Source organism: Niastella caeni (assembly GCF_004834005.1).
GTDB lineage: Bacteria > Bacteroidota > Bacteroidia > Chitinophagales > Chitinophagaceae > Niastella > Niastella caeni.
In genome coordinates this window covers 576,716-933,959 of record NZ_STFF01000003.1, presented here as the reverse complement: position 1 = coordinate 933,959, position 357,244 = coordinate 576,716, and the positions used below count along the sequence as shown (strand labels likewise).

246 protein-coding genes, 1 tRNA gene, 2 pseudogenes and 1 riboswitch (1 of these 250 only partly in view) are annotated in these 357,244 nt (G+C 44.1%); of the genes and pseudogenes, 161 read left to right on the top strand and 88 right to left on the bottom strand.

Annotated elements, in window-relative coordinates; all coding sequences use genetic code 11:
- The 14 genes from FAM09_RS14845 to FAM09_RS14785 all read left to right on the top strand — a co-directional run.
- Nucleotides 1–314 (top strand): group II intron maturase-specific domain-containing protein (locus tag FAM09_RS14845; protein ID WP_317130690.1); only part of this gene is annotated, 314 nt, incomplete at its 5' end.
- Between the two features lie 283 nt (nucleotides 315–597).
- Entirely contained in the window at nucleotides 598–1,512 is a 915-nt protein-coding gene (locus FAM09_RS14840) for a tyrosine-type recombinase/integrase (RefSeq protein ID WP_136577891.1), read from the top strand.
- Between the two features lie 184 nt (nucleotides 1,513–1,696).
- Entirely contained in the window at nucleotides 1,697–2,773 is a 1,077-nt protein-coding gene (locus FAM09_RS14835) for a nuclease-related domain-containing protein (protein WP_136577890.1), read from the top strand.
- 258 nt (nucleotides 2,774–3,031) lie between these two features.
- On the top strand, nucleotides 3,032–3,730 hold the full coding sequence (locus tag FAM09_RS14830; protein WP_136577889.1) for a HEAT repeat domain-containing protein: 699 nt from the start codon (nucleotides 3,032–3,034) through the stop codon (nucleotides 3,728–3,730).
- 1 nt (nucleotide 3,731) lies between these two features.
- On the top strand, nucleotides 3,732–3,920 hold the full coding sequence (locus FAM09_RS31570; protein ID WP_136577919.1) for a group II intron maturase-specific domain-containing protein: 189 nt from the start codon (nucleotides 3,732–3,734) through the stop codon (nucleotides 3,918–3,920).
- Nucleotides 3,921–4,203: 283 nt separating this feature from the next.
- Nucleotides 4,204–5,118 (top strand): tyrosine-type recombinase/integrase, encoded by a 915-nt coding sequence (locus tag FAM09_RS14820; RefSeq protein ID WP_136577891.1) that lies wholly within the window; start codon nucleotides 4,204–4,206, stop codon nucleotides 5,116–5,118.
- A 184-nt stretch (nucleotides 5,119–5,302) separates the two neighbouring features.
- Nucleotides 5,303–6,379: a nuclease-related domain-containing protein gene (locus tag FAM09_RS14815; RefSeq protein ID WP_136577890.1), complete on the top strand. Its 1,077-nt coding sequence runs from the start codon at nucleotides 5,303–5,305 to the stop codon at nucleotides 6,377–6,379.
- 258 nt (nucleotides 6,380–6,637) lie between these two features.
- On the top strand, nucleotides 6,638–7,336 hold the full coding sequence (locus FAM09_RS14810) for a HEAT repeat domain-containing protein (RefSeq protein WP_136577889.1): 699 nt from the start codon (nucleotides 6,638–6,640) through the stop codon (nucleotides 7,334–7,336).
- 132 nt (nucleotides 7,337–7,468) lie between these two features.
- Nucleotides 7,469–7,849, top strand: a complete 381-nt coding sequence (locus FAM09_RS14805; RefSeq protein WP_136577888.1) for a hypothetical protein — start codon at nucleotides 7,469–7,471, stop codon at nucleotides 7,847–7,849.
- Nucleotides 7,849–7,959: a CPCC family cysteine-rich protein gene (locus FAM09_RS31565; RefSeq protein ID WP_208025565.1), complete on the top strand. Its 111-nt coding sequence runs from the start codon at nucleotides 7,849–7,851 to the stop codon at nucleotides 7,957–7,959. The genes FAM09_RS14805 and FAM09_RS31565 overlap by 1 nt, the downstream gene beginning before the upstream one ends.
- The gene (locus FAM09_RS31560; protein ID WP_394347812.1) at nucleotides 7,931–8,122 is read left to right on the top strand and encodes a CPCC family cysteine-rich protein; all 192 of its coding nucleotides are present in this window, start codon (nucleotides 7,931–7,933) and stop codon (nucleotides 8,120–8,122) included. The genes FAM09_RS31565 and FAM09_RS31560 overlap by 29 nt, the downstream gene beginning before the upstream one ends.
- A 211-nt stretch (nucleotides 8,123–8,333) precedes the next feature.
- Nucleotides 8,334–9,263, top strand: a complete 930-nt coding sequence (locus tag FAM09_RS14795; RefSeq protein ID WP_136577887.1) for a hypothetical protein — start codon at nucleotides 8,334–8,336, stop codon at nucleotides 9,261–9,263.
- Between the two features lie 214 nt (nucleotides 9,264–9,477).
- Nucleotides 9,478–10,131 carry a DUF4279 domain-containing protein gene (locus FAM09_RS14790; protein ID WP_136577886.1) on the top strand — a complete coding sequence of 218 codons (654 nt, stop codon included), beginning with the start codon at nucleotides 9,478–9,480 and terminating at the stop codon, nucleotides 10,129–10,131.
- 149 nt (nucleotides 10,132–10,280) lie between these two features.
- Entirely contained in the window at nucleotides 10,281–10,883 is a 603-nt protein-coding gene (locus FAM09_RS14785) for a hypothetical protein (protein WP_136577885.1), read from the top strand.
- 282 nt (nucleotides 10,884–11,165) lie between these two features.
- Here FAM09_RS14785 and FAM09_RS14780 read toward each other — a convergent pair whose 3' ends face one another.
- A complete protein-coding gene (locus FAM09_RS14780; RefSeq protein WP_136577884.1) occupies nucleotides 11,166–12,353 on the bottom strand; it encodes an IS91 family transposase in 1,188 nt (395 codons plus the stop codon).
- A 3-nt stretch (nucleotides 12,354–12,356) separates the two neighbouring features.
- Nucleotides 12,357–13,220: pseudogene (locus FAM09_RS31240) on the bottom strand (tyrosine-type recombinase/integrase).
- A 571-nt stretch (nucleotides 13,221–13,791) separates the two neighbouring features.
- Here FAM09_RS31240 and FAM09_RS14770 point away from each other — a divergent pair.
- Nucleotides 13,792–14,721: an NAD(P)-dependent alcohol dehydrogenase gene (locus FAM09_RS14770; RefSeq protein WP_208025562.1), complete on the top strand. Its 930-nt coding sequence runs from the start codon at nucleotides 13,792–13,794 to the stop codon at nucleotides 14,719–14,721.
- A gap of 57 nt (nucleotides 14,722–14,778) precedes the next feature.
- Here the strand turns inward: FAM09_RS14770 and FAM09_RS14765 are convergent, their stop codons facing one another.
- Entirely contained in the window at nucleotides 14,779–15,390 is a 612-nt protein-coding gene (locus tag FAM09_RS14765; protein WP_136577883.1) for a hypothetical protein, read from the bottom strand.
- 198 nt (nucleotides 15,391–15,588) lie between these two features.
- On the opposite strand from FAM09_RS14765, the gene FAM09_RS14760 reads away from it, so the two are divergent.
- From FAM09_RS14760 to FAM09_RS14730, 7 genes are all read left to right on the top strand, one after another.
- Nucleotides 15,589–16,080, top strand: coding sequence for a hypothetical protein (locus FAM09_RS14760; RefSeq protein ID WP_136577882.1), 492 nt, complete (start codon nucleotides 15,589–15,591; stop codon nucleotides 16,078–16,080).
- A 272-nt stretch (nucleotides 16,081–16,352) separates the two neighbouring features.
- Entirely contained in the window at nucleotides 16,353–19,178 is a 2,826-nt protein-coding gene (locus FAM09_RS14755; protein WP_136577881.1) for a glycoside hydrolase family 95 protein, read from the top strand.
- Nucleotides 19,179–19,392: 214 nt separating this feature from the next.
- Nucleotides 19,393–23,010 (top strand): malectin domain-containing carbohydrate-binding protein, encoded by a 3,618-nt coding sequence (locus tag FAM09_RS14750; protein ID WP_166437151.1) that lies wholly within the window; start codon nucleotides 19,393–19,395, stop codon nucleotides 23,008–23,010.
- 287 nt (nucleotides 23,011–23,297) lie between these two features.
- Nucleotides 23,298–23,834: a hypothetical protein gene (locus FAM09_RS14745; protein ID WP_136577880.1), complete on the top strand. Its 537-nt coding sequence runs from the start codon at nucleotides 23,298–23,300 to the stop codon at nucleotides 23,832–23,834.
- A gap of 116 nt (nucleotides 23,835–23,950) precedes the next feature.
- Nucleotides 23,951–24,457, top strand: coding sequence for a hypothetical protein (locus FAM09_RS14740; protein ID WP_136577879.1), 507 nt, complete (start codon nucleotides 23,951–23,953; stop codon nucleotides 24,455–24,457).
- Between the two features lie 584 nt (nucleotides 24,458–25,041).
- Nucleotides 25,042–25,284: a hypothetical protein gene (locus FAM09_RS14735; protein ID WP_136577878.1), complete on the top strand. Its 243-nt coding sequence runs from the start codon at nucleotides 25,042–25,044 to the stop codon at nucleotides 25,282–25,284.
- A gap of 74 nt (nucleotides 25,285–25,358) precedes the next feature.
- On the top strand, nucleotides 25,359–25,973 hold the full coding sequence (locus FAM09_RS14730) for a hypothetical protein (protein ID WP_136577877.1): 615 nt from the start codon (nucleotides 25,359–25,361) through the stop codon (nucleotides 25,971–25,973).
- Nucleotides 25,974–26,386: 413 nt separating this feature from the next.
- Here the strand turns inward: FAM09_RS14730 and FAM09_RS14725 are convergent, their stop codons facing one another.
- Nucleotides 26,387–27,811 carry a pectate lyase gene (locus tag FAM09_RS14725; RefSeq protein ID WP_136577876.1) on the bottom strand — a complete coding sequence of 475 codons (1,425 nt, stop codon included), beginning with the start codon at nucleotides 27,809–27,811 and terminating at the stop codon, nucleotides 26,387–26,389.
- 237 nt (nucleotides 27,812–28,048) lie between these two features.
- Between FAM09_RS14725 and FAM09_RS14720 the strand changes: the two genes are divergently transcribed.
- From FAM09_RS14720 to FAM09_RS14625, 21 genes are all read left to right on the top strand, one after another.
- Nucleotides 28,049–29,152 (top strand): glycoside hydrolase family protein, encoded by a 1,104-nt coding sequence (locus FAM09_RS14720; protein ID WP_136577875.1) that lies wholly within the window; start codon nucleotides 28,049–28,051, stop codon nucleotides 29,150–29,152.
- A gap of 112 nt (nucleotides 29,153–29,264) precedes the next feature.
- Entirely contained in the window at nucleotides 29,265–30,113 is an 849-nt protein-coding gene (locus FAM09_RS14715; protein ID WP_136577874.1) for a hypothetical protein, read from the top strand.
- A gap of 72 nt (nucleotides 30,114–30,185) precedes the next feature.
- Nucleotides 30,186–32,603, top strand: coding sequence for a beta-galactosidase GalB (gene galB / locus FAM09_RS14710; RefSeq protein WP_136577873.1), 2,418 nt, complete (start codon nucleotides 30,186–30,188; stop codon nucleotides 32,601–32,603).
- A 514-nt stretch (nucleotides 32,604–33,117) separates the two neighbouring features.
- The gene (locus FAM09_RS14705) at nucleotides 33,118–33,816 is read left to right on the top strand and encodes a DUF3826 domain-containing protein (RefSeq protein ID WP_136577872.1); all 699 of its coding nucleotides are present in this window, start codon (nucleotides 33,118–33,120) and stop codon (nucleotides 33,814–33,816) included.
- A gap of 171 nt (nucleotides 33,817–33,987) precedes the next feature.
- Entirely contained in the window at nucleotides 33,988–37,128 is a 3,141-nt protein-coding gene (locus tag FAM09_RS14700; protein ID WP_136577871.1) for a SusC/RagA family TonB-linked outer membrane protein, read from the top strand.
- A 26-nt stretch (nucleotides 37,129–37,154) separates the two neighbouring features.
- Nucleotides 37,155–38,984 carry a RagB/SusD family nutrient uptake outer membrane protein gene (locus FAM09_RS14695; RefSeq protein ID WP_136577870.1) on the top strand — a complete coding sequence of 610 codons (1,830 nt, stop codon included), beginning with the start codon at nucleotides 37,155–37,157 and terminating at the stop codon, nucleotides 38,982–38,984.
- Nucleotides 38,985–39,016: 32 nt separating this feature from the next.
- Nucleotides 39,017–39,943 carry a hypothetical protein gene (locus FAM09_RS14690; protein ID WP_136577869.1) on the top strand — a complete coding sequence of 309 codons (927 nt, stop codon included), beginning with the start codon at nucleotides 39,017–39,019 and terminating at the stop codon, nucleotides 39,941–39,943.
- A 186-nt stretch (nucleotides 39,944–40,129) separates the two neighbouring features.
- On the top strand, nucleotides 40,130–41,782 hold the full coding sequence (locus tag FAM09_RS14685) for a pectate lyase family protein (RefSeq protein WP_208025561.1): 1,653 nt from the start codon (nucleotides 40,130–40,132) through the stop codon (nucleotides 41,780–41,782).
- Between the two features lie 134 nt (nucleotides 41,783–41,916).
- Entirely contained in the window at nucleotides 41,917–45,039 is a 3,123-nt protein-coding gene (locus FAM09_RS14680; RefSeq protein ID WP_136577868.1) for a DUF6298 domain-containing protein, read from the top strand.
- A gap of 78 nt (nucleotides 45,040–45,117) precedes the next feature.
- Entirely contained in the window at nucleotides 45,118–46,542 is a 1,425-nt protein-coding gene (locus tag FAM09_RS14675) for a glycoside hydrolase family 140 protein (RefSeq protein ID WP_136577867.1), read from the top strand.
- A 173-nt stretch (nucleotides 46,543–46,715) separates the two neighbouring features.
- Nucleotides 46,716–47,558 (top strand): glycoside hydrolase family 43 protein, encoded by an 843-nt coding sequence (locus FAM09_RS14670; RefSeq protein WP_243751680.1) that lies wholly within the window; start codon nucleotides 46,716–46,718, stop codon nucleotides 47,556–47,558.
- 113 nt (nucleotides 47,559–47,671) lie between these two features.
- Nucleotides 47,672–49,528, top strand: coding sequence for an exo-alpha-sialidase (locus FAM09_RS30905; RefSeq protein WP_243751679.1), 1,857 nt, complete (start codon nucleotides 47,672–47,674; stop codon nucleotides 49,526–49,528).
- A 10-nt stretch (nucleotides 49,529–49,538) separates the two neighbouring features.
- A complete protein-coding gene (locus FAM09_RS30900; RefSeq protein ID WP_166437150.1) occupies nucleotides 49,539–51,086 on the top strand; it encodes an MGH1-like glycoside hydrolase domain-containing protein in 1,548 nt (515 codons plus the stop codon).
- 84 nt (nucleotides 51,087–51,170) lie between these two features.
- Nucleotides 51,171–53,969: a glycoside hydrolase family 2 protein gene (locus FAM09_RS14660; protein WP_243751678.1), complete on the top strand. Its 2,799-nt coding sequence runs from the start codon at nucleotides 51,171–51,173 to the stop codon at nucleotides 53,967–53,969.
- Between the two features lie 133 nt (nucleotides 53,970–54,102).
- Nucleotides 54,103–57,900, top strand: coding sequence for a family 78 glycoside hydrolase catalytic domain (locus FAM09_RS14655; RefSeq protein ID WP_136577864.1), 3,798 nt, complete (start codon nucleotides 54,103–54,105; stop codon nucleotides 57,898–57,900).
- Between the two features lie 150 nt (nucleotides 57,901–58,050).
- Nucleotides 58,051–59,199: an iron-containing alcohol dehydrogenase gene (locus FAM09_RS14650; RefSeq protein ID WP_136577863.1), complete on the top strand. Its 1,149-nt coding sequence runs from the start codon at nucleotides 58,051–58,053 to the stop codon at nucleotides 59,197–59,199.
- Between the two features lie 151 nt (nucleotides 59,200–59,350).
- On the top strand, nucleotides 59,351–61,546 hold the full coding sequence (locus FAM09_RS14645) for a sugar phosphate isomerase/epimerase family protein (RefSeq protein WP_136577862.1): 2,196 nt from the start codon (nucleotides 59,351–59,353) through the stop codon (nucleotides 61,544–61,546).
- Nucleotides 61,547–61,665: 119 nt separating this feature from the next.
- Entirely contained in the window at nucleotides 61,666–63,549 is a 1,884-nt protein-coding gene (locus tag FAM09_RS14640; RefSeq protein WP_136577861.1) for a right-handed parallel beta-helix repeat-containing protein, read from the top strand.
- A 132-nt stretch (nucleotides 63,550–63,681) separates the two neighbouring features.
- On the top strand, nucleotides 63,682–65,895 hold the full coding sequence (locus FAM09_RS14635; protein WP_136577860.1) for an alpha-L-rhamnosidase-related protein: 2,214 nt from the start codon (nucleotides 63,682–63,684) through the stop codon (nucleotides 65,893–65,895).
- A gap of 244 nt (nucleotides 65,896–66,139) precedes the next feature.
- On the top strand, nucleotides 66,140–69,526 hold the full coding sequence (locus FAM09_RS14630) for a glycosyl hydrolase (protein ID WP_243751677.1): 3,387 nt from the start codon (nucleotides 66,140–66,142) through the stop codon (nucleotides 69,524–69,526).
- A 26-nt stretch (nucleotides 69,527–69,552) separates the two neighbouring features.
- Nucleotides 69,553–71,571 (top strand): aceric acid hydrolase, encoded by a 2,019-nt coding sequence (locus FAM09_RS14625; protein ID WP_136577858.1) that lies wholly within the window; start codon nucleotides 69,553–69,555, stop codon nucleotides 71,569–71,571.
- Between the two features lie 165 nt (nucleotides 71,572–71,736).
- On the opposite strand, the gene FAM09_RS14620 is transcribed toward FAM09_RS14625, so the two are convergent.
- Nucleotides 71,737–72,429 carry a hypothetical protein gene (locus tag FAM09_RS14620; RefSeq protein WP_136577857.1) on the bottom strand — a complete coding sequence of 231 codons (693 nt, stop codon included), beginning with the start codon at nucleotides 72,427–72,429 and terminating at the stop codon, nucleotides 71,737–71,739.
- Nucleotides 72,429–74,777: a DUF5703 domain-containing protein gene (locus tag FAM09_RS14615; RefSeq protein WP_136577856.1), complete on the bottom strand. Its 2,349-nt coding sequence runs from the start codon at nucleotides 74,775–74,777 to the stop codon at nucleotides 72,429–72,431. The genes FAM09_RS14620 and FAM09_RS14615 overlap by 1 nt, the downstream gene beginning before the upstream one ends.
- A 112-nt stretch (nucleotides 74,778–74,889) precedes the next feature.
- Here FAM09_RS14615 and FAM09_RS14610 point away from each other — a divergent pair, with 112 nt between their 5' ends.
- On the top strand, nucleotides 74,890–75,798 hold the full coding sequence (locus FAM09_RS14610) for an AraC family transcriptional regulator (protein ID WP_136577855.1): 909 nt from the start codon (nucleotides 74,890–74,892) through the stop codon (nucleotides 75,796–75,798).
- Between the two features lie 106 nt (nucleotides 75,799–75,904).
- On the opposite strand, the gene FAM09_RS14605 is transcribed toward FAM09_RS14610, so the two are convergent.
- The 3 genes from FAM09_RS14605 to FAM09_RS14595 form a co-directional block, all read right to left on the bottom strand.
- Complete coding sequence (locus FAM09_RS14605) at nucleotides 75,905–78,202, bottom strand: TonB-dependent receptor (RefSeq protein WP_243751676.1); 2,298 nt, start codon at nucleotides 78,200–78,202, stop codon at nucleotides 75,905–75,907.
- Nucleotides 78,203–78,486: 284 nt separating this feature from the next.
- Entirely contained in the window at nucleotides 78,487–78,858 is a 372-nt protein-coding gene (locus tag FAM09_RS14600; RefSeq protein ID WP_136577853.1) for a hypothetical protein, read from the bottom strand.
- A gap of 363 nt (nucleotides 78,859–79,221) precedes the next feature.
- Nucleotides 79,222–80,052 carry a LamG domain-containing protein gene (locus FAM09_RS14595; protein ID WP_208025560.1) on the bottom strand — a complete coding sequence of 277 codons (831 nt, stop codon included), beginning with the start codon at nucleotides 80,050–80,052 and terminating at the stop codon, nucleotides 79,222–79,224.
- 577 nt (nucleotides 80,053–80,629) lie between these two features.
- A riboswitch (TPP riboswitch) is annotated at nucleotides 80,630–80,723 on the top strand.
- Between the two features lie 68 nt (nucleotides 80,724–80,791).
- On the opposite strand from FAM09_RS14595, the gene thiS reads away from it, so the two are divergent.
- From thiS to FAM09_RS14555, 8 genes are all read left to right on the top strand, one after another.
- Entirely contained in the window at nucleotides 80,792–80,995 is a 204-nt protein-coding gene (gene thiS / locus FAM09_RS14590; RefSeq protein WP_136577852.1) for a sulfur carrier protein ThiS, read from the top strand.
- A gap of 104 nt (nucleotides 80,996–81,099) precedes the next feature.
- Nucleotides 81,100–82,986 (top strand): phosphomethylpyrimidine synthase ThiC, encoded by a 1,887-nt coding sequence (gene thiC / locus FAM09_RS14585; protein WP_136577851.1) that lies wholly within the window; start codon nucleotides 81,100–81,102, stop codon nucleotides 82,984–82,986.
- A 111-nt stretch (nucleotides 82,987–83,097) separates the two neighbouring features.
- Nucleotides 83,098–83,730 carry a thiamine phosphate synthase gene (locus FAM09_RS14580; protein WP_136577850.1) on the top strand — a complete coding sequence of 211 codons (633 nt, stop codon included), beginning with the start codon at nucleotides 83,098–83,100 and terminating at the stop codon, nucleotides 83,728–83,730.
- A 25-nt stretch (nucleotides 83,731–83,755) separates the two neighbouring features.
- On the top strand, nucleotides 83,756–84,511 hold the full coding sequence (locus tag FAM09_RS14575) for a hydroxymethylpyrimidine/phosphomethylpyrimidine kinase (RefSeq protein ID WP_136577849.1): 756 nt from the start codon (nucleotides 83,756–83,758) through the stop codon (nucleotides 84,509–84,511).
- Nucleotides 84,505–85,128, top strand: coding sequence for a thiamine phosphate synthase (locus tag FAM09_RS14570; protein ID WP_136577848.1), 624 nt, complete (start codon nucleotides 84,505–84,507; stop codon nucleotides 85,126–85,128). Before FAM09_RS14575 ends, FAM09_RS14570 begins: the two co-directional genes overlap by 7 nt.
- Nucleotides 85,129–85,253: 125 nt before the next feature.
- Nucleotides 85,254–86,042: a thiazole synthase gene (locus FAM09_RS14565; protein ID WP_136577847.1), complete on the top strand. Its 789-nt coding sequence runs from the start codon at nucleotides 85,254–85,256 to the stop codon at nucleotides 86,040–86,042.
- A 67-nt stretch (nucleotides 86,043–86,109) separates the two neighbouring features.
- Complete coding sequence (gene thiH, locus FAM09_RS14560; RefSeq protein ID WP_136577846.1) at nucleotides 86,110–87,237, top strand: 2-iminoacetate synthase ThiH; 1,128 nt, start codon at nucleotides 86,110–86,112, stop codon at nucleotides 87,235–87,237.
- 163 nt (nucleotides 87,238–87,400) lie between these two features.
- Nucleotides 87,401–87,754, top strand: coding sequence for an HPF/RaiA family ribosome-associated protein (locus FAM09_RS14555; protein ID WP_136577845.1), 354 nt, complete (start codon nucleotides 87,401–87,403; stop codon nucleotides 87,752–87,754).
- A gap of 161 nt (nucleotides 87,755–87,915) precedes the next feature.
- Here FAM09_RS14555 and FAM09_RS14550 read toward each other — a convergent pair whose 3' ends face one another.
- Nucleotides 87,916–88,557, bottom strand: coding sequence for a phosphoribosyltransferase (locus FAM09_RS14550; RefSeq protein ID WP_166437149.1), 642 nt, complete (start codon nucleotides 88,555–88,557; stop codon nucleotides 87,916–87,918).
- A gap of 214 nt (nucleotides 88,558–88,771) precedes the next feature.
- Here FAM09_RS14550 and FAM09_RS14545 point away from each other — a divergent pair, with 214 nt between their 5' ends.
- The 3 genes from FAM09_RS14545 (at nucleotide 88,772) to FAM09_RS14535 (ending at nucleotide 91,271) form a co-directional block, all read left to right on the top strand.
- Nucleotides 88,772–88,993 carry a hypothetical protein gene (locus tag FAM09_RS14545; protein ID WP_136577843.1) on the top strand — a complete coding sequence of 74 codons (222 nt, stop codon included), beginning with the start codon at nucleotides 88,772–88,774 and terminating at the stop codon, nucleotides 88,991–88,993.
- A 354-nt stretch (nucleotides 88,994–89,347) separates the two neighbouring features.
- Entirely contained in the window at nucleotides 89,348–90,091 is a 744-nt protein-coding gene (locus tag FAM09_RS14540) for a hypothetical protein (RefSeq protein WP_136577842.1), read from the top strand.
- Between the two features lie 100 nt (nucleotides 90,092–90,191).
- A complete protein-coding gene (locus FAM09_RS14535) occupies nucleotides 90,192–91,271 on the top strand; it encodes a sialidase family protein (protein ID WP_136577841.1) in 1,080 nt (359 codons plus the stop codon).
- On the opposite strand, the gene FAM09_RS14530 is transcribed toward FAM09_RS14535, so the two are convergent.
- Nucleotides 91,272–93,851 carry a calcium-translocating P-type ATPase, PMCA-type gene (locus tag FAM09_RS14530; RefSeq protein WP_136577840.1) on the bottom strand — a complete coding sequence of 860 codons (2,580 nt, stop codon included), beginning with the start codon at nucleotides 93,849–93,851 and terminating at the stop codon, nucleotides 91,272–91,274.
- A gap of 157 nt (nucleotides 93,852–94,008) precedes the next feature.
- Here FAM09_RS14530 and FAM09_RS14525 point away from each other — a divergent pair, with 157 nt between their 5' ends.
- Complete coding sequence (locus FAM09_RS14525) at nucleotides 94,009–96,045, top strand: glutaminase family protein (protein ID WP_136577839.1); 2,037 nt, start codon at nucleotides 94,009–94,011, stop codon at nucleotides 96,043–96,045.
- A gap of 195 nt (nucleotides 96,046–96,240) precedes the next feature.
- A complete protein-coding gene (locus FAM09_RS14520) occupies nucleotides 96,241–97,074 on the top strand; it encodes a metallophosphoesterase family protein (protein ID WP_136577838.1) in 834 nt (277 codons plus the stop codon).
- Nucleotides 97,075–97,097: 23 nt separating this feature from the next.
- Here FAM09_RS14520 and FAM09_RS14515 read toward each other — a convergent pair whose 3' ends face one another.
- Complete coding sequence (locus FAM09_RS14515; RefSeq protein WP_136577837.1) at nucleotides 97,098–97,835, bottom strand: hypothetical protein; 738 nt, start codon at nucleotides 97,833–97,835, stop codon at nucleotides 97,098–97,100.
- A 561-nt stretch (nucleotides 97,836–98,396) separates the two neighbouring features.
- Here FAM09_RS14515 and FAM09_RS14510 point away from each other — a divergent pair.
- Together FAM09_RS14510 and FAM09_RS14505 are read left to right on the top strand one after the other, a co-directional pair.
- Nucleotides 98,397–99,242 (top strand): CvfB family protein, encoded by an 846-nt coding sequence (locus FAM09_RS14510; RefSeq protein WP_136577836.1) that lies wholly within the window; start codon nucleotides 98,397–98,399, stop codon nucleotides 99,240–99,242.
- A 28-nt stretch (nucleotides 99,243–99,270) separates the two neighbouring features.
- The gene (locus FAM09_RS14505) at nucleotides 99,271–99,762 is read left to right on the top strand and encodes a GNAT family N-acetyltransferase (RefSeq protein WP_136577835.1); all 492 of its coding nucleotides are present in this window, start codon (nucleotides 99,271–99,273) and stop codon (nucleotides 99,760–99,762) included.
- Nucleotides 99,763–99,767: 5 nt separating this feature from the next.
- Here the strand turns inward: FAM09_RS14505 and FAM09_RS14500 are convergent, their stop codons facing one another.
- Complete coding sequence (locus FAM09_RS14500; protein WP_136577834.1) at nucleotides 99,768–100,739, bottom strand: M23 family metallopeptidase; 972 nt, start codon at nucleotides 100,737–100,739, stop codon at nucleotides 99,768–99,770.
- A 59-nt stretch (nucleotides 100,740–100,798) separates the two neighbouring features.
- On the opposite strand from FAM09_RS14500, the gene FAM09_RS14495 reads away from it, so the two are divergent.
- The gene (locus FAM09_RS14495) at nucleotides 100,799–101,392 is read left to right on the top strand and encodes a protoglobin domain-containing protein (protein ID WP_136577833.1); all 594 of its coding nucleotides are present in this window, start codon (nucleotides 100,799–100,801) and stop codon (nucleotides 101,390–101,392) included.
- Here FAM09_RS14495 and FAM09_RS14490 read toward each other — a convergent pair.
- From FAM09_RS14490 to FAM09_RS14470, 5 genes are all read right to left on the bottom strand, one after another.
- Entirely contained in the window at nucleotides 101,371–102,894 is a 1,524-nt protein-coding gene (locus FAM09_RS14490) for a hypothetical protein (RefSeq protein ID WP_136577832.1), read from the bottom strand. The genes FAM09_RS14495 and FAM09_RS14490 overlap by 22 nt on opposite strands.
- Nucleotides 102,895–103,018: 124 nt before the next feature.
- Nucleotides 103,019–105,133, bottom strand: a complete 2,115-nt coding sequence (locus FAM09_RS14485; protein ID WP_136577831.1) for a xanthine dehydrogenase family protein molybdopterin-binding subunit — start codon at nucleotides 105,131–105,133, stop codon at nucleotides 103,019–103,021.
- Between the two features lie 114 nt (nucleotides 105,134–105,247).
- A complete protein-coding gene (locus tag FAM09_RS14480) occupies nucleotides 105,248–105,718 on the bottom strand; it encodes a (2Fe-2S)-binding protein (RefSeq protein WP_136577830.1) in 471 nt (156 codons plus the stop codon).
- 267 nt (nucleotides 105,719–105,985) lie between these two features.
- On the bottom strand, nucleotides 105,986–106,423 hold the full coding sequence (locus tag FAM09_RS14475) for an SRPBCC family protein (protein WP_136577829.1): 438 nt from the start codon (nucleotides 106,421–106,423) through the stop codon (nucleotides 105,986–105,988).
- Nucleotides 106,424–106,627: 204 nt separating this feature from the next.
- Nucleotides 106,628–106,960, bottom strand: coding sequence for a YegP family protein (locus tag FAM09_RS14470; protein ID WP_136577828.1), 333 nt, complete (start codon nucleotides 106,958–106,960; stop codon nucleotides 106,628–106,630).
- A 237-nt stretch (nucleotides 106,961–107,197) separates the two neighbouring features.
- On the opposite strand from FAM09_RS14470, the gene FAM09_RS14465 reads away from it, so the two are divergent.
- Entirely contained in the window at nucleotides 107,198–109,678 is a 2,481-nt protein-coding gene (locus FAM09_RS14465; RefSeq protein ID WP_136577827.1) for a YfhO family protein, read from the top strand.
- 20 nt (nucleotides 109,679–109,698) lie between these two features.
- Here FAM09_RS14465 and FAM09_RS14460 read toward each other — a convergent pair whose 3' ends face one another.
- On the bottom strand, nucleotides 109,699–110,586 hold the full coding sequence (locus FAM09_RS14460) for an AraC family transcriptional regulator (RefSeq protein WP_136577826.1): 888 nt from the start codon (nucleotides 110,584–110,586) through the stop codon (nucleotides 109,699–109,701).
- A gap of 159 nt (nucleotides 110,587–110,745) precedes the next feature.
- Between FAM09_RS14460 and FAM09_RS14455 the strand changes: the two genes are divergently transcribed.
- From FAM09_RS14455 to FAM09_RS14445, 3 genes are read left to right on the top strand one after another with little or no spacing between them, the layout of a single operon-like run.
- Complete coding sequence (locus tag FAM09_RS14455) at nucleotides 110,746–112,734, top strand: glycoside hydrolase family 2 protein (protein WP_166437148.1); 1,989 nt, start codon at nucleotides 110,746–110,748, stop codon at nucleotides 112,732–112,734.
- Entirely contained in the window at nucleotides 112,724–114,097 is a 1,374-nt protein-coding gene (locus FAM09_RS14450) for a sugar porter family MFS transporter (protein ID WP_317130689.1), read from the top strand. Before FAM09_RS14455 ends, FAM09_RS14450 begins: the two co-directional genes overlap by 11 nt.
- Nucleotides 114,098–114,125: 28 nt before the next feature.
- The gene (locus FAM09_RS14445) at nucleotides 114,126–117,458 is read left to right on the top strand and encodes a DUF5107 domain-containing protein (protein ID WP_136577823.1); all 3,333 of its coding nucleotides are present in this window, start codon (nucleotides 114,126–114,128) and stop codon (nucleotides 117,456–117,458) included.
- Nucleotides 117,459–117,662: 204 nt separating this feature from the next.
- Here FAM09_RS14445 and FAM09_RS14440 read toward each other — a convergent pair whose 3' ends face one another.
- Together FAM09_RS14440 and FAM09_RS14435 are read right to left on the bottom strand one after the other, a co-directional pair.
- A complete protein-coding gene (locus tag FAM09_RS14440) occupies nucleotides 117,663–120,527 on the bottom strand; it encodes a DEAD/DEAH box helicase (RefSeq protein ID WP_136577822.1) in 2,865 nt (954 codons plus the stop codon).
- Nucleotides 120,528–120,725: 198 nt separating this feature from the next.
- Entirely contained in the window at nucleotides 120,726–121,748 is a 1,023-nt protein-coding gene (locus tag FAM09_RS14435) for a LacI family DNA-binding transcriptional regulator (RefSeq protein ID WP_136577821.1), read from the bottom strand.
- 556 nt (nucleotides 121,749–122,304) lie between these two features.
- On the opposite strand from FAM09_RS14435, the gene FAM09_RS14430 reads away from it, so the two are divergent.
- The 12 genes from FAM09_RS14430 (at nucleotide 122,305) to FAM09_RS14375 (ending at nucleotide 147,477) form a co-directional block, all read left to right on the top strand.
- Complete coding sequence (locus tag FAM09_RS14430) at nucleotides 122,305–123,345, top strand: LacI family DNA-binding transcriptional regulator (RefSeq protein WP_136577820.1); 1,041 nt, start codon at nucleotides 122,305–122,307, stop codon at nucleotides 123,343–123,345.
- Between the two features lie 123 nt (nucleotides 123,346–123,468).
- Nucleotides 123,469–126,771 (top strand): SusC/RagA family TonB-linked outer membrane protein, encoded by a 3,303-nt coding sequence (locus FAM09_RS14425; protein WP_136577819.1) that lies wholly within the window; start codon nucleotides 123,469–123,471, stop codon nucleotides 126,769–126,771.
- Between the two features lie 19 nt (nucleotides 126,772–126,790).
- On the top strand, nucleotides 126,791–128,554 hold the full coding sequence (locus FAM09_RS14420) for a RagB/SusD family nutrient uptake outer membrane protein (protein ID WP_136577818.1): 1,764 nt from the start codon (nucleotides 126,791–126,793) through the stop codon (nucleotides 128,552–128,554).
- Nucleotides 128,555–128,572: 18 nt separating this feature from the next.
- Entirely contained in the window at nucleotides 128,573–131,401 is a 2,829-nt protein-coding gene (locus FAM09_RS14415) for a heparinase II/III domain-containing protein (protein ID WP_166437147.1), read from the top strand.
- 88 nt (nucleotides 131,402–131,489) lie between these two features.
- Nucleotides 131,490–135,650 carry a DUF4979 domain-containing protein gene (locus FAM09_RS14410; protein ID WP_166437146.1) on the top strand — a complete coding sequence of 1,387 codons (4,161 nt, stop codon included), beginning with the start codon at nucleotides 131,490–131,492 and terminating at the stop codon, nucleotides 135,648–135,650.
- A 56-nt stretch (nucleotides 135,651–135,706) separates the two neighbouring features.
- Complete coding sequence (locus FAM09_RS14405; protein ID WP_136577815.1) at nucleotides 135,707–136,921, top strand: glycoside hydrolase family 88 protein; 1,215 nt, start codon at nucleotides 135,707–135,709, stop codon at nucleotides 136,919–136,921.
- Nucleotides 136,908–138,827: a glycoside hydrolase family 97 protein gene (locus FAM09_RS14400; RefSeq protein ID WP_136577814.1), complete on the top strand. Its 1,920-nt coding sequence runs from the start codon at nucleotides 136,908–136,910 to the stop codon at nucleotides 138,825–138,827. Before FAM09_RS14405 ends, FAM09_RS14400 begins: the two co-directional genes overlap by 14 nt.
- Nucleotides 138,828–138,962: 135 nt before the next feature.
- Nucleotides 138,963–139,856, top strand: a complete 894-nt coding sequence (locus tag FAM09_RS14395; protein ID WP_136577813.1) for an ROK family protein — start codon at nucleotides 138,963–138,965, stop codon at nucleotides 139,854–139,856.
- A gap of 147 nt (nucleotides 139,857–140,003) precedes the next feature.
- A complete protein-coding gene (locus tag FAM09_RS14390; protein ID WP_136577812.1) occupies nucleotides 140,004–141,410 on the top strand; it encodes a sugar porter family MFS transporter in 1,407 nt (468 codons plus the stop codon).
- Nucleotides 141,411–141,921: 511 nt separating this feature from the next.
- Nucleotides 141,922–143,658, top strand: a complete 1,737-nt coding sequence (locus tag FAM09_RS14385) for a hypothetical protein (RefSeq protein ID WP_208025559.1) — start codon at nucleotides 141,922–141,924, stop codon at nucleotides 143,656–143,658.
- A gap of 111 nt (nucleotides 143,659–143,769) precedes the next feature.
- A complete protein-coding gene (locus FAM09_RS14380; protein ID WP_136577811.1) occupies nucleotides 143,770–145,056 on the top strand; it encodes a DUF4861 family protein in 1,287 nt (428 codons plus the stop codon).
- A gap of 267 nt (nucleotides 145,057–145,323) precedes the next feature.
- Nucleotides 145,324–147,477 carry a T9SS type A sorting domain-containing protein gene (locus FAM09_RS14375; RefSeq protein WP_136577810.1) on the top strand — a complete coding sequence of 718 codons (2,154 nt, stop codon included), beginning with the start codon at nucleotides 145,324–145,326 and terminating at the stop codon, nucleotides 147,475–147,477.
- 483 nt (nucleotides 147,478–147,960) lie between these two features.
- Here FAM09_RS14375 and FAM09_RS14370 read toward each other — a convergent pair whose 3' ends face one another.
- A complete protein-coding gene (locus FAM09_RS14370) occupies nucleotides 147,961–148,626 on the bottom strand; it encodes a matrixin family metalloprotease (protein WP_136577809.1) in 666 nt (221 codons plus the stop codon).
- 371 nt (nucleotides 148,627–148,997) lie between these two features.
- Here FAM09_RS14370 and FAM09_RS14365 point away from each other — a divergent pair, with 371 nt between their 5' ends.
- The 6 genes from FAM09_RS14365 (at nucleotide 148,998) to FAM09_RS14340 (ending at nucleotide 158,779) form a co-directional block, all read left to right on the top strand.
- Nucleotides 148,998–149,561, top strand: a complete 564-nt coding sequence (locus FAM09_RS14365; protein WP_166437145.1) for an RNA polymerase sigma factor — start codon at nucleotides 148,998–149,000, stop codon at nucleotides 149,559–149,561.
- 74 nt (nucleotides 149,562–149,635) lie between these two features.
- Nucleotides 149,636–150,583, top strand: a complete 948-nt coding sequence (locus FAM09_RS14360; RefSeq protein WP_136577807.1) for a FecR family protein — start codon at nucleotides 149,636–149,638, stop codon at nucleotides 150,581–150,583.
- Nucleotides 150,584–150,640: 57 nt separating this feature from the next.
- Nucleotides 150,641–154,012 carry a TonB-dependent receptor gene (locus FAM09_RS14355; RefSeq protein ID WP_243751675.1) on the top strand — a complete coding sequence of 1,124 codons (3,372 nt, stop codon included), beginning with the start codon at nucleotides 150,641–150,643 and terminating at the stop codon, nucleotides 154,010–154,012.
- Nucleotides 154,013–154,031: 19 nt separating this feature from the next.
- Nucleotides 154,032–155,549 carry a RagB/SusD family nutrient uptake outer membrane protein gene (locus FAM09_RS14350; RefSeq protein WP_136577805.1) on the top strand — a complete coding sequence of 506 codons (1,518 nt, stop codon included), beginning with the start codon at nucleotides 154,032–154,034 and terminating at the stop codon, nucleotides 155,547–155,549.
- Between the two features lie 179 nt (nucleotides 155,550–155,728).
- Entirely contained in the window at nucleotides 155,729–157,555 is a 1,827-nt protein-coding gene (locus tag FAM09_RS14345; protein ID WP_136577804.1) for an alkaline phosphatase, read from the top strand.
- 93 nt (nucleotides 157,556–157,648) lie between these two features.
- A complete protein-coding gene (locus FAM09_RS14340) occupies nucleotides 157,649–158,779 on the top strand; it encodes an acyltransferase family protein (RefSeq protein WP_136577803.1) in 1,131 nt (376 codons plus the stop codon).
- A gap of 94 nt (nucleotides 158,780–158,873) precedes the next feature.
- Here the strand turns inward: FAM09_RS14340 and FAM09_RS14335 are convergent, their stop codons facing one another.
- Together FAM09_RS14335 and FAM09_RS14330 are read right to left on the bottom strand one after the other, a co-directional pair.
- On the bottom strand, nucleotides 158,874–160,466 hold the full coding sequence (locus tag FAM09_RS14335; protein WP_136577802.1) for an FAD-binding protein: 1,593 nt from the start codon (nucleotides 160,464–160,466) through the stop codon (nucleotides 158,874–158,876).
- 50 nt (nucleotides 160,467–160,516) lie between these two features.
- Nucleotides 160,517–160,870 (bottom strand): hypothetical protein, encoded by a 354-nt coding sequence (locus FAM09_RS14330; protein WP_166437144.1) that lies wholly within the window; start codon nucleotides 160,868–160,870, stop codon nucleotides 160,517–160,519.
- A gap of 325 nt (nucleotides 160,871–161,195) precedes the next feature.
- Between FAM09_RS14330 and FAM09_RS14325 the strand changes: the two genes are divergently transcribed.
- From FAM09_RS14325 to FAM09_RS14275, 11 genes are all read left to right on the top strand, one after another.
- On the top strand, nucleotides 161,196–162,590 hold the full coding sequence (locus FAM09_RS14325) for a hypothetical protein (protein ID WP_136577800.1): 1,395 nt from the start codon (nucleotides 161,196–161,198) through the stop codon (nucleotides 162,588–162,590).
- A gap of 473 nt (nucleotides 162,591–163,063) precedes the next feature.
- The gene (locus tag FAM09_RS14320) at nucleotides 163,064–163,885 is read left to right on the top strand and encodes an HAD-IIA family hydrolase (protein WP_136577799.1); all 822 of its coding nucleotides are present in this window, start codon (nucleotides 163,064–163,066) and stop codon (nucleotides 163,883–163,885) included.
- Nucleotides 163,886–164,171: 286 nt separating this feature from the next.
- Complete coding sequence (locus FAM09_RS14315) at nucleotides 164,172–165,113, top strand: hypothetical protein (protein ID WP_136577798.1); 942 nt, start codon at nucleotides 164,172–164,174, stop codon at nucleotides 165,111–165,113.
- A gap of 361 nt (nucleotides 165,114–165,474) precedes the next feature.
- The gene (locus FAM09_RS14310) at nucleotides 165,475–166,662 is read left to right on the top strand and encodes a T9SS type A sorting domain-containing protein (protein ID WP_136577797.1); all 1,188 of its coding nucleotides are present in this window, start codon (nucleotides 165,475–165,477) and stop codon (nucleotides 166,660–166,662) included.
- A 671-nt stretch (nucleotides 166,663–167,333) separates the two neighbouring features.
- Nucleotides 167,334–169,391, top strand: coding sequence for a chondroitinase-B domain-containing protein (locus FAM09_RS14305; protein WP_136577796.1), 2,058 nt, complete (start codon nucleotides 167,334–167,336; stop codon nucleotides 169,389–169,391).
- A 34-nt stretch (nucleotides 169,392–169,425) separates the two neighbouring features.
- Nucleotides 169,426–170,436 (top strand): T9SS type A sorting domain-containing protein, encoded by a 1,011-nt coding sequence (locus tag FAM09_RS14300; RefSeq protein WP_136577795.1) that lies wholly within the window; start codon nucleotides 169,426–169,428, stop codon nucleotides 170,434–170,436.
- Nucleotides 170,437–170,486: 50 nt separating this feature from the next.
- The gene (locus FAM09_RS14295) at nucleotides 170,487–172,196 is read left to right on the top strand and encodes a cellulase family glycosylhydrolase (RefSeq protein ID WP_136577794.1); all 1,710 of its coding nucleotides are present in this window, start codon (nucleotides 170,487–170,489) and stop codon (nucleotides 172,194–172,196) included.
- 198 nt (nucleotides 172,197–172,394) lie between these two features.
- The gene (locus FAM09_RS14290) at nucleotides 172,395–173,165 is read left to right on the top strand and encodes a cupin domain-containing protein (RefSeq protein ID WP_166437143.1); all 771 of its coding nucleotides are present in this window, start codon (nucleotides 172,395–172,397) and stop codon (nucleotides 173,163–173,165) included.
- A 459-nt stretch (nucleotides 173,166–173,624) separates the two neighbouring features.
- On the top strand, nucleotides 173,625–174,980 hold the full coding sequence (locus FAM09_RS14285) for a Gfo/Idh/MocA family protein (protein ID WP_136577792.1): 1,356 nt from the start codon (nucleotides 173,625–173,627) through the stop codon (nucleotides 174,978–174,980).
- A gap of 91 nt (nucleotides 174,981–175,071) precedes the next feature.
- Complete coding sequence (locus FAM09_RS14280) at nucleotides 175,072–176,127, top strand: DUF6807 domain-containing protein (protein WP_136577791.1); 1,056 nt, start codon at nucleotides 175,072–175,074, stop codon at nucleotides 176,125–176,127.
- 407 nt (nucleotides 176,128–176,534) lie between these two features.
- The gene (locus tag FAM09_RS14275; RefSeq protein WP_136577790.1) at nucleotides 176,535–179,105 is read left to right on the top strand and encodes a sensor histidine kinase; all 2,571 of its coding nucleotides are present in this window, start codon (nucleotides 176,535–176,537) and stop codon (nucleotides 179,103–179,105) included.
- 76 nt (nucleotides 179,106–179,181) lie between these two features.
- On the opposite strand, the gene FAM09_RS14270 is transcribed toward FAM09_RS14275, so the two are convergent.
- From FAM09_RS14270 to FAM09_RS14260, 3 genes are all read right to left on the bottom strand, one after another.
- Nucleotides 179,182–180,780, bottom strand: a complete 1,599-nt coding sequence (locus FAM09_RS14270; protein ID WP_136577789.1) for a Na+/H+ antiporter — start codon at nucleotides 180,778–180,780, stop codon at nucleotides 179,182–179,184.
- A gap of 115 nt (nucleotides 180,781–180,895) precedes the next feature.
- Nucleotides 180,896–181,483 (bottom strand): TetR/AcrR family transcriptional regulator, encoded by a 588-nt coding sequence (locus FAM09_RS14265; protein WP_166437142.1) that lies wholly within the window; start codon nucleotides 181,481–181,483, stop codon nucleotides 180,896–180,898.
- Between the two features lie 272 nt (nucleotides 181,484–181,755).
- Nucleotides 181,756–182,505 carry an SDR family oxidoreductase gene (locus tag FAM09_RS14260; RefSeq protein ID WP_136577787.1) on the bottom strand — a complete coding sequence of 250 codons (750 nt, stop codon included), beginning with the start codon at nucleotides 182,503–182,505 and terminating at the stop codon, nucleotides 181,756–181,758.
- A 218-nt stretch (nucleotides 182,506–182,723) separates the two neighbouring features.
- Here FAM09_RS14260 and FAM09_RS14255 point away from each other — a divergent pair, with 218 nt between their 5' ends.
- Together FAM09_RS14255 and FAM09_RS14250 are read left to right on the top strand one after the other, a co-directional pair.
- A complete protein-coding gene (locus FAM09_RS14255; protein ID WP_136577786.1) occupies nucleotides 182,724–184,571 on the top strand; it encodes an ABC transporter ATP-binding protein in 1,848 nt (615 codons plus the stop codon).
- 10 nt (nucleotides 184,572–184,581) lie between these two features.
- Nucleotides 184,582–185,028 carry a VOC family protein gene (locus FAM09_RS14250; protein WP_136577785.1) on the top strand — a complete coding sequence of 149 codons (447 nt, stop codon included), beginning with the start codon at nucleotides 184,582–184,584 and terminating at the stop codon, nucleotides 185,026–185,028.
- A gap of 118 nt (nucleotides 185,029–185,146) precedes the next feature.
- Here the strand turns inward: FAM09_RS14250 and FAM09_RS14245 are convergent, their stop codons facing one another.
- Nucleotides 185,147–187,051, bottom strand: coding sequence for an AAA domain-containing protein (locus FAM09_RS14245; RefSeq protein ID WP_136577784.1), 1,905 nt, complete (start codon nucleotides 187,049–187,051; stop codon nucleotides 185,147–185,149).
- A 233-nt stretch (nucleotides 187,052–187,284) separates the two neighbouring features.
- Here FAM09_RS14245 and FAM09_RS14240 point away from each other — a divergent pair, with 233 nt between their 5' ends.
- Entirely contained in the window at nucleotides 187,285–187,683 is a 399-nt protein-coding gene (locus FAM09_RS14240) for a hypothetical protein (protein WP_136577783.1), read from the top strand.
- A 114-nt stretch (nucleotides 187,684–187,797) separates the two neighbouring features.
- Here the strand turns inward: FAM09_RS14240 and FAM09_RS14235 are convergent, their stop codons facing one another.
- The 4 genes from FAM09_RS14235 to FAM09_RS14220 all read right to left on the bottom strand — a co-directional run bounded on the left by FAM09_RS14235 (nucleotide 187,798) and on the right by FAM09_RS14220 (nucleotide 192,836).
- Nucleotides 187,798–188,562: a DeoR/GlpR family DNA-binding transcription regulator gene (locus FAM09_RS14235; RefSeq protein ID WP_136577782.1), complete on the bottom strand. Its 765-nt coding sequence runs from the start codon at nucleotides 188,560–188,562 to the stop codon at nucleotides 187,798–187,800.
- A 527-nt stretch (nucleotides 188,563–189,089) separates the two neighbouring features.
- Nucleotides 189,090–189,512 carry a response regulator gene (locus FAM09_RS14230; RefSeq protein ID WP_136577781.1) on the bottom strand — a complete coding sequence of 141 codons (423 nt, stop codon included), beginning with the start codon at nucleotides 189,510–189,512 and terminating at the stop codon, nucleotides 189,090–189,092.
- A 437-nt stretch (nucleotides 189,513–189,949) separates the two neighbouring features.
- The gene (locus tag FAM09_RS14225) at nucleotides 189,950–192,199 is read right to left on the bottom strand and encodes an FG-GAP-like repeat-containing protein (RefSeq protein WP_136577780.1); all 2,250 of its coding nucleotides are present in this window, start codon (nucleotides 192,197–192,199) and stop codon (nucleotides 189,950–189,952) included.
- A gap of 115 nt (nucleotides 192,200–192,314) precedes the next feature.
- A complete protein-coding gene (locus tag FAM09_RS14220; RefSeq protein WP_136577779.1) occupies nucleotides 192,315–192,836 on the bottom strand; it encodes a hypothetical protein in 522 nt (173 codons plus the stop codon).
- A 556-nt stretch (nucleotides 192,837–193,392) separates the two neighbouring features.
- On the opposite strand from FAM09_RS14220, the gene FAM09_RS14215 reads away from it, so the two are divergent.
- The 22 genes from FAM09_RS14215 to FAM09_RS14110 all read left to right on the top strand — a co-directional run bounded on the left by FAM09_RS14215 (nucleotide 193,393) and on the right by FAM09_RS14110 (nucleotide 232,945).
- On the top strand, nucleotides 193,393–196,263 hold the full coding sequence (locus FAM09_RS14215; RefSeq protein ID WP_243751674.1) for an FAD-binding and (Fe-S)-binding domain-containing protein: 2,871 nt from the start codon (nucleotides 193,393–193,395) through the stop codon (nucleotides 196,261–196,263).
- A gap of 492 nt (nucleotides 196,264–196,755) precedes the next feature.
- The gene (locus FAM09_RS14210; protein ID WP_136577778.1) at nucleotides 196,756–197,814 is read left to right on the top strand and encodes a response regulator; all 1,059 of its coding nucleotides are present in this window, start codon (nucleotides 196,756–196,758) and stop codon (nucleotides 197,812–197,814) included.
- 435 nt (nucleotides 197,815–198,249) lie between these two features.
- The gene (locus tag FAM09_RS14205; protein ID WP_136577777.1) at nucleotides 198,250–198,846 is read left to right on the top strand and encodes an RNA polymerase sigma factor; all 597 of its coding nucleotides are present in this window, start codon (nucleotides 198,250–198,252) and stop codon (nucleotides 198,844–198,846) included.
- 120 nt (nucleotides 198,847–198,966) lie between these two features.
- Nucleotides 198,967–200,247 carry a FecR family protein gene (locus tag FAM09_RS14200; RefSeq protein ID WP_136577776.1) on the top strand — a complete coding sequence of 427 codons (1,281 nt, stop codon included), beginning with the start codon at nucleotides 198,967–198,969 and terminating at the stop codon, nucleotides 200,245–200,247.
- A gap of 101 nt (nucleotides 200,248–200,348) precedes the next feature.
- Nucleotides 200,349–203,798, top strand: coding sequence for a TonB-dependent receptor (locus tag FAM09_RS14195; RefSeq protein ID WP_136577775.1), 3,450 nt, complete (start codon nucleotides 200,349–200,351; stop codon nucleotides 203,796–203,798).
- Nucleotides 203,799–203,819: 21 nt separating this feature from the next.
- Nucleotides 203,820–205,652, top strand: coding sequence for a RagB/SusD family nutrient uptake outer membrane protein (locus tag FAM09_RS14190; RefSeq protein WP_136577774.1), 1,833 nt, complete (start codon nucleotides 203,820–203,822; stop codon nucleotides 205,650–205,652).
- Nucleotides 205,653–205,703: 51 nt separating this feature from the next.
- Nucleotides 205,704–207,017, top strand: a complete 1,314-nt coding sequence (locus FAM09_RS14185; RefSeq protein WP_136577773.1) for an IPT/TIG domain-containing protein — start codon at nucleotides 205,704–205,706, stop codon at nucleotides 207,015–207,017.
- Nucleotides 207,018–207,100: 83 nt separating this feature from the next.
- Nucleotides 207,101–208,654 (top strand): right-handed parallel beta-helix repeat-containing protein, encoded by a 1,554-nt coding sequence (locus FAM09_RS14180; RefSeq protein WP_136577772.1) that lies wholly within the window; start codon nucleotides 207,101–207,103, stop codon nucleotides 208,652–208,654.
- 142 nt (nucleotides 208,655–208,796) lie between these two features.
- Nucleotides 208,797–210,335 (top strand): right-handed parallel beta-helix repeat-containing protein, encoded by a 1,539-nt coding sequence (locus FAM09_RS14175; RefSeq protein ID WP_136577771.1) that lies wholly within the window; start codon nucleotides 208,797–208,799, stop codon nucleotides 210,333–210,335.
- Nucleotides 210,336–210,497: 162 nt separating this feature from the next.
- Complete coding sequence (locus FAM09_RS14170) at nucleotides 210,498–211,946, top strand: Gfo/Idh/MocA family protein (protein WP_136577770.1); 1,449 nt, start codon at nucleotides 210,498–210,500, stop codon at nucleotides 211,944–211,946.
- A 114-nt stretch (nucleotides 211,947–212,060) separates the two neighbouring features.
- A complete protein-coding gene (locus FAM09_RS14165) occupies nucleotides 212,061–213,797 on the top strand; it encodes a DUF4091 domain-containing protein (RefSeq protein WP_166437141.1) in 1,737 nt (578 codons plus the stop codon).
- 92 nt (nucleotides 213,798–213,889) lie between these two features.
- On the top strand, nucleotides 213,890–215,668 hold the full coding sequence (locus FAM09_RS14160) for an SGNH/GDSL hydrolase family protein (RefSeq protein ID WP_136577768.1): 1,779 nt from the start codon (nucleotides 213,890–213,892) through the stop codon (nucleotides 215,666–215,668).
- A 99-nt stretch (nucleotides 215,669–215,767) separates the two neighbouring features.
- A complete protein-coding gene (locus FAM09_RS14155) occupies nucleotides 215,768–217,918 on the top strand; it encodes an alpha-N-acetylglucosaminidase (RefSeq protein ID WP_208025558.1) in 2,151 nt (716 codons plus the stop codon).
- 246 nt (nucleotides 217,919–218,164) lie between these two features.
- Complete coding sequence (locus FAM09_RS14150; protein ID WP_136577767.1) at nucleotides 218,165–218,773, top strand: RNA polymerase sigma factor; 609 nt, start codon at nucleotides 218,165–218,167, stop codon at nucleotides 218,771–218,773.
- A gap of 92 nt (nucleotides 218,774–218,865) precedes the next feature.
- A complete protein-coding gene (locus FAM09_RS14145) occupies nucleotides 218,866–219,732 on the top strand; it encodes a FecR family protein (RefSeq protein WP_136577766.1) in 867 nt (288 codons plus the stop codon).
- 21 nt (nucleotides 219,733–219,753) lie between these two features.
- Nucleotides 219,754–223,224, top strand: coding sequence for a SusC/RagA family TonB-linked outer membrane protein (locus FAM09_RS14140; protein WP_243751673.1), 3,471 nt, complete (start codon nucleotides 219,754–219,756; stop codon nucleotides 223,222–223,224).
- Nucleotides 223,225–223,244: 20 nt separating this feature from the next.
- Nucleotides 223,245–225,185, top strand: coding sequence for a RagB/SusD family nutrient uptake outer membrane protein (locus tag FAM09_RS14135; RefSeq protein ID WP_136577765.1), 1,941 nt, complete (start codon nucleotides 223,245–223,247; stop codon nucleotides 225,183–225,185).
- 122 nt (nucleotides 225,186–225,307) lie between these two features.
- Complete coding sequence (locus FAM09_RS14130; protein ID WP_166437140.1) at nucleotides 225,308–226,504, top strand: DUF5000 domain-containing lipoprotein; 1,197 nt, start codon at nucleotides 225,308–225,310, stop codon at nucleotides 226,502–226,504.
- A 158-nt stretch (nucleotides 226,505–226,662) separates the two neighbouring features.
- A complete protein-coding gene (locus FAM09_RS14125) occupies nucleotides 226,663–227,862 on the top strand; it encodes a DUF4998 domain-containing protein (protein ID WP_136577763.1) in 1,200 nt (399 codons plus the stop codon).
- Between the two features lie 13 nt (nucleotides 227,863–227,875).
- Nucleotides 227,876–230,026, top strand: a complete 2,151-nt coding sequence (locus FAM09_RS14120; protein ID WP_136577762.1) for an alpha-N-acetylglucosaminidase — start codon at nucleotides 227,876–227,878, stop codon at nucleotides 230,024–230,026.
- Nucleotides 230,027–230,126: 100 nt separating this feature from the next.
- A complete protein-coding gene (locus FAM09_RS14115; protein ID WP_136577761.1) occupies nucleotides 230,127–231,485 on the top strand; it encodes an alpha-L-fucosidase in 1,359 nt (452 codons plus the stop codon).
- 68 nt (nucleotides 231,486–231,553) lie between these two features.
- The gene (locus FAM09_RS14110) at nucleotides 231,554–232,945 is read left to right on the top strand and encodes an alpha-L-fucosidase (RefSeq protein WP_136577760.1); all 1,392 of its coding nucleotides are present in this window, start codon (nucleotides 231,554–231,556) and stop codon (nucleotides 232,943–232,945) included.
- Between the two features lie 92 nt (nucleotides 232,946–233,037).
- On the opposite strand, the gene FAM09_RS14105 is transcribed toward FAM09_RS14110, so the two are convergent.
- Entirely contained in the window at nucleotides 233,038–233,934 is an 897-nt protein-coding gene (locus FAM09_RS14105; protein ID WP_136577759.1) for a diacylglycerol/lipid kinase family protein, read from the bottom strand.
- A gap of 75 nt (nucleotides 233,935–234,009) precedes the next feature.
- Between FAM09_RS14105 and surE the strand changes: the two genes are divergently transcribed.
- On the top strand, nucleotides 234,010–234,753 hold the full coding sequence (gene surE, locus FAM09_RS14100) for a 5'/3'-nucleotidase SurE (protein WP_136577758.1): 744 nt from the start codon (nucleotides 234,010–234,012) through the stop codon (nucleotides 234,751–234,753).
- Nucleotides 234,754–234,824: 71 nt separating this feature from the next.
- Here surE and FAM09_RS14095 read toward each other — a convergent pair whose 3' ends face one another.
- The 9 genes from FAM09_RS14095 to FAM09_RS14055 form a co-directional block, all read right to left on the bottom strand.
- Nucleotides 234,825–235,580, bottom strand: a complete 756-nt coding sequence (locus FAM09_RS14095; RefSeq protein WP_136577757.1) for a LytR/AlgR family response regulator transcription factor — start codon at nucleotides 235,578–235,580, stop codon at nucleotides 234,825–234,827.
- A 2-nt stretch (nucleotides 235,581–235,582) separates the two neighbouring features.
- Nucleotides 235,583–237,391, bottom strand: a complete 1,809-nt coding sequence (locus FAM09_RS14090) for a sensor histidine kinase (RefSeq protein WP_136577756.1) — start codon at nucleotides 237,389–237,391, stop codon at nucleotides 235,583–235,585.
- A gap of 280 nt (nucleotides 237,392–237,671) precedes the next feature.
- The gene (locus FAM09_RS14085; RefSeq protein WP_136577755.1) at nucleotides 237,672–238,325 is read right to left on the bottom strand and encodes an HD domain-containing protein; all 654 of its coding nucleotides are present in this window, start codon (nucleotides 238,323–238,325) and stop codon (nucleotides 237,672–237,674) included.
- A 107-nt stretch (nucleotides 238,326–238,432) separates the two neighbouring features.
- Complete coding sequence (locus FAM09_RS14080; RefSeq protein WP_136577754.1) at nucleotides 238,433–239,008, bottom strand: RNA polymerase sigma factor; 576 nt, start codon at nucleotides 239,006–239,008, stop codon at nucleotides 238,433–238,435.
- 641 nt (nucleotides 239,009–239,649) lie between these two features.
- Nucleotides 239,650–241,254, bottom strand: a complete 1,605-nt coding sequence (locus FAM09_RS14075; protein ID WP_136577753.1) for a RagB/SusD family nutrient uptake outer membrane protein — start codon at nucleotides 241,252–241,254, stop codon at nucleotides 239,650–239,652.
- Nucleotides 241,255–241,434: 180 nt separating this feature from the next.
- Nucleotides 241,435–244,860 (bottom strand): SusC/RagA family TonB-linked outer membrane protein, encoded by a 3,426-nt coding sequence (locus tag FAM09_RS14070; protein WP_136577752.1) that lies wholly within the window; start codon nucleotides 244,858–244,860, stop codon nucleotides 241,435–241,437.
- 518 nt (nucleotides 244,861–245,378) lie between these two features.
- Nucleotides 245,379–246,569 (bottom strand): FecR family protein, encoded by a 1,191-nt coding sequence (locus FAM09_RS14065; protein WP_136577751.1) that lies wholly within the window; start codon nucleotides 246,567–246,569, stop codon nucleotides 245,379–245,381.
- A gap of 232 nt (nucleotides 246,570–246,801) precedes the next feature.
- Complete coding sequence (locus tag FAM09_RS14060) at nucleotides 246,802–247,884, bottom strand: WD40/YVTN/BNR-like repeat-containing protein (RefSeq protein WP_136577750.1); 1,083 nt, start codon at nucleotides 247,882–247,884, stop codon at nucleotides 246,802–246,804.
- Nucleotides 247,885–248,631: 747 nt separating this feature from the next.
- Complete coding sequence (locus FAM09_RS14055) at nucleotides 248,632–248,904, bottom strand: MoaD/ThiS family protein (RefSeq protein ID WP_136577749.1); 273 nt, start codon at nucleotides 248,902–248,904, stop codon at nucleotides 248,632–248,634.
- A gap of 304 nt (nucleotides 248,905–249,208) precedes the next feature.
- Here FAM09_RS14055 and FAM09_RS14050 point away from each other — a divergent pair, with 304 nt between their 5' ends.
- From FAM09_RS14050 to FAM09_RS13990, 13 genes are all read left to right on the top strand, one after another.
- Complete coding sequence (locus tag FAM09_RS14050; protein ID WP_136577748.1) at nucleotides 249,209–249,898, top strand: RNA polymerase sigma factor; 690 nt, start codon at nucleotides 249,209–249,211, stop codon at nucleotides 249,896–249,898.
- Nucleotides 249,899–250,057: 159 nt separating this feature from the next.
- The gene (locus tag FAM09_RS14045) at nucleotides 250,058–252,772 is read left to right on the top strand and encodes a TonB-dependent receptor (RefSeq protein WP_136577747.1); all 2,715 of its coding nucleotides are present in this window, start codon (nucleotides 250,058–250,060) and stop codon (nucleotides 252,770–252,772) included.
- Between the two features lie 14 nt (nucleotides 252,773–252,786).
- Complete coding sequence (locus tag FAM09_RS14040; RefSeq protein ID WP_166437139.1) at nucleotides 252,787–253,338, top strand: GNAT family N-acetyltransferase; 552 nt, start codon at nucleotides 252,787–252,789, stop codon at nucleotides 253,336–253,338.
- Nucleotides 253,339–253,450: 112 nt separating this feature from the next.
- On the top strand, nucleotides 253,451–254,536 hold the full coding sequence (locus tag FAM09_RS14035) for a FecR family protein (RefSeq protein WP_136577746.1): 1,086 nt from the start codon (nucleotides 253,451–253,453) through the stop codon (nucleotides 254,534–254,536).
- A 122-nt stretch (nucleotides 254,537–254,658) separates the two neighbouring features.
- Complete coding sequence (locus FAM09_RS14030; protein WP_243751672.1) at nucleotides 254,659–257,706, top strand: TonB-dependent receptor; 3,048 nt, start codon at nucleotides 254,659–254,661, stop codon at nucleotides 257,704–257,706.
- Nucleotides 257,707–257,846: 140 nt separating this feature from the next.
- Nucleotides 257,847–260,474, top strand: coding sequence for an MGH1-like glycoside hydrolase domain-containing protein (locus FAM09_RS14025; RefSeq protein ID WP_136577745.1), 2,628 nt, complete (start codon nucleotides 257,847–257,849; stop codon nucleotides 260,472–260,474).
- A gap of 551 nt (nucleotides 260,475–261,025) precedes the next feature.
- A complete protein-coding gene (gene cas13b / locus FAM09_RS14020; RefSeq protein WP_136577744.1) occupies nucleotides 261,026–264,805 on the top strand; it encodes a type VI-B CRISPR-associated RNA-guided ribonuclease Cas13b in 3,780 nt (1,259 codons plus the stop codon).
- A gap of 671 nt (nucleotides 264,806–265,476) precedes the next feature.
- Nucleotides 265,477–266,115: an RNA polymerase sigma factor gene (locus FAM09_RS14015; RefSeq protein ID WP_166437138.1), complete on the top strand. Its 639-nt coding sequence runs from the start codon at nucleotides 265,477–265,479 to the stop codon at nucleotides 266,113–266,115.
- 126 nt (nucleotides 266,116–266,241) lie between these two features.
- Nucleotides 266,242–267,471, top strand: a complete 1,230-nt coding sequence (locus tag FAM09_RS14010; protein WP_136577742.1) for a FecR domain-containing protein — start codon at nucleotides 266,242–266,244, stop codon at nucleotides 267,469–267,471.
- Nucleotides 267,472–267,724: 253 nt separating this feature from the next.
- Nucleotides 267,725–271,156 carry a SusC/RagA family TonB-linked outer membrane protein gene (locus FAM09_RS14005; RefSeq protein ID WP_136577741.1) on the top strand — a complete coding sequence of 1,144 codons (3,432 nt, stop codon included), beginning with the start codon at nucleotides 267,725–267,727 and terminating at the stop codon, nucleotides 271,154–271,156.
- A 41-nt stretch (nucleotides 271,157–271,197) separates the two neighbouring features.
- Entirely contained in the window at nucleotides 271,198–272,682 is a 1,485-nt protein-coding gene (locus tag FAM09_RS14000) for a RagB/SusD family nutrient uptake outer membrane protein (protein WP_166437137.1), read from the top strand.
- Nucleotides 272,683–273,003: 321 nt separating this feature from the next.
- Nucleotides 273,004–274,539 (top strand): DUF255 domain-containing protein, encoded by a 1,536-nt coding sequence (locus FAM09_RS13995; protein ID WP_136577739.1) that lies wholly within the window; start codon nucleotides 273,004–273,006, stop codon nucleotides 274,537–274,539.
- A 56-nt stretch (nucleotides 274,540–274,595) separates the two neighbouring features.
- Nucleotides 274,596–277,271, top strand: coding sequence for a S9 family peptidase (locus FAM09_RS13990; protein WP_136577738.1), 2,676 nt, complete (start codon nucleotides 274,596–274,598; stop codon nucleotides 277,269–277,271).
- Between the two features lie 776 nt (nucleotides 277,272–278,047).
- Here the strand turns inward: FAM09_RS13990 and FAM09_RS13985 are convergent.
- The 10 genes from FAM09_RS13985 to FAM09_RS13940 all read right to left on the bottom strand — a co-directional run bounded on the left by FAM09_RS13985 (nucleotide 278,048) and on the right by FAM09_RS13940 (nucleotide 286,634).
- Nucleotides 278,048–278,350 carry a hypothetical protein gene (locus FAM09_RS13985; protein WP_136577737.1) on the bottom strand — a complete coding sequence of 101 codons (303 nt, stop codon included), beginning with the start codon at nucleotides 278,348–278,350 and terminating at the stop codon, nucleotides 278,048–278,050.
- Nucleotides 278,351–278,551: 201 nt separating this feature from the next.
- Nucleotides 278,552–279,046: a thioredoxin domain-containing protein gene (locus FAM09_RS13980; protein WP_136577736.1), complete on the bottom strand. Its 495-nt coding sequence runs from the start codon at nucleotides 279,044–279,046 to the stop codon at nucleotides 278,552–278,554.
- Nucleotides 279,047–279,123: 77 nt separating this feature from the next.
- Nucleotides 279,124–280,626, bottom strand: coding sequence for a hypothetical protein (locus FAM09_RS13975; protein ID WP_136577735.1), 1,503 nt, complete (start codon nucleotides 280,624–280,626; stop codon nucleotides 279,124–279,126).
- Nucleotides 280,627–280,687: 61 nt separating this feature from the next.
- Nucleotides 280,688–282,241 (bottom strand): hypothetical protein, encoded by a 1,554-nt coding sequence (locus tag FAM09_RS13970; protein ID WP_136577734.1) that lies wholly within the window; start codon nucleotides 282,239–282,241, stop codon nucleotides 280,688–280,690.
- A gap of 63 nt (nucleotides 282,242–282,304) precedes the next feature.
- A complete protein-coding gene (locus tag FAM09_RS13965) occupies nucleotides 282,305–283,171 on the bottom strand; it encodes a glycosyltransferase family 2 protein (protein ID WP_243751671.1) in 867 nt (288 codons plus the stop codon).
- 11 nt (nucleotides 283,172–283,182) lie between these two features.
- Nucleotides 283,183–283,698: a MauE/DoxX family redox-associated membrane protein gene (locus FAM09_RS13960; RefSeq protein ID WP_166437136.1), complete on the bottom strand. Its 516-nt coding sequence runs from the start codon at nucleotides 283,696–283,698 to the stop codon at nucleotides 283,183–283,185.
- A gap of 328 nt (nucleotides 283,699–284,026) precedes the next feature.
- Nucleotides 284,027–284,380, bottom strand: a complete 354-nt coding sequence (locus tag FAM09_RS13955) for a helix-turn-helix domain-containing protein (protein WP_136577732.1) — start codon at nucleotides 284,378–284,380, stop codon at nucleotides 284,027–284,029.
- A gap of 212 nt (nucleotides 284,381–284,592) precedes the next feature.
- A complete protein-coding gene (locus FAM09_RS13950) occupies nucleotides 284,593–284,934 on the bottom strand; it encodes a DNA-directed RNA polymerase subunit alpha C-terminal domain-containing protein (RefSeq protein WP_136577731.1) in 342 nt (113 codons plus the stop codon).
- 63 nt (nucleotides 284,935–284,997) lie between these two features.
- Nucleotides 284,998–285,432, bottom strand: a complete 435-nt coding sequence (locus FAM09_RS13945) for a helix-turn-helix domain-containing protein (protein WP_136577730.1) — start codon at nucleotides 285,430–285,432, stop codon at nucleotides 284,998–285,000.
- A 215-nt stretch (nucleotides 285,433–285,647) separates the two neighbouring features.
- A complete protein-coding gene (locus FAM09_RS13940; RefSeq protein ID WP_136577729.1) occupies nucleotides 285,648–286,634 on the bottom strand; it encodes a helix-turn-helix domain-containing protein in 987 nt (328 codons plus the stop codon).
- Between the two features lie 432 nt (nucleotides 286,635–287,066).
- Here FAM09_RS13940 and FAM09_RS13935 point away from each other — a divergent pair, with 432 nt between their 5' ends.
- Nucleotides 287,067–287,699 carry a hypothetical protein gene (locus tag FAM09_RS13935; protein ID WP_136577728.1) on the top strand — a complete coding sequence of 211 codons (633 nt, stop codon included), beginning with the start codon at nucleotides 287,067–287,069 and terminating at the stop codon, nucleotides 287,697–287,699.
- 14 nt (nucleotides 287,700–287,713) lie between these two features.
- Here the strand turns inward: FAM09_RS13935 and FAM09_RS13930 are convergent, their stop codons facing one another.
- The 5 genes from FAM09_RS13930 to FAM09_RS13910 form a co-directional block, all read right to left on the bottom strand.
- The gene (locus tag FAM09_RS13930) at nucleotides 287,714–289,504 is read right to left on the bottom strand and encodes a GH25 family lysozyme (RefSeq protein WP_136577727.1); all 1,791 of its coding nucleotides are present in this window, start codon (nucleotides 289,502–289,504) and stop codon (nucleotides 287,714–287,716) included.
- Between the two features lie 31 nt (nucleotides 289,505–289,535).
- Complete coding sequence (locus FAM09_RS13925) at nucleotides 289,536–290,993, bottom strand: hypothetical protein (RefSeq protein ID WP_136577726.1); 1,458 nt, start codon at nucleotides 290,991–290,993, stop codon at nucleotides 289,536–289,538.
- 19 nt (nucleotides 290,994–291,012) lie between these two features.
- Nucleotides 291,013–292,536, bottom strand: coding sequence for a hypothetical protein (locus FAM09_RS13920; RefSeq protein WP_136577725.1), 1,524 nt, complete (start codon nucleotides 292,534–292,536; stop codon nucleotides 291,013–291,015).
- 106 nt (nucleotides 292,537–292,642) lie between these two features.
- Nucleotides 292,643–293,155, bottom strand: coding sequence for a hypothetical protein (locus FAM09_RS13915; RefSeq protein ID WP_136577724.1), 513 nt, complete (start codon nucleotides 293,153–293,155; stop codon nucleotides 292,643–292,645).
- 86 nt (nucleotides 293,156–293,241) lie between these two features.
- Entirely contained in the window at nucleotides 293,242–293,529 is a 288-nt protein-coding gene (locus tag FAM09_RS13910; RefSeq protein WP_136577723.1) for a hypothetical protein, read from the bottom strand.
- A 334-nt stretch (nucleotides 293,530–293,863) separates the two neighbouring features.
- Here FAM09_RS13910 and FAM09_RS13905 point away from each other — a divergent pair, with 334 nt between their 5' ends.
- The 4 genes from FAM09_RS13905 (at nucleotide 293,864) to FAM09_RS13890 (ending at nucleotide 297,346) form a co-directional block, all read left to right on the top strand.
- Complete coding sequence (locus FAM09_RS13905; RefSeq protein WP_136577722.1) at nucleotides 293,864–294,307, top strand: hypothetical protein; 444 nt, start codon at nucleotides 293,864–293,866, stop codon at nucleotides 294,305–294,307.
- A gap of 16 nt (nucleotides 294,308–294,323) precedes the next feature.
- Nucleotides 294,324–296,156, top strand: coding sequence for a tetratricopeptide repeat-containing sensor histidine kinase (locus FAM09_RS13900; protein WP_136577721.1), 1,833 nt, complete (start codon nucleotides 294,324–294,326; stop codon nucleotides 296,154–296,156).
- A 14-nt stretch (nucleotides 296,157–296,170) separates the two neighbouring features.
- Nucleotides 296,171–296,794: a response regulator gene (locus FAM09_RS13895; RefSeq protein ID WP_136577720.1), complete on the top strand. Its 624-nt coding sequence runs from the start codon at nucleotides 296,171–296,173 to the stop codon at nucleotides 296,792–296,794.
- A 345-nt stretch (nucleotides 296,795–297,139) separates the two neighbouring features.
- The gene (locus FAM09_RS13890; protein ID WP_136577719.1) at nucleotides 297,140–297,346 is read left to right on the top strand and encodes a YgaP family membrane protein; all 207 of its coding nucleotides are present in this window, start codon (nucleotides 297,140–297,142) and stop codon (nucleotides 297,344–297,346) included.
- Nucleotides 297,347–297,415: 69 nt separating this feature from the next.
- Here the strand turns inward: FAM09_RS13890 and FAM09_RS13885 are convergent, their stop codons facing one another.
- The 3 genes from FAM09_RS13885 to FAM09_RS13875 are packed head-to-tail and all read right to left on the bottom strand — an operon-like array spanning nucleotide 297,416 to nucleotide 298,597.
- Nucleotides 297,416–297,817, bottom strand: a complete 402-nt coding sequence (locus FAM09_RS13885) for a VOC family protein (protein ID WP_136577718.1) — start codon at nucleotides 297,815–297,817, stop codon at nucleotides 297,416–297,418.
- Nucleotides 297,818–297,841: 24 nt separating this feature from the next.
- Nucleotides 297,842–298,030, bottom strand: coding sequence for a helix-turn-helix domain-containing protein (locus FAM09_RS13880; RefSeq protein ID WP_243751670.1), 189 nt, complete (start codon nucleotides 298,028–298,030; stop codon nucleotides 297,842–297,844).
- Between the two features lie 30 nt (nucleotides 298,031–298,060).
- On the bottom strand, nucleotides 298,061–298,597 hold the full coding sequence (locus FAM09_RS13875; RefSeq protein ID WP_136577716.1) for a DUF2975 domain-containing protein: 537 nt from the start codon (nucleotides 298,595–298,597) through the stop codon (nucleotides 298,061–298,063).
- A 451-nt stretch (nucleotides 298,598–299,048) separates the two neighbouring features.
- Here FAM09_RS13875 and FAM09_RS13870 point away from each other — a divergent pair, with 451 nt between their 5' ends.
- Complete coding sequence (locus tag FAM09_RS13870) at nucleotides 299,049–299,414, top strand: DUF4180 domain-containing protein (protein WP_136577715.1); 366 nt, start codon at nucleotides 299,049–299,051, stop codon at nucleotides 299,412–299,414.
- Between the two features lie 483 nt (nucleotides 299,415–299,897).
- Nucleotides 299,898–301,193 (top strand): serine hydrolase domain-containing protein, encoded by a 1,296-nt coding sequence (locus FAM09_RS13865; protein ID WP_136577714.1) that lies wholly within the window; start codon nucleotides 299,898–299,900, stop codon nucleotides 301,191–301,193.
- A 314-nt stretch (nucleotides 301,194–301,507) separates the two neighbouring features.
- Here the strand turns inward: FAM09_RS13865 and FAM09_RS13860 are convergent, their stop codons facing one another.
- Both FAM09_RS13860 and FAM09_RS13855 read right to left on the bottom strand, forming a co-directional pair.
- Complete coding sequence (locus tag FAM09_RS13860) at nucleotides 301,508–302,212, bottom strand: LytR/AlgR family response regulator transcription factor (protein ID WP_136577713.1); 705 nt, start codon at nucleotides 302,210–302,212, stop codon at nucleotides 301,508–301,510.
- The gene (locus FAM09_RS13855; protein WP_136577712.1) at nucleotides 302,205–303,320 is read right to left on the bottom strand and encodes a sensor histidine kinase; all 1,116 of its coding nucleotides are present in this window, start codon (nucleotides 303,318–303,320) and stop codon (nucleotides 302,205–302,207) included. Before FAM09_RS13855 ends, FAM09_RS13860 begins: the two co-directional genes overlap by 8 nt.
- 221 nt (nucleotides 303,321–303,541) lie before the next feature.
- Here FAM09_RS13855 and FAM09_RS13850 point away from each other — a divergent pair, with 221 nt between their 5' ends.
- Both FAM09_RS13850 and FAM09_RS13845 read left to right on the top strand, forming a co-directional pair.
- A complete protein-coding gene (locus tag FAM09_RS13850; RefSeq protein WP_136577711.1) occupies nucleotides 303,542–304,855 on the top strand; it encodes a serine hydrolase domain-containing protein in 1,314 nt (437 codons plus the stop codon).
- 290 nt (nucleotides 304,856–305,145) lie between these two features.
- Nucleotides 305,146–307,539: an ABC transporter permease gene (locus FAM09_RS13845; RefSeq protein ID WP_136577710.1), complete on the top strand. Its 2,394-nt coding sequence runs from the start codon at nucleotides 305,146–305,148 to the stop codon at nucleotides 307,537–307,539.
- Between the two features lie 120 nt (nucleotides 307,540–307,659).
- Here FAM09_RS13845 and FAM09_RS13840 read toward each other — a convergent pair.
- Nucleotides 307,660–307,743 (bottom strand) — tRNA-Leu (locus FAM09_RS13840).
- A 239-nt stretch (nucleotides 307,744–307,982) separates the two neighbouring features.
- The gene (locus FAM09_RS13835; protein ID WP_136577709.1) at nucleotides 307,983–308,927 is read right to left on the bottom strand and encodes a TIGR03885 family FMN-dependent LLM class oxidoreductase; all 945 of its coding nucleotides are present in this window, start codon (nucleotides 308,925–308,927) and stop codon (nucleotides 307,983–307,985) included.
- Nucleotides 308,928–309,166: 239 nt separating this feature from the next.
- On the opposite strand from FAM09_RS13835, the gene FAM09_RS13830 reads away from it, so the two are divergent.
- Nucleotides 309,167–310,009: a universal stress protein gene (locus tag FAM09_RS13830; protein ID WP_136577708.1), complete on the top strand. Its 843-nt coding sequence runs from the start codon at nucleotides 309,167–309,169 to the stop codon at nucleotides 310,007–310,009.
- A 3-nt stretch (nucleotides 310,010–310,012) separates the two neighbouring features.
- On the opposite strand, the gene groL is transcribed toward FAM09_RS13830, so the two are convergent.
- The 3 genes from groL to FAM09_RS13815 all read right to left on the bottom strand — a co-directional run bounded on the left by groL (nucleotide 310,013) and on the right by FAM09_RS13815 (nucleotide 313,447).
- Entirely contained in the window at nucleotides 310,013–311,635 is a 1,623-nt protein-coding gene (groL, locus tag FAM09_RS13825) for a chaperonin GroEL (RefSeq protein WP_136577707.1), read from the bottom strand.
- A 162-nt stretch (nucleotides 311,636–311,797) separates the two neighbouring features.
- Complete coding sequence (locus tag FAM09_RS13820; protein ID WP_136577706.1) at nucleotides 311,798–312,181, bottom strand: hypothetical protein; 384 nt, start codon at nucleotides 312,179–312,181, stop codon at nucleotides 311,798–311,800.
- Between the two features lie 135 nt (nucleotides 312,182–312,316).
- A complete protein-coding gene (locus FAM09_RS13815) occupies nucleotides 312,317–313,447 on the bottom strand; it encodes a baeRF3 domain-containing protein (protein WP_136577705.1) in 1,131 nt (376 codons plus the stop codon).
- 296 nt (nucleotides 313,448–313,743) lie between these two features.
- On the opposite strand from FAM09_RS13815, the gene FAM09_RS13810 reads away from it, so the two are divergent.
- On the top strand, nucleotides 313,744–314,412 hold the full coding sequence (locus FAM09_RS13810; RefSeq protein WP_136577704.1) for a BON domain-containing protein: 669 nt from the start codon (nucleotides 313,744–313,746) through the stop codon (nucleotides 314,410–314,412).
- Between the two features lie 188 nt (nucleotides 314,413–314,600).
- Here FAM09_RS13810 and FAM09_RS13805 read toward each other — a convergent pair whose 3' ends face one another.
- From FAM09_RS13805 to FAM09_RS13785, 5 genes are read right to left on the bottom strand one after another with little or no spacing between them, the layout of a single operon-like run.
- Nucleotides 314,601–315,476 carry a DUF5777 family beta-barrel protein gene (locus tag FAM09_RS13805; RefSeq protein WP_136577703.1) on the bottom strand — a complete coding sequence of 292 codons (876 nt, stop codon included), beginning with the start codon at nucleotides 315,474–315,476 and terminating at the stop codon, nucleotides 314,601–314,603.
- Between the two features lie 15 nt (nucleotides 315,477–315,491).
- On the bottom strand, nucleotides 315,492–316,046 hold the full coding sequence (locus tag FAM09_RS13800; RefSeq protein ID WP_136577702.1) for a YceI family protein: 555 nt from the start codon (nucleotides 316,044–316,046) through the stop codon (nucleotides 315,492–315,494).
- Between the two features lie 28 nt (nucleotides 316,047–316,074).
- The gene (locus FAM09_RS13795; protein WP_136577701.1) at nucleotides 316,075–316,497 is read right to left on the bottom strand and encodes an OB-fold protein; all 423 of its coding nucleotides are present in this window, start codon (nucleotides 316,495–316,497) and stop codon (nucleotides 316,075–316,077) included.
- A 10-nt stretch (nucleotides 316,498–316,507) separates the two neighbouring features.
- Nucleotides 316,508–316,897 (bottom strand): hypothetical protein, encoded by a 390-nt coding sequence (locus tag FAM09_RS13790; RefSeq protein ID WP_243751669.1) that lies wholly within the window; start codon nucleotides 316,895–316,897, stop codon nucleotides 316,508–316,510.
- An 11-nt stretch (nucleotides 316,898–316,908) separates the two neighbouring features.
- The gene (locus tag FAM09_RS13785) at nucleotides 316,909–317,610 is read right to left on the bottom strand and encodes a c-type cytochrome domain-containing protein (protein ID WP_136577700.1); all 702 of its coding nucleotides are present in this window, start codon (nucleotides 317,608–317,610) and stop codon (nucleotides 316,909–316,911) included.
- Between the two features lie 280 nt (nucleotides 317,611–317,890).
- On the opposite strand from FAM09_RS13785, the gene FAM09_RS13780 reads away from it, so the two are divergent.
- The 10 genes from FAM09_RS13780 (at nucleotide 317,891) to FAM09_RS13735 (ending at nucleotide 329,094) form a co-directional block, all read left to right on the top strand.
- Nucleotides 317,891–318,457, top strand: coding sequence for an RNA polymerase sigma-70 factor (locus FAM09_RS13780; RefSeq protein WP_136577699.1), 567 nt, complete (start codon nucleotides 317,891–317,893; stop codon nucleotides 318,455–318,457).
- A gap of 48 nt (nucleotides 318,458–318,505) precedes the next feature.
- The gene (locus tag FAM09_RS13775; protein ID WP_136577698.1) at nucleotides 318,506–319,522 is read left to right on the top strand and encodes a FecR family protein; all 1,017 of its coding nucleotides are present in this window, start codon (nucleotides 318,506–318,508) and stop codon (nucleotides 319,520–319,522) included.
- A gap of 45 nt (nucleotides 319,523–319,567) precedes the next feature.
- Complete coding sequence (locus tag FAM09_RS13770) at nucleotides 319,568–322,171, top strand: TonB-dependent receptor (RefSeq protein ID WP_136577697.1); 2,604 nt, start codon at nucleotides 319,568–319,570, stop codon at nucleotides 322,169–322,171.
- A gap of 245 nt (nucleotides 322,172–322,416) precedes the next feature.
- Nucleotides 322,417–322,710 (top strand): pyrimidine/purine nucleoside phosphorylase, encoded by a 294-nt coding sequence (gene ppnP, locus FAM09_RS13765; RefSeq protein WP_136577696.1) that lies wholly within the window; start codon nucleotides 322,417–322,419, stop codon nucleotides 322,708–322,710.
- A 184-nt stretch (nucleotides 322,711–322,894) separates the two neighbouring features.
- A complete protein-coding gene (locus tag FAM09_RS13760; RefSeq protein ID WP_136577695.1) occupies nucleotides 322,895–324,019 on the top strand; it encodes an efflux RND transporter periplasmic adaptor subunit in 1,125 nt (374 codons plus the stop codon).
- Nucleotides 324,016–325,278 carry an ABC transporter permease gene (locus tag FAM09_RS13755; protein ID WP_136577694.1) on the top strand — a complete coding sequence of 421 codons (1,263 nt, stop codon included), beginning with the start codon at nucleotides 324,016–324,018 and terminating at the stop codon, nucleotides 325,276–325,278. The genes FAM09_RS13760 and FAM09_RS13755 overlap by 4 nt, the downstream gene beginning before the upstream one ends.
- Nucleotides 325,279–325,288: 10 nt before the next feature.
- Nucleotides 325,289–325,963 (top strand): ABC transporter ATP-binding protein, encoded by a 675-nt coding sequence (locus tag FAM09_RS13750; protein ID WP_136577693.1) that lies wholly within the window; start codon nucleotides 325,289–325,291, stop codon nucleotides 325,961–325,963.
- Nucleotides 325,964–326,001: 38 nt separating this feature from the next.
- Nucleotides 326,002–327,315, top strand: a complete 1,314-nt coding sequence (locus FAM09_RS13745) for a hypothetical protein (protein WP_243751668.1) — start codon at nucleotides 326,002–326,004, stop codon at nucleotides 327,313–327,315.
- A 130-nt stretch (nucleotides 327,316–327,445) separates the two neighbouring features.
- A complete protein-coding gene (locus FAM09_RS13740) occupies nucleotides 327,446–327,865 on the top strand; it encodes a hypothetical protein (RefSeq protein WP_136577692.1) in 420 nt (139 codons plus the stop codon).
- A 59-nt stretch (nucleotides 327,866–327,924) separates the two neighbouring features.
- Nucleotides 327,925–329,094: a hypothetical protein gene (locus FAM09_RS13735; RefSeq protein ID WP_136577691.1), complete on the top strand. Its 1,170-nt coding sequence runs from the start codon at nucleotides 327,925–327,927 to the stop codon at nucleotides 329,092–329,094.
- Here the strand turns inward: FAM09_RS13735 and FAM09_RS13730 are convergent.
- A complete protein-coding gene (locus FAM09_RS13730; RefSeq protein WP_136577690.1) occupies nucleotides 328,996–330,120 on the bottom strand; it encodes an AI-2E family transporter in 1,125 nt (374 codons plus the stop codon). The genes FAM09_RS13735 and FAM09_RS13730 overlap by 99 nt on opposite strands.
- A 172-nt stretch (nucleotides 330,121–330,292) precedes the next feature.
- Between FAM09_RS13730 and FAM09_RS13725 the strand changes: the two genes are divergently transcribed.
- Genes FAM09_RS13725 through ppsA form a run of 4 tightly spaced genes read left to right on the top strand, consistent with a single transcriptional unit; the run spans nucleotide 330,293 to nucleotide 335,306 of the window.
- The gene (locus tag FAM09_RS13725; RefSeq protein ID WP_136577689.1) at nucleotides 330,293–331,063 is read left to right on the top strand and encodes an MlaE family ABC transporter permease; all 771 of its coding nucleotides are present in this window, start codon (nucleotides 330,293–330,295) and stop codon (nucleotides 331,061–331,063) included.
- Nucleotides 331,064–331,072: 9 nt separating this feature from the next.
- On the top strand, nucleotides 331,073–331,846 hold the full coding sequence (locus tag FAM09_RS13720; RefSeq protein WP_136577688.1) for an ABC transporter ATP-binding protein: 774 nt from the start codon (nucleotides 331,073–331,075) through the stop codon (nucleotides 331,844–331,846).
- 7 nt (nucleotides 331,847–331,853) lie between these two features.
- Entirely contained in the window at nucleotides 331,854–332,858 is a 1,005-nt protein-coding gene (locus FAM09_RS13715; RefSeq protein WP_136577687.1) for an MlaD family protein, read from the top strand.
- 57 nt (nucleotides 332,859–332,915) lie between these two features.
- Nucleotides 332,916–335,306, top strand: coding sequence for a phosphoenolpyruvate synthase (gene ppsA / locus FAM09_RS13710; protein ID WP_136577686.1), 2,391 nt, complete (start codon nucleotides 332,916–332,918; stop codon nucleotides 335,304–335,306).
- A gap of 41 nt (nucleotides 335,307–335,347) precedes the next feature.
- Here the strand turns inward: ppsA and FAM09_RS13705 are convergent, their stop codons facing one another.
- The 3 genes from FAM09_RS13705 to FAM09_RS13695 form a co-directional block, all read right to left on the bottom strand.
- A complete protein-coding gene (locus FAM09_RS13705) occupies nucleotides 335,348–335,950 on the bottom strand; it encodes a hypothetical protein (RefSeq protein WP_136577685.1) in 603 nt (200 codons plus the stop codon).
- Between the two features lie 80 nt (nucleotides 335,951–336,030).
- Nucleotides 336,031–337,386: a hypothetical protein gene (locus tag FAM09_RS13700; RefSeq protein ID WP_136577684.1), complete on the bottom strand. Its 1,356-nt coding sequence runs from the start codon at nucleotides 337,384–337,386 to the stop codon at nucleotides 336,031–336,033.
- Between the two features lie 40 nt (nucleotides 337,387–337,426).
- Nucleotides 337,427–338,032 (bottom strand): YceI family protein, encoded by a 606-nt coding sequence (locus FAM09_RS13695; RefSeq protein ID WP_136577683.1) that lies wholly within the window; start codon nucleotides 338,030–338,032, stop codon nucleotides 337,427–337,429.
- A gap of 236 nt (nucleotides 338,033–338,268) precedes the next feature.
- Between FAM09_RS13695 and FAM09_RS13690 the strand changes: the two genes are divergently transcribed.
- Nucleotides 338,269–338,697: an HPF/RaiA family ribosome-associated protein gene (locus FAM09_RS13690; RefSeq protein ID WP_136577682.1), complete on the top strand. Its 429-nt coding sequence runs from the start codon at nucleotides 338,269–338,271 to the stop codon at nucleotides 338,695–338,697.
- 85 nt (nucleotides 338,698–338,782) lie between these two features.
- Nucleotides 338,783–341,950 (top strand): annotated as a pseudogene (locus tag FAM09_RS31235) (efflux RND transporter permease subunit).
- Nucleotides 341,951–341,979: 29 nt separating this feature from the next.
- Here the strand turns inward: FAM09_RS31235 and mgtA are convergent.
- The 12 genes from mgtA to hpf form a co-directional block, all read right to left on the bottom strand.
- On the bottom strand, nucleotides 341,980–344,502 hold the full coding sequence (gene mgtA, locus FAM09_RS13675; protein WP_136577679.1) for a magnesium-translocating P-type ATPase: 2,523 nt from the start codon (nucleotides 344,500–344,502) through the stop codon (nucleotides 341,980–341,982).
- Between the two features lie 8 nt (nucleotides 344,503–344,510).
- Nucleotides 344,511–346,253, bottom strand: a complete 1,743-nt coding sequence (gene glgP, locus FAM09_RS13670) for an alpha-glucan family phosphorylase (RefSeq protein WP_136577678.1) — start codon at nucleotides 346,251–346,253, stop codon at nucleotides 344,511–344,513.
- A gap of 24 nt (nucleotides 346,254–346,277) precedes the next feature.
- Nucleotides 346,278–346,730 (bottom strand): Hsp20/alpha crystallin family protein, encoded by a 453-nt coding sequence (locus FAM09_RS13665; protein WP_136577677.1) that lies wholly within the window; start codon nucleotides 346,728–346,730, stop codon nucleotides 346,278–346,280.
- 96 nt (nucleotides 346,731–346,826) lie between these two features.
- Nucleotides 346,827–348,881 carry a PAS domain-containing sensor histidine kinase gene (locus tag FAM09_RS31035; protein ID WP_136577676.1) on the bottom strand — a complete coding sequence of 685 codons (2,055 nt, stop codon included), beginning with the start codon at nucleotides 348,879–348,881 and terminating at the stop codon, nucleotides 346,827–346,829.
- A 269-nt stretch (nucleotides 348,882–349,150) separates the two neighbouring features.
- Nucleotides 349,151–350,305: a hypothetical protein gene (locus FAM09_RS13655; protein ID WP_136577675.1), complete on the bottom strand. Its 1,155-nt coding sequence runs from the start codon at nucleotides 350,303–350,305 to the stop codon at nucleotides 349,151–349,153.
- 3 nt (nucleotides 350,306–350,308) lie between these two features.
- Nucleotides 350,309–351,031 (bottom strand): ABC transporter ATP-binding protein, encoded by a 723-nt coding sequence (locus FAM09_RS13650; protein ID WP_136577674.1) that lies wholly within the window; start codon nucleotides 351,029–351,031, stop codon nucleotides 350,309–350,311.
- Between the two features lie 9 nt (nucleotides 351,032–351,040).
- Nucleotides 351,041–352,255: an ABC transporter permease gene (locus FAM09_RS13645; RefSeq protein ID WP_136577673.1), complete on the bottom strand. Its 1,215-nt coding sequence runs from the start codon at nucleotides 352,253–352,255 to the stop codon at nucleotides 351,041–351,043.
- 36 nt (nucleotides 352,256–352,291) lie between these two features.
- The gene (locus FAM09_RS13640; RefSeq protein WP_136577672.1) at nucleotides 352,292–353,509 is read right to left on the bottom strand and encodes an ABC transporter permease; all 1,218 of its coding nucleotides are present in this window, start codon (nucleotides 353,507–353,509) and stop codon (nucleotides 352,292–352,294) included.
- A 28-nt stretch (nucleotides 353,510–353,537) separates the two neighbouring features.
- Nucleotides 353,538–354,287 carry an outer membrane lipoprotein-sorting protein gene (locus FAM09_RS13635; RefSeq protein ID WP_243751667.1) on the bottom strand — a complete coding sequence of 250 codons (750 nt, stop codon included), beginning with the start codon at nucleotides 354,285–354,287 and terminating at the stop codon, nucleotides 353,538–353,540.
- A gap of 31 nt (nucleotides 354,288–354,318) precedes the next feature.
- Nucleotides 354,319–354,972: a hypothetical protein gene (locus tag FAM09_RS13630; RefSeq protein WP_136577671.1), complete on the bottom strand. Its 654-nt coding sequence runs from the start codon at nucleotides 354,970–354,972 to the stop codon at nucleotides 354,319–354,321.
- Between the two features lie 230 nt (nucleotides 354,973–355,202).
- On the bottom strand, nucleotides 355,203–355,991 hold the full coding sequence (locus FAM09_RS13625; protein ID WP_136577670.1) for a polysaccharide deacetylase family protein: 789 nt from the start codon (nucleotides 355,989–355,991) through the stop codon (nucleotides 355,203–355,205).
- A 55-nt stretch (nucleotides 355,992–356,046) separates the two neighbouring features.
- The gene (gene hpf / locus FAM09_RS13620) at nucleotides 356,047–356,349 is read right to left on the bottom strand and encodes a ribosome hibernation-promoting factor, HPF/YfiA family (protein ID WP_136577669.1); all 303 of its coding nucleotides are present in this window, start codon (nucleotides 356,347–356,349) and stop codon (nucleotides 356,047–356,049) included.
- Between the two features lie 131 nt (nucleotides 356,350–356,480).
- Between hpf and FAM09_RS13615 the strand changes: the two genes are divergently transcribed.
- The gene (locus FAM09_RS13615; protein WP_136577668.1) at nucleotides 356,481–356,756 is read left to right on the top strand and encodes a zinc ribbon domain-containing protein; all 276 of its coding nucleotides are present in this window, start codon (nucleotides 356,481–356,483) and stop codon (nucleotides 356,754–356,756) included.
- Between the two features lie 55 nt (nucleotides 356,757–356,811).
- Nucleotides 356,812–357,244 carry the 5' portion of a universal stress protein gene (locus tag FAM09_RS13610; RefSeq protein WP_136577667.1) on the top strand. The gene runs 410 nt beyond the window's last position, so the window shows 433 of its 843 coding nt (coding positions 1–433); it begins with the start codon at nucleotides 356,812–356,814; the stop codon falls past the right edge of the window.

Here is a 357,244-nt window from a genome sequence, read left to right as displayed (position 1 = left end):
GAGCAGCCAGAGATAAGAAAAGTGAATGTTTCACTAGTTTTCTTCCTGCAGTAAGCAAAAAGTCGATCAAAGCAATAAAGGAGAAAGTAAAGGCCTGTCATGCACTTGAAACAACGACTGTCAATTTAGTAGAAATAGCGAATGAACTGAATCCAAAAATAAGAGGATGGTTCAATAGCTATGGCAAGTTTTATCCGTCCGAGCTCAAACTCAGGCTAAGGTATATAAACCATCGGCTGATGTTATGGGCTCGTAGAAAAGCTACGAAAGAGCCACTACTATTTGAACACTGGAAGCAAGGTGTGATTCCCTAATGTTTGACAATGAAAAGCCGTATGAAGCGAGAGCTTCACGTACGGTTTTGTGAGAGGTTTGGACTGAAATGTCCTTATCTACTCGACCTGTACGCAGAACAAGCATGTCGTGTCCAAAAGCTAAAAACCAGGAATATGGATAAAGTTGTATTAAAACCACTTTTTACAGGAACAGGGAATGTATAGGCGTATATTTTGGTAATAATCAGGCATTGAAGAACTGAAACCTTATCTGGAATTAAAAAAGAAAGGAAACCCGGTAAGCCCGTACTTATCAGTAAACATGTCGGTATTTCAACCATCTATAACAACTATTCAGCAAAACCGTTTAAAAATTCAGACGACTATTTCATCTGTAAATAAACATGTTTTGCCAGCTATGGAACAAGTATTAAAGTTGAAAGCTTATAGCTCCTCCACAATCCGTACTTACCTGAATGAAATGACGCAATTACTAACTATCGTCAAAGATATGCCTGCTGATGAACTGACACCAGACATGCTTAAGCGATACCTGATTTATTGCTATGAAAAACTGGGACTAAAGGAGAATACTTTACATAGCCGAATTAACGCAATGAAGTTTTATTATGAAAAAGTTTTACGGAGAGAAAAGTTTTTCTGGGAAATACCGAGGCCCAAAAAGCAATTGATTTTACCCAAAATATTAAGTGAAGATGAATTGGCAAGGTTATTTAATGCATTAAACAACTTGAAACATAAAGCCATGTTGTTTACAGCATACAGTGCGGGATTAAGAGTAAGCGAAATAACAGCACTAAAAATAAAGCATATTGATAGTGGCCGGATGCAGATATTTGTGGAAAATGCGAAAGGGAAGAAAGACAGATATGTAAACTTAAGCCCAGTGCTGTTGGATATATTGAGGTCGTATATAAAAAACTATACTCCCCAACCCAAAGAATATCTTTTTGAATCGGAACAAACCGGAACCTTATACCCTATCCGGACAATTCAAAAAATATTTCAGACAGCAAAAGGCAAAGCGGGGATAAAAAAAGAAGTGGGTATACATTCGCTCAGACATAGTTTTGCCACACATTTACTTGAAAAAGGAACAGATATAAAATACATCAAGGATTTGTTAGGCCATTTTAACATTAAAACTACCGAGCGCTATCTGCACATTAGTAAGAAGGCACTTATTAATATTGAGAGCCCTTTGGATGATTTGTAGCGTAGCGGAAAGGTTGACTGGTAATAATATTATTTTGTATTTGTGCCGTAACAATGAAAAAGGCGAATACTACAACTTTGATTATCAATAAGGATTTTTTTAGATGAAGCCGGTTAACGGCGTATATTTAAGTGTTAGCAGCAATAAGTTCAGGACACAACCATCAAAATTTTGACAAAGAAAAATGTGCAAAGTTCATAACTCTGTTGGTTGTTTAACAACGGTAAAAACACATTTAAAGCGACACAATATAAATGGGTTCAATTCTTTAAACGAGGTAATTAGTTTTCAAAAGAACTTTCCGACTTTAAGACAGCAAATTATTTCAGACCACGAACAAATGATAGAAAAGGAAAAGGTTACTCTTGCTGCAGAAATTTCACAGTTAGAAATTGCTATTAAAACAGACAAAGCTCACTTTGAAAACAGTTTTCTTAGTGAGATTGAAGAGGTTAAGCAAAAGCTAATCAGCTTATCCCCTTCAACTGGTTTGAATTTTATTAAAAGATTTGTCAACTATACAAAGCGTCGAACTTATACTAAGAAACTTCAAGATTTAGAAGCCAACTTGAATAATAATGTGAATTACGCTATAAGGGAATTAGTTGGTCAACATCAGGTCAAAATTAATCGTAACAACTATATCACTATGTATTTTAGCAACGCCGTTAACGAAAGCTCTTTACAAATGATAAAAGAACTTGAGCATAAACAGCGTGTAATTGACGAAGTGAAAAATTCAATTTATGGAGCATTGGGTGAACATAAAGTTGTAAAAGAATTAGAAAACTTATCTGACGAAAATGTTCTAATAAATGACTTTTCCCTAAGTTTTCATCCAGCTATCTACAATCGGCAAGAAAATGACTATATAAAATCAATTCAAATTGACCATTTGCTTGTTACGCCTTCTGGACTTTTTCTTATTGAGACGAAAAACTGGAGTGAAAAATCATTAAAGAGTTTGGATTTGCGTTCTCCGGTTCAACAAGTAAAACGAACAAACTTTGCACTCTTCAAAACACTAACCGACAATATTTCAAGTGGCAGACTAAGACTTCAGCAACATCATTGGGGAGACAGAAAAATACCAATAAGAAACCTAATTGTATTGACCAATTCAAAACCAAACGATGAGTTTCAGTATGTAAAGGTTTTGACGGTAAGTGAACTTCTCAACTACATTGGATATTTTAAACCAATATTCACAAGTGCTGAGACACAAACCATTGCAAATTATTTGCTCAATTTGAGTGACTAAAGCATTTCACACAAAGGGCTGGACAACCGAGAATCTTACTGCTGCCAACAAAAGTATTTGCAAAAGCAGGGCTGGACAATAAAACATCAGCTATGGGCAGGCATCAACTGAGGTTCGGGCACGACGTTAAATGTTCACTTTAGTTCTTAACTTCAACAATATATTTTCAAATGGGCATTTGTATCGGGCGGAACAATCAATGAATTCCCTGTCTTCGCAAATACTCGAACGTTATGCGCAATTTGCACAGTCTTAATTATGACACGACCGGACACATTATATGGTTTAGACATTCCGTACGACAAACCGGTAGACGAACTTGTTCAACTTACCAAAGAACCACCACCCGTTTGCTGGAATGCTTATACTGCACTTGCTCTCAACAGTTCAGACAAAGCTATTAACGCATTAAGCGGTTTGCTGACAAATCAAGACTGGACACATCTTCGTTCTGCTATTGAGGCGATTGGTAAAAATGAAAAGGGAATTCAATTAGAAGACAAACTGCTTGCTTACTTGGACAACCCACATCAATTTGTTGTGACAGCAGCAATAAACGCTTTATCAAATTTGAAGAGTGCAAAAGCTCATAACAAGATAAAATTATTGACTAAAGCAGAAAACATAGAAGTTTGTAAGACAGCCATTACGGCACTATCAAATATTTGGTCAGTTTCTGACTTTGACTTCTTGCTTCAACTTGACAAACTTACCAGAGACGAAAGTGTAAGAAAAAGTATTGGTTTTGTTTTAGCGGAGCATGTTGATAAGAACAATTGGAATGACTTCTTTACTCATTACAACAGTGACAGCATCGCAAGACACAGAGAGTGGTCGTTGTGTTTTGCCGGCGAATTTGCAAATGACGAAAAGCTTATTGAGCCATTTCTAAACGACAAAGACGGACACATTCGTAAACGAGCACAAGCATTCATTAAGACAACAAAAAGCGCCTAACATTGGTTTAATAGCGAATGAACTGAATCCAAAAATAAGAGGATGGTTCAATAGCTATGGCAAGTTTTATCCGTCCGAGCTCAAACTCAGGCTAAGGTATATAAACCATCGGCTGATGTTATGGGCTCGTAGAAAAGCTACGAAAGAGCCACTACTATTTGAACACTGGAAGCAAGGTGTGATTCCCTAATGTTTGACAATGAAAAGCCGTATGAAGCGAGAGCTTCACGTACGGTTTTGTGAGAGGTTTGGACTGAAATGTCCTTATCTACTCGACCTGTACGCAGAACAAGCATGTCGTGTCCAAAAGCTAAAAACCAGGAATATGGATAAAGTTGTATTAAAACCACTTTTTACAGGAACAGGGAATGTATAGGCGTATATTTTGGTAATAATCAGGCATTGAAGAACTGAAACCTTATCTGGAATTAAAAAAGAAAGGAAACCCGGTAAGCCCGTACTTATCAGTAAACATGTCGGTATTTCAACCATCTATAACAACTATTCAGCAAAACCGTTTAAAAATTCAGACGACTATTTCATCTGTAAATAAACATGTTTTGCCAGCTATGGAACAAGTATTAAAGTTGAAAGCTTATAGCTCCTCCACAATCCGTACTTACCTGAATGAAATGACGCAATTACTAACTATCGTCAAAGATATGCCTGCTGATGAACTGACACCAGACATGCTTAAGCGATACCTGATTTATTGCTATGAAAAACTGGGACTAAAGGAGAATACTTTACATAGCCGAATTAACGCAATGAAGTTTTATTATGAAAAAGTTTTACGGAGAGAAAAGTTTTTCTGGGAAATACCGAGGCCCAAAAAGCAATTGATTTTACCCAAAATATTAAGTGAAGATGAATTGGCAAGGTTATTTAATGCATTAAACAACTTGAAACATAAAGCCATGTTGTTTACAGCATACAGTGCGGGATTAAGAGTAAGCGAAATAACAGCACTAAAAATAAAGCATATTGATAGTGGCCGGATGCAGATATTTGTGGAAAATGCGAAAGGGAAGAAAGACAGATATGTAAACTTAAGCCCAGTGCTGTTGGATATATTGAGGTCGTATATAAAAAACTATACTCCCCAACCCAAAGAATATCTTTTTGAATCGGAACAAACCGGAACCTTATACCCTATCCGGACAATTCAAAAAATATTTCAGACAGCAAAAGGCAAAGCGGGGATAAAAAAAGAAGTGGGTATACATTCGCTCAGACATAGTTTTGCCACACATTTACTTGAAAAAGGAACAGATATAAAATACATCAAGGATTTGTTAGGCCATTTTAACATTAAAACTACCGAGCGCTATCTGCACATTAGTAAGAAGGCACTTATTAATATTGAGAGCCCTTTGGATGATTTGTAGCGTAGCGGAAAGGTTGACTGGTAATAATATTATTTTGTATTTGTGCCGTAACAATGAAAAAGGCGAATACTACAACTTTGATTATCAATAAGGATTTTTTTAGATGAAGCCGGTTAACGGCGTATATTTAAGTGTTAGCAGCAATAAGTTCAGGACACAACCATCAAAATTTTGACAAAGAAAAATGTGCAAAGTTCATAACTCTGTTGGTTGTTTAACAACGGTAAAAACACATTTAAAGCGACACAATATAAATGGGTTCAATTCTTTAAACGAGGTAATTAGTTTTCAAAAGAACTTTCCGACTTTAAGACAGCAAATTATTTCAGACCACGAACAAATGATAGAAAAGGAAAAGGTTACTCTTGCTGCAGAAATTTCACAGTTAGAAATTGCTATTAAAACAGACAAAGCTCACTTTGAAAACAGTTTTCTTAGTGAGATTGAAGAGGTTAAGCAAAAGCTAATCAGCTTATCCCCTTCAACTGGTTTGAATTTTATTAAAAGATTTGTCAACTATACAAAGCGTCGAACTTATACTAAGAAACTTCAAGATTTAGAAGCCAACTTGAATAATAATGTGAATTACGCTATAAGGGAATTAGTTGGTCAACATCAGGTCAAAATTAATCGTAACAACTATATCACTATGTATTTTAGCAACGCCGTTAACGAAAGCTCTTTACAAATGATAAAAGAACTTGAGCATAAACAGCGTGTAATTGACGAAGTGAAAAATTCAATTTATGGAGCATTGGGTGAACATAAAGTTGTAAAAGAATTAGAAAACTTATCTGACGAAAATGTTCTAATAAATGACTTTTCCCTAAGTTTTCATCCAGCTATCTACAATCGGCAAGAAAATGACTATATAAAATCAATTCAAATTGACCATTTGCTTGTTACGCCTTCTGGACTTTTTCTTATTGAGACGAAAAACTGGAGTGAAAAATCATTAAAGAGTTTGGATTTGCGTTCTCCGGTTCAACAAGTAAAACGAACAAACTTTGCACTCTTCAAAACACTAACCGACAATATTTCAAGTGGCAGACTAAGACTTCAGCAACATCATTGGGGAGACAGAAAAATACCAATAAGAAACCTAATTGTATTGACCAATTCAAAACCAAACGATGAGTTTCAGTATGTAAAGGTTTTGACGGTAAGTGAACTTCTCAACTACATTGGATATTTTAAACCAATATTCACAAGTGCTGAGACACAAACCATTGCAAATTATTTGCTCAATTTGAGTGACTAAAGCATTTCACACAAAGGGCTGGACAACCGAGAATCTTACTGCTGCCAACAAAAGTATTTGCAAAAGCAGGGCTGGACAATAAAACATCAGCTATGGGCAGGCATCAACTGAGGTTCGGGCACGACGTTAAATGTTCACTTTAGTTCTTAACTTCAACAATATATTTTCAAATGGGCATTTGTATCGGGCGGAACAATCAATGAATTCCCTGTCTTCGCAAATACTCGAACGTTATGCGCAATTTGCACAGTCTTAATTATGACACGACCGGACACATTATATGGTTTAGACATTCCGTACGACAAACCGGTAGACGAACTTGTTCAACTTACCAAAGAACCACCACCCGTTTGCTGGAATGCTTATACTGCACTTGCTCTCAACAGTTCAGACAAAGCTATTAACGCATTAAGCGGTTTGCTGACAAATCAAGACTGGACACATCTTCGTTCTGCTATTGAGGCGATTGGTAAAAATGAAAAGGGAATTCAATTAGAAGACAAACTGCTTGCTTACTTGGACAACCCACATCAATTTGTTGTGACAGCAGCAATAAACGCTTTATCAAATTTGAAGAGTGCAAAAGCTCATAACAAGATAAAATTATTGACTAAAGCAGAAAACATAGAAGTTTGTAAGACAGCCATTACGGCACTATCAAATATTTGGTCAGTTTCTGACTTTGACTTCTTGCTTCAACTTGACAAACTTACCAGAGACGAAAGTGTAAGAAAAAGTATTGGTTTTGTTTTAGCGGAGCATGTTGATAAGAACAATTGGAATGACTTCTTTACTCATTACAACAGTGACAGCATCGCAAGACACAGAGAGTGGTCGTTGTGTTTTGCCGGCGAATTTGCAAATGACGAAAAGCTTATTGAGCCATTTCTAAACGACAAAGACGGACACATTCGTAAACGAGCACAAGCATTCATTAAGACAACAAAAAGCGCCTAACATTGGTTTTCTGCTATGCTGGCTGACACTGCTCACCTCAACATTTGTAATTCTATTTATCTTTAGTAACTTATTCGGCTGACGAGCTATGAATTTCAGCACAGCAGAAAGCCCGAGCCGTTGTGTACTATTATGACAGACCGAAAATCTATATTCAACTATAAGGCTCAGACTGCAACTGTTAGGTCATGGGACGACATTGAAGAGCATTTCACTAAATGGTTTCAGGGACAGTACCAAGACAATATTGCCCTGCTTGTTAAACACATTAAAATGTCAGGGCTATCTCAACGCCTTTTTGGATATACATCAATGGACAAATTAGTTGTTGGCATTTACAATCCTATGGAGTGGAATAGAGAAGCTCTTCACATTGAGTTTGATGTCGAAGGACAAAAGTGGTGGTTTAAATATTATCCAAAACCAAATGAGCCAGTCGAGTTTGAAAGGCAATATCCTGCCAACAAGGGAATTGAAAAGTTTGACAATTTCATCAAAATGATTAACTGGTAATGAAGTTTGGTTGCCCTTGTTGTGGTTATAAGACATTTAAGCATGAACCAAATGGTTCTTATGACATTTGCCTAGTATGTTATTGGGAAAACGACCCTATTCAAACTTGATGACCCAAACTATGAAGGCGGAGCAAATCCAATGTCTTTAAAACAAGCACAGCGAAACTTTATAGAATTTGGAGCATGTGATAGAGAAATGTTATCTAATGTAAGGCAACCATCAAAAGACGAACAAAGAGACGAAAATTGGAAACCACTCGACGGAAAATAACAGCACACAACATGAGGTTTTCTGCTATGCTGGCTGACGGATATATACTGATCGTTCCGTTCGCTTATCATCTGCAGTCCGGGCTGAACGAATAAAGCCGAGTAACAGGATATAATTTCAACTGCAGTAACTTTACTCAGCATCGGTTCGGGCTGACTAATCACGGAATATCAGCACAGCAGAAAGCCCTGCCCGTTATATGCCATTGTAAATGCCACTCCAAACAACTTTACAAGCCTTATCAGACCTGACCAAGACATTTACCTACAAAACCATTGGCGACAAATATGAAACCGCTTATGGCGACATTGTTATTGACAACTTTAAAAACTCTGAATTATTTTGGCAACGCTTTGTTACTCCAATTACAAAAAGAATTGATAGCGCTGTAATAAATCCAAATGACAAAATTAGACCCAGACAAAATATAAGTTTAGACTTGCAAGAACTGTCGTCCATTCATTATTCTGTGTTTCTGAACTTAGTATATGCGGGACAATGCTTGACTAATAAACACTTTTCCTATTTTGAAAACTTTTATGCTCATTTGGGAAGTGCTTGTGACCTGGCCGAAGAGTTTCTGACCCAACTATATTTTATTAGTCTTGAATGCGAGGAAAAACAGACTACTGTTTTAGAAAAACTTAGCAAAGGGAAGTTCCTTGATATTGCAAAAGATTGGTATGACAAATACTATGCAAGCACATATCAACACTATTTAAGTAAAGGAAAGACCGCCCCAATAAAGTTAATAAGCCGAGCAAACATACTAGACGAATATTTTTCAAAGTCAAAGGAATGGAAAGAATACTCCACTACAGCTTTACAAATAAGGACTTATAGAAACGTAGTTGTTCACAATACACAAATTGCAAGTATTTGGGAGGGTAATCAAGTTTTTGTACCAAAAAAGACAAAGATTCAAAACTATAAAAAGTGGTATCAAGTTTTTTCTGTTAAGCAAGACAGATTTCCACATGACTTTATTGACAGAGACCAGCAAATGCACAATGACTTTGTTGAACTGAAGGAAAAATTAAATGCACTTTGGGAAAAACCATTAAAGCATTTTGAGACATTGGTGTTTGTTGACAAAAACAAAAAACTGCTGAACAAGTATGACATTGAGTATACCGACTAACAACGGCATATAACAGGCAGTTTTGCGTCAGCAGGGGGCAACGAATAAATCCTCATCGGCAGTGCTACTATCAGCTACATATCCAGCTGACCGAACACGGATTAGCAACAGAATATATTTTCAACTTCAGTATCTTTAATCGGCTGCAGTTCCGGGCTGGACGTTTTTCAAATACCCTGCCGAACGCAAAGCTGTGGCCGTTAGCAGTAATAGTATGACCGACCAACAAGCCATAGAACTTATAGAAAAAGAATTCAAGGTAAAGACACTTGGGGTGACAGAACAGTATCTTGAAATTCATAGTCCAATTTATACCGACAACAAGCTCAAAGTTGACCGTATCGACCGTGACACTAAAGGCGAGTTTCTTATTGCTTACCTACCCGTGCTTGAAGAACGATTTTATTTCGCAGTTTATATTAACACAAAGACAAATGAAGGTACAGGTGTTGGAACAGAAGCATTTCATAGAGTTTACTTCAGAGCAACATCTGAAACGCTATCAGCGGACGAATTAAAAGCAATGACAAGTCTAACTCCAACAGAATTTTGGAATAAGGGCGACCTCAGAAAAAGCGGAAAATCGCATCATACTTTTAGCCATTTTGAAATTCTGCCTAATCCTGAGCCTGACGAGTTTGAAGACAAATTGAAAAAACTTCTTGACCTTTTAGAACAAGACAAAGACGGTATAAGACGACTTGTTGACAAAGCAAATGGCTATATTCAAGTTGCTATGGATATTCATAACGGAAATGGAATGATTGGTGGACACAATATCGACACTGACGACATCAAAAGAATGAATGACTTAGGACTATCAATAAACTTTGACCTTTATGTTGGCGGTAAGAGCTTTAAAGACTAAAACTATTACTGCTAACAGGCGTTTGGCAAAAAAGCGGCCTCAGTGCTTAAATGAAGCTTTGTTCTTCGTATCAAGTTCAGTGCAGGCAGACAGTTTAGTGCCTCGAAATCCGCTTCTTCACCAAGCGCCAAAACGTTGCCTGCAATTATATGGACAAACTTTCCCTTAGAAAATATCGTAGACAAGGTAGCTTGGTTGACAATACTATCAATTCTCTTAAACAACTCACAAAGGCGGACAAAACGCCTAAAGGAAATACTAGCTTAACCCATAAAGGACTAATCAAGTCGGACAAAGAGTTTCTCGAATTTTTTATTGACGACAAACCTTTGTCATCATTGATTGACACTTTTTATAAATCGAAAGGTAGTATTTTGGACAGTTGGATTGGAGTTTTAGGCTCATCAGCAAATCGAAAAACTGATATAATTAAGGTCAAACAGTTTTTAGGGAAGAGTATTTCTGACAAAGAAATTAGACAGCTGTATCCTGACAACTGGACTGATGATGAATTTGAATGGTATTTAGAAAAGACCCGAGAAGAATTATCTAATCCTGAAATTTTGATTTACTGTTGTGCAGAATGTGGAGATTATGATTGCGGAGGTATCGCTATCACTATTGACAAAACTGACAATTCAGTTATCTGGACAATCTCGAACAGCGATGGTAAGCTGAAATTTGAGTTTGACAAGTATCTCTATTTTGAACTCTTTAACAGACATATTCAAAATTGCGAGTACCCAAAATAACTGCAGGCAACAACTAACCTTCGTCGGGTGCGAAGCGCCAACGATGAAGCTTAATGTTGCACGGAACCTTCGGTAGCCGGAATAATAATTATGGGGATTGCATTGGAGATAAAGATGCCTTAGCAGGCTTCGGGAGTATAATAGGGATGCCGGATAAACAGGTTGTTTTCTAAAAAGCGTTCAGTAACAATTATTTTACATTAACCATTGCTGGTATTTAGTATTCATAAGGGATTTGGCGGTCTGTTTCCTGACTTCTATCCAAAAAAATCCCAGGCCGCGCTACACAGCCGTTTTTGACAGAGCAGGATTAATACCATCTTTTAGTAATTCTTTTAACAGATACAATGGCGGCGGCCCACGGAAGTCAAAGCCCATTACATACTGCATGATCCCTTTTTTACAGCAGGGACATGTGCGTTCAATGGGTTGGGTAACTGTAACAGGTTGGATCACCGCAGCTTCGGGTTGCCCGGGATGTTGCAACTGTTTACAGATGACCGGCAGTGCTGTTACTTTCAGCTTGCTGCTCAGTATACCATAATGCCGGATGCGTACAAAGCCTTTGGGTAAAATGTGTAAAGCAAATCGTCTGATGAACTCCGTGGCATCCAGTGTCATTTGTTTTTGTACACCATCCTGACGATAGTCTTTATAAGTAAAGCTTACGGCATCATTACCTATATCGGTGATACGATGATTACTGATAGCTATTTTATGGGTATACCGGCCGAGGTATTCTATCACTTGAAGCGGGCCGCCGAACGGTCGCTTTGCGTATACTACCCAATTGGTTTGGAATAAGCTGTTAAAGAATGCTTTTGGTTCATTGGGTAATGCTTTGCGTAATGCTGCTACAAAACGAGCTCTAAAGACTGAACTGAGTGCTTTTACCGGGAACAAAAATTTGCCATTATTACGGGTGAACTTCCACACACAGTCTTTGGTAATTCCGCCAGCTGGAATAATACAATGCAAATGTGGATGCAGTGACAAGGTTTGCCCCCAGGTGTGCAATATGGTAATCATTCCGGTGGTGGCACCCAGGTATTTTTCATCTTCGGCAAATGATTGTATGGTACTCCATACTGTACTGAATAAAAGATTATAAACCGTAGCCGGTTGATACAGGCATATCCTGTTGATGGCTTGGGGCAAAGTAAAAACTACATGGAAGTACGGAACCGGCAATAGATCGGCCTGGCGGGCTTCCATCCAGGCTTCCCGCTGCTGACCCTGACACTTAGGACAATGACGGTTACGACAACTATTGTAGCTGATATGCAGGTAGCCGCACTGATCGCACTGATCGCACTGATCGCACTGATCAATATGGCCACCCATATCGGCAGTACGGCAGCGGCGGATGGCATGCAGCGTACGCCATTGCCATCCGTTCAACTTCAGTTGTTCATTGGCCTTGTCCCAGTAACAGTTCAGTATAGTAGCGACCTCAAAGGCAGGCCGCATGGGTTATTTGCCATACAAGCGGTCAAGTGGACTAAGTGGTGGACGTTCTGATGGCTTAACCACATGCAGATAGATCATCGTGGTTTCAATACTTTCATGGCCTAATAGTTTTTGGATGGTCATGATGTCCGTACCGTCTTCCAGCAAATGAGTAGCATAGGTATGTCGAAGGGTATGTACCGAAACTTCTTTTTTAATACCGGTGTGCTTCACTGCTTCCTTAACGGCCCACTGCACACCGCGTTGGGAATACCGGCTATCGAAGTCGCCCCCTTTACGACCTTCAATAGAGGGGTCGCCTTTGCCATTGAATAGCCACTTTGTAGGTCGTTCGGCATCCAAATATTTTTTGATGCCATCGGCCAGCACACTTCCAATAGGTACATAACGGTCTTACTTACCTTTGCTTTGGCGAACGTGCACCATGCGGCGATTGAGATCAACGTCTTTGATTTGCAGCGTACGCACTTCCAGGCAACGCAGACCGCAATCATAGAGCAATCCAATGAGTATGCGATGCTTTAATAAGGTGGGTGCTTTGAGCAATTGTTTCATTTCTTCCCGACTGAGCACCACTGGTAATTTCTCCTGGCGCTCAATGGAAGGTAGTGCAACCCGTTTTTGGTCCAACCCTTCCAGGCGAAACAAGAAACGAAGACTAAACACCGTGTGTTTGAAGTAACTTTCAGATGGAGTATTGTGCTGTTGCTGTAACAGATACAGATAATCTTCGATTTGATCGTCTTCTAGTTCGGTTGGCAAACAATTCAAATGAAGGGCCATTTGAGCAAGATGACGGGCATAATTGTTTAGTGTGCTGGTACTGCGGCCCGAAGTTGACATACGCCGTTTTAATCGGCGGTACATGTCGGAAAATCCTTGTACATTAGTACATATCATTTATCTCAAAAAAAGTCCCGACAATATCTGCATAGACCTTTGTAAACGTAAGCGTGTACAAAAGGACTCGCTTGACGTTAACAATCCTAATTTTGGCAGTTGGGACCTTGACGTGACGACCCAAAAAATAAACGGGATATATCAAGACATTTCGGACGAAGACTCGCTAAAAAATATCAAAAAACTACTCTCAAGCATGACCTCGACCTATTCTAATTACGGAAAAGAAACTTACGACAGCGACATTTTAAAAGCTGACAAAAGTCAATGCGACCAACTTATGCAGACAATTGTGGAGAAGCTAAAATAATCTGTGTGCGGCTGGCGATTGCATAACAGTACCTTGCCAAAAGCGGGGCGAAAGTGGTAAAATGAACAGTAGAGCATTAATAAACATTTGTGCTTGCATGAAAGTTTGGTGCTCCGAAAGCCCCGCCTTCGGCAAGCTGCAAAACGTTTGTGGCAAGTGTAACGGACACCGTAAACGTGAGCAATAATTTCAAAACACAATATCACGAATAAAAAAATAAGATTTAGAATGACTGACAAAATGAAAGCAGTAATTTGCACAAAATACGGACCGCCTGAAGTTCTTCAAATTCAGGATGTAAATAAGCCGACAGTAAAAAAAAACGAATTACTTATCAAAATAATTGCTTCTGCTATAAATTCAGGAGATGTTAGAGTAAGAAGTCTTGATGTCAAGGGGTTTATGAAAGTGATTATGCGATTAGTTTTAGGTGTTTCAAAGCCGAGAAAGCCTATTTTAGGGACTGTTTTTTCAGGTGTTGTTGAAAGTATTGGTGACAAAGTTTCTAAATTCAGAGTTGGGGACAAGGTATTCGGTATGACAGGCTTTAAATTTGGGACTTATGCAGAATACATTGCCGTCAATCAAAACGGGAACGTAATTGAAATGCCCACCAATGCCACTTTCGAAGATGCGGCAACTATCATTTTTGGCGGACAAACAGCAATCCACTTTTTGGATAAAGCAAAGATAGCCCAACGACCAAACGCAAAAATTTTGATTATTGGGGCTACGGGTTCTGTAGGGGCAGCAGCAATCCAAATAGCAAAACATTACAACACTGACATAACCGCTGTTTGTAGTTCCGAAGGACAGAACCTTGTTCGTGAATTGGGAGTTACGAACATTGTCCAATACGACAAAGAAGACTTTACCAAACAAAAAGACAAATTTGATATAATCTTTGACGCTGTTGGTAAAACCACTAAAAAGGAATGTAGAAATCTCTTGAACGAAAACGGTGTTTACAAAAGTGTCAGTTCAGGATATGCTTCGGAAACTAAACAACAACTACAACTATTAAAAGAACTATTTGAAAAAGGAGAGTTAAATGCAGTAATTGACAAAACCTTTAATATGGACGAGATAATAGACGCACATAGATATGTTGACACAGGACGAAAAAAGGGTAATGTAGTGTTAAAAATTAACGAATGACAAGAACACATGCCTCCAACACGGGTTTTGGGGAATCCCTCTCTACTCTTCTTCAACTTACCTTCCCACCCGCAACGACAACGGTGCAAAGTCAGTATCCTTTACAGTAATTAAACCGTATAATGTTTCTCCATTTGCAATTGGTCTTTGCGTAATATCATAAGCGGTCAACTCTTCTCTGAATCTTTTGTTGGCAGTAGAGGCCACAGCCACGTTAATTATAGCCAAACCGGGACCAATTACCAATCCAATCGGATACGATTTACTGCTATTGAAATCGGAGACAGTAAGCTTCGTGGGCGACAGTAACAAATAAAACAGGTGATAAGGAGCTACTTGTCTTATTCTGAATGTAGCAACATCTGTTTCAAGCAATCGAACTTCACTATTGCCTGAATAGATCTTGAAGTTGGTGCCATACACGAGCGTTTGTCCTGTATTGTTGTAGATCTTTACCGCCACCACCCGCATGCCATATTTTGCTTCTTTTTTGGCCAGTTTTCTGTTTCTTGCTTTGGCAAGCACATTATATTGATAGGAAAAAGTACTGTCGTCGCCAATCGACTGGTAACGCAGCATGGGGGGATTGACAGGTTTATAACTTGCGGCACAAGATGTTAACAGGGCCATAATAGTAATGGCAACTACGGTATTCAGGCGCTTGATCATAATTTGTATAAATAACGCTTAAATATATATATAATTCCGTGTATGACGGGAATGAATTGGTAAACGTGCTATTTGGCCAATAAGTGTGCAGTTTTGGGGCATAAGTGTGTACATTCAGGCAAAAATTGTGATTGGCAGGTAAGGCCAGGCAGAGATAAAATCGAATCGGGATTACATATAACGCTACTTTTTTCAGCTATGAAAATATTATCAATTTTATCATCCTTTTTATTGTGTATTGTTATATCCTCCTATGCTCAATTCAATGACAAATATGACACGGTAGATTGTTTGAAGGTGCGTATTAACCAATTGCCATTGGGTGAAAAGAAAAGCACGATAATCAAAGCTTTCGGAAAGCCGGCAAAGATCACAAAGGTAGAGTCAATAGATGAGGAATGGTACGACTATCATTATAAAGGATCTATAATTCAGGTCTCGCCCGATGGATATCTGCATGGGTTTGAAATCTCTGACGCTGATTTTGTATTGACCTATAGATCTACCAAGATAAAAATAGGTGATTCTGTAAGCGTACTTAAGAAATTGTTCCCGAAATCTTATAAAGAATTCAACGTAAAAAAATCAAAATATTTGCGTACGAGATTTGGAGATACGGATGAATATCTGCTGTTTGGTATCAGGAATAATAGGATTGTACATTTCAAAAACTGGTTTGATAATACTTAAGAAATCCTTAAACCCGATATACCGGTATTGAGCGATCCTGAACAATATCCGCCATGCCGGATAAAATAACTTCAAACCATACACCACGATCCAAAACCGTCTCCCCGACACTTTTTATTTTTACTAATGAGTGCATACCCGGCAACTGGAAACCGGTAACATTATTTATTTATTGCCCACCTTTGTGCCCAAAACCCCGTCTAATTAAACTAAAAACTTTAAACTATAAACGTTAAACTATAAACTTTAAACTATAAACTATCTTGCCCGGTATGCATCTGAAAACATGGCTTTGTAATTCCCTTTTATTGTCGGCTTTTAGCCCTTTTTCAAGCGCCTTTGCCCAACGCCAGCCTCAATCCTTGTGGTATCAGCAACCTGCCGCTGCATGGACGGATGCGCTGCCGCTCGGGAATGGCCGCCTCGGCGCCATGGTCTTTGGCGGTATCAATGAAGAACATCTTCAGTTGAATGAGGAAACTTTGTGGAGTGGCCGTCCACGTAATTACGCACGTCCGGGAGCTGTGCAATACCTGCAACCCATACGGCAATTACTGGCCGATGGCAAACAGGCTGAAGCAGAAACAATGGCAGAGAAATATTTTATGGGAACGAAAGATCCCGATGACAGCTCCTATAAAATCCAAAAAGATACCTGGTTTGCAGCGGTACGGAATCAAACGGAACCGGCTGCTGCAAACTTCAATGATAATAACTGGACAACCATGCAACTGCCTACACCCGAAGGGTGGGAGCGGGCGGGATTGATGGGCATGGATGGCGCCTTGTGGTTCCGCACTTCTTTCACCGTTCCATCAAAATGGTTGGGTAAGAACCTGGTGCTTGACCTCGGTCGCATCCGCGATATGGATTTTACCTATGTAAATGGTAAACTCGTTGGGGCCGACGAAGGTATTAGTAAGAAAAGAAAATATACTGTTCCTGCTTCGGCTTTTATAGAAGGAAAAAATACCCTGGCCATCCAGGTCATTAACTTTTTTGATAAAGGCGGTTTGATCGGCCTGAAAGGTACCACCAGGCCGCTGATCGTTTATCCCGAGGGTAATGAGGCCGATTCTGTGGCGCTTAATTCCTGGAAATATTCCATTCAAAACGATAATCCGCCTACACTTCCTCGTTATGAAGCTGAGTACCTGCCTTTCGGCGACGTATATTTTCGCTTCGCCCAAGGCAATAACAGCTCCAATTACAAACGCTCACTGGATATCGACAGCGCCCTTTCAAAAATTTCTTATACGGTTGATGGTACTACCTATACCCGCGAATATTTTATCAGCGCGCCGCATCAATGCCTGGTTATGCGTTTATCCGCCAGCAAACCCGGCGCTCTGTCGCTGCAGGCGTTGCTGAATACGCCGCATAAAAAATACGTGTTGAAGAAAGTCGATGATCATACACTGGCATTGTCGTTGGAAGTGAGCAATGGCGTATTAAAAGCGGTTGGTTATTTGTATGCTGTTGCTACCGGTGGCAAACTAACGGTGAGCGATACGGCTATTAACCTGCAACAGGCTTCAGCGGCTACGTTTTACCTGGTGGCGGCTACCAGTTTTAAAAATTATAAAGATGTATCGGGCGATCCGGTGGCCGGTTGTAAGTTGGCTTTGGCGCGTGTTAAGAACATTCCATACAGCACCCTGAAAGCGGCCCATGTAAAAGAATATCGTCAACTGTACAATACGTTTTCATTTACGGTGCCAACTGGTAAAAATGCGGCATTGCCTACCGATCAGCGCATAAAGCAATTCTCCATGCAGAACGATGCTTCGTTGGTCTCCCTGTTTTTGATGTACAGCCGCTACCTGCTTATTTCTTCTTCCCGGCCAGGTACGCAACCGGCTAACTTGCAGGGCATCTGGAACGATTTGATGACGCCGCCCTGGGGCAGCAAATACACTACTAACATTAACCTGCAAATGAATTACTGGCCTGCTGAAGTGTTGAATCTCTCTACCTGTACGCAGCCTTTATTTCAATTGATGAAAGAAGCGGCGGAGGCGGGTAGTCAAACGGCGAAAGAACATTATGGCGCGCCCGGCTGGGTGTTGCATCACAATACCGATCTGTGGCGGGGTACGGCGCCGATCAATGCGGCCAATCATGGGATCTGGGTTACCGGCGCTGCCTGGTTGTGTTTGCATAGCTGGGAACATTTCCTCTTCACGCAGGATACGGCATTCCTGCGCCAACAATATCCCGTTATGAAGTCCGCCGCTGAGTTCTTCGAAAAGTTCCTGGTAAAAGATCCAAAAACAGGTTGGTTGATCAGTACGCCGTCTAATTCGCCCGAGCAGGGTGGGTTAGTGGCTGGTCCTACCATGGACCACCAGATCATTCGCGAGCTGTTTAAGAATTGTATTGCTGCTGCTGCAGTGTTAAAAACAGATGCCGCTTTTGCTGAAACCCTGAAAGATATAATTCCGCAAATAGCGCCAAATAAGATCGGTAAGCACAATCAATTGCAGGAGTGGATGGAAGATGTGGATGATGTTCGTAACCAGCACCGACACATTTCACATTTGTGGGGTGTGTATCCGGGCACTGATATTACCTGGCAGGATTCTGCGATGATGAAAGCGGCGCGGCAATCGTTGTTGTATCGCGGTGATGGTGGTACCGGCTGGAGCCTGGCCTGGAAAGTGAACGTTTGGGCGCGCTTTAAAGACGGCGATCATGCATTGACGATGATCAAGAATTTGTTCACCCCGGCAATCAGTGAGCTTGGTTATGAAAGAGGTGGTGTTTATAATAATTTGTTCGATGCGCATCCGCCGTTCCAGATCGATGGTAATTTTGGTGGTTCTTCCGGTATTGCTGAAATGCTGATCCAAAGCCATACCGGCGTTATTGAATTGTTGCCGGCCTTACCAACTGAATTGCCCGATGGAGAAGTGAAAGGCATTCGTGCCCGCGGTGGTTTTGAAGTAGACATAACCTGGAAGCAGGGGAAATTGCAACAGGTTAAAGTGCTGTCTACTACAGGTAATTCCTGTCGCCTTAAATATGGTACGCAGGAAATTCAGTTTGCTACGAAGAAGAATGGTAGTTATACTTTTAATGGGAGCCTGAAGAAGTAACCAGTTACGAACCCTGAGCGAAGTCGAAGGGGATTCATGCGATAATCCTGAGCGGAGTCGAAGGATGAGCGGAGTCGAAGGATGAGCGGAGTCGAAGGATGGGCGGAGTCGAAGGATGAGCGGAGTCGAAGGATGGGCGGAGTCGAAGGATGAGCGGAGTCGAAGGATGGGCGTAATAGAAGTAGAGTGGTGTTATGTATAAATATTGAATATTATGTTCCGAACCACAATAAAAATCTTGCTTTTTCTTTTTGCTTTTGTGTATGCAGGAGGTGTATGGGCGCAGATGTCTTCATTACGGCACGACATTTTATTAAATAATTACTGGCAATCCATTGCCAACGACAGCAACCTTCATGCATATGATGGGTTTGAGGATCCTGCTTTCAATACGGCCGGCTGGCAAGCTGTAAGCGTACCGCACAACTGGGATGCATACGAAGGGTACCGCCGCTTTCACCATGGTAACCGGCACGGTTATGCCTGGTATCGCAGGAATTTTTCTGTGTTGCGTAAAGAAAAGAACAAGCGCTATTTTTTATGGTTTGAAGGGGTGGGCTCTTTTGCTACCGTTTGGGTTAATGGCAAAAAAGCAGGTGAGCATGCCGGTGGCAGAACCACATTTACGCTGGATGTTACTGACCTTATCGTTGATAACAACCAGCCGAACCTGTTAGCCGTGCGGGCCGATCATCCGGCCAATATCAATAACCTGCCCTGGGTTTGCGGCGGTTGCTCCGATGAACGGGGTTTTAGCGAAGGCTCTCAACCTATGGGTATTTTCCGCCCGGTGCATTTGATTACGACGAATGCAGTTCGGGTAGAACCGTTTGGCGTGCATATCTGGAGCGATTCGGCGTTGTCGGAAATGTCGGCGAAGCTGCACCTGGCAACAACAATTAAAAATTACAACAATAAACCCGTTACCATTACTGTTACGCAACGCCTGTTGAACAAAGCGCGGCAATTAGTGGCGGGAATAACTTCAAAAAGTATGCTGAAGCCCGGTAGTGTGGTGGTTACAAAACAACACCTTCCCGGGATCAAATCGCCGCATTTGTGGTCGTTGAGCGATCCGTATTGTTATACGCTGGTGACGGAAGTAGTAGAGAATGGTAAAGTGATCGATGTTGAAGAAACGCCTTATGGCATTCGATGGATAAGCTGGCCCATTGGCAGAGCGGGCGCTTCCAAACAATTCTTCCTGAACGGCAAACCGGTCTTCATTAACGGGATTGCCGAGTATGAACATTTGATCGGCAACAGCCATGCCTTTAGCGATGTGGCTGTTAAAGCCCGCGTACAGCAAATTAAAGCGGCCGGCTTCAATGCTTTCCGCGATGCGCACCAGCCGCATAATCTGCGCTATCAATATTTGCTCGATAGCATGGGCATCCTTTGGTGGACGCAGCTCTCCGCTCACGTGTGGTACAACACGCCTGAGTTTAAAAAGAACTTCAAAACCTTGCTGAAAGAGTGGGTGATAGAACGTCGTAATAGTCCGTCCCTGGTATTATGGGGTTTGCAGAATGAAAGCAAGATCCCTGAAGATTTTGCCCGGGATTGCACTGAGCTCATTCGTGAACTTGATCCTACGACCTCGTACCAACGAAAAGTAACTACCTGCAACGGCGGCGAAGGAACTGATTGGGACGTGCCGCAGAACTGGACGGGTACTTATGGCGGCAATCCCGCCATATACGACAAAGATGTCATTCGCCAGCAATTGATCGGCGAATACGGCGCCTGGCGTACGCTTGATCTGCATACCGAAGGTGGTTTTGCGCAGAACGGTGCGCTCAGTGAAGACCGCATGACGCAACTGATGGAAACAAAAGTGCGGTTGGCGGAGTCCGTTAAGGACAGTACCTGCGGTCACTTTTTCTGGTTGTATACCTCACACGATAATCCCGGTCGGGTGCAGAGTGGGGAAGGGTACCGTGAGCTGGACCGCATAGGGCCGGTGAACTATAAAGGCTTATTAACGCCCTGGGAAGAACCGTTGGATGTATTTTATATGTTCCGCGCCAACTATGCGCCAAAGGAAACATCGCCCATGGTGTACATTGCTTCGCATACCTGGCCCGGCCGCTGGGCAACACCTGGTAAAAAAGACGGGATTGTCGTTTACTCCAATTGCGATGAAGTGGAGTTGTTCAATGATGTAAATGGTATGTCGTTAGGTAAACGTACCCGCAATGGCGTCGGTACCCATTTTCAGTGGGACGGCGTTAATATCAATTACAATGTATTGTATGCAGCAGGGTATGTTAATGGGAAAAGAGTGGCGGTAGATTATATTGTATTACATCATTTGCCGAAGGCTCCGCACTTTGATGCTTTTTATAAAGATGTTAATTCCCGCCTGCCAACTGGCGGGGGAACTAGAGGGAGCATTCTCCCCCCTTCAGGGGGGCCGGGGGGGTATCTATACCGCGTCAATTGCGGTGGCCCCGATTACAAAGACAGTAATGGCAATACCTGGCTGGCTGATCGCGAAAGAAAATCATCAGACACCTGGGGGGCTGTTTCCTGGACAAAACAATTTCCGGGCATGCCGGCATTCTTTGCGAGTCAGCGCCAAACTTATGATCCCATTGCGGGTACGGTCGATTGGCCATTGTTCCAGACTTTCCGGTATGGCCTGCAGCAACTGCGCTATGAGTTTCCGGTGCCGGATGGCGATTACCGGGTAGAATTATATTTTACAGAACCCTGGTGGGGAACCGGCGGTGGCATGAATTGTAAAGGCTGGCGGGTGTTTGATGTAGCCATCAATGATAAGACGGTTATAAAGAACCTCGATATATGGGCGAAAGTGGATCATGATCGCGCATTGAAAGAAGTAGTGAATGTGCATGTTACGGGTGGACAATTATCTATTTCATTTCCACGTATTGCAGCCGGACAAGCCATTATTTCAGCCATTGCTATTGCAACAACCAATCAGCAGGCAAAAGCGGCTTTGCCATCACCTGCGCTGATTGGCAATTTGGTTGTAACTGATCCTGCATTAGCCCAAAAAGTAAAAGCGCAAACCTGGTTGAACACAGGAGATAAACAATATACTGACAGCAACATTGCATTTACCGCACTGCCACCGACCTTGTATGGTGCTGAGTGGATACAGATGCCTGGTAGAAGTGCTGCAGATGAATTATCCTTTACGCTCACTGCTGCCGCCGATGTGTTTATAGCAATGGATACCACGCTGCAATTACCGGAGTGGTTAAAAGATTATGAGGATACGAAAACTACGTTGCAGAACACGGCATCAGGAAATTTCAGGTTATATCGCAAACGTTTTAATGCAAACGCAACAGTGGCAATAGGCAGTAATGGCACTGCTGGAATTTCCTCTCCCCCTTTAGGGGGCCAGGGGGGTGTGTATTCCGTTATCGTTACGCCCGTCACCACCTTGCAACCTCCTTTCGATCAGAAACCTACCACCAGTTATAAAATGGACCAGGCCGTAACAAAGGGTGAAGGAACCACCAAACAAACCATCAATAAACGGGAAGCAGTGGTATTTACCAAACCTGCCGGCGCCCAGGTTGATCTGACCATCAATACAGGCGTAGGCGATGTGTATTCGCTTACGTTCCGGTATTTTTATCAGGGCACTGCACCACGCAAAGCCAGTTGGCAATTGATTGCTGCGGATGGTACCGTGATGAAAACCGAGCCCATGGAATTTACGAATACCCGCGAAGGAAAATGGAATTATATCACCACAACCACCGGCTCCATGATCAATGCCGGAAAGTATACTGTACGTATAACCGCTACTGATGCGGAGGGGGTGGCCATTGGGGGAGTGGATGTGCAGTAGGGTTATACGCTTGTATATTGATCTTAGCTTCATACGTATTTATAAAAATGCGCATCTGTTAAAAATCAGGTGAATACTAAAAAGTATTTATATTAGCGCACACTAAAGGATACTAATAACCCTAAACTTTCACATGAGAAATAACCTATTGCCAATAGTTCTATCTGGCATGCCTATGCCTTTATACAAGTTTCCCTCGAACAGGATTCGGGAACATCTTCACCCAAAGTCCGGAATAACATACTCCAGTTAATTAAGCATACTGTTTACTTAAGCAAGAAATAATTATGACAAAAAAGGCCTTTTTTGTTGCACAACTCCTGTTGGCTGTAATGCAGGCTGGCGCCCAGGATTATAGTAATAAGATCGATGTTATACCGCCTTCGCCCAATGCGGCTTCTTTGGGAGCTTACGGCGGCTTAACCCCCAACCTGGTAACAGGCGCGGCATCGGTGAGCGTTCCTGTTTATAGTTTAAAAGTGGCAGGCCATGATATTGGCGTAGCATTAAGCTATAGCAGCAGCGGTTTTAAGGTGGATGAATATACATCGCAAGTGGGATGTGGGTGGGCGTTAATTGCCGGGGGAATGATCTCGCGTGTTATTTATGATATCCCGGATGAAAGAGGGACCAGAACTTTGCCACCCAAGAGAATCAGTAATAACAATCCTGAGTTTAATGAATTTTTAAAGGAAGCCCGGTCCGATCTTGATTATGAAAAAAATACAGATGCGCAGCCTGATCAATTCTCATTCAATTTTATGGGTTATTCAGGGAAGTTCATACTGGACCGGACACTTTCGCCGGTAAATCAAAGGAAATAATTATGTGTTGAGCCCTGAGTATAATAAAGTTTACATCTACAAAAATGTAAATGGCGATGGTCAAACTATTGCTACCGTACCACTTAATATATTTTTAAATTACAAAGCAGAGTAATATGAGTTTAAAAACATTAATTCTTGTGTCAATAGTGTTTTGTAGTTGCCATTGTCTTTCTCAGTCTGTCGGCAAAAAGGTAAATACAAGTAGTCGAAATATATTTTACGTATCTTTTTTTGTGGATGGGAAGGAAAAAAAGATTGACAATCGGTTTAGTTTTACTATTGTCCACCATGACGATACGATAAAAGCCAAAATTAAAGGTCATTCTATTTTGGTACCAGAAATAAAAGATTTGTTAGACTATTCAATTATTTTCAAGTATAGAGAGTATTCTTTGTCCTTTAACAGGATTAGTAAAAAAATGCTGTTCCCTGCTCAAAACCATACATGGGAGTTTGGAATAGATAATCGACCTTTTGATGAATCAATGGATTTGATGACATCCCAAGAATATGAAAATGATAAAACTACCCGACAACTGCAATACTTACGGATACAACCAATGGAATTCGGTGATGGATTACGATTTATAAATAAGATCATCTACAATAAAAGTAAATAATTGGGATATGTTCAAAGACCGCTGATTGTGAGTTTAGTTTAAAATTTATCCGGAAAAGCGGACCGATCTCTGATGACGAAAAGGCTTTTTACAATGCACATGTCAGTGTAGTGCAGATAGCGAAGGTTTCGAAACAGTATTATGTTTTTAAAGGCGGGTTGGATTCCATCAGAAGTAAAAATCCTATGAGCGATACGATTTGGTTCAAACCAAGAATCAAATAATCGACATCACATAAAAAATCGGAGCTGTCTGGCTCCGATTTTTTTATGTATGCCGCATCAAACTTTTGATACCACCTCTTTATTTATGAGGCTAATTGCTTTTGCAAATCGGCTTTGAATTTAAATGCATCGGGAAATTCTTTAACAAGCTTCTTTTTATCGTCAGGGAGTTTTTCTATTTTACGGAATTGCGTGTGGCATCAATGGGACTGACTGTCCTTGATGGGTTGATGGAGCGGTTAATGGTTGGAAGAATCATCATACTGCGGATCTTATTGTAGGTGGAGTTCAGGCATTTTTTGCAGTAGATGGTTCCAGATAGATCCGAAGCCAACTGATTATGAAAACCCATATGCTGCAATGGGCAATAATCCGATATTATATTCAGATTTTTTAGGTGATACCAGTATATTTTGGAATGCGGCTGGAGCACAAATACATCGGGTGGACGATGGAAGCAAGACGAACTCCTATACAATTATCCCTGAGGACAGGCAAAAAAGTTTTGACATTATTGTTGGTGCCGGCGATGCAGTTAAAGCATATTACACAGATGACAAAGGTAATTTAATAGATTATATTTGCAGCGAAATTTCAGTTTGACCGGAACAACAAATTATAACGGTAGAACATATGCCGTTTCACAGGTTCACCCTGAACGCTAAAACTTAATCTGTATGAATAAAAACTGTATTGTTTTGCTATTCCTGGCACTTTTTTCTTTTGCCTGCAACAATGAAAGCAATCAGAGCAGCAGTAGTAATAGTATTGGCAGGGATTCTTCTGCTGTTAGTAACGATATGCTAACAAAAGATAGTAATCAAATTTCTCCCGACTGTACCAATACTATTATGGCGTTTTTAAAATGGTATAAAACGAACTATGAAATAGTGAATCCCATGCAGGATGCAGTAGTAAGTTTGAAAGGGGATAGTGCAAACGCTATATATAGGGTAGACTTCGATGCTGCAGAAAAATACCTGGCCACGCTTCGTGCTTCCGGCTTTTTTTCGGAGCGGTTTTTACAGAGAACGCTTCAATATTTTAAAGGAGCAGATGTAAACCTCGTCAAGACCAAGCAAAATGATGGGCCGCCGGAAGGATTTGAATTCGATTTTTTACTCCTGACACAGGAATCAGAATCACTTTTAGCGCATTATAAATCTTCAAAAACAGCATTCATCGCCCCGAATCAGGTAAAACTTGTTTTGCCTGAAAATACTTTATTTTTTACTGTACAGGTGCAACAGGGAAATTGCATAATTGATTCTATAGGCCTTGGAACAAAGTAAGGAGATGTCTCTTCTAATTTGACATCCGGAAATATCATTTCTGGGTAATTAAGTTGTTAGATGTTATGGTCAAATATTAATGGACTATCCTGTTCTTTTTGTAACCAATACTATCCATATTTTTAGGTAGACGCGTCATTTGGGGTATAAATGTGCAATAAAAGGCTCGTCGATGCAATGCTAACGGAAGCGTATGTACTAGTATTCAAATTATAAATTATTCATACAATCTATTTTCATTATGGCCAGGTGTGCCACCCCGGTAACTGCATTCCCCTGTAACCTGTAACCTGCAACTGCTTCCCTTGTAACTTGTATCTGTATTTGTTTTCCCGGCAACTGGCACCCGGCAACTGGTACCTGTATTCCTTGCAACCTGTAACCTGTAACCTGAAACTCCCACTCGCCACTCGCTACTTCCCACTCGCCACCAAACTATTCAAATAAACCTCCAGATTCGTATATCCCGAAGCATTAACCACATTTCCATCAAATGCATCTTTGGGGTTTAATTCATTCTTCAACTCCCACTCATCTGGCATCCCATCGCCATCGGTGTCGGGTAATGCTTTACCATTTTTATACGTTGCCCAGCCACCTACAGCGGCCGGACTGTCAATAATCCCTGCTTTCCCAAACGAGCCTTGTCCCGAAGCAATTTTATGTTCCACTTCATAAATGATGCGGATATCGGTAGAATCTCTTTTAGGCAACGTGGCGCCGGCGCCGGCCAGTACGGCTTTGTATGCTTCCTTGGCAATCTGGTTATTCATGATGCGCATTACCGGAAAAACAGTATCTGATTTCGCCCTGGCACGGCTACTGTCTGGCAATGCAGTAAGATCAACGCCCTGCCAGTTATTTTGAGTGAGCTCTCTGTTGCCCGCCATGTAATTGCCTGCGATGAACCATTCGCCTACCCGGTTATCGGGATTTCTTGCGTACTGGGCATGCACGAATCTCAGGGTATCGGCAGTGGCAGGCCCCGGTTGATAATAATTGTTCACAATATTTACCTTCGATACACCACCGGGAATTTTTATGTCGCCGCCATAGCAGGCGTTTTTGTTGCCCCAATTATAAATTACATTGTTGCGGTAATCAACGATCGCCATGGTATCATGCGCCCGTGCCCCGCTGAACCGTACGGTGCGGCTGTTCAAATGAGCCAGCAGGTTATGATGGTAGGAAGCGTATTGTCCGCCCCATACGCCGCCGTATGACCGATGTCCTTTGTGGTGCCCCGCTTCATACAGCCCTTCACTCACAATACACCATTGAATGGTGATGTTCTTTACATCGTATGCCGCTACACATTCTTCATTCGCCCAACTGAACGAACAGTGATCGATAATAATATCATGACAGTTCTCTATGTCTAACCCATATACTCCGGTGCGTAACGTACTGCCGGGCCTCGACCGGATGTAGCGAATAATAATATTTCCTTTATTGTCACCTTTGCCGGCGCCATTGATAATAAAAGAATGTCCCTTCAGGCAAATGCCATCGCCCGGTGCGGTTTGTCCGGCAATGGTCACATTCGATCTTTTTAACGTCAAGGGCGATGTCAATTCAATAATGCCTGAAACCTGGAACACAACCGTCAATGGTTCATCGGGGTAAGCTGCCAATGCGTGGCGTAAACTGCCAGGGCCATCATTCTGCAAATTGGTAACAGCGGCTACTTTACCGCCGCGCCCGCCGGTTGCATATTTACCATAGCCTTCGGCCCCAGGAAAGGCGATTAACTGGGCATTAGTATTTTTAAATGCAGTAATAGTAATAAGGGCAAGAAAGATGAACTTACCTGTAGGGGACTGGAAGCAATTTTTCATGACGGCTTGTTTTGTACGCACGATTTCAGCGATAAAAGTAATAAATAACTCTTAGACGTTTTCAAAACAGCATAAGTTGCGTAAACGTATCTTTACCCTTATATCTTTGCAAAAATGGATGCTCATGCCACGGCTCTGAGCGGGCTTGCCCTGAGCGAAGTCGAAGGGTCGAAGGGTAGAAGGGCTGAAACGCGCTAACTAAATGATAAATGAATTTGACCGACTAAAAAATTGATCTTGAAAAAGAGTATAGCTATTATTTTTCTGCAAGTAGGTGTTGTGATGGCATGGGCCCAACCCGCTCAAAAAACAGTGCCCGATTCGGTGATGCTAGCCGTGTATGAGCAGGTAAAAACCCCTTATAAATATGGCTTGGTAGTGGCGCCGGCTGACAATGGTAAAAAGCTCGATTGCCCAACCGTCTTTCGCAAAGGCAATACCTGGTTTATGACGTACGTAAATTTTGATGGCCGCGGCTATGAAACCTGGCTGGCGCAAAGTAACGACCTGTTGCATTGGAAAACGCTAGGCCGGTTGATGTCATTTTCTTCCGATACCACTTTATGGGACGCCAATCAAAAAGCCGGCTATATAGCGCTGCAGGATCTGCAATGGGGTGGGAGCTATCAATGGCAGCCGTACAATAAAAAGTACTGGATGTCATACTTCGGTGGCCGGGAATGTGGTTATGAAGCCGGGTTGTTATCCCTCGGTATGGCGTACACCACAAAAGATCCATCAAAGCCGCATGAGTTTCAACGTCAGTCGCAACCCATCTTAACTTCCAAAGACGCCGATGTGCGCTGGTGGGAAAATAAAAAGCAGTTCAAAAGCTCTGTTATCTGGGATAAGCAAAAAGTTACCGGTTACCCGTTTGTCATGTTTTATAATGCCAATGGCGATACGGCTATCGATAATAAGAAAACCCGCTGGTACGAACGCATCGGCATGGCGGTATCTAACGACATGATCAACTGGAAGCGGTTCCAAACAGAACCCGTCCTGCACCATCCTGCAGGCATTACCGGCGATGCGGTTATTCAACAGATCGGAAACGTTTACGTGATGTTCTATTTTGGCGCTTTCTGGCAGGATCGCAAAGGCGCCTTCAACCGGTTTGCCTGCTCATACGATCTCGTACACTGGACAGACTGGCAGGGCGATAACCTGATAGAATCTTCAGCTCCATACGATGAGCGGTTTGCCCATAAATCATTTGTGGTGAAACATAACGGGGTAGTATATCATTTTTATTGCGCTGTCAATAATAAAGATCAAAGAGGTATTGCGGTGGCTACGTCGGCTGATTTGGGAAAAAGTACAATTGAATTTGCTGATTAGTTAAAGAGAGAGCTGTAAGGTTCGCCATCATATCTTGAATAAATAGCAGGTACAAGCGAACCCCGATAAATCGGGGCAGGCTCTGACAGGTCTTTGCAAGTAAACATTAAATATGCAAAAAGTTATAATCTTCTCTTTACTGATAATTTTAGCCTTTACTGCCTGTCGGCACAACAACAGCAACTATCTGCAACTGATCGAAAATGATTGGAAGAAAGATAACCTGAAAGGCCGGGTTAAAAAGATCGTGAATAGCTATTCAGACCAAAACGGTCTATCTACGAAATTGGTTGAATACAATGAAAAAGGATTTAAAGTGCGGGAGGTTGATAGTTTCTTTGTCTCTGGTATCAAAAAGGTAGATGTGATTACCTATCAGTATGATACCATTAATGATCTAACGCTTATAAAGCGTTATGTGAATGGGAAACAAGAGCAAATGTGGCAAAAAAAATACGATCAGGCCGGCAATCTTATAGAAACTACAGTTGGGGTGTACAGAACAATATATACCTACGATAGAAAGAACCGGGTGTTGGAAGAACTGAATTACACTGACACTGCTCTGATGGCCAGGACCCGGTACGAATATGTAAGTAACGGCGGTAAAAAGTCAATTTATTTTGATCAACCAACAGGTATTAAAAGGATTGAAACATATGATGATGATACCATGCGAACGGAGAAAATATGGGATCAGGGCGGTGATTTAAGAAAGATCAGGCTGCATAAGAAAGACACAGCCGGTCATATAATTTATGCAGAAGAAAAAGATCCTGATAATAAGTTGCTGGGTTATTCCCGTAATTATTATAACCAGTATAACGACATGGTGATGATGGTTAATTTTGACGTAAAGAAGAATGCATTTGATACGCTGGTCATGAAATATACTTATGATAAAACAGGGAACTTCATCCCTGCTGATAGTACATGGAAGCGGGAGATTACCTATTGGTGAGGAGGGGAGTTCATAAGTTATTAAGTTTTTAGTTCTAAGTTAAATTCCTGGTATTTAATTTTGGGTTTTAGAATGAAAAAGATTTGCTTTATAGTATTGGTATTGTTGAATGGAATTGGTTCAATAGCACAATCCCGCTCCATCATCGACTTCAATAACAACTGGAAGTTCTGGTTAGGCGACACCGCTCTTGCCAAAGAACCCGGTTATAATGATAACAACTGGAGAACACTTAACCTGCCGCACGATTGGAGCATTGAGGGTGGGTTCAGCGAAAAACACCCGGGCACGCCCAACCAGGCTGCCCTGCCAACCGGTATTGCCTGGTATCGCAAAACATTCACTTTGCCTGCAGCTATAAAGAATGAGAATGTATATATTGAATTTGATGGTATATACCGTAACAGTGAAGTGTGGGTCAATGGTCATTACTTAGGCAAGCGCCCCAATGGCTACATTTCTTTTCGCTATGATATAACGCCTTATTGTAACCCGGGCACTGCCCAACAGGTGATCGCCGTAAAAGTAGATAATTCGGCCCAGCCCAATTCGCGCTGGTATACTGGTTCCGGCATTTACCGCAATGTACGGCTGGTGGTTACCAATAAAATTGCCATTGATCAATGGGGTACATTTATTACCACTAAGGATATCAGTGGAAACGTGGCCGCTGTTCAATTACAATCGGTATTAAATAATACTACCGGTAAAGAAGGGAAGGGGAGTTTGTATACCGAAATTTATGACGCCTCGGGAAAACTGGTAGGCAAAACCAGTGCTACCCGGTATGGTACACCCGGATGGCCTGAAGGTAAATCGACCTATACTTATTTCACTACTATTGCCTCGCCGAAATTATGGTCAATTGAAACGCCCTATTTATATAAAGGGGTAACACGCGTAGAAGTAAATGGCAAAACGGTAGATGAATATGTTACCCATTTCGGCATCCGCTCCTTCAATTTCGATGTACAAAAAGGGTTCTCATTAAATGGGAAACCAACAAAGATCTTAGGCGTGTGTATGCACCACGACCTGGGCGCGCTGGGCGCTGCTGTGAACGTACGCGCCATGGAACGCCAATTACAAATGTTGAAAGCAATGGGGTGCAATGCCATCCGTACGGCGCATAATCCGCCTGCTCCGGAGTTCCTTGACCTCTGTGATAAAATGGGCTTTATTGTAATGGACGAAGCCTTTGATATGTGGCGCAAGAAAAAGAACAAGTTCGATTACAATGTTGATTTTGAAAAATGGCATCAGCAGGACCTGGCAGATCAGATCAAAAGGGATCGCAACCATCCTTCTGTATTTATCTGGAGTATAGGGAACGAGATCCGTGAACAGTTCGATAGCACCGGCATCGCCATTACGAAGGAACTGGTGAACATTGTTAAACAGTTCGACACAACCCGGCCGGTAACATCGGCGCTTACTGAAACCGATACCACAAAGAATTTCATTTACCAGGCTAATGCTTTGGACCTGTTGGGAATGAATTACAATCATCAATTGTATCCTGAAGTGTTGAAAAGGTATCCGGGCAAGAAGTTTATTGCCACTGAAACCATGTCGGCCCTGGCCAGCCGCGGGCATTACGACATGCCTTCCGACAGCATTCGTTTCTGGCCATTAAAAGGACAAAAATTTGTACAGAACGGGAATGCCGACTACAGCGTTTCAGCGTATGATCATGTGGCGGCGTATTGGGGTTCTACCCATGAACAAACCTGGAAAATTATTAAGCAACATGATTTTTTATCAGGGTTGTTTGTGTGGTCGGGTTTCGATTTCCTGGGCGAACCGGTACCCTATCCCTGGCCGGCACGGAGTTCTTATTATGGTATCATAGACCTTGCAGGTTTTCCTAAAGATGCGTACTACATGTATCAAAGCGAATGGACCAATAAAACAGTGCTGCATGTATTTCCGCATTGGAATTGGGATGCCGGTAAAGAAGTGGATGTATGGGCCTATTATAATAATGCAGATGAAGTAGAACTGTTCCTGAATAACCGGTCGTTAGGCGTACGTAAAAAGCAACCGCTTGATATTCATGTACAATGGCGCGTAAAATATGAACCCGGCATATTGAAAGCGGTATCCCGTAAAAACGGTAGAATCGTTCGTACAAAAACCATCAATACGGCCGGAGAACCCGCACGCCTGGAATTGGCGCCAGATAAAAAAATCCTCCATGCCGACGGAAAAGACCTTTCTTTTATTACCGTTCGAATTGTGGATAAAAACGGTAACCTGGTGCCCGATGCCGAAAATAGAATTACGGTAGAAATTGCCGGCGAAGGTACATTGGCCGGAACAGACAATGGCTATCCTGCCAGCCTGGAATCGCTTAAAGGGCCGTCCCATAAGGCTTATAAAGGGTTGTGCTTAGCGATCATTCAATCCAGGCCAAAAGCCGGAACTATTCGTGTCACCATCCATTCTCCCGGTTTACCATCCGGTTCTGTCCTGCTCCAAACTCGTTAAATCGCCAGATTATGATCAAAAGCCGGTAAGTAAAAAATAGTAAAATATTCCATCATTTTAGTGAAACCTTACATTGTTTACAGATAGGGTCGCCTGTACCTTTATTACGGTAATAGGAATATCAAACAGATAACAATGAATTCGGAAAAATTGGTTAAGCGGTTCCTGGTTTAATCCATTGTAATCTGAAGGAATTTTGAACGATTGAGCATATGAAGCGTTTTTGCTTGCCCGGTTTCCTTATTTGCAATGAATAATATGGCCTTCTTCGCCAGCAATTATCACCAGCGCAATATCCGGACAAACTAAAACTCTCCTGGCACAATTCACACTAATCTGGAACGGCTTAGTCCCCACGCTATGAATTTTACAGGTTCTTAAACCAGATCCATTGAACGAAGCAAACCGTTCACACACCACATTAAGAAAAAAAGGCTGAAGTAAACAAACATACGTAATCAAATAACAGTTCCGACAGTTGTCAGGAACCGTTAGTTCATAATACAAGATATAAATGAAACGTACAGGTAGTTTATATATAATGCTGATGGCGCTGACATTATTAATGATGTTATTATCAGTGACATTGGTGTTTGCCCAATCTTCACCTGCCGCTGCCACAACGGAAGGGTATAACGAAGTAATTGCAAAAAGAACCGCAAAGATCGTTGCAGCGTTACATAGTACTGATACTGTCTTTAATAAGAAAGTACAGGCTATTATCGCTGATCAGTACATTCAGTTGGGCCGTATTCATGATGATCGTAATGCCCAAATAAAAAATATTAAAGCGCAACATGCAGCATTAACTGCTGAAGATAAAGCGGCCATTCAAAAACTGGAAGCAGAAGCCGATGAGCAACTGGCGAAATTGCATACTGCCTACCTGGCAAAATTGTCAGCCCTTTGCACCCCGCAACAGGTAGAGGAAGTAAAAAACGGAATGACTTATAATGTCCTGAACGTGACCTATACTGCGTACCAGGACATGTTGCCCATTTTGACCGAAGAGCAAAAAAAACAAATACTGGCCTGGTTAACCGAAGCGCGCGAGCATGCGATGGATGCGGAGTCATCTGATAAAAAGCATGCCTGGTTTGGCAAATACAAAGGCCGCATCAATAATTATTTATCGGCTGCCGGTGTAGATATGAAAAAAGCAGAGGCGGAATGGCAGCAACGGATCAGGGAAAGAAAGGAAGCGGCAAAGTAAATAATTATCGAAGCGTAAGTGGTTTCAAGTAGTAATAGTTACAATGTTTTACTTGTATGTTGTACGCAATTTGGCGCCCTTAATATTGTATGTTATACGCTTTGAAATTACAACCAATCATATTAATAAGATTGCTTAAAGTTTTTTTAAGTCCTAAAAACTAAATGCTATATGAATTGTCTGCGATTACCAAAACTGTTGTTATTACTATTGGGTATAGGCAGCTCACTTCTTGCGATTGCACAGGAAAGAACCATTTCCGGTAAGGTAACCGATCAGCAAACCAAGGCTCCCTTAGAAGGTGTTTCCATTGGAGTAAAAGGTGGAACCGGGAATACGCTTACCAACGCATTAGGCGAGTTCACTTTAAAAATTCCAACTTCGGAATCTATTCTCACATTTTCCTATGTTAATTATCTCGATTACCAGGTAAAAGCAGGTTCTGGTCAGAACATTGCCGTGACGCTGTATAAGGTTGATAAATTATTGGAAGATGTAGTGGTGGTTGGTTATGGAACCCAAAAAAGGTCAAATATTAATGGTGCAGTAGCTACAATAAAGCCCAGGGAAATAGAAGATCTGCCGGTAGCCGATTTGGGCGCTGCTCTTATAAACAGGTTGCCCGGAGTAGGGGTTAGCTTTGCTTCCGGAAAGCCAGGATCCACAACAACTATTAATATCCGAAACAGCAGTGTGTTTTCTGGCGCAGCAGGTTTGGGCATTACGGCTGATCCGCTTTATGTAATTGATAACATCGTAGTAAGAAAAGAGGATTTTGATAATCTGGATGCTACCCTTATAGAAGATATTACTTTTTTGAAAGACGCTACTGCTGCTATTTATGGAGCTGCCGGCGCCAAAGGGGTGGTGCTGGTTACTACAAAAAGAGGAAAGGCAGGCAAACCCAAAATATCGTATGCAGGCTATTATGGAATTACTGATGCAACTGTAAAGCCAAAAGTGATGAGCGCTTATGAACATGCCAAAATGCTCAATGATGGCTATGAACTTACAGGCGCTTCTGACAATAACCGGTTTTCGCAAGCCGACCTCGAGTTCTTAAAAACAAGTCCGTATAAAAGCTGGTACGATGAGCTTTGGAAACCGTCTTCGCTCAACAGGCATACGCTAAATGTGAGTGGCGGTACCGATAAAATTACTTTTTTTGCGGGCGCTAACTATTATAAAGAATCGGGTAATTATGGCGATATCAGTATAAATAAGTATGGTCTTCGTTCCGGCATGAATGCAAAGATCATCGATGGGCTTACTGCTGATGTGGTCTTTGCCTCTGATTTTAGCAAAGACAATCGTAATACTTTAAAAGGCGCCAGCGATGAAACGGATGATCAAATGATCAGGGCTTTATTCCTTACGCCACAGTGGGTGCCTTTGACCATTAATGGTAATCCTGTTAGCTGGACGGGGCCTAATCCTCCGGGAAGATGGAATCCTGCGGCGCTTTTTAAATCAGGAAACTATAAATGGGAGAAATCGCAGGGGTTAAGCGTAAACGCTTCTTTGGAGTATAAACCCACTTTTTTAAAGGGATTGGCGGCCAAAATACAGTTTGGTAAATTAAACCGCAATGCGAATCATAAAGAATATTTCCCACCTTATTTAGTGTATAATTATAACCGAACAGGGCAAAATAGTCAGTTGTATTCCGAAACGTTACCAAATACACCCACCCAAACGGTCTCCAATTCTGATCAGCTGGGCGAAAGCACTACGCTCAATGGCAGCTACCAGTTGATTGGTACCCTGAGCTATGCTCATAATTTCAGGAACAGCGACTTTGATATCATGGTGGGTTTCGACCAGGGTGAAGGGAACAGTGAGAATGTGTTTTTTTATAAAAACGGTCAGTTGGTGCCTGGTGTTGATGAATTCTGGGCGTTCAGCAATAGCGGACAAACCATCCGGAACCCAACTTATACTGCATCTGCAAAACGCTCTTACCTGGGTAGAATGAATTATGTATTGCTCAACAAATACTCTGTTCAGGTGATTGCGCGGTATGATGGATCTTCTAATTTTTCGGCTGCTAACCGCTGGGGCCTGTTCCCATCCATTGGCCTTGGCTGGAAGATAAGCGAAGAGAACTTCTTCAGAGATAAATTACCGTTCATTAGTTATATGAAACTGCGCGCCAATTATGGATTGGTGGGGGAAGACAGGGTTAATGCCCGTTTATGGGAGTCGCGTTTCACGCAAACTACCGGTATGTTATTTGGTACTGCCGTTACAAACGGGTTAGACCCAAATGTTGTTCCTAATCCGGATATCACCTGGGAAAAGTCAAGAACATTGAACGTGGGCGCCGATGTGACCCTGTTGAAGAATAAGCTGAATTTGACAGTAGATGTTTATCGCAGATATTCATACGATGGATATGACAACCAGAGCAATTCCATATTTCCACCTACTGCCGGTGTATCGGCAGCAGTGGTGAATTATGGACAGTCATTAAGCTGGGGGTCTGAATTTTCGATAGGGTATCAAACAAAACTGTCGCAGGACTGGGGCTTTAGCGCCGATGTGAACTTTGGGTTTTCAAACAGCATGGTGCTTCAAACCTATTATAACCCCGCTTACCTGGGAATTTATGGCAGTAACGAACTGAGTTTGACCAAGGGCAGAGACCCTCGTCAGTATAACAGCAGCAACTTCGGTTATATTTCAAAAGGCATCTTGAGAACGCAGGAAGCGGTAGATGCGCTGCTGGCGAAAAATCCCAATTACCTTATCGGCGGCGCAAAACCCCAGGTAGGTTTTATGGATTTTGAAGATATTAACGGTGATGGTAAAATAGATGACAATGATGTTACCACCATGTTCGATAGAACAACCAGCATTGTAGGTTTTGGTATCACATTCGGAGTTACCTATAAATCATTCAAACTGCAAACCAACCTTAATTTGCAGGTAGGGGGTAAGAAATTCTATGACAGCGAAGCCAGGAAAGTGCCTACAACGCTTACAAATGCACCGTCTTTCTGGACCGACCACTGGACGCCTGATAACCCAGGCGCCAGGTATCCAAGGGCCGATGCGCCGCTGGCAAGAGAAAATTCAACCTTCTGGGCTGTGAACGGAACAGTAAGTCATATCAATAACGCAGTATTGACCTATAGTTTACCAAAAGCATTGGTCGACAGGTTAAGGCTCCCTGGAATGAAAGTTGCTTTAAGCGGAAGGAACCTGTTAAATATCATAAATCCGTTTGAGTATAAAGATCCTTACACAGGTAACTTTGCCGAATACCCTACGTTGAGGTCTGTTTCATTGGGTGTTAATGTAACATTATAACGATTGCTTATCTAAAAAGAAAAAAAATGAGTTCATTCATAAATAAATTCTCCCGTTATACAGCCGCGTCATTGTTGCTTGTAAGTGTTTTGTGCGGCTGTAAAAAAGGTTTCTTTGATCTGGAAGATCAGAATGGTATCAATGACGAAGGTATCTGGAACAACGAAGGTCCTGCCAGCCTTTTTCTGAACAAAACCTACGATCTCATCATGCCTAACTGGCCTTCAGTTGGAGGTATACATAATACATCGGATGAATTGAACAATGCCAATACCGATTTTTTATATGGTACATTACTTGAAAATTCAGTAACGGATATTGGCACAGGCAACGGTGCCGGCACTAACCGTTACTTTGATATAAGAAGATGTAATGTGGCTATTGATGGAATTAATAACAGTACATTGTCAGATGATGTGAAAATTAAACTCAAAGGCCAGTTCTTCTTTTTAAGGGCTTATGTTTATTTCCGGCTGGTAAGTTTGTATGGTGGCGTTCCGTTGATATTACACGCCCAGGACTTAAATGGGGAAGACTTAAATGTTCCCCGTTCAAAAACAAGTGAATGTATTGCAGCTATTGTTAATGACCTGGATTCTGCAGCCGCTTACCTGCCTGCTTCATGGGGAAGTTCAGATGTTGGCAGAATAACAAAAAACGCAGCGCTTGCTTACAAAGGTAAAGTACTGCTTTATTGGGCAAGTCCCCAGTTTAACCCTGCCAATCTTGCAAATCGTTGGGAAGATGCTTATACCGCCTGTAAACAGGCTTATGATACCTGTGTGGCCAGAGGACAAATTTTATTATCTAATTATGCTAATATTTTTGTTACCGAAGACCATAAAGAAATATTACTGGTACGCAAGCTCGACGCAGTATCCTTAAGTCCGGCCCGTGGTACAAACACTGAATATATTACAAGGCCTTATTCCGAATCAGGTGGCGGCGGTTCTAACCAGCCAACCTGGAACCTGGTGCAGGCTTATACAATGAACAATGGGTTGCCTATTTCACATACTTCATCCGGTTACGATGCTGTGTTGTTCTGGAGAAACAGGGACCCCCGGTTTGAAATGTCGATCGCTTACAATGGCGGCGCGTGGCCGCTTAGTGGTAAAGCGCTTCGTAAACAATGGAACTATACTGGTGTAGTAGATGAAACTGCAAATACCATTATTACCGGCTTTTATTGCAAAAGGATCACTAACCCCACGCTGCAGGCTTCACAGGCTCAGTATAACAGCAATACCGGCGGCGGAAGCGGCATGGATTGGATAGAAATGCGTTTTGCCGAAGTAGTGATGAACCTGGCTGAATGCGCTAACGAAACAGGAAGGCTGACGGAAGCAAAAGATATGGTGCGCCTCATCCGCAAGCGCGCTGGTATTGTACAGGGAACATACGATTACGGACTGAGTGTGGCAACTAATACGGCAGAAATGAGAAGCCTGATCTTAAGTGAAAGACAAGTGGAATTTGCCATGGAAGGAAAGCGTTACTGGGATCTGAGAAGGACCCGCAATTATGGGTTAATTACATCAAGGTTCGGGGTTAAATGGGCTCCCAAACCACCTTATTATGCCGGCACAACCCGCAGTGGCGCATTGGCTACCGATATTTTCCTTGACAAAGCCGATGCCAACGGTGTAAAACCCCGCGATACCGCCAACCTGAATAACAAAAGCGTTTACCAGGCCATGTTTACACCAAGTATTACAACGATTGAAGGGAGTAACGTAGTAAGCATTCCTGAGAAATATTATTTCTACGCTTTGCCCAACTTTTTCAACCAGGCAACCTATACAATGGAGCAAACAAAAGGATGGACCGGCGGCACATTCGATCCGCTGCAATAATTTTTTAAGTGATCATTTTTAAAATTTGATTTATGCAACTGACCTTTTCAAAATATATAATTGCTGCGGGTGTGCTGGTGGCTTTCGGTTATGGATGTGAAAAGAAAGTAGATCCTATAGACACCTATGGCGTTACCGTAGAATATAACAGCAGCAACCCTAAATGCATTACTGAAAATACGGAGATCAATCCCAAGGATAGTATTTACCTTGATTTTACTGTTACCTCAGAAAAAGAAATGGCCTTTGTGGAAATACAGAAGAACGGGGTTAGAATAGATACGTTTGTTGTTTCGGGTGGAAAAACATCGTTTTCTGCAATTAAAGGGTACAGGGCCGACAGTATAGCCGGTGATTATTCTTACCGGGTGTTGGCAAGAACCAAACAGACCGAATTTCTGGGCGATGGCGGCAAACTGCTGACTGTTACGGTAAAGCCCGACTTTAATTTCTGGTCATATCGCATAATGGCTGTTCCCGATACCACCGATAAAGTGAATAAATGCTATTATTCAACCACTACCGGTGAGGCTTTCAATTTTAATGAAGCCGGTGGTAAATCTGCATCTATTGATTTTGGTTATTATTTTGATACAACTTCTATTAGCGGCGTTAAAAATGGGCATACATTCTATGCGCTGAGTGCGCCACAAACGCAACTGAATTTTTATGATATAAGCAGTTGGACCAAGAACGCTACTGTTTTCAAAATGATGCCAAGCAGTGTGAATTTTGTATCGGGCCTTACTTCGGCGGGCGCCATCAATACGCTTATTAAGAATAATATGAATTCCGGTACAGGATCGAAGGTTATTAAAGTTAATACTACAAGTGGAAGCAATGTGATCGGGTTTAAGACCGTGGCTGGAAAATATGGCGCCATTCTTTTCAGGTATGCGAATCAGGCTTCTGATGCTAAAACAACAACCATTGAAGTAGATGTAAAAGTGCAAAAATAAAAGAAGACGATTTTAATTTTCAGTATGTGCAACTTCTGAATGTAGATGATGCGTCTGGATAAATGAACATAAGCTAACAGGGAGGACAAATCATCCTCCCTGTATTTTTACAATACATTGCATCACTTAGAACCTTATCAACTGGAACTGATATCACACACCATGAATTGAAAATTGTTAATGATTATGAAAATGTTTCGCAACCTTCTTTTTGCTTCCGCTGTAACATTGGCAACACCGGTATTGGCACAATACCCGAAGATCCCGCAGGATGTTCAGAAATGGTCAGACTCATTGTTGAATGCAGAACGTGTTCTGTCAGATGCAGCATGGGCCAAAGCATTACCCATTATTGAGCAGGAAGCAAAACAGGGTAAGCCCTATATTCCCTGGGCTGCCCGTCCGTACGATCTGCCTCAGGCAGATATCCTGGCATTCCCTGGTGCAGAAGGTGGCGGCGCCTATAGCTTTGGCGGTCGTGGTGGTAAAGTGTTTGTGGTAACCAGCCTGGAAGACAGAGGCCCCGGTACATTACGCGAAGCATGCGAAGCCGGTGGCGCCCGTATCGTTGTATTCAACGTTGCAGGTATTATTCGCATTAAATCGCCATTGATCATTCGTGCACCTTATATCACTATTGCTGGTCAATCTGCGCCTGGTGATGGTGTTTGTGTTGCCGGTGAATCGGTTTGGATCAATACCCACGATGTGGTTATCCGTTATATGCGGTTCCGTCGCGGCGAAACCAATGTAGGTCGTCGCGATGATGCCATCGGCGGCAATCCCATTGGTAATATCATGATCGACCACGTTTCGGCCAGTTGGGGATTGGATGAGAACATGAGCATGTATCGCCATATGTACAACGACAGCACCGGTATACCCGAACAGAAGCTGGGAACGGTAAACATCACCATCCAGAATTCAATTTTTGCCGAAGCGCTTGATACTTATAACCACTCATTTGGTAGCACATTGGGCGGCGAGAATTGCACCTTTATGCGCAACATGTGGGCGAACAATACCGGCCGTAATCCTTCTGTTGGCTGGAATGGCACCTTCAATTTTGTAAACAACGTTGTATTCAACTGGATGCACCGTTCAAGCGATGGCGGCGACTACCGCGCTATGTATAATTTCATCAACAACTATTTCAAACCTGGTCCGGTAACGCCTAAAAATACACCTGTAGGGCACCGTTTCCTGAAGCCTGAGAGTGGCCGCAGCAAATTAAAATACAAAGTATATGGCCGCGCTTATGTGCATGGCAATATCATGGAAGGCTATGATGCTATAACCAAAAATAACTGGGCTGGCGGCGTACAGGTAGAAGATGAGAGTAATGCCGGAGAATACACCGATTTCATAAAATGGAATGAGCCGTTGCCCATGCCTAAAATGACCATTGTATCGGCTACCGAAGCATTCGGTTATGTAATAAAAAATGCAGGCGCTACCCTGCCTAAACGCGATGCCGTTGATATTCGCATTGCTGAGCAGGTTAAGACCGGTAAGATCAATTATAAAGAAGGCGTACCCCTGCCCGAAAAACAATTTGAACATCGTAAATTGCCTATAGATTCTTACAAATTAGGTATCATAACCGATCCGGCCCAGGTTGGTGGTTATCCTGAATACAAAGGCGCCCCTTACAAGGATAGCGATAACGACGGTATGCCCGATGATTACGAAATTAAAAATGGGTTGAACCCGAAGAACGCAGCCGATGCTTCACTCGATAAAGACAAGGATGGCTATACGAATATCGAAGCGTTCCTCAATAGCCTCGTATCGATGAGCAATGTAAAACCAGATCTAAGTAAAACAGTTAAGAAATAGCAGCTCTTTAAGTACAGCCATGAAAGATTGATCCCAGGCGGGACTGATCCAAAAGATTAGTCCCGTTATTTTTGGATTGACCATCTAACAATGAAAATGACGCAGGTAAAAACATTATTAATCATTCGGCAACCATGTTTTTAACAATCAGACCTTTTTTTATTATCAGCCTGTTGCTGGTTGTATTGACAGGCCACGCCCAGAAAGAAAAAAAGCCGCCACCGCCCCTGGCATTTGAAAAAGGCCGGCTGGTATATGTTGCCGACTCCCTGGGCAACCGTATTCCCGACTTCTCCTTTTGTGGTTATAAAGCAGGCGAAAAAGCCATTCCCGATGCGCCGGTTCGTATAGTGGTGCCTGTAAAGCAAGGCGACGCTACCCACCGTATACAGGCGGCATTGGATTATGTAGCGGCATTACCCCCTGATAAAGACAATATGCGCGGGGCGGTATTATTACAACCCGGCGACTATGAAATAGCCGGTCAGTTGATCATTCGCGCATCCGGTGTCGTTTTACGCGGCAGCGGTTACGGTAACAATGGAACGATCCTGAAAGGCGTCGGCCCCGACCGGCAAACCCTCATCGCCATAGCTGGTAAAAACGACCGGCAGCTCTCCTCTTCAGAAATAAAGCTCACCGATAAATATATCCCAGTCAATAGTGTTACGTTCAATGTAGCATCACCCCATACATTCAAGGTGGGCGATAAAGTAATGGTCCACCGGCCATCCACCGCCAACTGGATCAATGAACTGCATACTGCGCATTTTGGCGGCGGTATAACCGCATTGGGCTGGAAACCCGGCCAGCGCGATCTCTATTGGGACAGAACAATTGTTGCGGTAAATAATAATTCAATTCAAATAGACGCGCCGATCACAACTGCCCTCGATGAACAGTTTGGCGGCGGTTTGATCGCTTCGTACAACTGGCCCGGCCGAATTCAGGATGTGGGCGTTGAGAACGTACGTTGTGTATCGGAATATGACGTGAACAATCCGAAAGATGAAGCCCATCGCTGGATGGCTATTACTATAGAAAATACCGCTGATGCCTGGGTACGTCAGGTGGTGTTTGAACATTTTGCCGGTTCGGCCGTGTTTGTAACAGAAACCAGTAAACGTATTACGGTAGAAGATTGTAAATCGCTGGCTCCGGTATCAGAGATCGGTGGACTGCGTCGCAATACATTTTTTACAGCCGGTCAGCAATCGTTGTTCCAGCGGTTGTATGCAGAATACGGCGGTCATGATTTTGCAACCGGCTTTTGCGCGGCTGGTCCCAACGCTTTTGTACAATGCGAGTCACACAAAGCTTTTAGTTTCAGTGGCGGCCTCGATAGCTGGGCTTCCGGTGTGTTGTTCGATATGGTGACGATTGACGGACAGGCGATCAGCTTTATGAACCGCGGCCAGGATGGCAATGGCGCCGGCTGGAATGTGGCCAATAGTGTTTGCTGGAATTGTTCTGCATCCCGTATTGATTGTTATCAACCACCCACTGCGCAGAACTGGTCGTTTGGTAGCTGGGCGCAATTTTCAGGCGATGGTTATTGGGGCGAATCGAACAATACCATAGAGCCGCGTAGTTTGTATTATGCACAGCTCAAAGAACGTTTGCAGGAAGATCTTACCAGCAGGATGCAATTGCTGTTGATAGGGACAGATGCTACCAGTAGTCCGACAGTAGCACAGGCTGCGGAATTAACGGCCATGTCTATAAAACCACAGCCCACCGTATCAGAATTTATTGACGGCGCCAGCAAACGGCAACCCATACCCGTTGCTGCTGCTGGTGTTAAAACCATAGATGAAATTGGATTTAAACAACCGGCCACTCCGCAACCCGGCGCTGCTATGAATGTGCAGAATGGCTGGCTGGTGCGCGGCAATGCGGTATTAACAGGAACAAGAGCCGAATCACCCTGGTGGAGCGGCAACCCCCGCCGTTATGGAGTGGTGAATGCCAAACCGGCCATCACGCGTTTTATTCCCGGTGAAACGGGCAAAGGATTGACTGATGACCTTTGTGAAATGACCGATACCATGATGGCAAAACACCAGGTAGCTTTTGAACAGAACTACGCTTTGTGGTACGAGCGCCGTCGTGATGATCATGAGCGCATCCGCCGCATCGATGGTGATGTGTGGACGCCCTTTTATGAATTGCCTTTTGCCCGCAGTGGAAAAGACACGGCCTGGGATGGGTTGAGTAAATACGACCTTACGAAATACAACCACTGGTACTGGAACCGCCTGAAACAATTTGCCGACCTGGCCGATCAGAAAGGACTGGTGCTGGTACATCAAAATTATTTCCAACACAACATCATTGAAGCCGGCGCCCATTATGCCGATTTTCCCTGGCGGCCGGTGAATAACATCAACAATACCGGTTTCCCTGAACCGCCGCCGTATGCGGGTGATAAACGCATCTTCATGGCGGAACAGTTTTACGATGTAACCCATCCGGTACGCCGCGAATTGCACCGGGCTTACATTCGCCAATGCCTTAATAATTTTGCCGATAACAATGGCGTGATCCAGTTAACCAGTTCAGAATACACCGGGCCTTTACATTTTATACAGTTCTGGATAGACGTTATAAAAGAGTGGGAGAAAGATACAGGTAAGAAAGCATTGATCGGCTTAAGCGCAACTAAAGACGTACAGGATGCTATTTTAGCCGATGCCAACCGCGCTGCTTTTATTGATCTTATTGATATCCGCTACTGGCATTATCAGCAGGATGGCACGGCATACGCGCCATTGGGCGGACAAAGCCTGGCTCCCCGTCAGCAGGCGCGCCAGTTCAAACCTAAAAAAACTTCCTTTGAGCAGGTGTATCGCGCCGTTAGAGAATACCGCGATAAATTTGCCGGCAAAGCAGTGATGTATTCCGGTGATAACTACGATAACCTGGGTTGGGCGGTGTTTATGGCTGGGGGGTCATTAGCGAATATTCCTGTTATGGCCGATGCAGGGTTTATAACCGCGGCTGCTGCAATGAAGCCGGTAGATGGTTCCATTAAAGAACAATACACTTTAACAAATGCAGGTAATGGTTATATCATTTATGGAAATAATGATATTCAGGTTAATCTCACCAACGTACCTGGCGCCTTCAGGGTAAAATGGTTTGACCCTGCCACTGGTCATGTAATAGGAAAGGAAGAGAAGATCAGAGGCGGGAAAGTGGTGTCTTTGAAGAATGTGAAGGGTGGGAGTGTGGTTGCGTGGATAAGGAAAGGCTAATGTGCAAATTTGCAAATGTGAAAATGTGCAAATGGAAACAGGGATGATCGATAATTAAATATCAGTATTGTAATAAGTATGTTTAAAGTTATTTCGCTCGTGTTAATGGCTGCGATGGCAGCGGGAGGAGTTCGGACCGCTGATAATCCGCGTCCGATGCAAGCGCTGAAGCCTTTAAAAGTTTCCGCCAATGGCCGTTATTTTATGACGGCCGATGGAAAGCCTTTTTTCTGGTTAGGCGATACCGGTTGGTTGTTGTTCTCCAGGCTTAAACGCGAGGAAGCTATTACCTACCTGGACGATCGCAAACAAAAAGGCTTTAATGTAATTCAGGTAATGGTGCTGCATACAACAAAGGTGGTAAATGCATATGGCGATACGGCTTTAAAAAATAGTAATGTAGCCACGCCCATAATAACCCCGGGCAATAATGCTGACAATGCTTCACAATACGACTATTGGGACCATATAGATTTCATTGTTAAAGCTGCAGCAGAACGTGGCATTTACATTGCCATGGTGCCCATCTGGGGCAGTGAAGTAAAAGCTGGTAAAGTAAGCCCTGTACAGGCAAAACAATATGCAACATTTTTGGCTGGTCGTTATAAAACACAACCCAATATTGTTTGGTTGAATGGCGGCGATATCAGAGGAACAGATTCCATGACCCTATGGAAGGCGCTTGGTACAACCTTGCATGAAAAAGATCCCGGTCATTTGATGACCTTTCATCCGCGCGGACGTACAACGTCTTCGATCTGGTTTCACAACGAGACGTGGTTACAGTTCAACATGTTTCAGAGCGGCCACCGCCGTTATAACCAGGATACCAGCGCCGGTGACCTGCACTATGGAGAAGACAACTGGAAGTACACAGAAATGGATTATCGCAAAACACCGGTAAAGCCCACCTTCGATGGAGAGCCTTCCTATGAAGAGATCCCGCAGGGGTTACATGACTCCCTGGAGAAAAGATGGGGTGCCGATGATGTAAGGCGGTATGCTTACTGGTCGGTATTTGCCGGCGGTTGTGGCTATACTTATGGCAACAATGCCGTTATGCAAATGCACCGTCCGAATGATACCGACGGCAACTATGGTGTAACAAATAATTGGTACGAAGCGATCAACGCGCCGGGAGCAGCACAAATGCAGCATATAAAAAATTTGATGCTGTCCAGGTCTTATTTCGACCGCGTACCAGACCAGTCGTTGATAGCCGGTGAAGCAGGAGAGCAATATGATCGCTTAATAGCCACCCGTGGAAAGAACTATGCAATGGTATATACCTATACAGGCAGAAATATTTCAGTAAAGATGGATAAGCTTGCAGGTAAAAGTAGCAAAGCCTCGTGGTACAACCCGCGGGATGGGAAATACACTGCGATCAATAGCCGTGTCACGGGTAATGGTACGTTTACCAATAAAGGCGTGCAGGAGTTCGATGCACCGGGAGAAGTGAAAGAAGGGAATGACTGGGTGCTAGTTTTGGATACCCCCTAGCTTCCTAAGAGCGGGCGTTTTGCTTACAGCTTGCGGCTTGAAGCTTGCAGCTGTATTTGTATTTGCTTGCAGCTTACGGCTTGCAGCTTATAGCTGTTCTTGATAAAATGATCATGCGAGTTTTAATATACATAACATGCATTTTTCTGGTTTCCTGCACGGCGCAGAAACCCGTGTACCTATTCACGTCATTTAACGAGCCCGCTACAGACGGGTTGCGATTTTTGTACAGCTATGATGGCTATAAGTGGACAGATGTTGGTCGCACCTTTGTTAAACCTGAGGTAGGCAGTAAAGTAATGCGCGATCCCTCTATGGCAAAAGGCGCCGATGGCGAATACCACCTGGTTTGGACGAGCGGCTGGAACAAAGACAAAGGATTTGGCTATGCGCATTCGAAAGATCTGGTGCATTGGTCAGCGCCCGAATTCATTCCCGTTATGGAAAATGACTCCAATGTGGTGAATGTGTGGGCGCCGGAGATCTTTTATGATGATGAGAGTAACCAGTTCATTATCGTTTGGGCTTCTACCATTCCGTTTAAATTCCCGAAAGGGCAGGAGGATGAAAACAATAATCACCGCTTGTATTATACAGTGACCAAAGATTTTACAACCTTCTCCCCATCCAAATTATACCTCGATCCCGGTTTCAGCGTCATTGATGCCGTGATCGTGAAAAGAGCTGCAAAGGATTATGTGTTGGTGTTGAAAGATAATACCCGCCCTAACCGAAATATTAAAGTGGCATTTGGCAAAGATCCACTCGGTCCATGGGAAAATGTATCCGCACCCTTTACCGGAAATTTTACCGAAGGTCCTTCCGTAGCAAAAGTGGGTAACGAATGGCTGATCTATTACGATGCGTATCGCAACAAGCGTTATGATGCCGTAAAGACAAGCGATTTTATTCATTTTGATTCAGTGGCTGTTTCAGTACCTGTAGGGCATAAACACGGGACGATCTTTATGACTACAAAGAAAGTGTTGAATGGAATAATAGCGAGTAGTAAGTAGTGAGTAGCGAGTAGGGAAGACACAAGTTGGGAAGCTTTGAGTGCTTCGGATAGTAATGAATGACGAAATGTAATCCTACTAGCCACTAGCTACTAGCCGAACTTAAAAATGAAATGATGAACTTTATTAATAAAATAGCATTCTTAGGATCAATTACATTCACCTGCATGCAACTGACCGCCCAGCAAGACACCGTGCGTTATGTTGGAACTACTTTAGCAAACGTAGACTATCATCATGGGCAGTTGTCGCCGGCTGTGGGTGTGCACAACATCCAGGTAATGCGGGCCAACCGCGAGCAACCTGATGCGGCCAATGGTTTTGGCTGGACGTACAACCACGCGCCCATGCTCACCTATTGGAACAACACCTTTTTCCTGGAATACCTCAGCAATCCCGTTGGGGAACATGTGCCGCCGGGTCAATCGGTGCTGATGACATCCAAAGATGGTTATCACTGGTCCACGCCAGTTGTTGTATTTCCACCTTATAAGATCGCCGATGGTACCACCAAGGAAGGCTATAATGGGGTAGCGAAGGACCTCACAGCGGTTATGCATCAGCGCATGGGCTTTTATATTTCTGCTAAGAACAGGTTGCTGATATTTGCCTATTACGGCATGGTGCTGGGGCCGAAAGATGATCCCAACGATGGCAATGGAATTGGTCGCGTGGTGCGGGAGATCTATAAAGACGGCAGCTTTGGCCCTATCCATTTCATCCGGTACAACCACGCATTCAATGCAAAAAATACAGACTATCCATTTTTTGAGCGCAGCAAGGACAAAGGATTTGTAGAGGCTTGTAAAGAAGCATTAGGCAATACCTTGTTATTACAACAATGGAGCGAAGAGGCCGATCGCAATGATCCGTTGATCGCGTTGCACAACAATAATTACAAAGCATTCAACTCTTACGAATTACCCGATGGCAGAACGGTTGGGTTGTGGAAGGTGGCGTTAACATCGATCAGTGCCGATAAAGGCAAAACCTGGTTATACAACCCGGTACGCGCGCCCCGCTTCGTGAACAGCAATGCCAAGATCTGGGGACAGCGTACATCAGATGGAAAATATGTTACCGTATACAATCCATCGGAGTTTCGCTGGCCGTTGGCGCTCTCTGTAAGCGATGATGGATTGAACTATAAAAACCTGTTGCTGGTAAACGGCGAGATCACTTCCATGCGCTATGGCGGAAATTATAAAAGTTATGGACCGCAATACGTACGTGGACTGGAAGCAAACGCCACCTCGCCCGATGGCAATTGCTGGGTAACCTATAGCATGAACAAAGAAGATATTTGGGTTACGAGCATACCCGTACCGGTGAAAGATAAAGTTGACCAGGATGTGAACGATGATTTCCCGGAATTGCCTGCCGCCAGCGCATTAAAGGAATGGAATATATACAGTCCATTATGGGCGCCGGTATCGTTAGAGAAGGTTACTGATGCCACGCAACAATTGGTCATAAAAGACAAAGATCCATTTGACTATGCTAAAGCAGAGCGCGTATTGCCGGCTGCAAAGAAAATGACAGCAACCTTTTCTGTTACGCCGCAGCAGGACGATCACGGTAACCTGTACATCGAGTTTCAGGATGGCAAAGGGAATGCAGGCATCAGGTTGGTATTTGATTCAACCGGAACACTGACCGTAAAGGCAGGCTATAGAAATAAGAGCATTACAAAGTATAAAGCAGGCGTGCCCTATAATATTACCGTGTCGTTAAATACAGAGGCTCGTTTTTATACCGTATCAGTAAATGGAAAGCAGGAGGGCGGCAACCAGATCTTCTTTGCACCCCTTGAGAATGTGCAACGCTTCGTGTTCAGAACAGGCGATGTACGACGCTTTCCTGATGCCGATACCCCCACCGACCAGATGTATGACCTGCCTAACCCCGGCGCACAGGCCAAACTGGCAGCGTATTATATCAAATCGGTGAAAACAAAAAAAGAACTGTAAGCAGAAGAAAATGATTAAAAAAGTAGTCATATTATCACTTTCTATTGTATTGTACACAAGCTGTGCTGTTGCTCAAAAAAGCAAAAAGAACGGTGGCGCTATACTGAAGGCGGAAAACTTCCGGCACTATGTAGATTATTTCAATAAAATGGAAGATGAGAACATCGCGCAGGCCATTCCCAATGCGCAGTCGTGGGACTGGATGAAAGCGAATATTCCGTTGTTCGAATGTCCACAGCAGAACTTTGAAGAAATGTGGTACTACCGTTGGTGGACATTGCGGAAGCACATCAAGCAAACGCCGGTGGGTTATGTGTTTACCGAATTCCTGGTGAACCGTTCTTATGCCGATAAATACAACCTCATCGCCAGTGCGTTGGGGCATCATATTTATGAAGCCCGCTGGTTGCATGACAATAAATACCTCAACGAATACCTGCACGTATGGTACCGGGGTAACGATGGCAAACCCATGAAAAGGTTACATACTTTCAGCAGTTGGAATAGCAATGCCCTGTATAACCGGTACCTGGTAAATGGCGATAGCAGCTATTTGCTGAATATGCTTCCGGACCTGGAAACAGATTACGCTGATTGGGAAGCAGAAAGGCGATTGCCGAACGGTCTTTTCTGGCAGGCAGATGTAAAGGATGGCATGGAAGAGTCTATCAGCGGTGGCAGAAAGGAAAAGAATGCCCGGCCTACCATTAATAGTTATATGTATGGGAATGCCATGGCATTATCCATTATCGAAAGCATGGCTGGTAACAAGGTCAAAGCAGACCTGTATGCATTAAAGGCAGACAGCATTAGGAAGTTATTTCATCAGCTGCTCTGGAATGCGAAGGATACCTTTTTTGAAACCCGGAAGCAGGCAGATACAATGGCCAATGTGCGGGAAGAAGTCGGTTTTATTCCCTGGTATTTCAATTTGCCCGATGCAGGATATGAAGCAGCCTGGAAAAAAATAACAGATGAGAAGGGGTTCTTTGCACCATTCGGTTTAACTACGGCGGAAAGAAATCATCCGCAATTCCGTACGCATGGCTGTTGCCAGTGCGAATGGGATGGCGCGGTATGGCCTTATGCCACTTCGCAAACAATGACTGCCATGGCCAATTTAATGAATAACTATCAACAGTCAGTAGTGAACGATTCGGTGTACTTCCGGTTGATGGAGTTGTATGTTGAATCGCAATACTATCGTGGCCGTCCCTATATAGGCGAGTACCTCGACGAAAAGACCGGCTATTGGTTAAAAGGCGACCAGGAACGCAGCCGCTATTATAATCACAGTACATACAACGACCTGGTGATAACAGGATTGATGGGCTTGCGTCCACGCGCTGATAATACGATAGAAGTAAATCCGCTGATACCGGAAAATAAATGGGCCTGGTTCTGCCTGGATAACGTATCGTATCATGGAAAAACAGTAACGATCATCTGGGATAAAGATGGAACGAAATATAAAAAGGGCAAAGGATTAAGTGTATGGGTGAATGGAAAGAAGGTGGCCGCCGCCGATAATTTACAACGGGTAACCGGAGCGTTTTAATTATAAGGCGTGTCACGGCTTGAAGCCATGGCACGCCTGTGCAATCGGAACAATAGAGTAATCAGAATAGAAGAATAGATGGAAATGAAACCGACTATAAAAAATAATTTGTTTAAGGCGCTGGCCTTCGCTTGCAGCATACAGCTTATAGCTTATAGCTCTTCGAAAGCTCAACAAACCGAGATCCAATACCTCTCCGGTACCGGTAGCGATAAAACCGTTAACTGGCAATTCTTCTGTACCGCGGGCCGTAACTCTGGCAAATGGACAACCATTCCGGTTCCATCGAACTGGGAATTGCAGGGCTTTGGAAAATACAATTATGGCCACGATAAAGATTCCCTACGTGGTAAAGAACAAGGCTTATACAAATACAACTTCACCGTGCCTGCTAACTGGCAGGGCAGAACGATCAACATTGTTTTTGAAGGTTCCATGACCGACACCGAAGTAAAGATCAATGGCCAGTCAGCAGGTGCAAAACACCAGGGATCGTTCTATTGTTTCACCTACAACATCACGAAGCTGTTAAAATTTGGAAAGAAGAATTTGCTGGAAGTAACGGTAAGCAAGCATTCAGCCAATGAATCGGTGAACGGTGCAGAACGCCGCGGTGATTACTGGATCTTCGGCGGTATCTTCAGGCCCGTATTTTTACAGGCGCTTCCGGTTGAACATATTGCTCACGTAGCAGTAGATGGAAAAGCAACGGGCGCTTTTACTGCCAAGGTAAAACTCTCAACAGCAACACAAGCTGATGAAGTAACAGCCCAGTTGTATACCATGGATGGCAAAAAGGCCGGTAACGCCTTTTCTGCAACAATTAAAGCCGGTGATTCGGTAGCTATGTTGCAAACAACAGTAGCTTCTCCGTTACTATGGACACCGGAATTTCCCAACCGGTACCGTGTTGAGCTTACTTTACTGGCAAAAGGAAAACCGGTTCATGTCATTCAGGAGAAATTCGGATTTCGAACAGTAGAAGTGCGCGAGCGCGATGGCATTTACCTGAATGGCGTTAAAATAAAATTCAAAGGCGTGAACCGCCATTCTTTCTGGCCTGCCACCGGCCGGGCGATGAATGAAACCCGGAGTATTGAAGATGTGCAAATGATAAAAGACATGAACATGAATGCGGTGCGGATGTCGCATTATCCGCCCGATGCGCATTTTCTGAACGCCTGTGATTCACTGGGATTAATGGTGCTGGACGAATTAGGCGGCTGGCACAAAGCATACGATACACAAGTGGGTTCTATATTGGTAAAGGAAATGATCGCGCACGATTGCAATCATCCTTCCATCGTGATCTGGGACAACGGCAATGAAGGCGGACATAATTTTGAGCTTGACCATTGGTTCGATGAACTGGACCTTCAGCAACGTCCGTTGATCCATCCCTGGCAGGTGTTCCGTCAGTTCGATACCCAGCATTATATCAACTATGATTATGGCAACGACACCCATTTGCATGGTCATAAAATAACTTTTCCTACAGAGTTCCTGCATGGTTTATATGATGGCGGTTTAGGCTCAGCGCTGGAAGATTACTGGGAACTGATGTGGCGTCATCCGTTGTCGGCGGGTGGCTTCCTGTGGGTATTTGCCGATGAAGGGGTAGCCAGGAAAGACAAAAACGACAGTATTGACAATGATGGCAACCACGCGCCGGATGGAATTGTAGGTCCCTTCCATGAAAAAGAAGGCAGCTATTATACCATTAAAGAAGTATGGGCACCGGTACATTTTGAACAAAAAGATCTTACCGCTGCCTTTAACGGGCATTTCCGTGTAGAGAACCGGTATCATTTTACCAATCTCAATCAATGCCGCTTCACCTTTAAGCTGGCATCGCTGCAAAATGGTAATAAGGAGACCACTACCGGCACGGTTACTGTTCCTGATATCGCACCAGGTACAACAGGCGCCATTACCTGCAACCTGCCGGCCAACTGGCAACAATACAGTGTGCTGTATGTAACGGCTTACGACGCGCATCAAAAAGAGATCTATACCTGGAGCTGGCCCATTAAATTACCATCTGCTATGGCGCAAACCCTGGTGAAACAGGAGGGCAAAGCGGCTGTTACAGTTGAAGAAAAAGATTCTTTGATCATTGCCACTGCCGGTGATGTTGTCATTTCTTTCCATACAACGACCGGTTTATTGCAAATGGTACAAAATGGAAAAGGCTTTATTCCATTAAGCAATGGTCCCATATTATGTGAAGGCGAAACGGGTTTTGTTAAATGGAATACCCGCAAAGAAGGCAATAACCAGGTTATTGCTGCTGAATTCCAGAAGAAAAGCCTTTGCCAAATGTTAGAGTGGACGGTATACCCATCAGGCTGGGTAAAAATGCAGGTAAAATATTATCCGAAGGAATATGAGACTTCGTTAGTAGGTATTAACTTCTCTTTTCCCGAAAGCATTGTGAAATCAATACAATGGGTTGGTAATGGTCCATACCGTGTTTGGAAGAACCGTATGAAGGGTGTTACATTGAATGCCTGGAATAAAGAGTACAACAATACTTCAACCGGCGAAGGCAAGCTGGTATACCCTGAGTTCAAAGGGTATTACTCTAATCTGTATTCGATGAAGCTGATCACATCTGGTCAACCGCTGACAGTTGTGTGCAACAATGAAGATGTTTTCTTACGATTGTTCACGCCCCGGTTCTCGGTAACGCCATTCAATACGGCGCCGGTTTTCCCGGGCGGCGATCTGTCGTTCATGCATGGCATTTCACCGATCGGTACCAAATCGCAGAAAGCAGAGAAGATGGGACCCATGGGCCAAAAGCACATGTTTTTTGACTATTGGAAAGACCCGATGTATGCGAAGGATATTACGCTGTTTTTCGATTTTTCGGGAGAGTAGGGTAGGTTGATAAGTTAACAAGTTGATAAATAGAAATTCACCATTGACGGCTACTGTATTTGCTTATAGCTTACAGCTTATGGCTTTTAGCTATTTTCACGATTGCCGACACACGAAAAGCGTATCGAACAAAATGAACATTGTTATAAAATACAGATTCTCTTTATTAGTGAGCACATTGCTGTTGTTATCAACTGCAACTACTGTTGCACAGATCACCGTGCAGCGCCTGCGTTGTGAAATGTTGAATAACCCGGCTGGTATTGATGTAACACAACCGCGCCTGAGCTGGCAGCTTTCCGGCAGGGCCCGCAACATTCAACAGACCGCTTACCAGGTGTTGGTGGCTTCTACACCGGAAAAACTGGCGCGGCACGAGGGAGATATCTGGAATTCGGGCAAAGTGACTTCCAACCAATCTATACACGTAGTATATAAAGGCAAACCACTCGCCAGCCGCACCGCCTGTTACTGGAAAGTAAAACTGTGGACGAACAAAGGCGAAACAACCTGGAGCGAAACCGCTTCCTGGAGTATGGGATTATTATCACCCATTGACTGGAAAGCAAAATGGATCGGCCTGGATAAAGCCATGCCCTGGGACAGTGTTACCCAGTTCTCCCGCTTATCTGCCCGGTATTTTCGTAAAACATTCACTGAGCCGTCTGCAGTAAAAAAAGCAACGGTATATGTATCAGGCCTGGGTTTGTATGAACTGTTCATCAATGGTCAGCGAATAGGCGACCAGGTAATGGCGCCGGGTGCTACCGATTACACTAAGTCTGTTCTGTACAACACATACGATGTAACTGCCCAATTGCAAAGGGGGAACAACGTCGTTGCCGCCGTATTGGGCAATGGCCGTTTCTTTACCATGCGGCAGAACTACAAGCCAAAGAAGATCAAAACATTTGGTTTTCCTAAACTGCTATTACAACTGGAAATAGTTTATGCCAATGGAACTAAAAAAAGTATTGTTACCGATGGTTCCTGGAAAATGACTGCCGACGGTCCTATTCGTACCAATAACGAATACGATGGCGAAGAGTATGATGCTACCAAAGAATTGACCGGCTGGAACAATACCGGTTTTAATGATAACAGTTGGCAACAACCGCAAGTGGTGCAGGCGCCGGGTGGCCGTTTGATCGCTCAAATGAATGAACCCATTAAAGTAATGCAAACCATCAGGCCGGTGAATATAGCACAGCCAAAACCGGGTGTATTCATTTTGGACATGGGACAAAATATGGTAGGCCGGTTGGAGATGCGGGTAAAAGCAAGCAAAGGCCAGCAGGTGCAATTGCGTTTTGCAGAAAGCCTGCAGCCAAACGGCGAATTGTACGTAGCCAATCTGCGCGACGCCAAAGTAACCGATAAATACACTGCCAAAGGAAGTGGTACAGAAACCTGGCAACCCACTTTTGTGTATCATGGATTCCGGTATGTTGAGATCACGGGTTATCCCGGTACGCCCACTATCAACGACTTCGAAGGAAAGGTAATTTATGATGCCATTGCAACAACCGGAACGTTTGAAACTTCCAATGAAATAGTCAACCGTATTCATAAAAACGCCTGGTGGGGCATAAGCGGTAATTACAAAGGAATGCCGCTGGATTGTCCGCAACGCAATGAACGCATGCCCTGGCTCGCTGATCATGCTGTTGGTTCATTAGGCGAAAGTTTTCTGTTTGGTAATGGGAATCTGTACGCGAAATGGCTGCAGGACATTGAAGAAGCACAAACCGCAGAAGGCTCTATTCCCGATGTTGCCCCGGCTTATTGGAATTATTACAGTGATAATATGACCTGGCCCGGCACTTATGTAACTATTGCCGACATGCTGTATAACCAGTACGGCGATAAGCGGGTGATTGAAAAGCATTATGCCTCTATGAAAAAATGGTTGGCATACATGCAGCGTAAATACATGAAGGATTTTATTGTTACCAAAGATAAATATGGCGACTGGTGTGTGCCGCCCGAATCCCCGGAATTGATCCATTCGAAAGACAGCGCCCGTAAAACAGATGGTACGCTCATTGCTACCGCGTATTATTATCGCATGCTGTGGTATATGCAACGCTTTGCCGGCTTATTGAACAAGCCGGAAGATGCCAACACATTTGCTGCGCTGGGTAACAACATACAGCAGGCATTCAACAAAAACTTTTACAATAAACAAAAGAAGTGGTACAGCAATAACACCGTTACGGCTAACCTGTTGCCGTTGTATTTTAATATTACGCCCGATAGTTTGAAAGAAGGGGTGTTTAATAATATCTCTCATAAAATATGGACTGAAAACCATGGCCACATCAGTACCGGTGTTATCGGGGTGCAATGGCTGATGCGTTGTTTAAGCGACTACAAGTTGCCCGATATGGCGTACACCCTGATTGCTGATACTACGTATCCCTCCTGGGGGTATATGGTAAAGCATGGCGCAACTACCATTTGGGAATTATGGAATGGCAACACGGCTAACCCCAGTATGAACTCGCAAAACCATGTGATGCTGCTAGGCGACCTGCTCGTGTGGATGTACGAGAATGCAGCGGGTATTAAATCCGATAGTAAAGAGACCGGTTTCAAAAAGATCATCATGCAACCCACGCCGTTAGATGGATTGCATTTTGTAAACGCTTCGTATGAATCGATGCATGGTGCCATAAAAAGCGCCTGGAAAAAAGAGATTGACCGCTTTGAATGGCATGTTACCATCCCGGCCAATACAACCGCGCTGCTGTATGTTCCGGCTGATGATGTGCAGCATATTATGGAGAACAACAAACCGGTAACAGATGCCGAAGGCATTCGCTTCGTACGCATGGAAGGGAAGAAGGCAGTGCTGGAAGTGGGCTCGGGCGAATATGCTTTTGTTTCCCTGTATAAATTGAAAAGCGGTATTGTAGCAGATGAGTTCATATTCAATAAAACGTCTTTCCCTGAAAGCCATGGCGCTACTATAGCGGAAACGCCGAAAGGACTGGTGACTGCCTGGTTTGGTGGCACCAAAGAAAGAAACCCGGATGTGATGATCTGGGTAAGCCGCCGGGTAAACAACCAGTGGACGGAACCGGTAGCTGTGGCCAATGGCATTGTGAACGATACCTTGCGCTATGCCTGCTGGAATCCTGTGTTGTATCAGGTTCCCAATGGAGATTTGATCTTGTTCTATAAAGTAGGACCCAATGTAGGTGGCTGGAAAGCCTTTATGATCCGTTCAGCCGATCATGGCGTTACCTGGAGTAAACCGCAAGCCATGCCTGAAGGCTTTTTAGGTCCGGTTAAAAACAAACCGGTGCTGTTAAGCAATGGCGATTTAATTAGTCCATCGAGTAAAGAAGTGAATGGCTGGACGGTACATTTTGAAGTATCGTCCGATATGGGCAAAACCTGGAAAATGGTGGGTCCCATCAACCCGGATAAAAAGATAAACGCTATTCAGCCGAGTGTGTTGGTCCATAAAGATGGCAGGCTGCAAATATTATGTAGAAGCAAAAGCGCTGCGGTGGTGGAATCATGGTCAACCGATAACGGTAAGACCTGGTCGCCATTAGCTGAAACCGAATTGCCGAACAATAACTCGGGTACAGATGCCGTGACCTTACAGGATGGCCGTCAGTTGATCGTATACAATCATGTGAGAACGCCCAAAGGAGCGCCCAAGGGGGCACGTACGCCATTGAATGTGGCAGTGTCACAGGATGGAAAAAAATGGAGTGCTGCCCTGGTACTGGAAGATTCACCGGTGAGCCAGTATTCATATCCGTCAGTGATTCAGTCTGCCGATGGCATGGTGCACATTGTATATACCTGGCGCCGCCAGCGTGTTAAATATGTGAAAGTAGATCCGTCGAAGTTGCAGTTGGCGCCGATTGAAAGTTTTAAATCGGGTGATCAGATGGGAGATAGTGAATTGTGAGACAGTTTATTGTTTATAGTTTATGGTTTATTGTTGCTGAATAATCGGAATAGCTGAATACAATCGTTCATTCCGAATAAAAGAACCATAAACTACAAACCACAAACCATAAACTGATAAATATGTTCGAAATGAAACATTGTAATTCATATGCAAGATCTATTGAAAATAAATTTTCCTGGTAAACTCGTATTTGGTAAAGGAACATTGGAGCAATTACCCGATGAAATTACTGCCTTATCCTGTAACCGGCTATTAATTGTGACCATTTCGCCGTTGCTTACCCAGTTGAATACATTGATCGCTATACTGGAAGCAAGGGGCGTAAAAGTATTTGTGAACATGAGCATTATGCGCGAACCTACTTTTGCAGAAGTGCAGCAGATGATGCAGGAAGTAAGCGGGTTCAATCCCGATGTAGTGGCAGGCATAGGTGGCGGCAGTGTACTGGATGTGGCTAAACTGATTGCCGCATTATTGGACAATGAACAGGGCCTGAAAGAAATAACCGGTATCGGGCTACTGAAAAAGCGTTCCAAAAAACTGATCTGTATACCGGCTACATCCGGTACAGGCAGCGAGGTGTCGCCCAATTCTATCCTGGTTGATGAAGCAGATAATCAGAAGAAAGGCATTATTAGTCCTTTCCTGGTGCCAGATATAGTGTATATAGATCCGCTATTAACGATGAGCGTGCCGCCTTCTATTACGGCTGTAACTGGTATCGATGCATTAACGCATTGCCTGGAAGCATATACCAATTTGTTTGCGCATCCATTGATCGATGTGTACGCTTTTGAAGGCATGCGATTGATCGCAGCGCACATCGTGCAGGCAGTGCAAAATGGAAAGGATTCAGCCGCGCGTACCCAGTTAGCGATGGGTAGTTTGCTGGGGGGATTTTGTTTAGGTCCGGTTAATACAGCCGGCGTGCATGCCCTGTCGTATCCCCTGGGAAGTACTTTCCATCTTACCCATGGTTTATCGAATGCTTTGTTGTTACCCTATGTAATGGAGTTTAATTATGTGGCAGCGCCCAAACGCTATGCAGATGTAGCAATAGCTCTGGGTTGCGATCGCCAGGCAGATGATATAAAAACAGCTTTGAAGGGTATTGAAAAGATCCGTTCCCTGATCAGCGATTGCGGTATCCCGGCGCGGTTACGGGATGTAGGCATTCCCAAAGAAGCCATATCGCAAATGGCGGTGGATGCCATGAAGATCACCCGGTTATTAAAGAACAATCCGCGGCCGATCACCGAAGCGGATGCCATTGAAATTTATAATGCAGCTTATTAAACAATGCAACACCGCACCCGGAACGGAAAGCGACGGGGATTACTTTGAGAGCAGTATGAGAAAGCGAGTGGCGAGTAGTGAGTAGCTGGTAGGAAACGAAAAACGGGAACTGTATTGGCTTATAGCTTACAGCTTTTCTAACAAAATTATTATGATACGAAAATTTATTTTTTGCATCTGGATGCTGGTTTCAATCGATTGCCTAAGCCAGACATCCGACGATGCCTACCGGGAGCCGTTGAAACAGGTGTTGAAGGAGATCGAGCAGCAATATGGCATCAGGATCAGGTTCAGCGACGCTATGGTGAGCGATCGTTGGGTAACCTATGCCCGCTGGCGCTTTCGGCCCGATGTGGAGAAGACGCTGGCAAACGTATTGGCATCCCAGGACCTTTCCTTCAGCAAGACCGGCGATAAAAGTTATAAGATCAGTGCGTTTCAATATCATTTGAAAACGGTGGAAGAAGGCAAAGCGCAATTGGAATACCTGTCATCTTTATATAATGATGTGGCCAGTTGGGAGAAACGCAAAAGCGAATTACGCGCCTGCATGTATTCCGCTTTGCAATTGTCGCCCATGCCTGCGGCGCCGGCATCAAAACCTGTCATTACGCCGGTGCGGAAGATGGATGGCTATACGGTAGAAAATATTGCCTTTGAAATATTGCCCGGAGTGTATACCAGCGCGTCATTGTATCGCCCGGCAAAAGTTAAAGGAAAGATCCCCGTCGTGTTATGCCCGGACGGTCATTGGGACAAACACCGTTACCGTGCCGATTGCCAGTATCGCTGTGCCACGCTGGCCCGTATGGGTTGTATGGCCATCAGCTACGACATCTTTGCCTGGGGTGAATCGCTGTTGCAATTCAAATCTGAAGATCATCGGCGTAGCCTGGCCATGACGGTACAGGCATTGGGCGCTTTTCGCATCCTGGATTATCTGCTGGCATTAAAAGAAGCGGATACCAGTCGCGTTGCCATTAGTGGCGGTTCGGGTGGGGGAAGCCATACCATGCTGGTAACGGCACTGGATGATCGCATTAAATTAAGCGTGCCGGTAGTTATGTTGTCATCGTATCATAGTGGCGGCTGCCCCTGCGAAAGCGGTATGCCGGTGCATTTATGTGGTGGCGGCACTAATAACCCGGAAATAGCGGCAATGGCGGCGCCTCGTCCACAACTGGTTATCTCAGATGGTAAGGACTGGACGGCCCATGTTCCTGAAACGGAGTTTCCATACCTGAAAAAAATGTACGGGTATTATGGTAAGCCCGACATCGTTGAAAATGTGCACCTGCCCGAAGAAGGACATGATTATGGCATTAATAAACGCATTGCTTTGTATGAATTTATCGGCAAACATTTTCGTTTAGATATGAAGACAGTGAAAGATGCAACCGGTAAGATCGATGAAAGCAAAGTAACGATAGAGCCTGAAGCGGCGCTGAAAGTATTCGGTGAGCATGGGGAGAAATTACCTGCTAATGCTATTCATAGCTATGAGGAGCTGAAAAAATTATTTGAGACCGCTGGAACGCAATCTAAGAACGAGAACAAGCAATATAAAATTGCGGTTGTAGATCTGATGATCTTAAAGCGGCAAAAGCTGGGCGCATTTCAATTAACCAAAGAGATCGGCGCCGATGGCGTAGAGGTGGATATGGGTGGTCTCGGTCAACGCGAAACTTTCGATAATAAACTGGCGATCGATTCGGTGCGGGAACAATTTTTAAATAAAGCAAAAGAGTTGAACCTGGAGATAACCTCGCTGGCCATGACAGGCTTTTATGCGCAATCGTTTCCAGAAAGGCCAACTGCGGTGAAAGCGGTGCAGGATTGTATCAATACCATGAAGCAGATGAATGTAAAAGTGGCTTTTCTGCCATTGGGCATCAGGGGCGACCTGGTTAAATATCCTGAATTGCGGCCTGCCGTAATAGAGCGGTTAAAAGAAGTGGGAAAGATGGCTGAAGCAGCAGGCGTGGTCATTGGCATTGAAACGGCATTGAGCGCTACGGAAGAAGTTAAGCTGTTAAAAGATATTGGTTCACCTGCCATCCAGATCTATTTCAATTTTTCCAATCCATTGCAGGCCGGCAGAGACTTGTATAAAGAGCTGGCTATACTGGGTAAGGATCGCATCTGTCAAATTCATTGTACCAATAAGGACAGTGTGTGGTTGCAGAATGACCCGCAGATCAATATGAACCGGGTAAAACTGACACTGGAGAAAATGGGTTGGACCGGCTGGCTGGTGATCGAGCGGTCACGCGATGCTACCGATCCTCGTAATGTAAAAAAGAATTTCAGCGCGAATACCGCGTACCTGAAGTCGATATTTCAATAAAGACCCTGAGCGAAGTCGAAGGGTCTGGTCAACGCGTTGAGCGTCCTGAGCGCAGTCGAAGGGCCGAAACGCGTCATTAATAGAACGAATATAATAACGGGCTTAGCTTTCAGATCAACATGAAAAAACTGTTTAATTGCGCGATTGCTTCTTTAGTATTGGCTTGCAGTATGAGTTTGTCGGTGCAGGCGGCAGATATCTGGGTGGCCCCGGGTGGGTCAGATGCCAATCCGGGTACAAAAGAAAAGCCAATGGCTACAGTAGCCATGGCGTTGCGAAAGGCAAGGGAAATGCGCCGGTTAAATGATCCTGCTATTGCGAATGGCATTCACATTATTGTAGAGAACGGCGTATATGCATTGAGTGAACCTTTGTTTATACGGCCTGAGGATTCCGGTACGCCGGGTAGTCCGACTATTATAGAAGCAGCACCAGGCGCTAAGCCCGTATTAAGTGGTGGAATACCAGTGAAGGGTTGGCGAAAAGCAACTGAAAAAATTCCGGGTTTACCAGCCGCTGCACAGGGGAAAGTCTGGATAGCTGATGCACCTGTAGAAGCAGGCCGCTTGCTCGATTTCCGCCAACTGTGGGTAAACGATCAAAAAGCCGTTCGCGCCCGCGACAGGAATGCAGACAGTATGAACCGCATTCTTTCCTGGGATCACCAAACGGAGCAATGTTGGATCCCCAAACCAACAACCACGGGCTGGGATAAAATGGCCGGACTGGAAATGGTTATTCACCAGTGGTGGGCGATTGCTGTTTTAAGAATAAAATCGGTTACTATAAAGGGTGATAGTGCGTTGTTGAGCTTTCATCAGCCGGAAAGCCGCATTCAATCTGAACATCCCTGGCCAGCGCCCTGGATCTCACAAAAGACCGGCAACTCTGCTTTCTTCTTAACCAACGCCATTCAGTTCCTCGATGAACCCGGTGAATGGTTGCTGGATGTACAGCAACAACGTATCGTTTATTGGCCACGCAATGGGGAAGATCTGCGCACGGCGAAGGTGGTTGCCCCTTATTTGCAAAACATTGCCCGGGTAGCAGGAACCATTGATAACCCGGTTTCGCATGTATATTTCAAAGGGATCAATTTTAGTCATACCACCTGGTTGCGTCCTTCACAGGCAGGACATGTTCCGTTACAAGCGGGTATGTATTTGCTGGATGCTTACAAATTAAAAATACCCGGTACGCGCGATAAAAAAGGATTGGAGAACCAGGCCTGGATCGGCCGCCAACCGGCTGGTGTTGAGTTGCAATTTGTAAACAATACCGGTTTTGAGCGCTGCAATTTTTCACACATGGCCGCTACGGCGCTCGATTATATAAAAGGCACCAACTATGATACCATCATTGGTTGCACCTTCCGCGATATTGCCGGTACGGCTGTACAAGCCGGTATTTTTTCCGATCCCGGCTTTGAGACCCATCTGCCTTATAACCCGGCTGATGAAAGGGAATTATGCCGCAAACTCACCATCAGCAATAGTTTTATTACCAATTGCGCCAATGAAGACTGGGGCTGTGTGGGCATCAGCGCCGGTTATGTGCGTGATATTAATATTGAGCACAACGAAGTGAGCGATGTCGCTTATAGCGGTATTTGCGTAGGGTGGGGTTGGACGAAAACCATCAATGCCATGCGTAACAACCGCGTTCATGCCAACCTGGTGCATCATTATGCAAAGCATCTGTATGATGTAGCTGGCTTATATACTTTGTCTGCACAGCCCGGTTCGGTGATCAGTGAGAATTATGTGCACACGATCGGGAAAGCGCCTTATGCGCATGATCCCAACCATTTCTTTTATATGTACCTCGATGAAGGTTCTGCATACATCACCCTGAAAGATAATTATTGTGAAGTGGAAAAGTTCATGAAGAATTCCAATGGCCCCGGTAATACCTGGGAGAACAACGGGCCGATGGTAGCGGACAGTATTAAGAACAGGGCTGGTCTGGAGGAAGCGTACAGGGAAATTAAGAATGAGAAATAAAAAATAAGGAATGTAAAAGGGAATATTGAATATTAAATGTGGAAGTGAATACAAAAGAAATCAGGAATTCCCGAATAAAAGAACCAAAAACTATTAACAATAAACGATAAACTACTTAATAAAACCTTCCGGATGAATTGCAGACATGCCATATTGCAACACTCAATTTGGATTTCGTTGTTATGGATCACTTGCACAACTCAGGCGCAACCCGCGCATCATGTTGAGGCGGCGCCCGGGGCCGCTGCTCAGGCTACCTGGATCTGGTATCCCGGTGATTTTGAGATCTGGCTGGCCAACAACATGCAGAACCGTCGCACCGAGCGGGGATCTTTCTTTCCGCCTTTCTGGAAACTGGATAATCATTATGTGCTGATGGATTTTCATAAAGATGTTGAGTTGGCGGAACCGGAGCAGATCAATGTATTTGTAGAAGGCAATTACATCCTGAAACTCGATGGAAAGGGCTTTGAAGGTACACCGCAACAGATTACCATACCTGCCGGTAAGCACCGCATTAATGTAAAAGTATTCAGTCGCGATAACGTACCTGCTATTTATGTGAAGGGTAAGACTATTGTTTCTGATTCTTCGTGGCTGGTAACGTTTGAAGACAAGGAATGGATCGACGAGACCGGTAAAACATCAGATATTTCAGCTACTGTCTGGTTAAAAGCCGGCAGTTGGAATTTCAACGACCCTGCACAACGTCCTTCCGCATTTAAATTGGCAGTACAACCACAATCGGCTGTTGCTACCACCAAAAACGGCGGATCGTTATTAGTTGACTTTGGCAGGGAAACCTTTGGTTTTATCCGCCTGCATGGTTTGCAGGGCAATGGTAAACTGTCGTTATATTATGGCGAATCAAAAGAGGAAGCATTGGCTACTGGTACTTGTGAAACGCTCGACCGGGTAGAGGTGAACCTTGGTTCAAAAAGGGATTCTGTAATGGTATTGTCAAAAGCTTTCCGTTTTGTAAATATTCAAACCGAGGGCGATGTTACTGTTGACTCCGTTTCGATGTTGTACGAATACCTGCCAGTTGCCAATCGCGGTTCTTTCCGTTGTTCAGATACAAGCCTTAATAAAATATGGGATGTGGCGGCGTATACCATGCAACTGGCTACCCGTGAGTTTTTCATCGATGGTATTAAGCGTGATCGCTGGATCTGGAGTGGCGATGCGTATCAGAGCTACCTGATGAACTATTATCTTTTCTTTGATGTGCCAACGGTTTCCCGTACATTAATGGCCCTGCGTGGTAAAGACCCGGTGACAAGTCACATCAATACCATCATGGACTATACCTTTTACTGGTTCCTGGGGATCTACGATTTCTACCAGTATACGGGCGATAAAACCTTCATTCAGCAAACCTACCCGCGTATGCAAAGCCTGATGGATTATTGTTTGCAACGTCGCAATAAAGATGGCCTGATGCAGGGATTGTCTGGTGACTGGATCTTTATTGACTGGGCAAATGGTTTAAGTAAAAAAGGAGAGGTGAGCTTTGAGCAATTGCTTTTCTGCCGGAGCCTGGAAACCATGGCGCTTTGTGCCAATATGGTGAACGATACAAAGAATGCAGAACTGTATAAACGGTTGGCTGCAGATCTGAAAACAAAATTATTTTCCATTTACTGGAACGATGCCAAACATGCGCTCGTGCACAGCCGGGTTGATGGAAAGCCAACCGATAATGTAACCCGTTACGCCAACATGTTTGCCATCTTCTTTAATTATTTTAATAATGAGCAGAAGCAAGCGGTAAAACAGCATGTATTGTTAAACGATGCTATACAAAAGATCACTACGCCCTACATGCGGTTTTATGAACTGGAGGCATTGTGTGCTATGGGCGAGCAAAAATATGTGTTGTCGGAAATGAAGAGCTACTGGGGCGGGATGCTGCAGGCCGGTGCTACTTCATTCTGGGAAGAATACAATCCTGCCAAACAAGGCGCGGAGCATTACGCTATGTATGGCCGTCCGTTTGGAAAAAGCCTTTGTCATGCCTGGGGCGCCAGTCCCATTTACCTGTTGGGAAAATATTACCTGGGCGTACTACCGCTTTCACCGGGGTATGCCACCTGGGTGGCGGAACCGGTTTTAGGTGGATTGCAATGGATGGAAGGAAAAGTGCCTACGCCTCATGGCGATATCGATGTGTATTGCAGCACTTCCAAAATAAAAATAAAAGGCAGTGAAGGCACCGGTACGCTTCGCTTCAAAAGCCAGGCGAAACCTTCGTGCAAAGGAGCGGTGATTGTAAGTAAAGGAAATAATGTATATGAAATGACGGTAGAGGCAGGGAAGGAGTATGAGGTGAAATATAAAGGCTAATGTGGTAATTTGAAAATGTGATAATTTGATAATTTGAAAATGAAATACAGTTGGTGGCAGGCTTTAAGCGGTATTTGCTTATAACTGCATTTGCTTGTTTACAGCTTATGGCTTACGGCTTACAGCTTATGGCTTACAGCTGTTTTTACCCTTGATCATTCATGAAATGAGAAAATATACTATCATATTACTGGGCTGTTTAAGTGTACTATCCCTGTTTTCACAGACGCGGAAGCTCCCGGCAATGACTTCATTTACAAAAACGGCTCCATTATCAGATACCTCACTCGATGAACTGTTCCGTCATCCGCCGGAACAGGCCAAACCCTGGGTGATCTGGTACTGGAACCGGGCGGCCGCTTCCAAAGAAGGTATTACGGCCGACCTGGAAGCTATGAAGTTGGCTGGTATTGGCGGGGCTTATATGATGTTCATTGGTGGCGCCGATAGCATACCGTTGGTGAACCCGCCTGCGCAGCAATTATCACCGCATTGGTGGCAACTGGTTGTATTTGCCATGCAGGAAGCCAAACGCCTGCATTTGCCCTTAGGTATGCATGTGAGTGATGGTTTTGCCCTGGCCGGTGGTCCATGGATAAAACCCGAAATGTCTATGCAGCGCGTGGTAAGCACAAAGACGTACGTAACCGGTAATAGAACATTCAATGGCCTGCTGCCACAGCCCGAAACCCGGGCGAATTATTATCGCGATATAGCGGTGTTCGCATTTCCTACCATGATCAAAAAAAGCATAGCCGATACGGCATTGGTGCCGGTGGTTACAAGTAGTGTGGCCGGCGTATCGCCGCAATTCCTGATCGATAAACGCAACCGCCAAAGCTTCCGGAGCGACAGCGCCTGCTGGATCCAATATGCATATGAAAAACCATTTACGGGCAGGTCAATTGTAATTAGGACCAGCGGTACCAGCAGCTACTCTGCACGACGGTTAATGATCATGGTGAGCAATGATGGCAAACAATTCAGTGAAGTAGAACGGCTGCAATCGCCCCGCCATGGCTGGCAGGATACCGATGCCGATGTGACCTATGCCATTAAAGCCACTACAGCCCGATATTTCAGGTTTGTATACAAAAGAGAAGGACTGGAACCGGGCTCGGAAGACCTGGATGCTGCGAAATGGAAGCAATCGCTGAAGATCAATGGCATCCTGTTGTCGGGCGAACCGGTGATCCATCAATACGAAGGAAAGAGCGGCGCTATATGGCGGGTAAGTGAACGTACAACAGTTTCGCAGGCGCCCGATTCTTTGTGTGTGCCGCTTAATAAGATCATCGATATTACCAGCAAGATGACACCGGATGGCCGCCTTACCTGGGAGGTGCCTGAAGGCAACTGGACGATTATGCGGGTTGGACATACTTCTACCGGCCAAACCAATGCAACAGGTGGCGGAGGGAAAGGACTGGAGTGCGATAAGTTTAATCCCGAAGCGGTGCGGCTGCAATTCGATAACTGGTTTGCAGAAGCCATCCGTAAAGCAGGGCCTGATGTAGCTCGCGAAGCACTAAAAATGTTCCATCTCGATAGTTGGGAATGTGGCAGCCAGAACTGGTCACCGGTGTTCAGAGCGGAATTTAAAAAGCGCCGGGGGTATGATTGCCTGCCGTATCTCGTTGCCATGAATGGTGTGCCTGTGCAAAGCGCCGATGTGAGTGAACGTTTTTTGTATGATGTCCGGCAAACTATAGCCGAACTGGTTAATGATAACTTTTATGGTAACCTTAAAGGATTGGCGCATGCAAAAGGCTGTGTGATCAGTGGAGAAACGGTAGCGCCTACGATGACCAGTGACGGGTTACTCCATTATCAGAACACGGATATCCCTATGGGTGAATTCTGGTTGCGCAGTCCAACCCACGATAAACCCAACGATATGTTTGATGCCATTTCAGGCGCGCATATCTATGGTAAGTCTATTATAGGGGCCGAAGCATTTACCGAATTGCGGATGGCCTGGGATGAACATCCCGGCATGTTAAAGACGCTGGGTGACCGCAATTATGCCTGGGGTGTTAACCGGCTGGTGTACCATGTGTTCATGCATAACCCCTGGATGGACCGCCAGCCGGGCATGACCCTGAATGGAGTAGGCATGTATTTCCAGCGGGACCAAACCTGGTGGAAGCCGGGGAAAGCCTGGGTAGAATATGCGCAACGTTGTCAGGCATTGTTACAACAAGGTAAACCGGTAGTGGATGTGGCCGTTTTTACAGGTGAAGAAATTCCCCGCCGTTCCATTTTGCCAGACAGGCTTGTAAGCACCCTGCCCGGCATTTTTGGCGATACATTAGTAGAGGCCGAAAAAAAGCGATTAGCCAATGCCGGTAATCCATTAAGGTCTTTGCCGGAAGGTGTAACGCATTCCGCGAATATGGCTGACCCGGAGAATTGGGTTGATCCTTTGCATGGTTATGCCTATGATTGTATTAATCCGGATGCATTGATGAAGGCTACCGTGCGTAATGGCCGTATTGAGTTACCGGGTGGGGCGGGTTATAAACTTTTGATTTTACCGCAGCCACATCCTATGTCGCCCACAGCCAAACGCATGACCCCGGCAGTTGCCAAAAAGATAGCAGAACTGGTAATGGCCGGCGCAACCATAATTGTAAATGATGCGCCAGAGCAATCGTTCAGTTTAACGCAAGCTGCTGTTGCTGACAAACTGGTAAAAACGATTGCCGGTTCTATCTGGAAAAAAGTGCCGACCGGAAAATTAATGAAATGGAAAGTGGGCAAGGGTACGGTAGTACAGGGGCCTTACCGGGAAAGTTCGTTTGAGCCTATTGGTATCCAAAGAGACCTGGAGTTTGTGGATGATTCCGGAAAACCAACCCGTGATATTGCGTGGACGCATAGAAGCGGGAATGGCTTTGATATCTATTTTATCAGTAATCAACGGCAGGAAGACCGCGGTTTGGCGTTGTCGTTACGGGTAGCAGGCCGGGTACCTGAGATCTGGGACCCTGTTACCGGTGAGCAGGCCAAAGTTGACATGTATATGTTCAAAAATGGTAGTACAGCACTGCAATTGGTGTTGCCTGCCAACGGGTCTTTATTTGTTGTGTTACGTAAACCAACAAAAGAAACTTCTTTCCTGAATCTGGCCGCACATGACATAACAGTGGATTCTATTCGAAATGCCTGGAATGTAACCTTCGATAGTACAAAAGGCGGTCCGGCACAACCAGTAGTTTTTGAGCAACTGAACGACTGGTCAACCGATAATAATAACGCTATTAAATACTATTCGGGAACGGCTGTGTATACAACAACCTTTGAAAATAAGAATGCACCGGCTGCCGGCGGCAGGGTTTGGCTCGATGCAGGCAGTGTAGCTAACCTGGCTGAAGTATTTGTGAATGGAATTTCCTGTGGTGTTATGTGGACGCCGCCATATCGCCTGGATATTACAAAAGCATTGCGTCCTGGTAAAAACGAATTGCGGATTGAAGTTACCAATACCTGGTGCAACCGGTTGAAAGGTGATCTGGCATTGCCACAGCAAGAACGCATCACCTGGACCACAGCGCCTCTATGGTTAAAAGACAAACCGCTGTTGCCTGCGGGCTTGCTGGGGCCGGTAACATTGCAAATAGAACAATAGTAAATCTTGAAAATTTTATAAGAGCTATGTATAAATGGAGTAGTCTTTCCTTCGCCCTGTTGGTTGCGGGAAATAGTGTGTATAGCCAGAACAACAGCCTGGTGAATACCAGCAACAGTGCACATGCAAAACTGCATCCGGTTGATCTGAATGCCGTAACATGGACGACTGGATTTTGGGGCGAGCGGATGCAGGTGTGCAAGGATTCAATGGTACCGCATTTATGGCGCACTTATACCGATGCCAATGTGAGCCATGCATATAAGAATTTTGAAATTGCAGCGGGCAGGGATACCGGTTCACACAAAGGTCCTCCATTTCACGATGGTGATTTTTACAAACTGCTGGAAGCAGTGGCCAGTTTGTATGCCGATACCAAAGACAAGCGGCTGGAGGTAATGATGGATACCGCCATTGCAACCATTGCGCAATGCCAACGGGCCGATGGTTATATTCATACACCCGTAATTATTGCGGAAAGAAACTCGGGTAAAACAAAAGCATTTGAAGATCGGTTGAATTTTGAGACGTATAACCTGGGGCATTTGATGACGGCGGGTTGTATTCATTACCGTGTTACCGGTAAAAGAACATTACTAAACGTAGCTATTAAGGCAGCAGATTACCTGGATAATTTTTATAAGCGTTCTTCACCGGAACTGGCGCGTAATGCAATTTGTCCTTCGCATTATATGGGTGTGGTAGAACTGTACCGCACCACCAAAGATGTCAGATACCTGCAACTGGCGATTAACCTAATTAATATTCGTGGACTGGTTGATAATGGCACCGACGATAACCAGGACCGTATTCCTTTCCGTCAGCAAAAAGCGGCAATGGGGCATGCGGTACGGGCGAACTATTTATATGCCGGCGTAGCGGATGTGTATGCCGAAACCGGTGACGATTCATTGATGGATTGTTTGCATTCCATCTGGGATGATGTGGTATACAAAAAAATGTATGTTACCGGCGGTTGCGGCGCCTTGTACGACGGCGTATCGCCCTATGGTGTATCCTATCAACCGCCGTTCATTCAAAAAACGCATCAGGCATATGGCCGTGCTTACCAGTTGCCGAATATGACCGCGCATAATGAAACCTGCGCCAACATCGGCAACCTGTTATGGAACTGGCGGATGTTACTGTTATCGGGCGATGCCAAGTATGCCGATGTGATGGAACTGGATTTGTATAACGCCATCTTATCGGGCATCAGCCTCGATGGTAATAATTTCTTCTACACAAATCCGCTGAGCGCTTCCGGTGAATTCCCGTACACGTTGCGTTGGGCCGGTGGTCGTATTCCTTATATCAGCTTATCTAATTGCTGTCCGCCCAATACCGTGCGCACGATGGCAGAGGTGAGTGATTATGCGTATACGACCTCTGAAAAAGGTATCTGGGTGCATTTGTATGGCGGCAATACTTTATCTACCCGGTTAAAAAACGGCGCTGTGGTTCAACTGTCGCAGCAAAGCAATTATCCCTGGGACGGACATATTAAATTCTCTGTAACCAAAGTGGGAACTAATCCTTTTTCTTTGTTCCTGCGTATACCCGGGTGGTGTAAGAAAGCAGGCGTTACCGTAAATGGCAAGCCGCTGGCTGTTGCGACAAAAGCGGCGCAATACGCTGAAATAAACCGTTCCTGGAAAGCCGGCGATGTAATTGAACTCGACCTGAGCATGCCGGTAACATTAATTGAAAGTAATCCATTGGTAGAAGAAACGCGGAACCAACTGGCGGTGAAACGCGGACCAATCGTGTATTGCCTGGAATCGACTGACCTGCCAAAAGGTACGAACGTTTTTGACATTGCACTGCCTGTAAAGAATGATCTGAAGCCAGGGATCACCATAATAAACAAAAGCAAAATAGCCACTTTGCAGGGAACCGGCTTGTTGCAGCCTAAAACAGATTGGTCGAACGCCCTGTACAAAGAAGCGCGTACATCGGCAACGCCAGTTAAAATAACCATGATCCCATATTATGCCTGGGGTAACCGGGGAAAGTGTGATATGACGGTGTGGGTGCGGAAGTAGTTTGTAGTTTATAGTTTATAGTTTCTTTGATTTCAGCAGTCTAATATTTTTGCAACTCATAATATTCGAAAATTAAACTGGTAAAAAGTTAAAGCTGTTAAAAAGTAGTCAGGTATTCCAAAGCGTGAAGCAACCACAAACTACAAACCATAAACCATAAACAGATTATTCATTATCAAAATTCGTCATCCCTTTAAGAAATTCATTCCGTTCCAGAATCTCGCCATCAAACACATTGATCACCGTTACATGCTGGCTGTCGCCTGAAGTATTATCTGCTTCCATGATCTGCCACACAATGGTTTTATAGGTTTGATTGTAATACAGGTAAATATCTCCCGGTTTTTTGATCGGCGCTTCCTTGTCGGCGGCCGCTATAGATAATGCCTTCGCGCAGTTGATGATCTTCTTTTTCTGGTTCACAACACCTTCAAATTGTCCTTTCTTCAACAGCTCGCCATTCTGTTTTATCTCCAGTTTAAATACAAAAGGAATGGCTCCCTTGAATTGCATTTCGTAAAAAATAACATATACAAAATTGATCGGGTTGTTTTCGTTGTCGTATATGACAACCGGCGAGAACAACTTTTCGTTGATGACGGAATCAAGGTATTTGACACTTTTCACGCGCAGGCCCCTGAAAAATGCTTCAGATGTTTCTTTGATGATCTCGCTTTGTATCCGCGCTTTTACCGAATCGGGGATCTCGTTGTAGTCGAACTTTTTAAAATCCTGAATAGGCAATTCAGCTGGCGCCATGGCCAGCTTGTCTAAATACTTTATTTGGTCGCACGGCGATTGGGCTTTTGACAAGCTGCACACCAGGCAAAACAAAACGGCGGTTAATAAAGACCTCATTATGGCTTTCCAGGTTTTAAAAGATTGATCACATCCTGCTTTCTTTCTTCCGGTATAACGATGAGCGATTGCAGTTTCCCATTTACAACGGCGGCTTCTACGGTGGTATTATACGGCGCGTGTAATTTAAAATGCACATCCTGGTTGCCGGGCCAGGCCGGGAAGAGGAAGATCTTTTTACCATCGGTTTGCAGCAACATTTCCTGCAGGCCGATCATGCCGCTGCCGCCCCAGTTGTGGTCGGGCGTCCAGTCGTACCCCGGGCCCCAGAAAGCAGGGAAGCGGCGGCCGCTGTTCTTTAATTTTTGGGTAGTGAGTTGCAGTGCTTCATCAGTCAAACCCAAACGGGCCGCAAAAATGTTGTCCTGTTTCCAACCCACATGACTTCTGAATTTAAGAGCATCGGTGTCGTGTTTGAACGTGTTGATAGCGGTATCCAATCCCGGCTTGCCAACGCCATAGATGCCCCAGGGAAAAACAGGATACAATTGCGGTACTTCTGTATTGTTTATGCGTTCCCATGCTTTTGCAGGTGCAATGGTGGTATAATTGCCGAATTGCCTGTAGCTCATGGGCGGTATACGCGATAGCATCGATTGCCAATGAGTGCGTGATGAATCGGAGAGATATTGAGAAGGTAATTCTAATAATCTTGTTAGCACCGTACGCAATCCGGCAATGGTGCTGGAAGGATTGTAAGCCATCTTATATGTCTCTGCTGCCGAACCGGGAAATATGACCAGGTGGCCGTTGCCATCCAGTTTTTTTCTTCCCCGTTTACCCGCCAGGTATTGATAATGTTCATCGAAGAAACGCAGACAGCTTTCAATAAACGGAATGTATTCATTGATATTTTTGCCGGCATATCGTTCTGTTTCCAGCATCATTAAACAAAACTCCAGCACCGTATCCCATTCATATTCCAGCCATGCATTGTATTCAACGCCTTTATCAGCATCCGCCGGTCGCTTCCACCCATATTCGGTACAGTTGGGCAATCCAAAATTTTCGAGTTGTTCCACAAAGCAGGCGCCTTTATGGTTCCAGTAAATTTCACTGCGCAATTCGGCTGCACGCAGCAAACGCAGATAAAAATCAAACTGTGGTTTCATCAGGTCATAATCACCACTCTTTAGCATGGGAAAATAAACCAGCCGCTGGTTCTGGGCTACATGAATACCGCCGCCCCAGTTGCGGAAATCGGGCGTGAACCGCAAAGTGCTATCGGTTAACGAAGGATCATATGTGAACAGGCCGCCATTGAATTTGGTAGGATAATTCCCATACGCATTGCACCCCAGCATATAGCGGAATAACTGGTAATTGCGGCCCGTTTGCCATAGGGCAGAGCTGGTATCGGGCTTGCCAGGTTGTAAATATATGAAGCTGCGTTGCCAGTATTGTTTCCACCAGTTACGGGTTTGTTGCCATGCTATAGCGGCATGTTTTGTTGCATCGGTTATAACCTGTTGCAGGCCCGTCTTCCAGGCGGCAACAGCAGGCGTTTGCGCTGTATGTAAATAAACGGTAATGTGATGTTCGCGGGCAGGTTTTTTGCTTTGCAGTTGAAGGCCGCTGAAATCGGTATCCATGTATTGTCCGTTATAGACACCATTCGATTCCATGTTCTTTCCCTGCAACATGCCCCCGAAAGTAAGATTGGCAATGGGGTTATATAATTTATCTTTTACCGCTTCCAGGCCTTGTTGTTTTACGGTGACATCAAAAATAGTAGGTACATCAGCGCGGTTGCGATGATAAAATAATACGGAATTCCCTTTGGGATCAATTTCATCTGAATAAGTAATTACCTGCGTGGGGGGCGCCCATTTATAGGAATTGGCGTTATTGGCTTTTCCTGAATTGAGGAGGTCATGAAAACGCCACGTTTCATAGGCAACATCCGCTTTTACTGACTTATTACCCGAAATGTCAATGTGAATAACGGGACGAAACACATCAACCCATATTTTGATGGTTGTTTGAAGCTGGTCTTTTTTACCGTCAATTTGAATGTAGCCTTCTTCTAATTTTAATTCCTGTTTAAAGTCTTCCCCTTCAAAGGCGTTGGGTGTGCATTTGACACGTATTCTGCCTTGTTTTAATAAAGCATTGTTTTCATCGAAGCTGCCGCTTTTTGCCATGTACAGGAATAGTTCCCCTTTTTCTACCCATACATTCAGTCCGATATCACCACCGCCACAGGGCATGGAGCCGGCGGCATTTTCACTTTGCGAATGCCAGGTTACATTATAAGAAGGCGGCAATACAGATTGTGCCGGCATCACTAACGGAAAAAGGATACCAATAAAAATGCCTGTGATCAGAAGGAAGTTTTTCTTGTTCATGGGCTATAATACAATTCAATATTCCCAATGCTAAAATCTCATATAGCATAAAAGGGAGAACTGAGAATCAGCGAATGTAAGTATCTTGCCGTAAATTCTACTGTTATACCATATGAATGCGAAAAATAAAGAGGGCTCTCATAAAAACATCTGGTATGGTATTGGCCGCCAGCGTATAGAAATACCTAAAACGGTGCTGAAACAAAAGATCCAGTCTAACGACATGTTGAATCAGTTATATGTTTGCAGCCTGGGGTATTATCCGAACGCAAGAGGCCATTATACATACCGGAAAAAAGGATTGCCGGAAAACTTTTTATTTTATTGCGTAGATGGCGCGGGGTGGTACCAGATAGGTGATAAAAAATCAGAGGTAGGTCCAAACCAGTTTTTTATTTTACCACAAAATGTTGAACATGCTTATGCCAGCGCCGAAGATAATCCCTGGACCATTTACTGGATCCATTTTGGCGGCGAATCGCTTCCGCAGTTCAATGAGTTGCATGCGGTGCAGAAACACTTCAAACCTTTTTATATAAAGAGCAGTGGCGAGATCATTACGATGTTCTCCCGAATGTACAAAGCGCTGGAGTTGGGGTATAGCACCGATAACCTCATCTTTGCCAATTTATGCTTACCGCATTTCCTGAGCCTGTTTATTTATAATTCAAAGCATACTACGGTTAGCCCGAACGAGAAGTTGGATGTGGTTGACAGCGCCATCCTGTATATGCAGGAACACATCAATGAAAATATTTCCCTGCAGGATTTAAGCAGTCATTACAATTATTCTGCGTCGCGTTTCTCCAGTTTGTTCAAGCAAAAGACCGGCTATGCACCGATCGATTATTTCATTCAGATGAAAATGCAAAAGGCAAGTCAGCAGCTCGATTTCAGCAGCAGTTCGGTGAAAGACATTGCCTTAAGCATGGGTTTTGATGATCCGTATTATTTCTCAAAACGTTTCCGGAAGATCATTGGATTGTCGCCGAAACAATATCGTTCTCAAAAAAAGGATTAGATTGAAAAATATTGAATATTGAATATCCAATAACGAATGCCGAAGTGAATACACTTCAAAATTCGACATTCAACATTCAATATTGGATATTCATCGGCGGGTCATATCAACGTTTCACGTTCAGTTTATAAACAAGTCCTACCGTAAACTCCCGCGGATCGCCGAGGTTGTAACTAAGTGTGCTGCCCGATTTGCTGGCAAACGTTGAATAATATGTATTGGTTGCGTTGAGTGCGTTCACCCATATTTCAAATTGGCGGATAGCATACCCGGCGCGCAGGTTCAACAGGTCATAGCCCTCATATTTTTTTGTGTTGGCATTATCCATATAATACGCACCTATATGCTGCCATTCGGCGCTTACACGTAAACCTTTTACGAATACAGGCTTATATGTTACTTCGGCATTGGCAATGAACCGCGGTCCGCCAGCCAGTTCATTGTTATCATAGGCAATTCCTTTTTCAAGGTATTGTACAAATGAGTGTTTGCTGTTGGCGCCGCTGAATCGTAAGGACAGTGAGCTTACCGGGCGATACGTAATGCCATATTCAATACCGGTATGTTTTGTTTTTCCGGCATTTTGGTTTTCGGTAGAACCGTCAACATTCTTTACACTGATGATCTCATTGGTGCCATTAAGCAAATACCAGCTCCAGTCGGCATACAATTTATTTTTTAACAGGGAAAACCAGCCGCCCACTTCATAATTGAAAAATGTTTGCGGGCCGAGGTACGGCACTTTTACGCCCGTGTACAATTCGCTGATCTGTGGTGGAACAAAGCCTTCACTGTAATTAGCATATAAACCGATGCCTTTGTAATTATAAGTGGCACCTGCTTTAGGTGAAAAGCGTTTAAAATTGTTTTTGGTAGTAGGCGCACCGGTAAATGCCGAAGGCGGTAGCGCATTTTCAAAATCGTATTGATAGTAATCGTACCGCAATGCGGCTGTTAATTTTAATCCCTTTACCAACTCCGCCTCGTAGTGTACATAAGAAGCCAGGTTGTTGATGCCGGTTTTATATTGGCTAAGTACAGAATCGGTTGTAGAATAGTTAACGTAATAACCCCGGTTATCGCGACTGATGTTGATGAAATTGCTGTTGTAGGAAGATGGGCTATTGTCGACTGTTACGCCTGCAATGAGTTTGCTGTTCAAAAAGGGGAGCGATTGCTGATGTTGCGCAACCAGCATGTAGGTATTGAAGGCGCTTTCATTGATTTCTCCAAATGCCCGGGATGCATCGGTGGCTGAATTCTTTACCCGGTACGATGGGTTTTGCTGCACCGAATTATTACGATATACAAACGACACCTGTGTAGTGCTGCTGGTGCTCCATTGATGGAGCAGTTGCGACTTATATCGAACAGCCGGCACTTTACGATAGGTAAAGGTTTGCGGCGTGCTGTAGTCTTTATTGGCAAAATGTGCGCTGTCGAGCGAGCCCGGCATATCGCTGTAATAATTCACATAGGTGATGTTGTTCACCCATTTTGTTTTTTCGCTGATGGCATAATCACCACGAATGGTTATGCCGGTTTTATGAAAGTCGCTGTGATCAACCGGGCCGTTGTGCCGGTTGGCATAGTAACCGCTGATCAGCAAACCGAATTTGCCAAACGTTTGGCCCACCTGTACATCCGTTCTTTTATAACCATTGTTGTTGATCTGGGCGCTTACCTGTCCGCTAAAAATAGCGGGCGGCGCCTGCGTAATAATATTCACTGCGCCACCAATGGCTTCTGCCCCGTATAAAGAGGAGGCCGGTCCTTTTATGATCTCGATCTGCCTGGCTGCCGGCATATTCATTTCAAGCAGGGCGTTGTGATTGTACACGCCTGTGGTGCGAATGGGAATGCCATCTTCTAAATATAAGAACAGGCTCTTGGTGGTCATGGGTTGGCGAATGCTCATTTCATGTTGTTCATTGCCGAGGTTTACCATGTTTACGCCACTGACTTTATTCACGAGTTGATCGATGCGGGTGGCTTTGGTGTCTTCCATGGCTTGTTTGCTGATGGTAGCAATGGCCACCGGCGCTTCGCTGCGTTTTTGTGCCGTTCTGCTGGCGCTTACCACAATTTCCTGTAAGCTGTTATTGTTGGTTTGTAAGGAGATCACCAGGCGTTTTTGAGCCGATGCATTGCCGATGGTTACAGCATGATAACCTAACGAAGAAACTAAAAGTTCATATTCGGTATTTGTAAGCGGTAATGTAAATTCTCCATTTGTATTGGTAATAGTACCCTGGTTGGTATTTTTAATTAATACCGATGCGTGGGCCACCGGTTCATGTGTTGCTGCGTCGATCACTTTGCCGGTACAATTAGTTTGGGCAAATGCACGGGAGGCTGACAATATGATCAAAGAAGCAGTTACACAGGTTATAAAAAATTTCATAGTCATTACGTTGCTGCATGCCCTGGTTAACGGGCAATATAATGCCAGTCAATCCCACGCATACATAGGTTGAAGTAATTGGAACGGGAGGCTTAATGCATAACGCATAATGCTTAACGCGGAACGCTTAATGCATAACGCGGAAGGCTAATTCGCGAGTTTCGGGCTCTTCGAAATTATTCGGGCAGAACATTTTTCAGGGCTGGCGTTAAGCCTTTAGTGTTCTGCGTTCGGCCTCTAGCGTTCGGCTTAGCGTTTTGCGTAAAATGTGTTGTGTAGCGCGCTTACACTTGTGGAGGATGAAATACGGCGTCTATTACCTTTTGAGAAATGGGATCGGTATACCGCGATACATGAACCGGTTTATCTTTATATACAAGGTGATGGATGCGGGCTTTCTTTTCGCTGTACAATAATACTTCGAATTTGAAGCCGGGACCACCATTCAGCGGGGTGTTTTGTGAATTTTCGTCTTTATTCAACTGCTTGCCTAAATAACATTTACCCTGGCAGCAGGACCTGGGTTTGGTGCGGTTCTCACATAAATTGGCAGCGATGGCTTTTTGATTCATCCTGAAATTCAGGACAATAAGGCTTTTACTGAAGGTTTGCCCCAGTATGCCAATCAAAAACAATATCGTCCACCATTTATACAAATCACCTGTTTTTTGGCAAAGATATCAGGTAAACGATTAAAATGGTTGAAAATTATTAAACTACCTATTGATATATGTCATATTCTTCCCTGTTTTATCTCACCTCCTTCATAATACGCGGTTTGTACTTTTGATGTGCAATCGTTGTGTGTATAGAGTTTAAGCTAGATCGGTAGTATCGAACGGAAAAGTCTGAATGCCGGAAGTCTGACAGTTATAAAAACGGGGAACTGGAAGATGGAAGGCACGGGAGACCGAAAGTCGGAAAGTCCGGAAGATTGAAAGATCCCTCTCTGTAACCATCTTTCTCAATTCCGGACTTTACTGACTTCCCTACTCTCAGTATAAACATTTATTCTTCTGTTAAAAAGCCCTGGTTCTTCCTACATATACATTCCGCACATTTAGGTAGGTGTCGGCGGTAGGACCAGGCGAACCGCTGGAGCCTTCCATTTGCATATTGATGATTATATACATAGGCTTGCCTACAAAATTGGCGGTATGCTGACCTTTCCAAACGTTGTCGATGTAATAATGTATGATCACATCGGTGGCAGAGGATTTTGTCATCCAGATGCGGTAATTATGCCAGCTTCCCGGTGATGATACATTGGTAATGATAGACGAAACATCGCTGGATGTACGGAAAGTATTTTGCCAGTTATTGGTATTGCCCTTGAATTCCATGATATCACTTTCAGGCGGCCAGCTATTTACACCAGTGAGCCAGAAGGCAGGCCAGGAACCTCTTACTGATGGCGCCTGAAAATCACCCCTGATCTCGTAGTTAGGGAACTGGTCGTTTACCAGTACACGGAATTTGGTATTGATAGCGCCGGAATGATACCGGATGGGCAAATAAGGATCAGCACTACTGTTGCCTTCATTCCATGTTATACGGGTGGCTTTAATATGCAACACGCCGGATGCATCGAGATACACGTGATTGTGATCAGTTGGGCTTGCATACATACGGGCTGTGCCATTGTGGTCTGATCCCCAGGGATACAGGTAATTCCAATACTGCTCAAAAGTAGCGTAATTGGTGAAGGTGTTGCTGATAACAGTTTCGAAGGCTTCCGGGGTTGGTGTTCTGTTGTCGCTGGTTGTTGGCGTGGGCTCGTTGATCGTTTTTTTACATTGGGTAAACAGGAATACTAGGCATAATAAAAGACAGGGTTTCATTTTTTTCATATGACGTGTTTTGGTGAAGCGTGAAACGGCAAACGTGAAATGACTCCCGGCTAAACCGGGATGAATCGGCTGTCATGAATCGGCAATCATCAATCGTGAATGGTCAATGGTGAGTGGATTTCTGAACTTTCCGAATGCTGAAATACCGGCGGGCTTACTCAACACTCACAACTCACCACTCACCACTCACATTTAATTCCTACTCGCCACTCGCTACTTACTACTTACTATGTAATCTGTAACTTGTAAGCGTATACTAATGTAATCTATTTTATAACCCCAAACTTCAGCAGGGGAAATAAAAATGTCATTTGTACACCTGATTTGTCTGAAGATTGAATACCTGTTTTGAGTTCAGTGATTTATAAATTAGGAACATCAACAGGATGAAAGAGATATTACAATATTTGATAGTTTGATGGTTCGATTGTTTGATGGTTGTGCTCTCTGGCTTTCAGACGGTGGCGTATAATTGGGCAGTTTAATTCGGGAATCCAGCCATCAGGCCATCAAACGATCAGGCGTTTTGTAGAGAAAAATCAAAAAACTTTGATCAATTCATTTTTTCTATACCTTTACACCGCTTTAGGGGTGTCCATAAACGGACTGAGATAATACCCTTTGAACCTGATGCAGTTCGTACTGCCGAAGGGAAAAGTGAAAGTCTTCTTTTATTTTCTTTCTCTTTTATTCTCTTTGCTGCATGTTCATTCCCTGAAGTTGATGTAAAACCGTTGGCATGAACATACTTATCAATCAACAACCCAGAGACATTCCGGATTCATGTTCGTTGGAACAATTGCTTACCCAGGTATTAGGCATACCGGTAGCCGGTTTGGCGGTAGCGGTTGGTCAAACCGTAATTCCCAGTACCGATTGGCCGGCCTATATGTTATGTGAAGCAGATAAGGTTATGCTGATCAGGGCCACCCAGGGAGGCTAGTGGCGAATAGCGAGTGGCGAGTAGGGTCCCTACTAACTACTAGTTATTCACCATTGACCATTCACGATTTATAAATGATTATTCATTTCTAACAATAAAGTAAAATGAAGAAAGAAAGTGTTCCAAATCAAAGTAAACTAACCTGCGATCCGTTTCCGGCTTCGAGGAAAATATATGTAAAAGGACAGCTTCATGCTGATGTTGCTGTGGCCATGCGTGAAATTTCACTTACTGATACTGCATTGCATGGCAGGAAAGGGGAAACAGAAAAAAATGCATCCGTTACCGTGTATGACACCAGCGGTCCGTACACCGATCCCAATGTTACTATCGATGTAAAAAAAGGATTGGCTGCCCTGCGTGAAAAATGGATCATCGACCGGCAGGATACGGAACAACTGCAACAGGTTTCTTCTTCGTATGGGCTTGAGCGATTGAACAATGAAAAGCTCGATGCTTTTCGTTTTGAACATATTCGCAAACCCCGGCGCGCCAAAAGCGGCAGCAATGTAAGCCAGATGCACTATGCCAAAAAAGGCATCATTACACCGGAGATGGAATACATTGCCATTCGCGAGAACCAACGGTATGATCTGCTGAAAGAACAACTGAACGGCAGTTATGCCTTGCTTGGGCAACAACATGCCGGTCATAGCTTCGGCGCTAATACGCCAAAAAGCTATATCACTCCTGAATTTGTAAGGCAGGAAGTAGCGGCCGGTCGCGCTATTATCCCCAGCAATATCAATCACCCGGAAAGTGAGCCTATGATCATCGGGCGTAACTTCCTGGTAAAGATCAATGCCAATATTGGTAACTCGGCCGTCACCTCCAGCATTGAAGAAGAAGTGGAAAAAGCCGTATGGGCCTGTCGCTGGGGCGCTGATACCATCATGGACCTTTCTACCGGTAAAAACATTCATGAAACCAGGGAATGGATCATTCGTAATTCACCTGTGCCTATTGGTACGGTGCCTATTTACCAGGCATTGGAAAAAGTAAATGGCAAAGCAGAGGAACTTACCTGGGAGCTCTTTCGAGATACATTGATAGAACAGGCAGAGCAGGGGGTGGATTATTTCACCATCCATGCGGGTGTGCTGTTGCGTTATATTCCCTTAACTGCCAAACGGATGACGGGTATCGTATCGCGCGGTGGCAGCATCATGGCCAAATGGTGCCTGGCGCATCATAAAGAAAGTTTCCTGTATACGCATTTTGAAGAGATCTGCGAGATCATGAAAGCATATGATGTGGCATTTTCATTGGGCGATGGTTTGCGCCCGGGCAGTTTGGCCGATGCCAATGATGCGGCGCAGTTTGCTGAACTGGAAACATTGGGCGAGCTAACGAAGATCGCCTGGAAGCACGACGTACAAACGATGATAGAAGGACCCGGTCACGTGCCCATGCACCTGATCAAAGAAAATATGGAGAAGCAGTTGCAGCATTGCCACGAAGCGCCTTTCTATACCCTGGGTCCATTAACGACCGACATTGCACCGGGTTATGATCATATTACTTCTGCCATTGGTGCGGCTATGATCGGCTGGTTTGGAACGGCGATGTTATGTTATGTAACCCCTAAAGAACACCTGGGTTTGCCCAATAAAAAGGATGTTAAGGATGGCGTGATCACCTACAAGATCGCAGCACATGCTGCCGACCTGGCCAAGGGACATCCCGGTGTGCAATACCGCGATAACGCATTGAGCAAAGCGCGTTTTGAATTCCGTTGGGAAGATCAGTTCAATCTGTCGCTTGATCCCGATACGGCGCGGGAGTTTCATGATGAAACCTTACCGGCCGATGGCGCCAAGGTAGCGCATTTCTGCTCCATGTGCGGACCGAACTTCTGCTCTATGAAAATTACGCAGGACGTTCGGCAGTATGCAGCCGATAATGGTTTGCAGGAGAGCGATGTATTGCAAAAGGGGATGGAAGAAAAGTCGAAGGAGTTTGCTGAGAAGGGGAGTCAGTTGTATTTGTAGTTGCCGGTTACCAGATTCCGGTTACCGGGCAAAAATTCGGAGATCCTGACTTCAGGTCGGGTGATCGACAATCAAGACCTGGTATCTGGTAACTGTACCTTTTGTTGCACTATGTTTTCATTAATAGTCATATCACATCCTGTTATGTTTCCCGGTGAGGCCGCCATCATTCAGCAATTGTTTGTTGAAGGGTTGGAATATTTTCACCTGCGTAAGCCCGAAGCAGATGAGCAGGCGATGCAACAATTGCTCGATGCCATACCGGCTGCGTTTCATCACCGGATCGCCTTGCATGGGTTTCATCACCTGGCAGCAGCATATGGTATTCGCCGGTTACACTTTACGGAGCAGTACCGGAGCATGACTAATGAAACTACATGGAAACAACTAAAAGACAAAGGTTATTCACTCAGTACATCGGTGCATGATTTGCAAACCATACAAAGTTTGTCATCGTTTTTTTCCTATACATTTTTTTCACCGGTGTTCGATAGTATTTCCAAGCGGCAATACCAGGGCATGGCAGGTGACGATTTTTATCTTCACGATGAACAGAAGTCGGTGCCGGTTATTGCGCTGGGCGGTATCAATGGGGAGAATATCCGGAAAGTAGCTGCAATGAATTTTGATGGCGCTGCTGTTTTGGGTACAATATGGAATGAACCTGCGAACGCAATTGAGAATTATAAATTAATACAGGATCAGGTGAAGGCGAGCCTTCCTGAAAAGGAGACCCACCTTTGAATGCCTGTGAAACGTTTTTTAAGTGATGCAACCACCACGACCATACGTATTATCCATAGCCGGCTTCGATCCAAGCGGCGGGGCCGGGGTGTTGGCAGATTGTAAAACATTTGAACAACATGCGGTGTATGGCTTTGGCGTTTGCTCGGCCCTCACGGCGCAAACCGACGACAGTTTTGTAAATGTTAACTGGATTAGCGCAGAGCAGATCATTGAACAGTTGGAGCCGTTGTTGAAAAAGTTTGTGGTGCCGGCTTGTAAAATAGGGATTATAGAATCGCCGGATACATTAATTGCGGTCATCCGGTGTATGAAAGAATATAATCCCGGTATACAAATAGTGTGGGACCCGGTTTTAAAAGCCAGCGCCGGGTACGATTTTCATGCCATCAATATTTTTCATAGCCTCGAAGCCATACTGTCGACCGTAACATTGGTAACGCCTAACTATAATGAATTGCAGCACCTGCAAACCATTACCAATGATGTATTGATAAAAGACGACCGTTCTGTTTTTTGTTCCGTGTTGTTAAAGGGCGGTCACCGTTTGGATGCATTAGGTACTGATACGCTCTACGAAACCGGGGGAAACACGATCATTGAAGCAGGTGTTGATAAAGTATATCCCAAACATGGATCGGGTTGCGTACTGGCAGCCGCCATTACTGCCCGGTTGGCGCAGGGACATTCATTGCAGGAGGCCTGTCGCATGGCGAAACAATATGTAGAAACCTTTTTAAACAGTAACCAGTCATTACTGGGATATCATTCCATATGTTAGACCGATTGTATTTTATCTCACAGCAAACAGCGACAAAAACGCATATAGCGGCCATTGAAGAAGCGTTGCAGGCCGGTTGCCGCCTGGTGCAATTGCGGGTAAAGAACCAGCCGGAGGCTACGGTATTAGATATGGCAACAGCGGCAAAGGCTTTATGCGATCAATACAATGCAAAGTTGATCATAAACGATTTTCCGCACGTCGCTAAAGCCGTGGGCGCCCGGGGCATTCATGTTGGCTTGCAGGATATGCCGGTTGCCGAAGTGCGGGCCATTGTAGGGCCGCAAATGATCGTTGGGGCTACGGCCAATACATTTGAACATATTCAGCAGCGGGTGAATGAAGGTGTTGATTATATCGGGCTGGGACCATTTCGTTTTACTTCTACCAAAGAAAAATTAAGCCCGATATTAGGACTGGAAGGGTATCAACGCATCATGGACCAAATGAAGGCTGCCGGTATTGAAACGCCTATTGTAGCCATCGGTGGTATACTTGCTGATGATGTGCCTGGATTAAAAAGCGCAGGGGTGTATGGAGTGGCGGTTTCGGGGGCGATTACTAATGCTAATGATAAGATGGCCGTTGTTAAACAAATTGATGATATGTACTCATAGGGTTAAAGCTACAAGCTGCTAGCCACAAGCTATAAGCAAAACGCTTTACCGCATATTGTATTTGCTTGCAGCGTGCAGCTTGAAGCTTGCAGCTAATTCATAATGATATTCTCAAACGAACTTACATGTTAACAATAGCAAATAAAACATTCAACTCCCGATTATTCACCGGTACGGGAAAGTTCAGCTCTGCTGCTTTAATGGAAGATGCCTTGCTGGCATCGGGATCAGAACTGGTGACCGTTGCATTAAAGCGGGTAGATATGAACGATCCGCAGGATGATATTTTGCGGCACCTGCAACATGCCCACATCAACCTGTTGCCGAATACCTCGGGTGTGCGTACGGCCAAAGAAGCGGTTTTTGCTGCGCAACTGGCGCGGGAAGCTTTACAAACAAACTGGTTGAAACTGGAAATTCATCCCGATCCCAAATATTTGATGCCCGACCCGGTTGAAACCCTTCGGGCAACTGAAGAACTGGTAAAGATGGGTTTTGTGGTGCTGCCCTACATTCATGCCGACCCGGTATTATGCAAACGTCTTGAAGAAGTGGGCGCTGCGGCTGTAATGCCATTGGGTTCGCCCATCGGCAGCAACAAAGGATTAAAGACAATTGACTTCTTAGAGATCATCATTGAACAAAGCAAAGTGCCTGTAGTGGTGGATGCAGGTATCGGGTCACCATCCGATGCAGCGAAAGCGCTGGAGATAGGCGCCGATGCGGTGCTGGTGAATACAGCCATTGCAGTAGCGGGACAGCCGGTACAAATGGCAACTGCTTTTAAAATGGCAGTAGAAGCAGGTAGAATAGCATACGAAGCAAGGTTGGCAAAACCATTGAACACAGCAATAGCAAGCAGTCCCTTAACAGCATTTTTAGATGAAACGTCCATGGCAAAATTTTCATTATGACTTACAGGGCAATGAAAATTTTGCCATGGTAAGTTCCATCTGGCCAAAACACAATTGATATTTACAGATGAATACCATGGATAGTTTTCTCAGCATATTCAATCAATACAACTGGAACGAGGTTAAGGAACGTATCTACAGCAAAACGAAGGCGGATGTTGAAGCGGCTTTGGTACGACAAAGCAGAACGCTGGATGATTTTATGGCGTTGATCTCACCTGCTGGTGCTGCTTACCTGGAACCAATGGCGCAACTGAGCCAGCATCTCACGCAGCAACGCTTTGGAAAAACGATCCAGTTATATGTGCCCATGTATCTCTCCAATGAGTGCAATAACATTTGTACGTATTGTGGTTTCAGTCTCGATAACAAAGTGCGGCGAAGAACTTTGTCTGCAACGGAGATCATACAGGAAGCGACCGCCATCAAGGCAATGGGATATGAACATGTATTGCTGGTAACGGGCGAAGCGAATCATACCGTGCATGTGCCGTATTTTAAAAATGCCCTCACCCTGTTGCGGGATCATTTTGCCCATATTTCCATGGAAGTGCAACCGCTCGATGAAGCCGATTACCGCGAGCTGATCGCAGAAGGATTGCATACGGTGCTCGTGTACCAGGAAACCTATCATCGCGAAGATTATAAAAAGCATCATCCGAAAGGAAAGAAATCTAATTTTCAATACCGCATTGAAACGCCCGACCGGTTGGGTAGGGCAGGAGTGCATAAGATCGGTTTAGGGGTACTGATAGGTTTGGAAGACTGGCGTACCGATTCATTTTTTACCGCATTGCATTTGCAATATCTCGAACGTACGTATTGGCAAACCAAATACAGTATTTCATTTCCGCGTTTGCGTCCTTTTTCCGGTGGGCTTGAACCAAAAGTTGAAATGGTTGACCGCGAGTTGGTGCAATTGATCTGCGCCTGGCGCATCTTTAACCAGGAGGTGGAATTGTCGTTATCAACCCGTGAATTGCCGCGCTTCAGAGATCATGTAATACGGTTAGGCATTACTTCTATCAGTGCCGGATCAAAAACCAATCCGGGTGGCTATGCCGTAGAACCGGAATCGCTCGAACAATTTGAAATAGCAGATGAACGCAGTGCGGCCGAAATGGCCCGCGTTATCGCTGATATTGGCTATGAACCGGTATGGAAAGATTGGGATATGAATTTGTCGAAGCCCTGATTATATTATGCTTTTGTGTTAATTGTGCGGCTTAATCATTATCTATCATAAAGTTATAGTGGGAAGTCGTATTTGGCGCTTTAAAACCAATATCTGTTAAACCCGCTGTTGGTGCGACTTTAATTGCATTTATAGTCGTAACTTAGGATATACAATATTTTATATGGCATTCCGATTTGAGTCAATGATAATTGAGATTCATGCCCCGCATTCAGAAGTAAATGAATCCCTATTAAAGCCTGTGAAAGAGAAAGTGCTTTCATTTTCTCATCTTATTAAGGACGTTGTTAAGGCCGAGATTATACTGCGTGATGATGATGCTGCCTCACCACAAGAGAATAAGGTTTGTGAGATCAGGCTCACGTTGTATGGAGATACCTTGTTTGTTCACCGGCGATCTGCCAGCTTTGATGAGAGCGCCTGCGCAGCTGTTAATGAACTGGAAAAGGCAGTGCATGAACAGGCAAAACTGCAACAAGGTCTTCCTGATCAGATAACGAGCACGGTGAAAGTTTGAATGGTGAATAGTGTAATACAGCCGCAAGCTTCAAGCTATAAGCTGTAAGCAAAACCTAATTGCTTTTCGTTTTACAACTTCAACATTGAATACCTGCCTGCCGGCAGGCAGGTTCAATATTCGAATTTGTACTTCCTTTTTCATTCCTCATTTCTTATTTCTCATTCTTCATTTCCTCCGCCAGCTGGCGGAGGGTGGGGGTTAAGCATCTTAATCACTTCCTCATCGCTCACCTGCGTAAAGTCTTCATAAAACTCACCCACTGAATGAAAGCGCGAAGGGATCCAGGCGCAAACAAATTCATCTGCTACTTCGCTTAGTTTTTGAGCTGCCTGTTTCGATGCCACAGGTACGGCCACTACTACTTTTTTAGGCGCTTCTTTCCTGATCATTTCAATCGTGCTTAATAAAGTATACCCGGTAGCTACACCATCATCAATAATAATAACGATCTTATCTTTTAAAGGCGTTGGTTTTCTTTCGCCCATATACTGCGCATAGCTGGCTTTTAATTGCTCCCGAATATTTATTGTTTCCTGTTTAATGTATTCGTCCGATGCAAATGCATGCGGTGAAATTACCTGTCCGGTAAGGCTTACTGCGCCAATGGCAAACTCCTTATGGGTAGGATGGCCGATCTTTTTAGATAGAATGATCTCCAATGGCAGTTGTAAAATTTTCGCAACCGGAAAAGCTACCGGTACACCGCCTCTCGGCACAGCCAACGTTACGCCATCAACATTTTTATAATGCTGTAAATGGGTGGCCAATGCCAGGCCTGCGTCAATTCGGTCCTGGAACATAGAGGAAGGCGCGTTTATTAATTATTGGAACAATTATGACGGTCAAAACGTTCAATGCAAAAGACGCTCAACACTTAGCGCCGTTCCGCGTTTTATGCTAAACGCCCAACGCTTAACGCGAAATACAGTTTAGCTGAATTTCAGGTTTTTGCATTTCGCGTTCCGCGTTTTGCGTGGAATGGCTTTTGCATTTTCAGCCTGTAAACACCATATTATGGCCAAGAAAACAAATCCAAATAAACCAACAGAAGTGCCATCTCCCGATAAACCGGAAATTACTCCCGAAACTGTTCCAAGCAGGCCAACACCTCCTAACCAGGAACCCGAGATTGAACCGGAAGATGATCCCGGTGGTACATCGCCTGGTGAAATTCCTGTTCCTGAACCGGATGAGGATCCTGGCAAACAGGATGATAAGCCTGTTACTGGTAATTAGTTATTAAGTTATTGAGTTATTAAGTTATTGAGTTATTAAGTTATTGAGTTATTGAGTTATTGAGTTATTGAGTTATTGAGTTATTGAGCTCGAACTAACTGACTTAATAACTTACGAACTTATAAACTTATAAACAATACCAGCATGGGTATTAGCGTTTTAGAGTACGCCTTAAGTACCAGGTACCAATTAAAAAGTAAACAAAACCTGAACAGGAATCAGGTATATTGTGTTGATACTGTGACTGTTTTTGTATATAGATTAATGTAAATATAAAGATGGGTAAATAGCGTACGGCCTTTTGGTTACTGCCGTTTATTTTATTTTTTGTAGACAGACAATAAAAAATATCCAATGAAAACCCTTTGTATCCGTTGTATCCTATGGGTCTTTTCTGCACTTTTTATTCAGCGTGTTGCACAAGCGCAGGCGACTACACCCACGCAGGCGCCTATTTTAATTACAACGACCGAGAAGGATAAACAAAAAAAGCCGAAGGTTAAAAAACAATGGCGGTTTGCCGTTGATATCGATGCCGGTGTGGCTTCTCCCAACAACGCAGATCTAAGCGATATATTCAAGGCTGGTTTCAACGCATCTATCGGGGTAAAAACAGCTTTTCTAAAAAACAAGTTGTGGGTACGACCGTTAGCCGGGTTGAAATATTATTTTAAAGAAGTGGCACTGGGTGAAACCCAGCGCGAAGCATTCCGCACCTGGAAGGGCGGCATTGAAATTCAGTACAACGCGTATACCTTAAAGAAATTCTCTTTTTTCCCCATATTCAGAGTTGATCAGAATATGAGTAGCAGCCAGTTCACCAAGATCGGTGAAGAAAAAGCGGCTACCCCTGGCATTGAAACAACGGATAAAGTGTTAACTGGTTCCGGTATTTCATTCGATGCGGGTATTATGGTTGTGCGTTCCGGCGATCTGTATGTTAAGCTCGATTATGAATATTACAAACCCGATCTGAAAGTAAATCCTGAGCTCGTACGGGAAATGCTGGCAGCAGGTTTTATTATGCCCGAGCATAAAGTATACAATTGTAGTTCAATAAACCTGAGCGTAGGCGTTAACCTGAATTTCAAAAAGTAACAATGAATCGTCCAAGAAAAAATTTTCATTATAACATAAAATTCAATGAAAATTTTTTCATGGTAAGATCCATCTGGCCATTGATAATAAAAAATATCAGATGAAAAAACTATACTTTCTTATTCTTATCGGTGCTGTTGCATCAGGTTGTGGAGATAAGGACAAATTCCTTTTCACTCAAATTCCTACCGAACCGGTATTGAATGCTGATCTCAGGAATTTAGTGAAGGATAATAGTTTAATGCATGTGCGGCTAGATAGCGGTAACATCATACGCGGTATTACCGATAAAAATGCTTTTTCTACCACTGACCAGTTCAAAAGTTTCAATTACGGCGCTTATTCACTGCCTGCTACCAAAGTAACGCCTTTTAGTTACGATAATAACAACATTGTTGTGGCTTCAGGTACTTCGCTGGCGCCTACAATCCATGTATCGCAGGATTATGGCAGTACCTGGACGGGCCATGTTCCTACTTTTTCTCCGGTCATTAATACGGCAGGTTTTAATTCAACTGAACTGGTGTGCGTAAGTTATATTGATAGTAACAATGTAATGTTGGCCTATCAGCAAAAGGCAACAACCGCTGCCGATAGCCGCAAGTTTTATAAATTAAACCTCACTACCAAAGTAGCTACGCGCGTAAGTTATTTCGATGATGCCTTTCAGCCGATAAACATAAAATTCACCGATAAAAAAACAGGCTGGATGTTGCTGTATAAGAACAGTTCCTATGCCACTTTTATGTCTAAGACGCTTGATACCGGCCGTACGTGGAGTGCGCCTGTTGAGATAGTTAAAAAATACATCACCGGATTGCAAACCGGAAAAAAAGGTAATGTTTGCGCTATTGAAGATTTTGGGAATGTATATATGTCGGCCGACAGCGGTATTACCTGGAAGAAACCAACAACCGATTTAAAGCTTACAGCTGCCCACATGGTAAGCCAATCTGTAATTTATGGTGTTACCCGCGAAAGCCTGGTGAAAAGTACCGATACCGGCGTTACCTGGAATACGGTTTCCAGTACCGGCTACGAATACATCAATATGAAAAAGCTGCATTTCCAGGATGATCAGAATGGTTTGATGTTTGGCGATCAGAAATTGTATGTGACCGCCGATGGGGGTGTTACCTGGAAAGTGCTGTTGTATCCCTATCCTTATATTGTTGAATAATTACAATTTACCCATTCGCTTCTTAATGAATTTTTCAAATTCCACTGCGTGAAATGTAATGGTGGAAATAAGGAGACATATGCCCAGTTCCGTCCAGGTAAGCGGTTCTGTATTAAAGATTTCGTTACAGAATGGAATGTAGATCAATGCCAGTTGTAAAATAAAGGTAAGCGCAATGGCGCCTATCAGCGGCCGGTTACTGAACACGCCTATGCGGAAAATATATTCGTATTCGCTGCGCGATACCAGGGCGTGTCCCATCTGGCTGAAGCAAAGCACCGTGAATACCATCGTTTGCCAGTGCGCGTCTTCATCATTAATGTAATATGCCTGTGTTACCAGGCCAATGGCAGCCATTAAGATCCCAACCCAGATAGAAGTAAATCCTACGCCCTGCTCAAAAATACTTTCACGAGGATCACGTGGCGGACGCTGCATCACTTTGGTATCCGCTTTTTCGCCGGCCAGCGCGAGCCCGGGTAAACTATCCGTTACCAGGTTGATCCATAAAATATGTATAGGCAATAACGGTATTGGCATGCCCACTATGGGAGCCATGAAGATGGTGAGGATCTCTGCAAAATTACACGCCAGTACATACCTGATAAACCGCCTGATGTTATCATAGATCCTTCGCCCTTCCTTAACGGCTTTTACAATGGTGGCGAAGTTGTCGTCGAGCAGGATCATATCTGCCGCTTCCTTCGATACGTCGGTGCCGGTAATACCCATGGCAACGCCGATGTTTGCCCGTTTTAAAGCGGGAGCATCGTTCACGCCATCACCGGTCATGGCCACAAACTGATCCTTTTTTTGCAGGGTTTTTACAATGCGTAGTTTTTGTTGGGGCGATACGCGGGCGTACACTTTGATATGCTGAATGCTGTCTTCAAGGTCCTCATCAGAAATTTTCTCCAGCTCCACACCGGTCACTGTTTTATCGCCTTTGTGTTGCAGTATGCCCATGTCGCGGGCAATGGCCGCCGCTGTTACCGGGTGGTCGCCGGTGATCATTACAGGCACAATGCCTGCCGTTTTACATTCTTCAATTGCCCTCCGGGCTTCGGGGCGGGGTGGGTCTATCATGCCCGCCAGGCCGCAAAAATGCTGATCGCTTTCCAGTGCTTCCAGGTCGCCTTCTTTCGGCAATTGTTTTATCAGCTTGCACGAATAGGCTATTACCCGCTGGCCGGCTTCGGCAAGCTGATCGCTTCGTTTCGTGATGTCCTGTTGATTGGCTGGTTGGCATATTTTTAGAATTGATTCCAGTGCGCCTTTGGTCACCACCAGGTATTCGTTGTTTACCGCATGTACAGTGGTCATCATCTTACGGTCAGAGTCAAACGGCAATTCCTGTTCCCGGGGGAAAGCCTGTTCCCAGTTGGTATCATATTTTTCCTGTTTAATGGCGTATTCTACCAGGGCTACTTCCGTAGGGTCGCCTTTGCGTTTGTTGCTGTCGGTATGGTCTTCCCTGGCATCGTGGTTCAGCGTCATGGCCAGCAGCAATGCCTGCCCATCCTGTATATTGGGAATTGACTGATCAAACTGATCGTTCTGCCAGATCTCCTGTACTGTCATCTGGTTTTGCGTTAGCGTACCGGTTTTATCGGTGCAGATATAGGTTACTGAACCCAGTGTTTCAACTGCAGGCAGTTTGCGGATCAGTGCGTTCTTTTTTACGAGCTTTTTAGCGCCCAGTGCCAGCGCAATGGTTATAACGGCAGGCAATGCTTCGGGAATGGCGGCCACGGCCAGCGAAATGGTGGTGAGCAGCATGCTGGCCGGTTTTTCTCCGCGTAATATTCCAATAAAGTATAACACCACGCAGATGCCCAGAACAATAAATGATAATTTTTTACTGAAATCGGCCAGGCGCTGTTGCAATGGGGTAGTGGCTTCTTTCTCCTGCAACATCCCGGCAATTTTTCCTATTTCGGTATGCATGCCGGTAGCAACTACCACACCGGTGCCATTGCCGGCCGTAACCAGGGTGCTTTTGTAAGCCATATTAATGCGATCGCCCAGCGGAACATCATCTTCTTTTATGGGATCAGGTGATTTGTCTACGGCATGTGATTCGCCGGTAAGGGACGCTTCTTCTATTTTTAACGAATGACTTTCTTTGATGCGGATATCAGCGCCCACCATATCGCCGGCTTCCAGCAGCACCACATCGCCGGGAACAACTTCTGCTGCGGGAATTTGTTCAACCCTTTTATTTCTTCTTACCCGTACGTTGGCTGCCGACATTTTCTTTAGCGCTTCGATCGCTTTTTCGGCGCGGTACTCCTGCACAAATCCTACGATCGCATTGATGATTATGATGAACAATATTACGATCATGTCCTTCACGTCGCCGACGATAGCAGAAATAACCGCGGCTACCATCAGGATCAGGATCATGACGTCTTTGAACTGCATCAAAAACACCAGCCACACAGGTTTTTTCTTTTTTTCCTGCAACTGGTTAGGGCCATACTGCTGAATTCGTTTAGCAACTTCATCGGTTGATAAGCCATCCCGATTGCTTTGCAGTTCTTTGAAAACGTCTTCGATGGTGGATGTATGCCAATTCATTATTATGACATTATTTTTTACGTTAATTCACTTTTAATCTTGCTAACGCCCTAAATTCGGTCATTAAAGTAAATTGCAAAGAAACTCATGCAATATTCCGGCCTGATTTTAATCAGCCTATCAATTGAAGTCAACACGCTAATCACCTTGTCTGCATATGAAATTTACCATTTTACTTCCTGTTTTGTTGTTTTTTTCGGCCATAAGTTTAGCCCAACTAAAAAAAGCGCCGGCTTATCCGTTAATTACCCATGATCCATACTTCAGCATTTGGTCGTTCTCCGATGAGCTTGCCTCCGGTTCTACCAAACACTGGACGGGCGCCGATCAGCCGCTGACGGGCTACATATGGATCGATAGTTCATGCTATCGCTTTATGGGCAAGGGTTTTAAAGAGAAGGAGGATGCTTTTTCCGGGAAAATGGTCGAGAATAAATTGTCGCCCATAGCCATCGCACAACAAAAATCGGTAACAGTAACTGCTACCCGAACCAGTTACACGTTTACCTGTGGCGCGGTTGACCTGCAATTGCAATTCACTTCACCATTGCTGTTAAATAATTGGCTGGTGTTGACCCGGCCCGTTTCCTATATTACGGTAACCCTGCAATCGAACGATGGCAGGGAGCATGAAGCGCAGGTATATATAAGCGTATCAACCAATGCATGCGTTAATAAACCAGATCAGGAAGTGGAAGCAAAAAGATATGCTTCTGCCGAAGGTTTGCCCGTGTTAAAAGCCGGCACCCTTCAGCAACCGGTATTACAAAAAAAAGGCGACGATTTGCGAATAGACTGGGGCTTCCTGTATGTTTCAGCGCCAAAAGGCGCCAATACGCGGCTGGGCATTGCTACAGACACTTCCGTGATCCCTGGTTTTATTAAAGCCCCTGCTTCAATTACCGGTAAGCAACTGGTATTGGGTGCAACCTTTCCCATAATTAAAACGAACGCAAAAGCGCAGGAGCAATTCATTATGGTGGGGTATGACGACCTGTATTCCGTTCAGTATTTTAATCAGGACCTGCCACCGGTGTGGAAAGCCGAAGGGCGTACTATTGAAAAGGAGCTGGCCCGTGCCGCGGCGGATTATAAAAGCATCATGCAGCAATGCGCTGCGTTTGATCAGAAGCTATATGCCGATGCAAAGAAAGCTGGCGGCGAAAAATATGCCCAATTATGTGTTGCAGCGTACCGGCAAAGTATTGCGGCGCACAAGATCGTAAAAGACCCGAAAGGGGAACTGTTGTTCCTGTCGAAAGAAAACTTCAGCAATGGCTCTATTAATACTGTAGATGTTACGTACCCCTCAGCGCCTTTGTTCCTGTTATATAATCCCGAACTGTTAAAGGGCATGCTGAATGGTATTTTTTATTATACCGAAAGCGGCCGCTTTACCAAACCTTTTGCCGCGCATGATCTGGGAACCTATCCCATTGCAAACGGGCAAACCTACGGCGAAGATATGCCGGTAGAAGAATCGGGTAATATGATCATTTTGACGGCAGCAATTGCCAAAGCAGAAGGCAATGCCAATTACGCTAAAAAGCACTGGAAGGCGCTTACCACCTGGGCGGAGTATTTAAGTGAGGAAGGGTTTGATCCGGCCAACCAGTTGTGTACCGATGATTTTGCCGGTCATCTTGCGCGGAATACTAATTTATCAGTAAAAGCTATTGTTGCCCTGAGGTGTTATGCCATGCTCGCTGAGATGCTGAATGAAAGCTGGCCTGCTACCATGTATGCATCCCGGTCGCGTCAGATGGCTACCAAATGGCAAATTATGGCAGAAGATGGAGACCATTTTGCATTAACCTTTTCCGACAAAAATACCTGGAGCCAGAAGTACAACCTGGCCTGGGATAAATTATTAGGCCTGCATTTGTTTCCCGCTGATGTATATGAAAAAGAGATCAGGTATTATCTCACCAAACAAAATACCTTTGGACTGCCATTAGACAGCCGGAAAACGTATACCAAATCAGACTGGATCCTTTGGACGGCTACATTGGCCAGCACACAGGCCGATTTTGAGGCGTTGATCAACCCGGTTTATGTGTATCTTACAGAAACGCCAACGCGGGTGCCGCTGAGCGACTGGCACGAAACCACCAATGGCAAGCAGGTAGGTTTTCAGGCCCGCAGTGTAGTGGGCGGGTACTTTATGAAAATGTTGGTTGATAAGTGGAAATAAGGTGTTTTAAAGAAGCAGTTTATGGTTTGTGGTTTGAGGTTTGTGGTTCTTTAAATTCGGGCAGTTTTTACCCTGGCGAGATATCTCAAAGCGCGGGGCAACAACAAACAACAAACAACAAACCCAGGCCAACCATAAACAAAAAACCATAAACTATAAACCAGAAACAATAAACAACAAACCATAAACAAAAAAATGGATCGTCGTTCATTCCTTAAAAACTCCGCACCGGTTCTGCTTTTGTTCACAAACGGCGAACTGTTGTATCGTTCCGCTTTGTCGTTAACATCTGATCGTGTAAAAGTAAAATTTCGTTTTGCCGTAGCGAGTGATGGACATTTTGGCCAACCAAAAACAACCTGGGATACTGATTATGGCAATATTGTTCAGCACATCAATCAACAGCGCCGGTTAAAAGCCTGTATCATCAACGGCGATATCATTCATGATGACCCGGCTATGTTGCCTTTGGCCAAACAGCATCTCGACAAACTGAAAATGCCTTATTACGTAACGCAGGGTAATCACGACAGAGTGGATGAAGAGTTGTGGAAGAAGACCTGGAACATGCCTCTGAATCATTCGTTTGTGGTAGATGATCAGGTGTTCCTGCTGGCAACCACTTCCAACATTAAAGGCGAATACATTTGTCCGGACCTTGACTGGATGCGCGCCCAGTTGGAAAAATACAAGCAGGCGCCGAATGTGTTTATAGCCATTCATATTACACCGGTTAAATGGACCGACAATGGCGTAGATTGTCCGGAGTTCATTAACCTGTTGAAAGATTATAAAAATGTACGCGCGGTATTCAATGGCCACGATCATGACCAGGACGATATGAAAGAACGGGAAGGCATTCCTTTCTTATTCGATTCGCATATTGGCGGAAACTGGGGAACCAATTACAAAGGTTTCAGAATGGTAGAGGTGATGAGCGATAATACCGTTGCCACCTATATCTTAAATCCCGGAACAAAACTGAATGAACATACGCTGCCCGAAAGACAGGTGGCGGTAAAATCATAAGAGTCGCATTTTCTGCAACCTCATTAATGAATAAAATCAACCTTGCCTTTTAAACTTTGTTCAGTGCCATGTAAATAGTCATAGTCTGACCGGCTGTGAATTTCCAGCGAATAGGAAGGTATTTGAGAATTTATGATGGTTAGCCTGATCACCTGGTCGGTTAATTTGTATACGCGGGTAATTAATGGATCGTTGTACATAACGTAGCAATCCTTTTCGGGAATTTGTAAAATTCCGATCTCATTGATGGTTGACTTAAATGTTTCCAGGTCGCCAAAACTGAAGCGTAATGAATGGTGGAAAGTATGTTTGTCGAAGCTTTTTACTTTCAGGTCAATGGCATTGAATAAAAAGAACTTGGGCATGGTGATGGTGAAGGAGTTCGTAAACAGGGTTTTGCTGTTTATTTTGGTATCAACCAGGCTTAGGTATTCGATCCAGGCGGGGGCTTCAAATTTGGTGTTTTCCAATAATTGGGTATGAAAAAAGTTAGCGGTCAGCGGGTTGCCTTCGGGTTTTCGATGGATGGCCAGGGAGTCTAAAAAGCGCCTGGTGCGGGATTGGAAAATACTGCTGTCCACCTCACGTAAGGTGGTAATTCCTTTCAGCTTCCACATACCGGTTTCAATATAATCCTGGATACTGATCAGTGAAGATTTCTGAAGCGATAATAATTTGCCAAGGCTTACATTTTGAGCAGCTAGCGCCAACGGCGAAAAGAAACCTGCAAGCAGTATCCATTTATTGAACAGTCTTCTCATAACCAGATAACAATGAAAGGCATAAATATAGTCACTTTGGCTATGTAGCCGTTTGAAACGGATAGAATCGTCAATTTATTTGATTATTATCAAGAAACCGTTCGAACCTTTCATTATGCGCCACCAACTACTAAAAATTGCAAAAACGATTGTTAGTAACGGAAACTAACAGGGTAGCGGGATTTTAAAGCGGCATTGGGCTGGCGCCTTTTAGGCTTCCCCCAAATTCTTTCACTATGTTTTTATACAGAAATGGTGCTTCCCCAGATATTTTCACTGTGTTTTTATACAGAAATGGCGCCTCCCCAGATATTTTCACTATGTTTTTATACAGAAATGATGCTTCCCCAGATATTTTCATTGTGTTTTTATACAGAAATGGTGTTTCCCCAGATATTTTTACTATGTTTTTATATAAAAATGGTATCAAAATATATATAAACCGACCGTTTTTAAATATAAACGAAGCGCTACCGTACGAAATCATTAGAAACCAAGAACTTGAAACCAAGAACCAAGAACTTAAAACTAAATAGCGTTTCTTTGCAAAAAAGCAGGTAAATGGCAGATAGCAGCATAAAAGTTGGGGAATACAATATTTTAAAGGTAGCCCGGGCATTCGATTTTGGACTGTACCTGGGCGAGGGTAAGGATGTAGTGCTGCTGCCAAAACGGTTTGTGCCGTCCGGCGTGGAAGTAGGCGATACCCTGAAAGTTTTTGTTTATCACGATTCGGAGAACCGGCTGATCGCCACTACCCAGCGACCCATAGGCATCGTAGGCGATATTGTTTACCTGCAGGTGGTATCGCTGACCCCACAGGGCGCTTTTATGGACTGGGGGCTGATGAAAGACCTGTTTGTGCCCAAATCGAAGCAACTGGAAGGTATGCGCCTGGGAGGCCACTATCTCGTAAAAATATACCTCGATGAGCAAACGGGCCGCGTGGCGGCATCTGAAAAAATTGAACATTACTTAAGCAATGAGCTGCTTACCGTAAAAGAACTGGAACCGGTTGACTTACTGGTTTACCGCCGTACCGATATCGGCTATGTGGTGATCATCAACAACCGGCATACCGGCGTACTGCATTTCAATGATATTTTCCAGGAAATACAGGTGGGTGATAAGTTGAAAGGCTACATAAAGAACATCCGGGAAAATAATAAAATAGATGTAGCTGTAGGAAAGGCCGGTTACCAACGGGTAGAAGATGAAGCGGGCAAGGTGATGCGTTTGCTGGAAGAGAACAATGGCTACCTGCCTTATAACGATAAATCGAATCCCGAAGACATTTATTCCTTTTTCGGCATGAGCAAAAAGACCTTTAAGATGACCACTGGTAATCTCTATAAAAGCAGGAAAATTATCTTCACCCAAACAGGTATTAAAAAGGTGGAAGAGTAGAAGGTGATTGGCGTACATTTATGTTACAATGGAAGTAAGGATTGAACAATATACCGACCTGTATAAGCAACCAGTTATTGATTTAATTGTAAATATTCAAAGGGAAGAGTTCAGGATACCCATAACGCCGGAAGAACAACCGGACCTGCAACAAATACCTGATTTTTACCAAAAAGATAATGGCAACTTTTGGCTGGCAGTTGACAATGGCAGCGTAGCAGGCACTATTGCTTTGTTAGACATTGGCAATGGCCAGGGTGCGTTGCGAAAAATGTTTGTCGGCAAAAATTATCGGGGTAAAGAGCACGGCGTTGGGCAATTGTTGTTAAATACACTGCTGAGGTGGGCACAACAAAAGGGGTATACCAAAATATACCTCGGCACCACTGAAAAATTTCTCGCTGCCCACCGGTTTTACGAAAAGAACAATTTTGCTGCCGTAGCCATAAAAGATCTGCCTGACTCATTTCCCCGCATGGCAGTGGATGTTAAGTTTTACAGGTATGAATTTCAATCGTAGCAGGATTAATAATCCCGCATATAATCATTCCCTTCTTTTAATACGACCACACTATCCCCTTTATTGATCTTGAATCTGGTTTCTATTGTTTGCCACTTTTCAAATCGGCCTAAAAAGCAAGCAAAATGTAAATGAGGTCCGGCCGACCAGCCAACATTGCCGCTATATGCAATAACATCTCCTTGCTTTACATGATCTCCCGGTTTTAATTTTGATCCATTGTATTTTATATGCGCATAATATCCAAAAGTTCCATCAGGGTGCATAATTAAAATAAAGTTGTTATATTTTTTGCATTCTTCCTGTGGACACGATTCCGTATTGTTTTGTACGATCTGAACAACCCTGCCTTCTCTTACTGCCAATATCTCGGTTTCTTCCGGCATGGTAAAATCAAGCGCATTTTCATTTTGATGAGAGAAAGTTCCATTGTAACCTTGATTTACCTTATAGCTTTTACCTTTTTGAAAAGGCAGATCATAGGCAAAAGAGGTATCATACTTTTTTACGGTTACATCACCAATGGCCGTTTTGAAATTATAACTGAACTTTGTTTGATCTCCAATTCGTAATGGTGTCAATTCACCTATTCTGAATCGTTCTCTTTTAGGTGGAATTACATAGACCTTTTTATCCGATCCGGAAAAGTAAAGGTTTAATAAATTAAAACTGAATGTAAACGAAACAGGGTACAACTCATAATTGTCAGCATAGATAACAAACCCCTGATCTTTATTTTCGTAAAATACTTTAACCATCTGTGCTTTACTGAACGCAACGTAAAGACATAAAGAAGTGATTAATAAGGTTTTTTTCATATAATTTCCTTCAGGATTCAGGTCGGGTGCAAATTTATGCAATTGACTGTATTTGCTGCAATTGCCGGTGGTATCTGCAGGGCATAAATTTTCGGGCATTTTCTCCCGATTATTGTTCTGTTGCTGTTCTCCCTGTGTATTTTTTTTCCTGCCATGCATACACTCTTTAGTGGTACGGTTTTTTTAGAAATTTTTAAAATGAATAAAAACAATTAGTTATGCAATCAGTAGTGGACCATGTTGCCGGGTACGACTATGGGACAAAGGAATTGGCTACCTCACCGGTAACTATGGAGGAGCTGGATCAGTTAAAGCAAACTATTACGTTTGATCCGGAAGATGAAAGATACCTGCGTGTCGCAGGCGAGGTGCTGGAAGATCAAACTGAATCCATTATAAATATCTGGCGGGGAGTAATAACCGCTACACCGCACCTGGCGTATTATTTTAAAGATGCCCAGGGCAATATCGACGAAGATTATAAAATAAGGGTGAAGGAGCGCTTTAAGCAATGGGTCCTTGATGTGTGCACAAAGCCATATGACCAGGATTGGTTGAACTACCAGCACGAGATCGGGTTGCGGCATACACATGAAAAGAAAAATAAAACCGACACGGCTGCAGCTCCGCCGCATATTCCTATGCGATATGTTATTGCATTTACTGCCGTAGTGAATGATACCATTAAACCCTTCCTGGCTAAAAAAGGGCATAGTCTCGGTGTTATTGAAAAAATGCACAAAGCCTGGTGCAAGGCCGTATTGTTGCACGTTACCTTATGGACCCGCGCTTATTGCGACACGGCATGGTGACGGCGGGTAAATAAAATGTTGATCAGTACCAATGAAAAAGTGCTGTACACGATCATGGGAAAAAATTGAAAACGAAGTACAATAGGTGCGGCATAGATGCTGAAACAAAAATTGATGATCCAGAAGCCTCCAGCCAATAAAAGTGTACGGAACAAGCCGAATGGTAAGGAATAGCGCTTTACCCGGGCGATCACCATCACCAGTAACGTGCAAAAAGCAATATTTACCAACAGGAACCAATAAGGCATTGGTTGTAAAATAGTGCCTTGTATTGTTTTGTTAACACTTCTTACCTGGTCGCTTTTATATTTGAACCATTTGATAGCTGTGGAATCTACTGTATTAATTCCCGTATTATAAATGCATAGTGATTCCAGTTTCGGTAATCCATACCATTTTACATTGGGCCACAAATAATACTGCGCAAAGGCAACAGGATGTTGCCGTATAAGCCGGTTACTGTATTGAGAATATATAGGTGCTACCGCATGCCAGGCGTTGAAATAACCATTGATCTTCTTTTGTATTTGGAATGAATGGTGATAGGTTTTCAATGGGGCAGTACCGGCCCACAAATAATAGAAGGTTAAAGAGGGGTAGGGTCTTTCCGATACCGGCATGGTATCAAAATATTGTTTTACCACCCGGTTGAAGGCTTTACAATCAGCAGAGGGCAGGTCGGCATCCTGTACTTTAATATAGGGGTACATATGCAGCACATTGTTCACCGACATCCAACTGCCAAAAGCTGAAAATATCGCCGTACCGGTTTCTTTTTTGGTTATGTACCTGATGCGTTGTATTTCTATGAATATGGGCAGCACAGTAAAGGCTATGCCGGTCAGTTTAAAGAGCCAGTTGCATGCACAGAATAATAACGCCAAAAGCGCAATGGCCGGCAGGTATAAAGCGGCAAAACGCAACGTGAACAGCAGGAATAACAAGCCGGCCAGCGGTAATAACTGGATCCAGCGCGGCCGGTTGATGATCCAGAGTAATTGGGTAAACCATATTATGGCCAAACCAACAAACAGTGCATCGCTGCTTACATAATTGCTGATATATAATGCCAGGGGGTTAAATACCCCTATCGCAAACAGCACATGGCTAATAGTTTTGTGCAGGGGAAAGAAATACCTTACAGAAAAAAATAAAAGCAATACGCCTGTCTGTACTACCAGGTATTGAATAAAGATCAGCGCCGTATCGGAGGTGGTCATCAGGTGGATCAGCTCCAGGAACCTGGAATAGCCTATGGGCCGAACGCTGATGACATGGTGATGCGCGGCTGCATTGATATAGGTATAGCTGTCGGAAAAGAAATCCGGAAATGGATAGCAGATCTTGAAAATTACAAATTGAAGTAAGATACCTGCCAGTGCGATAAGCAGGTATCTTTTATTGACAGTATTTTTAAACAGGAAATGAGAAAATGTTGGTGTGGGTTCTCCTGTGCTGTTATTGTTTTTATGACGTTTGAACCAGGATAATAATTTGGTCATATGGCCGTAAAAATAGGAAGAAAGCCGCAAAAGCCGCTAAACGCTTAAAGCTTAACGCTAAACGCAAATACAGTTTAAGGTCCGGTTTTCGCAATTTGCGTTCGGCGTTCCGCATTCAGCCGCCTTAAGCATTTCCAAAAGGCAATTTCCTGATCCTTTTACCCGTAGCGGCAAAAATGGCATTGCAAACAACGGCTGCGATCGGCGGCAGGGCCGGTTCACCCAAACCGGTTGGCGCCTCATTAGTGGCAACAAACTGCACTTCCACATCCAGCGGCGCATCCTGCATGCGCATCATTTTATACGTATTGAAATTTTTCTGTTGCACCGCGCCTTTATCGAACGTGATCTCTGTACACCAGGCATGCCCTAATCCATCCACAATGGCGCCCTGTACCTGGTTCTCGGCGCCGCTCAGGTTCACTACCTGTCCGCAATTGACGGCACAATACACTTTATGCACTTTCGGCTTGCCATTTTGTATAGATATTTCAGCCACTTCCGCTACATATGTGCTGAATGAATAATACGCCGCAAAACCTTTGAACCGGCCGGGCGTTTTCTTTTCCCAGTTGCTCATTTTGCTCACCAGGTTAATGACGCTTTTGAACTTCTCAATATCATAATTCACCTTGCCCACCTGGTTGTTTTTTGCCTTTTCAAGCAGTTCGAGGCGGAATGCAATGGGATCTTTCTTTAACTCATGCGCTATTTCATCCAGGAAACTTTGTTCCGCAAATCCAATGGCATTATGCGTTGGCGCGCGCCAGGGACCGGTTTGAATGTTGGAAGTAAGTCCATGGCCATCCACGCGGTAATTGGCAAGCGCACCGGCTGGAAAATTATCAGCCGCGGCGGCCCGACCGTTCAGGGCTGCAGCGGTCAGGTACCAGCCATCGAGTTCGTTGTTATTGTTGATAGCAGCCCGGTAGCGATACATGCCATTGGGCCGGTAAAAATCACCCTGCATATCATCTTCGCGTGTCCATAGCATTTGTATGGGCGCCCTGGCAACGGAGGAGATCAGCGCTGCTTCTACTGCATTATCACTGCGTAGTTTTCTGCCAAAACCGCCGCCTTGCCGGGGCAGGCCCAGCGTAATATTATCTTCGCTAATGCCTAATGCTTTGGCTACATCGGTGCGTACCCTGCCCGGTACCTGTGTGGGTCCGTACAGGTCTGCCTTACCATCGCGCACATCTGCAAAAAAGTTGATCGGTTCCATGGGCGCATGGCTCAGGATGGGCACTTCATAAATGCTTTCCAAAACTTTCTTTGCATTGGTCAATGCATTCTCTGCATCGCCGTCGTTACGGTCGGGCTTTTCGCTTTTTTGCTGAATAAGGTTTTTGAAAGCGGCCACGTGATCGGCGGTGCTTTCGAGTTTGCCGGTATCTTCCCATTCCACTTTCAAGGCGTCACGTCCTTTTTTTGCCGCCCAGGTATTGGTGGCGAGAACAGCCACTACTGTTTCAGTTCGCACAACATTTTTTACGCCGGGAACTTTGCGGGCTTCGGTATCATCGAATGATTTTAATTTCCTGCCAAAGGCTGGTGGCCGTGCTACCATGCAGTAAAGCATGCCTTCGCGACGGGTATCGATACCAAACAAAGGTTTGCCAGTAAGAATATTTTTATTGTCGACGTTCTTTATTCTTTTGCCGATGATCTTGAAATCTTTCGGGTCTTTCAGTTTGATGTTTTCCGGCACCGGCATGGAAGCCGATTTGGTAGCCAGTTCGCCATAACTGAGTTTTTTACCGCTTGCTTTATGAATGACATACCCATTTTCGGTAGTGCATTCCTGTTCCGGTACATTCCAGGTTTGTGCGGCTGCCGCAACCAGCATCTGCCGCGCCACTGCGCCGGCTTTGCGAATAGGTTCATAACGGGTGCGAATAGCGCCGCTGCCACCGGCCCCCTGGTTGCCGTATTTGTCTTTATCATACGGCGCCTGGTTGATCACCACTTTGTTCCAGTCTACATCCAGCTCTTCGGCCAGCAGCATGGGTAACGATGTTTTTACGCCTTGCCCGATCTCAGGATTGGGCGCCATCAGCGTTACAATGCCTTTGGGATCTATGGAAAGATAGGCGTTGGGGGAAAAGAGCGGTGCATCGGCAACAGCTTCAGCAGTGATGTTGGCCAGCATTTCAAAACCAAACAATACGCCGCCACCGGCGAGGGAACTTATTTTAAGAAAATGTCTGCGTGATATATTTGTGGGAACCTGTTTCATATGTTAAAAAGAGTTTATGGTTTGTTGTTTATGGTTTATGGTTCATTAGCGCGGCAGCAACAACAAACTATAAACCATGAACTATAAACTGTTTCTTTACTTTCCATCGGCTACTCACTTCTTATCATTTGCTTTATCAGCTGCAAGATGCACTGCCTTACGAATTCTTACATATGTTCCGCACCGGCAGATATTGCTCATGGCCGCATTGATATCCTCATCGGTGGGGTGCGGTTTTCTTTTCAGGAGCGCAACGGCAGCCATTACCTGGCCACTCTGGCAATAACCGCATTGAGCCACATCCAATTCATCCCAGGCTTTTTGTACCGGGTGATCGCCGTTCTCACTCAAGCCCTCAATCGTAGTGATCTTGTTGGTGCCTACCGCAGAAACCGGGTAGGAGCAGGAGCGGATAGCACTGGTATCGTTCAACAGCACCGTACAGGCGCCGCATTGGGCAATACCGCAACCATATTTGGTGCCTACCAGGTTCAGCTCATCGCGCAATACCCAGAGTAATGGCGTATCGGGCGATACATCAACGGTATGCTTTTTATTATTGACGGTGATGGTAATGGAAGCCATGATACTGGTTTTAATAAAGTTAATTAAATCAGGGGTATATGACGGCAGAATGTGAAGGAAGGTTGTAACACTGTTCGAAAAATGATAATGAGGGTGAATTCCAGGGTAATTAAAGTTAATATATTGGTGGGAGGAGTAAAAAAAAGTGAACCACCTGGTAAGTAGTTCACTTTTTTAGTTATTCAGTTATTAAGTTCTTAGTTATTAAGTTTTTTAAGAGGCAGAACTAATGAACTCAAAAACTTACAAACTCAATAACTAACAAACTTATTGTTCCGCTAATTCCTTCACCCTTTGCAAGGCAATGGGAAATGTGGTCAGAAAGTAATCTTTATATTCTTCATTCATATCCAGGTCAACCACCAGCTCTGTTTTTCCCTGTACATCTTTTAAGGTATAGTTCTCATGAGCGCCAGCCCAGCCTTTTACTTCATCGCTTTCCGTATCTTCAATGCCGTCTTTCACAACGCCCAGGTGTTTAAAGCTCATGAATTGGTTCGGAACAGCATCATCAATGGTAGAAACCATACCCATGCCCTTACCGTCGAGGAACAACACTTTACTGCCTTTCTGCCAGTCGGTAATGGCGTGCGATCCTTCAGAAAATGGTTTTGTCCAGGCCTGATACGAATCATCGGTCCATAATACTTTCCAGACTTTTTCGCGCGGTGCGTCAATGGCGATTTTGAATTCCTGTTTTTCCATGGTGTGCAATTTTTTATTTTTTAAAATCAGGTTTGTTGTATGACCTAAAGTTCATGCAAATATTGAACCCGGGCGGGGGGTAGTTGGGACAAATTGAGGGGTGAATTGCGACAATTGCGTTCACTAACGACCAGTCGGCATTATATATGCAAAAAAATGTCCCGATTAAATCGGGACTTTAGCCTGAATTGCACGCTTTCTATATCAAATAGTTGCATCCTGTATAATGGCATCGGGCGCCTGGGTTTTTACAGACAGGATACCATTATTGCGGCCGGTTTCGCTTTCATATAATTCGCTCACGCCAATGGTTTGACCATTAGCCGCTTCCAGGGTGAAATAGAATTTTCCATTAGAGGAGATCTTTCGGTCGTATTTGTTTTCATCCACTGCATTGCGTTTTACCGAATCGATCCCGTTTTGGCAATTTGATTTTGTGGAATAGCCTTCGCTGCTGAGGATGGTTTCGCCATTGCCGGCTTTTAAGCTAAATTGAAATTCGCCACTTACGCGTTTTGTGATTACAAATTTTCCCATAACGTCAAGGTTTTTGGTTTTGAAATCCGGCACGCTTAGCCGGTATGTTTAATGGTAATTGATACTAACTATCACGTATAGTATAAAAATAAGAATATTGCTGAAATATGGTGCAGGGTTAGGGTTACTGGAAGAAGTTTTGATTTTGATCAATAAAGTGTATAATTTACCTGGTAAGCCAATGATTGGGCTTAAACAGGTATATTATAGTGCTCAATATATTTGAACTATTCTTGTATGAATAATAAATTTTTGTCCAGGGTCCTGCCTCACTTTATTGCGGTCATCATTTTTCTGGTTGTTGCTACTTTTTATTGCAGACCTGTTTTAGATGGTAAGGTGCTACAACAGGCCGATAATGTTCAATGGAAGGCAATGGCGCAAAATTCATTTGAGTTCAAAGAAAAATATGGCCGGTATCCCTTATGGACAAACAATCTTTTCAGCGGAATGCCTACCTATCAAATTTGTTTGGATTCCGATATTATTATTACGCCTAATTGGTTTTATAACATTTTTACGTTGTTTCTGCCAAAGCCAATCAGTTTCTTTTTCCTTGCCTGCATTTGCTTTTATTTTCTAACCCAAATTGTACGCATAAATCTTTACATAGGTATAATAGGTGGGCTGGCTTATGCGTATGCAACATACAACCCGATAATAATAGCGGTTGGGCATGATACCAAAATGCAATCTATTGCCTTGATGCCGGCGTTCATTGCATCGCTTATGCTGATCTATGAAAAAAAATACCTGTGGGGCGCAACGCTCACGGCCATAATCACTGCATTATTGTTAGCAATAAATCATGTTCAGATTATTTATTATTTATTAATGATCGCCCTCTTTATGACGGTGGGCTATGTGGTGTATTGGGTTCGGCAAAGAGACTTCAGGCGCCTGACTATTTCAATCAGTATAGCTGTATTGGCTGGTATTTTAGGTACGCTGAGTAGTGCAATTTCACTTTTTACCACATATGAGTCGTCTAAGACCAGCATTCGCGGCGGATCACAATTGCAGAGCAAAACTGCTACTAAGGGAGGGTTGAGTGCAGCATATGCTTTTGATTATAGCATGTATATAACAGAGCCTTTTGTGATGTTGGTGCCAAAAATATATGGCGGCAGCGATGGCCTTGAAGTGGATGAAGATCGATCAAAGGCGATAGAACAATTGCGACAAATGCCGCCACAATTGGCGCAGCAATTACAATATAACCTCCGGTTTTATTGGGGTGGTATTGGCGGTACAGCAGGTCCGCCATATGTAGGGGCCATTATTTGCTTTTTGGCGCTTTTTGGTTTTGTGGCATTGGCTGATAAACATAAATGGTGGATTCTGGCAACTTGTATATTGGCTGTTATAATGAGTTGGGGTAGCTATTTTGAAAGTTTCAATACCATTTTATTGCACGTTTTACCGGTGTACAATAAGTTCAGAGCGCCAAGTATGATCATTGTTATCCCAACATTCCTTTTTTGTGTAATGGCTGTACTGGCATTGCAGATGATCGTCAACACAAAAGTCAAAACAACACTCTGGCTAAAGTATAAAAAGAGCTTATTGTTTTCGGGTAGCATCTTTCTTGCACTACTGTTATTATATTTTAATGCTGATTTTACTGCAGACAGCGATAGGCAGCTTTTAAGCCGGTTTAGTTCAGCTTCTGATCAGGTGAGAGACTATGCACTGGGTTTTATAGCTGCTTTAAAAGAAGATCGAAAAGTGCTGTTTTTTGGCAGCCTGGTTCGTTCCTTATTATTTGTAGCTGCAGCCGCCTTGTTAATGTTGTTGTATCTTAAGAATAGAATAAAGGGACCGTATCTGATGGCGGGTATTGGATTGTTGGCTTTTATTGATGTAATAGCCATTGATGTAAAATATTTAAATAAAGATAATTACCAGGATGCATCTGACTACCAGCACGCAAACTTTACACCCTCTGCTGCCGATCAGCAGATCTTACAGGATAAAGGTAGTTACCGGGTATTTGATGTAAGGGAAGGGGCGCATAGTGCTTTTAATACAAGTGCATTGAGTGGATACTTTCACAGATCCATCGGCGGTTATCACCCTGCTAAACTCAGTATTTACCAGGACCTGATTGAACACCAGTTATACAATTACCCCAATTGCTCTCCGGCGATCAATATGCTAAATACAAAGTATATCATAGGGAAGGATTCTTTGGGGAAAGATGTTGTAATTACAAATCAGCATGCTTTAGGTGATGCCTGGTTTGTTAACAGTGTTCTATTTGAAAGTACTGCGGAAACGGTAATGAATGCATTAAGTAATTTAAACGCCAGGGATACGGCTATTGTGTTCACTAAGGATAAACAGCTTGTAACTGGGCCCTCTACGGGGAACAGTTCAGATGCCATTCAATTGGTAGAAAACAGGAATGATGAAATTACCTACAGGTCAAACGCCGCCTCACCACGTTTTGCAGTGTTTAGTGAAATATTTTATGAAAAAGGATGGAAGGCCTACATAGATAATAAGGAAGTTCCTATTGTTAGAACAAATTACGTTTTACGTGGATTAGCTGTTCCTGCAGGTCAGCATAGTATTCGCTTCCTGTTTAGGCCAGCCTCTTATTATACGGGTGTGAAGGTGGCAAAAGTTGCAGGGATAATAATTATTATGCTGTTTTTTGTATCCGTTTTCCTGACCTATAGGAGGTCTGCGCAAAAGAAATCACCAAATCTCTGAATCCCGGAATCAGAAATCGATTATTGCTTACTACTCCTATACTGATTCGGCGACATGCTCATAAGCTTGGTGAACAACCGGGTAAAATAGTAAGGGTCTTCAATGCCCAGTTTATCGGCAATTTCTTTAACCCGTAGTTCGGTAAAGTGTAAGTACTGGCAGGCCAACTGGATCTTGAGATGGTTAAAATATTCAATGGGCGCAAACCCGGTCTTTTTGCGGAACAGGGCTGAATAATGCGACGCTGAAAAATTCACCGACCGGGCAATTTCTTCCAGGGAGAGCGGTTGTGCAATATGCTGTTGCATAAAACTGATGGACAATTCTACGGGATCATCGGCATGTGCTTTGTCTACCAGGTTGAATTGATCATCATACAGGAACGACGAAATGAAATGATACAGGCACAAATTGGCATAGCACAGGTTGTCGTTCCCATAGCCGCGTTCCAGGCAGGCGTACATATCATCGAACAGGTCGAGCCGCTTTTGTTTAAAGGCTACGCGACTGCAATAACCGTTCAATTTTTGCTTTATCGTCTCTACCATTTTCTTCGAGAGCGAGCCGGTAAAATGGATCCAGTAAATTGTCCAGCTATCATCTTCTGCCGATGCATAACTATGGGCACAGCCCGCCGGAATGATAATGAATGAACCTGGTTGCAAAGCGTAATTATTTTTCTGTACCTGCGCTTTCCCTTTTCCTTCCAGGCAATAAATAAGTATATGCTGATCGCTGCCATGCGTCCGCTGCCGGAAATGGTATTTTGCTTTAGGGTAATAACCGATATCGGTAATATACATGCCCGATGCAATGGTGTTGCTGTTACTAAATTCCGAAAGGATCTTCCGGGGTAGCACGATTGACTTCTGGCCTTGAAAACCTTCGCGTTTTTTGAGTAACGGCATGGCAAGCTGTTTGTATGATTTGCCTATAAATATAATTGATTATTGATAGCTATGAAAATAACATTGTCCATCATTTCAATAAAAATGGCTATTTTCCTATCAGCTTCTATCTGGCATATTTGTACAATTATTTCTATACGAACATCAAAGCTGCCATTCATGAAAATTATTTGCTGTACTTACCTCTTTCTTATTTGCTTTTTATCCATGCATGCCCAATCATCCCGGCAAAATATCTCATTGAACGGTAGCTGGCGGTTTATATCAGATTCAACCAATGCAGGCCAGGGGCAACGTTGGCAGCAGGGGTTGCCGGCTAAGGCTGCAACTGTACAGGTTCCGCATACCTGGAACGTGATGAAAGGCCTGGAAGATTACAGCGGACTGGCCTGGTATGAAAAAACTTTTACTATGCCTGCACAAGCCCGCAATAAACAGGTGCGCCTGAAATTTGATGCGGTATATCACGATGCGGTTATTTACCTGAACGGCGCACAGCTCGCTACGCATACTAATGCCGGTTATACGACGTTTTATGTGGATGTTACCAAACAGGTAAAATACGGTGCACCCAATAAGCTGGTAGTATCGGTAAGCAACGCGTTTTCCGACACCAACCTTCCCTATAAGAAAAAGTTCGACTGGTGTAATGATGGTGGTATCATTCGTGGCGTTAGCCTGCAGGTGACCGGTAAGCCTTCTGTGCGGTATATACATATTACGCCGGATGTTAACGTGACCGATTCAACAGCCACCGCCAAATTAGATCTGCAATTATGGGAAGAGGAGATTAGGTCTGTAGAGGCTGTTGTTCGCATCAATGAAAAGAAGTCGAACAAAACAGTGCTTACGAAAAAGCTGTCCTTTTCTGAAGGCAATGGTTTTGCTACTACCATTGATCTGGGTAAAGTGCATCTCTGGCATTTTAATGATCCTTTCTTATATCAGATACAGGTAACGGTCCAAAATAATGAACAACCCTCCGACCAGGTTACGCAAACATTTGGTTGCCGTAAAATTGAATTGCGCGGACCGCAATTCTTTTTAAATGGTGAAGCGGTGCGGTTGCCGGGTTTGGAATACATGCCATCGAGCCATCCGGCTCATGGTAGTGCCGAACCCCGTTGGGTAATGGACTCTGTAGTTAATATGTTCAAAGACCTGAATGTGACCATTAGCCGTTTTCACTGGCAGGTAGATGAGTATATCCTGGACCAGATGGATGAAAAAGGCATCCTGCTGCAAGCGGAAATTCCCTGGTGGCAACAACCGGAGCGTTTAACACCGCAACTGGAAGGGGTGGCCCGGAAACAGTTTGCGGAAATGATCGAGCGCGATTATAACCATCCTTGCATCTTTGCCTGGGCCATGAGTAATGAAGTACATAGCAAAGACCGCGATTCCGGCCAATACATCAGTTTGAAGCAGTTTGTTAAATCGCTGGATAACTCGCGGCTGGTGAACGTAGTGTCGAATGAAACGTTCCGGCGCAAACAACAGGACGCAGCGTTTATCGGCGACCTGCCCACCTGGAATGAATACATCGGTACCTGGTTTGGAAAAAGATCAGATGAACTGCCCGCTTATTTTGCCGAAGTTGAAAGTGCCATGGGCGACCGGCCCTTGTTCATTACCGAGAATGGGTTGTGCGAACCCCGGTTTACCGGCGGTGACCTGAAGCGGATAGAAGATATGACCTATCATTACAATGAATGGGCCAAGCGAAAATACATTATGGGCTGTATTTATTTTTGCCTGAACGATTACCGCACCCAAATGGGCGAGGATGGTGCTGCCAATTTCAAGGCCCGCATTCATGGTATTACCGATTTTTATTTTAAAAAGAAATCATCGTACTATGTCTTCAAACAACTGGCTTCACCCTTTCTGATCACCAATGTAAAAAAGCTGAACGAGACAACGGTACAGGTTATGCTGAAAAATAAAGATGGGTTACCTTCTTATACAGTAACCGATTTTATGATAACCTGGCTGAATGGAAAGAATAAAGTGTTGAGCCAAAAATTGCCAACGCTAAAACCGGGCGAAACCGCAACTATTACTTTGACAGATATGAATGCCCGCATTGGCTTTGACATTTGTACGCCGGCTGGTTATCGCGTGATCAGTTATCCGTTTGTTCATTAATAGAAATGCATTACAACAATTGTTTGCCATGACCGAACATCGTTTCAATAACAGTTATATCATTGCCATCTCCTTTATTTCAGCATTGGGTGGTTATTTGTTTGGGTTTGATTTTGCGGTGATCTCCGGCGCGCTGCCTTTTTTACGCACTACATTCGGGTTAACGCCCTGGTGGGAAGGTTTTCTCACCGGTTCGCTGGCCCTGGGTTGCATAGTAGGTTGCCTTATTGCCGGTGCGCTGGCAGACAGGTATGGCCGAAGGCCCGGGTTAATGACTGCTGCCGTCATCTTTGCCTTGTCGTCGGTGGGCATGGCCTTTTCAAATTCATTGACTGATTTTATTGCCATGCGGTTTGCAGCAGGCATTGGCGTGGGCATGGCTTCCATGTTAAGTCCCATGTACATTGCGGAGATCTCTCCGGCTGCGGTACGCGGTCGCAACGTGGCCATTAATCAACTCACGATAGTGATCGGCATTTTGATTACCAACCTGGTAAATTATTTGCTGGCTGATAATGGCCCTGATGCCTGGCGATGGATGTTTGGCCTGGGCGCCGTTCCATCTTTATTCTTTTTGTTGGGTGTGATCTGGTTGCCTGAAAGCCCGCGGTGGTTGATGCAGGTAAATCAAAATGAAAAGGCGATACGTGTGCTAAGCAAAATAGGTAACCCGAATTTTGCGGAGCATACGGTTGTTGATATAAAAAGATCATTGCAGGGTGCGCTGCAAAGCACGGGCGCCAGTGTATGGTCAGCCGGCATGCGTAAAGCGATTATTCCCGGTATTTTGCTGGCCGTTTTTCAACAGTTCTGTGGCATTAATGTAGTGTTCAATTATACCTCTACTATTTTTGAATCGGTGGGCGCTAATCTCAATCAACAGTTGTTTGAAACGGTGTCGATAGGAGTGGTGAACCTTGTCTTTACGATTATAGCCATGTGGCAGGTAGATAAACTGGGCCGAAAGCCATTGATGTTAGCTGGGGCAGCGGGATTATCGGTGATCTATATTGTTCTGGCGTTGTTGTTGAAGAACCAGGCAGCGGCCGGATTGCTCTCTGTATTTGTTTTGATCGCCATTGCCTTGTATGCTACTTCATTGGCCCCGGTGACCTGGGTGCTGATCGCTGAAATATTCCCTAATCATATTCGGGCGCGCGCTACTACCATAGCGGTGGTGGCATTGTGGGCGGCGTACTTTGTACTGGTGTTCACTTTCCCTATACTCGCGCAACAACTGGGTGCATATGGTCCGTTTTACATGTATGCGGGGATTTGTGTGTTGGGGTTTTTGTTTGTGCGCACTCGTATAACTGAAACAAAAGGTAAAACGCTGGAGGAGATCAGTGGCGGATTTCATTAGTTAAAAACGAATCATACAATATAATATAATGACTCAATCAATAGTAAAAGTGTGGCAGGAGCCAGTAACGATCCCGACCTATGAAATCGGCGCTCCTGATAAGAATCCCATGTTCTTTGAGAAACGGGTTTACCAGGGCAGCAGTGGGGTCGTGTATCCGCACCCGGTCATTGAGAAAATATTCGATGAAAAGCAGGATAAAACCTACAATGGCTTGTTCCTGGAAAATGAGTATTTGAAAATTATGATCCTGCCTGAATTGGGCGGCCGCGTGCAAATGGCTTATGATAAAATAAAGCAACGGCATTTTATTTATTATAACCAGGTAATAAAACCGGCGCTGGTTGGGTTATGTGGTCCCTGGATCTCGGGTGGTATTGAATTCAACTGGCCGCAACACCACCGGCCAAGTACGTTTCAGCCGGTTGACTGGTCGATCAAAGAAAATGAAGACGGCAGTAAAACCATATGGGTAAACGAAGTAGAACGCATGTTCCGCACAAAAGGTATGGCCGGTTTTACTTTGCATCCCGGAAAAGCATATTTAGAAATAAAGGTACAATTGTTCAACCGCACGCCATTGCCGCAAACTTTTTTGTGGTGGGCCAACCCGGCGGTAAAAGTAAATGACGATTACCAGAGCGTGTTTCCGCCCGATGTGAATGCGGTGTTTGATCATGGCAAACGCGATGTGTCAACCTTTCCCATTGCCACCGGTACTTATTACAAAGTAGATTATTCTCCCGGTACGGATATTTCCCGCTACAAAAATATTCCGGTTCCTACCTCTTATATGGCCATTCATTCCGATTATGATTTTGTGGGCGGTTATGAACACGATACCAAAGCCGGCTTATTGCATGTGGCCAATCACTATGTGTCGCCGGGAAAAAAACAATGGACGTGGGGACATAGCGATTTTGGGCAGGCCTGGGACCGTAACCTTACTGATGAAGATGGTCCGTATATTGAATTAATGACCGGTGTGTTCACAGATAATCAACCCGATTTTACGTGGCTGATGCCGTATGAAGAAAAAACCTTCACCCAGTATTTTATGCCTTACCGCGAACTGGGACTGGTGAAAAATGCCTCGAAGGACCTGCTGGTTAATATAGAAAAGGAAAATGCTGAGTTGGTGGTAAAAGTATTTGCAACGTCAAAACAAGGACAGCTAACGCTTACAGTATTCAATAAAACTGGTGCGCAAATACAACAATATGTAATAGATGGTTCGCCTGAAGATGTTTTCACTGCATCTTTTGCCGTAGATAAGGATACAACGGCTGAAAATATTTTACTCATTATTACCAATGTAACGGGCAAAGAAGTGCTGCGGTATGAACCGGTAAAGAATAAGAAGAACGAAATACCACAACCGGCCAAGGCAGCCTTGCAGCCGGGTGAAGTTGCGAACAATGAACAATTATTTTTAACTGGTCAGCATTTGGAGCAATACCGGCATGCAACGTACAGCCCGGTGCCGTATTATGAAGAAGCGTTGCGCCGCGATGCCAGTGATATTCGCAATAACAACGCGCTGGGCGCCTGGTACCTGCGACGAGGGCAATTCGCCAAAAGCGAACCGTATTTCAGAAAGGCAATTGCTGCCAGTACACAACGCAATGCCAATCCATACGACAGCGAACCTTATTATAATCTCGGGCTTTCTTTACAATACCAGGGCCGGCACCAGGAAGCGTATGATGCCTTTTATAAAGCTACCTGGTGCAGCGCCTGGCAAAGCAGCGCCTTCTTTTCGTTGGCGCAGATCGATCTGTTACAGGGCGAACCGGCTAAAGCGATTAAACACCTGCAACAATCGCTCCACAGGAATATGAACAACGGCAAGGCCTGGGCGCTGAAAGCGGCTGCATATAACGAACTGCAACAATACGTAGCGGCTTTACATACTTGTGCCGAAGGATTGCAACGGGATGCATTCAACCTCTCTTTGTATGTAGAACAATATAAAGCTAATGACGAGTTAGGCAGAAAAGCGGCGGCACAACAATCATTACTGCAACTGCAACACGGCGCCCGCGGAAATGTGCACAATTACATTGAATATGCCCTCGATTATGCAGCGTGTGGTTTGTATGAGGATGCCATTCAATTGTTTCATTGGTATATTGAGGAGGCCATCGATCCGGGGTATCCCATGGTATGTTATTACCTGGGCTGGTTGCATTATGCTAAAAACGAAAACGACAAAATAGGTGGGTATTATGCACAGGCGGCAAAGGCGGATAGTTATGGTTGTTTTCCCAACCGGCTCGAAGATATAGCTGTGCTGCAATTGGCGGCCAGGCTTAATGCAGCCGATGCCAAAGCGCCCTATTACCTCGGTAATTTATGGTACGATAAAAGGCAATATGAAGAGGCGATTGCCCAATGGGAGTTAGCTGCTCAACGCGATGGTACGTTTCCAACCGTATTCCGCAACCTCGGCATAGCGTATTTCAATAAGCAGCAGGATGCGCAAAAAGCGTTACAGCATTATGAAAAAGCGTTTGCATTAGATACAACCGATGCCCGCGTATTGATGGAGCTGGACCAGTTATATAAACGATTGAATAAGGATATTTCCGCACGGTTGCAGTTTTTAGAAAAGCATTTGGACCTTGTTATCCAACGTGATGATCTGTACCTGGAGCGTGCGGCGTTGTATAATTTCATTGGACAATACCAGAAAGCATTTGATCAGATCATGGAGCGGAAATTTCATCCCTGGGAGGGAGGAGAAGGAAAAGTGTCGGCCCAATACCTGTACAGTTTAACAGAAATGGCCAGGCAATGTATACAGGTGAAAGATTATGAAAAGGCGATCGGTTTATTGCAGCGGGCGCAGGAATATCCGCATAACCTCGGCGAAGGAAAATTGTTTGGCGTTCAGGAGAATGATATTTTCTATTGGCTGGGCATTGCCTGTATGCGCATGGGAAACAATAAAGCGGCAATTGAATTTTTTACCAGGGCTACAAATGGGTTATCCCAACCAGCGGCTGCGATGTTCTATAACGATCAGCAACCCGATAAGATCTTTTACCAGGGCATGGCATGGCGGCAACTGGGGAATAATGAACGGGCAGCAGCTATCTTCAAAACGCTGATCGAGTATGGTAAAACACACCGCGACGATGATATCAGGATCGATTATTTCGCCGTATCGCTGCCCAATCTGTTGATCTTTGATGATGATCTGAATACCCGCAACCAGGTGCATTGCGATTATATGATGGGACTGGGATACTTAGGTATGGGCGATGAGGTTAAGGCGAAGGAGTGTTTGGAAAAAGTGTTGGTTAATGATAATATGCATTTTGGTTCCAGAACTCACCTCGAAATGATAGGGAGCTGACAAGTATGAAATGGCTAATGGAAATAAGTTTATGGTTTGTGGTTTATGGTTTGTTGTTGCTTCGCGCTTTGAGCCTAATGAGATAATGCGGGACTGCTGTGAAATTCGAAAAAGTTAAAATATGATCAGCCTTCCCGAATAAAAGAACCACAAACTATAAACCATAAACCACAAACTGCTTGTTAACTACCCTTAAGTTTATTCTTAACTAAATAAGTATTTAATATCTTCTTCAGTTAGTGACTTAACAAACCCTTCATCTTCTGCAATCAGCTCTTCGGCGAGTTGCTTTTTATGTTGCTGCAGTTGAATGATCTTTTCTTCAATGGTGTCTTTACAGATCATCTTGTACGCAAACACATTCCTGGTTTGACCGATCCGGTGTGTACGGTCAATGGCCTGTTGCTGCACCGCGGTATTCCACCAGGGATCAACGAGGAAAACATAACCTGCTGCCGTGAGGTTTAACCCCGCATTACCGGCCTTCAGACTTATTAAAAATACATTGGTGGTATTGCCCGGTTCCTGGAAGCGGCTTACCATTTCAATCCGTTTTTCAGGCGGGGTTTGTCCGTCGAAATGATAATATGCAATGCCTTGTTCGCGGCAGTTGTCAGCCAACAGGTTCAGCATGCTGGTGAATTGGGAAAACACCAGTACTTTTTGATCTTTCAGGTTGTTCTGCAATTCATTCATCAGCAGGTCGGTCTTCACGGAATCGTTGCAGGTTTGTTCCTCGCGGGGAAGCAGCAATGGTGAATTACAGATCTGGCGCAGCTTTAACATGCCTTGTAACACCGCCAGCTTGCTCTTGCCGAGGCCTTCCGTTTCAATATTCAGGAATACGCTTTGGCGAATGTTGTCTTTCACCTCGTCGTACAGTCGTTTTTGTGCATCGCTCATGTTGCACCACATCACCATTTCGGTCTTTGGTGGCAGATCGCCGGCTACCTGTTCTTTGGTACGGCGCAAAACGAACGGCGCGGTAATGCGTTGCAGGGTTTTGATCTTTTCTCCATCGCGGTGATGATCGATAGCGTCGGCATATTCGCGGCGGAAAAATTCTCTTGAACCAAAGATGCCAGGCAACAGGAAGTTCATTTGCGCATACAGGTCGAATGTATTGTTCATGACCGGTGTACCGCTTAATGCAACGCGGAAAGCCGATTGCAGTCTTTCCACTGCTTTGGTGATCTGTGCCGCCGGGTTTTTGATATTGTGGCTTTCATCGAGCACAATAGTGCCCAGGGCAATGGTGCAGAGCTCTTCAATATCCTGCCGCACGGTGCCGTAACTGGTAATGATCACCTGGTAATCGCCGGTGGCCACATCCTGTACGGTTCTTCCCGCACCATGAAAGATCAGCACTTTTACATGCGGCGCAAATTTTTGTAATTCCTGCGACCAGTTGTAGATAAGCGATGATGGACAAACGATCAGGTGACGTTGCCCGGGTTGTTGTTGCAACTGGTGCGTCAGCAGACTGATCGTTTGCAGCGTTTTACCCAAACCCATATCATCTGCGAGGCATGCGCCGGCGCCTGCCTCGGCCAGCAACAACATCCATTCAAAACCTTTTTGCTGGTAAGGGCGTAAGGTGGCTTTTACGGCGGTCGGAACTTCGTACACCATTTCGCCATCCTTTTGCCATTGCTGCCATTTTTCCAGCCAGGTATTGTGCAGCACAGGTTTTAAAACAGCCGTGCCTTCTCCGGTTTCTTCTTCACTAAATGCCAGCCAGCGCGGCACCTGTATTTCATTCTTTGAAATTTTTCCATGCCGCACGATCGTGCCATATAGCTGCAACCACTCTTCGTTCAAAATGCCCAGCGATCCATCCTGCAATAAGATAGCCCGTTGTCCGGCCAGAATGATCTTTTGCACTTCGGTCAGCGCCACTTCTTCTTCCCCAAATGAAATAGCCATATGCAACACCAGCGCATCGGTGACTTCTGTCTTAATGGTAACATCGGTTTTAACCTTATGTTGCGAATACCGGAAGTGTTGCAGCATGTCCATGCCGATCACCTGGATGTTCAGGTCGAGCAGTTTATGATATACTTTAAGGAACCATTGTTTTTTCTGTGCTTCCTCAAAAGAAAGATAATAATAGCCATTCAGTTGTTTCTCAAAATTGGGATGCAACCCTTCCAGCAATTGCCACAAGGCTTTTTCATCCTGCTGATTGCGATAAATAGCATACGCCTGACCGTTGCGGGTAATTTCGTAAGTTTCTTTATACGGCCCTTCAATGATAAATCCGTCGTATTCCCATTGTGGCGTCAATACCAAAAAGGACTGACTGATCTCGCTCAGCATAACCCGGTTTACCGGTGTTTCGCGGATCTCATTTTTCTGGAACAGGTTATTGCGGTTAACGGTATAATCTGTTTCCAGTTTCGCCAGAATGATTTCTGAAAATTCCTGCGGCTGGTGGCTGTATTGTTGCGGATCATTATCCTTCAGCCATTCCAGGGTCTGGAAATCTTTATAAGAAAGAATAAAATATTCGCTGCCGCTCAGCAGTAAGAACTGGTAACGGCTGAACTGGTCGAGACCATAGGCGGCCCCGTTTATCGAAATAATAGTATTTAATTGAAGCGCAGTTCCGTTTTTGGTAACCTCAAATTGTAATTGCGGTTTATATGTACTGAAGCTGCCGGGGGCAGTCTTGAAATTCCCTTTTTCGCCGGGTATTTTATGATACCATTTTACCAGGGCGGCAAACGGTTTCATTCTTTCCATATGCTCGTGCAGGCGGCGGGAAATGGCCGTTTTAGAATACACCTCATAGGAAACACCGGCGCGTTGTAAAGTAAATTTTTTCTGAATATCTTCTTTCATCAGGCCAATGCGCTCCTTGCTGAACGCCAACAACACATCTTTTACCTCCCTGGGCAGTTTGGGATAGTTCTTATTCAATTCAGCACTGGTCAACTCATTGTTTATATATTTAGGAATGTTATTTTGTTTGGTGATCTGTAAACATTCCAGCAGGTTATGATCTGACAATAAACGATGGGGCTGTAACAATAACACATTTTTCTGATCGCTTTTTGTAGAAATCATCGGCCAATTATTACTTTATAGGGTAATGGGCAAAAATAGGAGGGAGGGAGGATATGTAAAGAACCTTTTTTGCACACGTGTGGATACATAATTGGCTAGTAGCCAGTAGTAAGTAGCTAGTAGGGCTTTAGTTCGTAATTCCCTATTATCTTTTGGCTTTTTCCCACTAGCCACTAGCTACTTACTACTAGCTGATTCCTATGTCGACTTCCTTACAATCAACTCCGTTGGCAACACCTTCTTCTCAAACGAAGTAACCGGTCGTTTACTTTCTACCAGTTGTATCAGTAATTCCGTGGCCTGTTTGCCCATTTCAAAAGCGTTTTGCCGCACCGTTGTCAATGGTGGATTGAACAACTCCGGCGCATTGAAATTGCTGAAGCCGGCTACTGCTATTTCATCGGGAATAAGCAGCCCTTTTCGTTGTATCAGCGAAAAACTGCCAATGGTAATGCGATCACTGGCCGTAAGTATGGCATCCGGGGGCTCATTCAACTGCAACAGGTTATTCAATGCCGAATCAATTTCCTCTATCACCATTCCGCCATGCGGGCAGTATTGAATATGATCATCGTTCACTGGCATATTATGTTCTGTCAACGCTTTTTTATACCCTTCCAGTCTTTCCCTGGTAATAGATAAAAACGGAGAACTGGTTATGGTGGCAATGCGTTTATAACCGCGTTCGATCAAATGCTTCGTAGCGTCAAAAGCGCCGCCGATGTTATCTGTAATAACCTGGTGGGTAGGAATGGCGTCTGTTACCCGGTCGAAAAAAACCATGGGCAGTCCCTGATCATGTAATCTTTGAAAGTGACTAATGTCTTCGGTTTCGGTTGATAAAGAAACCAGCAAGCCATCTACTGAACGCCAGGTTAAATTATCCAGGTTCTTTACTTCGCGTTCATACGATTCCAGGTTTTGCGTAATGATCAGCAGGTAATCTTTATTGTAAGCAATGGATTCAATTCCGCTGATCACTTCTGCAAAAAAGCTATTGGGAATACTGCACAGCACTACCCCTATGCAACGGCTTTTCTGGTTCTTCAGGCTTTGGGCCATCAGGTTAGGGCGATAATTATGCGTGGCAGCATATTCTTTTACCAACTGCTGGGTCCCTTCACTGATCTTATAGCTTCCCTTCAATGCCCTCGACACGGTAGAGTAGGAGAGGTTAAGGGCTTTGGCAATATCCTTAATAGTAATGTTATCATTCTTCATGCAATCAATCGTTAAAAGAGTTCAAGGAATTTAGGGACAAGGCGCAAGTTTCCGGTTGCTGGGCACTATTTCTTTAGTTATTGAGTTATTAAGTTCTTGAGTTTGAGGTTCAACATCATAACTCAATACTTATTAACTGGCTTTCACGACTGCCTTTCAATGCCAACGTTTGCCCAAATAAAACAAAGCCTTCCGGATGTTGAAATCATGGAGAAGCGTTAATTTGACACCAATTTACACCATTTGCCTAATCGATTAACTAAACAGCGGGTTTAGTAGCAAAAAAAGATGAGCCCATTTTTTAATGAACGGCTATTGCCTGCTTAATACGATTGCTATGTCAACGACTGCCACTTATTGTTTTAACGTCTTTACGACACTTTTATCTTGTGTTAATCAAAGCCTTACAGGCTTTCTCCCTTGGAGAAGCCGGACTCCCTCAACTTATTTATTAGTGTTCTATAAGTCAAATAGTAATTGTGCAACAATCGTTGCAGCGCCTGGGGGTTCCTTGTTTTTAAGGTGGATTGCTTAATCGATTAAATGATATAACACATTGAAAAAGAAAGTTTCTATACATGATATTGCCAAACAGCTAAACGTATCGGCTGCTACGGTTTCTTTTGTATTGAACGGGAAGGCTACCGAAAAGCGCATCAGTGAAGAAATGGAGCAAAAGATCCTGAAGCATGTTAAGGAATTGGGATACCGGCCTAACCGGGTAGCCAAAAGTTTGCGCACGGGCAAAAGCAAGATCATCGGCATGCTGGTAGAAGGCATTGCTGACCCTTTCTTTTCGGGCATTGCGCGCATAGTAGAGGAACACGCCTACAAGCTGGATTATAAGATCTTTTATGCCAGTACCGAGAACGAACCTAAAATAGCCAAAGACATTATCAGCGCCTTTCGCGACACGCAGGTGGATGGTTATATTATTGTACCGCCACCAGGTATTGAAGACGACATCCAGGCCCTGATGGATGACAACCTGCCGGTAGTCCTGTTCGATCGGTATTTTCCCGGGTTGGCATCCTGCAATATTGTTGTGGATAATTTCGACGGCGTGTACCAGGCCATGCGGCATTTTGTAAAGAATGAATACAAGAACATCGGGTTCGTTACCATTCCTTCTACCCAAACCCAAATGCGCGACCGGTTGAATGGCTATCACCATGCTATAAATGAAAATGGCCTTTCACCCCTGGTGAAAATGGTCTCGTTCAACGTGAAACCTGACCACGAAAGATATAAACAGGAGATAAAACATTTCCTGGAAGCCAATCCGCAAACAGACGCCATCTTATTTGCTACCAACTACCTGGCCATTAGCGGACTTGAAGCCATTAAACAACTTGGTCTTTCCGTTCCCGACGATATCGCTGTGATCGGGTTCGACGATAATACTCATTTTTCCTTATTCTCACCATCTATTACTGCCGTAGCGCAACCTGTTCAGGAAATATCAGATCAGGTGATGCAACAATTGATGGCCTGTTTAGCCGGTAATGAAAAGGCGCCTGCAAAACAAACCATTGTATTGCAAACGAAACTCATTATCAGGGAATCGAGCCAGAAAACAAGTTATTTAGTTCGTTAGTTATTGAGTGCGTTAGCTAAAAACTCAATAACTCAATAACTCAATAACTGAATAACTCAATAACTGAATAACTGAATAACTGAATAACTCAATAACTAATTTCTTCAACCAATACTTACCAAAATGAGAAGCTTACAAAGATTTGTGTGGAAGTCGGTCCTTCTATCTTCCGTCTGTGTAGTGTTGCTGCTGCTGTTCTGCAACACGGTCAACGCACAGGCTACAAAAGTTACAGGCAAGGTTATTAATACGGCTAGCAAAGAGCCCATCATCGGCGCCACAGTGAAAGTGAAAGGTGGTAACCAGATTACCACTACATCGATAGATGGAACGTTTAGTTTGTCTGCTCCTGACAATGCAACCCTCGAGATCAGTGCTGTTGGATTTGCAACACAAATAATAAAAGCCGACTTTACACAAACCATGGCTATTGGTATGACCATTAATAAAGTGGAAATGGGCGAAGTGGTGGTAGTTGGTTACGGTACTGCCAAAAAGGGATCAGTGACCGGTTCGGTATCAACTGTAGGCGCTAAAACATTCCAGGACCGTGGTCCAATTGCCAGCCCGTTGGCTGCTTTGCAAGGTCAGGTGCCTGGCGTGACTATTACCAGGAATTCATCACAACCGGGTCGTGAAGCATGGAATTTTTTGATCCGCGGAAATTCATCAGTGAATGGAACGGAGCCATTGATAATCGTAGATGGATTGACACTGCCCAACAGCAGCGCCATGAATTCATTTAACCCGGCTGATATCGATAACATAACATTTTTAAAAGACGCTGCCGCTGCCTCTATCTATGGCGCCCGTGCAGCCGGTGGCGTAGTGATCGTTACTACAAAAAGAGCCAGGGCAGGCAAGTCAACCATTCAATACAATGGTTCACTGTCGCGCAAGAAGATCGGGTTGCAGCCAAATCTCATTGATATTTCTGGCTGGGGTTCCATGATGGAAGAGGCCCGCGTTACCGATGGATTTGCAACTACAGACATCTGGTATAAATATGGAAAGCTGGCGCAATACGCCGTTAACAATAATATTCAGTACCTGACTTCTGCCGAGGCGGCTACAACTCTTACCAACTTAGGATTACAACCAGCCGGCTTTTTTACAGATGTAAGGGATTTTGTATTCTTTCCCGGCACCATGCAGGATGTGTTGTGGGGCGATGCCAATTCCAGTGAGCATCAGTTAAGCATTGCATCACGCAACGACAAATCGGGCTACCGCATATCCCTGGGATATTTGAATGATGGCAGCCTGTTACAGGTTGGTAATAATTCCAACAAAAGATATAACCTCCGCTTAACGCATGATTACCGTTTCTCGGAAAAGCTGAAACTGGAAAGCAATGTATCGTTGGAGAAAAATGATATCATACAACCTTCCAATATTGGCGCGGTATTGAATAATGGTATTCAACCCGGCTTGCCTACAGAAACAATGAACGGCAAACCCTATGTGTGGGGATCGGGTATTTCAAATGCCACCAATAATAACATTGCCAAATACGGTGGTGATGGTAAAGAAATGAACACGCGCATAAACAGCAGCTTTACCCTTACCTATAATCTTACAAAGGATCTAAAGGCGGTAGCTTCGGCTGGTTATTATTTCCATAATGCCGATTACAGAACACGGGAGAATGTGATCACCTGGTACGATTACACGGGTACACAGGTTATTTCAACCCTGTCGCCTTCCAATAGTAACAGAAGCTTTTATCAACGCGCCAATCGTAAAGAAGCGTACTATAACACGAACGCTTACCTGGAGTATGCCAAAACATTCAACCAGGACCATGATGTAAAAGTGATGGCCGGTGCGCAATATGAGCGGCAGGAGTTCAATGCTTTCTATGCAAAAACCCTGGATGTGGTGGCTGATGTGCCTTCTTCCTTAAACCTCAGCACAGGTGATGGTACTTCAAAAACCGTTGCCGAAAGCCAGAACCATTACGCATTAGCCGGTTATTTTGGCCGTATCAATTATGCTTTCCGCAATAAATACCTGTTGGAAGTAAATGCGCGGTATGACGGTTCTTCCAAATTTGATGAAGTCAATCGCTGGAAATTCTTCTATGGCCTTTCCGGTGGCTGGCGCATTTCGCAGGAATCGTTTATGGAAGAAGTATCCTTTATCAATGATCTGAAATTAAGAGCTTCCTATGGTAATGTAGGTAACCAGGGTGGAATTAGTTTGTACGATTATATTCAACTCATGAACCTGAATTATTCAACCGGTGCAGGCAGTGCAGGTTTTCCTATACTTGGTACAGGTCCGGTAGTACGTGTTTCACCGGGTGGACTGGTTGCGTTGGACAGGACCTGGGAGAAAGTGCAAACCACCAACCTGGCGATGGATGTAAGCGTGCTGAACAACCGGTTGAGCGGAACATTTGAATTGTTTACGAAGAATAATAACAATATGCTGATCGCCCGTACATATCCATCTGTATTGGGTGTTGGTGCGCCTGCCGGTAATAATGGAAAATTAAGAACGAATGGCTGGGAGATCTCATTGGCATGGAGCGATCGCATTGGAAAAAATATAGCGTATCATATCGGCGGTAATCTTTCTGATTACAAAACCAAGCTGGTTAATTTCGGCGGACAAAAATTGATCAGGACCGATAACCGGGGCATGAATAATGCGGTAGAAGGCTATCCGATTAATTCTTATTTCGGCCTGCAGTATGCCGGTCGCATACAAACGCAGAAAGAGCTGGATGATTACCGCGTATTTATTAAAGATAATAATATCGGAATGCCATCGGGTACCCCTACCGCACAAGCCAATAATCGCCTGGCTTTGGGAGATAACATGTACAAAGATGTGAATGGCGATGGCAAGATCACGTTTCCTGAAGATGCTGTATACCTGGGCACTGACGATCCGCGCCTGGTGTATTCATTCAACGCGGGCATAGAGTATAAAGGTTTCGACTTCAATGTGATCTTCCAGGGCGTTGCCAAAAGAACGCTCATTCGCGATGGCAACTGGCGTATACCAGCTGCTGTTGTTTTCCAGGCGCAGAACCAGGCCTTTGAAAATGCCTGGTGGACACCCGAAAGAACAGCTGCTTATTTGCCCCGCATTTCTTCAACTGGTACCATCAATAACTATAACTATTTCCCTTCTGACTGGGTGAAAGAGAACGGCGCTTATCTCCGTCTCAAGAACCTGGTGATAGGCTATACCTTACCTGTCAGCATTACGCAAAAAGCGCACATCCAAAAATTGCGGGTGTATTTCTCTGGCAACGATCTCTGGGAACGTTCAAAGATCCGCGATGGCTGGGATCCTGAAGCTACCCGGAATGTGGCCAATACAGGCGATAACAATAATAACAACGTGAGCACATTCAGCGGACGCTATCCTTTTTATCGTTACCTGACCGCAGGCGTAAATGTTACTTTCTAAATTTTTTAAAACAGGAAGAATGAAAAAGATAACCTTTCAATATAAGGCTTTCATGACCGGGTTGGCACTCCTCGTGCTGGCTGGTTGTAATAAGCTTGTGGACCTGAAGCCCATCAATGAAATTTCTGATGCCGATTACTGGAAAACCGCAGACCAGTATAAGTTAGCGGCGAATGAGTTCTATACCTATATGATCACATTTGCCAATGTGTTGTATGATCCGGCGCCGGGCCAACCACCTTCTCCGCATGCTGATATCCGCAGCGACCTAACGGCGTCCCGTAGCCCGTTCAGCAATGGTTCAAACGCATTAAGCGTTACCGATGCCAACTGGGATAACGCATATACCCGCTTGCGGGCTATTAATTATTTGTTGGCCAAGGACAGCGTGGATATAGATAACCCGTTAAGGCCGGAAAGATTGCTGTATGTGGCAGAAGCAAAATTCTTCAGGGCCTATATTTATTTTGATCTGTTACAACAGTTCGGCGGTGTGCCAATTGTAACAAAGCCGCTTACATCAGGTTCTCCTGAATTACAGGCGCCCCGCAATTCCAGAGATGAGGTAGTTGACCTTGTGATCAAAGACCTGGAAGATGCTATTGCAGTATTGCCATTAGAGTCAGCTATTACGGCCGCTAATAAAGGTCGCATCAGCAAAGGCGCTGCACAGGCATTTTTAGGAAGAGTAGCCTTATATGAAGGCACCTGGCAAAAGTTCAGGAACGGCGATGCCAACCGGTACAATGGCTTACTTGATAAATCCATTGCCGCCAGTAATGCAGTTATTACCAGTACGCAATACTCATTATTCGCTCCGGCTGCACTGGGCGATTCAGCACAGAAATATATGTTCATCCTGGAAGATGAAAAGTCAAATCCGGCCAACATAACAAAATCGGCCAATAAAGAATATATCCTGGCTAACCGGTATTCGTACACGCTTCGTCAAATACGCAATAACGTTACGCATACCCTTATAGGAGGTGGTATTTCAAAAAAGTTTGCTGATATGTACCTGTGTCAGGATGGATTGCCCATCGACAAATCGCCTTTATTCCAGGGATATGGCATGACAAGATCTGAGTTCCAGAACCGGGATAACCGTATGCGCTATACGATGATGATCGATAGCAATTATTACTGGGATAATGAAAACCCCGGCTCCCGTACCAACTGGACGGGAGATGCGGCTGATATAGCCAGTTCAAAAGGCCGGCACAATGCAGCGAGCGGCACCGGGTATCAAAACCAGAAGTGGGCCACTGAAAGAAGATTGAATGATAATGAAGAAGGATACGATTGGCCTGTTATCCGGCTGGCCGAAGTTTACCTGAACTATGCAGAAGCCGTATATGAGCGCAATGGAACTATCAGCGATGCTGATCTTGACAAATCGGTTAACCTGGTACGTAACCGGGTGAACAAAACCATGCCCAAATTAAGCAACAGCCTGGTGTCTGCAAATAGCCTGGATATGCGTACGGAGATCCGTCGTGAAAGAACGATCGAGTTATATTTGGAAGGTTTTCGGGTTGATGACCTCAAACGCTGGAAAACAGCCGAAATCGAAATGCCGATGAATGTATTAGGTGTAAAATGGTCAGGCACACGCTGGCAAACCCGTTGGGTAGTGAACGGCACATCTCCTTATACAGTTGATGCCAATGGTTTCCTGATCTTTGAAGGCAGCCGCACCTGGGCGCAAAAGAATTACCTGTTGCCCATCCCTACACAACAAAGAGCGCTTAATCCGAACCTTGATCAGAACCCGGGTTGGTAAGTCATAAAAAAAATGGTAATGAAACGAATAGGCATTGTTTTATTGATTCTGCTATCAGTTCTCTCAAATCGCGCGCAGGTAATAAAAATACCTGCGGCGATTACCCCGCTTCATCCAAGATTGCTTACAAATAATAATGAAAGACCACGGCTACAACAATTGATCGGTACTTCAGATTGGGCCCGAACCTCCTGGGAGCAGGCGAAAAAAAATCTGGAGGAATATGTAAATCGTCATCAGGCAGACAGTACATGGATCATATCGCGGTTGCAGATGTATTGGAAAACAAAGTCGACCGATGTGTTCATCAAAGGAGGCGTGTATGATCATGCGGAAGGAGAGGCGCCTGTGCCTACCGTTCGTTTTACCGGCACCCGCGATGCGGTTACTTCCTTTGGCGCACCGAAGCTGGAAGATATTGTGCCCTACATGGATGACCCGCGTGGTTTGTATTATGTGAACCGGGCAAAACCTGGCCAGCCGCTGGAATGGGTTGAGCAGGCAAAAACAGGTCGTATAGTAGAAGGCATCAATCGCCGGATCATGGAGATGGCGCAAAATGCGGCCATCGTGTATTGGTATACAGGGGAAGAAAAATATGCAAAGTTCGCTTATGACCTGTTTGATACATATATGAAAGGGCTCTATTACCGCAAAGAACCCTACGATCTCAATCACGGGCATAATCAAACGCTTGTTGGGTTAACGTCATTTGAAGTGATCCATGAAGATATTGTGAACGAGATGACGATCTGTTATGATTTCCTGCACGCCTACCTACAAAAGCATGCACCGGGCAATATGACAATATATGCCGATGCTTTTAAAAAATGGGCCGACCTTATTATAAAGAATGGCGTTCCATTTAATAACTGGGACCTCATAGAAGCGCGTTTTGTGGCTTACATCGCATTGATCCTGGAGAACAATAGTGCATATGCGGATGGCCGCGGTGCTCAATATTATCTCGACCAGATCCTGAATCAAACGGCTGTTCGCCAATGGTCATTGACCGCACTGATCAAAAAAGGCTACGATCCCAATACCGGCATCTGGAACGAGAGCCCGGGTTATGCGCAGGTAGTAATAAGCGAGTTCATGCAATTTGTGACCCTGTTCGACCGGGTGCTTGATTTTGATCTGTTGGAACAATTGCCTGTTCTGAAAAAAGCGGTGCTGGGTACTGCGCAATACCTGTTTCCCAATGGATACATGGTTTCATTTGGCGATTCGCATTATGGCAGATTATCAATAGCGCCTGCGCAACAGGTGGTAATGAACGCGCAGAAGAATAAGAAACAGGAGCAGGAAGCCTTGTTTACGCGGATGGTGAAAATGGTGAATAGTGAATGGTCAATGGCCAATGGAAAGCCTCATACAGGTGCGGAACGTCGCGACCTGGTTTCATTGCTCACGTATGCTGATTTTACCCTGAAAGAGAATATTCCAGCAGGCACGTTACAAGATTTTACCAGTCCATTGTTTTATTCGCCCAACGTAAGCTGGTTGATACAACGAAGCGGCACTGATCCCCAACGGGCATTGGCCATTTCGCTCAATGGATCGCTGGGCAATCACATGCATGCCAATGGTATTTCATTGGAGTTGTATGGCAAAGGATTACCACTGGCGCCGGAAGCAGGCATCGGTACTACTTATTTTCAACCCGATTATGCGGAATATTATTCGAAATTCCCGGCCCATAATACAGTAGTGGTAGATGGCATTTCATCCTATCCCGAAATGCGCAGTAACCATGGCTTCCAGGTAAAAAGTTGTTACCCCGCTTCAGGAGTTCAAACGGGGATCTTTCCTTATATCACATTTGCCGATCTGTATTTTCTGGAACCGGAAACCAATGCCAATCAGCAACGCATGATGAGCATTATCCGCACCAGCGATACAACCGGTTATTATATTGACATCTTTCGTTCTGCAAAAAAGGAAGGCGGTGATAAGTACCACGATTATTTTTATCATAATATGGGGCAAGGGCTTACGGTGAACGATAACGCCGGCAAGCCCTTGCACCTGCCGCCTGTTGATAAGCTGGCATTTGCCAATGGCGATCTGTTCGCCTACGATTATTTGTACGATGAAAAGTCGATCAAGACAGATAACGATATTAAAGCAACGTTCAAATTAAGAATGCCCGACAGGGATTCCATCTTCATGAACATGTGGATGAAAGGGGCGCCCAACAGGGAAATATTTACCGTGAAATCGCCCAGGTCAACGTCCATCGATCGCGGTATTGTTCCCAAAGAAATTGCGGAGTTGCCGTTGCCTGCCATTGTAGCGCGTCAATATGGTGAGGCCTGGACAAAACCCTTTGTAGCGGTGTTCGAACCTTCCTCATCATCACAACCTGCGGCTGTTACAGCCATTACATCATTTACCCCACCCAGGGCGCCCAACGATTTTGCAGGTGTTGTGGTTGAAAACAGGAACGGCAGTAAACAAACTATTTTTTCTACCTCAACGGGTAGTGGATCTGTAAACTATAAAGAATGCACTTTTCGCGGTACTTATGCCGTGATCAGTGAACATAGCCATGAAATACAATATTTGTTCCTGGGTAATGGCCGTACTCTGTCAAAAGGAGGGTTTGGTATGGTGGCCAACTCCGACAGTGCATCGGCAGTATTGTGCAAACAGGATGATCAATGGTTCATTTCCTGCACAAAACCGGTAACGCTCACCCTTCCACAGGAAATCATTCATGACAAATCAAACGCGTTCAGCGTAAACGGGAAAAAAATGGCTGGAGTAAAAAAGGTGGTGAATGGTAAAGCGGTGCTGTCATTTAATTTGCCCGCGATGCCTTATACGCGTCTTGACTTGTAAGTATGGAGAACTGACTGGAAAGGGGCCTTTTGGTCAGCCCCTGGAATGCTCAGACGCGATCACATTTATTAAACCAAAATTAACGATTATGCCAGCCAGGCTATTATTAAAATTTGTAACGATCATCTTGCTTTTACCAGGCATACACTCCTTTGCTCAGGATGGCCTGTTAAATGACGATTTCTCTTCCGGCACTACCTATAACTGGGTGGCTTCAACAACTGGAGCCACCAGTACGCTGGTGAATGGTGAGCTGGTTATTAAAATGGCTTTGCAGAGCTCGGGAAAATACAGAGGCGATTTTAAAAAGAACGGTGGAGTTACCTTTCATGCCGGTAATTATCCCATCGTAGCCATCCGGTTTAAAAAACCACCCATGTGTAATTTCTTTTTCGATACCGAACTGGGTTCGTACAATGGGACCAATAACAATGCTACCAAACTGGCTTTGGATTCAGGAAATATATATTACTGGGATCTTTCTACCGGTAAGTTAGGCACTACGGTGCTGTCAACCACAGCGCCAACCACGCTCTCTGTATTTCAGTTTAAAGTAGCCGATGTAGTTTTAACGCAGGCAGAGCTGGCAGCCAATGATATTTCTTTTGAAATAGATTGGGTGAAAACATTCCGCACGGTAAACGAATTGCGTTTATACGCGGGCATTATTGAGCCGCCTGCATTCAATTTTACAGGAACTTTCAGTCACCCGGGCTTATTGCACAATGCAACTGACCTGGCCCGGATGAAAGACCTGGTTACCAGGCAGGTTGCCCGTCCTTATGAAAGCTACAACCTGTTAAAGGCAAATCCTAAAGCATCGGCTATCTATGCCATACGTGGTCCATTTACGTATCTCACCCGCGATGCATCGCTTACGATCGATGGAGTAGGAGGCGGAGCTGTAAAAGACCGCGTGGAAAGCGATTTCATGGCTGCATATTACAATGCATTAATGTGGAATATTACCGGTATTGAGGCGCATGCTCAAAAAGCGGTTGAGATCCTGGATGCCTATTCTGCAAAGACCATTGGTATTATCGGTAGTGATGCAGAGTTGAACGGTTTGTATGGTTTTATGCTTGCCAATGCAGCGGAACTTATGCGTTATACGTATACTAACTGGCCGCAGCAAAAAGTACAGCAATGCCAAACCATGTTGAAGGCGGTTTTCTATCCCACACTGCAAAATTTCAGACCCTGTGCACATGGCAACTGGGATATTATCTGTATGAAAGCCATGATGGCCATCGCTATTTTCAGTGACGATATTCCCACGTTCAATAAAGTAGTGACATACTTTTATTATGGAGAAGGAAACGGCAGCATCGACAATTATGTATTAACCGATGCAGGGCAATTGCAGGAAAGTAACCGCGACCAGCCGCATACCATGCTGGCGCTTGGTTCCCTGGCCGAATTGTCGGAAATAGCATTGAAGCAGGGCGTTGACCTGTACACAGCCTCCAGCAATGCCATCATGCGTGGTTTTGAATATACCTCAAAATACAACCTTGGCTATACGGTTCCCTTCCAGACAAGCTATGAATTTTGTGAAAAAAATTACCAGGATTATACGCCCGAAGCTATTTCTGCGAATGGCAGAGGGAATTTGAGAGCGGTGTTTGAGATCGCGTATAACCATTATGCTTACCGCAAGGGATTGCAAATGCCCTATACCCTGGAAGTGTTGTCTGTAATGGGGCCCGAAGGCGCTCCATTCGGTGCAGATAATCCGGGTTATGGTTCTTTGCTCTTTTTCCTAAGCGATTCTTCCAACCACCGTTTTGATACCACCGGAAATTATTTAAAAGGATTGGTGAACGACAATTTCACAACCGGTTCCGATAACTGGACAGCAGTTACCAGCGGCTCCACTGCTGTTAATGATAACGATCAGTTGCTGGTTACTACCGCTGTTCAGGCAAATGGTTCAAGGCGTGGCGATGTTCGCAGGAACGGTGGCATCAGCCTGTTCCCGAAAAACTATCCCATTATTGCGGTGAAAATGAAGAAACCCGCTACCTGCAACTTTACATTTGATACCAACCTCGGTTCCTACGGTAATGGCAGCAATAAATGGACGGGCAAAGCGGGATCAGATATCTATTATTACGACCTGAGCAAAACAGGATTCGGTTCAGGCGGTACCTTGTTATCTACAACGTTCCCAACCGTATTATCTACCTTTCAATTTAAAGTAGCCGATATCACTTCCGGTGAAACCAGTTATACGGTTGATTGGGTGAGAACGTTTAAGACGGTAGCTGAAGTACTAGCGCTTGATCCCGCTACAGGGCTTGTTAACGATAACTTTACCAATACAACCGATGGCTGGGTGTCAGCAACTACAGGCGCTACCATTACAGCGGATAGTGCGCAATTAAAAGTAATCCCTGCCTTACAATCGAATGGAAAGTATCGCGGAGATATCAGGAAAAGCGCAGGCGCTACATTATTCCCAGGTAACTATCCCATCATAGCCATTAAATTTAAAAAGCCGCAGGTGTGCAATGTTATTTTCGATACCAACCTGGGTTCTTACGGTAATGGCAATAATAAATTCACCGGTAAAGTAGGCGCTGATGTGTATTACTATGATCTTACCAAGACTGGTTTCGGCGTATCTGGAACAATACTCACTGCACCCACTGCATTAACTACCTTCCAGTTTAAAATTGCAGATATTGCTTCCGGTGAAACCAGCTATGCCATTGATTGGATAAAATCGGTTAAAACAATAGAAGACCTGCAAAAACTGGTGCCCTATAAAGAGCAAACCATTCAATTTGATTCCATCACTAAATTGCTGGGCGATGTTGATTTTGAAACAGGCGCTACGGCCACTTCAGGCTTACCGGTTTCCTATATCATTTCAGATACTACAGTGGCTACATTGATAAATGGAAAGGTGCATATGCTGAAAGCGGGCAGTGTTTCCATTACGGTTACACAGCCGGGCGATAGCGTGTATATGCCTGCAGAACCGGTTACCCGCACCCTTACCGTACTTCCGTTACACCTGGTGGTACAATATAAAGACGGCGATACGCAGGTGGCAAATAGTAGTATTAAGCCCTCTTTGAACTTGATCAATCAGGGTTCCGCGGCCCTTGCTTATAATGAACTGGCTATACGGTATTGGTTAACGGCTGAAAATTATGCCGGCATCAATACCTGGATTGATTATGCGCAACTGGGCAGCGGCAAGGTAAAAATGAAATATGTTTCCTTATCGCAACCACACAATGGTGCATTCGGTTATATTGAATATAGTTTTGATTCAACGGCTGGCGCATTATCTGCCGCTGGTAGCTCAGGTGACATTCAGTCGAGACTGGCCAATCAGAACTGGGCTAATTTCAATGAAGCAGATGATTATTCCTATCTGAATGCTCCAAGCTATGTAAGCAATGATCATATTACGGTATACCGTAACGGCGTGCTCGTGGCTGGTACTGAGCCGGCTGTTTTACCGGTTGTTACAAAAGTGGCTGTAATGACAGAGAACCGTAATCACAACACCAATACGAGCAGTTTACAAACCTATCTTAAAGTGGTAAACGAAGGAAACGTGCCGCTGAATTATGACGATCTTTCCGTGCGTTACTGGTTTACCAAAGATGGAACAGCCTCGTTGAACTATTGGATCGATTATGCCGTGTTGGGCAATGCCAATATAACCGGTCAGTTTGTTACCGTGGCGCCTGCCGCATCCACTGCCGACACCTATTTTGAATTGAAAGTGAATCCCAATACAGGTATGTTGTACCCGTTAAGCAATACAGGTAATGTTCAATACCGTATTGCCAAAAGCGACTGGTCGCGTTTTGATGAAACAAATGACCATTCTTATTTGCCGGCAGGGGCAATGAGCAGCAACGATCATGTTACTGTATATTACAAAGGAAAGTTGATCTATGGAACAGAGCCCGCAGGCGTGGATAGCAATGCCCGGGTGGTGACTGCTGCTAATAGCGTTGTACCGGAAGCAGCGATAAACAAGATCATGATCTATCCCAACCCTGTTTCGGGAGACCGGTTCTATATAAAATACAACAGCGAATGGTTTACCAGCGCCTTGAATGTAAAGGTGTATAACATGTATGGGACCCTGGTGTTGCAGAAAGTAATTAAACAAAACAATGCAGGCTTGTTGGAAATCAGGTTAGATAATGTACTGGCATCAGGCGTGTATATGGTTCAGTTGAACGATAAGCAGGCCGTGAAGCTGATGATCAAGAAATAAGTCTATGGATTGCTAGATGGTTTGATTGTTTGATGCTATGGTTTAAAAAAAATGAAATGAAAAGATTAGGAGTTCTTATTGTTATAGTTGATGCCATTATTGCCGGATGTAACTCGCCGGCGCCGCTTGCTGAGCGTAATAACCTGGATTATTGTATTGGGCAGGCAGATAAAGCGGTAGCATCGCTGCCGGCGGATTCGGCACAGATCCCGCGCAGCATTGCCAATGGCAAAACGGAATGGCGGTTCGTGAACTATCGCGACTGGACATGCGGTTTCTGGCCGGGCGTCCTGTGGTATGCTTATGAATATTCCAAAGATGACAAGTGGAAACAACAGGCCCAACGATATTCGCGGGCCTTATTCCCCTTGGTAGATTCTGCAGCCATCGATCATGACCTCGGCTTCCAGGTTTTCACCAGCATTGGCAATGGGTACCGGTTAACGAATGATCCGGTTTATCGTTCTATCTTGCTAAGAGCTGCCGATACGTTGTCAAAATTGTACAGTCCCAAGGTTGGCACTATTCTTTCGTGGCCCAGGGAAGTACCGGGTGTTGACTGGCCCCTGCGCCACAATACGATCATGGATAATATGATCAACCTGGAATTATTATTCTGGGCTGCTAAAACCGGTGGTGATAATAATTTATACAACATCGCGGTGAAGCATGCCGAAACAACCATGCAAAATCATTTCCGGCCCGATTATACTTCGTATCATGTAGTGGTATACGATACGGCAACGGGTAAAAAAATAAAAGGCGTCACGCATCAGGGATATAGCGATAGCAGTATGTGGGCGCGCGGACAAAGCTGGGCGATCTATGGATTTACGATGGTATATCGCGAAACAAAAGATGAACGCTTCCTGAACTTTGCGCAAAAAGTGACAGATGTGTATTTGAAAAACCTGCCAGACGATTTGATCCCGTATTGGGATTTCAATGCACCGGGTATTCCCAATGCACCAAAAGACGCTTCGGCTGCGGCGGTAACAGCTTCCGCTTTGCTTGAATTAAGCACGCTTGTAACCGATAGCGCAAAAGCGAAAAACTACCGGCAAAAAGCGGAGCAAATGTTGCAATCGCTGTCAACAGATAAATACCAGAGCAGGAATACAAACAATGCATTGCTGTTACATAGCACGGGGCATAAACCCAATGGCGGTGAAATCGATGCTTCGATCATCTACGCCGATTATTATTATATCGAGGCTTTGTTGCGGTTAAAAAAATTATCGGAAGGAAAAAATATATATGACAAATTGTAATCGACTAATAAAAAGAACAGTGGCCGTGATGGCTTCGTTGTTGGTACTGGCAAACGTTGTTGGTCAAAGTATCATTGACTCTACAAAAACAATGATCACCTCACCGGATAAGAATTACGTGGTTACTTTTTACCAGAAGCAAAATGCCGATGGTACCAGGACCATGTTCTATACGCTGAACTATAAACAACAACCGGTCATTACCGAATCGGTGCTGGATATTCAGTTGGATAATAATTTGTCGGAAAGGGCAATGGCATTGAAAGTGGATAAACATGTTAAATGGTGCGAGAACCTGCAGGTAAAAGCCATAAAGTACTCCTCGAAGGATACTGCCTGGAAACCGGTGTACGGCGAACGAAGCGTGATAAAAGACAATTACAATGCTGTTACTGTAGAACTGGTGAAAGATGATAATCCTATTTACTGGATGCACGTGGAGCTCAGGGTGTATAACGAAGGCGCTGCGTTGCGTTATTTCTTTCCCGAAAATATAAAAGGAACTTATTACCGGGTAGTGGCCGAAAATACAACGTTCACTTTGCCCGAAGGCACAAATGCCTGGCATGCCTCCTGGGCGCAGGCGCCCTATAATTTATTGCCATTAAACGATTGGCCCGATGAAAGCGAAAGGCCTTTGACCCTGCAATTGCCCAATGGTTGGTATGCCTGTTTGGCCGAAGCGCAAATGGTAGATTATGCCCGCACAAAATTCAAATTAAGTAAAGAAACGAAAAATACGATAGTTACGTCCATGTACACACCAGCCGACCTGATATCACCCGTAGGTACACCCTGGCGGGTGATGATGGTCGCTGAAAAGCCGGGCGATCTTGTTACGAACAATGACCTGTTATTGAACCTGAATGACCCGTCAAAAATTCAGGATGTGAGTTGGATCAAGCCCGGCAAGATCATGCGGGTGATGACGCAAACCACAAAAGACGCCTTTGAGAATATTGACTTCGCCACAAAGCATGGGCTGCAATACATTTTGTTCGATTGGAAATGGTATGGCCCGGCATTCACATTTACCTCTGATGCCACCAAGGTAGCCATCCCCGATTTTGACCTGCCCGGCATCATCAAATATGGAAAGGAAAAAGGAATAGGGGTTTGGTTGTATTGCAACCTGCAGGGGGTGTATGCGCAATCAGATTCATTATTCCGCGTGTATCGTGACTGGGGCGTGAAAGGCGTGAAGTTTGGATTTGTACAGGCGGGCTCGCATCGCTGGACTACCTGGCTGGAAGAAATGTTTAAGAAGTGCGCCGAAAATCGCATGATGGTAAATGTGCACGACGACTGGCGGCCAACCGGCGAACAAAGAACGTGGCCCAACCTGATGACGGCCGAAGGCATTCGCGGTAATGAAGAAATGCCCGATGCCACCCACAATACCGTGTTGCCATTTACCCGCTATATGGCGGGCGCGGGGGATTATACCATTTGTTATTACGACAAGCGCATCAAAACAACGCAGGCGCATCAACTGGCGCTGGCTGCCATTTATTACAGTCCCATTCAAACATTATATTGGTACGACAAGCCGGCTTACAGTAATGATGAACCGGAGTTGGAGTTCTGGGATAAGATACCCGTATCCTGGGATGAAACAAAAGTGTTGCAAGGCAAACCCGGAGAGTTCATCACAACTGCCAGAAGAAAAGGCGATGACTGGTTTGTAGGCACCATTACAAACAATGATGCCAGAACGGTACAACTGGCTTTTGATTTTCTGCCTAAAGGAAAAAAATACACAGCAGTTATTTACAGTGATGATGATACGGTACAAACAAAAACAAAAGTAGGGTTGCAAAAGAAAGTAGTAACTGCAACGACTGTACTGGAGGTAAAATTAAAACCTTCCGGCGGGCAGGCTATCCGGTTAACACCAATAAAATAAAATTCCAAATTCAAATCTCAAGATCCAAAAAAATAAAAATCAAAAAGTCATGCTCCAAATAAATACAGATAATTATTGTCTTTGTGATTTCTTTTGGTTCTTGTGATTTCTTTTAGGTTATATTAAATAAATACAATGGATAAGCGTACTGCGTCAATGTCACTGGCGCTCGGAATTGATATCGGTGGGTCACACATTACTGCAGGAGTTGTTGACCTGGCTCAGAAAAAGATCATAGAAGATTCGGTGGTTCGACAATTGGTGAACCGGCATGCCCCGGCGGAAGAAATTCTAGGTATTTGGGCTGATACTATTAAAGGCAGGTTATTGTATTGTGAACACCAGGCAACAACCATTGGCTTTGCCATGCCCGGCCCGTTTGATTATCCCAACGGCATTTGCCTTATTAAGGGGTTCGATAAATATGAAGCCTTGTATGGCATGAACATCAGGAAGGAGTTGTCGGCCCGCACCGGTATGCCCGCGGAACAGATCAGCTTTAGAAATGATGCCGATGCCTTCCTGGAAGGCGAGCTGTTTGGCGGGGCCGGACAGGGATTTACCAGGGCGCTCGGGTTAACCCTGGGTACGGGTTTGGGTTCCTGCTTATATGTTGATGGAGAAATTACCAATGCCGGATTAAATGTGTTACCTTTTAAGGGTGGAATTGCCGAGGAATACCTGTCGACCCGGTGGTTTGTAAAAACGTTTCACAAACTTACCGGCAGGCAGGTCAACGGCGTGAAAGAGCTCGCGGAAATGTATTGCGACAATGATATGGCCCGGCTGGTTTTTGATGAATTCAGTGTGAGTTTTGGCGAGGTGTTACAGCATTGCCTGCGTTCGTTCGATGTGGAAGTGATCATTATTGGTGGCAATATTTCAAATGCATATTCACTGTTTATAGACCAGGTTCTAAAACATTTACCGGCCGAAAATAAACGTCCGCTAATAAAGCAGGCAACATTGGGTGAGCAGGCCGCCATGATGGGCGCCGCGATACATCATAGATATTATCGTATGGTTTGATGGCTTTATTGTTTGATGGTTTAGCCTGCAGCACTTTTTAGTGGATCGATTTTTCCAATGTTTCTGAAATTCGGAGACCATAGCAATCGAACAATCAAACCATTCAGCAATCAGAAAAGCTTTATAAAATTTATTAAATCTAAAACAATGCAAGTTTCATTCGATACAGGGACTACCGCACAAAAAGGCGCCACATCTTCTTCTGCCAACCTGTTCGGTATTTCATTGATTGCCGCCCTGGCCGGTTTTATTTTCGGTTTTGATACCGTTGTTATTTCCGGTGCTAACCAGCCTATAAAAGATCTATGGCATACTTCCCCCTTGTTCCATGGTTTCTTCATCATGTCTATGGCATTGTGGGGTACGGTAGTTGGCGCCATGTTAGGTGGCTGGCCTTCTCAAAAATATGGCCGCAAAAAAGTATTGTTATGGATAGGTATTTTATTCAGTGTGTCGGCATTGGGTTCTGCATTGGCCACTGACCCGTATACGTTTTCCTTTTTCCGGTTTATCGGTGGGTTGGGCATTGGTGTTTCGTCGGTAGCAGCACCTACATATGTTTCCGAGATCTCCACGCCATCGACAAGAGGTCGCCTGGTAGCGATGTACCAGTTCAATATTGTGTTTGGCATCCTGGTTGCTTTTTTGAGCAACTATTTTTTACAAGGCGTAGGCGGTAGCAACGACTGGCGCTGGATGCTGGGCGTTATGGCTGTTCCTTCCCTGATCTATACATTCATGGTATTTCGTATTCCGGAAAGCCCGCGCTGGCTGGTATCGGTAAAGAAAGACGATGCCGGGGCCAGGAAAGTGATGGAACGGTTGGGCATGAACAATATCGATGAGGAAATAAAATTGATCGAGGCCAGTGCACAGCACGAGGCCCATGCCGGACATGATGGCAAAGGTTTTTTCAACTCGAAATACAAAACCATTTTGTGGCTGGCATTTTTAGTTGCCTTCTTCAACCAATGGTCGGGTATCAATTTCATTTTATATTATGCGCCGGAGATCTTAAGTCAGGCAGGGTTAGCGGCCAAAGAATCATTATTCAACTCCATTGCCATCGGCGGCACCAACCTCATCTTCACTTTTGCAGGGCTATACCTGATAGATAGATTAGGAAGAAAAACATTGCTGATCATCGGTTCATTCGGATATATTATTAGTCTGGCCATGGTAGCCTGGTGTTTTTATACACATGCCAGTGCCGGGTTGCTGATGGTGTTCCTGCTGCTATTTATAGCGGCCCATGCTATTGGACAGGGGGCGGTGATCTGGGTGTTTATTGCAGAAATCTTTCCGAACAAAGTGCGGGCGATGGGGCAATCATTTGGCGCCAGCGTGCACTGGGTATTTGCGGCCATTATTACTTGGATAACGCCTGTTTTCCTGGATGAAAAAGACGGAGTGTTTAGTGAAATAGGTCCCTGGCCCATCTTCGCCTTCTTTGCCTTTATGATGGTTTTGCAATTGGTATGGGTGCTGTTAAAAGTTCCTGAAACCAAAGGTGTTTCTTTGGAAGAATTGGAGAGGAAGCTGGTTAAGGAATGAGGAAGGAAATACAAATATCGAATATTGAATGTCCAATGTAGAATGTGGAAGTTGAAGGCGGGGAATGAAAAATGAGAAATGAGAAATGAAAAATGAGGAATGAGAAAGGAATACAAATATCGAATATCGAATATCCAATGTAGAATGTAGAAGTTGAAGGCGGGGGAATGAGAAATGAAATACAAATATCGAATATTGAATATCCAATGTAGAATGTAGAAGTTGAAGGCGGGGAAATGAGAAATGAAAAATGAGGAATGAGAAAGGAATACAAATATCGAATATCGAATATCCAATGTAGAATGTAGAAGTTGAAGGCGGGGGAATGAGAAATGAAAAATGAGGAATGAGAAAGGAATACAAATATCGAATATCGAATGTCCAATGTAGAATGTAGAAGTTGAAGGCGGGGGAATGAGAAATGAGAAATGAAAAATGAGGAATGAGAAAGGAATACAAATATCGAATATTGAATGTCCAATGTAGAATGTAGAATGTAGAAGGCAGGGAAATGAAAAATGATGAAGGGTTTTTCCCGTTGCCTTGTTGCCTTTATGCCTTGTTGCCTCGTTGCCTCGTTGCCTTTTCTTCACCATTCACGATCATCGATTATATCATGTGCCGATATATTATAGCAATATTGCTTGTTTGTATATGTAATGTTGCACTATCACAAGTATGGCAATGGTCGGTGCCGGTGAAGGCCGCACGGAACGCTGGTTCCCGCGCTTTCCTGTGGGTCCCGCCTGATTGTAAGCACGTGCGGGCGGTAGTGTTGGCGCAAAACAATATGGAGGAACAATCCATTGTTGAGCATCCTGTTTTCAGAGAGGAAATGAGTAAGCTGTCATTCGCTATCATTTGGGTATCGCCTTTTTTCGATCATTTGTTTCGCTTTAATGAAGGCGCCGGTGATATATTTAACGGCATGATGAAAGACCTTGCGAATGAATCGGGCTATAGTGAACTGACCTATGTGCCGGTGGCCGGCATCGGGCATTCTGCCGCCGCCAGTTGGCCCTATTATTTTGCTGCCTGGAATCCGAACCGGACCTTGTGTGCCATTTCTGTAAGCGGACAATGGCCTTATTTCCGCCATCCGAGTTTTGCGCCGGATATCTGGCAAAAGGACCAGAACATAGATTTTATTCCCTGTCTCGAAACCATGGGTGAATATGAAGCTGCCAATAGCTGGGCTGCTGAAGGATTAAAAGAACGGCAGCAGCATCCATTGCTTCCTTTGAGTATGCTGGCTTGTCCGGCTGAAGGCCATTTCGCTGCCACGGTAAAAAAGATAAAATACATTGCGCTGTATTTGAAGAAAGCAGCGTATTACCGGTTGCCTAAAGAAATTGCAGAAGACGGAGCGCCTATGCTGTTACCAATTGATCCCACCAAAACAGGCTGGTTAATGGATAAATGGCGATTGAATCAATTACCTGCAGCGCCGCCGGCGCCTGTTAAAAAATATACCGGTGATGTTACACAGGCATTCTGGTTCTTTGATGAAGATATGATGAAGGCCACACAGGAATATCAATCGGCCCATTTCAATAAAAAAGCGCAGTTATTAGGCTATATACAAAATGACAAAGTAGTGCCGCAGAAGAATACACACCAGCAGGTTGATCTTGTTTTTCAACCCATGGCCGATGGCATTACATTTAAAGTGGTGCCTGCATTTCTTGATAAAGTGCCCGCTGCGCATGCGCGAACCTCAGAGTGGACTGGCCTGCCGGCAGGCGCTGCTATAGGTCATGCGAAAAGTGGAGACCTCGTTGTCAATCGCATTGCGGGCCCGTTCAGGAAAATAAATGATACTACTTTTCAACTCAGTTTTGAGAAGGGCTTGAATAACCTCGCAACAAGTTATCAATGCTGGTTTGCTGCAGAACATCCGGGTGATAAAATGTATAAGCCGGCCGTGCAACAGGCCAAGATGGATATACCGGGCAAGAACCTCGATGGCAAACCGCAAACCATTCACTTTCCCCAACTGGACAATGTTAAAAAAGGCGTGAAGTCAATTCCGTTGAATGCGATCTCCAGCGCCAATATACCGGTGCAATATTATGTGCGTGAAGGACCGGCGGTGATAAAAGGCAACATACTTGCATTGACGAAGATCCCTGTAGGTAGTAAGTATCCCGTAAAGGTAACCATTGTTGCCTGGCAATATGGAAGCAATACAGAACCAAAAATTAAGTCAGCGGAGTCGGTGGAACAGAGTTTTTATATTACCGAGTGAGTCGCTAGCTGCAAGCTTCTGGCTTCAGGCAGACTATTGATGTATTGCTTGTAGCTTGCGGCTTGTACCTTGAAGCTTTTTCATATTATTGCAAAACAATCCAATCAATACATGAGTTATTTTAAATATGGTTTACCGTTTCTCCTTCTACTCGCTTCCTGCCGTCACGTAAAACCATTAGCCATAGCCGATCCCCGAAACCCCGCATCTGAAGATCTGGTTGTTATAAAAAGAGCGGACCTGGAAAAAAGAATTGGGATCATTCCTTCTGGAAAATATGTTTCATTATATGATCACAAAGGTGTTCCGATGGTTGTACAATTCGATGATCTGGATGCCAATGGTGAATGGGATGAAGCAGTATTTCTTTATTCATGGAAGTTGAACAAAATGCTGGGCATACAACCAGTGATCACCGATGCGCCGGCAACGGTAAAGGCAGTGGTACGCGCGCATGTACGGCATATGAAAAAGAATGCGGACAACTCTTTCGGACCTGCACTCGATAAAGATACCATGCCGGTAAATGCGTTGCCCACTGATTTTTCAAAACAGGTATTGCCGCCTTATCTCACCGAAGGCCCGGCCTGGGAAAATGATAAGGTTGGTTTTCGTTTATATTATGATGTACGCAATGGGAAAGACATCTGGGGTAAGACCACCAATCGCATGGTATTGGATGAAGTGGGTACAGATACATCCAAAAATTATCATCAGCAGGCAGACTGGGGGATGGATGTTTTAAAAGTAGGCGCTTCATTGGGGGCTGGTTCATTAGCCTTACTGGTACCATTGCCTAATGGAAAAGATACACTGGTGCGCCTGGGTGGAAAAAATATAGAACGCGTAACCTATGAAAAAGTAGCCGACGGTCCGGTAAGGGCTATTTGCCGCTTGCATTACCTCAATTGGAAAATCGTTGAAGGATTACCGCCTGTATCAATAACCGAAGAAATTCATATCTGGGGTGGACAATACTTTTATGAAAGCCATTTAACCATAACCGGAGCGCCGGCCGGCGCTCAACTGGTTACGGGTATCGTTAATCTGAAAAGCAAAAATGTACATGAGATCAATTTAAATTGTTGGAGAGCGATCTATACGTATGATGAACAATCGGAGAATAAAGACAAACTGGGACTGGCGGTCGTGATGCGCACTGCACATGTGGCTGGCACTTCCACAACACCCAATGCCAATACCGATATACAGAATACATACATCATGAAGGCCAATATTAAAGACAACGACCCATTGTACTTTCGCTTTTATGCAGGTTGGGAAAAAAGTGATCAGATGTTCTCTACTGAACAGCTATTCCACGCTTTTTTAGCACATGAAATGAACTGTAACGGTAAAACGAGGATATTGAAAAAGTTCAGGCGGTTAGAAAAGTAATTTACCATATTAATAATACTGTTATATATACCCGATACATTACTATGTAACGGGTATAATTTTTTTATAACTTCAGATAAATTCAAATATGTCATTTTTGAACTGTATAACACAGTGACTGAAACAGGAAAGGAGAGGTGTTGTTAAAATAAATAATAGGAGAAAGGATTTATAATAGGAGGTTCATTGGGGATATGTAGCTGTTTATTGTTTGAACCCTTGGTGGTTATTGTATTTTTGCATTTTTTTAATAACTATTTAATCCCAATGAAAACAAACCAGAACAGTTTCATTCGTTTGAAAAAATGCTTTCGTTATTTAGGCGTAGGCGCTCTCCTTCTTTCAGGGTCACAGATGATGGCCCAACAATTAGCATTCCCAACCGCCCAGGGATTTGGAAGATTTGCTACCGGTGGGCGCGGCGGCAAAGTGTATGCAGTTACCAACTTAAGTGATTCCGGAGCCGGTAGCTTTCGGGAAGCACTGAGCTCATTCCCGGGCGAACCACTAACCATCGTTTTTAAAGTTGGCGGAACAATTAACCTCTTGTCAAAGTTGCATATAAAGCGGTCTGACCTGACCATTGCAGGACAAACGGCGCCGGGCGGCGGCATCTGCCTCGTAGGACATTCATTTATCCTGAACGGCGCCCGGGCGGTTAGTTTGGGTGGTAACCACGGGAATGTGATCATTCGCTATATAAGATCGAGGCCGGGAAGTACATTGTCTACCGGAGTGTATGGTTTTGATATGGAAAACTGCCATGATGTAATGATAGACCATTGCTCGTTCAGTTGGGCAAATGAAGAATGTGCCGCTATGTACGATACAAAAAATGTAACAGTACAATGGAGCATTTTTAGCGAAGGCCTGTATAATGCAGGACATGCTAAAGGGGTACGGGGTTATGGCGGTGTTTGGGGCGGACAAAATGCTTCGTACCATCATAACCTTATTGCACATCAGAATAGCCGTGCTATCCGTTTTGGTGGTGCAAGGGCGCATGATACCATGGCATTGGTTGACTACAGGAATAACGTTATCTATAATTCAGGAGGCGCTGGCGCTGCATATGGTGGAGAAATTGAGATCGCGGGAGGTATATCACAGATCAACATGGTGAATAATTATTACAAACCCGGACCAGCTTCGTCTTCATTGAATTTCGTACAGGCAAGTTACAACGCTATTGGCATTGGAAAGTGGTATGTAGACGGAAATTATATGAACGGGAACAGTGGAAAAACGTCAAATAACTGGACTGGGGTAGATCTGTCAAAGATCCCGACAGCTCAGCAGCCGGCAACAAAATCAACCGTTCCATTTAGTCTTGCAGGAGCAGATATCGCCACCCAAACAGCGCAGGCAGCTTATAGTGACGTGCTGTTAAATGCAGGAGCCACCTTGCCGGTAAGAGATGCAGTAGATGTGCGTATTGTAAACGAAACTACAAACGGTACTGCACCCGTACGAGGTGCAACATCTGGTAAGTTTGGGATAATTGATTCACCATCAGAAGTTGGTGGATGGCCAGCTTATGACGCTGGTACTGCACCTACAGACACAGATAATGATGGAATGCCCGATGCCTGGGAAACGGCTAATGGAACTGATCCTGCTATTGCAGATAATAATAGCGATCCTGATGCTGATGGGTATACTAACCTGGAGGAATATCTGAATTTTCTTACGGGTGAAAACTCCGGCAGCGCTATTGGTCCTATTATAACGATACAGGAAAATGCCACAGGTTTTTGTAGTGTGAATGGCACGGTGGATAATAATAATGCGGGTTATACAGGATCCGGTTTTGCCAATGTTGACGATGGAGTTGGCCTGGGAGTAACCTGGAACGTGAATATACCTGTAACAGGCACCTACGTGTTAACCTGGCGCTATGCAAATGGCGGGGGAGTTAACAGGCCAGGCAAATTGTTGATTAATGATGCTGAAGTGCTTTCAGGCATCGATTTTCCGGCAACCGCAGGTTGGACAACATGGACTGACGTTTCTATCAGCCAATCGTTTACAGCCGGACAAAATACGATCAGGTTAGAGAGTACAGTTGACAGTGGATTGTCTAATATTGATTATCTAAAAGTAAGCGGAAATAATCCAACTGAAGTGAGCTGTTCAGGAACGGCAAGAACAACTACCGGCGGGCAAAGCTTGTCTGTTGAGGGATCAGCTAGGTCTTTGAAAAGTGTATCTTCAGTTTATCCTAATCCAACTACCGGTATGTTTACTGTAAGTTCTGTTGGAAAGTTTGATTACATTATTTTCGATCAACAGGGAAAACAGGTAGAAAAAGGCACTGCAGAAAATAAGACAAAAGTTGGGTCGGCTTTAAAAGCCGGGATCTATTTCCTTAAAGTAGTGAAAAGCGGAAACCCGGAAATTTTGAAAATAGTTAAGCAATAAGAGTCTTCGACTGAATAGAGGTAGTTCTCACAAACCTTTCTAAAGCTTTGACTTTGGAAAGGTTTTTTTTTATTCGGGGAGCTTTAAGCATTTTATTGCTGGAAAATTAATTATCAGGTGAGCGATAGCTACATTTTTCCCCGTTATAAGGTTAAACAATAGGGTTATAATTTTTTTCCGGAGATAATATAAAAAAACGGTTGGCTATAATTACTTTTTTGTGAGAGATGATCACTTTCTTTTAACAGATAATCTCTTTTCTGGCAGCTATAGTTACTTTTTGCAAGGAAGGAGTCGCTTTTTTCCTGAAAAAACATTAAAAGCCCCGGTGTGGAAACATCGGGGCTTCAGTTATAGTACTGATCAGTGTACTATTAAAACAGTTGAACCGCCAAAATGACTAAAATCATTTTTTATTTTTTTGGTAAGCGGCGAATTTGGAGGGTTTAGGGCTGTTTTTGAGGTATTGACAGCCCCTTGTTTTTAATTGAGTTGTAGCGGAAGCGCATTCGCATTCAGGTATAATCGCTCTTTACAGCCTTTACAATAATCATCTGCGCTGTTATCAACGGTTTGGATCCGCTCATTGGCATCACTCATGATGCAATTTTTGGACGGGCAATGGGGGAGCCCCATATTATGTCCTATTTCATGAATAACCACCGTGCGAAGCCGGTGTTTAAAGCGCTTATTATCGCTTGTTTGCAGTCGATGGTCGCTCACCACGCAGGAGCGGCCCGGCATATAACCCTGTCCAAAAATGCCCCATACGGCGTAGGTGCTCTCCGGTTCTTTAATATGCCCGTTTTCCCGCCTCGTCGTAAAAATATCTTTATGAGTGAAGCCCACCACCTGCGATATGGAATCGGGTGCGGTATGCGCCAGCCATTTAATTATAGAATCGGCCGAATACCGTTCTCCTTTCGACATATTTATAAAGGAAGCCGGCATCCCGGTTTCTTTGAGAATGAAAATGGGTGTCTTAAAGAATTGTTGTAACTCCTTCCGGATAAACTGCAATTGTTGCTGATCGTAATGGCCAATAGACTGAAGGGCAATGATCCGTTTTTTCGCCGGCCTGGCCGGGTTGGAACAATAGGTTAACAGGGTAGTGGTTAACAGTAAAATTATTATACGGTTATAGCTCATGGTGGAGTTGGGATGGGATTGATTGCTTAACTTCTTTATTATAAATGTAGTATTGGGGAAGTATTTTAATAAGTTCTGCGCTTTATTATTTGTTAAATATTGACTATCAATTTTATAAATAAGTTTTTTGCTGTTAAAAGTGGTGTATTCGCTTCTATTTTTTAAATTCTTCTTGATAATAATTTCTTAATTATGATTACACGGTAACGGAAAGCAACTCTTTTTAATTTGCACCCGGTATTTGGTTTCATGGTGCTGCTAAACGATAGCTAAAATAACGTGGCCTTGTGAGTTGGACTGTTGCATGCAGAATTTTTTACATGAAATCAGAAACCTTTATTAATTTAGGTATTGATAACTAAACGCTGCAAGTGGGAAACGCTGAAAAATTGTTACTGCAAAAAATTGCTGGCAACGATCAACAGTCATTCCAGGTATTGTTCGATACCTGGTGGGAACCAATGTTTCAATATGCCTTTAAGGTATTGCAAAACCGTCACGACGCTGAAGAAGTAGTGCAGGACTTTTTCATTCATTTCTGGAATAAACGTCATGAACTCCCCGAACTACAATCGCTTTCCGCTTACTTATTTGCCGCATTAAAAAACCGTATTCTCAATCACCTCGCCAAAAAGAAATACCCGGTAACCAGTCTCGACGAATTATATAATAATGAAAGCGATTTTTCTCCTGCTAAAGGTCTTGAGCAAAAAGAGACCGACTCTACCCTGAGATCGCTGGTTAGTATGTTGCCTAATAAAATGAAACAGGTGTACGAACTGCACCAGTTCTCCGGTTTATCAGTTACCGAAATAGCCAATGCCACCGGCAATTCTGAACAAACCGTCCGCAACCAGTTGAATACTGCGGTCAAAAAGTTAAGTATGGTATGGAAGGCGGAATTACTCTCCCTCATCGTTTTTTATTTTTTCTAAAAAAAAGTTTGCCGCCGGATAGTTAGACTTCCCATTTTACCTGTCTTTATGTTGAAGTTGGAAAAATATCATCGTTGAATCATCAGGAATATATAGATCAATTACTGGAGAAATTCAAGCGGAATGCCTGTTCTGAAGAAGAGTTGCAGGAGCTGTATAACTGGCTCGATGCGCAATCGGCTGCCGGCACTGGCTATTCCTTTGCCGATGACAATGCCCGGTTATTGCTCAAGAGCAGAATGCGCGATGCTATTTTTTCGAAACTGGTCGCCAACCCGCCGGTGAAAACCATTAACCGGTACCGGTGGATAAAATTCGCGGCCGCTGCAGTCGTGCTCATTGCCATCAGTAGTGTAGCGTATTGGCTCACTCGTCCGAAATTGATTGTGGTAGCCGCTGCGCCCGGTAAAGTAGAGAAAAAGGTATTACCCGACGGAAGTACCGTATGGTTGAACGACAATTCCGCCATTTCGTATTACAGCAATTTTTCCGGTCATCGAACTATTGAACTGAAACAGGGCGAAGCGTTTTTCGAAGTAAAGAAAGATCCCGCACATCCGTTTACGGTTCAGTCGAACAATGTAAGCACCACAGTAAAGGGAACTTCTTTTTCCGTGAAAATGATCGACCGTACCGGCGATATTAAAGTATCGGTTGTTACCGGTAAAGTATTGGTGCAGAAACTACAGGATACCCTCGGTTACCTGGTGCCCGGCCAACGATTACGCTATAACAAACAGCAAGGGGTAACGCTCATCGATTCTGTTCAGGCCGGCGAAGCCAACGCATGGATCCAGGGTGAGCTGTTCCTTCAAAATGCATCCTTACCCGAAGTGATACAATGGTTGCAAAACCACTTTAAAGTGACCGTGCAAAACAATCGTTCAGATTATAAAGGCGATTATTATCTGCAGGTGAAACGGGATATTACCCTGGAAGAAGTGATCAGGATCTTAAACCTGCTTGGCACGAAAGATCAAATTCAGTTTTCGTTACATAACCAGACAGTCTTCATTCAATAATTAATCCTTAACGATTTTTTTATGAGTCCTTCTGTACACAGATGGAAAGCAATCTGCATGCTTTCACGGGCCGCCATGCTGTTGAGCTTGCTGGCGCTGATCCTGCCACTAACGGCGCAAACAGCCAACCCGCTTAAAAAAACGATCCTTATTGATGTTGAACAGCAGCCGCTTGAAAAAGTACTGGCCGACATTGCCGCCAGCACTCAGGTGAAGTTTGCTTTTGATGGCAATGAAGTGAAAATGTATACAGTAACATTACATGAAAAAAAGAAGATCACCCTTGAAGAGGCGCTCCGGAAGATATTGCATAATACAAATCTTGATTTTGAAAGCCATGCCAATACCATCGTGATCTTTAATAAAGAAAAGATCAAAGCTGCAACAGGAGGAACAAGCATGCAAACCGACGCCAACGCTATCGTGTCCTCATCGGGTAGTCAGGTGTTTACCGGTACCGTAACAGATGATGCCGGTCCGTTGCCCGGGGTTACGGTCACCATCAAAGGCACAAACATAGGCACGCAAACCGATGCGAAAGGCGTGTTTAGTCTGGATGCGGATGGTGAGTCGATCACTGTTGTTATTTCTTATGTTGGGTATGTAACAAAGGAAGTAATCTTAAAGGCAGGTATATCCAACGCCATCAAATTGGAACTGGAAGAATCGAAGTTAAATACGGTAGTGGTTGTGGGATATGGCACCCAAAAAAGAGCGACCGTTTCAGGTGCGGTAACAGATGTAAAATTGGATAAGGTGGCATCGCGCTCTGCGCACAACTTCACCGAAATGTTGCAGGGTAAAGCGCCTGGTGTGATCGTTCAAAACGAAGGCGGCGATCCAACAGCATTACCCCGGGTGAACGTTCGTGGTTTGGGTGGTATCAATGGGGAGAGTGTTTTATATGTGGTAGATGGGGTAGTAGCCAACGGTACACCAGTGGTAAACCCTTCTGAAATTGAAAATATTTCTGTGTTGAAAGATGCCTCGGCAGCCATTTACGGGGCGCGTGCTTCCGGTGGTGTTATTCTCATTACAACAAAAAAAGGGAAGGCAGGTGCTGCATCCATTACGCTCGATGCCAAATATGGTACGCAAAAAGCCTGGCGCAAATTACAGCCATTGAATGCGAAGGAATATGCCGATATGATGAACCTGGCTGCTGATAATGCCGGCAAACCAAGATTGCCTGCTTTTAATGCTACCACCTATCCCGATGGACAAATCACCCGCACCAACTGGATGGATGAGATTTTCAGGACCGGTAAAATAAACGATTATAACATTAATATTAACGGCGGTAATGAAAAGTCGAAATACTTTATGGGCTTTGGCTACCGTAAAGCGGAAGGTACATTGTTGAACACGTATGCAGAACGGTATAATTTCCGCCTTAATTCCGATCACCAGTTGAAGCCCTGGTTGAAAGTAGGCGAGAACCTGCAATACACCTATACCAATGGGAATGGCGCCAATACCCAAAGCGCTTACACGGGCGCTATTTTATCAGCTATCTTTTATCCGCCAGGTGTTGCCCCTTACAATGCCAATGGTACCTATGCCGGCCTGCCTGCCTTATATGCGGGTAACTATGGGGATGTGATAAACCCGGTTGCCTATTTGAACCGGTTAGATTTTAAGAACCCGGTGAATGGTATTTTGATCAATCCGTATGTAGATATAAAACTATTACCCGATCTCACCTTCCGCAGCAATTTCGCGCTTACCAAAAGCTTTTCCACTACCAAAGAGTTCACCATGCGGGTACTGGAAATAGGAAAGATCTTTGATTACAACCAGCTTTCAATTGGCAATGATAATACCAGCAACCTGCTGGCTGAACAAACGCTCTCTTATAACAGATCATTCGGTGTACATCATCTCGCTGCTGTTGCAGGTTATGTGTACCAGCACGAGCAGTGGGAAGGTTCTTATGCCTATGCGCAGAATTTTACCGACGAACGCGTAGCTTACCGGTACTTTCAAAATGCCAATAGTATTTTCAAGCCCACCAGCTACAAGACGGAAAGGGCGCTTATTTCGTATCTGGCGCGTGTGAACTATGACTACGAAGAAAAATACCTGCTTACTTTATTAGGCCGGCGCGATGGTTCTTCCCTGGTAGCCAGGGGCAACAAGTTTGAAAGTTATTATTCAGCCTCTGGCGGTTGGGTAGTTACCCGCGAAAAATTTATGCATGGTATTTCCTGGTTAAACAACCTGAAACTTCGTACCAGCTATGGTTTACTGGGTAACCTGGGAAGCTTGCCGGTAAACATGGTGAATGTGCCATTGGCTGCCACTACCGCTTACCTGGGCCAGGACCCTGCACAGGTGTATGGATATGCCGAAAATGCCTTGTCAAATCCCTATATGAGATGGGCCAATTCCAGTCAATTTAACATAGGCGCTGATGTAGCTGTGTTGAACAACCGCCTTTCGCTGACTGCCGATTATTTTATCAAGAATACAGGGAAAATGCTGTACCAGCTTCCGCCGACGGGAACCAGTGGGGTAAGCAATGGTAAATGGGCGAATGTGGGTAAGGCGCAGGATAAAGGAATTGAACTGGGTATTAATTATAGTGGTAATCCCAAGGCTGCCTTTCAATATAGCATAGGCGCCACGGTAACCAAAGTATCGAATAAATTAATTTCTTTAACCGATAACTATACGGTTGTTTCAACGGCTGGAATAAACATCCGTAGCACGCTAACGCCGGTATTAATGCGGGTGGGCGATCCTATATATTCTTATTTCGTAGTGCCCACAGCCGGTTTGTTTAAATCGCAGGACGAAGTAAATAATTATAAGAATAAAGCTGGCAACCTTATACAACCGAATGCCAAACCCGGCGACCTGAAGTTTCTGGATGTAAGCGGCAATGGTAAAATTGATGACAGCGATCGCGTAGTACAAAAAGGCGCTTACCCCAATTTCACTTACGGCTTTAGTTTTAATGCGAGCTATAAAAATTTCGACCTGAACATCTTTGTACAGGGCGTACATGGCAACAAAATATTCAATGGCCTGAAATACCTGGCCATGCAGGCAGGGGTAAGCGGTCAGAACTATAACATGCTGAACGATGTGTTGAATGCCTGGACCCCCGCTAATCCCAATGCCAGCATTCCCCGGGTTTCTTTAAGCGATCCCAATGGCAACTTCAGCACCACCAGCGACTGGTACCTCGAAAATGGTTCTTACGCCCGTGTCAAGAACGTAACCCTGGGTTATACATTACCTGGCACGTTAGCGAAACGCGTTAAATTAAATACCCTGCGGGTATACGTAACAGCTAATAATCTAATAACGATTACAAACTATAGCGGTTTCGACCCTGAAGTGGGTATGAGCTTTAATGGTATAGATAACGGCCGGTATCCACAGGCCCGGTCCGTATTTGTTGGGGTAAACGTTAACTTCTAACAGCATAAGCAAAAAGAATATGAAAAAGACACTCAATACGATCATTATATTTTGCATGGCTGCTATTGTTTTGAATAGTTGTGCAAAGAAACTGGATATTGAACCGGAAGGTTCACCCGTAGTCGGTAACTTCTGGAAAACGTCAGCCGATGCCATCAGTGGCGCCAATGCCCTGTATGAACAATTTGATGGGGAAGAATTTTACGGCCGCGGTTATATGTGGTATATGAACGCCAGCGATGATATGGTAACCGGCCGTTCAAATGCCAAGGCTGAAAATGTAAAGAATTTCAACAGCGCTACACCAGGTGTATCTTACCTCACCGATCAATGGAAGATGCGCTATATAGTTATTAAACGCACCAATGATGTAATACTGAATGTGCCGGGTATTAATATGGATGCAAATCTGAAGAACAGGATCCTGGGCGAAGCTTATTTTTTACGCGGACTGATGTACTTCCAGTTGTCGTATAATTATGGTAATGAAAATAGCGGTGTGCCTATTGTTACCGAGGAAAATTCATCGAGCACCGCACCGGTTGCGCGTACTGCCAGTGTAAGTGAGAATTATACACTGATAGAAAGCGATCTTAAGAAAGCTGCGGCGCTCCTGCCTTATTTTGATATGTATGCTGTAACAGATTATGGCCGGGGGCACAAAACCGCAGCATGGGCGTACCTGTCGAAAATGTACCTGTATACAAAGAGCTGGGCCAATGCCGAAAAGTATGCCGACTCGGTTATTAACAGTGGTAAACATGCCCTGCTGACCAACTTCACCGATGTGTTTACCGTTGCCAATAACTGGAGTAAAGAATATATCTGGAGTGCGCTTAGTACACCCAAAGGAACTGGTGGCTGGGGAAGCATTCTGCCTGGTGTAATGCTGGAAAACAAAGGCTGGGGCAAGTACAATGGCTGGGGATATTTTACACCCACCAAAGAATTGTATGATGCTTATGAAACAGGGGATAAGCGTAGAGAAGCTACCATCCTGAAGCCCGGCGATACCTTTAAATTTTTCGGGAAAGATACCATCTATGGTTCCAATAACAGTTTAAGTGGCTACCAGTTCAGGAAATACATGGAACCTTTTTCTTATTCCAATCCAATTGGTACGTATATCAGTCCAAATGGCGATCACCCTACTACAGCCTTGAACCCGCCGTTGTTGCGGTATGCGGAAGTAGTGCTGATAAAAGCAGAAGCAAAAATAATGCAGGGTAAAAGTGCCGATGCGGAGATCAATGCCATTCGCACCCGCGCGGGGTTGACAGCTGTATCCGGCGCTACAATAGCAGAGTTGAAAAAGCAACGCCGTTGTGAGTTGGCCGGTGAATGGGCCGACCGTCACCGCGACCTGGTTCGCTGGGGTGATGCACAAGCCGTGTATGCGCAGCCGTTGCATGGGTTTTCCGGCGCTGTTATCTGGCCGGCAAGAACGTTTAATCCTGCCGTGCATAATGTATGGCCGGTTCCCTCAAATGAGATCAGCAATAGTGGCGGGGTGATAAAACAAAGCACTGGTTGGTAAATCAGTTGTATGTAAAGCAATTATTATTTTATAAATAATATAAAAGTGAAAACCCTGATGGTGGTAGCTTTGTGTTTACCCTGTCGGGGTTTTACTAATTGAGTTATTATGTTCGTTAGTTCCTTAGTTCGAAGTTGTGCTCAACTTAATAACTCAAAAACTGAATAACTTAATAACTCATGAACAAGCTGTTTTTATTCGTATCGTTTTTTATTGCCACATGTTCTTTTTCGCAACCCATCAGTTACACAGTTGCCAACGCCCATTCGCACAACGATTATGAACAGCCGGTCCCTTTGTTTACAGCCTACAATGAAGGCTTTGGCTCAATTGAAGCAGATCTCTTCTGGCACAATAACGAATTGCTGGTAGCTCATACTAAAAATGAGTTGGCATTGCATCGCACCCTCGAAGAATTGTATTTAAAACCAATACAGGCATTTATTGAAAAAAGCAATGGACATATTTATGCCGACAGTTCCCGCCGGTTACAATTAATGATAGATATTAAAACAGAAGCTGTCACCACGCTGAACAAACTGGTGGAGCTGTTGCAAAAATATCCACTGCTTACCCAATGTTCTTCCCTGCAAATTGCCATCAGCGGCAACCGGCCCGATTCAACGACCTATACATCTTACCCCGCTTTTATAAACTTTGATGGGGAGATCCAAAAGGAATATCCTGCTGCGGCGCTTTCCCGCATTGTGATGATGAGCGGCGACCTGAAGAGTTATACGGGATGGAATGGAAAAGGAATTATTCCTGCGCCGCAACGTGATACCCTGCAACGGTTGATAAGCCGGGCGCATGGGTTGAATAAACCCGTTCGTTTCTGGGGCGCGCCTGATTTCATCAATGCATGGTACCAACTGATCCACCTGCAGGTAGATTATATCAATACCGACAGCATAAAAGCAATAGCCGACTTCCTGCGAAAATTACCGGCCAGTTCCTATAAAAATAAAACCAGCTACAAACCTTACCAGCCAACGTATCAACATGATGGTGCTGATAAACCGGTAAAGAACATCCTGTTGTTCATAGGCGATGGAACGGGACTGGCGCAGTTGTACGCCGGCTATACTGCCAACAAAGGCGCATTGAATGTTTTCAATATGCGGTCTATCGGATTCTCAAAGACCAGTTCATACGACAATTATGTCACAGATTCCGCACCGGGTTCAACGGCTCTTGCATCCGGGGTAAAAACCAATAACCGGCATGTGGGCGTTGATCATACCGGTGTAGCCATTCCGCTGTTGCCGGTCTTTTTAAAAACAAGGAATATTAAAACCGGTCTGGTTACCTGCGGTGATATCACAGATGCCACACCGGCTGATTTTTATGCGCATCAACCAGAGCGGGATTCATCTGTAGCCATCCTGCGCGATCTGAAACGATCGGGCGTTGATATGCTGATGGGCTCTGCAAAAAGGATTGTATCAAATAGCAGTTTGTTGAAAGAGTTTTCACCACCCTTCAGCGTTGTTCAAAGCATCGACAGTGTTACTGCCGACCCTGCCAAAAAGTGGATAGTGATTGATAATAAAGCGGGTTTACCTGCTTTAAAGGGCCGGGAGAACTGGTTAGAGCAGGCTTTTTCAAAAGCAGTAAAAACATTGTCGAACAATAAAGCCGGCTTTTTTTTAATGACAGAGGGCGCGCAAATTGATCATGGCGGTCATACCAATAACATGTCGTATGTAGCCAGTGAGGTGATGGATTTTGACCAGGTAATTGGAAAGGCCCTGCAATTTGCAGATGCAGACGGGCAAACACTTGTTATTGTAACAGCCGATCATGAAACCGGCGGTTTGTCGTTGCTGGCCGGGGATTATGGAGATGGCTATGTAAGTGGCGTTTTTTCAACCAATGACCATACCGCCATACCCGTGCCGGTGTTTGCTTATGGCCCGCAATCATTCCGGTTCAGGGGCGTTTATGAGAATACAGCGTTGTTTTATAAGATGATGGAAGCGCTGAAGGTCCCGCTAAAGAAATAAAGTGTGCATTACCAACGCAGGAATTTGCCTATTCGGCTGAATTGATTATTTTCGAACCATTCAGGTAACTGCTGCTACACCAACTGACTGAACATGCAACAACAAAAAAGGTTCCTCGCTTTGGATGTGTTCCGGGGCATGACGATCTGTTTTATGATCATCGTAAATACTTCTCCCAGTGGAGACTTTACGTATGCGCCGCTGATGCACGCCCAATGGCATGGATTCACCCCCACAGACCTGGTTTTTCCATCTTTTTTATTTGCCGTAGGGAACGCCATGAGCTTTGTAATGCCCAAATGGGAAACGGCTACAACGTCATTCGTTCTTGCCAAAATATTCAAACGCACCCTGCTCATTTTTATCTTGGGTTACCTGATGTACTGGTTCCCCTTTGTGCGGTTAGATGAAGCTTCGGGAGAATATGTGTTCCTGCCCTTTGAAAAGACCCGCGTTTTTGGCGTTTTGCAACGCATTGCGCTGGCGTATTGCTTTGCCTCGTTAATGATCTACTTTTTAAAGTTCCGCACCACGGCTATTATTACCGCGGCGATCCTGTTACTATACTGGCCGGTGTTATATTTCTTTGGCGATGCGGCCGATCCCCTGTCGTTGCAGGGGAATGCGGTTTTAAAGCTCGATTTGCTGCTGGTTGGCCCTGATCACTTATACCATGGGAATGGCGTGCCGTTCGACCCGGAAGGCTTTTTAAGCACGTTCCCGGCCATCGGCAATGTAGTGGCGGGCTTTTGGGTAGGTAAGTTCCTGCAACAGAAAGGCGGCACGTACGAAGCGCTCACGAAGCTAATGCTGATTGGTTTCTCCTTCCTGGTATTGGCGCATTTCTGGAATTATGCATTTCCCATCAATAAAAAATTATGGACCAGCACTTTTGTGTTGCAAACGGTAGGGCTTGATTGTTTAATTATTGCTGCTATTGTATATATCGCCGACATTCAACATAAAACGTCCTGGACACCTTTCTTCCAGGTGTTTGGAAAAAATCCCTTGTTCATTTACCTGTTGTCTGAAGTATTGGTGATCCTTTGGAGTGTATTCCGGTTACCGTCGGGTACAACGGTCTTTACATGGATCTACGATAACCTCTTTATCCATTTTGCCTCGCCCTATTTCGGCGCATTTGTACAGGCAGTGCTGTATATGTTGTTGTGCTGGCTGGTAGGGTATTGGATGGATAAGAGGAAGATCTATGTGAGGGTGTAAAGGCAGCTATAAGCTGTAAGCCGAAAGCTGTAAACCGAATACAGGGGAAAGCCTAGACTGTATTCCATTTTCAAATTTTCAAATTATCAAATTTTCAAATTAGCCCCGTTCTCTCCATAAACTCATTCGTAAACACTTTCTGTGTAAAATCATCCAGCAATTTATGGCGGGCGGTCAGCCATTTGTTGACGGCGGCATCGCCATACATCTGGCGAATGCGCGCTTCCGTAAGGTTGAAGTTGATCTTGCCCCAGTGTAAGGTATAGGGAAGGCCAATTTCTTCAAACCGGTTCCATACGCTGGTAAAGAACTTTCGACTGGTAGCTGATTCAACGCCATCCATTTCCAGCACACAGGTCTTTTCGAATTTGTTAAAGCCCAGCGTTGCTTTTGTTCCTTTAACAAAACGCAATGCCAGCGCACCGGCAAACGGGGTCTTCGCATTCAATTGAACGATTTCCTCTATGGCGCGGCTTGAATCGGCTGTGTCGATGGCAATGGCGGCGCTCGCGGCTTTTCCGCGAAACCGCGTATTGGTAAATATTTCTCCAATGGTGCCGGTTACTTCTTCATTGGCGGCAAATGCCAAGGGAAATAATTTGGTGACCAGTGGCGGCACCAGTTTCTGTGTTAATTTCTTGCCGATATTGTCAAGAATGCTTTGCACAAGGCCAAGCAGTTCATCGCCATATTGAAAATTACCGCCGGGCAATGCCGGCTTTGTATAATCGGTGCGGTATGGGGTTTTGTACATTACTTTCAGGTACACCCCTTTGTCGGCATCATTCACGGCAAACCGGTGTGGGTTCACCAATACTTCAAAATGATATAAACTACGGCCAGGGCTTTCGGGCGGGAAGGGGAGAAAACTTGTTAGGGCATCAAAGTTCCATTCGTTAATAGCCTGTTTCAATTTTTCGTTATAGGGAATGTTGGCAGATGTATATTTTTCCAGCAGGTAAATAGGTTCTGTTTCCAGCAAAACGCCATGTATAAAACCAAAACTGCCGAAGCTTACTACGGCGGCGTTAAACAAGTCATCATCACGAAATACTTCTGCGCCCAGCCAATCGATAAACGCCTGCGATGCAACAGGGTTCGAAGCCCGTTCGAGCCATACATGCCGGTTGGCGCCCGTAATAATATGTAAACCGACAATTGCGTCATGCACGGCGCCTGCTTTAAAACCGGCGCCATGGGTACCGGTTGCGGTGGCGCCTACAATGGTTTGTCCATTGCTGGCCCCTGAAGCGCGCAAGCAACGCAGCCAGCCGTTTTCCTGTTCCAGCTCTTTATTCATTTGCAAAATGCTCATTCCGCATTGTGTAAAAACAAGGTCTTTTGCGGTTTTGCCGGTAGCCAGGTATTGTGGCGATAAAAAACTTTCACCCATGCTGAAGAAGGTGCGCAGTTCCCGGGTATCAACCAGTCCGCCATTGCAAACGCCTACATCGCTAAAACTCCAGCCATTGCCCATGGCGCGCAAGCGGATGTTATTATCAATAGCATGTTGTATGAGCCATTGAAAATTTTTTGTGGTGGCGTGATAATTTTTTTCTGATTCAGCAAAGGCAAAGGGCAGGCGCATATTAAAGCTGGCATCCTTTGTTAATTTCACAGAGAAGTTCTGGTGACCGTTTTGCCAGTCGGTGATCGGAAGCAACGTTATACCTTCAGGTAATGCCATATGAAAAGTTTTTAACTATATCAACTCTGTCAACTCGTCAACTAATAATACTAATTCCCTAACCTGCCGGGCTGCAGATTGGGAGGCGCACAACACCAGGATATTTTTTGCGGTATTACAATGCCCAGCGTTATAACCGTTAATAACACGTTGCCCGGTGTAGATTTCACCACTACTTTATTCAGGTGGTTATACCGTTTATCACATGGCGGTTGTATATCTTTTGATTGCTTCAGTCCCCAGAAATAATGCCACACGGTGGTGTCTTTATTCACATTTGCCGCGTCGGCGCAATCGTATTCCGTTATTATTTTGGTGCTGCTGCAACTGGTGAGCAAACAGGTTATTACAGGGAGAACTACTAGTAAAAGTAGAGGCAGTTGTTTTGTTAATGTCGCTGGCAATAGCATATTGTTTGTTTAAAAAGGTGCGTGGGTAGGTGCGGAACAGCATGAAATAAGGACAAATCTAGGGGTTTGTAACGGGCATAACAATACCACTAAGGGGGTAACAGCATTTAATGATGATCGTCAAAATAATTCATTGATCACAAAACAATATCAAACAGGGATTTATAATAGTGTTGAGAAATGTGTGAAAATTATGACAACAACTTTTGCCTGATGGTACAACAAAATGCGTTTACTTTGGAGTTCCGGGACAACTGCACGGTATTACAACGATAGATCAACTGCAAGCAACAACCACAACAATAAATTTTACATAGGTATGCAAACTCTCTCTCCCCGAAAATATGTGCAAATGAAGGCGCGTACACTGCCTGTGAGTAAATGTATGGTGAACAAAGATTGGGAAGAAAGCCAGATTGCCAATGTATCGGTAATGCGAAAACACTCAAATGGCAATGTTACTATTGGTTTGTACAGGGTTGATCTACTATGCCTGGGCGTAAAGGACACAGTGTTTTTTTTCAATACATCTGAAAATGAATTTTTTTCTGAATACAGCCTGGAATTGGCTGAATTTAAAGAGATAGATTATGCGCTGGCGCATAATATTATTTATGCCGGTCACGATTTTGCGTTGGAATTCGATATTCATCCGCATCATAATTTTGAAGTTACCCGCTTTATATTGGAAGAAGATGACCATGCTATACCCGTTATTGAAGTGCCGGTAGGTACAGATGGATTACCGCATTTGATCGTTGAAAAGCCTGGTCAGTTTGCTGACATTTTGGCCAAGCTGAAACAATATGCCGGCGAGGGAAATTATTATTATACAATAGAAGATCCGGATGTGCCGCCCCGTTTACGCGATGATGTACAAACATCAGAGTTATTGATGGATACCATACCGGCGGGGGAAGTGAGTTTGAGCAATGTGCAAAGCATTCGCTCAGATGATATGCTGAATACCGAAAAGGTGCAACAGCGTTCGGTAATGGAACAGATAACCATTCATGCCGAATTGCTCACGCGTTTATTGCCGCCCGAAATAAATACCTGTACACCAGCCGAAGAACTCGTGTGGCATGAGATGTGGGATGAAATTGGCCACGGTGCGCCAACCCCTAATAATGTATTGGAAGAACATGTTGAAGAACACGTTGAAGTAACCAGGCTTACAGATGATCTGGCTGAAATACTCGATCGCAGTAACGAGCAATTGATGCACCAGTTCGAAACAAAAATGATTGAACTGGCTAATAAATATGCGCACAATCCGCTTGCCTTGCAAACCATTTACGAACAGGGCATCCTGCTCGACCTGGAAGCGGTGTGCACCGTGGCCCGGCATCATGCGTTGAAAATGTACAAATATTTTCCGGTGTTGCATTTTAGCCTGGCACTGGGCGCCCTGATACAACAGGCGCCCGATGATCGTTTTGAGAACCTGTATGCCTACCAGGATATTAGGGAGGCCGTGCCCGGGTATGAACAATACCATGCATCGGAAGTGATCAACTTCTGGTTGATACGGTTATGGATATGCCTGGAGCAAAAAGATATTAAGCGGTCTGTTCAATATTATTTTATGCTGGTTGATGGTAAAGCTACCGGCTGGTTATTGTTACCCGTACTTGAAAAATACGTGGAAGTGTTGTACCGGTATAATAAAGCATTGAAAGATCTGGAACAGGGAAGAAAAGCAAGAATATGATCTGTGTAATATAAATTCGATCGTTTTGCTACTTGTGGTTGTTTTGTCATTGCATAGCTCATATTTATCTGCAATATTCACCATTCACCGTTGATCATTGACGAGTTAATATACAAAGATTAATATTGGATTAACCTGGGTTATAATATTTTATCGCTTATATTTGCGCAGCTCTTCTTACAATGGATGTACATTAAGCAATTATGCTTTACAATAAATGCAGCCATTGACCGTTTAACAATAGTATTTGCCTGCCTTCATCTGCATTATCTCCCTGATTCAACTACTTGCCAATTCTTGCCTTTGAAGTTTTCGCTTCTTGCCTGTGAATAAATTCGTCCTGAGCGGAGCCGGTCCTGAGCGGAGCCGGTCCTGAGCGGAGCCGGTCCTGAGCGGAGCCGGTCCTGAGCGGAGCCGAAGGATGCCTGCCATTTTGAAAAAGCAGCAATTTTTAAATCATAAAAATTTAACCAATGGCACAAAAGGGCTTTCTTATCGACATGGATGGGGTTATTTACAAAGGCAGTGAACCAATACCCGGCGCAGTTGAATTCATTAATTCATTGCGTGAAAAGGGTTATCCATTTTTATTCTTAACGAATAACAGTCAGCGTACACCCCGCGATGTGTGCTACAAATTGCGCAAATTAGGTTTTAATGTAAACGACGAAGATATTTTCACCTGTGCTATGGCTACTGCGCGTTACCTGGCTTCGCGTAAAACGCATGGTACGGCTTATGTAATAGGGGAGGGTGGTTTGTTGACCGAATTGCATAATGTTGGTTATTCTATTGTTGATGATCATCCTGATTATGTGATCATCGGCGAAGGCCGCACCATCATGCTGGAATCGGTTGATAAAGCTATTAACATGATCATGAACGGATCGAAACTGATAGCTACCAACCTCGATCCCAATTGCCCTGTGGGCAGCGGAAAATACCGGGCCGGTTGTGGCGCTTTTGTCGCTATGCTTGAATTTGCTACCGGTAAACAGGCATTTAGCGTAGGTAAACCAAGCCCGGTGATGATGCGTATGGCCCGGAAGATCTTACAATTGTCAACCGATGAAACCATTATGATCGGCGACACCATGAGCACAGACATCCTGGGTGCAGGCTCTATGGGTTTTACCACCGTATTAACCTTGTCAGGCGTAACCAGGGAAGCTGACCTCGATCAGTTTGGTTATGCGCCTGATTTTATTATAAAGTCTGTAAAGGACCTGCTCAATGATGACTTGTTTGCGCAGGTGTGCGATAAGCAGCATGAGCCGGTATTGAATGTGGCGTAGAGGATCAACAAAAAAGCGTTTTTTATAAGTTCGCAATTACTACATGTTTAAGAGGGTGCAGCAACATGCTGCGCCTCTTTTTTTTATGCCGGCGTAATTCACATAGTATTTATCAGGTATATTTTTGGTTTTGCCGGGTTGTTTTTTGGCTTTAAATTGCCATGATTTTCCAACCCCATTATATTATGGGCAATCGCCATAATATACTTCCCTGAACTGTACGGTAGCCTATTAAAACAGGGGCTTATTCAATTTGCTTTCAGGCAATTGTACAACTGTACTAATAATGAGAAAATATATACTGGTAATAATTCACCTGGTTTGTATAGCGGTGGCTATACCTGGCTTCTGTCAGGATAATAAATGGCTGGCAGGGGCCTGGAATGGCGTGTATTTTGGCGAAAAAAGCAAACTGACCAAAACTTTCGATACCCGCCTGCAAATTGTAAAGGTCAACGGTTCGCAATTTGAAGGGGTGGTGCAATGTATCCTTCCCTCCGATACTACGATAAGATTGCATACCCGCATCACCGGCCGCATCTATAATGACCACATCATGACCAAGCTGAAGGAAGTGGTGTATTTCAAGGACCCACCCGGACAATATACCTGGGCCAAGAATTGTAATTTGTGCGACAGCATGAAATACACCTTTGAAAAGCAGGGCGATAGCGTGGTATTACAGGGTGAAAGAAAATGCGATACGCTTTGTAACATCGTAGCTCGCTATTCAAAACACGCTGGGTTGCTGGTTTATAAACCGGCTTTCTTATACGAGCCTGATATTACTCCCCGCAGGCTGACTGCAAAAACCGCCGGTACCAGCTTTAATTTTATTAAGCCCATATATAAAGATTCAATGGTGGGCCGTGATTTCATCGCCGGCAGGGCCGTCACCGCGCCTGCCCGATACGTCATTAACGCCGATTCCGCTGAAATACGATTGATGGATAATGGGGTGGTTGATGGCGATACCATCAGCATATTTTATAATGGCCAGTTGATCGTGCAAAAACTGGGATTAAAAGAAAAACCTTTTATAATTAAGGTGCCGCTTTTTCAAGGTTATCCCAACCGGTTGATTGTTTATGCTGAAAGCCTGGGAACTTTTCCGCCCAATACTGCATTGGTACGCGTGTTATATGGGAAGAAAGAAGAGAACTTTCTCCTTAGCTCAAGCATGTCGAAAAGCGGTAGCGTTGAGTTATATAATCCCTCAGATCCCTAAGCGGTGTTTGTAGTTTGTAGTTTGTGGTTTGTGGTTTGTGGTTTATGGTTTATGGTTTGTGGTTCTTTATTCGGGAAGTTTTCATTTATTCGGGTTTCACGATTTCCTTTTGTTTATTGCTCCCGATTGCTATCGGGATTGTATTTGGTTTTGCTGTACTGTTCAACTCTATTTTTTGGCTTTAGGCTGTATTTACGTGAAGCGTACAACGATTTTCACTTTATGCCTTTATGCCTCGTTGCTGCCTTGTCTTCACCATTCACGCCAATATAGTTTACAATTCGGCTAACCATATACGCACAGTCGATTTAATAAATTAGTTACTTCATAGTCACTTCTTTTTATTAAAAACGACTGCTATATGAAACATCAACACTTATCCACGTGTATCGTTATGATATACGCTAAACGGTTCGGCTTAACCGCTGCTTTTCTTCTCTTATTAATTGCTAAAAATCAATTACGCGCCCAGGTTAAATTAAGCGCTTCCAGTTCAGGCTCCGCTTACAGCCAGATCTCCGCAAAAGGGTTCGGCAATGAAAACCCCGATTGTAAACACACTTCTTTTGGTCCGCATGTAACTGTAACAAACGATGGCACCCTGGGAAAATATGTTTTTGTATTTCATAGTCATATAGATGCCGATGACGATCGCTGCACCAACGATGACCGCGTACGCATGGAGATCAAAGGCGGGTCGGGGTCAGGCGGCGTTATGCAGCACACGAGCGGACAAACAGCTTATTATCGCTGGAAGTTCAAGCTGGATGCCGGGTTTAAACCTTCGAGCCGGTTCACGCATATCTTCCAGATCAAAGCGTATGGCGGCGACGACGGCGCGCCGCTGATCACCATTACGCCACGGGCCGGTTCACCGGAGAAAATGCAGATCATTCATAGTTCGGGAGAGGGCAGTGGCTCCCTGGGCACGGTAACACAGGTAAACCTGGCGCCATTTAAAGGCACCTGGGTGGAGGCGTATGTAAAATACAAAAGCAGTGAAGGCAGTGCCGGCACTGTAGAGATCACACTGAAGCGCATGAGCGATGGCGCTACACTGTTATCTTACAGCAAAACCGGTATCGATATGTGGCGCTCCGGTGCGGAATATAACCGTGGTAAATGGGGCGTTTACAGGGGCAAGGATGACGTGCTGCGCGATGAACAGGTACGCTTTGACGATTTCTGTATCTCGGAAAGCAGCGCCAGCCAATGCCCGGCCACAGCAGGTACTTTGCGTACAGCCCGCAGTGAACAAGGACAGGAAATCGTTGATAATAATATCGCCAGCAACGAAACAGGATTGAGCAGTTTCCCTAATCCATTGCAACAACAAAACACCATTACGTTTTTCCTGGAGAGGCCGGCTCATACCAACCTGGCCGTATTAGACATAACCGGAAAGCAGGTAGCTGTGCTGGTAAATGGTACGCTACAGGCAGGCAATCACAAAGCGCTGTTTAATGCAAATAAACTGGCAGCTGGCGTTTACACTTTAAAGCTGGTATATAACGGTAAGGTTGTTACGAGAAAATTAGTGAAAGAGTAGAATAAAAGGGAGTGGTAAGTAGCGAGTAGCGAGTGGGATGGGCAAGTTTTTAGTTCTTAGTTATTGAGTTTGTTAGTTTTTGCCGGTAAGTTTCGGCTAGTAGTAAAAGACGAGCAGAAGCCCTGCTAGCTATTTACTACTAGCCACTAGCTAATTAAAACATTATTGGTAAAAATTATTTGTGTTAAAATAGTTTATTCACTGGTTAATAAAGCAGACGTTTTCAGTTGATGAAATCCGTTACTTCATATACATTACGATTAATCAATAAAACCTGTCACATGAAAAAAGAAAACTCACCTGAGTATATCGGTAATATATACTCCTGCTACTAGCGCTTTCCGTAAATTGACTGTCCCTGCTATTCATGTTTATTTTTCCCCATTTTGTAATTGCGGTGCGATTTATGCAACAGCATCCGGCAGTTATAGTTCATCACCTTCTTCACAAATGGTTCAGGAATACGCAGGGAAATTATCGTCATTTCTATGTGTGATCAATTCTTTTATAATTGCACACGGGTTCTTCCCTTATGACCAGTGCTGCAATTAGGGTATTGGTTACCGTACATCAACATTATTTCCATCTAAATTCCTGGTCAATGTAACAGGCGGCTACATCCTGCCCGGGATGCCTGCATGCCTTTGGTTTGACCGCAAACAACCAAAACAATGAAAAAACAGCTTTACTCATTGCTTTTACTGTTCTATGTACTACCCGCCACACTAAAAGCAGCCACTGTTACTGTATCTTCTTTATCTGCCTTGCAAACAGCCATTAATAATGCGGCCCCCGGCGATATTATCATTTTAACCAATGGCGTATATACAGCCAGTGCAGATATCACTGTGAACAAACAGGGTACGGCGTCGCAACCCATCACCATCCAGGCGCAATCCATTGGCGGCGCTGAAATAACAGGCTCCAATGGTTTTAATATTGTAAGCCCGGCGAGGTATATCATTATCAAAGGATTCAAATTTACCCACAGCGCTTCCCAGGCCACTATGGCCAGCGGTACCAGTTTTTGCCGATGGACGCGCAATATTTTTCAAACACCCGGTGCAGGGGAGAACCTGCTGCTCAATGGCAACGATCACGAGGTAGATTACAATACCTTTCAACACAAGAATGCCCTGGGGCGTTTTATTGCCGTGCGCGGCTCGGGTAGCCAGGTGGCGCAACGCCTGCACATCCATCACAACTACTTTCTCGATCAGCAACCCCAGTCGGGTAACGGCGCCGAAACAGTGCAGTTCGGCTTAAGCGGTTACAGCCTTTCTTCCAGCAACAGCATTATAGAGCATAATCTTTTTGAAGAATGTGAAGGTGAGAATGAAATGATCTCTATAAAAGCCTCTGCGGTTACCATTCGCTATAATACCATTCGTAATTGCCCGGCGCAATTTACCCTGCGGCATGGGAACTGGTGCGTGGTGTATGGTAATTATTTTATCAATACACCCGGCATTCGCATCTTTGGCGATGACCATGTAATTTTTAGCAATCACTTCGAAAATTGTAATCCTGCCATCAACATTGGCAATGGCGATGGCGAAGTAGCCAATGGCGATGCGTTAACGGTGCACGACCGGCCCGATCGAGTATTGATTGCTTTCAACACGTTGGTCAATAATTCTTCCAATTACACCCAGGCAGGACGTACCAATGGCTTAGGCGCCACTAATACCAGGTTTGTCAATAATATTATACAGGGCGGGGGCGCTGCCGCATCCATTGCTGGTCCGTACACCGGTGCTGTATGGTCGGGCAATATTATTTACAACACCAATGGGGCGGGTTCAATGCCTTCAGGCGGTTATACAAACGTAAATCCCCTGCTGGCCCGTAATGGCACCGGCACTTTTCATCTGCAGTCGGGAAGCCCGGCCATTGGCGCGGCCACCGGTACGTATTCAGCCGTTACGGTTGATATGGATGGACAAAGCCGTACTTCTCCATTAGATGTAGGCGCCGATGAAACTTCCGGCGCGCCGGTGATTGCGCAAATACTTTCCACATCAATGGTGGGCCATAATGGAGGCAATACAACAGAATGCCTGCCTGTAGTTGCCAGCGCCGATGATGGCAATGTGCCTGCCAATGTACTCGATAATGACCTCAATACCCGCTGGTCGGCTAACGGCGACGGGCAATGGATCCAGTTTTGTTTGAGCAGTGCCGCTACCGTAAGTGGTGTACAGATCGCTTTTTACAATGGCGCCTCCCGTACATCCACGTTTGATATCTTAACCAGTACCGATGGCTCAAACTGGTCAACGGCCGCTGCAGGCCGTGTTAGCAGTGGTACCGGTACAAGCCTCGAAACCTTCACCTTCACTGCGCGAACGGCAAAATATGTTCGCATTGTAGGGCATGGCAACAGCGTAAACGCCTGGAACAGTTATACGGAAGTGCGGGTCCAAAGCAGCTCATCAATTGCAGCCCGGGTAATGCAGGAAACGCTGACCTCAAAAACAACCCTGGCCAGCTATCCCAATCCTTTTAATAAATCAGGCACTGTTACTTACTATCTCGAAAAAGATGGCCACATACAGTTGAGCCTACATGACGTTACGGGGCGTCAGGTACAAGTGCTGGTGAATGGAAATTTTTCTGCCGGCCAACATCGTATCACCTTCAATGCGCCGCACCTGGCAGCCGGTACCTACCTGCTGAAACTGGTGTATAATGGAAAGAATACCACAAAAATGATAGTGAAAGAATAAAGGCTCCTTTTTAGCTAATCTTTAAAAACGCTATATGAATCCCAACAATACCAACCTGGCACGCAGGTTACTGCATACAGTTTTTTGTATCACCATACTGTCAACATTATCTTTCATTGCCCACGCGCAATTAGGCAGCGGCTGGGTGCAATATTCACCTACCAAAAAGATTCACCTCGATAATGAAGATGGACTGCAAACTTTTAACTGGACATCTTATAAGTCTGTTTGCAGCCCCATTTGTGCCGATTACAGCTATGCCAGTAGTACGGAAACGGAAACTTTTCGCCTGTTAGACAATCGGACCAACCGCTCTGAGATCAGGTTGCAAAATGAATACTCCAGCGGAAGCCGCCAGTTTGAAGGCTATGTAACTTTCTATTCGCCCCTGAATGATGAAAGCCTGATGCAGATCTTCGGCAGTACAAGTGGCGCTACCCAACTGATGATCCGGGGATACGCCGCCAGTGGGGGATCGATTCGGGGGGGAGGGCAAACCCTGGCTACGAACGTATATGGAAAAGAAGTACGCGTAAACGTTATACATCTTCAGGAAAATGCAGGCAATAAGATCGTGATCTATATTAATGGGGTGAAAAAGGCGGAGATTGCCGATAATGAGTCAGTAACCAATTACCATAAATACGGTAATTATGGTACACTCACTACCGATGAAGCCGTTGTAAAATGGAGAAGGGTGCGCCATTTCAGGGATGGCCGCGCACCCTCGGCTGCTGCCGTAACCGCCCGCGCCGAAACCGTTCCTGCCGATGAGTCACCTGCCAGTGGTTATAATATCAGGGTATATCCCAATCCCGTTGCTGGTAAGCAGGCTGTTATCAGGTATACATTGCCGAAGCCGGCCTCCGTGCGCATTGCTATGTATAATATCAACGGTCAGGTGGAAGAGATTGTAAACAGGCAGCAACAGGCCGGCGAACAAACCGTTTACTGGAACACGGCCAACAAACCTGCAGGAACCTATATTACAAGAATAACAATAGGAAGTGAAACCATGAGTGTGAAAGTTACCGTAAAAAGGTAGACGTTGTCGTGAAACGTGAACTATCTATTATTAAACCTAAATATTATCCAATGAAAAGAGTTACATTCCTATTTGTATGCATCATCGCGGGTTTGCTGCTGGCAGCGAGCCGGCACGCGCAGGCACAAACGCCGGTAGCGAAGAATGGGCAACTGCGCGTGATCGGAACAAAATTATGTAATCAGTTTGGCAATCCCATTCAGTTACGTGGCATGAGCACCCACGGCATCCAGTGGTATGGGTGGGGAAGTTGTTTGACCGAAGCTTCGCTCGATGCCCTCGCGAATGACTGGGGCGCAGACGTACTGCGAATTTCCCTGTATGTACAGGAAGGCGGTTATGAAACCGATCCTGCAGGTTTTACCGCACAGGTAAACCGGTTGATCGAAGAGGCTACCGAACGTGGCATGTATGCCTTGGTAGACTGGCATCAGTTGACGCCGGGTGATCCCAACTACAATCTTTCGAGAGCAAAGACATTCTTCTCGGCTATTGCCAACACGCACAAGAATAAGAACAACATCATCTACGACATCTGTAATGAACCTAACTCAGGTGCTACCTGGGCAAAGATCAAAACTTATGCAGACCAGATGATCCCGCACATCCGTGCTATTGATGGCGATGCCGTGATCCTTGTGGGTACACACGGATGGAGCACCTTTGGCCTATCAGGTGATGGTTCCTTGCAGGACGTCATCAACAATCCGCTGCAGTTCCCGAACGTGATGTACACCTTTCATTTCTATGCGAGGGATCACCGTACACCGTATCTGAACCAACTGAATGCGGCGTCTAATGCACTGCCTGTATTTGTGACTGAGTTTGGTACACAGGAAGCCAGTGGTGATGGTGCGAATGACTTCACCATGGCACAGCAGTTCATTGATCTGATGCGCACAAAAAAGATTAGTTGGACCAACTGGAACTACTCTGACGACTTCCGTTCCGGCGCCGTATGGACAACCGGTACCTGTTCAAATGGCCCATGGACAACCGCCCGGTTAAAACCGGCCGGCGCCTGGATCCGCGAACGCATGAAGACTCCTGCTGATGATTTCCCTGGCGGTACACCCGCTTGTGAACCGGTTACTGCCAGCGGCAACGATGGCAACGTGCCGGCCAATGTGCTGGATAATAATCTCAACACACGTTGGTCTGCCAACGGCGATGGACAGTGGATACAATTCTGTTTAAGCAGTGCTGCCAGCGTATCTGGTGTACAGATCGCCTTTTACAATGGCAATACGCGTACTTCCCGGTTCGATGTGCTGACTGGTAATGATGGACAGAACTGGACTACGGCTGCAACCGGACTGGTTAGCAGTGGCACTTCGCTCAACCTGCAAACCTTCTCCTTCGCGGCCCGCACCGCCAAATACGTTCGCATTGTTGGGCATGGCAATAGTGTAAATGCCTGGAACAGCTATACAGAAGTGAAGATCCAGACCGGCACCGTGGTCACATCGTTAATGGAGCGGTCTATGGCACCGGTGGCCACAGCCGGTACTACGCTCAGTAGTTATCCCAATCCGTTCCGGGAAACCAATACCATTGTTTTCTCGCTGGAACAATCGGGCCATGCTTACTTATCTGTGTATGATATTACCGGTAAAGAAGTAACTGTGCTCGTGAATGGCAACCTGTCGGCCGGAAGCCACAGAACGACCTTTGAACCAGGTCGCCTGCCTGCCGGATTGTACACGCTGAAGCTGGTGCATAATGGCAGGGTGATAACCACAAAACTGGTGAGAGAATAGAGAACACATAGCGGAAAAATGACATCTGTGAGCCATCCGCAGCAAACGGATGGCTCTTTTTTTATCAGCATAGCCCCATTGACATCAGGGAATTATAGCAGAATTGTTATTGTTGACCGCATTCACAATCCATCCCCATCCTGCTTCGTTATATATAGGAAACTGGGTCTTATAACAAACTGTTGTTATATTTACGGCATGAAACCTATCTTCCTGATAATTATTGTTTTGGCGAGCTTGTTTACACAGGGGCAGCAGGGAAATGTTGCGTCTAAGGTGTTTGCCTGGAATGATTTGATCGTTGCAAAGGATTCCAGTACCTATTACATGAAAATGGCCCATGGGCCCACCGCTACCCTGGCCGACCTGGAAATGCTGGTGGTAGAGCTTGATCCGGGCAAAAGTCCGCATCCTGCACTGGCTCATCCTGATGTAGAAGAACTGATCATTGTGAAGGAAGGTAATTTAAAAGTGGTGACAAAAAGCAACTCTACCATCATTGGTGCGGGTGGTGTTGCGCTCATTATGCCGGGCGATGCACATACGTTCGAAAATACCGGCAAGGTGCTGACCGTGTATTATGTGATCCGGTTCAAAACGAAAACGCCCATAAATATAGAACGCGGTAACCAGGCAGGCGGCTCTTTTGCCGGCGACTGGGATAACTGGTCGGTGCAGGAAAACGACAAAGGCGAAAGACGCGCCGTATTCGATCGCTTTACCGCCCTGTTCCAGAAAATGGAACTGCATGTAACCTCTCTTAATCCCGGACAGGTTAGCCATAATCCGCATAAACATCCGCAGGAAGAGATCATCCTGGTTAGAAAAGGAACAGCCCTGGTACTGCTGGGCGATGCTGCCCAGAAAGCCGCTCCCGGCGACCTGATCTTCTTTTCATCAGGTACACAACATGCACTTAAGAATTCCGGCACTACACCGCTGGAATATTTTGCTTTGCAATTTCAATAGTTTCTTGTTTCTGGTTTATGGTTTATGGTTGCTTCGCATGGCGGAACGCCTTAAATCAAATAGTTTCTTGTTTATAGTTTATGGTTTATGGTTGCTTCTCATGGCGGAGCGCCTTAAATCAATAGTTTCTTGTTTATAGTTTCTTGTTTATGGTTTATGGTTTATGGTTGCTTCGCATGTTTTGGCCCACTGTAAAACCTGAAAAACTCCGAAAGGCTTGCCTTGAGCTTTTATGGAATGTCGCGAGGCTTAGAATTTAAATAACCACAAACTACAAACCTCAAACCACAAACTCCTACAATATCTTGCAACCCCCAACGGGTAATTTGCGTCTTGCTGCCTATTAAGCTATTCTAACAATAAATTCATTAATATATCCCTCTTGATTTTTAATGCTGAAAATGATATTGTTCTCCTTAATTTTAAGACCTCTCATTCAACCAATTTAATAATGCCGATATGAAAAATTCTCGTCGCCGGTTTATTCAACAAACCACTATGGCCGGAGCTGGTTTATTAGTTGCAAAGGCCGGATTTTCTGCTCAAAGTTATAGAAGGATCTTAGGGTCTAACGACAGGGTACGGGTAGGGGTAGTTGGTTATTCAGACCGCCACCGCGCTTCGCACATGCCTTGTTTTATGAACCACTACAAGGAGCTGAATTTCGATATTGTTGCAGTATCTGATATCTGGAACAAAAGAAGGGAAGAAGGCGCTGCCCAATGGAAAGAAAAAATGGGGCACGATATTGTAGCCTGCCGTAATAATGAAGAATTATATAGCAGGAAACTGGTTGATGCCGTATTCATCAGTACGGCCGATTTTCAACATGCCCTGCACGCCATAGAAGCCGTAAAAGCCGGTTGCGATGCTTATGTTGAAAAACCATTCGCCGAAACCATGGAAGATAACCGCGCTGCCCTGAAAGCCATTAAGGCAACCGACAGGATCGTGCAGATCGGTTCGCAACGCAGAAGCGGTTCTAACTACCATGCCGCTGATGAATATATAAAATCGGGCAAGTTTGGGCCAATTACCATGGTTGAACTTACCTGGAATGTAAACCAGCCGGGACGCTGGCGCCGGCCTGCGTTGTTACAACAAATAAAAGAAGCGGATACAGATTGGAAGCGTTTTATTATGAACCGCCCGTATGAAGGGTTCGATCCGCGCAAATATCTTGAGTACCGATTGTTCTGGCCTTATTCGTCCGGATTGCCCGGTCAATGGATGAGCCACCAGATCGACACGGTGCATTGGTTCAGCGGCCTTGCGCATCCGCGCAGCGTAGTTGCCAATGGCGGTATTTATATGTGGAAGGATGGCAGAAAGAACTGGGATACCATCACCGCTGTATTCGATTACGGTCCGCTCAATGATCCTTCAACCGGTTTTCAGGTGGTGTTTGGCAGCCGCATGCACAATGGAGATGAAAAGCCATCTGAAGTATATTTTTCCAATGGCGGCGAACTGAACCTCATTACAAATACGGTGTCGCCCAAAGGCGGCCTCTCAAAAAGATTCGCCGATGATATGGGCATGCAACCCAACCTGCTGGCCGAGCAAACGCTTTCACACACAGAAGCCGTTATTGCCAGCGCCAATACCGGTGGCGATAAACTAACCAGCAACCACGTACGCAACTGGATGGAATGCATCCGCAGCCGTAAGCAACCCAATGCGCCGGTGGAAGCAGGGTATAACCATTCCATTGCCTGCATTATGACCACTGCGGCCGCCCGCACTGGCCTGAAAGCTACTTTCGATGAAAAAACACAGGAAGTAATGGTGGGTGGTAAACCGTTTAAATATTAAGTTTGATGGCTTGATGGTTTAATGGCTAATCGTTCAACGGGTCAACCATCAGGCAGGTTCAACCATCAGGCAATCCAAAATAAAACCTTTTATGAAACAGATTTTCCTTTGGGCAATTGGTTCTTTTCTTGTTTCAATATCCTACGCCCAGAAAAAAGAAACGGTAAAGTTTGTGAAAGAAAAAGACCATAATACGATCAGTGTATTTGTGGGCTCAAAGCTATTCACCAATTTTATTTTTCCCGATACATTGGCCAAGCCGGTCCTGTACCCGATCTTTTCCGCCAATGGCGCCATGGTAACCCGGGGGTATCCCATTCATACAATGCCCGGTGACCCTACAGATCATCCGCATCACCTGGGTTTATGGTTCAATTTTGAAAATGTGAACGGGCTCGATTTCTGGAATAATTCTTTTGCTATTCCTAAAGAAAAAAGAGGCATGTACGGCTGGATCAAAACAGACCGTATTCTTAAAACCGAAGATGGCGCTAAAGGCGTTTTGGCCTATCATGCCAACTGGACCAACCAGAAGAACGATGTATTGCTGGAAGAAACCACGCAGTATGAGATCAGCGGAACAGAGACCCAACGCATCATTGATCGCATTACCGTGTTAAAAGCAAATACCGATGTGTTGTTCACCGATGCAAAAGATGGTTTGCTGGGCATTCGCGTAGCGCATGAATTACAGATCTCCAATAAGAAAGATCAGTTGTATACTGATGATAAAGGCATTGTGACCATCGTAAAAGGCAATACCGACGCCATTGCCACCGGTAATTATATCACCAGCGCCGGTAAGGAAGGCGATAACGCCTGGAGCACGCGGGCTGTCTGGTGCAAGATGTATGGCAAAATGAAAAACGATTCCATCAGCATTGCTATCATCGATCATCCCGGTAACATCAACTATCCCACTTACTGGCATGCCAGGGGATATGGATTATTCGCCGCCAATCCGCTCGGCGAAAAAATATTTACCAATGGAAAGTCGGCCAAAAACCTGCAATTGAAGAAAGGGGAGAGCGTGCGTTTTGTATTTCGCGTAGTAATTGATCAGGGAGCGGTAACCATTTCCGCAGATCAATTGAATAAGCTGGCTGATGAATTTGCCAGAATAAAAATAAAAGACATCGGAAAGTAACAGCTAATTTTTTGTTATAATGATCAGCGGAAACAGGCAACTCATTGTAAGATGGGTTGCCTGTTTTTTTTGCGTTCTATGCAAATTTTTATCAGCAACCTGATCAGGGCTAAGAAAATTGGCTGAAGCCCGTTGAGCCTCATTTTTAGCATGTTCGGGCACAACAATTTCTGCTATGGTATTGAATAAAATTGTAAATTTAATTAGATCGCCTTTTTGGATAGATCGCGATTAACTGCGCTAATTCTATTACCCTGTTTTTGTCCGGTAATTCTTTAAAAAAGAATGCCCTTCAACCTGTTCCTGAACCTGCGTCTCGTGTTATCTGGTACCTGATTACTTCTTATTACATTAATTTATTAAGCTGGCTTCTTCTTTTATGGAGTGGAGTTGGTAAAAAGTATGATATGCGTGTACATTCCAAAGCGAAACGGAGTAAAATGCCTGTGCAGGGAAATGCAAACAACCCGGTGTTAAATGCGGTATTCAATGCCCTCGATGTTGGTGTCCTGATCGTGGACCATGAAGGTTATTTCGTTGATATGAATGATAGTTATTGCCGGATGATCGGGTACGAACGCAGGGAATTGGTAGGTAAACATTTTTTAACGGTTGTGCCGGAAGTACAACGCGATTTTACCGTGAAAAATTTCAAAGATGTCATGACGTCTTCTTCTTCCAGCCGAACGCTCACTGAATTTCCTATACAACGAAAAGATGGTCACATTTTCGGGGCCAATTGCAGCGTGACAGTAATTAATAACCCTGATGGCTTTCGGAATATTGTGGTTTGCATAACAGATATTTCAGAGATCAATAAATACAAGCACCTGCTCGAAGAAACCGAACTGGCAGCGGGCATTGGGGGCTGGCAACTGGATGTGCAAACCAACAGTTTGTCATGCACGGAAGGTATGTATAAGCTGCTGGAGATACCCAGGAACAAAAAGATCACCTGGTACGATATGCTTACTTTCGTTGGCAAGGAAGCATACCAGCAATTCAAGTGGGCCGTGCACCAGGCCATTCAAAAAGGTACGCCGTTCAATATTGACCTGAATTGCTGTAAAGATTACTCTTCTAAAAAATGGATAAGGGCCATTGGCTGGCCCGAACTGGCCCTCAATAAAACCATTCAGTTATTTGGCACCTTTCAGGATATTACCCAACATAAGCAGGCTGAGGAATTGATCTACCTGGGCCAGGCAAAGTACAGGGCCATTGTCAACAGCAGTTTATATGCTTTTATATTAGGGGTTCCCGATGGCACCATCCTCGAAGCCAATACGAAAGCCTGCGAGTTGTTTGGTTATACCGAGGAAGAATTTAAAAAGATAGGCCGGCAGGGTCTGGTATTACAGACCGCAGAGTTTATGCGGCTGATGGAAGAACGGAATAAAAAAGGATTTGTACAGGGGGAAATGATCGGTATAAAAAAGAATGGTGAACAAATTCCCTGTGAATTTTCATCGATTTGTTTCAAAGACCTGAATGGGCAAGACCGCATGAGTACCATCATTCGGGATATTACGGCCAAGAAAAGAGCCGAAGAAGAATTGAAAAAGCTCTCGCTTATTGCCCGCGAAACATTGAGCCCCATTGTGATCACTGATCTGGATAGACGAATACAATGGGTAAATGCGGCATTTACGCGGGTTATGGAATATACATTGAAAGAAGTGTACGGCAAACGGCCCGAAGATTTTTTATATGGTAAAGAAACAGACAAAGATGCCATTAGGGCTTTACAGGAAAATAAAAGGGCAGGCCGCACCTTCGATAGTGAAATGCTGCTATATACCAAGTCGGGTAAAAAGGTGTGGATCACCATGCAGGCACAACCGCAATTTGATAGTCATGGAAGACTAAGCGGCTATTTTGCTATCGGGATCGACAGTACAGAGCGGAAAAAATCGGAAGAACTGATGCTGCGCAACCAGAAATTATTACTGCAGGCAGAGCGGCTGGCATCGTTGGGCAGTTGGGAAATAGACCTTAAAACCGGCGCTACCATGTGGTCTGATGAATTGTTCCGCATTTTTGGGCTTGAACCGAATAATTTTTCACCTACCTGGGAACAGCGATTGGAAGTGATCCATCCCGATGACCTGGAATATGTTTTAGGCCGTATCCAGGATGCCATAGACAATAAACAAAGTTTTGATCTTGAATTCAGATGCCGGCGGCCCGATGGTTCTATTCGCATTATTCATTCCCAGGGCGAGTTGATAAAAAATAATTTGGGTGAACCGGTGAAACTGATCGGTGCGGCACATGATATTACCAACCATAAACAGGCCGAGGAAAAATTGCGCCTGCAGGAAGCCCGCATGCTGGAAGAAAAAGTGAACAGTCAGCGGCAAATGGCCCGAAGCACAATCAATACACAGGAAAAAGAAAGGTCGGATATAGGAAAGGAACTTCATGATAATGTGAACCAGATCCTGGCTTCGGCCAAATTGTTCCTGTCGTCGCCGTTCATTGAAGGTGATGAACGGGAGAAGTTTACCAATAAAGCGGCGGAACATATCCATATGGCCATAGAAGAGATCCGCAAACTGTCGAAATCACTGGTATCACCCAGCGCTGCCGACCTGGGTATCATTGAAACCATCAATGACATGATCGGGGATATAAAGTTGGCGCAGAAGATTGAGGTAAGCTTTAATTATGCCGGGTTCGATGAATCAAAACTCGATAGTGGGTTAAAGTTGACCATTTACCGCATTGTGCAGGAGCAGATGAATAATATCCTGAAATATGCCAATGCCAGTAAAATAGGGATCACCCTGAAAGGGCAGGGCAAAAAACTGATGCTCTCCATCACCGATAATGGCAGAGGGTTCGATCCGGTTTTGAAACGCAAGGGTATTGGGTTGAACAATATCATCAACCGCGCCGATGTATTTAATGGCAAGGTTGACATAAAAACCGCTCCCGGCGAGGGGTGTGTGTTGAAAGTGGTGTTTGAGAAATAATACCCCCCCCAGCCCCCTAAAGGGGGAGAAAATAGGCAATTGGCAATTAAATGAAACTTCTTAAATAACAAAAGGCTTATCTTCTTAACCTTGCCTCTTCTAAATCGAGTTCCCATTCGCGTTCGCGGATCAGTTCTTCGCTGAAAGTATTGGCATGCCGGAAAAGGTTTAGTTCGCGGCGGCGTACTTCTACCAGCTCCAGCAACATCTGGCGGTAATGCGGTAAAAAATTTTGTCCTTCATCGGTTCCTTCCTGCGCTTCCAGCTTTTTCTGCGTGATCTCTATCATGCGGGCATAGCGATCGCGTACGCGTTTATAAGTTTCATTGCTTCCTATTTCCTTTTCGTATTTGCCATCCATATGCGCCAGCACTGCACGGGCCAGGTGTAACCGCAGGTCAAGCGCCTGTAATGCTTCCGATTCCTTTTCTTCGCCTTTAATTTTTAAAATGCGAATGAGCGGCTTCAGGCTCAATCCCTGCAGCACGAGGGTAATTAAGATCACAACAAACGTGATGAACAAAATAAGGTCACGATGCGGAAAGGCTTGTTTGTTAGCTACGGTTAGCGGCACTGCCAGCGCCGATGCCAGTGATACCACGCCGCGCATTCCACTCCAGCCGATCAATAAGATGTTGCGCCAGCCCGGGTTGGGTTCTTTCTCGCGGATACTTTTAAACAACATCCGTGGAATATAGGCGCCGGGGAAAACCCAGATGATGCGGATGAGGATCGTGGCCACACTAATAATAACCCCGTATGAAATGGCTTCGCCTACAGAATGCGCCGACATGCCTTTAACAATATCCGGTAACTGCAGGCCAATTAAAATAAATACAAACCCGTTCAGTAAGAACACCAGCGTATCCCATAAACCCAGCACCTGTATACGGGCGTCGTAACTGAAAAGGTCCTGTGAGCGGAACGTGAGGAATAATCCGCCGCTGACCACCGACAATACGCCCGATACATGAAAATGTTCAGCCGTGATGTACATGATATACGGCGCAATCAACGTAAAGGCAGCATCAATGGCCGGTGTAGTAGGGAAGAACCGGTGTATGGCATAAACAAAATGCGCGATCACCAAACCAATGAGTATGCCCATGCTCGCTACCACGAAGAAAGTCTGCGTGGCATCCCAAATATGAAACTGACCGGTAAGTACTGCGGTCAGGGCAAACCGAAAGACGATCAGGCTCGCGGCATCATTCACCAAACTTTCTCCTTCCAATATAGTAATGGCCCTTTTGGGAACCTTCAATCCCTGTAATACCGACGTAGCGGCAATGGCATCAGGTGGTGAAATGATACCACCTAACAGGAAACCGGCGGCCAGCGAAAAATCGGGGATCAATAAATGCGAGATCCAGGCAACGGTAGCCGAAGTGAAAATGACCAAACCAAAACCCAGCAAACTAATGGGCCGTTTATATCGCCAGAAATCATTCCACGAAGTATTCCAGGCTGCTGCATATAATAGCGGCGGCAGAAAAATAAGGAATACCAGGTCGGGATGCAGGGTTATTTGAGGTATGCCTGGTATAAGGCTGATGAGCAAACCGCTTATTACTAAAAATATGGGGTAGGCAATTTTTAATTTGCCACTGATCATCGTAAGAATACTTATGATAAATAACAGTGATAAAACCAGCAATAAATTGTCCTGTATCATAATCTGGCAAATCTACTGTGGAGCAGGCAAATTGCCTAAAGGAGTATAGTTTAAGCCGGCTAGTGGCTGGTAGTAAGTAGCTAGTAGGGAACTCCTGCTAGCTACTCGCCACTTACTACTCGACATCCAAAATAGAGAGCGCGAGTTTAACAATTTCCCGCAGGGTGTCAATGTCGGGCCGGTTCATACCGGTTACGCGCAGTCCTATTAAACTGCTGTACAAGTACCGGCCTAACGCTTTTGGCGTAAATTTCTTCGAAATTTCTCCCTTGCTTTGTCCTTCCTTTACCAGCGATCCAAAAATCTGTTCCATGTCTTCCATATTCGACAGGGAAACGGCGGCTACTTCTTTGTCAACCGCACTTAGTTCCATGCTTACATTGATCAGCAAACAACCTTTCCGGTCTTTGTCTGACAGGATATTCTTAATGGTATAATCGAAAATGGAACGGATCTTTTTCTTCGGGCTATCTGTTTTGGCGCATTGTTTTTCCATATCTCCCTGCTGCGAATTCCGGTAATGGTTAAGGCTTTTCAGGAACAAGCCATGTTTATCGCCGAACGTATCGTAAATGCTCGAACGGCTTAAACCGGTGGCCTGAACCAGGTCGTCCATAGAAGTACCATTGTATCCCTTTTCACTAAAAAGCTCCTTGGCTTTCATTAGTACTTCGTTCTCGTCAAATTGTTTTGTCTTTGGCATCGGGTGTATTTGGAATCTTTGTTCCAAAATTACCACAAATGAAATTAAAAAGTAAAAATGGAAGAATAAGAAATGAAACGTCCATGACAAAATTTTCATTATGGCACACAGGGCAATGAAAATTTTGTCATGGTAAGTTCCATCTGGCTAAAAAATAATAAATATTTTCAGATGAAAAAGCTGGGATGCCCTTTCATTTCTCAGTGAGTATTAATGATCATTATTTGTCTTTACTTTCTCATTCCTCATTCTTCATTCCTCATTTTTACTTATTACAAAGTGATCATCCCGCCGTCGGCGATGAGCTCGGCTCCCAGAACAAAACTCGATTCGTCGGAGGCGAAGAAGGTGGCAACGCGGGCAATTTCGGCAGGATCTCCGAGGCGGCCCATCGGTACCTGGCTTTGGATAGACGTTTTAAAACTATCGATCTGTTCAGATGTTATCCCCATTTTACCGAATATCGGTGTTGTAATAGGGCCGGGACTGATGGCATTCACGCGGATCTTACGGGGCAGTAACTCAGTTGACAGGGTTCGCGCTAATGTGAGCAGCGCCGCCTTGGTAGCCGAATAAACAGAGGCAGTGGCCATACCCGTGTGGGCGCTGATAGAAGTATTGAGAATTATGGATGCGCCATCATTCAATACGGGCAACAATTCCTGGATGGTGAAATAAGCGCCCTTTACATTGGTGTTGAATTGTTCGTCAAAATGTTCTTCGGTAACCGCTTCAATTGGCGCAAATTTACCAATCCCGGCATTAACAAATAGCACATCGAGGCGCGGCGTAATTTGTTGTACCTGTTTGGCCAGCGTGCGAATATCGCTCAAATTGCTGGTGTTGGAGAGAATAGTGTGTACCTGCCCGTTCAATGCCTGTTTAGCCTGGTCAAGCGCTGCCTGGCTGCGACCGGTGATGATCACGGTAGCGCCTTGTTCTAAAAATTCTTTTGCGGTGGCAAAACCAATTCCACTGTTTCCGCCGGTTATAAGGGCGGTTTTATTTTTTAAACGACTCATGATAGATGGATTGTTTTTTTGTAATTGTTAGCGTAATTTGATATTGGAACGATCATTCCGGTACAAATGTAGTTATATCGGAACGAATGTTCCAAATAAATTTTACCGTATTAACAAATTGGCAGGAAAGGCCGTGCTTAAAACTTTTTTTCGTAAATTATAATTATATAGTATTTGAACTATGGGGGGAGATTGCCTGTTAACCTTAATACTACTTCATGAAAAATAATAGGAATATGTTTACTATAGCCATCAAATCAATTGGTTTTGCATGGCAAACTAACAGGAGGTTATTGATCCTGCTGATGTTGTTTAATATTTTCCAGGGCGCCGTCGTATATCTTCAGTTCACCAGCTTTGCATCCATCGTAGATGAGATCATTAGAATAAAACAGGGTACAGGAACAACCAATCAGTTGGTTTGGTCGTCGGTGGTGTTGGGTTTATCTTTTCTGGTACCCCTTATTATTGGCAATATTGCATCGCATTATCGCATGATCTTCCGCATGCAGCAAAGTGTTCAATTGGAATTATATAAAATTGAGCGGCAGGGTAAACTGGATATCGGCACCATTGAAAGCAGTTCTTACCAAAACCTGTTACGCAGTGCACAGGAGTGGGGAACTGGCAGTTTGTTGAACCTGCAGGATTTCTTTTTTAATTCAGCCAACAATTTCGCGGGCATTATAACTTCTATTACCATCTTGTGGTCATTGAATCAATGGCTGGTGGTATTTGCGGTGCTGGCGGCGGCGCCTGTTTATTTCTTTTACAAGAAATACAGCATGGAAGTGTTCCGCATCCGGTATTTCTCCATTGACGATCATCGCATCATCAACAACCGGATTTCGCATTTTGAAGAATTGCAGAAGGCGGTTGATGTTATTTTACTCAAACTGCAAAACTGGTTGAAAGGACAGATCAGGGACCGGAAGGTTGCCTTTAATAATAAGATCATTGTGGCCGAACGCAAAAAGGCTATTTCATACAGTATCATGAGTTTGTGGTACCTGCTGTTCCTGTTTGCCGCCATTGCCCTCATGACCCGGGAAGCGCTGGCGGATCGCATTGCGGTTGGGGGACTGCTGCTTGCATTTACCACGTACACCCGGTTCTATCAAACCATCAATGGCTATATTGAAAGTATTTCGTATGCCGAAGAAGCATCGCGGTATGCAGCCCGCTGGTTTGATTTGTTCGACATGCAGCCCCGAATTGTTTCCAAACAGAATGCGGCGCGGTTCGATATTACCGAACCGCCGCTGATTGAATTTGATAATGTGTCATTTCGTTATCCCGCTGAAGAAGGTGAAACCCCGTTGGTATTACAGCAACTTTCTTTTACTATAAAGCCGGGTGAAAAAGTAGCTATCGTTGGGGTGAATGGTTCCGGCAAAACAACACTCATTAAATTGCTTTGCCGCATTTATGATCCTACCGAAGGAAATATTTATGTAAATGGCATCAATTTAAAAGATATTCAACTGGAAGACTGGCAAAGCGCGCTTGGCATTTTGTTCCAGGATTTCCCCGTATATAATTTAACCATTCGCGAATCGATTGGGGTGGGAAGAATTGAGGAAAATGGCGAATTACCAACGCAAAAAGAAGAAAGGCTTAAGCAGGCTGCCTTGTATTCGGGCGCTGATGATTTTATAAAAGATTACGATCAGTTAATATGGAAAGAGTTTGCAGGCGGTATCGATCTGTCGAAAGGCCAGCACCAACGGCTGGCAGTAGCGCGCATGTTCTATCGAAATGCGGCCGTTACTATTTTAGATGAACCTACAGCCTCCATAGATGCTGTAACTGAAGAAAAGATCTTCAGTACGCTCGAGCGCAACATGCAGGGGAAAACAGTTATCCTCATTACGCACCGGTTCAGCACGGTGAAAAATGCCGATAAGATCATTTTGCTTGAACAGGGGCGCATCATTGAGTACGGCTCGCACAAAGAGTTGATGCAATTACACAAACAATATGCCTCATTATATAATATGCAGGCGAAGCGGTACCTTGAAAACGACGAACCTGCTCCTGCAGATACAACTTCATTAATAGATTAAACCAATTGCCATGCAAACCGAAACAATAACCCAGACAAACATAAAACAGGCCGTTCCCTTTCTCTGGACAACCAATATGGAGGCGTCGTTGCGGTTTTATGTTGATGGTCTTGGTTTTTCCATGGTCGAAAAATGGATGCCTGAAGGAAAAATAGAATGGTGCTTGCTGAAGCTGGGTGAAGCGGCTATTATGTTACAGGAATACCGGGAAGGTCTTAAACCCGAGGGAATATTGGGTTTAGGCGTGTCTATCTGTTTTATTTGTGCAGACGCCCTGGGCTATTACCGGGAAGTGACGGCACGCAAAATTCTTGCTTCAGAACCCTTTGTTGGAAATAACTTCTGGATCTTTGAAGTGGCCGATCCCGATGGGTACCGGCTTAATTTTGAAAGCCCTACCGATGTGCCCGAAGAAACCCGTTATTCGGAATGGAAACAGAAAACGCCGAACGCTTAACACAGGCGTAAAACGTCATCCTGTATTTTTGGCTTTCGGCTTGCAGCTTGCAGCTTGCAGCTTGCAGCTTGCAGCTTGCAGCTTGTAGCTTGCAGCTTGCAGCTTGCGGCTGTATTCCTTACCCCACCAGTTCCCATGCGCTTTGGTACGCATCACGTTCCTGCGCCCACGAAATGAAATTGGAATAAAAAGGAAATTGCGACAGGGTAGCGCTATCGCCAATAATAACCAGCTTTTTGCGGGCGCGGGTCATGGCTACGTTCATGCGACGGATATCGCTCAGGAAGCCAATGCGGCTATCGGGGTTACTCCGCGTCATGCTGATGTATACAATATCACGTTCCTGTCCCTGGAAGCTGTCGATGGTATTGATGGCAATTTTATGCTCATACACCTGTAGGGCAGGGCTGCTCATAAATTGTTCTTTCAACGTATCTATCTGTTGCTTATAAGGCGAAATGATCGCGATGCTGGGAAAATTATCGGGTTTGTAATGACTATCGAGCGCCGATACCAGTTGCGTGAGGTGTTTGAAAAGGAACGCCGCTTCTTCCGGGTTATAGGTGCTGGTTTGTTCCGTTTTTTCATCAAAACCACAGCCGGCCGTATCAACAAATACCAGGGGATTATCATTCGAGAACAAAACATGGCTGGCAACCGAAGCATGCGCTTTTAGCCGGTCGTCATAGAATGTGGAAGAAGAATAGCCCATGATCATTTCGTGCATCCGGTACTGTTCTTCCAGCAATACTACCGCTTCGGGGTGCAGCGTTACGCATTTTTCCAGCAAGGTAGTGGCGAGTCCGTTTTTGGCGGCTTCGGCGCTTTTTACGGTAGGCGGCAACTGGCAATGGTCGCCGGCCAGCACTACTTTTTGTGCTTTCAAAATGGGGATCCAGCAGGCTGGTTCCAATGCCTGTCCGGCTTCATCTATCACCACCGTATTGAACTTCAGGTTGCGAACGGTATAGTGATTGGCCCCCACAAGGGTAGCAGTGATCACCTGGGCTTTCGCTACCAGGTCATTGATGATATATTGTTCAGAATTGTCAACCTCTTTCATGATGTTACGCGCTTCTGCAAACAAAGCTTTGCGTTGGTCGCGTTCCGCCTTACCGAAATGGCGTTTGTACTTATGCGCCATATCGAGGTACGCCGATGCCTGTTTTTTCAGGCGCTTTATTTCTTTGGTATGGCTGTGGTCTGCCATTTTATAATCGAGCGTAAGCGATAACAAACGTTCAGAAACCCGCGCCGGGTTGCCTACCCGCAATACATTCAGGCCCTCATCACTTAATTTTTCACTGAGCAGGTCAACGGCGGTATTGCTGGGCGCCACCACCAGTATCTGCTGGTTATCTCTTTTGATCATGGCCTTTATGGCCTGCACCAGCGTAGTGGTTTTACCGGTTCCCGGCGGACCATGCACAATGGCCAGGTCATTGGCCTGGAGTATTTTATTGACGGCAGCCTGTTGCGAAGCGTTGAGTGATGTTATAGCTGCGACGTGAGCGCTGGTATCGAAATCGGGCGTTTTAGCGCCGGTAAGTATTTGGATCAGCCTTCCTTCGGCTGGTTTTTCAGAAAGGGTAGAAGCCAGTTTGCAGGCATTCTGCATTTCATCGTAACTGTTCTCATCAAACAACAGGTCGATGCCCAGCTTGCCATCGCTGGCCCAGTCGGGCAGTTCATCGGTGCGCAGGGTGATCTTCAACCTGTTTCCATTTACAAAATTGATGGTCCCTTCAACTTTATTGGTTTCAGCATCGTGGTTCGAAAACAATACGGCAGGCATGCCGAAGCGAAGCTGATGAATAACATCGTGGTGGGTAGTGCGTTCCACTTCAACGGTAAGGTAATCGCCCCGGCTCATTTCCTGGTCGCGAATGGCAATAGGATACCAGGTAAGCCCGTTGGCCCTGCGTTGTGATACAGAGGTAGTTTGCTTAAGTTTCAGATATAATTGCCGGTCTTCTTCACGTTCGGTCCTCAACAAATCCAGCAGCCTTTTGAAATAGTCCATTTGGCAAAAATAAATAGTTTATGGTTTCTGGTTTATAGTTTATGGTTTGCCTGCTCTTTAGCATGGGTAAGTATTTTTAAATCCTTATTTATCAGGAAGAAAGCTGTACATAGGGCTAAGGGTTGCCCTAATTAAAAGAACTATGAACCAAATGCAATAAACCTAAACGTTTTACACAAACTGGCTAATTCGCCGGGAAGATGCTATTTTAGTGGCGTACCAAACTATACACTATGAAAAGCAATACCAGCCAGAAGTTCCTGCAATACATGTACAGCAACTTTACCGGTAACTTTATAGGGTTTGCCATCGGGATGGCTTCTACCCGCCTTGTTTCTCATTTCTTCACTACCCGTAGTATCAGGAACCTATGGGGATTGGCAGCAAAAAAAACAGTAGTTGATAAGCAAACTTTCAGCGCCATGGAGTGGATGATCTCCATTATCATCGGCTTTTTGGTGTTTGAGATCATCTCCAAATGGGTGAAAAAGAAAATGGACCCGGTATTACAGAAATATAAAGGTTATTTACCATCTGATTGGGTGGAAGCGGAGCCAGCGCCTCAACCTGTGCCTGCTCAGCCAACTATAGATAAATCAACCGGCGCCACGAGTGAGGGTCAGGCTGGATAAATGTCGAATATGGAATGTTCAATGTAGAACGTCGAAGTAGAATACAGGAATACTTTCATTGTAAAGTTAATTGGTTTTCACTTCGACATTCGATATTCTTCGGTTCGATATTCGTTATTCAACTATAATTGTCTTCACGCCCTTTTCTTCCAACTGTTTTATACTTTCAGCGGGCGCCCCGGCATCGGTGATGATATAATCCACCTGTTCCAATCCGCAAATGCGGCCAATGCCGCGGCGGCCAAACTTGGTGCTGTCGGCCATCACCACTACCTGTTGCGCTACCTGGACCATTTTTTTATCGAGGCTCGCTTCGGCGAGGTTCGTGATGCTTAATCCAAATTCGGGTTCAATACCATCAACACCCAGGAACAATAAGCCGCAGGAAATATCTTCGAGCAATCGTTCGCCAAAAGCGCCGGCTGCCGATGCGGAACTATGATGGATCAATCCGCCTATTTGCAGAATATCAATATTGGGCCGGTTGCATAATTCCAACGCTACCCGCAGCGCCGGTGTTATAACCGTAATATGTTTGGAAGGATACAACGCCTGCGCCAGTTCAAATACAGTAGTGCCGGAACCAATAATGATGGAATCATGCTGACTAAGCAGGGTAAGCGCCGCTTTCGCAATCTTCTTCTTTTGACCGGCATTGATGAACTCCTTCTCATTGATCGTGTGCTCCACGGCATACGGGTTATTGATAGAACCGCCGCCCTTGGTGCGGAACAACAGGTTCTTTTCTTCCAGCAGTTTCAGGTCTTTTCGAATGGTAACGCCGGAAACCTGCAATGCTTCGCTGAGTTCCTGGATATCTACCCGGCCCTGTTCCTGTAATTTCTGGATAATGAGTTGGTGTCTGTCGGTGATGGTCATTGGATGGCAATTGCTGATTTAGTGATTTAGAGATTTTGAGATTTCCACTCAGAATGACCTTCAGGCTATTATTCGAAATCCCGAACATTCACAATCGCAAAATCCCGAAATCGCAAAATCCCAAAATTTCTTCCCAAATCTATTTCCTTTTCTGTAAAAAGCTTACAAAGGGTTTAATTTATCGGCCTGTAAAGTGCACACTTTGGGTTGAAAAAGATTAATTTGTCTTTGATTTTGTTTAAATAGTGCAAGTTTTGTTTAGCTTGTTATCGCTAATTAAATATTACTATACAATTATATTAATACCATGCGCGCGTGCATCCCAGATTGCAAGAGGTGCAACGTGGTAAAAGATGACCGGCTTATGAAGTTGATCTCGGTTTGTGGGAATGCAAAACCAAAGAAGAATTTATTGCAGGGAATGAACAATTATTTACTAGCTGGAATGCGCGATCCGGCCAACAACAGGACATGGGGCGCCGGTGAACTAAGAACCAAAAGCTTGCTCCCCACTTGCTGCTCGCCATTTACTTCTCGCTGAAGTGAATATTACAATGATTAAATAATTTTTGCAACGCATGGCTGAAGTCAGTAAAGTTCATGGGTTTGGTAATACAGGCTGAGCCGTAATTCCTGCAAAACTCAATATCCTCTTTGTTCGCGGAAGTTGTAAATATGGCAACCGGAATATGCTGCCATTTTTTATTATTTCGTATGTGCTGCAGGGTTTCCCGGCCATTCATTTTAGGCATATTCATGTCTATCATGATCAGCGAAGGAAATGGTTTTCTTTCCGATTCCAGTTTATTTAAAATATTCATCCCCGCTTCACTGCTTTGTGCTTTATATAAAGTAACCGCAGGATATAAAGTGCTCACCGATTCTTCAAAGATCAACAGATCATCCTGGTCGTCATCTATATATAATATGGTCGTTGGTTCACGATGCATAAATTGCTGTTAATAATTTTACATTGGATACATGTTGGTCGCACAAGTTTAACGTGCAGCCAGGTTTTCCTTTTTTTGAAATAAGTTATCCGTGCAACATAGCCCGGTACAAAATTATTAAAGTAGGGTGAAAACGGAAGTTAACAGTGCATGCTATTAAAAAATTAATAGCGCCTGTATTTCTTAGGAACTAATCAGGTTGGTTGTAGATATTGCAGGGGACCGTAATGGCATGTATGTGTTCTCAGATAGGTACGATCCCGTATCCAGGCATAACATAGCAATAGTTTTGCCAATTTTCGGTGAGGTTACTGTTTAGCAATTGTAAAGAAGTGGAAATCAGCCTGGTTGATGGATAAATTAAACAGGTTTTTGCAAACGCTCATACAACATTAAAATAAACCCGCCGGAAGTTTGTAAAATTCCGGCGGGTTATGTTATTTACCGGCGACTGCTGCTTTAGCTGCCGGAAAGCAGTCGATAATATTGGGCGTTACGCTGTTGAAATTGAATTTGTTTAATCGTGTAGTGGTAAAAGTTGGATTGCCTTCTTTGATGGTATAAACAACATCGGCCGGTAATTGTTTGAACACTTGTGTGGTTTTTGTGCCTGGCCATTGTATCACTACTTCATCCACCACCGTAGCGGCGCCGGTCCCAATATGTTGCATGAGCGGGTTGGCGCCAAAACTTCCGCCTGAGTTCACATCGCGATAAATGGTTCGTTGCATGCCATTTTCTGTAAAAGTTATTTTTATCCGTGCGCCGATCGCTGCCCGGTTGCATTGATTGCCCTGAAACGTGAACAGGATGCGGTGATTGTTATTTTGCCCGGGATTTACATACAGGGCATTCTCATACGCATCGCCTGCATACGCGCCGCCCATATCAATATAAATATCCTGGTCGCCATCATTATCCAGGTCAATGAATGAAACGCCATGTCCTTTTTGCAGGTTGCCTACCCGCGCAGAAATGGTAATGTCGGCAAACCGGGCGCCCGCGATATTTTTGAACATTTTATTTGGTACAAGCGAAGTGTATTGCGGATTGCCGGTGCCCAGGTAAAAATCAAGATAGCCATCGTTGTCGATGTCGCCGAAATTACCGCCCATGGCAAACGCAATGGTATGCAGGCCTGATTTTTCCGATACGTCTTCAAAGGTTCCATCCTGGTTGTTACGGAACAAGAATATTTTACCTGAGTTGCCAATAGGGGCATTCTCAGCCTGTGCGGCCGAATACCAGGCAAGCGATTTAGTGAATTCATATCCGCATACCAGTATATCAAGCCAGCCATCGTTATCGTAATCCCAGAACCAGGTAGTAAAGGTGCCGGTGTTATTGTTGGCAAGACCGGCTTTCAGTGATACATCTTTGAAATGATTGAAGCCATTCACCACGCCTTCATTTTTCAGCAGTATTTTTTTGCCGTTTAATGTAGAAATGAAAATGTCTGTCCAGCCGTCGTTATTATAATCACCGGAGGTAACTCCTTTTACAAAAGCGACCACGTCGCAGCCTGCTTTGACAGTAGCTTCTGAAAAAGTGCCGTCTGTATTATTAATGTATAGTTCGCAAGGGTTGATATCATCGTAACCATATGATTCATTGCCAATAAAAACATCCAGCCAGCCATCATTGTTAAAGTCGGCCCAGGTGGCTGTTTGGGTAGGGTGAAAGGAAAGCAGACCGGCCTCTTTGGTAACATCGGTAAAAGTACCATCGCCATTGTTTTTTAATAGCGAGTTAGGTTCTTTCCCAAATTTCCCTTTCCAGGCGCCGCGCAAAACAAAAATATCTTTCCAGCCATCGTTGTTGTAATCGGTTTGCACCATATTCAGCCCGCCGGTCAGATCTTTCAACCCCGATGAAATAGCTGCGTCTGAAAAGGTGCCATTGCCATTATTAATGAAATAATGCATGCCCTCCTGTAACGACCAACTGCTGGTGATGAGATCTGCGTAGCCGTCGTTATTGAAATCATCAACCACACTGCCGCCGGCCTGGTTCTTTATATTGAGGCCAACGCGGGCTGAAAGATCGGTAAATGGCTTTATGGCAACGCTGCTATCGGCGCCGGGTAAGCTCAGTAAAAAAGGGGCCGGCACCTGGTGCGGGTATTCACCAGTTGCCATGTAGGCAATGTTCAGCAACCATTTCGATTCCATGTCGTAGGGGTCGTATTTCAGCAGGGCTTTATACAGTTCAATGGCTTTCTCCGCGCCCTGTTTGTTCACATGGATCCCTTTGTTGGCAATGGGATAAATGCACGACTCGCCGGTATGATTGTAAATACAGTTCTTTCTTTCGCCCAGCCGCAGGTAAGCGATGGCCAGGTTTTTCATTATTAATTTTTGATTGGTTAACATGGTGGGCGGCAGGCTTTTTAACAGGCCTTCAAAAAGCACAATGGCTTTCTCTTCCTGTCCCAGTTCCAGCAGGGTATTGGCCATGCCATAAATGGCAGTGGCCGAATCGGGGTAAATAACAGCCTTCTTCAACAACGAGTCATAGAATGCATACTTTGTTTCCGATGCAAATGAGTTGTTGACTGAATTTTCGCTTGCTGCAACCGTTGACAGCAGGCTGATCATCTCTTTATTGTTCGACTTTTGGGAAGTACAGGAAAAAAGGGCCAGCCATAAGAATATGGCCAGCCTCGTTTGAGGAAAGGCAATGGTCATGGAAGAATATTGTGTAGCATATTAGTTAACAGTTACGTTAAATAACAGGCCAGGGATATTAAATGGGGTAGGGGAACGTTCCTCCCACCGGGTTATTATATTAGTTTGGTTGCGTTTAACCCTGTGGAGGATGAAATGGGCCGGTGATAATGGATTGCAATACTGATGAAGCCGGATCCTGCATTTGCTTACCGGTGGCTGTTGCAGGCAGGGATACCGTAAATTGGTTTAGCGGTTGTTGGTATTCACTGCCAGCCGGATTCTTTTTAAGCGCGCCGGTATCATCTGCATTGGCGGGTACATCATTCACTTTGTTCGCATAATCAATACGTGCAGCGTTTAGTTGGGTCTTGTTTTTATTCGGTAGGCACAACAGGTATAGCGTATCGTTGTATATCTTTCTTTTTACGTAATTATAATAAACACCGTTCACTTCTGCTTCTCCATCTATTCTTTCATAATCGCTCCAACTGGTAAGATAGGGTGTATGTAATGCTATTTTTACTTCAATGAGTTCGCTGTCGTTGTATTGGTTATTGTCGAGCTGTTGAATAAACTGCCTGTCTGATTGCTGTATAAAATAGTCAAACAACAGCGTATATCCTGCTATGTTAAACAGGTGTACTGCAAGCAGCATTATGGCAACACTTTTCTTCAGAACGAAAATTTCCTGAATTTAATGAAAATAGCGCAAACGGTAACGCATATTTTTAATTGTAATCTTTAGGTGCGGTTACACATCCGGGAAATAAACAGATGAATGTCTGTAGAATGTAGCGGTTGTGCGTAATAAAAATTTAAAATTTGTGTGTACCATTTTCCTCAGTAAATTCAATGCGCGGATATTTAACACATCATTTATCCGGGCTGCAAATTTTTTTGTACTGCAGATTCCGGTCACGTAACAGATCCACTGGTATTCACTGAAGGCTCATATATTTTTCGTACGATTTGCTTTTCATGATCCCGTCATACGTGACCATCATTATTGCATTCATCGCTTAAAACAATTAAATGATCCATGATAAACAGGTTGCATGCTGGTTTCTGCAACGTGTTGTTCATTCTTTGGCTATGAAGGTCCGTTCTGCCGAAGGAATAGTCATTTCCATTGGTATATAAGTAATTAGCCTGCCAATTGGCTTACTGCTTTGTCGTGAATGGCGTAACTTGCAACCAGAAACCAGCAAGTATTGCAAAATCATTTGGAGATTACCTCTATGACGAAGGAAAAGCAAACCCTGCCTGCAGCCAGGCAGGTACAACAGGCGTTGGCAGCACATTTCCCGGCAGACAGGTTAAAAACACGTTTGATAGATCTGCATGCCTGGTCATCTGATGCCAGCTTTTACTCGCTGGTGCCTGAGGCCGTCGTATTTCCTGTGAATATTGAAGAAGTGCAATTGCTTTTTAAACTCGCTCAGCAGCATCAAACGTCACTTACGTTTCGCACCGGCGGCACCAGCCTGAGTGGCCAGTCGGTTACCGATGGCATCCTTGTTGATCTGTCGCGCAACTGGCCGCTGATCAAAGTTGAAATGGCAGGCGATGCGGTGCGCGTGCAACCGGGTATTACCGGCAGCCACGTAAATCATTTGCTGAAACAATATAAAAAGAAGATCGGTCCCGATCCTGCTTCTATCAATGCCGCCATGATGGGTGGCATTCTCTCCAATAACTCCAGCGGTATGTGTTGCGGGGTTGTCAATAATTCGTACCACACCCTGAAGTATTTGAAATTCGTTCTGCCAAATGGAGAAGTGTTCGATACCGAAAATAAAGACGACTACAGGCGTTTTGAAACCACGCAGCCGCAATTGTGTGCGGGCATCAAAAAACTGGCGCAACGCATAAAAAACAATGCGGCTTTAACAACGAAGATCAGGGACAAGTATAAGCTAAAGAATACAGTGGGGTATAGCATCAATGCTTTTCTCGATTATGACCATCCATTAGATGTGCTGGCGCATTTGCTGATTGGGGCGGAAGGCACCTTGGCATTCATTGCCGAAGCCGTATTGAACACCATTCCCGATAAACCCTGCAAAAGTACCGGGTTGTTGTTCTTTGCTTCGCCTGCGGCAACCTGCAACGCCATTCCGGCATTAAAGGAAAGCGATGCGGAAGCATTGGAGTTTATGGACAGGGCCGCTATTCGCTCCATTGAAGAACTGGCGGGCGCTCCTGCGTTTTTAAAAACATTGCCTGCAAACAGCGCCGGTATTTTGTGCGAGTATCAATCTGATACTGCTGCCGGCCTGCAGGAGAAATTAGCCAGAGCAATGCAATTCATTGATGCGTTGCCCATCACGTATAAGACCGAATTTACGACCGATGAAGCCCTGCAGGCTACGTACTGGAAGCTACGCAAGGGCATGTACCCTTCTGTAGCGGCCGTTCGGCAAAAGGGTACCTCGGCCATGCTGGAAGACATTGCCGTTCCGGTTCACCGCCTGGGCGAAGCCATTGAAGACCTGCAACGGCTGTTTATTAAATATAAGTACTACGATGCCATCGTGTTCGGCCACGCAAAGGAAGGCAACCTGCATTTCCTGTTGTCGCAGTCGTTCGAAACGCCGGCGGAGGTAGCCGTTTTTGGCGCTTTTAATGATGAACTGGCGGAATTGGTCATTAAAAGGTACGACGGGGCGTTAAAGGCGGAGCATGGCACCGGCCGGCAGATTGCACCGTATGTTGAAGCTGAATGGGGCGCCGAAGGGTACGCGATCATGAAGGAGTTAAAAGCCCTGGTTGATCCCGGAAACATCCTGAACCCCGGGGTTATCATCAATGCAGACCCAACCTGTCATTTAAAGAATTTGAAGCCGCTGCCCGTGGTAGAAGAAGAAGTTGATAAATGCGTGGAGTGCGGGTATTGTGAGAACCGTTGTCCGAGCCGGCATTTCACCCTTACGCCGCGGCAGCGAATTGTATTGCGGCGGTCTTTATCGCGCCTTAAAAAAGCCGGTGATACCACCACTTACAATAGTATTTTAAAGGATTATGCGTACGATGGCCTGGATACCTGTGCGGTGGATGGCATGTGCGCTACAGACTGTCCTGTAGCTATTAATACAGGTGAACTTGTAAAACGATTGCGAAAAGAGAACCACTCTGAGCGGGCTAATGCTTTAGCAATGCAGGTGGCCAAAAATTTTGGCTTGGTTGAACGGCTTATCAAATTGGGATTGCGCAGCGGGCGGGTGGTGAATAGTGTATTTGGTAAAAAAGCCATGTTCAAATTAACGGGCGGTGTAAGAAAAATAGCGCCTTCGTTCCCTTTATGGCCAACGCAATTAACTGCGCCGGTTGCTGTACAACCGCAATTGCCTGAACAGGCTGATGTAGTGTATTTTGTTTCGTGCATCACCCGCACCATGGGCCGCGATATAGAAAAAAAAGAATCGATCGTGGATGTTTGCCGCCGGCTGGCCACGAAAGCGAATATCCGGTTGCTGATCCCTTCCAACCTAACCGGTACCTGTTGCGCGCAGCCATTCTCTTCAAAAGGTTTTACGCCTGCATACCGGTTCTTTGTGAATAAGACCATCGATACATTGTGGGAGTGGAGCAAACAGGGTGCGCTGCCTGTTGTACTGGATCTTACTTCGTGTACACATTCGCTGCAGACCTGCCGCCCGCATTTAACGCCGGAAAACCAGCTTCGGTTCAACCGGTTAAAAATTATCGATAGCCTTCAATTTGCCACTGATATATTATTGCCAAGGCTCACGATCACTAAAAAGAAAAGCAAAGCGGTATTTCACCCGGTATGTTCATTATACAAAATGGGATTGAACAAAAATATGCTGCAACTGGCTACGCAAACGGTTGTGGAACCTGTTATTCCTCATGCTGCGGGTTGTTGCGGTATGGCCGGTGATCGTGGTTTTTATTATCCCGGTTTAACGGCAGCTGCAACGCGGGCAGAAGTTGCTGAGGTGAACAGTGCGCAGTGCAATGATTGTTATTCAACTGCTAAAACTTGTGAAATGGCATTAGCAGAATCTTCTGGTAAAAATTATCGTTCTGTGTTGTACTTATTAGATGAAGTGACACAATGATGATATATATCATGATGATATTTGTCAAAAATCATGATAGCACAGGATGCGAAAAAAATAAAATAATGCAACTTTGCATATCCTTTTATTGTCATACCTAGAAAACATTAATCAACGACTCGTTTTGTAAAACACAGGGACCAATTACCTAATGAATTGACAAAAAAAATTATGAGTGGGATGGAATAATATTTAAAATACGTTAACTTTAAAATAACAGTCCATCCAATTCAATTGCACAAGCAACCCAATCCTTAGCAGGTGTTTAAACATTTATGCTCACTGTTTTGATTGTCATTACTGTGGGTTAGAGATAGTTTCTCCTTGCTAATTCACAACGCGTACTTCTCCGAAAAATTAGCTCTTGCACCCTCCTTATCCCAACCGGTTCCCGGAAAATAAATATTGTTCCTTTCGAAGACTATGTCTATTACTTGTGCCTGCCAAAGCATTGGTAAACAGCTTTATTTCATTTTTAAAACTCAACCAAACATGAAAAAGATTCTTGTTATTGAAGACAATGCCGGGATCAGAGAGAATGTTACGGAGATACTGGAGTTGGCTAATTACAAGGTTTTTACAGCAGAAGATGGAAAAACAGGGATTGAGCTTGCTTTACAGGAGAAACCTGACCTGATTTTATGCGATGTCATGATGCCGCAATTAGACGGTTTTGGCGTTCTCCACTTGTTGCATAAGAATCCAGCCATTCGAAACACCCCATTTATTTTTATGTCGGCCAGGGCCGAGCGTTCCGAAATGCGAAAAGGAATGGAATTAGGCGCTGACGATTATATTACCAAGCCATTTGAAAAGACAGAGTTATTGCAAGCCATTGAATGCCGGTTGAAAAGGGTTGAATGGCTGAAGCAGGATTTTGTTCAGCATGAAGCGCCCGTAAATGGGAACGGCCATGCGAATGGTTATTCAAAAACAACCAACGAAAGAGATATTTTGTCCCTGTTGTCAGAGAACAGGGATATTACTAAATACAAAAGAAAACAAATTATTTATGTAGAGGGCAATCGCCCGGCGCGGCTGTACTATATTAAAAAAGGGAAAATAAAAACGTACAAAACCAATGAAGAAGGGAAAGAGTTGATCGTAGGTATTTATGGCGAAGGCGATTTTTTAGGGTATGTTGCTTTGTTGGAAGGAACTGTTTATAAAGATCGAGCGGAAGCCATGGAAAATACCGAGCTGGCCGTTATTCCTAAAGACGAATTTGATGCCCTGATGAATACCCGCCGCGAAGTAGTTACCCGGTTTATGACCATGATGGCCAAAAACATAACCGAAAAGGAGCAATTGTTATTGGGACTGGCGTACAACTCCCTGCGAAAAAAAGTAGCCGACGCATTGATAACGGTAAACAGGAAATATAAATCGTCTATTAATTTAAGCCGGGAGAACCTGGCCGCTATTGCAGGCACGGCCACTGCTTCAATGATAAGAACGCTCAGTGAATTTAAAAGTGAAAAGTTGATCGATATTAGTGATGGCGCCATCACTATTTTAAATGAAAAAGAATTGGAGAATTTGTTGAACTAACGATCTTACGCTCATTTCGCCTTTAACTAATTAAAAAGAATTAAAAAGAAGCGTGTCTCGTGTTAAAAGCGGGCGCGCTTTTGTCGTTTTTATTAGAGCTATTATGTTTTATGACAGTTATAAAATAAGGAAGCTCCGATGAATCGGAGCTTCGTTCTGATTTTTTAAATATCCTATGAAAAACCCGTTATACAAATGTATATCACGTTGCCATTTATTTCAATGATGGTTGTCATAAACAAATATGATTGTTATTGTAAGTTTGGTCATCGTTTACAGCCCTTGCCCTTTTACTTAATAAAATGCAAACGTTTGTATAATCACCGCAATCGTTTGCGCGGTAAAAAAGAGCATTTTATGTTTACCTTAGTCCTGAATGAACTTCCTTTTCATGCAATTATTGATCTGATTGTATAACCAACGCTCAGGGTACCATTGGAAAACGTATATACCGACCGGGAATTATTACAGCAAGTGGCCAATGGCGATAAGTTGGCCTTCAGGCATTTGTTTGAACTGTATAAACTACGGTTGTTTTCTTTTGTATTGCAAATGACGCACTCCCGTGTTGATGCAGAAGAAATTGTACAGGAGGTGTTCGCTAAATTATGGGAAAGTCGTATCAGCCTCGCCGGTGTTGAATATCCCGGTAAATATATTTATACCATTGCCCGCAATAAAACCCTGAATCATTTAACCAGGGTGGCCCGTGATCGCCGGTTGCAGCAACAGGTGTGGGTAAATTTATCGCAGTTTGATAATGCTACTGAAGATATATTGCAGGCACAGGAAAGTCAGCGGTTGATCAGTAAGGCCGTAAGCCAGTTGTCGGGGCAACGGCAAACTTTATTTCAACTGAGCCGTGAACAGGGACTTACCCATGAAGAAATTGCCTGCCAGCTGGGTTTATCAAAAAGCCGGGTCAAGAATATGCTCGTTGAAATACTGAAGCATATACGGGATTACCTCGCCCGCTATTCTGCATTGATTGCTACATTATGCTGCATCAACTGTAGTTTGTTATTGTTATAACAAAACACGCAGAAAACTTTTTTTAAAAAATTATCACTTTTTCCCGGTCCTGCTTCTTTTTTCGATTGTCTGTACTATTTGTATTATCCCATTATTTATAGATCATTAATAATTCATTAAATGTCTGTCGATACTGACCGCATACAATACCTCTTCAGGTTATACACGCAAAAAGTGTGTACCCGTGAAGAGTTGCAGGAATTGTTCGCCTTTATAGCCCAGCCTGAGAACCGTGCAGTACTGGAACAATTGATGGATGCTGAATACGACGTGTTGCAACCACTTGCCACGGCGCCCGAAACCGATTGGGAGCATCTTTTTATACAAGCCACGCAAACCGTAAACGATAAAGTATACCCTTTAAACAACAGTAACCGGTTTAGATGGGCGCGGGTAGCGGCAGCGGCGGTTATTGTACTGATAGCAGGTTTGGGTGGCTATTCGATCATCAACCGATTGGCAAAAAATAATGTTGCAAAAAACAACCAGCCTGTTCAGCAACCCATAGAAGATGCACTGCCCGGGGGCGATAAAGCGGTATTGACCCTTGCCGATGGTTCAACGATCCCGCTCCAGCATGCACAAGACGGGCTATTGAGTAAACAGGGCCATGTTGAGGTAATTAAAAATAAGAATGGCGAAGTGGAATACAGATCAGGAAGCAACAGGCAATTGGCAAATGGCAATGAACAGGCTGCCATTTCCTGGAACATGCTTGCCACACCCAAAGGCGGACAATATCAACTGGTGTTGCCCGATGGTAGTAAAGTATGGTTAAATGCGGCTTCCTCTATCCGTTATCCGGTAGCATTTGCCGGTGATGAAAGAAGGGTAGAGATCACAGGCGAAGTTTACTTTGAAGTAAGCCACCTCCCGGCGCGGAGAGGTGTAAAAGGCAGGCTTCCTTTCATTGTTAACATCAACGGGAAGGCCGAAGTAGAGGTATTGGGCACCCATTTTAATGTAAGTGCCTATGATGATGAGGAGGCGGTGAAAACAACGTTGCTCGAGGGGAAAGTAAAGATAGCAAGTAGTGAGTGGCAAGTGGCTAGTGGGAAAACCGCTCCTGATCACAAAAAACATGAAGTGATCCTGCAACCGGGAGAACAGGCCGTGCTGACGGCCCACTCGCTACTAACTACTAACCACTCGCCCGACATTGAACTGGCTATGGCCTGGAAGAATGGGCTTACTGCTTTTAAAAGCGCTGATCTCAAAAGCATCATGCGTCAGGTGGCAAGGTGGTATAATATTGAGGTGGTGTACGAAGGCAATCTTCCGCAACGCCGTTTTACCGGTGGTATTTCAAGGAATGCCAGGCTTACTGAGCTATTGCGATTACTGGAAGTGAGCAGGGTGCGTTTCCGTTTTGAAAAGAATAAGCTGATCGTTAGTCCGTGAACACTAATGTAATAATGCTTGCCCAACGAAGCTTTTGCCCAAAAGCGCAAATACAAGAGCATATTGACTGTTTTATTGCTTAACCAAAACAAAACAAAGTTATGGATGTAGAAATTCATTCGGCTATGCGAATGGAAAAGCCTGAGCGTTGTCGAAGGACCAAAACACGGCTGATCATGAAACTAACTGCCGTTCTTTTATTGGCAACCTGTTTACAGGTAAGTGCAAAAGGGCACGCGCAAAGGATCTCTTTGTCTGAAAAGAACGCGTCCCTTGAAAAAGTGTTGAATCAGATCAAAAAGCAAAGCGGGTACCAGTTATGGTATGAAGACAGGCTGCTGCAAAAAGCACGGCCGGTAAATATTTCCGTTAAAGATGTTTTGCTTGAAGAAGCGCTGAAACAGGTGTTCATTGATCAACCGCTTACCTACGAAGTGGTTGGCAATACCATTGCCGTTAAAGAAAAAGTAAATGCGGCGCCGGCCACAGGGAAAGCGCCGGAAAATATCCTTCCGCCGGTTGATGTAACCGGCCGGGTGCTCAATGAACAGGGCGAGCCATTGGTACAGGCTACGGTGAGTTTACGTCGTGGCGGTGGCACCCAAACAGACATAAACGGGGTGTTTCTCTTAAAAGATATCTTACCCGAAGATGTAATAACTATTTCATACACCGGTTATGAACCCGTTACGGTAACGGTAGGTAACAAAACTTTTTTGGCCCTGGTATTGAAAGTGGCTGAAAAAGGGCTCGATGAAACGGTGGTGATTGCCTATGGAAAGCAAAAAAAAATAAGTGTCACCGGTTCTGTCACTTCAGTAAATATGCAGGATATGCGCACGCCTGTGCGTTCATTGACCAATGCGCTTGCCGGAAAAGTGGCCGGTATTATTTCCATGCAAACAGGCGGCGAACCGGGATATGATAATCCTGCATTTACCATCCGGGGCATTGGTACTTTCACCGGCAGCAATTCGCCGCTGATCATCATCGATGGCGTGCAGCGCGATGATGTGAACAGTTCTTTTGGCGGCGCTTACAATAATATCGATCCTGAAGACATTGCCTCTATCTCTTTACTGAAAGATGCCTCGGCAACGGCCGTATATGGCGCCCGGGGCGCAAATGGCGTATTGATCATTACCACCAGAAAAGGCGTTGCCGGCAAACCAAAAATTTCTGCGAAAATTGAAACGGGCATCACCGGTTTAACCAAAACACCCGATATGCTGGATGGCGTTACATACATGAAACTATTGAATGAAGCCAAAACCAATATGGGTGAGTTACCGGTATATAGCAACGAAGTAATTCAAAAAACAGCCAGCGGGTTAGATCCTTACCTGTATCCAAACGTAAACTGGATCAAAACAATTTATAAAGACTGGGCGCCCTTATACAATGGGAATGTGAATGTAAGCGGCGGCGGCGAGGCCATGCGGTATTATGTGTCTGCTTCTTTTTACGACCAGAACGGAAGCTATAAAGTATCCAAAACAAATGGCTACGATCCCAATCTTAATTTTAAGCGGTACGACTTTCGCAGCAATGTTGATGTGAACATCAGCAAAACCACGCTGTTGTCGCTGAACCTGGATGCCATGCTGGTAAATAGCCGGTATCCCGGTACATCGGCTGGCCGTATCTGGTATGCCGCCTATGCCACCAATCCCATTTCCTTCCCGGTTGCTTATCCGGGTGGTAAATGGGCCGGCCCACGCAACAACGGCGGTTCCAATCCTTTTAACCTGGTTCAGAATGCAGGTTACAGTACAGAATTCAAGCCCACCATACAGTCCATTATCAGCCTCGATCAAAAGCTTCACCGGGTAACAAAAGGGCTCGGCGCTATGGCCCGTTTTTCTTTTGATTCATACGGTTCATTCGATAACATTCGCGCAGGCACAAACGATCTGTGGTACGCCGGCTCAAGAGATGGCCATGGTAACCTGGTGTATGAGCAGGTAAGAACGGGCAACCAGTTCCTGGGTTACTCATCAGGCTCATCGGGCCAACGGGTTATGTACCTGGAAGGGAATCTCACCTACGACCGGTCTTTTGGCGCGCACAGCGTTGGCGGCTTACTGTTGTATAATATGCGTAACCGGGTAAACGGTTCGGCAGACAATGTGAAATTTGCCATTCCATACCGTAACCAAAGCGTTGCCAGCCGGCTTACCTATTCGTACAACGATAAATACCTCGTTGAATTAAATGCCGGTTATACCGGTTCCGAGAACTTTAAAAAAGGAGAGCGGTTTGGTTTTTTTCCGGCAGTATCAGTGGGTTGGGTAATATCCCGCGAAGCTTTTTTTGATCCGCTGGCCGGGGCCGTGAACCTTTTAAAAGTAAGAGCGTCGCATGGCGTTACGGGAAATGACCAGATAGGAGCGGGCGACCGCTTTGGATACCTTACCTATATTTCATCGGGCAACGGGGCTGCCTTTGGTTTAGGCCCTGCTTATTATTCGGGTATTACCGAAAGTGTGTTTGGCGTAGAGAACCTGCGATGGGAAAAATCTACCAAAGACAACCTGGGGCTTGAACTGGGCTTGTTTAATAAAGTGAACATTGTGGCTGATGTTTTCCACGACCGGCGAAGAGATATATTAATACAACGTCAATCCATTTCCTCTATCGGCGGTTATTCGCTCAGCAGTATTTATGCCAATATGGGGGAAATGAATAATAAAGGGATCGACGGCAGTATTGAATACAATGATAAGTTTGGCAGGAATACCCGGTTACGGTTGTTTGGGAATTTCACCTATGCAAAGAACAAGATCATTTTTGCCGATCAGCCTAAACGCACCAATACCTATCAGCAATGGGAGGGGCACCGCTACGGTGAGTTTACCGGTTATTCATCACAGGGATTATTCGTTGATCAGCCTGATATAGATAAAAGCCCTGAACAAAAACTGGGCAGTGTGTTGATTCAACCCGGTGATATCAAATACCGTGATCTGAACGGCGATGGCGTGGTTGATGCGAACGATTGGAGTTACCTGGACAAATCTTCTTTTCCTTCTTTATTATATGGCCTCGGTTTTACACTGGGTATTAAACAATTCGATATCTCGGTTTTTTTACAAGGCGTATCTGATGTGGGCATTATGGCCAATGGATCGGGTATAAGTGGTGCAGACGGCGCTGCCGGCGGCGTAGGTGTTGTTCCATTTGCCGGTATTGGCCAGTATCCGGGTAATGTACTATCGAATGTAACGAGCCGGTGGACAAAAGACAATCCGGTTCAGAACGTGGACTATCCCCGGTTGAGCGTTTCGAACCAGAGCAGTAATAATTATCAGAATAGTACCTGGTGGTTAAAGGATGGAAGCTTTTGCCGGTTAAAGCAGGCTTCTGTTGGTTATGACCTGGGTACGGCTTCACTCAGAAGAGCAGGCATTGCCGGGCTTTACTTTTATGCGGCCGCACAAAACCTGTTCACTTTTTCAAAATTCAAATTGTGGGATCCGGAGCTGGGTTCTTCGGGCGCTGCCTATCCCCCGGCACGTACCATAACCGTAGGAGTTAGAGCACAATTTTAAAGCGATTAAACGGAATTAACTATGACTAAAAATAAATGGATACAAGGCATTCTGTTTTTGATGGTGTCTCTTGTAATGGGGTCCTGCTATTACCTCGATAAAAAACCCGATAACCTGTTAACGGAAGATATGATCTGGCAAACCAGGGCAAACGCTGAATCTTATCTGCATAACATATATGGGTACATGCATACTACCGATGGCGGTGATTATGCCAGTATGGGTGCCAGCGACGAATCGAGCGTATGTATTAGCGGGGTAAATGTGCGTCAGATGGTGGCCGGTAACTGGAGTGCCGCCAGCGGTTATTTTTATAACTGGGGCGCCTTTTATGTAGGCATCAGGCAATCTTTTGTATTTGAAACCAATATCAACAAAGTGCCTGTAGTAGAGCTAAGTGATGAGTTGAAGGCGCAATACAAGGCGGAGAACCTGTTCCTGAGAGGCTGGTTTTACTGGCAGCTATTAAAACAGTATGGCCCTTTTGTTAAAATAACCGGGGTATTGAACCAGGGTGAAGATTATAACCAGTACCCAAGAGCGCCATTTGATACCTGTGTAGCCTATATCAACGAACTGATGAACAATGCGGCGCAAACCTTGCCGGTTTTCTGGAATTCTTCAGCCAATTATGGCCGGCCAACGAAAGGCACCTGCCTGGCCGTAAAGGCGCAGTTGGCTTTATTCGCTGCCAGTCCTTTATGGAATGGGAACACCCGCTTTAATGCGCTTAAGAACCAGGATGGAACGCCATTGGCTCCTGCCCAATATGATGCGGCAAAATGGAAAACAGCAGCCGATGCCGCCAAAGCAGTGATTGACCTCAATACCTATAAATTATATACGAATGCCGATGATGGCGGCGGCAGTTTTGATCCTTACCTGTCGTGCCGCGATGTTTTCCTCAGGTCCTGGAATAATGAGATCATTCTTTCCGTTAACAACTGGTCGTATTGGGGTTGGACAAAATGCGCTTCCCCGGGCCCCGGTGGTTATAACCTGTACAATGCCACGCAGAATGTAGTGGATGCTTTTAGTATGAATAATGGAAGAACGATCGATGATCCGGCTTCAGGTTATGTAGAAACCGGATTTGCTTCCACTGGTGGCGCCAATTCCTGGGGGCATAAACAAGGCGACTGGAATATGTATGCCAACCGCGAGCCCCGCTTTTATGCCTATATCCAATACAATGGGCGGCCTGTATTGCCTGCCCCAACGGTAGACGATAAAAACTATTATTCATCCGATGCCAATAAAAATGGCACCGGCCGGGTAGAGTTCTATTACAATGGAAAATCGGGTCAGAAATCAGCCGGCACTAATAATATTACCGGCTACGATGTGCTGAAAAGAGTAAATCCTTCCGATAACATCCGCAATGATGTTACTACCTACCGTCCGTATATCTTTATCCGGTATGCAGAAATATTGTTGAATTATGCAGAAGCATTGAATGAATATGACCCCGCCAATACAGACATTGTAAAGCACCTGAACCTGGTGCGGGAGCGGGCAGGCCTTCCCGGTATTGAAACCGTATATCCTGCGGCCGTTGGTAATAAAGATGAGATGCGGAAACATATTTTACGCGAACGGGCAGTAGAGCTGTGTTTTGAAGGCGACCGGTATTATACCCTGGTAAGAAGATTGTTGCTGGGAAGAACAGAACACCAGACCATATATGGAATGAATGTAAATGCGGATGACGGCGGACTGGGATTTTCCTTTACCGGCTTTTACCAGCGTACTTTATTCCAGAAAAGATATTGGGACGATCGCATGTACCTGTTCCCCATTGCGCAAAGCGACATGGAAAGAGACCGGGCGTTGGTGCAAAACCCGGGATGGTGAACGTGAATCACGTCCCTGGATCACTTTGTTTACATTAAATGCTACAGTACTATGACTCAAAGAATAAACTATTTATATACCGTTTGTTTTCTTTCGATCGCCTGTATAACAGGTTGCAAAAAAGAGGACGGCAACGGGCACCATGCGGGAGCGCCCATCGTCATTAATGAATTTATACCCGCACAGGGCGGAGTAGGCACCAGTGTATTGTTCACCGGTTCCAATTACATCAACGATACCAGCCAGGTATCAGTTACGCTGAATGGTAAACCATTAAAAGTCGTAGGCGTGAATGGTTCGCAAATAATGGCCGTAGTGCCGAAGAAAGCCGGTTCCGGCCATTTTGTGATCAGGATCGGGGACGACAGTGTAGTGAGCAGCGGTATTTTCAATTACGTATATACCAGAAGGGTAAGCACATTGGCCGGCAGCGATTCGGCCGGGTTCGCCAATGGCAAAGGTGCTGATGCGATGTTTAATTTCAGTGGCCAGGTATGGTACCGCAGTATGGGGATCGTGGTTGATGATGACCTGAACCTGTATGTAGCCGACCCGGGCAATCATTGCATCCGGAAGATCGACAGTAATGCCAATGTAACTACTTTTTGTGGCAACCCCGGCAGCTCAGGGTATGCCGATGGTAAGGGAACAGCAGCAAAATTCAGTTTGCCCTACGACGTTGCCCTGGATGCGAACGGGAATGTATGGTGTGTTGACCCCGGCAACTGGGACATACGAAAAATAACGCCTGATGGTACCGCCACTACCTGGGCCTGGGGCAATCAGGACCCCTGGAGTATCTCAGTTGATAAAACAACCGGTATCGTATATTATTCAAGTTGCAACTCTTCGGGAAATATTTATCCGGTAACCGGCCAATGGACAACCGGCTCGCCCGTTGTTTCAGGGCTCAACTATCCTGCAGGTATTAAGTTCGATAAGGCCGGTAATTTATATGCAGTGATAAACGGAGATAATATTGTCAAAAAGTTTACGGCTGCAACCTGGGCTGCCACAACAGTGGCCGGTCAATTGGGCAGTGCTGGTTATGTAAATGGGGCCGCAACGGTGGCCAAATTCGATCATCCCTGGGGGCTGGCGCTTGATGCTGCCGGTAATATATATGTTGCCGCCAATGGCACCTGGGATGGAGGTACTTACAATACCGATCAGTCTATCCGGTTTATCGATGCGGGTACATTCAACGTAAGCACGTATGCAGGGAGTGGCAGTGCCGGTTTTGCCGATGCGGTAGGAGAAGCGGCTGCATTCAGCGCACCTACCGGGGTAGCCGTAGATAAGAACGGTACCGTGTATGTGCTGGATAAGAACAATAACCGCATCCGGAAAATTATTTCTGAATAGCCATGAAAGGGGCTTTCCGATAGCTATCGGGAGGCCCCATCTTTACTCCTTATCCCCTCATTATTTTAATGCACTTGTATCATATGTTAACCATTCTTTTTAAGGCCTGGGGTAACGCCATGCGCGTTACGGCTTTTTTAACTATCCTTACAGCCGCAGCCTGTAGTAAAAAAAGCAGCGTTCCTACATCGGAACCTGATAGAACGGCAAACGGGTATTATGTATCGCCCGATGGCAGCGATGGCAATACAGGTACTATCAACAATCCTTTACGGAACATTAATACCGCTTTAAGCAAAGTGCTGCCCGGCGATACGGTCTTCGTACGCAACGGCACGTACGCCGAAAAGATCGTGTTCCCCAAATCGGGCCGGCTCGATAAATATATTACCCTGAAAGCATACCCGGGTGAAAAAGCGATCATCGATGGCACCACGCTTTCCATTACCGGAAAAGAAGCGCTGGTAACTATCCGTAACAATAGCTTTATCATTTTTGAAGGCTTTGATGTTTGCAATTATAAAAGCACTACACCCTGGGTAAATATCAATGGCATCCTGGTAGACCAGGGTTCGAAAAATATCCAGCTCAAAAAGAACAGGATCTATAATATAGAACATAATGTGAAACCCGAAGATGGCAGAAGCGGCCATGGTATTGAGATCATTGGTAATACCGATGTAAAGATGCAGTACATTCTGGTAGAAGAGAATGAGATCCACGACTGCAATACCGGCTATAGCGAAAACCTCACCATCAACGGTTATGTAGACAGTTTTATAATCAGGAAGAATAAAATATACAATGCAGAGAATATCGGGATAGATGCCGCCGGGGGCTATTGGGCCAACTCCAATCCCGCTTACAATTATGCCCGCAACGGATTGATCAGCGAAAACGAATTGTATAATATCGACATGACCACCGGGCCTATCGGTGGCGCGCATGGTCATGGTGCCATTGGTATTTACATCGATGGCGCGAGGAACATAACGGTAGAACGAAATAAGGTGCATGAATGCGACCGGGGTATTGGTATAGTCAGTGAGAACGATGCCTATCCCACCAGCAACTGTATCGTACGGAACAATTTCGTATACAACGGCTGGCGTACCGGCATTTATCTCGGCGGGTATTTAAACCATACCTCAGGCGGTACCAACGATTGTTATGTTGTCAATAATACGTTATATCAGAACGATCGGGTCACCGGCGCTTTTGGCGAAATAGAAGGCGAGATCCGCCTTACGGAACGCTGTAACAATAACGTCATTAAAAATAATATTGTGTATGCCCGTGCCACCGATGTGTTTGTACATAAATACACCACAACCGGCGCCAACAATGTGATCGATAACAACCTGTACTACACCACCGGCGCCACAAAATGGATCTGGAACGGTACGGAATATACCGGTTTTGCCGCCTGGAAAACAGCCTGCGGCGGGGATGCCGCTTCTACCAATGGCGCCGATCCGTTATTGATCAGCACGTTTGCGCCTGACCTGCATATTCAAACCGGTTCACCCGCAAAAAATACCGGGGTTGTTATTGCTGTTGCCGTGAACGGCGACATGGATATTGATGGAAATGCCCGCATCGTAAATAATAAAATAAGTAAAGGAGCCAGTCAATAGGCCCTGAGCGCCCTGAGCGCCCTGAGCGCCCTGAGCGAAGTCGAAGGGTCGAAGGGTCGAAGGGTCGAAGGACCGCAATGCGCTTAACAAAACGACATTGAATACACAACAGGCAAAATTAATTTCATAAAATGATTAGCGAATGAACGTATATCGTAAGCACAGACTTATCTTTTTTATTCTTTTAATAATAGCCATACCGGCCTGTTCAAAAAGTAACAGCGACCCGTCAACTGAGGCAGCAGCCGTGCATGTATATTACGTATCGCCCAATGGGAGCGACGGCAATGCAGGAACCATTAATGCCCCATTGAAAACAATTACCGCTGCATTAAATAAAGCGGTGGCCGGCGACACCGTACTGGCAAGAGGGGGTACTTATAATGAGCGGATCAATTTTCCCAGATCGGGTACCTCTGAAAAAATAATTACCTTAAAAGCATATGCCGGCGAAAAACCGGTTATTGATGGAAGTATGGTTACCGTAACCGGGTGGATGGCCCTGGTAACCCTGAATGCGGTACGTTATATTACCATTGAAGGATTTGATATCTGCAACCTGTATTCTTCCGCTTTTAATACCGATCCCCAGGGCATAGCTATCAGTGGAAACTCGAAAGACATCACTATCAGGAATTGTAATATCTATAATATAAAGAACAGCGCCAGCGTAAGCAACTGGCGAAGCGCACATGCCATTTTTGTGCTTGGCAATGGAACGGCTGCCATCAGTAACCTCGTGATCACCGGTTGCACCGTACATGATACCCAAACCGGCACCAGCGAAAATATTACGCTGGCAGGCAATATAGATGGTTTTAATATCAGCTATAATACAATCTATAATACGGAGAACATCGGCATCATTATAGCCGGGGGCGATAACCTGAACCCTAACGGTAATGTAGCCGCCAATTATGCCCGTAACGGGGTTATTAATAACAATGAACTGTATAATATTGATATGTCGCGCGGGCCCGTGCAAAACGGCGATCATGGCGCCATAGCCATTTATGTTTGCGGTGGCGCAAACACGGTGATAGAAAGGAACCGCGTGTACAATAGTGATCGGGCCATTGGATTGGTAAGTGAAAGTAAAACGTATGCAACGAGAAACTGTATTGTTCGCAACAACTTTGTATATAATTGCTGGCGTACCGCTATTTACATGGGCGATTACTTGAACTACGTAGGCGCCGGAACCAAAAATTGTTATGTTGTCAATAATACGCTGTTTCAGAACAACCGGGTCTTGGGTGCATTCGGTGAAATAGAAGGAGAAATACGGCTGACCGAAAATTGCGACAGCAACGTGATCAGAAATAATATTGTGTATGCCCGTGCAACCGATGTGTTTGTGCATAAATACACCGCCACCGGCAGCCATAATATCATAGATCATAACCTGTACTATACCACCGGCGTTCCCAAATGGATCTGGAATGGCAAGGATTACGCTGACTTTGCCGCCTGGAAAACAGCCTGTGGCGGAGATGGTGCTTCTACCAATGGCGCCGATCCGTTATTGATCAGCACTTCTGCGCCCGATCTGCATATTCAAACCGGTTCACCCGCAAAAAATACCGGGGTTGTAATTATGGAGGCTATAAACGGCAGCACCGATATTGATGGAGCGCTGCGGATCGTAAATGGTAAAATAAGTAAAGGGGCGAATCAATAGGCAATAAGCAATGAGGGAAGAAAGGCAACGAGGCATAAAGGCAACAAGGCAACGAGGAAAGCCAATAGGCAATAAGCAATAAGCAAAATAAGCAATAGGCAAAAAAGAAATGCCGGTTAAACTGAGTTGAAATTAAAATCACCGTGTCTATAAACAAAACATATGAGTTCGAGCCGTAGAAATTTTTTAAAGAATACAACAGCCGCAGCAGGCGGTTTATTATTACCGGGCTTAGCCGGATATGCTTCTGTGGAAGCATTGAATGATTCCGTATTGACCACAATGAATAAAGCAAAAAAAAGGAAACAGGTGTTCAATATGTGCGGCTATGCAGCCCCTGAGATACCTGTTGTACGAATAGGTTATGTGGGTATAGGCGGCCGGGGAAGCTGGGCCGTAAACCGCATCACCAATATAAAGAATGTTGAAATAAAAGCCTTGTGCGATGTGCGCGAAGCCGCCGTTAAAAGCAACCAGCAAACCTTGAAGAAAGCCGGCTGGCCGGCTGCTAAGGAATACTATGGTGATAACTATTCCTGGAAGAAATTATGCGAACAGGAAGATCTCGATCTGATCTACATTGCTACTCCCTGGGAATGGCATGTGCCCATTGCCGTATATGCCATGGAGCATGGAAAGCACGTAGCCGTGGAAGTTCCGGGTGCGCGAACGCTGGAAGAATGCTGGCAACTGGTGGAAACTTCCGAGCGCACCAAAAAGCATTGCATGCAATTGGAAAATTGCTGTTATGATTTTTTTGAGACCCTCACCATCAATATGGCGCAACAGGGTGTACTGGGCGAACTGATACATGCGGAAGGGGCGTATTTACATCCATTGCTCGATATGATGTTTGGCGGGAAACCTAAAAACACCGATGACTATGCGGGGGAAGGCGCCTGGCGTTGGAAAGAGAACCAGCAAAACGGCAACCTGTATCCAACGCATGGCTTGGGGCCGGTAGCCCAGGCCATGAATATCAACCGCGGCGATAAGATGGAGTATTTGACCTCGATGTCGTCGAATGATTTTATGATGGAAGCGCTGGCTGAAAAACTGGCCGCCAGTGATGCCTGGTATAAACAATACACCGGCAAACGTTACCGGGGCAATATGAACACCTCGGTTATTAAAACCAATAAGGGCAAAACCATTATGGTGCAGCACGATGTATCGTCACCCCGCCCGTATAGCCGCATTCATGCATTGAGCGGTACCAAAGGTTTTGTGCAGAAATTTCCGGAACCGGCTTTCATTGCCCTGGGCCATGAAGCCGTTGATGGTAATAAAATGAAACAGCTCGAAGAGCAATACACGCCTGAGTTGATCCGCCATGTGGAACAAGCGGCAAAAAAGATCGGCGGACATGGTGGTATGGACTTCATCATGGATTGGCGGATGATCGATTGCTTACGCAACGGTTTACCCTTGGATATGGATGTATATGACCTGGCCACCTGGTGTGCTGTTACTCCACTCAGTAGCTGGTCGGTTGCCCATCGCTCCAACTCCATCGATATGCCCGATTTTACCGGCGGATCCTGGAAGAACAATAAGCCCGTTGATCTAACGCTTCGCGGCGGGGGAAATACGGAGATCGTGAAGCAATAGGCCCTGAGCCCTGAGCGAAGTCGAAACGCGGCTGAACTAAACGACTCAGAATAGACAATAGGTAAAGTACGTAATATGTTAATCCAATATAAGGTATCTGTTCTAATACTAGTTTTGTTTTTGCGGTGTATCACTTCCTTATCCCAAACCGGTTATGAAAAAATAACGGTGTATAAAGGCATCGATTATACGGAGCTGCCCGACCCGCATCCGGCCGATGCGGTTTCCTGGAAAAATGCACCGGCTGAGGTAATGGTGAGTTTTGGAAGCGCCGATCTCCGCTATGCAAAAAGTAAACCGCCTGCTATTACTACTGCGATCACCCAATGGCGTACCACCGCCTGGAAAGGAGAAAAGGTGCATACGCAAGTGGTAATATCCACGAAAACACCCATAAAAGGCCTGCGTATAACCGCCGGCGGTTTAAAAGACGGTAAAGGCCATAACATTCCTGCTACAGCCGTTTCAACCGGATTTGTGAGGTTTGTTCTTACTGATAGCCTGAATAAAGAAGGCCATGGTTGTGGAATTGATACAACGGCTACTGCTCATAGGGAACTGGTAGCCGATGGAATTGATTGTATAGCGCAAAAAGACCTGGCCGCTTTCACCACCCAGCCGGTTTGGGTAACGATAGCGGTTCCGCAAACAGCAGTGGCCGGAAAGTATACCGGGCTGTTGTACCTCCACATCAATGGCGGTACCCGCACGCTGCCATACAGCATACAGGTAAAACCGTTTACCCTGCCTTCACCGGCACAATGGACGTATCATCTCGATCTGTGGCAGAATCCTTATGCCATTGCCAGAATATACGGTGTAAAGGAATGGTCGAAAGAACATCTTTACAGGATGCGTCCCTTTATGCAAATGTTGGCCGGGGCCGGACAAAAGACCATTACGGTAAGTATGATCTATGATCCCTGGCGCTCTCAAACATATGATGTATACAGGTCCATGATCAAATGGAACAAAAGGAAAGATGGTAACTGGACATACGATTATAGCATTTTTGATCAATGGGTCGGTTATATGCAATCGCTCGGTATCAACAAGCTGATCAATTGTTATACGATGGTTCCCTGGAATAATAAATTCTATTATTACGATGAAGCCTCGCAACGCGATACGCTGTTGATCGCAAAAACCGGAACGCCCGAATATGAAGCCCACTGGCGGCCTATGCTTACCGCTTTTGTACACCACCTGAAACAAAAAGGGTGGTATCACAAAACGGCCATCGCTATGGATGAGCGGCCGCTGGAAGATATGCAAAAGGTGATCAGGCTGGTGCGAAGTGTAGACAGGGACCTGAAAATTTCCCTGGCGGGTAGCTATCACGGTGAAATAGCCGATGAAGTATACGACTATTGCATAGCATCTGCGGAAAAATTTGATTCACTGGTTTTACGTAAAAGAACAAATGCCGGATTGCCGACCACGTATTATACCTATTGCTATGAAGGACGCCCCAATACGTTTACTTTTTCTCCACCGGCAGAAAGTACCTGGCTGGGCTGGTATGCAGCCAATAAACAATTCAACGGGTATTTACGCTGGGCATACAATTGCTGGCCACGTAACCCCATGCAGGATTCAAGGTTTAGTACCTGGTCGGCCGGTGATACCTATTTCGTTTATCCCGGTGGAAGTTCTATCCGGTTTGAAAGACTGATAGAAGGCATCCAGGATTATGAAAAGATCAGGGTGTTGAAAGAGCTATATAAAGACCAGCCGGCAAAACTGCAACCCCTGCTGGATGTAATAAAAGAGTTTGAAACAGCCGCGCTGAACGATCAACCAGCCGCAGCGCAATTGCAAAAAGCAAAAGCTGTTTTGAATGCTTATTGACCCGTGTCACGGTCCTGAGCGAAGTCGAAGGGGAAACCGTGTCACGGCTTGTTGCACAACAGAAATCAATTGGATGTAGGAAAATATACTGCATGAAAAGACAACGCCTGATTTTTTTTGTATTCGGTTTATTGTTAACTGTTACTTCATTTAGCCAGGCGCCGCAACCATATACCTGGCGCAACCCGGCTGCCAGCGATTTTCCAGTGGTAGAAGGGCAGGCATGGCCCACAGAAGTAACATCACCGTATGATCGTTTTCCTGCCCGTGCAGAAAAAACACTCAATCAAAATGTATGGAATATTTCGCACAGCAGTGCCGGGTTGTATATAAAATTCAAAACAAATGCAACCAGCATCGTCGTTCGCTATAAAGTGAAAGGGGCCCTGGAAATGACGCATATGCCTGCAACCGGTGTTAGCGGCGTAGACTTATATGCCATTGATCCAAACGGACAATGGAAATGGGCGCCTTCTTCACGTTCGTTTGGTGATACCATTGAGTACCGGTTCTCTCACCTGGTGGTAAGCAGCGAATTTCCGGGCAGAGACTATGAATACAGGTTGTATTTGCCGTTGTATAATACCGTTACATGGCTTAACATTGGCGTGCCTGGCCAAAGTTCGTTTCAATTTATGCGGTTGTCTCCCGAAAAACCCATAGTTGTGTATGGTACTTCCATTGCACAAGGCGCCTGCGCTTCCCGGCCCGGTATGGCCTGGACCGCTTTATTGCAGCAACGGCTTGACCGGCCGCTGATAAACCTGGGTTTTTCAGGATCGGGAAAGCTGGAGCAATCTGTTATAACATTGATGCGTGAGATAGATGCGCGGGTATATGTATTGGATTGCATGCCCAACCTTACCGCGTGGGCAGGTATTACCAAACAGGAATTGGAGAACAGGATAATAGCTGCGGTAAAAGCCTTAAAAGAAGCCCGGCGGGAAGTGCCTGTATTATTGGTTAATCACAGTGGCGGTACTGATAATAATACGCTTGATACAGCCGCCGGGAACGATTATAAAAATGCCAACCAGGTGCTGCAGCAATGTTTTGATAAAATGAAAGCGGCGGGTTTGGCCGGTATCTATCTGTTATCCGGTAAGGAGATCGGCCTTTCTATAAATAGTACGGTAGATGGCTTGCATCCCAATGATGTAGGCATGATGGACTATGCAAAGGCTTATGAAAAAAGCCTTCGTTCTATTTTACAGGAACCGGCAGGTAAATTAACTACTACCATTCCGGTTGTACAAAGCCGCGATGGGTATTACGACTGGCGCAGCCGGCATCATGAAATTATAAGCGGGAACAAAACAACGCCGCCCCGTATCGTTTTTCTCGGTAATTCCATCATTCATTATTGGGGTGGGCAGCCAAAAGCGCCGTTAAGCCGTGGCGCCGATTCATGGAACGAAATTTTAGAACCGGCGGGCGTTAAAAATTTTGCCTTTGGCTGGGACAAGATAGAAAATGTATTATGGCGCGTATATCATGATGAACTGGATGGTTTTGAAGCTGCGCAGGTATGGGTAATGATCGGTACCAATAATTTAACCGCTGATACAGATACCGCTATAACAGATGGGTTAAAAATGTTGATGGAAGCAATAAAGGTTCGTCAGCCCAAAGCTTCTATTATGTTATCGGGCATTTTACCACGACGGGAAATGGAAAAGCGCATTGTTGGATTGAATGTTCTAATAGCTGCCCTGGCCGGTAAATTAAAAGTACAATACGTAAACCCGGGTATTGTATTACTAAACGCACAAAAGAAAATAGATGAGTCGTTGTTTGAGGATGGATTGCATCCCAACGCAGCCGGCTATAAAAAATTAGCATTGGCCATTAAACCTTATTTGAAGCAATAACCGTGTCACGGCCCTGAGCGGACTTGCTCTGAGCGAAGTCGAAGAGTCGAAGGGACCGTTGGTACGATTCTGGGCGAAGTCGAAGAATAAAACACTTTCATGTTACATACGAATTATTTAATGAAACTAACTATTCACATTTTCTTGTTGTTACTGCCCTGTTGTTTATGGGCAGGCGAATTTGACGGGGTAACGCAATTGGCAAAACGAAGAGTGCCGTGGCTGGCCAATAACCTGGTTTTTGCAAAAATGGGAGCCGGTAGTAAAGAAGCCTTTCAACTCAAAACACAAAACGGAAAACTGGTGATCACGGCCACCGGTCCCAATGCAGCGGCTGTTGCCTTGAACTGGTACCTGAAATATTATTGTCATCGCTCCATGTCGCACATGGGTGATAATTTATCGCCGGTAGATCCGTTGCCGGTGATTAAAGAAACGGTAACGATAGATGCCGCCGCACAATACCGGTATGCACTGAACTACTGTACGTATAATTATACCATGAGCTTTTACAACTGGAGCGATTGGGAACACGAGCTTGACTGGATGGCATTGAATGGCGTAAACCTGATGCTGGTGGCCAATGGGAGTGAGGCCATTTGGCAAAATGTATTGAGAAAATTAAGGTATCGGGAAAAAGAGATCACTGATTTTATTACCGGTCCGGCGTACAATGCCTGGTGGCTGATGGGCAACATCGAGGGGTGGGGCGGGCCTATGCCGCAAAGCCAGATCGATAGCCGCAAGGTATTGGTGCAAAAAATGATCGCGCGCATGCAGGCACTGGGTATTGAACCGGTGATGCCGGGTTTTTATGGTATGGTGCCGCATGACTTTAACACCAAAACTACCGGGCATATTATTAAGCAAGGCAACTGGGGCGCCTTTATCCGGCCTGCCATACTCGATCCAACCGATACCGCCTTTAGCCGCGTAGCGGGTATTTTTTATGAGGAAACAAAAAAACTATATGGTAAGCATATTCGCTTTTTTTCGGGCGATCCCTTCCATGAAGGGGGAATAACGGAAGGGGTGGACCTGCGAAAAGCAGGCGCCAATATTCAAAAGGTCATGCAGCAACATTTTCCAGGCGCCATTTGGGTATTACAGGGTTGGCAGGATAATCCTAAAAAAGAGCTGCTGGCTGAAACGGATAAATCATCGTTGCTGATCCAGGAATTATTTGGCGAGAATACCAATAACTGGGAAACACGCAATGGGTATGAAAGCACCCCATTCATTTGGTGTTGCGTAAACAACTTTGGCGAGCGGCCGGGATTAAATGGCAAACTGGAAAGATATGCCGGTGAAGTATACCGCGCAGCAACCGGCCCATACAAGGAATACATGAAAGGCGTAGGCATTATGCCGGAAGGAATAAATAATAACCCGGTATCGTATGACCTGGTGCTGGAGCTGGGCTGGCATACCCAACCGGTTGAAACCGATAAATGGATCAACGATTATGCAACGGCGCGTTATGGAAAACGGAATGACAATATCACCGCTGCCTGGAAATTATTCCTGCAAACCATTTACAGCAATCCCGGGTACCAGGAAGGGCCACCCGAGAATGTGTTGTGTGCCAGGCCTGCCCTGGAAATAAGATCTGTTTCGAGTTGGGGTAAATTAAAGAAAGGGTACGATACCGCTTTGTTTGTAAAAGCGGTTCAGGCTTTTGCTAAGGCCGCGCCTGCGTTTGGCAATAGCGAAACCTATAAAATTGACCTGATCAATTTTGCACGGCAGGTATTGGCAAACCGCGCTGATACCGTTTTTGCCAGTATGGTATCGGCCTACAAGGAAAAAAATACAACGGCTTTTAATACAGCGGCCAATGCGTTTTTGTCGTTGCATACGCTTACCGATGAACTGCTCAATACGCATGCGTATTACCGGTTAACCAGTTATCAGCAACAGGCGTTGCGGTCTGGTTATACGGCTGTAGAAAAAAAGAACAACCTGCATAATGCCATGATGCTAATTACGTATTGGGGCGAGAACAATCCCAAAGAAGATTATTTACATGAATACGCTTATAAGGAATGGGCGGGGATGATGACTTCGTTTTACCAACAGCGATGGATGATGTATTTTGACCACCTGCGTAATAGTTTGGCAGGTAAGATCACCACGCCGCCCAACTTCTTTGCCTGGGAACGGGAATGGGTAATGCAAAATGAACCGATAAAAGGGACGGTTCAGCCATCTCCGTCGCTTGATAAAGTAATACGAAAAATAGTATTTTAAAAACCTACGGGCGTGTCATGGCTTTGAGACCGTGGCGCTTATAATTTTACGTTTGATTTTAAGTGTTGAGTCGTTGGTGTTCTCACCAATGACTTTTTTTATTGCCTGCCCCAACGGGTTGTTATAAAATAGCACAACCGTTTGCGTTAAATAATGATGAATTTTTAAATTATATTCGGTGCTGCCAGATATGTAGTTAATCCCGTTCTGTGAATGCATTTAAACTCAGCCGTTTAATTAAAATACATGCAACAGGGCCACTGCGATAATGTTTACACTGCTGAATGCTGGACCGCCTTTACAAAGGGCGATGAAAAAGCATTTATAGTATTGCATGATCTTTTTTTCCACTCCTTATACGAATATGCGTTGCGTATGCTGCAGGACCCCGATCTGGCATATGATGCCATACAGGAATTGTTTTTGAAATTGTGGGAAAAAAGAAAAACGCTCCCTGAAGTTCAGTTTGTGAAAGCTTACCTCATGCGTTGTTTACGGTATGCCATTCTAAATAAACTACGTTCATTAAAATTGTATGAACTTAAAATTGCCGCCCGCTATCATACCCCTGATATTGAATTCTCTCCGGAAGAAATAAGGATTAAAAAGGAGTCTGCCTGGTTTAATGAAAACCAGTTGACGCAGATGATCAACACGCTTCCCGCCCGTCAGAAAGAGATCATCTACCTGCGATTTTACGAAGGTTTATCGTATAAAGACATCAGCCGCATTTTGAAGATCAATTACCAGTCGCTGGTGAACCGCATCAACCGCATCCTGGGCCGGTTCAAAACCGTTTTAAAAGACCATCCTGGTTTTTTATGGATCGTAGGATTGTTTCCATTCGCCTTATAGATCATTCCTTTTATTGTGCTTAAAAAAAATTATCAGCTCATTGAGTTGATAATACAATTCCCGTGTCTTTATATAAAGAGAACAAAGAATGCATGGAAAATGAACATGATCTTTTTAACGATGATCTGCCTTTTGAATTTGAGAGATCTCACAGGGATGAAACACTGAAGGAAAAAAGCCGGCAGGATCTGCTAAACAGCATTGCCACCACCAAACCCCGGAAAAGATGGCGGAAAATGAGTACCTGGTTGGCTGGTTTCACTGCTTTTATTATAGTGGCAGGTTGGCTGGTGGTCTTTAACCGAAAACGATCGGGCCCTATGACCGTATTTCAAACCAGGGATTTTCAGCGGACCATTACGTTGCCCGACAGCTCACAAATAACCCTGAACAGGTTTTCGGAGATCCGCACCGATCTTACACGCTGGAGGCCCAGCAAACGGGAAGTATGGCTTACCGGCGAAGCTTTTTTTGAGATCAAAAAACAACAGACAGGCGACAACTACGAGAACTTTATTGTGCATACCCCAAAAGGAGATATCGAAGTATTGGGAACATCCTTTAATGTTCATACCGATTCATTGGGTTTTTCAACCGCATTACATACCGGCAGTATAAAAGCGCATATCGGCAAAGAAGAAGTGGTAACGCTGGTGCCCGGGCAAATGCTGGTTGTACAGGGCAACACCATTTACCGCAAACAGGTGAATGTGCAGTTATACAGCGCCTGGAAGGATGGCGAGTTTCATTTTGATAACACCGGCCTGGCAGAAGTAATTACACTCATAGAAAAATATTACGGGTTAGCTGTGAAAGTGACGGACAATGTACCTGTTGCAAAGAAAAAATTATCCGGCAACATTGCTGTAAAAGATTCAAGCCAGTTAATTACTGTTTTGCAGATCAGTTTGGGCCTGAACATTCAACGTAAAGGGGATTCGTTATTTATTACAAAATAGACCAAAACCAACACTTTGCTTATGACACAAAACCATGCCATCGTACGATGGATCGGGGTGGTTGTATTATGTATGCTGTTAACAGCAGGGTACTACCAGGCTGCGGCGCAGCCCGGAAGCAATTCCCCCAGGCGCATTGAACTGGCGAAGTTTATTGATCGTTTGTCTGGTGAAATGCATTGGAAATTATTGTATAATCCGGATGACCTCGCCAATAAATTTGCGGATACCACGTCACTCAATACAAGGCAGGGGTGGACCATAAACCAGTTATCGACCCTGTTAAAAAAATATAACCTCGAGCTGCAACCGGTAGGCGAGAGCACCTACGCCATAAAAAAAAGCAACCCGCCACGGGCGCCGGCCGTCAACAGGGATACGGCTGAAAGAGAAGTACAGAATGAAATAATAATCCGGGGAACTATACGTACCGACTCGGCAGTGCTGCAAGGCGCCACCGTTATGTTGAAGTCGGATCCCGGCCACGCCACAACAACCGATGAGCATGGGAAATATCTCATAAAGGCGCCGGCCAACGGTACGTTGGTGATTTCGTCTGTCGGGTACAAAGAAGAAGAAATTGATATCAGGGGCGAAAGCGTTATCAATGCAGTGCTGAAAAGCAACAACAATCAACTGGAAGAGGTAGCGGTGGTGGCCTACGGTACGCAAAAAAAGACCACGATGGTAGGGGCTGTTACTACTATCAATCCGAAAGAATTAAAAGGACCGACCAGTAATTTAACGACCATGCTGGCCGGCAGGCTTTCGGGAGTTATATCTTATCAGCGAAGTGGTGAACCTGGAAAAGACAATGCCAGTTTTTTTATTCGCGGCATCACTACGTTTGGTACCGGTAAAGTAGATCCGCTGATTCTTATTGATGGTATTGAATCTTCCTCCACCGACCTGGCCCGCCTGCAACCGGATGATATTTCAGGCTTTTCAATACTTAAAGATGCCACCGCATCTTCCCTGTATGGGGCCCGCGGGGCGAATGGGGTAGTGCTGGTAACCACCAAATCAGGTGCGGATGGGAGAACCAAATTCAATATACGCGCCGAGAATTCATTAAGCAGTAATACCCGCAACTATAAGTTCGCAGACAATGTTACGTACATGAACCTGGCTAACGAGGCCGTATTGACAAGAAATGCGTTGGAAAGGGTACCCTATTCGCAAAGTAAAATTGACCATACCGCTGCAGGGGACGATCCCTATCTGTATCCCAATAACAACTGGATCAAACAACTGATAAAAAGCTATACGAATAACCAGCGGTTCGATATGAACGTAAGCGGTGGTGGTAAGATCGCTCAATACTATATAGCCGGAACCTATAATATCGACAATGGCGTGTTGAAAGTAGATGACATCAATAACTTCAACAGCAATATCAAACTCAGGAGTTATTCCATCCGGTCAAATGTAAATGTCAATTTAACGCCTACCACGCTGGCCATCGTGCGCACCTATGGGCAATTTGATGATTACAACGGCCCGGTAGGGGGTGGCGCTTCCATTTTCAGCCAGGCCGTATGGGCCAATCCGGTAAAGTTTGCGCCGGTATATCCGGCCGGCTACTTACCAGGACTAACACATCCGCTATTCGGCAATGCCTTTCGCTCCAATGTTGATAATCCAATCCCTACCGACGGAAGCAATTTGTATAATAATCCATATGCGCGTATGGTATCGGGTTATCAGCAATCCAATACCTCGAACCTGCAGGCGCAGTTGGAATTAAAACAGGACCTGGCATTCATTACTCCTGGGTTGGCCGCCCGTTTAATGGCCTATACCCAGCGGTATTCTTATTTTGAGGTTAACCGCCAGTATACGCCGTTCTATTATGAGCTTTCGTACGACCTGCAAACCAAAGCGCCCCGATTGTCGCCTTTAAATACCAACGGCACCGAGTACCTGAACTATAGCGAGAACGGCAAAACAGTCAATACGACCAGCTACCTGGAAGCCGCCGTTAACTACAACCGGCAAATAGGAAAAAAACACCAAGTATCAGGCATGCTGATCACCCTGTTCAGGAACTACCTGTCGGCCAATGCAGGCAGCCTGCAATTGTCGTTGCCACATCGCAACCATGGAGTTTCCGGGCGGTTTACCTATGCCTATGACAACCGGTATATGGCCGAGTTCAATTTCGGTTATAATGGTTCAGAACGGTTTGCAGAAGATCACCGGTTTGGTTTTTTCCCTTCTGTTGGGGTAGCCTGGAATGTGTCGAATGAAAAATTCATAGAGCCATTGGGTTTTATCAGCAAGTTGAAACTGCGGGCTACGTATGGATTGGTTGGGAACGACCAGATAGGTACGGATGCAGAGCGCTTCTTTTATTTGTCGGATGTAAATATGAATAACACAAACAGGTCATATACGTTTGGCGAAACCTACAGCACCAGTTCCAATGGTATTTCTGTAAACCGGTATGAGAACTATGATATAACCTGGGAGCGATCATATAAAACGAATATCGGGCTGGAACTGGGATTATGGAATGCTTTGAATATACAGGCAGATGTATACAAAGAGCGTCGCAATAATATTCTAATGACACGCGGCACCATTCCCAACATGATGGGGTTGAGCGCTCCCATCCAGGCGAATGTAGGCGAAGCCGAAGGGAAAGGGATCGATATTTCCCTTGATTACACCTATACCCCTGGCAAAAACACCTGGTTGCAGGCACGCGGAACTTTTACCTATGCCACCAGTAAATTGATGGTGAATGAAGAACCCAATTACCCGGAAGCCTACCGCGCACGGATAGGGCAACCCATTTCACAGTCGTATGGGTATATAGCCGAACGGTTATTTATAGATGATTATGAAGTGAGTTACGCACCTGTGCAGAACTTTGCGCAGGATAATACAGCGGAGAACGGCAAGTACCGCGTACGGGGCGGCGACATCAAGTACCGCGATGTTAACCGCGACGGACAGATAACGACTGCCGATATGGTGCCGATCGGATTACCAACCACGCCCGAGATCACCTATGGTTTTGGCGTGTCGTTCGGCTATAAGAAATGGGATGTAAGTTGTTATTTCCAGGGCTCGGCACGGTCATCGTTCTTTATAGATTCTTACAGCATGTCGCCCTTTGTGCTCAATGGGGGTGGGCAGCATGGATTGCTGGCCGATATTGCCGGTGATCACTGGAGCGAGCGCAACCGCAACCCATATGCCTTCTGGCCCAGGCTGAGCAATTATTTTGTCAACAACAATAACCAGACTTCTACCTGGTGGATGCGCAACGGTGATTTTTTGCGGCTTAAAACAACAGAACTGGGTTATACTTTTCCCAAATCACTGCTCAGCCGTTTGCACCTGAGTAATACCCGCATTTATGCCAATGCCTTTAATCTGTTCGTGATCAGCAAATTCAGCATGTGGGACCCTGAAATGGGCGGTAACGGCCTGGGTTATCCCGTGCAGCGCGTGTATAACATAGGTGTAAACCTTGGATTTTAATAACTCCTCAACGTAAAAAAATGGAACCTGTTTCAGGATATAATTGTTCATCAACTGCACATCGTTTTGTAGCCAGTGGAATTGTACAGCGTTTAAAAAAATGGGCACCGGTTTTATGCGTCATTTTAGCCGGCGGTTGTAAAAAGTACCTCGATGTAGTGCCCGATAATGTGGCTACCATCGACAATGCTTTTAAATTAAAACAGGAAGCTACAAAATACCTGGCCACCTGTTATTCTTACCTGCCTGCCAGCGGAGATCTCGAAACAAATCCGGCCATCTGTGCGGGAGATGAATTCTGGATGGTAGCGCCATATGCGGTAAGCGAATCGCCCTGGCGCATAGCCATGGGAAATCAATCAGCCGGTACGATCTACCTGTCTTCCTGGAGCCACCTGTTTAGCGCCTTTCGCGATTGTAATATTTTTTTGGAGAATATCGATAAGGTGGTAGACATGACAGCTGCGGAAAAGAATAAGTGGAGTCACGAGGTAAAATTCTTAAAAGCCTATTATCACTGGATGTTATTGCGCATGTATGGCCCTATACCGGTAACGGATGTAAACCTGCCTGTTGCCGCGTCTTCCGATGAAGCACAACGGCCGCGCCAATCGGTTGACTCGGTGATCAATTATATAACCAACCTGCTGAATGAAGCTGCATCGGGATTGCCCCTTACGATCGCCGACCGCGCGCGCGACCTGGGACACATTACCAAACCGATTGCGCTGGCCATAAAAGCCCGGGTGCTGGTAACCGCTGCCAGTCCGCTGTTCAACGGCAACCAGGATTATGCCGCGTTTAAAAATTACGATGGCGCATCGCTTTTCAACCCTGTGTACGAGGTGTTTAAATGGGAAAGGGCCGCTGCTGCCTGTAAAGAGGCCATCGCCGCATGCGATGCTGCGGGTATGCGTTTGTACAAATTCAACAAACTGGGATTGGCGCTTTCAGATAATATGGTCACACAAATGAGCATACGCAATAGTGTAACGGAGGCATGGAATGCCGAGATCATCTGGAACAATACCAAAGGCCGCTATGGTGCTACTGACCGCACGTATACGTTGCAACGGTTTGCCATGCCCCGCCTCGATCCCGCCAGGATCACCAATGAAATGAGTCAGGGCAGCCTGGCGCCTACCCTTAAAATAGCCGAATTGTTTTACAGCGGGAACGGCGTGCCTATCAATGAAGACAGGGACTGGGATTATGCAAACCGGTATAAGTTGCGCACCGCCAAAACAGCGGAGAGTGAATATGTAACAGATGGTTACCAAACGGCAGTGCTTCATTTCAACCGGGAACCCCGGTTTTATGCCGACCTGGCTTTTGATGGCGCTGTATGGTATATGCAGAACGGCATTTTTAATGTGCAGTCGAAGAACGGCCAGTTACAATCCCGTAAGGGAACGCTCGACTACAATGCCACCGGTTATTTTGCCAAAAAATTAGTGAACTGGAAATATGTGATCAAAGACGGACAGGAGTTAGTGATCGAAGATTATGCCTGGCCTGAAATGCGTTTGGCTGATCTGTACCTGTTATATGCCGAAGCATTGAATGAGCTCAACGGCCCGGGCGCCGAAGCCTTTGATCAAATAAATAAAGTACGGGCGCGCGCCGGTTTAAAGACCGTACAGGAATCATGGACAAACCATTCGGTACAACCGGGAAAATATCAGACGAAAGAAGGCTTCCGGCAGATCATTCAGCAGGAACGGTTGATTGAATTTGCCATGGAAGGCAGCAGGTTCTGGGACCTGCGCCGCTGGAAAAGAACGTATGAAGAATTGAATAAACCGGTCATGGGGTGGGATGTTGATCAGGAAGATGCGGCCTATTACTACCGCCCGCGTTTGCGTTACCAGCAAACCTTTAAAACCCGTGAATACTTCTGGCCGCTCGATTACTGGGACCTGCTGGGTAACAAAAGGCTGGTGCAAACATACGGCTGGTAAAAATGGTTTGTGGTTGGGGGTTTAGGGTTTGTAGTTGCTTTTGCCCGAACATCCCCTTACAATTTGCAGTTCAATCAGGATTGGCTTTTGATATAGTTATAAATAATGACAATCTTATAATAATGAAACTATATAAACTGACGTGTATTTTTATTGCCATGCTGGGTGTTTTACTGCATGGCTGTAAACCCGAGGTCCATAAGCCCTTATCAGGTTCTGGCGATGGCTCAACCCCACACCCGCTAAAGAGCGTGACGGTGACCAGTTTGCCGGGGGCGGCGCAACTCAACTATATATTGCCGGCAAGTACGGGGCTGCTGTATGTGAAGGCGGTATACGAAATTCAACCGGGCGTTACCCGCGAAGTACGGGCTTCGTATTATAACAATTCCATGGTAATAGATGGGTTTGCCGATACGTTGCTTCACCCCGTACAATTGTATGTGGTAACCAGGGATGAAAAGCAATCGGAACCGGTAACAGTAACCGTTAGTCCGCTTACGCCGCCATTTATCTCCGTCTTCCGAAGCCTGGATGTACGCGCTGATTTTGGCGGAGTGCATGTTGCCTTTAAAAATAAAACCAGTGCAGAAGTGGCTATTGTAGCGCTCACTACCGATTCCGCAGGCGTGTTTGATCAGGCGGATGCCTATTATACCAAAGCGGATAGTGGTGATTATTCGGTGCGTGGATATAAGGCGGAGAAAAGAAAATTCGGTTTTTTTATAAAAGACAGATGGGGCAACATGTCCGATACGCTGACCGGCGAATATACCCCGCTGTATGAAGAACTGATGGATAAGACCAGATTCAGGGAAGTGAGTTTGCCCACCGATGTAGGATATGGCTGGGGGTTTTCCATGCCTTATTTATGGAATGGCGTGTTCAAAGGGTATGATATGTGGCATTCGGCCGATAAGCTGGATGGCATGCCTTTGTGGTTCACGTTTGATATGGGCGTCACTGCGCAATTAAGCCGTATCGGGTTGTGGCAACGCAACCAGGATGGGGGCTGGATCTATTTGCAAAACAATGTGCGTGAATTTGAAATATACGGATCAACCAATCCCAACCCCAATGGCAGTTGGGACAATAGCTGGACATTACTGACGCATCGCACGGTTATAAAGCCATCGGGGTTACCGGTAGGCCAAACCAGTTCAGCCGACCTGGCTGCTGCTGAAACCGGAGAGCTGATGAACGTGCCGCTGTCGGCGCCTAAAGTGCGCTATATCCGGGTAAAGGTCTTACGTACCTGGACAAACGGAGGTTATGCCGCCAATATTGCGGAAATGTCGTTTTGGGGAGATAGCAGGTAAAAACAGTTTGTGGTTTGTGGTTTATGGTTTGTGGTTTATGGTTTGTGGTTTGTGGTTTGTGGTTCTTTTATTCGGAATGGCTGATAATATTCATGCATCCCGAACTCCAAATATTGACCATTCACCCTTCACCCTTGTCAATTCAAAAAAACTAAAGAATGAAACTATTACAAACTATATGTTACATACTCTTTCTTACAGGAATAATGGTGTCCTGTAAAAAAGCGGATGACTTTAAAAAATTTATCGAAGACGGGGAGATCATCTATACGGCAAAAGCCGATTCTGCCCGGGTGTATCCAGGAAATAAACGGGTACAGGTTTCGTGGTTGCTGATCACTGATCCTACGATCACCACGTCGAAAGTGTTTTGGAAAAATCACACCGATTCTGTGGTAATAGCGGTAAATCGTACCAGTTCCATAGACACCATGCGGGTATTTATCAATAACCTGCCCGAAGGGAATTATGATTTTGAAGTTTATAATTACGATAAAGACGGCAACTCCTCCATAAAAGTAGAAGTATCAGGAACTGTATATGGAGATGTGTACACGTCCTCTTTATTGGCAAGGGCCGTTGAAAATGCCGAACTGCTCAATAACAACGGTGAAATTACCTGGGGCGATGCAGATTCATCAACCGGAGTGATCGGGATGCAGTTAAAGTATATTGACATCAACAATAATACACACGATACCGTTGTAAAAGCCATTTATAAAGACCAGGTTACTGTATTGCCCGGTCTGATGCCTGGTGCGCCCGTACAATACCGTACGTTATATAAACCGGCCGTGCTGGCGATAGATACTTTTTATACCAGCTATGAAAACCTGCCGGTAAAAGCGGATGTAACAGCGACATTTATTAAAAATGCCGGCGCTCCGTTCCTGCTTGATCATACCCAGCCTTCCAACTGGCGTTTCGGACAGTTGGCCGACTGGTTATACAACGATGAAGCGCGCGACCGCTATACCTATGATGCCATTAATGGTACCGGTAATGCGTGTATGACTTTATGGATCTGGGATAATGGAACACTTACCAATGGAAAGATATATCAAACCGTAATGCTGCCCGCCGGCGAATATGTGCTGGAGGCTACGGTGTCGAATATCGATAATTCCCTGGAGGCAACCTATCTCGCTGTAGCAGCGGGAAACGCATTGCCGAATGTAGAAGACATAACAACTGCCATCGGTTATGGCCGGTTCACGAATAATTCCAATAAACTGGTATCGGCATCATTCGCCCTGTCGTCATCTGCTACCATTACCCTCGGTGTGGTAGGCAGTATGGCGAACCCGACTGCACAAACCATCCGCATAAGTAAGGTAAAACTGGTAAAGAATAAATAAGGTAAAAACAGCCATGCGCATACAACATATAACGGTAATGATAATGGTGGCCTGTTCCCTGCAGGTACAGGCACAAACAACAACAGCACTCAACGCATTGATAAGGCGAAGGGTACCTTTTTTAAACAACAAAGTCGTTTTTACCCGTATACCCAACGTGCAAAAGGATACCGCATCCTATTATACAAAGGCGCAGCGGTTATATATTCAATATTCCGGCACCACCGCCGCTGCTTTTGCCTTGAATGATTACCTGCGTACGTATTGCGGCATTAGTTTTTCACATACCGGTGACCAGGTAAAGGCGCCTGCCACTTTACCTGAAGTAAAACGGGCGGTGCCTGTTGCTGCCACCTTCCGGTACCGGTATGCGCTGAATTATTGCACCTATAATTATACCATGAGTTTCTGGAACTGGAAGCAATGGGAACATGAGCTGGATTGGATGGCATTGAACGGGGTGAACCTGATGCTGGCGCCTGTGGGTACGGAAGTCGTATGGCAACAGGTGTTACAGGAAATGGGGTTTAGTGAACCCGATATCCGGGCATATATCCCGGGGCCTGCATTTAATGCCTGGTGGCTGATGGGCAATGTGCAAGGGTGGGGCGGACCGGTGAGTGATGCCATGATACAACATTGGCGCAGCTTGCAGCAACACCTGTTACAACGCATGCGGGAACTGGGCATACAACCGGTATTGCAGGGATTTTGCGGATTGGTTCCATCAACGATAAAAAAATATTTTCCAGGGGCACAGATCGTTGAACAGGGATCCTGGGGCGAAGGTTTTGTGCGGCCGGTGTTCTTATTACCGCAGGATAGCTTGTTTAAAAAAATAGCCCATAAATATTACACGCATATGCGCCGGTTATATGGCGATGCGCAATTCCTGGGTGGCGACCTGTTTCATGAAGGCGGCGCCACCGGTAATATCGATCTGGCTGAAACGGCCTCGCTGATACAAGCCAATATGCAACAATATTATCCGGGCAGCACCTGGGTGTTACAGGCGTGGCAGGACAATCCCAAAAAAGATTTTTTAAAAGGGCTGGATGTCGCCCATACGTTGGTGCTTGATCTTAGAGGAGATGCCGATAACAACTGGGAACGTACCAATGGTTTTTCGGGTTATCCTTTTATCTGGTGTTCGATGGTAAATGGCGGCGGCACGCTGGGCATGGAAGGCCGGTTGCTGCGGATATTGACAGAGCCATTTCGCGCAAAAGCCACAGCTGCCGGACGAACCATGGTAGGCGCCGGCATTGTGCCGGAAGGCATTGCCAATAATGATGTCATGTATACCTCGCTGTTACAGGCAGCCTGGCAAACGGAAATAACCGATGTGAGTGCTTATTTAAAAAAGTATGTGGTGGCCCGTTATGGAAAATATGACGCCGATATTTACAATGCCTGGCAGTTGTTGTTGCAGTCGGCGTATGTATCACATACCAATGAATTAACCGGCGCTTATGAATCTATCTTCTGCGCCCGGCCCGATACCAATTTCATCACCAGCGCCTCTACCTGGGGTTGTAAAAAACTGCCGTACGATACGGCCGTATTTTACAAGGCCGCGTTTTGTTTTGCCAAAGCTGCTGCCAGGTTTACCGCATCAGATACCTACCGGTACGATCTGACCGACATCTGGCGACAGGTGATCGCATTAAAAGCACGGCAGCCATATGCCGCTTTTATGAAAGCATGGCAGGAGCACAACACCGACGCATTCAAAACCAGCAAAGAACAATTTATAACCTTGCTGAAACTGCAAAACCGGTGGACGGCAACCAATAACGGATTTTGTTTACGTACCTGGTTACAGCAGGCATACCAGCTGTTGCCTGATGAAAAGGATAAAGCGCTGACTGTATGGAATGCCAAAGTGCAGATCACCTATTGGGGGCATTCCAGTAATCCCGCTACGCTGGGGCATGATTATGCCAATAAAGAATGGAGCGGTTTACTAAACGATTACTACCTGCCAAGGTGGTTGGCTTTTTTCGATTATGCCGAAAAGCGGATGCAGGGAACGCCGGCTCCCTGGCCGGATTTCTTCGGGATGGAAAAAGCCTGGACGGAGCAACGTGGTACCTACGCAGATAATAAGGGAGAAGACGGCATTGTTATTTTGCCCGAAGTGATGAACATAATTATGAAATAAAAAATACCGGTAAAAAAATGAACAACCGTTTGCGTGTTGTAGTATAGTATTAACCAACTAAATTCGATCGACAGAGCATTATAAAATAAAACAACCATCCATGTATACGGTAAAAAAAGTATTGGTTTTAATTTTTGCAGTTATTATTTTTCAAACCCTTCAGGCCCAACAAAAAATTGGTACTGAAACAAAGGCGCAAAAAGAAAAGCGCATGGCCTGGTGGACGCACGATCGCTTTGGCATGTTCATTCACTGGGGATTGTATGCACAGCCCGCCCGGCACGAATGGGTAAAACGGTGGGAGCGTATGAACGATGAACAATACCAGCCTTACTTTGAGATGTTCAATCCCGATATGTTCGATCCTAAAACCTGGGCAAAACAGGCTAAAGCCGCAGGGATGAAATATGCTGTGTTAACTACCAAACACCATGAAGGCTTTTGTTTGTTCAATTCAAAATATACCGATTACAAATCCACGAAAACTAAAGCTAATCGTGATCTTGTAAGGGAATTCGTGGATGCTTTCAGAGCAGAGGGGATCAGGATCGGGTTTTATTATTCACTGATCGACTGGCATCATCCCGATTATACCGTAGATGGGCTGCATCCATTGCAGCCAAAAAGCGAAGCCGATGCAGATTACGCCAGATTAAACAAGGGAAGGAACTGGAACAATTATAAAGGGTATCTGCATAACCAGATCAGGGAACTGCTTACCAATTATGGTAAGATCGATATCCTGTGGCTCGATTTCTCCTATCCCAATTCGAATGGGCATGGCAAAGGTAAAAACGACTGGGGATCCATTGAGCTGCTGAAAATGATCCGCCAACTGCAGCCGGGCATTCTTGTCGACAACCGGCTCGATCTGGATGAGTACCAGGATGGGGCAGACTTTGCTACTCCGGAACAGGTTAAACCTTCGGAGCTGCAAAGTGAGTATGGCGGAATGCCATTTGAAACCTGTCAGACTTTTTCGGGATCGTGGGGTTATTTCAGGGATGAGAACAGTTGGAAGTCGAATCGCGAACTGCTTACCTTACTGATAACTGCTGTAAGCAAAAGCGGAAACCTGATCCTGAACGTAGGTCCCACCGCAAGAGGTTATTTTGATTATCGCGCTGTTCGGGCGTTGGATAGTATTGGGAATTGGATGAAATATAACCAGCGGTCTATTTACGGTTGTACACAGGCGCCGGCTGAATATAAAGCGCCGGAAAATACATTGCTTACCTATAATGCAAGCGCTAAAAAAATATACCTGCACCTGATGCAATACAACCAGGCAACTGTTACATTATCCGGGTATAAGGGAAAAATAAAATATGCGCAGTTCCTGCATGATAATTCAGAAATACGGTACGAACCGGCCGGAGACAATTCAAATGATCTGCAGATAAAATTACCCCAGAAACCGAATCTTGAAATTCCTGTTATTGAATTGACGTTACAATAATCATTAAGCGTGTCACGGCCCTGAGCGAAGTCGAAGGACAAACCGAGGCACGCATTTAATCAGTAGTCATGAAACAATTATTAAGTATAATTCTTTTTTTAGCGGGTAACCAATTGGCTGCCCAATACCAGCCGCCCAAAGATTCGCTGGTAATTAAAAAGCTGGCGCAATGGCAGGACCAGAAGTTTGGCCTGTTTATGCATTGGGGGCCTTACAGCCAGTGGGGTGTTTTGGAAAGCTGGAGTATTTGTCCCGACGACTGGGTAACGCGTACCGGTCCGTATGCCGATAATTATTTTGAATATAAAAAGGCATATGAAAAATTGCCGGAAACATTCAACCCGGTAGCATTCAATCCGGAGAAATGGGTGAAGGCGGCCAAAACAGCAGGTATGCGGTATGTCGTGTTCACCACGAAACACCATGATGGCTTTTCCATGTTTGATACCAGGCAAACCGATTATAAAATAACCGGATCGCATACTGCTTTTGCTAAAAACCCCAGGAGTAATATTTCGAAAGTGATCTTCGATGCCTTTCGCAAGGAGGGCTTTATGACAGGGGCGTATTATTCAAAACCCGACTGGCATAGTGAACATTTCTGGTGGCCTTATTTTCCGCCCAAAGATCACAATGTAAATTACAGCACCACTAAATATCCTGATCGTTGGAAAAAGTTTCAGGAGTTTACATACAACCAAATTGAAGAGTTGATGACAGGATACGGACCCGTGGATATTTTGTGGCTCGATGGCGGTTGGGTGCGCCCTTCTCAAAAAGCGGATGATCCATTTAATCAGGATATAAATATGCCACACATTGCAGGTATGGCCAGAAGCCATCAGCCGGGATTGATCGTAGTAGACCGTACGGTGACCGGGGAATTTGAAAACTATATGACGCCTGAACAGGAAGTGCCTGAAAAACCATTGCCGTATCCCTGGGAAACCTGTATGACCATGGGCAATACATGGAGCTTTAGTAAAAATGACCAATATAAAAGCGCGCATCGCTTACTGGAATTGCTTGTAAAGATCGTATCGAGGGGCGGTAACTTTTTATTGAATGTTGGTCCCGATGGAAATGGCGATTGGGACCCGGTAGTGTATCAGCGCTTGCAGGAAATAGGTGCATGGATGGCCATCAACGGGGAAGCCATTTATGCATCCCGGCCCGTAGCGCCTTATTCAACTAACAATATATATTATACGCAGTCGAAGGATGAGAAAAAACTGTATGCTTTCTGGTTGTCAGAAAATGATACGGTAACATTACCTGCTACCATTCAATTTTCAGTAAGTGCAACCCGCAAAATAAAGCAGGTTTCACTGCTTGGTGCACAAAAGCAAAAGATCAAGTGGTCATTTGCGAATGGACTGGTAACTATACAGGTGCCGGATGCTTTGCAGCATGGTTCTCTTTTGAAACATAGTGTGGTATTTAAACTGGAATTACAATAAAGTATACGCGCGTCAGGGCTGAGCTGACCTTGCAATCGGCCTTAATCGTACCACGGTTTCAAACCGTGGTACGATTATAAGTTAACACTCCCTTATATCAAAAACACCAGCGCGTTTTTTTGAATACGTACATGTACCAGCGCGTTTTCTTTTAAGGTTACCTGTTCATCGTCTATATGCACATGCGTGCCTTTCCATTTTATTTTTATGTCTTCTGCTTTAATGGTTATGAAAGTGAATACGACTTCTTCCTCTTTCAGTTTGCAATCGATATACGCAGCAAACTTTGCCTGATCTTCGCCAGGTATTAATACAACTTCAAACGTGCCGTCGCCGGGATGGCCATGTGGCGACAAAAAAAGGTTAGGTCCGATAAGCCGGGTATTCATGACCTCGGCCATAAGAAAAGCGCCGGAATGATCTTCACCGTCAACGGTCAGTTCGCAATAATGCGGTTCGTACGAATGAGAAATGGCATGCATGAGTTGCAGGGCCGACCTCATTTTTAAATCCTTGTCCTCAATGTCATTTTTGTTTTGCTTGTCCATTTCTTTCATCAGGTAAGGAAATAAGCCATAGCCAAAACTCTCAATAAAGAATCTGGGTTCCTCACCATCGATAAAGATCTCACCCACATCAATGGCCGTGGTTTGTGGTACACTCCAGGAGCGGATGATGTCGAAGAGCTCGCCTTTTATGTTTAGTGATTCGGCAATGTTATTGGCCGTTCCGCAGGGCAGAATAGCTACCGGCGTACGTTTGATCGTATCTTCTTTTTGTAGCAGGATGGAAACCACTTCCTTTACCGTACCGTCGCCCCCGGCAATGACAATAAAATCTGACTGAGGGTCAATCTGCTGCCATTCTTCATTGTCTGTAGAACAATATCTACACTCATAACCCGCCGCTTCGATCAGCTTTAATAAAGTTGATTTTGAATGGGCTTCGTCACCTGCGCCGGGGTTATGTATCAGATGGATTCGTTTCATTAAATAATAAATAATAAAATATTCATTATAAAATTGTACCAGCTATGCTGGCATGAAAATTCATGCACTTTAATTATGAAAATACTGATAACCAACGACGATGGCATTTATAGCCCGGGCATTGCAGCACTGGCCAGAATCGCTTCCCGTTTTGGCAAGGTAACCGTAATTGCGCCCGATGTGGAACAAAGCTCTATGGGACATGCAGTAACGCATTCCCGGCCGCTGTCGTTGAAAAAATCGCCCATTACATTTGAAGGGGAAGGCATAGAAGCGTGGCGGGTAAATGGTACGCCGGCTGATTGTGTTGCTTTAGGCAGCCATTTATATGCGCATATGGATGTGGTTTTGTCGGGCATTAATATGGGGCCTAACCTGGGCAACTCCATGTGGCATTCCGGTACACTGGCCGCAGCCAAGCAGGCCGTACTGTTAGGAATAAGAGGCATTGCGCTGAGCACCCCGGTAGGCAAGTCTGAACCCGATTTTGATGCATTGGCGCCTTATGTTGAAAGAACGCTCGCCTTGCTGTTTGAAAGTTCAGAGCTGGGTTTATACAACGTCAACTTCCCGTTTCAACCAACAGGCATTCAATGGACGCGGCAATCGGTGCGGTTATACGATGGCAAGATAGTGCCCGGTGTTGACCCGATGGGTAGAAAGCATTACTGGTTTACCGTAACGCCGTTGGAACCTGCTGAAGAAGGCACCGACCGGTGGGCTGTTGAACATAACCTCGTTTCCATTACGCCATTGCGGCTCGATCTCACCGATGAACAAACGCTAAAGAAAGTAATGCGCGAACAACCGGTTTCATAAATAGTGAATATTGAGTATTGAATGTCCAATGTTGAAGTGGAATACATTCGCTTGTCCTGTCGATGGAACTGCTACCAGTTCCGGTTAAGGGCTTCTTTAACGCCGTCCCTGTTCTGTCTTGAAATAGGGATCTTTGCCCCATCCTTCATCAGCAAGGTTCCCCCATCCTCTTTCAGGTAGCTTTTTACGAAGCGAATATTGACCAGGTGCGACTGGTGGGTGCGGAGGAAATCGTAGGCCTTCAGCAGTTCTGCGAATTCCTTTAAGGTCTTACAGACCAGTGCCCGCCCGCTATCAGCCAGGAAAAAAATCGTATAATTATTGGAAGCTTCGCAACGGATAATTTCGTCAACTTTTACATACATGATCTCATTAAGGGTAGGCAATGCTATCTTGGGCAATTCCATTTTTCCCCTTTTGATATACTCCAGGAGGTTGTCGATGCTACGGTTTCGCTGCTTGTTCCCGATAGTTTCGATGGCTTTCTCCATTGCTTTTTTCAGTTCTTCCCTATCGATGGGTTTCAGCAGATAGTCCAGGGCTGAGAATTTGATGGCCTGAATGCCATATTGGTCGAAGGCGGTGATAAAAATGATCTCGAATGTTATTTTCGGAAAGGCTTTCAGTAGGTCGAAGCCCGACTTTCCCGGCATCTGGATGTCCAGGAGCACAAGGTCAGGCTCCTGAGCGCTGATGGCAGCTATCCCTTCGTCGGCACTGCCTGCGGTTGCCACTACCTGCACATGGGGGAAACAGGACTGAAGGATGGTCCTGGTATTTTCGATATTGTGTGGCTCGTCGTCGATAATGATGATGCGTATATTCATGGTTAGGTCCATTGATCGAGTTGTATGGTAATGGTGGTGCCTGTAGTCCCGGAATTGACAACCAGTGAAACGCGCGGCGATTTATATTTCTGGTTGAGCAATGCAATACGCTGGCGGCTCAGTTTCAATCCCATGCCCGTGCCAGGTACTGTCGTTTGGCCCGCTCCGGAGGTTGCGGCCTGGTGATCCGTCATATTTGCAGCAAGGTTCCCGGCGAAGCCCCTGCCATTGTCTTTTACAGTGAGGATCAGCCGATGGTCATTTTGTTCAACTGATACTTCGATCCTTCCCTGTTGAAGCAAAGTCGCCACGCCATGTTTAACGGCGTTCTCAACAAAAGGTTGCAGCAGCATAAGAGGAATCTCTGTATTCGCCTGGTTGATGGCCTGATCTACCCGGATCCCGTAGGTAAATCCAAAACGGAGCTGCTCCATTTGCAGGTAATCATCCAGCATTCGTATTTCATCTTCCAGACTGATCATCTCGGCCTCTCCTGACTGCAGCACCATACGGGTAAGGTCAGCGAATTTGGCGAGGTAATGGTTGGCGCCAGCAACATCGTTCTTATTCATCAAACCCTGGATGGCAGCCAGCGCATTGAACATGAAATGCGGGTTGAGCTGCGAACGGATGGACTTCAGTTGCAAACTAACGGTCTCGTTCTTCGCTGTGGCTCTTTTGAGTTTACTCTTATTATACCGGTAATAGCCCGCGAAGGCCAGGCTCATAAGGGCAATTGCCCCCAAAATGTATGGAAGCAATTGTTTAATGGATATTTTTTTTTCGATCAGCGGTGGGGGCAGCACCTCAAAAGGAAGCCGGATCATCTGTTGATCCTCCCAGTTCCCCAGGTCCATGACGCGGTGGATGAGCAACTGGTACTTGCCAGGCTTATCGAACCATTTGCTCCAAAATAAGTAAGTATCGCCTGTAAAAATATATTCTAGCTGGACAGTGTCCACTTTAGCTCCAATATTTTTCACGAGGTATAAGGAATAGGGAACGGTTTCATGCTGTTTGAAATCCAGGCTAAGAAATTGCACGCTGTCAACGGGAAATTTCAGGTCCTGGGGCAGACCGCTGAGGCTGTCGAAGCGCGTGGCGTACTTACTGTTCAGCTTTACATAATTGATATTAAAATAATCATTGTTGGCCTTTGCGACGACCAGCTGCGAGATCCGGGGCTTATAATCGATCCTCCAATCGAAAATTACGCCATCCCGGATGCTGTAGTTCTTTGTATTGATCACTTCGATCATTATTTGCTTTCCCGGCGCCCTATACTTGCCTAAAAGGGCGTAAGGTTTTTTCGCTCCATGCTCCTCCGCCATCCTGAGAACAGGCGACCAGGGCACCAGTTCCACGCTGTCGTTCTCCACAATATGGTATTTGTAATCCTTTGCATTTTCTGGCGTGATACCCAAGGCGATCAGCTCGGCCTCAGAACTGTCGGAAATGAAATACGCAGAATAGGATCTGGAGATGGACATTACCTTGGAAGCCAGATAATCATTGAGGTCCGGGTTTAACCTCACCCCAAGTAACATGGGGGTTTTAGGAATAACATCTGTGCGAACCGCATAATTCGAAAGTCTCAATTTGGGATCAAAATATTCAAAGACCTGGCTGACATGGCCATCGTCAGCGGAAAAAAATGAGGGTTGCCTCACCATGGAACGCGTGTCAGTGCTAATGCTTTCAAACAGGATGCGATGGCCGAATACATACCCCTGACGCTGAGCATACAGTACGGAAGGGATGCCATAAATGCAAAAGATAAGTTTCAGAAATCCAATGATTGTCTTTTTCATGTTCGAAGTTTTGAAGATAACAAGAAGAGCCGAAATTCCCGGAATTTACCTATGGAGGCAATAGCGCCTTAGTATCTGACGGTTGCCGGCAAGAATCCGGCGCATTATATTGTAACTTGTTTATCTATCAGAAAGCATTCGAAAATTATAAAGCAAGGATGTAGTAGGCCTGGCTGTCAGGAATGGAGAGATAGTAACTGCTCAACTAATAGCCAGTTTATACAGTTACCTTTTATATTTGAGGCAGCGGTTGAAGTTGACAAGCCAATTCACTGGTTCTTCATTTCCCGCCTTCCCACTCCGCATAAAACTGTTTCAGGTAATGCTCCATGAACTCATGCCGTTGCAGCGCTAATTTCTTCCCGGTTTCTGTATTCATTCTATCCTTTAACAACAGCAGCTTTTCATAAAAGTGGTTGATGGTAGGCGCATTGTTTTTTTTGTATTCTTCCTTACTCATTGTCATGTTGGGCGGAATGGCAGGATCGTGCATTGGCCTGTTCTTGAAACCGCCGTAATTAAAGGCGCGGGCAATGCCGATAGCGCCTATTGCATCGAGCCGGTCGGCATCCTGCACTATATCCAGCTCTTTCGATTTGAACTGTTGCTGGTGATTACCGCCTTTAAAGGAAATATGAGTAATGATGTTTTCTACATGTTGGATCACAGGTTCTTCCACCTGCAGCGATTGCAGCCATTTCCTCGCCATACGCGGACCAATGGTTTCATCGCCATTATGAAATTTTGAATCGGCAATATCGTGAAGCAAAGCGCCGAGGGCTACTACCAGCTCGTCGGCTTTTTCAAAAGAGGCAAGGTGTTGCGCTGTTTTCCAAACCCGGTAAATATGCCACCAATCGTGTCCGCCTTCTGCATTGGTAAGGGTGTCTTTTACGTGCTTTACAGTTTCTTCAATGATGAAATGATTGTTCATAGGAGCAAAAATAGCTGATTTGGATTTTGAGATTTTGTGATTTTGGGATTTTGCGATTTATCGTTATGCTGAGCATAATGAAATCTCTAAATCTCCAAATCTCTAAATCAAAAAATTACCCCAGCCGCCAATACGATCACAAACGCATCATCGATCCCAAATCGAATTTCCTTCAGCGCATGGCTCATTTTCTTCTCCACTGTTTTTACAGATATGTTCTTTTGTTCTGCGATCTGTTTGTAGGTAAGACCGTCATCGCGATGCAGGAGGAAGATCTCCTGTTCATCGGCCGGTAATGATTGAATGAGTTGCTGGTACAGGGTTTCCATTTCCTTGAACAGAACGGGGTCTTCAATAAGAATGTCTTTTGAAATGCCGGCCAGCCGGTTAAAGAAATCCTGGTCTGTTTTCTCCGCCCTGATGGCTTTAAACACCTGGAACCGCACTGCCTGGTGTAAATAGGAAGGTAAAGCATCTATCTGTACCGCTTCGCGCCGTTTCCATAATGAAATAAAAACTTCCTGCACAGCATCTTGTGCGGCTTCCTTTACCTGTAAAATATTGAGAGCAGAGAGGTAGAGTTGTTTCCAGTAACGATTGTAAATTTCAGCAAACGCCCCTTCATCGCTTTGATGAAGCTGCTGTAGTAACTGGTGATCGGTATGCGCAGGATAATGTTGCACTTTCTTACCCGAAAGTTAAGACAAATTTAACCTCCCTGGTAGTGCCCGGGGCAGAAAACTGCAAGAAAGATGGGTGATATTATTTATTTTATGTAAATGTAGGAAGCCTTAAGGCTTAAAGCTGAAGGTGTAAGGCTGAATACAGGTTAAGGTTAAACATTTAAGGCTTAAAGCTGCCTTCTGCCTTCCGCATAAAAAGAGAAAAGGAGCAAAAGCGACCTTCTTCAACCCTTTTGCTCCTTTAGCTCATTGCTTCCGGGAAGCCGGGGATAGAAATCCGCATCGAATAAGAGAGACCTTCTTCAAACCCTTATATTCTTTTGCGCCCGGCTTTCACAGAAGCGTTCAATAGAAATCTGCAGATGATGAGCAAAAGAGAACTCCCCTTAAAGCCCTTTTTTTGCTCGCAAAACCCCCGCGCCGGATAGGTTGCAACGTTCTCCATTGCCGGGGTTGCTATTTTAAAGCTCTTTATTATATCGAATATTGAATATCGAACCGATGAATGTCCAATATCGAAATGAGACCCTGCATTTTGTATTCTACTTTCTCATTTCTCATTCTTCATTCTTTATTTTTAATTTCTTCTGTATTCTCCTTCAACATTCAATATTGAACATTCAATATTCAATATTCAATATTTACTGCTTGTCCCACCACAATCTCGTACCGCCATTGTCAGGGCCGTTCAGCGTTGCTGCTGCCCGTTTGGCGCCTTGTGGATTGGTGAGGTATTCATCGGGTGGAATGTTCACGCGACGGATAAAGACATCCGTTGACACTTTGCCACCGCTGTTATTGATCACAACCGGGAACAGTTTAGGATACCCTGTTCTGCGAAACTCGCTCCACGCTTCCTGTCCATCAGGGTACATACTGATCCATTTCTGGGTGATGATCCTTTCCAGTTTTCTCTCAAACGCATCCCCCTCTTCCCATTTAATTGTAATGGTGCTGAGCCAGGGCTTGTCTTTGGTAACGTTGTTCTGGCCAGGTGTTATGGCTTTCGGGTCAATATATTCAGCTGCTTTGCTTGTTGCATCAGTGAGATAAGTGGCAGCGCCCGATAATGAATGCTGGCTGAAAGAAGTGGTTACACCGCTTTCATAATTTTCTTTGGCAGTACCGGCGCCTGTCCATCCACGCAGGGCGGCTTCTGCTTTCAGGAACCAGGCTTCGGCGGCCGTCATCAATTGAATTTTGCTGGGGAATGTGATCAATGCCGAATAACCCTGGTAACGGCTTTTGGCATCGATGTTAATTCCGTTACGAATGCCTTTGTATTGTCCGGCTACAGCCGCATCAACGGCCGGTACAAAGTATTTCGGCAGGCGTGGGTCATTATATCCTGTTAAGATGGATTCCATCGGTGCGCCCATGCGAATATCGGCCCATGCATTGTTGATGGTGTTCAGCGGATGTTCGGTGGCGCCAATGTTGATATTGAAATTATCGCTGGCAGCGCTTAATATGCCACCGGCATTAGCCAGCGCCGCTTCGCCTTCTGTTTTTGCTTTGGCCGCATCGGCTTTAACAATACGCAATGCCAGGCGCAAGCGCAACGTGTTGGCAAACTGCAACCATTTCGCATAACTGCCATCATATACCAGGTCGGCATTTTTGAAAGTGGGCAATGGTTTCTCTGCCCGCAATGGCGTAAGGATCGCGATCGCTTCGTTCAGGTCTTTAAAGAAATTGTTATAGGCTTCCTGCTGGCTGTCGTAATCGTACCCGCCATCATCTGCCCGCATTTTATATTTTGAGTACATAATCGGGCCGAAAATATCGCTCACGCGGTGCATGGCTTCTACCTTAATGATCTTCGCCATGGCGTATAATGCAGGTGCTGTCGTTTTTGTCGTTGCCTCCACATTCGAGATCGGGTTCATTACACTGCCCACCGAACTGGAGTAGGCCGGGTTCAATGCCCACACGTTCCAGCCATCAACCAGGTCGTAGTTCATGTTGTTGCTGTTACCGCGAAATGGGGTAGGAGGCATCATATAGCCGCTGTATACATCAGCCATCAGGTTTTGCTGCAACTGGGTTACCCAGGCCGGCTGATACACATAAATGCTTTTCTGCGCTTCCTGTAATTGGGCTACTACCAACCCGTAATCGGGCAACAGGTCTTCATTGGTAGCGCCATATGGATTGGTATTGTAATCCTGGAATTTTTTGGTGCAGCCGGTTGCTAATATAACCGCCGCCGCCATCGAAAGAATATATTTTGAATGCTTGTTCATTGTTGTATTATTTGATTCTGTTTGTTGTTTGTAGTTTGTTGTTTGTGGTTGCTGCCGCGCTTTTTAGCTTACACTTTTTATTCGGATCTCGCTATCGTTCAGCATAAAGCGAGCCAGGCAAATAATAATGAGTACTCGAATAAATGAACCACAAACCACAAACCATAAACTATAAACCTGTTAAAAAGAACATCTGAAACTCAATCCCATACTCCGCGTAGCTGGCAATGCAAACACATCTATCCCCTGTAACCCGTTGCCGGTGCTCATGCTCAGCTCAGGATCATAGGGCGCTTCTTTTTTAATAAAGAACAGGTTGCGTGCCACCAGCGACAGGCGCATGTCTCTTATTATTTTACTGGTTGATGGTACTTTATAACCAATAGATAATTCGCGTAATCTGATATTGGTGGCATCGTACATATAATATTCTGTTATGCCGGCACGGCCACCTACGGTAGAATAGAATGTTTCAGCCGGAATAGCGCCGCTCCATTTTCCTCCGCTCACTTTGGTTGCATTGATGGTAACGCCGCCGTTATTGCGCGCGTCTGCTGTTACTTTCGATACACCGTATTCATCGAGGATGGCCTGCGTAATGCTCATTACTTTACCGCCAAACCGGCCATCGATCAATGCTGTAATAACAAAATCTTTTAATTCAAACGTATTGTTCCAGCCCGCCAGGAAATCGGGGTTGGGATTGCCGAGGAATTTGAAATCACCGCCTTGTGGTTTACCATTGTCATCAACCATAATGGAACCATCGGGGGCGCGCAGGAAGGTTTTGCCGTAAATATCGCCGTAAGAACCGCCTTCGCGAATACGCAGTGAATAATTGTTCACACCGGCAAGGGTGATCTCATATTGACCGCCCAGTTCAGGTAACAGTTCAATCACTTTGTTTCTGTTCCTGGTGAGGTTCAGGCTGCTGTTCCATTTGGTAGCACCTTTGCGTAAAACATCATATCCCAGTGAAAATTCAATCCCTTTGTTTTCTATGTTACCGGCGTTTACGAAGAACCTGCTTAAGCCGCTGCCCAACGGCGCACTGAACTCAAAGTACTGATCGCGGGTATTGGTTTTATACCAGGTGAAATCAAGGCTTAACCGGTTGTTTAATAATTTCCACTCTGTACCTATTTCAAATGAGCGCGCATCTTCGGGTTTCAGGTAAGTGCCGAGGTATGGACCAACCTGGATCGATCCATAATTCCCTGACTGAATGGTATTGGTTGGATTGGTTGAAAACGCTTCTACGTCGTTACCAACTTTGGCATAAGAGAAACGTACTTTACCATAATTGATCAGGGTTGGCAATTTTACCAGGTCGCTCACGATGGTGTTGATACCGGCAGAGAAGTAGGGATAGCCGCTTTTCTCTTTGGGCGTGAACGCCAGTGTGGAAGACCAGTCGTTACGCGCGGTAAGATCAATGAATATTTTTTCATCCAGGTCAAATGTACCGGTGGCGAATATCGATTGTACCTGGCGGCGCAAACCGGTTGGCTGTGCGGTTAATGCCGGTGAAAGGTTCATATTGCCAATTGTGAAAATGTTGGCAAAACGCAGGCCGCTGCCTTTTGAATCAAAGAAGTCGCGGTCCTGTTTTTGATCGTTGATGCTGGTGCCTGCATTAAAGCTGAACCCGATCTTATCGGTGATGGGGGTATTGCCTGAGATGATCACATCGCCATATAAAAGCGTACGGGATAATTTATCATTGGTATACCGGCCATTAAAATCAGACAGTGTTATTTGGGTAGAAGCGTATGCTTTTAATTCGTAATTGTCGTAATTGCGGTTGATGCTTCCCCGGGTCTGGATATTCAGCCATTTGGTAACGGGATATTTTAAGGTCACAGAGGCGAAGAGGTTATCTTTTCTGCCTATGTTGAGGTCCCGGTTCAGGACCCAGTAGGGATTTTGCTGGTTGTCAGATCCTACCAGGTCTTTGTCGTGGTTTATATTCCACCAGTCCTGCAACATCGTATTGCGGGTAGGCGAGAAGTATTCAAAATTCTTATACTGGTCGAAGTTCAGGCCTCTTGGGAAGAGGTACAAACCGGTAAGCGCGTTATAATATAAACCTGTTGAAGGCCGGTTGTTTGTTTTTTGGGTGCTGAAAAGGATATTGGCATCCACGTTCAGTTTGTCGTTAAAGAATTTGGAGGTTTGGCGGAAATTGAACGTGTGCTGTTTTAATTCACTGGTTGGCATAATGCCTTTGTTGCCAGTGTTTGAATAGGAGAAGTAAGTTTGTGCTTTATCGTTACCTGCGGTAAAGGCCAGCGTATTGATAAAGGTAGAACCTGTTTTAAAGAAAGGCTTCACATGGTCGGGGTTTGAACCGGCCGGGCCCCAACTGTAAATATTATCGGTGCTGGTTTGGTTGTAATTGTATTGCAGCTCGGGATAATACATGGGTTTTTCCATGGTGAAGTTGGAAGAGAAATCAACTTTGGCGGTACCGGCGCGGCCTTTCTTGGTGGTGATCATAATTACGCCATTACCAGCCTGGCTGCCGTATAAGGCCGCTGCTGATGCGCCTTTCAGTACGGTAATGCTTTCAATATCTTCCGGGTTCAGGGTGCTCAGCACATCGCCGGCATCGCGGCCTACGGTGTTGCTGCCACTGCTTTCTCCCCAAACGTTCATTGGTTGCGCACCGGAGAAGTTCGACATAGGCACGCCATCGATTACATATAAAGGTTGGTTCTCACGTGTTGATTTTTGTCCGCGCAGGATCACCCGCACCGAACCACCCAGTCCCGAGGCACTTGGATTGATCTGTAACCCCGCCACTTTACCATTAAGGCTGTTGATGGGGTTCATGTTCTTTACCGTAGTGAGCTCGGTATTGTTGATCTTTTGCGTGCTGTAGGTAAGGCTCTTTGAGCGGCGTTGGATACCTAACGCTGTTACTACCAGTTCACCCAGTTGTTGTGAATTTACTACCAGGGAGATCTGGATTGGCCTGTCATCGGTTACAGTTATTTGTTGGGTGGCATAGCCAATATTGGAAATAACCAATATGTCGCCTTTGTTGGCATCTATCGTAAACTCCCCGTTGGCGCCGGTGCTTACCCCTTTGCGTGTGCCTTTTACCTGTATGTTGGCGCCTGCGATGGGTTCTCCTTTTTCATTTAGTATTTTTCCTTTTATAGGCGTTGGGGGAGGTGGGGTTGCTATAGTAGTTATGGCTGAAATGGCTGTTACCGGTTTCTTCGTGATCACAACGGTATTGCCCTGAACGCTTAGTTCAAAAGGCGAGCCGGGCAGGCATTGCTGCAGCACGTCTTTTATGGAGGCGTTCTTTACATTAATAGAAACGGGTTTAAGACCCTCGAACAGGTCTTCACTATAAACAATTGACACGCCTGTTTGCCGTGATACCGCTTTAAATACCTTTTGTACCGGTACGTTTTTTAGCGACAGGGTTACAGTCTGCCCACTGGTATGGGCAACTGCATGCATACAGGTGACGAAAAGCAGGATCGTTGTTAATTTCATGAACTTAAGCAGTTTGTGCTTTTCCCGGCTGGTTATCCGGGTGTTTAATCCGTTCGTATATTTACGCAAACGGATCATAGCAGTTATTTGCATAACTTTGTTTGGTTTGGTGATTAATTAAATAATTCCTAACAGACTTGTTTATTATTACTGAACACCGCCGTTTCGTCTGGCCACGAAGCGGCTTTTTCTTTACACCCCCTGACCCCCTAAAGGGGGAAGTTGGTTTATTTTTATATTGTTCTGGTTTATGGTTTATGGTTTGTGGTTTGTGGTTTGTGGTTTTTTCATTCGGGATGATTGATATTATTCAAGCTTCACGAATTGAAATATTCACCATTCACCATTCACCATTCACCCTTGCAAAAACAATCGGCAATAAGTGCTTCTGGCGTTGGTGCTGCATTTATAGACGACTTACTTGTTGTTGTTGATTGATGCACTGTTCTCAATTGTTAAAACCACTACAACTCCAACAACCTTCTGCCTATTGCCAATTGTGTCTTGCTTTTCGTTACAATGTTCCAGTTCCTGAATAGTACTTTATAAAACTGTATTTATCATTTTCCCATTTGCACATTTGCACATTTTCCCATTTTCTCATTTGCACATTATTTTATAACGGTCAACGTTTTTCCTTCTAATTTGAAATGCAGACCATAATTTTCCAGCATCTTCAGGATGTTGGAAAGGTTCAGGTTGCGACTGATACGGCCCCCATATTTTTCATTGTTAGTTTTTGTTTCGTACCTGATATCAACATCGTACCACCGGCTTATTTGTCGCATGATCATTTTTATATCGGTTTCATCAAATTCAAACCAGCCGTTCTTCCAGGCCATTACCTTCTCTAGATCAGGCGAGTGGTTTATGGTAAATGGTGAATGGTGCGCGGAAAGAGGGGTGTTGGCTGCTATTACGGCCTGCTCGCCTGGTTTTAAGACCACTGACTTTTCCGACCCCTGACCGCCGGCTTCCGGCTTCATCTTTATCGATCCTTCAAGCAATGTTGTTTTAGTGGCATCTTCATCGGAATACGCATTCACATTAAAATGCGTTCCCAATACCTCAATGTCCTGGGTTTTGGTTTTTACATGAAATGGTTTCGATGCGTCTTTGGCGATCTCAAAGTAGCCTTCGCCATCCAGTTCCACTTCACGCCGGTTACCTGTAAACGAAGTAGGGAAGCGAAGGGAGCTGGCTGAGTTCAACCACACCTTTGATCCGTCTGCCAATACCAGTTGGTACTGATTACCCCGTGCGGTGGATACTTTATTATATACCACAGCAGGTTGGCTATTATTGCCGGATGTGTTTGCATAGGAAACCTTACCGTTGTTATTAACTACGGTTGCGCCGCCCTGTTGTGAAATGGTGCCATTGGCAGAATCCAGGATAATGGTTTGTCCATCTGCCAGCGTTAAGATCGCGGCATCGCGACCGGGTGGCAGGTCCTGGGGTTTTATGTTGGAAGTTTTTGTTTGCGCTACAGGGGGGGCTGGCTTTTTTAATAACCAGAAATAACTACCAGCGCCGATCACCATCAATAAAACTGCTGCTGCCGCTACGCTGCTATAGTTTTTTCTTGTTATGGGGATGATGGTTGCTTTGGGTTCCTCTAAATTGGTGGCGATCTGTTTATACATCGCTTCTTTTAAGGCTGCTTCCTCTTCGCCCGATAGTTCGATAGTGCCTGCCTTTTCAAGCCTGCGGTAATATTCTTCTATCAATGCTTTTTCCGCAGGGCTGGCTGTGCCATCCTGGTATTTATCCAATATGCTGAAAAATGAATGCTTGTCCATACTACTTATATATGTACCAAAAGGATAGCGGCACCCTACGGTTTGTTGTAAGTTTTTTTAAAAAAATTATAACTACCTGGGAAGGAGCAAGAAGTAAGGGGCGAGTGGCTAGTGGGGGAGCGTCAGTTACTAGTGAGTGATAAGTAGGAAGGTAATCAGAAGCTGGTAAAAAGTAGCGGGTAATGAAGTTTTAAAGCGCCTACTAGCTATTCACTACTCGCTACTGGCTTATTTAATCAACAAACTGCACCGAATAGATCATCGGTAAATAATTATTAATAACCTGCCAGCTTTCGCCGCGATCGGGTGAAAAGAACAGGTTGCCGGTAGTGGTCCCAAATGCAAGTGCATCGCCGGTACTTACCAAAGCATGGCGATATACAATATCGAAACAGTCTTCCTGTGGTAATCCTTTGCGAAGTTGTTTCCAGGTTTTACCACCATCATCGGTTCGGCAAATAACCAAACCATTTTTGATGGCCGTGCGGTTTTCATCGCTATCGGCGGGTGCTACCCAGGCCTGGTCGGGATTGTCGTCGGCAACGGCAATGGCAAAGCCAAAGCGGGCCGGTCCCTGGGGTTGGCTAACATCCTGCCAGTTCTTAGCGCCATCGGTAGTGCGAAAGATGCCGCAATGGTTCTGTTGCCATAATGCATCGGGATTGGAAGGCGCTGCTACTACGATGTGCGGGTCGTGGCCAACTTCCGCCTTGGGATCGGGCAGAAATTCGGCGCGTAAACCTTTATTACAAATAGCCCAGTTTTTGCCGGCATCGGTTGTTTCAAATACGCCGGCGCAACTGATGCCAATATGAATATGATCTTCGTTGCGGGGATCAACGATAATGGAATGAATACCGGGCAGGTCGCGGCCACCGCCAAACCAGCCTTCTTTGCGGGTAGGGTGTTTCCATAACGATTCTACGAGTTGAAAGCTGTTGCCTTCATCTTCACTCACAAACAGTCCGCCGGGGTCGGTACCTATCCATAACCGTGATAAATTATGATTGCCGCCATGCGCCATCGACCACATATAGCGGGTGGTGGCGGGCACGCCGTCTTTTACTTCTTCGCCTTCGGGGTAGGCCGGTGCGGTCACTTCTTCCCAGGTTTTACCTCTGTCTTTCGAGCGCTGTAATTTCACGCCCCAGTGCCCGTGGTCCTGACAGGCCCACCAGGTGCCGTTGCGCGGATCGGCATAAGCAATAGAAACTGGAACGCCTTCAAATGAGCAATTCTCTATTTTCCATTTATTGTTTTGAAAGCGATAAGCTATAAACCCTTTCCGGGTTCCCAATAAAAGCGTTGATTTCATATTGAATAATATTGAATATTGAACCGAAGAACTTCCAATGTCGAAGTGAATACCAATTAACTTTACAATGAACGTATTCCTGTATTCTACTTCGACATTCTACATTGGTTATTCGATATTTTTAATATTGAATATTGAACCGAAGAACTTCCAATGTCGAAGTGAAAAACTTATGCCTTGGGCAATTATCTTTCGATATGCATTTCTGTCTTTTACTTCTTCATTTCTCATTCAACATTTCTCATTTTTCATTAATTCTGTATTCCACTTCATCATTCTACATTGGACATTCGATATTCGATATTTTTAATATTGAATATTGAACCGCAGAACTTCCAATGTCGAAGTGAATACCAATTAACTTTACAATGAACGTATTCCTGTATTCTACTTCGCCATTCTACATTGGACATTGGATATTCGATATTTTTAATATTGAATATTGAACCGAAGAACTTCCAATGTCGAAGTGAGAAAACTTATGCCTTGGGCAATTATCATTCGATATACATTTCTGTCTTTTACTTCTTCATTTCTCATTCAACATTTCTCATTTTTCATTAATTCTGTATTCCACTTCATCATTCTACATTGGACATTCAATATTCGATATTTTTAATATTGAATATTGAACCGAAGAACTTCCAATGTCGAAGTGAAAACCAATTAACTTTACAATGAATGCATTCCTGTATTCTACTTCGCCATTCTACATTGGACATTCAATATTCAATATTCATTATCGCGCTATCCACCGGATAAGGCCTGCATAATATAGATCTCACTGTTTTCCCGGAACGGATCGGTAAGGGTAGTACGGTCTTTAATCATGGAGCCGTCTATGAAGATGTTTACATGTTGACGAAGGCGGCCCTGGTCGTCCAGCACATACCGGGTTACACCGGGATAGTGCGCCTCCAGTTCATCCAAAACGGCCCTGAGCGTTTTTCCGGCTGCGGTGGTATCGGTCAGCTTCGGAAAAAACCTTTTTAAAGCGTATGTGAATTTTACAATAACCATGGGCTAGTAGTAAGAAGCTAGTGGCTAGTGGGGCTCAATTTTGTGCTTTCCTACTCGCTACTAGCTACTCGCTGCTTCTAAGCTACTGAATTATTTTATTCAGAAAAGCTGACTTTGGATAAAGCCGATAAACCGGGAAACCCATTGGCTGAAGCTGGATTTTAAGCGATGAAAGGGGGCAAATGGCCACATATATTCATTATCGAAATGTCGCGGGACTGTATTTTGTTGTTAAATTACAGGCGGCTACGTAACACACGCTATAAGTTTGTACGTTGCCTATTTACCGGCAATCTGACCGTACATGTCCCGGACACCCTTCGATTCACATAACACACAGGAGGATAAGTCGCTGATCATTCATATGCGATCAGGCGACTATGCCGCTTTTACCCTGCTCTATAATAAATACATTCGCCAGCTCACGCAATACGGTTTAAAGTTCCTGCCCGATCTGCCGGCCGTGGAAGATGTGCTACATGATGTGTTTGTATGGTTGTGGACCAACCGGCAAAAAATCGATATTCATTCTTCCGTTAAAAGTTATTTATTTAAATCGGTTCGTACCTCCATGCTCCACGTGCTCGAAAAGCAGCACCGCTTGCAATCCCTGCAAGCCGACGAGGAACATACTTATACTTTTGATCTGCAGCTTACCCCCGAAGCACTTGTTCTACATAATGAAAACCGGCGACTGATAAGGCAACAAATTGAAAACGTGTTACTGACCCTCACCCCCAAACAGAAAGAAGTCATTTACCTGCGGTATTATGAAGGACTTAATTTTGAAGACATCGCCCAAAGCATGAACTTATCGGTAAAGGCCTGTTACAAATTAATGGGCAGGGCCATTGCTACGTTAAGGGAGAATATGGTTTGTAGTTTGTTGTTTGTGGTTTGTTGTTTGTGGTTTGTTGTTTATAGTTACCGGTTACCAGGTACCAGTTGCCAGGCCTTGTATGTCGATCACTCCATCTGTAATCGGGCTCTCTGAATTTTTTGCCCGGTAACCGGAAACCGGAAACCGGTAACAGAAAATTTTTTTCTCCCCATGGGGTAATTTTCCAAATATTCTCCTCATATACAAAACCCGCGCGGGGTTTTTTACAGCGAAAGCTTGCTTTTCATTGTAAACCATTATTAAATCAGTCACATGAGAAAATTAATGTATGCCATCAACGTGGTGGCTATGCTACTGCTATTGAACTTAACTGCAGCCGCGCAGGGAATTTTAAAGGGAACCATAAAGTCTGAAAGCGGCGAACCCCTGTCCAACGCATCAATTATTGTAGCTGGCAACAAAGGCGGAACTTCTACTGATACAACAGGAAGTTACAGCCTTTCTTTACCTGCGGGTACCTATAAAGTTTATGTTACCAGTGTAGGATTTAACCCCTATTCCCTTTCAGTTAAGATCGATAATTCCACCGTTACCAGAGATGTGGTGCTGCAATTTGCCGTGGCCGACCTGAGCGAAGTAGTGGTATCTGTGGGTAGCCGCGCTTCACAACGTACCTTCACCACCACGCCTTTACCGGTTGATAATATCAATGCGTCTGAACTGCAAAGTTCCGGACAATTATCATTTGATAAAGCCCTGCAATTGCGGGTGCCTTCTTTTAACAGCGTGAACACCCCGGTAAATGATGCCACTTCATTGTTAGACCCGTATGAGATCCGGAACATGGGTCCCAGTCGTACGCTGATCCTTATTAATGGAAAGCGAAAGAACCCCAGCTCGCTGGTGTATATTCAAACTTCACCAGGCCGTGGCGAAACCGGCGCCGACCTCGCTGCTATTCCCACCGAAGCCATCAAGCGGGTAGAGATCCTGCGGGATGGCGCTTCCGCCCAATATGGTTCTGATGCCATTGCCGGTGTAATGAACGTCATCCTGAAAGACCGGTTCGAGTATACCAATTTTAAGATCGCCAGCGGTTTAACCCACAAGGGCGATGGATTTTCTCTCCTCACCAGCCTGAACGGCGGCGCTAATTTTGGTAGCAAAGGGTTCCTCAATTATACCATCAATTTTCAACGGGAAAACAAGACCAATCGTCCGGGTAATGTAGATGCAGAGGGCGACAACAACGACTTAAGCGCCGGTACCGCCGCCAGCCTGCAGGAGGTGAGAGCCTTCCTGGCCCGTTTCCCCGATGCCAGAAATATCAATGGTACGCCAACCAATACGGCCGCTAAATTCGTGATCAATGCAGGGCTCCCGGTTAGCGAAAACACCAGCTTCTATGCCAATGCCGCTTACGTTTATAAAAAAGTGCAAAGCTATGCCAACTACCGCACGCCATACTGGAAACAGGATTATGGCCTGTTGCATGCCGCCGGTACAGAATACGTGGGCTACGGTCCCACCTTCGAAGGCGACTTAAACGACTATAACGCAACTGTAGGGTTCAAGACCATCAAAAGCGGTTGGACGAACGACATCAGCTTTACCACCGGTGGTAATAAACAATTGTATACCGTAGAGAACACGGTGAACCATTCGCTGGGATCAAAAAGCCCGATCCGGTTCAAACCCGGCGGTTATGGATTTAACCATGTGGTAGGAAATATTGATATCAGCAAGGAAGTGACGGATAGATTGAGCATAGGGTTCGGCAGCGAGTTTCGCAGTGAGAACTTCCAGATCTTTGCGGGCGATACCGCTTCGTATTCCGGCGAAGGCTCCAACTCATTCCCCGGCGTGAACGAAATAAATGCCATCAAAGTGAACCGCTTTAATATTGGGGGTTACTTCGATATCAGTTACGACCTCTCCAAAGCGATATTGATAAACGGTACCATTCGCGAAGAGTATTACAGCGATTTCGGTAGCGCCTTTGTATGGAAGATCAGTGGCCGCGCAAAAATGGCCGATGATAAACTCACGTTGCGCTCTTCTGTGTCAACCGGTTTCAGAGCGCCCAGCTTACACCAGATCAATCTGCAAATAGCACAGCAAAGTTTTGTGCCCGGACAAGGGATCCAGACAAAAGGTATCGTAAGTAATAAGAGTCCGCAGGCGCACCTGCTGGGTGTACCCGCATTAAAGCCGGAGAAATCAGTGAACTTTACAGCCGGTTTTGGTTTCACGCCAACAAAGAACTTAAGCGTAACAGTGGACTATTATCATATCGATATCAAAGACCGCATTATCCTCAGCTCCAACATTACGAATACAGCGGCCGGTAATACCGAGCTGGATAACGTGTTACGCGACAACGGCATTGTTGGGGTAAGCTTCTTCACCAATGGAATTAGAACTGTTACAGAAGGTATTGATGTAGTGGCCAATTACAGGAACATTCCGGTAAGCACTTCCGCCAAGCTCACCATCAACCTCGCTGGTAATTACACCCTGAACAACAAACTGGATGGCAACATCACCAATCCTAAATTGATCAGTGATGCCGGCCAGAGTACCTTTGATTATATTCAGGAAGCGTTGTTGTTAACCAGCCGGCCCAAATACAAAGCCATGCTGGGCGGTGATCTTTCTTACAGAAAATGGAATTTCTTCCTCGGCAATACGTTATTCGGACCCACTACCTTCCGTAATGATGGGTTGAATAAAAACCTGAAACTGGAATTTCAAACCAAAGTGCTTACCGACCTGAACATCGGGTATAATTTCGGCAGCCGGGTAAGTGCATCAATAGCAGTAAATAACATATTCAATATAAAACCCGAGTGGAAGTTGAAAGCATTGAATACCGACGGCGATGCGGTGCTGGGCGATGCGGCCCTGGTGAAAAGAAACATAAATGCCATTACCTTTAATGGCAGGTACAGCATGGTAACGTACGACGGATCGCATTTCAGTCAGCTCGGAACAACGTTTTTGGCAACGCTGAACTTTAAATTGTAGCTTGCCTGTAGGCTATGATAGAATTTACAACGACGAAAACAAATAAAGATCTTGAGCAGATCCTGGAGCTGCAAAAGCAAAATTTAGCCGCAGGGCTAACGGGAGAACAGATAACCTCGCAGGGATTTGTAACCGTTTCGCACAGTTTTCAGGATCTGCTTAAAATGAACGATATTGAAGCGCATGTGATCGCGAAGGACAATGACCGGGTTATCGCCTATATCCTGGCCATGACGGCCCGCTCGCGGTTCGATATTCCGATCCTTATACCGATGTTCGAGCTGTTTGAGCAGGTGAACTATCAGAATAAAAAGGTGGCCGACTGGCGCTATATGGTGGTGGGACAGGTATGTGTTGCCGCAGGTTACCGGGGGAAAGGCATCCTGGATGAATGCTATACTGCCTATAGAAATAATTTTAAAGACCGGTACGACTTTGCCATTACCGAGATCGCTACCAGGAACCAGCGTTCTATAAACGCGCATAAACGCATCGGGTTTGAAACGATACATGAGTATGTGGCGCCGGATGGGGAGGAGTGGAGTATAGTTGTTTGGAAATGGTAATAATTGTTTGTTGTTTGTGGTTTGTTGTTTGTTGTTGGTCCGAATATCGGGGTGCGCTATTAAGTTTTAGATCTCCGAACTTCTGATTTTATTAGTTACTGGAAAAAAATGAATGCACGAATTAAATAACCACAAACCACAAACTACAAACCACAAACTGATAGTTATTAAGAATAAAGACATTGAGATAACAATGGATAAATATAAAGAATATCAGATCGATGACTTCCTTCGGGACGAATCGTTTATCAATTGGGTATTGGATCCGGAGGGAGCAAATAACCAGGCGTGGGCTAAATGGATGAATGCCAATCCGGCAAATAAGGAAACCGCACAAAAAGCCATTGACACGATCCGTTCTTTTGATTTTAAAAAAGAACCGGTAGCCGATGATTTTTATACCAACCTGAAACTACGGATCGATAATACCATTGCCAATGAACAATTGGTAACTGTTGCCCGCAAACCGGTCGTTCGTCTTTGGTGGAAAGCTGCGGCGGTAGTGGCGGGTTTATTGATCGGCGCAGGGGTGCTGTATTATGTAAGGAAGCCTTCCTATACGTTTATTTCCACACCGTATGCAGCTATTAAAACGGTGCTGTTGCCTGATAGTTCAGAAGTAGTGCTGAATGCCAACTCATCCATCCGCTTCAACGCCAACCGTACCGGCAGCAAACGTGAGGTATGGGTAACGGGGGAAGCCTTTTTCAAAGTACGTCATCTTGAGCAGGCCGGAAAAGCACAACCCTTCGCCGTATATGCAGGGGATGCCGTGATAGAAGTACTGGGAACGGAGTTCAATGTAAAGAGCGTAAACAATACCACCGGGGTGCTCCTGCGACAGGGGAAAGTCCGGTTCAGTATTCCGGCCAGCCATTCCACAACGATCATGCAGCCAAACGATTATTGCCAGTATAATGCATCGCAGGGAGAAATTATTACCCGTGGCGCCAACCCGGTGTTGTTTACCTCCTGGATGGAACAGAAATACCGGTTCGAAAAAACGCCGGTGCAGGAGATCTGTACAACGCTGAAGGAATATTTTGGATACGATTTCATTATACGCAAACCCGAGCTGGCCACACAGCCGATTTCGGGTACGCTGGAATTACAGAATGAGCAGGTGATGCTTCGCATCCTGAGTGAATTGCTCAATGCAAAGGTAACCAGGGAGGGGAACCAGGTCATTATAGAATAATTGGAACGCGGAACGCTAAACGCGGAACGCGAAATACGGAAAGATCGAATTACCAGCGCGAAACCCAGCATTCGGGAAAAAGCGTTAAGCGTTCAGCCTTAAGCGTTAAGCATAATTTGTTTATGAGAAAAAGCCTGTATCATTATTGGCTTATTGTATTAGGTTTATCCTTATGCATGGTGTATACCGTGCATGGGCAGCGAATTGCCAAAAACGAAAAAAACGGCAAAACAACCCAGCTTACCATAGAACCCGAAAATAGTTTACCCCTTAAAGAAGTGATCGCCGTTCTGGAAAAGAGATTCCGCGTAAGCATTCTGTACCGCGAACAACTGGTGCAAAACAAGAACACCGTACTGGATACCCTCACCGACAGCAATCCCGATCATGCCTTACGCTCGCTGCTGACCCCATTCGGACTTACCTTCAAAAGAGTTTCCCCCACCCAGATCATCATTTCCGAAGCGCCCGGCCGCTATATAACAGATGCCAATAAAAAAGCGAACAGCACTACCAGACAATATAGCCTGTTACAGGGTTCCGTACGTAATGAAAAGAATGAACCGGTACAAGGCGTTTCCATTATCGTAATCGGTTTAGCCAAAGGCACCACTACCGACGCCAATGGCAATTACCGGCTGGCCCTGGAAGACGGCACCCACAAAATTTATTACAGCAGCGTAGGCTATAGCAGTTATGTAACCTCCATAAAAATGCAACGGGCCGATGCGGTGAAAAATGTAACGTTGAACAATGCCGCCACCGACCTGAGTGGGGTAGTGGTGGCGGTTGGCAGTCGCGCCGCACAACGTACCTTCACCAATACCTCGCTGCCGGTTGATAATATAAACGGCGCCGATTTGCTTTCTACCGGCCAGTTGTCGCTCGACAAAGCCCTGCAATTCCGCGCACCTTCTTTCAATACGGTGAACATGCCCGTGCATGACGCCACTTCTTTGTCTGATCCTTACGAGATCAGGAACATGGGACCGAGCCGTACGCTCATTTTAATAAACGGTAAAAGAAAGAATCCCGGTTCGCTGGCGTATATCCAAACTTCACCCGGGCGTGGTGAAACGGAGACCGATCTTTCTGCCATTCCCCTGGAGGCCATCAAGCGCGTTGAAATTTTGCGCGATGGCGCATCTGCTCAGTATGGATCAGATGCCATTGCCGGTGTAATGAATATTATTTTAAAAGACCGTTTTGAGTACACCAGTTTCAAAGCCGGTACGGGAATTACCAGCCGGGGCGATGGGTTTTCTGTTCACAACAGCATCAACAGCGGCGTTAATATCGGCGACAAAGGATTTGCGAACTATACCATCAATTTTCAAAAAGAGAACCGCACCAACCGGCCGGGTAAAGTAGATGCCGAGCAGGATAATATCGACCTGGGCGATGGCACTGCCGAAGGGTTGAAAAGAGTGAAAGCCTTCCTGGAACAATTTCCCGATGCGCGCAATGTGAACGGCACGCCGGCTATAACCGCCGCCCGCTTCCTGGTGAATGCCGCCATTCCGGTAAATGATAACGGTTCCTTTTATGCGAATGCAGCGTATGTATACAAGAACATTCAAAGCTATGCCAACTACCGCACGTCGTACTGGAAACAGGATCCCTATCATTTATTACATGATACTGCCTCGCCGTACCTGGGGTTTGGGCCAACCTTCGCCGGCGACCTGAACGATTACAATGCTACGCTGGGTTTTAAACAGGAGAAAGGGTTGTGGACTACAGATGTAAGCGCAACCATCGGCGGCAACCGCCAATTGTATTCGGTTGACAATACCTGGAACCCTTCCATGGGCGCGCAAAGCCCTACTTCGTTCCGTCCCGGTGGCTATGCCTTTCACCATATGGTAGGCAATGTTGATATTACCCACACCGTGAATGAGCAATTGTCTGTTGCCTTTGGTACCGAGTTCAGGAATGAGACCTTTACCATTTTTGCCGGCGACAAAGCTTCTTTTACCGGTACGGGGCCCATTTCATTTTCGGGCATTGCTAACATCAACGCCAATACGAGTAACCGGTTTAATATTGGCGGTTATCTTGATGTAAGTTATGATGTTTCGAAATCGCTCCTGCTCAACGCCACGGCACGGCAGGAGTATTACAATGATTTTGGCGGCGCTTTTGTGTGGAAGGTGAGTGGCCGAAAGAAACTGGCCGGTGATAAGCTCACATTGCGCTCATCGGTCTCAACCGGTTTCCGGGCGCCCGCGTTGCACCAGGTAAATTTGCAAATTGTTCAACAGATCTTTTCACCCGGCATGGGCGTGCAAACAAAAGGCGTGGTCAGCAATAAAAGTATGCAGGCCCGGGTGTTGGGTGTGCCGGCCCTGAAGCCCGAGCGATCTGTGAACTTTACAGCAGGCTTCGGCTTACGACCCTTCCGGGATTTCAGCTTAACCCTCGATTATTATAATATCAATATTAAGGACCGCATTATTCTCAGTTCCGACATTGCACATACCCGTAATAGAAATACAGAGCTCGATGCAGTACTAAGCGCCAATGGGATCATTGGCGTTAGTTTTTTTACCAATGGCATCAGCACCAATACGCAGGGGCTCGACCTGGTAGCAACCCTTAAAAACATCCGCGTGCTGAATACCGGCCGTGCAACCATTAACCTGGCCGGCAATTATACCATTGCCAATCAATTGCTGGGTGTGGTATCGAATCCTAAATTGATAGAGGATGCAGGCCAGGCAATTTTCGATTATATGCAGGAAGCTATTCTGTTAACCAGCCGGCCAAAATTCAAAGCTATCCTGGGCACTGACCTTACTTTGGCTAAATGGACCTTCAATGTAAACAACACCTTGTTTGGTCCGGCTACTTTCCGCAGCGAAGGATTAGACAAGAACATAAAGATGGTCTTTAAAACCAAACTGGTTACCGATGCAAATCTGGGCTACCAGTTCACGCCCTGGTTGGGCGCTTCCTTCACGGTAAATAACCTGTTCAATATTTTGCCGCAGTACCAATTGAAAGCATTGAACAGCGAAGGCCAGGCCATTTTGCAGGATCCCGTTGCGTATAGAAAGAACATCAACGCCGTTACCTTTAACGGCCGCTACCATATTGCTACGTATGATGGTTCACACTTTAGTCAAACCGGCAGTACTTTTTTACTTACTATTAATTGTAAGCTGTAGATTAAGCGAGTAGTAAGTGGCGAGTAGCGAGTAGGGGAAGGCAGTAGCGAGCTCCGAATATAAATCCCACTAGCTACTTACTACTTACTACTAGCTATACAATTAAACATTTACCTTGTGCTGCACGTTACAAACAAGCAATGAATCAAGAACAAAAAAGACTACATCAACCCCACTGGAAAAGATGGGGCTCTTATGTTTCAGACCGGCAATGGGGAACCGTACGGGAAGATTACAGCGCCAATGGCGATGCCTGGAATTTTACTACCCACGATATGGCGCGCAGCAAAGCCTGGCGTTGGGGCGAAGAAGGCATTGCCGGCATCAGCGACGACAAACAACTGTTGTGTTTTGCATTGGCATTCTGGAACAAAAGAGATGCCTGTGTAAAAGAACGCTACTTCGGGTTGAACAACCAGCAGGGCAATCATGGCGAGGATGTGAAAGAGTTGTATTATTATCTCGATGCAACGCCTACCCATTCCTACATGAAAATGCTGTACAAGTATCCGCAGCAGGAATATCCGTATGAATGGCTGATCCAGGAAAACGCCCGCCGCAGCCGGCTGGAACCGGAATTTGAATTGATAGATACCGGCATCTTCAATGAGGACAACTACTTCGATGTATACACGGAATATGCAAAAGCCGGCACCGACGATATCCTCATCAAAATTACCATTCATAACCGCAGTAAGGAAGATGCGAGCCTGCATGTGCTGCCTACAGTCTGGTTTCGCAATACCTGGGCCTGGGGCCGGCATGATTATAAACCTGCATTGTATAAGAACAGCGATCATTCCATCAGAATAGAACATGAGAAATTAGCGGTGTCGGAATTGTATTTCGAAGGCGATGGAGAGATGCTTTTCTGCGAAAATGAAACCAATACGCAGCGCTTATATAACTACGATAACAGGCAACCGTACCCCAAAGATGGCATTGTTGATCATCTGATCCATGGTAAGCGATCGGTGAACCCGGGCATGCTGGGCACGAAGGCCGCCATCAATTATGAATTGACGATCGCAGCCGGTTCCTCCCATACCATTCGCCTGCGGTTATGCGATCATGAAACCAGCGACGCATTTGTCGACTTCGAAGCTCTCTTCAACCAACGGCTGGCAGAGGCCGATGCGTTTTATGCCGATCAGCAACAGCACATTACCAATGAAGATGAAAGACGCATTCACCGGCAGGCGATTGCCGGCATGTTGTGGAATAAACAATTCTATTCGTATAAAGTACAGCAATGGCTGGATGGCGATCCTGCAACACCACCGCCGCCGCCCCAGCGTTGGCAGGGCCGTAATAACGACTGGAAACAACTCAACAACGAACATATTATTTCGGTGCCCGATAAATGGGAGTTTCCCTGGTATGCCGCGTGGGACCTGGGTTTTCATTGTGTGACCATCGGCATGGTAGACCCTGATTTTGCGAAGCAGCAATTGCAAATGCTCACGGAGGAATGGTTCATGCATCCGTCGGGCATGTTGCCCGCTTATGAATGGTCGTTGGGCGATGCGAATCCCCCGATACATGCCGGCGCCGTGTTCCGCATCTTCCGGCTCGATGCAAAAGCCAAAGGTGTAAAGGATTTTGAATTTTTGGAATCCATCTTTCACAAACTGCTCATCAACTTCACCTGGTGGGTGAACCGCAAAGACAAAGAGGATAATAATATTTTTGAAGGCGGTTTCCTCGGTCTGGATAATATCGGCGTATTTGACCGCAGCGCGCCGTTACCCGAAGGCGTTATTGCAGAACAGGCAGACGGAACCAGTTGGATGGCCATGTATGCATTGAACATGTTGCACATTTCGCTGGAACTGGCCACTCACAATAAGGCCTACACGGGCATGGCCACCAAATTTTTTGAGCACTTCCTGTACATCGCAGGCGCCATGGCCAATATGGGTAAAAATCATACCGGGTTGTGGGATGAAGAAGATGAATTCTATTATGACCAGGTACGCGTAAAGAATCACCAGGTCGTAAAGCTGAAGGTGAAAAGCATGGTGGGGTTGATCCCCTTGTTTGCGGTAGAAGTGATCACGAAGGAAACGCTGGATAATAACCCGGTGTTTGCCGAACGCATGAACTGGTTCCTGCGCCACCGCCCCGATCTGGCATTGCTTGTATCGCGCTGGTACGAGGAAGGCAAACAGGATACGCACCTGCTGGGCCTGCTGGGTGGCCACCGCATAAAAAGATTGTTGAGCCACATGCTCGATGAAACGCAGTTCCTGAGCGATTATGGCGTGCGCTCTTTATCCCGCCAGTATGCGCAGCATCCGTACAATATTAAATTAAACGGCGTTGAAATGAGCGTGCCGTATGTGCCGGGCGATAGCGACTGCGATATGTACGGCGGCAATTCCAACTGGCGCGGACCGGTATGGATGCCCATGAACTTCCTGATCATTGAAAGCCTGCGTAAATACCATTTTTATTACAGCGATGATTTTAAAATAGAATACCCCACCGCCTCAGGACATTATCTTACGTTGAAAGAGGTAGGAACGGAAATTGCCAACCGCCTGCTGGCAATCTTCCTGCGCAATGAACAGGGCAAACGGCCGGTGTTTGGCGATAATGATAAACTGCAAAACGATCCGCACTTCCGCGATCATCTTTTGTTCCATGAGTATTTTCATGGCGATAATGGCCGCGGCCTCGGCGCTTCCCATCAAACCGGGTGGACGGGATTAATTGCGAATTTAATTGTGATGAAGAATAGCCCAATAGCTGATTTGAAAATTTAGTAATTTGAAAATTTGAAAATGGAATACAGTTGCAAGTTTCAAGCTTCAAGCTTCACGCTTCACGCTGCACGCGAATACAGCCGAAAGCTGAAAGGGCTTTGCTAACAGCTTGTAGCTTGGGGCTTGAAGCTGCATTCTCTGCCCTCGTTGCCTTTATGCCTCTATGCCTCTATGCCTCTATGCCTTTTGCCTCTATGCCTTCTTTCAACCTTTTCTTCTCCCTTTTAGCAAAACGATTTTGTTTACAACGCACCATTTTATGCGGTATAAAAATGTATGATTGAGATCAGCACAAATGGCGTTTTTTGCGCATTCAGGCATGACAGGGAGTAGTTAAACTATTTCTTATTGCAGAAACCCATAACTTGCAGGTTCAATTAACCCCGTATTAATAGCCGTTTTCCTATCAAACAATAACCGTTTTCCCCCAACCATTAGTTTTTAGTTTGCTTCAACGATCATAGGTCGCTGGTGAATTAACTATTCCGGATAGTTGAAGCCGGACCCTGCTGCATAAGAATTCCATCTTGTTAACCTAAACCGTTTAGTTTATGGAGCAACCCCGCCATCAGGAAAGAAAATATTTTACCCTTGAAACCACTCCCTGGTATTTTGGCGCCTGGTTAAACCAGGCCCGGCATAACCTCTCCATTGTATTGAATGATCTCAGTATCAAATTAGGCAGTAAGGATATTACAGACGATGCCAGTTTGAAAGCCACCAAAGCAGTGCGAATACTGTGTGATGCCAACGCAAGACCAGACGATGTGCAGAAAGCGTTGGAATATTATGAAAAGAAGATGCCTTTTTTGTTTGCGATGCACTACAAATTTTTTAAGAATGAAGAGCTGGAGGATGAAGCGGAGAAGATAAATGAAATGCACGGGAATAACCTGAGTGCTTCGCCTGAAGGGTATGCAGCTATCCTGCATCAATTGATAGAGGTGTTGAACGCAGCCCGTAATCATTATTCGCATTACGCAACAACGGGTGAATTATCAGTCCCGGAAGATTTCTTTTATCTTCTAAATGACGCATTTGACGTAAATGTGCGCATGGTAAAAAGACGGTTTGGGCTGGAAGAAAGCGATATTGATCATCTCCGGCGGTTTATTCCCAATAAAGACCCCAACAACAAAGGCAGGAACGGTAAAAAATTAAAAGTTATTCCAAACCCCGCGTTCAGGTACCGGTTCAATAAAAAAGACAGTAAGACCCATTTTTCAGAATTTGGGTTGGCTTTTTTTTGCTGCCTTTTTTTAAAACCCGGCGATGTATACCTGTTCCTTAAAAAAATAAGCGGGTTTAAAGCGGGCGATACGCCGGCTCAAAAGGCCTCATTAAATGCTTACTGCATTAATAATTTACAACTTCCTTTAGAAAGATGGGAAAGCGATAACAGTATGCAGGCCGTGTTCCTCGATATGTGCAACGAATTGTCGAAAGCGCCCAAAGAATTATACGATACGCTGCATCCCGATAAACAGCAATTATTTATAACCAGCCGGGCTGCCACCGAAGATGAGCAGGAAATGGACGATATGGAAGAACCGGAACCGGAAACAAAAATGGTAAGAAAGCATAACCGGTTTACCTTCTTTGCACAACGGTATCTCGACCTTACGAATGCATTTCCCAACCTGCGCTTTGCCGTGGACCTCGGCAATTTCCATTACTCCATTTATCCCAAAGTTATTGCCGGCAATCGGGAAACCCGGCATTTGACCAAACACCTGATCGGGTATGGCAAACTGGAAGATTTCGATGTAAAGAACAGGCCGCCGCAGTATGCAGAAAAGTATTGTACCCCTGAGCAGCATAACCAGGAAATGCCGCCGCAATATATTCCGGAAATCTTTCCGCATTATCAGGTAGAGAATAACCTGGTGGCCATAAGTATAGGAGAGAAGAACGCCTGCTGGCCCGAATTGCAAACCGAATCTACCGGCGGACAAAGATCTTACCCTTATAAATACATAAAGAGCAAAGAAAAAAGACCGGATGCTTACATCAGCACGCATGAATTGCCGGCCTTGCTTTTTTATGAATTGGTGCAGGATAAAAAAAGCGGACAGGAAATTATTCTACAACATATGCGGAAGGTGCGGGCCTTCTTCAGCGAGATCAAAGCCGGTATGGTGCAACCGGTAAGTAATAGCTTGTTGCCAAAGCCGGGTACAGCTGACATTGTAGAAGGAAAGAACAGGGCGTACAACGATCGCTATAAAGCGTTGGAGGAATTACTCAAAAGCCGGCACCTTAAAGCAGCCTGGTTGCCAGAAAAGCTCCTGCATTATTTATTGGGCATTGAACAAAAAGGCGAACAACATACGAAGGAAATAGCCGTTCAGCGATTAACGGATATGATAACCGACGCTGTTGAAAAAATTGAAAGAATGGAATTGCGGGAAAAGTCAGCAGTTAAGCCCGGCAAGAAAGCGTTCAGAAAAGTAAAAGTGGGAAAGCTGGCCGATACTTTGTCGGCAGATATGATGCAGATGCAACCCCCGGTTAAAAATTCCGAAGGTCAGCCTCTTCCTTCTTCCAAAGCAAATACCACGGCCTTCCGGGTGTTACAAAGCCATCTGGCATTTTATGGCGCTCATAAAGATAAGCTGCGCGATATTTTCAGGGCATGTAAGCTGATTGGCGGCATAAACCCGCATCCCTTCCTGCACAGGATTGATGTAAGCGGGCAAACGGGTATTATTGAGTTTTACAAGGCTTATTTTATAGAGAAGGTCAAATATTTGAACCATTGTAAAAAAGAAAGGCGGTATGCCTGCTATCATTTTCTGCGGCTAAAAAATGCGGCGCACGATATCCCGCATTTAGTAGAAGAATACCTTAACGAACATCCCGAAACAGGGCATTGTGCTTTTAATCTGCCACGGGGCCTGTTCTTACAGGCAAGTCTGGATTATTTTAAAGAGCATGGTTCACCCGTTATGCAGGAGTATATAAAATTGCATGCGGGCAGGATCAATAGTGTGCATTTGATCAATTATTATTTTCAGCACGAGCACAAAGATGCCGCGCAGGATTTTTATTCGTGGCCCAGGCAGTATGAGTTGTTCAAAACACCGTTTGCAAAGAATGGGTATAATGATCATTATACTATTGCTGAAAGAACAAAAAGGGTTCCGGCCCTGAAAGAAATAATAAAAGCAGATGAAACACAATTGGCGCAATTGAAAGCAACTGCGCGAATAGATAAAGAAGAGATTGTTGCAGCACTCAGAATTTATCGGCAGATACGGGAGATGAACAATTACCTGGTAGACCGCTATCAAAAGAAATACCCCGGAATGATCGATTTACACCGGGCCCGGTTCAGTAATCATGATGATTGCAGAAAGGTAGTTGCAAAAGCCCGGGCAATTATAGATGACCATATCAATAATGTAGAAAAAAGAATACGATCGTACCGGTGCTTTTTAGAGAATGAACAGTACCTGCGGTTGGTAGAAGTGCAGGATAAGCTGTTGTTTTTATGTATTAAGAAAATGCTGGCGAACGCGGATAATAAATTGCAGTTATTACATGCCAATGAAACCACTGTGCAGAACGGTGACACCTTCCTGCTAAGAAATATAACGGCGCCCAATACGCCGGGCAATTATAAAAGTATGCTGAATTGTAAACCAGTCAATGGCATTTCGATTACGCTTCCTTATTACGCTGTTAATGAAAGAGGCGGGTTTAAAAAGCAGGAAGGCAAAAAAATACTTTTGGGCGAGGTGGAAATTTTCGACAGACATTTAAAAATAAAGAACAATGGCAATTTCAGGAAGCTGCTGAAAGACAGGCGGCTTAACAACCTTTGTTTCTATTTTATGCCGGATAATGAAGGGAAAATTTCATTAGAAAGGAATGTGCTGGAGAATGAATTACACGCCTATGAGCGGCAACGATTGGTGGTGTTGGAAAAAGTAGCTGAGCTGGAGAAAGCCCTGTACAGTAAACACGAGGATCAGGCTGTTGATCTTTTTTATAATAATGGCAGGCAGGAGCATAAGCGGTACCTGGCGTTTTATTTTGCCCAATATATCTCAGGTTGTCAGGAGGTGCAGGCTAAATTAAATGCTATCCGGAATGGCTTTTTACACAATCAATATCCGTTGATAGCAGAGGCGGCCTTTAAAATTGCGCCGGAGGTATGGGCGCAGCAAAATGCAGCATACGTTCCATCAGCAACCGGAAGTACAAAAGGGTATGGTTTAATTGAAAAGATTGCCGCCTTTGCAGAAGAACAGTATTCGATCATGATTGCTAAAATAACAGGTTGTGTAAGCCCGCCATTAGCAGGGTGGTTACAACAACAAGGTTGATGAATTAATACAAATGAAGTTGTAGAAGCCTGCACTTAGCAAGGTGATCACAACACGAACGGTAATTGAAATGGAATGAAATGAGTTGCAGAAGCCCGTGTTTTACAGGGTGATGTCAACAGAAAGAAATAGGTCATGTAATTGAATGGAGTTGTAGAAGCCCGCGTTTAGCAGGGAGGTTACAACAAACAGGGTGGGCCGTTCGCGGAAGCGGGCGGCTCTTTTTTTGTATCATGCCATGGACGAGACACGCCCCGGATACTACTTGAATGGGTGTTAGGTTCCTGGGTATTCTATGGGAACGCTCTAAGCATTCTCTAAAGATGCTCAATGCAGTAATAGTGGTATTGTAGGGTTCCCAGAGAATACCGGTGCAATACCCAGGCCATATCACTACCACTTCGCTATCAGTTTCCCACCCATTCATAACCAGTTGCGCCAGCTCCAAGCCAGGGTTTCCATCAAAGGATAGCCTTTTATGGTAAAAATACGGTCGATACAGCGCTGTTTACTAATACGATATTGTCCTAGGTCAATCTTTAGATAGTCATGGAGATATTGTGTAATTTTTGTATATTTTGCATTGCCTACCATTATCTCTCTCATCCTATACATGCAGATAAATGCTTGCCCCAACCAACGAAACATTTTATAATGTAGCCCTATTATTCATGAAAGAACAGCTTGAACCGGACGATTTACTGGCTTTTACCCAGGGAAAAGAGGAAGGATTTATTGCCGTATATAAATTATATTACCAGGAGATCAGGTATTTCACGTTTAAAATGTTGGGAAGCAAAGAGGAGTCGGAAGACATTACAACGGAGATCTTTCTGAAGCTGTTTAAAATACACGAGCGATTTACAACGCAGGTCAATATCAAGGCATTCTTATATGCCAGCGCTAAAAACAGTTGCATCGATCACATTCGAAAAGTAAAGCGACGAAAGACGATAAAGAAAGATTTTTCAGACACCAGTACCGGCGAATTTGCCAATGAAATAGAAGATGTAACGGTAGAGCATGCGATCATTGAGACCGTTATGATCAAAGAAATTTACGAAGCGGTAGAAGGGTTACCCGATAAATGCCGGCAGATCTTCAAGATGTTGTATTATGAAGGGTTGAAACCCGATGTTATTGCCCACCAATTGTCCATTACTCCCGAAACGGTCCGCAGCCAGAAACGACATGCCCTTGAATTATTGCGGGTTCGCCTGAGCGACAACCAGATGGCGTTAGCCGTGATACTCACCTTAAGCCTGTTGGAATGTGGTCAATACCTGAATGCGGCCGACACTTTTGCATAAAATGCAAAAAAAAGTTGCTCTACTCTTTGCACGTTTTAAGGGGTTACACGTATTAGTATTAATAAATTGTTAACGCACCGTTAGCTAAATATTATCCCTGATGGGATATGGTACATTATTATAGTCATGCCTCAAATTCATAATATAGAGTACATAGGACATTTGATTGCCAGGTATCTGCGGGAGGAGTTGACCGGGCCGGAAAACCAGGTATTACAGGAATGGATACATGCATCGGATGTTAACAGGGAAAAGTTTTCAGCGCTGATCAGTTCTGAAACGTTGATCCGGAACCTACGAGCCTGGAAGGAGGCGGGAACTGGTGAAGAGCTGGTATGGCAACGAATAGATAGATACCTGAACCCAAAGCCCCGGAACATATTTAGTTTATACCGGGTAAGTATTGCCGCAACGATACTGCTGGTAGCCGGGTTGATAGCCGCGTGGTACTGGTTATTGCAAAATAAAAAGGAACAGCCGGCAGTGGCGCAAACAGAAACCAGGCCGGTCAATGACGTATCGCCCGGGGGATTTAAAGCAAAGCTTACGTTAGCAGATGGTTCAACTATCGTATTGGATAACGCTGCGAACGGGCAACTCTCGGAACAGGCCAATACCGCCATCGTTAATAAAGACGGACAATTAATTTATACGGCAGGAAAAAGTAACGCCGGTGCCGGCAACGCTGTGGTATATAATACACTGTCCACAGCTAACGGCGAAACGTATATGTTAACGTTGGCAGATGGAAGTAAGGTATGGTTGAATGCGGCATCGTCGATCAGGTATCCCGTTGCATTTACAGAGAAGGATAGGAGGGTAGAGATCAGTGGGGAGGCGTATTTTGAAGTGACGCCCGATGCGGGTAAGCCCTTTTTAGTGCAGGCAGGGGCGATGGAAGTAAGGGTGTTAGGAACACATTTTAATATCAATTCGTATTGTGAAGAATCGTCGATAAAGGCAACGTTGCTGGAAGGGAAAGTGAAAGTGCGCGACGTTAGCCAGGGCAAGGAAGTTACTTTGAAACCAGGAGAACAGGCCGCATTGGCGTCCTCCCGATCGCAATCGGGACCACTAGCTACTTACCACTCGCCGGATCTGGAAGAAGTAATGGCCTGGAAGAACGGGAAGTTTGTGTTTAACGATGCAGACATACAAACCGTGATGCGACAATTAGAGCGTTGGTACAATGTAAAAGTGAGCTATGGGTATGATATAAAGAAGCAACCGATCAATGTAACCGGACAGATCTCGAGGTTCAGCAATGCCTCCAAAGTGTTGGACATGCTGGCTGCTACCGGTTGGTTACGCTTTACAATAGAAGGAAAGAAGATAACGGTCATGAGCCGTCGCTAAGGTCCTGAGCGTAGTCGAAGGGATGAGCATCCTGAGCGAAGTCGAAGGACGTCAGCAACATACATCCAATCTCCTGTAGGAATTTATCCAGAAACATCTCATCTAGTCTAGCTGCCTTATCAAATATAACCGCCATTAACCATAACCCTCCTTAGCAATTAACTAAAAACGGCAGTGTTCTCACCACTGCCGCACGACTTAGTTAATTCGTACAAATTGGCATCTGCATTATTAACTAAACCAAAGCAAAGCTATGCACAATTTTCAGCATGGCAAAGTTTCCGTTTTAAACGGAACTGAACCAAAACTAAACCTGCTCGGGAGAGCACAAATATGGCGGATTATGAAGCTCTGCGCCTTCATATTATTGGCTGGTTGTTTAAACGTATATGCTACGGGCTATGGGCAGAAGATTACCCTGTCGGAAAAGGACGCGCCACTCACTAAGATCTTCAAGGAAATACAAAAGCAAACGGGGTATCATTTTCTGTACATCAGCCAGCAGTTAGACAATGCCAAAAAAGTAACGATACAGGTAAAAGATGCTTTGGTAGATGACGTATTGCAGTTGGCCTTCAGGGAGCAGCCGTTTGGGTATGAGATCAGGGAGAAGACGATTGTGATACAGGCTAAGCCCATCTCACCAACGCTTACCCCTGAACCAACGACACCTGTTTTGCCCGAGGTACGCGGTGTGATCACCGACGAGAATGGCGCACCTGCCCAGGGGGTAAACGTGATGGTAAAAGGCACCTCCAAGGGCACCACAACGAATTTAAGAGGGGAATTCATTTTGAAAGATGTAAATGAGAACGCCATATTACTTATAACTTCTGTGGGTTATGATCGGCAGGAGATATTAGTGAAGAATAAAAGTTTTGTTACGCTGCAGTTGCGTGTTGCTGTGGGGAATTTGGATGAGATGCAGGTGATTGCGTATGGGACGACGTCGAAACGGTTTAATACGGGGAATGTAACTACTGTTAAGTCTACGGATATTGAAAAGCAGCCAGTAACGAACCCATTACTTGCTCTGCAAGGTAGAGTTCCTGGCATGCAAATAATACAGTCTACGGGTTTACCGGGAACAGGCGTTACCGTGCGAATCAGAGGACGGAACAGTTTTGAAAATGGTAACGACCCACTATATATTGTTGATGGTGTACCGTATCCAAGTCAAATGTTACAGGGTTTAGAAAATCCTATTACTGGGTTTTCTGGTGCATACGGTCCTCAACAAGGCAGAGTCTCAGGAAGCCCATTGAGCTACCTCAATCCTGGTGATATAGAATCTATTGAAGTTTTGAAGGATGCTGATGCTACTGCCATCTATGGCACCCGTGGAGCAAACGGCGTAGTGTTGATTACAACAAAGAAAGGTAAAGTTGGACCAACTAGGGTGGATGCTAATGTTCAATACGGATGGGGAAAAGTGACCAAGTTTATTCCTTGGCTAAATAGTAGGCAATATCTAGATATGCGTTATGAAGCATACATGAATGATGGCATTGATCCAGCAACTTTAAAGCCTAATGCCAATAACTATGATTTAACCCTATGGGATACTACACGGTATACTGATTGGAATAAACAATTGATTGGCGGCACTGCCCAATATTCTAACATCCAATTGTCATTGTATGGTGGAAATAGTAATGTGCAATATAGGATAGGGTATAATTACAATAAGCAAACTACGGTCTTCCCGAAAAGCTTTGGTGATCCGAAAGGTTCTTTAAGTTTTAGTATAAACAGTTCCTCCAACAACAAAAAACTAAACGTACAATTGTCCGGTAGTTATCAATTGGATAAAAATGAACTGCCAAATTATGATCTTTCGATGTATACTAATTTTGCACCCAATGCCCCTGACTTATATAAAGAAGATGGTAGCTTAAATTGGGCGGATCATCCAACTACGGGTTTCCCGACTTGGGAAAACCCACTAGCAAAATTAAACACAAGATATAGACGGAGGGTAAACAACCTAGTTACTAACGCTGTATTCAGCTATGAAGTTATTTCCGGATTGAGTATTAAGCTAAGCGGTGGATATAACAATATGCAATCTATAGAAAGTAAAATATTTCCTTCAACTGCATATGCTCCAATTTATAGACCACTTGTCAGAGCTAATCTTTGGTCGGAATTTGCCCATGCCCAAAACGATAATTGGATCCTTGAGCCACAGATCACCTTTCAAACCCGGGTTTCACAAGGCAGATTAAGTGCATTGGTGGGAACAACATTTCAGCAAAATGACAGCAAAGCTGAATCAGTAACGGCCAAAGGATTTAATAGTGACTTAGTAATGGAAGACCCTAAAGCTGCAACATCAATTACAGTAGATAACTCATTTAACGCCACCTATAAATACAATGCTGTTTTTGCCCGGATAAATTATAACTATAATGACAAGTATTTAATAAATTTCACCGCACGGCGTGACGGGACCAGCCGCTTCGGTCCAAATAAGCGGTTTGCAAATTTCGGAGCGGCTGGAATAGGCTGGGTTTTTTCAAATGAAAACTTTATAGGAAAGAATTTGCCAATTCTTAGTTTTGGAAAGATCAGGGCAAGTTACGGCACTACGGGTAGTGATCAAGTGGGAAATTACCGATACTTAAACTTGTATAACTACTTAAATTTCGATGTGGCCTATCAGAATAGCCTTTCTCTCCAATTAAATGGTCTATTCAATCCGGATTTAGCTTGGGAGGAAACTAAGAAGCTTGAGGGAGCCATTGAATTAGGTTTCTGGAAGGATCGTATATTTTTAAGTGTATCCCATTATCGCAACAGATCGTTTAACCAGCTAACCACTTATAGTTTACCATCCAATACTGGAACTACTGGCGGGATACCCGCTAATCTTGACGCAACTATAGAAAATACTGGATGGGAAGTTACCCTGAGTTCGACGAATTTTCAATCAAAAAACTTTAAATGGACAAGCTCGATAAATTTAAGTGTACCCCGTAATAAATTGGTTTCAGTTGGTCCCAATACCCCCAATATTGATGATAGGCTAGTGGGCCACTCAACGTCAACAAGATTTGTATACAGTTTTGCCGGTGTTGATCCAGTCACAGGACGATACCAGTTTTATGATGGGAAAGGTGGATTTACTTTTCAACCAGATACAGCCTATGAGCCAGGTTCGTTTGGGCGCTATACGGAATATGCATTGAACACAGATGTGACATACTTCGGTGGTTTTCAGAATGGCTTTTCATGGAAGCAGTTTCAAGTAGATTTTCTATTTTCATTTGAAAAACGGTTGGGCGAAACGAACCAACGAGGTAATATTCCAGGTAGTTTTTCTCTGCCAAGTCGCCAAAATCAACCTGTTTCAGTTTTAGATCGTTGGCAGAAACCAGGAGATAATGCTTCAGTGCAGAAGTATAACCAGGATTATAGTATTTATAAGCAATTTGAAGCATATACACAGAGTGACGGAGCTTGGATGGATGCATCGTATATCCGGCTTAAAAACGTATCCCTTTCATGGCAATTGCCTACAAGAATCAAACAAAGAGTGCACCTGCAAAATGCACGGTTGTATACACAAGCACAAAACCTTTTTGTGATTACAAAATATAAAGGTAGCGATCCTGAAACGAGAAGTCTCATTTCATTACCTCCATTACGGATATGGACCGTTGGATGTCAATTAACCTTCTAATGATGGTAGCAAAGACAATTTAAAAACTAAATATGATAAAAATGAAGTCAATATATAGTTTCTCTAAATATCGCTTAATGCACAATCGAAGAATTGAAGGATTAACAATCTTACTCATGGTGGCTGCCCTGTCAATTGCCTCTTGCAAGAAATTCGTTGATGTGCATGCGCCGATTACTTCATTAACAGGGCAGAACGTGTTTACAAATGATGCTACCGCAGCTTCTGTTTTGACTGGTATATATGGTTTAATAGGAAGTGGTAGTGTTTACACAGGTGCAAACGGAATTTCATTAAGAAGTGGTTTGTCTGCTGATGAGCTAACACTTGCCAGCGGAACTTTTTTTGGCAATAATCAGCAATTATACCAAAATAATTTATCTGCACAGATTCAACTTTCACCCAGTTATTGGGAGGATTATTATCAAAAATTGTTGACAGTGAACTCTGCATTGGAAGGTCTTAATGCATCAAAAGCTCTTACCAATGCGGTAAAAAATCAGTTGTTGGGAGAAGCATATTTTTTGCGTGGTTTTTTTCACTTTTACTTGGTTAATTTTTATGGAGAGGTGCCACTATCGCTGACAAGCGATTGGCGAAAAAATGCAGTTGCTTCAAGAACGGCTAAAAATCAGGTGTTACAACACGTAATTGAAGATCTGAAACAAGCACAGGATTTACTAAGCGACAAGTATGTGAAAAGTGATGCCCTGACATTTTATAAGGATGGAAGTGAGGAAAGAATTCGTCCCACTAAGTGGGCGGCAGCAGCAATTTTAGCAAGAGCGTACTTATATACTGGTGATTGGGCGAATGCAGAAACTCAGGCGACGTTAGTCATCAATAACAATAGTTTGTATAGTCTTAACACTTTAGCCAAAGCATTCAACAAAAACAATCCTGAAGCTATTTGGCAAATTCAATATGTTAATAATGACAGGAATACAGAAGGTTATCATTTTATTTTATCTGGGTTACCAAATTTTTTACGCCCAACATATTTAAGTAGCTTTTTATTGGGTGCATTTGAATCGGGTGATAAACGTCGGGGTGAATGGGTTGGGGGTTATAGCAGTGGATCTGACACATTCTATTTCCCCAAAAAATATAAAGCTCAGAGTAATCCTAACAATTCTGAATATCTGATGGTATTAAGGATAGCTGAGCAATACTTGATTCGGGCAGAAGCCAGGGCCCAGCAAAATAATTTGACAGGCGCTATAGATGACTTAGATAAAATACGGCAAAGAGCAACGCTCCCTTTAGTTGCTGTTACAAATCCAGCTATTAGTAAATCGGCTCTGCTTGACGCAATTCTTCATGAACGCCAAGTTGAATTATTTACTGAATGGGGCCATCGTTGGTTTGATTTGAAAAGAACAGGAAAAATAGACGCTGTAATGGGCACCGTTCTCCCTGTTAAAAGACCTGGATTTACCTGGAATACTAACTGGCAATTGTATCCTTTGTTGCAGGGCGACATTAATCTAAATCCCAACCTGGCTCCAAACAATCCAGGATATTAAGGTAGGTGATGAATGGTCGCCATTTGTCTTGAACTCTGATAAAACGAATTAATGAACGCTATGAATTAATAGCAAATTTTCCACAGCACAAGATGCTAGAAAATCATTCAAGGCGATGCTTAGAAAAGTTCAGGATGACAGGTTGGGAACGATTTGTGAAAAACAATCGATAAGCAAAGGTGAACAGGAGCATTTAATTCAAAGTGTCACCTTCCCAGGCGATCATAGATGATGTCCGAGATACATCATCTATGAAGGAATCAACGACAGACAATCATAAAAAAGTGTCACCTTGATTAAACAAAAAAACAAGCCAAAAATATGAACAACATTAAAATGCATTTGTGCTTAGTAGTGGTATGTTTGCCTTTGTTATTACAGGCGCAGGATGAAAAAGGCATCAAATGGGCAACCGGTCTTTCATGGGAGCAAGTAAAGGAAAAAGCAAAAAGGGATAATAAATATATCTTTTTAGATTGTTATGCCACGTGGTGTGGTCCATGCAAAATGATGGATCGGGAAATTTATCCTTTAAAAGTGATAGGCGATCTATATAATGGGAAATTTATTTCAATCAAAGTACAATTTGATCGAACTGAGAAAGATGATCGTAATACAAGAAATTGGTACCAAGATGCGGAGAAAATACTTACAACATACAAAGTGACAGCATATCCAACTTTTTTATTTGTGACGCCTATGGGGGAATTAGTACATAGAGCAAGCGGCGGAATGAATGGAGAAAAAATGTTAGCCATGGCTAACGATGCTTTGGAACAAAAGGGATATGCATCATTAATAAAAAGATTCAATAATGGGCAATATGAGAATCTGAATTTGAAAGAATTAGCAGTTAGTGCTAAGTATGCCGGGGAAGATAGCGTTAGTAAGGAAATTGCTACTGTTTATCTTAAATCCCTTAGTGCGCAGGATCTCATAAATCAGGATAACTTGCCATTTATACTCGGTTTTGCTGAAAAGGATAAAAGGTGGGCTCAACAGGTATGTATGCCTAAAATTAAACAATTATCTCTTCCGCAGTTAGCCAATCCGCGAGCTATTCGATTTCTTTTAAATGTACTCAAAAATGATTCATTGTCTCGAAAAGCAAGCGATTATTGGTTAAACGACATGAAAGATAACCAAGTATTTAATAGGGACACTTTAGATTGCTTAAAAGCATTCGTGCGTAATTCAACTGACAAAAGTTTCGTGCTGTTATTTAAAAATGCTGAGCGGGTTGATAAAATAATGGGCAAAAAGAACTGGACTGTTGATGCGTTAAGCCATGTAATTATAAAAGAAGAATTTTTAGTACCAACCTATTACCCAGCTGTAAAAACGATTAAAGATAATACAGCGGGGATAAAGTTAACTGACCCTGATTGGAAAAAGCTAAACGCTACAGTTGCCTTTAAATATGGAACTAAATATGCTAGTTGGCTGCAATTCACTCCTAAAATCATTTGGTATAATCTTATAGGTAATAAAAAGGAATATACAAAATATTTGGTTTCAGAAATGGAGCGTACTGCAGGATGGGAATTACATGGCCTGGTATTGAATAATTATTGCATGGAAGTTTTTCGATATAGTATAAGTAAGACGGAGCTTAGAAAAGCCGCCGCATGGATGAAAAGATATTATAGTAAAAATCCAAAAGAAATGAGAACGGATGCTTCAGGCTTAGACACATATGCAATATTGTTATATAAAGCAGGACACATTAAAGAAAGTCTTAAGTTGGAACAGAAAGCAGCAAAAATAGACCCTAATAACAATGAAATTGCAAATAATCTTTCGAAGATGAAAAAAGGGCTTCCTATTTGGCCAGTTGGTTTTGATGTCGTGAATTAGTGAAAATTGTGTAACTTATAGTTTAGTTACTCGTTAATATTTTATTCGCTTAAAACATGAAATTATTTTTATTCCTATTTTTTTGTATAGCGTTTCCCCTATCTATTACTGCACAGAAAAAAATCATAGACAGTACTGTATTTGATCGATGGCCTACTTTAAATAGTCCTGCGATAAGTGCCAATGGAAAGTATGTGGTCTACATAGTTGACAAAATCCCGAGCGATGGCTATACATTGGTAATACACGCATCTGATGGTAAATGGAAGAAGGAAATTGTAGGAGCTTTATACCCGCGTTTTACAGAAGATAGCCGATGGCTGTTATGTAATTTTAATACAGACAGTCTTTGCTTATTGGAACTAGGCACGGAAAGAACAAAATATTACTCACATGTACAAAAATACGAAGTTGTAGGTTTAGGAAGACGGCAATGGATTGCAATGAAGAGGAGAGGTAATGGAGGTAATCACTTACTGTTGCGTGATTTAACAAACGGAACGGATAAGGTTTTTCCTGATGTTATTGATTTTGGGTTTAGTAAAAATGGCAAATCGTTAGTAATAGAACGAACGGATCAATTGAGTCAAAGAAAAGTTATTGAATGGATAAATACAGAAAAATGGGAATCATGGATTATATTCAATAAAGAAGTACAAGGACAGGTAGGAAATTTCACCATTGACTCAGAAGGCAAGCAGGTTGTTTTTCTAACGCTGAAGCAAGACACAAATGCGCAGCCAAGCAAATGTCTATGGTATTACAAAGTTGGAATGGAACAGGCTGCCGAAAAACTGAACTCACGAACTCCTAGTTTACCGGCAGGGTGTATAATCTCAGATGCAAAATTTAGTCCTGATGGAAGTCGGATTTTTTTTGAGGCGAAGGCCGTAGATAAATCGCGGCAGCGATCTGGGGTTATGGTGGATATTTGGAGTTATACCGATGATAAGTTACAAGCTAAACAATTAGATGAGATAAATTCCCCGGTGACGTATAAGGGAGTGATCAACTTAGAGAAGAACGAGGCAATTATAATACAAGGTCGAAATGAACAATTGTATGAGAACAGAGGAGAAACTAATGACTATTCCCTGCTAACTACAAATCCTTGCTATTTTGAAGAAAATAATTGGCGCTCTTCCTGCCGTGTTCCACTTTATCTGGTAAATACCAGGGATGGGACTAGACGATTGATAAAAGATAGTATGGTATTTAGTGATTTAAATGGGTTTTCACCAGATGGAAAATATGTATTGTATTATGATCCTCAAAAGCAAGCGTATTTTAGCTATTCCGTTGGCGTCGGCAAAACTGTCAATATCGCTCAAAACATTCCTTTCCCCATAAGTGACGTACCGCATGCGAGGGCAGGATTGCCGAAGCCTTATAGCCTACTGCCTAGATCCTGGTTACCGGGAAAAGGAGTTATTATTAATGATGAATACGATCTATGGCTACTGGATCCTACCGGAACGAATTCTCCGATTTGCTTAACGAATGGATATGGTCGAGCGAACGGTATTATGTTTCGAATTATATACCCATTTGGATTAATAACAGAACAACAGGTTATATTAGTTGCTTTTCGACCATCAGATAAAACCAATGGATTTTACTCATTAAATTTGGCTAAACCTGCAAATCCAGAGCTTTTAACGATGGGTCCTTATTTATACTGTTGGCAAAGTGTAGGAGGACAATCTCCTATAAAAGCTAAAGCAGCCAAAACCTGGATAATACAAAGAAGGAGTGAATCTGAGTCACCTAATTTATTTATTACCAAAGATTTCAAATCTTTTTTAAGATTAAGCAGCCTGCAACCACAAAGTAATTACAATTGGCTTACTACTGAATTACACGAATGGAAAACACTTGATGGAAAAAAAATGCAGGGTATTTTATACAAGCCTGAAAATTTCGATCCAAGCAGGAAATACCCGGTAATCTTTCATTTTTATGAAGAGAAATCCGATGAGTTACATCAATACTTAATACCCGAAGCAACGGGACACCACATTAATATTCCACATTTTGTGAGCAATGGGTATTTAATATTTGTACCTGATATTCATTATACTTTGACTGAACCAGCTGTGAGCGTATATAATGCGGTGGTATCTGCGGCTCAGTATTTAAGTAACTTGCCATTTGTAGATAGCGCAAGAATGGGAATGCAAGGACATAGTTTTGGAGCATATGGAGTAAATGTGCTGGTTACCAAAACTAATCTCTTTGCAGCAGCTGCGGAGGCTGCCGGAGTGGTAGATTTTGTAAGCGGGTATGGTTCAATCGTAAAGGATGGTAATAGTACTGCCTTTAAATATGAATATGGCCAATATCGCATTGGCGCTACCTTATGGCAAAAACCTGATTTATATGTAAGTAATTCTCCAATTTTTTATGCAGATAAGGTAAATACGCCAATACTGATAATGCATTGTAAAAATGATGGCGCTGTGCCATTTGAGCAGGGAATCGAATGGTATACTGCATTACGCAGATTAGGAAAAAAGGTTTGGATGCTGCAATATGATGATGGTGGGCATCAATTAGGGGGAAAGGAAGCTAATGATTACACTATCCGACTGATGCAGTTTTTTGATCATTATTTAAAGGGAAAACCTGCTCCCAAGTGGATGATAAATGGTATGCCAGCTACTTTAAAAGGGATAGCAACAGGATTTGAATATGAACCCATAAATTCAACATCTGTAAACTTGGATAAATGAAGGCGAATGTAAAGTGAAGAATATACAACAAGATGAGAAAAAGATCTGACACGGATGAGTGTAGGATGGTCCGAAATATGCACGGAAAGATATTACGAACGCTGTTGCGATTAACCAATAACCAATGCGCCGGGAGATCGCCCGGCTACCAATGCCATCTTTTTGAAGTTGTAGGATCTTATTAACTGTTCCATTACTATTACTATCGGTATTTGTGCCATGCTCCTTAAATTTTTTAAGGAACAAAAAGACATCAAAAAATCAGGAACTCTTGTTCTTAGTTACCAAGAAGCGCAGCAATACCATGGGTCAACATGCAAGAATAGTGGGTCAACATAAACAGGACGGTAGGTCAACATGGGCACGAATCTACAATAAGTGTATAAGCGTAAAACAGATCGTGTGGATCGTCGTAAATTAGCAGGGCCGTAGAAAGGGTATTTAAACGCTATATATGTTCCGGACGGATCGCTGAAGGCTGACCGGATGATGAGAAAACCCACAGCAGGATTATAAAGTAAAGGAAATCGTCTCTGTTAAAAATACGATCAAGGCTTTTTTAAAAATAAAAGGGATAACTATCCCTTCCACCCATAAAACAGGCAACTGGACTGTTAAACTCTCTGAATGGCTTGGCAATATAGAATTCGCTGAACCCCCATCAGTAAAACTGCATTATGTACCAGCCAAGAGAAGGTGTTTTATAGGGCCTGAAAAGAACTACGCCAACCGGAAGATTGGCGTAGAATCTTTAGAATGACAATTTCCTGTTCAAGTTAATCAATATTAGTGTCTGTTACACTAGCTCTGAAAGATGGTGGACAGGTGGTTGAGGTATAATAACTAGAAGTCAATTCACCTATAGCTCCATGCCATGTTGAGCAAGGGGTTGTAACATAAGGAAATATTGCAGGGTCTGTTGTTTTGAAACTTGTGCTGGTGCAAGTGAAGTTTCCATTTGCTAGTTGTGTTCTACAGAATACATTCTTTTCTGCAAACCTTTGCGCCTTAAAAGCTAAAACTCCACCTACAGTAGCCACTACAGCTATAGCAATCAGCATAATTTTTGCTCTTTTCATAATAAAAACGCTTTTTGATTTAAAAAGCTAAACTTTAGTTATTGATTAGTCGCCTACTTTTTTTACTGGTTTTCGGCTTGTCCAGCGTTTGCATTTTAAATGAGATGTACGTTTGTTATATTTGTTATATACCGTGTTGCAACTTCCAGCACTAACAAATTGGAACGTACACTGCCGGCCGGGCAGTTTGCATGCAAAAAGTTATTCTAAGGCAATGTCTTTTATGAGACTTGCATTTACTTTCCCAATTAAAACCTGCTTCAGCAATCTGTCCTTACTGTAAATTGCTAAACATGGTACACCTGGAGAACCAAAGTAATGAGCAAAGCTTGCGTCGTAATCTCGAGCTACGGTTATGTTTGAATAACCTTCTAACTTGTACTCAGTGTTATAATTTTTAAGGTCGTTTAGTGGAAAGGATGAAAGCATGATAAATTGTATATCGCTTAAATACTTGTTTTCATCAATTATTTTTTGCGTCATAGCCCGGCAAAATGGGCAGTATGGACTGATGTCAATCAATACAATAGGTTTACCGCTTCTCCAGGTTTTAGTATCTATCATTGTAGTACTATCAAGCATCAGCAACTTCAGAGATGGAATTGGTTTTCCTTCATGTCCAGTATCCAAAGTAGGTCTTTTGCCAAAACAAGCGCAAAGACAAAATAAACCAAAAATTAAAATTGAGATTTTCATGTTTTATAATGTTTTGTACAAATAAATATTATTATTCTGGCCACGCAACCTCTATAATTGCAGGTGTAAGTTGTTGATTATTTTGAATGTTTTTTTTCGGTTGTCCAAATAATCCGGATTATATTCGCCACGAATAGTTTAGCCCAAATTAAGCTGATGATTAATGGAAATAACTGATACCGTAATTCAATTGGTGCGGATAAAACGCTGAATATCGTATTGATAACCCAGATAGCAATTACACACCAAATAATTCGTTTTGTAGTCTTAGTGCATTTTTTGAAACCAGCTAAACCAACAAACGATAGAAATCCTGTCACAAAAACTAGGTTGATTATAGGAATGATTACTGAAAAGATATCTGCTATGGAAATTTGCATGGTCACGTTACGTGTATATAGCCTGTTGCTTTTCAATTGAAACCATCTTACTGCGATTGGGTCAACGGTCGTAAATCCCATATTGTATATACCCATAAAATAACTTGGTGGTGAATAATACCGTTTCAGATTAGGCCATAAGTAGTATATCGTAAATTCTTGTGGATGGCGCAGTACAAGATACTTACCATAGCTGGCATACAATGGAGCCTTCGATGCCCATTTTTTAAGAAAAAAACTGACGGTGTCATCCGTCACTGACTGTTCCATATAAATTCGTAATGGGGATTTAAAATCCCAGAGATAATAAATTCCTATTTCACGGTCGGGACGCAGTTTTACCTTTGCGAGCGAGTCCATATGTCGATTCACCAAGCTGTGTAAAGGCCTGAACTTGCCAGGTACATCCTCTACGGGATCGGGGTTTGAGAATGCATAACCATATAGTGCATTGGCTGCTATTTGCCAACCGCCGAAGGCTGTATATTGTACAACACCGGTTTTTTTGTTGTATTCGAATTGTGTTCGACCAATAAAAGCTAGTAATAACATAGCGATTGACACAATACCTATCATTTTATGAGTCTTGCTCATCCGGTTAAAAATAATAATGGATGTACTTATAAACGGATAATAAAGCGCATTATAGCGCACCATGAAAGCAAATAATAAAACAACCGCATGTGTAAGTAATAAGTCTCGGCTTGGGCGATAAATGATCCACAATAATTGCGTACACCAGATAATACTCAGCGCCGTAAACAAACAATCACTGGAAACAAAATTGGCTATATGTGGTAGCAAGGGGTTGAGAATGCTTCCTGTGAATATTATTCTAAACAGCCATTTGCCAGGGGATAAAATATATCTAATGGTAAATAATAAGTATAATAAACTGGCTTGTAGAATAATAAATTGAACTATAACTAATACTACATGTGAATGACTAAAAAGTCCAACCAATTGTAAGAATTTTGAATAACCGATCGGCCAGATACCTATAAGCTCGTTGTTATATGCAGACTCCAAATAGTTGTAAGAGTCCGGCGGCATAAAGTTGGGAAAAGGGTAGATAATTTTTAACCAAATAAACGATGCAGCTATTGTCACTAGGGCAAACCAAAAAAATCTTTGGTTCTCTCTGTCTTTATATAGCCAATGTTTAAATGGAATTGTTGGTATGGTTGATTGAAAAAGCATTGATAATTAACAATGTCTTTGGTTTTGATAATATTTTTTTAATAAATAAGTTCTATTGTGGTTAATTCACATTCATTGCCAAGTCAGGGTTCACTTCTTCAACTCCGGGATGCAACTTTGGAACTTCTGTAGTCATAGCCACCTTCCACAACCAATCCACTAATAAGGCGACAAATATGGTAGTAAGAAGGATCGGGAAAGATTGAAAGCGCAGTGCAGCCGAGGAAGCTCCAATAGTAAAGCCGGCGTTCAATAACCATACTGTACTGCCAATTAGTATGCCTTTTTTTGCAATGGGGTTTGTTCGCCATCCTTTCAAAGTCCAGTAGAATAATAACATAAATAACATGACTGCGTTAATAATTCCTGATAAAATGGGATAGAAATTGAGTACCCACACCGTGTTGTCCTTCATTCGCGTACGAACTTTTAGGCTTTTATAGCCAAACCATGCTTTGGCCATTTGATTTACCTCATCCTTACCAGAATTATAACTATCTAAGAATTCTACAGGAGGAGCGTAGTATTTATTACCGTTTGGCCATATAAAGTGCTGCAGGAATTCCAGCGGATATTGACGAATTATATACAAGCCGTAAGCCTTATAAAACGGACCCATCGAAGCCCATTTTTTTAATTCAAAAGCAGTAGAATCTTTTTTAAACAAGCTGTCACGATATTTCATCATCGGAAATCCGGGACTCCACATATATACTGTGCTTGCTTTCATACTTTCAACAGGGAATTTTTTAGTATCACGAGTACTGTCGAAATACTGCCGCACCATGTTATCAAATGCCTGGAATTTTTTAGGTACTGGCTTTCGGTCGGCTTTATTTACATATCTGTATGTATACATTGCATTATTAGTCAGTTGCCAACCGCTGAAGGGTGAATATTGCCAGTCACCGGTTATTTTTTTGAATTTATAGCTGGTATATCCCACGAATAAACCGCACAAAAATAAACCAGCACCTATGCCCATCAGTTTTTTGCGCCAGGGCAGTGAGGAAAGGCGAAAAGCGATTGCTGCTATAACTGGATAGATCAGGGCATTGTATCGGAATGTAAAAGCAAGAAATAAAACTGCGGCATGCAAGACTACGATTTTATTTGTTGGTTGATGAATGATCCACAACAATAATGCAAACCATGTAAGACTGAATGATGCAAATAAACAGTCGCTGCTTACCAGATTACCCAGATGTAAGAACAACGGATTAAATACCATGAAGCATAGCAATACATATTGAAGTACTTTACTGGGCTTGTAAAAATAAAAAATGGTAAATAACAGGAATAAAGCTCCAAATTGTATAGATAGATATTGAAAGGCAGTTAGTGCAAAATCAGAACTTGTAAGTACACTAAACAACCGTAGAAATCGAGAATATCCTACCATGTAGGTATTGACGTCTAAATTACGGAATGCTGTTTCAAGGTAAGCGAAAGAATCCCCATGTATGTAACTAGCATAAGGGTAGAAATATTTAAAAATCCCAAACTGTATCACAATAGCAATAGCTGCCAATATCAGTATAGTTTTATTCCTTTTATCTTTAAAAAGAAAATCCTTGAATGAAGTAGTGCCGGCTTGTATAACTGTTGAGTCCATAGTTGTTTCGATATTAATCACTTAGTAATAGGAAGGTTAATTTGTTGTCGCCTGTTTTTTTGTCTACGAGGACTTTGAGTTAAATATTTTATTATTAAACAACCCAAACTTCACAATACACCATATCGCCCTAAATCCATCCTTCCACCCAATTTTCTTCCCTTCAGCAAATGTTCTTCCATAGTAACTGATGCCTACTTCATAGATCCGTATTCCCGGCACCATCGCAATCTTCGCTGTCACTTCCGGTTCAAAACCAAATCGCTTTTCATCAAGGGAAATTCGTTGTATGATGTCGGTTCTAAACATCTTATAACCCGTTTCCATATCCGTTAGATTCAGGTTGGTGAACATGTTCGATAAGAACGTAAGAACACGATTCCCGATCGAATGCCAGAAGAACAGGATGCGGTGTGGATTGCCGCCCATAAATCTTGAGCCGTACACCACATCTGCCGAAGCGAGCATGATTGGTTTTAACAACGTATTGTACTCGCTCGGATCATATTCTAGATCGGCATCCTGTACCAACAGGTATTCGCCGGTTGCCTGGGCTATTCCTGTATGGATGGCCGCACCCTTTCCCTGGTTTACCTCGTGTTTGATGTATTTGAAATAATTGATCGTCAGGTCTGTTTTATTAGAGATGTAATTTTGGATCGCTAACTCGGTATTGTCTTTAGAACAATCATTTACAATGATCACTTCCTTCTCTATATTTCTCAACAGCTTTACCTCATTGATGCGGTCCAGGATCAGCGCGATCGTTTTTTCTTCATTAAAGGCCGGTATAATGATACTCAGCCGGGTGATACTGGTTGCCGGTGGCCGGTTGCCAGTTGCCGGGTGCATATCTTCCCCTTCATGCTCATTGATTACAGGCGTTGGCGCCTGAACTGGATAGATCTTTTCATTGAATGTATTTTCCATACAATATCTTTTTATTGGTTCCCTCCATTGAGTTTGTCCATATCTGCTTTTATTGATCGCCGTATTTTCTTTTCTAAAAGAACGCCAATAAGCGCAAGAAGAATAAAGATGCTATTGAAGATCAGGTGCCCGTTCCAGGATAGTTCGGAGATGATCCCGCCGCAACTGCACGGTAATTCTTTATTGAATAGCATGATGGCGCCAATGTATATCGTGAAAGCAATCATTAAGAACAATGAAGCGTATAATCCCTTCAATCGCCAGCGGGGTATAATTAATAATAGTGATACAATGAATTCTGTAAGGGGCAGCGCCCAGGCAATAAAGGAGGCGACAGGTTTTAATATTGGCGACTCGGCAATCTGTTCTTTAAAGACTGCATACTCCATCAGTTTACTGATTCCCGTGTACAGGAACAGTATAATAAACAATACGGAGATTATTTCTACTATGGTGGATTTTGAAAGCGCGGTGAATGTGATAAGCCGCATAAATGCATTCCGTTTTTGAATAGCTGGACCTTCCATTGTTAAATGGTTGATAATGTTTAATGGTTCAACCCCACCCGGCCTCCCGCCAACTGGCGGAGAGGAGCGGGGGCGTTTATATTTGATATATGATCTACAGGTATAGAGGTGTCTAATGTTGACAGGAATATATTTTATTCCATTTTGATTTTTTTGAATTTGCCGTATTAGCCCCGGTTAAATAACCGGCGCGCACCGGCGGAAACCTTTTCAAGAAGTTTATTTCTTTCTATCTCAAAGTTACATGCGTTCATTATAGATTTTTGCACCATTGTTATCGAAAATTGCATAATTGTTGTCGAAAAATGGTAAGTGCATCACCGTTATATCAGGCATAGATCATTTGCCACTCCGTGGGCGTCATCTTGAACTCTTTCTTGAATGCCGCCGAAAACGTGCTTTGCGAACTGTACAGGCATTTACTGGCTGCTAACTTCTTGGTCATGCCTGCTGACAGGAACTCCTTGGAAGCTTCCAAACGCTGCCTTACCTGGTATTCTTTTATACCAGCTCCATACACGTCTTTAAAGGCTTTTTCAACGGAGTTGCGATTGGGCGCACTTACATGTTCTAATAATTCGGCGGCTGTCTTGTAGTGAAATGGATTGGCATCTATGTGCTGCTTAATGCATTTGATAGCATCCAGCACATACTTCGAATAAGGTTTAATTTTCTGAAGCATGGCGCATTTTTTACTTACTAAATCAGGTTTTTAGCAGTAGGGGTACGCATAGTCCCGGATTGATAATGCAAGTTACAAGGGTGTAATATGGAAATTCTCACAAAATATATCGAAAAGCTCACCAATTAGCAGGCCCTGAGCGTTGTCGAAGGGCCGGGCAGTAAGCGTTGAGCAGGCTTGCCCTGAGCGAAGCCGAAGGGCCGAAACGCTGCTTAGTCAGCTATCCGCCTGTATTGACCTTCACGCACCCTGTTAATAGTATCGCTCAACTCCTGTAACACTTTTTCTCCGGCTCCTCTTAGCTTTCTTATATTATCCCAGTTAGTGGAGGTTTTAAGCAATTGCCCGATGGTATAGATGTTATTATCCATCAAAACATTATATGCTCTTGTGGATAGCTTTAATTGCTGAATGTTTATTTTAAATAACGCATCGTCAATTTCAAGCGTAGTAATATGATGCGATAGCCATCGTGCAAGGGCCTTGCACTGTCTTACATCGAGCCCTTTGATGATCTTTTGTGCGAATAGTAGTTGGTTACTGGTGTATGCCATATATGCAATTTACAAGTTAGGAATATGGAAATTTTCACAAAGGGTATCGAAATCCTCACAAAATTACGCTGCCTCGTGGTCGTTACTTTCCATATAGGTAGTGCTTGCCTGTTTCCGGTAGGCCGTAGGCGTAAGCCCGAACCTTTTTTTAAACGCATAACCAAAATCACTGCTGTTGCTGTAGCCTACGGTTGTGGCTATAGTTTTTAACGGCTGCTGGGTAGTAGCCAGTAACGTCTGCGCCTTCTTCATGCGCAACGCTATCTGCAAGGCATGTATAGTAGTGCCATATACCTGCTTAAAGCCGTAATGCAGTTTATTGCGGTTGATACCAACGGCTAAGGCCAACGCTTCTGTGGTAAATTTGCGGGTAGGATCTTTGGTAATGAGATTATAGACGTGCACAATTGATTGCCGATCGTAATTGTTTACAGGCAGAATGCCATTCGTTTTTGTTGGCTCCTTGCCATTGTTGTCTGGATAAGTCGATGGTGCCATAACGTTACAATTTCAGGCCATCTGCTTGCCGGCCGGTTTCAACTGTAAATTAATTTGTTTGGCACAAAACGATTTGTCCTAAATAGTATTTTATTTGTCCAATATAGTTAACTGCCGCTAGTTGTAAGCCGTAAGCCTAAAGCTATAAGCCTTAAGCAAAAACTTAATAACTCAATAACTCAATAACTGAGAACTAAAAACTAAAAACTGAGAACTTACTTTCTGAAGTATTTGTTCCGGTATTGGGTAGGGGAGAGCCCATAATGTTTTTTGAAGGCTTTGGAAAAGCTGTGCGATGCCTGGTAACCCACTTCAATGCCAATAGCATCTGCGTCATCTTCTGTGGTTACCAGCAATTCTTTGGCTTTTTCCATCCGGGCATGCAACTGGTAGCTGAACCAGGTTTTTCCCACGATCATGATAAAACCTTTTGAAAGCTTGGTTGCACTGATGCCTGCTGTAGTGGCCAGTTCGGCCAGGGTATACGTTTTGTGGAGATTTTCCAACAGCAACTGTCGTACGGCCTCTATGAGCGCTATATCGCTTGTACGAAGTTTGGCAGGAGTTCGTTTAGGCGCCGTTTTATGTTCAAGACTTAAGAACAATATTGTTATCAGCTTGGCATCCAGGAATATTTTGAAGAGTTTGTCGCTGTAGTTACAGGCCAATATGTCTTTGATGTTTGAGATCACCTCGCGCGGCGCTACCGGGTTGGTCTCGTATAATATGCCCGGTTCTTTGGCCCTGATCTTTTTCAGCAGGTTGGCCAGGGCGGGAAAGTATTGCGCAAAGGTATGCAGGTAATCGGTGTTTATTCGAATGGAGAAGGATTTATGGCTTTGGTCTTTTTGAAAATATAGCGTGCCCTTTAGCGCGGGCACATATAATATATTGTAAGCGTTTTTGGGGAAAAGTAAATTGCCCAGGCCATCTACGTGATAATCGAGCGGCGCATCGAGGTTGAAATACAATTCAAGCATGTCCTGCTCCGATGCCATCTCCACGCTATTGTCTTCATTCAATAAATAGCAATGGTACTTTACCGAGAAGGTAGGCGTATCTATATGCTGAAAAAAGAGGTACCCGTAAGTGCCGGTAGCCGCCTGCCGGGTGGCTTCGGGAATGATAAATGATTGCAGGAATTCCGGCAGATGATCGGAAAAGGTGATTGCATTGTTCGACGCCGCAAAATTGACTTTCATAACCTTTAAGTTTCGTCCTTACCTTACAGGTGCCGGTTAGAAAAATTAAATATAAAATGATAACCCTGTTTCACTTACAAAGTTACTCGGCAATAGAATGTACAACCAAATTTTAGGGTGGGAAACATTTTGCCAAAAAAGCGAAAATTCAATATTTTATTTATCAGTATGTATAGTGGATTCATTTTTGAACGGAAGTTGCGGTGGAAGGAAGAAAGTAAAAAAAAATAAATGTAATTATTGGATAAAGGTATTGGTAAACATATTGTACTTGCATAACTTTGTGTGATACCCTAAGTTGATTATTTTTAGCATCCTTAACAATCCACTACGACTGTTAATCACCATTCATAATGATTTGAATCCCGGGTAGTATAGTGCGGTATCCTGGCCCCTGGTAGGCCTGATTGATTAAACGTTAAACTTGAAATTATGCACCTTACCCTTACAAAGCCACGGGTATTGGAGATTGCTGACAATCTATGGAAGAAATGGTGGCAGGGCGCTCCGATTGCATATCCGAATTTTTTAATTGAATTGCATTACCTCGATTTTTTCCTGCACTATCTGCAGGATGTAAAGATCGAACCGGATGGCAATGTGATCCCGGTTGTGCAAAACGAACTGGAGCAATCGTTGAAAAAAGTAACGGAGCAAATAACGCATTTGCTTGCCGGTCAAAATGGAGCGGCCGATGTAATTAAGAAGATCATACACGAGCGCCGCCTCATTCTGCGCAAACCCTGGATAACATATAACGGTCAACTGCCCGATAAAAAAAAGAAAGGCTTCTCTAAAGAGTTATGGGAAGACTATAACCATTGGTTGCTGGCGGTAACTTTCTGGAGAGGCTTTGTTCAGTCATTCGATAAAGAATTTACCGTTAGTCCGCCAGAAGAATTGTACGATCCCAATGGTGTTTTGTTAGATGAAAAGAACAAGCCGTTATGGGGTATGTGGATGGAGTATGAAAAATTGGGCCGCACATTTATCAGTGCAGCCAATAACCATCAATCGATCCATGTGTTGCCATTTGTATCGTGGCATAGGAATAAAACGCTGTAGATGCGGGAACCCGCCTAATATTTCCGGATAAATGCCAGCAGGTCGTTACATGTGCCGTTGAAGATATCAAAGTCTGTTTTCCTGGAGTTAATATTATATGAGTTCTGTCTTTGCCAGATAGCATACCCCTTTTCCCTCCAGAGCCTGGGGAGCCGGGGCGCCGTTTTATCCGAATATTCAGCCAGCCATAATGGATAGTACATGAGGGATGAGTCGGTGAAGTATGAATCGGCAAAAAAAAGTGTTGTATAGATGACCGGTTTGCGCCGTGTCTTTTGCTCAATATAATGCAATAAAATAAGCAGGTCTTTTTCAAGGCGTGCTGCATCTGCTCCGCATGCCATGTCCACCCCCTCAATGTCTATCAGCGGCGGCATATCGGTACTATCCAGGTCTTTAATCGTTTCAAGAAAATGCTGCGCCTGTTGAACGGGAGGATCGCAACTGCGGTAAAAATGATAGGCGCCCCGGATCAACCCTTTCTGTCTTATCAATTTCCAGTTGGAGGCAAAATCGGGATCAACATACGAAATGCCTTCTGTTGCTTTGCATATTACAAAATGCAGGCTGTCGATATGCGGGATATCCGTCAGCAGGTTGCCCTGGTATTTAGACACATCAATACCGTATACATTAGCTGCAGGTTTCAGTAACACGCCGGTATCGGCGGCCCTTCCGGTTTGCGGATGCAGGGGCGCCTTCCCATTCGCGGCCTGTTCTTTAATGGCGGGCATGTTCTGTTGTTTGCTTCCGGCAGACGAATAAATGGCCAACATTACAGAAGCCGTTATACTCAGGAAAAAGAGAATATACAACGACCGGCGTAAAACGCGGTTGCGGCCCAATGTTATATCCAGCAATACCAGGTTGTCGACATCCTTCTCCAGGATATGCAGGCGCCGCTCTGATATTTGCCGCGCAGGCGCCCTTAGCGGCCCTGCCAAAGCGCGTGGTTCGATCCTTCTTATTACTACCGTCAGCATCCTGGCGGCCAGCCGGTGATGCCACACAAATTTATCCAGTTTCTCCCGAAGCATGGTTTTCATATTAGCTATTTCGGTATAGGCTATGTTACATTGCAACGCATACTCCCTGGCCCTTATGACAAAAGATACATCCGTATACGTTCTGGTGAGGTGCAGCATTTTCAGCACTATCTGCTTATGACATACATCCATGTCCTTACCGGACCCGTTTATCTGCCATTCGCCGAATATCTTCATATAATCGATCATCCATTCGGGTTCGTTCCCCCGGTTAAACGGTTTTTGGCGCATGTTCTCTTCCAGCATCTCATGCATTTGGGCCAGGTGCGAAAGATTATCATAAAATTGCCGTTCGCAGCGCTTGTATTCATTTGAATAATACTTTACATAATCATGCGTACTTTCCTGCTGAAACCCAAGGCGGTCCCGTAAGGCAAACAATTTGACGCCGGGTTTTAAAGCATACCGCTGGTACAGGAAAACCGAAGGGTTTTGAAGAAGGACCGTCCACCGTTTGTTCAGGTAACCGGCCGTGGCGATGCCTGCAAAGTGGGTACCGGCATCATAGTTTTTTTCGAGGTCCAGTTGCACCAGGCATTGCATGGCCGCCCGGTACTGCCGGATGCAGAAAGTCCTGAATTCCCCCAGCACATACAGGAGCGCTTTCTTATGCGCGCTTCTTATCAGCAGCCCTCTTTCCTGCCGGGCCAGCAATACCAGCAGCAACACAACCGGCAGGTGTAAAAGCGCCAGTATCAGTTTGGCCTGGCTGTTCATATCGGCTGCCAGCATTTGCAGGAATTCTACTGTTTTTTGCATACTTCTTTTTTTAAATCAGAAAAGGGATACATTATCCGGCGTTGCCGCTGATTGTATCGGCAGTGGCATTGTCTTGCGGGGAAAGCTTTTTCACCTGGTAATATTTGTTTAACCAAAGAGCGGCCATCTGAGAGCGGGAGATGTTCCTGAGGTAAAAATTAATAGGTACGCCGCCGCCGCCTTCCTTTACGCTATTGATAAAATTCTCAAACGCGGTCATCAGCGAATTCATATCGAGCACTTTGTTGGCTTCCTCGTCAATTTTGTTCAGTCCCAGCATAATGCTTTGTATAGACGCATTTTTTACGGCCAGCATTTCGGCCCCACTTTGCGAAGAAGCTGCAGCAGACGAGATCGTTTTGTTTTCATCTGCCGCACCTGAGTTTCGCACCTGGTTCATTATCTTACCGGCATCCGCTTCAGAAAAGGATTTTACGCCCATCCTGATCTCCTTCGAAGCCAGGGAAGGAATGGCGCCCATGGTAATGACATTGATATGGCAACTGATGTCATTACTGCTCAGCAGGCTTTTAATTTGGTTCGATACAGAAGGGTCGATGCCGAACCCGCCCGATTCCCGGGCCAGCCATTTCCCGAGGGTCAACTGTTCCTGCAGGTCGTCGATAAGCGATGGGGGCAGCAGGGTAGTCGTTTCTTTCCTTAGTATATGCACCATACCAATAAACGAAGAACCGTAGCTGGCGCCCGATAACAGGCTGATCGATTGCTGGCCTGAATTCTTTTGTTGCGCTATTTGCCGAACCGTCTCCGGGTCGCTGGTATCAATGGCCTCATTCCCGGCTCCGAACAACGCATTCCATGCGGCAATGCCTTTGTCTGCATCCAGCGCCAGCGGGCTTAGCATCTTAGCCGTTTTATGGGTGCAACTGGCCGCAATGATCAATGTACCGGAAATGGAATGGTTCTCGCGTTGCCGGCTGATTTGCCGCGTGGCCGCCGTACTTAGCTTGCCGGCCACTGCGTCGCCCAGGAGTTCAGCCGAAGCCTCAATGAAATCTTTGATGGAAGCCATGGTGCTGTCGGCCCGCTGCTCATTTTCATTATAGGAAAAGTACTGTACGTCCATTGATAATGATTCTGCGGCCAGAGGCTGATCAGACACCACGGTTTTTTCAAAATCCACCGGGCTCTCGGGGGCGGTTCCGATGGTTTGCGTTTTGCCCCTTAGCTCCTGTATCTTTGTTTCCTGTGCCATGCGGGTGGTTGAATAATCAACCGCCGCCTTTGTTATCTCCTGGCTTATCTCTCCGCTTTTCGTAAGCAGATCGGCCGTATCGATATTCATATTGGCCAGTTCCCTAATGGTCATATCGATGCTTTGCCTGAGAGCGATAAAAGATTTCAGCTTATCATAAGCATTGTCTATAGCCGACTGGCAGGCGCTGATCTGCAACAGGGTGGCCAGGGCCGCCGGGTCTACAATACTCCCAAGCACAAGCGAAGGATGATATGGAATGGAGGATGGCATAACTACCTATTGTATTTCTCTACGTGTTGTTGGTGTTGGTTGTGGCTGCAGTATTACCGCCGCCGGGCTGTGGCGCAGGCGAGCCGGTAACATCGTCGCCCGAAACAGCCAGGAATTTCTGCGGATAATATTTGCCTACCCACATTTCGGCCAGTTGCGCCTGGGTAATGGGCTTCAGGTAATAATTGATCGGCACGCCAAACGGCACATTCGGTGGCGGCGTAGCAGCGCTTTTGGCATAATCTTCAAAAGCCGTCATCATGGTATTGATGTCGAGCATCTTATTGGCTGCAGAATCTATGGTTGATACGCCCAGCATCACGCTTGAGATCTGGCTTTTCTGCATGGACATCATTTGTCCGCCCACCCTGGCTTTTTCTGCAGACGATCTTACCGAATCCTGTTCGGATGAGGTGTTGTTGGCCAGGTCAGACAGGTTTTTCATGATCTGCGCACCGTCGAAGTTCGCAAACTGTTTCACTGCTGATTTCACCTGACCCGACACGATGGACGGTATAAATCCCATCGTAACCAGGCTCACATGTGAAGTAATGTTCTGTGCGCTTAGCATGTTCTTGATATCGCTCGAAAAAGAGCTGCTGATACCGAAACCGCCCGATTCATGCGCCCACCATTTTCCTACGCTCGCCTGTGTTTGAAGGCTTTCTGCTAGCGACACCATTGCCTGGCTGCTGCGGGTGGAGGTTTTGTTAAGTACATGCACCATCCCTATAAAGCACGAGCCATAGGTAGCGCCTGATATAATGTTAAATGATTTCTCCTCCCGCGTACCCGCTTTGGCTGCAATCATTGCTATACTGGCAGGGCTGTCTGTCTTTATCTTGTCTTCATCGGAAGGGAACAGCTTGTTCCATACACGGATAGCCTTGTCTACATCTATGACAAACGGCGCCAGCAACTGTGCATTCTTGTGCGTGCAGGTAGCACTGATGACCAGGGTGCCCGAGATGTTATGGTTTTCCAACTGGCTGCTTACCTGCGTGGTGGCGGCCGACGATACCTGAAAAGATTTGTCGCTGCCCAGAATACTGGTGGAATTACTGATAAATCCCTTGATATTGCTGATGGTACTCAGGGAAGATTGTTCATTGGATTCAAAGGAAAAATACTGGGCTTCCAGCTTCAGCGAATCGGCCGCCAGCGGCATAGACTTCAGGTCCGACTTGCCGTAATTCACCGGGCTTTCATAGTCCACGTGCACCGCCAGTTGTTTGCTTTTTAGTTCCTTGATTCGGGCAACGTTGTCTACCCAGGCCTTCGCATAATCCTTACCGGCGTCCTCTATGTCTTTATTAATAACCGTTATCTCCTTAAGCACTTCTTCTACAGGAATGTTCAGGTTCATCATTTCCTGTACAGACATATCCAGGCTGCGTCGAACCGAGATCAGTGAATTGAGCGTGTCCTGCGCTGCGTCTATAGGCGCCTGCGCCTGGCTAAGTTCCAGCATATGCTGCAGTATTTCGGCATGTACGATGCTTCCCAGCACCAGGGAGGGATCGTAGGGAATGGTTGTAGGCATATCTACAGTTTTTAAGATTTATTTCAATAAATGCACACGGGGAAGAATGGCCTTGACGGGTAACCGGTTTTCGGGTCGGTGATGGCAGCCATTTAAACCAATGCCCTTATTGCTTATTGTTGGCAGTGTTATCAAACGCGAGCGTATTTAGAAATTTAAACGCCTCATTAAAAGCCGTTTCTGTTTCTGATGAGGGAAAGTCTTTTGAAGGAGAATTTATTCCTAATCTTCTCAATAGCTCACCACAATTGAACGTCTTTAATTCGTCTGCTTTTATCGACAACTTATTTAACGATTTCATTTCGTTATTTTTTATTGGCCCCAACTCCTTATCATCGCCTATAAAATCACTTGAAATGTAATAGGTAAACCCGGTCCCTGAAAAAACAGGCACAATCCCTTTCGAATCAGCTAAAAGAAAGGCATTGTTGCTTTCTTCAGCAGCCTCGCGGTATACTATTTCATAATCGATTTTATCCTGCAACTCTTCCTGTCCACCAAAAAACTGGGGCATTCCGGGGTGGCTGAGCGCATTGTCGTTTTTAAGCGGGAAATATAAATCTACGGTCCTTGTTTGCATTATTTTTCTGTACAACAATACATAAGCGCGGTAAGACATAATATTACTTTTTTGGGTTGAAAAAATGATAAATAGCTGATCAGTGCCTACTCTCCCGGGGCTTTTCGGCATCCGCCCTGGCAATGCTAGTATACTACACTGGCAATGTCTGTTCCATCATCCGTTTTTGCTTCAACCGTTACCCTTATCTTACTTGCCGGCAATTTTGAAGAAGTAAAGGCAACCGTGTTTTGTGGGGTCGCATTGGTAAGCGTTCCATTTTGAATAGCCGAATACTTATCCGAATTCGCGGGTAAATAATCCACATAATAAGTAATGGCGGCGCTGCTGACATTGGAAATGGTAAAACCTGGTGAATTGAACAGGTTAATTTCCTGGCTTTTGGCATGTTTTAATTTTACGGTAGTAGGCATGTTGTTTTGTTTTATTGGTGAATGAATAATTATAATATGAGGTCGTGGGGTACAAAAGCATTAACAATATTTATATACCTGGCAATCGGGCCCGGCGCTTTTTAAATCGGTATCTATCCACTATCTTAGCCTCTAATGCCGAACCCTTTTACACCTGCTGTCCTGTGTTTGATTTCTTATGTAAAATTTGACATTACGCTGCGCATAAAAAACACGGTTTCCCGGTATTTTCCTCCTCACGGAAAACCGTTACTCAAAAACAGCAACTTTCCGTTAGCATTAACCGCTGTTCAGCACAGAACCGGGGCTATTCATTCAAAATTCAAAATCATATATGGAAAAAAACCAGATCCCTGTTTATTTCAACTCTTTTGATCTTCATTATATTCCTCTGCCCGAAAACTATTCCATCTTGCCCATAACGGCTTTAGGCCCTCAGCCTGCAGCTTATGCGCAGGGAACCTTTGAAATGCTGTATGTAACGATTGCCATTCCTGTATCGGGCCAGCATACGTTGATACAGCCGGAGGGGATCGGGTTAACAATGTCCGATCTTCCTAAAACCTATATGTTCAGATGCACATTCGCGATGGGCAGCGATCAGGCTAACGTGCAGGCCAGGCTGGCGCTGATCGGATTTTCGGTTTGCATGCCCCGGGGAGTTGCCAAAGATGACCTGGTGCAACTGTCTATTTATGTTATACCCGATCCAAAGAAGCCCGACGACAATGTGGGGAAAGTAGTGATGGACGCCAACATACTGCCTACCTGGCCCTGACTTTAATATTATCGATATGCTCGCCCACCGTTCTATCATTTGCGGTATTTCCATTATCCTTTTTCATGTATGCCAGGCACAGCCTGTGAGCGTATACACCGACAGCATACGCACCTGCCTGCAACTGCCCCGTCCCGATACCGGCAAATATTATTTACTGCTGCGGCTGGCCCAGCTGCCGGAATGCCCGGCTGATACGTTACTTGCATATGGTCATTACTGGTATAACTATACCGAGAAACGGCATATCAGCCCGGGCAGGCCCGAAGCCCTGTATGCCATAGGCCTTGCCCTGTACCGGAAGGGAATGAACCCGGAGGCTGCTGAACGCCTGTACCAGGCTGCCACGGTTTGGGAACGTAACGGTAGAAACCCGCTACAACTGGCGCGAACCTACGAACTCATTGCAGGCATTCATAAAATAATGCAGCGGTATGCCGATGCATTGGCCTATTACCGCCTGGCCTGCCGCATAAAAAAAACACTCAACAATGAAGCCATCCTGCTCAGCACATACAATGGGCTTGGCAATACGTTCAGGCTGCTGCACCAAACAGATTCGGCGGTGCATTACCTGGAAAAGGCTCATGCACTTACTGCCGGCAATGAACTGGCAAAAGCGCAGGTAAGCAATAACCTGGGCAATATCTACTGGTCGCTGAAAAACTGGCTGGCCGCCCGGCAATGGTATCAAAAGGCCCTGCAAAGCTTTGAAACATTGCAACAGCCCGAAGGGATTGCAGAAGCCTGTTTTAACCTGGGCGCCATTGCCACGCAGTTGCAACAATACCATGCCGCCATTGCGTATTACAACAAAAGCCTGGAAGCCGTTCCCACCGGCCAGCCGGTAGAACACCTGGAATGGATATACGAACACCTGGCCGATGCCTATTTTCATACCGGTAACTTCGAAAACGCCTATACAAACGAAAGGGCTTATGATAAAATAAAAGACAGCCTGCTTTCCCTGCAGGTGCAGCAATCCATTGCAGCCCTCAAAGAAAAGTATGAAACGGAAAAAAAGGAGCATGCGCTGGCCCTTGAAAAAGAAAGAACGGCCCGGCTGCTGGCCGCCAACAGCCAACAATTTCGTTTCCTTTGCATGCTGGCAGGCGTGGCGCTGCTGATCACCGTTATGGGCTTTATTATGATAAGAAATATACGCCGCAAGCAACTGCTGGCTGCTGCACTTGCCGGGTTGAAGGAAAAAGAAAAGCAACAACTGATACAGGAACAGGCGTTAAAAAGCAACATCGCCATGCTGGAAGGGCGCGAGGCGGAGCGGCAACGAATTGCACGTGACTTGCATGACCGGCTTGGCAGCACGCTCAGCTCGGTACGGCTGTTTATGCAGAGCAACCAAACCGGTACCCCGCCGGGCAACAGCAAAATCATGCTGCTGCTGGAAGAAGCTGTTAACGATGTGCGGCGTATTTCGCACGACCTTTCAGACAATGTATTAATTAAATACGGGCTGGAAGAAGCATTAAAGGATCTTAAAGACACCATCGAAAGTACAGGCAGGTTGCAGGTTACGCTCTATCAACAGGCCGTTGACGGGTTGCCTGCAGATACCGCATCGGAAATTTATTATATCGTTCGCGAACTCGCGGCCAACGCGGTAAAGCACAGTGACGCATCGCGGCTATTTATTCAGTTGCTGCAGGACAACCGGTTACTGCACCTTACGGTAGAAGACAATGGTTCGGGGTTTAACCCTGCGGTTACCCATAAAGGTATAGGGCTTCACAATATTGAGATCAGGGCCCGGAAGATCGGGGCACAGTATACCATCGATGCCCGTACCGGTAAAGGGAGCTGTTTTTGCTTTGCTATCCCGTTACCGTAAACAGTTATTGTTATATGAACGACCAACCCATATTGATCGTAGACGACCACCGTTTATTTGCAGAAGGAGTTCGTTCCCTGCTTTCCGTTAACGGGTTTACGTTTGTAAACATTCTTTCCGACGGCAGGCAACTGGCATCCCTGCTGGAAACCCAGGCGCCCCGGCTGCTTCTAATGGACATCGCCATGGAACATATTGACGGCATCGAACTGTCGGCCATGGTGCGGAAACAGTTTCCCGCCATTAAGATCCTGATCGTTTCCATGTATACCAAACGCATCTATATAGAGAAGCTATTACAAACGGGTATTGACGGCTATCTTATTAAAAATGCCGGCGACGAAGAGCTGATAAGCACGGTTTGCACCATACTGGAAGGAGGCCGTTATTTTTCACCCCAGGTAGGGGATATATTGTTAAAAAGCATGCATGCTTCTTCGGGAGAAGCTGTACTTACACCCAGGGAAAAAGACGTTCTGCAACTGATAGCCGAAGGTTATAGCACCAAGGAAATTTCCTCCCGGCTGTTTGTAAGTGTGAATACGGTGGAGACGCACCGGAAAAACATGCTGCTTAAAACGGGTTTGCGCAATGTTGCCCACCTCATTAAATGGGCGTACGAAAACGGGCACCTCTGACCACGAACACGTGTTAAACCCGCATATTCCGCGCTATAGCTATTATCGTATAATACCCAAAATCTATTCCCGGATGATAAATGGTGGTATGTTTCCTCAGCTGAACTCCAGTTTTTGCAAATAATAAGCGATGTTGATCAGTACCCATAATGACGAAAATCATTTCTGAGGCAACTAAAATCAAGTCAGAAGTAGCGGTTCCTTTCTAATTTTGTATGGCAAAACAGCTTGCAATACCATGAACAATAAACTGACGAAGATTATCCTGGTTTGTTTCATATGCGTTGGTATTGTGACGGTACTTGTGTGGCTTATTCAAAAATTGAAAATCTAAAAAATTCTTTTATGAAAAGGAACATGGGTAATATAGACCGTATCATCCGCATTTTTCTGTCTGCAGTATTTGCATACCTTTATTTTGCCGGCGTGGTCTCAGGCATGTTTGGTTTAATACTGGTAATTTTGGGCAGCGTGTTTTTATTAACCAGCATAATAGGTTTTTGTCCATTGTATACTGTTTTTGGTTTTAATAGCTGTCCGGAGAAAAAATAAAAACAGCGGTAGAAAAATAATTGATTGAACACACAATCGCAAAGTCGGGATGAATGGGGCTTGAATTTTTCATCTTGCCGAATTATCGTATTGCATTCCGCAAAACAAATTTCCTTCTGTGTCCAAAAATTTGGCAATGTATCCAACATACGGAATAGCTGTCTTCGGCATTAAAACTTGTCCGCCATTGCTTTTTACCTTTTCAATAGTTTCGTCAATGCTATTAACGCCAATAGTGCACTCTAAACCAATTATTTTTTCAGAAACAGGTGAATATTTCCTTGATTGCAAAGCTCCGATGAGTTCTCCGTTTTCAGTTTTGTTGGCTTTAATTTGCAAAAAGTCTGATTGTCCATAGGAGTTGAACCCCCAATCAAAAACCCCTTCATAGAATTTTTTCGCCCGTTCAATGTTGTCAATGTGAATGGCAAAATGTGTTAGTTTGTTAGTCATATTTTTAGTTTTATCCATGTTGAACGCGGTTTCATTAATGAGTTATTTTTTAGTTTCTTCAACATATTCAAGGATATCTGCAGGCTGACAATTCAGTGCCTTGCAAATAGCTTCTAAGGTGCTGAAGCGTATGGCTTTTGCTTTTCCCGTTTTTAAGATGGAAAGGTTGGAAAGTGTTAGTTCAACTTTTTCTGATAGCTCATTAAGCGACATTTTACGCTTCGCCATCATTACATCTAAGTTTACAATGATCGGCATGGCTTATACAGTTAATTCGTTTTCGTTTTGAATATCTACTCCTTTTTTGAAAATGGTTGCAATGATATAGGTTACAGCGCCCATTAGAATGAATGCCTGGCTATCTACCCAAAACTGATTGAGTTTGTCTATTTCGTAACCGTGATGAGCTAAACTTTTGACTGTTTGCCTTGCGACGTAACTTATTAGTCCAATTGAGAGTGTGTAGTAGCTGATTTGTAAAATTTTATTAGCTACAAAAGGGCTAAAAGGCTTCTTCAGATCTAATTTATGTACTAAAACTATTACAGCATAGAATAGCATAGCCTTCAGAACAGCGATGAATATGATAAAACTGTATGAACCCAAAAATGCCCATTTGTTTTGCTGGTACATGTTGCTCAAATCGAGCTTTTGGTAAAGATTGCCTACAAATTCAGGCTTGAACATGCTGAAAACAAAGTTTACAATCAGTCCGCCTGCTTCTATACACAAGCCGACAAAAATGACGCATGCTACTACGAGCAGAGCCTTGAATACGAAGTTGTTTACTGTTGGCATAATTTTAAATAGTAAGATTATGCCGTAAAGATAATAAAAATTTATTGATAAACAATAAATATAGGTTGATAAAGGTAAAATAGACATTTCCCATGCAAATAGCTTATCTTTTTTTTTGTAAACCGGAAAGTCAGGATTGCAACAGAGACAAAGGCAGGTCACAAATTGACAAAGGTGTTTATTTTGTCAAATTTTCTAACCCGTGAAAAAAAGGGAATTGAAAGCACACAACTCATTTAAAAAATAGTTTATCTGTTTCAAGCAAACAGATTTTTGTGGTAATTTAATCAATTCAAAAGGTGACACAGTCGCACTTAATACACGACCGTTGAATTCAACAGACAAACCTATTTACCTGACAAAAAATAATGTTCTATTATCTAGCGAGACAACTAAAAAAGCAACCGAAATTAAAAATGTATAAAGAACGTCCCTAAACAATTAAGTAAAAATGAAAATAAACAGTCATAGCATAAACGACACAAAAATTGCAGAAATCGTATCCGACACGATTGTCATAAAAACAAGTGAAGACGGATTAGACTTGTTAGGAAATTTATACTACCAAGACTTTGACAAAATTGTTATTCAAGAAAAAAATATAACGCCCGACTTTTTTGACTTGAAAAATGGAATGGCAGGCGAAATACTTCAAAAATTTTCAAACTATCGTGTTCGTTTGGCAATCGTTGGCGACTTCACACCATATTCAAGTAAAAGCATAAAAGACTTTATTTACGAAAGCAATAAAAAAGGACAAATTAACTTTGTGAACACAACGACAGAAGCGTTAAGATTGCTTTCAAATAACAAGTGACTAAAAACTGCTAACAGCGGTTTTCCGTCAGGCAGGCTGATGTGCTTCGCATGAAAGATTGTGCTAGATTTGAGCTTTCGGCTTCGTATCAAGGTTAGTGCTAAAAATCCCGTCCGAACGCCTAGCTCCTTCCGCAAATATTCTTTTGCCACAATCAGAAAACACATTTTATTTTCCAAATGAAGACGTGGGAGTAGAATTTACTAAAGACAAAAAGACCAACAAATTGACAATGAGTTTTTACGAAAATGGATTTTATATTTTTTTTTGACGCCTGGAAGACTTAGTAAGGAAATATGTTGGATAAGTGGCAGCAGCCAACAGGAAGTTTTCTGCTATGCAGGCTAACGACTGTATCCTGGTCGTCCCGTTCGCTTATCACCGGTAGTCAGGGCTGAAGGAATAAAGCCTAAAAGTAGCCTATAGCGGAAATATAATTTTAGCGGTCATGCTAAAAGTGACCACCCAAAAAAGCAAAATTCAATGAAACATTTTTCTGCAATATTATTAACAATATTATCAGCAGTGGTTTATGGACAGTCTGTTAATGACAGTCTGACCATTAAACTTGATGAATACTTTACAGCCTTGAAAAGCCTTAAAAATTTTAATGGAAATGTAATTGTTACAAAAAATAATGAGTTCTTATTAGACAATGTTTACAATATGCAGACAGGTAACGATAGTCTAACTGTAAGTAGAGAAAGTAAATTTATAATGGCATCTGTTTCAAAAATTTTTATAAAGGTTGCGATTTTAAGGTTGATTGATTTAAATAAGATAAAGATTACTGACAGTTTAAGTAAATATATTCCTGACTTCCCTGATGGAAATAAAATTACAATAGAGCAGCTGTTATATCATAAATCCGGTTTACCAAGAGAACTGAGTAACCATACACATTATGAAACTTTGTCACTAAAGAAAATAATAGAAATTGCAAAGACTGAAAAATTACAGTTTGAACCAGGTTCTCAATACTTGTACTCCAACATCGGATATTTTATTCTTCATTATATAATTGATGTCTCCTCAAAAAAGGGGTACAACCATTTTGTAAAAACACAGATTCTGGACAAAATGAATTTGCATAACACGGGGGAGTATAACTATACTGACCGCATTCAATATTTTGCGTATGGTTTTGACAAGGAAGATGGAAAAATAGTAGCTACATCGCAATCAAGCATAAGCAAATTTGAGACAGGTAACTATTATTCAACACTTGAAGACTTACACTCCTTCAGCAATCAAATAATATCAGGAAAGGTTTTAAAAAAGAAAACGGCCATCAAAATGTTTGAACCAGATAGTGTTTTGATACAGGCAGGAGGGAGGTCTGGTTACCGTGCATACTTTTATAAGAATTTAAAGACAGATATAACATTTATCTTTCTGTCGAATTACACAGACATTCCATTTCAAAATATAACAGAAGACGTCATCAAAATCCTAAATGGAGAGCCTTATTTAGTTCCACAAAAAATTGCAAGAAAGCAAATTACTCTTCCGGAAATTACTTTAAACAAGTATGTTGGCAAGTTTGAATTGGAGGTGGATACAAAGCAATTGTTTACTATAAAATTAAATAATGGAAAACTACTTTTTATTGACAATAGTGGTGAGGAAACAGAAATAGTACCAGAAGATGAGTTTACATTTTTTGATGACCCAAATTCACGAGAGAGTTATATTTTTTCATTAGATACTAAAACCAATAAATTTAACTTAATACTTTTGACAGAAGGCCTGAAATTAAAGTGTAAGAGAATTGAATAAAGCAGGAACCGCTAACACGGGTTTTGCGTTAGGCGGGGGGAATTATCGAACCAGGAGGTAGAGGAATTAAGTTTAATTTATAAGCTTAAGCCTTTGATTTGTCTCACAGTGACTCCTTTTTTATAATTCAAAAAAGAACCAGGTCATCAGTTTCAGTTTTCTCCCGAGGGATTGGCTGCCACTGCTTCAGCCTCCCGGTTCTTTCTTCCTTTGCAATCTGCGGTCAGCGATGGAACGTTTAACGGGTGCATATTTTGACTCGGGAAGTAACATCCATGTGGCCGTTTGTATAAATAATCGGTTCAAGAGCCGCCCTATCCGGCAATACCGAGCTTTTTCATTAGCTCATTTTTATAATTGGCACCAATTGGAATTTCGGTTTGACCTATTTCTACCATGTTGCCATTGATAGAAGAAATTTTGGATAAGTTCACAATGAATGAACGATGCACCCTGAAAAATCGATCAGCCGGCAACATGCTCTCGAACATTTTCAGGTGCATGCCGGCCAGTAATTTTTTATCGGTGGTAAATACAGTACTGAAATCTTTTTCCGCCTCTACATAACGTATCTGGTCGAAGTGAATGCGCACCAGCCGGCTGTCCTGTTTTATGAAGATATAATCCACTACCGGCGCCGCCTGTTGTGCAGGTTGGATAGTCAGTCTGTCCCGTACTTTTTGAATGGCCTGGTAAAAACGCTCGTAAGTGATAGGTTTAAGCAGGTAATCGACCGAGTTCAACTCAAAACCTTCCATCGCATAATTTTGATAAGCAGTGGTAAAAACTACCAGGGGTGGGTTGCGCAGTGAACGCAGAAAATCAGTACCGGTGATCACCGGCATTTGAATGTCAAGGAACATCAGGTCTACTTCGTGTTCATGCAAACCCCCATAGGCCTCAGATGCATTCATACAGCTTTTTACGAGCGATAATCCCGGTGTGGCAGTAATATGATTACGTAAGATATCCCGGGCAATGGGTTCATCATCTACGATCATGCATTTGATCTCATTCATGGCAATCAATATTTATCGATACGGACCAGGTGGTTGCGTTCCTGTTTACTTCATACCTGTATTTATCGGTGTAATACAATTCGAGTCTTTTTTTTAAATTGTTCAGTCCAATGCCACCTGCGTCTGTTGTCTGTCTTTGCAGATCGACCGAATTTTGTGCCGTAAAATAAATTTTTTTATCCATGATGCCAAGGTCAATGGTAATATGTGCATCTGGTTGATCCGCTGCATACTTGAAACTGTTTTCCACCACCGGCATGAACAGTAATGGAGGCATTAGCTTTACCGAACCATCGCTCGTGGGTGTGAACTGAACTTTGGTAAGGTTTAAGCGGATGGACTCCAGCGCCACATAATCTTTCAGCAATTGTATCTCTTTTTCTACCGGTACTTTCCCGCTGTTACTTTCGTACAATGAGTAACGCAAAAACTGCGACAACCGCGCTACCATACCCGCCGACTTTTCTTTTTCATCTTTCAATATCAAACCATAAATATTGTTCAGCGTATTGAACAGGAAATGCGGATTTACCTGTGAGCGAAGAAAATTAAATTCCAGTTGCAGGTTTTCTTTGGCCAATTGCATACTGCGAAACTGGTGGCGAAGGGCCTGCATGCCCAACTTGATACTCAGTGGAAGCGCTATGTTAAATAAGGTACCTATAAGAACACCCAAACTCATGACTTTTAAAAACCACCTGTTCAGAAGGTCCATTTGTAAAAAAGGACCATATCCGTTATTGGCATCCTTTATAATGGTCATACAGGCAGAACAGGGTTTGATGAGCAATTCTTCGGTAAGCGCATCGGTAAACGCATAGAAAATGACCAGTACGGCAGTGATGAGCACACCTGCTATCCACCGTCTTTTACTAAAAAAGCGTGGTAGTACCCAGTATACGAAAGGATAGTAAAACAGCATGATGCGTATTATGCCCGTTACGGTCAGCAGGGAAACAAGCGGTTCGGGAAAGTGATTGTAATTATTGAAGGAAATGCCGGTCAGGTACCTTGATATACAAAATAAAGCTGTCCAGAATCCAATATGCAAAAGTATGCGCAATGATTTGCGCGAATAAATGGTGTTGATGGTTTGTTCAATGTTCATGCCGCTAAATTGTGCAAATTAACCTGGTGACACTAATTTTTCCGATCAATCCATTCAGGTTTTCTACCAAGCCCCTTCATCCGGCAACGAAACATGTCTTATATCTGTTAGGTTGGTTTCGTTGCTCCATTCCCTCGCTTTATAGAAAATACCAGCCCGTTTATCGGTTCGGTTTTTATGGTCCTGAAAAAGACTGTTGTTTTGACTTATAAATTTTTACAATGAAAAAAACAATGCTGATAGCCTGCCTCGTCCTCCATTCCTGGTGTTCTGTTTTTGCGCAGAAAATGACCCAATCCCTCGACAGTTTAATAATGGCCAGTTATGAAGCCGCTGAATTTACCGGCAGCGTGCTGGTGTCTAAAGGGGGTAAGATAATAATAAAAAAGAACTATGGGGAAAATGATGACCATACCATTTTCAATATTGCCTCTATTACAAAATCTTTTACCGCGGCGTTGATCATGAAATTGCAGGAAGCCGGTAAATTGTCGGTGCAGGATAAGCTGGCAAAATATTATCCTGATTTTCCGCAAGCCAATACAATTACCATTCACCATCTGCTGACCCACACATCTGGTGTTTTCAATTATACCGATGATCCGGCCTTTTGGAAAATGGATCAAACAAAAGAACAGACGCTGACGCAAATGATCGCCTGTTTTAAAGACAAACCGTTGAATTTTGAATCAGGTTCCAGGTTTCAATACAGCAATTCGGGATATACGCTGCTGGGATATATCATTGAACAGGTAACCGGTACTACTTATAGCAAAGCCCTGGAGCAATATATTTTTAAACCGCTGGGTATGCATTATTCCAGTTATGGCCCGCCTGCCGATACCAGCCACCTGGCAATCGGTTATATGATGTATTACAGGAATTTCAAAAATCCAGCGCCCGCCGTACATCCTTCTATCTCTTATGCCACGGGTGCTATATACAGCACAACAGAAGACCTTTACAAATGGCATAGGGCGTTACAAAAAGGGAAATTTTTATCAAAACGATCATTGGCAGCGATATTTACCAAAGATAAAGGTCCCTATGGTTATGGCTGGTTTATCGATTCTATGTATGGCAAACAACGGATATTGCACGATGGAAAAATTCCCGGTTATAAGAATATCCTTATCCGTTTTCCACAGGATGATATATGCATCATTGCTTTAAGCAATGCCAATAGCAGTAGCGGTGACATGATTGGTAACATCATGAGTATCCTGTACCATCAACCCCTGGCCAGGTCATTTGGCAACCTGCCGGTCATCAATATGCCGGATAGTATGAAGAAAGAATTTACGGGCATCTATAAATTCAGGAAAGAAGACAGCACACAGGTGCTGGTGCGCTTACAGGAAAGCCATTTGTACCTACAGATCCCGGGGAAAGAGGAACAGCGACTGCAACCTGTAAAGCGAAATGTGTTCCGGGCAGGGAATGCCCGCATTGAATTTATGCGTAATGACAAAGGGGCCATTTGGCAAATGCTGGTATTCATTCGGGGGGAGATCATGGGGGTCGTTAAAATATAATAATGTGTACGTTAATTGTACTTCTTTGAAAATTATCGAACCAGAGATGGAGGATTTGATATTAATTTTTTTCCTTAAACCTTTAATATTCAAAACGGATTGAATGTGATAATTTCAGCTAACTGACGAGTAATTCCGTCGATACTGATGTGATTTAACGCTATACCCGGTGGCTCCAGATCAAAAGCATGCACCAACTGCAAATCACTTACTTGATAATTTAGTTAGGTTACCAAGATTGTGAATCAATTGCATTAGATTAGTGTCCGGTAATTTTAAAATCTTTTTAAATGTTGAAAAATTATTTCAAAACGTCATGGCGTAATTTGAAAGCCAACAAATTTTACAGTATCCTGAACATAGGCGGCCTGGCTGTAGGCTTGGCTACAGGATTTATGTTGCTACTTTGGGTGCAGAATGAACTCAGCTACGATAAATATAACCATCTGTATAAAAATATTTACCAGGTAAATTCGCACATTACGTTAGAAGAAAAATCACTTGCCTGGCAAGGGGCACCCGCACCATTATCTATAATGGCAAAACAAATTCCGGATGTAATTTCTGTTTTAAGATTAGTAAGTGATGATGAAAATCCAACACTGTCTGATAAAGTATTGTCCAATATCGATCTTACAAAAGTATTCGACAATAACAATATTCTTTATGCCGACAGTAATTTTATAAGCTTCTTCAACTACAAATTGTTGCATGGCAACCTTAATACCTTTTTGCCGAATGCGCATTCTGTTGCACTTACAGAATCAACAGCCAAAAAATTATTTGGTACAGATGACGCCGTTGGCAAAATTGTGCGGTTTGATAAAAACAGTTTCACGGTAACAGCCGTTTTGCACGACTTCCCTCATAATTCTTCTCTGCAATACGACGCTATTTTTCCGGTAGATTATTATGCTCAGCAATTCACTGCTCATGGCGGCAATCATGGTTGGAAAACAATTGATGAAGATGTAAACGATTATAGTTTCAGAACATTTCTTCTGATAAATCCAAATGCTAATATTCCGGGTATTGAAACAAAACTTACACATTTATTTAATGCAACAGACAATGGTCAGGCTGCGACAACTTTTCAATTGCAGAACTTAGGAGACCTTCATCTTACAGGAATTGATGGCGACAATTCTGCATTAAAAATGGTAAGAATAATGTTGCTTGTTGCAATATTAATATTGATCATAGCAAGTATTAACTATGTAAACCTTTCTACGGCTCGTGCACTTGTAAGAAGTAAAGAAGTAAGTATAAAAAAAATCATTGGAGCAAAAAGAAGGCAATTGTTTTTGCAATTCATTACTGAGACAGTATTGACATTCGGGTTTGCTGTTTTTATTGCAATTGTTTTAATCACTTTATTGAAGCCGCTGTATGTTAGAATTACAGGCGAACAATTAGTTCTTTCCCTCTCCAGTTTTTCTATGTTAAAAATATTGTTTTTCGCACTTTTAGGAACAATACTAATTTCAGGCATTTATCCCGCACTGTTATTATCATCTTTCAACCCCTTAGGCGCCATACGCGATAAAAGTTTTTTGGGTATTAAAACGTCTTCATTTAGAAAATCATTAGTCGTTCTTCAATTTGTAATCTCGTTCATATTGTTAGTTAGTACAATTGTAATGGGAAAACAAATGGCATATATAATAAATAAAGATTTGGGTTACGATAAGAACTATGTTTTTACGGTTTCATTTCCCAAAGAAGCGGCGAAAAGTGCTGACGCTATAGAAAATGAATTGCAATTGCAAAAGAGCATATTAAATGTTTCGTTTAGCAGCGCGGCAGACATTACAAATGTAACAGAGATTTCAGGAGATATTATTTGGGATGGAAAAACAGATGATGTTCCGTTTATAGTTTGGCGTGTACAGGCTGATAAAAATTTTATACCTACGATGAAGTACCAGCTTATTGCAGGAACAAATTTTACGGGAACGTCTTCTAATGATAATAAATATATTTTGAATGAAACGGCAGTAAAAGCTATGGGTTTAAAACCTCCCTATGTCGGCACAAAAATTGGCTACGGGAAAGCCGATGGAGAAATAGTAGGTGTAATAAAAGATTTTAATTTTAAATCGTTGAAAGATCCTATTGCACCTTTATTAATAAGAACGACTGGATTAAAGAACACTTTATATGTACGAACAACTGGAGCAGGTGCTCAGGCATCCATCAAAGCCGTAGAACAGCAGTATAAAAAATATGCAAACAACGCACCTTTCTCTTATAATTTTCTTGATAAGACATTTGAATCGCATTACCAATCCCAACAGCGTGCAGGCACTTTGTTTACAACTTTTGCAGCCATCGCCATTTTTATTTCCTGCCTGGGTTTATTTGGATTAGCCACTTATACAGCACAGGTAAAGACCAAGGAAATCGGTATCAGAAAAGTGCTGGGTGCAAGTGTCGGCAGCGTTGTACAATTGATCAGTAAAGATTTTTTGAAATTGGTAATTGTGGCAACTGTAATCGCAACGCCACTGGCTTACTGGGCAATGAATAAATGGCTGCAGGATTTTGCCTATCGAACCAGCATTAGCTGGTGGATTTTTGCTGCATGTGGATTTGCCATGTTGTTGATTGCAATTGTTACATTAAGCACTCAAACAGTAAAAGCAGCACTTGCAAATCCTGTAAAGAGTTTGAGAACGGAATAATTAGGAGAAAAACTGCCACCACATTGGGTTTTCTGCTATGCCCGGCGTCAGGATAAATGAAAAATTACTCTAAACTAAAAAGGCCTCAAGTCTAATGACTTAAAGCCTTTTCTTTTTTCGTGCCCAGAACAGGAATCGAACCTGCACTACCTTGCGATAACCAGATTTTGAGTCTAGCGCGTCTACCAGTTCCGCCATCTGGGCAATTATTTCAAAGTGTCTTACATTCAAGGACTTATGACCGATGTACCTCAAAATGGGAGGCAATATTACGACAATGAATATTCCTGTCCAAAATGTAGCCCCCTTTTTTTAAGATAATGTCCGTTTTACTTACAGCAACTCTTTTTCGGCAATAATACCTTGCGGATAATATTCCACCATTTGCGCCACATCAGTACCTGGTTTCCGGTGATCATCCGTCAAAAGTACGCCATAAACAATCAAATAAATTGCCCGTAATCTTCTATAAACTGTTCCTGCTGCGTGTTGATGTTATGCAGAAAGATCCGGTGAACCCCCAACCTTTTATAGCCTTCAACAAACTCATGCAATGCCCTGATATCGGTAAAGATGGTGATCTTCTCCGCCACATCCTGCACGGTTATATGTTTAGTGGCGGCCTCAAATTGCTGAGGCGTAGCCAGGTTGGCCAACTGTTCAGCCGGCAGCATATTCGTCTTCCATTGCTCCCAGGCGCCTTCCAGCGCTTCCTTTTTCGACCGGCTGTAAGAGAATCCCAATTGTATATAAACGGGTTTGGCAACGCCTGCCTGTTCATGAAATACCTCCATCTTTCTTTTAGTAACTGCTACCGCATCGGCGGTTGTGAGCAAACCATCGGCCCAGGTTCCAGCCCAGGCAGCCGTTTTTTCGGAGATGGCTGCGCAAAATACGGGCGGCGGTTGCTGCGGCAGCGTATACAACCGGATGGGCGGCGTTTTCACTTCCCCTTGTAAAGAAACAGCTTGTCCGTGCAACAGGTTGCGGATGATACGGGCGCATTGCAACAGGCGTTCATTGCGCTCCTCTTTTGGCGGCCATTCCGTAGCGGTGATCATTTCGTTGATGGCCTCGCCGCTGCCCAATTCTGCATGGAACCGGCCGGGAAACATTTCGGCCAACGTAGAAATTGCCTGGGCAACAATGGCGGGATGATACCGGTACCCGGGCGTGCATACCACACTAACAGGCAGCGTAGTTGCCTGCAAGGCCGCTCCCAGCCAGCTAAATGAAAAACCGCTTTCTCCCTGCCGTATGCCCCAGGGTTGAAAGTGGTCGGAAGAATGAATGCAATCAAAACCCGCCTGCTCCGCCATTTGTGCCAATCGTAACAAATGCGAGGGCGCAAACTGTTCGTGTGATGCATGATAACCGATCAGTGTCATAGAATATCATGGCAAATGTGATGCCTCGTTGCCAACGACAGAAATGGCAGCGAAGCTATAATTAAAGCATTTTCTTCAACATAAGCCCGGCCCCTTCATGTACTTGACGTATATCATGACCTGCTATGGCCGGAATCATGGGTTCTGGCATTATTTATAAATAGATTTACTAAAGAGTATGAAAGGGATTTTAATTGCAATAGATCCGGTATTTATTGCTCACCATAAATAGTTTGATCATGAAAAAGATAATTGCTGTATTCGACGGTTTAAAGTATTCCGAAAGCGCTGCCAATTATGCTGTTTATATGGCAAAAAGAACCGGCTCGCATCTTGTGGGTGTTTTTTTGGATGATTTTACTTATCATAGCTATAAAGTATACGAACTGGTAAATGAAAGAGGCTTTATTAACGAAGATAAACAGGCGACTTTGGATAAACAGGATGAAGAAATGCGTGCAGAAGCAGCCGGTAAATTTAGCAAACTGTGCCAGGCCGCTGCATTAAATTATTCGGTGCATCACGACCGGAATATTGCCATACATGAGCTGTTGCATGAAAGCGTTTTTGCCGATCTGCTGGTAATTGAAAACAAAGAAACCTTTACTCATTACGAAGAAAGAATACCCACCCGCTTCGTTCGTGATCTGTTGAGTGAAGTACAATGCCCTGTACTGGTTGTGCCAAAAAGGTTTAATCATTTCGATAAAGCCGTTTTATTATATGATGGCGAACCGGCTTCGGTATATGCCATCAAAACATTCTGTTACATTTTTTCGGAATTTAATGACCTGCAGGTTGAAGTTTTTTCGGTTAAAGACATAAAGGATTCTTTGCATGTGCCTGATAACCGGCTTATGAAGGAGTTCATGAAACGGCACTTTCCGCAAGCGGAATTTACCGTCGTGAAAGGAGATGCCGCAAATGAGATTCTCGATCAGCTAAAAGGCAGGGAAAAGAATTTCCTGGTTGTTTTGGGCGCTTACAACAGGGGCATGGTTTCGCGCTGGTTCAAGCCCAGTATGGCAGATATACTGATGGAAGAGTTAAATAAACCATTGTTCATTGCGCATCATACATAGGCATCACATCTCTTCCGGATTGGCCGTTATAATACCAGTTTCTTTTTTCTCTGGTTTTCTTACGATCACGCATTCTGTGGTTATAAACATGCCTGCTACAGATGCCGCAAATTCCAGTGCCAGCCGGGTAACTTTAACCGGATCAATAATACCGGTTTCAAGCAATTGTTCAAACTTTTCCGATTTTGCATTGTATCCAAAATCATGCTCACCCGATTTCACTTTCTGCACGATCTCTGAAGGCTCCCCGCCAGCATTTATTATTATTCTTTTTAATGGTTCTTCCAGCGCCTTTCGAAGTATTTCCACTCCCGTGCGCTCATCATCGTTGGTACATTCCACTTTGTCAAGTTCAGGCTGGCAACGCAGGAACGCCACCCCGCCTCCGGGAACAATGCCTTCTTCCATTGCAGCGCGGGTAGCATTTAATGCGTCATCTACAATATCTTTTTTTATGTTCAGCTCAATTTCTGAAGAAGCGCCTACATAAACAATGGCAACACCGCCTGCCAGTTTGGCCAGCCGTTCATGCAGCTTTTCTTTATCATACTCGGAAGTAGTTGTTTTTAACTGTTCTTTTATTTGCGCTATCGCGGCATCGATATTTTTTTTGTCACCGGCGCCGCCCACTATGGTGGTCTTGTCTTTCGTTACAATTACTTTATCGCATCTGCCAAGATGCGTGATTTCGGCATTTTCCAGTTTTAATCCTTTTTCTTCTGCGATTACCGTGCCATGGGTGAGCACCGCAATATCTTCCAGCATCTCTTTACGCCGGTCGCCAAATCCCGGCGCTTTTACCGCCGCTACTTTCAGAATGCCCCGGAGTTTGTTTACAACCAGAACGGCCAGGGCTTCTCCTTCCACTTCTTCGGCTATGATCAACAACGGTTCACTTGTTTGGGTGATCTTATCCAGCAGGGGCAGCATTTCCTTCATGCCCGCGATCTTTTTATCATAAATGAGAATATAGGGATTGTCAAATACCACATTCATTTTTTCAGAATTGGTAATGAAATAGGGCGACAGATAGCCGCGGTCGAATTGCATTCCTTCCACTACTTCAACATAGGTCTCGAATCCCTTTGCTTCTTCAATGGTTATTACTCCTTCCTTACCGGCTTTACGCATGGCTTCAGCGATCAGTTTGCCGGTTTCGGGATCATTGCCTGCGCTAATGGTGGCAACCTGTTCAATACGGGTACTATCGGTACTCACTGTAACAGCCATTTGTTTCAATTTAGCTGTTACTGCTTTCACTCCTTTATCGATACCTTTTTTCATTTCCATGGCATTGATGCCGGCTTCTACTTTTTTTAATCCGATTTCGACCATGGTTTGGGCCAGCAGCGTAGCCGTTGTGGTGCCATCGCCAGCGGCTTCGGCAATTCGTATGGCGGCATCCCTGATCATTTTAACGCCCATGTTCTCAATGGGGTCTTCCAGTTCAATTTGTTTGGCAACCGTTACCCCGTCGCACGACATTTGAGGCGTCCCATCCATTTTCTCAAACACTACATTTTTGCCACGTGGTCCTAATGTTATGATCACCGCTTTGGCAAGCCGGTCAACACCCGTTTTTAATTTTTTACGGGCGTCCAGTTCATATTCAATCTGTTTGGCCATATATAATCGTTTAAAGCACCAATGAATTAATTGATGACAATCGTTGACAATTTACTTATATGCACTCCCTGTTTGAATGACGGCCATCAAACATCCATACGATTATTGTCAGTTTGTGGTAACTTTTAAAGTAAATAAAGAGCAAAGCTGCTGCCTTTGTTTTCATACGGCCCATTTACCCTTTAGCTGCCAGGAAAGCAGTACGATGAGCAGGCTGCAGATCAAATAGGTATGATATAACCAGGGTATTGCCTGTAAAACAACTGAATGAATCACAACCCATGCGATCATCGCCATACCCCCCATTATTGACCAGGAATATTGCGTTCTCCTTCTTTTCATTGTATTGGCAAGCGCTACCAGGTTTATGCTGCCGGTTATGATAAATAAAATACCAGGCACTATAAATATTTGTGAGAAAGCCGGTTGGAAAAAATCTACCGGAAAATTATATGCCCTCAATACCGGGTATGCTATCAACAACATACCAATGAGCGTTGCGGTAATTCCAACAAAGGCAATCAGTATAATAAGCAGTGTACGCATAAAAAAGTATTTGATATGCAATATGTATTCAAAAATAAACACATTTACAGGCCGCTATCAATGATGCGTATCATGGTATACGTACTGGCTGAACAGTGTGTGTGAAAGCCATGTGTATCCGGTAAAGGGAACGGTTCAATGCCGGGTGATCAATGCCAGCCTTCCGAATTCTTCCAGAGAATCGTTATCCATTATTATCACTTCACCATTCTTTTCCAGCACCGCTTCAATAAGCCTGTTAACCACACCGGGCTCAAGGTGGTGCGGTTGTTTCGGCGGATGCAAATGCATTTCATAATCGTTATTGTTGCCGATATATCCCGCAACTGAAAGATCTTTTTCAACCAATAGTTTATACCCCCTTCCTTCCTGTACTGCTTTCCAGATATTTTCTATGCCTGTTAGTCCAAGGCCTTCGCCGATTTTTTCTTTAAAATCGCGCACCAGATTTGTTTTTTTGTTATCGAGGAACAGCTTCACGGCTTTCCACGTTAGATCGCCCAGCTCTGTATTATTGAATGTCATATAATTGCCAGGAATATTGCACGCTATGTTCTGTAAATGACCGGTCACCTGGCTGAAATACGCCAGGTCTTTATTTTCTCCTGTAACTATTAAGGGAACGCCACGGTTCAGATAGCTTTTCAGCAGATCATCCGTTTCCCTAAAAAAGCTTTTAAGCCGGATCTCTTCAGATATCGATTTATCTTTTTCAAACTCCTTTACAAAGCTGTGTCCCACATAAGAGCTTCCCCGGCTTGGGCGGTTGTATTCGTAGTCGGCTTCATTTTTTTTCGGAAAATGGGAGTCGGTGATCTCCGTAACTACATTTAACCGGGCGTTGAACAGCCTCGCTTCTTTTTGGCTTACCATCAAAATAACATAGGGGATATCAAAATACGTTTCATACAAAACGTCCCTGATATCAAATGATCTACTGATTGTTATCCTTTCCTGTACGGGAAAGAAAAAGTGAATGAGCCATTTAACATTTTGCGAAACAAACATTCCAATACCTGCTGTATTGTGCATGAAATCAATTTGTTCATACAATTCGTCAATTGCCTGTACCAGCGTACTGATGGCTACCTGATCGTAATTGTTCTTTAACTGTAATTTTACCTGTTGAATGGCCTTTTCCATTTGTACCGGATCTGTTCTTCTGCCGGGTGATAGCCGGTGGGTAGGCATAATGATGGAAACGCAAATGTCGTTTTTTTCATTTCTCAGCGCCCTGAGGTTGTCGGTGACGATATGCTTGTTCATATTATTTGATTTCTGTAGTGGTTAGAAATTTTTAATAACCAATTTCTTGGAAACAGTTGCTGCTTCAAAGCTACCAGTCTGCAGGGCTTATTTCAATGATAACTGTCATTGCAGGTTATGATCCTGAACAAATTTGACGATGCTGATGAACTGATTCAATGGAAGGTTACATACCGCTGGTTAAAATCACCTCCCAGTATGACGGCTATCATTTTTCACTTTATATACTGCTGGTATATTCGAATATTATATCTGTTTATTATCAATTCAATTTTAGTAAACTAAAAATCTTCATTATGAAAAGTGATATTCAGATCCAGCAGGATGTAATGGATCAACTTAAATGGGAACCTGATTTGAATGCTGCAGAAATAGGCGTTGCGGTTAAGAACGGGATTGTTACGCTTTCAGGAATTGTAGATACTTATTCAAAGAAGATCGCCGCCGAATATGCCGCAAAAAAAATAGCCGGGGTTAGGGCTGTTGCTGAAGATATTCAGGTTGGTATGTCGCCTACTTATCGAAAAACGGATGCTGAAATTGCTGATGCGGTCCTGTTCGCATTGAGATGGAACACCAGTATACCCGATCAAAAAATTAAGGTAAAGATCGAGGATGGTATAGTTTCGCTCGAGGGTGAATTGGAGTGGGAATATCAACGGAATGAGGCCAGGCAGGCCGTTGAAAAGCTGGCCGGTGTACGCAGGATAAATAATTTTATTTCAATAAAGCCTTCTGTAAAGCCGGTTAATGTAAAAGAACAGATCACGGCCGCATTGATCAGGTCTGCCACCATTGAATCAGAAAAGATCGCTGTAGATACTGATGGCGGCAAAGTTGTTTTACGTGGCAGGGTTCGGTCAATAGCCGAAAGGGAGGATGCTGAAAACGCTGCCTGGGCAGCCCCGGGCGTTACCAGTGTTGTGAATGATCTTGTAGTGGAACAAGAAGAATTTGCCTTTTAGCAATACAGGCTGGGTGAAACAGCTTTACAGGGTGGGTTGTATTAACTGTCATTTTTTCACGGAATTGTGTAGCTGCCATTTTCCCGGAATCACTTTATTCGGGCCGGATCTTGATGTTGAAAAATATTTTGCCTTTCCTGGTGTTTATTTATAGAACCGGTTCTTATACCTTACCCTTTTCGTGTTCGTCAATGCCTTTTGCCCAAAGTAAATATTCTGGATAAATTGAATCCAAAACGGATGCTTCCTTTGCCCCAATTGCTGGTGGTATTTGTAATGAACGATTTTTCGTTCATGCCGGTAGCATTGGTGAACAGCAATTGAAATACATGTCCGCCGGTTTCAATATCGAATCCCAGGGAAAATGGGTCCTTGTATTTATTTTTATCGAGTCCTTTAGCTATATAATGGTAATCGGCCACCAGGGCCATTCGTTTAGACAGTTTCAGCCGGGCGCCAATACCAAGCGCGTATATATCGTTCTCCTCGCTTGCCAGGTCTGCCAGGTTGCGGTGTACAAATACAGGTGATAATTGCAGGCTGAAACGTTCGCTGAATTTGCGGCCGATAATGATCTCATTGTAGAAGGCCAGGCGGTTACTGAAGTAATTTATTTTTGTTGTGTCTGTCATGGGTTGTGTTTGTGCAGTCATTCCTGTAACCAAAACAATAGAAACCGGAAAGGAACCGGGGCCGGTCGATTGCCATACGGGCCTGAATTTGATAAAACCGTCCAGCTCTTTTCCAACATTACTACGGCCTGCCCCAATGGTGAGATTTTTGAGTAACCCATAATCAAATCCCAATCTCATGTTCGCCTGGTCAAGGCCAAACAGGTTATTCGGTCCTGAATTGATTTCTCCAAACCGGTGCAGGATGCGAATATCAAGCTCTCCTTTTCCAATGAATTCCATGGAATGCCCGTTTAACACCCGGGAAGATTTAAAGGCATTGGTAACATGCTCTTTTTGGGGGGCGTTATTATCTACCAGGGAAAGCAGGTCCTGTGCCGGTGAACTGAAATAAATTCCGGTATAGCAAATCGCAATTATTATTTTTTTCATGTGTGCGCCACTGTTTTATTTAAGCATACTGTAATTACAATTGACTTTTACTGTTGCTGTTTTTGATATTTTGTCCTTTACCAGAGAGGGGATAGTTATGTTATAATCGGAAAGTAAGATGCTGAATTGGGCATTGGTGCTAACTGTTTCGCCTGTTACTTTCAACGTGCCTGTTGCTTCCAGTTCTTTCTTAACCCCATGCATATCGAGAATGCCTTTTACCGTGACGGGGTACACGCCGTCTTTTTGAAAATTAACTTTATCAATATTGATGATCTTTCCTTTGAATACCGACTTTGGAAATTTATCGCTTTCCATATAATTCTCATTGAAATGCGCTTGCATCAAAGCCCTTTTAAATTCGAAGCCTTTTACCAGCAGGGCGAATTCAATCAGGCCCGTAGCGGCATCAAATACACTGGTGGTGGTTTTGTTTACCCCATCAATATCTTCCCCTGAACCTGCAGCGAATGAGATGTTGCCGTTTTTGGTAAAATATCGCTGTTGTGAATACAATAGGGAGGTAAGTGAAAGGAAAAGAAAAAATAAAACAGGCATTTTTATAGTCATAATTATCTGGTTTAAAAAGTGGGATGATTTATTTTACCAGGCTGCATTTATTCAGTATTACATCTGTGAGTATTCCCGTACAAATACCTTTGATGCTTACCACTGATCCAACCGGTATATTCTTCACTGTTGCCGCTTCTTCATTGTAAAAGCTGCATGTAACTACCGCAAGCGGGTCGCCTGTTTCAAGGAACAGGGTGGCATGGCCATCGGCTTCGAGATGGGCGCCGGATATGTTACCTGAAACAATGATCAATTTGTCAACATATTGTCTGTTTGCTGCCGCTTCATTCTGTAAAAAGGTTTTTACCAGGGCTGAAGCTTCGATTTGCACAGTGGCGGCCTGTTGTCTCGTGTCTGCTGGTTCTTTATTATACAGATACCAGCCATATAATATGCCGGCTAGCAGCATCACCACAATGGCCGTTACGATTTTTTTCCATCTTCGCATATAGGCTGATTTAGTTATTAGGTGTTCCCGAATTGATCCAGCAGGTTAAAAGGGAAATGTCTGATGCCGTTAATGGGCTGCCCGGCGGCATGGTCTTGTCAACGATAGCCCGTTGCTTAATGCGGCCCGCCTGTGCTTTTGCCTGGTCATAGGTTTCCAGCACTATTGATCCCGCGGCTGAAGCTGTATTATGGCAACCTGCGGTATTGCATTTGGTGGTTAGTATGGCTTTAACCGCAGTATATGTTGCGTTTACCTTGCTGCAGTCTGCTGTATCGGGATATATCAGTTCGCCCTTATCGTAATAACACCCCGCTGCCAATAGAATGATGATGACAGGTAAGGTCATTGCTTTCAGTAACATACCGTTGTTATATGAATGTATGTGCTTATTATTCATATCAGATTACATTAATTGTTTGGAGTTCCCGCCTGTATCCATTTTTCAACCTGTTGTATCTGGCAGTCAGACAATTTATTTCCGCCTTGCGGCATAGGCTTATAACCGGTTGCCTGTTTAATGCTGCCCGGCAATCTTCCGCTTGCTGCCGAAGCCTTTACGCCTGCATAGGTGCTGAGATCTACACCGCCACCCAGTGAAGCTGGGTTGTGGCAGCCTTTGCAATACGTGTTCATTAAAGGCATTACTGCTCCTGAAAAAGTAAACACGGTTGTGTCGCAGCCACCGTTGCATTGATTGTTCTTCGCACCCTGGTTTATCCATTTTTGAATGGATGCTTTTTCTGAAGCGCTGAATGGCTGATGGGGCGGCGGTGGCATGATGTCGCCGGGGTTGGTTGTGTTGACTACCTGGTACAATTTGCTCCCTGATGCATTGCCCGGCGTTACAATTTTCATGATGCCGGCATAACTGTTCAATATCAATCCTTCTTTATGCGTAGTAGCATCATGGCAACCGCTCATGGCGCAGCCTGAACTGAGCAATGGCAGAATGGCATTGCTGAAATAAACAGTGTCGGCACTGCACGAATTCGTGATGACGGGTGGCGGATTATTACCATTACTGCTTCCTCCTTTAGACAATATTTCATGTTTGCAGGTGATGAAAAGAAATGCGGTTGCTGCAATCGTAACAATGGATATTAATTTCACAATTGTTTTCTTTTGGGTGATATAAAGTGGTAAGGGGATCAGGAATTAAAAAGCACTAGCATGCCGCAGCTCCTGAAGGGGAGCCGGGTGCGCGTGCAATTAACCAGTTAGTGTTAGTGGGGTAGAAACAGAGCGGGGAATTCCTTCTTATATAACAGACAAAATAAAATGCATATGGTCCCAGTGAGTTTTAAAGAATATTTGCCCGCATTCGATCGTTATGGTATTTTGCATAGCCGCAATACCTTTATTACACCTTTACATACTTCCTGTAGTTTAAATGAACGCGACTGATGATATAGTATGGCAGCAGATCCGGGAAAGAAATATGCCTGCTTTTGAAAGCTATTACAAGGAGCATTTCAAAACATATTTCCTGGTTGCATACAAATTTGTGAAGTCGGTACCTGTGGCGCAGGAGATCGTGAATGACGTGTTCCTGAAAATATGGGAAGATGCAGGAAAGATCATGATCGAATCTTCGCTAAAGGCTTATATATATAAGGCGGTGGTAAACCGAAGCATCAATGTTTTAAACAAACAGCAAAAGGAATTGCAGAACCAGCGTGCCCTTGCCCTGCTGCCACCTGAATTCTATGAAGAAACGCAACTGGAAACCAATGAACTGAAAGCTCAGTTGTATAAAGCCATTGAAAACCTGCCCGAGCAGTGTAAAAAAGTATTTCAACTGAGCAGGTTCGAAGGACTGAAGCAACAGGAAATAGCCGACAAGCTGGGCCTTTCAATAAAAACTGTAAAAAACCATATAACTCAGGCACTTAAAACACTGGCCCGGTACTCAGGGAAATCCATGGTCCTGTTTTTGATCGTAAAACTTTTTTTGTAATACCATTGGGACCGGGCCTTATTTTATTTGTCTTATCAAATATAGCGCATGGATCATTTACCAGATAATACGGTCCCGTGGACCCTGATCTGCTCTGCATGCCAGGGAAATTTAAACCGGGAAGAAGAAACTGCACTGCAGCAATGGCTGGCAACTGATGTGGAAAACAGGGAGCTGTTTATACAGGTAAAGAATACCTGGAATAATGACCTGGAAGAATTTCCTGCTTACCTGCAGGCCGATGGATCGGTTGCGTGGAATGATTTGCGAACCAAACTCGAAGAACAGGTGGCCCGTGAAAATGAGGGACAGGAGAGGAGGATTGCCGGCAAAGAAAAAAGCCGTGTTCGTTTGATCGGCCTGGTCTCAATAGCGGCCCTTTTTGTTTTGGTAACAGGTATAGTTATCTGGAAAATGAGAATTGATAGCAGTAGCAACTATAGAACAGGAAGCGCTGAACAACAGTTGGTTGCCCTGGCAGACGGTACATTGATAAAACTATTTCCTGCTTCCCAGATGGAAGTGCCTGAAGGGTATGATAAGAAGTTACGAAAAGTGATCCTGAAAAACGGAGAAGCATTTTTTGAAGTACGGCACCAGGAAGCGATCCCTTTTATTGTAGACCTGGATATTGCCAGTGTAAAAGATATTGGCACCAGTTTCCGCATCAAGAAAGCAAACGACAGTATATATGTTTCTGTAGTTACAGGCGTGGTTGAATTCAGGAGCAGGGCAGATAACGAGGTGCGCCTTTTAAAAGCGGGTATGCAAATAACATGTCTGCCCGGTACAGATAATTCCAGGCCGCTTATCGTTATTGATTCTTTGGCCGCTGCCGGTGAAGATAAGTTACGTTTTGTCAATACTTCCCTTTCTGACGTGATACGTAAATTCGAAGCTGTTTATAAAAAGCCTATTGCTATAAAGGATTCGGCAATAATGCAAAAGCGCTTTACCGGGCACCTGGATGGACAATCATTCGAGGGCGCCCTGGATGTGTTGTGCAGATCGCTTAACATAACTTTTAGCCAGGAAAATGACATTTATTATTTGAAAAAGGAATAATTCATTACAAACCAGAAATACTGTACCATAGTTAACAAGAAAACAATGCGGCCTGTTACTACCGGGGTAGGTAATAAAGTGTTATTGCAGGTGTGTTCACTTGTGGTAGTGGTATTGCTGTGTACGGCCGGGTTGCGGTCGCAGACCATCATTGAAAAGGAACAAAAGATCACTATCGATGCAAAAAACGAATCCCTTCAAAATATACTTTTGAGTATAGAATCGCAATTGTCTTTCCGGTTTGCATATGATGCTGAATTAATTGCAGGGCTAAGCCGGATCACGTTCAGGTGCACAGGAGAACCATTGGTAAATGTGTTGAACAACCTGTTTAAGGAAACCGGTATTACTTTCAGTATTAGTGGTAACCAGGTTATATTACAAAAAAGCCCCCGTAGCAAAATAACCATCAGTGGTTTTACCAGGGATAAAAAAAGCGGGGAGCTGCTTTTGGGTACGAATATTTTTTTGCCATCCATTAAAAGAGGTACGGTATCGAACAGGTATGGATTTTATTCCATTACCATACCTGCCGTGGATTCCCTTGAAATGGAAATATCCTATGCCGGTTATGAAACCCATCGAACAGTTTTAGGCGGTCGTAAAGATCTAAAACTGAATGTGCAGCTCGGCCACCGCGAAGATTCTTTTACATTCAAACCGGTTATCGTTGTAAGCGAAAAAGATAATCCTGTTACCAGAAACCAGGTAGATCTGATAGACCTGTCGGCTGATATGATAACTGCCACACCTGCCGTGAGCGGTAATGGCGATATCATCAATGCGGTACAGTTGTCGGCAGGGGTTCAGGCAGGGCTTGACGGAACCGCCGGCTACTTTGTGAGAGGCGGTAATGCCGACCAGAACAAGGTAATACTCGATGAAGCCACGCTTTATAATCCGGGTCACCTGTTGGGTTTGGTAAGTGTTTTCAATTCTTCTGCTATTAAAAAAGCCATGTTGCTGAAAGGTGGTTTTCCCGCTTCATATGGCGATAATTTAAGTTCAGTGCTCGAAGTGCAAATGAAAGATGGAAGCGACCGGCAGTTGGGCGGTGAATTGCAACTGGGCACCATGACTTCTTCACTGGCCTTGTATGGCCCTGTAACAACCGGTAAATCTTCTTACTTTTTGTCGGCCCGCAGAAGTACGATCGACTACCTGCTTCGGCCGGTTTCAAACACCGCCTATTTCAGCAATTATTATTTTTATGATCTGAATACAAAGCTGCAGTTCCAGTTATCTCCACGTGACAGGGTGTATTTCAGTATTTACCAGGGATACGACAAAGGCGCATATAATTCGGCGGGTGAGGAAGATGATCATGACGAGGACGATTACATAGATTATAATATCGCATTCGGTAACCGGGCTTTAAGCGTCAGGTGGAACCATGTTTTTTCCAAGAAACTATTTGCAAACACATCATTGGTTTATACTTCCTATTTTCAACGCCTTACTGCCATTGAGAAAAAATATTATGCCCAGCTGTATTCCGGCATCCGTGACCTGCATGCCCGCACCGACCTGTATTATTACCCCAATATTTCGCACCGGATCCGCGGGGGCATCGATTACCTGCAGCAATCGCTTTTCCCTGCTACTTTGTCGAACAAGGTTTCGCCGGCAGGTTTTTTAAGCATCAATGAAAACGACATACCGCAAAGAAGTTCCGGCCGTTTGGCCGCCTACCTGGGCGATGATTATAAAATAACCAGCAAATTCAATGTATACGCAGGTGTGCGGGTGCCGCTTTACCGGAAAATTGATGTGCAGTTTATGAATGTTGAACCGCGTTTATCATTATTATACCTCACCGGGGCAAACAGCAGTATAAAACTGTCTTATACCAGTATGCATCAGTATATTCACCTGGTGCAAAGTTATAATGCAACCTTCCCGGCCGAAATATGGATGGGATGCAGCAACAAAGTGAAGCCACAGGGTAGCCAGCAGGTATCAGCCGGCTTTTATAAAAACTTCAAGGGTAAAATCTTCCAGGCAAGCCTGGAAGTTTATTATAAAACAATGGGTAACCAACTATTGTTAAAGGGGGGCGCCACTTCTGTAATTGACAATAGCCTGGAAGACCAGTTGATATTTGGTAAAGGATGGAGTTATGGTAGTGAATTTATTATCAGAAAAACCACCGGACGGGTAAAAGGATGGGTGTCCTATTCATTCACCAATGCATTTCAACAATTTGATTCATTGAACCGCGGCGTCTCTTTTCCCCTGGCCATCAATAGGAAACACAGCCTGTATGTATTATGCAATTATAACCTCGATCAGCACTGGTCTGCCTCTGCAACGGCTTATGTGACAAGTGGCCGGTTGGTGACATTAAATTCCGGTTCAGGCAATCAAAATAGCAATCCATTGTATGATGAAGATGATCACAAGGAAGCCTATAACCACCAGCTTTCACCTTATAACCGTTTGGATGTAAGCGTTTCTTATAAGAATCGCAGAATTGCACCCAACCGCACCTGGACGAGTGAGTGGGTGTTATCGGTGTTTAATGTATATGCGCATAGAAATACACAATTTTATTACAGATCAATTGATCCGGAAACAAAAAAGGCATACATAAAGGAAATACCGTTTTTCCCGGTAATACCCACTCTTACATACAAGTTAAGTTTTTAATGGGCAAACGGCCGCCTTGCAAAGGCCCTCATATGAGGCAATTCGATCTGCAGCTTGTGCTGGTTTTGTAGTAAGTGAGCAATTATGGCTTTACGATTTTGCTTAACGCCATGTGCCAGGAAATGAGAAACCCCCGATTGAAGTCTGTGAGACTTCCATTTCAAGGCCTTTTTTTACACCATCATATCATGGAATAAATTAATTTAGCGCCTCAAAAAAGTAATAACGCTTAATAAATTAATCTTATGAGCAGTTCCGATAACATTTCGCATAATGTATATTTTGATGGAAAAGTGCAAAGCCTGGGTATCGAAACTGAGAAAGGGCCAGCAACTGTAGGAGTTATGAAAAAGGGAACTTATGTATTTAACACCTCTTCGCTTGAGACGATGGTAATTATTTCAGGAACCATGAGCACAAAGGTGAAAGGCGGCGACTGGCTCACGCACAGGAAGGATGATGCTTTTGAAATAGCCGCACACACATCATTTGAAGTAAATTGTGCTACGGATGTAGCCTATATCTGTTACTATAGTTAGAAAAACAGGGCGCTTTTTTGGGGGGCCATACAACGTATTTCAGGAAATTACGTGATGCCTGTTTTATGGCGCTGCGTTAATTTGCTTCCGGCTGACTTCTTTCAGTTCTTCATTTGACCGCTATCATGCCTTTCGGGCCACTGCAGCGTTAATTTGCAGCAACAAATAAAGAGGTCGAACAATTATGTTAGTAATAACCTGCCACCATTGGATGATTGGCTTTGGGGTCATAATGCTGTCATGGTTCAGTTGTAACAAAGCGCCAGTTATATATCCCGAACGAAAAGACATTATTGAAACAGTATATGCCTCAGGTAAGATCATTCCTGAAAATGAATACAAGCTCGCTGCCTTAACAAGCGGTGCTATTATTAAAAAACTGGTAAGGGATGGGGATACCGTAAAAAAGGGACAATTGTTATTTGTTATCAGCCATGAAGCAGCCAGGAAAAGGTACGACGCAGCTTTGAAAAATTATCAGAATTTGGTCGTTAACCTCTCTGATCGATCCCCTTTATTAAACGACCTGAAATTAACTTTACAAAATGCTGTTGTAAAGCACGCCAACGATTCTATTACTTATCTCCGGTATAAAAACCTGTGGTCGCAGGGTATTGGCACCAAAAACAACCTCGATAATGTATATACCAGTTACCAGGTATCACAGAATCAGAAGAAGATTGCTGAGCAGAAATATTATGCGGCCCTGAACGACCTGAAGGTTTCACACAGCAATGCCCACAGTCAGTTAACTACGTTTGATAAAGATCTGCAGGAATATTATATCAGGAGCGACCGGGACGGGATCGTATACCAAACGTACAAGGAAGCGGGAGAAACGGTGAATATAAATGAAGTAGTGGCGTTGGCAGGATCACCGGGCAACCTGGTGATCCGCCTGGCTGTAGACCAGCAGGACATTGGTAAACTTAAAACCGGTCAGCAGGTATTGCTGCAGACAGATGTTACCGGAAACACCATTTACGAGGCCGTAGTATCATACATTTATCCGGTAATGAATGAACAGGACCAGACTTTCAGGGTAGATGCATTATTTACCAAACGGGCGGCGCCTTCCTTCATTCACAGCTCTGTAGAGGCGAATATTATTGTACAAAAGAAAGATCAGGCGCTGGTATTGCCTCGCAATGCTTTAACCAGTGATAACAGCGTTTGGATACAGGTAAACAGAACTGCAAAGAAAACTGCCGTACAAACAGGCATTACCACACTTGATCATGTAGAAATTATTGCCGGCCTCAATGAAGGAACAGCCGTGCTGCTCACCTCCCAAAACGATGAACCATGAAACTGCCGGTGAATTTTAAAATTATGAAAGTGCACCTGCTGTCACGCAAACGCCAAACCATCGTGGCCATGTTAGGTGTTACCTTCGGTATTGGCATGTTCATTCTTATGATGAGCTTTATGAAAGGTATGAACGATTTCTTCGAAGGTATCATGTTGTCGGTAACGCCGGATATCCGTATTTACAATGATTATAAAACAGATTATGCTTCCTCCGTTACCAAACAATTCTTCGGCGAAAAGCAGAACAACTGGATCATAGTTCGACATCCCCGCCCCAAACAAATAAACCTGAACCTGAAAAACGCTTCTGGTATTATTGAAGACCTTCGCAAACTTAATGAAGTACATGTGGTATCGCCCCTGGTATCGGCTCAAATACTTTTTAACTATGGCCCTGTGCAACTGGGAGCCTCGCTCGATGGGGTAGACATAAGAGAAGAAGACCGGCTTTTCGGGCTCACTGATAAAATGGCCAGCGGGCGCCCTGAAAATTTATTAACTGCAGGTAATGGTATTTTGTTAGGCTATAAACTGGCCAATAAATTAAATGTAACAACAGGAGATATGGTAACCGCCACGGCGCCATCAGGAGCCCGGTTGCGGTTCAGGGTAGTGGGTACCTATAAATTCGGAATTGCCACCATGGATGAATACAAAGCATATGTAAGTATTACAAGTATGCAACAGTTATTGGGTAAAAGCCGCGATTATATCACCGACATTCGCTTAAAGCTGAAAGATATGAACGAGGCCGCTGCACTGGCGCCCGATTTATCAAGGAAATATGGCTACAAAGCAGAGGACTGGGAAACAGTGAATGCATCTGTTAAGGCAGGCAACCTGATCAGGGATACGTTTACATATGTGTTAAGCTTTACGTTATTACTGATCGCAGGATTTGGTATTTACAATATTATGAACATGGTGATCATTGGCAAAATGAAAGACATTGCCATTTTGAAGGCCGAAGGTTTTGCCAGGAAAGACATTGTACAGATCTTTTTATCACAGTCACTGATCATTGGGCTGATAGGCGCAATGGCAGGACTGTTGCTGGGCTTCCTTTTATCTTATGCATTATCGAAGGTGCCGTGGCCGGAAGATGAATGGATAATTATAAAACATTTCCCGGTGAATTTTGATACAAGTTATTATGTGGTAGGAATGATCTTTGGCCTTCTTACTACCGGGCTGGCCGGTTTATTGCCGGCGCTAAAAGCGTCGAGGGTAGATCCGGTAACCATTTTAAGAGGATAAAACGAATTGTATGCAGCAGAATGTACTGAAAGCAGAAAAGCTTAATAAATATTTTCATGAACCGGATACTACCCAGATTTTACATGATATCTCCCTGTCTATTCAGGAAGGAGAATTTGTGTCTATCATGGGTAAATCAGGTTGTGGTAAGTCAACTTTATTATATCTGTTGTCTACGCTCGACACTGCGTATGAAGGAATAGTGATCATTAATGGTGTTACCGTTACCGGATTAAATGAGAACGCTATGGCCCGTTTCAGGAATGAGCACATCGGATTTGTATTTCAGTTTCATTTTCTGCTTCCTGAATTTACAGCGCTTGAAAATGTGATGTTACCTGCTTTAAAGCTGCGAAAGCTGGAATACCAGGAAGTAGAACAACGTGCAATGGAAAAGCTAAAGCAAATGGATATGCATGAGCATGCACACAAACTTTCGGGTAAATTATCGGGTGGGCAGCAACAAAGGGTGGCCATTGCCCGTGCATTGATCAATGATCCAAAGATCATTATGGCAGATGAACCCACAGGCAATCTCGATTCTGCCAATACAACCATAATATTCAACATATTCAATCAACTGGCACAGGAAGGTAACACGATCATTGCGGTTACGCATGATCATGATTTTGCCCGCAAATCGAATCGTATTCTTGAAATGGCCGATGGAAGGATCAAAACATAGACGAACAACCTTTTTTAGTAATTTCTAAATCTGGCAATATGAAAGATTTTGTGATGCATGTTGCAGCGCATTGGATGGTTCTGCAACTGGGTTTATTGCCGCTTGAACTAACTGCTCAATTCGACAGTTTGCCAAACTTCAGGTATTACGATAAACGCGGGGTCAATGTTTTTGAATCGCCGAAAGAACCTGTTGAAGCTTTTAAGGGCATTAAATTTCGTTTAGGGGCTGGTTTGGCCCAGGCATACCAGTCACTGTCGCATTCCAACGATGCCGATGGAAAAGCGGATAATGCACTTTATACGATCCATCCCGGGTTTACCCCTGCAATGGCCAACTTCAGTATGGATGTTCAATTGATCACAGGCACCAGGTTTAATTTGACCTGCTATTTATCTACACGTTCCCGCAATGAAGCAAGGCTGAAAGCAGGTTACCTGCAATTCGATAAGCTGCCCTTGGATAGTGAGTTGTGGGAAAAACTGATGCAGGTTATAACAATCAGGACTGGGCTAATGGAAGTAAATTATGGCGACGCTCATTTCCGGCGTTCTGATGGCGGCCAGGCTATTTACAATCCTTTTATTGAAAATTACATTGTTGATGCTTGTGCAACTGAAACGGGCGCTGAAGTGCATGCACGCAAAAATGGCTTCTTTGCTTTGGCTGGTATTTCCAATGGCGTGATGTGGAATAATAGAGATTCGCAGATAGTATCTCTCCAGAATGGACAGATTCATAATTCCCCGGCATTTTACGGGAAGGCCGGTATGGATAAAAGTGTAGGGGAAAGGTTCAGGTTAAGGCTGTCTGGTTCTTTCTATTATGATGCCAGCTCGGAAAATAATTCCTTATTTGCAGGGGAAGGGGCAGGATCGAACTATTTTATGGTAATGGAAAAAGCCCCGGGTGTTACCTATGCTGCCAATGCATTCTCCGGAAGATTAAATCCCGGCTTCACCAACAAGGTGAGTGCTTTTCAGTTGAATGGATTTTTTAAGTTAATAGGCTTCGAAGTATTTGCAACTTATGAAGAAGCCCGGGGCCGTAATGCAACAGAGAACAGGGCGCGCCCTATAAAACAATATGCTGTTGACTGGGTATTCAGGTTTGGCAATAAGGAAAACTTATTTATAGCCTCCAGGTATAATGCGGTTACTGCCCGTCTTCAGGGAATTATAAACAACGTTAAGATTGACCGGGTGGTCATGGCTGCAGGATATTTTTTTACAAACAATATCTTATTAAAAGCTGAGGCCGTGAATCAATATTACAAGGATTTTCCACAGGAAGATTATAGGAATGAAGGAAAGTTTAACGGAGGAGTGATCCAGGTTGTTATAGGTTTTTGAAAATTCCCATACGAAGCAGTTTACTTTGATTATTATCATCCCCCCTGCTATTAATTATCATATATCCTGTCTTTTTATTATAATAACTTGTTATGTAAGGCTTTTAATTAACAAGCTTAAAGTATTTTATATGAAGTTGCTGATTAACGGAGACAGATTGATTAAGGATGTGCAACAGGAGTTTAACCGGGCTTACCCTTTTCTTAAAATTGAGTTCTTAAAAAATCTCGATCTTCAAAGTGGTCAAAAGCTGAGTAAAAATAAGATTGCACATAATTATAAATTTAGTGACATTAAGAAACCCAATATACCTGAGGGAGAAGTTGTAGTTGAAGACATGATGACAGTATCGGACCTGGAAAAAGCCTTTATGGACAAATTCGGTTTGTGTACCCAGTTATTCAGAAGGTATGGGAATGTATGGCTGGAATCTTCCATGTCGGATAGCTGGAGTCTTAAGCAACAAAATGATTTAAGTAGAGAGATCACCACCGGCAGGAAACCTAAAGATAAAGATGATGATTTTGATCTGAATAGAGATGTGGATTAAGTTGTAATTTAATTTCCCTGTGTTTATTGCTCACCATAGCCACTTTTTAAATGAAACATATGAAACACATATTTTTACTTATGATAATGCTGAGCATTATGTGCTCAGTCAAAGCCATACGTATTCAATCGGGTAAAAATCTTGTTATCGATAAACCGGTTTATGAGGACGTTTATATCGCCGGGGGTGATATAATAATCAATGCGCCTGTTTATGGAGACCTGATAGTCACCGGGGGAACAGTTACCATAAATGATAGTATCTCAAACGATATACTGGCGGCTGGAGGAACCATTTCTTTCAATGGCTATGTTGGAGATGACATACGTTGTGCAGGTGGCAAACTGAATATATTTAAAAATGTTGCGGGCGATGTGGTTGTTACCGGGGGTAAAATTGCTATCAATAAAGATGCTGTGATAGGTAACCTGATATCTGCAGGCGGGGAAATAACAATCGATGGCCAGGTGACTGGTTCAGTGAGATCGGCATCAGGTGAATTATTATTAAATGGCGCTGTAATGAAAGATATTGATTGCCGGGGGGGTGATATTACTATTAATGGTAGCGTGAACGGGCGGTCTGTTTTAGTGGCGGGTGATGAACTTACCATAGGGAATACGGCCGCTTTTAATAATGATGTGCGTTACTGGAGCCCCTCAAGGGATGTTAACTTCAATAATTCAGTTAAAAAAGGCCAGGCCATATATGATCCATCTCTGCGAATAGATCGGGAACACTGGTATTTTCTTGGTTTTTCGTCGGTATTTGGGTTGTTGTGGTATGTGGGCATGGTGTTCATTATGATCATGATCATACAGCATCTGTTTGGCCGCACTATGAAAAAGGCGGGGCAAACTGCTTATGATAAGGCACTGAGGTCGTTTGGATATGGTTTCTTATTCTGGATTGGCGTGCCGGTGGCGGCAGCGATTGCCTGCATTACCATTATCGGTGTACCGGTAGGTGTTATTTTGTTATTCAGTTATATTATACTGGCAGTTTTTGCCGGTACCATTACATCGGTTGTAGCGGCGAACTGGCTCAATAGCCGTTCTGCAACAAACTGGTCATACTGGCGGATGGTGTTCGTGGCGCTGGGCATTTTTATAATTTTCAGGATCGTTTCTTTAACGCCCTTCTTCGGCTGGTTCATTTTTGCGCTGCTTGTTTGTATTGCCTTTGGCTCTGTTTTGTTGAACGTTAACTGGCGCAGATCGCCCCAGTAAAATATTCAGGGCTTTCAATTCGGGAATACTATCGCTTATAAGCTTTAGTATTCCTATTAATGGAATAAACAGGATCATGCCTGAGATGCCCCATAAAAGTCCGCCGGCTATAATAGCTACCAATGTGGCCCAGGTACTTACTTTTATCTGGGTGGCAACTACTTTAGGAAAGATCAGGTAAGCTTCCAGGTACTGCACGAAGGTAAAAACAGCTACCACGCCAATTGGGTACCAGATGCTGTCTTTGGTGATCCAGGCAACGGTGATGGGCAATAGCGCACTTACAATTATTCCTATATATGGAATGATCGTCATAATGGCTGTTAGCATACCAAAAAGTATTGCATGCGGAATGCCAAGCGCCATTAACCCGATACTGTTTAACACGCCCACAATAAGATAAACCATCGCCATGCCTTTAATGAAATTAAAATAAGTATGCGTGGTTTCATGTAACAGAGATTTTAATTGTTTACTGTATTGGCTGCCTGTTAGTTTTTCCAGAAATTGAACAAACACCTCCCTGTTGTAAAGGAATAAAGCCGCATATACAGGTATAAGAAATAATGTAAATAATCCGCCGGCTGTAGCCGTGATGGTCGATTGCAGTATACTGCTTGTGCTGTTGCTGAAATTACGTATTATCTGTTGCAACCATTCATTCTGGGCGGCGACTGAGATGTTAAAACCTGATGCGATCCATTGCTGCAGTTCATGCAAAGAGGGCCTTACTTTCTCAAGTAGTTGCGGAATATCTTCCCGGAGTACATTGATCTGAATAAACAAAAGACCAAGCAGGAGACCAAAAAGAATAACAACAATAAATAATCCTGCACCGATGGTAAGGCTGCGTGGCCACCGGTGTTGCTCAAGCCACTTGCATCCAGGATACAGCACCATGGCAATGAGTAAACTGTAAGCGAGCGGAATAAACAGGGCTTTGCCAAAATACAGGATAACCGCAGTTAATACGATGATCTGCAGATTTTTTAAAATCGAATGGTTATTGTAAGCATTGTTGATCATATTTAAAGCTAATCGAATTAAGATCTTAATTCCAGGATGATTGTCATTGACCGTGGTGAGTTTTATCAGCTGCTTACATAATTTTTACAACTTGATTATTATCATTCCATTCAATGACCGGCTTCATGATCAGATAGCTTAAACTGGTGGACCTTTAGAATAATTCAATTTTATGGCGATACCGGTTAAAACAAGCAGATTCTTGCAGGAAACAGGCGACGTGTCGGTCTTTGCAATCCGATTCTTTAAAGAGGCTTTCAAGCCCAGGTATGAGATATCGGAATTTATCAGGCAGTGTTTTGTAATAGGGTATAAGTCACTCCCTTTGATAGGCTTAACCGGTTTCATCATGGGATTGGTTTTAACCATGCAATTGCGGCCATCGCTGATCGAGTATGGAGTGGAATCCCAGCTTCCGGCCATGGTGGGGATTGCTATCGTTCGTGAAATAGGGCCTGTGATCACCGCTTTGATCTTTGCCGGCAAGATCGGCAGCAGTATCGGTGCAGAGCTGGGGTCTATGAAGGTAACGGAACAAATAGATGCGATGGAAGTTTCCGGCACAAATCCATTCAAATACCTGGTGGTAACCAGGGTGCTGGCAGCTACGCTTATGTTACCCGTTCTGGTAATGCTGGGTGATGCTATTTCATTATTTGGTTCTTATTTGGGCGTTAACATTCGGGGGGTAACCAGTTTTCACCTCTTTTATACCCAGGTATTCGATAACCTGGCGTTTGGAGATGTGCTGCCTGCATTTATTAAATCATTCTTTTTTGGTTTTGCGGTTGGCATCATCGGTTGCTATAAAGGATATTATTCCGCGAAAGGAACAGAAGGGGTGGGGCAGTCGGCCAACTCGGCTGTGGTTGTTTCATCTATCGTCATATTTGTTATTGACCTGGTGGTTGTGCAAATAACTGATCTTTTAAATCTGAATTAAGCTGTGTTTATGAAAGAACAGGTATTGATACAGGCGGAAAAGAAAAAGGAAAGCAGCGGGGACGTACTGGTTGTAAAACATTTGTATAAATCATTTGGCAGCAATAAGGTACTAAATGACTTTAACCTGACCCTGGTTAATGGTGAAAATCTTGTCGTACTGGGTAAATCAGGTTCAGGGAAATCGGTTTTGATAAAATGTATCATTGGTTTATTGATGCCGGATAGCGGTGTCATTGAACTGTTTGGGAGGAATATTACCGATCTTGACCATGAAGAACTGGATAAAGTGCGCGCCAAGGTAGGGTTCCTTTTTCAGAGCAATGCGCTGTATGATTCAATGACTGTTCGGCAAAACCTCGAGTTCCCTTTGCGCCGGCACTGGATGCATGTAACGCAGCAGGAAGTAGATAACCTGGTGCAGGAAGCGCTGGAAGATGTTGGGCTTGCGCATACGATCAATATGATGCCGGCAGAATTATCGGGTGGGATGCGTAAAAGGATTGCCCTTGCCCGCACCCTCATTCTTAAACCGGAAATCATTTTATACGATGAACCTACCACCGGTCTCGATCCGGTTACCGGAAAGGAGATCATAGAACTGATAATGACCATACAGAAAAAATACAGATCGTCATCACTTATTATTTCTCATGATATGACCTGCGTACGACTGGCTGCCGACAGGATAGTGGTGTTAATAAATGGGCGTTGTTATGCGGAAGGCGCCTACGATGAATTGAAACGGTCTGTTGATCCTGGAATAAAACAATTTTTTGAATAATTATTTTATGGCAAAAAAAACAATCGATACAATGAAGCTGGGCATGTTTGTGCTGTCGGGATTGCTTTTTCTTATAGTAATGCTTTATATGATCGGCAAAAACCGGAACATATTTGGCCCCGCTTTCATACTAAAGGCGCAGTTCGAAAATGTTCAGGGCCTTGTGCCTGGTAATAACGTCAGGTTTTCAGGAATCCAGATCGGCACGGTGAAAAAGATCCATATTATAAACGATACCCTGATTGAAGTCGTTATGCTGGTAGATGATAAAATGGAAAAGATCATCCGGAACGATGCCATTGTTTCTATCGGTTCCGATGGGTTGATGGGCAATAAAGTCATCAATATTTCTCCGGGCCGGTCAGCTGCTCCTTTTGTAACAAAAGAGGAAATATTAAATACGCGCAAGGCGCTTAATACAGATGATATGTTGTTGACCTTATCTCAAACCAACCACGATATATCAGTGGTAGCCGCACAATTGAAAATAGCTGTTCAACGGGTTAATAACAGTACCGCTTTATGGACGATGCTTAATGATGAAACACTCCCAAAAAATTTGCGGGCTTCAGCTGCCAATGTACAACTGGCTACAGCCCATGCTGCTATTGTTGCAGAAGATCTGCATGCTATCGTTTATGCTGTAAAAAGCGGTAAAGGTTCTTTAGGTTCTCTGCTTGCCGATACCTCTTTCGCCATTGCCTTGCAAAACGCTGTTGAAAAAATTAAAGGGGTAGGGGATAAGGCCGATGAACTGGCTCTTTCCCTTAATTCGGTTATTTCGGGCGTGCAACATGATATTAATACCGGTAAAGGACCCGTAAATGCATTGTTCAAAGATTCATCCATGGTAACCAGGATCAGCAATAGCCTTGATAATATACAAAGAGGAACGGATGCTTTCAGTCAGAATATGGAGGCATTAAAACATAATATTCTTTTCCGGGGTTATTTCAGGAAACTCGAAAAACAGAAAAACAGGGAGAACCGGCAAAGCATTGTGGCTCATTAACCGTTCTGAAACCGGTTTTGCCTGACACTGGTTTGTTTAAGTAATAAAATACTTTTTATGGAATCATTGATAATGACCTTTAACAACATCAGCATTAATGATGTGGCCCGCGTTGGTGGTAAAAATGCTTCCCTGGGTGAAATGTTTAACCGGCTTTCAGGCTATGGAGTGACCGTGCCTGACGGCTTTGCAGTTACTGCCAATGCTTTCTGGCTTTTTATTGATGAGAATTCACTACGAGATCAATTAAAAGAGCTGATGATGAATTTAGACACAAACGAGTATTCAAATCTGGCTCATACCGGAAAACAGGCACGATCGCTGATCCTGAGCGCTACCATGCCGCAGGTATTGAAAGAAGAAATTCTAAAAGCGTATAAGGCGCTATGTGGCGATACATATTTTGAAGTTGCCGTAAGAAGCAGCGCCACCGCCGAAGACCTGCCGCAGGCCAGCTTTGCGGGGCAGCATGAGTCTTATCTGAATATTAAGGGCGAAGAAAATTTACTCTCTGCCGTTCAGGAATGTTTCGCTTCTTTATATACCGACCGGGCTATAAAATACCGGGAAGACAATAAATTCGAGCACACCAAAGTGGCGTTATCGGTGGGGGTGCAAAAAATGGTCCGGTCCGACAAAGCCTGTGCCGGTGTGGGGTTTACCCTGGAACCGGAGTCGGGTTTTCGGGATGTTATTCATTTAAGCGGAGTATGGGGCCTGGGCGAAAATATAGTTCAGGGAACGGTAACGCCCGATGAGTTTTTCATTTTTAAACCATCGCTGAAACTGGGAAAGAAGGCGATCATTCAAAAAAAACTGGGTGAGAAAGCAAAAACGATGGTCTATGGGAACAATGAGCTGAACGCCCAGGCAACCATTAATCTTGAAACCGCTCCGGATAAAAAAGAACAATTTGTATTAAGCGATGATGAGGTAATGCGAATTGCAAAATGGGCGCTGATCATTGAAGATCATTACCGGAAACCTATGGATATTGAATGGGCAAAAGATGGTAACTCCAATGAATTGTTTATCGTTCAGGCGCGGCCTGAAACCGTTCATGCACAAAAAAATTCTTACCTGGTAAAAGAATACCGGTTAGAGAATAAAGGAGAGTTATTGGCGGAAGGAGAAGCCATTGGCTCAAAAATAGCCGTTGGCAAAGCCAGGGTATTACAATCGACCAAAGATGCCGATACGCTGCAGGCCGGTGAAATTGTTGTTACTGAAATAACCAGTCCCGACTGGGATCCCATTCTTAAAAAAGCGGCGGCCATTATTACCGATAAAGGGGGGCGTACGAGCCATGCTTCAATTGTTGCCCGGGAACTGGGTGTGCCGGCCGTGGTGGGCAGTTCAAACGCCACGCAAAATATTCGCGATGGCGAAATCATAACGGTATCATGCTGTGAAGGAAAAACAGGATTTGTGTACAGGGGAAAATTAAATTATAAAGAAATTGAGCATGATTTCAGCGATAGTAAAATGCCTGAGACCACGCAGCCAATGCTAATCGTAGGAGATCCGGAAAACGCATTCCGCTTATCGTTTTATCCCAATGATGGCGTTGGCTTGATGCGTATAGAGTTTATTATAACGCATTTTGTGCAGGTGCATCCCATGGCCTTGGTGAAGTTTAACGAGTTGAAGGACGAAGCAACAAAAGAAAAAATAGAACAGCTTACACACCATTATCCCGACAAGGAAGCGTATTTCGTTGATAAACTGGCGCAGGGTATTGCTACCATTGCCGCCGCTTTTTATCCCAAAGACGTGATCGTACGCATGAGTGATTTCAAAACTAACGAATATGCCAACCTGGTTGGCGGCGCACAATTTGAGCCGGAAGAAGAAAATCCCATGCTGGGTTTCAGAGGGGCTTCCAGGTATTACAACGACCGGTACCGGGAAGGTTTCCGGCTTGAGTGCGAAGCTATAAAAACAGTTCGCAATGTAATGGGGCTTACCAATGTAAAGGTGATGATACCATTTTGCAGAACGGTTGAAGAAGGCAGGCAGGTAATTGAAGTGATGAAGGCGAACGGGTTGAACCGGGAAATGGACCCTTCACTCGAAATTTATGTAATGGCGGAAATTCCCAGCAATGTGCTGCTGGCAGAACAATTTGCAGAAATTTTCGATGGCTTCTCTATTGGCTCTAACGACCTCACACAACTAACGTTGGGAATTGACCGCGATTCGGCTATTGTGAGCGGTTTGTTCAGCGAACAAAATGAAGCGGCAAAGTGGATGATCTCCACGGTCATACAAAAAGCCAAAGCGGCCGGAAGGAAAATAGGGCTGTGCGGCCAGGCGCCAAGCGATTTTCCTGAATTTGCGCAGTTCCTGGTAAAACAGGGAATAAATAGCATTTCTTTTAATCCCGATGCTTTACTTCAGGGAATAAGGAATATAATATTGGCGGAGGAGAAACAAAAAATAAAGTAGCCCCCTGGTGTTAATGCTGTTTAATTTACGAGATGGAGGAATTATAGCGATGCGCTATGGCCTGGTTTTATAGGAAGCAATATCAATTGAAATCGAATTGTCAGTTCATCTTCCACTTTTATAAGTCCGGCCAGTTTCTGCTGCGGTTTTAACCCAAACTCGGAAAATGAAAATTTCCGGCTGCCATTCAGTTCCAACATATCTGACTCCCTGGTTTGCACCTGGTAATCGATCTCTTTCTTTTTAATTGTGCCCGCCAATTCAATACTGACCCACCCTTTTATATTTTTTGCATTGCCATTATTATAACCGATGTTCAGCAGGTTGATCTTCAACTTCGGCTGTTCATTGGCTTTAAGTGTTTTGCGGAAATCGTTCGTGATATATTTCTGGTGACAGTCGAACTGTTTTATGTTGATAGATAGTGCGCCTTTTATTGTAAATGGTTTCATTGCCTGCTCATCTTTAAAAAGATAGATCGTATCGGGCAGCAGGTATTCTTTTATATCGCACCGGAAGCTGTTGATGTTAGACCTGCCTTCGATGGAGAGGTTGCTGCTTTTCTGGATGACCCATCTTTCGGCGGAATGCCTGGGTTCATGGCTGAACAGTATTGTGCCGAATAGTAACAGGATCAGTTTCATGACGGGAATGTTTTTATATTTAAGCCGGGTTGACCTATGTATGTTCAACCCGGCCTGATTGTGTATCCAACGCAGTAACATCAGAATCCTACCACTGCTTCAATTACATAACCATTGAATTTACCACCGCTCCGGTAGTCAGTTATTGTAAAATCTTTATAACGTTGATCTACCCATTCTGCTTTGAGCAATACATTCTTTACGATGAACCAGCCACCGGCAATTGCAAAGCGGTTAATAGTGATGTCATTGGTTTGACCAGCCAGGGTTGCATTTGCTGAATTGTATCTTACTCCCAGGAATACTTTTTCTGCTTTCCCAAAGCGATACAAGCCGTCAATTGCATACTGGCTCGCTTTTCTTACGTTGGTTTCGTTTTTCGTTCTTCCCTGGGCGGTTTCATAAGTGCCGAACAATTCAAAGCCTGCCAGTTTCACAAAGCTGTTTAACATTACGGCATCCAGTTTTTTGCTGAATCCGGGGTTGAGACGGCCTGATGCATACATTGCCGTGGATGCTTTCACGGCGCCTGCATTATCTTTCCACAGTTCCATTACGTTTTGATAGTTGGAGCCGGTACGGTCGCCGCTGTATAAAGTAAGGCCGCTGCCTGCTGAACTGCTGTTGTGATAATAGCTGCCCGACACACGAACGCGCAATATTTCGGTTATCTGTTTGTCGAAGCCCACTTTGCCATATAACGAAGGAGCCCTTTTTGTGTTATCGTCCTGTGTGGTTTTAGCAACTGAGTCAATATGCCCTTTGATCATGCCATTGGTCATGCCGGCCATTCCGAAGAAGCCATTTTTTTGCAGGTAAATTTCACCGCCAATTTCTGTAGCGAAGGCGTCCATGATATAACTTTCCATAAATGGATTGTACAGTGTATGACCGCCATCTGATCTGCGGAAGTGGGCATCACCATAGTTGATCTCCATGTGACCGATCTTAATGGTGGCCATTTTCATCAAGTCATCCCAGAATTTTCCTTTGAACGGCAGCTTGTCAAATTGTATATATCCTCCTTTAACCCAGGTTTCGTTGTGGTGGCGGGAAGAGAGATACGTGGTTAGGTTAAGTCTGATGCCATCGGCCAGTTGTACATCCAGGAAAAGGTTGGCCTGCGCTGTCATAAATCCCGGCTTGATCGGATAGATCTTATTGGCGCCTTCCGAATTGTCGGCCGTTGTATTCTCGTGCTTTAAGTTCTGGAACTGTTGTGTAAATCCGGCGCCTAAACGAACACGCAGGCCATCAAATGGTACCTGGTCGGCTTCTTTGCTGGTCTCAAATTTATTGATCCCTGTTTGATCATAAGGCCTGAAATAGGAAGGGCGCATGTAGGAGATCTTCTCAACCTGCGCCTGTGAGGCCAGTGGAATTAATACTAATGAAAGTAATAGTATTTTAATTGCTTGATGAAGTAATGATTTCATGATAATTGACTTTAAAATTATAAATGAGGTTTTGGTTTTATTATACTGCTTTCAATACCATGTCGAACTTTATGGTAACGGCATCGCCGGTTTTGATGGCGCCCAGCATGATACTGGGCGGCGTTACTTTGTAGTCGGTCATTTTTAATTTATAGGTTCCTGAATAAGTAATGCTTTTATCGGGATTCAATACACCATTGGCGGTAAGCTCTACGTCACGGGTTACTCCTGAAATGGTGAGTTTGCCGCGGGTGACCAGGGTGAAACCGGCTCCGTTGGGTTTAATGGCGGCGTTGTTTGCAACAAAACTGATCGTATTATACTTATCGGTGTTCAGCGCTTTATAGGTATTTTTGTCCATAGACTTATTATTGCTTTTCAGGCTTTCGGCCGGAACGGTAAATTGAAGAGCAGTCATGCCTCCTAGATGGCCTGTAGGTGTAAACATGAAATCGGCCGAACATACTCCTTTCTCCGATTTTATATCCCAATCGTGTATATTCGAAGTTCCTTCCACAATAAGTTTCACGGAGCCGTTAGAATGGTATTTTATTTGACCAATGCTATTAACGGAAGTAAGCAAACCGGATATAAATATTAAGATTGCTGCAGCGGCGGATGGCATAGTGGTGGATAAGCATTTCATTTTTTAATGTTTTGGTATTGAAGAATTTGTCGGTACAAAGCTATTGGCTGCTTTTCACCGGTTATATGATCTGACTAACGGTGCGCCGTGATTGATGTCAGGAGCTTCAATGATTACCGTTATGGCATTGGGTGTAAAAAGCGGCCAGTCTTGATTAACCTGGGCTATGATACTCTACCCATTGTTCGATATGCCCGGTTGGCAGTAGCCATGCATATTATAATAGAAGTTTATTTATGACATTACTCATGGGTGACGATGATGAATATCAGGTAATCCACTTGAAGGAGGTCATCATTTCAAGGTCTTTCATAAATGCATCTTTGCAGAAGATTGCCTTAACATTCAAAAACAATTCTGTTATGCATTTAGATATATTATCCCACGGACTTCAAATCACTATGGAGTTAGAAAATAAAATGCGTATGAAATTTGAAGCAATTGGAAAGCTTTATAAACATATTACTGGCTATGAAGTAAAAATAAAAAAAAGCGATATTTCCGGTAAAATGAAATTTGAGGTGGAAGGCCGGGTGCGTATTCCCAAAAGTTCTTTCTTTTGCCGGGAAGCAGCCGAAACTTTCGAAACAGCATTTGACCAGGTTGTAGAGAACCTGAAACGCCAGTTAAAATGGAAGAAGCAGGAACGTGCAGAGATATGGTAATTTAATTTCATGGCTTCCTTTATTATGTAAATTAAAACATGGCAATGAAACCGGCTGCATCCCTTGTTTCTCAATTTAAATTGCAATGATTGCAAAACTCATCGACACCGCATTACGGAACCGGTTTATCATATTGATGATAGCAGCGGTAACGGTGGCATATGGTATATATTCAGTAAAGGTCACTCCTGTTGATGCCATTCCCGATCTTTCAGAGAACCAGGTGATCATTTTTACAGAATGGATGGGGCAGAATCCTCAGGTAATTGAAGACCAGGTTACCTACCCCCTGGTAAGCAATCTGCAGGGCATACCTAAAGTAAAGGACATAAGGGCCAGCAGTATGTTCGGAATGAGCTTTGTGTTTGTGATTTTTCATGATGATACAGATATATACTGGGCAAGAAGCAGAGTGCTGGAAAAGCTAAATGCTGCTCAACGTTTACTTCCTCAGGGCATCACGCCCACATTAGGGCCTGATGGCACCGGCCTTGGTCACGTTTACTGGTACACGCTGGATGCACCCGGTTATAATTTAGGCGAATTAAGGGCATTGCAGGATTGGTATGTTCGCTTCGCATTGCAAACAGTTGAAGGCGTCAGTGAGGTAGCTTCCTTCGGCGGATTTCAAAAGCAATACCAGGTAATAGCCGATCCGGTAAAACTTCAGTTTTATAATATTCCGTTGATGGATGTAGTAAACAGAATAAAAATGAACAATAGTGATGTAGGGGGAAGGAAGTTTGAACAATCCGATATTGGTTATATCATTCGTGGCATTGGATATATTAAAGACATCAGCCAGATAGAAAACATCCCGGTGGCAACCATTAATTCTATTCCGGTACGCGTTAAAGATATTGCTTCAGTTCAAATGGGCGGCGATCTGCGGCTTGGCATTATTGACGAAAACGGCGAAGGTGAAAGGGTTGGTGGTATTGTGGTAATGCGATACGGCGAAAATGCCAGGCAGGTGATAGACCGGGTAAAACTTAAAATGGCTGATGTGGAAAAGGGATTGCCGCATGGCGTAAAGTTTAAAGTGGCATACGACCGTTCCGATTTAATTGAAGCCACTATTGCCACGCTGAAAGAGGCTGTTATTGAAGAGATCATCATTGTGAGCCTGGTGTTGTTCATCTTTCTGTTACATGTGCGTAGCGCACTGATAGTGGTTATTACCATTCCGGTGTCGGTACTGATCGCATTTATCATGATGAAATGGTTTGGTATTACGTCTAATATCATGTCCCTGGCCGGAGTAGCCCTGGCGGTAGGCGATCTTGTTGATGCAGGTATTGTTATGGTGGAAAATGCCATGAAATCGTTAAGCGGTGAATCCGATTAAAAGTGAACTATGCTCAACAAACAAGTTAGAGAACAAAAGATTGGCGCTTCTTCAAAAATGATTGGAAAAGCTGTGGTTAGTTCTATACTGGTTACGCTTGTCTCTTTCAGTCCTGTTTTATTTTTGACCGGTCAGGAAAATAAACTTTTCACTCCCCTTGTTTTAACAAAAACATTTGCCATGATCGGTTCGGCATTGGTGGCTGTTTTCCTGGTGCCGGTGCTGATGGTCTTTTTGCTGAAAGGTAAGGTAAGACCCGAGAGCCGCCATCCCGTATCCAGGTTTTTTAACTTTATATATTCGCCGGTGTTGCGATGGTGCTTACAATGGAAAAAACTTACCCTTTTCATTTGTCTTTTAATACTGGCAGGAAGTATACCGCTTGTTATGCGGCTGGGAAGGGAATTTATGCCGCCGCTCGATGAAGGTTCCCTGCTTTTTATGCCTGTTACACTGCCTGATGTTTCCAATTCCGAGATCAAACGCATTATGCAGGTGCAGGATAAACTGATTCACACCATTCCTGAAGTACAAAACGTACTCGGTAAAGCAGGACGCGCCAGCACGGCTACGGATAATACGCCAATGAGCATGATTGAAACCATCATATTACTGAAGCCACAATCCCAATGGCGAAAAGGTGTCTCCAAAAATGATCTTATCAATGAATTGAATGCAAAACTTCAAATCCCTGGTGTTATAAATGGCTGGACGCAACCCGTCATCAACCGCATCAACATGCTTTCAACCGGCATCCGAACAGATGTGGGCGTAAAAATTTATGGACAAAACCTTGATACCATTAACCAGCTGGCGCAGCAATTCAGGCAATCACTGGCTGGCGTTGACGGTATAAAGGACCTGTATGTAGAACCGGTAACCGGGGGGAAATACATCGATATAAAGATCAAAAAAGAAGAGCTGGGCCGGTACAATCTCTCCGTTGATGATGTGAACATGTTCATCGAAACAGCTTTGGGCGGAATGAACATTACACAGACTGTTGAAGGGCGGCAACGTTTCCCGGTAAATGTGCGGCTGGCGCAGGATTACCGCAATTCAATCACAAAGCTGGGCAGGCTTCCGGTTATTACAATGGACTATGGTCCGATACCGTTGGGCGCTGTAGCCGATATTGATATAAACGAAGGTCCGCCGATGATCAACTCCGAGAATGCCATGCTCAGGGGAACGCTGTTATTTAATGTAAGGGACCGCGATCTTGGCAGCACGGTAGCGGAGGCCAGGAAAAAGTTGGCCGGCGCGGTACAAAAACTCCCGAAAGGATATTTCCTTGAGTGGAGCGGCCAGTATGAGAACCAGGTACGGGCCGAAAAACGGCTTACAATAATTTTACCAGTTGTATTGCTGATCATCATGGTCATTCTCTACTTCACTTTTCATTCGATGCGGGAAGTGCTGATCGTGTTATCTTCCATACCAATTGCGTTGGTTGGAGGTGTTTATTCACTTTATTTCTTCGATCTGAATTTTTCGGTAGCTGTTGCTGTTGGGTTTATTGCGCTGTTTGGCATAGCCGTGGAAACCGGGGTGTTGATGCTGGTTTACCTGAATAATATGCTGGGCAAAAAAATGGCCCTATTGAATGAGCAGCAACGGCTGCTGAATAAAGAGGAATTGGAAGACGCAATTTACGATGGGGCAGTACTGCGTTTACGGCCGAAATTAATGACTGTTATTGTTGATATTCTCGGACTCTTGCCTGTACTGGTGGCCACCGGTCCGGGCAGCGATGTTATGAAGCCGATCACTTACCCATTTGTATTTGGTTTAATCACTTCAACATTGTTTGTATTGATCGTTTTACCGGTGTTGTATGCAATGGTAAGGGAACATGAATTAAAAAAGCATGGCAAACTGCACGTGGAAGCATTGCAAAACTGATGTCGCCGGAAGTTTATACAGCGGGGCTGCTACCGCAATTTTTTATTTCCATTATGATTAAAAAAAGCTCTTTTCAACAGGTCTGCTGTAATGATATAGGCCACTAATATCAGTGTAATGGTAATTATTTGCAGCGGATTTAAAATAGAAAATCCCAATAGCGCTGCAACCGGCGAGTAGGGAAGGTATATTATAATACCCAGTGCAATGAGCGATGTAATCAGCAACAACCTGCCGGGTTTGCTTTTGATGACGGTTTTTTTGGTACGTACCACAAAGAGGATCAATAATTCGGTGATAGTGGATTCTAAAAACCAACCGGTTTGAAACGACGAATTGGACAGTTTGAAATAATGATATAATATATAGAAGGTTAAAAAATCAAAAAAGGTACTATGTAAACTAAAAACGACCATGAAGCGGCGGATCAATGAAAGATCCCACTTTTGGGGTTTGGTTAATTCCTCATCATCTACATGATCTGAGGCAACCGATAAAAAGGGTAGATCTGTTACAAGATTCGTTAGTAAGATCTGTTTGGGCAACATGGGCAGAAAAGGTAAGAATAATGAAGCGCCTGCAATACTGAACATATTGCCGAAGGTGGCCCCGGTAGAAATAAAAATATATTTCATGGAATTTATAAAAGACTTTCTGCCTTCATACACACCATCTGCCAGCACAGAGAGGTCCTTTTCCATCAGTACAAAATCTGCGGCTTCCCTGGCAATATCAGCTGCATTATTTGTTGATATGCCAACGTCTGCCGCATTGATAGCAGCCGCATCATTAATGCCGTCGCCAATATAGGCTACGGTAAAATGTGATTTTTGAAGCGCTTTTATGATGAGCTCTTTCTGGTGTGGCTCTATTTCGGCAAAAATATCGGTATGCCGGGCTTTTACCACCAACGCTTCAGGGTATAATGTATTCATTTCTTCACCGGTTAAAATAACCGGTTCTTTCATGCCCAGTTTTTGTGATACCTGATAAGCGGCGAACCGGTTGTCGCCGGTAATGATCTTCACCCGGATATTTAACTGTTCCAGCTTTTTAAATGACGAGAGGGTAGACTCTTTCAGGGGATCTTCCAGTAAAATAAATCCAAGGAATATCATATCCTGTTCGTCGATCCTTTTCATTTTATCTGTTTCCATGGGCTTGTAACTTAAACCCAATACCCTGTATCCCGAATTGCTATAGGTAATAAAATCAGCATTAAGCTGGTGGCTTATCTTTTCAGTGAGCGGTTCTTTTGTTCCGCCCGGAGCTTCTATATAACGGCAAACCTCCAGCACATTTTTAAAAGCGCCTTTGGTAATAAAAAAGCAATTGGCGCCCTGGTTCACCGCTACGCTCAACCTTTTTCGAATAAAGTCATAGGGGATTTCATTAATTTTCTCGAAGCCGGTAATAGGAATATTCAATGAGGTTATCGCCTGGTCAATAGGGTTGGTAAACCCTTTTTGAAAGAAAGCGTTCAAAAAGGCGAATAAGCGAAGCCGGTCATTTCTTTTACCGGTTATGTCAACTATATCTTTTACGGAAATAACACCTTCTGTGATCGTGCCCGTTTTGTCGGTGCATAAGACATTCACTTCTCCGAAATTAAAAATGCCGGAGAGCTTTTTCACAATTACTTTCTTCTTTAACATTCTTCTGGTGCCGGCTGCCATGGCAAATGTCATAATAGCCGGCAGCAGTTCGGGCGCCATACCAACAGCCAGTGCAAGTGAAAATAGAATAGATTCAAAAATGGGTTTCTGGAAATACAAGTTTGACAACAGGATGGTCAGCGATAGCATAACTGTTGCCTTTAAAAGAAAAAAACCAAAATGCCTGATCCCTTTTTCAAAGGCGGTTTCTGTTGTTTGAATAAGGCTGTGCGACATTTGGCCAAATATTGTTTCGGAGCCCACCTGAACGGCTATGGCCGTGGCGGAACCGCTAACTACATTGGTCCCCTGCCACAGGCAATTGTATTTTTTACTTAATGGTAGAGAATCGTTCAGGGTAGCCGCCGATTTTTCAACCGGGTACGATTCGCCGGTCAGGGTGCTTTCATTCATATGCAGGTCATTGCATTCGATGATGCGGCAATCGGCAGGAATAATATCGCCGGCATCGAACAAGAGAATATCTCCCGGAACAATTTGCCTGGTTGATAGCTGCACCGGTTGATTATCGCGCAATACGGTATGCTTCATTTCTGTTAAACCCCGCAGTTTCTCAACAGCCCGACTGGCATTTAATTCCTGCCAGAACCCCAGCAGCCCTGTCGTTAACAGAATAATAAGAATGATAATACTGTCTGAAGACTCGCCCAGTATCACAGATAAACAAACTGCAATTACCAGTAAAAGAACAAGCGGATTGGTGAATTGCCTGATCAGTAATTTTATTTCTTTCTTATATCGGCCCTCTGTTTTAAATAACTTAGCCTGGCTTTTTTCCCGTTCGGCGGCAACGGCAATCTGCAATCCTTTGGGTGAGGACTGTAGTTGAGCAAACAGCTCGTCTGTTGTTGCCGAAGAAAAATGCCAGGTTATCATTTCATTTTTTACATTTCTTCCGGGGCTGTTATTATCGTGGGTTCTTTCATTTCCGGTTTCTTTTCAACAACGTATTTTTTTTCCACGTTTTGCCGGGCGTTTACTGAATACATCTTTTCATAATATTCAGCCGCCATTCGATTGCTGTCGAAATAAGACATAATATTCTGCATGCTGTTTTTTATAAGGGTCAGCCACCTGGCAGGATAATCATAATACATGGGGATGATCTCTTTTTCCAGCAGGTCGTACAGGTTCTTGGCTTCCACAGCGTCCTGTTCATGATCTGGCAAGCCCGGCGGGGCAGGGGGAATAACAAAGCTGTTTATTTTGTCTTTTGCAAATTCAGGAAACCAGCCATCGGGGGTGCTTACATTGATGGCGCCATTCATTGCCGCAGCCATGCCACTGGTACCTGAAGCTTCATGGGTTAGGCGGGGATTGTTCAGCCAAACGTCTGCTCCGTTTTTTAGTAGTTTGGAAAGTTTTAATTCATACCCAACCAATATGGAACAATTTTTATAGGTCTTGGTAATATTTACAATTTTATCGAATATACCAATAGCGGTATAGTCCATGGGATAAGGCTTGCCGGCCCAAATGATTTGAACCGGTCTTGCCGTATTATTTACAATTGTGTTGAACCTTTCCATGTCATAAAAAAGTAAGTCGGCCCGTTTATAACCGGCAAACCGTTTTCCAAAGACGATGGTGAATATTTTCTCATCATAAATTTCCCCGGTTTGATCGGCTACCACTTCAAACAGGTTGGCCTTCCCCTGTGATTTTCTTTTCTGTAAACCTGGCATATTGTTGTTCGATGCTTCCTGATACATTTCATGGTCGGCCCAATAAGTAAAGTTCTGTGAGTTGGTGATTGAAATGATTGAACATATATCGCCGTTATAGGGTTGCCACATATTTTGCAGGGTCTCAAGATGCATTTTAGATACGCCGTTGGCTATTCCCGACAATCTTAGCGCAGCTAAGGTATGGTTCAAAAAGCGACCTTGCATTTTGGTGATCATCCGTACTTCAGTAACAGGTATGCAGCAAAAGAATCCCATTTTTTCAAGAAGCAGAAAGTCTGACTCAGGGTTGCCGGCCTGTTCGGGAGTATGATTGGTAAATACTACTTTCTCCCTGACCTTCCCGATATCCTTGAGCTGATCATACAGGTGAAATATGAGTGGCAGCGCGTGTGATTCATTCAAATGATATATTTCGGGTTTCCAGTCTAAAATTTCAAAAAGTTTTGCACCGCCAACGCCCAGCAAAATGGCAGCTGCGATAGCTGTTTCGGGATTGGCGTCATATAATTTATGTGAAATTGTTTTAGCCAGATAATCGTTTTCGGGTACATCTGTGGATAACAAGAAAAGGGGCGCCGTTTTAAATACTTCGGGCGGAAGGTAATAAACAGTTACCCATACATCGTGACCTGAAACCTTTATCGTGAACTTAATATCTGTATTAATTAAAAAGCCGTAGATCTTTTCCTGGAACAGCACATCCATGGTCTGATCACTTTTTCGAACCTGGTCATAATACCCATACTTCCATAAAATGCCAACCCCAACCATGTTCTGCTTCAATTCAAAGGCACTGCGCATGTGTGAACCGGCCAGAAATCCCAATCCCCCCGCATATAGTTTCAACGGTTGATGAATAGCATATTCCATACAGAAATAAGCAACCGGACGCGAATATTCATAGGAATATTGATATGGATGACTAAATGAAAAGCTCATGCGTTATTTTTATTTTATAACTAATTAATACACGATGATAAAGTTTTGAGCGTTTTGTACAGGATAGTTTGTTTTATACAGGTAGATATATAAAATGCCATTTTTATATTCAGCGGTACCAAATTCGGTATCGGCATCACCTGGCAGTTCAACGCTTCTGCTTATATACCTGCAATGAAATCCGTGATGGTGGTAATGTGCCTCGTTGGTTGCGTCGCAGCATTTTTTATATGCAACAATTACCAAAGAACAGCCCTGTGTCTTTATAAAGAAATCCTCTTTTCTAAAACCGGGCGCCGGCATTTCAATTTGGTAATAGTCGGAAAACCCGATAATGTTTACCGGCGGTTTACTGCCTTTGATCTTTAACTGTTCCTGCTCTTTGGTAAAAACAGGTTGATATATGCCCGGATATATGGAGGCGGCTGTGTAATGATATTTTGGATTTTTAACCACGGTAGCAACTTGTGATTGCAATTTACTTTACAGGCACTACCTGTTTTGCTGACTATGATCAAACATTCATACGATTTTTGTCAATAACCGGTTTTAAGGGCGAAGGTGTCACAGGGCTTATGCCGGGAAACTGATCATAAAGGTAGAACCCTCGTTCTGTTTGCTGATAAATGTAATTTCGCCGTCAAGCAGCTCTACATATCTTTTTACAATATTTAAACCAAGCCCGGTGCCCTGAATTGCTATTGCGTTCTTTGCTCTGTAGAATTTACTGAACAGGTTTTTCTGATCTTCTTCGGGTATCCCGATCCCTTCATCTTTCACCTTCATTGAAACAAGGTTGTTTTCTATGTCAACAGACAAAAAGATCGCTTTGTGCTCTGCTGAATACTTGATGGCATTGGATAGAAGATTAAGCAATACATTCCTCAGGATTTTTTTATCCTGCTCAATATTTCTGTCTCCATTATAAGACAAATTTATTACCTGTCCGGCTTTCAATATTCCGTTCAGTTCTTCAATAATTTCGGTTGAAAACTCATGCAGGTTTATTATGTTCTTGGTTACTTTTACTTTTCCCTGTTCCAGCTTGTCAAGCGAAAGAAAATCATCTAATATATCGGTAAGGTTTTTTACAGATGATTTAATGCGTGCCGTATGTTTTTTACGGTTTTCTTCCTGTTCCTCTTTGTTATATTTGTCAATAAGCGAAGTGCTGGAGAGTATGGTGCTTAGCGGCGTTCGGAATTCATGTGATGCGATCGACAGGAATCGGGATTTTAGGTCACTCAATTCTTTTTCTCTTTCCAGTGCTTCGGTAAGTTCGTGTGTTCTTTCTTTCACTTTTTTTTCCAATGCTTCATACATTTTGTAACGCTCAATAAAGCTTTCTGCTTTCCGGGCATATAGCTCCAGTTTGTTTAATTCCTGTGGCGTGAAGCGGTGCGTATTTTCGAAATGGGTAGAGATCATTCCTATCGGTAATCCGTCATGGCCAAATAATGGGGTAGACTGAACAGCCCGGAACCCTGATTTCCGGGCTATTTCCCTGTAAGGTGCAAATGAAGGATCTGTTTCGGTATCTTCAATAGTGATTTGTATTTTTGCCTTCAGCGCTCTTCCGCAGGCAGAATCATCGTTTACTGATACCTCCTTAAAATAGGCAAGGAACTCCTGCGAAAATCCTTTTTGGGCGGCAATGATCAGCACTTGTTTTTCGGGGTTAAGGAGCTGTATATTGCCTTTGTCAGTATTCATTAATTTAATGGTCGCAGTAAGCATTTCATCAAGGCCCTCCTGCAGATCGTTTATTTGCCAAAGACGCGTGCCACATTCGTTGAGGTAGGATAATGCGGCTGCTTCCGATTCAAGGATAAGCTGGCTTTCCCGTAAAGCTTCTTCATCACGTTTACGCTGGGTTATATCAGTGCTCAACGTTATTAATTGCCCCGTTTTAAGCGAATAAAAGCTCCGGTCGAACCAGCGGCCTATTGAATGGATATATTGCTGGTATCTCACATTTTCTCCCTTTTCAACCCGGGAAATAATTTTAATCAGGGTGTCATCCAGCGCCCCGAAAAATTCACTTCTGCAATGACCAATGATTTCATTACGGTGCTTTTGGATGATTTTTTCTGTGGCAGGGTTAATTTCCAAAAAAAGCAGATCAATAATATTGCCATTGTTATCTTTTATGATCTGCTGAAGCATAAACGATTCATGGATTCCTTCAAATATGAAGCGGTATTCCTTTTCGCTCTCCTTTGCATGGTCTTCGGCCTTTTTTCTTTCGGTTATATCAGTAACAAAGGCAACAGCGAGCTGCTCTCCGTAAAATTCATAGTGTCCCAAGCTGATTTCCACAGGAAACTCGGTTCCTTCTTTACTGCGTGCAAACAGGTTCAGGCCATAACCCATCGGTCTGGCTTTTGGATTTGCAAAATACCCTTCAATATGCTGTGCATGCCTTTTTCGCAAGGCTTCGGGTATCAGCAATTCTACTGGTTTACCAATAAGTTCCGGTGTATTATAACCAAAAATTTTTTCAATGCAGGGGTTGGCCAATTGAATATAACCTTCCCGGTCGATTACGAGGATGCCAACGGTGGCATATTGGAACAGGGCCTGAAAGCCGGCTTCGCTTTCAAATAGTATCGTTTGCTGATCAGGCATTTGATAGTGTTTAAAGGTGTATGCGGTGGTACGGAGCGGCCGGAGGGTTTTGATCGTAAGGATGCATTCGATATGTATTTGGCATCCTCAATTAATATATAACTTAATGAGCTTATTTTCCATTCTAAAGATAAGCAGATTTTTGAAAATGATGCTTTCGCCTGATTTTGGCAGGTCAGTGACAGGCGATGGCAGGCAGAGGTGTCGTATTAGATTTTTATGAATTTGAGTGATGGGTGTGCGGGTAATTGAACAGGGGCAATGCAAAGTCAGAAACTCCATTTAAGCCGTACAAAAACACGGTGGTTGGTTGCCTGAAACCGGTTTTGCAACTCAAGGAAGAAAGATTGCCATATTAGGTCTGCATCGAGATTGGCGGCTACATTATATTTAAACGATGGAAAAATAATAAACAGATTCACCTGTGGTGAATAAACCAGGGTCAAGTTACCACTCAACAGGGGTGTAAATTCTTTTGATGTGGTTGTAATAAAACTCCAGCGGGCTGGCATCAGGTTCATAGGAGAGAACCGGAAACTTATTTTTGACCAGTCGTTAACCGGTTCGTCAATACCCCGGGAATTATGCAATACCGATCCGCTGATATACCAGCCGTTTTTGAAGGCATAATCGAGTTCCAGGGCGTAATTAAAATCATTCATAGAATCTTTTCCGGCGATAAATGCCTGTCCTTCGCCTTTATAGCCAACATTGCCCAAACTGCCGGCCCAACCAAAACCCGCAGTGAATTTTTTTTGATAAATGCCGGATAATAGCTGAATATCGTACCCCCATCTGTTTATGAAATACCGGGCGGCGGCTATGGTTTTGTCAATATCATCCGATGCGCTAACTGCCATTTCAATGTTTGATAGATCATTAAAGATATACTGAAGCTTAACAGCATCACTGCCCGGGCGTTCTTCATAATCGAAGTCGAGGAAGTTATAGGTATTAAATATATCATTGGGATTCCAGGTTTTTGTAATGCCCCAGTTGATCCGTTGACGGCCCAGGCGTACATTCCATTTGGGTTTCCTGAATTCCATCCATAACCGCTCTATGCTGCTATGTAAAACAAAATTGCTTTTGGTGATCCAGATGGCCGATAAATTCATCCAGTCATTTTCATTTCTTAACAAGCTGGTGAAATTGGGGCTGTTTTTTACTTCATCTCCCCAAAACAACCGGTTGCGTGCTTCAATAGCTGCAGTATAGTTTTTAACAGGTTTCCATTTTACATTTATTCGGTTATGCAGCAAATTGCCTGTAACCAGGTTGCGGAAGTTTTTATCAAAACCGAACGATTCCAGGTTTTTAATATATCCGTTCAGGTCCCATTTCTTTGCTTTTAATGTACTGTCCTGGGCCCATCCGGTTGAACAAATAGCAATGACGCATAATATAATGTATACCGGCTTCATTATTCAGGTTACGATTAGTTTATGATTTGTAAGGGGAACTGCAGCCGTATCGGCGGTTATTTTACCATCTACCAATGTGATCACCCGTTTGGCCCTTTCTATTACACGCTGATCGTGGGTTGAGAATATGAAGGTGGTATTTTCTTCCTTGTTCAGTTTTGCCATAATGTCAAGGAGGTTGAATGCTGCCGCAGAATCAAGGTTTGCCGTTGGTTCGTCGGCCAGTACAAATTGCGGTTTCGAGGCAAGGGCTCTGGCTACTGCTACCCGTTGTTGTTGTCCGCCTGAAAGTTGTACCGGGCGATTATTCATTTTGTCTTCAAGGCCGATCTGTTTAAATAATTGTATTACCCGTTTATCTCTTTCCTTTCTTTTTACTTTTTGTAAAAGCATTATGAACTCAACATTTTCACGGGCTGTTAACACCGGGATCAGGTTGAATGACTGAAAAACAAATCCGATATTATGCAAACGAAAATTGATTAGTTCATTTGCCCGTAAGCTGGTTATATCTGTGCCGCCAATAATGATATGGCCGCTGTCGGGTTTATCCAATCCGCCTATCAGGTTCAGTAAAGTAGTTTTGCCGGAACCGGAAGGGCCTACCAGCGCGGTGAATTCACCTTTTTCCAAATGAAGATGCACATTGTTGATAGCATACACCGGAATTGTTTCGGGATTGTATACCCTGCTGATATTGTGTGCGTCTATTACAGTGTTGTTCATAAGTATGTTTTATCGTTGTAAGGCTGCTACAGGCTGCAGCCGCAATGCTTTTGCCGCCGGCAGTAAACAGGATAGCAATGCCGTACCCATTACCAGAATGAATACGGCAGCTAACCGGTGCCACGGAAACTCGGGGTATACGATTGTGCTGTATCCAAAACTCGATAACATGTCTTTTCCCAATATCGAAAGGTTTAACCCGGTTTTGTTATAGTAGGCAGTAAGCGCCCATGCAATCAGCAGGCCAATGGGAGCTCCCGCTAATGTCAGTATCAGCGTTTCGAGCAAGATCAACGTAAACAATCGAACGCGGTTCATGCCAAGGGCTATCATCATTCCAATTTCCCTTGTGCGTTCCAGTATAGCCATAAACATGGTATTTACTATCCCGAATGCCAGTGCCAGCATAATAATTACCAGGATAATGAAGGAGTATTCATCTATAGTATTAACCATTAGTTCTGTTTCCGGTGAGATCTCTTTCCATGATTCTACCTGGTAACCGGGGAGTTTTTGTTGCAGGGTATTTTGTATCTGCTTTACGTTATCATCCTTTTGAAGTAATAGTGTGATCTCATGAAACTGATTACCTATGCCCAGTAAATAGTTGAGACCGTTCATGGTAACATATACATTCTTTTCATCCAAAGGTGCATTGTTCGACTGGTAAATGGCCGCCACTCTGAAAGCGCCTGCTACAATATTGCCCGTTGTATCGGTAAATGTGAGAACCACTTTAGCGCCTGGCTTTAATTTCATTTTGCCAGCCAGTTTTTTGCCCACAACTATTTCATTGGTTTTAGCTGCGCTAAAGCCTTGCCCTTCTATTATTTTCCTGTTAAGTTTCGACACCCTGTATTCGGTTTCAGGATCTACGCCATTTACCTGAACGCCCGAACTGCCGGTGGGCGTTGATAGCATTCCGTGAGTAATACTTCTGGGCGCTGCTGTTTTTACATCGGGTAATGAACGAACCTGCTGTAATACGTTAATGCCATTGTGCAGGAATAATGCCGGATCATAATCTTTTTTGAAATTGGCAGCATGTAGCTGAATATGCCCGGTTTCGGCCTCTATAACTGTTCGCACCCGGCTTCGCAACAAACCGTTATACAATGCCATTACCGCTATCCCTGAGAACAAGCCAATAGCCACCGACATCATTATGATGATGCTTCGCGCCCTGTTGCGCCAGGTGTTTCGGAAAGCTATTGCGAAAAGCATTTGTTCTGTTTTTAATGTCGTTAGGGTAAAATATCTTCATTTTCTCATTGCTGTTACTGCATTCAATCGTACAACTTTATATAATGGATACAGAGATAACAACAATCCTATGCAAAACACAATTAATCCCTGGCTTACAAAATGAATGGCATCTGTTGAAGTAGGAAAAATGGGTTCAAATCCAAATCGTTTATATATTTCGGCTGTTTCGCCGCCTATTCGCAGCGGGTGACGGTTAAGATGAAAAACAAGGGGTACGCTGCATAGGATACCAAGTGCGCAGCCGGATAACAAGGTAAATACAGATTCAGCCATTAATAAACCAATCAGTTTTATTTTTCTCATGCCAATAGCCACCAGCATTCCCATTTCATATTTTCTCTCTACCATCATCATTAGTAAAGTGCCAAAAATGCCAAAGCAAATCAACAGGTATAATATGCCCTGAATAATTTTCATGTTATTCGAATCGGTAGTTATATGCTGCTTTACATCGGGCATCATTTCTTCCCATGTCATAACATGCAGCTCATTGCCAATGGCCAACTGGAGGCGTTCAGCGGTAGTAGCTAACCGGGCAGGATCGCGAAGCGAGATCACATAAGAGGTTAGCATCTGTTCTGCGCCATACAATTCTCTTGCGGCCGGTAAGGGCATAAACAACACCCTGTCATTCAGGTCGGGCGAACCGAATTGTACAATACCTTTTACAGGGTATTTTCCTGCGGCGGTAGCTCCATGGTAACCCTGGCCGATCAATATTACGGTGTCGCCGGTGTTTAATTGAAGCCGCCCCGCCAAACCTTTTGACAATAAAACACTTTTGTCATTTTCATACAGATACGTTCCTGCAACAACCTTATCTTTCAAATTGGTGATCCTGTTCTCATTATCCGGGTCTATACCGGCAACTAAACAACCTTTTGTAAGATTTTCTGAAGAAGCCAATGCAAATGATTCAAGCCGTGATGTAAGGCCTGTGATATTTTCGTGCCGAAGAATGGCCTGTTCTGTTATTTTACCCGATGCAAAGCTATTGTCCAATATCTGTTCGTCCCAGTACCCGGTTTTATGTACCTGAATATAACCTGAATAATAGCTTACCATATTTTTAACCAGGTTATCAAAAATGCCATCCTGCAGGCTGCCTGTAATGACCGAAAGTATAACGGCAAAGAAAATGGCTGCCATTGTTATTATAGTGCGGTTCCGGTTGCGCCAGCTATTTTTCCATGCCATTTTAAGCAACCACATTTGAATTGCATTTAGTTTTTTTTAATTTTTACCGGCCTGCTACTTTCATCCGTTCTGTAGTAAAAAAGCCATCCTCTATTGCTTTATTGTACAGAATGCTTTTATAGATCATCACTGTTTTCTGGTTCTTTTTATCAGCCGGTACCATTTCCAGGCGGGTGGGTATCAAACGGCCATCCATTATCTTTGCATCGTATGCGTTCATCGTATTGATCAGTTTGCCATCTTCATCGTAAAAGCGGATATGCAGTTCCATGAATTCCTGTTTATCGATGCATACGATGAGTTTGCCCCACACAATAGCAGCTTCGGGTTTGGGCATCATGCGTATAATATAGCAATTCCGGTTGTCGATCACCGTGTCGCCAATAATGGTATGGTCATAATCGTTTACGATTGAAGATTCCTTTACCAGGTCGTCATTTGTAAAGTCTGTTCCCATCCACGATTGGCTCATCATAGAGGGGGGAAGTTTAATGGTCTTTTCAAGAGCAGGCATCCAATTCCACACTTCCTTTCGCCTTTTCAGGAACACGATGCCCTTATCCTTCACAGGCAATTGAATAAGAACCATAGCCAGTTCATTTCCTTTCATCCAGGTTCTTATTTCCATTTCCCGGCTCCAGGTAGGGCGGATGGATTTTATTAAAATGGTCGCCTGTGATGTACTGCCACGCATTTTTTCATCGGCTTTTTTTACAATCGACCTCGCATCCTGTGCCGCGACTTGTAAAACAAAGGAAACCGGTATTAATAATATGGCAAATCTCAATCCCATACGCATACTGCATTTGCTTATCTGTCAGAAATTAATGTCCATCTTTTGCCACCAGTTCCTTTTTGGTCAATACCTGGTTTTTAACCATATCGTTTACGATCAGTTTGCCGTATTCATGCGCCAGGTTTTCTGATGATGAAGGGTCAAACGATTCGGTTTGTACTGAATAGATCAGTTCTTTACTGGCAACATCAAACAGATTGCTTTCCCAGAAATATTTTGTGTTCATTACATAATAACCAGGTTGGTATACGCGGTCATAGATCGTAGTGTAATAACCCCAGAAGCGATTGTAATACCGCATATATGGAGAATAATATATGTGGCCCGGCACGTAATATCTTTCTTTTTCCTTGTCGAGCAGCACAATGGTTATCACTGCATCGAAACCACTGTTTTGCAATTTATTCAAAACCGCTTCTTCACTCAAATCCCTGAATGCCTTTGCTCCATATTCTTTCAAAGATGAAGTTGCATCATATCCCCGGGTTTTCAGATCGCCTGCCAGGTGATCTTCCATTTTTTGCCGGGTCCACAGATCGGTTTCCCCACTGATGGCGATCACCAGTATTTTGTTATAATTCTTTGCAGGAAATTCCGATTTCCATGAATGAGTTACCCGGGATGAAGAGCAGGCGCCCAGGAATATAAGCCCTATTACAGGCAATAATCTGATAGTGTTCATGGCTTTTGATTTTATTAATGGCAATTTACCTATGACGAAAGTATGATTCAATGATGCACGTCAATAGCATAGGAGATAATAGTCAGCTATGCGATCATATTATACCGATCATTTGCCTTTTAGTTGCCGGGAGAGGAATACTTTGAGCAAAAGCCTTGTTTATGCTGCCGGTTACAGGATATGCTATTAGCAGCATGCAATATTATGAATACAATTAATGACCAGGCAAATCATTTTTTTACTGTATGCACCCGTGCCAATTCTTTCAATAATTTTTTTTCTGACCATGTACCGGGGATGAGCATGCGTTTTATTGTATACAAAGGTTCAGTAGTGCTTTTTTTGCCTGATAGCTGGAACGCAGCTTTAATACCACGTTTTTTTAATTCAATAATGGCCTGTTCACTCCATACGCCGAACGGGTAAGCAAAATATTCGACCCGTTTCCCGGTAATTGCCTCCAGCTTTTTTACAGGCTTATCAACCTGTTGCTGCCATTGTTCTCCGGTGATTTTTTTTACCGGGGGATGGTCATAGGTATGGCATTGGATGGAATGCCCCATTGCTGCCAGCATTTTTATCTGTTGTGCGGTGAGATAGTTTTTCCTGCCGATACAAACGGTCATTATAAAGAATACGCCCCTGAAGCCGTATTTTTCCAATACAGGGGCTGCCATGGAAAAATGCGATTCATGGGTGTCGTCGAATGTAAGCATGACTGTTTTGGATGGCAGGGCAATTCCTTTTGTAAGATGATCGTACAACTGACCGGGTAAAATAGAGCGATAGCCACTGTCGTATAAAGCTTTTACCTGTTGTTCAAAATGAAATGCGCTGATGGTGTAGTCGTTCTCTTTTGTTGGCTTTATATTTATATTATGATAGCAAAGGACTGGTACCTCAATATAGGACGCCGTTTTAAGCGGGGTAGACCCGGTTGACTGGCCGGATGCCCGTTTGTTGCCATCCGGGAGGGTTGCCAACAACAGCAAACAAAATATGGCAGGTTTATTTTTCAAAGTGAAAGCTTTCCGGTTCAATTTATAAGAACATCAGCGCCCTGACATGTTATGATCATCGGTTTGCTCTTAGTTTTTCTTTATGTCTGCGAAGTTGGTTTTCAAGGTTATTGACCACTTTGTCGAGCGCTATCTCAAAAGTTTCACCCCTGTCGCTGGAAAACAAGGTACTTCTGGGTACTTTCAAACTGGCTTCGATAAAGAAAGATTTTTTATCGTCGCTTTTCTCTTTGTGCAGTACAACATTGCAATATTCAATACGGTCGTACAGCTTATCAAAATGCTCGAACTTTTTGTGAATTAGCGGTTCCGGTATTTGTATGCTGTCCTTATGCGGCGATTCTATATGTAAATTCATACGACCTTTCTTTTTTCAAATTTAGGGAGTATGGGCAGTTTATCACCATGAGGACTATCAAATGCAGTTATGACTCCCATCATTTTAAAACACCGGTAATACTGATATTTTCGATAACAAAATATAGCGTTATGGCAAATAAACATTTTTGTCAAAGTTGCAGCATGCCCATGGATTCCCCCGAATTATTCGGCACAGAAAAAAACGGCGCAAAAAACAGTGATTATTGCAAATACTGTTATAGCGATGGTGCATTCACTAATCCAGGACTGACACTGGAAGAAATGAAACTTCATATGATGAAACGCCTTGGTAAAGACAAATTGCCAGAGCATATCATTGAAGTGGCAATTAGCCGCTTACCTTATTTAAAAAGGTGGAGCGGCTCTAAAGTAACACTGCTTTGATACAGGCCGCTTATCTGTTCAAATTATTGATTTAATTGCTATTAAAATTCTTCATATGAAAAAGATAATTGCCGCTATTGACGGATTGAAATATTCTGACAGTGCTGTACACTATGCTGTTCATCTTGCCCAGGAAACCAATGCGCACCTGGTGGGTGTGTTTCTTGATGATTTCACCTATCATAGTTATAAAATATATGAGCTGGTAAGTAAATCAGGTGGTGTGGATGAGGAAAAACACAAAAGACTGGAAATAGCAGACCAACAGGCGAGGGAAGCCTCGGTGAATAACTTTTCCAAAGCCTGCAGGGAAGCCAGTTTAAATTTTTCCGTTCACCACGACAGAAATATTGCGCTGCATGAATTGTTACACGAAAGCATCTATGCCGACCTGATGGTGATCGGGAATAAAGAAACGCTCACTCATTATGAGGAAACAATACCTACCCGGTTTATACGGGATCTGTTGAGTGAGGTACAGTGCCCCG

What these genes read in the sequence shown, in the direction of transcription:
- FAM09_RS14840 (WP_136577891.1), top strand. Translation starts at nt 598, where the DNA reads ATGTCGGTATTTCAACCATCTATAACAACTATTCAGCAAAACCGTTTA.
- FAM09_RS14835 (WP_136577890.1), top strand. Translation starts at nt 1,697, where the DNA reads ATGTGCAAAGTTCATAACTCTGTTGGTTGTTTAACAACGGTAAAAACA.
- FAM09_RS14830 (WP_136577889.1), top strand. Translation starts at nt 3,032, where the DNA reads ATGACACGACCGGACACATTATATGGTTTAGACATTCCGTACGACAAA.
- FAM09_RS14820 (WP_136577891.1), top strand. Translation starts at nt 4,204, where the DNA reads ATGTCGGTATTTCAACCATCTATAACAACTATTCAGCAAAACCGTTTA.
- FAM09_RS14815 (WP_136577890.1), top strand. Translation starts at nt 5,303, where the DNA reads ATGTGCAAAGTTCATAACTCTGTTGGTTGTTTAACAACGGTAAAAACA.
- FAM09_RS14810 (WP_136577889.1), top strand. Translation starts at nt 6,638, where the DNA reads ATGACACGACCGGACACATTATATGGTTTAGACATTCCGTACGACAAA.
- FAM09_RS14805 (WP_136577888.1), top strand. Translation starts at nt 7,469, where the DNA reads ATGACAGACCGAAAATCTATATTCAACTATAAGGCTCAGACTGCAACT.
- FAM09_RS31565 (WP_208025565.1), top strand. Translation starts at nt 7,849, where the DNA reads ATGAAGTTTGGTTGCCCTTGTTGTGGTTATAAGACATTTAAGCATGAA.
- FAM09_RS14795 (WP_136577887.1), top strand. Translation starts at nt 8,334, where the DNA reads ATGCCACTCCAAACAACTTTACAAGCCTTATCAGACCTGACCAAGACA.
- FAM09_RS14790 (WP_136577886.1), top strand. Translation starts at nt 9,478, where the DNA reads ATGACCGACCAACAAGCCATAGAACTTATAGAAAAAGAATTCAAGGTA.
- FAM09_RS14785 (WP_136577885.1), top strand. Translation starts at nt 10,281, where the DNA reads ATGGACAAACTTTCCCTTAGAAAATATCGTAGACAAGGTAGCTTGGTT.
- FAM09_RS14780 (WP_136577884.1), bottom strand. Translation starts at nt 12,353, where the DNA reads ATGCGGCCTGCCTTTGAGGTCGCTACTATACTGAACTGTTACTGGGAC.
- FAM09_RS14770 (WP_208025562.1), top strand. Translation starts at nt 13,792, where the DNA reads ATGACTGACAAAATGAAAGCAGTAATTTGCACAAAATACGGACCGCCT.
- FAM09_RS14765 (WP_136577883.1), bottom strand. Translation starts at nt 15,390, where the DNA reads ATGATCAAGCGCCTGAATACCGTAGTTGCCATTACTATTATGGCCCTG.
- FAM09_RS14760 (WP_136577882.1), top strand. Translation starts at nt 15,589, where the DNA reads ATGAAAATATTATCAATTTTATCATCCTTTTTATTGTGTATTGTTATA.
- FAM09_RS14755 (WP_136577881.1), top strand. Translation starts at nt 16,353, where the DNA reads ATGCATCTGAAAACATGGCTTTGTAATTCCCTTTTATTGTCGGCTTTT.
- FAM09_RS14750 (WP_166437151.1), top strand. Translation starts at nt 19,393, where the DNA reads ATGTTCCGAACCACAATAAAAATCTTGCTTTTTCTTTTTGCTTTTGTG.
- FAM09_RS14745 (WP_136577880.1), top strand. Translation starts at nt 23,298, where the DNA reads ATGACAAAAAAGGCCTTTTTTGTTGCACAACTCCTGTTGGCTGTAATG.
- FAM09_RS14740 (WP_136577879.1), top strand. Translation starts at nt 23,951, where the DNA reads ATGAGTTTAAAAACATTAATTCTTGTGTCAATAGTGTTTTGTAGTTGC.
- FAM09_RS14735 (WP_136577878.1), top strand. Translation starts at nt 25,042, where the DNA reads ATGGGCAATAATCCGATATTATATTCAGATTTTTTAGGTGATACCAGT.
- FAM09_RS14730 (WP_136577877.1), top strand. Translation starts at nt 25,359, where the DNA reads ATGAATAAAAACTGTATTGTTTTGCTATTCCTGGCACTTTTTTCTTTT.
- FAM09_RS14725 (WP_136577876.1), bottom strand. Translation starts at nt 27,811, where the DNA reads ATGAAAAATTGCTTCCAGTCCCCTACAGGTAAGTTCATCTTTCTTGCC.
- FAM09_RS14715 (WP_136577874.1), top strand. Translation starts at nt 29,265, where the DNA reads ATGCAAAAAGTTATAATCTTCTCTTTACTGATAATTTTAGCCTTTACT.
- galB (WP_136577873.1), top strand. Translation starts at nt 30,186, where the DNA reads ATGAAAAAGATTTGCTTTATAGTATTGGTATTGTTGAATGGAATTGGT.
- FAM09_RS14705 (WP_136577872.1), top strand. Translation starts at nt 33,118, where the DNA reads ATGAAACGTACAGGTAGTTTATATATAATGCTGATGGCGCTGACATTA.
- FAM09_RS14700 (WP_136577871.1), top strand. Translation starts at nt 33,988, where the DNA reads ATGAATTGTCTGCGATTACCAAAACTGTTGTTATTACTATTGGGTATA.
- FAM09_RS14695 (WP_136577870.1), top strand. Translation starts at nt 37,155, where the DNA reads ATGAGTTCATTCATAAATAAATTCTCCCGTTATACAGCCGCGTCATTG.
- FAM09_RS14690 (WP_136577869.1), top strand. Translation starts at nt 39,017, where the DNA reads ATGCAACTGACCTTTTCAAAATATATAATTGCTGCGGGTGTGCTGGTG.
- FAM09_RS14685 (WP_208025561.1), top strand. Translation starts at nt 40,130, where the DNA reads ATGAAAATGTTTCGCAACCTTCTTTTTGCTTCCGCTGTAACATTGGCA.
- FAM09_RS14680 (WP_136577868.1), top strand. Translation starts at nt 41,917, where the DNA reads ATGTTTTTAACAATCAGACCTTTTTTTATTATCAGCCTGTTGCTGGTT.
- FAM09_RS14675 (WP_136577867.1), top strand. Translation starts at nt 45,118, where the DNA reads ATGTTTAAAGTTATTTCGCTCGTGTTAATGGCTGCGATGGCAGCGGGA.
- FAM09_RS30905 (WP_243751679.1), top strand. Translation starts at nt 47,672, where the DNA reads ATGATGAACTTTATTAATAAAATAGCATTCTTAGGATCAATTACATTC.
- FAM09_RS30900 (WP_166437150.1), top strand. Translation starts at nt 49,539, where the DNA reads ATGATTAAAAAAGTAGTCATATTATCACTTTCTATTGTATTGTACACA.
- FAM09_RS14660 (WP_243751678.1), top strand. Translation starts at nt 51,171, where the DNA reads ATGAAACCGACTATAAAAAATAATTTGTTTAAGGCGCTGGCCTTCGCT.
- FAM09_RS14655 (WP_136577864.1), top strand. Translation starts at nt 54,103, where the DNA reads ATGAACATTGTTATAAAATACAGATTCTCTTTATTAGTGAGCACATTG.
- FAM09_RS14650 (WP_136577863.1), top strand. Translation starts at nt 58,051, where the DNA reads ATGCAAGATCTATTGAAAATAAATTTTCCTGGTAAACTCGTATTTGGT.
- FAM09_RS14645 (WP_136577862.1), top strand. Translation starts at nt 59,351, where the DNA reads ATGATACGAAAATTTATTTTTTGCATCTGGATGCTGGTTTCAATCGAT.
- FAM09_RS14640 (WP_136577861.1), top strand. Translation starts at nt 61,666, where the DNA reads ATGAAAAAACTGTTTAATTGCGCGATTGCTTCTTTAGTATTGGCTTGC.
- FAM09_RS14635 (WP_136577860.1), top strand. Translation starts at nt 63,682, where the DNA reads ATGAATTGCAGACATGCCATATTGCAACACTCAATTTGGATTTCGTTG.
- FAM09_RS14630 (WP_243751677.1), top strand. Translation starts at nt 66,140, where the DNA reads ATGACTTCATTTACAAAAACGGCTCCATTATCAGATACCTCACTCGAT.
- FAM09_RS14625 (WP_136577858.1), top strand. Translation starts at nt 69,553, where the DNA reads ATGTATAAATGGAGTAGTCTTTCCTTCGCCCTGTTGGTTGCGGGAAAT.
- FAM09_RS14620 (WP_136577857.1), bottom strand. Translation starts at nt 72,429, where the DNA reads ATGAGGTCTTTATTAACCGCCGTTTTGTTTTGCCTGGTGTGCAGCTTG.
- FAM09_RS14615 (WP_136577856.1), bottom strand. Translation starts at nt 74,777, where the DNA reads ATGAACAAGAAAAACTTCCTTCTGATCACAGGCATTTTTATTGGTATC.
- FAM09_RS14610 (WP_136577855.1), top strand. Translation starts at nt 74,890, where the DNA reads ATGAATGCGAAAAATAAAGAGGGCTCTCATAAAAACATCTGGTATGGT.
- FAM09_RS14605 (WP_243751676.1), bottom strand. Translation starts at nt 78,202, where the DNA reads ATGAAATTTTTTATAACCTGTGTAACTGCTTCTTTGATCATATTGTCA.
- FAM09_RS14595 (WP_208025560.1), bottom strand. Translation starts at nt 80,052, where the DNA reads ATGAAAAAAATGAAACCCTGTCTTTTATTATGCCTAGTATTCCTGTTT.
- thiS (WP_136577852.1), top strand. Translation starts at nt 80,792, where the DNA reads ATGAACATACTTATCAATCAACAACCCAGAGACATTCCGGATTCATGT.
- thiC (WP_136577851.1), top strand. Translation starts at nt 81,100, where the DNA reads ATGAAGAAAGAAAGTGTTCCAAATCAAAGTAAACTAACCTGCGATCCG.
- FAM09_RS14580 (WP_136577850.1), top strand. Translation starts at nt 83,098, where the DNA reads ATGTTTTCATTAATAGTCATATCACATCCTGTTATGTTTCCCGGTGAG.
- FAM09_RS14575 (WP_136577849.1), top strand. Translation starts at nt 83,756, where the DNA reads ATGCAACCACCACGACCATACGTATTATCCATAGCCGGCTTCGATCCA.
- FAM09_RS14570 (WP_136577848.1), top strand. Translation starts at nt 84,505, where the DNA reads ATGTTAGACCGATTGTATTTTATCTCACAGCAAACAGCGACAAAAACG.
- FAM09_RS14565 (WP_136577847.1), top strand. Translation starts at nt 85,254, where the DNA reads ATGTTAACAATAGCAAATAAAACATTCAACTCCCGATTATTCACCGGT.
- thiH (WP_136577846.1), top strand. Translation starts at nt 86,110, where the DNA reads ATGAATACCATGGATAGTTTTCTCAGCATATTCAATCAATACAACTGG.
- FAM09_RS14555 (WP_136577845.1), top strand. Translation starts at nt 87,401, where the DNA reads ATGGCATTCCGATTTGAGTCAATGATAATTGAGATTCATGCCCCGCAT.
- FAM09_RS14550 (WP_166437149.1), bottom strand. Translation starts at nt 88,557, where the DNA reads ATGTTCCAGGACCGAATTGACGCAGGCCTGGCATTGGCCACCCATTTA.
- FAM09_RS14545 (WP_136577843.1), top strand. Translation starts at nt 88,772, where the DNA reads ATGGCCAAGAAAACAAATCCAAATAAACCAACAGAAGTGCCATCTCCC.
- FAM09_RS14540 (WP_136577842.1), top strand. Translation starts at nt 89,348, where the DNA reads ATGAAAACCCTTTGTATCCGTTGTATCCTATGGGTCTTTTCTGCACTT.
- FAM09_RS14535 (WP_136577841.1), top strand. Translation starts at nt 90,192, where the DNA reads ATGAAAAAACTATACTTTCTTATTCTTATCGGTGCTGTTGCATCAGGT.
- FAM09_RS14530 (WP_136577840.1), bottom strand. Translation starts at nt 93,851, where the DNA reads ATGAATTGGCATACATCCACCATCGAAGACGTTTTCAAAGAACTGCAA.
- FAM09_RS14525 (WP_136577839.1), top strand. Translation starts at nt 94,009, where the DNA reads ATGAAATTTACCATTTTACTTCCTGTTTTGTTGTTTTTTTCGGCCATA.
- FAM09_RS14520 (WP_136577838.1), top strand. Translation starts at nt 96,241, where the DNA reads ATGGATCGTCGTTCATTCCTTAAAAACTCCGCACCGGTTCTGCTTTTG.
- FAM09_RS14515 (WP_136577837.1), bottom strand. Translation starts at nt 97,835, where the DNA reads ATGAGAAGACTGTTCAATAAATGGATACTGCTTGCAGGTTTCTTTTCG.
- FAM09_RS14510 (WP_136577836.1), top strand. Translation starts at nt 98,397, where the DNA reads ATGGCAGATAGCAGCATAAAAGTTGGGGAATACAATATTTTAAAGGTA.
- FAM09_RS14505 (WP_136577835.1), top strand. Translation starts at nt 99,271, where the DNA reads ATGGAAGTAAGGATTGAACAATATACCGACCTGTATAAGCAACCAGTT.
- FAM09_RS14500 (WP_136577834.1), bottom strand. Translation starts at nt 100,739, where the DNA reads ATGCATGGCAGGAAAAAAAATACACAGGGAGAACAGCAACAGAACAAT.
- FAM09_RS14495 (WP_136577833.1), top strand. Translation starts at nt 100,799, where the DNA reads ATGCAATCAGTAGTGGACCATGTTGCCGGGTACGACTATGGGACAAAG.
- FAM09_RS14490 (WP_136577832.1), bottom strand. Translation starts at nt 102,894, where the DNA reads ATGACCAAATTATTATCCTGGTTCAAACGTCATAAAAACAATAACAGC.
- FAM09_RS14485 (WP_136577831.1), bottom strand. Translation starts at nt 105,133, where the DNA reads ATGAAACAGGTTCCCACAAATATATCACGCAGACATTTTCTTAAAATA.
- FAM09_RS14480 (WP_136577830.1), bottom strand. Translation starts at nt 105,718, where the DNA reads ATGGCTTCCATTACCATCACCGTCAATAATAAAAAGCATACCGTTGAT.
- FAM09_RS14475 (WP_136577829.1), bottom strand. Translation starts at nt 106,423, where the DNA reads ATGGAAAAACAGGAATTCAAAATCGCCATTGACGCACCGCGCGAAAAA.
- FAM09_RS14470 (WP_136577828.1), bottom strand. Translation starts at nt 106,960, where the DNA reads ATGGGAAAATTTGTAATCACAAAACGCGTAAGTGGCGAATTTCAATTT.
- FAM09_RS14465 (WP_136577827.1), top strand. Translation starts at nt 107,198, where the DNA reads ATGAATAATAAATTTTTGTCCAGGGTCCTGCCTCACTTTATTGCGGTC.
- FAM09_RS14460 (WP_136577826.1), bottom strand. Translation starts at nt 110,586, where the DNA reads ATGCCGTTACTCAAAAAACGCGAAGGTTTTCAAGGCCAGAAGTCAATC.
- FAM09_RS14455 (WP_166437148.1), top strand. Translation starts at nt 110,746, where the DNA reads ATGAAAATTATTTGCTGTACTTACCTCTTTCTTATTTGCTTTTTATCC.
- FAM09_RS14445 (WP_136577823.1), top strand. Translation starts at nt 114,126, where the DNA reads ATGACTCAATCAATAGTAAAAGTGTGGCAGGAGCCAGTAACGATCCCG.
- FAM09_RS14440 (WP_136577822.1), bottom strand. Translation starts at nt 120,527, where the DNA reads ATGATTTCTACAAAAAGCGATCAGAAAAATGTGTTATTGTTACAGCCC.
- FAM09_RS14435 (WP_136577821.1), bottom strand. Translation starts at nt 121,748, where the DNA reads ATGAAGAATGATAACATTACTATTAAGGATATTGCCAAAGCCCTTAAC.
- FAM09_RS14425 (WP_136577819.1), top strand. Translation starts at nt 123,469, where the DNA reads ATGAGAAGCTTACAAAGATTTGTGTGGAAGTCGGTCCTTCTATCTTCC.
- FAM09_RS14420 (WP_136577818.1), top strand. Translation starts at nt 126,791, where the DNA reads ATGAAAAAGATAACCTTTCAATATAAGGCTTTCATGACCGGGTTGGCA.
- FAM09_RS14415 (WP_166437147.1), top strand. Translation starts at nt 128,573, where the DNA reads ATGAAACGAATAGGCATTGTTTTATTGATTCTGCTATCAGTTCTCTCA.
- FAM09_RS14410 (WP_166437146.1), top strand. Translation starts at nt 131,490, where the DNA reads ATGCCAGCCAGGCTATTATTAAAATTTGTAACGATCATCTTGCTTTTA.
- FAM09_RS14405 (WP_136577815.1), top strand. Translation starts at nt 135,707, where the DNA reads ATGAAAAGATTAGGAGTTCTTATTGTTATAGTTGATGCCATTATTGCC.
- FAM09_RS14400 (WP_136577814.1), top strand. Translation starts at nt 136,908, where the DNA reads ATGACAAATTGTAATCGACTAATAAAAAGAACAGTGGCCGTGATGGCT.
- FAM09_RS14395 (WP_136577813.1), top strand. Translation starts at nt 138,963, where the DNA reads ATGGATAAGCGTACTGCGTCAATGTCACTGGCGCTCGGAATTGATATC.
- FAM09_RS14390 (WP_136577812.1), top strand. Translation starts at nt 140,004, where the DNA reads ATGCAAGTTTCATTCGATACAGGGACTACCGCACAAAAAGGCGCCACA.
- FAM09_RS14385 (WP_208025559.1), top strand. Translation starts at nt 141,922, where the DNA reads ATGAAAAATGATGAAGGGTTTTTCCCGTTGCCTTGTTGCCTTTATGCC.
- FAM09_RS14380 (WP_136577811.1), top strand. Translation starts at nt 143,770, where the DNA reads ATGAGTTATTTTAAATATGGTTTACCGTTTCTCCTTCTACTCGCTTCC.
- FAM09_RS14375 (WP_136577810.1), top strand. Translation starts at nt 145,324, where the DNA reads ATGAAAACAAACCAGAACAGTTTCATTCGTTTGAAAAAATGCTTTCGT.
- FAM09_RS14370 (WP_136577809.1), bottom strand. Translation starts at nt 148,626, where the DNA reads ATGAGCTATAACCGTATAATAATTTTACTGTTAACCACTACCCTGTTA.
- FAM09_RS14355 (WP_243751675.1), top strand. Translation starts at nt 150,641, where the DNA reads ATGCTTTCACGGGCCGCCATGCTGTTGAGCTTGCTGGCGCTGATCCTG.
- FAM09_RS14350 (WP_136577805.1), top strand. Translation starts at nt 154,032, where the DNA reads ATGAAAAAGACACTCAATACGATCATTATATTTTGCATGGCTGCTATT.
- FAM09_RS14345 (WP_136577804.1), top strand. Translation starts at nt 155,729, where the DNA reads ATGAACAAGCTGTTTTTATTCGTATCGTTTTTTATTGCCACATGTTCT.
- FAM09_RS14340 (WP_136577803.1), top strand. Translation starts at nt 157,649, where the DNA reads ATGCAACAACAAAAAAGGTTCCTCGCTTTGGATGTGTTCCGGGGCATG.
- FAM09_RS14335 (WP_136577802.1), bottom strand. Translation starts at nt 160,466, where the DNA reads ATGGCATTACCTGAAGGTATAACGTTGCTTCCGATCACCGACTGGCAA.
- FAM09_RS14325 (WP_136577800.1), top strand. Translation starts at nt 161,196, where the DNA reads ATGCAAACTCTCTCTCCCCGAAAATATGTGCAAATGAAGGCGCGTACA.
- FAM09_RS14320 (WP_136577799.1), top strand. Translation starts at nt 163,064, where the DNA reads ATGGCACAAAAGGGCTTTCTTATCGACATGGATGGGGTTATTTACAAA.
- FAM09_RS14315 (WP_136577798.1), top strand. Translation starts at nt 164,172, where the DNA reads ATGAGAAAATATATACTGGTAATAATTCACCTGGTTTGTATAGCGGTG.
- FAM09_RS14310 (WP_136577797.1), top strand. Translation starts at nt 165,475, where the DNA reads ATGAAACATCAACACTTATCCACGTGTATCGTTATGATATACGCTAAA.
- FAM09_RS14305 (WP_136577796.1), top strand. Translation starts at nt 167,334, where the DNA reads ATGAAAAAACAGCTTTACTCATTGCTTTTACTGTTCTATGTACTACCC.
- FAM09_RS14300 (WP_136577795.1), top strand. Translation starts at nt 169,426, where the DNA reads ATGAATCCCAACAATACCAACCTGGCACGCAGGTTACTGCATACAGTT.
- FAM09_RS14295 (WP_136577794.1), top strand. Translation starts at nt 170,487, where the DNA reads ATGAAAAGAGTTACATTCCTATTTGTATGCATCATCGCGGGTTTGCTG.
- FAM09_RS14290 (WP_166437143.1), top strand. Translation starts at nt 172,395, where the DNA reads ATGAAACCTATCTTCCTGATAATTATTGTTTTGGCGAGCTTGTTTACA.
- FAM09_RS14285 (WP_136577792.1), top strand. Translation starts at nt 173,625, where the DNA reads ATGAAAAATTCTCGTCGCCGGTTTATTCAACAAACCACTATGGCCGGA.
- FAM09_RS14280 (WP_136577791.1), top strand. Translation starts at nt 175,072, where the DNA reads ATGAAACAGATTTTCCTTTGGGCAATTGGTTCTTTTCTTGTTTCAATA.
- FAM09_RS14275 (WP_136577790.1), top strand. Translation starts at nt 176,535, where the DNA reads ATGCGTGTACATTCCAAAGCGAAACGGAGTAAAATGCCTGTGCAGGGA.
- FAM09_RS14270 (WP_136577789.1), bottom strand. Translation starts at nt 180,780, where the DNA reads ATGATACAGGACAATTTATTGCTGGTTTTATCACTGTTATTTATCATA.
- FAM09_RS14265 (WP_166437142.1), bottom strand. Translation starts at nt 181,483, where the DNA reads ATGCCAAAGACAAAACAATTTGACGAGAACGAAGTACTAATGAAAGCC.
- FAM09_RS14260 (WP_136577787.1), bottom strand. Translation starts at nt 182,505, where the DNA reads ATGAGTCGTTTAAAAAATAAAACCGCCCTTATAACCGGCGGAAACAGT.
- FAM09_RS14255 (WP_136577786.1), top strand. Translation starts at nt 182,724, where the DNA reads ATGAAAAATAATAGGAATATGTTTACTATAGCCATCAAATCAATTGGT.
- FAM09_RS14250 (WP_136577785.1), top strand. Translation starts at nt 184,582, where the DNA reads ATGCAAACCGAAACAATAACCCAGACAAACATAAAACAGGCCGTTCCC.
- FAM09_RS14245 (WP_136577784.1), bottom strand. Translation starts at nt 187,051, where the DNA reads ATGGACTATTTCAAAAGGCTGCTGGATTTGTTGAGGACCGAACGTGAA.
- FAM09_RS14240 (WP_136577783.1), top strand. Translation starts at nt 187,285, where the DNA reads ATGAAAAGCAATACCAGCCAGAAGTTCCTGCAATACATGTACAGCAAC.
- FAM09_RS14235 (WP_136577782.1), bottom strand. Translation starts at nt 188,562, where the DNA reads ATGACCATCACCGACAGACACCAACTCATTATCCAGAAATTACAGGAA.
- FAM09_RS14230 (WP_136577781.1), bottom strand. Translation starts at nt 189,512, where the DNA reads ATGCATCGTGAACCAACGACCATATTATATATAGATGACGACCAGGAT.
- FAM09_RS14225 (WP_136577780.1), bottom strand. Translation starts at nt 192,199, where the DNA reads ATGACCATTGCCTTTCCTCAAACGAGGCTGGCCATATTCTTATGGCTG.
- FAM09_RS14220 (WP_136577779.1), bottom strand. Translation starts at nt 192,836, where the DNA reads ATGCTGCTTGCAGTACACCTGTTTAACATAGCAGGATATACGCTGTTG.
- FAM09_RS14210 (WP_136577778.1), top strand. Translation starts at nt 196,756, where the DNA reads ATGAAAAAGATTCTTGTTATTGAAGACAATGCCGGGATCAGAGAGAAT.
- FAM09_RS14200 (WP_136577776.1), top strand. Translation starts at nt 198,967, where the DNA reads ATGTCTGTCGATACTGACCGCATACAATACCTCTTCAGGTTATACACG.
- FAM09_RS14195 (WP_136577775.1), top strand. Translation starts at nt 200,349, where the DNA reads ATGGATGTAGAAATTCATTCGGCTATGCGAATGGAAAAGCCTGAGCGT.
- FAM09_RS14190 (WP_136577774.1), top strand. Translation starts at nt 203,820, where the DNA reads ATGACTAAAAATAAATGGATACAAGGCATTCTGTTTTTGATGGTGTCT.
- FAM09_RS14185 (WP_136577773.1), top strand. Translation starts at nt 205,704, where the DNA reads ATGACTCAAAGAATAAACTATTTATATACCGTTTGTTTTCTTTCGATC.
- FAM09_RS14180 (WP_136577772.1), top strand. Translation starts at nt 207,101, where the DNA reads ATGTTAACCATTCTTTTTAAGGCCTGGGGTAACGCCATGCGCGTTACG.
- FAM09_RS14175 (WP_136577771.1), top strand. Translation starts at nt 208,797, where the DNA reads ATGAACGTATATCGTAAGCACAGACTTATCTTTTTTATTCTTTTAATA.
- FAM09_RS14170 (WP_136577770.1), top strand. Translation starts at nt 210,498, where the DNA reads ATGAGTTCGAGCCGTAGAAATTTTTTAAAGAATACAACAGCCGCAGCA.
- FAM09_RS14160 (WP_136577768.1), top strand. Translation starts at nt 213,890, where the DNA reads ATGAAAAGACAACGCCTGATTTTTTTTGTATTCGGTTTATTGTTAACT.
- FAM09_RS14155 (WP_208025558.1), top strand. Translation starts at nt 215,768, where the DNA reads ATGTTACATACGAATTATTTAATGAAACTAACTATTCACATTTTCTTG.
- FAM09_RS14150 (WP_136577767.1), top strand. Translation starts at nt 218,165, where the DNA reads ATGCAACAGGGCCACTGCGATAATGTTTACACTGCTGAATGCTGGACC.
- FAM09_RS14145 (WP_136577766.1), top strand. Translation starts at nt 218,866, where the DNA reads ATGGAAAATGAACATGATCTTTTTAACGATGATCTGCCTTTTGAATTT.
- FAM09_RS14140 (WP_243751673.1), top strand. Translation starts at nt 219,754, where the DNA reads ATGACACAAAACCATGCCATCGTACGATGGATCGGGGTGGTTGTATTA.
- FAM09_RS14135 (WP_136577765.1), top strand. Translation starts at nt 223,245, where the DNA reads ATGGAACCTGTTTCAGGATATAATTGTTCATCAACTGCACATCGTTTT.
- FAM09_RS14130 (WP_166437140.1), top strand. Translation starts at nt 225,308, where the DNA reads ATGAAACTATATAAACTGACGTGTATTTTTATTGCCATGCTGGGTGTT.
- FAM09_RS14125 (WP_136577763.1), top strand. Translation starts at nt 226,663, where the DNA reads ATGAAACTATTACAAACTATATGTTACATACTCTTTCTTACAGGAATA.
- FAM09_RS14120 (WP_136577762.1), top strand. Translation starts at nt 227,876, where the DNA reads ATGCGCATACAACATATAACGGTAATGATAATGGTGGCCTGTTCCCTG.
- FAM09_RS14115 (WP_136577761.1), top strand. Translation starts at nt 230,127, where the DNA reads ATGTATACGGTAAAAAAAGTATTGGTTTTAATTTTTGCAGTTATTATT.
- FAM09_RS14110 (WP_136577760.1), top strand. Translation starts at nt 231,554, where the DNA reads ATGAAACAATTATTAAGTATAATTCTTTTTTTAGCGGGTAACCAATTG.
- FAM09_RS14105 (WP_136577759.1), bottom strand. Translation starts at nt 233,934, where the DNA reads ATGAAACGAATCCATCTGATACATAACCCCGGCGCAGGTGACGAAGCC.
- surE (WP_136577758.1), top strand. Translation starts at nt 234,010, where the DNA reads ATGAAAATACTGATAACCAACGACGATGGCATTTATAGCCCGGGCATT.
- FAM09_RS14095 (WP_136577757.1), bottom strand. Translation starts at nt 235,580, where the DNA reads ATGAATATACGCATCATCATTATCGACGACGAGCCACACAATATCGAA.
- FAM09_RS14090 (WP_136577756.1), bottom strand. Translation starts at nt 237,391, where the DNA reads ATGAAAAAGACAATCATTGGATTTCTGAAACTTATCTTTTGCATTTAT.
- FAM09_RS14085 (WP_136577755.1), bottom strand. Translation starts at nt 238,325, where the DNA reads ATGAACAATCATTTCATCATTGAAGAAACTGTAAAGCACGTAAAAGAC.
- FAM09_RS14075 (WP_136577753.1), bottom strand. Translation starts at nt 241,254, where the DNA reads ATGAACAAGCATTCAAAATATATTCTTTCGATGGCGGCGGCGGTTATA.
- FAM09_RS14070 (WP_136577752.1), bottom strand. Translation starts at nt 244,860, where the DNA reads ATGCAAATAACTGCTATGATCCGTTTGCGTAAATATACGAACGGATTA.
- FAM09_RS14065 (WP_136577751.1), bottom strand. Translation starts at nt 246,569, where the DNA reads ATGGACAAGCATTCATTTTTCAGCATATTGGATAAATACCAGGATGGC.
- FAM09_RS14060 (WP_136577750.1), bottom strand. Translation starts at nt 247,884, where the DNA reads ATGAAATCAACGCTTTTATTGGGAACCCGGAAAGGGTTTATAGCTTAT.
- FAM09_RS14055 (WP_136577749.1), bottom strand. Translation starts at nt 248,904, where the DNA reads ATGGTTATTGTAAAATTCACATACGCTTTAAAAAGGTTTTTTCCGAAG.
- FAM09_RS14050 (WP_136577748.1), top strand. Translation starts at nt 249,209, where the DNA reads ATGTCCCGGACACCCTTCGATTCACATAACACACAGGAGGATAAGTCG.
- FAM09_RS14045 (WP_136577747.1), top strand. Translation starts at nt 250,058, where the DNA reads ATGAGAAAATTAATGTATGCCATCAACGTGGTGGCTATGCTACTGCTA.
- FAM09_RS14040 (WP_166437139.1), top strand. Translation starts at nt 252,787, where the DNA reads ATGATAGAATTTACAACGACGAAAACAAATAAAGATCTTGAGCAGATC.
- FAM09_RS14035 (WP_136577746.1), top strand. Translation starts at nt 253,451, where the DNA reads ATGCACGAATTAAATAACCACAAACCACAAACTACAAACCACAAACTG.
- FAM09_RS14030 (WP_243751672.1), top strand. Translation starts at nt 254,659, where the DNA reads ATGAGAAAAAGCCTGTATCATTATTGGCTTATTGTATTAGGTTTATCC.
- FAM09_RS14025 (WP_136577745.1), top strand. Translation starts at nt 257,847, where the DNA reads ATGAATCAAGAACAAAAAAGACTACATCAACCCCACTGGAAAAGATGG.
- cas13b (WP_136577744.1), top strand. Translation starts at nt 261,026, where the DNA reads ATGGAGCAACCCCGCCATCAGGAAAGAAAATATTTTACCCTTGAAACC.
- FAM09_RS14015 (WP_166437138.1), top strand. Translation starts at nt 265,477, where the DNA reads ATGAAAGAACAGCTTGAACCGGACGATTTACTGGCTTTTACCCAGGGA.
- FAM09_RS14010 (WP_136577742.1), top strand. Translation starts at nt 266,242, where the DNA reads ATGCCTCAAATTCATAATATAGAGTACATAGGACATTTGATTGCCAGG.
- FAM09_RS14005 (WP_136577741.1), top strand. Translation starts at nt 267,725, where the DNA reads ATGCACAATTTTCAGCATGGCAAAGTTTCCGTTTTAAACGGAACTGAA.
- FAM09_RS14000 (WP_166437137.1), top strand. Translation starts at nt 271,198, where the DNA reads ATGAAGTCAATATATAGTTTCTCTAAATATCGCTTAATGCACAATCGA.
- FAM09_RS13995 (WP_136577739.1), top strand. Translation starts at nt 273,004, where the DNA reads ATGAACAACATTAAAATGCATTTGTGCTTAGTAGTGGTATGTTTGCCT.
- FAM09_RS13990 (WP_136577738.1), top strand. Translation starts at nt 274,596, where the DNA reads ATGAAATTATTTTTATTCCTATTTTTTTGTATAGCGTTTCCCCTATCT.
- FAM09_RS13985 (WP_136577737.1), bottom strand. Translation starts at nt 278,350, where the DNA reads ATGAAAAGAGCAAAAATTATGCTGATTGCTATAGCTGTAGTGGCTACT.
- FAM09_RS13980 (WP_136577736.1), bottom strand. Translation starts at nt 279,046, where the DNA reads ATGAAAATCTCAATTTTAATTTTTGGTTTATTTTGTCTTTGCGCTTGT.
- FAM09_RS13975 (WP_136577735.1), bottom strand. Translation starts at nt 280,626, where the DNA reads ATGCTTTTTCAATCAACCATACCAACAATTCCATTTAAACATTGGCTA.
- FAM09_RS13970 (WP_136577734.1), bottom strand. Translation starts at nt 282,241, where the DNA reads ATGGACTCAACAGTTATACAAGCCGGCACTACTTCATTCAAGGATTTT.
- FAM09_RS13965 (WP_243751671.1), bottom strand. Translation starts at nt 283,171, where the DNA reads ATGGAAAATACATTCAATGAAAAGATCTATCCAGTTCAGGCGCCAACG.
- FAM09_RS13960 (WP_166437136.1), bottom strand. Translation starts at nt 283,698, where the DNA reads ATGGAAGGTCCAGCTATTCAAAAACGGAATGCATTTATGCGGCTTATC.
- FAM09_RS13955 (WP_136577732.1), bottom strand. Translation starts at nt 284,380, where the DNA reads ATGCTTCAGAAAATTAAACCTTATTCGAAGTATGTGCTGGATGCTATC.
- FAM09_RS13950 (WP_136577731.1), bottom strand. Translation starts at nt 284,934, where the DNA reads ATGGCATACACCAGTAACCAACTACTATTCGCACAAAAGATCATCAAA.
- FAM09_RS13945 (WP_136577730.1), bottom strand. Translation starts at nt 285,432, where the DNA reads ATGGCACCATCGACTTATCCAGACAACAATGGCAAGGAGCCAACAAAA.
- FAM09_RS13940 (WP_136577729.1), bottom strand. Translation starts at nt 286,634, where the DNA reads ATGAAAGTCAATTTTGCGGCGTCGAACAATGCAATCACCTTTTCCGAT.
- FAM09_RS13935 (WP_136577728.1), top strand. Translation starts at nt 287,067, where the DNA reads ATGCACCTTACCCTTACAAAGCCACGGGTATTGGAGATTGCTGACAAT.
- FAM09_RS13930 (WP_136577727.1), bottom strand. Translation starts at nt 289,504, where the DNA reads ATGCAAAAAACAGTAGAATTCCTGCAAATGCTGGCAGCCGATATGAAC.
- FAM09_RS13925 (WP_136577726.1), bottom strand. Translation starts at nt 290,993, where the DNA reads ATGCCATCCTCCATTCCATATCATCCTTCGCTTGTGCTTGGGAGTATT.
- FAM09_RS13920 (WP_136577725.1), bottom strand. Translation starts at nt 292,536, where the DNA reads ATGCCTACAACCATTCCCTACGATCCCTCCCTGGTGCTGGGAAGCATC.
- FAM09_RS13915 (WP_136577724.1), bottom strand. Translation starts at nt 293,155, where the DNA reads ATGTCTTACCGCGCTTATGTATTGTTGTACAGAAAAATAATGCAAACA.
- FAM09_RS13910 (WP_136577723.1), bottom strand. Translation starts at nt 293,529, where the DNA reads ATGCCTACTACCGTAAAATTAAAACATGCCAAAAGCCAGGAAATTAAC.
- FAM09_RS13905 (WP_136577722.1), top strand. Translation starts at nt 293,864, where the DNA reads ATGGAAAAAAACCAGATCCCTGTTTATTTCAACTCTTTTGATCTTCAT.
- FAM09_RS13900 (WP_136577721.1), top strand. Translation starts at nt 294,324, where the DNA reads ATGCTCGCCCACCGTTCTATCATTTGCGGTATTTCCATTATCCTTTTT.
- FAM09_RS13895 (WP_136577720.1), top strand. Translation starts at nt 296,171, where the DNA reads ATGAACGACCAACCCATATTGATCGTAGACGACCACCGTTTATTTGCA.
- FAM09_RS13890 (WP_136577719.1), top strand. Translation starts at nt 297,140, where the DNA reads ATGAAAAGGAACATGGGTAATATAGACCGTATCATCCGCATTTTTCTG.
- FAM09_RS13885 (WP_136577718.1), bottom strand. Translation starts at nt 297,817, where the DNA reads ATGGATAAAACTAAAAATATGACTAACAAACTAACACATTTTGCCATT.
- FAM09_RS13880 (WP_243751670.1), bottom strand. Translation starts at nt 298,030, where the DNA reads ATGATGGCGAAGCGTAAAATGTCGCTTAATGAGCTATCAGAAAAAGTT.
- FAM09_RS13875 (WP_136577716.1), bottom strand. Translation starts at nt 298,597, where the DNA reads ATGCCAACAGTAAACAACTTCGTATTCAAGGCTCTGCTCGTAGTAGCA.
- FAM09_RS13870 (WP_136577715.1), top strand. Translation starts at nt 299,049, where the DNA reads ATGAAAATAAACAGTCATAGCATAAACGACACAAAAATTGCAGAAATC.
- FAM09_RS13865 (WP_136577714.1), top strand. Translation starts at nt 299,898, where the DNA reads ATGAAACATTTTTCTGCAATATTATTAACAATATTATCAGCAGTGGTT.
- FAM09_RS13860 (WP_136577713.1), bottom strand. Translation starts at nt 302,212, where the DNA reads ATGAATGAGATCAAATGCATGATCGTAGATGATGAACCCATTGCCCGG.
- FAM09_RS13855 (WP_136577712.1), bottom strand. Translation starts at nt 303,320, where the DNA reads ATGAACATTGAACAAACCATCAACACCATTTATTCGCGCAAATCATTG.
- FAM09_RS13850 (WP_136577711.1), top strand. Translation starts at nt 303,542, where the DNA reads ATGAAAAAAACAATGCTGATAGCCTGCCTCGTCCTCCATTCCTGGTGT.
- FAM09_RS13845 (WP_136577710.1), top strand. Translation starts at nt 305,146, where the DNA reads ATGTTGAAAAATTATTTCAAAACGTCATGGCGTAATTTGAAAGCCAAC.
- FAM09_RS13835 (WP_136577709.1), bottom strand. Translation starts at nt 308,927, where the DNA reads ATGACACTGATCGGTTATCATGCATCACACGAACAGTTTGCGCCCTCG.
- FAM09_RS13830 (WP_136577708.1), top strand. Translation starts at nt 309,167, where the DNA reads ATGAAAAAGATAATTGCTGTATTCGACGGTTTAAAGTATTCCGAAAGC.
- groL (WP_136577707.1), bottom strand. Translation starts at nt 311,635, where the DNA reads ATGGCCAAACAGATTGAATATGAACTGGACGCCCGTAAAAAATTAAAA.
- FAM09_RS13820 (WP_136577706.1), bottom strand. Translation starts at nt 312,181, where the DNA reads ATGCGTACACTGCTTATTATACTGATTGCCTTTGTTGGAATTACCGCA.
- FAM09_RS13815 (WP_136577705.1), bottom strand. Translation starts at nt 313,447, where the DNA reads ATGAACAAGCATATCGTCACCGACAACCTCAGGGCGCTGAGAAATGAA.
- FAM09_RS13810 (WP_136577704.1), top strand. Translation starts at nt 313,744, where the DNA reads ATGAAAAGTGATATTCAGATCCAGCAGGATGTAATGGATCAACTTAAA.
- FAM09_RS13805 (WP_136577703.1), bottom strand. Translation starts at nt 315,476, where the DNA reads ATGAAAAAAATAATAATTGCGATTTGCTATACCGGAATTTATTTCAGT.
- FAM09_RS13800 (WP_136577702.1), bottom strand. Translation starts at nt 316,046, where the DNA reads ATGACTATAAAAATGCCTGTTTTATTTTTTCTTTTCCTTTCACTTACC.
- FAM09_RS13795 (WP_136577701.1), bottom strand. Translation starts at nt 316,497, where the DNA reads ATGCGAAGATGGAAAAAAATCGTAACGGCCATTGTGGTGATGCTGCTA.
- FAM09_RS13790 (WP_243751669.1), bottom strand. Translation starts at nt 316,897, where the DNA reads ATGAATAATAAGCACATACATTCATATAACAACGGTATGTTACTGAAA.
- FAM09_RS13780 (WP_136577699.1), top strand. Translation starts at nt 317,891, where the DNA reads ATGAACGCGACTGATGATATAGTATGGCAGCAGATCCGGGAAAGAAAT.
- FAM09_RS13775 (WP_136577698.1), top strand. Translation starts at nt 318,506, where the DNA reads ATGGATCATTTACCAGATAATACGGTCCCGTGGACCCTGATCTGCTCT.
- FAM09_RS13770 (WP_136577697.1), top strand. Translation starts at nt 319,568, where the DNA reads ATGCGGCCTGTTACTACCGGGGTAGGTAATAAAGTGTTATTGCAGGTG.
- ppnP (WP_136577696.1), top strand. Translation starts at nt 322,417, where the DNA reads ATGAGCAGTTCCGATAACATTTCGCATAATGTATATTTTGATGGAAAA.
- FAM09_RS13760 (WP_136577695.1), top strand. Translation starts at nt 322,895, where the DNA reads ATGTTAGTAATAACCTGCCACCATTGGATGATTGGCTTTGGGGTCATA.
- FAM09_RS13755 (WP_136577694.1), top strand. Translation starts at nt 324,016, where the DNA reads ATGAAACTGCCGGTGAATTTTAAAATTATGAAAGTGCACCTGCTGTCA.
- FAM09_RS13750 (WP_136577693.1), top strand. Translation starts at nt 325,289, where the DNA reads ATGCAGCAGAATGTACTGAAAGCAGAAAAGCTTAATAAATATTTTCAT.
- FAM09_RS13745 (WP_243751668.1), top strand. Translation starts at nt 326,002, where the DNA reads ATGAAAGATTTTGTGATGCATGTTGCAGCGCATTGGATGGTTCTGCAA.
- FAM09_RS13740 (WP_136577692.1), top strand. Translation starts at nt 327,446, where the DNA reads ATGAAGTTGCTGATTAACGGAGACAGATTGATTAAGGATGTGCAACAG.
- FAM09_RS13735 (WP_136577691.1), top strand. Translation starts at nt 327,925, where the DNA reads ATGAAACACATATTTTTACTTATGATAATGCTGAGCATTATGTGCTCA.
- FAM09_RS13730 (WP_136577690.1), bottom strand. Translation starts at nt 330,120, where the DNA reads ATGATCAACAATGCTTACAATAACCATTCGATTTTAAAAAATCTGCAG.
- FAM09_RS13725 (WP_136577689.1), top strand. Translation starts at nt 330,293, where the DNA reads ATGGCGATACCGGTTAAAACAAGCAGATTCTTGCAGGAAACAGGCGAC.
- FAM09_RS13720 (WP_136577688.1), top strand. Translation starts at nt 331,073, where the DNA reads ATGAAAGAACAGGTATTGATACAGGCGGAAAAGAAAAAGGAAAGCAGC.
- FAM09_RS13715 (WP_136577687.1), top strand. Translation starts at nt 331,854, where the DNA reads ATGGCAAAAAAAACAATCGATACAATGAAGCTGGGCATGTTTGTGCTG.
- ppsA (WP_136577686.1), top strand. Translation starts at nt 332,916, where the DNA reads ATGGAATCATTGATAATGACCTTTAACAACATCAGCATTAATGATGTG.
- FAM09_RS13705 (WP_136577685.1), bottom strand. Translation starts at nt 335,950, where the DNA reads ATGAAACTGATCCTGTTACTATTCGGCACAATACTGTTCAGCCATGAA.
- FAM09_RS13700 (WP_136577684.1), bottom strand. Translation starts at nt 337,386, where the DNA reads ATGAAATCATTACTTCATCAAGCAATTAAAATACTATTACTTTCATTA.
- FAM09_RS13695 (WP_136577683.1), bottom strand. Translation starts at nt 338,032, where the DNA reads ATGAAATGCTTATCCACCACTATGCCATCCGCCGCTGCAGCAATCTTA.
- FAM09_RS13690 (WP_136577682.1), top strand. Translation starts at nt 338,269, where the DNA reads ATGACATTACTCATGGGTGACGATGATGAATATCAGGTAATCCACTTG.
- mgtA (WP_136577679.1), bottom strand. Translation starts at nt 344,502, where the DNA reads ATGATAACCTGGCATTTTTCTTCGGCAACAACAGACGAGCTGTTTGCT.
- glgP (WP_136577678.1), bottom strand. Translation starts at nt 346,253, where the DNA reads ATGAGCTTTTCATTTAGTCATCCATATCAATATTCCTATGAATATTCG.
- FAM09_RS31035 (WP_136577676.1), bottom strand. Translation starts at nt 348,881, where the DNA reads ATGCCTGATCAGCAAACGATACTATTTGAAAGCGAAGCCGGCTTTCAG.
- FAM09_RS13655 (WP_136577675.1), bottom strand. Translation starts at nt 350,305, where the DNA reads ATGAAGCCGGTATACATTATATTATGCGTCATTGCTATTTGTTCAACC.
- FAM09_RS13650 (WP_136577674.1), bottom strand. Translation starts at nt 351,031, where the DNA reads ATGAACAACACTGTAATAGACGCACACAATATCAGCAGGGTATACAAT.
- FAM09_RS13645 (WP_136577673.1), bottom strand. Translation starts at nt 352,255, where the DNA reads ATGCTTTTCGCAATAGCTTTCCGAAACACCTGGCGCAACAGGGCGCGA.
- FAM09_RS13640 (WP_136577672.1), bottom strand. Translation starts at nt 353,509, where the DNA reads ATGTGGTTGCTTAAAATGGCATGGAAAAATAGCTGGCGCAACCGGAAC.
- FAM09_RS13635 (WP_243751667.1), bottom strand. Translation starts at nt 354,287, where the DNA reads ATGGGATTGAGATTTGCCATATTATTAATACCGGTTTCCTTTGTTTTA.
- FAM09_RS13630 (WP_136577671.1), bottom strand. Translation starts at nt 354,972, where the DNA reads ATGAACACTATCAGATTATTGCCTGTAATAGGGCTTATATTCCTGGGC.
- hpf (WP_136577669.1), bottom strand. Translation starts at nt 356,349, where the DNA reads ATGAATTTACATATAGAATCGCCGCATAAGGACAGCATACAAATACCG.
- FAM09_RS13615 (WP_136577668.1), top strand. Translation starts at nt 356,481, where the DNA reads ATGGCAAATAAACATTTTTGTCAAAGTTGCAGCATGCCCATGGATTCC.